General features: G+C 28.4%; 425 protein-coding genes, 21 tRNA genes, 15 rRNA genes, 2 other RNA genes, 2 pseudogenes, 1 CRISPR repeat array and 1 riboswitch (1 of these 467 only partly in view). Of the genes and pseudogenes, 400 read left to right on the forward strand and 65 right to left on the reverse strand.

Annotation, left to right across the window (positions count from 1 at the left end; genetic code table 11):
* The 15 genes from dnaA to addA all read left to right on the forward strand — a co-directional run bounded on the left by dnaA (nt 1) and on the right by addA (nt 19,778).
* Nucleotides 1-1,359: a chromosomal replication initiator protein DnaA gene (gene dnaA / locus SFBMNL_RS00005; protein ID WP_007439964.1), complete on the forward strand. Its 1,359-nt coding sequence runs from the start codon at nt 1-3 to the stop codon at nt 1,357-1,359.
* Between the two features lie 229 nt (nt 1,360-1,588).
* Nucleotides 1,589-2,695 (forward strand): DNA polymerase III subunit beta, encoded by a 1,107-nt coding sequence (gene dnaN, locus SFBMNL_RS00010; RefSeq protein WP_042293882.1) that lies wholly within the window; start codon nt 1,589-1,591, stop codon nt 2,693-2,695.
* Nucleotides 2,696-2,760: 65 nt separating this feature from the next.
* Nucleotides 2,761-3,861 (forward strand): DNA replication/repair protein RecF, encoded by a 1,101-nt coding sequence (gene recF / locus SFBMNL_RS00015; RefSeq protein ID WP_042293885.1) that lies wholly within the window; start codon nt 2,761-2,763, stop codon nt 3,859-3,861.
* 1 nt (nt 3,862) lies between these two features.
* A complete protein-coding gene (gene remB, locus SFBMNL_RS00020; RefSeq protein ID WP_005805007.1) occupies nt 3,863-4,120 on the forward strand; it encodes an extracellular matrix regulator RemB in 258 nt (85 codons plus the stop codon).
* 31 nt (nt 4,121-4,151) lie between these two features.
* A complete protein-coding gene (gene gyrB / locus SFBMNL_RS00025) occupies nt 4,152-6,071 on the forward strand; it encodes a DNA topoisomerase (ATP-hydrolyzing) subunit B (protein WP_014017784.1) in 1,920 nt (639 codons plus the stop codon).
* A gap of 18 nt (nt 6,072-6,089) precedes the next feature.
* The gene (gene gyrA, locus SFBMNL_RS00030) at nt 6,090-8,519 is read left to right on the forward strand and encodes a DNA gyrase subunit A (protein WP_042293890.1); all 2,430 of its coding nucleotides are present in this window, start codon (nt 6,090-6,092) and stop codon (nt 8,517-8,519) included.
* Nucleotides 8,520-8,600: 81 nt separating this feature from the next.
* A tRNA-Ile gene (locus SFBMNL_RS00035) sits at nt 8,601-8,677 on the forward strand.
* A gap of 1 nt (nt 8,678) precedes the next feature.
* Nucleotides 8,679-8,754, forward strand: a tRNA-Ala gene (locus SFBMNL_RS00040).
* Nucleotides 8,755-8,837: 83 nt separating this feature from the next.
* Nucleotides 8,838-9,344, forward strand: coding sequence for an HD domain-containing protein (locus SFBMNL_RS00045; protein ID WP_005805004.1), 507 nt, complete (start codon nt 8,838-8,840; stop codon nt 9,342-9,344).
* 67 nt (nt 9,345-9,411) lie between these two features.
* Nucleotides 9,412-10,698, forward strand: a complete 1,287-nt coding sequence (serS, locus tag SFBMNL_RS00050; protein WP_042293893.1) for a serine--tRNA ligase — start codon at nt 9,412-9,414, stop codon at nt 10,696-10,698.
* A 28-nt stretch (nt 10,699-10,726) separates the two neighbouring features.
* Nucleotides 10,727-12,328: a hypothetical protein gene (locus SFBMNL_RS00055; protein WP_009068178.1), complete on the forward strand. Its 1,602-nt coding sequence runs from the start codon at nt 10,727-10,729 to the stop codon at nt 12,326-12,328.
* A 71-nt stretch (nt 12,329-12,399) separates the two neighbouring features.
* Nucleotides 12,400-12,490, forward strand: a tRNA-Ser gene (locus SFBMNL_RS00060).
* A gap of 8 nt (nt 12,491-12,498) precedes the next feature.
* Nucleotides 12,499-12,589 (forward strand) — tRNA-Ser (locus SFBMNL_RS00065).
* A 212-nt stretch (nt 12,590-12,801) separates the two neighbouring features.
* A complete protein-coding gene (locus SFBMNL_RS00070) occupies nt 12,802-16,197 on the forward strand; it encodes a PD-(D/E)XK nuclease family protein (protein WP_042293899.1) in 3,396 nt (1,131 codons plus the stop codon).
* Nucleotides 16,197-19,778: a helicase-exonuclease AddAB subunit AddA gene (gene addA / locus SFBMNL_RS00075; RefSeq protein WP_042293901.1), complete on the forward strand. Its 3,582-nt coding sequence runs from the start codon at nt 16,197-16,199 to the stop codon at nt 19,776-19,778. Before SFBMNL_RS00070 ends, addA begins: the two co-directional genes overlap by 1 nt.
* On the opposite strand, the gene SFBMNL_RS00080 is transcribed toward addA, so the two are convergent.
* Nucleotides 19,768-20,940, reverse strand: coding sequence for a CCA tRNA nucleotidyltransferase (locus SFBMNL_RS00080; protein ID WP_042293903.1), 1,173 nt, complete (start codon nt 20,938-20,940; stop codon nt 19,768-19,770). The genes addA and SFBMNL_RS00080 overlap by 11 nt on opposite strands.
* 82 nt (nt 20,941-21,022) lie before the next feature.
* Between SFBMNL_RS00080 and SFBMNL_RS00085 the strand changes: the two genes are divergently transcribed.
* From SFBMNL_RS00085 to SFBMNL_RS00130, 10 genes and pseudogenes are all read left to right on the forward strand, one after another.
* Nucleotides 21,023-21,991 carry a 3'-5' exoribonuclease YhaM family protein gene (locus tag SFBMNL_RS00085; protein WP_005804996.1) on the forward strand — a complete coding sequence of 323 codons (969 nt, stop codon included), beginning with the start codon at nt 21,023-21,025 and terminating at the stop codon, nt 21,989-21,991.
* A 3-nt stretch (nt 21,992-21,994) separates the two neighbouring features.
* Complete coding sequence (locus tag SFBMNL_RS00090; protein ID WP_005804995.1) at nt 21,995-22,834, forward strand: DUF1189 family protein; 840 nt, start codon at nt 21,995-21,997, stop codon at nt 22,832-22,834.
* A 55-nt stretch (nt 22,835-22,889) separates the two neighbouring features.
* Nucleotides 22,890-22,966, forward strand: a tRNA-Arg gene (locus tag SFBMNL_RS00095).
* Between the two features lie 149 nt (nt 22,967-23,115).
* A complete protein-coding gene (locus SFBMNL_RS00100) occupies nt 23,116-23,448 on the forward strand; it encodes a PadR family transcriptional regulator (RefSeq protein WP_042295210.1) in 333 nt (110 codons plus the stop codon).
* 66 nt (nt 23,449-23,514) lie between these two features.
* Nucleotides 23,515-23,817 (forward strand): DUF1048 domain-containing protein, encoded by a 303-nt coding sequence (locus tag SFBMNL_RS00105; RefSeq protein WP_042295212.1) that lies wholly within the window; start codon nt 23,515-23,517, stop codon nt 23,815-23,817.
* A gap of 216 nt (nt 23,818-24,033) precedes the next feature.
* Nucleotides 24,034-24,459, forward strand: a complete 426-nt coding sequence (locus SFBMNL_RS00110) for a VOC family protein (protein ID WP_005804991.1) — start codon at nt 24,034-24,036, stop codon at nt 24,457-24,459.
* Nucleotides 24,460-24,477: 18 nt separating this feature from the next.
* Nucleotides 24,478-25,983, forward strand: a complete 1,506-nt coding sequence (locus SFBMNL_RS00115; RefSeq protein WP_042293907.1) for a type I restriction-modification system subunit M — start codon at nt 24,478-24,480, stop codon at nt 25,981-25,983.
* Nucleotides 25,973-26,278, forward strand: a complete 306-nt coding sequence (locus SFBMNL_RS00120) for a hypothetical protein (RefSeq protein ID WP_242838761.1) — start codon at nt 25,973-25,975, stop codon at nt 26,276-26,278. Before SFBMNL_RS00115 ends, SFBMNL_RS00120 begins: the two co-directional genes overlap by 11 nt.
* A gap of 18 nt (nt 26,279-26,296) precedes the next feature.
* On the forward strand, nt 26,297-27,565 hold the full coding sequence (locus SFBMNL_RS08120) for a restriction endonuclease subunit S (RefSeq protein ID WP_042293908.1): 1,269 nt from the start codon (nt 26,297-26,299) through the stop codon (nt 27,563-27,565).
* A gap of 46 nt (nt 27,566-27,611) precedes the next feature.
* Nucleotides 27,612-30,647, forward strand: a pseudogene (locus SFBMNL_RS00130) (type I restriction endonuclease subunit R).
* Between the two features lie 33 nt (nt 30,648-30,680).
* On the opposite strand, the gene SFBMNL_RS08125 reads toward SFBMNL_RS00130, so the two are convergent.
* From SFBMNL_RS08125 to proS, 7 genes are all read right to left on the reverse strand, one after another.
* Entirely contained in the window at nt 30,681-31,217 is a 537-nt protein-coding gene (locus SFBMNL_RS08125; protein WP_005804986.1) for a chromate transporter, read from the reverse strand.
* On the reverse strand, nt 31,218-31,685 hold the full coding sequence (locus SFBMNL_RS00145) for a chromate transporter (RefSeq protein ID WP_242838762.1): 468 nt from the start codon (nt 31,683-31,685) through the stop codon (nt 31,218-31,220). It lies immediately after the preceding gene.
* Between the two features lie 90 nt (nt 31,686-31,775).
* A complete protein-coding gene (locus tag SFBMNL_RS00150; RefSeq protein ID WP_005804984.1) occupies nt 31,776-32,756 on the reverse strand; it encodes a DHHW family protein in 981 nt (326 codons plus the stop codon).
* A 153-nt stretch (nt 32,757-32,909) separates the two neighbouring features.
* Complete coding sequence (locus SFBMNL_RS00155; RefSeq protein ID WP_007440367.1) at nt 32,910-34,280, reverse strand: MBOAT family O-acyltransferase; 1,371 nt, start codon at nt 34,278-34,280, stop codon at nt 32,910-32,912.
* Nucleotides 34,281-34,299: 19 nt separating this feature from the next.
* Nucleotides 34,300-35,367, reverse strand: coding sequence for a hypothetical protein (locus tag SFBMNL_RS00160; RefSeq protein WP_042293913.1), 1,068 nt, complete (start codon nt 35,365-35,367; stop codon nt 34,300-34,302).
* 52 nt (nt 35,368-35,419) lie between these two features.
* Nucleotides 35,420-35,905: a DUF4358 domain-containing protein gene (locus tag SFBMNL_RS00165; RefSeq protein WP_042293915.1), complete on the reverse strand. Its 486-nt coding sequence runs from the start codon at nt 35,903-35,905 to the stop codon at nt 35,420-35,422.
* Between the two features lie 12 nt (nt 35,906-35,917).
* Complete coding sequence (gene proS, locus SFBMNL_RS00170) at nt 35,918-37,357, reverse strand: proline--tRNA ligase (RefSeq protein ID WP_005804978.1); 1,440 nt, start codon at nt 37,355-37,357, stop codon at nt 35,918-35,920.
* Between the two features lie 110 nt (nt 37,358-37,467).
* On the opposite strand from proS, the gene SFBMNL_RS00175 reads away from it, so the two are divergent.
* The 3 genes from SFBMNL_RS00175 (at nt 37,468) to SFBMNL_RS00185 (ending at nt 39,588) form a co-directional block, all read left to right on the forward strand.
* Complete coding sequence (locus SFBMNL_RS00175) at nt 37,468-38,067, forward strand: hypothetical protein (RefSeq protein ID WP_042293918.1); 600 nt, start codon at nt 37,468-37,470, stop codon at nt 38,065-38,067.
* Between the two features lie 68 nt (nt 38,068-38,135).
* Nucleotides 38,136-38,210, forward strand: a tRNA-Arg gene (locus SFBMNL_RS00180).
* A 121-nt stretch (nt 38,211-38,331) separates the two neighbouring features.
* Nucleotides 38,332-39,588: an HlyC/CorC family transporter gene (locus tag SFBMNL_RS00185; protein WP_005804976.1), complete on the forward strand. Its 1,257-nt coding sequence runs from the start codon at nt 38,332-38,334 to the stop codon at nt 39,586-39,588.
* A 14-nt stretch (nt 39,589-39,602) separates the two neighbouring features.
* Here SFBMNL_RS00185 and SFBMNL_RS00190 read toward each other — a convergent pair whose 3' ends face one another.
* On the reverse strand, nt 39,603-40,040 hold the full coding sequence (locus SFBMNL_RS00190) for a nucleoside deaminase (protein ID WP_005804975.1): 438 nt from the start codon (nt 40,038-40,040) through the stop codon (nt 39,603-39,605).
* Between the two features lie 79 nt (nt 40,041-40,119).
* Between SFBMNL_RS00190 and SFBMNL_RS00195 the strand changes: the two genes are divergently transcribed.
* From SFBMNL_RS00195 to SFBMNL_RS00230, 9 genes are all read left to right on the forward strand, one after another.
* Nucleotides 40,120-40,209: transfer RNA gene (locus SFBMNL_RS00195), tRNA-Ser, on the forward strand.
* Between the two features lie 4 nt (nt 40,210-40,213).
* Nucleotides 40,214-40,478: signal recognition particle sRNA large type (gene ffs, locus SFBMNL_RS08130), an RNA gene on the forward strand.
* Between the two features lie 82 nt (nt 40,479-40,560).
* Entirely contained in the window at nt 40,561-42,042 is a 1,482-nt protein-coding gene (gene dnaX / locus SFBMNL_RS00200; protein WP_042293921.1) for a DNA polymerase III subunit gamma/tau, read from the forward strand.
* A 37-nt stretch (nt 42,043-42,079) separates the two neighbouring features.
* Entirely contained in the window at nt 42,080-42,415 is a 336-nt protein-coding gene (locus SFBMNL_RS00205; RefSeq protein ID WP_042293922.1) for a YbaB/EbfC family nucleoid-associated protein, read from the forward strand.
* Nucleotides 42,416-42,477: 62 nt separating this feature from the next.
* Nucleotides 42,478-43,074 carry a recombination mediator RecR gene (gene recR / locus SFBMNL_RS00210; RefSeq protein ID WP_007440366.1) on the forward strand — a complete coding sequence of 199 codons (597 nt, stop codon included), beginning with the start codon at nt 42,478-42,480 and terminating at the stop codon, nt 43,072-43,074.
* Between the two features lie 168 nt (nt 43,075-43,242).
* A 16S ribosomal RNA gene (locus SFBMNL_RS00215) occupies nt 43,243-44,762 on the forward strand.
* A 182-nt stretch (nt 44,763-44,944) separates the two neighbouring features.
* Nucleotides 44,945-47,838 (forward strand): 23S ribosomal RNA (locus tag SFBMNL_RS00220).
* 55 nt (nt 47,839-47,893) lie between these two features.
* Nucleotides 47,894-48,010 (forward strand): 5S ribosomal RNA (rrf, locus tag SFBMNL_RS00225).
* Together the 16S, 23S and 5S rRNA genes with 1 tRNA gene alongside form the textbook arrangement of a ribosomal RNA operon.
* Nucleotides 48,011-48,086: transfer RNA gene (locus SFBMNL_RS00230), tRNA-Lys, on the forward strand.
* A 29-nt stretch (nt 48,087-48,115) separates the two neighbouring features.
* On the opposite strand, the gene SFBMNL_RS00235 is transcribed toward SFBMNL_RS00230, so the two are convergent.
* The 3 genes from SFBMNL_RS00235 to SFBMNL_RS00245 are packed head-to-tail and all read right to left on the reverse strand — an operon-like array spanning nt 48,116 to nt 50,415.
* Nucleotides 48,116-48,457 (reverse strand): hypothetical protein, encoded by a 342-nt coding sequence (locus SFBMNL_RS00235; RefSeq protein WP_042293923.1) that lies wholly within the window; start codon nt 48,455-48,457, stop codon nt 48,116-48,118.
* On the reverse strand, nt 48,458-49,708 hold the full coding sequence (locus SFBMNL_RS00240) for a DUF1576 domain-containing protein (RefSeq protein WP_042293924.1): 1,251 nt from the start codon (nt 49,706-49,708) through the stop codon (nt 48,458-48,460). It abuts the gene before it with no gap.
* The gene (locus SFBMNL_RS00245; protein WP_042293925.1) at nt 49,705-50,415 is read right to left on the reverse strand and encodes a 5'-methylthioadenosine/adenosylhomocysteine nucleosidase; all 711 of its coding nucleotides are present in this window, start codon (nt 50,413-50,415) and stop codon (nt 49,705-49,707) included. Before SFBMNL_RS00245 ends, SFBMNL_RS00240 begins: the two co-directional genes overlap by 4 nt.
* Before the next feature lie 122 nt (nt 50,416-50,537).
* Here SFBMNL_RS00245 and SFBMNL_RS00250 point away from each other — a divergent pair, with 122 nt between their 5' ends.
* From SFBMNL_RS00250 to rrf (SFBMNL_RS00265), 4 genes are all read left to right on the forward strand, one after another.
* The gene (locus tag SFBMNL_RS00250; RefSeq protein ID WP_042293927.1) at nt 50,538-51,305 is read left to right on the forward strand and encodes a tRNA threonylcarbamoyladenosine dehydratase; all 768 of its coding nucleotides are present in this window, start codon (nt 50,538-50,540) and stop codon (nt 51,303-51,305) included.
* A gap of 164 nt (nt 51,306-51,469) precedes the next feature.
* Nucleotides 51,470-52,989 (forward strand): 16S ribosomal RNA (locus tag SFBMNL_RS00255).
* Nucleotides 52,990-53,171: 182 nt separating this feature from the next.
* A 23S ribosomal RNA gene (locus tag SFBMNL_RS00260) occupies nt 53,172-56,065 on the forward strand.
* A 55-nt stretch (nt 56,066-56,120) separates the two neighbouring features.
* Nucleotides 56,121-56,237 (forward strand): 5S ribosomal RNA (rrf, locus tag SFBMNL_RS00265).
* 25 nt (nt 56,238-56,262) lie between these two features.
* Here the strand turns inward: rrf (SFBMNL_RS00265) and SFBMNL_RS00270 are convergent.
* Nucleotides 56,263-57,621 (reverse strand): lipid II:glycine glycyltransferase FemX, encoded by a 1,359-nt coding sequence (locus tag SFBMNL_RS00270; protein WP_042293930.1) that lies wholly within the window; start codon nt 57,619-57,621, stop codon nt 56,263-56,265.
* A gap of 115 nt (nt 57,622-57,736) precedes the next feature.
* On the opposite strand from SFBMNL_RS00270, the gene rsmI reads away from it, so the two are divergent.
* Nucleotides 57,737-58,567: a 16S rRNA (cytidine(1402)-2'-O)-methyltransferase gene (rsmI, locus tag SFBMNL_RS00275; protein WP_005807653.1), complete on the forward strand. Its 831-nt coding sequence runs from the start codon at nt 57,737-57,739 to the stop codon at nt 58,565-58,567.
* Between the two features lie 21 nt (nt 58,568-58,588).
* On the opposite strand, the gene SFBMNL_RS00280 is transcribed toward rsmI, so the two are convergent.
* From SFBMNL_RS00280 to SFBMNL_RS00295, 4 genes are all read right to left on the reverse strand, one after another.
* Nucleotides 58,589-58,831: an AbrB/MazE/SpoVT family DNA-binding domain-containing protein gene (locus SFBMNL_RS00280; protein WP_005807651.1), complete on the reverse strand. Its 243-nt coding sequence runs from the start codon at nt 58,829-58,831 to the stop codon at nt 58,589-58,591.
* Nucleotides 58,832-59,260: 429 nt separating this feature from the next.
* Complete coding sequence (locus SFBMNL_RS00285; RefSeq protein WP_242838763.1) at nt 59,261-60,019, reverse strand: M15 family metallopeptidase; 759 nt, start codon at nt 60,017-60,019, stop codon at nt 59,261-59,263.
* A 50-nt stretch (nt 60,020-60,069) separates the two neighbouring features.
* Nucleotides 60,070-61,071, reverse strand: a complete 1,002-nt coding sequence (locus tag SFBMNL_RS00290; protein WP_042293935.1) for an LCP family protein — start codon at nt 61,069-61,071, stop codon at nt 60,070-60,072.
* 76 nt (nt 61,072-61,147) lie between these two features.
* Nucleotides 61,148-62,200, reverse strand: coding sequence for an acyltransferase family protein (locus tag SFBMNL_RS00295; protein ID WP_042293937.1), 1,053 nt, complete (start codon nt 62,198-62,200; stop codon nt 61,148-61,150).
* A gap of 168 nt (nt 62,201-62,368) precedes the next feature.
* On the opposite strand from SFBMNL_RS00295, the gene SFBMNL_RS00300 reads away from it, so the two are divergent.
* Genes SFBMNL_RS00300 through SFBMNL_RS00310 form a run of 3 tightly spaced genes read left to right on the forward strand, consistent with a single transcriptional unit; the run spans nt 62,369 to nt 66,021 of the window.
* Nucleotides 62,369-63,484 (forward strand): glycosyltransferase, encoded by a 1,116-nt coding sequence (locus tag SFBMNL_RS00300; protein ID WP_042293938.1) that lies wholly within the window; start codon nt 62,369-62,371, stop codon nt 63,482-63,484.
* Nucleotides 63,485-63,512: 28 nt separating this feature from the next.
* A complete protein-coding gene (locus SFBMNL_RS00305) occupies nt 63,513-64,622 on the forward strand; it encodes a glycosyltransferase family 4 protein (protein WP_042293939.1) in 1,110 nt (369 codons plus the stop codon).
* 1 nt (nt 64,623) lies between these two features.
* Complete coding sequence (locus SFBMNL_RS00310) at nt 64,624-66,021, forward strand: hypothetical protein (protein WP_042293942.1); 1,398 nt, start codon at nt 64,624-64,626, stop codon at nt 66,019-66,021.
* 37 nt (nt 66,022-66,058) lie between these two features.
* Here SFBMNL_RS00310 and SFBMNL_RS00315 read toward each other — a convergent pair whose 3' ends face one another.
* Both SFBMNL_RS00315 and SFBMNL_RS00320 read right to left on the reverse strand, forming a co-directional pair.
* Nucleotides 66,059-66,988, reverse strand: a complete 930-nt coding sequence (locus SFBMNL_RS00315) for a DUF4214 domain-containing protein (protein ID WP_042293944.1) — start codon at nt 66,986-66,988, stop codon at nt 66,059-66,061.
* A gap of 20 nt (nt 66,989-67,008) precedes the next feature.
* The gene (locus SFBMNL_RS00320; protein WP_005807640.1) at nt 67,009-67,998 is read right to left on the reverse strand and encodes an LCP family protein; all 990 of its coding nucleotides are present in this window, start codon (nt 67,996-67,998) and stop codon (nt 67,009-67,011) included.
* A 197-nt stretch (nt 67,999-68,195) separates the two neighbouring features.
* Between SFBMNL_RS00320 and SFBMNL_RS00325 the strand changes: the two genes are divergently transcribed.
* The 9 genes from SFBMNL_RS00325 (at nt 68,196) to SFBMNL_RS00365 (ending at nt 76,114) form a co-directional block, all read left to right on the forward strand.
* Nucleotides 68,196-69,032, forward strand: coding sequence for a YihY/virulence factor BrkB family protein (locus SFBMNL_RS00325; protein ID WP_242821379.1), 837 nt, complete (start codon nt 68,196-68,198; stop codon nt 69,030-69,032).
* A gap of 46 nt (nt 69,033-69,078) precedes the next feature.
* Nucleotides 69,079-70,155, forward strand: coding sequence for a glycosyltransferase (locus SFBMNL_RS00330; protein WP_242838764.1), 1,077 nt, complete (start codon nt 69,079-69,081; stop codon nt 70,153-70,155).
* 16 nt (nt 70,156-70,171) lie between these two features.
* Nucleotides 70,172-71,464, forward strand: a complete 1,293-nt coding sequence (locus SFBMNL_RS00335) for an oligosaccharide flippase family protein (RefSeq protein WP_042293948.1) — start codon at nt 70,172-70,174, stop codon at nt 71,462-71,464.
* 78 nt (nt 71,465-71,542) lie between these two features.
* Nucleotides 71,543-72,220: a sugar transferase gene (locus SFBMNL_RS00340; RefSeq protein ID WP_005807634.1), complete on the forward strand. Its 678-nt coding sequence runs from the start codon at nt 71,543-71,545 to the stop codon at nt 72,218-72,220.
* Nucleotides 72,221-72,240: 20 nt separating this feature from the next.
* Nucleotides 72,241-73,272 carry a mannose-1-phosphate guanylyltransferase gene (locus tag SFBMNL_RS00345; RefSeq protein ID WP_042293949.1) on the forward strand — a complete coding sequence of 344 codons (1,032 nt, stop codon included), beginning with the start codon at nt 72,241-72,243 and terminating at the stop codon, nt 73,270-73,272.
* A 60-nt stretch (nt 73,273-73,332) separates the two neighbouring features.
* Entirely contained in the window at nt 73,333-74,184 is an 852-nt protein-coding gene (locus SFBMNL_RS00350; protein WP_005807631.1) for a glycosyltransferase family A protein, read from the forward strand.
* Nucleotides 74,185-74,201: 17 nt separating this feature from the next.
* The gene (galU, locus tag SFBMNL_RS00355; protein ID WP_042293951.1) at nt 74,202-75,065 is read left to right on the forward strand and encodes a UTP--glucose-1-phosphate uridylyltransferase GalU; all 864 of its coding nucleotides are present in this window, start codon (nt 74,202-74,204) and stop codon (nt 75,063-75,065) included.
* Between the two features lie 4 nt (nt 75,066-75,069).
* Nucleotides 75,070-75,663: a cysteine hydrolase family protein gene (locus tag SFBMNL_RS00360; RefSeq protein ID WP_005807629.1), complete on the forward strand. Its 594-nt coding sequence runs from the start codon at nt 75,070-75,072 to the stop codon at nt 75,661-75,663.
* Between the two features lie 106 nt (nt 75,664-75,769).
* Nucleotides 75,770-76,114: a single-stranded DNA-binding protein gene (locus SFBMNL_RS00365; RefSeq protein ID WP_005807628.1), complete on the forward strand. Its 345-nt coding sequence runs from the start codon at nt 75,770-75,772 to the stop codon at nt 76,112-76,114.
* 123 nt (nt 76,115-76,237) lie between these two features.
* On the opposite strand, the gene SFBMNL_RS00370 is transcribed toward SFBMNL_RS00365, so the two are convergent.
* Entirely contained in the window at nt 76,238-77,455 is a 1,218-nt protein-coding gene (locus SFBMNL_RS00370; RefSeq protein ID WP_005807627.1) for an FprA family A-type flavoprotein, read from the reverse strand.
* A gap of 258 nt (nt 77,456-77,713) precedes the next feature.
* Between SFBMNL_RS00370 and SFBMNL_RS00375 the strand changes: the two genes are divergently transcribed.
* The 13 genes from SFBMNL_RS00375 to uvrA all read left to right on the forward strand — a co-directional run bounded on the left by SFBMNL_RS00375 (nt 77,714) and on the right by uvrA (nt 92,355).
* A complete protein-coding gene (locus SFBMNL_RS00375; RefSeq protein ID WP_005807626.1) occupies nt 77,714-78,064 on the forward strand; it encodes a DUF6514 family protein in 351 nt (116 codons plus the stop codon).
* Between the two features lie 21 nt (nt 78,065-78,085).
* Nucleotides 78,086-78,451, forward strand: coding sequence for a holo-ACP synthase (acpS, locus tag SFBMNL_RS00380; protein WP_005807624.1), 366 nt, complete (start codon nt 78,086-78,088; stop codon nt 78,449-78,451).
* An 82-nt stretch (nt 78,452-78,533) separates the two neighbouring features.
* Nucleotides 78,534-79,142 carry a germination lipoprotein GerS-related protein gene (locus SFBMNL_RS00385; RefSeq protein ID WP_005807623.1) on the forward strand — a complete coding sequence of 203 codons (609 nt, stop codon included), beginning with the start codon at nt 78,534-78,536 and terminating at the stop codon, nt 79,140-79,142.
* A gap of 22 nt (nt 79,143-79,164) precedes the next feature.
* On the forward strand, nt 79,165-80,313 hold the full coding sequence (alr, locus tag SFBMNL_RS00390; protein ID WP_042293955.1) for an alanine racemase: 1,149 nt from the start codon (nt 79,165-79,167) through the stop codon (nt 80,311-80,313).
* Nucleotides 80,314-80,437: 124 nt separating this feature from the next.
* Entirely contained in the window at nt 80,438-80,725 is a 288-nt protein-coding gene (locus tag SFBMNL_RS00395) for a hypothetical protein (protein ID WP_005807621.1), read from the forward strand.
* Nucleotides 80,682-81,035 carry a type II toxin-antitoxin system PemK/MazF family toxin gene (locus SFBMNL_RS00400; protein ID WP_005807620.1) on the forward strand — a complete coding sequence of 118 codons (354 nt, stop codon included), beginning with the start codon at nt 80,682-80,684 and terminating at the stop codon, nt 81,033-81,035. Before SFBMNL_RS00395 ends, SFBMNL_RS00400 begins: the two co-directional genes overlap by 44 nt.
* A gap of 84 nt (nt 81,036-81,119) precedes the next feature.
* Complete coding sequence (locus SFBMNL_RS00405) at nt 81,120-83,816, forward strand: alpha-N-acetylglucosaminidase TIM-barrel domain-containing protein (protein WP_042293957.1); 2,697 nt, start codon at nt 81,120-81,122, stop codon at nt 83,814-83,816.
* 122 nt (nt 83,817-83,938) lie between these two features.
* Nucleotides 83,939-84,616: a cell division ATP-binding protein FtsE gene (gene ftsE, locus SFBMNL_RS00410; protein ID WP_042293960.1), complete on the forward strand. Its 678-nt coding sequence runs from the start codon at nt 83,939-83,941 to the stop codon at nt 84,614-84,616.
* Nucleotides 84,616-85,506: a permease-like cell division protein FtsX gene (gene ftsX, locus SFBMNL_RS00415; RefSeq protein WP_005807614.1), complete on the forward strand. Its 891-nt coding sequence runs from the start codon at nt 84,616-84,618 to the stop codon at nt 85,504-85,506. Before ftsE ends, ftsX begins: the two co-directional genes overlap by 1 nt.
* A gap of 81 nt (nt 85,507-85,587) precedes the next feature.
* Nucleotides 85,588-86,895, forward strand: a complete 1,308-nt coding sequence (locus SFBMNL_RS00420) for a S41 family peptidase (protein WP_042293961.1) — start codon at nt 85,588-85,590, stop codon at nt 86,893-86,895.
* A gap of 137 nt (nt 86,896-87,032) precedes the next feature.
* Nucleotides 87,033-87,536, forward strand: coding sequence for a serine protease (locus tag SFBMNL_RS00425; protein ID WP_242838766.1), 504 nt, complete (start codon nt 87,033-87,035; stop codon nt 87,534-87,536).
* An 11-nt stretch (nt 87,537-87,547) separates the two neighbouring features.
* A complete protein-coding gene (uvrB, locus tag SFBMNL_RS00430) occupies nt 87,548-89,530 on the forward strand; it encodes an excinuclease ABC subunit UvrB (RefSeq protein WP_005807611.1) in 1,983 nt (660 codons plus the stop codon).
* Nucleotides 89,531-89,538: 8 nt separating this feature from the next.
* The gene (gene uvrA / locus SFBMNL_RS00435; protein ID WP_081832566.1) at nt 89,539-92,355 is read left to right on the forward strand and encodes an excinuclease ABC subunit UvrA; all 2,817 of its coding nucleotides are present in this window, start codon (nt 89,539-89,541) and stop codon (nt 92,353-92,355) included.
* Nucleotides 92,356-92,635: 280 nt separating this feature from the next.
* On the opposite strand, the gene SFBMNL_RS08510 is transcribed toward uvrA, so the two are convergent.
* Complete coding sequence (locus SFBMNL_RS08510; protein WP_255346736.1) at nt 92,636-92,764, reverse strand: hypothetical protein; 129 nt, start codon at nt 92,762-92,764, stop codon at nt 92,636-92,638.
* An 82-nt stretch (nt 92,765-92,846) separates the two neighbouring features.
* On the opposite strand from SFBMNL_RS08510, the gene SFBMNL_RS00440 reads away from it, so the two are divergent.
* The 13 genes from SFBMNL_RS00440 to rlmD all read left to right on the forward strand — a co-directional run bounded on the left by SFBMNL_RS00440 (nt 92,847) and on the right by rlmD (nt 111,295).
* Nucleotides 92,847-93,740: an FtsW/RodA/SpoVE family cell cycle protein gene (locus tag SFBMNL_RS00440; RefSeq protein WP_242838767.1), complete on the forward strand. Its 894-nt coding sequence runs from the start codon at nt 92,847-92,849 to the stop codon at nt 93,738-93,740.
* On the forward strand, nt 93,737-95,143 hold the full coding sequence (locus tag SFBMNL_RS00445) for a peptidoglycan D,D-transpeptidase FtsI family protein (protein ID WP_042293968.1): 1,407 nt from the start codon (nt 93,737-93,739) through the stop codon (nt 95,141-95,143). The genes SFBMNL_RS00440 and SFBMNL_RS00445 overlap by 4 nt, the downstream gene beginning before the upstream one ends.
* A 25-nt stretch (nt 95,144-95,168) precedes the next feature.
* Nucleotides 95,169-97,034: an excinuclease ABC subunit UvrC gene (gene uvrC / locus SFBMNL_RS00450; RefSeq protein ID WP_005807603.1), complete on the forward strand. Its 1,866-nt coding sequence runs from the start codon at nt 95,169-95,171 to the stop codon at nt 97,032-97,034.
* Nucleotides 97,035-97,059: 25 nt separating this feature from the next.
* Nucleotides 97,060-97,980, forward strand: a complete 921-nt coding sequence (gene murB, locus SFBMNL_RS00455) for a UDP-N-acetylmuramate dehydrogenase (protein ID WP_042293971.1) — start codon at nt 97,060-97,062, stop codon at nt 97,978-97,980.
* Nucleotide 97,981: 1 nt separating this feature from the next.
* Nucleotides 97,982-98,848: an RNase adapter RapZ gene (gene rapZ / locus SFBMNL_RS00460; protein ID WP_005807598.1), complete on the forward strand. Its 867-nt coding sequence runs from the start codon at nt 97,982-97,984 to the stop codon at nt 98,846-98,848.
* Nucleotides 98,849-98,873: 25 nt separating this feature from the next.
* Nucleotides 98,874-99,863 carry a gluconeogenesis factor YvcK family protein gene (locus tag SFBMNL_RS00465; RefSeq protein ID WP_042293973.1) on the forward strand — a complete coding sequence of 330 codons (990 nt, stop codon included), beginning with the start codon at nt 98,874-98,876 and terminating at the stop codon, nt 99,861-99,863.
* 15 nt (nt 99,864-99,878) lie between these two features.
* On the forward strand, nt 99,879-100,781 hold the full coding sequence (gene whiA, locus SFBMNL_RS00470; RefSeq protein ID WP_005807595.1) for a DNA-binding protein WhiA: 903 nt from the start codon (nt 99,879-99,881) through the stop codon (nt 100,779-100,781).
* A 34-nt stretch (nt 100,782-100,815) separates the two neighbouring features.
* Complete coding sequence (locus SFBMNL_RS00475) at nt 100,816-101,697, forward strand: hypothetical protein (RefSeq protein WP_042293975.1); 882 nt, start codon at nt 100,816-100,818, stop codon at nt 101,695-101,697.
* A 112-nt stretch (nt 101,698-101,809) separates the two neighbouring features.
* The gene (asnB, locus tag SFBMNL_RS00480) at nt 101,810-103,651 is read left to right on the forward strand and encodes an asparagine synthase (glutamine-hydrolyzing) (protein WP_005807590.1); all 1,842 of its coding nucleotides are present in this window, start codon (nt 101,810-101,812) and stop codon (nt 103,649-103,651) included.
* A gap of 100 nt (nt 103,652-103,751) precedes the next feature.
* On the forward strand, nt 103,752-107,291 hold the full coding sequence (locus tag SFBMNL_RS00485) for a DNA polymerase III subunit alpha (protein WP_042293977.1): 3,540 nt from the start codon (nt 103,752-103,754) through the stop codon (nt 107,289-107,291).
* Nucleotides 107,292-107,319: 28 nt separating this feature from the next.
* Nucleotides 107,320-108,279 carry a 6-phosphofructokinase gene (gene pfkA / locus SFBMNL_RS00490; protein ID WP_005807586.1) on the forward strand — a complete coding sequence of 320 codons (960 nt, stop codon included), beginning with the start codon at nt 107,320-107,322 and terminating at the stop codon, nt 108,277-108,279.
* Between the two features lie 27 nt (nt 108,280-108,306).
* A complete protein-coding gene (pyk, locus tag SFBMNL_RS00495) occupies nt 108,307-109,728 on the forward strand; it encodes a pyruvate kinase (RefSeq protein WP_005807584.1) in 1,422 nt (473 codons plus the stop codon).
* 181 nt (nt 109,729-109,909) lie between these two features.
* Entirely contained in the window at nt 109,910-111,295 is a 1,386-nt protein-coding gene (gene rlmD / locus SFBMNL_RS00500) for a 23S rRNA (uracil(1939)-C(5))-methyltransferase RlmD (protein ID WP_042293979.1), read from the forward strand.
* A gap of 52 nt (nt 111,296-111,347) precedes the next feature.
* On the opposite strand, the gene SFBMNL_RS00505 is transcribed toward rlmD, so the two are convergent.
* The gene (locus SFBMNL_RS00505; protein WP_042293981.1) at nt 111,348-112,538 is read right to left on the reverse strand and encodes a site-specific integrase; all 1,191 of its coding nucleotides are present in this window, start codon (nt 112,536-112,538) and stop codon (nt 111,348-111,350) included.
* Between the two features lie 162 nt (nt 112,539-112,700).
* Between SFBMNL_RS00505 and SFBMNL_RS00510 the strand changes: the two genes are divergently transcribed.
* Genes SFBMNL_RS00510 through SFBMNL_RS00520 form a run of 3 tightly spaced genes read left to right on the forward strand, consistent with a single transcriptional unit; the run spans nt 112,701 to nt 114,674 of the window.
* On the forward strand, nt 112,701-113,192 hold the full coding sequence (locus SFBMNL_RS00510; protein WP_042293983.1) for a hypothetical protein: 492 nt from the start codon (nt 112,701-112,703) through the stop codon (nt 113,190-113,192).
* A 50-nt stretch (nt 113,193-113,242) separates the two neighbouring features.
* On the forward strand, nt 113,243-113,779 hold the full coding sequence (locus tag SFBMNL_RS00515; protein ID WP_144238980.1) for a hypothetical protein: 537 nt from the start codon (nt 113,243-113,245) through the stop codon (nt 113,777-113,779).
* Nucleotides 113,739-114,674 carry a hypothetical protein gene (locus SFBMNL_RS00520; protein ID WP_042293986.1) on the forward strand — a complete coding sequence of 312 codons (936 nt, stop codon included), beginning with the start codon at nt 113,739-113,741 and terminating at the stop codon, nt 114,672-114,674. Before SFBMNL_RS00515 ends, SFBMNL_RS00520 begins: the two co-directional genes overlap by 41 nt.
* Nucleotides 114,675-114,848: 174 nt before the next feature.
* Here SFBMNL_RS00520 and SFBMNL_RS08540 read toward each other — a convergent pair whose 3' ends face one another.
* Nucleotides 114,849-115,502, reverse strand: a complete 654-nt coding sequence (locus SFBMNL_RS08540) for a LexA family protein (protein ID WP_369751272.1) — start codon at nt 115,500-115,502, stop codon at nt 114,849-114,851.
* Here SFBMNL_RS08540 and SFBMNL_RS00530 point away from each other — a divergent pair.
* Nucleotides 115,441-116,175: a DUF3644 domain-containing protein gene (locus SFBMNL_RS00530; RefSeq protein WP_005807572.1), complete on the forward strand. Its 735-nt coding sequence runs from the start codon at nt 115,441-115,443 to the stop codon at nt 116,173-116,175. The two genes, SFBMNL_RS08540 and SFBMNL_RS00530, sit on opposite strands and share 62 nt — an antisense overlap.
* A 395-nt stretch (nt 116,176-116,570) precedes the next feature.
* A CRISPR array of direct repeats spans nt 116,571-116,865; the repeat unit is 32 nt; unit sequence GTCGCACCTCACGCAGGTGCGTGGATTGAAAT.
* A 47-nt stretch (nt 116,866-116,912) separates the two neighbouring features.
* On the opposite strand, the gene SFBMNL_RS08135 is transcribed toward SFBMNL_RS00530, so the two are convergent.
* On the reverse strand, nt 116,913-117,626 hold the full coding sequence (locus SFBMNL_RS08135; protein WP_081832567.1) for a helix-turn-helix domain-containing protein: 714 nt from the start codon (nt 117,624-117,626) through the stop codon (nt 116,913-116,915).
* Between the two features lie 139 nt (nt 117,627-117,765).
* Here SFBMNL_RS08135 and SFBMNL_RS00545 point away from each other — a divergent pair, with 139 nt between their 5' ends.
* Nucleotides 117,766-117,969, forward strand: a complete 204-nt coding sequence (locus tag SFBMNL_RS00545) for a DUF739 family protein (protein WP_042293990.1) — start codon at nt 117,766-117,768, stop codon at nt 117,967-117,969.
* A 118-nt stretch (nt 117,970-118,087) separates the two neighbouring features.
* On the opposite strand, the gene SFBMNL_RS00550 is transcribed toward SFBMNL_RS00545, so the two are convergent.
* A complete protein-coding gene (locus SFBMNL_RS00550; RefSeq protein WP_005807562.1) occupies nt 118,088-118,303 on the reverse strand; it encodes a helix-turn-helix domain-containing protein in 216 nt (71 codons plus the stop codon).
* Between the two features lie 118 nt (nt 118,304-118,421).
* On the opposite strand from SFBMNL_RS00550, the gene SFBMNL_RS00555 reads away from it, so the two are divergent.
* The 50 genes from SFBMNL_RS00555 (at nt 118,422) to SFBMNL_RS00800 (ending at nt 160,824) form a co-directional block, all read left to right on the forward strand.
* On the forward strand, nt 118,422-118,622 hold the full coding sequence (locus tag SFBMNL_RS00555; protein WP_042293992.1) for a helix-turn-helix transcriptional regulator: 201 nt from the start codon (nt 118,422-118,424) through the stop codon (nt 118,620-118,622).
* A 44-nt stretch (nt 118,623-118,666) separates the two neighbouring features.
* Nucleotides 118,667-118,885 carry a helix-turn-helix domain-containing protein gene (locus SFBMNL_RS00560; protein WP_005807558.1) on the forward strand — a complete coding sequence of 73 codons (219 nt, stop codon included), beginning with the start codon at nt 118,667-118,669 and terminating at the stop codon, nt 118,883-118,885.
* A 4-nt stretch (nt 118,886-118,889) separates the two neighbouring features.
* A complete protein-coding gene (locus SFBMNL_RS00565; protein WP_005807556.1) occupies nt 118,890-119,069 on the forward strand; it encodes a hypothetical protein in 180 nt (59 codons plus the stop codon).
* 86 nt (nt 119,070-119,155) lie between these two features.
* Entirely contained in the window at nt 119,156-119,422 is a 267-nt protein-coding gene (locus tag SFBMNL_RS00570; protein ID WP_042293996.1) for a hypothetical protein, read from the forward strand.
* Between the two features lie 16 nt (nt 119,423-119,438).
* A complete protein-coding gene (locus SFBMNL_RS00575) occupies nt 119,439-119,738 on the forward strand; it encodes a hypothetical protein (RefSeq protein ID WP_042293999.1) in 300 nt (99 codons plus the stop codon).
* On the forward strand, nt 119,738-120,874 hold the full coding sequence (locus SFBMNL_RS00580; protein WP_042294001.1) for a DUF2800 domain-containing protein: 1,137 nt from the start codon (nt 119,738-119,740) through the stop codon (nt 120,872-120,874). The genes SFBMNL_RS00575 and SFBMNL_RS00580 overlap by 1 nt, the downstream gene beginning before the upstream one ends.
* A 15-nt stretch (nt 120,875-120,889) precedes the next feature.
* On the forward strand, nt 120,890-121,450 hold the full coding sequence (locus tag SFBMNL_RS00585; protein WP_042294002.1) for a DUF2815 family protein: 561 nt from the start codon (nt 120,890-120,892) through the stop codon (nt 121,448-121,450).
* Nucleotides 121,450-123,369: a DNA polymerase gene (locus SFBMNL_RS00590; RefSeq protein WP_042294004.1), complete on the forward strand. Its 1,920-nt coding sequence runs from the start codon at nt 121,450-121,452 to the stop codon at nt 123,367-123,369. Before SFBMNL_RS00585 ends, SFBMNL_RS00590 begins: the two co-directional genes overlap by 1 nt.
* 15 nt (nt 123,370-123,384) lie before the next feature.
* Nucleotides 123,385-125,889, forward strand: a complete 2,505-nt coding sequence (locus SFBMNL_RS00595) for a virulence-associated E family protein (RefSeq protein WP_042294005.1) — start codon at nt 123,385-123,387, stop codon at nt 125,887-125,889.
* Between the two features lie 269 nt (nt 125,890-126,158).
* A complete protein-coding gene (locus tag SFBMNL_RS00600; protein ID WP_369751270.1) occupies nt 126,159-126,491 on the forward strand; it encodes a VRR-NUC domain-containing protein in 333 nt (110 codons plus the stop codon).
* Nucleotides 126,443-127,783: an SNF2-related protein gene (locus SFBMNL_RS00605; protein WP_042294010.1), complete on the forward strand. Its 1,341-nt coding sequence runs from the start codon at nt 126,443-126,445 to the stop codon at nt 127,781-127,783. The genes SFBMNL_RS00600 and SFBMNL_RS00605 overlap by 49 nt, the downstream gene beginning before the upstream one ends.
* A 3-nt stretch (nt 127,784-127,786) precedes the next feature.
* Nucleotides 127,787-128,221, forward strand: coding sequence for a hypothetical protein (locus SFBMNL_RS00610; RefSeq protein ID WP_242838768.1), 435 nt, complete (start codon nt 127,787-127,789; stop codon nt 128,219-128,221).
* Entirely contained in the window at nt 128,208-128,423 is a 216-nt protein-coding gene (locus SFBMNL_RS00615) for a helix-turn-helix domain-containing protein (protein WP_042294014.1), read from the forward strand. The genes SFBMNL_RS00610 and SFBMNL_RS00615 overlap by 14 nt, the downstream gene beginning before the upstream one ends.
* Before the next feature lie 266 nt (nt 128,424-128,689).
* The gene (locus tag SFBMNL_RS00620; RefSeq protein WP_042294019.1) at nt 128,690-128,887 is read left to right on the forward strand and encodes a type II toxin-antitoxin system HicA family toxin; all 198 of its coding nucleotides are present in this window, start codon (nt 128,690-128,692) and stop codon (nt 128,885-128,887) included.
* Nucleotides 128,888-129,020: 133 nt separating this feature from the next.
* Nucleotides 129,021-129,467 (forward strand): type II toxin-antitoxin system HicB family antitoxin, encoded by a 447-nt coding sequence (locus SFBMNL_RS00625; RefSeq protein ID WP_042294021.1) that lies wholly within the window; start codon nt 129,021-129,023, stop codon nt 129,465-129,467.
* 68 nt (nt 129,468-129,535) lie between these two features.
* Nucleotides 129,536-129,787 (forward strand): DUF3310 domain-containing protein, encoded by a 252-nt coding sequence (locus tag SFBMNL_RS00630; RefSeq protein ID WP_052341878.1) that lies wholly within the window; start codon nt 129,536-129,538, stop codon nt 129,785-129,787.
* A gap of 191 nt (nt 129,788-129,978) precedes the next feature.
* Complete coding sequence (locus SFBMNL_RS00635) at nt 129,979-130,458, forward strand: hypothetical protein (protein ID WP_042294023.1); 480 nt, start codon at nt 129,979-129,981, stop codon at nt 130,456-130,458.
* Complete coding sequence (locus tag SFBMNL_RS00640; RefSeq protein WP_052341879.1) at nt 130,451-132,229, forward strand: phage terminase large subunit family protein; 1,779 nt, start codon at nt 130,451-130,453, stop codon at nt 132,227-132,229. Before SFBMNL_RS00635 ends, SFBMNL_RS00640 begins: the two co-directional genes overlap by 8 nt.
* Nucleotides 132,226-132,474: a DUF6148 family protein gene (locus SFBMNL_RS00645; protein ID WP_242838792.1), complete on the forward strand. Its 249-nt coding sequence runs from the start codon at nt 132,226-132,228 to the stop codon at nt 132,472-132,474. Before SFBMNL_RS00640 ends, SFBMNL_RS00645 begins: the two co-directional genes overlap by 4 nt.
* Nucleotides 132,475-132,482: 8 nt before the next feature.
* On the forward strand, nt 132,483-134,036 hold the full coding sequence (locus SFBMNL_RS00650) for a phage portal protein (RefSeq protein WP_042294026.1): 1,554 nt from the start codon (nt 132,483-132,485) through the stop codon (nt 134,034-134,036).
* Nucleotides 134,037-135,035, forward strand: coding sequence for a head maturation protease, ClpP-related (locus SFBMNL_RS08065; RefSeq protein ID WP_052341881.1), 999 nt, complete (start codon nt 134,037-134,039; stop codon nt 135,033-135,035).
* A complete protein-coding gene (locus SFBMNL_RS00660; RefSeq protein ID WP_052341882.1) occupies nt 135,035-135,397 on the forward strand; it encodes a head decoration protein in 363 nt (120 codons plus the stop codon). The genes SFBMNL_RS08065 and SFBMNL_RS00660 overlap by 1 nt, the downstream gene beginning before the upstream one ends.
* Nucleotides 135,398-135,399: 2 nt before the next feature.
* The gene (locus tag SFBMNL_RS00665; protein WP_042294027.1) at nt 135,400-136,530 is read left to right on the forward strand and encodes a major capsid protein; all 1,131 of its coding nucleotides are present in this window, start codon (nt 135,400-135,402) and stop codon (nt 136,528-136,530) included.
* Nucleotides 136,531-136,776, forward strand: a complete 246-nt coding sequence (locus tag SFBMNL_RS00670; RefSeq protein ID WP_042294030.1) for a hypothetical protein — start codon at nt 136,531-136,533, stop codon at nt 136,774-136,776. It abuts the gene before it with no gap.
* Nucleotides 136,776-137,348 carry a phage tail protein gene (locus SFBMNL_RS00675; protein WP_042294032.1) on the forward strand — a complete coding sequence of 191 codons (573 nt, stop codon included), beginning with the start codon at nt 136,776-136,778 and terminating at the stop codon, nt 137,346-137,348. The genes SFBMNL_RS00670 and SFBMNL_RS00675 overlap by 1 nt, the downstream gene beginning before the upstream one ends.
* Nucleotides 137,341-137,667, forward strand: a complete 327-nt coding sequence (locus SFBMNL_RS00680) for a hypothetical protein (RefSeq protein WP_042294034.1) — start codon at nt 137,341-137,343, stop codon at nt 137,665-137,667. The genes SFBMNL_RS00675 and SFBMNL_RS00680 overlap by 8 nt, the downstream gene beginning before the upstream one ends.
* A gap of 146 nt (nt 137,668-137,813) precedes the next feature.
* Complete coding sequence (locus SFBMNL_RS08070; RefSeq protein WP_052341883.1) at nt 137,814-138,737, forward strand: ABC-three component system protein; 924 nt, start codon at nt 137,814-137,816, stop codon at nt 138,735-138,737.
* Entirely contained in the window at nt 138,721-138,966 is a 246-nt protein-coding gene (locus SFBMNL_RS00690) for an ABC-three component system middle component 6 (protein ID WP_042294036.1), read from the forward strand. The genes SFBMNL_RS08070 and SFBMNL_RS00690 overlap by 17 nt, the downstream gene beginning before the upstream one ends.
* Nucleotides 138,954-140,693 carry a DUF2326 domain-containing protein gene (locus SFBMNL_RS00695; RefSeq protein ID WP_042294038.1) on the forward strand — a complete coding sequence of 580 codons (1,740 nt, stop codon included), beginning with the start codon at nt 138,954-138,956 and terminating at the stop codon, nt 140,691-140,693. Before SFBMNL_RS00690 ends, SFBMNL_RS00695 begins: the two co-directional genes overlap by 13 nt.
* Nucleotides 140,694-140,702: 9 nt before the next feature.
* Nucleotides 140,703-141,236, forward strand: a complete 534-nt coding sequence (locus SFBMNL_RS00700) for a hypothetical protein (RefSeq protein WP_042294040.1) — start codon at nt 140,703-140,705, stop codon at nt 141,234-141,236.
* 10 nt (nt 141,237-141,246) lie between these two features.
* Complete coding sequence (locus SFBMNL_RS00705) at nt 141,247-142,695, forward strand: hypothetical protein (protein ID WP_042294042.1); 1,449 nt, start codon at nt 141,247-141,249, stop codon at nt 142,693-142,695.
* Nucleotides 142,696-142,697: 2 nt separating this feature from the next.
* Nucleotides 142,698-143,216: a phage major tail tube protein gene (locus tag SFBMNL_RS00710; RefSeq protein WP_042294044.1), complete on the forward strand. Its 519-nt coding sequence runs from the start codon at nt 142,698-142,700 to the stop codon at nt 143,214-143,216.
* Nucleotides 143,217-143,224: 8 nt separating this feature from the next.
* Nucleotides 143,225-143,605 carry a hypothetical protein gene (locus SFBMNL_RS00715; protein ID WP_042294046.1) on the forward strand — a complete coding sequence of 127 codons (381 nt, stop codon included), beginning with the start codon at nt 143,225-143,227 and terminating at the stop codon, nt 143,603-143,605.
* The gene (locus tag SFBMNL_RS00720; protein WP_042294048.1) at nt 143,602-143,934 is read left to right on the forward strand and encodes a hypothetical protein; all 333 of its coding nucleotides are present in this window, start codon (nt 143,602-143,604) and stop codon (nt 143,932-143,934) included. The genes SFBMNL_RS00715 and SFBMNL_RS00720 overlap by 4 nt, the downstream gene beginning before the upstream one ends.
* 309 nt (nt 143,935-144,243) lie before the next feature.
* Nucleotides 144,244-147,228 carry a phage tail tape measure protein gene (locus SFBMNL_RS00725; protein ID WP_255346740.1) on the forward strand — a complete coding sequence of 995 codons (2,985 nt, stop codon included), beginning with the start codon at nt 144,244-144,246 and terminating at the stop codon, nt 147,226-147,228.
* Nucleotides 147,218-147,475, forward strand: coding sequence for a hypothetical protein (locus tag SFBMNL_RS00730; protein WP_052341884.1), 258 nt, complete (start codon nt 147,218-147,220; stop codon nt 147,473-147,475). The genes SFBMNL_RS00725 and SFBMNL_RS00730 overlap by 11 nt, the downstream gene beginning before the upstream one ends.
* A 2-nt stretch (nt 147,476-147,477) precedes the next feature.
* Nucleotides 147,478-148,401, forward strand: coding sequence for a phage late control D family protein (locus SFBMNL_RS00735; protein WP_042294052.1), 924 nt, complete (start codon nt 147,478-147,480; stop codon nt 148,399-148,401).
* Entirely contained in the window at nt 148,401-148,607 is a 207-nt protein-coding gene (locus SFBMNL_RS00740; protein WP_042294055.1) for a hypothetical protein, read from the forward strand. Before SFBMNL_RS00735 ends, SFBMNL_RS00740 begins: the two co-directional genes overlap by 1 nt.
* Nucleotides 148,597-149,049, forward strand: a complete 453-nt coding sequence (locus tag SFBMNL_RS00745) for a phage tail protein (protein WP_042294057.1) — start codon at nt 148,597-148,599, stop codon at nt 149,047-149,049. The genes SFBMNL_RS00740 and SFBMNL_RS00745 overlap by 11 nt, the downstream gene beginning before the upstream one ends.
* A gap of 4 nt (nt 149,050-149,053) precedes the next feature.
* A complete protein-coding gene (locus SFBMNL_RS00750) occupies nt 149,054-149,332 on the forward strand; it encodes a hypothetical protein (RefSeq protein WP_042294060.1) in 279 nt (92 codons plus the stop codon).
* A 1-nt stretch (nt 149,333) separates the two neighbouring features.
* Nucleotides 149,334-150,425 (forward strand): baseplate J/gp47 family protein, encoded by a 1,092-nt coding sequence (locus tag SFBMNL_RS00755; RefSeq protein WP_052341885.1) that lies wholly within the window; start codon nt 149,334-149,336, stop codon nt 150,423-150,425.
* Nucleotides 150,422-151,138, forward strand: coding sequence for a phage tail protein (locus SFBMNL_RS00760; RefSeq protein WP_042294063.1), 717 nt, complete (start codon nt 150,422-150,424; stop codon nt 151,136-151,138). The genes SFBMNL_RS00755 and SFBMNL_RS00760 overlap by 4 nt, the downstream gene beginning before the upstream one ends.
* Nucleotides 151,125-151,889: a hypothetical protein gene (locus SFBMNL_RS00765; protein WP_042294066.1), complete on the forward strand. Its 765-nt coding sequence runs from the start codon at nt 151,125-151,127 to the stop codon at nt 151,887-151,889. Before SFBMNL_RS00760 ends, SFBMNL_RS00765 begins: the two co-directional genes overlap by 14 nt.
* Before the next feature lie 4 nt (nt 151,890-151,893).
* The gene (locus SFBMNL_RS00770; RefSeq protein WP_042294068.1) at nt 151,894-152,739 is read left to right on the forward strand and encodes a hypothetical protein; all 846 of its coding nucleotides are present in this window, start codon (nt 151,894-151,896) and stop codon (nt 152,737-152,739) included.
* Nucleotides 152,739-154,451 carry a phage tail-collar fiber domain-containing protein gene (locus tag SFBMNL_RS00775; protein ID WP_042294070.1) on the forward strand — a complete coding sequence of 571 codons (1,713 nt, stop codon included), beginning with the start codon at nt 152,739-152,741 and terminating at the stop codon, nt 154,449-154,451. Before SFBMNL_RS00770 ends, SFBMNL_RS00775 begins: the two co-directional genes overlap by 1 nt.
* A gap of 185 nt (nt 154,452-154,636) precedes the next feature.
* Complete coding sequence (locus SFBMNL_RS00780; protein ID WP_042294072.1) at nt 154,637-155,068, forward strand: phage holin family protein; 432 nt, start codon at nt 154,637-154,639, stop codon at nt 155,066-155,068.
* 186 nt (nt 155,069-155,254) lie between these two features.
* Nucleotides 155,255-155,917: an N-acetylmuramoyl-L-alanine amidase gene (locus SFBMNL_RS00785; protein WP_042294074.1), complete on the forward strand. Its 663-nt coding sequence runs from the start codon at nt 155,255-155,257 to the stop codon at nt 155,915-155,917.
* A 443-nt stretch (nt 155,918-156,360) separates the two neighbouring features.
* Nucleotides 156,361-157,893 carry a hypothetical protein gene (locus SFBMNL_RS00790; protein ID WP_042294077.1) on the forward strand — a complete coding sequence of 511 codons (1,533 nt, stop codon included), beginning with the start codon at nt 156,361-156,363 and terminating at the stop codon, nt 157,891-157,893.
* A gap of 69 nt (nt 157,894-157,962) precedes the next feature.
* Entirely contained in the window at nt 157,963-158,655 is a 693-nt protein-coding gene (gene lepB, locus SFBMNL_RS00795) for a signal peptidase I (RefSeq protein ID WP_005807456.1), read from the forward strand.
* A gap of 81 nt (nt 158,656-158,736) precedes the next feature.
* Complete coding sequence (locus SFBMNL_RS00800; protein ID WP_005807454.1) at nt 158,737-160,824, forward strand: HelD family protein; 2,088 nt, start codon at nt 158,737-158,739, stop codon at nt 160,822-160,824.
* Here the strand turns inward: SFBMNL_RS00800 and SFBMNL_RS00805 are convergent.
* Both SFBMNL_RS00805 and SFBMNL_RS00810 read right to left on the reverse strand, forming a co-directional pair.
* Nucleotides 160,821-161,807 (reverse strand): hypothetical protein, encoded by a 987-nt coding sequence (locus SFBMNL_RS00805; RefSeq protein WP_005807452.1) that lies wholly within the window; start codon nt 161,805-161,807, stop codon nt 160,821-160,823. The two genes, SFBMNL_RS00800 and SFBMNL_RS00805, sit on opposite strands and share 4 nt — an antisense overlap.
* 72 nt (nt 161,808-161,879) lie before the next feature.
* Entirely contained in the window at nt 161,880-163,052 is a 1,173-nt protein-coding gene (locus SFBMNL_RS00810; protein ID WP_042294078.1) for a cation diffusion facilitator family transporter, read from the reverse strand.
* Between the two features lie 147 nt (nt 163,053-163,199).
* Between SFBMNL_RS00810 and SFBMNL_RS00815 the strand changes: the two genes are divergently transcribed.
* From SFBMNL_RS00815 to SFBMNL_RS00830, 4 genes are all read left to right on the forward strand, one after another.
* Entirely contained in the window at nt 163,200-164,399 is a 1,200-nt protein-coding gene (locus SFBMNL_RS00815) for an aspartate kinase (RefSeq protein ID WP_005807447.1), read from the forward strand.
* A 14-nt stretch (nt 164,400-164,413) separates the two neighbouring features.
* Nucleotides 164,414-165,694 (forward strand): diaminopimelate decarboxylase, encoded by a 1,281-nt coding sequence (gene lysA / locus SFBMNL_RS00820; protein WP_005807445.1) that lies wholly within the window; start codon nt 164,414-164,416, stop codon nt 165,692-165,694.
* A gap of 67 nt (nt 165,695-165,761) precedes the next feature.
* Nucleotides 165,762-166,901, forward strand: coding sequence for a hypothetical protein (locus SFBMNL_RS00825; RefSeq protein WP_005807444.1), 1,140 nt, complete (start codon nt 165,762-165,764; stop codon nt 166,899-166,901).
* A gap of 21 nt (nt 166,902-166,922) precedes the next feature.
* Nucleotides 166,923-168,203 (forward strand): M18 family aminopeptidase, encoded by a 1,281-nt coding sequence (locus SFBMNL_RS00830; RefSeq protein WP_005807442.1) that lies wholly within the window; start codon nt 166,923-166,925, stop codon nt 168,201-168,203.
* A 12-nt stretch (nt 168,204-168,215) separates the two neighbouring features.
* Here the strand turns inward: SFBMNL_RS00830 and ispF are convergent, their stop codons facing one another.
* The 3 genes from ispF to SFBMNL_RS00845 are packed head-to-tail and all read right to left on the reverse strand — an operon-like array spanning nt 168,216 to nt 170,430.
* A complete protein-coding gene (ispF, locus tag SFBMNL_RS00835) occupies nt 168,216-168,701 on the reverse strand; it encodes a 2-C-methyl-D-erythritol 2,4-cyclodiphosphate synthase (protein ID WP_005807440.1) in 486 nt (161 codons plus the stop codon).
* Nucleotides 168,702-168,714: 13 nt separating this feature from the next.
* Complete coding sequence (locus SFBMNL_RS00840; RefSeq protein WP_005807438.1) at nt 168,715-169,446, reverse strand: pseudouridine synthase; 732 nt, start codon at nt 169,444-169,446, stop codon at nt 168,715-168,717.
* 48 nt (nt 169,447-169,494) lie between these two features.
* Nucleotides 169,495-170,430 (reverse strand): hypothetical protein, encoded by a 936-nt coding sequence (locus SFBMNL_RS00845; protein WP_005807437.1) that lies wholly within the window; start codon nt 170,428-170,430, stop codon nt 169,495-169,497.
* A gap of 253 nt (nt 170,431-170,683) precedes the next feature.
* Here SFBMNL_RS00845 and SFBMNL_RS00850 point away from each other — a divergent pair, with 253 nt between their 5' ends.
* Both SFBMNL_RS00850 and SFBMNL_RS00855 read left to right on the forward strand, forming a co-directional pair.
* Entirely contained in the window at nt 170,684-171,436 is a 753-nt protein-coding gene (locus tag SFBMNL_RS00850) for a DUF3298 and DUF4163 domain-containing protein (RefSeq protein ID WP_005807435.1), read from the forward strand.
* 95 nt (nt 171,437-171,531) lie between these two features.
* Nucleotides 171,532-171,849, forward strand: a pseudogene (locus SFBMNL_RS00855) (ArsC/Spx/MgsR family protein); the annotation flags it as partial.
* 19 nt (nt 171,850-171,868) lie between these two features.
* On the opposite strand, the gene SFBMNL_RS00860 reads toward SFBMNL_RS00855, so the two are convergent.
* Entirely contained in the window at nt 171,869-172,498 is a 630-nt protein-coding gene (locus SFBMNL_RS00860) for a hypothetical protein (RefSeq protein ID WP_042294084.1), read from the reverse strand.
* A gap of 99 nt (nt 172,499-172,597) precedes the next feature.
* Complete coding sequence (locus SFBMNL_RS00865; protein ID WP_005807428.1) at nt 172,598-172,957, reverse strand: DUF1540 domain-containing protein; 360 nt, start codon at nt 172,955-172,957, stop codon at nt 172,598-172,600.
* 148 nt (nt 172,958-173,105) lie between these two features.
* On the opposite strand from SFBMNL_RS00865, the gene SFBMNL_RS00870 reads away from it, so the two are divergent.
* From SFBMNL_RS00870 to SFBMNL_RS00915, 11 genes are all read left to right on the forward strand, one after another.
* On the forward strand, nt 173,106-173,954 hold the full coding sequence (locus SFBMNL_RS00870) for a YitT family protein (protein WP_042294086.1): 849 nt from the start codon (nt 173,106-173,108) through the stop codon (nt 173,952-173,954).
* Between the two features lie 308 nt (nt 173,955-174,262).
* Nucleotides 174,263-175,138: a DUF11 domain-containing protein gene (locus SFBMNL_RS00875; RefSeq protein WP_042294088.1), complete on the forward strand. Its 876-nt coding sequence runs from the start codon at nt 174,263-174,265 to the stop codon at nt 175,136-175,138.
* A gap of 181 nt (nt 175,139-175,319) precedes the next feature.
* Nucleotides 175,320-175,484: a hypothetical protein gene (locus SFBMNL_RS08345; RefSeq protein ID WP_005807422.1), complete on the forward strand. Its 165-nt coding sequence runs from the start codon at nt 175,320-175,322 to the stop codon at nt 175,482-175,484.
* 43 nt (nt 175,485-175,527) lie between these two features.
* Nucleotides 175,528-176,424, forward strand: coding sequence for a hypothetical protein (locus tag SFBMNL_RS00880; RefSeq protein WP_005807420.1), 897 nt, complete (start codon nt 175,528-175,530; stop codon nt 176,422-176,424).
* Between the two features lie 21 nt (nt 176,425-176,445).
* Nucleotides 176,446-177,360: a hypothetical protein gene (locus tag SFBMNL_RS00885; RefSeq protein WP_042294089.1), complete on the forward strand. Its 915-nt coding sequence runs from the start codon at nt 176,446-176,448 to the stop codon at nt 177,358-177,360.
* Nucleotides 177,361-177,434: 74 nt separating this feature from the next.
* Entirely contained in the window at nt 177,435-178,442 is a 1,008-nt protein-coding gene (locus tag SFBMNL_RS00890; protein WP_042294090.1) for a hypothetical protein, read from the forward strand.
* A 182-nt stretch (nt 178,443-178,624) separates the two neighbouring features.
* Nucleotides 178,625-179,944: an efflux RND transporter periplasmic adaptor subunit gene (locus SFBMNL_RS00895; protein WP_005807414.1), complete on the forward strand. Its 1,320-nt coding sequence runs from the start codon at nt 178,625-178,627 to the stop codon at nt 179,942-179,944.
* Nucleotides 179,941-180,600 (forward strand): ABC transporter ATP-binding protein, encoded by a 660-nt coding sequence (locus SFBMNL_RS00900; RefSeq protein WP_014017815.1) that lies wholly within the window; start codon nt 179,941-179,943, stop codon nt 180,598-180,600. The genes SFBMNL_RS00895 and SFBMNL_RS00900 overlap by 4 nt, the downstream gene beginning before the upstream one ends.
* Nucleotides 180,601-180,623: 23 nt before the next feature.
* Nucleotides 180,624-181,832 (forward strand): ABC transporter permease, encoded by a 1,209-nt coding sequence (locus tag SFBMNL_RS00905; protein WP_007441790.1) that lies wholly within the window; start codon nt 180,624-180,626, stop codon nt 181,830-181,832.
* Nucleotides 181,825-182,337 carry a hypothetical protein gene (locus SFBMNL_RS00910; protein WP_005807409.1) on the forward strand — a complete coding sequence of 171 codons (513 nt, stop codon included), beginning with the start codon at nt 181,825-181,827 and terminating at the stop codon, nt 182,335-182,337. Before SFBMNL_RS00905 ends, SFBMNL_RS00910 begins: the two co-directional genes overlap by 8 nt.
* A 77-nt stretch (nt 182,338-182,414) precedes the next feature.
* Complete coding sequence (locus SFBMNL_RS00915) at nt 182,415-183,497, forward strand: hypothetical protein (protein ID WP_005807407.1); 1,083 nt, start codon at nt 182,415-182,417, stop codon at nt 183,495-183,497.
* Nucleotides 183,498-183,505: 8 nt separating this feature from the next.
* On the opposite strand, the gene SFBMNL_RS00920 is transcribed toward SFBMNL_RS00915, so the two are convergent.
* On the reverse strand, nt 183,506-183,919 hold the full coding sequence (locus tag SFBMNL_RS00920) for a hypothetical protein (protein ID WP_005807405.1): 414 nt from the start codon (nt 183,917-183,919) through the stop codon (nt 183,506-183,508).
* Between the two features lie 244 nt (nt 183,920-184,163).
* On the opposite strand from SFBMNL_RS00920, the gene SFBMNL_RS00925 reads away from it, so the two are divergent.
* The 6 genes from SFBMNL_RS00925 to SFBMNL_RS00950 all read left to right on the forward strand — a co-directional run bounded on the left by SFBMNL_RS00925 (nt 184,164) and on the right by SFBMNL_RS00950 (nt 192,342).
* Nucleotides 184,164-185,683 (forward strand): 16S ribosomal RNA (locus SFBMNL_RS00925).
* 182 nt (nt 185,684-185,865) lie between these two features.
* Nucleotides 185,866-188,759 (forward strand): 23S ribosomal RNA (locus SFBMNL_RS00930).
* Between the two features lie 55 nt (nt 188,760-188,814).
* Nucleotides 188,815-188,931, forward strand: a 5S ribosomal RNA gene (rrf, locus tag SFBMNL_RS00935).
* A gap of 67 nt (nt 188,932-188,998) precedes the next feature.
* Nucleotides 188,999-189,910 (forward strand): CPBP family intramembrane glutamic endopeptidase, encoded by a 912-nt coding sequence (locus SFBMNL_RS00940; RefSeq protein WP_007441789.1) that lies wholly within the window; start codon nt 188,999-189,001, stop codon nt 189,908-189,910.
* A 247-nt stretch (nt 189,911-190,157) separates the two neighbouring features.
* A complete protein-coding gene (locus SFBMNL_RS00945) occupies nt 190,158-191,447 on the forward strand; it encodes an alkaline phosphatase family protein (protein WP_005807390.1) in 1,290 nt (429 codons plus the stop codon).
* A 1-nt stretch (nt 191,448) separates the two neighbouring features.
* Nucleotides 191,449-192,342, forward strand: coding sequence for a phosphatase PAP2 family protein (locus tag SFBMNL_RS00950; RefSeq protein ID WP_007439715.1), 894 nt, complete (start codon nt 191,449-191,451; stop codon nt 192,340-192,342).
* A 32-nt stretch (nt 192,343-192,374) separates the two neighbouring features.
* On the opposite strand, the gene SFBMNL_RS00955 is transcribed toward SFBMNL_RS00950, so the two are convergent.
* The 3 genes from SFBMNL_RS00955 to SFBMNL_RS00965 are packed head-to-tail and all read right to left on the reverse strand — an operon-like array spanning nt 192,375 to nt 194,556.
* Nucleotides 192,375-193,091, reverse strand: a complete 717-nt coding sequence (locus tag SFBMNL_RS00955; protein WP_005807387.1) for an amino acid ABC transporter ATP-binding protein — start codon at nt 193,089-193,091, stop codon at nt 192,375-192,377.
* Nucleotides 193,084-193,728 (reverse strand): amino acid ABC transporter permease, encoded by a 645-nt coding sequence (locus tag SFBMNL_RS00960; protein ID WP_005807386.1) that lies wholly within the window; start codon nt 193,726-193,728, stop codon nt 193,084-193,086. The genes SFBMNL_RS00955 and SFBMNL_RS00960 overlap by 8 nt, the downstream gene beginning before the upstream one ends.
* Before the next feature lie 24 nt (nt 193,729-193,752).
* Nucleotides 193,753-194,556: a transporter substrate-binding domain-containing protein gene (locus tag SFBMNL_RS00965; RefSeq protein ID WP_042294094.1), complete on the reverse strand. Its 804-nt coding sequence runs from the start codon at nt 194,554-194,556 to the stop codon at nt 193,753-193,755.
* A 258-nt stretch (nt 194,557-194,814) separates the two neighbouring features.
* Between SFBMNL_RS00965 and SFBMNL_RS00970 the strand changes: the two genes are divergently transcribed.
* Nucleotides 194,815-195,408 (forward strand): hypothetical protein, encoded by a 594-nt coding sequence (locus tag SFBMNL_RS00970; RefSeq protein ID WP_242838769.1) that lies wholly within the window; start codon nt 194,815-194,817, stop codon nt 195,406-195,408.
* 30 nt (nt 195,409-195,438) lie between these two features.
* Here SFBMNL_RS00970 and cls read toward each other — a convergent pair whose 3' ends face one another.
* Nucleotides 195,439-196,905 (reverse strand): cardiolipin synthase, encoded by a 1,467-nt coding sequence (gene cls, locus SFBMNL_RS00975; RefSeq protein WP_042294097.1) that lies wholly within the window; start codon nt 196,903-196,905, stop codon nt 195,439-195,441.
* Between the two features lie 178 nt (nt 196,906-197,083).
* Between cls and SFBMNL_RS00980 the strand changes: the two genes are divergently transcribed.
* Together SFBMNL_RS00980 and SFBMNL_RS00985 are read left to right on the forward strand one after the other, a co-directional pair.
* Nucleotides 197,084-197,338, forward strand: coding sequence for a hypothetical protein (locus SFBMNL_RS00980; RefSeq protein WP_005807381.1), 255 nt, complete (start codon nt 197,084-197,086; stop codon nt 197,336-197,338).
* Between the two features lie 106 nt (nt 197,339-197,444).
* Complete coding sequence (locus tag SFBMNL_RS00985) at nt 197,445-201,335, forward strand: glycoside hydrolase family 2 TIM barrel-domain containing protein (RefSeq protein ID WP_005807379.1); 3,891 nt, start codon at nt 197,445-197,447, stop codon at nt 201,333-201,335.
* A 49-nt stretch (nt 201,336-201,384) separates the two neighbouring features.
* On the opposite strand, the gene SFBMNL_RS00990 is transcribed toward SFBMNL_RS00985, so the two are convergent.
* Complete coding sequence (locus SFBMNL_RS00990) at nt 201,385-201,933, reverse strand: GNAT family N-acetyltransferase (protein WP_005807378.1); 549 nt, start codon at nt 201,931-201,933, stop codon at nt 201,385-201,387.
* Between the two features lie 895 nt (nt 201,934-202,828).
* On the opposite strand from SFBMNL_RS00990, the gene SFBMNL_RS00995 reads away from it, so the two are divergent.
* From SFBMNL_RS00995 to SFBMNL_RS01120, 28 genes are all read left to right on the forward strand, one after another.
* Nucleotides 202,829-203,065: a BMP family ABC transporter substrate-binding protein gene (locus SFBMNL_RS00995; protein ID WP_042294100.1), complete on the forward strand. Its 237-nt coding sequence runs from the start codon at nt 202,829-202,831 to the stop codon at nt 203,063-203,065.
* Nucleotides 203,066-204,486: 1,421 nt separating this feature from the next.
* A complete protein-coding gene (locus SFBMNL_RS01000; protein ID WP_007440716.1) occupies nt 204,487-204,858 on the forward strand; it encodes an ABC transporter permease in 372 nt (123 codons plus the stop codon).
* 18 nt (nt 204,859-204,876) lie between these two features.
* Nucleotides 204,877-205,083, forward strand: a complete 207-nt coding sequence (locus tag SFBMNL_RS01005; protein ID WP_242838770.1) for an ABC transporter permease subunit — start codon at nt 204,877-204,879, stop codon at nt 205,081-205,083.
* Nucleotides 205,084-205,808: 725 nt separating this feature from the next.
* A complete protein-coding gene (locus SFBMNL_RS08545) occupies nt 205,809-205,934 on the forward strand; it encodes a hypothetical protein (RefSeq protein ID WP_369727692.1) in 126 nt (41 codons plus the stop codon).
* Nucleotides 205,935-206,219: 285 nt separating this feature from the next.
* Nucleotides 206,220-207,062 (forward strand): hypothetical protein, encoded by an 843-nt coding sequence (locus SFBMNL_RS01010; RefSeq protein WP_005807372.1) that lies wholly within the window; start codon nt 206,220-206,222, stop codon nt 207,060-207,062.
* Nucleotides 207,063-207,307: 245 nt separating this feature from the next.
* Nucleotides 207,308-208,315: a type I glyceraldehyde-3-phosphate dehydrogenase gene (gene gap / locus SFBMNL_RS01015; RefSeq protein WP_042294102.1), complete on the forward strand. Its 1,008-nt coding sequence runs from the start codon at nt 207,308-207,310 to the stop codon at nt 208,313-208,315.
* A 72-nt stretch (nt 208,316-208,387) separates the two neighbouring features.
* Nucleotides 208,388-209,581 carry a phosphoglycerate kinase gene (locus SFBMNL_RS01020; protein ID WP_005807369.1) on the forward strand — a complete coding sequence of 398 codons (1,194 nt, stop codon included), beginning with the start codon at nt 208,388-208,390 and terminating at the stop codon, nt 209,579-209,581.
* 18 nt (nt 209,582-209,599) lie between these two features.
* Complete coding sequence (gene tpiA / locus SFBMNL_RS01025; RefSeq protein WP_014017818.1) at nt 209,600-210,346, forward strand: triose-phosphate isomerase; 747 nt, start codon at nt 209,600-209,602, stop codon at nt 210,344-210,346.
* Between the two features lie 12 nt (nt 210,347-210,358).
* Nucleotides 210,359-211,891 carry a 2,3-bisphosphoglycerate-independent phosphoglycerate mutase gene (gpmI, locus tag SFBMNL_RS01030; protein ID WP_005807365.1) on the forward strand — a complete coding sequence of 511 codons (1,533 nt, stop codon included), beginning with the start codon at nt 210,359-210,361 and terminating at the stop codon, nt 211,889-211,891.
* Between the two features lie 22 nt (nt 211,892-211,913).
* Entirely contained in the window at nt 211,914-213,209 is a 1,296-nt protein-coding gene (gene eno / locus SFBMNL_RS01035; protein WP_042294106.1) for a phosphopyruvate hydratase, read from the forward strand.
* 226 nt (nt 213,210-213,435) lie between these two features.
* Nucleotides 213,436-214,272 (forward strand): shikimate dehydrogenase family protein, encoded by an 837-nt coding sequence (locus SFBMNL_RS01040; RefSeq protein WP_005807361.1) that lies wholly within the window; start codon nt 213,436-213,438, stop codon nt 214,270-214,272.
* The gene (gene aroQ, locus SFBMNL_RS01045; protein ID WP_005807360.1) at nt 214,273-214,704 is read left to right on the forward strand and encodes a type II 3-dehydroquinate dehydratase; all 432 of its coding nucleotides are present in this window, start codon (nt 214,273-214,275) and stop codon (nt 214,702-214,704) included.
* Between the two features lie 9 nt (nt 214,705-214,713).
* Nucleotides 214,714-215,493 (forward strand): shikimate kinase, encoded by a 780-nt coding sequence (locus SFBMNL_RS01050; protein ID WP_005807357.1) that lies wholly within the window; start codon nt 214,714-214,716, stop codon nt 215,491-215,493.
* 14 nt (nt 215,494-215,507) lie between these two features.
* Complete coding sequence (gene secG / locus SFBMNL_RS01055) at nt 215,508-215,738, forward strand: preprotein translocase subunit SecG (protein ID WP_005807356.1); 231 nt, start codon at nt 215,508-215,510, stop codon at nt 215,736-215,738.
* Between the two features lie 64 nt (nt 215,739-215,802).
* Nucleotides 215,803-217,881, forward strand: a complete 2,079-nt coding sequence (gene rnr / locus SFBMNL_RS01060; RefSeq protein ID WP_042294110.1) for a ribonuclease R — start codon at nt 215,803-215,805, stop codon at nt 217,879-217,881.
* Between the two features lie 5 nt (nt 217,882-217,886).
* Nucleotides 217,887-218,348 carry an SsrA-binding protein SmpB gene (smpB, locus tag SFBMNL_RS01065; protein ID WP_042294112.1) on the forward strand — a complete coding sequence of 154 codons (462 nt, stop codon included), beginning with the start codon at nt 217,887-217,889 and terminating at the stop codon, nt 218,346-218,348.
* A 55-nt stretch (nt 218,349-218,403) separates the two neighbouring features.
* Nucleotides 218,404-218,763, forward strand: a transfer-messenger RNA (tmRNA) gene (gene ssrA, locus SFBMNL_RS08145).
* A gap of 275 nt (nt 218,764-219,038) precedes the next feature.
* A complete protein-coding gene (locus tag SFBMNL_RS01070) occupies nt 219,039-224,777 on the forward strand; it encodes a DUF4214 domain-containing protein (RefSeq protein ID WP_242838771.1) in 5,739 nt (1,912 codons plus the stop codon).
* A gap of 116 nt (nt 224,778-224,893) precedes the next feature.
* On the forward strand, nt 224,894-226,357 hold the full coding sequence (locus SFBMNL_RS01075; protein ID WP_007440680.1) for an amino acid permease: 1,464 nt from the start codon (nt 224,894-224,896) through the stop codon (nt 226,355-226,357).
* Between the two features lie 114 nt (nt 226,358-226,471).
* Complete coding sequence (locus SFBMNL_RS01080; protein WP_005807347.1) at nt 226,472-226,999, forward strand: dihydrofolate reductase family protein; 528 nt, start codon at nt 226,472-226,474, stop codon at nt 226,997-226,999.
* Nucleotides 227,000-227,027: 28 nt separating this feature from the next.
* Nucleotides 227,028-227,516, forward strand: a complete 489-nt coding sequence (locus SFBMNL_RS01085; RefSeq protein ID WP_005807346.1) for a hypothetical protein — start codon at nt 227,028-227,030, stop codon at nt 227,514-227,516.
* A 69-nt stretch (nt 227,517-227,585) separates the two neighbouring features.
* A complete protein-coding gene (locus SFBMNL_RS01090) occupies nt 227,586-228,314 on the forward strand; it encodes a DUF4097 family beta strand repeat-containing protein (RefSeq protein WP_005807344.1) in 729 nt (242 codons plus the stop codon).
* A gap of 148 nt (nt 228,315-228,462) precedes the next feature.
* Nucleotides 228,463-230,307, forward strand: coding sequence for a PTS mannitol transporter subunit IICBA (locus SFBMNL_RS01095; RefSeq protein ID WP_042294115.1), 1,845 nt, complete (start codon nt 228,463-228,465; stop codon nt 230,305-230,307).
* 9 nt (nt 230,308-230,316) lie between these two features.
* Nucleotides 230,317-232,416 carry a BglG family transcription antiterminator gene (locus tag SFBMNL_RS01100; protein ID WP_042294117.1) on the forward strand — a complete coding sequence of 700 codons (2,100 nt, stop codon included), beginning with the start codon at nt 230,317-230,319 and terminating at the stop codon, nt 232,414-232,416.
* 3 nt (nt 232,417-232,419) lie between these two features.
* Nucleotides 232,420-233,553 carry a mannitol-1-phosphate 5-dehydrogenase gene (locus SFBMNL_RS01105; RefSeq protein ID WP_005807338.1) on the forward strand — a complete coding sequence of 378 codons (1,134 nt, stop codon included), beginning with the start codon at nt 232,420-232,422 and terminating at the stop codon, nt 233,551-233,553.
* Nucleotides 233,554-233,657: 104 nt separating this feature from the next.
* On the forward strand, nt 233,658-234,329 hold the full coding sequence (locus SFBMNL_RS01110; protein WP_042294120.1) for an N-acetylmuramoyl-L-alanine amidase family protein: 672 nt from the start codon (nt 233,658-233,660) through the stop codon (nt 234,327-234,329).
* Nucleotides 234,330-234,341: 12 nt separating this feature from the next.
* A complete protein-coding gene (locus SFBMNL_RS01115; protein ID WP_042294121.1) occupies nt 234,342-235,679 on the forward strand; it encodes an MATE family efflux transporter in 1,338 nt (445 codons plus the stop codon).
* A 204-nt stretch (nt 235,680-235,883) separates the two neighbouring features.
* Nucleotides 235,884-236,168, forward strand: coding sequence for an ArsR/SmtB family transcription factor (locus tag SFBMNL_RS01120; protein ID WP_005807332.1), 285 nt, complete (start codon nt 235,884-235,886; stop codon nt 236,166-236,168).
* Nucleotides 236,169-236,407: 239 nt separating this feature from the next.
* Here SFBMNL_RS01120 and SFBMNL_RS01125 read toward each other — a convergent pair whose 3' ends face one another.
* Nucleotides 236,408-237,127 carry a hypothetical protein gene (locus SFBMNL_RS01125; protein WP_042294124.1) on the reverse strand — a complete coding sequence of 240 codons (720 nt, stop codon included), beginning with the start codon at nt 237,125-237,127 and terminating at the stop codon, nt 236,408-236,410.
* 209 nt (nt 237,128-237,336) lie between these two features.
* Nucleotides 237,337-239,241, reverse strand: a complete 1,905-nt coding sequence (locus SFBMNL_RS01130) for an NAD(+) synthase (RefSeq protein ID WP_005807328.1) — start codon at nt 239,239-239,241, stop codon at nt 237,337-237,339.
* Between the two features lie 84 nt (nt 239,242-239,325).
* Here SFBMNL_RS01130 and SFBMNL_RS01135 point away from each other — a divergent pair, with 84 nt between their 5' ends.
* The 8 genes from SFBMNL_RS01135 (at nt 239,326) to SFBMNL_RS01170 (ending at nt 247,779) form a co-directional block, all read left to right on the forward strand.
* Nucleotides 239,326-240,021, forward strand: a complete 696-nt coding sequence (locus tag SFBMNL_RS01135) for a uracil-DNA glycosylase (RefSeq protein WP_042294126.1) — start codon at nt 239,326-239,328, stop codon at nt 240,019-240,021.
* A 68-nt stretch (nt 240,022-240,089) separates the two neighbouring features.
* A complete protein-coding gene (locus tag SFBMNL_RS01140) occupies nt 240,090-241,151 on the forward strand; it encodes an alanine racemase (RefSeq protein ID WP_005807323.1) in 1,062 nt (353 codons plus the stop codon).
* A 5-nt stretch (nt 241,152-241,156) separates the two neighbouring features.
* Nucleotides 241,157-241,771, forward strand: a complete 615-nt coding sequence (locus SFBMNL_RS01145; protein ID WP_007440310.1) for a hypothetical protein — start codon at nt 241,157-241,159, stop codon at nt 241,769-241,771.
* A 65-nt stretch (nt 241,772-241,836) separates the two neighbouring features.
* On the forward strand, nt 241,837-242,670 hold the full coding sequence (gene dapF, locus SFBMNL_RS01150; RefSeq protein ID WP_005807319.1) for a diaminopimelate epimerase: 834 nt from the start codon (nt 241,837-241,839) through the stop codon (nt 242,668-242,670).
* Nucleotides 242,667-243,392 carry an SDR family NAD(P)-dependent oxidoreductase gene (locus SFBMNL_RS01155; protein ID WP_042294130.1) on the forward strand — a complete coding sequence of 242 codons (726 nt, stop codon included), beginning with the start codon at nt 242,667-242,669 and terminating at the stop codon, nt 243,390-243,392. The genes dapF and SFBMNL_RS01155 overlap by 4 nt, the downstream gene beginning before the upstream one ends.
* A gap of 77 nt (nt 243,393-243,469) precedes the next feature.
* On the forward strand, nt 243,470-244,174 hold the full coding sequence (locus tag SFBMNL_RS01160) for a TraX family protein (RefSeq protein WP_005807316.1): 705 nt from the start codon (nt 243,470-243,472) through the stop codon (nt 244,172-244,174).
* Nucleotides 244,175-244,252: 78 nt separating this feature from the next.
* The gene (locus tag SFBMNL_RS01165; RefSeq protein ID WP_042294132.1) at nt 244,253-245,515 is read left to right on the forward strand and encodes an AAA family ATPase; all 1,263 of its coding nucleotides are present in this window, start codon (nt 244,253-244,255) and stop codon (nt 245,513-245,515) included.
* Nucleotides 245,516-245,640: 125 nt separating this feature from the next.
* Nucleotides 245,641-247,779, forward strand: a complete 2,139-nt coding sequence (locus SFBMNL_RS01170) for a hypothetical protein (RefSeq protein WP_042294134.1) — start codon at nt 245,641-245,643, stop codon at nt 247,777-247,779.
* Nucleotides 247,780-247,813: 34 nt separating this feature from the next.
* Here the strand turns inward: SFBMNL_RS01170 and SFBMNL_RS01175 are convergent, their stop codons facing one another.
* Nucleotides 247,814-249,184, reverse strand: coding sequence for an aldehyde dehydrogenase family protein (locus tag SFBMNL_RS01175; protein ID WP_042294136.1), 1,371 nt, complete (start codon nt 249,182-249,184; stop codon nt 247,814-247,816).
* A 135-nt stretch (nt 249,185-249,319) separates the two neighbouring features.
* Here SFBMNL_RS01175 and SFBMNL_RS01180 point away from each other — a divergent pair, with 135 nt between their 5' ends.
* The 5 genes from SFBMNL_RS01180 to SFBMNL_RS01200 all read left to right on the forward strand — a co-directional run bounded on the left by SFBMNL_RS01180 (nt 249,320) and on the right by SFBMNL_RS01200 (nt 255,281).
* Nucleotides 249,320-251,134 carry a glycoside hydrolase family 10 protein gene (locus tag SFBMNL_RS01180; protein ID WP_042294138.1) on the forward strand — a complete coding sequence of 605 codons (1,815 nt, stop codon included), beginning with the start codon at nt 249,320-249,322 and terminating at the stop codon, nt 251,132-251,134.
* A gap of 67 nt (nt 251,135-251,201) precedes the next feature.
* Nucleotides 251,202-251,927: a glucosamine-6-phosphate deaminase gene (gene nagB, locus SFBMNL_RS01185; protein ID WP_014017822.1), complete on the forward strand. Its 726-nt coding sequence runs from the start codon at nt 251,202-251,204 to the stop codon at nt 251,925-251,927.
* A gap of 80 nt (nt 251,928-252,007) precedes the next feature.
* Nucleotides 252,008-252,400 (forward strand): hypothetical protein, encoded by a 393-nt coding sequence (locus SFBMNL_RS01190; protein WP_005807305.1) that lies wholly within the window; start codon nt 252,008-252,010, stop codon nt 252,398-252,400.
* 156 nt (nt 252,401-252,556) lie between these two features.
* Nucleotides 252,557-253,747 (forward strand): hypothetical protein, encoded by a 1,191-nt coding sequence (locus SFBMNL_RS01195; RefSeq protein WP_014017823.1) that lies wholly within the window; start codon nt 252,557-252,559, stop codon nt 253,745-253,747.
* 25 nt (nt 253,748-253,772) lie between these two features.
* Nucleotides 253,773-255,281, forward strand: coding sequence for a beta-propeller domain-containing protein (locus SFBMNL_RS01200; RefSeq protein WP_042294141.1), 1,509 nt, complete (start codon nt 253,773-253,775; stop codon nt 255,279-255,281).
* A 9-nt stretch (nt 255,282-255,290) separates the two neighbouring features.
* Here the strand turns inward: SFBMNL_RS01200 and speE are convergent, their stop codons facing one another.
* Together speE and speD are read right to left on the reverse strand one after the other, a co-directional pair.
* On the reverse strand, nt 255,291-256,148 hold the full coding sequence (gene speE, locus SFBMNL_RS01205) for a polyamine aminopropyltransferase (protein ID WP_005807297.1): 858 nt from the start codon (nt 256,146-256,148) through the stop codon (nt 255,291-255,293).
* A gap of 12 nt (nt 256,149-256,160) precedes the next feature.
* Nucleotides 256,161-256,565, reverse strand: a complete 405-nt coding sequence (gene speD / locus SFBMNL_RS01210; RefSeq protein WP_278214749.1) for an adenosylmethionine decarboxylase — start codon at nt 256,563-256,565, stop codon at nt 256,161-256,163.
* A gap of 334 nt (nt 256,566-256,899) precedes the next feature.
* Here speD and SFBMNL_RS01215 point away from each other — a divergent pair, with 334 nt between their 5' ends.
* Both SFBMNL_RS01215 and SFBMNL_RS01220 read left to right on the forward strand, forming a co-directional pair.
* Nucleotides 256,900-257,775 (forward strand): tRNA 2-thiocytidine(32) synthetase TtcA, encoded by an 876-nt coding sequence (locus SFBMNL_RS01215; protein ID WP_005807293.1) that lies wholly within the window; start codon nt 256,900-256,902, stop codon nt 257,773-257,775.
* Nucleotides 257,776-258,137: 362 nt separating this feature from the next.
* Entirely contained in the window at nt 258,138-258,659 is a 522-nt protein-coding gene (locus tag SFBMNL_RS01220; protein ID WP_005807291.1) for a TetR/AcrR family transcriptional regulator, read from the forward strand.
* A 12-nt stretch (nt 258,660-258,671) separates the two neighbouring features.
* Here the strand turns inward: SFBMNL_RS01220 and SFBMNL_RS01225 are convergent, their stop codons facing one another.
* Nucleotides 258,672-259,235 carry a hypothetical protein gene (locus SFBMNL_RS01225; RefSeq protein WP_242821372.1) on the reverse strand — a complete coding sequence of 188 codons (564 nt, stop codon included), beginning with the start codon at nt 259,233-259,235 and terminating at the stop codon, nt 258,672-258,674.
* A gap of 141 nt (nt 259,236-259,376) precedes the next feature.
* Here SFBMNL_RS01225 and SFBMNL_RS01230 point away from each other — a divergent pair, with 141 nt between their 5' ends.
* The 20 genes from SFBMNL_RS01230 (at nt 259,377) to lgt (ending at nt 279,740) form a co-directional block, all read left to right on the forward strand.
* The gene (locus SFBMNL_RS01230; RefSeq protein ID WP_005807287.1) at nt 259,377-261,032 is read left to right on the forward strand and encodes a glutamine--tRNA ligase/YqeY domain fusion protein; all 1,656 of its coding nucleotides are present in this window, start codon (nt 259,377-259,379) and stop codon (nt 261,030-261,032) included.
* Between the two features lie 90 nt (nt 261,033-261,122).
* Nucleotides 261,123-263,357 carry an N-acetylmuramoyl-L-alanine amidase gene (locus SFBMNL_RS01235; protein ID WP_007445792.1) on the forward strand — a complete coding sequence of 745 codons (2,235 nt, stop codon included), beginning with the start codon at nt 261,123-261,125 and terminating at the stop codon, nt 263,355-263,357.
* Nucleotides 263,358-263,515: 158 nt separating this feature from the next.
* A complete protein-coding gene (locus tag SFBMNL_RS01240) occupies nt 263,516-264,592 on the forward strand; it encodes a LexA family protein (protein WP_042294146.1) in 1,077 nt (358 codons plus the stop codon).
* 75 nt (nt 264,593-264,667) lie between these two features.
* Entirely contained in the window at nt 264,668-264,829 is a 162-nt protein-coding gene (locus SFBMNL_RS08350; protein ID WP_005807280.1) for a hypothetical protein, read from the forward strand.
* A gap of 74 nt (nt 264,830-264,903) precedes the next feature.
* The gene (locus SFBMNL_RS01245; protein WP_005807278.1) at nt 264,904-265,089 is read left to right on the forward strand and encodes a DUF4250 domain-containing protein; all 186 of its coding nucleotides are present in this window, start codon (nt 264,904-264,906) and stop codon (nt 265,087-265,089) included.
* Nucleotides 265,090-265,099: 10 nt separating this feature from the next.
* Entirely contained in the window at nt 265,100-267,328 is a 2,229-nt protein-coding gene (locus SFBMNL_RS01250; protein ID WP_042294149.1) for a heavy metal translocating P-type ATPase, read from the forward strand.
* A 17-nt stretch (nt 267,329-267,345) separates the two neighbouring features.
* Nucleotides 267,346-267,870: a thermonuclease family protein gene (locus tag SFBMNL_RS01255; protein ID WP_042294152.1), complete on the forward strand. Its 525-nt coding sequence runs from the start codon at nt 267,346-267,348 to the stop codon at nt 267,868-267,870.
* Nucleotides 267,871-267,885: 15 nt separating this feature from the next.
* Entirely contained in the window at nt 267,886-268,083 is a 198-nt protein-coding gene (locus tag SFBMNL_RS01260; protein WP_007439723.1) for a heavy-metal-associated domain-containing protein, read from the forward strand.
* 115 nt (nt 268,084-268,198) lie between these two features.
* On the forward strand, nt 268,199-270,358 hold the full coding sequence (locus SFBMNL_RS01265; protein ID WP_042294154.1) for a hypothetical protein: 2,160 nt from the start codon (nt 268,199-268,201) through the stop codon (nt 270,356-270,358).
* Nucleotides 270,359-270,491: 133 nt separating this feature from the next.
* Complete coding sequence (locus tag SFBMNL_RS01270) at nt 270,492-270,707, forward strand: hypothetical protein (RefSeq protein WP_042294156.1); 216 nt, start codon at nt 270,492-270,494, stop codon at nt 270,705-270,707.
* A gap of 22 nt (nt 270,708-270,729) precedes the next feature.
* The gene (locus SFBMNL_RS01275; RefSeq protein ID WP_042294158.1) at nt 270,730-270,951 is read left to right on the forward strand and encodes a hypothetical protein; all 222 of its coding nucleotides are present in this window, start codon (nt 270,730-270,732) and stop codon (nt 270,949-270,951) included.
* 140 nt (nt 270,952-271,091) lie between these two features.
* Nucleotides 271,092-274,208: an isoleucine--tRNA ligase gene (gene ileS, locus SFBMNL_RS01280; protein WP_042294159.1), complete on the forward strand. Its 3,117-nt coding sequence runs from the start codon at nt 271,092-271,094 to the stop codon at nt 274,206-274,208.
* Nucleotides 274,209-274,251: 43 nt separating this feature from the next.
* Nucleotides 274,252-275,250, forward strand: coding sequence for a LacI family DNA-binding transcriptional regulator (locus SFBMNL_RS01285; protein ID WP_042294161.1), 999 nt, complete (start codon nt 274,252-274,254; stop codon nt 275,248-275,250).
* A 76-nt stretch (nt 275,251-275,326) separates the two neighbouring features.
* A complete protein-coding gene (locus SFBMNL_RS01290; protein WP_042294164.1) occupies nt 275,327-275,899 on the forward strand; it encodes a nucleoside recognition domain-containing protein in 573 nt (190 codons plus the stop codon).
* A 10-nt stretch (nt 275,900-275,909) separates the two neighbouring features.
* Nucleotides 275,910-276,434 (forward strand): spore maturation protein, encoded by a 525-nt coding sequence (locus SFBMNL_RS01295; RefSeq protein ID WP_005807258.1) that lies wholly within the window; start codon nt 275,910-275,912, stop codon nt 276,432-276,434.
* Nucleotides 276,435-276,521: 87 nt separating this feature from the next.
* Nucleotides 276,522-276,725: a hypothetical protein gene (locus SFBMNL_RS01300; RefSeq protein WP_007441046.1), complete on the forward strand. Its 204-nt coding sequence runs from the start codon at nt 276,522-276,524 to the stop codon at nt 276,723-276,725.
* Entirely contained in the window at nt 276,722-277,369 is a 648-nt protein-coding gene (locus tag SFBMNL_RS01305; protein WP_014017827.1) for a hypothetical protein, read from the forward strand. The genes SFBMNL_RS01300 and SFBMNL_RS01305 overlap by 4 nt, the downstream gene beginning before the upstream one ends.
* Nucleotides 277,370-277,387: 18 nt before the next feature.
* The gene (locus SFBMNL_RS08515) at nt 277,388-277,513 is read left to right on the forward strand and encodes a hypothetical protein (protein ID WP_005807252.1); all 126 of its coding nucleotides are present in this window, start codon (nt 277,388-277,390) and stop codon (nt 277,511-277,513) included.
* Between the two features lie 170 nt (nt 277,514-277,683).
* Nucleotides 277,684-278,931, forward strand: coding sequence for an aminopeptidase P family protein (locus tag SFBMNL_RS01310; protein ID WP_042294166.1), 1,248 nt, complete (start codon nt 277,684-277,686; stop codon nt 278,929-278,931).
* A 14-nt stretch (nt 278,932-278,945) separates the two neighbouring features.
* On the forward strand, nt 278,946-279,740 hold the full coding sequence (gene lgt / locus SFBMNL_RS01315) for a prolipoprotein diacylglyceryl transferase (protein ID WP_005807249.1): 795 nt from the start codon (nt 278,946-278,948) through the stop codon (nt 279,738-279,740).
* 43 nt (nt 279,741-279,783) lie between these two features.
* On the opposite strand, the gene SFBMNL_RS01320 is transcribed toward lgt, so the two are convergent.
* On the reverse strand, nt 279,784-280,455 hold the full coding sequence (locus SFBMNL_RS01320; protein ID WP_042294168.1) for a hypothetical protein: 672 nt from the start codon (nt 280,453-280,455) through the stop codon (nt 279,784-279,786).
* A 188-nt stretch (nt 280,456-280,643) separates the two neighbouring features.
* Here SFBMNL_RS01320 and SFBMNL_RS01325 point away from each other — a divergent pair, with 188 nt between their 5' ends.
* The 8 genes from SFBMNL_RS01325 to SFBMNL_RS08355 all read left to right on the forward strand — a co-directional run bounded on the left by SFBMNL_RS01325 (nt 280,644) and on the right by SFBMNL_RS08355 (nt 288,973).
* Entirely contained in the window at nt 280,644-281,765 is a 1,122-nt protein-coding gene (locus SFBMNL_RS01325; RefSeq protein ID WP_042294169.1) for a 30S ribosomal protein S1, read from the forward strand.
* Nucleotides 281,766-281,787: 22 nt separating this feature from the next.
* Nucleotides 281,788-283,242, forward strand: a complete 1,455-nt coding sequence (locus tag SFBMNL_RS01330; protein WP_005807244.1) for an aminoacyl-histidine dipeptidase — start codon at nt 281,788-281,790, stop codon at nt 283,240-283,242.
* Between the two features lie 39 nt (nt 283,243-283,281).
* Nucleotides 283,282-284,082 carry a rhomboid family intramembrane serine protease gene (locus SFBMNL_RS01335; RefSeq protein ID WP_042294180.1) on the forward strand — a complete coding sequence of 267 codons (801 nt, stop codon included), beginning with the start codon at nt 283,282-283,284 and terminating at the stop codon, nt 284,080-284,082.
* An 85-nt stretch (nt 284,083-284,167) separates the two neighbouring features.
* Nucleotides 284,168-284,635 (forward strand): TspO/MBR family protein, encoded by a 468-nt coding sequence (locus SFBMNL_RS01340; RefSeq protein WP_042294181.1) that lies wholly within the window; start codon nt 284,168-284,170, stop codon nt 284,633-284,635.
* 32 nt (nt 284,636-284,667) lie between these two features.
* Nucleotides 284,668-285,825, forward strand: coding sequence for an amidohydrolase (locus SFBMNL_RS01345; protein ID WP_014017830.1), 1,158 nt, complete (start codon nt 284,668-284,670; stop codon nt 285,823-285,825).
* Nucleotides 285,826-285,899: 74 nt separating this feature from the next.
* Complete coding sequence (locus SFBMNL_RS01350) at nt 285,900-286,943, forward strand: acyltransferase family protein (RefSeq protein ID WP_042294182.1); 1,044 nt, start codon at nt 285,900-285,902, stop codon at nt 286,941-286,943.
* A gap of 87 nt (nt 286,944-287,030) precedes the next feature.
* Nucleotides 287,031-288,710, forward strand: a complete 1,680-nt coding sequence (locus SFBMNL_RS01355) for a hypothetical protein (RefSeq protein WP_042294183.1) — start codon at nt 287,031-287,033, stop codon at nt 288,708-288,710.
* A gap of 98 nt (nt 288,711-288,808) precedes the next feature.
* A complete protein-coding gene (locus tag SFBMNL_RS08355) occupies nt 288,809-288,973 on the forward strand; it encodes a hypothetical protein (RefSeq protein ID WP_005807233.1) in 165 nt (54 codons plus the stop codon).
* 38 nt (nt 288,974-289,011) lie between these two features.
* On the opposite strand, the gene SFBMNL_RS01360 is transcribed toward SFBMNL_RS08355, so the two are convergent.
* The gene (locus SFBMNL_RS01360) at nt 289,012-290,313 is read right to left on the reverse strand and encodes a DNA recombination protein RmuC (protein WP_005807232.1); all 1,302 of its coding nucleotides are present in this window, start codon (nt 290,311-290,313) and stop codon (nt 289,012-289,014) included.
* Nucleotides 290,314-290,362: 49 nt separating this feature from the next.
* On the opposite strand from SFBMNL_RS01360, the gene polA reads away from it, so the two are divergent.
* The 5 genes from polA (at nt 290,363) to SFBMNL_RS01385 (ending at nt 295,161) form a co-directional block, all read left to right on the forward strand.
* Nucleotides 290,363-292,936: a DNA polymerase I gene (polA, locus tag SFBMNL_RS01365; RefSeq protein ID WP_042294184.1), complete on the forward strand. Its 2,574-nt coding sequence runs from the start codon at nt 290,363-290,365 to the stop codon at nt 292,934-292,936.
* Nucleotides 292,937-292,952: 16 nt separating this feature from the next.
* Entirely contained in the window at nt 292,953-293,546 is a 594-nt protein-coding gene (coaE, locus tag SFBMNL_RS01370) for a dephospho-CoA kinase (RefSeq protein WP_042294186.1), read from the forward strand.
* 21 nt (nt 293,547-293,567) lie between these two features.
* A complete protein-coding gene (locus SFBMNL_RS01375; RefSeq protein WP_005807226.1) occupies nt 293,568-294,119 on the forward strand; it encodes a lytic transglycosylase domain-containing protein in 552 nt (183 codons plus the stop codon).
* Nucleotides 294,120-294,177: 58 nt separating this feature from the next.
* Nucleotides 294,178-294,264: transfer RNA gene (locus tag SFBMNL_RS01380), tRNA-Leu, on the forward strand.
* A gap of 66 nt (nt 294,265-294,330) precedes the next feature.
* Nucleotides 294,331-295,161, forward strand: a complete 831-nt coding sequence (locus SFBMNL_RS01385; protein WP_042294188.1) for a class I mannose-6-phosphate isomerase — start codon at nt 294,331-294,333, stop codon at nt 295,159-295,161.
* Nucleotides 295,162-295,177: 16 nt separating this feature from the next.
* On the opposite strand, the gene SFBMNL_RS01390 is transcribed toward SFBMNL_RS01385, so the two are convergent.
* Nucleotides 295,178-295,498: a hypothetical protein gene (locus tag SFBMNL_RS01390; protein WP_005807222.1), complete on the reverse strand. Its 321-nt coding sequence runs from the start codon at nt 295,496-295,498 to the stop codon at nt 295,178-295,180.
* A 237-nt stretch (nt 295,499-295,735) separates the two neighbouring features.
* Here SFBMNL_RS01390 and SFBMNL_RS01395 point away from each other — a divergent pair, with 237 nt between their 5' ends.
* From SFBMNL_RS01395 to yedF, 16 genes are all read left to right on the forward strand, one after another.
* Nucleotides 295,736-297,067 (forward strand): hypothetical protein, encoded by a 1,332-nt coding sequence (locus tag SFBMNL_RS01395; protein WP_042294190.1) that lies wholly within the window; start codon nt 295,736-295,738, stop codon nt 297,065-297,067.
* A 4-nt stretch (nt 297,068-297,071) separates the two neighbouring features.
* Nucleotides 297,072-299,807 (forward strand): hypothetical protein, encoded by a 2,736-nt coding sequence (locus tag SFBMNL_RS01400; RefSeq protein WP_042294192.1) that lies wholly within the window; start codon nt 297,072-297,074, stop codon nt 299,805-299,807.
* Nucleotides 299,808-299,972: 165 nt separating this feature from the next.
* Nucleotides 299,973-301,492 (forward strand): 16S ribosomal RNA (locus SFBMNL_RS01405).
* A 74-nt stretch (nt 301,493-301,566) separates the two neighbouring features.
* Nucleotides 301,567-301,643: transfer RNA gene (locus tag SFBMNL_RS01410), tRNA-Ile, on the forward strand.
* 117 nt (nt 301,644-301,760) lie between these two features.
* Nucleotides 301,761-304,654 (forward strand): 23S ribosomal RNA (locus tag SFBMNL_RS01415).
* Nucleotides 304,655-304,709: 55 nt separating this feature from the next.
* Nucleotides 304,710-304,826, forward strand: a 5S ribosomal RNA gene (gene rrf / locus SFBMNL_RS01420).
* A gap of 3 nt (nt 304,827-304,829) precedes the next feature.
* Nucleotides 304,830-304,904, forward strand: a tRNA-Asn gene (locus tag SFBMNL_RS01425).
* A gap of 77 nt (nt 304,905-304,981) precedes the next feature.
* Nucleotides 304,982-306,501, forward strand: a 16S ribosomal RNA gene (locus tag SFBMNL_RS01430).
* A gap of 182 nt (nt 306,502-306,683) precedes the next feature.
* Nucleotides 306,684-309,577: ribosomal RNA gene (locus SFBMNL_RS01435) — 23S ribosomal RNA — on the forward strand.
* Between the two features lie 55 nt (nt 309,578-309,632).
* Nucleotides 309,633-309,749 (forward strand): 5S ribosomal RNA (rrf, locus tag SFBMNL_RS01440).
* Nucleotides 309,750-309,816: 67 nt separating this feature from the next.
* Nucleotides 309,817-310,473, forward strand: a complete 657-nt coding sequence (locus tag SFBMNL_RS01445) for an N-acetylmannosamine-6-phosphate 2-epimerase (protein WP_042294193.1) — start codon at nt 309,817-309,819, stop codon at nt 310,471-310,473.
* Nucleotides 310,474-310,485: 12 nt separating this feature from the next.
* Nucleotides 310,486-311,319, forward strand: coding sequence for a polysaccharide deacetylase family protein (locus tag SFBMNL_RS01450; RefSeq protein ID WP_007444940.1), 834 nt, complete (start codon nt 310,486-310,488; stop codon nt 311,317-311,319).
* A gap of 85 nt (nt 311,320-311,404) precedes the next feature.
* Entirely contained in the window at nt 311,405-312,094 is a 690-nt protein-coding gene (locus SFBMNL_RS01455; RefSeq protein WP_014017833.1) for a response regulator transcription factor, read from the forward strand.
* Nucleotides 312,084-313,508 carry a sensor histidine kinase gene (locus tag SFBMNL_RS01460; protein WP_005807169.1) on the forward strand — a complete coding sequence of 475 codons (1,425 nt, stop codon included), beginning with the start codon at nt 312,084-312,086 and terminating at the stop codon, nt 313,506-313,508. Before SFBMNL_RS01455 ends, SFBMNL_RS01460 begins: the two co-directional genes overlap by 11 nt.
* Before the next feature lie 9 nt (nt 313,509-313,517).
* A complete protein-coding gene (locus SFBMNL_RS01465) occupies nt 313,518-315,020 on the forward strand; it encodes a hypothetical protein (protein WP_042294195.1) in 1,503 nt (500 codons plus the stop codon).
* Between the two features lie 18 nt (nt 315,021-315,038).
* On the forward strand, nt 315,039-315,617 hold the full coding sequence (gene yedF / locus SFBMNL_RS01470; RefSeq protein ID WP_005807166.1) for a sulfurtransferase-like selenium metabolism protein YedF: 579 nt from the start codon (nt 315,039-315,041) through the stop codon (nt 315,615-315,617).
* 34 nt (nt 315,618-315,651) lie between these two features.
* On the opposite strand, the gene SFBMNL_RS01475 is transcribed toward yedF, so the two are convergent.
* Nucleotides 315,652-316,266 carry a RusA family crossover junction endodeoxyribonuclease gene (locus tag SFBMNL_RS01475; RefSeq protein WP_005807164.1) on the reverse strand — a complete coding sequence of 205 codons (615 nt, stop codon included), beginning with the start codon at nt 316,264-316,266 and terminating at the stop codon, nt 315,652-315,654.
* 131 nt (nt 316,267-316,397) lie between these two features.
* Between SFBMNL_RS01475 and tsaD the strand changes: the two genes are divergently transcribed.
* From tsaD to SFBMNL_RS01490, 3 genes are read left to right on the forward strand one after another with little or no spacing between them, the layout of a single operon-like run.
* Nucleotides 316,398-317,402 carry a tRNA (adenosine(37)-N6)-threonylcarbamoyltransferase complex transferase subunit TsaD gene (tsaD, locus tag SFBMNL_RS01480; protein ID WP_014017835.1) on the forward strand — a complete coding sequence of 335 codons (1,005 nt, stop codon included), beginning with the start codon at nt 316,398-316,400 and terminating at the stop codon, nt 317,400-317,402.
* Between the two features lie 17 nt (nt 317,403-317,419).
* The gene (locus SFBMNL_RS01485) at nt 317,420-318,442 is read left to right on the forward strand and encodes an alpha/beta hydrolase (RefSeq protein WP_042294206.1); all 1,023 of its coding nucleotides are present in this window, start codon (nt 317,420-317,422) and stop codon (nt 318,440-318,442) included.
* 24 nt (nt 318,443-318,466) lie between these two features.
* Nucleotides 318,467-319,687 (forward strand): S1C family serine protease, encoded by a 1,221-nt coding sequence (locus tag SFBMNL_RS01490; protein WP_042294208.1) that lies wholly within the window; start codon nt 318,467-318,469, stop codon nt 319,685-319,687.
* 43 nt (nt 319,688-319,730) lie between these two features.
* Here the strand turns inward: SFBMNL_RS01490 and abc-f are convergent, their stop codons facing one another.
* A complete protein-coding gene (gene abc-f / locus SFBMNL_RS01495; RefSeq protein ID WP_042294210.1) occupies nt 319,731-321,635 on the reverse strand; it encodes a ribosomal protection-like ABC-F family protein in 1,905 nt (634 codons plus the stop codon).
* A gap of 176 nt (nt 321,636-321,811) precedes the next feature.
* Here abc-f and SFBMNL_RS01500 point away from each other — a divergent pair, with 176 nt between their 5' ends.
* From SFBMNL_RS01500 to SFBMNL_RS01525, 6 genes are all read left to right on the forward strand, one after another.
* Entirely contained in the window at nt 321,812-322,483 is a 672-nt protein-coding gene (locus SFBMNL_RS01500) for an N-acetylmannosamine-6-phosphate 2-epimerase (protein ID WP_007440376.1), read from the forward strand.
* Nucleotides 322,484-322,562: 79 nt separating this feature from the next.
* The gene (locus tag SFBMNL_RS01505) at nt 322,563-323,429 is read left to right on the forward strand and encodes an N-acetylneuraminate lyase (protein ID WP_005807152.1); all 867 of its coding nucleotides are present in this window, start codon (nt 322,563-322,565) and stop codon (nt 323,427-323,429) included.
* Nucleotides 323,430-323,448: 19 nt separating this feature from the next.
* Entirely contained in the window at nt 323,449-324,906 is a 1,458-nt protein-coding gene (locus SFBMNL_RS01510) for a sodium:solute symporter (protein ID WP_042294212.1), read from the forward strand.
* A 117-nt stretch (nt 324,907-325,023) separates the two neighbouring features.
* The gene (locus SFBMNL_RS01515; RefSeq protein ID WP_005807151.1) at nt 325,024-325,962 is read left to right on the forward strand and encodes an ROK family protein; all 939 of its coding nucleotides are present in this window, start codon (nt 325,024-325,026) and stop codon (nt 325,960-325,962) included.
* Nucleotides 325,963-325,986: 24 nt separating this feature from the next.
* Nucleotides 325,987-326,538, forward strand: coding sequence for a manganese efflux pump MntP (locus SFBMNL_RS01520; protein WP_005807149.1), 552 nt, complete (start codon nt 325,987-325,989; stop codon nt 326,536-326,538).
* Nucleotides 326,539-326,680: 142 nt separating this feature from the next.
* Complete coding sequence (locus tag SFBMNL_RS01525; protein WP_005807147.1) at nt 326,681-327,097, forward strand: Fur family transcriptional regulator; 417 nt, start codon at nt 326,681-326,683, stop codon at nt 327,095-327,097.
* 2 nt (nt 327,098-327,099) lie between these two features.
* Here the strand turns inward: SFBMNL_RS01525 and SFBMNL_RS08150 are convergent, their stop codons facing one another.
* A complete protein-coding gene (locus tag SFBMNL_RS08150) occupies nt 327,100-327,891 on the reverse strand; it encodes a metal ABC transporter permease (RefSeq protein ID WP_005807146.1) in 792 nt (263 codons plus the stop codon).
* The gene (locus SFBMNL_RS01535) at nt 327,884-328,552 is read right to left on the reverse strand and encodes a metal ABC transporter ATP-binding protein (RefSeq protein ID WP_005807143.1); all 669 of its coding nucleotides are present in this window, start codon (nt 328,550-328,552) and stop codon (nt 327,884-327,886) included. Before SFBMNL_RS01535 ends, SFBMNL_RS08150 begins: the two co-directional genes overlap by 8 nt.
* 109 nt (nt 328,553-328,661) lie before the next feature.
* Here SFBMNL_RS01535 and SFBMNL_RS01540 point away from each other — a divergent pair, with 109 nt between their 5' ends.
* The 6 genes from SFBMNL_RS01540 (at nt 328,662) to SFBMNL_RS01565 (ending at nt 333,230) form a co-directional block, all read left to right on the forward strand.
* The gene (locus SFBMNL_RS01540) at nt 328,662-329,543 is read left to right on the forward strand and encodes a metal ABC transporter substrate-binding protein (protein ID WP_042294214.1); all 882 of its coding nucleotides are present in this window, start codon (nt 328,662-328,664) and stop codon (nt 329,541-329,543) included.
* 8 nt (nt 329,544-329,551) lie between these two features.
* On the forward strand, nt 329,552-329,920 hold the full coding sequence (locus tag SFBMNL_RS01545; protein WP_005807139.1) for a DUF6762 family protein: 369 nt from the start codon (nt 329,552-329,554) through the stop codon (nt 329,918-329,920).
* An 86-nt stretch (nt 329,921-330,006) separates the two neighbouring features.
* Complete coding sequence (locus tag SFBMNL_RS01550) at nt 330,007-331,002, forward strand: rhomboid family intramembrane serine protease (protein WP_042294219.1); 996 nt, start codon at nt 330,007-330,009, stop codon at nt 331,000-331,002.
* Nucleotides 331,003-331,039: 37 nt separating this feature from the next.
* On the forward strand, nt 331,040-331,723 hold the full coding sequence (locus tag SFBMNL_RS01555; protein ID WP_005807133.1) for a rhomboid family intramembrane serine protease: 684 nt from the start codon (nt 331,040-331,042) through the stop codon (nt 331,721-331,723).
* Between the two features lie 150 nt (nt 331,724-331,873).
* The gene (locus SFBMNL_RS01560; protein WP_042294220.1) at nt 331,874-332,962 is read left to right on the forward strand and encodes a YkvA family protein; all 1,089 of its coding nucleotides are present in this window, start codon (nt 331,874-331,876) and stop codon (nt 332,960-332,962) included.
* A gap of 76 nt (nt 332,963-333,038) precedes the next feature.
* Nucleotides 333,039-333,230, forward strand: coding sequence for a YtxH domain-containing protein (locus tag SFBMNL_RS01565; RefSeq protein WP_242821360.1), 192 nt, complete (start codon nt 333,039-333,041; stop codon nt 333,228-333,230).
* An 85-nt stretch (nt 333,231-333,315) separates the two neighbouring features.
* On the opposite strand, the gene SFBMNL_RS01570 is transcribed toward SFBMNL_RS01565, so the two are convergent.
* Nucleotides 333,316-333,495, reverse strand: coding sequence for an alpha/beta-type small acid-soluble spore protein (locus SFBMNL_RS01570; protein WP_005807127.1), 180 nt, complete (start codon nt 333,493-333,495; stop codon nt 333,316-333,318).
* A gap of 344 nt (nt 333,496-333,839) precedes the next feature.
* Between SFBMNL_RS01570 and SFBMNL_RS01575 the strand changes: the two genes are divergently transcribed.
* The 9 genes from SFBMNL_RS01575 to SFBMNL_RS08360 all read left to right on the forward strand — a co-directional run bounded on the left by SFBMNL_RS01575 (nt 333,840) and on the right by SFBMNL_RS08360 (nt 341,677).
* The gene (locus SFBMNL_RS01575) at nt 333,840-335,150 is read left to right on the forward strand and encodes a murein hydrolase activator EnvC family protein (RefSeq protein ID WP_042294221.1); all 1,311 of its coding nucleotides are present in this window, start codon (nt 333,840-333,842) and stop codon (nt 335,148-335,150) included.
* A 152-nt stretch (nt 335,151-335,302) separates the two neighbouring features.
* Nucleotides 335,303-336,124, forward strand: coding sequence for a hypothetical protein (locus SFBMNL_RS01580; RefSeq protein WP_014017839.1), 822 nt, complete (start codon nt 335,303-335,305; stop codon nt 336,122-336,124).
* 77 nt (nt 336,125-336,201) lie between these two features.
* On the forward strand, nt 336,202-337,503 hold the full coding sequence (gene tig, locus SFBMNL_RS01585) for a trigger factor (protein ID WP_042294222.1): 1,302 nt from the start codon (nt 336,202-336,204) through the stop codon (nt 337,501-337,503).
* Between the two features lie 24 nt (nt 337,504-337,527).
* Nucleotides 337,528-338,112, forward strand: a complete 585-nt coding sequence (gene clpP, locus SFBMNL_RS01590; protein ID WP_005807117.1) for an ATP-dependent Clp endopeptidase proteolytic subunit ClpP — start codon at nt 337,528-337,530, stop codon at nt 338,110-338,112.
* A gap of 31 nt (nt 338,113-338,143) precedes the next feature.
* Nucleotides 338,144-339,403: an ATP-dependent Clp protease ATP-binding subunit ClpX gene (clpX, locus tag SFBMNL_RS01595; RefSeq protein WP_005807114.1), complete on the forward strand. Its 1,260-nt coding sequence runs from the start codon at nt 338,144-338,146 to the stop codon at nt 339,401-339,403.
* 29 nt (nt 339,404-339,432) lie between these two features.
* Nucleotides 339,433-339,999, forward strand: coding sequence for a ribosome biogenesis GTP-binding protein YihA/YsxC (gene yihA, locus SFBMNL_RS01600; RefSeq protein ID WP_007440720.1), 567 nt, complete (start codon nt 339,433-339,435; stop codon nt 339,997-339,999).
* 107 nt (nt 340,000-340,106) lie between these two features.
* Complete coding sequence (locus tag SFBMNL_RS01605) at nt 340,107-340,634, forward strand: hypothetical protein (RefSeq protein WP_042294223.1); 528 nt, start codon at nt 340,107-340,109, stop codon at nt 340,632-340,634.
* Between the two features lie 101 nt (nt 340,635-340,735).
* Nucleotides 340,736-341,161 (forward strand): hypothetical protein, encoded by a 426-nt coding sequence (locus SFBMNL_RS01610; RefSeq protein WP_007440721.1) that lies wholly within the window; start codon nt 340,736-340,738, stop codon nt 341,159-341,161.
* A 294-nt stretch (nt 341,162-341,455) separates the two neighbouring features.
* The gene (locus SFBMNL_RS08360) at nt 341,456-341,677 is read left to right on the forward strand and encodes a hypothetical protein (protein ID WP_173362941.1); all 222 of its coding nucleotides are present in this window, start codon (nt 341,456-341,458) and stop codon (nt 341,675-341,677) included.
* A 265-nt stretch (nt 341,678-341,942) separates the two neighbouring features.
* Here the strand turns inward: SFBMNL_RS08360 and SFBMNL_RS01620 are convergent, their stop codons facing one another.
* On the reverse strand, nt 341,943-342,521 hold the full coding sequence (locus SFBMNL_RS01620; protein ID WP_005807101.1) for a tetratricopeptide repeat protein: 579 nt from the start codon (nt 342,519-342,521) through the stop codon (nt 341,943-341,945).
* Nucleotides 342,514-343,425 carry a DUF5685 family protein gene (locus tag SFBMNL_RS01625; RefSeq protein ID WP_042294224.1) on the reverse strand — a complete coding sequence of 304 codons (912 nt, stop codon included), beginning with the start codon at nt 343,423-343,425 and terminating at the stop codon, nt 342,514-342,516. The genes SFBMNL_RS01620 and SFBMNL_RS01625 overlap by 8 nt, the downstream gene beginning before the upstream one ends.
* Before the next feature lie 133 nt (nt 343,426-343,558).
* Here SFBMNL_RS01625 and SFBMNL_RS08365 point away from each other — a divergent pair, with 133 nt between their 5' ends.
* The 4 genes from SFBMNL_RS08365 (at nt 343,559) to SFBMNL_RS01640 (ending at nt 347,683) form a co-directional block, all read left to right on the forward strand.
* Nucleotides 343,559-343,723 (forward strand): hypothetical protein, encoded by a 165-nt coding sequence (locus SFBMNL_RS08365; RefSeq protein ID WP_005807098.1) that lies wholly within the window; start codon nt 343,559-343,561, stop codon nt 343,721-343,723.
* A 124-nt stretch (nt 343,724-343,847) separates the two neighbouring features.
* Nucleotides 343,848-345,038: a M20 metallopeptidase family protein gene (locus SFBMNL_RS01630; RefSeq protein WP_005807096.1), complete on the forward strand. Its 1,191-nt coding sequence runs from the start codon at nt 343,848-343,850 to the stop codon at nt 345,036-345,038.
* 8 nt (nt 345,039-345,046) lie between these two features.
* The gene (locus SFBMNL_RS01635; protein ID WP_042294226.1) at nt 345,047-346,036 is read left to right on the forward strand and encodes a pseudouridine synthase; all 990 of its coding nucleotides are present in this window, start codon (nt 345,047-345,049) and stop codon (nt 346,034-346,036) included.
* A 12-nt stretch (nt 346,037-346,048) separates the two neighbouring features.
* On the forward strand, nt 346,049-347,683 hold the full coding sequence (locus SFBMNL_RS01640; RefSeq protein ID WP_042294228.1) for a putative polysaccharide biosynthesis protein: 1,635 nt from the start codon (nt 346,049-346,051) through the stop codon (nt 347,681-347,683).
* 17 nt (nt 347,684-347,700) lie between these two features.
* Here the strand turns inward: SFBMNL_RS01640 and spoVB are convergent, their stop codons facing one another.
* Nucleotides 347,701-349,215: a stage V sporulation protein B gene (gene spoVB, locus SFBMNL_RS01645; protein WP_005807090.1), complete on the reverse strand. Its 1,515-nt coding sequence runs from the start codon at nt 349,213-349,215 to the stop codon at nt 347,701-347,703.
* Nucleotides 349,216-349,538: 323 nt separating this feature from the next.
* Between spoVB and SFBMNL_RS01650 the strand changes: the two genes are divergently transcribed.
* From SFBMNL_RS01650 to SFBMNL_RS01755, 22 genes are all read left to right on the forward strand, one after another.
* Entirely contained in the window at nt 349,539-350,243 is a 705-nt protein-coding gene (locus SFBMNL_RS01650) for a zinc dependent phospholipase C family protein (RefSeq protein WP_007440689.1), read from the forward strand.
* Between the two features lie 252 nt (nt 350,244-350,495).
* On the forward strand, nt 350,496-350,810 hold the full coding sequence (locus SFBMNL_RS01655; RefSeq protein ID WP_005807084.1) for a hypothetical protein: 315 nt from the start codon (nt 350,496-350,498) through the stop codon (nt 350,808-350,810).
* A complete protein-coding gene (locus tag SFBMNL_RS01660) occupies nt 350,801-352,783 on the forward strand; it encodes a V-type ATP synthase subunit I (RefSeq protein ID WP_005807082.1) in 1,983 nt (660 codons plus the stop codon). Before SFBMNL_RS01655 ends, SFBMNL_RS01660 begins: the two co-directional genes overlap by 10 nt.
* Before the next feature lie 30 nt (nt 352,784-352,813).
* Nucleotides 352,814-353,302, forward strand: a complete 489-nt coding sequence (locus tag SFBMNL_RS01665; protein ID WP_005807081.1) for a V-type ATP synthase subunit K — start codon at nt 352,814-352,816, stop codon at nt 353,300-353,302.
* A gap of 19 nt (nt 353,303-353,321) precedes the next feature.
* Nucleotides 353,322-353,900 (forward strand): V-type ATP synthase subunit E, encoded by a 579-nt coding sequence (locus SFBMNL_RS01670; RefSeq protein WP_005807079.1) that lies wholly within the window; start codon nt 353,322-353,324, stop codon nt 353,898-353,900.
* 11 nt (nt 353,901-353,911) lie between these two features.
* On the forward strand, nt 353,912-354,913 hold the full coding sequence (locus tag SFBMNL_RS01675) for a V-type ATP synthase subunit C (RefSeq protein WP_042294232.1): 1,002 nt from the start codon (nt 353,912-353,914) through the stop codon (nt 354,911-354,913).
* Nucleotides 354,906-355,220, forward strand: coding sequence for a V-type ATP synthase subunit F (locus SFBMNL_RS01680; RefSeq protein ID WP_005807075.1), 315 nt, complete (start codon nt 354,906-354,908; stop codon nt 355,218-355,220). The genes SFBMNL_RS01675 and SFBMNL_RS01680 overlap by 8 nt, the downstream gene beginning before the upstream one ends.
* Nucleotides 355,221-355,236: 16 nt before the next feature.
* A complete protein-coding gene (locus SFBMNL_RS01685) occupies nt 355,237-357,015 on the forward strand; it encodes a V-type ATP synthase subunit A (RefSeq protein ID WP_005807073.1) in 1,779 nt (592 codons plus the stop codon).
* Nucleotides 357,008-358,387: a V-type ATP synthase subunit B gene (locus SFBMNL_RS01690; RefSeq protein WP_005807071.1), complete on the forward strand. Its 1,380-nt coding sequence runs from the start codon at nt 357,008-357,010 to the stop codon at nt 358,385-358,387. Before SFBMNL_RS01685 ends, SFBMNL_RS01690 begins: the two co-directional genes overlap by 8 nt.
* A 12-nt stretch (nt 358,388-358,399) precedes the next feature.
* Nucleotides 358,400-359,032 carry a V-type ATP synthase subunit D gene (locus SFBMNL_RS01695; RefSeq protein WP_042294235.1) on the forward strand — a complete coding sequence of 211 codons (633 nt, stop codon included), beginning with the start codon at nt 358,400-358,402 and terminating at the stop codon, nt 359,030-359,032.
* 93 nt (nt 359,033-359,125) lie between these two features.
* On the forward strand, nt 359,126-359,662 hold the full coding sequence (gene lepB, locus SFBMNL_RS01700; protein WP_042294236.1) for a signal peptidase I: 537 nt from the start codon (nt 359,126-359,128) through the stop codon (nt 359,660-359,662).
* 113 nt (nt 359,663-359,775) lie between these two features.
* The gene (locus tag SFBMNL_RS01705) at nt 359,776-360,852 is read left to right on the forward strand and encodes a mannose-1-phosphate guanylyltransferase (RefSeq protein WP_042294238.1); all 1,077 of its coding nucleotides are present in this window, start codon (nt 359,776-359,778) and stop codon (nt 360,850-360,852) included.
* A gap of 27 nt (nt 360,853-360,879) precedes the next feature.
* Nucleotides 360,880-361,533: a hypothetical protein gene (locus SFBMNL_RS01710; RefSeq protein WP_007442545.1), complete on the forward strand. Its 654-nt coding sequence runs from the start codon at nt 360,880-360,882 to the stop codon at nt 361,531-361,533.
* 33 nt (nt 361,534-361,566) lie between these two features.
* Nucleotides 361,567-362,235 (forward strand): ribulose-phosphate 3-epimerase, encoded by a 669-nt coding sequence (gene rpe, locus SFBMNL_RS01715; protein ID WP_042294240.1) that lies wholly within the window; start codon nt 361,567-361,569, stop codon nt 362,233-362,235.
* Between the two features lie 76 nt (nt 362,236-362,311).
* The gene (locus SFBMNL_RS01720) at nt 362,312-362,863 is read left to right on the forward strand and encodes a hypothetical protein (protein WP_005807060.1); all 552 of its coding nucleotides are present in this window, start codon (nt 362,312-362,314) and stop codon (nt 362,861-362,863) included.
* Nucleotides 362,856-363,350 carry a hypothetical protein gene (locus SFBMNL_RS01725; protein WP_042294241.1) on the forward strand — a complete coding sequence of 165 codons (495 nt, stop codon included), beginning with the start codon at nt 362,856-362,858 and terminating at the stop codon, nt 363,348-363,350. The genes SFBMNL_RS01720 and SFBMNL_RS01725 overlap by 8 nt, the downstream gene beginning before the upstream one ends.
* Before the next feature lie 103 nt (nt 363,351-363,453).
* Nucleotides 363,454-364,077, forward strand: a complete 624-nt coding sequence (locus SFBMNL_RS01730; RefSeq protein ID WP_005807058.1) for a redox-sensing transcriptional repressor Rex — start codon at nt 363,454-363,456, stop codon at nt 364,075-364,077.
* Between the two features lie 9 nt (nt 364,078-364,086).
* Nucleotides 364,087-364,962: a DNA-3-methyladenine glycosylase family protein gene (locus tag SFBMNL_RS01735; RefSeq protein ID WP_042294242.1), complete on the forward strand. Its 876-nt coding sequence runs from the start codon at nt 364,087-364,089 to the stop codon at nt 364,960-364,962.
* Nucleotides 364,963-365,045: 83 nt separating this feature from the next.
* Nucleotides 365,046-366,434 carry a hypothetical protein gene (locus tag SFBMNL_RS01740; protein ID WP_042294243.1) on the forward strand — a complete coding sequence of 463 codons (1,389 nt, stop codon included), beginning with the start codon at nt 365,046-365,048 and terminating at the stop codon, nt 366,432-366,434.
* A 97-nt stretch (nt 366,435-366,531) separates the two neighbouring features.
* Entirely contained in the window at nt 366,532-366,927 is a 396-nt protein-coding gene (locus SFBMNL_RS01745; RefSeq protein WP_042294244.1) for a hypothetical protein, read from the forward strand.
* A gap of 60 nt (nt 366,928-366,987) precedes the next feature.
* Nucleotides 366,988-367,368: a PH domain-containing protein gene (locus tag SFBMNL_RS01750; RefSeq protein WP_005807052.1), complete on the forward strand. Its 381-nt coding sequence runs from the start codon at nt 366,988-366,990 to the stop codon at nt 367,366-367,368.
* Between the two features lie 17 nt (nt 367,369-367,385).
* On the forward strand, nt 367,386-367,646 hold the full coding sequence (locus tag SFBMNL_RS01755; protein ID WP_042294245.1) for a DUF1292 domain-containing protein: 261 nt from the start codon (nt 367,386-367,388) through the stop codon (nt 367,644-367,646).
* A 206-nt stretch (nt 367,647-367,852) separates the two neighbouring features.
* On the opposite strand, the gene SFBMNL_RS01760 is transcribed toward SFBMNL_RS01755, so the two are convergent.
* Nucleotides 367,853-368,503, reverse strand: coding sequence for an SdpI family protein (locus SFBMNL_RS01760; RefSeq protein ID WP_005807048.1), 651 nt, complete (start codon nt 368,501-368,503; stop codon nt 367,853-367,855).
* Nucleotides 368,496-368,768 (reverse strand): autorepressor SdpR family transcription factor, encoded by a 273-nt coding sequence (locus tag SFBMNL_RS01765; RefSeq protein ID WP_007440242.1) that lies wholly within the window; start codon nt 368,766-368,768, stop codon nt 368,496-368,498. Before SFBMNL_RS01765 ends, SFBMNL_RS01760 begins: the two co-directional genes overlap by 8 nt.
* Before the next feature lie 237 nt (nt 368,769-369,005).
* On the opposite strand from SFBMNL_RS01765, the gene SFBMNL_RS08160 reads away from it, so the two are divergent.
* The 10 genes from SFBMNL_RS08160 (at nt 369,006) to SFBMNL_RS01810 (ending at nt 379,372) form a co-directional block, all read left to right on the forward strand.
* Nucleotides 369,006-369,176 (forward strand): DUF896 domain-containing protein, encoded by a 171-nt coding sequence (locus SFBMNL_RS08160; protein WP_005807045.1) that lies wholly within the window; start codon nt 369,006-369,008, stop codon nt 369,174-369,176.
* Nucleotides 369,177-370,082, forward strand: a complete 906-nt coding sequence (gene hprK, locus SFBMNL_RS01770) for an HPr(Ser) kinase/phosphatase (protein ID WP_005807044.1) — start codon at nt 369,177-369,179, stop codon at nt 370,080-370,082. It abuts the gene before it with no gap.
* A 76-nt stretch (nt 370,083-370,158) separates the two neighbouring features.
* Nucleotides 370,159-371,088 (forward strand): magnesium transporter CorA family protein, encoded by a 930-nt coding sequence (locus SFBMNL_RS01775; RefSeq protein WP_005807042.1) that lies wholly within the window; start codon nt 370,159-370,161, stop codon nt 371,086-371,088.
* A gap of 31 nt (nt 371,089-371,119) precedes the next feature.
* Complete coding sequence (locus tag SFBMNL_RS01780) at nt 371,120-372,517, forward strand: aminopeptidase (RefSeq protein WP_042294246.1); 1,398 nt, start codon at nt 371,120-371,122, stop codon at nt 372,515-372,517.
* 170 nt (nt 372,518-372,687) lie between these two features.
* Nucleotides 372,688-374,988 carry a hypothetical protein gene (locus tag SFBMNL_RS01785; protein WP_042294247.1) on the forward strand — a complete coding sequence of 767 codons (2,301 nt, stop codon included), beginning with the start codon at nt 372,688-372,690 and terminating at the stop codon, nt 374,986-374,988.
* A gap of 103 nt (nt 374,989-375,091) precedes the next feature.
* Nucleotides 375,092-375,847, forward strand: coding sequence for an HAD-IIB family hydrolase (locus SFBMNL_RS01790; RefSeq protein ID WP_005807037.1), 756 nt, complete (start codon nt 375,092-375,094; stop codon nt 375,845-375,847).
* A 379-nt stretch (nt 375,848-376,226) separates the two neighbouring features.
* Nucleotides 376,227-377,198 (forward strand): PTS sugar transporter subunit IIB, encoded by a 972-nt coding sequence (locus SFBMNL_RS01795; RefSeq protein ID WP_042294248.1) that lies wholly within the window; start codon nt 376,227-376,229, stop codon nt 377,196-377,198.
* A 15-nt stretch (nt 377,199-377,213) separates the two neighbouring features.
* The gene (locus SFBMNL_RS01800; RefSeq protein WP_042294249.1) at nt 377,214-378,026 is read left to right on the forward strand and encodes a PTS mannose/fructose/sorbose transporter subunit IIC; all 813 of its coding nucleotides are present in this window, start codon (nt 377,214-377,216) and stop codon (nt 378,024-378,026) included.
* 23 nt (nt 378,027-378,049) lie between these two features.
* Entirely contained in the window at nt 378,050-378,967 is a 918-nt protein-coding gene (locus SFBMNL_RS01805) for a PTS system mannose/fructose/sorbose family transporter subunit IID (RefSeq protein WP_014017845.1), read from the forward strand.
* Nucleotides 378,968-378,997: 30 nt separating this feature from the next.
* Nucleotides 378,998-379,372, forward strand: coding sequence for a DUF956 family protein (locus SFBMNL_RS01810; RefSeq protein ID WP_005807032.1), 375 nt, complete (start codon nt 378,998-379,000; stop codon nt 379,370-379,372).
* A gap of 26 nt (nt 379,373-379,398) precedes the next feature.
* Here SFBMNL_RS01810 and SFBMNL_RS01815 read toward each other — a convergent pair whose 3' ends face one another.
* A complete protein-coding gene (locus tag SFBMNL_RS01815; protein ID WP_042294250.1) occupies nt 379,399-379,905 on the reverse strand; it encodes a DUF4883 family protein in 507 nt (168 codons plus the stop codon).
* A gap of 144 nt (nt 379,906-380,049) precedes the next feature.
* On the opposite strand from SFBMNL_RS01815, the gene SFBMNL_RS01820 reads away from it, so the two are divergent.
* Nucleotides 380,050-380,132: transfer RNA gene (locus tag SFBMNL_RS01820), tRNA-Leu, on the forward strand.
* 16 nt (nt 380,133-380,148) lie between these two features.
* On the opposite strand, the gene SFBMNL_RS01825 is transcribed toward SFBMNL_RS01820, so the two are convergent.
* On the reverse strand, nt 380,149-380,739 hold the full coding sequence (locus SFBMNL_RS01825) for a TetR/AcrR family transcriptional regulator (protein WP_042294251.1): 591 nt from the start codon (nt 380,737-380,739) through the stop codon (nt 380,149-380,151).
* Between the two features lie 117 nt (nt 380,740-380,856).
* On the opposite strand from SFBMNL_RS01825, the gene SFBMNL_RS01830 reads away from it, so the two are divergent.
* The 6 genes from SFBMNL_RS01830 to SFBMNL_RS01855 all read left to right on the forward strand — a co-directional run bounded on the left by SFBMNL_RS01830 (nt 380,857) and on the right by SFBMNL_RS01855 (nt 387,027).
* A complete protein-coding gene (locus tag SFBMNL_RS01830; RefSeq protein WP_042294252.1) occupies nt 380,857-382,632 on the forward strand; it encodes an oleate hydratase in 1,776 nt (591 codons plus the stop codon).
* Nucleotides 382,633-382,768: 136 nt separating this feature from the next.
* Nucleotides 382,769-383,770, forward strand: coding sequence for a UDP-glucose 4-epimerase GalE (gene galE / locus SFBMNL_RS01835; protein ID WP_042294253.1), 1,002 nt, complete (start codon nt 382,769-382,771; stop codon nt 383,768-383,770).
* Nucleotides 383,771-383,830: 60 nt separating this feature from the next.
* A complete protein-coding gene (gene ytvI, locus SFBMNL_RS01840) occupies nt 383,831-384,889 on the forward strand; it encodes a sporulation integral membrane protein YtvI (protein WP_042294254.1) in 1,059 nt (352 codons plus the stop codon).
* 27 nt (nt 384,890-384,916) lie between these two features.
* Entirely contained in the window at nt 384,917-385,180 is a 264-nt protein-coding gene (locus SFBMNL_RS01845; protein ID WP_005807022.1) for an NfeD family protein, read from the forward strand.
* 11 nt (nt 385,181-385,191) lie between these two features.
* Entirely contained in the window at nt 385,192-386,100 is a 909-nt protein-coding gene (locus SFBMNL_RS01850) for an SPFH domain-containing protein (protein ID WP_005807020.1), read from the forward strand.
* A gap of 96 nt (nt 386,101-386,196) precedes the next feature.
* Nucleotides 386,197-387,027, forward strand: a complete 831-nt coding sequence (locus SFBMNL_RS01855; RefSeq protein ID WP_005807017.1) for a DUF368 domain-containing protein — start codon at nt 386,197-386,199, stop codon at nt 387,025-387,027.
* 56 nt (nt 387,028-387,083) lie between these two features.
* On the opposite strand, the gene SFBMNL_RS01860 is transcribed toward SFBMNL_RS01855, so the two are convergent.
* Nucleotides 387,084-388,259 (reverse strand): MFS transporter, encoded by a 1,176-nt coding sequence (locus SFBMNL_RS01860; RefSeq protein ID WP_005807015.1) that lies wholly within the window; start codon nt 388,257-388,259, stop codon nt 387,084-387,086.
* An 84-nt stretch (nt 388,260-388,343) separates the two neighbouring features.
* Here SFBMNL_RS01860 and SFBMNL_RS01865 point away from each other — a divergent pair, with 84 nt between their 5' ends.
* The 14 genes from SFBMNL_RS01865 to SFBMNL_RS01935 all read left to right on the forward strand — a co-directional run bounded on the left by SFBMNL_RS01865 (nt 388,344) and on the right by SFBMNL_RS01935 (nt 403,101).
* Nucleotides 388,344-388,901: a class IV adenylate cyclase gene (locus SFBMNL_RS01865; protein WP_007441524.1), complete on the forward strand. Its 558-nt coding sequence runs from the start codon at nt 388,344-388,346 to the stop codon at nt 388,899-388,901.
* 21 nt (nt 388,902-388,922) lie between these two features.
* Nucleotides 388,923-389,110, forward strand: a riboswitch (cobalamin riboswitch).
* A 142-nt stretch (nt 389,111-389,252) separates the two neighbouring features.
* Nucleotides 389,253-390,125: an ABC transporter substrate-binding protein gene (locus tag SFBMNL_RS01870; RefSeq protein WP_042294255.1), complete on the forward strand. Its 873-nt coding sequence runs from the start codon at nt 389,253-389,255 to the stop codon at nt 390,123-390,125.
* Nucleotides 390,115-391,134, forward strand: a complete 1,020-nt coding sequence (locus SFBMNL_RS01875) for a FecCD family ABC transporter permease (RefSeq protein WP_042294256.1) — start codon at nt 390,115-390,117, stop codon at nt 391,132-391,134. The genes SFBMNL_RS01870 and SFBMNL_RS01875 overlap by 11 nt, the downstream gene beginning before the upstream one ends.
* A 95-nt stretch (nt 391,135-391,229) precedes the next feature.
* The gene (locus tag SFBMNL_RS01880) at nt 391,230-391,889 is read left to right on the forward strand and encodes an ABC transporter ATP-binding protein (RefSeq protein WP_042294257.1); all 660 of its coding nucleotides are present in this window, start codon (nt 391,230-391,232) and stop codon (nt 391,887-391,889) included.
* Between the two features lie 30 nt (nt 391,890-391,919).
* Nucleotides 391,920-392,564 (forward strand): deoxynucleoside kinase, encoded by a 645-nt coding sequence (locus SFBMNL_RS01885; protein WP_042294259.1) that lies wholly within the window; start codon nt 391,920-391,922, stop codon nt 392,562-392,564.
* Nucleotides 392,565-392,637: 73 nt separating this feature from the next.
* On the forward strand, nt 392,638-393,339 hold the full coding sequence (gene deoD / locus SFBMNL_RS01890; RefSeq protein ID WP_005807004.1) for a purine-nucleoside phosphorylase: 702 nt from the start codon (nt 392,638-392,640) through the stop codon (nt 393,337-393,339).
* 401 nt (nt 393,340-393,740) lie between these two features.
* Nucleotides 393,741-393,953 (forward strand): hypothetical protein, encoded by a 213-nt coding sequence (locus SFBMNL_RS01895; RefSeq protein WP_042294262.1) that lies wholly within the window; start codon nt 393,741-393,743, stop codon nt 393,951-393,953.
* 767 nt (nt 393,954-394,720) lie between these two features.
* On the forward strand, nt 394,721-396,568 hold the full coding sequence (locus tag SFBMNL_RS01905) for a P-loop NTPase fold protein (RefSeq protein WP_242838772.1): 1,848 nt from the start codon (nt 394,721-394,723) through the stop codon (nt 396,566-396,568).
* Between the two features lie 181 nt (nt 396,569-396,749).
* Nucleotides 396,750-397,610: a hypothetical protein gene (locus SFBMNL_RS08405; protein ID WP_014518675.1), complete on the forward strand. Its 861-nt coding sequence runs from the start codon at nt 396,750-396,752 to the stop codon at nt 397,608-397,610.
* Nucleotides 397,611-397,702: 92 nt separating this feature from the next.
* Nucleotides 397,703-398,383, forward strand: coding sequence for a response regulator transcription factor (locus SFBMNL_RS01915; RefSeq protein WP_042294269.1), 681 nt, complete (start codon nt 397,703-397,705; stop codon nt 398,381-398,383).
* Nucleotides 398,383-399,633: a sensor histidine kinase gene (locus SFBMNL_RS01920; protein ID WP_042294272.1), complete on the forward strand. Its 1,251-nt coding sequence runs from the start codon at nt 398,383-398,385 to the stop codon at nt 399,631-399,633. Before SFBMNL_RS01915 ends, SFBMNL_RS01920 begins: the two co-directional genes overlap by 1 nt.
* A 245-nt stretch (nt 399,634-399,878) precedes the next feature.
* The gene (locus SFBMNL_RS01925; protein WP_042294274.1) at nt 399,879-400,610 is read left to right on the forward strand and encodes a polyphosphate polymerase domain-containing protein; all 732 of its coding nucleotides are present in this window, start codon (nt 399,879-399,881) and stop codon (nt 400,608-400,610) included.
* A 30-nt stretch (nt 400,611-400,640) separates the two neighbouring features.
* Nucleotides 400,641-401,330, forward strand: coding sequence for a DUF4956 domain-containing protein (locus SFBMNL_RS01930; RefSeq protein ID WP_005806990.1), 690 nt, complete (start codon nt 400,641-400,643; stop codon nt 401,328-401,330).
* Between the two features lie 4 nt (nt 401,331-401,334).
* Entirely contained in the window at nt 401,335-403,101 is a 1,767-nt protein-coding gene (locus SFBMNL_RS01935; RefSeq protein WP_042294277.1) for a carbohydrate-binding domain-containing protein, read from the forward strand.
* Nucleotides 403,102-403,130: 29 nt separating this feature from the next.
* On the opposite strand, the gene SFBMNL_RS01940 is transcribed toward SFBMNL_RS01935, so the two are convergent.
* Entirely contained in the window at nt 403,131-405,716 is a 2,586-nt protein-coding gene (locus SFBMNL_RS01940) for a cation-translocating P-type ATPase (protein ID WP_042294279.1), read from the reverse strand.
* Nucleotides 405,717-405,858: 142 nt separating this feature from the next.
* On the opposite strand from SFBMNL_RS01940, the gene SFBMNL_RS01945 reads away from it, so the two are divergent.
* From SFBMNL_RS01945 to rbr, 20 genes are all read left to right on the forward strand, one after another.
* The gene (locus SFBMNL_RS01945; protein ID WP_042294281.1) at nt 405,859-406,293 is read left to right on the forward strand and encodes a YaaR family protein; all 435 of its coding nucleotides are present in this window, start codon (nt 405,859-405,861) and stop codon (nt 406,291-406,293) included.
* A gap of 13 nt (nt 406,294-406,306) precedes the next feature.
* The gene (locus SFBMNL_RS01950; RefSeq protein WP_242838773.1) at nt 406,307-406,630 is read left to right on the forward strand and encodes a hypothetical protein; all 324 of its coding nucleotides are present in this window, start codon (nt 406,307-406,309) and stop codon (nt 406,628-406,630) included.
* 34 nt (nt 406,631-406,664) lie between these two features.
* Nucleotides 406,665-406,997: a DUF4160 domain-containing protein gene (locus SFBMNL_RS01955; protein WP_081832569.1), complete on the forward strand. Its 333-nt coding sequence runs from the start codon at nt 406,665-406,667 to the stop codon at nt 406,995-406,997.
* A 28-nt stretch (nt 406,998-407,025) separates the two neighbouring features.
* Nucleotides 407,026-407,394: a DUF2442 domain-containing protein gene (locus tag SFBMNL_RS01960; protein WP_042294285.1), complete on the forward strand. Its 369-nt coding sequence runs from the start codon at nt 407,026-407,028 to the stop codon at nt 407,392-407,394.
* Between the two features lie 513 nt (nt 407,395-407,907).
* Nucleotides 407,908-408,330 carry a terminase small subunit gene (locus tag SFBMNL_RS01970; RefSeq protein WP_042294288.1) on the forward strand — a complete coding sequence of 141 codons (423 nt, stop codon included), beginning with the start codon at nt 407,908-407,910 and terminating at the stop codon, nt 408,328-408,330.
* Complete coding sequence (locus tag SFBMNL_RS01975; protein ID WP_042294290.1) at nt 408,327-408,758, forward strand: dATP/dGTP diphosphohydrolase domain-containing protein; 432 nt, start codon at nt 408,327-408,329, stop codon at nt 408,756-408,758. Before SFBMNL_RS01970 ends, SFBMNL_RS01975 begins: the two co-directional genes overlap by 4 nt.
* Nucleotides 408,759-408,773: 15 nt before the next feature.
* A complete protein-coding gene (locus tag SFBMNL_RS01980) occupies nt 408,774-409,034 on the forward strand; it encodes a DUF4160 domain-containing protein (RefSeq protein ID WP_005806966.1) in 261 nt (86 codons plus the stop codon).
* Nucleotides 409,035-409,047: 13 nt separating this feature from the next.
* Complete coding sequence (locus tag SFBMNL_RS01985) at nt 409,048-409,350, forward strand: DUF2442 domain-containing protein (protein ID WP_005806964.1); 303 nt, start codon at nt 409,048-409,050, stop codon at nt 409,348-409,350.
* The gene (locus SFBMNL_RS01990; RefSeq protein WP_042294293.1) at nt 409,347-410,588 is read left to right on the forward strand and encodes a PBSX family phage terminase large subunit; all 1,242 of its coding nucleotides are present in this window, start codon (nt 409,347-409,349) and stop codon (nt 410,586-410,588) included. The genes SFBMNL_RS01985 and SFBMNL_RS01990 overlap by 4 nt, the downstream gene beginning before the upstream one ends.
* A 58-nt stretch (nt 410,589-410,646) precedes the next feature.
* Nucleotides 410,647-412,035 (forward strand): phage portal protein, encoded by a 1,389-nt coding sequence (locus SFBMNL_RS01995; protein WP_042294295.1) that lies wholly within the window; start codon nt 410,647-410,649, stop codon nt 412,033-412,035.
* The gene (locus SFBMNL_RS02000; RefSeq protein ID WP_255346737.1) at nt 412,028-413,314 is read left to right on the forward strand and encodes a minor capsid protein; all 1,287 of its coding nucleotides are present in this window, start codon (nt 412,028-412,030) and stop codon (nt 413,312-413,314) included. Before SFBMNL_RS01995 ends, SFBMNL_RS02000 begins: the two co-directional genes overlap by 8 nt.
* 20 nt (nt 413,315-413,334) lie before the next feature.
* Nucleotides 413,335-413,607 carry an ADP-ribosyltransferase gene (locus SFBMNL_RS08520; protein WP_255346738.1) on the forward strand — a complete coding sequence of 91 codons (273 nt, stop codon included), beginning with the start codon at nt 413,335-413,337 and terminating at the stop codon, nt 413,605-413,607.
* A gap of 3 nt (nt 413,608-413,610) precedes the next feature.
* Entirely contained in the window at nt 413,611-413,817 is a 207-nt protein-coding gene (locus SFBMNL_RS02005) for a hypothetical protein (RefSeq protein WP_005806956.1), read from the forward strand.
* A gap of 23 nt (nt 413,818-413,840) precedes the next feature.
* Nucleotides 413,841-414,191: a YjcQ family protein gene (locus SFBMNL_RS02010; RefSeq protein WP_005806954.1), complete on the forward strand. Its 351-nt coding sequence runs from the start codon at nt 413,841-413,843 to the stop codon at nt 414,189-414,191.
* Between the two features lie 149 nt (nt 414,192-414,340).
* Nucleotides 414,341-414,940, forward strand: coding sequence for a phage scaffolding protein (locus SFBMNL_RS02015; protein ID WP_042294298.1), 600 nt, complete (start codon nt 414,341-414,343; stop codon nt 414,938-414,940).
* 8 nt (nt 414,941-414,948) lie between these two features.
* Nucleotides 414,949-415,935: an AAA family ATPase gene (locus tag SFBMNL_RS02020; protein ID WP_042294300.1), complete on the forward strand. Its 987-nt coding sequence runs from the start codon at nt 414,949-414,951 to the stop codon at nt 415,933-415,935.
* A gap of 5 nt (nt 415,936-415,940) precedes the next feature.
* Nucleotides 415,941-416,591 (forward strand): RloB family protein, encoded by a 651-nt coding sequence (locus SFBMNL_RS02025; protein WP_005806947.1) that lies wholly within the window; start codon nt 415,941-415,943, stop codon nt 416,589-416,591.
* A gap of 502 nt (nt 416,592-417,093) precedes the next feature.
* A complete protein-coding gene (locus SFBMNL_RS08295; protein ID WP_158336020.1) occupies nt 417,094-417,234 on the forward strand; it encodes a hypothetical protein in 141 nt (46 codons plus the stop codon).
* A gap of 518 nt (nt 417,235-417,752) precedes the next feature.
* Nucleotides 417,753-418,361 carry a YczE/YyaS/YitT family protein gene (locus tag SFBMNL_RS02030; protein ID WP_005806943.1) on the forward strand — a complete coding sequence of 203 codons (609 nt, stop codon included), beginning with the start codon at nt 417,753-417,755 and terminating at the stop codon, nt 418,359-418,361.
* A gap of 71 nt (nt 418,362-418,432) precedes the next feature.
* Nucleotides 418,433-418,987, forward strand: coding sequence for a rubrerythrin (gene rbr, locus SFBMNL_RS02035; RefSeq protein ID WP_005806942.1), 555 nt, complete (start codon nt 418,433-418,435; stop codon nt 418,985-418,987).
* A 37-nt stretch (nt 418,988-419,024) separates the two neighbouring features.
* On the opposite strand, the gene SFBMNL_RS02040 is transcribed toward rbr, so the two are convergent.
* Nucleotides 419,025-420,404: a hypothetical protein gene (locus tag SFBMNL_RS02040; RefSeq protein WP_042294303.1), complete on the reverse strand. Its 1,380-nt coding sequence runs from the start codon at nt 420,402-420,404 to the stop codon at nt 419,025-419,027.
* Nucleotides 420,405-420,505: 101 nt separating this feature from the next.
* Between SFBMNL_RS02040 and SFBMNL_RS02045 the strand changes: the two genes are divergently transcribed.
* From SFBMNL_RS02045 to nox, 20 genes are all read left to right on the forward strand, one after another.
* Entirely contained in the window at nt 420,506-421,483 is a 978-nt protein-coding gene (locus SFBMNL_RS02045; protein ID WP_042294306.1) for an AIR synthase-related protein, read from the forward strand.
* Nucleotides 421,484-421,496: 13 nt separating this feature from the next.
* Complete coding sequence (gene rdgB / locus SFBMNL_RS02050; RefSeq protein WP_242838774.1) at nt 421,497-422,117, forward strand: RdgB/HAM1 family non-canonical purine NTP pyrophosphatase; 621 nt, start codon at nt 421,497-421,499, stop codon at nt 422,115-422,117.
* A 97-nt stretch (nt 422,118-422,214) separates the two neighbouring features.
* Nucleotides 422,215-422,290 (forward strand) — tRNA-Pro (locus SFBMNL_RS02055).
* Nucleotides 422,291-422,293: 3 nt separating this feature from the next.
* A tRNA-Gly gene (locus SFBMNL_RS02060) sits at nt 422,294-422,367 on the forward strand.
* A gap of 8 nt (nt 422,368-422,375) precedes the next feature.
* Nucleotides 422,376-422,451, forward strand: a tRNA-His gene (locus SFBMNL_RS02065).
* Between the two features lie 6 nt (nt 422,452-422,457).
* Nucleotides 422,458-422,533, forward strand: a tRNA-Gln gene (locus SFBMNL_RS02070).
* A gap of 4 nt (nt 422,534-422,537) precedes the next feature.
* Nucleotides 422,538-422,613: transfer RNA gene (locus SFBMNL_RS02075), tRNA-Lys, on the forward strand.
* Nucleotides 422,614-422,619: 6 nt separating this feature from the next.
* Nucleotides 422,620-422,704 (forward strand) — tRNA-Leu (locus SFBMNL_RS02080).
* Nucleotides 422,705-422,722: 18 nt separating this feature from the next.
* A tRNA-Gly gene (locus SFBMNL_RS02085) sits at nt 422,723-422,798 on the forward strand.
* Nucleotides 422,799-422,803: 5 nt separating this feature from the next.
* Nucleotides 422,804-422,877, forward strand: a tRNA-Gly gene (locus SFBMNL_RS02090).
* 6 nt (nt 422,878-422,883) lie between these two features.
* Nucleotides 422,884-422,960 (forward strand) — tRNA-Arg (locus SFBMNL_RS02095).
* 98 nt (nt 422,961-423,058) lie between these two features.
* Entirely contained in the window at nt 423,059-423,958 is a 900-nt protein-coding gene (gnd, locus tag SFBMNL_RS02100) for a phosphogluconate dehydrogenase (NAD(+)-dependent, decarboxylating) (RefSeq protein ID WP_005806933.1), read from the forward strand.
* Between the two features lie 24 nt (nt 423,959-423,982).
* Nucleotides 423,983-425,464: a glucose-6-phosphate dehydrogenase gene (zwf, locus tag SFBMNL_RS02105; RefSeq protein ID WP_007440556.1), complete on the forward strand. Its 1,482-nt coding sequence runs from the start codon at nt 423,983-423,985 to the stop codon at nt 425,462-425,464.
* Entirely contained in the window at nt 425,465-426,085 is a 621-nt protein-coding gene (locus tag SFBMNL_RS02110) for a cyclase family protein (RefSeq protein ID WP_042294309.1), read from the forward strand.
* Between the two features lie 121 nt (nt 426,086-426,206).
* Nucleotides 426,207-427,421: a hypothetical protein gene (locus SFBMNL_RS02115; RefSeq protein WP_042294311.1), complete on the forward strand. Its 1,215-nt coding sequence runs from the start codon at nt 426,207-426,209 to the stop codon at nt 427,419-427,421.
* A complete protein-coding gene (locus tag SFBMNL_RS02120) occupies nt 427,414-428,118 on the forward strand; it encodes an ABC transporter ATP-binding protein (RefSeq protein WP_042294313.1) in 705 nt (234 codons plus the stop codon). The genes SFBMNL_RS02115 and SFBMNL_RS02120 overlap by 8 nt, the downstream gene beginning before the upstream one ends.
* Complete coding sequence (locus tag SFBMNL_RS02125) at nt 428,119-430,440, forward strand: ABC transporter permease (RefSeq protein ID WP_005806923.1); 2,322 nt, start codon at nt 428,119-428,121, stop codon at nt 430,438-430,440.
* Between the two features lie 104 nt (nt 430,441-430,544).
* On the forward strand, nt 430,545-432,812 hold the full coding sequence (locus SFBMNL_RS02130; protein WP_042294315.1) for a peptidoglycan-binding domain-containing protein: 2,268 nt from the start codon (nt 430,545-430,547) through the stop codon (nt 432,810-432,812).
* A 111-nt stretch (nt 432,813-432,923) separates the two neighbouring features.
* Entirely contained in the window at nt 432,924-433,538 is a 615-nt protein-coding gene (locus SFBMNL_RS02135) for a hypothetical protein (RefSeq protein WP_042294317.1), read from the forward strand.
* A gap of 154 nt (nt 433,539-433,692) precedes the next feature.
* Nucleotides 433,693-435,027 (forward strand): H2O-forming NADH oxidase, encoded by a 1,335-nt coding sequence (nox, locus tag SFBMNL_RS02140; protein ID WP_007440610.1) that lies wholly within the window; start codon nt 433,693-433,695, stop codon nt 435,025-435,027.
* 38 nt (nt 435,028-435,065) lie between these two features.
* Here nox and SFBMNL_RS02145 read toward each other — a convergent pair whose 3' ends face one another.
* A complete protein-coding gene (locus SFBMNL_RS02145; protein WP_042294319.1) occupies nt 435,066-436,004 on the reverse strand; it encodes a N(4)-(beta-N-acetylglucosaminyl)-L-asparaginase in 939 nt (312 codons plus the stop codon).
* Nucleotides 436,005-436,292: 288 nt separating this feature from the next.
* Between SFBMNL_RS02145 and SFBMNL_RS02150 the strand changes: the two genes are divergently transcribed.
* The 5 genes from SFBMNL_RS02150 (at nt 436,293) to SFBMNL_RS02170 (ending at nt 440,254) form a co-directional block, all read left to right on the forward strand.
* Nucleotides 436,293-437,291, forward strand: a complete 999-nt coding sequence (locus tag SFBMNL_RS02150) for a hypothetical protein (protein WP_042294322.1) — start codon at nt 436,293-436,295, stop codon at nt 437,289-437,291.
* An 89-nt stretch (nt 437,292-437,380) separates the two neighbouring features.
* Nucleotides 437,381-438,010, forward strand: a complete 630-nt coding sequence (locus tag SFBMNL_RS02155; protein WP_042294324.1) for an ECF transporter S component — start codon at nt 437,381-437,383, stop codon at nt 438,008-438,010.
* Nucleotides 438,011-438,012: 2 nt separating this feature from the next.
* A complete protein-coding gene (locus SFBMNL_RS02160) occupies nt 438,013-438,840 on the forward strand; it encodes a pantothenate kinase (protein WP_042294327.1) in 828 nt (275 codons plus the stop codon).
* Nucleotides 438,841-438,922: 82 nt separating this feature from the next.
* Nucleotides 438,923-439,444 carry a hypothetical protein gene (locus SFBMNL_RS02165; RefSeq protein WP_005806909.1) on the forward strand — a complete coding sequence of 174 codons (522 nt, stop codon included), beginning with the start codon at nt 438,923-438,925 and terminating at the stop codon, nt 439,442-439,444.
* 69 nt (nt 439,445-439,513) lie between these two features.
* Nucleotides 439,514-440,254: a YaaA family protein gene (locus SFBMNL_RS02170; RefSeq protein ID WP_014017861.1), complete on the forward strand. Its 741-nt coding sequence runs from the start codon at nt 439,514-439,516 to the stop codon at nt 440,252-440,254.
* Between the two features lie 22 nt (nt 440,255-440,276).
* Here the strand turns inward: SFBMNL_RS02170 and SFBMNL_RS08410 are convergent, their stop codons facing one another.
* A complete protein-coding gene (locus SFBMNL_RS08410; protein WP_242821357.1) occupies nt 440,277-441,062 on the reverse strand; it encodes a ZIP family metal transporter in 786 nt (261 codons plus the stop codon).
* 410 nt (nt 441,063-441,472) lie between these two features.
* Between SFBMNL_RS08410 and SFBMNL_RS02180 the strand changes: the two genes are divergently transcribed.
* From SFBMNL_RS02180 to SFBMNL_RS02265, 18 genes are all read left to right on the forward strand, one after another.
* A complete protein-coding gene (locus SFBMNL_RS02180; protein ID WP_042294331.1) occupies nt 441,473-442,111 on the forward strand; it encodes a C40 family peptidase in 639 nt (212 codons plus the stop codon).
* 102 nt (nt 442,112-442,213) lie between these two features.
* Entirely contained in the window at nt 442,214-442,954 is a 741-nt protein-coding gene (locus SFBMNL_RS02185) for a hypothetical protein (RefSeq protein ID WP_042294333.1), read from the forward strand.
* A gap of 320 nt (nt 442,955-443,274) precedes the next feature.
* A complete protein-coding gene (locus SFBMNL_RS02190) occupies nt 443,275-444,294 on the forward strand; it encodes a rod shape-determining protein (RefSeq protein WP_005806895.1) in 1,020 nt (339 codons plus the stop codon).
* 7 nt (nt 444,295-444,301) lie between these two features.
* Nucleotides 444,302-445,144: a rod shape-determining protein MreC gene (mreC, locus tag SFBMNL_RS02195; protein WP_042294336.1), complete on the forward strand. Its 843-nt coding sequence runs from the start codon at nt 444,302-444,304 to the stop codon at nt 445,142-445,144.
* Between the two features lie 4 nt (nt 445,145-445,148).
* Entirely contained in the window at nt 445,149-445,640 is a 492-nt protein-coding gene (gene mreD / locus SFBMNL_RS02200; protein WP_042294339.1) for a rod shape-determining protein MreD, read from the forward strand.
* Between the two features lie 74 nt (nt 445,641-445,714).
* A complete protein-coding gene (locus SFBMNL_RS02205) occupies nt 445,715-448,459 on the forward strand; it encodes a penicillin-binding transpeptidase domain-containing protein (RefSeq protein ID WP_042294341.1) in 2,745 nt (914 codons plus the stop codon).
* Between the two features lie 20 nt (nt 448,460-448,479).
* Nucleotides 448,480-449,118, forward strand: coding sequence for a septum site-determining protein MinC (gene minC, locus SFBMNL_RS02210; protein WP_005806886.1), 639 nt, complete (start codon nt 448,480-448,482; stop codon nt 449,116-449,118).
* A gap of 78 nt (nt 449,119-449,196) precedes the next feature.
* Nucleotides 449,197-449,988 carry a septum site-determining protein MinD gene (gene minD, locus SFBMNL_RS02215; RefSeq protein ID WP_005806884.1) on the forward strand — a complete coding sequence of 264 codons (792 nt, stop codon included), beginning with the start codon at nt 449,197-449,199 and terminating at the stop codon, nt 449,986-449,988.
* Nucleotides 449,989-450,005: 17 nt separating this feature from the next.
* Entirely contained in the window at nt 450,006-450,278 is a 273-nt protein-coding gene (gene minE / locus SFBMNL_RS02220) for a cell division topological specificity factor MinE (protein ID WP_005806882.1), read from the forward strand.
* Between the two features lie 24 nt (nt 450,279-450,302).
* Nucleotides 450,303-451,391: a rod shape-determining protein RodA gene (rodA, locus tag SFBMNL_RS02225; RefSeq protein ID WP_242838775.1), complete on the forward strand. Its 1,089-nt coding sequence runs from the start codon at nt 450,303-450,305 to the stop codon at nt 451,389-451,391.
* A gap of 138 nt (nt 451,392-451,529) precedes the next feature.
* Nucleotides 451,530-452,282: a peptidase gene (locus SFBMNL_RS02230; protein WP_014017862.1), complete on the forward strand. Its 753-nt coding sequence runs from the start codon at nt 451,530-451,532 to the stop codon at nt 452,280-452,282.
* A gap of 627 nt (nt 452,283-452,909) precedes the next feature.
* Entirely contained in the window at nt 452,910-453,221 is a 312-nt protein-coding gene (rplU, locus tag SFBMNL_RS02235; protein ID WP_005806876.1) for a 50S ribosomal protein L21, read from the forward strand.
* Nucleotides 453,222-453,224: 3 nt separating this feature from the next.
* Nucleotides 453,225-453,572, forward strand: a complete 348-nt coding sequence (locus SFBMNL_RS02240) for a ribosomal-processing cysteine protease Prp (protein ID WP_005806875.1) — start codon at nt 453,225-453,227, stop codon at nt 453,570-453,572.
* Complete coding sequence (gene rpmA / locus SFBMNL_RS02245) at nt 453,562-453,849, forward strand: 50S ribosomal protein L27 (protein WP_042294344.1); 288 nt, start codon at nt 453,562-453,564, stop codon at nt 453,847-453,849. Before SFBMNL_RS02240 ends, rpmA begins: the two co-directional genes overlap by 11 nt.
* A gap of 87 nt (nt 453,850-453,936) precedes the next feature.
* Nucleotides 453,937-455,229: a GTPase ObgE gene (obgE, locus tag SFBMNL_RS02250; RefSeq protein WP_042294346.1), complete on the forward strand. Its 1,293-nt coding sequence runs from the start codon at nt 453,937-453,939 to the stop codon at nt 455,227-455,229.
* A gap of 19 nt (nt 455,230-455,248) precedes the next feature.
* Nucleotides 455,249-455,857 (forward strand): nicotinate-nucleotide adenylyltransferase, encoded by a 609-nt coding sequence (nadD, locus tag SFBMNL_RS02255; protein WP_005806870.1) that lies wholly within the window; start codon nt 455,249-455,251, stop codon nt 455,855-455,857.
* Between the two features lie 3 nt (nt 455,858-455,860).
* Nucleotides 455,861-456,433, forward strand: a complete 573-nt coding sequence (gene yqeK, locus SFBMNL_RS02260) for a bis(5'-nucleosyl)-tetraphosphatase (symmetrical) YqeK (protein WP_005806868.1) — start codon at nt 455,861-455,863, stop codon at nt 456,431-456,433.
* Between the two features lie 14 nt (nt 456,434-456,447).
* Nucleotides 456,448-457,338, forward strand: a complete 891-nt coding sequence (locus SFBMNL_RS02265; protein WP_042294348.1) for an RluA family pseudouridine synthase — start codon at nt 456,448-456,450, stop codon at nt 457,336-457,338.
* Nucleotides 457,339-457,365: 27 nt separating this feature from the next.
* On the opposite strand, the gene SFBMNL_RS02270 is transcribed toward SFBMNL_RS02265, so the two are convergent.
* Nucleotides 457,366-458,235 carry a D-alanyl-D-alanine carboxypeptidase family protein gene (locus SFBMNL_RS02270; protein ID WP_042294351.1) on the reverse strand — a complete coding sequence of 290 codons (870 nt, stop codon included), beginning with the start codon at nt 458,233-458,235 and terminating at the stop codon, nt 457,366-457,368.
* A gap of 164 nt (nt 458,236-458,399) precedes the next feature.
* Between SFBMNL_RS02270 and SFBMNL_RS02275 the strand changes: the two genes are divergently transcribed.
* The 3 genes in view from SFBMNL_RS02275 to selA are tightly spaced (at most 59 nt apart) and all read left to right on the forward strand, a layout consistent with a single transcriptional unit that may run on beyond the window.
* Nucleotides 458,400-459,068 carry a helix-hairpin-helix domain-containing protein gene (locus SFBMNL_RS02275; RefSeq protein ID WP_042294353.1) on the forward strand — a complete coding sequence of 223 codons (669 nt, stop codon included), beginning with the start codon at nt 458,400-458,402 and terminating at the stop codon, nt 459,066-459,068.
* Between the two features lie 59 nt (nt 459,069-459,127).
* Complete coding sequence (gene selD / locus SFBMNL_RS02280; protein ID WP_005806860.1) at nt 459,128-460,159, forward strand: selenide, water dikinase SelD; 1,032 nt, start codon at nt 459,128-459,130, stop codon at nt 460,157-460,159.
* A gap of 11 nt (nt 460,160-460,170) precedes the next feature.
* Nucleotides 460,171-461,373 carry the 5' portion of an L-seryl-tRNA(Sec) selenium transferase gene (gene selA / locus SFBMNL_RS02285; protein ID WP_042294354.1) on the forward strand. It continues 186 nt past the right edge of the window, so 1,203 of the gene's 1,389 nt are visible here — the first part of the coding sequence; it begins with the start codon at nt 460,171-460,173; the stop codon falls past the right edge of the window.

Below are 461,373 nucleotides of genomic sequence, written 5' to 3' on the forward strand. Positions count from 1 at the left end.
GTGGAATTTAATTATAACGATTTATGGAATGATATATTATTAGAATTAAAAAAAAGTCTTTCAGATATTAGTTTTAATACCTGGTTTTCAGATGTAAAAATTTTAAATATTTATAATTCTAATATTATCATTGGTTGTAATAACTCTCTAATATCAGAAACTATAAATCTTAGATATTTAGATTCATTAACTTCAATAATATTTAATTTAACAAAACAACACTATACTGTTAAATGTATCTTAAAAGATTCCTTTAAGAGTGAATACTCTAAAGATTTAAATAAAACTATTACATTAAGTGCTCACGATAACGTTTTAAATACTGCATTAAGCTCTAATTTAAATTCTAAATATACATTTGAAACTTTTGTTGTTGGGAATAGCAATAGATTTGCTCACGCTGCATCATTAGCTGTAGCAGAATCTCCATCTAAAGCATACAATCCACTATTTATATATGGGGGAGTTGGTTTAGGAAAAACACACTTAATGCATGCCATAGGTCATTTAATTAATGAAAATAACTCTAACTTAAAAGTTGTATATGTTACCTCAGAAAAATTTATCAATGAGCTAATTAGTGCAATAAAAGATGATAAAAATATAGAATTTAGAGATAAATATAGAACTGTAGATGTTTTACTTATTGATGATGTTCAATTTATTGCTGGTAAAGAACGTACTCAGGAAGAGTTTTTCCATACATTTAATTCTTTGCATGAATCTAATAAACAAATTATATTATCAAGTGATAGACCACCCAAAGAAATAAAAACACTTGAAGAAAGGTTACGATCAAGATTTGAATGGGGACTTATTGCTGACATACAACCACCAGATTACGAAACAAGAATAGCTATATTAAGAAAAAAAGCAGATGTGGATAAATTAAACGTTCCTAATGAAGTACTCATATATATAGCAACAAAAATTAAATCAAATATTCGTGAATTAGAAGGAGCTCTCTTAAGAGTTGTTGCTTATACAAATTTAACAAACAGCAACATTTCCCTTGAGTTAGCTAAAGAAGCACTAAAAGATTTAATTAATATTAAAAATTCAAAAATTATTACAATTGAATACATACAAGAAACAATATCTAATTACTTTGATTTAACTATAGATATAATAAAATCCCAAAGAAGAACCCAAAATATAGCTTTTCCTAGACAAATTGCAATGTATTTATGCAGAAAACTTACAGATTCGTCTCTACCTAAAATAGGTGAGAAGTTTGGAGGAAGGGATCATACCACAGTAATACATGCTTATGAAAAAATATTAAATAAAATAGAATCTGATCCTGAATTTAATAATTTAATCATTGAATTATCTAATAAAATAACTAATAATAAATAATTTTCTAAATAATGTTTATAACTTATTTTTTTATTATTTAAAATTATAAATTTCCACTTAATAATTTACTATATTTTTTACATTATTCCAAATTAATATCAACAAAATTATTTCTATTAAACAACTTATTTTGTACAAAAAATGTTGTTTCCACAAAACTAACATAACCTACTACTATTACTACTAATATTTTATAATTTTTTATTTAATTTTTAAGGATGGTTTAAATATGAAATTTTTTTGCAATAAATTAGAATTAGTTGAAAAAATAAATATTGTTCAAAAGGCTATAATTAGTAGGGGAAATTCTCCTGTTTTAGGTTGCATATTTATGCAAGTTGATGATAATAAATTAACAATGACTGCTGTAGATACAGATTTATCAATTGAAACAAATGTTAATGCAGAAGTTATTGAAAAAGGAAACTTGCTTTTAGATTCTAAATTATTTGGGGAAATAGTAAAAAGATTACCAATGGAAAAAATAGAAATTAAGAATAATAAATTAAATAAAAAAAATATAATTATTTCATCAGGTAATACTGAATTTAATTTATTAAATTTAGATTCTGAAGAATATCCTAAAATACCTCAAGTGGATTTTAAAAATAAAATCTTTTTAAAACAATCTGTATTAAAAAATATGATAAAAAGCACAACATTTTCAGCATCATTTGATGAATCAAAAGGCATAATTACGGGAGTTCTTATAAATATAAAAAATAATATTTTAACTTTTGTAGCTCTTGATGGATTTAGACTTGCATTAAAAAGTGAAATTGTAGATAATAGTTATAATATAAATATAATAGTTCCTGCTAGAACTTTGAATGAATTAAATAAAATACTTAAAGAAACAGATGATTTAATTGAAATATATCTTACAAGTAATTTCATAATGGTAAATATAAGTAATGATAAAATAATATTAAGATTGCTTCAGGGTGATTTTATAAAATATGATTCAATACTTCCAAAAGAATATAAATTATCTATTATTGTATCTAAATATGAGTTAATTAATGGATTAGAGAGATCAACATTATTAACTAAGGATAAAAATAATAATTTAGTTAAAATGGAAATAAAAAAAGATAAATTATTATTGAAATCTCACTCATCTTTTGGACAATTAAAAGAGGAAATATTAATAAAAAAAGATGGAATAGATTTAGATATAGCGTTTAATTCTAGATATCTTGTAGATGCAATTAAATCGATTCCAGAAGATGAAGTTGAATTAAAATTTAATAATAATATAACCCCATGTATAATTAAAAGCATTAAAAATGATAATTCAAAATATATGGTTTTACCTGTTAGATTTATTGTTTAATATATTTAGATTTTAAGATCATTTATTTTAAAATAAATGATCTTAAAATTTTATTTGGAGATAAAATGTATTTTAACGATATAAGATTAAAAAATTTTAGAAATTATAAAAATATAAGTATTAATTTACATAAAGATTTAAATATTTTAATAGGTAATAATGGTGAAGGGAAAACAAATATACTAGAGTCAATTTATTTTCTTTCACTATTAAAGTCTCATAGAACAATAAAGTTAAATGATTTAATTAATTTTAAAGAAGAATATACAGAAATATTTACTGATATCACAAATGATAATGATAAAAAAATAGTAACATATTTAAAATTTGATAAATTAAAGGGTAAGAATGTTAGCATAAATAATTTGGATATTAACAGATTAGCAGATTTTATAGGTTATATAAAAGTTGTTATGATTGCTCCAGAAGATATGAGAATAATTAAAGATTCACCAAGTATTAGAAGGAAATTTTTAGATATTAACATATCTCAAATTGATAAAATATACTTAAAATCTATTCTTAAATATAATAAAGTTCTGAATTTAAAGAACAATTTGTTAAAAGAAAAAAATATTAATGATAAATTATTAGATGTGTATGATGAACAAATATCTTTATGTAGTGGAATTATAATTAACAAGAGATTACAATATATAGATATGTTAAATAAATTTTCTAAAAGTATACATAACGATATATCTTGTAATAAAGAAAATATAAATATAGTTTATAAATCTTTTATTGATTTAGATGTATATAAAAATAATGAGAATATGAAAAATAAAATTTTAGATATATTAAAAAATAATAGAAATATTGATAAAATTAAGAAAAGCTCTAGTAGTGGGATACATAGAGATGATTTTATGATTTTCATAAATAATAGGGAAGCTTTGAATTATTCATCACAAGGTCAGCAAAAAAGTGCAATTATATCTATAAAATTAAGTATAGTAAAAATAATAAAAGAAATTACAAAAGAATATCCTGTTTTGCTTTTAGATGATATATTATCAGAACTTGATAGTAAAAGAAGAAAATTTTTGTTAAATTTCCTTCCATATGTTCAAACGTTTATAACTTGTACTGAAATACATGAAAAAATTTTAAGACCATGTAAGATTTTTAATATATCTAAAGGTGAAATCTTAGAGGAGTGTTAAATTGTATATTCAAATAGGAAATGAAGTTAGTGTTAGGGAGCGAGATATAGTAGGAATATTTAATGTTGATACAACATTTAGGTCTAAAGATAGTAATGATTTTTTAAAGATATCTGATGAGGAGGGATTTGTATATAAATCATATGATTATTATATTAAATCTGTTGTAATAACAGAGATTGATAATAAAAGTAAGATTTTTTTATCACCAATCTCATCTCATACATTAATTAAGAGAATTGGTGATGGTAAAAATTAAATTTTAATATAAACCGTTTGGAGGAATTTGATTGCAACATAATAATTACAATCAATATGATGAAAATCAAATAGAGGTTTTAGAAGGACTTGAAGCTGTCCGTAAAAGGCCAGGAATGTATATAGGTAGTACTTCAAAAAAAGGGCTTCACCATTTAGTGTATGAAATAGTAGATAACAGTATTGATGAAGCATTGGCTGGGTTTTGTGACGAGATAACTATAACAATAAATGATGATAATTCAATACTTATAGTTGATAATGGAAGAGGAATACCTGTTGGTGAACATCCAAAATTAAAAAAGTCTACATTAGAAGTTATTATGACTGTATTACATGCTGGTGGTAAGTTTAATGGTAATGGTTATAAAATTTCTGGTGGATTACACGGTGTAGGAGCGTCAGTTGTTAATGCTTTATCAGAAAGATGTTATGTGAAAGTTAGTAGGGGTGGTCATGTATATTTTCAAGAATATAAAAGAGGAAAGCCGGTAGACTCTGTTAAAAAAATTGGGAATAGTATGTATACCGGTACTGAAACATATTTTATTCCGGACAAAGAAATTTTTACAGAGACAACAGAGTATGACTTTGACGTTTTAAGTCAAAGATTGAGAGAATTAGCATTTTTAAATGCAGGAATAAAAATAAATTTAAATGATCTTAGATTTAATAATTCTGAAGAGTTCTTCTATAGTGGAGGAATAAGAGAATTTATAAAGCACATAAATAAGGGGAAAAAGGCTCTTTTTGAAGATGTTATATTTTTTGAACACTCGAAAAATGATTTAAACTTACAGATAGCTATACAATATACCGACAATTACAATGAGAACATATTAACGTATGCAAATAATATATTCACCCAAGAAGGTGGTACACATCTTGTAGGGTTTAAAACTTCTCTTACTAGGTGTGTTAATGATTATGCTAAAAAATTTAATTACATAAAGGAAAGTAATAAAGACGAAATAAAAAGTTTGATTGGTGAAGATATTAGAGAAGGCTTAGTGTGTGTATTATCAGTTAAAATGGCTAATCCTCAGTTTGAAGGACAAACAAAAACTAAATTAGGAAACAGTGAAGTTAGGAGTATTGTAGATAATATATTTTTCAATTGTTTTTCTGAATTTTTAAATGAAAATCCTAATATTGGAAAAATAATATGTGAAAAAGCTATTATTGCAGCTAAGGCTAGAGAGGCTGCGAAAAAAGCGAGAGAAACAACAAGAAAATCTGTTTTAGATAGAACAGCATTACCGGGTAAACTTGCTGATTGTTCGTCAAAGAATCCAGAAGAATGTGAAATTTATATTGTTGAAGGTGATTCTGCTGGGGGATCAGCGAAGCAAGGAAGAGATAGAAAATTTCAAGCAATATTACCGTTATCAGGTAAAATTATGAATGTTGAGAAGCAGAGAATTTTTAAAATATTATCATCTGAAACTATAAGATGTATGATAACGGCATTTGGTTGCGGAATAGGTCAAGATTTTGATGTAGATAAGATAAGATATAACCGGATAATTCTTATGACTGATGCCGATGTTGATGGATCTCATATTAGAACCCTTTTATTAACATTTTTATATAGGTATATGCCTGAAGTCATAGAAAAAGGATTTGTTTATATAGCAAGACCGCCTTTATATAAAGTTTCAGAAGGCAAGAAAGAATTTTATTGTTATACGGAAGAAGAGTTGAATTTAAAATTAAAAGAGATAAATAAGAACAATCTAGTTATTCAGAGGTATAAGGGCTTAGGAGAAATGAATCCTGTTCAATTATGGGAAACTACTATGAATCCGGAATCAAGAACTCTTTTAAGAGTGACAATTGAGCATGCTAGTTATGCGGATGAAATATTTTCTATATTAATGGGAGATAAAGTAGAACCTAGAAGAGAATTTATACAAAATAATGCCAAGAACGTTAAAAATTTAGATATCTAATCATGGGAGGATCTATATATGTCAAATAATGAAGGAAGAATATTAAATATAGATATAAGTTCAGAAATGAAGAAATGTTATATGGAATATTCTATGAGTGTAATAATAGGCAGAGCACTCCCTGATATTAGAGATGGATTAAAACCGGTACATAGAAGAATTTTATATTCAATGTATAGTTTATCTCTTTACCCAGATAAACCATATAGGAAGAGTGCAAAGATAGTCGGAGATGTTTTAGCAAATTTTCATCCTCATGGAGATTCATCTGTTTATGATGCCCTAGTTAGAATGGCACAGGATTTTTCAATGAGAAATCCTTTAATTAATGGTCATGGGAATTTTGGATCAATTGATGGAGATTCTGCTGCAGCTATGCGTTATACAGAAGCTAAAATGAGTAAAATTACTTTAGAAATGATAAGGGATATAAATAAGGAAACAGTAGACTTTTTGGATAATTATGATGGATCTGAAAAGGAACCAGTGACTCTCCCAAGTAGAATACCTAATCTACTTATTAATGGATCATCAGGTATTGCTGTTGGTATGGCAACTAATATACCTCCACATAATTTAGGGGAGGTTATAGATGCTATAATTTATTTAATTGATAATGAAGAAGAAAATATAAGTATAGATGATTTGATGAAGTATATAGAAGGTCCTGATTTTCCTTTAGGAGGTATAATATTAGGTACGAGAGGAATCAAAGATGCCTATGAAAAAGGAAAGGGTAAGATAATAGTAAGATCTAAGGTTTTGATTGAGGAAGTAAACAACAGGAATTGTATAATAGTTACAGAAATTCCATATCAAGTTAATAAGGCAAGATTGATTGAACATATAGCTGAGCTTATAAGAGACAAAAAAATTATTGGGATACATGATTTAAGAGATGAATCAGATAGAGAAGGTATAAGGGTCGTAATTGAATTAAAAAAAGATGTTAATGCTAATATAATATTAAATCAATTGTATAAATTAACTAAACTGCAAGATACATTCGGAGTTATAATGCTTTCTTTAGTTGATAATGAGCCTAAAATTTTAAATCTTAAAGATATTTTGATTCATTATTTAAATTACCAAAAAGAAGTTGTAACGAGAAGAAGTAAATTTGATTTAAAAAAGGCTGAGAATAATAAGCACATATTAGAAGGATATAAAATTGCTTTAGATAATATTGATGAAATTATTAAAATAATAAGAGAATCTAATAATAATGAAATAGCTAAGCAAAGTTTAATAGACAGATTTGAGCTTACAGAGATTCAAGCTTTATCTATACTGGAAATGAGACTCAGAAGATTAACTGCCTTAGAGAGAGATAAGATAGAATCAGAATTACTTGAAAAAATGAATCTTATAAAAGAGTTAAAAGAAATATTAGATAATGAAAGATCTTTATTGAATCTTATAAAGGATGAATTGCTGGAAATAAAGTCAATACACAATACTGACAGAAGAACTTATATAGATAAGACGTATTATGAAGATGATATAAATAAGGATAATTTGATACACAGAGAAGATATAGTTGTTACCTTGACTCATGATGGTTATATTAAGAGAATGGCGTCTAATACATATTCTAGCCAAAAAAGAGGAGGAAGGGGTATGCAAGCTATGACTGTAAAAGAAAATGACTTTATAGAAAATATTTTTCATACAACAACTCATCATAACTTGCTATTTTTTACAAATTTAGGAAGAGTATATAATATAAAGGCATATGAAATACCTGATTCATCAAGGACGGCTAAGGGAATAAATATAATTAATTTAATAAATTTAAATAGTAATGAAAAAGTTCAAGTAGTTTTATGTTTAGATGGATTAGATAATTGTGGTTACATATTGATGGCTACTAAACTTGGATTAATCAAGAAAACTAAAATTTCTGAGTTTTCTAAGATAAGAAAAAATGGATTAATTGCTATAGGAATAAAGGATAATGATGAATTGTTAAATGTAAAACAAACAAAGGGTGATGCTAATATTGTAATGGTAACTAGTGGTGGATATGCTATAATATTTAATGAAAAAAATATACGATCTATGGGGAGATCTGCAGCAGGAGTTAAAGCTATTACTTTAAGAAAAGGAGATAGTCTTGTTGCAATAGATCTTGCTACAGATGGAGAAGATTTATTAATTACAAGTGAAAATGGATATGGTAAGAGAACTCCTTTAAAAAGTTATCCTATACAAAATAGAGGTGGGAAAGGTATAAAAACCTATAAAATAACAGAAAAAACGGGTAAAGTATCTTGTGCATGCGTAGTTAATGAAAATAATGATGTTATGTTGATTAATTCGAATGGTGTTGGAATACGAATAAAAACTAGTGATATTTCTAAAATAGGAAGAAGCTCATTAGGAGTTAAACTTATGAAAACAAACAATAATGAAAAGATAACAACTATAGGTAAAATAAAAGAATAATAACATTAAAAAATAACTAAGAAAAGCATTGACAACTTATATTATTTAATATATAATTAGCGTATAAGTTGTTCTTAGTAAGGATCTTTAGCTCAGTTGGTTAGAGCAACCGGCTCATAACCGGTTGGTCCGGGGTTCGAGTCCCTGAAGATCCACCATGGGGGTATAGCTCAGTTGGGAGAGCACCTGCCTTGCACGCAGGGGGTCAAGGGTTCGAGTCCCTTTATCTCCACCATTATAAGTATAGAAAAGAGCGCGTATTGTATACGTGCTCTTTTCTATTTGCTACGAAAAATATTAAGTGTTAGGAAATAAATAATGAATAGAATAAAACAATTTATATTTTACATGTTTAGTGTATTCTATAAAGTAGACAAAGACTTTTTAAATCTATATTTAAATAAAAAAGAATTATATTATTTTAATAAACTTTTAAAAAGTGAAAAACAGCATTGTATAAAAGTTGCTAAAAAATGTTTAAAGGTATATGATAAGTTTGGGATATATAATTATGAAATTAATTTAGTTATAAAGATGTGCTTACTTCATGATGTTGGAAAGATATATTCGAAATTAAATTTGTTTTTAAAACCGTTTGTTGTTATTGTTATAAACAATAGGAAAACAAGAAAGTTAGTGTTATTTATGAATAAAAAACGGATTTTTAGATATATAAAGCATTCAAAATACAGTTATGATATTCTAAAAAATTTTGAATATTCCGATGAGTTTTTAGATTCTATTAGATATCACCATTCTGAAAAAAGAATAATAAATAATAAATACATAAATTTGTTAAAATATTGTGATTCTAATTATTGTTAATCTTAAAAGTGACAGTTTAATATTTTACAATTAGAGAAATTAAAAATATTTAGTATAGGAGATTTTTATGTTAGATTTAAAATTTATTGTTTCAAATAAGGATTTTGTTAAACAGAAGCTTACTAATAGAGGAGAAGATTTTCCTATTGATTTAATAGATGATCTCATTGAATTTTATAAAGAAAAAAATTCATATATACTTAAAGTGGAAGAATTGAAGAATAAGAGAAATATCTCATCTAAGAGTGTAGTTTCATTAAAAAAAACTGGTAAAAATGTTGATAGTATTTTTAAAGAGATGAAAGATTTAAGTGATTATATTAAAGAATTAGATAAAAAAATATTTATTTTAAATGATAAAATAAATTATATTATGCTTAGAATACCTAATATACCAAATAACAATGTTCCAGAAGGAAATGATGATGACGATAATGTTGAGATTAGGAGATGGGGAGAGCCAACTAAATGTGATTTTGAGATAAGATCGCACTGGGATATAGCTAAAAATTTAGATATATTAGATTTTGAGAGAAGTGCTAAGGTTACAGGATCTAGGTTCGTATTTTATAAAGGATTAGGTGCGAGATTGGAAAGATCTTTAATAAATTACTTCTTAGATGTACATACAATAGAACATGGGTATGTTGAGCTTATTCCTCCATATATGGCAAATACAGATAGTTTTATAGGAACAGGTCAATTACCAAAATTTAAAGATGATGCATTCTCAGTTGAAAATAGAGATTATTTTTTAATACCAACTGCGGAAATACCAGTGACTAATTTTTATAGAGATGAAATAATATCTTTGAATGATCAAAATCCTGTACAAAAGTTTGCAGCTTATAGTGCTTGTTTTAGATCTGAAGCTGGTTCTGCCGGTAGGGATACACGAGGATTGATAAGATTACATCAATTTAATAAAGTTGAGTTAGTTAAGTTTTGTCGAGAGGAAGATTCATATAATGAATTAGATAGTCTTGTTAATGATGTTGAGGTTTTATTAAAAGAATTGAAATTACCATATAGGGTTGTTAAGGTATGCAAAGGTGATTTGGGATTTTCACAGGCTTTTAAATATGATATAGAAGTTTGGATGCCAAGTTATAATAGGTATGTTGAAATATCTAGTTGTAGTAATTTTGAAAGTTTTCAGAGTCGTAGGAGTAATATAAGGTACAAAGAAAATAGCTCGTCTAAAGCTAAATTTGTTCATACTTTAAATGGATCGGGCTTAGCAGTTGGCAGAACATTTGCTGCTATACTTGAAAATTTCCAAACATCAGAAGGTAATGTTGTTATACCAGAAATACTCAAGAAATACTTTAATGGATTGGAAATTATATCTTAATTGGTATTTAATTTCTAGGAGGTTATTGATGACTAAAAATATTAAAAAAGGAATTGTTTTAATATTAGTAGTATTTATTTTGGGGATTATTTCCATTTTGATCAATTTAAATAGTTTAACTAAGAAAGTATATATGTATAATAATGGTATTATAGAGTTTGATAATGAAGAGTTCATAAAATTATACAATGATGATTTTAATTATATAGGTTTAAGTAATAATAATTATCCAAATATAGGGTATTTGGATAAGAACAATTACTTTAAAGAAAATATAAATATTTTGGAAGTAGATTCCAGAAAAATTATATATATAGATCCATTCCAAGATTATATAAACGTTGAGGATCCGTATTTATACGGAGGTGTATATGTTTATAGTAATTATTATAATGAATTTATATTGGATTTTGATTTTACAAAGTACTATAAAGAATTGTCAAGTATAGATGGAGGTAAAAGTTTTGATTTATCAAACGAAGAGTCTGAAATTATTAAGAGTATAGTTTTAGATAATGTTTATAATGAGATGAGTTATAATGGGATAAAGCAATATTTATCAGAATATTCCTATGATTTAAATATAAAACATAAAAAATATCCTGATATTTATTTAAAGTTAAGAATTTATAGAGATAAGAACGATAATTTAGTTCTTAGATTTAATGATAAAAATTACTATGTTAATGAATTCAAAGATAATAGAGAAATAGATTTGAATACTCCTTATTATACATATAGAGGTGATGATTATGGATATTTATATAACAATATAATTAGTAATGAGGATCTAGAAAATTTTGCATTTCATGATTATATAATTGAAAATATGGATTCAAAGGTTTATGTAAATTATGTTAATGATGTATTTAGAATCATAAATAATGAGAAATTATCTATTAAGGATAAGATATCATTAATAAAACAAATTTTATATATAAAGTATAAGCCTACTAATAGAGAGGATTTTTCATTAAGGATTGAAAGAATAAAGAATTTAAATATTGTAGGTGATAATAGAAAGACGTATAGGATAAATCATAAGTTTTTATTTGATATATTTAATTATCCAGCTAATGTGTATTCTTTAGCGTTTTATGAAGATGATCTTTTGTATAATATTCCCGAAAGATATAAGGAGCTTTATGAGAATTTTGTAAATATTATTATTAATGATTCTAATATTGAATATTTAAAAAAGAATGATATGATAGTTGAACTTCAAAATCATTTGGTAGTAGTAGATGAGGAACAATTAAAATCATTAAGAGATAAGTATGGAGAAATTGAAGTCTTAGAAGAAAACAATGAGCGTATAAAATATGCACCAGGATATTATGGTTTTTTATATAGTGATATTAAAAATATTGATGATTTAAAAGAATTAGCTTTACATGAGGAAGTTTTGAATAATATTTTTAATGATTATTTCAAAAGTATTTATGTAAATAAGATTAATGATATAATAAATGGTGATACCAATTTAGATGAAAAATTAAAAAGTATTGTAGAATGCCAATTAAAGTTTACATTGATACCTATAAGCAAACAGAAATATTATCGAGAAATGTATAAAAATAATTATTTTAAGGAAAGCTATATAAATAAATCCAAGGAAATTTTATCGTAAAAAATAACTATTATATTACTAAAAAACATTGACAAATATATTTGTTTGTAATACAATAGCTATGAACTAATGGAGAGATGGTCGAGTGGTTTAAGGCACCGGTCTTGAAAACCGGCGTGCGTTGATAGCGTACCGTGGGTTCGAATCCCACTCTCTCCGCCATTGTTTTTGGAGAAATACTCAAGAGGCTAAAGAGGCACCCCTGCTAAGGGTGTAGATCAGGAAACTGGTGCGAGGGTTCGAATCCCTCTTTCTCCGCCAAAAGGTGCTATTTATATTATAGCACCTTTTTGTATTTTATTTTAAAAAGTGTATTTAGCATATACTCTCAAATAAAATTAATGTATTAATGTCTTTATGTAATATTTTCATATAGACATTTTTGTTTTTATAGGTAAAGTATATTTTTTAATATGAATTTTAATAATTGAGTATTTTGAGTTTTTATCAAATTATATTTGGGGAGAGTAAAATTGAAATTTAAATTTATATTTGGGAAAAAAGGTTATGGAAAAACACAGTATATATTGAATGAAATAAAGAATGAAATGAAAAATGTTAATGATCATAGAATTTTAATTATAGTTCCTAGTCATAACACTTTTATGATGGAAAATAGGATACTTGAGTATTTAGGAGAAAATGCATTGTCAAAGCTTGAGATAATGGATTTTAAGAAATTCACGTTTAAGTTATTAAATATATTTAAGGGAAAAACAAAAAATAGGATATCGAATATAGGTAAGTCATTGTTAGTTAATTATTTGATTAGGAATAATTATGGTAAGTTTTTATATTTTAAAGATAATAATAACATTGATTTGTCTGATGAAATATTATCAATGTTAATAGATTTTAAGAATTATAATATAGATAATAATTGTATTAATTGTATATTAAATGCTATTAATCCTAATACGGAGTTATATAGTAAGATTAGTGATTTGATGTATATAAATAATTTATATAATGATTATATAGATAATAATTATTTAGATTCTTTAGATGATATGAGAATAGCAAATGATATTATACAAAAAAATAAGGATCTATTTAATTCTTATAATATTTATATAGATGGGTTCGATATATTTACATATTATCAATATGAGTTTTTAAATATAATTATTGATAGGTCAAATAAATTAGTTGTATCTCTTACAATAGATGAGTTATCAAATAGTATTATTTATAACGATATTATTAAAATAAAGAATAGAGTTCTAACATTACTTTTCAACAAAGATTGTTACGATATTGAAGAAGTATATTTAAATGATGTACATAAAAGCGATGAACTTAAATATTTAGATAGAAATTATTTGAAATATAATGTTAGACCTTATCCTTATGAGGTTAAGAATATATTTTTAAATAAATGTTTAAATAACTTTTATGAGGTTGAAGAATTATGTAAAAAAATTAGATATTTAGTTATAAATATAGGATATAGGTATAAAGATATAGGGGTTATATGTAGGGATATTGATTCATACGAGAATTTTATAAGAGTTTCTTTTGATGAATTTAATATTCCTTATTTTATAGATAAAAAAAATGAGATAACATCAAATATGTTTAGTATTTTTATATTTTCTATATTTGAAATTTTTGATAATAATTTTTCTAATAATGCTTTATTTAAGTATATAAAGAGTGGACTTTTAGATTTAGATGATGAGGAAATATTTTTAATTGAAAATTTTTCGTTGGAAAATGGTATATCAAAATATAAATGGAAAACTGATTTTATAGATGAGTATTATATAAGATACAAAATAGAAAGAGGAAATGAAGATAACATTGATATAAACAAAATAAATGCTATACGAAGAATTATTATAGATCCATTAATGGCCTTATTTAATAAGGTAAAAGGGAAAAATAGTGTAAATTATTTTATTAAAGAGTTATATGATTTTTTAAAAGATTTTGGTTTCTTAGATAAAATACAATATATATGTGAATCACTTAAATTAAGAAATGATTTTATTAATGCTAATGAAATAGTTCAAATTGTAGATAATATTTTTAATGTTTTAGATGAGATAAATGATATATTTAGGAATGAGATGTTAAGTTTTTCTGAGTTCGGAAAAATTCTGATAAATAGTATATCAAAAATTGAAATATCCCATGTACCTATGAGGATGGATGAAATATTAATAGGGGATATTGAAAGATTAAAGATAGGTAACTATAAGGTATTATTTGTTATAGGGTGTAACTCTATAAATTTTCCTAAAATTTATAAAAAAGAGGATTTAATAAATGACTTAGAAAAGAATTATATAAGGAATTTAGGATTTGAATTTTCAGGTACAAATATTGATAAGAATTTATCTGAAAATTATCTTATGTATTCTCTATTAAATATACCTAAGGAGAGTTTATATATTAGTTATTCTATATCAAATATGGATAGTAGATCTATGAATCCATCGATTTTAATATCTAGAATTAAGAAAATATTTCCTAAAGTAATTGAAGATAACAAAACTATTATAAAAACTGAATTTTCAATAGATAATATATATTCTATGAATAGTACGTTAAGTAGTTTTATATTGGATTTTAAAAATTGTATTTTAAATAATAAATTATCTAAGATTCATACGGAGTTATATAATTTTTATAAAAATAATGATAAATTTAAGGATTTTATATCTATATTTTTAATGAGAATAAGAGGTAAGAATTATAAAGATTTACTTGATTTGGATATGTTAAATTATATATATAAAGATACAAAATTTTCTATATCGTCTGTAGAAACTTATTCTAAGTGTCCATTCAAGTATTTTTTAGATTATATAATAAAAGTAAGGATTAGAAGGATATTTTCTTTTGAATCTTATGATTATGGTAACATAGTTCATTTTTTAATGGAGAATATATGTAAGAATATAATAAAATCTTATAATTTTGGGAATTTATCTAAAGATGAAATTGATAAATTTACCTTAGATTATTTTAATAATATAATTTTTTCTTATGATAATGGGAGTTATATTTTAAATAATAATTTTAAATTTAGAACTTTTGGGAAAAAAGTGAGGAAGATTATAAGTGATGCAATATTTTTTACTTGTAAGCACTTAGGAAATACAGAATTTTTTCATAAATATTATGAATTTGAATTTGGAAAAAATAGTTCTAAAATAGAATTAATTTTAAATGATGGTAGAAGGGCTTCTTTTGTTGGGAAAGTTGATCGCATTGATTTTTGTAAGAGTAATGATGAGATGTTTATAAATGTTATTGATTATAAATCAAGTATTCATGATATAGATTATGGTAAAATTTATAATGTTTTAAATATACAAACAATTGCGTATATGGATTATATTATAAGATTATATAGAGATAATTATAATATTGATCTAAATCCTTGTGGTATTTTTTATTTTACTATAAGTAAACCTATAATTAAGAATAAGAAGAATATAGATTTGATAAAAGAAACTGAGAAGTATTACAGATATAGTGGATTTATTATTAATGATATTAAAAAGATTAATCTTATCGATAAAAATATTTTAAATAATGGAAATGGAAGCAGTATATCTTTAAAAATAAATAAAGATGGAGAAATATCTAAGGTTAATTCTCTAGAGAGTATTTTATCTGAAAATGAATTTAGTGATATATTAGAATTTGTACACGAATCTGTTAAGGATAAAATTATGGAAATTTATGATGGAAATATAGAAGTATGTCCTGTATTAGATGATATTAATCAATCGAGATGTAGTTATTGCAATTATGTAGGAATATGTAAATTTACAAAGAAAACAAATAAATTTAGGATTATTAATGAATTAGATAAAGATTTATTTTTTAATTTAATACGAAAGGGAAATAATTAGTGGATTTTAGTAAGAATCAGAAAAATGTTATTGAATTAATTAACGGAGATTTGCTCGTATCGGCTTCAGCTGGATCAGGAAAAACAGCAGTTTTAGTTCAGCGTATAATAAATTTAATATTGAATTATTGTGTATCTATAAATGAAATATTAGTAATTACATTTACAAATGCTGCAGCAGTTGAAATGAAAGAGAGAATTGTAAAAGCATTAGAAGATAACATTAATGATATAAACAAACATATTTTAGAAGAGCAATTAATGTTAGTAAGTAATTCTAATATTCAAACCTTTCATTCTTTTTGTTTGGATATTTTAAAAAATAATTATTATAAATTAAATTTGGGATCTAATTTTAAAATAATTAAGGATAGTCATAGAAAGATGCTAATTGGTGATGCACTTGATGATACATTTAATTTTTATTATGAAAATGAGGATGAGGATTTTTTGACTATAGTAAATATTTATGGAGGAAAATATTCAGATGTAAAATTAAGGGAGATAATTGTATATATTTATGAATTTATACAAAATATAGTTGATATTGATGGATTTATAGAAAAAAGTACAGATATTTACATAATAAAAGATAATGATGATATATTTTCAACCAAATTAGGTAAGGTATTACGGTTACGATTAATAAATAAATTTACATTGTATAAAAATAAGTTAACTGATTTTTTATTGGGAATTAGTAATAATAAAAAGGTTTATAGTATTATAGAGAATGATATATTTATAATTAATTCATTTATAAAACGATTAAATAATTCTTATGAAGATGTATATGAGTATATTTATAGTTTTAATTTTTTGAGATTACCAAAATTATGTGATGATTATAAAGAAATAAGGAGTGGATTAAAAGATTTTATAGACTCTTTAAAGAAAAACATATTTATTGTAAGTGAAAATATATTAAAGTTGCAAATTGGTGATTTGAAAAATATTGTTATTAAATTATTTGAGATTGTATGTAAATTTAAGGAGAAATTTGAATTAGGAAAATTATCAGAAAACTATGTAGATTTTAATGATATGGAACACTTAGTAATTAAACTCTTGAATGATACCAGGATATGTGATAATTATAGAAATAAATTCAAATATATTTTTATAGATGAATATCAAGATACTAATTACATACAAGAATATATAATAAATAAAATAAAGAATAATTATAATGTATTTATGGTCGGCGACATTAAGCAGAGTATTTATGGTTTTAGAGGTGCAAAAGTAGATTTATTTAGTAAAAAATACAAGAATTTTAAAAAAGTAGATGATATAACTTTTGTAGAAGGAAATGAGAATAAGATATTATTATATGATAATTATAGGAGTAGGAATGAAGTAATTAGTTTTGTTAATTTTATATTTGAGAATATTATGATAGATGGAATATCTAATATAGAATATACACCTGAGGAATATTTAAATTGTGCAAGTGACTATAAAGTGATTAAAAATAATAATGAAAATTGTGAAGGAGAGGTTACTCTTTCAATTATAATAAATGATGAAAAAAATTCAGATATTATTAATGAAATGGAGGATGTGGAGTGTAGCTTAATTATTGAATATATAAATAAGCTTATTAATTCTGAAGATACAATATATAAAATTTATGATAAAAGTATTAATGGATATAGGAAAATTGAATATAAGGATATTGTTATTTTAGTAAGGAATGTAAATGGTGCATGTATATCAAAATTATTACATGAAGAGCTTGAGAAAAACAATATACCATCATATTTTGATGGAGGGGATCAATTTTTTGATTGTATTGAGGTAATCACAATATTAAGTTTACTTAAAGTTATTAATAATCCTACTGATGATGTTGATATACTTACAGTTCTTAAAAGTGAAATATTTAATTTTTCAAATAATGATTTAGCATATATAAGAATTGTAAATAATGATGAGTACATATATAAAAATATTAAGTATATTTTGAATTTAAATTGTTGTGTAGAAAATAGAGTGTTTTTAAATGATGAATTTTCAATAACCTATGACAGGTTTAAAATTCTTTATGATAAGTGTATGTTTTTTGTAGAGAAGATAAATGAATATAGGGAAAAGTCATTGTTTATGAAAATTGATGAGTTTATTTGGTTTATATATAAGGATAGTAAATATTATTTTTTACTGTCAACTATGGAAGATGGATTAACTAAGCAGAGTAATTTAAGAATTATATTTAATAAGGCAAAGGAGTTTAGGGTTGCTAGTTTTTCAGGATTATTTAATTTTATAGAGTATTTGAAGTATTCAAAGAAATTTGGAGATGATATATTAGTCCCTAAAAATATATCTGAGAATGAAAATGTAGTACGTATAATGAGTATACACAAAAGTAAAGGACTTGAATTTCCAGTAGTAATACTTTGTAATACATCAGGTAGATTTAATTTTAAGGATTTGAATAATTCTATAATATTGCATGATGAGTTTGGTATTGGATTAAATCACATAGATTACAATTTGAATTTAGAAACAGATATGTTTATTAAAAATATTATTAAAGAAGATCATAAAGACAATATTATTTCAGAAGAACTTAGAATACTATATGTGGCTTTAACAAGAGCTAAGGAGAAATTATTTATAACAGGTACATACAATTCGGATAAAGATTTTCAAAGAGTAGCTGATATTTATAAATGTAAGAGTTATTTGGATTTTTTGTGTAATTCACTTATGAAACATAGAGATGGATATATTCTTAGAGAATATAAAGGTGAAAATGGATTACACAATGATTTAAATAAGTGTGAGTTTAAAATTAATGTATATAATAAATCAGATTTTTTAAAGGGTGAGAAACATGATAGTGAAAATGATGATATAAATTTAGAAAGTATTATGGAGAGAGAATCCTCAAGTTATAATCATATAAATGATATTTTTAATTTTAAGTATGATTATGATGATGTGATTAATATGCCGATTAATTTATCTGTATCTGAGATATTATCTTATGATGAGGAAGAGAAATTAAATATAAATTTTAAGGTTCCTAAATTTATTGATGATAGCAAAAATGAAAAGTTGTACACAGCTTTAGATATAGGTAATTTATATCATTTTTTTATGCAAAATATAGTTTTAGGACCAAGTATGGTTTATGATTATTTAGAAAGTGAGCTAAATCGTATGGTTAAATGCGAGATGCTTTCTAATGATGATATTAAGTATTTGAATTTAAATAAGATATTAAAATTTTTTGAAAGTAATTTAGGTAAGAGAGTTATAGAGTGTTTTAATAAGGATAGAAGAAAAGTTTATAGGGAATTTGAGTTTTTGATGAATCATAGGGTAGATAAGATAAATAAAAATAATGATTTGAGAATTCAAGGAATAATTGATTTGTTTTTCTTTGATGGAGATAACATAGTTTTAATAGATTATAAAACAGACAAGCATATATTTAATAATAAAGTTATTCCTAATAAGTATAAAGAACAACTTTATTATTATAAGATTGCTCTGAATAAAATATTTAATTTAGACATTTCTGAGAGTTATATTTATTCTTTTGAGAATAATAAAGCTTTTATGGTTTGAAAAATTTTATCAAATGTATTAATGTATTATATTCATTTAAAGATGGTTTAAGATGGAGAAGTGTTATTAGATATTTATTATATTTAATAACATCTTTTTTGTTTTTTACGAAGTTTTGTGTGTTTAGATTTATATGTTTGAATTTTAATGGAGAATATCCCCACTTTATTTTATAAAAAATTTTTAATATCATTTTGTCTATATAATGAGATATTATTAAAATTATTTTAAGGGAGAATTTATAATTTTCCTTTAAAATAATTTTTTTTATAAATAGTTTATTATTTTGGAAGTTTTTTATGGCGTCGTATACCTTTTTTATTTCTATCATCTTTTTTTTGTTTATGTTATAATCACTTTCTAATATTTGAAAAATGAGATTATCACTTATTTTTGAGTGAAAATAAAACAAACAAAATATCCTTAGGTGGAAATCAGTTACTGAATTTATTAAGGAATTTATATTAAATAATTTTACCTCTTTATTTGAAACAAGTGAAAAGAAGTTTAATAAGTTTAATAATTGTATAGATTTTATAAAATTTACTCCTTTAAAAATTTTTTTTAATTCCTCATTTATTCTGTATTTAGATAAGTTTATTATTAAATTGAAGTTATTTTTAAGTGCAAGTAAAGTTAAGTATTCTATGTTAAAATCAAGTTCTGATTTGAATCTAATGCATCTTAAAATTCTTAGGGGATCTTCTTTGAATTTTATGTTTCCATCTCCAATTACTCTTAGAAGTTTATTTTTTATATCATTAGTTCCAAGCATCGGATCTATTAGTTTATTACCATCATAATAAATTGAATTGATTGTGAAATCGCGTCTTAATGAATCTTCATATGGTGAGTTTATAAATTTTATATAGTTTGCATGTCTAAAATCTATATACTCTTTTTCAATTCTGAGTGTTGTTATTTCAAACCAATCTCCTTTAAAATGGATTTTTATACACCCAAACTTTTCACCTATGTTTATATGTTTTTCAAATAAAGATTTAATGTATTTTGGATGAGCATTTGTACATAAATCAAATTCATAAATAGGAATATTTAATAAATAATTTCTTATGGCTCCTCCAACAACGTAACATTCAAAATTATTTTGATTAAATATATTGATTAATTCTTTTAAATTATCTTTTAAAAAATTTTTCATAATGAACTATTAATTCTTAAAACCTTCCATTTTTATATAAAATACTTTAATATAATAATATTATAAAAAATCGAGGTGTTAAATGAAAGGGCATATAAATATAAAGGATTTTAAAGTAGGAGAAAGAATTCAAGGAGTATATCTTATTAGAACTATACATGTAAAACTTACAAACTCTAGTAATAAAAAATATTTAGATATTAATTTTTCTGATAAAACTGGTAATATAAATGCTAAGCTTTGGGATTTAAAAGATGATTATAATGATGAATTTAAAGAAAATACTTTAGTTAAAGTAAAAGGATGCATTTTGAGTTGGCAAGGTAGTATGCAACTTAAGATTGAAAATTTATCAAATGATTTTGATAAAGAATATATAAATATTGATGATTATGTTCAATGTGCTCCTATGGATTCTAATTATATGTTTGATGAGCTTTATAATTTAATATCTGGATTTAAACAAAAGGAGATAAGAAGTGTTTTATTAGCTATACTCGATATAAAAAAGGATAAACTTTTATATTATCCAGCAGCTAAAAGTAACCATCATTCAATAAAAGGAGGATTATTATATCATATTTTAAGTATGATAAAGCTTGGTGAGAGCATATGTGGACTTTATCCTTTTGTTAATAGAGAATTACTATTTGCGGGAATAGTGCTTCATGATATTGAGAAAACTGAAGAAATGGATTCAAATGAATTAGGTATAGTAAGTACATATACAGTGGAAGGTCAAATGCTTTCACATTTAATACAAGGTATAACTCTTGTTGATAGGGTTTGCAATAGTTTAAACATATCTAGTGAAGTTAGGATGTTACTTCAGCATATGATATTGTCTCATCATTATGAGGCTGAATATGGAAGTCCAATAAAGCCAATGATAATTGAAGGGGAACTTCTTCATCATATAGATGTTATAGATGCAAGAATGTATGATATGAAAAAGATTATAGATAATATAAATGAGGGAGATTTGTCAGATAGAGTATTCTCTTTAAATAGCAGGAGAATATATAAACCTAAGAAATTATTAGAGGAGTAGGTTATGAAAAAAGAAGATAGTTTTTTAAGTACTCTACGTATTGCCATGTTTGATTTTAAGAAATATACAGTTTTTTTGGGTATGAAACCTTCTAAGGTAATTTTAAATAGATTTATATTTGTTTTACTTATAAGTGTGTTTTATTTCATGTCTTTTCATAAGAATATAAAGCAGGTTGAGGAATTTAATAATAATAAGCAGGAGATATTTGAAGATATTAGCTATTCAAACGGAGTTTTAAATATAAAGAATTCACCTGTAATTTTTAAATCAAATGTATTTAGGGAAAATAATTTTCTTTTAATTGGAGATACAAGAGATGAATTTAATATAAATGACTTTAGTGATTATAGTTATCATAGAGATGCTATAGTACTTACGAAGGATTATGTTATAATCAAAAATGGGCTTAGAGAAATTACGTTAAAATATTCAGACCTCGTATCTTTTGGAGTGATACCAAAAGATATCGTTGTAAATAAGGAAATGTTTTTTAGTTCATTTGATATTGTTGTTAGGGTTTTAAAATACGTATCGTATATAATTTTTCCTTTAAGCAGGGTTTTTGATTATTTCTTATACGGGTTTATTATTTCATTATTTGCTTTTATATGTGGGTATATAATAAGATTCAGAGCAAGTTTTGGTAGTATTTATAAAATGATTTTATTTGCACAAACAATACCTTATTTAATTATTTCTGTTTTTGATATAATTACTGAGCTTAATGGAATTAAAGTTATGTTTCCACTACATATTTTGGAGCTATTAACCTTGTTTATATTTTTAAGGAGTGTATATTTAATAAAGAAAGATGCATTGATGAAGTATCTTAAAAAATGAGGTTAAATAATTTAATTGAAAAATATAATATGTTTTGATATAATTAGGTTATTATGCACAGGTAGCTCAGTTGGATAGAGTAGCTGGCTACGAACCAGTTGGTCGGGGGTTCGAATCCTCTCCTGTGTGCCAGATGATACCATCTACTAATGAAGGATTTTCATAGGTAGATGGTTTTTTAATTGATATTGGGTGAAAGGTTAGAATCCTTTCACTCTTTTTTATTTTATAGTAAAGATGAGATTTTAAATAGTATTTATATAGGAACAGGCGGTGTTTTTATGGAAGATATAACCGAAATGCTAAAAGGTATTTTAGAAGGTTGTATTCTTGAGATTATTAATCGGAAGAACACTTATGGATACGAAATTACTCGTAAGCTTAATGAATTTGGATTCAAAGACGTTGTTGAAGGGACTGTTTACACTATTTTGATTAGATTTGAGAAAAATAAATTAGTGGATATTCAAAAAAAACGGTCTGAACTCGGACCACCACGAAAAATTTATTCGATTAATGATAAAGGGCGTAAGGAGTTACGAGTGTTTTGGAAAAAATGGGAGTTTTTGTCATCAAAAATAAATGAATTGGGGGAAAATAAAAATTATGAATAAATTTTTTAACGATTATTTTAATATAAGCAAAATAAGAGAGAGAGTCGTCGCGTGTATAAACAACAAATGCAACGTGTTAAGGATTTACCTGAGAATTATCAGTATGTATTTAAGAAAATTCAAAACCATATGTGGCAGTTTGTAGCAGCTCCTGATTATGATATGATGGAGGTTCATTATGGATTGATCGATTTGTTTGAGGAAGGAGCGTCTAATGGTAAATCTATTTTGGAAGTAACTGGTGAAGATGTTGCCGCATTTGTAGATGAACTTTTGAAAAATACTAGAACATATACAGATGATTGGAGGACTAAATTAAATAATGAAATAAAAAATAAAATTGGAATCGATAAAAACACAAAAAAGTAGAAGTATAATTAAAGTCGATAATTTAGAGCTTAAAAATTTTCTTTTTTTTATACATTGATAAAAGAATCCCTTAAAATTGTTTGAGTTTTAGGGGATTCTTATTTTATTTCTAAATGAGGAGAATAAAGATGGCAAATCTTTAAAAGACATTGAAGATGTAGTATTATAAGTATGTTTCAATAATTATTATAGAAAAAGTTTTTAGGAGGTAAAATTATGGTTAAACCTTTTATTACATTTAAGGGAGATGCAAATGAGGCTATTAACTTTTATGAAAAAGTATTTAATGGAACAGATAAGAAGGTAATGCATTACGGAGATATGCCAAGTAATTCTGAATTTCCAGTAGATGAAAGTAAGAAAAATTGGGTACTTCATGGAACACTTAATATTTGTGGATCAGAGGTTATGTTTTCTGATACAGATGAGAGTTTACATGATAAAAATACTTTTGTACCATCTTGCATGATCTCTATTGCTGTTGATTTTAATAGTGAAGAAGAAATACGTATAGCTTATGAAAAGCTTAAAGAAGAGGGACATGTTATGATGGAACTTTCCCCTCAGTTTTTTGCAGGGCTTTATGCTTGGGTTTCTGATAAATTTGGGGTGACTTGGCAAATGACATATCATACTCATTAATGATATTTGGAGGAAGATATGAGTGTAAAGAAAAATAATACGGCATCGATTAGTTTTGAGCAGCAGATTTGGTCTGCTGCTGATATTTTAAGAGGTAATATGGATGCAGCAGAATACAAGCACGTTGTTCTCGGGCTTATATTCCTTAAGTACATATCTGATAGTTTTGAGAGAAGATATCAGGAATTATTAAGAGATGATGATGATGTTGAAGATAAGGATGCTTATACTGAAGTTAATGTATTCTTTGTTCCTCCTGAGGCAAGGTGGAGCGTAATACAAGCCTCTGCTCACAAAGAGGAAATAGGTATTGTAATAGATAATGCCATGAGAGCAATTGAGAAAGAGAATAGGAGATTAAAGGATATTCTTCCCAAAAATTATTCAAGAGAGGAACTTGATAAACGCCGTCTTGGGAATGTTGTTGACTTATTTACAAATATTCATATGATAGATCATGGACGGGACAAGGATATATTAGGGAGAACATATGAGTATTGCCTTTCTAAATTTGCAGAGCAAGAAGGAAAGAGAGCTGGAGAATTTTATACCCCTTCTTGTATTGTTAGAACGCTCGTTGAAATATTAGAGCCATTTAATGGTAGAGTATATGATCCATGTTGTGGTTCTGGGGGAATGTTTGTGCAGTCTGCAAAGTTTGTTGAGCATCATTCAGGGAATATAAATAATTTATCAATATTTGGTCAGGATTCAAATCCAACGACTCGTAAAATGGCAATTATGAATCTTGCAATTAGGGGTATAGAAGGGGACATTGGACCTCATAGTGCGGATACATTTTATAATGATTTACATAAAACGCTTAAGGCAGATTTTATATTATCAAATCCACCATTTAATCTTTCAAATTGGAATGATGGAAGTTTGAATGATGATGTTAGATGGTCTTATGGTTTGCCACCGTCTGGGAATGCAAACTTTGCTTGGCTTCAGCATATGATTCACCATCTTTCACCAAGAGGTAAGATCGGAATGGTTTTAGCAAACGGTTCTCTCTCATCTAAAAGTGGAGGCGAGGGGGATATTCGAAAAGGCATAATTGAAGATGATCTTGTTGAAGGGATTGTTGCTATGCCGAGTCAATTATTTTATACAACTCAGATTCCTGTGTCATTATGGATTATAAATAGGGATAAAACTCAAAAGGGTAAAACTTTATTTATAGATGCAAGAGATATGGGAAAGATGGTAAATAGGAAATTAAGAGAGATGACAGAAGAAGATATTAAAAAGATTTCTGATACATTTCGTGCGTTTGAGGAAGGGACGCTTGAAGATGTGAAAGGTTTATGTGCAGTTGTAACAACTGAGAAGATATCAAAAGAGGATTATATTTTAACGCCTGGAAGATATGTTGGAATAAAAGATAGAGAAGATGATTCTGAAGGGTTTGATGATAAGATGAAGAGACTCACTGGGGAACTTCGAGAGATGTTTAATAAATCTCATGAACTTGAAGAAGAGATTCAAAAAAGACTTGGGAGTATAGGATATGAAATATAATATTCCTGAAAGAGTTATAAAGGATATTTTTTTCTTGAGATTGATGAGGGAGTACATAATGAAAAAGATAGATAATTTTTCTGCAAGCCTTAATGCACTTAAAATTGCTAATTTTGAAGAGACGAGGGATGATATTATTTATAGAACTGGGATTGTAGGACAATTTAATTTAACAGATGGTATTGATACACTTGTCATTCTTATACGCGATAGTTTTATTTATGCTTTTGATGAGCTTCTAGAAATTTTAATTTTAAAAGAGAGGGAGGCAGAAAGTGATAATTGGGATGATTAAAAAAGGGGTTAATTCATTATGATAGATGGGTGGAAAACGTGTGTTTTGGGGGATATTATTGAAATTATAGGAGGTGGTACACCAAAAACTAATATTTCAGAATATTGGAATGGTAATATTCCTTGGTTATCAGTAAAAGATTTTAATAATGATGATCGGTATGTTTATTCAACTGAAAAATACATAACACAAGCTGGATTAAATAATAGTTCTACAAAGTTATTGCATCCTGATGACATCATAATATCTGCTCGTGGAACAGTTGGTGAATTGGCAATGATACCATTTCATATGGCGTTTAATCAATCTTGTTATGGCATACGTGGTGATAAAGAAATTGTTACACAAACATATCTGTATTATATTTTGAAATATAATACAGATGTTTTAAAAAAGAATACTCATGGGTCGGTATTTGATACTATTACACGTGAAACATTTTATAATATAGAGTTGGAATTACCAGCATTGGAAGAACAGAAAAAAATTGCTTCAATTCTCTCGGCTCTCGATGACAAAATCGAACTCAACAAGAAAATAAATAAAACTTTGGAGGAAATGGCGAAGGCGATTTTTAAATCTTGGTTTGTGGATTTTGAACCTTGGGGCGGTAAGATGCCAGGGGATTGGAAAATTGTAAGATTTAATGATGTTGCTGAATTTGTAAGTGGATATTCTTATAAAAGTAAAGAATTACAATCATCTGATATTGCTATGGCGACGATTAAGAATTTTGAACGTGAAGGAGGATTTAAGGTAGATGGATTTAAAGAGATTGTAATCACTGGTAAGATTAAGGAGTCTCAGTATACTAAACAGTATGATATTCTTGTTGCACATACAGATTTAACACAAAATGCTGAAGTTATTGGTAATGCCGAAATGATTTTAAGCTCATTAGGATATGAGCAAATTATATTTTCATGTGATATTGTTAAAGTTTTACCGCGTTTAAAGAATATGACTACATTTATTCTTATTGCTTATCTTAAAAGTTTAAATTTTAAGAAGCATGCTTTTATTCTTATTGCTTATCTTAAAAGTTTAAATTTTAAGAAGCATGCTTTTGGATATATAAATGGAACAACTGTATTGCATTTAGGTAAGAAAGCTTTACCAGATTATGAAATTTTATTACCGACTGATGAAATATTAGAATGTTTTAATTGTATATTAGAGCCATTGTATCGTCAAATGTCAAATAATATTAATGAAAACATTCATCTCTCTTCACTCCGTGATACATTACTTCCAAAATTAATGTCTGGAGAGATCAGAGTTAAATAGAGAAATATTTAAGTACATAAAATTTTTGATACAAGGAGGTTAATATATGTCATACACAGAAGCGAATTATGAAAATGCTTTGATTGAAGTTTTCAGAGATACTCTTTCTTATAATTATTTATACGGTCCAGACATAAGCCGTGATTATTCAGATGCTATTTATATGGATGAGCTTACACCATCTCTTAAGAGAATAAACAAAGACATCCCACAATCTGCAATTAATGAATGCATAAATAAACTAAGAAACATTGAAGGTGGAACCTTACTTGATAAAAATAGAATATTTATGAATTATCTACAAAATGGAGTGAGCGTCAACTGTTTTAATAACGGAAATTAGGAAAGCTATTTAGTTAAGCTTGCCGATTATAACTGCCTAGAGAAAAATACCTTCACAATAGTTAATCAGTGGACAATTGTTGAAAATAGTGAGAAGAGACCAGACCTTATTTTATTTTTAAATGGTATTCCTATTGTGGTATTTGAGCTTAAGTCTCCAAGTCGTGAAGAGACAAGCGTGTCAGAAGCATATAATCAGCTCAGAAATTATATGTACGAGATACCTTCTCTTTTTAATTACAATGCTTTTTTAGTTATGAGTGATCTTGCAGTATCAAAGGCTGGAACTATAACGAGTAGTGAAGATAGATTCATGGAGTGGAAAACTAAGGATGGAAGCTATGAAAATACCTCTTATGCTCAGTTTGATACTTTTATTGAAGGAATGTTTGATAAAGCTCGCCTACTTGATATCATCAAAAATTTTATATGCTTTTCTGAAAATTCAAAAATACTTTCAGCCTATCATCAATATTTCGCTGTTAGAAAAGCTATTAAATCGACGCTTAATGCTTTAGAGAGCGATGGAAAAGCTGGAGTATTTTGGCATACACAGGGGAGTGGTAAATCCCTATCTATGCTATTTTATGCTCATCTTCTTTGTGAAACCATAAATTCTCCAACTATACTTGTACTTACAGATAGAAATGATTTAGATGATCAACTCTTCTCTCAGTTTTCTAAATGTAAAGATTTTCTTTATCAAGTTCCAAATAAGGCAGAAAGCCGTGAGCATTTGAAAAAACTTCTTGCTGGAAGAGAGGCAAATGGAATCATTTTTTCAACAATTCAAAAGTTTGAGGAAAGTACAGAGCCTCTATCAGAGAGAAAAAATATTATAATCATGGCAGATGAGGCCCATAGGGGACAGTATGGATTAGATGAGAAAGTTGATAAAAATACAGGGCGTATAAGTTTTGGTATAGCTAGAATAATACGAGATAATTTCCCTAACGCAACATATATAGGTTTCACAGGAACTCCGATTTCATTAAAGGATAGATCTACAATTGAGGTGTTTGGAAATTATATTGATATATATGATATGACTCAAGCTGTAGAAGATGGAGCAACTCTCCCAGTTTATTATGAAAGCCGTGTAATTAAATTGAATTTGGATAACTCTATATTGGAGATGATAGATAAAGAGTATGAAATTTTATCTAATAACGCTGAGATTCATGCAATTGAGAAGAGTAAAAAAGAACTTGGAAGATTAGAGAGTATACTTGGAGCAGATCAAACTATAGACTCTTTAACTAGAGATATCGTAATGCACTATGAAGAAAACAGACAGTATGAATTAACAGGTAAAGCAATGATAGTTGCATATTCTCGCCCTATTGCTATGAAAATTTATCATAAAATTTTAGAATTAAAGCCTGAATGGGAAGAAAAAGTATATGTTGTTATGACTTCAGGAAATAACGATCCAGAAGATTGGAGAAAAATAATAGGAAATAAACGTTATAAGGATGAACTAGCCCAAAAATTTAAGGATAATGGATCTTCATTTAAAATAGCAATTGTTGTTGATATGTGGCTTACTGGATTTGATGTTCCATCTCTTGCAACTATGTATATATATAAACCTATGAGTGGTCATAATTTAATGCAGGCTATAGCTAGAGTTAATAGAGTTTATAAAAATAAAGAGGGCGGACTTATAGTTGATTATATTGGAATTGCAGGAGCTTTGAAAAAGGCGATGAGCGATTACACAAAGAGAGATAAGGCAAATTATGGGGAGAGTGATATCTCAAAAATTGCTTATCCAAAGTTTATAGAAAAACTTGAGGTATGTCGTGCTCTTTTGCATGGGTTTGATTATTCCTCATTTATGCTTAAATCATTAACAGATCTTACGCGTGCAAAACTTATAAGTGGAGGCGTTAACTTTCTATCAGATCCATCAAGAAAGGAGGATAAAAAATTCTATATAAAAGAGTCGCTTCTCTTGCGTCAATCTGTTTCACTTTGTCGCTCTATTTTAACTAAGGATCAAAGACTTGAATCTGCATATTTTGAAGCACTTCGTACACTACTTACACGCATAACAGGAGAAAATAAACCTCTTTCTTTAAAAGATATAAATAAGCATATTAATGACTTATTAAAAGAGAGTATAAAAAGTGATGGTATTATAAATTTATTTTCTGATATTGATATTGGGGTTTCTATATTTGATGAAAAATTTTTAGAAGAAGTTTCAAATATGAAAGAGAAGAATTTGGCAGTTGAAATGTTAAAGAAACTTTTAAATGAACAGATTTCAGTATATAAAAGGAATAATATTGTTAAATCACAAAAATTTTCGGAAATGTTAAATAAGGCTATGAGGTTATATATAAATGGAATGATCACAAATGAAGAGATAATAGAAGAGCTATTAAAGATGGCACGAGATATATCACGCTCCTCAGAAGAGGCAGAATCACTTGGACTTAGTGATGAGGAGATGGCATTTTATGATGCACTAACTCGACCAGAGGCTATAAAAGATTTTTACACAAATCAAGAACTTGTAGCACTCACTCGTATGCTTACAGACAGCTTAAGAAGAAGTAGAACTATAGATTGGCAGAAAAAGGATACTGCGAGAGCAAAAATGCGTAGAATGGTTAGAAAACTTTTAAAAGACTATGATTATCCACCAAAAGGTTTAGAGGATGCCGTGGCAACAGTATTATCTCAATGCGAAATTTGGGCAGATTTTGGAGAAGAAAGTTATAGAGTTTAAAAAATGCATCTCAAAATTTATTGAGATGCATTTTTATTTTAAAAAAATTACTCCAAGTATTCCTGATAGCAAAATTATTTTTAGAGGTGATAGTTTAAATTTTAAATTAAATAGGAGCAAGATCAAAAATAATATTAGATTTATTTTATCTATTCCTGATGATGAAAAAAGTGATTTACTTGCAATATTTATAACGGAATAAATTAAGAGTGAAAGTATTACAGGTCTTATATTTTTTAGAGTGCTTTCAAGATAAATGTTATTTTTAAATTTGTTTATGAATTTTGATACAAGGATAATTATTATAAAAGATGGAAGAACTACTCCAAGCGTTGAGAATATAGCACCTATTATTCTAGAATTTCTGAAACCAATGAATGTACTTATATTAATTGCGAAAGGTCCCGGGGTTGATTCTGATATTGCGATGAATTCTAGGAGTTCATTGTTAGTTGCCCAAGAATATTTAAGTATGTATTCTTTAATTAGAGGTATCATTGCATACCCACCACCGAATGTAAAGAGACCAATTTTAAAGAATACAGAAAGAAGCATAAAATTTATTCCCATTTAAATCTTCCCTCTAAATCTAATTATTAAAATGTTTATAATGATAGATATAATTAAAATTGTAATTGAACTTATAGGAGTAAAGAAACATAACAAAAGTACAAGTACCATTATTGGATAATAGTATTTAGTTTTTTTAGATTTTTTGTTCATCTTTAATACTGTAAATGCGAGCATAACTATAACTCCTATTTTTATACCGCTAAGAAAACCAGATATTATTTTAATTTCTTTAAAGTAATCTAAGAAAAATGATATCAAGAGTATTATTATAAAGGATGGAAGAACTATGCCAAGAGTTGATACAGTTGCACCAATAAAACCACAAAGTTTGTAACCAATAAATGTCGCACAATTTATAGATACAGGTCCTGGTGTGCATTCAGAAATTGAAAATATATCAAGCAGCTCATCTTGAGTTATAAATTTGTTTTTCTCAGTTATTTCTTTTTCGATAAATGGTAACATTGAATATCCACCGCCAAAGGTTAGTAGCCCAATCTTAAAAAAAGTAGTAAAAAGAGTATATAAAGTTTTGCGCTTCAAGTTATCCCTCCATTAATTTTGTTTTATAAATATAAAATTCTTATCTTCACAAAAGTTTTTTATATTGTAGTAGATTAGAATCTCTTCTAAATTATTTTCCTTAAGATAGTTAATTATATTTTTTGTGTAAAACCTTAAATCTAATACGTGTATTTCCTCAAAGTGATTTACTAAAAAAGGTATAAAAGAGTTAGCATAAGAGTCTTTTATTATACACAATTTTTTATTGTTATGAATAGATGTAGTTATTTTAATTAAGGGATGATTGTTATCAAGAAATATATTATAGTGATCTCTAGCGTTATTTAAATATGAAAAGTTATAAAGAGAAGTTGACTTTTTAGTAACATAGTCAACTGTTAAATCATTTTTTTGTTTACTTCGGAAAATGTATACTTCGTCTGGAGTAATGCCAATTAGGTTAACTTTAGAGAATAATGATCCAAGAAATGTATTAGACACCCTTTTAATTAAAAAATTATCTTTGTTAAGTGGGGTAATGATATTTTCTTCGCAAAATTTTAAATAGGAGTAATAAGCTCCGAGAGTTGTGTAATGATGATCTGTTTTATAGTAGATATATTCATTTTTATGTAAGTTAAATATCTCAATTGGATTTATAAATTTAATATTATTATTTAATGCATTTTCTATGTATTTTAACAGTTTAACCTGATCTACATTTACTGAATATGGAGGAAGATAATCTTTTAATATTTCTGTAGAAGTTGGTATTATCATTAAACTAATTTTATAGTTTGTAGATAAATCATTTATTAAGTTTAAGTTATTATTAATTATATTTAAATTGATATCTTTGAAAGTTTCTATTAAGTAATTATTTTTTGCGATGTAAATGTTATTTATATCTCTTCGACCTATTAAAAATTCAAATGATGACTTTAAAGTTATGAAGTTATTTCTAAAAGGAAAATGGTCTTCAAGGTAAGAAGAAAATTCATCATTAAATTTTCCAGATGTAAGTGATTCCATAGAGAATTCTGGAAATTTTGATAAATATCTATTTTCTATAAATGAAAAATCCTTATCTTTAAATAAAATGTGTAAAACAGGAAAAATAAAAATTATTATTAAAAATATAATGCTAAGTAAATAGTTCCTTTTAATTTATACCACTTCCTTTTATTAAAATCTGAAGTATAGAAATGGGTTGAATGATGAATTAACTATAAATGATATACTTATTAAAAACATTATAATTAAAAATATTTTTGCTAGGATAGGGGATATTTTTGATTTAATATTTTTTATTATAGGAGTCGAAAATATGATTGATATAATAAAATAAATGATGAAATTTGTAAAATAATATAAAAATGTCATATCTATAAAATTGTCTATAGAAATCATTTTAAATATAAATCCTTTTAGATAATTAAAATCTTCAAATACAAAAATACACCATCCAAATAACACTATAATTATTAAATAAATTCTAGATAATATTTTGCTATTTTCGAGAAATTTAAGTAAAAATATCTTTTCAATAAGTATAAATATAAAAAAGTAAATTCCCCAGAGTATAAAGTTAAAATTAGCACCATGCCATAGACCTGTGAACATCCAAACAATAAATAAATTAAAATATTTATGTCGTCTATTCCCTCCTAGAGGTATATACAAATAGTCTTTAAACCATGATCCTAAAGAGATATGCCATCTTCTCCAAAATTCAGTTACACTTCTTGACATATAGGGGTAGTTAAAATTTTCGTTAAATTTAAACCCAAACATGTATCCAAGTCCTATTGCCATATCTGAATATCCACTGAAATCAAAATAAATTTGAAAGAAGTATGAAAATATACACATCCATGCTGTGAGAGTTGACATATTAGATAGAGGTAATTCTGTTAGTGTACTAAATAGGTATCCCATATTATTTGCAATGATTACTTTTTTGCAAATTCCTTCCATAAATCTAGTTACCCCATTATCAAACAATTTAATATTCTCTCGAGATTTATTATTTATATCTTTTTCAATACTTTTGTAAGTAACAATTGGTCCTGCGATGAGTTGAGGAAATAATGATATATATGCTCCAAATGATATGAAATTTTTTTGCACGTCTATTTTATTTAAGAAGATATCTACTGTATATGAAAGAGTTTGAAAGGTGTAGAATGATATACCTATTGGTAGAGGAAGAGGAGAATAATTTATATTTAAATTAAATACTACATTTAAAGATTTAATAATAAGTGACGAATATTTAAAGAAACATAGCATAGATAAATTAACTACAATAGATAGTGTAAGGAATGCGATTTTTAAATATTTAAAGTTTTTGTATTTATCTATCAATAATCCTATTGTGTAATCTAAGATGGTTGAGAAGATCATGAGGAAAATATACAAAGGTTCTCCAAAGGCATAGAACAAAAGACTTGCTAAGAAAAGTACAGCAAGCCTAATTGATTTTGGAGATATATAATAAATAAATAATGTAATTGGTAGGAAAAAAAATATAAATATTAAACTAGAGAATACCATTAAACATCCAATCCCTTTATTATTGTTCAAATAATTTCAATATATCATCACTATTTTTTGAGAAACAAAATAGTATATGATCTTCTATACTTAAAAGAAGAACATTATTTTCAATTTTAAATTCATTATTAGTATGTTCATTAATCGAACTTAAAATACTAGATATTCTCAAATTAAGTTTATTCATTAAAGATTGATCTGATAAGTTTTTAGGTTTAAATATAAAAATTTCAAAATAGTTTGAACTTAATTCTTTAGAATGTATGAGTTTATAATCTTCTATTTCAGTTATGTCAATACCATAATTTAATGAAATGAAAGAATTATTAGCGTATGTGTATGGTTGTAAGGTAATGTTTTCTAATATTTCATCTAGTATAAGTTTCGAAGTACTCTGAGGTTGTCCTTGTATAGGTTCATAGTCATTGGTATTTTTAGCCGAATTATATAAAGCCTTTTCATAAATTGCGTTTATTTCTTCTTCTCTAGTTAGAAATTTATTATTGTTTGTATTATTATTTTCATTTTCTTGGGGTGTATCTTCAAAAGATGGTGGAGGAATATTAGGAATGACTTCATCTTCTTTGTCTGTTTCATCTTGATAATTATTATCTAGATAGTTTAAAAAATCATTTAATAAGTTTGTATATTCAGTCTCTAAGTTTGAGTAGTTATTCTCAAGTGAATTTATATATTTTTCATATTCATTAGTTAAATATGTCTCGTTTTCTGATAAATAATTCATATATTCATTTGATATATCTTCAGCAATTTTTTCAACTTCACTAAGTGTAAAAAGTTCTTCTAAAATTTCTTTATTTTCAGGTGATTTATCTAAAGGTATATTTTCTATAATAGGATATGATGATAGTCCTATTGTGTAATCATATAATCCAAGGGAAGGAGTTTCCTCATTATTTAAGTTTATTACATTTTCATTTGTATCTATGGTTCTTGTTGATATTTGCAAATTATCTTCTGTATTTTCTGTGACTTTATTTTCAGATATAGTGTTTCCATTACAAGATGTTAAACCAAATAGTGTTAATGATGATACAATTATAGCTGATTTTTTATTTATAATCATAGTTAAATCTCCTTATAATTTTAAGGAGAATAATAATTCTCCTTAAATTATTTTAAAAAATATTATTTAGATTGTTTTCAAATGTTTTTATATCCTTGTGTAGTGCAAATATAATGTAGTTACCAATAGTATTTATGTATGGATTCGTTATTAAATCATATTCTGATTGTTTAACAGTTCTAAAATCATTTTCTAATATTTCAATTCTTCTTTGTATGCCTAATATAACCTCATTTGCGTTTGTTTTATCTTTTAAATGGAATATAGATATCTCAACACCAGATGTATTTTCCTGAGAAACGTTTGATATATAGTCTATCAAAATGCTTGGATCCAAAGCGTACAAATCTAAAATTTCATCTTCATTTAAACTTTTAAATTTTGGTAGATCTAATCCTTTAGTGGCCATATCGAAGATTTCATTAGAGGAAATATTAAGGTCATTTGTATACTCATCACTAACATTTAAATAATCAGTATTACAAGATGTTAAACACAAAAATATAAATAGGAGTGAAATAAATTTAAGTAATTTCATAATTGTATGCTCCTAATAAGATTTACCAAACAAAACCATAGTATCAGTAGGTTTATTACAGCAAATACATTTATCATATAATTTTGTTTGATCAAACGGTATACATCTTGATGTTATAGATACTTCATTTTTTATTTTTGTTTCACATTCCTCATTGTCACATAGCATAACTTTAGTAAATCCAGATTTAGATTTATAAATGTTTTTTAAATCTTCTATTGTCTTAGCTACGTATGTTTTTTGTTCTCTAATTTTAAGAGCTTTTTCAAATAATTTTTCATGAACTTTATCTAGATATTCTTTTATAATTTCATTTAAATTTGAGTTTAAAGGTATCATAACTTTTTCACCAGTATCACGTCTATATAAAGTTATTGAGTTTTTTTCAAAATCTCTCGAACCAAGCTCTAGCCTTAGGGGAATTCCCTTCATATCATATTGATTGAATTTCCATCCTGCAGATTTATTTGATTTATCTATTAAACATCTGAAATGTTTTTTGAGATGATCATATATTTCATAAGCTTTATTTATGATTTTGTCATCTTTAATGTTAATAGGAACAATTATAACTTGTATGGGAGCAATTCTTGGAGGAAGACAAAGTCCCTTATTATCACCATGAACCATAATTATAGATCCTATTAATCTTGAGGATACTCCCCATGAAGTTTGATGTACATATTTTTGTTCTCCATTTTTATCTGTAAAGGTAATGTTAAATGCTTTAGCAAATATATCAGAAAAATAGTGAGTTGTGCCACTTTGAAGCGCTTTTCCATCATGCATCATACTTTCGATTGTGTAAGTTTGTTTTGCACCAGCGAATTTTTCAATATTTGTTTTTTTACCCTTAATAACTGGAATTGCCAATATGTTTTTACATAATTCCTCATATATATCGAGCATTTTTAATACTTCTCTCATAGCATCATCTTCATTTTCGTGTGCTGTGTGTCCTTCTTGCCATAAAAATTCCGTTGTCCGTAAAAATGGTCTTGTTGATTTTTCCCATCGAACAACAGAGCACCATTGATTATAAAGTTTTGGTAAATCTTTATAAGATTCAATAATGTTTGAGTAGTGTTCACAAAATAAAGTTTCTGATGTTGGTCTAACACACATTCTTTCATTTAACTTTTCATTTCCGCCATGGGTTACCCAAGCAGCTTCAGGAGCGAATCCTTCGACATGATCACTCTCTTTTTTTAGTAAAGATTCAGGTATGAACATGGGCATATAAATATTCTCATGTCCTGTTTTTTTAAATTTTTTATCTAGATAGCTTTGTATATTTTCCCAAATTTTAAATCCATAAGGTCTGATTATCATACAGCCTTTTATGCTTGAATACTCAGCTAGCTCTGCTTTTTTAATTATGTCTGTATACCACTTAGAAAAATCTACATCCATAGATGTAATTTCCCTAACCATTTTTTTCTCATTACTCATTATGTAGACACCCTATCCTTATTGAAAAAATTTCATTTATATAAATTATAACATTAATACATATTTTATGGAATATTTATAATTGTGTAATAATAAGTGTGTGGAGAATTATGAGCGAAGTTGAAATAATAATAGGATTTAATGGGAGTGGAAAAACATTATTTTTGAATTCATATATAAGAATGAAAAATATAAAAAATAATGAAAAGATACTTGTTTTATGCTTTGATAGGGGTAATACGAGTATTAATTATGTTATAAATGATAATATTAAGATTAAATTTGTGGATTATAATTTTCAAATTGATGATAATAAATTGTTGTATTTGATAGAGATACATAAACCTCATTTTATATTCATTGAAGGAGATTATATATTGATAAAGTATATAGATAATGTTCTTAGTAGCAAGTTATTAAAAGATAAGATATTTATTACCTCAAGAATAAATATTATAAATTCAAAGCATATCAATCTTGTATTAAAAAATAGAGTATGTAAGATCTATAGTAATATAGTTATAATCAATAATTTTGATGATATTGAATTATATAACAATGATTTATTTATGATTAAAGCTATAAATAGAAATGCATTTGTATTTTGTGTTAATCATTATGGAGAGTTGTATGAAAAATTTAAGAATTATAAACTTATTAGGAATGATTTTTATGAAAATATATTTAAATGTATTAAGTATTTAATATAAAACATATTTTATATTTGACAATGGTTATAAAATTTAATACAATAACATACGAAATATTATATATGTTTGCTCTCATAGTTTAATGGATAGAATAGCTCCCTCCTAAGGAGTAGATACAGGTTCGATTCCTGTTGAGAGTGCCAAAGAGTGCCATTTGATATGGCACTCTTTTATTTAATTATTATATTTATTAACAAATAGAGATTATAATTTTATGTAATATAGAATTAATTCAAAATTAAAATTATTTAGGAGTGGTTATTTTTGGAATCTAGTGGTTGGCTTGTAGTATTTTTAGTATTTCTAATTTTACTTTCAGGTTTTTTTTCAGCAGCTGAAACAGCACTTATGTCTATTAATAAAATTAGGATTAAACAATTTATAGATGATGGAATAAGAGGGGCTAAAGAAATTCAAGAATTAGTAGAGGATCCTAGTAAAATTTTAAGCACAATACTGATTTGTAATAATATAGTTAATATATTGGCATCTTCAATTTCAACTATCATATTTATGAATTTATTTGGTAAGTTTGGTATAGGATTTGCAACGTTTATGTCTACATTAGTTTTAACAATTGTAATATTGATTTTTGGAGAGATTACACCTAAAACTATCGCTGTGTTAAAAGCTGAAAAATTAGCATTAGTATTATATAGACCATTAAAAATAGTGCTTTTATTACTAAAACCAATTGTTTTTATATTTTCGAAGATATCTAAAATAATAATGCTTATTTTTGGAATTAAAGAGGGAGAAGGTCAAGTTAATATAACAGAAGAAGATATTAAAAGTATGGTTAACTTCAGTCAGGAGGAGGGTGTTTTAGAAGTAGAGGATAAGAGACTCATATATAATGTGTTTGAGTTCGGAGATTTAAAAGCGAAAGATATCATGATACCAAGAGTTGACATGGTCACGCTTTCTATAGACTCAAGTTACGAGGAAATTGTATCTATATTTAAGACTGAACGATTTTCAAGAGTTCCTGTGTTTAAGGATAACATAGATAATATTATCGGTTTAATTAATATAAAAGATTTGTTTTTTATAGAAAAGGATAAGGATTTTAAAATAGATAAGTATATAAGAAGCATATATTCAAGTTATGAATATAAGAAAATACGTGATTTATTTAATGAAATGAAGAAGAACAGGAATCATATGAGTGTTATAATAGATGAATATGGTGGCACTATTGGACTTGTAACTATTGAAGATTTGATAGAGGAAATAGTTGGAGATATAGAAGATGAGTATGATGAAATAATAGATAAGGAAATTCAAGTTTTAAATGACAGGGAGTATTTAATAGTTGGCACGCTTAAACTTGATACACTTGAGGATATGTTAGGCATAACAATAGAATCAGAATTTGAAACAATCGGAGGGTATATAATTGAAAAATTAGGAAAATTTCCAGAAGCTGGAGAGGTTGTTGATATTAATAATATATCATTTATTATTGAGAATATAGGAAAAAATCGTATAAAGAGATTGAGGGTTAGGATTAATAGTTAAAGCTATAATTTGCATTATAGCTTTGTTCGTTTTTTAATAAAGAATTTATTTATAAGAAATTCAGATGTAGTATCATTTAACCATGTAATATTCAAATTTGGAAGATGATTATAATAATTTTTAGAAAAAAATCCATTAAAGGGATTAGAAGACCCTATAAATATGTTTTTAATTCTACTTTCAATTATAGCACCTGTACACATAGTACAAGGTTCTAAAGATATAAACATAGAACAATTATCAAGATATAGTGAATTTAAAATTTTACATGAATTTATTATTGATAGAATTTCTGCATGGTTTATTGGAATATTCGTTGAGTATTTAGTATTATAAGATCTGCTAATTATTGTATTATTTTTTACAATTAAACATCCTACTGGTATTTCATCAAGTTTATAAGCTTTGTAGGCTTCTCTTATCATTTCTTTAGTGAAGTATTTTATATCCATAATATACACCTTATTTAATAATTTTTAATATAATTTTATTGCAATATAAAATTTTATACTATATAATTTTATATTGTATGGAGAGATGCTCGAGTGGTTTAAGAGGCATGCCTGGAACGCATGTATAGGAGAAATTCTATCGAGGGTTCGAATCCCTCTCTTTCCGCCAATTGTTGTGCTAGATGGGGAACTAGCGGTGCCCTGTATCTGCAATCCGCTACAGCAGAGTTGAAGGCTCTCTTCGGTTATGTACGTAAGGGTTTGAGTTAAGTCGGATTCGTTGAGAATTAAACTCTATGCATTAAGAGATCTATAAACTCCGCCAGGATCGGAAGATAGCAACGGTAAGTAGATGTTTTTAAGTGATGTAGAATAATTTAATTTGAGTTGATGACTTATCTATCACTTTGGGTATATTTATCAACGGGAGAAGCACAACATGTTAATAAATAGAGCATATTACTTATTTTAAAGCATCCTATTAATTTAGTAGGATGCTTTAAAATAAAAGGATGATTTTATGGATAATAATTCTTTATACACTAAGTATAGACCTGTTAAGTTTAAAGATATATGTGGTCAGGAAAATGTGTCTAGTATATTGAAGAATCAAGTCAAATCGCATAAATTTTCTCATGCATATTTGTTTTCTGGAATAAGAGGTACTGGTAAGACTACTTGTGCAAGAATTTTTGCGAAAGCTATAAATTGTATAAATAACGTTAATGGTGAGCCGTGTTATGAATGTAGATCTTGTAATTCTACATATGAAATTCTTAATATAGTTGAGCTAGATGCTGCATCTAATAATAGTGTAGATCAGATTAGAACACTAGTTGAAGAATTAAGATATTCAAATTTTGTAGATGGATATAAAGTTTATATTTTAGATGAGGTTCATATGCTCTCAATAAGCGCCTTTAATGCGTTACTTAAGAGTTTAGAAGAGCCCCCATCAAATGTTGTTTTTATTTTATCGACAACTGAAATAAAAAAGATACCTAAAACGATTATATCTAGATGTCAGAAATTTGAGTTTAAGAATATAGATAATAAAAACATAATAGATAGACTAAAATACATAGTTGAAAGTGAAAATATAAGTATTGATTTCGAGTCAATTTCATTAATATCTAAATTAGCTGATGGGTCTATGAGGGATGCTATAAGTATTTTGGAGAGAGTGATGTTGTCAGCTGATAATATTACATTTGAGCATTCTCGGAGGATTTTAGGTATTACATCTAGTGAGATGATATTCGATATTATAGATAATTTAAGATTAAATAAGTTAAATAAGATTCTTTTAATAATATCAAAAATATTTGAAGATAGTCTTAATATTAAAAGTTTTATTAATGATTTCAGAAATGTATTGAGAGATATTATGTTTTTAAAAATAAACAAGGAAAATTTAAACATATTAATTGAAAAAAATAGTTTAAATATAAAGAATATTATGGCTATATCAGAAATTTTGGATTTTGATTACATATATATGGTTTTAAGTGAATTAAATAAAATAAATGACATGAGAAATTTAAGTGATATTGAGTATAGAGTTTATTTAGAGATGCTTATAGTAAGAATCGTATATGATGGTGGAGAATCTTTGTTAAACAAATCAGGTTTTGATTTGCAGAGCGAAGTAAAAAAATCTGATTTTAATGATACTGCAAATAAAAATATTAAATTTGATAAATGGAATGATTTTTTAAAGTATCTCAAGATGAATAAACATATGGTTCTATATTCTCTTTTGACTAATGGAGATTTGAAGGATATGAGTAGTGATAGTATTGTTTTTAAGTGCAATACAGAGGGAATATTAAATAGATTGAAAAAGAGAGATACACTTAGGGAAATTAAAACAAATTTGTTTGATTTTTTTGGAGGTAGTATAGAATTTGAGTTATTTTTCTCAAATGAAGTTGAGGAAGACAATATTCAACATAAGTTAAAAGGTTATTTTGGTGATGAGATAGAAATACAAAACAAGTAGTAATAGTATTAATGATTTAAGAAAGGAATGATTTGTAATGAAAGGATTTTCAGGTGGATTTGGTGGAGGAAATATGAATAATTTATTTAAACAAGCCCAAAAGTTGCAAAAAAATATGGAAGAAACAAAGAAACAATTAGAGGAGATGGAGTTTGAATCTACATCTGGAGGTGGGGTTGTTTTTGTTAGAATGAATGGAAAGAAAGAAATAATCGATTTAAAATTAAAGCCAGAAGTGGTTGATCCAGATGATATTGAAATGCTACAGGATTTAATAATAAGTTGTATAAATGATGTATATAAAAAAGTAGACGATGAAACTAATAGAGAAATGTCCAAATTAACTGGTGGTTTTAGTATACCAGGATTTTAATAAAATTAGGTTTAGGTGGGTGTATACTCGCCTTATTTTATTTTTAAATTATGGGGGTAAATATGATAGAGTATCCAGAGTATATACAAAAAGTTGTTAGTGAGTTTTCTAAATTACCTGGAATAGGATATAAGACAGCTATAAGATTAACCATGCATATTTTGAATAGAGAAATAAATGAGATCAATGAATTTTGTGATTCTGTAAAAAAATGTAAAGAAAAATTAAGATATTGTGAAAAATGTAATAATTTTTCTGATGATGATATTTGTTTGATTTGTAAGGATACGAGTAGAGATAAATCTACAATTTGTGTTGTACAAGATGTAAAAGATGTTTATGCATTTGAGAAGATAGGAAGTTATAAAGGGTTATACTATGTGTTGCACGGATTAATATCTCCTATTAAAGGTATCGGTCCGGATGATCTTAAGATAGAATTGTTTGTTAAGAGAGTAAAAGAAGAAAAGATAAATGAAGTTATATTAGCGACAAACCCAACTCTCGAGGGAGAGGCAACTAGTATATATATATCAAAATTGTTTTCAAATGAACAGAAATTAACTAGATTAGCATATGGAGTGCCTTTAGGAAGCGATTTAGAATATGTTGATGAAATTACTTTAAGTAGAGCTTTAGATTTTAGACAAAGAATTTAGGTAAAATGTGTAGAAAGGTATTGACATGGTGGTATGAAGTTTGGTAATATGAGTGAGTTGGCTGTGGGACAGCCAGGAGGAAGGTTAGATGGATTATAGATCATTGACAATTGGATAGGGAAAAGGAATGAAGAGAAGAAGTCAACGTTAATTTTGAGAGACTGGGAGAAGGATAAGAGTTTGATCCTGGCTCAGGACGAACGCTGGCGGCGTGCCTAACACATGCAAGTTGAGCGGAGATATATGGAGCTTGCTTTATATAGCTTAGCAGCGAACGGGTGAGTAACACGTAGATAATCTATCCTATACTGGGGGATAGCCCGATGAAAGTTGGATTAATACCGCATATAGCTATATAGTTGCATGATTATGTAGTGAAAGATTTATTGGTATAGGAGGAGTCTGCGGCACATTAGCTAGTAGGTGAGGTAAAGGCTTACCTAGGCGACGATGTGTAGCCGGTCTGAGAGGATGAACGGCCACAATGGAACTGAGACACGGTCCATACTCCTACGGGAGGCAGCAGTGGGGAATATTGCACAATGGGGGAAACCCTGATGCAGCAACGCCGCGTGAGTGAAGAAGGTTTTCGGATTGTAAAGCTCTGTTAGCAGGGAAGAGGAAGGACGGTACCTGCAGAGGAAGCCACGGCTAACTACGTGCCAGCAGCCGCGGTAATACGTAGGTGGCAAGCGTTGTTCGGAATAACTGGGCGTAAAGGATGCGTAGGCGGTTAAACAAGTTATATGTTAAATATATAGGCTTAACCTGTAGAAAGCATATAAAACTGTTTAACTAGAGTGCAGGAGAGGTAAGTGGAATTCCTAGTGTAGCGGTGAAATGCGTAGAGATTAGGAAGAACACCAGTGGCGAAGGCGACTTACTGGACTGTAACTGACGCTGAGGCATGAGAGCATGGGGAGCAAACAGGATTAGATACCCTGGTAGTCCATGCTGTAAACGATGGGTACTAGGTGTGGGTTGTGAATAACAATTCGTGCCGTCGCAAACGCAATAAGTACCCCGCCTGAGGAGTACGATCGCAAGATTAAAACTCAAAGGAATTGACGGGGACCCGCACAAGCAGCGGAGCATGTGGTTTAATTCGAAGCAACGCGAAGAACCTTACCTAAACTTGACATACCTTGAATTACCTTGTAATGAGGGAAGCTCGCAAGAGCAAGGATACAGGTGGTGCATGGTTGTCGTCAGCTCGTGTCGTGAGATGTTGGGTTAAGTCCCGCAACGAGCGCAACCCTTGTTGTTAATTGCTAACAGGTTAAGCTGAGCACTTTAGCGAGACAGCCTAGGTTAACTAGGAGGAAGGTGGGGATGACGTCAAATCATCATGCCCCTTACGTTTAGGGCTACACACGTGCTACAATGGTGAGAACAGAGAGAAGCAAGCTAGTGATAGTGAGCAAAACTTATAAAACTCATCTCAGTTCGGATTGCAGGCTGAAACTCGCCTGTATGAAGATGGAGTTGCTAGTAATCGCGAATCAGAATGTCGCGGTGAATACGTTCCCGGGTCTTGTACACACCGCCCGTCACACCATGAGAGTTGGCAACACCCGAAACCTGTGGGCTAACCATATAGGAGGCAGCAGTCTAAGGTGGGGTCAGTGATTGGGGTGAAGTCGTAACAAGGTAGCCGTAGGAGAACCTGCGGCTGGATCACCTCCTTTCTAAGGAAAGAAAGAAGTGGATAACTTTTTTCCTATTCAATTGTGAGTGACCTATAATTGGAAGGTTACTTAAGGATATAGATCTTTGAAAATTGTATATAAATAGTAAAGATGCGAAAGGTAGCAAGTTAAATTATTAGCAATAGTAATTTAAGAGCTGGAAGAATATAGAAAGAAAAATAGGTCAAGCTACTAAGAGCGCACAGAGGATGACTTGGCATCAGGAGCTGATGAAGGACGTGATAAGCTGCGATAAGCTACGGGTAGACGCAAATAGTCATGGATCCGTAGATTTCCGAATGGGGGAACCCACATAGTGAGAGACTATGTATCTAGTAATGAATTAATAGTTATTAGAAGGTAGACGCAGGGAACTGAAACATCTAAGTACCTGTAGGAAGAGAAAGAAATATCGATTCCCTAAGTAGTGGCGAGCGAAAGGGGAAGAGCCCAAACCCAAGGAAACTTGGGGGTTGAGGGGGTCTATAATTGAGAGAGTAGGTTAGATGAATATAGATGGAAATCTAAGCCGAAGAGTGTAATAGCCACGTAATTTAAAACTGAAATTGAGAGAGACTTACCCAGAGTACCACGAGACACGAGGAACCTTGTGGGAAGCAGGGTGGACCACCACCCAAGGCTAAATACTACCTGATGACCGATAGAGGAGTAGTACCGTGAGGGAAAGGTGAAAAGAACCCCGGGAGGGGAGTGAAATAGAACCTGAAACTGTGTGCTTACAACCGCTCAGAGCACGTAATATGTGTGATGAGGTGCTTTTTGTAGAACGAGCCAACGAGTTACGATGTGTAGCGAGATTAAGGTCTTAAGGACTGTAGTCGAAGAGAAATCGAGTGTTAATAGCGCGAATAGTTGCATGTTGTAGACCCGAAACCGGGTGACCTATCCATGATCAGGTTGAAGCGAAGGTAAAACTTCGTGGAGGACCGAACCACGTTGGTGTTGAAAAACCATGGGATGAATTGTGGATAGCGGAGAAATTCCAATCGAACTCGGAGATAGCTGGTTCTCCCCGAAATAGCTTTAGGGCTAGCGTTAATACATAGAATATAGGAGGTAGAGCACTAAATGGGCTAGGGGCCGTAAGGTTACCGAACCTTATTAAACTCCGAATGCCTATATTTGTTTATTAGCAGTCAGTCTAAGAGTGATAAGATTCTTGGACAAAAGGGAAAAAGCCCAGATCACCAGCTAAGGTCCCAAAGTATGAGTTAAGTGGTAAAGGATGTGGAGATTCTAAGACAACTAGGATGTTGGCTTAGAAGCAGCCATTCATTTAAAGAGTGCGTAATAGCTCACTAGTCGAGAGTTTCTGCGCCGAAGATAAACGGGGCTAAAACTCATCACCGAAGCTGTGGAATGGAAACATTGGTAGGGGAGCGTTGTATAAGAGTTGAAGCTAAAGCGGGAGCAATAGTGGATTTTATACAAGAGAGAATGTTGGCATAAGTAGCGAGAATTAGGTGAGAATCCTAATGGTCGAAAGCCTAAGGTTTCCTGGGGAAGGTTCGTCCGCCCAGGGTAAGTCGGGACCTAAGCTGAGGTCGAAAGGCGTAAGTGATGGATAATCGGTAGATATTCCGATACCACTAATTATTGATTGATCGATGGAGGGAAGCAGAAGGATAGGATAGCCAACAGATGGAGGTTGGTCTAAGAGAAGAGATAGCATGTAGAGGCAAATCCATATATGCGATTAAGTTGATTCTTTATGGGGAGACGAATGAGTTGAAGTATCTGATTTCACACTGACGAGAAAAACTTCTAGGTAGATAATTAGTGCCCGTACCACAAACCGACACAGGTAGGCGAGGTGAGAATCCAAAGACCAGCGGAAGAATTGCAGTTAAGGAACTCGGCAAATTGACCCCGTAAGTTAGCGAGAAGGGGTGCCATAGAGATATGGTCGCAGAGAATAGGCCCAAGCAACTGTTTATCAAAAACACAGGTCTCTGCAAAAGCGAAAGCTTAAGTATAGGGGCTGACGCCTGCCCGGTGCTGGAAGGTTAAGGGGAGCTGTTATCGTAAGAGAAGCAGTGAACTTAAGCCCCAGTAAACGGCGGCCGTAACTATAACGGTCCTAAGGTAGCGAAATTCCTTGTCAGGTAAGTTCTGACCCGCACGAATGGCGTAATGACTTGGGCGCTGTCTCAACTGCAAATCCGGCGAAATTGTAGTGCAAGTGAAGATGCTTGCTACCCGCGATTGGACGGAAAGACCCCGTAGAGCTTTACTGTAATTTAGCATTGAGTTTTGGTAATATTTGTACAGGATAGGTGGGAGACTGGGAATCTAGATCGTCAGATTTAGAGGAGTCGATGTTGGGATACCACCCTGATATTGCTGAAATTCTAACTGGGATCCATGAACTGGGTACAGGACACTGTTAGATGGGCAGTTTGACTGGGGCGGTCGCCTCCAAAAGAGTAACGGAGGCGTTCAAAGGTTTCTTCAGAAGGGATGGAAATCCTTCGTAGAGCGTAAAGGCATAAAGAAGCTTGACTGCGACACCTACAAGTGGAGCAGGTACGAAAGTAGGACTTAGTGATCCGGTGGTACCTCGTGGGAGGGCCATCGCTCAACGGATAAAAGCTACCTCGGGGATAACAGGCTGATCTCCCCCAAGAGTTCACATCGACGGGGAGGTTTGGCACCTCGATGTCGGCTCGTCGCATCCTGGGGCTGAAGTAGGTCCCAAGGGTTGGGCTGTTCGCCCATTAAAGCGGCACGCGAGCTGGGTTCAGAACGTCGTGAGACAGTTCGGTCCCTATCCGTCGCGGGCGCAGGAGATTTGAGAGGAGCTGTCCTTAGTACGAGAGGACCGGGATGGACTAACCAATGGTGAACCAGTTGTTCCGCCAGGAGCACGGCTGGGTAGCTAAGTTAGGAAGGGATAAACGCTGAAGGCATCTAAGCGTGAAGCCCACCTTAAGATAAGATCTCCCATAGCGTAAGCTAGTAAGACCCCTTGAAGAACACAAGGTTGATAGGTAAAAGGTGTAAGTATGGTAACATATTTAGCTGATTTATACTAATAGGTCGAGGGCTTGACCAAAATTAGCAATATATTATTTATATACAATTTTGAGAGATTAAAATATTTCTCAATATCTGGTGATTATAACGTGTAGGCAACACCCCTATCCATACCGAACAGGAAGGTTAAGCTACACTGTGCTGATGGTACTATAGGGTTACCCCTATGGAAGAGTAAGTCATTGCCAGTTGGTTCGTTAGCTCAGGTGGTAGAGCACATGACTTTTAATCATGGTGTCCGGGGTTCGAGTCCCCGACGAATCACCAATTTTAAAGAGGTAAGTTTTTACCTCTTTTTATTTGTTTCTGTATAATTCTATTTTTAATATATTATTTTTTAAATTTACTTTGACATAATCTGTCATAACTCCTATTAATGATAATTCGCAATCCACATCAGATTCTCCTGTTAAATTCCAATAATATTCTTCCATTTCTGAGCACCTTGGCACATTTAAAAGTTTATTGATTAATTCAAGTTTGGATTTTTCTATATTTATTTCGCTAGCCTCCATAATTATTATTGTTGTAGATTCTCTGTTTTTTATGTTTAGATTTATATCTTTTGCTCCATATCTATATGCTAATAATATAAGCTCTTCAGCTATTCTAGTATTTCTTTGTCTTGCGTGTTTCATTTAAATATCTCCCTTTTTAAAACCATCTATTATTGGAATTAGTATTATTGCAAGGATACCCGCAATAAATCCATTATTATATAAGTTGATTCCACCACTTAAATGTCCAATATATTTCATTAATATTAGATGTAAACATCCAGTTATAAAACCTATTATTATCCCGAATTGACCTGATATTGGAGCGAGAGCTGTTGAACCTAAGCTTGTTAATATTGTTGTTGGTGTATTTAATTGTATATTGCTTATGTACGCTGTGAATGATACTCCAAGAACTAAAGGGATTGTGTTTAGTGGATGTTTTCCAATTGCTCCAAAACCAATTATGCAAAATAATAGTGCTATTGTAGGTCCATTTAAATCACCATTTACTATGACTATATATGATAAAAATATGATACCAAGTATACCCATATTTAGATAGGAAGAATTGCCATACATTAAGTAAAAGTCTGTTATAGTTCTACCTGAGTGTCGTAATATATTACTTAGTTTTGATAAATGAAATTTTTTAATTCCAAGAGATGTTAAAAATATTATTAAGCTGATTACTAAAAATAGTGAAATGGTTTTATATTCAGTACTCCATAATAAATTTTGTTTAATTTCTATTCCAAAATAATTGAGTATTGATATAATTAATACAGTGATTAATCCATTTGCAAATCCAACATTGTATAAATTATATCCTTGATGCATTTTAAGTGTAAATTTAGCCAACGGAGGTAGTATCATACCTATTAATATAGAAATTGATATGGAAAGTAATAGAGTTATATAAGAATTAAGATTTAATATTTCAAACAGTTCACTAGAGATTGGAGAGAGAGATGTAGATAGAGTTGCAATGAGTACATAGTTAGAAAAACTGTCTTTTTGAATTTTAGAATATAAGTACACTCCTATTATTGTGGGCCAAATATTTATAAAATTTTTGCCAACCATCGAGAATCCAAGTGTTAACCACAATGACATTATCATTGATCCATTTGGTTTTGTTTTATTAATTTTATATATCATTAAAATTAATAATGAGGTTATAGATGCATTTAATAGAGTTGCTCCAATACCACTTACATACATATAGTCTGTAAGAAGTATGCTACGAGTGGTAATAATTTTTTTTATACCTATAAAAAGATCTTTATATGGTGTGCTGAATATTCCAACGAGTCCTATAAATAAGAAAATAATTAGATGTATAATGTATACATCTAGACATTTTTTATTGAATTTTAATTTGTAGTTCATTTTTCCATGCGACTAATTATTTGTTTTAATATTAGATAAGAATTTTTTGATGCATCTTTCAAAAATTTATAGAATTCATCTCCAGCAATATTACCACCATTGTCTGATATTGATCTTATAATTATATATGGAATATTATTAAGATAACATGTTTGAGCTATTGCAGCGCTTTCCATTTCACAGGCAAGTGCGTTAAATTCATTTTGTAGTTTATTTGATATTTCATCGTTAGATATAAATTGATCTCCAGTTATTATTCTTCCTATGTGGAATTTAAAATCAGCTTTATTTTTAGAAATATCTTCACATATAGATTTAGCTAATTCCACTAAGTAACCATCACATTTAAATGAATAGGTACCAATGTTAGGTATTTCTCCTAATTTATATCCAAAATTACAAATATTGACATCATGTTGTATTAGATCATTTGCAATGACAACATCTTTAAATTTAATATTCTTATTAATTCCGCCTGCAACACCGCTATTTATAATATGTGTACATTTGAATTCAGAAATTAAAATTTGTGTACATATAGCTGAATTAACTTTACCAATTCCACAAATAACTCCAATGATTTTCTTTCCATTTAGATTTCCTGAGATAAACTCTAAATTTAATTTTTTGATTATTGATTTGTCTTTTATATCATTTGATATGAGTTCAAATTCTTCTTGCATAGCACATACTATTCCTATTTTCATTATTATCCTCCTTTAATTATTTTTAAATAAATTATAATAAAATATAGATTGTATATACAAGAAAAATATATTTTATGTTAGAATATGCAAGTAAGAATTTAGTTTGTAGAGGTGATTATTGTATGATTCAACATGGGCTATCGAGAATGGAATTAATTATAGGAACTGGAGCGTTGAAAAATTTAAGGAGTAAGAAAGTTGTTGTATTAGGTCTTGGTGGAGTTGGATCTTATAGTGTTGAGGCTTTAGCAAGGGCTGGTATAGGAAATATTGTTATAGTTGATGATGATACAGTTTGTTTGACTAATTTAAATAGACAACTTCATGCTATTTATAAAACAATTGGTAAATTTAAGACTAGTGCTATGAAGGAAAGAATTGAAAGTATAAGTAAAAAAATTCATGTTACTGAAATTATAAAGACAGTTAGTAAAGATAATATAGCAGATTTTATAGAAAGTGAAGTTGATTATGTTATAGATGCCTTAGACACAGTGACAGCAAAGATTGCATTAGCAGAATATTGTGAAAAAAACAATATTAATTTGATTAGTTGTATGGGAACTGGCAATAAACTGGATCCAACTAAATTTAAGATTGCAGATATATATGAAACCAAAAATTGTCCCTTGTGTAAAGTTATGAGATATGAACTTAGAAAAAGGGGGGTAAAAAAGTTAAGAGTAGTTTTTTCTGAAGAGATACCGAAGAAACCTAAAATGAATGAAGTGGTTAATTGTATGACGGGATGTGTATGCAATTATGATAATGGAAGAAGTTGCACTAATAAAAGACAAATACCTGGAAGTATTTCATTTGTTCCACCAGTAGCAGGATTTATATTAGCAGGAGAAGTTATTAATACATTTTTAGACAAAGAATTTAGGTAAAATGTGTAGAAAGGTATTGACATGGTGGTATGAAGTTTGGTAATATGAGTGAGTTGGCTGTGGGACAGCCAGGAGGAAGGTTAGATGGATTATAGATCATTGACAATTGGATAGGGAAAAGGAATGAAGAGAAGAAGTCAACGTTAATTTTGAGAGACTGGGAGAAGGATAAGAGTTTGATCCTGGCTCAGGACGAACGCTGGCGGCGTGCCTAACACATGCAAGTTGAGCGGAGATATATGGAGCTTGCTTTATATAGCTTAGCAGCGAACGGGTGAGTAACACGTAGATAATCTATCCTATACTGGGGGATAGCCCGATGAAAGTTGGATTAATACCGCATATAGCTATATAGTTGCATGATTATGTAGTGAAAGATTTATTGGTATAGGAGGAGTCTGCGGCACATTAGCTAGTAGGTGAGGTAAAGGCTTACCTAGGCGACGATGTGTAGCCGGTCTGAGAGGATGAACGGCCACAATGGAACTGAGACACGGTCCATACTCCTACGGGAGGCAGCAGTGGGGAATATTGCACAATGGGGGAAACCCTGATGCAGCAACGCCGCGTGAGTGAAGAAGGTTTTCGGATTGTAAAGCTCTGTTAGCAGGGAAGAGGAAGGACGGTACCTGCAGAGGAAGCCACGGCTAACTACGTGCCAGCAGCCGCGGTAATACGTAGGTGGCAAGCGTTGTTCGGAATAACTGGGCGTAAAGGATGCGTAGGCGGTTAAACAAGTTATATGTTAAATATATAGGCTTAACCTGTAGAAAGCATATAAAACTGTTTAACTAGAGTGCAGGAGAGGTAAGTGGAATTCCTAGTGTAGCGGTGAAATGCGTAGAGATTAGGAAGAACACCAGTGGCGAAGGCGACTTACTGGACTGTAACTGACGCTGAGGCATGAGAGCATGGGGAGCAAACAGGATTAGATACCCTGGTAGTCCATGCTGTAAACGATGGGTACTAGGTGTGGGTTGTGAATAACAATTCGTGCCGTCGCAAACGCAATAAGTACCCCGCCTGAGGAGTACGATCGCAAGATTAAAACTCAAAGGAATTGACGGGGACCCGCACAAGCAGCGGAGCATGTGGTTTAATTCGAAGCAACGCGAAGAACCTTACCTAAACTTGACATACCTTGAATTACCTTGTAATGAGGGAAGCTCGCAAGAGCAAGGATACAGGTGGTGCATGGTTGTCGTCAGCTCGTGTCGTGAGATGTTGGGTTAAGTCCCGCAACGAGCGCAACCCTTGTTGTTAATTGCTAACAGGTTAAGCTGAGCACTTTAGCGAGACAGCCTAGGTTAACTAGGAGGAAGGTGGGGATGACGTCAAATCATCATGCCCCTTACGTTTAGGGCTACACACGTGCTACAATGGTGAGAACAGAGAGAAGCAAGCTAGTGATAGTGAGCAAAACTTATAAAACTCATCTCAGTTCGGATTGCAGGCTGAAACTCGCCTGTATGAAGATGGAGTTGCTAGTAATCGCGAATCAGAATGTCGCGGTGAATACGTTCCCGGGTCTTGTACACACCGCCCGTCACACCATGAGAGTTGGCAACACCCGAAACCTGTGGGCTAACCATATAGGAGGCAGCAGTCTAAGGTGGGGTCAGTGATTGGGGTGAAGTCGTAACAAGGTAGCCGTAGGAGAACCTGCGGCTGGATCACCTCCTTTCTAAGGAAAGAAAGAAGTGGATAACTTTTTTCCTATTCAATTGTGAGTGACCTATAATTGGAAGGTTACTTAAGGATATAGATCTTTGAAAATTGTATATAAATAGTAAAGATGCGAAAGGTAGCAAGTTAAATTATTAGCAATAGTAATTTAAGAGCTGGAAGAATATAGAAAGAAAAATAGGTCAAGCTACTAAGAGCGCACAGAGGATGACTTGGCATCAGGAGCTGATGAAGGACGTGATAAGCTGCGATAAGCTACGGGTAGACGCAAATAGTCATGGATCCGTAGATTTCCGAATGGGGGAACCCACATAGTGAGAGACTATGTATCTAGTAATGAATTAATAGTTATTAGAAGGTAGACGCAGGGAACTGAAACATCTAAGTACCTGTAGGAAGAGAAAGAAATATCGATTCCCTAAGTAGTGGCGAGCGAAAGGGGAAGAGCCCAAACCCAAGGAAACTTGGGGGTTGAGGGGGTCTATAATTGAGAGAGTAGGTTAGATGAATATAGATGGAAATCTAAGCCGAAGAGTGTAATAGCCACGTAATTTAAAACTGAAATTGAGAGAGACTTACCCAGAGTACCACGAGACACGAGGAACCTTGTGGGAAGCAGGGTGGACCACCACCCAAGGCTAAATACTACCTGATGACCGATAGAGGAGTAGTACCGTGAGGGAAAGGTGAAAAGAACCCCGGGAGGGGAGTGAAATAGAACCTGAAACTGTGTGCTTACAACCGCTCAGAGCACGTAATATGTGTGATGAGGTGCTTTTTGTAGAACGAGCCAACGAGTTACGATGTGTAGCGAGATTAAGGTCTTAAGGACTGTAGTCGAAGAGAAATCGAGTGTTAATAGCGCGAATAGTTGCATGTTGTAGACCCGAAACCGGGTGACCTATCCATGATCAGGTTGAAGCGAAGGTAAAACTTCGTGGAGGACCGAACCACGTTGGTGTTGAAAAACCATGGGATGAATTGTGGATAGCGGAGAAATTCCAATCGAACTCGGAGATAGCTGGTTCTCCCCGAAATAGCTTTAGGGCTAGCGTTAATACATAGAATATAGGAGGTAGAGCACTAAATGGGCTAGGGGCCGTAAGGTTACCGAACCTTATTAAACTCCGAATGCCTATATTTGTTTATTAGCAGTCAGTCTAAGAGTGATAAGATTCTTGGACAAAAGGGAAAAAGCCCAGATCACCAGCTAAGGTCCCAAAGTATGAGTTAAGTGGTAAAGGATGTGGAGATTCTAAGACAACTAGGATGTTGGCTTAGAAGCAGCCATTCATTTAAAGAGTGCGTAATAGCTCACTAGTCGAGAGTTTCTGCGCCGAAGATAAACGGGGCTAAAACTCATCACCGAAGCTGTGGAATGGAAACATTGGTAGGGGAGCGTTGTATAAGAGTTGAAGCTAAAGCGGGAGCAATAGTGGATTTTATACAAGAGAGAATGTTGGCATAAGTAGCGAGAATTAGGTGAGAATCCTAATGGTCGAAAGCCTAAGGTTTCCTGGGGAAGGTTCGTCCGCCCAGGGTAAGTCGGGACCTAAGCTGAGGTCGAAAGGCGTAAGTGATGGATAATCGGTAGATATTCCGATACCACTAATTATTGATTGATCGATGGAGGGAAGCAGAAGGATAGGATAGCCAACAGATGGAGGTTGGTCTAAGAGAAGAGATAGCATGTAGAGGCAAATCCATATATGCGATTAAGTTGATTCTTTATGGGGAGACGAATGAGTTGAAGTATCTGATTTCACACTGACGAGAAAAACTTCTAGGTAGATAATTAGTGCCCGTACCACAAACCGACACAGGTAGGCGAGGTGAGAATCCAAAGACCAGCGGAAGAATTGCAGTTAAGGAACTCGGCAAATTGACCCCGTAAGTTAGCGAGAAGGGGTGCCATAGAGATATGGTCGCAGAGAATAGGCCCAAGCAACTGTTTATCAAAAACACAGGTCTCTGCAAAAGCGAAAGCTTAAGTATAGGGGCTGACGCCTGCCCGGTGCTGGAAGGTTAAGGGGAGCTGTTATCGTAAGAGAAGCAGTGAACTTAAGCCCCAGTAAACGGCGGCCGTAACTATAACGGTCCTAAGGTAGCGAAATTCCTTGTCAGGTAAGTTCTGACCCGCACGAATGGCGTAATGACTTGGGCGCTGTCTCAACTGCAAATCCGGCGAAATTGTAGTGCAAGTGAAGATGCTTGCTACCCGCGATTGGACGGAAAGACCCCGTAGAGCTTTACTGTAATTTAGCATTGAGTTTTGGTAATATTTGTACAGGATAGGTGGGAGACTGGGAATCTAGATCGTCAGATTTAGAGGAGTCGATGTTGGGATACCACCCTGATATTGCTGAAATTCTAACTGGGATCCATGAACTGGGTACAGGACACTGTTAGATGGGCAGTTTGACTGGGGCGGTCGCCTCCAAAAGAGTAACGGAGGCGTTCAAAGGTTTCTTCAGAAGGGATGGAAATCCTTCGTAGAGCGTAAAGGCATAAAGAAGCTTGACTGCGACACCTACAAGTGGAGCAGGTACGAAAGTAGGACTTAGTGATCCGGTGGTACCTCGTGGGAGGGCCATCGCTCAACGGATAAAAGCTACCTCGGGGATAACAGGCTGATCTCCCCCAAGAGTTCACATCGACGGGGAGGTTTGGCACCTCGATGTCGGCTCGTCGCATCCTGGGGCTGAAGTAGGTCCCAAGGGTTGGGCTGTTCGCCCATTAAAGCGGCACGCGAGCTGGGTTCAGAACGTCGTGAGACAGTTCGGTCCCTATCCGTCGCGGGCGCAGGAGATTTGAGAGGAGCTGTCCTTAGTACGAGAGGACCGGGATGGACTAACCAATGGTGAACCAGTTGTTCCGCCAGGAGCACGGCTGGGTAGCTAAGTTAGGAAGGGATAAACGCTGAAGGCATCTAAGCGTGAAGCCCACCTTAAGATAAGATCTCCCATAGCGTAAGCTAGTAAGACCCCTTGAAGAACACAAGGTTGATAGGTAAAAGGTGTAAGTATGGTAACATATTTAGCTGATTTATACTAATAGGTCGAGGGCTTGACCAAAATTAGCAATATATTATTTATATACAATTTTGAGAGATTAAAATATTTCTCAATATCTGGTGATTATAACGTGTAGGCAACACCCCTATCCATACCGAACAGGAAGGTTAAGCTACACTGTGCTGATGGTACTATAGGGTTACCCCTATGGAAGAGTAAGTCATTGCCAGTTTGTTTTAGAAGTAAGAGCATCGCTCTTACTTCTTTTTGTTGTTTTTTTGAAATATAGAATTTCTGATATCCTTGAATTTAGGAAATATTTTTTTGAAAAGTAGATATATATTTTTATTTGAAATTAATGTATATTCTCCTATAAATTCAACAAAATCGCCATTAAACATCTTTTTGAATCTATATAGTCCATATAATGGATTATCCTCATTTAAATCTCCAGAAACACCTCTAAAATCATATATATAGCAGTTATTATCTATGCTATCTTTAATCATTTCATATTGCATTAAAAAATTTGGCATTGTATCCCTTAAAATATTGTGGGATGCTCCATATAGATACCAAGCCTTATTACCCCAGGTTAAATATATTGCACCTGATAAGTAGATTTCTTTATTTTTATATACAGAAATTGTATTTAATTTATTTTCAAGTGACGTTAATTGAAGTTCATTGTTTTTTATTTCTTTATTTTTATTATCTATTTTAGATTTAATTTTAATGATCTTTTTTTCATCTGTTGTAGAGTTTAAGGATTCTTTTAAATTTATTAATTTTAATTTTATATTATCTAAAGTAATTTTACAGTTATTTAGTTTCTTGTAAATATTATTTTTATCAGTTTCATATGAATATTTTACTAGATAGAGTTTACAATAAGGATTTAGAGTTTTTAGCATATCTAAGAAGTATTCTTTTTTTCTGACTATAAAATTATCACGCTTACCTGTTATATTCATAAGTTCTTGAAATATATCAAGTTTATTTTCTTTTAGTGTATTGAAAGTGTAGCTTTCAACACTGAGTCCACGTTCAATTCCAATTTTTATATTGTATCTTGCTTTACTTGAAAAACTATTTAATATATCTAGTTTGATTTCATCGTTTGTTTTATTTTCGCATTTTGTATTTAAATTTAATCTAAATACAAAATTAGGTTGAATATTCTCGAAATTTTTTGAACTATTTTCAATATACCCAAGTTTTTTAAGATTTGATATAATATCTTTATTTTCAATTATGTCATTAGTATTTTCCCTAATATGTATATCGGGATCTATTGTAATAAAGGCTATTTTATTATTTTTAGAGTATGTTCTAAGGTATGAAGTAAATTCTTCTAGAAGAGAAAAGTTTTTATAGTCACATACAAAACCACGAGGTATATATCCTATATTTTTATTTAATATTGGCAAATTTCTTGTTAGTATGATACAAGATAATACAATATTGTTTTTGTTATCTAATCCTAATATTGATTTGCTTGTCCATTCTTTTTTAAAGCTTCCCCAATATGTAGTTTGGAAGATATGACCTTTAGTAGAATTAAATGAAAAGTTATTTAACTCTTCAGGACTACCTTCTCTAAATGTATAAGCCATTTAAGAACTCCTTCCAATTATAGTCAGTTAATAGTATATAGTAAAAAAAAAACATTTTCAATAAAAGAGAATTATAATATAATCTTTATAAATTAATTTATATGGGAGGATTTATATGGTTTTATATATAGTAGGAACTCCAATAGGAAATATGAAGGATATTACTTATAGAGCTATAGAGATATTTAATAAATGTGATATTATACTATGTGAAGATACTAGGTGTTCTCTTAAACTTTTAAACTATTATGGTATAAAGAAGAAACTGATATCTTACCATAAATTTAATGAATTTAAATTATTAGATAGGATTGTATTGGAGATTAAGTGTGGTGTTAAGTATGCTATGATAAGTGATGCTGGTATGCCTTGTATAAGTGATCCAGGTCAAATTCTTGTCAATAGATGTATAGAGGAAGGTATAAGTGTAGATGTTATTCCAGGGGCTTGCGCTGTTATAAATGGTAAAATACTGAGTGGATTTAATAATGAGATGTTTACGTTTATAGGTTTTTTACCAAGAGAATCTAAGAAGTTAAAAGATAGGGTAGATTTAATGAAAAGTATTAAAACTATTCTTGTAATTTATGAATCACCACATAGATTAATAAAAACTCTGAATATGTTTAGGGAGGAGTTTGGAGGAGAAACTCGTATATACATAGGAAGAGAATTGACAAAGATGTTTGAAGAAAACTTTAGAGGTACTATTGATGATTCTATAGATTATTTTTCAAGTAATGAGATTAAAGGAGAATGTATAATTTGTATAGAAAATAATGTGAAGATCGAGGCCATAGAAGATAATTGTATAATAGAAGAGTTTATAAAGAATAGGAAGCTAGGTATAACAAATAAAGATAATATAAGGAAGATATGTAATGAATACAATCTTAAGAAAAATTATGTATATAATTTAATTACAAATGAAATCAACCTCACATAAATGTTAAAGTGAGGTTTTGTACTACACATTGTTTATTTCTGATAAGCATGTCTTACATATATTTTTATCTTTAAATGTACTTATATCTTTAGAATTACCACAGAATATGCATGCAGGTTCATATTTTTTAAGTATTATGTGATTTTTATCTACATATATCTCGAGTAAATCTTTTTCTCCTATATTAAGAGTTCTTCTTAGTTCTATTGGAATAACAATACGTCCAAGTTCATCTACTTTTCTAACAACTCCAGTTGCTTTCATTTAAATCCTCCTAAATTAAATAATTATTAATTATGAATTATAAACATAAATATACATTTTTTTAAAATAATTGTCAACATTTTACAGTACAAAAAACGACAAAAAAGGCTATATCTTTAAGATATAGCTTTTATTTTAACATGATGAATGTTTAGACTTAACTTTAAAAGTTGTTCCCATGAAGTTTTTAGAATGAGATATAGTAGAATCATCTAAAAATTCTTCAAATTCACTATCAACAATTATAGTTAAATCGTTTATATTAACAACAATATCATTATTATTTATTTGTTCTTCCAGAACAATTCCAAAAGCAGGACCACCTCATCCAAATCCAGCCACATTAATCCTTATATATTTTTTAGATTTTTTTGATAATTGAGCTTTTAATAGTTCACAAGTATCATTAGAAACGTTTATTTTCATTTTTTATTCACCTCCTCTCAATTTATTATTCATAATTTGAAGATATTCATTTATGCTAATATTAATTATAGGGTAATTAGAATAATTAGTATCATCAAAATGCCACCATTCAGTGTATATTGGTTTAAAACCGTGTTTTATCATTATATTTTTTAATAATTCTGCATTTCTAATTTGTGTTTCAGATGCACCTATATAACTTCTGTGTGCTTTATCTGAAAAATTATCAAAATCAGTAGGCATGTCTATTTCTATATCATTTAAATCAGTTAATGTAACATCTACAGCACATGCCCTATTATGATTGGAACCACCAGTATATGGATTAGCTATATAATTACTATTTGGAACTATATCCCATAATATTTTTTGAATGTAAAATGGTCTATAAGCATCCCAGATTTTTATTTTATATCCAAGAGATTTAAATTCATTTTGTGCGTCTAACAATTTTTTTAGAGTGCTTTCTTGTAGTATACATGCGTCTGCATCATAGAGTACTTTATGTGTAAAATTATTTTTAGATGCATATCTAATATCCAAAATCATTTCATGATGAAAGGAATTTAATAACCTAAGACCATTTATAGATACATCATAGTTGTATGAATATTCTTTAGTATTTTCAAAATTTTTGATCATAATTTTTTTATCAATTTGTGTTAATGATTCATGTGTATAATATAGTCCACCGCTTATCAAGATGATACCAAATGATAGTATAATTATAGATATTTTATTAATAAAATTCAATATTATCACCTATGCATATTTTGCATAAAAAAAATAAAACTATGTAATTTTACATAGTTTTATTCTGAATATAATATATCATTGTAAATATAATTTTGTAATTTTTCCATTGTCTTGTTTCTATCGAAAGTCAGATACCAAATATCATTTATAATTTTACCACCATCATCATAATCTCCTTCAAAAGGAATACGAACTTGTTCAATTGTATATTTGTTTAAAAGTAAGTTTGCACCAATTGAAAGTATTTTATTTAATGATAAGCTAGTTTCTATGGCATCTATGTTTTTTTCCAATAATTTTGATAGTTTTAATGGTGAAATTGATTGGGCTTTCTCTATCATTGCCATTATTACTTTTCTTTGTCTTTCTGTTCTCTCAAAGTCTCCGTCTCCAGCAGTTCTTATGCGGGCATATGAAAGCGCCTGTATTCCAGAAAGTATTTGAAGACCTTCTTCCTTTATTACATGTTCTCCAGAGATATTTAATAAATATTGATTTTCCTTTATGTATTGATTTAAGTTATCTATTTCATATTTTTTTATATCTAATTCAATTCCACCTAGGTCATCTATAATATTAGGTAAACTGAAAAAATCCACTGAGATGTAATCTTCAACATTTATATTAAATGTATCATTAAGTGTTTTGAGAGACAATGAGGGTCCTCCATAAAAATAGGCATGATTCAATTTGTCTTTTCCAACATCATCTATATTTACATAAAGATCTCTCATTACAGATATAAGTTTAATTTTTTTTCTTGAGGTGTCAATTGTAACAAGCATTATTGCATCAGATCTTGGTATTTCATCTTTTGATCTTCTATCTAATCCGAATAAAGCAAGAGTTATAATTTTATTGTTTAGAAATTCTGAATCCATTATTGTATCATCTAGTCCTATAGAACTCTTATCTAGTTGAGTTTCAGGAGCAATTTTTGATAAAAGTTTTAAGCTTTTGCCTGTAAAGAATCCACCTATGAATAAAATAATAATAATAAGTAAATATGTCGATACCCTAATTATTTTTTTGGTATCTTTTGGAATATTATTGAACATTTGACTTACCTCTAATAATCAATTAATTGTTAAAGTATATCATAAGTATAGCATAAATAAAACTTATTTATATAATTCATATACCTAATATAAATTTTTTCAATATATTGGATTTTCTAAGGATAAATTTACTTACAATAATAGGAGAAAATCCTATTAAGAATGATATTATAACTACAAGGTTATAATTTAAATTTAATAATTGGAGTAATAGTATTCTTGTGAATATTTGTGGAAACCAAGATAATAAATATATATCAAAACTATACTTATTTAGAGTATCAAATGTATTTGATACTAGCTTAATATGTCTAAATTTATAGAGTAATATACATATTATAAAAGATACGTATATTCCCAATAGGCTCTTTAAAATAAATAAAATATTTGTTAAATATTTATAAAATACATTTAATGAATTGTAATCAATGTTAAAATTCAATAAGAATAAGATAAGTGGTATTAGTATAAATAGTATATTTCTATATTGTTTTAGATTAATATTTAAAATTTTATTTCTATAATTCATGTATACTGGATATATGTAGAGTCCTATAAAGAAGAATATATAATATTTTAATATGGTAGATATAGCCAAAAACTCTATGTTATCTATAGTTAAGATTGACATAGCAAGTAGTATTGTTAGCACTAAATATTTATTTATTTTTATTAGTACTGGGGCAAATAGAAACATAAAGAATAGTACATATATGAACCAAAAAAATATTATAGGGTTATTCCAAGGGAAAAATAGTATATCTTTTATAGTTTCAGAGAATACTAAAGGTCTTTCTGAAAATTTATTTAAAATGAGTTTTATAGGTATAGTTAATGTACTTATTATAAAATAAGGTATTAGTAGTTTTTTAAATTTAGATAAAATAAATGATTTAAAATCTTTTAAGGATTTTATTTTAAAAAGTTTATTTGCAAAAAAACCAGAGATCATAAAAAATAATGGCATATGAAATGAATAAATAAGAGAATGAATATAGTTATATATTGGTGTATTTATGTCTTTTATGTATGGAAATGAGTGGCCAAGTACAACTAAGAATATACCAAATCCTCTTAAATAACTGAATTCAATAAGAGTTATATTTGATTGTTGTTTTTTCGATATCATTCAAATGTCTCCTTAAGTATAGTTGAGTTAAACATGATATTTATTTTAAACTAATTACTATACTTTTACATAAAATAATAAAAAATATCAACATTTTTATGAAATATATTTTATTTTTTATTATAATAGAGAATACTAGGATTAAATGGAAAAAATAGGAGTGAATTTATGAATATTGCTTTAGTGCATGATTGGTTACCGTTTATGGGAGGGGCTGAAAGAGTTATCACAAATTTCTTAGAAGTATTCGAAGACGCTCCGATATATACTAGTGTTTATAATAGAGATAAGTTAGAAGGTATACTTAAGGATGCGAATATATATGGATCTTTTCTTCAAAATTTAAAATCTGCACGAAGAGATCATAGAAAATTTTTGCCATTAATGCCAACAGCATTTGAAACATTTGATTTAAACAAGTATGATGTTATATTAAGTAGTAGTTCTTCGTGTGCTAAAGGGGTTGTAACTAATCCAAATACTTGTCATATATGTTATTGTCATTCGCCTATGAGGTATGGATGGGAATTTTATTATGAGTATATAGAAAATTTAGGTAAATTTAAAAAAAGTATTATAAAATACATAATGAATTACATGAGGATTTGGGATAATGCTTCATCTAATAGAGTGGATTATTTTATTGCCAATTCTAAAAATGTGGCGAATAGAATTTGGAAACACTATAGAAGAGAGAGTGTTGTCATACATCCACCTGTAAGGAGTAAATTTTTCAAAGCGTGTGAAAAAAAACAAGATTATTTTTTAATAGTATCTAGACTACAGGAATATAAGAGGGTAGATCTAGCCATTGAAGTTTTTAATGATCTCAATATACCTTTGGTAATTATAGGTGATGGACCATTGAAAGAGAAACTAGTTAATAAAGTTAAACGAGATAATATAAAATTTCTTGGAAGGCAGCCAGATGATGTCGTGAAAAAATATTATGGAGAGGCTAGAGGTTTTTTATTTCCAGGTGAGGAAGATTTTGGTATAACATCATTAGAGGCACAATGCAGTGGTACTCCAGTTATAGCATATGGTAAAGGAGGAGCCTTAGAGACTATTATTGATGAAAAAACAGGCTTGTTTTTTGAAGACCACACGGTAAATTCTTTAAAATCAGCTATAGATAAGTTTTGTAAAATAGAATTTAATCCTAATGAAATAAGAGCTCATGCTGAAAGTTTTGATGAAGATATTTTTAAACATAAGATAAGTAATTTTGTATATGATAAGGTAGACGAATTTAAGAATAATAAAAAATGGGTAGTTCTATAAAAATATACATTAATTTGGGAGACGACGTATGATTTTATTTAATGCACTTCAAAAGTCTATTAGCGCAGGTATTGGTAGATATAGTTTTGAATTATCTAAAGAGTTATATTTTCAATTGAAAGATGATATTAAAATTATAGTAAGAGAAGAGGATATTAAAGATTATGAGTTTGTTAATTCTAAATCTTTGATAATATTTAAGAATATAAAAAATTCTAAGGATAGAAATTTGTTTGAGCAAGTATATATACCTAAGCTTATTTCTGAGAAATATAGGGGTAGCATAGTACATTATCCGGATAGTATGTCGCCTTTATTTTTGAATAGTAAAAAAATAGTTATAACAGTACATGACTTAGCTTTTAAATCATTAACTGGAGTTTTTACAAAGAAAACTTTAATTTGGAAGAATATGATGACTAATTTATCAGTTAAAAAGGCTAATAAAATTATATCAATAACTAATTTTACAAAGAATGAATTGCTTAGATATTATAAAGGTATAGAGAAAAAGGTAAATGTTGTGTACAATGGATTTAATAATTTGAGTAATAGTAGCATATGTGATAAAAATATTTCTGATAAAATATCAAAATTACTTGTATGTAAATATATCTTAACGGTTAGCACAATTTCTCCGCGAAAGAACATAGATACACTTATTAAGGCTTTTAATGAAATAGATAACAAAGAAAATATTAAGTTAGTTATTGCCGGGAGTAATGGATGGATGTATGAATCTATTCATTACTTGGTTTGTGATTTGAATCTTTCTGATAGAATCGTTTTTACTGGAAAAGTAAATGATGATGAGTTGAAGTTTTTGTATAAAAATGCTAGTGTGTTTGTTTATCCTTCTCTTTATGAAGGATTTGGATTACCACCACTTGAAGCTATGAGTTATGGTGTAAGAACTATTGTTTCTGATGTAACATGTCTTAAAGAAGTTCTAGGTGACTCTTCTGAGTATTTTCCACCGAAAGATTATAAATATCTCTCAAGTATATTAAATGGAATTTTTAAATCAAATAATCAAAATGAATCTTATGATTATAATTATACGTTAAATAAATATTCATGGAGAAAATGTGCAAATGAGACAATTAAGATATATAATGAGATTATGAAGGGAGTTTAAAATGTATTTTACGTTTATAGGAATAGTTGTTTTAATTATTACGGTATGTTTGTTTTTATTCACAAGAACTAGAACACTCTTCTATTTTACTTTTTTTATATCAGCTTTTACAGCAACTAGTATGATAAATTTTCCTAAATCAAGAAATTCTGTGCTTTGTTATTATATAGTTGGAAGTTTTTTAATTTTAAAGGTTATATATGAATTGGTAATACGCAGATACACCTTAAAAAAGATAAAGATATTAAATGGATTATTCTATTTTATGGTATATGTTACTATATCACTTATTTTACCAATTGTTTATTCAAATAATACATTAGTATTTACACCGGATTCTCCATTTACATATATTTCATTTTCTTCTCAAAATATAACCCAATATATATATTTATTATTTGCATTTATAATATATTTAGCAAGTTATATAGTATTTACAAATGAAATTAAGGTTGATATAAAAAAAATGATTAACGTAACATCTTTTGCAGTAATTATTTTAGGATTTTTACAATTTTTTATGAATCATATATATTTTGATTTAATATTTAGAACAAATTACTCTCATTTAGTGCAGTATTTGGAAACTGGACTTACAAGGATTTCTTCTGTTACAAATGAGCCGTCCATGTTAGCACTTTTTGTAACTCCAATAAGTGTGTATTATTTTATAAATATAATAAATGGTTTTAAAAAGAAAAATTTACATAAGTTTGATATAGTTATATTTGTTATGATTATAATTACATCTTTGTTAAATAGATCTTCAAGTTTTTATTTAGCAATAGCTATAATATTTATAGTGTTAATCATTGATTTTTTAAGAGAAATTTTTAATAAGAAAAATAAGGAATTTATACAAGCTTTTATAATGGATAAAGTGTATAAATTTATTAAGGAAAATAGGATTAAGAGTACAATAATAACTATAATTTTATTAGCTATTTTTTTGATTTTATTTAAGATAGTTGGACATAGATTTTTGATTTTGGGACTTAAACTATTGGGTCTTGATGATTCAGGTAGTACGAGAATGGAATTATTTTCATATCATATGGGTATTTTTCTTAAAAATTTATTTACAGGTGTTGGTTTTGGAACATTGCGTTCGAATGATTTATTGTCTATGTGGTGTGCTCAAGTTGGATTAATAGGAATAGTTCCTATTATATATTATTTTACTTCAAGATTTGTATATTTGTTTAAGACTAGGAATGATGGAGATAATAGATCAGTTTTCTATCTAATATTAACTAGTGTAATAATTCTTGTAACATCTGTACCTGAACCATATTTTATTTATGTGTGGATATATATAGCACTAGGAGAGGCTTTGTATAATAAGAGAGAAATTTCTAATAAAACTATAGATAAGTTAAATCAAGAATTTAATAGTTAAAAATAGAAGTGAGTAGATCTCATTTCTATTTTTTTATTTAAAAATCTAAATTTAACTTATTAGCTCTTTCTGATAATTCTGCTTCATTGCATATTCTAAGTATAATTTGAGATTTGGCAGTTTTAGGATCCATTTTATTTTGATAACTCATAAGCATATTTAACCAATAATTATAACCAGTTTGATCGGGCTTTCTATTGGCTATTATAGAGTACATAGATGTTATGAATTCCTGATTAGATAAATTTTTATCTATAAATTCTTTTTCGTTTAAAATATTTAAAAGAAAATTGCGTACTGAATATTCATATGAAATGAGTTTATTATACCAGTAATTGAATCCATATTCTTCAGGCATTCTTGAAAATGTGTTTTTGTATACATCTGATATAAAAATTTTAATATTGTCATCACTATTAAATTCTTTAGTTTGTATATAAGATATAGTGTTTTCAAAATCAATTTTATTTAATAGATTATCAACCATAATGGTTCTTATATTTGGTGATCCAATAAATAGTTCATCATTTGTATTTATTATTTGTAGAGGAATTTTACATTCTCTAAGTAATTTCGCTTTTATTTTAATTAATTCACATTTTCCTTCGATATTTTTACTGCTATTTATGCCGACAAATGTCTCGAAAAATTTTATTATTTTAGTATTATTATCGATATTTTTATAGTTACCTCCAAATTCTATTTCATCATTTTTTAGGCACTCTCCAGGTTCTATATATAATATTTCCATTATATTTGGATTGAATTTTAATTCAAATGTAATGGTGTACAATGATGATATATTCTCTGAGTTTAAGTAAATGTAGAATTCTTTATTTGTATCTATGGTACTAATATTGGTTGTTAATGTTAAAATATTTTTAGATGTCATTGCACTAGTTTTTACGCAGCTTAGGAGTAACAGTGAGATTGTTACGAAAAAATTTCTACATATTTTCAAAATCATCCCAACCTTTTAAAAAATATTTACTTACAATTAGATTTTTGTGAATCACCATATGGGTGTATATCTTCAAATATATATTTTTGCATTATATCTTGGGTTTTTTCTTTATTGTATTTTAGGTACCAAATATTATTAATTAGTTCACCATTACAATCCCCATCTAAAGGAAAACGCATTTGTTCAATATTATTAATTTTATTGAATATTATATTTTTAGCTAATGAAATTGCTTTTGTTGTTGTTATATTGGTTTCTATTAGTTCTGATGCTATATTGATGAATTTAAAGTAATCATTGTAAGGTATGCTCTTAGCTTTTTCGTATAATGCCATGAGTATTTTTTGTTGTCGTTCATTTCTTTCGTAATCATCTCTTCCTATTTTTCTAATTCTTGCGTAAGAAAGAGTTTGTATACCATTTAATGTTTGAAGACCTTCATTTGTTATGTAAGTGGGTTCCTTAGATTGAATATGACTTATTTCTTGTATACATTTATTTAAATAAGGTATTTCCTTAGATTTGATATCTATAGGTACTCCTCCAATTAAATCTATTATTTTCTGTACATTATAAAAATTAATTGTTATGTAATCCTTTATGTTTAATCCATAATTTTTGTTTAATGTTTTAATGGCAAGTTCATGTCCACCGAAAGCATATGCATGGTTTAATTTATCATTTCCAAATCCATCAATTGATACTAATGAATCCCTCATTATAGAATTTAATTTTATTTTTTTGTTTTGTTCATCTATTGTTATTATCGTTATGGAGTCGGATCTTTTAGGTTCATGTTCATATCTAAAATCTAGTCCAAATAGGGCTATATTAGTAATTTTTTTATCACTAAATTTATTTATAATACTTTCTTCTATTCCTAGAATATCATTTTGTAATGAAATAACATTTTCTTTTTTTAGGAAGGTATCTTCATAAAAATAGTTAAAGTAGCCTATAAAACCTAGTAAAACTATGAAAATTAATAATATTTTATATTTTAAGCTGTACATATTAACACCCCATAATTATTTATATGAGAAATATTATGTTCAATAAATTTTATAATATAAATAAATATTATTATTAATAGTTATATAAAAATTAAAATTTTATCTATTGTGATATAATAAATATTTGTTATACATTTATAGAAGTGGGTGAAATCTTGAAAAAATTATTTAAAAAGATCATATTTTTTATATGTATTTTGATAAAAAAGATGGATGATGATGAATTGATAGCTCTTTCTGCACAATTGTCATATAGTTTTGTATTAGCTTTTTTTCCATTTTTAATTTTTTTAATGACAGTAATAGGTTTTTTAAGATTAGATAGTCAACAAGTTTTGATATTTTTGCAAACACTTCTACCTGATGAAATTTATCTTTTAGTTCATAATATTGTAAAGTTTGTAATTGACTCTAGAGAGGGGTCATTATTGTCTTTGAGCTTATTTTTGAGTATATGGTCTAGTTCAGCAGGTTTTAGAGCAGTTATGAGAGGGCTTAATAAAGCCTATGATGTGGTTGATACAAGAAACTATATCGTAAAGATAATACTTTCTATTTTGTATACTATAGGACTTGTTTTGTTAATCGTATTAATGTTAATACTTGTTGTGTTTGGTGGTATAATTGGGGATTTGTTTGTCAAATTTTTTGTAGACTATGTGGATGTGAATATAGTATTGAAATCATGGTATTTAATTAGGTATACATTTATAATAACATTGATGGTTACAGTTTTTGCTGTGATATATTATTATGTTCCGGTTGTTAGAGATAAGAAACTTAGATGGGTATTACCCGGAGCTGTATTTACAACAATAGGGTGGATACTTATATCTATGGGATTTACGTATTATGTAAACAATTTATCTAATTTTTCGACGCTTTATGGTAGTATTGGAACAGTTATTGTGTTAATGATATGGCTTTTTTTAACATCGATGATAATACTATTGGGTGGAGAGATAAATGCTATATTGACTAATAAAAATTTGGAAATATTAAAGTTTAACAATACAAAAAAGATTTTAAATTAGTATAGGGGTGTCAAATCTGAAGAAGATTTTAATTTGTATTTATAATTTGCAAGGTGGTGGTGCTGAAAGGGTTCTTATAAATTTATTGAATTTATTTGCTGATGAAGGTTATAATGTAACTCTTTTAGTTTTAAGAAAAGAAGGAATTTATTTAGATAAAATTCCAAGTAAAATCAAAGTCATATATGGATTTAGAACTTTATTTGGCAAAAAAATTTCCAATAAAGTTTTAAGTTTTTTTGGTTCTAAGGTTTTGTATAAAATGTTTGTTAGAGGAAATTTTGACATTGAAATTTCATTCTTAGAAGGATTTCCAACCAAGCTTATAAGTGGATCATCATCTGATAGTAAAAAAATAGCGTGGGTCCATGCTGATTTTGGTAGTTATCATTGGACAAATAAGATGTTTTCTTATGGTGAAGAGAAGAAATTTTATAGTAAATTTCACGATATAGTTTGTGTTTCTAAACTTTGTGCCAGATCTTTTTCAGATAAATTTGGATTTACGGATAACGTAAAAACAGTTTACAATTTATTAGATAAAAATTTAGAAAATTATACAAAAATTAAATTTAATGATGTATTTAATAAATATAAAACAACAAAAATAACATATGTGGGAAGAGTTGAAATAGAAAAGTCAGTTGATAGACTTATTAAATCTTTTGAGGAAATATTAAGTATGGGATACAAAGATATAACTCTTTTTATTCTTGGAGATGGTTCATTAAAAGAAGATTTGGAAAGATATGTTTCTCAAAATAATTTAAGTAGTAATGTAAAGTTTATATCATTTAAATATAATGTTTATGACTATATATTATCTAGTGATTATATAATAATGCCATCTTATTCTGAATCATTCTCTTTGGTTTTAGCTGAATCGATTTATTTAGGAAAAATGTGTATAGCAACAGATACTGCTGGGGCTCGGGAGGTTTTAAAAAATGGAGAATATGGATTAATAGTTGATAATTCAAAGGACGGAATAAAACAAGGTATATTAAAAGTGATTAATAATCCAGAATTGAAAGATGAATACATTTTTAGGATAAATAGGAAGGATTATGAATTTAGTAGGGTAAATGTAGTTAAGAAAATATTTGATATTATAAATTTTTAAGCAAGGAATATTTTAAATGAGTGTTGATTTTAAAAAGTTGTTTAATAATAAAATTATCAAAAATTTTGTTATTGTTTTTTTAGGAGATGGATTTTCATCTATATTGACATTACTTAATTTAAGCATAATGATTAGAGTTTTAGGATTAAATGGTAGTTCTAATGTAAATTTAGCTATATCATATGTATTAGTATTTGATGCCATATTTAATTTTCAATCATTTAATTCAATAATTAAGTTTTTGCCACAATATATAATATCAAATAATATACATAAAATTAGACAATATATTCAACAAGGGTTTGTATTGGACATTATAACATCTATAATTTCATTTATATTTTGTAACTTGTTTATAGTAATAATGTTTTATATATTTAATTTAGATAAGGGTTTAATAAAATTAATCAATATATATTCATTTTCTATACTCTTTAATTTAACAGGAACTAGTATAGGTATAATTAGGGTTTTTGATAAATTTAAGTATTCTTCATATATAAATGTAGTTGTTAATTTATTTAAGTTTATTTTTTATGTATTATCATTCTTTATAAAATCAAGTATGTTATATTTTATATGGGTTGAATTGATATTTAGTATAGTTAGTATGGTTTTTATATTTGTTGTTACAAAATATATACTTAATATTAAAAATATTAAAAATATATTTAAAATTGGAATTAAATGGGATAATGAATTCTTGAAATTTAATTTTTATTGTAATTTTATGACGACGTTAGATGTACCAATGAGTCATTTAACCCCGTTTTTAATTAATAGATTTATAGGTATAGAATTTATAAGTGTTTATAAGGTTATTGAGAAAATAGGAGGGATTATTGCGAAAATTGCGTCTCCATTGGTAAATATAATATATCCTGAAATAAGCACTAAAATATCTGAAGGTGATATATATGGTTCCTTAAATTTAGTTAAAAAGTTATTTTTTTATATAGTATTATTTGGAGTATTATGTTTTATTTTTTTGGGAGTATCCTATAAAATTTGGATAAATATTTTGATATTAGATGGTGAGAAATTTATAGGAAATATAATGTTTTATTTGGCGTTTATTATATTTAAATTTTCATTTGTTGGAGTTTATCCTTTGGTTTTATCTTTGGGATGTATAAAATACAATATGTATATTGTGTTAATCGCTAATCTTGTATATTTATTATGTATACCGGTATTAGCTAATATATTTAATATAAATGGTATTATAATTTCACAGTTTATACAGGTTTCATTTGTTATATTTATGCAAATTTTTATTATAAATAGGAAATTAAGACTTAAAGTTTAATTTGCTTTGATAGACTATAAAAATATTATATGTTAAAATTATTTCGTTAATATATAAGGTATTAAATGGGGGATTGTATTGGAAAATATATATTTATTAGATGTTAATATGGATACTCATTTTATACAAATTTATAAAAAATATAAAAAGTCAATTATTTATGAAATATTAAAAAGGACTTTAGACATAATTGTATCACTGATATCTTTAATAATTTTATCTCCAATTTTATTAATTGTAGCATTATTAGTTAAAGCGGATTCTAAAGGTCCAGTTATATTTTCTCAACCTAGAGTTGGGAAAAATGGTAAAATTTTTAAAATGTATAAATTTAGATCTATGGTTGAGAATGCAGAGGATATATTAAGAGAGCTAAAAAGTAAAAATGAAATGTCTGGACCAATGTTTAAAATAAAACATGATCCGCGGGTTACTAGGATAGGGAGATTTATAAGGAAAACTAGTTTAGATGAATTACCACAACTTATAAATGTGTTAAAGGGAGATATGTCATTAGTTGGGCCAAGACCTAATCTACCGAGAGAGGTTAAGCAATTTGATAAATGGATGCTTGACAAATTGGTTGTTAGACCAGGATTAACGTGTTTTTGGCAAGTTATGGGAAGAAATTCTATTGGTTTTATTGAATGGATGAAATTGGATATTAAGTACGTTGAAGAACGGAATTTGATATTGGATATAGTTCTTATAATTAAGACTTTTAGGGTGCTGTTTGGTGATAAAACAGCAAGTTAATAGGGGAGATGTTAAAATATATGTTATGTGCTATTATAATGGCTGGTGGTAAGGGAACCCGATTTTGGCCACTATCTACGGAGGAAAAACCCAAGCAATTTCTAAACCTTTTAGGCGATAAGACTATGATAAAAATGACATATGATAGAATAAGTAGAGTTGTGCCTAAAGAAAGAATATTTATTTCTACTAGTTTAAAATATAAAGATTTAGTTTTAGAACAATTAGATGGTATTTTACCTCAAAATATAATAGTTGAACCTGAATCTCGCAATACATCAGCGTGTGTTTGTTTATCTAATTTATATGTAAAAAAGAAGTTTAATAATTGTAATGTTATAGTATTACCTTCAGATCATTTAATAAATGATGAGGAGGTTTTTATAGATGCTATATTAGATGCTAATGAGTTTTTATATAATAATGATAGAAGCATTATTACTTTTGGTATTAGGCCTGATAGACCAGAAACTGGATATGGTTACATAAATTCTGATTTTAATAGTTTTTCTAAGATAAATAAAGTTAATTCGTTTGTGGAAAAACCGGATTATGATACTGCTTTAAAATATTTGGATGCAGGAAATTATTATTGGAATAGTGGTATTTTTATTTGGAATGTAAATTTAATTTTGGATCTAATAGATAAATTTTTAAATAATACATATAAGGTTTTAAGTCCAATTCTTTATCTTAACCAAGATGAATGTAATGCATTTGTAAATGATAATTATAGTTTAACAGATAACGTTTCAATTGATTATAGTGTCATGGAAAAATATAATAATATTTTTGTTATTGAGGGTAATTTTGGTTGGGATGATGTTGGAAGTTGGTCTAGTATTGATCGGTATAGTAAGAAAGATGTAGATGGAAATGTTTTAAACTCTGCAGGAGTTTTAATGAAATCTAATAATAATACTATATTGACAAAAAAGAAGATTTTGTTAAATAATGTTAATGATTTAATAATTGTAGAAACAGATGATTATATAGTGGTTTCATCTAAAAAACATGCTCAAGATATAAGATTTGCGCAAGACTATATGTAATTTTAATGGGTTAGTTATTAAATAATAATTAGCCCTTTTTATTTTAAGGAGTGGTATATTATGAGATTTTCTTTAATAATGGCTACATTGGGTAGATTTGATGAAATAAGAATATTTTTAGATTCAATAGATTTACAAAATTATACTGATTTTGAACTTATTATAGTTGATCAAAATGAGGAGAATATTTTAGGGGATATAATATTACCCTATAAGAAAAAATTTTACATAAATCATATAAGAATAAAAGAGAAAGGATTATCTTTAGCAAGGAATGTAGGTATTAAATATGCTAAAGGGGATATTATTGCATTTCCAGATGATGATTGTATATATAGTTTGGGTATACTTGATTTTGTAAATAAGTTTTTTATAGAGAATAAAAATGTAGATTTCTTAACTTTTAGATTAAGGGATAAAGAAACTGGTGATGATGCTAATTTAAGATGGTATAATAGAGATGTTGAAATAACTAGCAAGAATATTTTTAGAACAGTTATAAGTCCGTCTATATTTATAAGAGTTAAAAATATAAATGATGTATTTTTTGACGAGAATCTTGGGGTTGGAAGAAGATATGGATCAGGAGAAGAAAGTGATATGGTTTTAGAGTTGTTATACAGAGGATATAAAGGTATGTTTTTAAATAATTTTATAATATACCATCCAAATAAAAAGGATTCTATTAATAAAATTTACTCATATGGACTTGGATATGGTGCAACATTGAAGAAACATGTTAAACTTCGAAGAGGTAATAATTTGATTTTTGATTATCTAATTATTGATTCTGTCATAAAACCCATTTTTGGGATGGTTATCAATATAGCAAAATTTAATAACGAAGGATTTATTCTATATAAGGAACGAATGAGATCGAGAATTAAGGGTTATTTAGAATATGAGATTTAATAAAGGGGGATGTTGATGTGTCACTAATAAAAAAAGCGGTAATTCCAATAGCAGGTTTTGGTACTAGATTTTTACCTATAACTAAATCTGTACCTAAGGAAATGATACCTATTTTAGATAAACCGACTATACATTATATTGTAGAAGAGGCGGTTAATTCAGGTATTACAGATATATTATTCGTTACGAGTAAACATAAAAAATGTATTGAAGATTATTTTGATAATTTTAAAGAATTGGAGAATGTTTTAGAGTTATCTGGAAATTATGAAATGTTAAATATAATTAAAGATATATCTAATATGGCTAATATAAGTTTTGTTAGACAAAAGGAGCAGAAGGGATTAGGTCATGCAATATATCATGCTAAAGCTTTTGTGGGTTCAGATCCATTTTGTGTATTACTTGGAGATGATTTAATTTACAATGATAATAAACCTTGTTTGAAACAATTGATAGATATACATGATGATTATGGGGGAAGTGTGATAGGAGTTCAAAAGGTTGATTTTAAAGATGTAGATAAGTATGGTATTATTGATGGTGTAGAAGTTTATAAGGATTTATATGAGGTTAAAAATTTAATTGAAAAACCTCATGTAGATCATGCTCCAAGTAACATAGCTATTCTTGGTAGATATATAATAAGTCCCAGTATATTTGAGTTTTTAGAGGAAGGTTTGGTAGGTAAAGGTGGAGAAATACAATTGACTGATTCCATATTAAAATTGCTTACAAATGAAAAGGTATATGCTTATAATTTTGAAGGAATTAGGTATGATATAGGAAATAAGTTAGGATATTTGGAAGCAACAATTGATTATGCATTAAGAGATAATAGTATAAATAGAGATTTAACAAGGTATTTAAAAGAGAGGTAAGTTTATGATTGATATAGAGCTAGATAATGATTTAATAGTTGATTATAATAAAAGTCTTTTAATAATAATTGATATGCTTAAAGGATTTACAGATATTGGTAATTTAAAGAGTAGATATATATCGAATATAGCATTAGATATAAGAGGTTATAGTAATAGATTTTCTAATATTATTGCCATAAATGATAATCATGGAAATAGTGATTGTGAGTTTAATCTTTATCCAGCTCATTGTATAGATGGTACAAAAGAAAGCGAACTTTGTGATGAATTAATAGACCTAGATTTTGATTATATACTTTATAAAAATTCAACTAATGGATTTTTTTCATATAATTTTTCAAATGTATTTAATGATTATATAGAGAATAATTTTAATTTTATAGTTACAGGGTGTTGCACGGATATATGTATATTACAATTTTGTTTAACGTTTAAGGCGTATTTAAATCACATAAATAAAAATCTTGATATAATAGTTCCTGTTAATTTGGTAGAAACATATGATGATATTAATCATCCGAGAGATGAATTAGCGAAGTTTTCACTATATTTCATGAAAAATATGGGTATAAGGTTAATAAATACTCATATATAAATTATTAATTATATACTTAAAAATATATTGAAAATTGTATAAACTTACTGAAATTAGAAATAATTTATATAAAAGGATTTATTTGTAATTAGGAGGAACATTTAAATTGAATAAGATATTGTTAGTTGGGCGACTCGTTAAAGATCCTGAGCAACGAATTATTGAAGATTCTCAAAAAGCTTTAATAAAGATAATTATAGCTGTGAATAGAGATTATAAGGAACCAGATGGTGAGAGAAAAGCTGATTTTATACCAGTTTCTTTTTGGGGTAAAAAAGGAGAGATTATTCTTAAACACCTGCATAAGGGAGATCTTATAAGTGTAGGTGGAAGACTTAGAATGGGATCTTATGTAGATAAAGACGGTAATAAAAAATATATAAGTGATGTTGTTGCTGAGGATTTTAAATTTGTGAGAAATCAATTTAAGGTTGAAACAAAAGTTCAATAAAATATTTAAATATAGAGGCATTAAATCACTTTTATCTTTGAATATATAAAAAGGAACCACTTTTATGTTAAGGTGGTCCTTTTTGTTTGGATAAATAATTTTTATAATTATTTATTTTAATATTTATTTTTTATTAATAGATATAAATAATTTTTCTTTAAACGCACGTCCAAAATTATAAGCATCCTTTAAATCTTCTTCACACGGTTTGAAATTTATTTTAAGGGATGGGGTTAGAAGTTTCATTTTTAATTCTTTAAGCCTAGATTCAGTATTAGGAACACCCTCTCCACTCCATCCATAAGAACCAAAGGCTGCAGCGACTTTTCCACCGTGGATTATTGGATTTAAATGTGTTAATAAATCACGAATAGGTTCTAGCATATCTGAATTTATTGTTGGTGTACCAAACAATAAACCATCCGCTGAATTTATTTCATCTAATAATTTGTTTTTATCATGACTTATAACATCATACAATTTTACATCTACGTCATCATTTTCACATATAGATTTTGAAATTGTTTCGGCAAGAGTTGCTGTATAACCATACGCAGATACGTAACATATAACAACTTTTGGCTTTTCATTTTTAGGTTGAGGAGTACTCCACGCTTTGTATAAGGATATTATTTTTTGTATATCTCTCCTTAAAATAGGACCATGACCCGGACAAATATAATCTATTTCTAATTTTTTAATCTTATCTAGAGCTTTAAGCATAAATGATTTGAATGGTCCGAATATGCAGTCATAATAGTATTTTAGTGCATCCATATAATCTTCATAATTTTCAACGGAGTCATCAAAAATATTTTCTGTACAATAATGAGCTCCAAATGAATCACAAGTTATTAGAGTATTTAATTCTTCAATATATGTGTATATAGTATCTGGCCAATGTAAAAATGGAGCAGATATAAATTTAAGAGTTTTATCACCTAGAGATATTACTGAATCTTGGGTTGCTTCTAGATATTTAAAATCTTTATTAGCAACTTTTTTTAGATATTTTATGGCAGTTGGTGATGCTACGATAGTTATATTTGGACAAAGATCTATCATTTTTTCAACAGATCCTGCATGATCTGGTTCAGTATGGCTAACTATTAAATAGTCAATTTTTTCAAGATGTATATTAGTTTCTTTTAGTCTTTCAATATATTGATCGAAAAATTGAGCTTTGACAGTCTCAAAAATAGCAGTTTTTTCAGTACCTGTAACCACATATGAATTATACGTTGTACCGTAAGGCGTGTTCATTATTATATCAAACACTCTGAGTTCTGGGTCGAGGGCACCTACCCATAGTAAATCATCTTGGATTTTATAGCTTCTCATATTTAAATCCCTTCTTTTTATTTTAAAATAAATTTATATAATTAAGTTTATGTATAATATTATAAATTTTAAATAATATTTTAGTCAAAATATTATTTTCTAATTAGGGGATAAAAACAAAAAAAAATATATAATTGCGATAATTGTCGTTTAAAAATATTATTTTTATATAAAAAATTTTGGAATAATGACAAATTCCCAAAAAATATTGTGATAGAATTTTGTTATGTTATATTATTTGTTAGGAAGGTATTATTTATGAAAGTAATTGAAGTTTTGAAGGGAAGAGAATATAGTTTAAGTGAGATAATTGAGTATTATTATAAAGTGATTGAAACGGAAGTTACAATAGATATTGAAGGTAATATGGATTCTAGATTGGTATATGGTATACAAATAGATAAGATTTTGATAAAAAAGGATGGACAACAGATAACTGATAGTGAAAAAGTTGAAATTATAAGTTGTAATTTAGAATTTGTTAGAGAAATTTGTAGAACTTTTCACAAACAGCTAGTATCCCCATTCCATTTAATTGATATTCTAGAAGATAATATAAGTGCGTCTTTTAGGATTAATTCTAAAATAAGGTTTAAAGAGAAAGTGTAGATATTTGTTTGAGGTAGAGTTTTGATAGTAGGTAGTGGGTGTGATATCTTAAGTATACGTAGAGTGGAGTCGCTTTTAAGATATAATAAATTTTTAGATAAGTATTTTACTGGTAATGAAATATGTATGTTTAATAATCAGAAAAATAAAAAAAATTATGTAAAGAAAATAGCTTCTAACCTTTGTGTTAAAGAAGCCTTTTTTAAATCTATATCACATAAATTTAAAAAGTTTAGTTTTAAAGATATAGAGGTGTTAAGGGATAAAGATGGAAGGCCTTATTTAAGATTGCTAAATAGCTTGAAGGAGTTTATAAATATAAATATTAATGTGACTATATCTAATGAGAGAGATTATGTTATATCATTTATTATTTTAGAAATTTAGTATAAAGAATATTAATAAGTAATAAAAAAAAATGGATTGAATAAGTATTATCTATAAATTTTTTAGAAGGGATGTACTTATTTTGAAAAGGAATATTATATTTTCTATATTATTTCTATTTATTTTAGTTTCTTGTAAACCTATAAAAATAGAAAATTCTGAGCAAGCTTTTGATTATGTTAAGGGAATTAAAAATTATACATCTGATGTAAGGATTACATTTAAAAATGAGAGAAATGAAGAGAGTATATTTTTGAGGCAGTATAGTTGTTATAATGGAAGTTATAGACTAGATTTGGAAGAGGAACGCATATACATATATGCAGATGATAAAATATTTGTAGAGGATTTAAAAAATAAGAAGAAGTATTTTTTAGAAGAAAATTTTGATGAAGTATATAAATATAGTTTTTTAAATGAATATATAAAACTAATTTATTCAATGGATCAAGTTGAGTATTTTAAAGAATTTTATGATGATGGAAACAAAAAAATTGATATTTATGGAGCTAAGGTAAATCTTCCTATTAACAATCTTAATATAAATTCTGCAACTTTATATTTGGATGGAGAGAAGCTTTCTCCTATTAGGCTTGAAATATTTGATATTAAAGGGAATATTAGAATTTTAATAGAATATCTAACGTTTGAGGTTTTAGAGGAAATTGACTTACAGTTATTTGAATATTAGCTATTGAGATTTAGGAGGAATTATGAGAATTAATTATAATGTTTATGCGGAAGTAAATTTAGATAATTTAGTTAAAAATTTAAAATTCATCCAAAATATTAATGGTAATAATAAGATTATACCTGTTATTAAGGATGATGCTTATGCTCATGGAATTATTGAAGTTGCAAATAAATTTATAGATAATGGAATTCAAATATTATCTGTTGGAGACATAAATGAAGGTATTTTATTAAGGAAATTTGGGGTTAGGGTTCCTATCTTAGTATTTGGAATTACGCCTGCTGAAAATATAGATGATTTAATAAAAAATGATCTTACACAAACAGTATCAAGTTTTGAATATGCTAATATAATTTTAGAAAAATTGTCTAGAATAAATAAGAGATTGAAGGTACATATAAAGGTTGATACTGGAATGGGAAGAGTGGGATTAATTGCAAGCGATGAAAATTTTAAAATTGTAAATAATATATGTAGTAATCCCTTAATTGATATTCAAGGTGTATACTCTCATTTTTCGGATGCGGGGGGAGAGGATAAGAATTACACAGTTAATCAATATAAATTATTTAAATTGTTTTGTAATAATTTATCAAAATTAAAACTAGATATTAAATATAAACATATATGCAATAGTGAGGGAAGTCTAAATTATAGATTTGATGATATTGAATATATAAGACCAGGACTTTCGCTATATGGATATAGTATGGGTAAAAATTATGAAGAACTTAAACCTGTTATGAGTCTAAAGGCTAAAGTTGTACATATAAAGAAGGCTAATAAAGGTGAATATATAGGATATGGTAAGACATATAGAGTTGATAAAGAAAGTTATATTGCTACTTTAAACATTGGGTATGGTCATGGATATCCTAGATATTTGTCTAATAAGGGAAGAGTAATAGTTAATAATGAGTTTGCTAATATTGTTGGTAGTATATGTATGGATCATTGTATGATTGATATTACAAATATTATTAATATTAAATTGTTTGATGACGTTATATTGATAGGTAGTAGTGGAGAAAAGAATATAGATGCACATGAAATAGCTAGGTATGGTAATACTATTTGCTATGAGGTATTATGTGGTATACGTAGGAAGGTTCCTAGAGTTTATTTGGAGGATAATAAGATAAAATATATTAGAGAAGGGTATTATTAGAACTTTTATTAACTAAAGTTCTATAAAGTTGTAAAAAATTAGAAGATAGTATATAATTAAAGAAGTACGTAATTAGATAGAAATGAGCTATAATTGTAATTTATAATTATGGGGGTACTTCTAGGTGAGTATATATAAAAGACCATTCTCTAAGCCACGTGTAAGAAATGTTAAATTAGAACAAAAATGTAGCATAAATTTGAAGAATAGCATATTAATATTTATTAGAAATAGGAATTGGAGAACTATAAGAAAAGGATATGAATGTATGGGAGATATAAATATAGAATTATCTGAATATGGATTTTTATCAGCTTTTGAAGAATTAGTTAAATATGAGATAAGGCTTTCGGAGAGTGATAGTTTAGATGACTACAATGGTAGTAAAAAGAGGAGACATATTTTATGCTGACTTGAGTCCTGTTATAGGATCTGAGCAGGGAGGGATACGACCTGTTATAATAATTCAAAATGATATAGGAAATAAGTATAGTCCTACTGTTATAGTTGGAGCAATAACTTCCCAGATCAATAAAGCTAAGTTACCTACTCATGTTGAAATTTCGTCTGAAGAATATGGATTAAATAAAGATTCTGTAGTTTTGCTAGAACAGGTAAGGACTTTAGATAAAAAAAGACTTAAGGAAAAAATAGGTCATATGACTAAAAGTGATATGAAGAAGGTGGATAAAGCATTATTTATAAGTTTAGGATTAGAATGAAAAATATAAAAATATTATTATATATAGAAAAGTATATTAATGGCATTTTAAAAATGCCATTAATGTTTTTTGGAGATATATTTTATGAAAATTGTTAAGAGGATCTCGTGTATATTTTTGATGATGTTGTTTATCTTTTGTTTTGAATATACTGTATCTCAAGCAATAAATTTTGTTAATACTGATTATATACATGAATTTAAGCAAGACATAAATAATTTGTTGGATGATAATATCGATACATATTTTACATTACCTGATTTTACTAATTATTTAGAATTTAAATTAGAAAATCATAGTGGAGTAAGTGGTATAGAATTGGTTTTTGATGATACTGAGTTTGATTATAAATATAAAATATATTCCAGTAACGATGGATATACGTATAACGAAGTTGCACTTGATAGGGAAATTATAGACTCAAATACTGAGGTAGCTTATGTTGATATAAAGGATATTTATGTAAGATTGAGAGTTTTAAGTAGTAATAGTGAAGATTATGTACATATAAAGGATATTAATTTTTTTAACAAAGATGGAAATAGGATTAGTAATGTAGAGATAGAGAAAGATGAGCCGGTTATAAATGAATATAAGTTTCAAATGGAAGATGTATATTATAAAGATGCGATTAATGGTTTAATATCTAGGACATTAGGAAAAGAGTATGTAAATTTTTTTGATTTATCTCTCTTGCCTGATGATAAAGGTAAGGATTATTTTGTTATATATACAGAAAATGATAAAGTGATACTTAAAGGTAATAATATTAATTCTATAAGTGTTGCTCTTAATTACTATTTTGAGCATTACTTGGAACAAACATTTGAAAGGTTTGGTAATTCTAAGATAAAGGTTACATTACCTTTACCTCAAATAGAGGGTGTAATAGAAAAAAGTATAGATATGAAGTACAGATATAATTATAATTACGTAGCTTATGGATATACTATGGCTTATTGGACGTTTGATGAGTGGGAAAGAGAAATTGACTGGATGGCTTTAAATGGTTTCAATATGGCATTAAATTTAGTTGGTCATGAAGAGGTTGTTAGAAGATTTTTAAAAGAATTTGGGTTTAGTTTCTTTGAAATAGTGAATTATTTAACTTCTCCAATATATTTGCCGTGGCAATTTATGGGAAATATAAGTGCTGTTGGAGGTGAATTAACACCTAAGTGGTTTGAGGATAGAGCTAAACTTTCTATAGATATTCAAAAAAGGATGCTTGAAGTTGGAATAGAACCTATACATCAGATGTTTATAGGATATTTCCCTTACAAAGAAAATAGTGGGGTTAATGTTATAAATGGAGGATATTGGAGTAAAATAAAGGGACCAGATAGGTTGGATTTTAATAATAATAACGTAGAATTTATTAGTAGTGTATATTACGAGAAACAGAGAGAATTACTTGGTAAATCTAAATATTTCGCAGGCGATTTGTTTCATGAAGGGGCTAATTTATATGGATATGATGCAGGAGAGTTATCAAATAGAGTTTTAAGCTTGCTTAAAAATAATACTGGAGAAGATTCTGTATGGATCATACAGTCTTGGGCTCATAATCCTTCATCAGAGAGTATAGAGAATCTTAATAAAGATAATATATTGATATTGGATTTACACTCTCAGTTAAATACTAGATGGAAGGGAATATCTAAGTTTAATTATATGTCATGGGATAATAAGGAGTTTGATAATTCAAATTGGATATTTGGTATATTAAATAATTTTGGAGGAAGAAATGGCTTGTATGGTCATTCAAATCATTTATTAAGGCAGTTTTATGATGCAAAGTATAATTCAGATTATTTAAGTGGAATAGCAAATACCTCTGAAGGTGTTGGATTTAATAATTTTATCGATGAACTTTCAACTGAATTAATATTTTCAGATGAAGTTAATATGGATGAATTTGTAAAAAGATATTTAAAGAATAGATATGGGAAAAGTGATAGAGATTTATTGGTAGCGTTTAATATTTTGTTAGATACAGTTTATAATCCGGTAACTGATATTTATCATGAAGGAGCTTCAGAGTCAGTCATAAATGCTAGGCCTTCTCTAGAAATTAATAGTGCGTCTAAGTGGGGAACTATTCATAAAAATTATGATTCCAGGAAGTTAGAGAGAGTTATTGAAATTTATATTTCTAAGTATGATGAATTCAAAGATAATGAAGGATATATAATTGATTTGATTGATATAGCAAGTGAAGTTATAATTAATTTGGCAAGCGAGTATTATCAGATTATACAAGAATATTATAATAATGGTAATATTAAGTATTTGCAATTGATATCCAAGAAATTTTTAAATCTTATTTTATTACAAGCAAATATATTATCGTATAATGATAAAAAAAGTCTCCAAAAAATAATTAATAAGTTGGATGCTTTAGATTATGATGATTATTTTAAAGATACCTTAAAATATAATAAGAAAATGATATTAACTACATGGTATGATAAATTAGTTTCTGAAGATGGTGGGCTTAGAGACTATGCAAATACTGATTTTTATGATATCGTAGGAACTCTTTATTATAATAGATGGAAAAGATTTTTTGATGAGATATCAAGTAATGAGTTAAAAGGATTTTATGATGATTATAGATTTGATGTTAAATGGATAAATGATGATTATTCATTAAACTTTAATAAGTCTGATAAATCTTTAAATAGTTTAATGGATTTATTATTAGTTGAGATAGGTATTTATAGAAATAATTTTTCATTCTTAGGAGATTTGATATATTCTATAAATGATTTATTTTAATAGAGGACAGTAAAAATGCTGTCCTCTTAAATTTTTTAACATCTTAATATATAAACTAGGAAATATAGTGTTAAAATTTATGTTATAATTAAGTATATAGCATAAACATAGGAGAATTTGTTATGATTGATTTTATAAAGGTATCTAAGATATATGAAAAAAACGTAAAAGCTTTGATAGATGTTAGTGTATCTATAGAACAAGGTGAATTTGTTTTTTTAGTTGGGTCAAGTGGGGCTGGTAAGTCTACTTTTATAAAAATGATCCTAAGGGAAATAAAACCTACAAGTGGGAAGGTTATAATAAATAATAAAGATGTAAGTTTGATAAAAAGAAGGGATATTCCTCATTATAGGAGAAGTATAGGAATGGTTTTTCAGGATTTTAAATTAATATCTAATTTAAATGTTTATGAAAATGTTGCTTTTGCTATGAGAGTGGTTGAATCTGATGAAAAAGAGATTAGAAAAAGGGTTCCTGTTGTTTTGAGTTTAGTTGGTCTTTCAGATAAATATAAGGTTTTTCCTCACGAATTATCTGGTGGGGAACAACAAAGGGTGTCTCTTGCAAGAGCAATGGTTAACAATCCATCGATATTAATAGCGGACGAGCCTACAGGAAATTTGGATCCGGATACTTCGCTTGAGATAATGGCGCTTCTTCAGGATATAAATAGAGGTGGAACTACTGTTCTTATGGCAACGCATGCTAAGGATATTGTGGACAGAATGAAGAGAAGGGTTGTGGCAATTGAAAGAGGAGTAGTTTTAAGAGATGAGAAGAGAGGAAAATACGAGTAATGAAAGTTTCAAGTTTTAAAGGATTTACTATTGATGCTATTAAGAGCCTATTTAGAAATAAGACTATAAGTATAGCAACTATAGTTAATATAGTTGTTACTCTAACAATTTATGGTATATTTTTAATACTAATGAATGTTATTGTTGCGAATGTAAATGATGTTGAATCTCGTCTTCAGCTTAAGGTTTATTTAAAGGATAATATAACTGTAGAGCAACAGCAGCAGATAAGGGATGCTATAGGTAGTGTTGAAGGTATAGATGATGTATACTATGAAAGTAAAACAGAGGCGTTAATTAATTTTAAAAATCAACTTAAGGACTATGCGTGGATGATTGAGGGATATGATGAGAATAATAATCCTCTCCCAAGTTCATATGTTATTAAAATAAAAACACCAGAAGTATCAGAACGTATAGAGAATGCAGTTGAAGGATTTGATGGTATTGATGATATCGGGAGTGATAAGGTTCTTGTTAAGGAAGTATCTAAGATATCCACGTTTATTAGAATTGCATGGGCTATTTTATCATTTATTTTGATAGTGGTTTCTTTATTTTTAATAATGAATACAATTAAACTTACTATATATTCTCGTAGAAAAGAAATATATATAATGAAATTTGTTGGTGCTACAGATTGGTTTATAAGATGGCCATTTGTGATAGAGGGAATTATTTTAGGAGTTATAGGAGCGATTATTTCTCTTGGGATTATATATTATGGTTATTTTTCTGTATATAGTTTCTTAAATGATAGGAATTTATTTTCGTATTTAATTTCACCTAATGTTATTTTGATACAATTAGTTATGCATTTTTTCTTAATTGGTATATTGGTTGGTATTGCAGGAAGCATATTTTCACTAAGAAAGTTTTTGAAGGTTTAGTTTATTATATATATAATTTGAATATTTAGGAATAAATAGGGGAATAACTAAAATTAGTTGTTAGTTGGTTTGGAGGAATTTATGGATATTAATGATAATGACAAAGATATATCAAATGGTAAACAAGATACATCGATAAATTCAAAAAAGAATGTAGGAGTATTTAACAATAAGTGTTTAATTGTGATTTTTACCGCACTGTTGTTTCTTATTAGTAATGTTTTGTTTTATATATTTGGTCTAAATTTTTCCTCTGGATCCTATTTGTCTTCAGGAGGATTAAAAGCACTTTCAGGTGATATATCCGATTATAGGAAGCTTATGCTTGTTAAAAATATTATAAGTAGGACTTATAATCCATATAGTGGTGCTGTTGCTTCTGACATGATGGATAGTGCTATAAAAGGTATGGTTGATTCATTAGGTGATCCATATACTGTTTATATGGATCAGAATGAATTTTATGATTTTAACTTAAGGAGTAAAGGTAATTACGTTGGAATTGGTATACAGGTTGCTCCTAAAGAGGGCAAGATATTTATAATATCAGTGTTTAAGAATTCTCCAGCAGAGAAATCTGGTATTAGAGCTGGAGATTATATTATAAATGTTTCAAATGAAAATGTTTATGAAGATAGTATTGATAGAGCGATATCTCTTATAAAAGGAGAAGAAGGCAGTAGTGTGAATTTAACTGTAGAGAGAGAAGGAAAGCATATACAATTTAATGTTAATAGAGAAAAAATAGATGTTATGCCTGTGGAGTATGAAAAAATTACTGAAGATATTTTATACATAAAAATAAATTCATTTGATGAAAATTCATCAAAAGGTGTTAATGAAGCTTTAATTAGTTCTAATTATAGAGGTATTATTTTAGATTTGAGGGGTAATCCAGGTGGACTCTTAAATGAATGTGTTGATATAGCATCACAGTTTATACCTGAAGGGAAAGTTATAGTTTCAATGGATGATAAATATGGTAATAGAGAGCTTATTAATGCTAAAAAAGGAATAGCAGAGGATAAAGAAATTGTTGTACTTGGCGATTCTGGAAGCGCTTCGGCATCAGAGGTATTGATAGGTGCTCTTAAAGATCATAATAGAGCTATTTTTGTTGGTGAAACTACATTTGGTAAGGGATTAGTACAGAGAGTTTTTGAACTTGGAGATGGTAGTGGTGTTAAGGTTACAGTTTCTAAATATTATACACCGTCTGAGGAATATATAAATAAAGTTGGAATACATCCTAATGTTGAGGTTATATATTCTCAAGATGAAATTCTAAGACATAAACAAATGTCTAATGGTGATTATGTGAAGATGAGGGAACTAGATCCACAATATATAAAGGCTCTAGAGATATTAAAGGAGAATATCAGTAGTTAATGGTTTTATATGTTTATTTAATATCTTTTGTTTTAAATTTGATTAATATATATTGGAGAAATAAGGTGGGAATTTATTGCCACCTTATTTTAATATGTAAAAACATTTTGTTAATACTTTTTTTTAATCTCGTATTTATGGATGTGACTAATAGGACTGGTTTCCATTTTTTAGATAAAAGAGTTTTAATAGGAATTTGTTTATTTAGTTTATTAAATTATTTTTTAATAAATAAGTATATATGCATATCATTTAGTGGGATTATATCTTATTTGTTTTTAAAGTTATTGGGTATTCAAGTGTGCGCTGGTTCAATAGTTTTATTGGTTGGAATATTACATATATTTGAGGGAGTATTTATTTGCTTGAATTTTGATAGTGATAATAACAAGCTTTATTTACCATTGTATTTTGGGAATATTCCTATAGTATTTTTTATTTTTTTTAGAAGAGGTTACTTAAATGATTTTAAATATAGTAAATTTATATCAGGATTGTTTGTTTTTGTATATGGTTTGATTGTTATGATATTATATGAGTTCATAAGAAATTTATTTTCATTGATAATTATTTGTGTTCTTCACGAATTTATGATTGTATTAGAAAAGAGAGTTATTAAAGAGATTTGTAAGATTATTTAGGAGATATATAAATGAAAGATTTTAAGATAAATTCAAAGTTAAAACCCATGGGAGATCAGCCTAAAGCTATAGATGAACTTGTAAATTCTATTAATAGTGGTAATAAATACCAAACTCTTTTGGGTGTTACTGGATCTGGAAAAACTTTTACTATGGCAAATGTTATAGAGAGGTTACAGAGACCAGCTTTAGTATTGGCTCATAATAAAATATTAGCAGCACAATTATGTTCGGAGTTTAGAGAGTTTTTTCCAGATAATTCTGTTGAGTATTTTGTGTCTTATTATGATTATTATCAGCCAGAGGCCTATGTTCCTCAAACGGATACATTAATAGAAAAGGATGCATCTATTAATCAGGAGATAGATAAATTAAGGCACTCTGCAACATCTTCTTTAGTTGAAAGAAGAGATACCATAGTTGTGGCTTCTGTATCTTGCATATATGGTTTAGGAAATCCTATAGAGTATAAGAAGCTTGTAGTAAATCTAAGAGTTGGTATGATTCGTGATAGGGATGACATTGTAAGGCAACTTGTTGAGATACAGTATGAGAGAAATGAGATAGATTTTGCTAGAGGGACATTTAGGGTTAAGGGTGATGTTCTTGATATTGTCCCAGCATCTTCTTTCAGTGTTGGAATTAGGGTTGAATTTTTTGGAGATGAGATAGAGAAAATAAGTGAATTTGATGTTTTGACAGGAAAAGTATTTTCTAAATTAGCTCATATTTCTATATATCCAGCTACTCATTTTGCTACATCTAAAGGAGTGATTGAAGAAGCTATAAGTGAGATAAATTTGGAACTTGAAGAGAGAATTAGGTATTTTAAAGAAAATGATAAACTCTTGGAAGCCCAGAGGATTAAAGAGAGAGTTAATTATGATATTGAGATGATGAGAGAAATCGGGTATTGCAGTGGTATTGAGAATTATTCTAGAATTTTAGATGGAAGAGAGAAGGGGAGCAAACCTTATACTTTGTTTGATTATTTTCCGTCTGATTATTTGTTGTTTATAGATGAGTCTCATGTTACTATACCACAAGTTAGAGCAATGTATGCGGGAGATAGATCGAGAAAGGAGTCCCTTGTTAATTATGGATTTAGACTTCCTTGTGCTTATGATAATCGTCCTCTTAAATTTGAAGAATTTGAGGAAAAGATAAATCAAGTAGTTTTTGTGTCTGCAACACCATCAGATTATGAAAAAGAGCATCAAGAATTTATAGTAAATCAAATTATAAGACCAACGGGACTTTTAGATCCTTTGGTTGAGGTTAGACCCATTGAAAATCAGATAGATGATTTATATGAGGAAGTTATAAAAACGATAGAAAAGGGATTTAGAGTTTTAGTTACAACTCTCACAAAAAAGATGGCGGAGCATTTAACTGATTATTTAAATGATTTAAACATTAAAACTACATATATGCATTCTGATGTAAAGACTATAGATAGAATGGAGATAATAAAATCTTTAAGAAGTGGGGAATTTGATGTTTTAGTTGGTATAAATTTATTGAGAGAGGGACTTGATATACCTGAAGTATCTCTTGTGTGTATTCTTGATGCTGATAAAGAGGGATTTTTAAGATCTGAAACAAGTCTTATCCAAACGATAGGAAGAGCTGCAAGAAATGCAGAGAGTAAGGTTATATTGTATGGTGATGTTATAACTAAGTCCATGAAAATGGCAATTGATGAAACAAAGAGAAGAAGAGCAATACAAATGGAACACAATAAGAAGTATGGAATAACTCCTAAAACTGTTATAAAAGGTATCAGAGAAGTAATACAAGCAACGAAGATATCAAATGATGAAGTTAGTAAGAAGAAGGTTAATATTAATATTCCAAAAGATTTTGATGAGTGTATGAAGCGTATTGGTATGCTTGAGAAAGAAATGAAGAAATGTGCGAAAGAACTTGATTTTGAGCGTGCTATGGAATTGAGAGATGAGATAAAAGAAATTAAGAAGATTATATTTATTTAGGAGGAATAATGGAATATATTGAGATAAAGGGTGCTAGAGTTAATAATTTGAAAAATTGTGATGTTAAGTTTCCAAGGAATAAACTTGTTCTATTTACTGGAGTTTCAGGATCTGGTAAAACTTCTTTAGCATTTGATACTTTGTATGCGGAAGGGCAGAGGAGATATGTTGAATCGTTGTCTACATATGCAAGGCAATTTTTAGGTCAAATGGATAAACCAGAAGTTGATGCAATAACTGGGTTATCTCCAGCTATATCAATCGATCAAAAAACAACTTCAAGGAATCCAAGATCTACAGTTGGTACTGTAACTGAGATATATGATTATTTAAGGCTTTTATATTCAAGAGCTGGAACTCCTCATTGTTATAAATGTGGCAAAGAGATAAAAAGACAAACTATAGATCAAATAGTAGATAGTATAATGGATATTGGTGAAGGATCTAAGATTCAGATATTTTCTCCTATTGTTAAAAATCAAAAAGGTAGACATGAAAAGCTTATAGAGAATATTAAAATGCAAGGATTTGTAAGGGCTCGCATAGATGGAGAAGTTTATGATTTATCAGAAGAAACTATAGATTTAAATAAAAACAAGAAACATACCATAGAGATTTTGGTTGATAGAATTGTAATTAAGAATTCATCAAGAGGAAGAGTTTTTGAGTCTGTTGAGAGTAGTTTGAAATTTTCTGATGGACTTGTAATTGTTGATGTTGTGGGTAGAGGAGAGATACTTTTTTCAGAGAAATTTTCTTGTATTGATTGTCAAATAAGTATATCAGAGCTTGAGCCAAGAAGTTTTTCTTTCAATGCTCCTTTTGGTAAATGTGATGAATGTGATGGTATTGGTAGGAAGTTTGAGATAGATAAGAAGTTACTTGTAAATGAAGAACTTTCTATTTTAGAAGGATGTATAAATAGTATTGGAGAAAATGCCTTAAAAGAGAGTAGTTGGAGTTTTAAGATATTTAAGGCTTTGAGTGAAAAGTATAATTTTTCTTTAGATGAACCGTTTAAAAATTTGAATGACGAGGTAAAAGATATAATATTAAATGGAGTGAAGGAGAAGGTATGCGTTAAGTATGGTGATGAAGGAAATACATATAATTATAAATTTGAAGGAATTATAAATATTTTAAAGAGAAGATATAGGGATAGTTCATCAAATAATGTTAGACAAGATATTGAAAGATATATGTCAAATAAAGTTTGTGAGAAATGTAATGGTGCCAGGCTTAAACCTGAAGTTTTAGCTGTTAGGTTTAATGGAATTAACATATATGAATTAACTTGTATGAGTATAGAAGATTCTATAAAGTTCTTAGATGGAATTGAGCTTCATGGGAAAAATAAAATTATATCAGAACCTATAATTAATGAAATTAGGAGTAGACTATCTTTTTTAAACAATGTTGGATTATCTTATTTAAATTTGGCTAGAACAGCCTCCACTCTTTCAGGTGGTGAATCGCAGAGAATAAGACTTGCAACACAAATAGGATCAAGTTTAGTTGGAGTTTTATATGTTTTAGATGAGCCAAGTATTGGTCTTCATCAAAGAGATAATGATAAGCTCATAGAGACTCTTAAAAATTTAAGAGACATTGGGAATAGTGTTGTAGTTGTCGAGCATGATGAAGATACTATAAGAGAGGCGGACTTTATAGTAGATATAGGTAAGTTTGCAGGAGATCAGGGAGGGGATGTTGTTTATCAAGGAGATTATTGTGGAATTCTAGATTGTAAGGATTCTATAACAGGAGCTTATTTAAGAGGGGAAAAAGTTATTTTAGTTCCAGAGTGTAGGAGGAGCGGTAATGGTAAATTTATAGAAGTTTTGGGTTGTAGCGAAAATAATTTAAAAAATATTTCAGTAGATATACCACTTGGGACATTAACTTTAGTCACAGGGGTTTCTGGATCTGGAAAAAGTACTTTTGTAAACCAGATTTTGTATAAAGGGATAAATAAAGAATTAAATAATTCTAAAGATAAGCCTGGAATATTTAAAGAGATAAAAGGTATAGAAAATATAGATAAAATAATTGATATAGATCAGTCTCCTATTGGGAGAACTCCTAGATCAAATCCAGCTACATATATAGGAGTATTTGATTATATAAGAGAATTGTTTGCGACAACAAATGATTCAAAGGTTCGAGGATATAAGCAGGGCAGGTTTAGTTTTAATGTTAAAGGGGGAAGATGTGAGGCTTGCCAAGGTGATGGAGTTATAAAAATAGAGATGCAGTTTTTATCTGATGTATATGTGAATTGCGAGGTGTGTAAGGGTACAAGATACAATAAGGAAACACTAGAAGTTAAATACAAGGATAAGAATATATCTGATATTCTTAACATGACTGTACATGAGGCTATGGAATTTTTTGAATCTATACCTAAAATATATAATAAGATAAAGACATTGAATGATGTGGGATTATCTTATATAAAACTTGGTCAAAGTTCTACTACATTATCAGGTGGAGAAGCACAGAGAGTTAAGCTTGCGAATGAGTTATCTAAAAAGAGTACTGGTAGAACTCTTTATATATTAGATGAACCAACAACAGGTCTTCATGTATATGATGTAAGTAAGCTTGTAGAAATTTTACATATGCTGGTTAATAATGGGAATACTGTAATTGTTATAGAACATAATTTAGATGTTATAAAGAATGCTGATCATATTATTGATTTAGGTCCTGAAGGTGGATCTTTAGGTGGAGATATTATAGCTAAGGGTACACCAGAAGAAATTTGTTTAGTAAAGAAGTCTTATACAGGTAAATATTTAAGGAAATATTTGAACATTGAATAGGATTTTATATATGAATTTTTGGGAATTAATTTCAAAAGGTATATCTATATGTGGAGTGTTTTTGATTTTTTATATAGTTTTGACGCTCATAAAAAATTATATATTTAATGATTTTTGATTTGGAGAATTTTTGATATTAGGATTTTTTATAAAAATTTGGATTATGGGGAGTGAAGATGGTAGAAAACGTAAACGAAAAGAAACTATACTTTGTACTTAACCTGATCTTATCTATTATAGTATTTTTAAATTTACTTGTAGGTAAAAGGAGCATAGATTTTTATCTATGCTTTATATCAATATCGTACATATTAATCATATCTATTGTATCCTTATTGCAATTTTTAGTATTTAAAGTGGATAGTTCTTTAAACTTAATTGTGAATTTATTTGTTCTGCTTGGGCTCACTATTATATATAGAATAAATCCAGCTATGTCCTTTAAACAGTGTATATTATTTTTGTTTGGATATATATTCTACTTGCTTATTATGTTTTTCGGGAGAAATATACATGAGTTTGTCAGATTTAAATGGATATACTTTTTTTTATCTCTTGTACTCATGAGTTTATCCTTTTTATTTGGGGAATACATAAATGGATCTAAAAATTGGATTTCTTTTTTTGGTATAACATTTCAGCCTTCTGAATTTGGTAAAATTTTTGTAATTTTATATCTTTCATCTATACTTAGAAATAACAGGGATAAGATAGATAAATATATGGCTATATTTTTGATATTATTTAGTTTGATATTTTTAATACTTCAAAAGGATTTGGGTACAGCTATTATTATAATTTTTTTAAGCATGCTTATGTATTATATAAGAACCTCTAAATATAAGTTTTTATTAATTATAATTATAGCTACTTTAATACTTGGAGTACTTGCGTATATTAATTTTCCTCATGTAAGGGTTCGCATTCATGCTTGGCTAAATCCTGAAAGTGATCCTAATTTTACGACATATCAGGTTTTACAAGGATTTTTTGCTATGGGATCTGGAGGTTTTTTAGGAAGGGGATTATATCGAGGTAATTTAGAGCTTATACCTGTCAATTATACTGATTATATATTTGTTTCTATTGTAGAGGAGCTTGGTATATTTACAGGTATACTTATAACTTTGTTGTATTTTTTATTTTTTATTAAGGTTATGAAAAATAGTATGAAAATGAAAGCTAAGGATGAGAGTAAGCTTCTTATGGTTGGGTTTAATATAATAATTGCACTTCAGACTACAATTATTTTGGGAGGAGTGTTGAATCTAATACCTTTAACTGGAATAACACTACCTTTTATAAGTTATGGAGGGAGCTCAATTATAAGCATGTTTATTATGTTTGGTATTATGCAAAAATTATTAGAAGGTGATTTTTTATGAATAAGAACTTGAAAATAATATCATTTATGTTTTCGTTTTTATTCCTAGTTATTATATCTTCTTTAATATATTTTTTGGTATTTAGATCTACATATTATTCGAATCATAGTTTAAATAAAAGAATATCACAAGAAAGATCTAAGTTTATCAGAGGGAAAATTTTAGATAGAGATGGAAATGTGGTAGCGTATACAACTGAAGATGGACAAAAAAGGATTTATCCTTATGGTGAGGCTTTAGTACATCCAATAGGTTATGCAGATATTAAATATGGGATGTCTGGAATTGAAAATGATATGGATGAGTATTTGAGGGAACCAAGAGGATTTATAAGCAGTATCAAATCTTTTTTTGGTTATGAGGATGTACATGGTAGTGATGTTAAATTAACTATAGATAGTGAACTTCAGAGTTACGCATATGAATCTTTAGGAAATAATAAGGGAGCTATTGTTGTTATGAATCCTAAAACTGGGGAGATTTATGCTCTTGTGAGTAAACCATCGTTTGATCCAAATAATTTAAATGAGATTTGGGATAGTTTGATAATGGAAGGGACTGCTCCTTTGTATAATAGAGCGATAAACGGTAAGTATCCACCAGGATCTACCTTTAAGGTTATAACATCAGCTTCATCTATAGAAAATATTGATGGTGCACTTAATAGAAAATTTAAGGATGATGGTTTTATTGATTTTAATGGAGTAGATAAATTATATAATCAAAACAGGATAGCCTTTGGAGAGATGAGTTTGAAGGATGCCTTTATAAGATCTAGTAATGTTGTATTTGGAAATTTAGCGTTAGAACTTGGAAATAGTGAACTTAAAAAGTATGCTGAAAGATTCTATTTTAATAGGGATTTGGATTTGAAAGGGTTAAATGTTTCTAATAGTTATTTTCCGGAATTAAATGATCATGAGACTGGACTTATTGCACAAACTGGAATTGGCCAGGGGTCTATATTAGTTACTCCGATTAATCTTGCTTTAATATCGAGTGCGATTGCAAATAATGGTATTATGATGAGGCCTTACATAGTAGATGAAGTATTAAATTCATATGGAGATATTATAAACAAGTGTTCAAAGTTTATATTATCTAAGCCTATAAAATGTAAGACTGCATCTATTATATCTTCATATATGAGGGGCGTTGTTGAGAATAATTTATCTCATATAAGTGAATTTTCATCTATTAAGGCAGCTGGAAAAACGGGAACTGCAGATTATAAAAATGGAGATGAAGATGGTGTTCCTCATTCTTTATTTATAGGTTTTGCCCCATATGATAATCCTAAAGTTTCTATATCAGTAGTAGTTGAAGGTGGAGGAGAAGGTAGAGGAATTGCATCTGAGATTTCTTCTAATGTTATGAAAAAAGCGATTGAATTGATTGAGTAATATGTGAGTTTTAGGTGGTGTTTATGTGTTTGATATAAAGTATAATATTAGTATTTTGCCAGAATCTCCTGGGGTTTATATAATGAAAGATAGCAATACGAATGTTATATACATTGGTAAGGCTAAGAATTTAAAAAAAAGAGTTTCGCAATATTTTAGAAAAACTCAGAATCATTCAGAAAAAACTAGATCTCTTGTAAAAAATATATTAGAGTTTGAATACATAGTAACCGAAAATGAGATAGAAGCATTGATATTAGAGGATAGTTTGATAAAGAAGTATCAGCCTAAGTATAATATTTTGCTTAAAGATGATAAGACATATCCATTTATAAAGATAACAACAAATGAGGATTTTCCAAGGATATTTTCTACGAAGAATTATATAAAAGATGGAAATTTATATTTTGGTCCTTTTACTTCTATGAATTCTGTTAATGAGATAATATCACTTGTTAAGAGTTATTTTTTAATAAGAAATTGTAAAATACATATAAAAGATGGAGTCATATCATGTAGACCATGTATTTATTATCAAACTAAGAGATGCAAAGCACCTTGTTATGGACTTATATCAAAAATTGAATATAATGAAATGATAAAAGAAATTATTGATATATTAAGTGGTAAAAGTAAAGACTCTATTTTAAATTTATTGAAGAATCAAATGCTTAGACACTCTGAAAATTTGGAGTATGAGCAGGCTATGAGTATAAGAGATAAAATAGAGGGTATAAAACTAATTTTTGAGAAGCAAAGCATTTTTTCTGGGAGAGAGAACTCTGAAGATTATATAAATATTTTTAGATATGATAATGAAGCGTGTGTACAGATATTTTTTCTAAGGAATGGAAGAGTAGTTGGAAGAGAGCATTTTATATTTGAAAATATTATGGGTGATAATGATGAACATATAATTGAACAGTTTATTAAGAGTTATTATGGAGGCACCACTCAAATTCCCAATTATATATATTCACCAGAGTTTTTAGATAAAGATAATATAGAGAAATGGATTAATATAAAATCTAAAAGGAAAGTTTATTTTAAATCTCCAAAGAGTGGTGAAAAAAAAGAGTTATTTGATTTAGTAAGGAAAAATGCAAGAATTATGCTCGATAAATTTAAGAATAATAAGTATTTATGTTCAGTTGAGAGAAAGAGTGAGTATTTGGATGAACTTAAAGATGTTTTAGGTTTAGAATTTAAGATAGATAGAATTGAAGCTTATGATATTTCCAATATAAGCGGATTTGATTCAGTTGGTAGCATGGTTGTATTTAATAATGGAATACCTAATAAAACTCAGTATAGAAGGTTTAAAATAAAAAATGTACAAGGTTCTGATGATTATAAAAGTATGAAAGAAATATTGAATAGGAGATTTGAGCATGCCTTGAAAGAAATTAAATGTATACAGGAAGGTGAATTAGAGCATACTTATGGGAAATTTTGTATATTTCCAGATTTGATATTAGTAGATGGTGGACGTGGACATATTAGTTCGGTAGAAGAGGTTCTTGAAAAGTTTAATATAAATTTACCTGTTTGTGGAATGGTTAAGGATGATAGGCATAGAACTAGGGGACTTGTATATAAAAATCAAGAGTTGAATATTTCAAGTACATTGATTAAATTTATTACAAGAGTGCAAGATGAAGTTCATAGATATGCTATAACTTATCATAGGAGTTTAAGAGATAGGAGAAGTTTGGGTTCTATACTAGATGAAATACCTAATATTGGGAGTAAAAGGAGGAGAGAACTTTTGATGTATTTTAATAGTGTTGATGCTATTAAAAAGGCATCAATAGATGAGCTTTTAAAGGTACCAAGCATGAATAAATCAGCAAGTGAATCGATATTAGAGTTTTTTAATAAGAGTAGATAGACTTAATTATAAGGGGAAAATTTGTATGTATAGTGATTATAAGATTTTATTAGAACGGTTAAAATTTATTTTATCCTCTGAAAAAATAAGGATGGATGAGTTGATGAAAAAACATACAACTTTTAAATTAGGTGGAATTTGCGATATTATGATTTTTCCATCAACTGAAGAAGAACTTATAGAATCTATAAAATGTATTATAAAGAATAAAGTTCCTTACTTTATTTTAGGGTGTGGATCTAATATTTTAGTTAAGGATAAGGGTATTAGGGGAGTTGTGGTAAATCTAACTAAATTTAATAAAATAGTTGTCGAGAATAATATAATAAGAGCTCAATCTGGGTCAAGTTTATCAGATATAGCTACGATTGCAAAAGACAACTCACTATCTGGATTTGCTTTTGCCTGTGGAATACCTGGAACTATTGGAGGCGCTGTAAATATGAATGCGGGAGCATATGGTGGAGAAATGAGTAATATTGTACTTGGAGTTAGGGTTATTGATTTAAATGGAGAAGTATTTTATATATCTAGGAGAAATATGGAGTTCGGATATAGAACAACTACAATAATGAAAAATAAGTATTTAGTTATAAGTTGTGATATATCTTTAAAAAGGGGTAGAAAAGAAGAAATTTACGATGAAATGAAGGAATTAATGTACAAAAGAAAATTGAAACAACCTATTGAGTATCCTTCAGCAGGAAGCATTTTTAAACGTCCTGAAGGTTATTTTGCAGGAAAGCTTATAGATGATTGTGGTCTTAGAGGTTATATACACAAAAATGTAATGGTATCTGAGAAACATTGTGGATTTATTGTCACAAGAAATGAAAATGCCACAACTAGTGAAGTTTTAGAATTAATAAATATAGTAAAAGACAAGGTATACAATAAATTTAATGTTATATTAGAGATGGAAGTAAAGGTTGTTGGAGAGGATTAGGATGGAAATTATTATAGTTACAGGGCTTTCAGGAGCGGGGAAGACTCAAGTAATTAGAGAACTTGAAGATTTAAATTATTTTTGTGTTGATAATATGCCACCACAATTTGCACAAAAATTTGGTGAATTATGTAAACAGACGAATGGTAATGTTTCTAAACTTGTTTTTGTTATAGATATACGGGGCAGGGAATTTTTTGATTATATAGATAGTGTTTTAGAATGGTTTGAAAATAATTCTATAATTTATAAGATATTGTTTTTAGATTGTTCTGATGAAATTTTAATTAGAAGGTTTAAGGAAACTAGAAGGTTACATCCATTATCTTATGATGGTAAGATTTTAAGTGGAATATTGAAAGAGAGGAAAAAATTAGAATTTCTTAGGAAAAAGTCTAATTTAATTATAGATACTTCGGACTTAAAAGTACAGGAATTGAAAAAGAGAGTAAGAGATTTTATATGTGGAGAGTATATAGAGAATGATTTTATAGTACAAATAGTTTCTTTTGGATATAAATATGGAATACCTTTAGAATGTGATTTAACATTTGATGTTAGGTTTATAGAAAATCCATTTTATGTAGCAAATCTAAAAAAGTTAACAGGAATTGATAAGGAAGTTAGGGATTTTGTATTAAAAAATTACGTGTGTAAGGAATTTTTGATAAAGTTAGAAGATATTATAAAATTTTTATTACCAAATTATAGAAAAGAAGGCAAAAAACACTTAACAATTGGGATTGGATGTACAGGAGGACAACATAGATCTGTTGCTATATCAGAAGAATTATATAATATTTTGTATAATTATAAAAATTATAAGGTTATTGTAGAGCATAGAGATGTTAGTAAAAATATTAATTAAAACATAAAATTGGGAGATTTATAAGGTGGAGTTATTTAATAAATTTTGCAATAATCCTAAAGTTGTGGTTATAGGAGGTGGGACAGGCATTCCGACAATTCTTAGGGGAATTAAAAAGTTTACCAATTGCATTACATCAGTAGTTACTGTCGCTGATGATGGTGGAGGATCTGGGATTTTAAGAGATGAGTTAGGGATATTACCACCTGGGGATATAAGAAATTGTTTGATAGCACTTGCAAATACAGAACCTATAATGGAAGAACTTTTGAAATATAGGTTTAGTGATGGTAATCTAAAAAATCAAAGTTTTGGGAATCTATTTATAGCAGCTATGATAGGAATTACTAATAATTTTGAGAGTGCAATAAAGGCTATGAGTGATGTTTTAGCTATAACAGGTAAGGTATTACCTGTTACTAATGAGAATATAGTTCTTGAAGCTAAACTACATAATGGAATTATTGTTAGAGGTGAATCTAAAATTCCTGAAGAGGTAATAAAATATAATAGCAATATTAAGGAAATATCAATAATACCTAGTGATGCAAAACCTATAAATGATTGCATTAATGAAATATTAAATGCTGATGCTATTGTTTTTGGACCAGGAAGTTTATATACAAGTATATTGCCTAATTTAAAGATAAAAGGAATTTGTGATTCTATAAACAAAAATAATGGAAAGCATATTTATGTGGCTAATATTATGACTCAATATGGTGAAACTCAGGGTTATACTCTATATGATCATGTTAAAAGCATATTTTATAATACGGATATTTTAAAACTAGATTATATTATTGTAAATGATGGCAAATTATCTAGAGAATATGAGAAAAGATATAAGATTAAAAATTCTGAGCTTGTATATTGTGATTATGAGAAATTTGAGAATATGAACGTAAAAATAGTTAAGGATAATTTGATAAAAATAGAAAATGGTTTTATAAGACATGATGAAGATAAAGTATCTAAAATTATAATGAATATTATTAATCATGATTTCAAATAAGTAACAGGTGGTATAATGACTTTTTCATATTTTGTTAAAACTGAGATACTTGAGAACTGTTTTAGATCATACAAACAAGCAGTTAGTGAATTAATGGGTGTGGTTTATGGTACAAGGTATACTATAAATAATAATGAGATTACTGTAAGAATAGATAATCATCTTTTAGTTAATTACTTGGATAATATGCTTAATATTATTAATGGATTTGGTTATAGTGTAAATGAAGATAATGTAAAGTCAAATACATATATATTTAAGAGTTATTATATGTATAAGTTGTTATTGTATGTTGATAATGGAGAATTTAAACATAATATTAATTTAATCATTGAAAATAAAATAATTGATAGAGCTTACCTTATTAGAGGATTATTTTTGATATGTGGGAGCATTATTAATCCAAATAATAGTTATCATTTAGAATTTTGTTTGTATAATTATGATTTATCATATTTCTTAGATTTAGTGCTAAATTTTTTTTGTATTAAGAGTAAGATGATAAAAAGAAAAGATAGGTTTATTATATATGTAAAGGAAGCAGAAAGTATATCGCAGTTTTTAAAGGTAATAGGGGTGCATAGATCTGTACTAGAATTTGAAAATATTAGAGTATTGAAAGAGTATACTAATAATAAGAATAGACTTAAGAATTGTATTCAAGCTAATGAGGATAAATCTATAATAGCATCTGTAAAACAAGTTAGAGCTATTATGTATATTGATAAATATATTGGTTTAGATAAGTTATCTAGTAAGCTTAAAGAAATTGCTATGGTAAGATTAAAATATAAGGAGGCACCACTTGGTGAACTTGGCAAATATTTAAATCCACCTATTGGCAAATCTGGGGTACTTCATAGATTAAAAAAGATAGAGAAAATTGCTAGTGAGTTAGAAGATAAATATGGCGTTTAAATTTTAACTATTAGTTTGATTTTGGGGTGTGGTTATGGAAAAAGTTAATATTGTAGAGATTAATTATAAAAATTATAATAATTGTTTAAGGATTACAAATAATTTAGTAGAAGTGATTGTTTTTATGGAAAATACTATAAGAATTGTAAAATATGGGTATGTGAATGGTAATAATCAATTTGAGGATATTTTGATAGATAATGATAGCAGAGACATAATAGGAGGAGGGCATAGTTTTAGTTATATACCACAAATAGATCAAAATGTTGATTTTATTGATAATCAAGGTATAACGTATGAAAGAATATCGAGTGGTATTAGATTGATTCAAAATATAGAAAAGTGGACCCAAATAAGAAGAGTAATTGAGATAATATTTTATGAGAATTCTACTAAGATTAAAGTAATACATAAAATACTATCTTTGAATGCGTTTGATATAAATATAGCAATATGTTCAAACACTGTAGTTAGAAATGGAGGAATAGAGATTATTCCATTTAGTATTGGGAATAATAGAGATGTACCAAATAAGTCATTAGTTTTTTGGCCATATTCAAATCTTAAAGATTCTAGAGTTTATTTAGGAGATAAGTATATTGCTATGAAGGTTAATGAAAATATATGTGATAGGTTTAGAATGGGTGTAAATACTGATTTAAGGTATGTGTTATACTACAATAATAATGAGATGTTTGTTAAAGAATTTGATGAGATTAAGGGTTGTTATGAGTATCCTAACATGGGGTGTAAGTATGAATCTTTAATTACTACTAATTATTTAGAAATGAAGAGTAATTCTCCTATATATAAGTTAAGCACTAATAATTATATTACACATATTGAAGTTTGGAATATTTACAAAGATATAAATCTGGATTTTATAGATAAATTTATAGATCAATATAATAAATAAGTTATTCGCCCTATTTAGAAAAACTAAATAGGGCGTTTTTGTATCAAAATTTAATTATGTTCATAACATAAAAATATCAATAAATTAAATTCTAATATATTAGGAGAAATATATGTGTGGGATAACTGGATTTTCCAATTTTAATAAGGATATAAGAAGTGAGTTTAATAATATATTAATGATGAATGATTCGCTTTATCATAGAGGACCAGATGAATTTGATTATTATAAACATAAAAATGTGGTTTTGGGACATAGAAGGTTATCTATAGTTGACCCTAATGGTGGGAAACAACCAATGCAAAGGATTGTAAATTTTCATAAATATACGATTGTTTATAATGGTGAAATATATAATACTGATGAGATTAGAGATGATTTGGTAAGTAAAGGTTATAGTTTTTATACTTATTCTGATACAGAAGTTGTCTTAATAAATTATATACACTATAAAGAAGAGTGTGTGAGTAAATTAAATGGTATATTTGCGTTTTGTATATTTGATGAAGATAGGAATTGTTTATTTATGGCTCGAGATCAGTTGGGAGTTAAGCCCATTTTTTATAGTTTTAAAGATGGATATTTAATTTTTGGATCTGAGATAAAGTCTTTGTTAAAACATCCTAAAGTTAGTCCTATAGTTTGTGGTGATGGGATATTAGATCTTTTAGGTTTAGGACCAAGTCGTAGTCTTGGAGAAGGTATATTTAAAGACGTAAAGGAAATACCACCTGCACATTATTTATTTATATATAAAGATAGGATAACACTTAAAGAATATTGGAGACTTGAGTCGAAGGAACATAATTTGACTCTCGAAGATACAAAAGAAAAATTATCTTTAATGCTTGAAAATGCTATAAAGAAGCAAATGGTATCAGATAGGGGGATTTTTTCTTTTCTATCAGGAGGTATAGATTCATCTCTTATATCAGCTGTAGTATCAGATGAATTTAACAAAGAAGGTAAGATTTTAGATACATTTACTGTAGATTATGTAGATTATGATAAGGATTTTGAGGGTAATGAGTTTGAAGTTACAAGTGATAAATATTTTGTTAAAGTTGTTAATGAATCTATAAAATCGAATAATAGAATTATTACAATTAAAAATGAAGATTTATTCTATGCTTTAGAAGATGGGCTTTATTCAAGTGATATTCCTTCTATGGCTGACATTGATACTTCCTTGTACTTATTTTGTAAAGGAATTAAAAATTATGGTACCGTTGGATTATCTGGAGAATGTGCAGATGAAATATTTGGAGGTTATCCTTGGTATTTAAATGAAGAAGATTTGAAGTTAAATAAGTTCCCTTGGAATAGATTTTCGGGTATAAGGAAAGAACTTTTTAATGATAAGATTAAAAATTTAGACTTCGATTCTTATATTAAAAATAAGTTTGATGAAACTTTAAAGGATGTTTGTATTTTAGATAGTGATAGTGAACTTGATGCAAAAATAAGAAAGATGACTACTCTTAATGTTAAGTGGTTTATGGTAACTCTTTTAAATAGGAAAGATAGAATGAGTATGGCAAATAGTTTGGAGATAAGAGTTCCTTTTGCAGATAGAGAGCTTGTTGAATTTTCTTATAATATTCCTGCTAAATTTAAATTCCTAAATGGAAGAGAGAAGGGTATACTTAGAGAAGTAAGTAGAAAATTTTTACCAGATTCTATAATAGATAGAAAAAAGAGTCCTTACCCTAAAACTCAAAGTGCTATATACACTAATCTTGTAGTAAATGAATTATCAAATATTTTGGATAATAAATCTAATCCTATTTTTGAGATTATAGATGAAAAAAGTGTTAGGAAATTAATTGAGAGTAGAGGAAATTCTTATACGAAACCTTGGTTTGGTCAACTTATGAGAGGGCCTCAGCTTATGGCATATTTAATACAAATTAATATGTGGCTTAAGAAATATAATATAAATTTATCTTTGTAAATTATAAACCCAAGTGGACTATTCTTTCCATTTGGGTTTTTTAATTTTTATTATATGTGGTAAAATTCAATTATATATTATTTGATTAAGGAAATTTGGTATGAATGATTTTGTTCATTTACATGTACACTCAGAGTTTAGTTTGTTAGATTCTTCATGTAAGATTAGAAATTTAGTTGAACGGGCGAAAGAACTTGGTATGACATCTCTTGCTATAACAGATCATGGTGTTATGTACGGATGTTTGGAATTTTATAAAGCATGTAAAATGTATGGCATTAAACCTATAATTGGTTGTGAGATCTATGTTGCGAATAAATCTATGGATATAAAGAATGCAGACAAGGATAATTTCACTAGTCATTTAGTTCTTCTTGTGAAAGATGAGATTGGATATAGAAATTTATTAAAAATAGTTAGTGACTCTTTTATCCGAGGATTTTATTATAAACCGAGGGTTGATATAGAATATTTGAAAGAACATTCAGAGGGTCTTATTGCACTTAGTGCTTGTTTGAGTGGTGGAATTTCTAAATATATTTTAAGAAATGATATAGATGGTGCGAAAAATTTATCAATTATATATAAAGAAATATTTAAGGAAGATTTTTATTTAGAAATTCAAGATCATGGGATAGAGGACCAAAAAAAGGTTAATAATTTGCTTTTGGAATTTTCATCAGAGCTTGATATAAAACTCGTTGTTACAAATGATGTTCATTACATAAAAAAAGATGATGCAAATGCCCATGATGTGCTTATTTGCATACAAACAGGTAGCAATGTAGATGAAGAAAGAAGAATGAAATACCATGGTGATCAGTTTTATTTGAAATCAAAAGATGAGATGTATGAAGCGTTTCCTAATTATATGGATGGACTTTTAAATACCATTGAAATACGAGATAAATGCAATTTTGAGTATAAATTTCATGAGAATATGCCTCCAAAATATATTATGGATAATTCACTTGAGCCTTTTGAGTATTTAAAGAGGCTATGTTATCTTGGGCTCATAAATAAATATGATGAATTTTCACATGAGATTGAAATATTTAAAATTGAAGATATTTTAGATGACTCTAAGTTTGAAATATTAAAAGAAGAGATAGGTAAAAATATTACAGATACTAAGAAAAAATTAGTAGATAGGGTTAAATATGAACTTAATTTGATAAATTCTATGGGATTTGTTGATTATTTTTTAATTGTGTGGGATTTTATAAAATTTTGCATGGAAAAGTCGATACCAACAGGACCTGGAAGAGGAAGTGTTGCTGGATCTATCGTTGCATATGTGCTTAATATAACAAAAGTTGATCCTATAAAGTATAGTTTAATATTTGAGAGGTTTTTAAATCCTGAAAGAATTTCTATGCCAGATATAGATTCCGATTTTTGTAATGAGAGAAGAGAGGAAGTCATTAGCTACGTAAGAGATAAGTATGGTGATCAGAATGTGTCTAATATTATAACTTTTGGTACAATGGCTGCAAAAGCTTGTATTAGAGATGTTGGAAGAGCTATGAATTACCCATATGGTGAGGTTGATAAAATAGCTAAGATGGTTCCCAATATGTTAAATATAACTATAGATTTAGCGCTTCTTTATAATAAAGAATTAAATGATTTATATAATAATGATCTTAGAGTTAAGAAGTTGATTGATATATCAAAGAGGCTTGAAGGTCTTCCTAGACATACATCTATTCATGCTGCAGGTGTTATTATCAGTCCTTATAATTTAACGGATTTAATACCCGTAAAAAAAGATGGCGATATGCTTGTAACTCAATTTCCTATGGCAAATCTTGAAGAGCTTGGACTGCTTAAGATGGATTTCTTAGGTCTTAGAACTTTAACTGTGATAAACGATTGCATTAAGATTATTGAGAAAAATAAAGGGATTAAAATAGATTTAGACAATATTGATTTTGATGACCAAAATGTATTTAATATGATTGGAGATGGCAAAACTTGTGGAGTATTTCAGCTCGAATCATTTGGAATGACTAGTTTTATGAAGGAATTAAAACCTAATTCTATTGAAGATATAATAGCAGGCATTAGTTTATATAGACCAGGGCCTATGGATGAGATACCAAATTACATAAAAAATAAAAATAATATTGGAGATATAAAATATTTAACAAAAGAACTTGAAGATATATTAAATGTTACATATGGAGTTATTGTTTATCAGGAACAAGTAATGGAGATCGTTCAGAAGTTATCTGGATATTCTTTGGGAAGGAGCGATCTTGTACGACGTGCTATGGCCAAAAAAAAGCATGAGGAGATGGAAAAGGAGAGGAAGAAATTTGTTTATGGATATAAAGATGGAGAAGAAATAATAAAAGGATGCGTAAATAATGGGATTGATGAAAAAATTTCTCATAAAATCTTTGATCAGATGGTAGATTTTGCCTCTTATGCCTTTAATAAGAGTCATGCTGCTGCATATGCGATTATTGCTTATGAAACTGCATATTTAATGAGGTATTATAAATCTGAATATATATGTGCACTTTTAAATAGCGTTATAAATAATATGGATAAGGTTTGCTATTATATAAGATTTGGAGAAAGTATGAATATAAAGATTTTTCCTCCATGTGTAAATAATAGTCACAATAAGTTTATAGTTGAGGGTGAATATATATATTTTGGATTGTCAGCTATTAAAAATTTAGGAGAAGGTGCATGTGAAAAAATCGTTTATTATAGAGAAAAATATGGAAAGTTCAAGAATGAGTATGATTTTTTTAAGGCTTGTGTAAAATGTTCAATCAATAAGAAAGGCATAGAGAGTATTATAAAATCAGGAGCATTAGATGTTTTTAATATTTCTAGGTCATACCTTCTCATGAATTTTGAGAAGATTGTTGATGGAATATCTAAAGAATTTCGAGAAAATTTAGAAGGTCAAATGAATTTATTTGGATTAATTGGCAGGGAAGATGATAAAACATTTAAATTAAATAATCGTGATGATTTATATGATGATAGTGATAAGAATCTTTTATTTGAAAAAGAGGTTTTAGGCATATATATTTCTGGACATCCTATACACAAGTACAAAGAAATATTAGATAAAGTTTGTACAAATTCTATTTCTGATTTTTATGATGATGATATGAAAATTAATGATGGATATGAGGTTGTAATAGGTGGATCAGTGAGAGAATTTAAGAAAATTATAACTAAAAATAATTCTATGATGTGCTTTTTATATGTTGAAGATAAGTATTCTTCAATAGAGTGCGTTGTTTTCCCTAAGGTATATGAAAAATTTAATTATTTAATAAATGATAATAGTATTGTTATAATAAAAGGTGTGTTTAAAAAAAATGATGATGTATTTAAAATTATAGTAAATGAGATAATAGGAATTGAAGAATATGATAGGTTTAAGTTGTATATTTTATGTAAAAGCTTGAAAGAGATAACAAATTCTTTTAATAAGGCTAAGGATATTTTAATTAGTAATAGGGGACATGTTAATGTTAATTTGTATTCCTTGGAGGGAAAGAAGGTTTTTAGAGTGAATGATTATGGTGTTAATTTAAGTAATAGTCTTATTTGTGAGCTGAACAAAGTATTTTCACAGGAATTTGTAAAGGTAATTATTACTAAATAAATGTCTATATATTGGAGGTTTAATTATTATGAAAAAGATAGCGATTTTAACAAGTGGTGGAGATGCTCCAGGAATGAATGCAGCTGTTAGGTCGGTTGTGAGATATGCTTTAAGTAAAGATATAGAGGTTCTTGGAATACATAGAGGATACCATGGACTTTTACACGGTGAAATAGAATCTTTAAGTAGAAGATCCGTTTCTGATATTATAGATAGAGGGGGAACATTCTTAAAAACTGCAAGATGTCTCGAGTTTAAACAAGAAGAAGTGAGAGCTCAGGCCTATGAGATATTAAAAAGTCATAATGTTGATGGACTTGTGGTTGTAGGTGGTGATGGATCATTTACTGGGGCTCATTTGTTATCAAAGTTTGGTTTATCTACAGTTGGTATACCTGGAACTATAGATAATGATCTTCCTTACACAGACTATACGATTGGATTTGATACAGCTCTTAATACAATATTGGATGCTGTGAGAAAATTGAGAGATACATCAAGTTCTCATGAGAGAGTTAGTATTGTTGAAGTTATGGGAAGAAATTGCGGAGATTTAGCATTATATTCAGCTCTTGCTGGTGGCGCTGAAGCGGTGATTGTTCCTGAGTATCCTTTTAATCGTGAGGGATTATGTAAAACTATATTAGAGTCTAAGAAAAATAAAAAGCTTCATAGCCTAATAATTTTAGCAGAAGGAGCAGGGAATGCAGAGGATCTTAGAAAGTATATACAACAGAAAATAGGACTTGATACTAGGGCGACAGTTCTTGGACATATACAACGTGGAGGGATACCGACTGGACGCGATAGAGTTTTAGCATCTGTAATGGGAAGAAAAGCTGTAGATACTCTTTTGAGCAATGAAGTTTGTGCAAAAGTTATAGGTGTTAAAGAAAATACAGTGTTTGATATGGATATAGAGGAAGCTCTAAAGATTGAGAAGAAATTTAATAAAGATTTATATGATCTTGTTAATAAATTGGTATAAGCTAAGATTTGAAAGGAGTTTTTTAAAGTGAGGAAGACAAAAATAGTATGTACAATAGGTCCTGCTAGTGATAAATATGATATTTTAAGAGAATTGATTGAAAAGGGAATGAATGTCATGAGACTCAATTTTTCCCATGGTGATTTTGAGGAGCATGGTAATAGAATAAAATTAGTTAGGCAAATTAGTGAGGAATTAAACAAAAATGTAGGTATAATGCTTGACACAAAAGGACCTGAAATTAGAACTAAGAAATTTGAGGGTAAGGTTTTATTAAATCAGGGAGATAAATTTGTTATATATACAAAGGAGGATATAGTTGGTGATTCAACCAGATGTTCTGTTACTTATGAAGATCTTTATAAAGATGTAGAAGTTGGAGGTAAAATACTTATAGATGATGGTTTAGTAGCCCTTGAAATTGAAGATGTGGAAGATGGTAAAATAAGTTGTATTGTTTTAAATTCTGGTGAGATTTCAAGTAACAAGGGTGTTAATTTACCAAAGTCTAAGATAAAATTGCCTGCACTTACAGAAAAGGATAAGAATGATTTGTTATTTGGTATAAAGAATGATGTTGAATATGTTGCTGCTTCTTTTATAAGGAAATCTGATGATGTTATACAAATCAGGAAATTTCTTGATTTAAATGGAGGAGATTTTATAAAAATCATATCTAAGATAGAGAACCAGGAGGGACTTGATAATATAGATGAAATCATAGATAGTTCTGATGGAATAATGGTTGCTAGAGGTGATTTGGGAGTTGAGATTCCTATTGAAAATTTGCCTCATTGGCAAAAGTTAATTATAAAGAAATGTAATGATAGAGGAAAATTTGTAATAACTGCAACCCAAATGCTTGACTCTATGATTAGGAATCCAAGACCCACGAGAGCTGAAGCTTCGGATGTAGCTAATGCTATACATGATGGTAGCGATGCAGTTATGTTGAGTGGAGAAACTGCAAATGGTAAATATCCATTAGAGGCGTATGAAATAATGGATAAGATTATAGTTACAACTGAACAGAGTTTAGATTATGAAGGGAAACTTCAGAAGAAATTATCTAAAATAGAATATAAAGATGTACCTAATACGATTGCATTATTTTCTTGTACTACAGCAAATGAAGTTGGTGCTAAGGCTATACTTGCTTGCACAAAGTCTGGTGCTACAGCGAAGTTTGTATCTAGATTTAGGCCGGAGTGTCCTATTATTTCTATAACTCAAATGAAAAAGGTTGCTAGAATGTTGTCTATTTATTGGGGCGTATATACTCAAACAATAAGTGAGACAATTGATAATACAGATATGTTAATTGATTTATCGGTAGATAAGGCTAAAAAAGAGTATAACTTTAAAGATGGCGATTTAGTAGTTGTTTCGGCAAGTGTTCCCGCAAATTTTAAAGGTCATACAAATATGCTTAAGGTTCATGAAATTTAAAAATTCACTAAAAATTAACATATGTATAATAAATAATTAACAAATTAATTACTGGGTAAGTATATATTATAAGTAGGTTTTACAAATTAAATATATTTTTATTGGGTAAACTGATTCAAAAAAACATTAGTATCTTTTGATACTAATGTTTTTTTTGATTAAGGAGGAAAATTTTTTAAGTATGGTGGATGTTGCTAATAAGTACATAGTAAAGATTGAGGATTATGATAGTCAGGGAAATGGAGTTTCACGTATAGACGATTTAGTTGTTTTTGTACCTAATACCATAGTTGGCGAAATTGTTGAGATATGTATAGAAAAGGTAAATAAGAATTTTTTAAGAGGTAGAGTTAATGAAGTGCTTTCAGTATCTGAATCAAGAGTATTGCCTATATGTGAGATATATGAAAAATGTGGTGGATGTAATATTCAGCACATGAATTATAAGGAGCAAATTAGATTTAAAGAAAGTAAAATAATAAATACATTAAATAAAATAGGTGATATACGGAATATTAAGATGGAAAAATTCTATGCGATGTCTATTCCATATGAGTATAGGAATAAAGTTCAGGTACCATTTGGATTAAGTGATTCTGGTGTTAAAGCTGGATTTTATGAAAAAAATACTCATAATATTATCAATATGGACTTCTGTCATATACAGTTTCACGAAGGTAATGATATTGTTAAGGAAACTAGAGAATATATAAAAAAAAATAATATAAAGCCTTATGATGAGAGTGCTAATTATAAAAAAGGTTGTGATTATGGTCTTGTAAGACATTTGCTCATTAGAAAGGGATATAATACAAATGAAATCATGCTTGTAATTGTGTTAACTAGAGATGACGAGGAATTTTTAAATGGGTATATGGATTTTATATTAGAAAAATTTAAGAATATAAAGACAATAATAGTTAACGTAAATAATGAAATAACAAATGTTATTCTTGGAAAATACGAGAGGGTATTGTATGGTGATGGTTATATAAAAGACAAGATAAATGATTTTATATTTAGAATACATAGTAAATCATTTTTTCAGGTTAATACAAAACAATCTGAGAAGTTATATTCGGCTGCAATTGAAATGTGTGATTTAAAATTTGGAGATACTCTTCTAGATGCTTATTGTGGGATTGGTACCATAGGTATATGTGCAAGTAGAAAAATAAAGCAGGTCTATGGTATAGAGGAAGTTAAAGAGAGCATAGTTGATGCTAATGAAAATAAGATTATAAATAATATTAAAAATATAGAATTTATACATGGTAAGGTTGAAGATGAAATATTTAATTTAGTAAATAGCGGGGTTAATATAAATGCTGTTATTTTAGATCCTCCAAGAAAGGGTGTAAAGGAGAGGGTCTTACATAAAATAAGAGATATTAACTGTAGAAAAATAGTTTATATTTCATGTGATGTATCGACTCTCTCTAGAGATGCTAAGATATTAAATTCCCTTGGCTATAAGATTGATAAAATTAGAGGAGTTGATATGTTTTGTCAAACATATCATGTAGAAACTATTGTTAGATTTACTTTGCGACCATCTGGATTTTAAATATTTGTGAATCAAATTTTATTAGTTTTGACTACCTTTTGCCTACATAAAATTAATATGTAGGCAATATTATATTTTCAAATATATCTACTGATTGTTTAGCTAACTTATCTGTATTATGGGTATAAGTATTAAGTGTAGTTTGAATATTATTATGTCCTAGTCTATGTTGTACATCTTTAATGTTAGCGCCATTTTCAACTAGTAATGTAGCGTGGGTGTGTCTTAATGAGTGGAAATTAAAAGGTATACCTAATTCATAATTAATAACACGCGACGCATATTTAAATGAATCTGGTGTTAATAACATTCCGTTACTTTTTACGCACACCATATTTAATAAAGGTGCTTTTAAATTTAGAGAACTTGTTGTGATTTTATCATTTATGTTGTATTGTTTTATATAATGTTCTCCGTATTCTAAGCGTTTAATATCAATATATCTTTTATGATACTTTAGTGCGTTTTTCAAGGTATTACCTATATTAATTATTCTGCTAGAGGAGGTGGTCTTAGGTTCACCAAAATACCAAGACGTATCCTTTTTATATATTAGTTTGTTAATATTGATTGTGTTATTATCTAAATCAATGTCATCCCACGTTAAACCCATTGCTTCACCTATGCGACAACCAGTATGATAACCAATCATTAAAGGGATATAGAAAGATGATCTTTCGGGAAAGCGTTTTATTATAGCGTTAAAATCATCATTAGTTATAATTTTATGTTTATCTGTAGTTTTGGTATTATTATACTTAGGAATTTTAACATATTGCATAGGGTTATTCTTTAGAAAATTCATAGGATGTACTGAGTAGTTAAGGGAACCACTCAATAAGGATATTATATTATTTAGATGATTTTTTGATATACCAGTTAAATATTTGTTATTTATAAAATCTTGTAATTTACCAGGAGTTAAAGAAGTTAATTTTAAAATGCCTAAAGAGGGTTTAATATGTTTATCTATTATTAATCTATAAGAGCGTTGAGTATTGTATCTGCAATTTAACAGTACATAAGCATCAAACCATAAATCCATATAATCTGATACGGATATATTTGTTTTTTGAAATTGTTCACCATTTTCGTAATCTTCCAAAGCCTTTCTTAAAGCTGCTTCAGCTTCTTTTTTGGTTCTACCTCCAACTCTTTCAATTCTTTTTCTTTTTCCGTCGACCCTAGCTGCCTCAAACGAGTAATACCACTTGTCTCCTCGTTTTCTGAGACTTCCAGTCATATTTTAAGATCTCCTTTCATTTTATAAAAATATAGATTAATTCGAGTTTAAAATATAGTCGTAATTGAAATACTTATATTATTAAGTTTTGTTCATTTTTGTAACACAAAAATAAATAAAAGCTGATATATTATATATAAAGCTTTGGAAGGAGGGATTTGGATGAAGAGCAAATATGGTAAATTGTTTAAGAATTTATCTGATAATACTATTAATTGCTTTGAATATGGTTCAGTTCAGGAATATTACCCCTTTATCCAAAGGATAAAACAACAAGGTTTTAATCAATGTATTATAACTTCAGATGTAATGATATCTATAATAGAACATTTTATTCTAAGATACAATGCTGAAATTATAAGTATAAACTTTATGGTTGAAGACAGTGAATTGCAGATTGAAATTAATAATATTTTAGGTTTGATGCGTAAGAGTGAAGCTTATTGGAGTGTACTTAAACAGAGGTTATTATTTTTAAGCGAGAATGATTGCGTAGAAATGAAAGAAGTTGAATTTAAAATATGTAGCGGTGAACTTAATACGCTTCTTTCGGTAAAAGTTAATGGTGTAATTGTAGTTGGTGAATTTGAATTTTATGAAGTTTCTAATATAATTTCCACGATTATTGAGGATTATTTAGATTGCAAGTATTGAGTATTTTTGCTAAATTCTTTTTTAGGCCGATAATATTCCCGTTAGTAGCTATGTTATTAACAGATTTTTTTAATATTGCCGAATATATCAGATTTATTCCTTCTGTACGTGCGTATGAATTCGGCTTAACCATATATATAGCAATATTTGAGATGATATACCAAGGCATTTTAATTATTTGGGACAAATATAAGTTGCATATAAGCTTTATTTTTTACATAAGTGAGATGGACAAGTCTGATGTTGTGCCGTGTGCTAGAGGTTGTGAAGGTGTTTTTATGATAAATTATTTTATTAAGCTGCATGGTAATTTAAATAGATTAAACAAATGTAAGATGTATTTAGATACGAATCCTATTCTTGGATCGCAAACAAGATCAGATTATTATTGTGAAGGAAATACTGTGGTTTGGGACTTAGATAAAATTAGAAATAGTTGTAGCGCAAAAATGTTAAAATCAGGTAAATTAAGTTTGATAAAGGAGAGAGATGAATATATCTCGTTAGAATTGAGACCTAAAATAAACAAGAAGTGGGGGATTATTTTTGAAACAAACGGTTTCAGAATTGATGAAGGAAGGGATTAGAATTACTAGATGGGAAGATACGACGGGCAATACTTTAGATGAGATAATAGAAAAATTATCTAGCATACCAGAAAATAATAATGATAATGCTTGTACTAGATATTTAGATTGGGAGGTAGATAAAATATTTGAAAGTAATATAAATATAGAATTGAGCGGCCAAAAAATAGAATATAATGCTTTTAAATTTTCATTTACATATGTTCCTGTTGGGTATCAGAAAGATGATGACGTATCATCTATTAAAACTGGATTCATAATTGTGTATAAGAGTAAGGGTAAGATAAGATATATAATAGATAAAAATTCTGATGCTCTTTCTATGTTAAGAAAAAAATTATCTTATACAGGAAGAAGTGAAGTTAGACGAGATACTTATCCATTTAAGAAATATCACTTTATATGGCTAATAGGTAAAATATATATAGGAAACAATATTTTAGAGGGATCTGAGGGACTAAACGATTTAAGTATCTGTACTATTCGAGGGTTTAAGGGTGATACGGAAAATTCATTGGCAACGATTAAAGCAGAAGGAGAAGATGTAATTAAGAGCCTTAGCACTTCTTGTTTTTTGATAGAAAGCGATAAGTTAGATCAGATTAGCATGGAGATGGAATATAAACATTATAAGAATATAAGTGTCAAATTAATGAACAAAACCATAAATTTATTAACTAATAGGTGTCTTGGTGTATCTAGCGACAAAGATATTTTTGAGCTTATATTAACTTTATATATTGAAATAGTGCCTATAATAATACAAAATTATGATAATGAAGTTTCATCAGGTCAATGGAATGAGGAAAAATATACAGAATTTTTAAAACGCGTTGCCGAAGATGTAAACACAGGAATTAAAAGCAAGTTAAAAATATCGACTGGAGAAGAGTAAAAATACAAATTTATATTACAAGTTTTTAAAAACCCACCTACTGATAATTTCAGATTGAAATCTTATATTTTTCAAATATTTTTAAAGAATCATTAGTCGCACCTCACGCAGGTGCGTGGATTGAAGTTGTTAGATAAATAATGAAAACCGCTCGATTAATTAAGCGAGCGGTTTTTAAAATCTTCTACGTAGTTCTATAACTTTACCAATTATATGTATGGGTTTATCTGCAATGTCATTTTTATCATAGTACATAGGCTCATATTTTAAATTTAGAGACACAAGGCTTATACCGTCCTTGTGTTTTATTATTTTTTTACATGTTGCCTCGTCACCATTAACGCAGACTATAGCTATGTCTCCAGAGTTAACGTCTTGTTGTTTACGGACTATTACGACATCTCCAGCATCCATTGTGGGAGACATAGAATCTCCTTTGATTTTCAAAGCAAAATAGTCACCTTGAGATGCAAGTTTAGGTGATATCTCTTCCCAACCGATAATTTCTTCAATCGCCGATATTGGGATACCCGCTATAACAGTACCTAGTATGGGTATTTTAATAGCTTTATTGGATTGATCAGATCTGGAATCATTTTTATATCTCCTTTTTGATTTAATTTTACAAAGAATTAGACATAAAAGTAAAGATAATAGTTTTATCTGACAAATTAATGGGCAATATAAGTTTAGAAATTGTAGTATATTTGGGTATAACTTGTTATAATTATTGGTGAAGAAGGAGATAATATGGGGGTGTTTAAAGATGGAAGAAAAAGAAAAGTTGCTTAAAAAATCTAAAGAAATTTTTAGCTTAGTTAGTTGTATGTATTGTTATTATAGTGGTCCTTATAAAATTGAAACTGTTTGCATTCTATTATGTAATGCTTGGGAATTAATGCTGAAAGCTTATATAATCGGTAAGAAGGGGAAAGAAGGAATAGTATATAAAAATAAACAGAATAAGGGTAGGACTATTGGATTAAATGAATGTATAAGTAAAGTATTTACGAATAAGCATGATATATTACGTAAACATTTGGAGTCTGTAATTAGATATAGAAATTCGGTTGTACATTATACAGTTGATAGTTTTGACTTATCTTTATACTCTAAAATAGAGTATTGTATAGTGAATTTTAAAGCGAAAATGTGTGAACTTCACAATGTTAATATGTCCGATATGATAGTTAACCAGGCTAATGAAGAAATCTTAAAAAATGATGTCGATTTGTATAAGTATAGTAAAAAGAGTTTGTGTAGGGAAATAAATAATGTATTGAAATCTTTGGGAATTGAGTTTAAAATCGATAGTCAAACCTTTGAATTGTTTGATAGGGTGTACGGAATTAAAGAAAATAAAGAGTATTGTCTTATAAGTAATGTTAATAACAGGCCATCTTATAGATATTCATCAAGAGTTTTAAATTTTATCGTAGGATTGATACAAAAAAATCCTAACAATATTAAAGAAGTCTTAAAGAATAAAATAAAAAAATAAGCTAACCCCAGGGGCAAAGGAATTCTTGGTTTAATTTATTAAATTAAACCTACTCCTATTTAGGAACCCAGCCTTATCCATCCCAAGTTAGCTTACATTTATATAATATGTACATATCGTGTATATTATTCATATACACTTACATTGTACAATAAGTAATTTATAAAATCAATATTTTGTAGGTAAAAATCTGTTTAACTAGGCTTATTTAAGTTGGTTATTTTACTCGGAAATATAAGTTTACATAGAATTTTTAGACGTTTCGCGAAGTTATATTAAAACTTGATTGTAGTAGAATAATTGGTATTGCTATTTATAGATGAATTATGTAGAATATTAGTGTTCGCAAAAATAGTATGTCTATTTATGATTAGCAGCTGTTTTTAAATTTAACGGTCGCACCTCACGCAGGTGCGTGGATTGAAATTTATTTGTGAATTATTTGATATAAGTCGCACCTCGTCGCACCTCACGCAGGTGCGTGGATTGAAATGATTCTATTTCCAATGTTAGGCATAAAAAAATTGTCGCACCTCACGCAGGTGCGTGGATTGAAATAATAATTAAATCTGATGTTGGTTTTCTGGTCCCGGTCGCACCTCACGCAGGTGCGTGGATTGAAATAAAGATAGACTAAAAGAATTACGTCTTTCAAACAGTCGCACCTCACGCAGGTGCGTGGATTGAAGGTGTCAGACATATAATAAAACCCCACTTGAAATTAATCAGGTGGGGTTTTAAAATCTCCGTCTAAGTTCTACGACCTTTCCGATTATGTGTATGGGTTTATCTGCAATGTCATTTTTATCGTAGTACATTGGTTCGTACTTTGAGTTTAATGATACGAGGCTTATACCGTCCTTGTGTTTTATTATTTTTTTACATGTTGCTTCATCGCCATTAACGCAAACTATAGCTATGTCTCCAGAGTTAACGTCTTGTTGTTTACGGACTATTACGACATCTCCAGCATCCATTGTGGGAGACATCGAATCACCCTTGATTACGAGAGCAAAATACTCTCCTTGAGATGCAAGCTTAGGTGATATTTCCTCCCATCCTATGATTTCCTCAATCGCCGATATGGGTATACCAGCTATAACCGTACCAAGTATGGGTATTTTTACGCAGGCTTGTACGTTTAGACCAAGACCATTTTTATATGATATTAATTTAGCTGAACTAATAACTTGTATAGGTTGCTGTGCATTGATAAATTCAATATGATCTTGATCATTTAATAGTACGGATTCGTTGATATCTAACGCTTGAGCAATTAATCTTATTTTAGATCGTGGTACATCATTGATACCTGTTTCGATCTTATTTATCGTAGATCTAGCTTTATAACCGCACCTTTTTGCCAATTCATCTTGCGACAATCCACGCATTAGTCTAATACGTTTGATTTTATCTCCTAGTTTCTTTTTTTCAATAATATTAGTATCCATATCTAAATTATAGTAAGCAAGATATTAAGCAGTCAACAAAAATTGATTTTTTTGTAAAAAAATGTTGACTTTACATAAACAAGGTGGTAAAGTGTGATTGTAGATTAATAATAAACATAATGGACATGGAGGTGAGCAAATGGATAATATAAGGCTAGTGGATTGTATACACAAATCAGGATTAAAACACAAATACATTGCAGGTCAACTGTCATTAAGTAAGCAGGGGTGGAGTAATAAAATCAACAATAGGACAGAGTTTAAGCTGTCAGAAATTAAAAGATTATGCGCATTGCTTAACCTTGATAGTAAGCAGAGAGATCATATTTTTTTTGAGGATTAAGTAGATTTAAAATATACAAAGTTATGATAAATTACAATAAATTATGTTAAGTAATGATAAGTAACAAAATAATAATGGCGTAAGGTTGGAAAAAGAAAAGGCAAGCCAATAACTAAGCTTACCTTCTGGTTGGATCATCTGACAAACCAAGTAAATAGTCTGTGGATACGTTAAAATATTTTGCTAATTTAAAAAGATTTGAGGCTTTAGGCTCAATATCACCGTTTTCATAGCGTTGATAAGTTCTTTCATTTATATCTACATCTTTAGCTACTTTAGATTGTGTCAAGTGTAGAGTATTTCTCATTTCTCTTAATCGTTTTTGTAAAATCATACAAAAATTCTCCTAAAAAATTTTATATAAATACTTGACACGGCAAAAAAGACCTGTTAATATGGCTTCATAAACATAAGGCAAATTTGCCGTATACAAAATAAGAAAGGAGGGCAGAATGATCAATAAGTTAAAAAAATTGAGATTGAATGCTGGATTAACTCAAAATTATATTTCTCATAAAGTGGGTTTACACCCACGTAACTATCAGAAAATAGAACAAGGTAAACATCTACCAAGAGTGGATAGAGCATTAGCTATAGCAAAAGCATTAAACACCACGGTGGAAGAACTATTTAGTAATGATAAATTACGTTAAGTAATGATAAGTAACATAATAACATAAAAAGGAGATTGAGACAAATGGCAAATGATATTTTATACACTGTACCCGAGGTATCAAAATTGATTAAAACCAATCCATCTTATGTTTACACATTAATAAGATTAGGATTACTACCAGCGCTAAAACTTGGGAGTTTAAAAGTAAGGAGGACAAGCCTATTAGATTTTTTAGAAAGGTTTGAAGGCAAGGATTTAACAGATTTGGAACATATAAGAGATTTAGAAACAGGAGTGTAAAAGTATGATAAGAAAACAAATAGAATCTTTAATTGGACAAGTTGATGATAGGACTTATGCCGAGGCTCTGAAAATGACCGAGGCAGATATTAAAGCTAATAGGTTAAGCTTTAATCTGAAAACACAAATAGAAGACTTTATTTTAATCCTTATTAACTCTATTAAGATAATAAGGAGAAAATAAAATCTCCAAATAAATAAAAAGCAATTGCATTATATCAAATATTTAATAATAAGAAAAGTTTTTTAACAAATAAAAATGTATGAGGTATGGATCCGTTAACTGATGAGTTGGTAATAGCTTATAGTGTACAACCAAACGATACAGAGGTAAAAATAGTCAAACTAAAACTAGAAGAATGGGACAAGGATGAATTAAAAGATATACTTGCGGGGGATTTTGTAACCTTTGAGACGTTAGAGGTAGTCACACCAGAGGAACTATCAGATGTAGCATCTGATTGGATAAGCTTTAATGATGATCTGACAGATGATGAGTTTATAGATTCTTGTGTAAAAAATATAACTAAACAGTAATGGAGGACTGAAATTTATGATATTAACTTTTAAGCTAGATTCTAATGATACTAACGGGATTAAAAAATTAATCGCTCTTTGTGAAAATTTACTAAGTTTTGAAGAAACAGCTACCCCGGAACTTGAATTTGTTAGGGAAGAACCTAAAACAGATATTAAAATTGATGACTTGAGGAATGCATTAATAAAGTTAGCAAAGGATAAAGGGAAAGAAACTGCCAAAGATTTACTAAATGAATTTAATGTTGAAAAACTTACAGATGTAAATACATCTGACTATGATAGATTATTACAGCGTATACGTGAGGTGCAATAATGTTACATGCTAAATTATCAGCAAGTGGTGCTAAAAAGTGGATCAATTGTCCTTTATCAGTAGTGCTGGAAAGTAAGATGCTGAATGAAGAAACACCATATGCAAAAGAAGGAACTTTAGCCCACGAATTAAGTGAATTAAAGCTTAGAAGGGAATTAAATCTAATAGGTAAAGAGTCTTATGATACCGAAGTTAGTAAACTTGATTATGATGATGAGATGGACAAGTATACAGATTATTACTGTGATGTAGTGATGGAGATTGTAAATAAATATGATCGCAATTATAGCACGGTCAGACTAGAGGAAAAGGTCGATTTTAGTCCATGGGTGCCAGAGGGATTTGGGACATCTGATGTAATCATTATATCGGATAACACCGCGGAAGTAGTTGATCTCAAATATGGTAAAGGTGTTAAAGTATCTGCAGATAACAACCCTCAATTAATGCTCTATGCACTAGGTGTATTAAACGATTACAATTATATTTGTGATATTAAAGAGGTTAATTTAACAATTGTACAACCTAGGCTGGATAGTATATCTAGTTTTAAGATAAATGTTTATGATCTGCTTGAGTGGGGTGAGGACATAAGAGTTAAAGCATTAAAAGCTTTTAACGGTGATGGTGATTGTGTAGTAGGGAAGCATTGTGATGAAGGATTTTGTAGAGCTCGCCCTATATGCAAGGCTTATGCTGATGAGAGGTTAAAGATAGCTAAATATGATTTTAGAGATCCGGCGGAATTAAGTTCTGATGATATAGCAGATATCCTCGGGACTGTAGATGAGCTAGTTAGATGGAGTAAAACAATTAAAGAATATGCTTTAACTAAGGCTTTAAGCGGTGAGGAGTATAAGGGATTCAAACTGGTTGAGGGGAGGAGTAATAGAGCCTTTAATATAGATGACTCAGAAGTGATTGAGATTTTAAAAGGTGGAGGTTTTAAAGAATCTGAGGTTTGTGAGACAACTCTTAAGAGTCTAAGTAGTCTCGAAAAAATGATAGGTAAAAAGAATTTCAAAACTATGCTGGGCAGTCATGTTATTAAACCTATGGGCAAACCTACCCTAGTACCAATAGATGATGTAAGACCTGTATACAATAGTGCAGTTAACGATTTTAATAACATTTAATAAGGAGAGTAAGACATGGAAAATTTGAATACAAAAGTAATCACAGGGAAAGTAAGATTTAGTTATGCAAATGTATGGGAGCCAAAAAGTATAAACGGAAGTAATCCTAAATATTCAATATCTTTACTAATTCCAAAATCGGATACCCAAACATTAAATAATATAAAACAGGCAATTGAAAATGCTAAAAAAATAGGTTTGAGTGTTTTTAATGGTAAAGTGCCAGCAAATCTTAAAACACCACTAAGAGATGGAGATATTGAAAAACCAGATGATGAGATTTATGCAGGTTGTTATTTTGTAAATGCAAATAGCGTTAATAAACCAGGTATGCTGGATAAATATAAAAATCCAATTACTAACCCAGAGGATTTCTATAGTGGCTGTTATGGATATGCATCAATCAATTTTTACGCTTTTAATACTAATGGTAATAAAGGAATAGCTTGCGGACTTAACAATCTCATGAAGATAGAGGATGGGGAACCATTAGGAGGACGAGTAAGTGCTGAGATAGATTTTGAGGGAATTGATGTAGCAACTTTAAACGCAGAAATGGATGAGATATTCGGATAATGAGAACACTCGCGATAGACATTGAAACTTATAGCGATATAGATATTAAAAAAGCAGGGGTCTATGCTTACGCAGGATCTACTGCTTTTACTATACTCTTATTTGCCTATAAATATGATGGCGACGAAGTAAAACTAATTGATTTAACAGAGACAAAAACATTACCTCAAAGTGTTATAGCTGATCTTATTAATCCTAATATTATTAAGACATCATATAATGCAAATTTTGAGAGGGTATGTTTATCTAAATTTTTAAATATTAAATTACCAATTGATGAGTGGAGATGTACAGCAGTGCAAGCATCAATGTTAGGATTACCTAACAATTTAAAAGATGTAGCTAAGGTATTAAATCTAGATGATCAAAAGGATGCTAAAGGTACAAGACTTATAAATTATTTTTCCACGCCTTATAAAGGGCAAAGACGTATGCCTAGTGAGGATATTATAAAGTGGGAGGAATTTAAAAGTTATTGTATCCAGGACGTAAAAGTGGAGTCTGCAATAAGAGATAGATTAAGTAAGTATCCAATATCAGACTCGGAGCAAGAGTTATACATAATAGATCAGATTATTAATGACAGAGGTATCAAGGTGGATGAGGTTTTTGTGGATAATGCCATAAGATTTGATGCAATCCACACAGACATATGTAAGCAAGCTTTTAATGAGTTAACTGGAGGAGTTAATCCTAAGTCAAGCACTCAAATCAAAGAGTATTTAATTAATAGAGGTCTTAAAGTATCAAACGTTGATAAATCGACTATAGCCGATATCATAAAAGATACAGATGATGCAGAGTTAAAACAAATACTTGATTTAAAACTAAAGCTTGGTAAGACATCAGTTAAAAAGTACGAGGCTATGAAAAGATGTACTTGTAGCGATGGGCGTATAAGAGGCTTATTACAGTTCTACGGAGCAAATCGTACAGGTAGATGGGCAGGGAGATTAGTACAAGTACACAACTTACCACAAAATCATTTAGATAATTTAAAAGAGGTTAGAAGTTTAATAGTTAATGGGGATTATGATCTGTTAGAGATGCTCTACGATAACATACCTGCTGTATTATCTCAACTTATAAGGACAGCTTTTATTCCAAGTGAGGGGAAAAAGTTTATAGTGTGCGATTTTTCTGCGATTGAAGCTAGAGTAATAGCTTATTTAGCCGATGAAAAATGGAGGATAGAAGTATTTGAAACTCACGGGAAAATATATGAAGCCTCAGCATCTCAAATGTTTAAAGTACCACTAGAATCTATAAATAAATCCAGTCCACTCAGGCAAAAAGGAAAAATTGCTGAGCTTGCACTCGGTTACGGTGGTAGCGTTGGAGCATTAAAGCAAATGGGAGCTATTAACATGGGATTAGATGAAGATGAACTTCAAGGACTTGTTGATAGTTGGAGATCAGCTAACCCTAATATAACCAGATTTTGGAAAACTGTTGAAAAATCTGCAATAAACGCTGTTAAAGGCATAGCGTCTATCATAGATAAAGGTATAAAATTTAAGAGAGAGGATGGGATATTATTTATAACCCTTCCATCTGGTAGGAGATTAGCATATGTAAAACCCCGAATTGTATTAAATAGGTTTGGCAGTGAATCTATAGCTTATAATGGGGTAAATGGAACAACCAAAGTTTGGGAAGAGATCGAAACCTACGGGGGAAAGCTTGTTGAAAATATTGTACAAGCTGTGGCAAGAGATTGCTTAGCAGAGAGTATTAAAAGATTACATAAGAGAGGGTATAGGATAATATTCCACGTGCATGATGAGGTTATCCTCGAATCTGATAAAGATATTAAAGTTGAAGATATAGAGAGTATTATGGCTGAGCCTATTAAGTGGGCAGAAGGTTTAAATTTAAGTGCTGCTGGATTCGAAGCAGATTTTTATAAAAAAGATTAATGAGGTGTTGTTTATATGATTATGTATGTTGCTAATAGCAGAAAAAATAAATTTTGGACTAAAGTGGAGTTAACTTGGGATGATTTTGTAGAGAATCTTAGGAAACCAATCAGAACAGATGAAACACAAGAAGAATATTTCAGTATGCCTAAGGATAAACAAGATGATATTAAAGATGTTGGTGGGTTTGTTGGAGGTGAATTAAAAAAGGGGTTACGTAGATCAGGTAATGTAATAAACAGATGTTTATTAACATTAGACGCTGACTATGCAACCCAAGACTCAATAAAATATTTGGACGAATGTGCAGATTTTAGTTACTGCCTATACTCGACGCATAAGCACACGAGGGATAATCCTCGCTACAGATTAATTATACCACTTTCTCGGCCGTGTGTCACGGATGAATATGAAGCTATAGGAAGAAAAGTCGCTAGCCAATTAGGGATTGATATGTTTGACGATACAACATATCAACCACATAGACTTATGTATTATCCGAGTGTTAGTAAAGATGGGGAGTATGTATTTAAACATAAAAACGGAACCTTTTTAGATGTAGATAAGACATTAAAATTATACGGTATTAGTTGGAAGAATAGAGCTAATTGGCCAGTATCTGACAGGGAACAAACAAAAATAAGAGTGTCTAAAAATAAGCAGCAAGACCCGCGAGAAAAAGAAGGATTAATAGGAGCTTTCTGCAGAGCTTACAACGTGCATGAGGTAATCGAAGAATATTTATCAGACGTCTATAAAGAGTGTGGGAATGATAGATATACATATCGCAAGGGTAGTACATATGGAGGGGTGCTGGTATATGATGATGGATTATTCACATACTCAAATCATGCGACTGATCCAACATGTGGCAGATTGTGCAACGCTTTTGATTTAGTTCGTATCCATATTTTTGGACATTTGGACGAGGGATTTAAACAAACGATAAATGTAAAGTATCTGCCTTCTTTTAAAGCTATGAACTATTTGGCGTACAAAAATAAAAAAATAGACCCAAGAGAAGTAGAAAGTTTTAAAAAATACAAGGGTAAACTTAAAAAGCGCGAGGAACATATAGCTATAAAGTATGGAGATCATGTCATGATATTCGAGGGAGCTGGTAACGGAGCATGTAACACGAAAGAATGCGGGTTTGAAGTACTTAGAAATACCGTTACTAGCTATGCAGAAAAGCATAAAAAACAAGAAAAAATAAGACCTGATGAATTATGGAAAAATGAATTAAAATACAACAAGAAAAGAATAATTATGCATTCTATTGATAATATTGAACTTATCTTGTCTAACGATGAAAATTTGAAAAATAAATTTGCGTTAGATACTTTTGATAGTAAGATTTGGATCTATGGGGAGTTACCTTGGGATAGAAAACATAAGACTAAGAGACAATGGGAAGATTTTGACGATGCGGGATTGAGAGCGTATCTCGAAAAGAATTATGGTATAAATCACCGCAATAATACTTATGATGCGTGGGAAGTAGTTGTAAGAAAAAATAAATATAACTCAGTCGCAAAGTATTTAATATCTCTAAGGCATGATGGGATCAAGCGTTTAGATACACTGTTTATTGATTACTTGGGTGTTGAAGATAATATATATTCAAGATCCGTAACACGTAAATCACTCGTTGGAGCTGTTGCTAGAGTATTTGAGCCAGGTATAAAGTTGGATACGAGTATAGTACTTGTAGGAGACCAAGGTGTTGGTAAAAGTCAGATAATTAATAGGTTAGGCAAAGAATGGTATAGTGACAGCATAACGACACTTAAAGGGCGAGAGGCATGTGAGCAGATACAAGGATTTTGGATAATAGAAATCGCCGAACTTGCAGCTATGGCAAGGACGGAAATAGAAACCATAAAACAATTTATGACAAAACAAGAGGATACGTATAGAAGTGCTTACGCGAGAAATGTAAAGAGCCATAAAAGGCAGTGTATTTTTATCTGTACTACCAACAACCACGATTGTCTAAGAGATACGACAGGTAATAGAAGATTCTTGCCACTAGATGTTGATGCTAACAAAGCTACAAAGAATATATGGAAAGAATTAAACTCTTACGAAGTAGATCAAATATGGGCGGAGGCAGTTAAATATTATAAGGCTGGCGAATCATTAATATTGGATAAAGAGGCTAGTGACCTAGCAAAACAGCAGCAAGAAAATCACACAAAACACAATCCACTTGAAGGTATTATAAATGAGTATTTAGACATGCCTGTACCAGAAGATTGGTACGATAAGGACGTATTTGAGAGGATCAATTACATTCGAAATGAGAATAAATCAGGAAAACCACGAGATAAAATAAGTGTTATCGAAGTGTGGTGCGAATTACTCGAGGGGGACAAAAAGGATTTAGATCAACGCAAAAGTCGTGAAATAACAACCCTGATACTTAAGAGTGGTGAGTGGGAGCGGATAAAAACACCTCGTAATTTTGGATATTTATACGGAAATCAAAGAGGGTTTAAAAGAAAAAATTTAGCTTGAAAAACTACAAACACTACAATGTTAGCTACGGTTTGATTTAAAACTGTAGCAACCCTTAACCTTTAAAATATAAGACTTATAACTATATTAACTACAATAACTACAATACTATATATAAAAGAGTAAAATAATAAAAAATATAAGGGTATATAGATATACAGATATATATTTTTATATAACTATATAGGAAATTGGGTAGAAGTTGTAGTTTGTAGTTATTAAAACCTTAAAAGTAGATAATATCTAGGTTTGGTAAAACTACACTTTTGATGGATAAATTTAATGGAGTTTTTATGTTGGAAAAAACAATAGAGAATTACTTTAAAACTAAAACTGAATCTAATGGAGGTTTGTGTATAAAACTAACAGGGTTTGTCGGGATTCCGGATAGATTAATTCTTTTACCGGGAGGCAGAATGTTTTTTGTAGAGTTTAAACAAAAAGGTAAAAAACCTCGTAAGATTCAAAGTTTTATACATGATAAATTAAGGAGTTTAGGTTTTAGAGTTTATGTTATAGATAATAAGGACAAAATAGAGGAGGTTTGCGGGGAGTGGAATTTAGACCTCACAAATACCAAGAAGAAGCAATTAACAAGATAATCGAGATTGATAGATGCGGTTTATTTTTAGATATGGGATTGGGTAAAACGGTTATAACTCTAACAGCTATTAATGATTTAATGTTTAATCGCTTTGAAGTCAATAAGGTTGTAATAATAGCGCCTTTAAAAGTAGCAGAAGATACATGGGTTAAAGAGTTATCTAAGTGGGATCATTTAACTAATTTAAGCATGTCTCTTGTATTAGGAGATAAGAATAAGAGGATTAAGGCATTAGAGACACAAGCAGATATATATGTGATCAATAGGGAGAATGTGTCTTGGCTTGTTACATATTTAGGTAGAGATTGGGATTTTGACATGGTGGTTATTGATGAGTTATCCAGTTTTAAAAATCCATCTGCTAGTAGATTTAAGTCTCTTAAGAAAGTTATAGGTAAAAGTTCCAGGGTTGTGGGGTTGACGGGTACACCTAACCCTAATGGGTACATAGACCTTTGGAGTCAGATATACCTACTTGATAGTGGTGAGAGACTTGGTAAGACCTTGACTAGATTTAGGGATACTTATTTTGTACCTGATAAGAGAGATAGTTATAGGATATTTACCTATAAATTAAAATCTGGAGCGGATAAATTGATTAATAAAGAAATATCTGACATTTGTATAAGCATGAAGGCTGATGATTATTTGGATCTACCAGATAAGATATTTGTTAATCACGAAATAAGTTTAGAAAATAGGCGGTCTTATGATGAATTAGAGAAAGAATTTTATTTTGAGTTTGATAAAGGATCTGAAGTTACAGCTGCATCTAAGTCAGTTTTAATTAATAAGTTATTGCAGTTATGTAATGGTGCAGTTTATACGGATGGAGATAAATATCAGGTAGTGCGTGATGATAAATTGGACAAGTTGGAGGAGATAGTTGAGAGTACTCTAGATAGTCCTATTTTATGTTTTTATCAGTATAAGCATGATCTGGATAGGATAATAAATAGATTTGATTTTGCAAAAGAGTTATCACAAGATAATATCGATGCTTGGAATAAGGGTAAAATTAAATTACTACTTACCCATCCAGCGTCTAGTGCATATGGACTTAATCTACAAGATGGCGGCAATGTTATTGTGTGGTTTGGACTACCTTGGAATCTAGAGCTATACCAACAAGCTAATGCCAGATTACACAGACAAGGACAAAAGCATAATGTGTTTATACATCATTTGATATGTGAAAATACTGTTGAGGAAAGGGTGCTAGAAACGTTACAGCGTAAAGGTAAGGTGCAAGATGAGTTATTGGATTACTTAGCTTTTAAATATAGATAAGGAGTGTTTGATTTGGGATCAATTAAAGATTTGTTAGAGCATATAAGATTTGCGGATCTAGAGATAAAGAGTTTGATGACTTTGAAGGATAGATTAGGAGCGAGGGCTCTAGCTATAACATCAAACATTTCTGAGAGAGTTAGCGGTAGTAAGGATATAGATGGTGTCTATAGTATTGTGGATGGGTATGTAGATTTAGAAAAAGTTATAATTGATAAATCTAAAGGATTGTTAGAGGCTAAGAAAAAAGCTTTTGCCCTTATTAATGATTTGGATGATAATATGCATAGAATAGTCTTAATTGAGCGTTATTTCAATTCTGAGCCTTGGAAATCTATAGCTATACATATTAGTCGAAGTGAGAAAAGAACTCGTCAGATCCATGATAAAGCGATTAAATTATGTGAGATAAGGAGAGAGACTGATGTACGATTATGATAAATTGATAGATTTGGTAGTTGAAAAGCGAAAAGAGAAGGGTTGGTATCAGTATGATTTAGCTAATGCAGTTTATATGAATGCTAGGATTATATCTAGGATTGAGAGTAAGCGGAATGTGGTTAAGTTAGATACGTTTTTATTAATGCTTGAAGCTTTAGATTGTGAAATTGAGATACGACCTAAGAAGTTGAAAAATTAATATTTTGGTAGTAAAAACGAGAGCCTTTTAGGTTCTCTTTTTTTATATTTTTTAAAAACACTTCCGTAAATTTCCTAAAAGTTCCGTAGATTTCCCATCATTTCCATCTTGCGTTGTGAGATAATTAGAATGTAAAAATTTAATAATTTAACTAACCTAGATGTAAATTAATTGTCATTTTAAAATATAAATAAAAATTTTTAAAATGAGTATTGACATAATCGGCATTATATGATATACTTATTATATAAGGAGGGAGGAAATTAATGAATTTTAGACAAGTTGAAAAAATATTAAAAGAAAATGGATGGATAGAAAAGAATTCTAAAGGTTCACATTTTCATTATATACATCCCATGAAAAAAGGAAAAATTACAATACCTAAACATACTAATAAAGATATAGATATTAAAACATTAAAATCTATTTTTAAATATGCAGGAATTGAAGTGAGATTAAAATAGATTTAAAGATACTTAGGAGTTAATCTCCTAAGTATCCCAAAACAAATAAATATTTTTTCAATGATTTAAATTTATATTAGATCTTATAAAGTTTATTAATTTTCTCTTAGGTTCAAAGAAGGGAAGTTTTAAAATGTTAGTTTCATATCCAGCCGTATTTTATAAACTTGAAGATGGAGCTTATAGTGTAACATTTCCTGATTTTAGAGTAACAACACATGGAAAGGATTTGGAAGATGCAACAAGGATGGCTATTGATTGTTTAGCGGGAGAAATTAGGTGGTGTAAGGAACAAAATCAAGAAATACCGAAACCAACACTTGATTTAAATTTGGTTGAGGTTGATGAAAAAACAGAAGGAGATTATGTAGAAGCTATTAAACAAATAGTAACAGTTGATGCAGATGATTATGCTAAAAAGCATTTTGATAAATCTGTTAAAAAGAATTTAACAATACCTAAATGGATGAATGACGAGGCTTTAGAATTAGGAATAAATTTTTCTAAAGTGTTACAAAATGCATTATTAGATGAAATAAATCGTGCTAAAGACAAGATGTATGGAATTAATAAAGAGTAAATATTTAAATAGTTGTTGTAAGTTTTGCAACAACTATTTTTATTTCAACATTTGGAAGGAAATATAAAATGATTAATATAGATAGAAATAACAATATGTATGATTATATTTTGACATCGAATCATTATTCGGGAGATGTTGAAACGATATATTTTATAAAAGATAAATTAACAAGAAATCAATTTGAGGGATATTTAATTGGTAATGCAATTAAATATCTCAGTAGATACAATAGTAAGGGTGGAGAAATTAAAGATATTAAAAAGGCAGTAACATATTTAACTTGGATGGTTGATCATAAAAATGAAAAAGTTATGTAAATAGATTTATGTTATTGGTGGTAATTAACAACAAGGTATACTTAATTTTTTATTTGAGGAGTATTATTTTTATAGGTACTTCTAGAGTATTAAAACCATTGCGGTGCCGTGACCCCGAAATATCTCTAGTTTTCATCAAAAAAAATCGTGTCCTTGTCCTTTTTTAATTTGGTTTTTTGGAGGTGATTTTTATGATTTTGATGAAGAAAAAAGAACTTGCTGAATTTTTGGAAGTTGATGCTAGAACCATTACAAGATGGGTAAATAAGGGGTGTCCGAGAAAAGGGCATAGTTATAATTTGAAGGAAGTTTTAAAATGGAGAGGTGTAATCGGAGGAGGGGAAATAGGGGCGGAGAATTTAGAAAATTTATCATTACAAGAGCAAAAATTGAAATATGAGATAGATCTTAAAAAAGCTCAGTCAGAATTACATGATCTTAAACTTAAGATTGAAAAAGAAGATTACCTACCCAAAGAAGAAGTGATTAAAAATCTTAATGATGGATTTATAGCTTTTAAAAGATCTTGTCTTAATCTTGAGAATAAAATTGTTATGGAGCTTGGGTATTTAATGACAGATGATGATATGAGAAGGGATGTTAAATCTAAGATACATAACCTTGTTATAACTGCACTTAACAATATATCTAAGGGTAATTTTGATGGATAAATTAAAGGATTGGTATACTGAGTGCCTTAATATATTATCTATATCAGATTTTGACCTAGTTGAGTGGGCTGATAAGTATAGGGAACTCTCCCCTGAGTCATCCTCTGAGATTGGTAAATGGGATACAAAGAGGACTCCATATATGATGGAACCCATGAGAGCAATAAGCGATAAGAGTATCGAGGAGGTTGTAATAATGGCTTCAGCCCAAGTTGGTAAAACAGAGCTTATCCTTAACCTTATTGGGTATTGTATACATCAAGATCCATCTCCGATTATGGTAGTACTCCCAACAGAAGAGATTGCTAATGCGTTCTCGGAGGACAGGTTATCAACTATGATAAGAGATACAGAAGTTCTTAAGGGTAAGGTGTATGAAGCTAAGAGTAGAAATTCTAGTAACACTAAGCTTCATAAAGGATTTGAGGGTGGGCATATCACAATTGTTGGGGCAAATGCACCATCATCCCTTGCATCTAGACCAATTAAAGTACTTTTATGCGATGAGATTGACCGTTACCCAGTGTCTGCAGGTAAAGAGGGAGATCCGGTTACGATAGTTGAGAAACGTACCACAACATTTTTTGATCGCAAGATAATAAAGGTATCAACTCCCACACTCAAAGATGCTAGCAAAATCGAGGAATGCTATAACAAAGGTAGTAGAGGAGTGTGGGAATTACCCTGTCCTAATTGTCACGAGTATCAAGAGCTTAATTTTGAGTATTTAGATATTGATACATATGAGATGTACTGTACTCGTTGTGGTAGTTATGCAAGTGAGCATGAGTGGAAAAGTAATAGTATTAAGGGTAGATGGTATCATAATACACCTGATGCTAAGATTAAGAGTTATAATCTTAATGCATTTGCATCTCCTTGGGTTAGTTGGGAGAGTATCGCAAAAGATTATAAGAGATCAAAAAGAGCTGGAGATTCACAACTGCAAGTATTTTATAATACAGTTTTAGGTTTGCCTTTTGAGGTTAAAGGAGATGTTGGTAATGCTCAAAAGTTATATGGACTCCGTGAGGATTACATTAAGATACCTGATCAAGTTAAGGTATTAACATGCGGAATAGATACTCAGGATAATAGATTAGAGTATGAGATTGTAGGATGGGCCGACGATGACGAAAGCTGGGGTATACAAAAAGGTGTTATTGTAGGCAACCCATCTATCGGACGAGTATGGGAAGAGTTATACAGTATATTAAACACAGAATATGAAAAAGAAGATGGAACTACTCTCACAATAAGTATGAGTTTTATCGACTCTGGAGGGCACTATACTGATAAGGTATACGAATTTGCAAGCAAAATGAAACGCATATTTGCAATAAAGGGAAGAAATGCAATAAATGAAGGATTAATACACCCAAATCCTACATTTATTAAAAGTTATGGTATTTATCTTATATTATTAGGAGTTAATAACGGTAAAGAGCACGTACTACAGATGTGTGATCCTGATAGTACTGTCTTTAGAGCACATTTTCCACGATCTGAAGAGTATAATCTAGAGTATTTTAACCAGCTATTCTCGGAGAAAAGGGTATTAAAGAGTGTTGGAGGGTCAACCCAATATGTGTGGCAGAGTATCAGAAAAAGGAATGAAGCCTTAGATTGCAGAGTATATGCTTATTGTGCTCTTAAATTTATTCTCCCTAGATGGGATAACTACAAGAGTATATTTGTAAGACAAAATAGTAAAAAAGAAACCGCAAGACCTATAAAAAGAAAAAGGAGGAGGAGTATTTGGGATATGTGAGAAGGGAAATATTAAGAGAATTAGATGTTGTAAATGAACGGTTAGCTATATATTTAGAAGCAGAATCTAAAATATTAGAGGGTGCACAAAGCTACACTATAGGGAGTAAGACCTTGGAGAGGGCAAACCTAAAAGAGGTTAGAGAAATGATTGATAATCTGATCCTTAAGAAGAAAGAATTAGAGTTACAATTAAAAGGTCAAGGTCTAAGAAAGAGTTATAGAGTAGTTATTAGAGATCTATAGGAGATGTTATGAATTGGATTGATAAAGCAATTAATTACATAAGCCCTGCATGGGGATTAAAAAGGATTAGAGATAGATCTACAACCCATACAATTGTTAACTCTGGGTATAGCCAGAGTGGAGCGTCGAAAAGAAAAAACTCCCTTAGAGGTTGGACAGCATCATCTAAATCTCCATTAGAGGATATTAATGATAATTTACATATATTAAGGCAGAGATCGAGAAGTCTGTACATGGGTGGAGGGCTTGGAACTGCAGCTATTAAAGTTATGAGATCTAATATTGTTGGTAGTGGATTAAAGCTTAAACCCAATATAGATTACGAATCCTTAGGATTAACGAGAGAAGAAGGTAGACGATGGTGTAAAAATGTTGAGAGGGAGTTTAGTATATGGGCGACATCTAAAGAGTGTGACTATCTAGGACTTAATAATTTTTACGAGCTCCAGTCTATGGCACTTCTTGGAGTGCTCCTCAATGGGGATGCTATAGCACTGGTTAATTATAGTGACATGACTGATGATTATGATTTAAAACTACATCTAGTTGAGTCAGATAGATTAAGTAATCCAGATGGATCGGTAGCAGTTAATTTAACTAGGGATGGCAACAAGATTATAAGTGGCATAGAGGTTAATAATAGAGGTAAACCATTAGCATACTGGATAAGTAATAATCATCCACAAGTTGGATTTAATTATAATAATCCGATTAAATGGACTAGAATAAAAGCGTATAATGAATACACGGGATTTCCTAACGTTTTGTTTAGTTTTAACGCTGAAAGGGCAGGACAATATAGAGGAGTCCCTTTTTTATCGCCTATAATTGAGCTTATAAAAAGTATGGAAAGATACACAGAGGCAGAGGTTACAGCAGCGATTATTAACTCATTTTATTCTGTATTTATAGAAAATGTTGCAGATCCAACTTCTATGCCGTTTCAAAGATCTATCCTAGATGATGAATCAGTTTTAACAGCTGAAGAAAGAGCCGAAAATTATGAATTAGGAGCTGGTACCATAAATGTGCTAGGTAGTGGTGAGAAGGTTGTTTTCTCTGATCCTAAGAGACCGTCTAGTTCTTTCGAGTCGTTCTCAAGCCAAATAACAAAACTTATAGGGGCAACCCTAGAAATACCTTATGAAGTATTAGTTAAGAGTTTTAACAGCTCTTATAGTGCATCAAGAGCAGCACTCCTTGAAGCTTGGAGGTTATTTAGACTTAATAGGGAGTGGTTCATAAGTGATTTTTGTCAACCAGTTTACGAGATGTGGCTTTTTGAGGCTATAAGTAAGGGTAAAATTAAGGCGAGAGGGTATTTTTCTAGTAAATCTATGATGAAATTATGGAGTAGTGCTACATGGATTGGGATCGCACAAGGTCAAATAGACCCAGTGAAAGAGGTTCAAGCAGCAAAATTAAGGATAGATAATGGTTTTTCAACGCGTGAAAAAGAGGCTCAAGAGCTTACAGGAATGGACTTTGAGAGCAATCTAAGGGTATTAGAGAGAGAAAACCAGGGATTATATACAGTTAATAATGTTAAGGAGGGTAATTGAGTGAATTTTTGGAATTTTAAAGATGAAACACCTAATTCTATTGATCTCTATATTAAAGGGATGATAGAGAGCGATGATAACTGGATAAAAGAATATTATGGAGAGCAATATACATCAGAAAATAAGTTTATACGTGAGCTTGATAAGTATAAAAATAAAGATGCTATAAACGTCTATATAAATAGTACTGGGGGATCTGTATTTGCAGCATGCGGAATATATAATAAGCTTAAAAGGTGCAAATCTAAAATAAATTGTTATGTTGATGGTATAGCAGCCAGTGCTGCAACTATTATATTAATGGCTGCTGATATTGTATATATGCCTGTTAACTCTCTATTGATGATACACGACCCTACTACAATATTAAACGGCAATTATAATAAAGAAGAATTGAAATCTAATACTCAAGCACTCGATAAAATAAAAGAGTCGATAATAGAGTCATATCTATCAAAAGTAAAAATATCAAAAGAGGAGCTGTATGAAATGATGTCCAAAGAAACATGGATTACAGCTAAAGACGCGGCAGAGATGGGATTTGCTGATATTGTTTTATATAACAATAATGTTAAATACGAAAACAAAAATAATAAGGTATTTGTTAATAGCCTAGATTGTGGTTATTTGCAAGTACCTTTTAATTTTGAAGGCAAAGGGGAAGTATCTATGAACGAAGTAACAGCAGAAAGAGAAAGATTAAAAGCTATAGATGGTATAGCTAACATGATAGATAAAGATTTAGTCGATAAAGCTAAATATGAACTTAATTGGAATGCTGAGAAACTAGCTTACGAAGCAATTAAACAAAATAAGGTTAATGGCATGGGAGCTTTTTTGAATCATGTTAATGTTAATAGAGAATCGGGAGTTAATGATGTAGCATCATATAGTATAGATAACAATAAGGGTAAAACATTAGAGACTGAAAATAATGCAGATATGACTAATATATTTAACATTATCGCTAGAGCGTTTGAGAGAGGGGGATGTAAGTAATGGATTATATTAAGGATATTGGATCGTGCGATAGAAATAGTATGCTAGGGGGTGTTAAATATCCTCTAATAACAGCTACGGTAGAGCTAGAAAACGATCAGACAGAACTAAATAAGGGTGCAATACTTGGCAAAGTAACGAGTAGCGGTAAGTATAAATTAGTTAATACTAGTGCAGTAGATGGATCTCAAACACCAAATTGTGTGTTAGCTCATAATGTTAATTTAGGAGATATTACTGCTACATGTTATACATCAGGTCAATTTAATTTAAGTCAAGTGTACATAGATGACAATGACAATATTTTAAATTGTGTGGATGATCTTAGGATTGTAAATATCTATATTGCTACGGAGGTGTAAGCGTGATAATCAATGAGAGTACAATACTTAATCTAACTAACAATATGTTTTCCAACAATGCTGGAGATGATGCGTATAAACCTAAAAAGATGTTAGATGCCTATATTAAAAATATGCAGGTATCTACTTTCTTTATAAAAAATTTCTTCAGCCAATCAATTTTGTTTGATACAGAGGAAGTGGATATGGATTTTTATAAAGATAAAAGATCTGTTGCACCTTTTGTGTTTGAAGGAGTAGAAAGCGTAAATACATCAAGAGAGGGATTTATAACTAAGAGGTATAAAACTCCATACATAGGTATCAATACTATATATGATAGAGATGTGCTTAATAAAAGATTACCTGGAGAGCTTGAGTATGCAGGACTTACCCCAGATGAGAGAGCAGTAACCTTGCAGATGCTCGATTATGTGAGACTTGATAATATGATAACACGCAGGGAAGAACTTATGTGTGCTGAACTTTTGCAAACTGGCATTGTAACAATTGAGGAGTATAGTTTAGATAAAACTAAACCAGTTAATACAGTTAAAGTGGAATATGATAAAAATAAATGCGAACAATTAACGGGAGATAAAGAATGGAGTAATGCTAATGCTGATATATATGGAATGCTTGAGAAAAAGGCATTAGATATAAGACAAGCTGGATATAATCCTGAGGTTATTATAATTGGTCACGAAGCGTGGTCTTACATGCTTAAAAATAAATCAATATTAGATGCATTAGATAATAGACGGATTAATCTTGGATCTATAGATCCTACAGTAATGTCAAGTGAGTCAGGTGAGGGATATTCATATTTAGGTCAAATTAGTGGTCCTATTATAGGTAATTTACAGATGTACTCGCATAATGCTTGGTATAATAATAGTGATGGTGAGTTAACACCTTATTTAGATCCTAATACTGTTATAATAACTCCTAAAAATATTGGAGAGATGCTTTATGGAGCTATAACAATAATACCCCATCCAGATTCGAGCGAGTTTGTAACGTATGTACAAAAGAGAGTACCTAAGATATCAATTAATCATTATGATAATATTAAACAATTAAGTTTGTATTCTAGACCTTTGCCTAAAATATCTGATGTGGATATGTGGACATCGATTAAGGTGGTGGTTTAGTTGTATATTAAAGTTATAAAAGGTAAGGTTAATTATAAAGATAGAGTATATAATACAGGAGATATGCTTGAGTGTAAAAAAGATATCGGAGAAAAGCTCATAAAGTCAAAATTATGCGTAGAGGTCAATGAAGAGTTATTTAGAGTACTAACTAAACAAAATAATGTTGTAGTTAATGATAATATAGGTGATAAGACTGATAGTAGAGAGAATAAAACAATAGATGATTTAAGAGATGCATTATAATGGGGAGTAATATTAAAGATATTAAGAAGGATATAAATAAATTAGCATCTAAAGTTGTTAAGTCAGATTGTAGAGCTAAAAATAAAGCTGTTGCTAAGATTAAAACGGAGTCAAGGAGGATAATCCAGAGTAAATACAATATAAAGGCTAAAGATGTATCTAAGACCATAAAAATCAAGAGAGCAAGTTACAGCAACCCAGAGTCTAGCATGACTTTTAAAAGTCATGCTACACCAATAATTGCTCCTATGCTTAAGACCACTAAAATAATGTCAGGATCGAGAAAAAAACGAGGGGCATACAGAGAACAAAAAATTAAAGTACATATTAAAAAGGGTAGCCTTAAGAATTTATCTGGCGGAAGATATAAACCATTTTTAATGCGAGTAGGTGGGTCGAAGCTTATAGTAGCTCGTAGAGTATCGGAAAAAAGATATAGTACATCGCAAGTTAGGACAGTACCAGTTGCTAAAATGGCTGATAATAAAGATGTATCAAAACATATATTAAAAATAGGGTCAGAAACCTATGATAAAGAGTTCAAGCGGTTAATGGAGTTAAGTAATGTTTAAGGATATTTTAGATGCAGACCTTGATGTATTTGTCAACACAGAGGAATTTGGCGAGGAATCGTCTATAAATGGTAGGTTTATTATTGTAGTAGAAGACAGTGATGGGGTCAAAGAGTATAAAAATAATAATGCTGATTTACTGTATGAAGACCTATTGATGATATATTGCAGGGTGCAAGACCTTGATAGTATTAATATTGATAATTATGTAGATTATAATGGAATGTTTTATACTGTACTATCAAAGGATAAACAAGGCGGAATGTATCAACTAGTATTAAAAAGATCAACTCAAGGGTCTATAAAGGAGTGGATTTAAATATTTAAGTAATTTAATTAGTATATTAGTAATATTGTGTAAATTCCTTGATAAAACAATTGCCTAGTTAGTATAATTAAAACAGGTTAATTAAATTGTTATGATCGTCTAAATATTTATTATATGATTATTACGAGGGGTTTTATATGAATAATCAAGAAAAATTACTTGCCAGATTGATGTTTAGGAATAAGATTTTTACAAGTAATGGTCAAGCTTTTGAAGATTTATTTATATCAATAATGAATTATGCTGAGAAGGGATTTAAACCCATTAAACCTTGGGGTAATATAGGTGATAGAAAGAATGATGGTTATATAAAAAGTACAGGAACATTTTATCAAGTATATGCCCCAGAAGAAATTGAAAAGTCCTATCGTAATACTGTAAATAAAATATGTACAGATTTTAAGAGATTAATAGAACAGTGGACTCCAGTTAAAAAATTTTACTTTGTTATAAATGATAAGTATAAAGGTGTTAATGCAGATGCTGAGCAGATAATGCAACAAATAAAAAAAAATTATAAATTAGAGGATGCAGAAATACTTATAGCAAAAGATCTTGAAAATATTTTATTTGAAGAATTAGAAGATGATGAAATTATTAGTATAATTGGGATATTACCAAATTTAGATTATATTAAAAGAATTGATTATTCTATATTAAATGAAGTTATTGATCATATAATGTCATTACCATTAGATATTAGTATGGATGATAAAATTACAGTTCCAGATTGGGAAGAAAAAATAAAATATAACAATTTATCTGAAGGAGTTAAAAAATATTTAGATAGTGCTTCTATTCAATTAGTTAGTCTAGATGAATATTTATCAAATAATAGTATTTTTTTATCAAATTCTTTAAAAGAGAAATTAAGCGATACATATGAAACATTTAAAGGTAAGGAAGCAGGAGATTCTCTATTTCTTTCTATACTAAATACTCTTACTCCTATACAGCAATATGCATATCAGTGTGTGGTAATAGTGATAATGGCTAAATATTTTGAAACTTGTGATATATTTGAAGAACCAAAGGAGGATAAAAATGATTATACCAAATAAACATATTAAGTTTTCAGAATCTTTACTTGGTTTTGGAGCATATATTTTAAAAAAAATATCCTCAGAAAGTACGGTAGATTTTTTGTGGAATGAATATCAGAAAGATTTGTCAGAAGATAAATATAAATCAAAGCACAATTTTGATAATTTTTTAATTACTCTAGTTTTTCTGAACTCAATTGGAGCAATAGAAGAGAGAAATGGAGGTATTGTCAGATGTATCTCATAAAAATATCAGCCAATAAGAGTAATTTTAAAACAATTAAATTTAATAAGTTTGGATTAAATTTTATAGTAGCCAAACAAAAAAATGAGGATAATTACGATGTAAGCAAAACATATAATGGAGTTGGAAAATCATTAGTAATAAAAATAATTCATTTTTGTTTAGGAGCAGATAGTAAACATTATAATTCTTTTTGTTCTGAATTAGTGGACTGGGAGTTTTATTTAGACTTTGAAATTAATAGAACAATTTACAGGGCTGAAAGGAAAACATCAGATCCTAATCGTGTTATTTTAAATGGTAAGGAATTGTCTATAAATAATTTTAATAAAATAATGCAAGATTTATGTTTTAACATACCTAATGACATAAGTTACTTATCTTTTAGATCATTGATTCCTTTTTTTATAAGACCTAATAGGAAAAGTTATGTTAATTTTGATGAGGCACAAGCTGTTCCCAATCCTTATCAGAAAATGTTATATAATTCATTTTTGTTAGGACTAAATGTAACCTTAGCTCAAGATAAGCATAATTTAAAAGTCGAACAAGATAGAATTCAGAAATTTGAAAAGAATTTCGAAAAAGATGATTTATTACGTAAGTTTTTATTAGGTAAGAGGGATGTATCGTTAACTATTGATGACTTGGATGATCAGATAAGTAAATTAGAGAATGACTTAAAAGATTTTAAAGTGGCTGAAAATTATTATGATATACAGATACAGGCTAATAAAATTGAAAAAGAATTATTTGAATTAAGAAATAAGATTATTTTACTAAGTAATAATTTGGATTTAGTAAATGAGAGTTTACAAATTAAGCCTAGCGATGAAAATGCTAGAAATATTTTAAAAATATATGAAGAATCTAATATTTATTTCAGTGAACTAATAACAAAAAGATTAGAGGATTTAGAAGAATTTTACAAAAAATTAATTGATAGCCGTAAAAGGAGATTATATGAGCAGAAGATAAAACTAGAAAAACAATTGAGCGAAGAAAATGAAAATGCAAGAAACTTACAAATTGAATTTGATAAATTGATGATATATTTAGGTGAGCATGGTGCTTTAGATGTTTTTGTTAAGTTAAGTGAAAAATTATCCAATTTAAAATCAAATCGTGATAGTTTGAAAAAGTATCACGATTTACAAATAGAATATAGGGATAGATTACGTAACATAGAAAAAGAGCAAATTGAACAGTCAGGTATAACTGATAAATATTTAATTGATACTTATTCTGAAGTGAATGAATTGAGGAATTATTTTAGAGATATCGCGAAACGATTTTATCCAAATAATGTTGTAGGTTTGACGATTGAAAATAATGATGGTAGCAATAAACAAAGGTTCAATATTGAGGCAAAAATAGAATCTGATAATTCGGATGGAATTAATAATGTTAAAATATTTTGTTATGATTTAACTTTGTTATTTAAGGGTAAAAATCATAAAATTAATTTTATTTTTCATGATAGCAGATTATTTGATGGGATTGATGATAGACAAAAGGCTGAACTTATATCAGTTTTAAATGAAAAATTTAGTGATACAAATAATCAATATATTGCTTCTATTAATCAGAATCAAATTAAAGGGATAAAATATATTTTAGGTGAAGAACGTTATAAAGAAATAATTGAAGATAATACAATATTAGTTTTAACAGATGAGGATGTTTCTGAAAAATTATTAGGTGTGCAAGTAGATATTGAGGATAAATAAATTAAGGGAGTGGTTATAATAGAAATTAATTCTCAACTTAATAAATTACGTGATATACTTAAGATCAATGTATGTAATAAGATAAAACTTAAAGCAGAGACTAAAACAAGAGAATATGAGCTTGTTAACCCTAAATGTTTTGTGTTTGCTCCTCGTGAGATGCGATTAGAAAATATAAACTATCCATTTATATCGATTGAATTCGACGAGATAATAGATAATAGACAGACTGAGTTATATAGTATACAGTTATATGTATTTGTGTTTGATAATGGTATTAATGTACTACACAATAACGGACTGAGGAGTTACTATCCAAACAAAGGAGATGGATATGTAACTCTTTTTAATTTTGTTACTAAAATAAGACGAGAATTAATAATAAACAGGGATGTAGGTAAGCTTATAAAGCCTGATATGACCATAAAATTAATCGAGGGGGTTGAACCACCTTATTATGGGGCTGTAATACTATTTAAAATGTCAGGGTTAGCATACCCTCAACCAACTGATAAAGAGATACAAGATTTTTTAGATTTATAAGGAGGTAAATATGAGTTACAAAAGAGGGATAAATGTAAATATAGTATCAAGTGAGACTATAAGTAAGGATTATAACAACGTAACTATACCAGTGTATATTGGGTTATTGCCAGTACATCAATTACAAGATTATACAGATAGAATTAATAATCCCATAGTAGTTAATAGTTTTGATGATGTTTATAAAACTGGGTATAGCGATGATTGGAAATATACGCTGTGTGAACCGATATACGCACATTTTAAAAATGATTTTGATGTTGTCGGTCCGATTGTACTTATAAATGTGCTAGATCCTAGCACTAATCAGACAATCGAGAAGGCAATTAATGTTAATTTTGTTAATGGCGTAGGTAAACTTAGTGGAGGAGACATTATAAGGGATACTATAACCATAAGTGATCTAGTTATAGATGAAGATTTTAAAGTTGAGTATAGTCAAGATGGACAAACTGTAGTAATAACTGATTTATCCTCAACCTTAGATGGTGATGAAGAGGTTAGATACAAAGAGATTGATCTATCAGGTGTTAACGAGGATACAATAATAGGTAAGATAGCATTAGATGGCAAAAGAAGTGGTATCAAAGCATTACCTTATGTGTACTCTAAACTTAATATGATACCAGGTTTATTACTTTGTCCAGGCTACTCTCACTTACAAAGAGTGCATGATGAGATGATTTATGCAGCTAATAACATAAACAATCATTGGAATGCTTTTGCGTATACTGATTTACCTTGTGATGATAGTATTAATACAGTTGATAAGGCTATTAAATGTAAAACTGATAGAGGGTACACATCTCCAGTCGAAGTAACCAATTATCCTAAAGCATATAATAAGGGAAAAATTTATCATTTAAGCGTTTTAAGGTCAGTTGTTGCTCAAAAGGTAGATAAGGCAAATAAATTTCCGAATGATCCTCCATCAAACCGGGTAATAAATATACAAAAGCTTGTGTTAGATAATAGTAAGGATATAGATATCGATGAGATTGATGCTAAAAAGTTAAATTCTGTAGGTATATCTACTGCAATTAAATTTGAGGGATCGTGGAGAACTTGGGGAGTACATACATCAGCTTATACTTATGATACTAGTGATAGCATGGATCCACGAGATATGTATGAGTCAAGTGTAAGGGTTGTAAGGCACTTGGGTAATGTTTTTCAGCGTAAATTTTGGGATAAGATTGATAAAGGTCTTAATAAAGGGATTATTGAGTCTATTATTAACGATTTTCAGCGTGATGTTTTAGATTTATACGTTAGTCAAGGTAAACTATTATACGGAACTATTGAGTTTTTATATGATGAAAATCCTGCATCTGATATGCTGCAAGGAGATTTTAAATTTAATATTGATGTGACTGGTGGACTTGTGGTTAAGAGTATAACTGCTCTACTTAGATGGACTCCTAAAGGCATCAATTTATTATTTGAGGGTGGAGAGTAAGTATGAAAATAAGTGGAGATGTTATTGCTAATAAGATAAGGATTAATGATGTAGATATAGAAGATGTCACGTCTATTGAATTGCCAGAGATTACAAACGGAACTTATGAAGTTAAAGGATCAGGCATCATGGGTACAATAGATATGCCATCTTTTACTAAAATTGAGGGGTTAACGCTAACGATAGAATACAGGAGCTCAACAGAAAATAATATACATTTGTTAGCTCCAAATGTGCACGATATTAAGATGGCATTTGTCAAAGATGTTGTTGGCGACGATGGTGTAGTTGCTGCGGATGGTAATAAATTATTTATGCAAGTTAGATCTAAAAGTCATAAAATAGGAACTATTACAAATGGTGAGAATATGTCAGCTAGTGCTACTTTTGAAGTTTTGTCTTATAAGCAGGTAGATGGACATGGTAAGGAGCTTATTAATATAGATAAAATAAAATATATTTATAGGATTAACGGGACTGATTACGCAGAACAAACACGTAATTACATTAATCAGATGTAGGTGGGGTTATGATATTTAATTATAAATTTAGTACTCCTTTGATAATACATACTACAACTGGCGTGGAAGAAATTGGGGAGATCAATATAGATCTAGATGAATTAACTATAAGTGATTTAATAGAGGTCGAGAAGAGATATACTAAGATTATCGATGGTAATGTTGTACCAGTTGTACAGCGTGAGTATACTAATTGTTATCACGCATCAGTACTGGAAGTAATACTTAAAAAACAATATCCTAAGCTTTTAATAACATCTAAAGACATCGAAAATATAAAAGGTGAGGATGCCCGAAATCTTTTATTTACTATAAAATCTCTTTATTTAAATATATTTTTAGAACAGAGCATTAAAACGATCGATAGTATAAGTGGTGATAATATATGATATTAAATCTTAATAAACCGATTAAAGATAACAGAGATAAGTATATTAAATGCCTTGAATATGATTTATATGATCTTACTATTAAAGATTTTAATAGCATTGAAAAGATATATTTTAATTTAATGCAAGATAATAACGTTGAATATTTGATACCAGAGTCACAGCTTATATATAAGTTATGTGCTTTTTTTATATCCTCTTGTAAATTCAACAAAAACCTTAGTTTTGTTGAGTTTTTACGTATTAAAGGCAAAGATAAAAGACGTATAGTTAAGATAATTGATAACTTTTTTATACCTAAAGAGATTATTAGTAAAAAAAAAGACTAAAATTAATAATTAATGTAGCTAACATACTACATACCGATCCTCTAAAGCTTATGGATTTACCTTTAGAGGATTTTTTAATATTTACCGATATAGCATCAGCAAGACTGGAGGTGATTAAAAATAGCAAGCAGAAAGGTATATGAGACTTTATTTAATTTTGCTGGTAAATTAGATTCTACTTTTAATGCAGCAATCAAAAAATTAAATAGTGGATTTGATAAGATTGAGCAAAAATTTGGATCTTTAAAAAAATGTGGAGATAAATTTAATTCGATCGGAAATAAATTAACTCTCGGTGTTACAGCTCCGATATCTGCTGCAGCAACTATGGCTGGGAAGTTTGCGATTGATTTTGATGCAGGCATGAGGAAAGTAAATACCATGCTTTATAAAACAGGGGAGGAATTTAAAGGATTAAAGCAAAAGGCTTTAGAGTTTTCTTCTGAGTTTGGAATAGCCAATAAAGATGTAACAGAGAGTATATATCAAGCACTATCCGCAGGTGTTAAAGAGGATGATATATTTAAGGTTTTGGAAGTTGGGGCTAAGGCATCAAAGGGTGGTTTTACCGATATGACAACTGCTATTGATGGGATCACTAACATACTTAATTCCTACGGACTTGCAGCAGATAGCTCCAACGAAATAGCTAATCAAATGCTTGTTGCCCAGAATATGGGTAAAACAACATTTGGAGAGCTTGCAACAACTGTATCCAAAGTATCACCTATTTTTAATCAATTAAATTTAGGTACTAATGAGTTATTTTCGAGTCTCGCTGTTTTAACTGCTAATGGTATAGCAACATCTGAGGGTGTATCAGCTCTTAAAGCAGCTTTATCTAATATTATTAAGCCTACTAAAGAGGCAGAAAATGCAGCTAAAGCTTTAGGGATTAGTTTTGATGCTAAAACTTTAGGCGATAAAGGATTAATGGGGTTTGCATCATATATACAAGATGCTATTAAAAGTGCAGTTCCTGAGTATGCAAAACTTGTAAAAGCACATGAATCAACCCTTAATGAAATGTCATACCTTGAAAATAGTGAGAGCAAAGAAGGGAAAGCAAGATATAAAGAGCTTAAGGGTTTAGTAGCTAAACAAAAAGCGGATTTAGAAATGCTAGCTACTGCGGCTGATAGTCCTATAGCAGGATTTGCAAATTTATTTGGATCCGTAGAAGGATTAAACGCTATGCTTATTTTGGGATCTGAACAGGGAGCAGATTTATTTAATCGCACAATGCAGGAGATGGAGAGTAACACGGAAGCTTTAAATAATGCATTTAATGAGATGGATAGCTCTAAAGCAAATGAAATCCAAAAGACTTGGGTTAAGTTACAAAACACACTTACTAAATTGGGCGAAAATCTTTTACCCATATTGAGTCAAGGTCTTGAGATGGTTAATAGTATGCTTGATAGATTTAATAATTTAAGTCCACAAACTCAGCAGTTATTGATGGGTATAGTTGGAGCAGCAGCACTAGCAGGACCATCTTTTAAGGTTTTTGGGTCGAGTTTAAAATATTTATCTAAGATTAGGAGTATGGTTAGTAGTATTAAAATAGCTAAAGATGCTGGTAGTAGTATATCTATGATTAGTAAATCATCTAACATATTGACTAAAAGTTTGAGATCGTTAGCTCCATTACTAACAAAGACAGGATTATTAGCATCTGGAGGACTTGCCGTAGGAGCGGTAGCTGCTGGATTAGCAGTAGCTTTAGTTAACAAAGAAACAAATAAAATGGTTAAATCTTTTGATTATCTTGGAGAGTCTTTAGGGGAGGGCGGAAAAGAATTTGCAGAGATTGAAGGTAAAATCGATAGCGTTAAAAATAAATTAGGAGCATTAACAGCCACAGAAGTTAAGATAACTCCAGAAGCTCAAGCAACTTTTTTAGGGGAAGTACAATTAATAGTAGATGAAGTTAAGAATAATTTGGATAAAAAATTAGAAGAGGATATAGAACTAGCGAAAAAACGTGGATATACAGATGAAGAAATTGATAAGGTTAAAAATAAGAACCAAAACAGAAAAGATGAAGTTGAGAAAAATAATCAGATGATTATTGAAATATCTAATGCGGCACAAAAAGATAATAGAAGTTTTACAAAAGATGAGCAGAATGAGATTAATAATCTTATGCGTAATATAAGTAAAATTAATATGCAGAGTAGTGGGATTACACTTGATGAGATAGATGCATACATTGCCTTAAAAAGTGATGTTAAAAATACAAAAGCTGAAGATTTAGTACCTGTTATAAAAGAACTTAATGCAGCCGTAGAAAGTCAAAAAGAATTGCTGAAGACTAACAATGTTGAAGAAAAAAAGATGTTAACTTTTGATTTAGATAATGAAAAGATAACTAAACAAGAGTATGAAAACAGATTAAGTATCTTGGAATCTCAATATACACAAGATTTAGCTGAAATTGAGAGGTTGCGGGGAGAAGAGCTTGTTAAAATGTACGAAACCTATGGTAAGGTTATGGATTACATTAATATTAATACGGGAGAGCTTGAAAATAGTATTACTAGATTTTTTACAACACTTGGATTTGACGCTGAAAGAGATAAAAGGTCAATTGTTAATCAGTATGGTACAGGTGAGCAACAAGAACAAATATTAGGTGATGATTACACTAAATACAATACTAAATTACAAGAACATAAAATGAGCATTGATAATAGTATTCAGAGCGTTGATGCACATAAACAAAGCAATGAAATGGATGCTATGGCGGTTGAAGATAATATGCTAAAGACTCAGCAGAGTACATTAGCTACTCAGGGACTAACAGGAGCTACATATAATTTTGATTATTTTGCAAGTCAAGCAGCATCTAATATTAATAATGCTATCAATGGGGTTAATGCTAAAATTAATGATCTTAACAATAGATCTGTTAATGTATCAGTTGGTAACAATAATAATGGAGTAAAAATGTACGCTAAAGGTGGGATAGCTAATAAGCCATCTATATTTGGTGAGGATGGACCAGAGATAGCAATACCACTTAGACCAGGCAATAAAAGGTCGGAAGATTTAGTAAGACAAGCTGCCAGTATATTAGGTATGGATACGACTGGTGGAGGAGTACCAGGTGGATATAATAATAGCACTAGTAGCAATAATATAAATCTATCTTTTAATGTTACTGTTAATGGTGGAGATGATAATATACAAAAGGTCCTGGAATCAACTGCAAATAATTTGAAAGATAAACTTAGAGAGCTCTTAACAGAGATTGAGATTGAGAAAGCGAGGGCAAGTCTTGGATATTAATAATGTAACTTTAGATATTAAGCTTATAGATACTACATTTAAAATTACAGATACATATACAACAAGTAAGTATGATACATGGGATTTAATATCCTTAAGATTTTATGAGGATGAAAAGTATATGGATAGTCTTATTTATGCTAACAGAGAACTGAATATAGATGGTTTTATCGATTGTGATATACAAATCAAGATACCAGAGCTTAAAAAAGATTATACAAGCACATTACCGCCATGGAGGAGATAGACTTGATTAAAGTACTTATTGATAATGTAGATGTAACAGATAGTTTATTAATAAGAGATGTAGACTATGTAGATTATGCAAGAGGTAAGGTTGATCTCTTGGAAATTAATCTAAGTAATATTGACAAGGACTGGGAAAAATGGGGTCTTAAAATAGACCAGGAGATTGAAGTTATATATATAAGTGATAAGGGTGAGTACAGTACCAAGATTATGTTTGTTGATGATTTTAAGGTTACTCCAGGAGGATTTAAAATCTTAGCTAAGTCTATAAATCTCAAGTCTAAAACTAATACCACAAGGGTGTGGGAAAATGTGACCTTAGATACTATTTTTAATGATATAGCTTCACGGTATGGTTTTACTTATTATTCTTATGACACCATAAATTATGTATATAGTAGAGTTGAGCAACACGCAGGTGATTTCTCACTTTTAGGCAAACTAGCTGAGAGAGAAGGATATTCGATTAAGATATTTGACAAAAGGATTATACTCTTTAACGATAAGATATTTGAGTCTAAATCTCCGATCAAGACAATTAAACGAGATGAAATATTAGGTAATTATAATGTTAATACTAAGCAAAATAATAAATACTCAAAATTAGTTATTAATAGCTCTTATGGCAAAGTGGAGGAAGTATCAGAGGATATTGTAGGAGGGACTAAGGAGCTGTATGAAGGTGATATATACATAAGCTCCCTTGGTGAGGGACAGAGGTTTGCTAAGAATTTACTATATAAAATCAATCAAGATTATCAAAATATTATACTTAAGATTGATGGAGATGCATCAATAGCGGCAGGGAATACGGTTAATATTAGTGGATTTGATGAGTATGATGGTAAATATTTTATTGAAGAAAATAGAGTACATTTAGATAACAATTTTTTTATGGATTTAGCATTAAGGAGGGTTATGTAATGGTTATAAAGGGTAAGATAAGCTCATTTGAGGGATCAAAAATAAGGGTAGTATTTCCTGAGCGTAACAATATAGTATCTCCACCCCTCCCCTCTGTTGTTGTTCAGCCTTTAATAGAACTTATGGTGGGTGATACTGTTGTAGTAGGTTTTACAGGAGCCGAAATCCGAGATGGTGTGGTGCTTGGTAAGATAAATGATAGGTAAGTTTAAAGATAAGATATTTACTGTATCTAATGAGCAAATATATACTTTTAATTCATTCACAAACAGCGTAAAACTCAGCTATGAGGAAAAAGAGGTGGAAGGTAGTAAGTCTAAGATGTATATAAAGGGTGCATCATTACAGGATTTATCTTTAACAATTGATTTAATAGCAGAGCTTGGAGTAGACGTAGAAGCTGAGATAAATGACTGGAAAAGTTATGCAGAGATTGGAGTTAGGGATAGTTTGTATATAGCTAATAAAAAATATGGTGGTAATTGGATAGTAATTGGAGTCAGTGTGAGTGATATGATCAGTGATGCTAAAACGATTATATCAGCTACCATTAATGTAGATTTTAAAGAGTTTGCAGGTCAAGATAATAGCAAAAGTAAAAAAGTATCTAATGATAAATCTGATGCATCAACAAAGTTAAAGGAGTGATTATATGGGCATTAATTGGGAGATAGCAGATAAGGATCAGATTATACAAAATGCACGTAATTTAATAAGCGTGGGAATGTTTGATATACCTCTTAATAGACAGATAGGAGTATCGAGAGAATACTTAGATAAACGTAAAGAAGAAGCTGAATTATTACTCTTAAGTGAGATAGATCGTAATATTGATATATATGAACCCAGAGCGAAACTTAAAGGTTTGTCGCTTGAAGAAGATGGACTAGGAGATTACAAGATAAACGTAGAGATTATAGGGAGAGATTGATATGCTACAGTTGCTTGATACTAATCCTGATAAGATACTAAAAGAGATGCTATCTATAATGGAGGATAAATACAAGGTTAAGATATATGAGGGGGATCAAAGATATATTTTTATTTCTACCCTCGCTTATATCATATCTCTAGAGAGAGTGAGAGCGAATCTTGCGTTTAATCAAAATTTTTTAAGTGAAGCTTATGGGATTGCACTTAACCAAAAAGGTATTGATTTAAATACTCCAAGACTTGATGCTAATTATTCAGAAGTTGACTGTAAATTTATATTATCAAAATCTCAAAACATAGATTATAAGATACCTAAAGGTACTAGGGTTAGTACGATGGATAACCAGATGTTTGAGACTATAGATGATTTAATAATACAAAGTAATGAAACAGAAGGAGTAGTTAAGTGTAGAGCATCTTTACCTGGGACATTATACAATAATATAGATATTGGTTTAATTAATAGATTTGTCGATGTTTTACCTTATTTGGATTCAGTATCTAATATTAATAAGAGCTCTGGGGGGAGCGATGTTGAAGATGACGAATCATATAGAGCTCGCTTAAAGATAGCAGAGGCTCAATATTCAACCGCAGGACCGGTACTGGCTTATAAGTATTGGGCACTTAAATCTGATGCAGATATATCAGATGTATTAATAACTACACCCGAACCTGGGGTTGTCGAGATAAAACCAGTACTTAAAACGGGAGAGTTGCCGACAGAAGTCAATATTAATAGGATTAAGGATATGTTTGATAAAACTAAAAATTATCCTAATACAACTACATTGAGGGTTGTTATACCTGACACTTATAGCTTTAACATCAATCTTGATTATTATATAAAAGATACAGACAAAATGTATGAAAAAGAGATACAAGATAAAGTAAATACAGCAATTGATGAATTTATAATGTACCAAAAAATGAATATAAACCTTTATTTGAATCCTGATGACTTAAAAAAAAGAATATTAAATGCAGGAGCCTATATAGTTAATATAAAAGAGCCTGAATTTACAAAGGAAAATGTGGGTAAGGTGTTAGTTATGGGAGATAAAACCATAAAATATGGAGGGTTAGTGTGATAGGATTATATAAATTATTACCTAAGCTCTTGCGAGAAGATGATTTTAGTAGATGTTTATCTGAGGTTATAGATCAGTATATAAAAGAGATAGATGACGTATATAATGGATTATTTTTAATGCATAATTTAGATCAGTTTGATGATAGGGTACTTGATGAGATAGCTAAAGATAGGTCAATTGTATGGTATGATTCCGCTCTGCCGATAAAGCATAAAGCTAATATAATAAAAAATTACAGATCTACATACAAAAACCTAGGGACTGAAAGTGCAATATTACAGCTCATACATGATTATTGGGGATCCGCTGGATCTATAGACAATTGGTATGATTATGGTGGATCTCATCATAGGTTTAAAATAACTATTAATGATGTAGTTTTTGATAAAGCTTTTTTAGAGGCTTATGGTAGATTTTTATCATCATTATCATGGGTTAAGAGTGCTGATACTTGGTTAGATGGTGTGTGTATCAAACACAATATTAATACCAATACATACTTCGGTATCGGTATTAACAGGATTAAAAATTTTAGCGTTAACGTAAAGCCTTATATGGAAGATTCGTGTGAGTCTTCTTTTTTTATTGGTATTGGCATTAAGAGATGTAAAAAAATTAAAGTGCAAATTAATCCAATAAATTATAAAGCTATTTTAGGACGTTTTGTGTGTGGGGCAATGAAGGTAGGTGAGATAAATGATAATACATAGTTTTAGATTATTAAGTGATAATCTACGCATGAGACCTAAATTATTTTTCCGGGGCAAAAACATAGAGAATTTAGACCAATTTCCACGCGGCGGCATATCTGTGTCTTGGACTGGAGATCCAGAGGTAGTAGATAATGGTATAAAAACTGTACCTGGTACATATGGTATGTTTAACTATGACATGAGTGGCTGGCAAGAATTTACAATGTGTTATACTTTTAAGATACATGCTAAAGCTGATTGGAGAGGGTTTTTGAATTTAGCTTGGGGACGCTCTACAGTAGGTATGCGGATTGAGAACGGATCTGGAGATAGAGCACGTGAAACCTATTTGTGGGGTATCAACAATGATAACAAAGCTATAGTATCAATAGTAGGTGGTCCACCTGGTTTTGTAACTGATGTTGATAAAATTTATAACTTAATTGTAGTCGTGTCAAAAACAGAGCCTGTGAAGATATATGTAAATGGTAATCAAACACATGAACTTATACAACCTGATGATAAAAAAGGGTTTAACGGTAATGGACATGCTAATATAGACACTCATGCTTTTAATAGGCGATTATCCGCTAATAGATCTGAGGATAATGTAACACATTATGATCTACGAGTATGGAACAAGGCTTTAACCTACGAACAGATAATGCAAGAGGTGTTAGCAGATGCCAAAGATTATGGTATTGATATTACAATACATAGATCTGTCGTAAATAAATTCCGTGTGAATGAATATAAAGTTGGGGAGTGAGAAAATGAGTTATACAAAAACTGAGCGGATTGATAATGTTACTATAGTTGACGCTGCAAAACTTAATAAGATTGAGGATCAATTGGAGACTTTAGATACTCAAAAAGTGAGTAGGGATGGGAATAAAGGACTGTCCAGTAATGATTTTACAGACGCTTATAAAACTAAGCTTGATAATTTAGAGGATACGATATCAACATCGACGGAAGATAAAGTCGACAAAGAGGATGGTAAAGGTCTCTCATCTAATGATTTTACCGACGAATATAAGGTCAAAGTTGACTCGATTGCAAATGTGACAACAGACATAACAACAATCCAATCGACACTGGACACTAAAGTTGATAAGGACGGCAATAAGGTTTTATCTGATAATAATTTTACTAATGAGTTAAAGCAAAAAGTAGAGAGTATAGATGCTTTAAATACTACTTTAGATACTAAGGTAGATAAAGTTAACGGTAAAAGTTTATCATCTAATGATTTTACAACTGAGTATAAAAGTAAGGTTGACTTAATAGATGGAATACAAACAAAAGTTGATAGACTAGAGAGAGCATCCGATGTAATAGAGATAACAGCGGTTGATGGTAATATTACGCTGGAGACTAATAAAATATATAGGACTAATATTAGTAGCGATACTACTTTTATTTTACCTACTATAGATGATAGTACATTCCATCAGATTTTAGTACAAGCTGATGTATCAGATGGAGTTAATATTGATTTTGGTACTGAGTACTATTTTGGTAGTGGGTATCAAGGAGATGCGGGTAAGTATAATTTTATTTTTGAGCATAACGGCAGTGATTGGGTATATGGTGCTCTATACACAGGAGGTCAATAGTGCAAAATAAGAACTTATTTTTTGAGTATGTGGTATTGACTACTAAGAGTTACGAGTTTGTAAGTCACGTGGTAGCAGGTAAACAAATGAGATTTACTAAAGCTCAAATAGGTGATGGTGAGGTAATAGATCCAGATAATCTTGCTAATTTGGATGAGCTTATTAACTACAAAAGCGATGCTGATATAGTAGGTGTACGAGGTGATGGTAAGCAAGCAATTATAGATATTAATATAAATACCGATCATGTAACGGATGCTTTTAAGTTCCGTGAAGTCGGTATTTTTGCTGAAATCGATGGAGAGGAAATACTTTATGCTTATCTTAATGCTGGTGATAAATTTGATTACTTAACACCGAATGAAGGAGGTCAAACATTTAGCCAAACCATACAATTTGTAGTTGCGGTAGGAAATGCTGCAAATGTTGAGATTGTATTTAGCAAGGTAGATATACCTGATGCATCTATAAGATTATCAATGCTATCAGACGAGATTATGGATTATATTAATGGAATACAATCTGATATAAGCGAGCACATAACAAATGATATTTTAGGTGCAAATGGAGAACATGGATTAAAGTTTGATGAGACCCAAGCTAAGTTAAAATACAATAAAAATGGAGCGTGGATAGATATACCAACAGGGCAGGCCGCAGAATCCGAAATTAACAATCATAAACTTTTGTCAATCCTCAATGATAGTGGAGTACATGATTTTAGATATGTGGTAGACCGAAAAAAACTCCAGTATAAGACTGGTACAGGCTGGGCTGATATGGAGATCGAGGGGACTGGGGATATATCGGTCACCGGATTGACAGCTGACACCTTAAGAGCAGGGGTAACAGTTGTCATAACACGAGATGATCAAGAGATTGATAGGATTGTTGGATCTTATACAGATGATGCGACAGCAACGAGCGATGATATTATGCCAGGTAAAACAGCTTACGCTAATGGACAAAAAATTACTGGATCGATGATTGCAAATACAGGAGATATACAGTTAAGCAACCCATCAATAATCAACAGTAGGCTACAGAGTCCTACCATCCCAGATGGTTTGTATAAAAACGCTACAGTATCTTTTGGACACAATCTTTATCCTGAGTCTATAAAGGCTGGGATTGATATTTACGGTGTTAGAGGTACATATACAAATGATGCTAATGCAGTAGCCTCAGATATATTATCGGGTAAAACTGCTTATGCAAGAGGCAGCAAAATAACAGGTAATATTAGTACTTACTCAGGTGATAGGAGTATATCCGCTCCGACAATAAGTGGGAATAATTTGATTACTCCGACAATTAGTAACGGGTATTATAATAATGCTAGATTATCTTTTCCAAAAGGTAATCTATCGCCCGAGAATATCAAAAAAGGAGTTAATATATTTGGTGTCACTGGCTCAATGGATTCAGGGCGTGTTCTCGGTGCCTTGTGGGCAAACTTTTGGAATTCTGGAGGGGGTAAAAACACGGTTGTATGGGATAGTACTTATCTAACAAAGAGGAGTGATTTAACTTTAAGTTTAGCACAATCAGCTAATATTGTATTTAAAAAATCTATTTATACAACCGAAAACTCAATGTTCAGTTTCAATTATAATGATGGATATTATAATGCAAGTCAGCAATTTACTATGACGATAAATACTAGCTCTACAGGACAAATAAAAGTTTGTATTGTTATATTATTAGCTTAAATTGTAGCTAATTGTTATTATATATGGCAAATCCTCTTATTATGCGTTTATAGGTATTTTAAGAGGATTTTTATTTTAGCAATGTTATTACATTAAAATATTAAAACAATAGGCTTACAGGTTAAATGGTGAGGTTGTTTTTTCGGAGATTAGACAAAAAAAAGAAAATTGTGTAAGGGGAACAAATGAAGAATAGTAGATTTGTAAAAATTGGATTACTAATTTTAATATTAGTTTTTGCGATAGGGTTAAGTCTTTGGATTGGAATAGATTTTGCGATAAGGACATTAATACTTGTTATGTGCGTCGATTATGTTTTGGGGTTATCTCTTGCGATAAGCGATAAATCTAAGCATGGTGACGGAGGGTTATCAAGTCATATAGGGTATAAGGGACTAGTTAAAAAGATTAATATGTTATTACTAGTCGGTGTTGCAGTTATAGTCGAAAACTTTTTGATAGGTATGGGACTGCATGTTAAGTACATAAAAGACATTATTGTTATAGCTTTTGTACTTAACGAGATTATATCGATCCTAGAAAATAGTAAGCTAATGGGATTGGACATAACCCTTATGGTATCTCAGGCTTTAAAGATATTTAAAAATAAAAAATAACCTCTTTTCTCAAGTTTGAAGAAAGGAGGTTATTTTTTACGCAAATTAAAAAGCTCCTTAAATTTCTAAAGGAGATAACTAGAATTTTAAAACACCTAGTAGTTGTTCTAAGGCTAATTAAACAACTACTAAATATAATCAAAGATCTACTATCCTAATTATAGCACTTTCGGAGGTATTTTACAAATGAAAATCAATGAGAAACTAGTGAAGTATAATTTTTCGAGTCGTAAAGGAGAAAAAATAAAATACATAACAGTTCATGATACAGGTAATCCAGATAGAGGAGCTGATGCTGAGGCACATTTTAAATTACATGATAGAGCAGATAGAGGAGCATCAGCACATTATTTTGTTGATGATAAACAGATATTAAGGATTATAAGAGATGAGGATAAAAGTTGGCATTGTGGAGATGGAAAAGGAAAGTATGGCATAACAAATGAAAATAGTATTGGAATTGAAATGTGTATCAATAGCGATGGAGATTTTAATAAAACCTATCAAAACACACTAGATTTAGTTAAACATCTAATGGGTAAATATAATATATTAATTGATCGAGTAGTTAGGCATTATGACGCAAGCAGAAAGAGTTGTCCAGATACATGGAAACAAGATAACTGGGAGATGTGGAACAAATTTAAAAGTGATTTATTGAGATTAGATGCGAAAAATCACAAAGATTACACACCTTCCATAACATTATTGTATAAAAATGTTTTACAAAGAGAGCCAGATGAAGGGGGGCTTAAACATTGGAATAATCAATTGAATTTAGGATTGAGTTTTGGTGATATGTTGAAAGAATGGGCTGCGAGTGAAGAGTTTAGAGAAAAATATATATAATTATTAGAAGGTATACCTTTTAGAGGTATACCTTTTTTATTTTTGTAAGCAATTCTTACGAATTGCTTACATTATATAAAATATTATAGATTTTTACAGGTTATTGTGGGTATTTATAAGTGCTTTAGTTTCGTTTATATTTTGAATTTTACTATACTGTAAGCATCCATGAACTATGATAGATATTTATAAATTTTTACGTTTTGTCAAACATATCATGTAGAAACTATTGTTAGATTTACTTTATGACCTATACGGGGAATATATTAATATATTTTTATAGAATTTTTGATGAGGGATCTTCCCTCTTATTTTTATATTTAAAGATGAAATGTATTTTAATACAATATTTTCTATTTGTAAAAAAATTTATTTAAGGTAATAATAAGATAAGGTTAATAATTTGTTTAGGTTAATAATTTTGAAAGGTAGAAGTATGGAATATGGATAGAAAAAATTGTGATGATATGAATATAAACGTAGAAGATTACAGTACTGATAAATTATTAGATTTTTTAAATGAGAGCGATACATATTTTATAAAAGATGATAAAAGTGGAATTATTGGAAATAAAAAGACAGGTGTTATGATAGATAAGAGGACTGGTCAGAAAATTTTTGATAGTAAAAATAGGGATAGTTTAGAAATTAAAAATTATTTAGGTAATATAAAATATGATTTTTTAGATTGTAAGAGTTCTATTAAAAGCCTTAATACTTCTGATTTAAAAATTTTTGAAGATAATTCTAATAATAGTTCAAATAATAGTGAAAAAGAGAATGATATAAGCAATTTAAATCTATCTGAAAATAATTTAAAGAATTCTAATTTGAGCAGAGATAATTTGAGAAGATTGTTGTTAAATAGGGCAAGAAAGGTGAGTAAAAAACCTAGTAATATTGAAATTGAAAGTAGTTTAAATAAGAACAAGAATTTAAATTTAAGTGAAAGCAAGGATATTTCTAATGAAAATTTATCTGATAATAGTAAGAAATTAACTGAAGATAAGGAAGAAATAATTGATAAAAATATAAGTTTAGAAATAAACAAGAAAGAAGATGAATTAATAAGTGATAATATTGGAAGTGATGAAGAACTATTAAAAAAGATTAATTCTAAATTTAACAATGTAGAAAATGAGATTTCGGATATTAAAATTGAAGATTCGCATTTAAATGATTATAATTTTTATTCTTTTGAAGAATTTGAAAATTTAAATTCAGATATGGAGAGCTCTAAAAATGCTGCTATAGAAGTTAAGAGTGAAAAGAAAAAGATTAATGAATTAGATAAATTTAAGACAATTATGGATTTTGAAGATTATTTACTGATTATGAAAAGCGATGAAGAAATTCTCAAATCTCCATTTTCAGATGAAAAAATTGAAGTTCCTAAGGTGGTTGTTAAGGAAGATGAAGAGGGTGATTCCTTTAATCCATTTGATACTTTATTTGAGGTTGAAGAGATTGAGAATCATGATGTTAACAATGAAAATGCAATTGAAGAAGGAATGCTTCCAGAATTTAATTTAAATCAAACTATGAGTAAGAAGGTAAGTATAAGGGAAGTAATCAAAAATAAGCAGAAAAAGAAACAGGATAAGAAAGAGATGCAAGAGAAATTATTCTTTGAGACATTAGACGAGAGGATAGAACAGTTTAAGAATTTTAAAGAGAATAGTATAGATTCACAAGGTGTATTAAATGCTATTAATATGGATTTAAATAAGATAAATTCTTCGATCAAGGTTGAGTTTAATAATTTAAATAAACGAAGGAATGTAAGATCAAAGGATGGATCATATAAGAAAACATTGAATTCTAAAGATGATAAATTTTCCCTTCAAAATTTACTCGAAGAGATTTATGAGGAAAAAGGGGAAGAAGCAAAGGGACTTGATACAAATGAATTAGATATAGATGCTATAAAGAAAGATTTATCTAATAATGAAAATACAAAACAAATAGTAAATTAAAAATTGGGTTTAAATTTGTATAAATATTTACTATAATAGTTTTAATGCTAAAAATGAGAGGACCAGTTTATGGGAAAGTATAAAGATGATCAAGAAAACATTTTTGATAAAAATGAATTCTATAAAGAAGATGATGAGGAAGATTTGTCTGATGAGTATGCGTATCTTTTAGAAGATGAGGATAGCCTTGAGAGTGATGATAAACCTCTACCCAAGAGATCGGAAAATAGAAAGCATAGGGGTAGGTTTTTATCTACGATTTTAGAATGGGGTATAACGATAGTTGCAGCTTTGTTAATATCTTTTCTAATAAATAAATTTTTAATATTCAAGGTATATATACCTTCAGAGTCTATGTTTCCAACTCTTAAGGTTGGAGATCAGCTTTTTGTAACTAAAATGTATAGTGCAGATTCTATACAAAGAGGAGATGTACTTGTATTTTATTCGGAAGAATTCAATGAATTACTTATAAAGAGAGTTATAGGGCTTCCAGGGGATGATATAGTTGTTAAGGCATCGGGAGAGGTGCTTGTGAATGGTGAGGTACTTAAAGAGGATTATGTTTTTCAAAAAGATGAAACTGCCATATTTGATTTGAATTTTAAAGTTCCTGAGAATGAATATTTCTTCCTTGGAGATAATAGAGCGAATTCTCTAGATAGTAGATATTGGAGTGATCCTTATATAAGCTTTGATGATATAAGGGGAGAGGCAAGAATTATTGTTTATCCATTTAATAGGATTAAGTTATTAAAATAATGTTTAGTCGTTCTTTTAAAATATACTGTTAGAAGGTATAATTGAAAGAGCGACTTTATTTTTTAAGAAGGATAATGGGGTATGGATGTAAAATTAAATTATAAAATTGAAAAGGAATATTTAGATAATGTGCTTGTTTATTTAAATGATAAATTGGCTGAGTATATAGAAAATAGACGAGATATTTCTGATTCTATCGTTGAGTATCGGAAGAAATTTATAGAAGAATATAGAGATGATGATGATAAAATAATAGATTATTTTGATCATGAAAATTATAAGAATGAACAAATTTTTATGGTAGTTGAAAGAAAAATTAAAGAGATTCTTTATTTAAAAAAAACCCCTTATTTTGGAAAGATTGTTATAAGCGAGGATGGTAAGGAAGAGAAATTCTATATAGGATCATATGGGTTTGATGTTGGACTTGAAGTTCCTCTCATAATCGATTGGAGAGCACCTATAGCTTCCTTATTTTATCAGGGTAAAATTGGAAGTCTTAGTTATACAATACCATCTGGTGAAGATATTTGTGTTTCTTTAAATGAGAGAATACAATTTTTGATTAGAGATGGGAAAATAATTTCCATGTTTGATTCAGAGATAGATGTTAAAGATGAGTTTTTAAAGGAGATGTTATCTTTAAAATCTTCAAATAAATTAAAAACTATCGTTCAAACTATTCAGATCAATCAGGATAAGATAATAAGGGAAGATAGGAGAAAATCAATTATAATAAATGGAGTGGCAGGAAGTGGAAAGACATCTATAGCACTCCATAGAATAGCGTATTTACTTTATAATTTTAGAAATTATTTTAAAGATAGGGTTCTTATATTATGTCCAAATAAGATTTTTATGGAATATATATCATCTGTTCTTCCATCTCTTGGAGAATACGGAGGAGTACATAGTTATACCAGTGAGGATTTTATTTATTTGAGTACGGGGGGAGATTTAAATTTTAATTCTTATGAATTACATATGGAGAAGATACTTAATGATAAAGAATATTTAGATGAATTTAAATTTAAGGGTAGTTCCAAGGTAAAATGTGAACTGGATAAGTTTATTTTAGATGTTGAGGAAAATATAAATCTTGGAGGAGATATTTATTTTAGAGAGGAACTTATTATAGATTATGAGGAATTAAATAGATTATTTTACAAATCATTTAAGAGTCGTGCTATAAGTGTTAGAATAGATTTAATAAGAAAGAGAATATTTGATAGAATAAATAAAGTTAGAAATAGTTTTGTTTTTAAAATCAAAAATAAGTATGAGAGCATGAAGGTACATCCTGATATGGAGAATTACTATGATATGTTGATGAAAAATGAAATATATGACGTAGTAAGAGAGAGCAGTGATTTAAAATCATCGCTACATTATTTAAAATTAGAGTCATCTTATGAATTATATAGGGAATTTTATGAAGATTATTTTTCAAAAGATCTAGGCGATTTAGATTTTGGAGATTTAGTATTAATAAAGTATATTGATATTAAGTTTTATAAGCCTAAAAAAGATCGGGAATATAAGCTTGTTGTTATAGATGAGGGGCAAGATTTTTCTTATATGTTTTATGAAGTTATAAAACTGTGTACAGAGGCGTCTTCTTATTTAGTAGTTGGTGATTTAAATCAAAGTATTATAAAATTTGAAGAAAATTTTATTTATAGCACACGTGTACTTGAAAATAAAGAAGATTTTACAATACTTGATTCGTATAGATCAACTAAAAATATAATTGATTATTCTTTGAAATATATAGATAATGATATTTGTGTTAACTCTATAAGAAATGGTGAAGATGTTTTATATTATGAATGTGATTATGATAATTTGAGAAGATTATTAATTGAATCCATAAATAATTTAAGATTACAAGATAAGACAAATATAGGAATAATTGTTTTAAACCAAAGTATGATAGATAAGGTATACAATATGATAAGATCCAATTTTTATATTAAAGTAATTAATAATGAGGATCACGTTTATAGTGATAATGGAATATTTTTAATGACAGTATACTTATCAAAGGGACTTGAATTTGATTCTGTTTTGGTTATTGATTCTGGATTTGAAGATAATATTTTATATATAATGTTAACTAGAGCTATGCATAAAGCAATTCATATAAAAATAAAAAATGTAATACCTTAAAGTATTACATTTTTTATTGTATTATCTATTAAATTAATGAACTTATCTTTAATAATACAGTCTTCAAAATATTTATTTAATATTAAATGCTTATTTTTCAATTCTGTACATATTAAATTAAATTCTTTAAGATAGTTGTTAAGCTCTTTTTTCATAATTGATAGTTCTTTATTTTCAAAATCTATGAGAAATTCTTTATCATATATTTGTATTCCTGGAATTTTATCATTAAACAATATATTATTTGAGATTATGCAAAGGTTTAAACTTGGAATTCTTATATGATCTATTGATTTATTTATAGAATTTTTATAGATTTCATAATACAAATTTAAATTAATTGATTCATTTAATATTTCGTTTATTAAAATATCTTTAAATATAGAAAAATAATCATTTAGTATAAATAGTTTGTTTTCATAGGAATGTAATTGACTTGAAAACGATTTAAAACCATTTATTCCAACAGATGAGATTAAAAACTCTGAGTTATTAAGATTATCTTTATGGGGAATATCGTTAAATATATTATTTAACAAATTATCTTTAAAATTGTATAGTTTATTTGTGTTTAGGTATTTTGAGAGTTCTTTAGATATTAATTTAAATAGGGTATATATTTTATTTATCCATTCTTTTAGATTATGTGATAGAACATATTCTATATCTTCTTTTATTTTTATTATGCAATCATTTTTTTTATAGTTAACAAATGAATCTAGTTCTATTAAATGAGTGTCTTTACTAAGATCATTTGAAGTATTTATCGAGATATTTAAATCAGGAAGAATAATTTTGCAGATATGATCATTTATGAATTTGTCATATAGATATAATTGAGTTGTTTTAATATTGTATAATCTATTAGAAATTATATTTAGAGACTTATTACTGATGTAGTTGTTTTGTGATTTTAAATATATATTTTTTTCATAATTGCTGTTTAATTCATTTAAAAATAATCTTTTTAGATAGAATGTCAAGATAAATGCTCCTTTTAAAATTACTTATAATATTATAATAGTAAATAAAAAAAATAAGGTGTTTTAAACACCTTAATTAAATGTATTATTTTTAAATATTTTGCAATCGAAGTTGTTATATTTACTTAGGACAATTTTTGTACATTCATCTATGATATCAAAGTTTATTTTATCGTAAAATTCTTTTTTTAGTTTAATCTCAAAGAAAATAGTATTCTTTCCGTTTTTATTTACTACTCTAAAATCTATAATATCGCTTATTTCATTTATATTTTCCTTAATAAGTGACCTAATTGTATTATATATTTCGAGTGATTCTTTATTATGAATGTCTATCGGATCTATATGTATAACCAGATGTATCATCATAGTATTTTCAATATCTTTTTCTATTCTATCTATTAGTGAGTGTACATCTATTAAATTTAAGTTGGAGGGTACTTCTACATGTATAGATGCAAGAGTTTTGTTTGGGCCATAATTATGAACGACAAGATCATGTAGCCCCAAAATGTTTTTATAGCTCAATATTTTCTCTTTCAATTCTTTAACTATCTCATCACTAGGAGCTTCTCCAAGAAGAGAACTCATAGTCTCTTTTATAAGTCCAATTCCAGAATAAATTATAAATAAGGATATAATAACTCCCGCATATCCATCTAATGATATTTTTATAAAATTTGATAATAAAAGTGACGCACTTAAAATCGTAGTTGTTAAGGCATCGTAAAATGCATCAACTGAAGTTGCCTTAAGAGATTTTGAGTTTATTTTTTTAGATACTTTAAGGTTTATTATACCAATCCATATTTTTATAAAAATGGATATTATTAGGATTATAAATAGAATTATGCTAAAATTTGTATTTTCTTTGCTCATTATCTTTTCTATGGATGATTTGATGAAACTAATTCCAATGAATATTATGAGGAATGAAACTATAAGAGATGCTATGTATTCATATCTACCGTGGCCTTGAGGATGTTCTTTATCAGCTGGTTTCATAGAAAATTTAAATGCTATTAGGTTTATTATGGATGATGCAGAATCAGATAGGTTGTTAAATGCATCAGCTGTTATTGAAATACTTTTTAATACTACTCCTATGAACACTTTTATTAAAAATAAAATTAAATTTAAAACTATGCTTATATAACTGCACAAAAGACCATAAGAGGAGCGGACTTTTGGATCCTTAACATTTTGATGATTTCTTATAAATTTTTTGGATAAGAAGTTTAACATATTAGACCTTCCTAAAATTTTATTTGTATTAAAGTATAACATTATATAGTTGATGTTTAAACAAAAAATTATTGACTAATATTGTTAGAAACATATAACATTAAATTAAAAATATTTCAGAAGATGTTATTTTAAGGAGTGTATTGTGTGTCTATAGTTGTACAAAAGTATGGAGGAAGTTCCGTAAGTACGATTGATAAAATTAAAAATATAGCAGAGAGTATAATAAGACGTGTAGAACAGGGAAATAAGGTTGTTGCTGTTGTTTCTGCTATGGGAGATACTACAGATAATTTACTTTCTATGGCAAAAGAGGTTTGTGATAATCCGAATAAAAGAGAGCTGGATTCATTACTTTCAACTGGTGAGGTAGTTTCTAGTTCTCTTTTAAGTATGGCTATAAATTCTTTTGGATATGATGCTATAAGTTTGAATTCATTTCAAATACAATTGAAGACCTTAGGGGTTCATGGTAAGTCATTAATTGAAGATATTAATCATGAAAAGATACTTGAATATTTAAATCAAGGTAAGATAGTTATTATAGCAGGGTTTCAAGGTATAAATGACAAAGGAGATGTAACAACTCTTGGACGTGGTGGATCAGATACTACTGCTGTGGCACTTGCTGTGAAATTAAAATGTGATTGTGAAATTTATACAGATGTTGATGGAATATATAGTGTTGATCCGAGGAATTATAAAGATGCAAAGAAAATTCCAGAGATAGATTATGAAGAGATTTTAGAATTGTCTAGCCTTGGAGCTCAGGTAATGCATTCAAGAAGTATTGAACTTGCACAAAAGTATAAAATTAAGATTTATGTAGGAAAAAGTTTGGGAGATATGAATGGAACTTATATAATGGAGGTTAAAAATATAGATATGGAAAGTAAGCCTATAATAGGAATTGCAACAAGTGATGAAGATATTGCATTGAGTATAAAGAATATGAAAAATGATATTAATTTGATTTCATCTATTTTTAATGATGTTGGCAAGAAAAATATAAATGTTGATATGATAAGCCAAACAACTCCAATCAATTCTAGTATAAATTTATCATTTACAATTCCTCTTGAGGATTTATTTGAATGTAAGGAAGTTTTAAGTAAGTATGTATTAGAAGATGATATAACTATAGATGAGAGTATTTGTAAATTTTCTGTTGTTGGTATTGGCATGAGATCAACATCTGGTGTTGCGGCAAAGTTGTTTAAAATATTTAGTGAAAACGACATAGAAATAAAAATGATAACGACGTCGGAAATCAGAATAACATGTGCAATAAACAAGAAGGATAAACTTAAAGCAATCGATTTTGTGGCGAAAGAGTTTAATTTATGAGGTTGGTGTAATAAGTGAAGTTACATGGTTCTTTAAATATAGTAGAAAATGATTTATGTATTGGAGACATAAGAATTTCTGATATAGCAAATGAGTTTGGAACTCCTTGTTATATAATGGATGAAAATTTGATTCGAGAGAATATAAGTAGATTTAAAAAATCTATGGGAGAAAATAATGTAGTTGTTTATGCAGGAAAAACTTTTTTAAACACTCATATGGTTAACATATTGAAAGATGAGAAAATAGGTTTAGATGTTGTATCTGAGGGTGAACTTTACATAGCATTTAAGTGTGGTTTTGATATGAAAAGTGTTATTTTTCATGGTAATAATAAGAGTGATAATGAAATTAGGATGGGAATTGATTTTGGAGTTGGAAGATTTGTTTGTGATTCGGTACAGGAGCTTATAAGAATTTGTACTATCTCGAGGGAGCTAAATAAAAAAAGTAAGGTATTTTTGAGGATAAATCCGGGGATAGATGCACACACACATGAGTATATAAAGACAGCTTGTATAGATTCAAAATTTGGTATATATAAGGATAAATATATGATATCAGACTTATTAAACGAGTATAAAGATAATGAAAATTTAGAGATAGTTGGGTTTCATTGTCATATAGGATCTCAGATATTTTCAAAGGATGCATATATAAATGAAGTGGATGAAATATTTGGTTTAATGAACGAAGTTAAGGAATATGGATTTGAATTAAAAGAGGTAAATTTAGGTGGAGGATTTGGTATTTATTATACAAAAGATGATTCACCTATGGATATCGAAGATAATATAAAAATTATTTTAGATAGGGTTCATTATAATTCTAATAAGTTTAGCTTAAGTTTACCAAAGGTTTATATAGAACCAGGTAGAAGCATAGTTGGAAACGCTGGAACGACAATATATAAAGTTGGAGTTATAAAGGAGATTGAAAAAATAAGAAATTATGTATCGGTAGATGGAGGAATGGCAGATAATATAAGGACAGCTCTATATAATGCGGATTATGAGTGCATTATTGCAAATAAGGCTTCAGAGAGTAGAAATTATAGAGCGAGAATAAGTGGTAAATGCTGTGAATCCGGAGATATTTTAATAAAGGATACTCTTATACAAACTCCTGATAGCGGAGATATTTTAGCTATTTTTTCAACTGGTGCGTATTGTCATTCCATGAGTAGTAATTATAATAAGATAACCAGAGCACCTATTATATTTTTTCATAATAATAAAGTTGTGCTCAAAACTAGAAGAGAAAGTTTAGATGATTTAACTAGATTGGATGTTTAAATGAATAATTTTGCTATATATCCAAATAATAAAATAAGGTTGTAAAATTATCTTTTAAGGAGAAAAAATGATTAAACTTATTATATTTGATGAGGCAAATGAGATATTAAACATAGAGAAATTTTTAAAAGATGATGTAGATATTGTTGGATATTTAAAAGGTGATAAGAATTACTTTGATGATTATATAAATGGTATAAAGGTTTACGATTTAAACGATTTACATGATATTTTATCTAAAATTGGTTTTGACTATATTTTGGTAAATAGTAGGAGATATAATATTATTTATGATAAAATAAGGGAATTTAATATTAATCCAGAGTGTATACTTGATGTATCGTTCTTTTTTTATGATTCTATAATTAGTGAGATTAGAGATAAACTTTCTTATTGTAAAGAGGAAAAAAGTTTAAATTTTGATATCATGTTTATGGGAAGAAATTATATAAAAGATGAATTTATTTGTGAATATTTTAATGATTACATAAATATATCCAGCATTTTTTCGGATGCACATTATGATTATCATTTATTATATTATTTGATAAAGAGTAACAAGATAAGTAAGTATACTAGGATAGGAATTTTTACAAATTACTCTATGATTTATGAAAATATAGATCTAAAGGATGATAAGTATGGTTTTATGAAGATGTTTGAAGATATATTTTCTGTACATAAAGATGTAAGTGTGAGAAATACTTTTTCATCTTTTTGTTGTAAGAATTTTAAAAGTAATGTAAGCAAGATATTTAAGAGATTTAATTTAGATGATGTTGTATTTGGTGATAATTTTAATATATCTTGCCATGAAGATGGAAAGATTCAATATGAAACTCAAATAGAAACCATTAATTATAAAGAAGCCAATATTATAGCATTTAAGATGAATAAAAATATAATAAATCAAACTCTTAAGATGTTAAAAGATAATGGGATAGATGTATTTTTTATAGTGCCACCTGTACATAAATTATATAGAACATATGTAAACAAAACTCTTCAGAAAGAATTTTATATGATTTTAAATAAAAACTTGAATGATAAATTATATGTATTTGATTATTTTGATTTAGAATTTGATGATAATTATTTTTCTTCACCATCTAATTTAAATTATAATGGATGTAGAGAATTTTTAAGAATACTCAGTAAGGATATAAACAATAAGTTTTTGGATGTTATAGCTTGTAATGATTTATAGTTGTTTTGAGAGGAAAAGATTATGAAAAATAAAATTATAGAGAGGTCAATTGATTTATGTAAATTTTTAGATAAGGGTGTTAGTGTTTATCATGCTACTGAAAATATATGTGATAAATTATTAGATAGGGGATTTAAGGAACTTTTATATAAGGATAGTTGGTGTTTTGAGGGTAAGGGATTTGTGAAGTTTAACAATTCATCTGTATTTGCTTTTTCATTAAATAAAGAAAGAATAAAAGATGGAATTAAGTTTATATTATCTCATTTAGATTCGCCTTCCCTTAAGATAAAGACCGGGAGCGATATTTTAAATAGAGATGGTATTTTATATCTAAATGTCGAAGTTTACGGAGGTGCTATATTAAATACTTGGCTTGATAGGGGTTTATCTATTGCAGGTAGGGTTTTTATAAAGAGTGAGAATTATAAATTTAGTGAGGTTTTAATAGATTTTGAGGATGATATAGCATTTATACCTAATTGTCCGATTCATTTAAATAGGGAGATTAATTCGGGATTTTCTTTGAATAGGCAAACTCATATACTTCCTATAGTTCTTACTAATTCTTTGTGTAGCGATGCATCTTTAAAAGGAATGATATCATCATATTTAGGTGTATCTAAAGATGATGTGCTAGATTTTGATTTATATTTATACGATACTCAAAAGGCTAGTATAATTGGTTTTAATAAGGAATTTATACAAAGTAAAAGAATAGATGATTTAGCGATGAGTGAATCAAGTTTATATGCGTTTATGAATTCGTGTGATCATGCAAATAAATTTATTTGTATGTTTGATGGTGAAGAGATAGGAAGTTCTATGAGTGAAGGTGCTTATTCTAATACATTATTAAATATATTAGATAGATTATATGAATTAATGAATATTACAACTGAGGATAAGCTTATATCGCTTAATAATAGTTTTATAATTTCTGCAGACATGGCCCATGCGTATAATTCAAGTTATTCTGAGAAGTTTGATGAAAATAATAGGTGTGTTATAAATAAAGGAATAGCTATAAAGAGTAATTCAAATAGGAGTTATGTGACAACAGGAGAGAGTTCATCTTATATAAAATCCTTATGTAATAAGATAAGAATACCGTATCAGGTATATTATAATAGATCAGATATACAAGGGGGATCAACTCTAGGTCCAATAATTACTAAGTATTTATCTATAAAAGGTGTTGATTTAGGTAATCCGATGTTTGCTATGCACTCTTGTAGAGAAACTTCAGGGGTTATTGATCACCATTATATTAGTGAATTATTTATGGAATATTTTAAATGAAAAGGGTCAAAATTATTGACCCTTTTTTATTTTGTGTAAAAGGCATACAGCTTGGCAAGCGATCCCTTTCTCTTTTCCTGTAAAACCTAATTTTTCTTCTGTAGTTGCTTTGATTGTTATTTGTGAAATATCTATCCTAAGAACATTACAGAGTGTTTCTCTCATCATATTTATATAAGGATTAATTTTAGGCTTTTGGCAAATTATTATACTATCTATATTTGAAATTTCATATTTTTCATTTTCCATAAGTTCGCGAGTTTTTTCGAGCAATTTTAAAGAACTTATATCTTTAAAGTTATCGCTTGTATCTGGGAAGTATGTTCCTATGTCGTAAAGTCCACATGCTCCTAGTATTGAGTCTATTATAGCGTGTATTAAACAATCTCCATCAGAATGGGCTACAAGACCTTTTTCATGGGGTATTTTAACCCCTCCTAAAATAAGATCACGATTATAATCTAATTTATGTACATCATATCCAATTCCTATTCTCAAAATTTAATTCTCCTTAAATTCCTATTAATTGAAATAGTTCATTGAGTTCATCATAAGTTAAGTGCCTATACTTTCCAACTTTTAAATTACCTAACTTTATATTTAAAATACGAGTTCTTTTTAAATATGAAACTTTATAATCAAGTGTTTCACACATACGTCTAATTTGTCTATTAAGACCTTGAGTTAGTATTATCTTAAAGGAAAAATTATCTATTTTCCATATTTTGCATGGTTTGGTAATTTGATTTAATATTTTTACCCCGGATTTCATCTTTGAGATGAAGTCAGGAGTTATTTCCTTATTTACACGAACTAAATATTCTTTTTCATGGTTATTTTCTGATCTTAATATTTTATTTACAATATCTCCATTATTTGTAAGTAGTATTAACCCATGAGAATTTTTATCTAGTCTACCTATTGGGAAAATTCTTTTAGGGTAATTTATAAAATCTATTATGTTTGATTTGTCTTTTTTACAAGTTGTTGAGGTTATACCGAGTGGTTTGTTTAAAGCTAAGTATATGAAATCAACTTGATTTTTAATTTCTTTGAGTGATGAGTTCTCTTTTATGTATATTTTGTCAGAGTAGTTAACGAGTGATCCAAGCGTTGCTATAGAATCATTTATAAAAACTTTATTTTTTCTAATAAGATCATCAGCTACTCTTCTCGAACAATATCCGTACTTAGATAAAAATTTATTAATTCTTAGCTTTTCTTGATTCGAAATTTTATTCACATTTAAACTCCTTAAAAAATATTAAGTTCATTTTATCATAGAAGATTATTAAGTACTATTTATTTTTACCAAATTTCCGGAGTTATTTATAATGATATTTAAAGGTATATCTTTTAGAGCTTCCCTTAGTTTATTAAAAGATTTTTTATTTAGGGGTGGACCTATTATGTAAATTTTTACATCTTGACCTGGTTTCAATATGTTATTTTCCATGCCATAATTTATAAATGATGGTATGGAGTGATCTATTTTTTTCATTATTTGTTTATTTTGTTTGATCATTGTGCGAGCTGATTTTGTTTTAGGTCTATAAGATAAAATATAGCCATTGTGATTCATCTTCATATGCATTGTTAAATTCATTTCCATAATGATATAGTTGTTTGGTATATTAAATATCATAAAATATGTAACTATAATTGAAAATACTGTTAAATAAATTTTAGATTTTAAGTTAAGTGAAAAGCGTTTTTTGTTTTTGCAGAGGAATAATTCCCCTTTTTTGTATTTGATGTTTTTCTTTATAAAAATATTTAAATGTTCATTTAAAATAATAGAGTATCTTGAATTTTTTTCAACAATAACACTTAAACATTCTATGTTTTCATTTATCATTGAAAGTTTAGAATTATTAAATAAATAAAACGATAAGTGAGAACAACTCTTTTCAGTAAAAAGAATTGTATAGATCTTTATAAGTTCTATATTTCTTTTATATATTTTAATATTATTTTTGTTAGTTATATTTTCACTTATTATTTTAAATAATATGGAATTATTTATTTTAGATATTTTATTATTTTTTAAGTATATAGATATATTTTTAGAAATTATTAAGCATTTACATTTTTCAAATGATGATATATTATTTAAATTATTAAAATTTATATTTTTGATGTATATACTTTGACTCAAGAATGTATAAAGATCTTTTAAAATTTTATATTTTAGATTATATTTATTTAAATTAATAAGATCATTCATAAAAGTATCCTCTATTGTAAGTTTAATTAGCAGATATTTGAAAATTTTAGTATAATTTCATTATTAAGATTTATTTTTCTATGTAAAAGTGTTTTTTATACTATTTAATAATGATGAAAAAGATAAATAAATATTAAAGATTTTGTTTATTATAATTAATAGTAGTCAAAAATAGATATACATTTTTAAATATAGGAGTTATATAAATTGTTATTTTAAGTTTTAGAAGGTTTTTTAAAAGGAGGAGAGATAATTGATAAACAAGAGCTTTAAAATAAATATGGTCATTATTATAGGAAGTATATTGTTATTTTTGGTATTAAGTTATTCAGAGTATATGGTTAGGGCTATAAAGCCTAATAATGGTAATATTAGTGTAAAGTCTTTAGAAATTAAAGAAAGCTCCGACGGAATGAGTTTTGATTTAAAGTACCCAGAAGTTGAGTATGGAGATAATATTGTAAAAGATAAAATAAACGGATCCCTAAGGGCTCAGGTCTTGGAGTTTAAACAGTATATAGAGGACATATATAAAGAGTTTATTTCATCGACTCCTAAAGAGTTGGTGGATAATTCTATTTCCTCTGAATTTAGAGGAATGTCTGATTTTGAATATGAAATTATAGATAATATTTTATCTATTAGACTTAATTTAATACAATTTACTGGTGGAGCTCACCCTATGACATATAGAAGGGACTTTAATTTTGATTTAAAAACTGGGAATGTTTTAAAATTTGGAGATCTTTTTAATGAAGAAGGAAAGAAAGTATACAAAGATAAAGTTGATTCTATAATTAGGAATGTTATTGAGGAGAATCCTGATAATTATTTTGTAAATGAGTTTAAAGGTATTGGAGATAATGTTCAATATTATTTAACTAAAGATAATATTGTGATATTTTATCAATTATATGAATTAGCACCGTACTCTGCAGGTATACCTGAGTTTAAAATACCTTATAGTGTATTTGGTGGGAATATAAATGTAGACCCTTTAAAGTAGAAGATTTTCTCTTATTTTTTAGTTTATAATTGAGTGTTAGAGGTGGAAAAATGAAAGGATTATTTTTAGATTATTCCAAGTGAACAAGTGTAAGAAAGGCCAAGGATTGGCTTGTTAAAAATAATATAGATGTTGAATTTAGATCTCTTATTTCAAATACACCAACTAAAGATGAAATTTTATCCTGGGTGTTAAAATATAAGGCAGATATAAATAAGTTCTTTAATGTTAATGGTAAGATATTTAAGGAAAATAATTTGAAAGAGAAGATAAATGAATTATCTTTAGAAGAATGTGCTGATATGTTATCAAAAGAGGGTATGCTCATTAAAAGGCCTATATATATGGGTGAAGATTTTATATTATTTGGTTTTAAAGAGAAGGAATGGGAGTCGTATATATTAAAAAAATAAAGCTATGTTCTACATAGCTTTATTTTTGTTTTTTAGGAGTAATGTCTGAGAATTCAGATATTTTAAAACATTCTCCTGTATTTTCTATTGATAGATTTTGTTTTAATAGTTGACTATATCCGTCTGTATGTAGTGATTTATATGTGATTTCATAAGTATAAAGAGTTTTGGAGATCTTTTTAGGTTTAGATATTGTAAAGGATTGTATTATATTTTGATTTTGTTCAATAAACCATGCTGGATTGTCTTTGAATAAATTTTTAAGCTGGTTTTTTACATTGTCATTTGAAATTACAAATAATAGAGTACCATTTTTTTCTTTTATTCCATTAGCCCAAAGAGTTGCAGCTTCATCTCTATTTAATATTTTTACAAAATTTGAAGATTGTTCCCATAGTGTGTTCCTAAAGCTTAAATTTTCAATTATTTTTAAGTATATTTTTTTTATGTTCTCAAGTGTGACAAGAGGATCATCTGATAACTCACCATTCTCAATATTATGCTTTTGATCGGTGATTAATTGAGATTCATCAACAACTGAAACTTCACAAGAATTTTTGATTTTCTTTTTGTTAGCTAAAGCGTATACTGGGTTTATACTACATAGAGTGTATGCTCCAATTATAAACGATAGAATAAGTCTCTTCATTTAATATGTACTCCTTTATAATTATCTTTTAGTTTAGTTTTTCTATAAAATTGAGAATTATTCTAAAAAATAAAAACAACACACTGGATGTATGTTGTTTTATTTGCAAAAAGTATTACAGTAGGTAAAATTTGAATTCATAGCATCACTACCTATGATATTTACATTTTGTGAGGAACACATACCTGATTCATTGAATTTGCATGCTTTTGCATCGCATTCAATTTCTGGATACATAACTATACCTGAATTTGTGAAGAACTGTTTGATTTCTCCATTTATATTTAAGTTTGATAAAGAGTTTAATGTGTTTTCTAAATTTCTTTCTTGAAATGTTGAACAGTGAGTATCGGGGGTAATTGATGCATTCAAGCCACTTACGTGAATTTTATTTGCAGTACACATATTATTTGTATAGTGAACACAATTATTTGCAGAGCAACTTAGGGAACCATTCATTATCTATCACCTCTAACAAAAATATATTTTTTAGTATTATTAACTTATTTTCAAATAATATTCTAAGTTTTATTAACAAAATTAATAATAATCAAACAATTAAATGTGTTAAAATAAACAATGATAAATTAGAAGGTAGGAGAATCTGATGAGGATCAAGATTATTTTTTTTGAATTATGTACCATATGTTTTGCTTGTCTTTTGATAGCTGTAGGATTAAATTTATTTTTAGCTGATGCTAAACTTGTAAGTGGAGGATTGACTGGTATAGCACTGCTTATAGAATATACAACTGGTATCAACTCGGGTATATTATATTTGATTTTAAATCTTCCTCTATTTGTTTTAAGTTATTTTAAAGTTTCATTGAAGTTTACGATATATTCTATAATTGGAACTGTTTTATTATCTGTATTTTTATATTTGACGAGCCCTCTTAAATCTGTACTTAATATACATGATGTATTTTTAAGCGGGGTAATCGGAGGAGTTATATCGGCTATTGGATATTCTCTTATGTTCAAAGTAAGAGCGACGACTGGAGGGATAGATATATTGGCCGTTATAATAAGGAAGAAAAATCCAGCTAAAAATATTGGAGACGTAACATTTACAGTTAATTTAATTATTGTAATAGTTTCCATGTTATTATTAAAGGATATAACAAGAGCATTATATTCTTTAATATCAATGTTTGTTACATCTACGGTTGTAAATAAAATGATATTTGGATTTAATAAGAAATATCTAGTTCTTATAATAACTAAGTCACCTGATCAAATATCTGAATATATTTTGAATGTTATAAAAAGGGGTGTAACATCTATAGAGGCTGAAGGATGTTATACAAAAGATAAACAAAATATACTTTATACGGTTCTTGATATTAACCAGTATGTAAGTTTAAGAAGAAGAATACAAAATTTTGATCCTAATGCATTTTTATCTGCGATTGAAACAAAGAGTGTCACGGGTAATGGATTTAATGAGATATAAAACTAAGTTTGTAACGATTTAAAAATATTTTCATATATTGGAATTAAAAAATATTTTATAAGTTATGATTATTTTTTAAGAAAAGTATGAGGATGCAGGTATTAACAATAAAACTAGTAAAGATATGATCAATATAGAGAAGATGCTTCTAAATACGGAAGTATCTTCTTTTTTTGATCATGAGTACGGGTAGTACAGATAATGGTGATATGTTTTATATAATAGATGGAGTTAGTAAAATGATAGAAGTTAGTTGAAAGATTAGAAATTTAAAACAAATTAATTAGTAATTTAAAGGAGATTTTAAATTGGAAAATAATGATATTAATTATAAACTAGATGAAGTGGATGATATTAGTAAAACGCATCTTTATGATGAGATAAATCTTTATAGAGCTACGGTATATACAAACTTTATATTAAATTTTATATTATACAAGCCACCATATAATTTACCAAATGAGCTTGTATTAGATAATACTGGATTTTATTACGTTTATGATGCGGATAAAACTTTAGTTAATGGTGAATCTATTAATTTATCAATTGGTGTTAAAGGTACATTTATGGTACTTAGAGCCTTAAATGGGAATAAAACGCTCCAAATAAATTTATCAGATACTTTAACTGAAATTAATAATTATAGTTTAGATTATAAATGTTTAGATACACCATATGGATTTAAGTTATCAGATGTTATAAATAACTTGGGAACAGATTTAAATGATATAAAAATAAATTTTAAGGATGGAGATGGTCAGGGAGATGCAAATCTTTCATTGATTCAAACGGGATTTTCTGTAAAGGATGATGGTAAGAAAACAGTAACATTTAATTTCACTATAGAAAATAATGGAAGTGAAGTTGCGAGAAAAGTATTATTTAAGGATATTTTACCTAATAGTGTTAGTTTAAATCTTGCAGGAATTTATATAAATTCAGTTTATCCAAATAGTAGGGATGTAAAATTAAATTCTAAGAGTTTATTTGTTAGGGTTCCTGATATATCTGTTGGTGAGTCTGTTACTTTAACAATTGTTTGTAGATTAAACGATGAATCTTGTAATGAATTTAATGTTGGGGTTATAAGTTATGTTTCAAAGGTGGTTCCTGATGGAACGGGAGCACAATTATCCAACATAACAATTAAGCAGATTGTTAGTAATTCTAAGGAGATACAATAGCTAAGAAACTATTTATAATTAGTAACACTTAATAGTTTATGCTCATATACTTAAAATAAAAAACTTAATAGTTTTATTTTTAATATATGGGGACGAATTTATAATTGATTTTAATAAAATGAGAAATGTAAGGTGCCTCTTATTTTGGGCACCTTTTTAAATTAGATTGGAGAGTGAAATTATGAATAACAATATTCCAAAAAAAGGAAATAGAGAGATTTTTAATAGTGAGGTTCCGTTTTCGATATATGAAATTGAGAAAATTATTTCAGGAGATAATTTGAATTCTAATTTTAGAGAGGAAAATGGAGGTCATTATAAAGTAGAAGAAATTTTAGACAAATAAGATAACGAATTATTTTAGAAATTTATTTTAAGAGGTTATTAAAATGGAACAAGATAAATTAAAAGATATAAATGATCTTAAGGCTATTATGGATTTTAGAGTGGATGAAAACATTACTCAAATTAAGTTTAATATTAAGTTGGTTCATCCTCCATATAATTTTTCTGGCATAAGTAATCAATTAATCTTAGATAATTTAGGAAAATTATATAGTTTAAATTCTAAGGGAACAAATACTTTGGATGGTGAATCGTATTCTTTCCCACTTAATATAGAGGGTTTATTTGTAGATATTAATACGGTTAATGATGATAGAATTTTAGAACTAGATTTAGAATTATCTAAAAATGAGGTTTCTAATTCAAATAAATGTATGGATACTCCTTATGGATTTAAATTATCTCAGATTGCTAATAATGTAGGAGATAATAGTACACTTAATATTACAAACGGTGTAAATGGGGATGCAGCATTAGATAATAATATGATGAAGTCTGGGGCTAATTTGATTATCAATCAAAGGGCATTTTCTATAAGAAGAGGTGGTAGTAAGTACTTCTTATTTAATTTTAATATTAAAAATGTAGGAGAATTTAGTGCTCAGAGGGTATTATTTAAGGATATTATACCTAATGGATTAGTTTTGTGTAATAGGGGAATGTTTATTAAAAATAGTGGATCTCCAATGATGAGAATATCGAGTGATAATTATACGATAAATGGAAGAGAGTTATTTTTAACGCTTCAAAATATTGATAAAAACAATAGCATTTCTTTAATTTTAGTGTGTTTAGAAAGTTCATCTTGTCATATGAGTGATTTTAATGTTGGGTGTTTAAGTTATGTTTCTTATTATGGTGTTAATGATGCTACAACACCGACTAGCTCTAGAACCTTAGTTATAAATGATCTTAGTAATATAAAAAAACTTTTTAATTAGTCAAAGGGGCAGCAGATTAATATGAATGATTTTATAGAAACTGGATCAGAGATAACCCCAAGGGTTTTATCAAGTAATGAAAACGTAGATTCTAATACTAAAAATAATAGAAAATATACAATTTATTTGATTAACAAAGCTCTTAATGAAAATCCAAAAGGCATAATTAATCGACTTATTTTAGATAATTGGGGAGATTATTATTATGATTATAGGGTGACGGATTTAAATTCATTAATTGCACCACTTGAGTTTAATTCTTATGGATTTTCCTTTATCTTATCTTCTTTGAATGAAGATAGATATGTGAAAATTAATTTATATAAAAACCCTCAAGAGGGGATGCGTAACTTGCTTTCTCCAAGAGATACAAATAAAAGATCTTTATGTACCGACACTCCTTATGGATTTAAATTATCTCAAATTATGGATAATCTTTTAGATATTGATCAGATATCCTTAGATGGTAAACCGGATGGGGAAAATTTTGATGGTATTATGTATCCAGAGCTTACAATAACCCAAAATATTAATATAGATCGCGATAATTCATGTAATTACGCCATTTTCAAATTTAATATATTAAATCCAAATGTTTCAGGAAAAACGGTTTTAGTTGCGAGGAGGATTTTATTTAAGGATATACTTCCATTAGGAACTTTATTTAAAGAAGTGCTTTTAAATGGAAGGAAGTGTGATAAAGAATTTGTTAATTTAGATGGAAGAAGATTGTTTGTAAAATTACCTATCATAAAAGAAGGGGAATCTGTTGAGCTTAGTGTTGTGTGTTTAATAGATGAATTTAGTGGAGAGGGTTTAAACACAGGAGCTTTAGTTTATGTTTTTAATAATTTATTTAATGCGGAAGAAAATTCGCTTACAACTAAGGTTTACACACTTTTAAGCAATTCATTAAGTTTGGGAGATATGATTTAAAGGAGTAACTTTTTGATTCTTATTTTCATATAGTTAAAATAAAATATTTTATTATTTTTATGAGGATGAGATTTATGGATCATAATAAAATTGATGATGTGAAAGAGACTTCACAAACGTGTGATACATCTTTTGAAGTGGGAGGAGATCCTTTTACTTTTTGTAAGATTCAGGGCATTATTGAAGAAAGTGAAAACTTTGATCATGGTAATTCAGATGAATACGCTATATGTTTTGATGTAAATTGTAATTGCAATGAGAATTTAATGGACTCAAATTACAGTAATTCCAATGAAAAATGTTCTAATATATCAAAATATTTTTTAGAAGTTATTTTGAAAAGCTCAGGAGATAATTCTTATAGTATTGCTAACAATTTAATATTAGATAGTTGTGGAAAGTATACTTGTGATATTAATCAATTTGTATTAGATGGGAATCAATTTTTCCCAAATATATATAAGGTAGGAATACTTGAAAATATATATGCAAGAAATAGTAATAGATGTTTGGAATTTAGTTTGTGTGATGTGAGAGATGGTTGTGAAGAGTGTAGTGAAGATGAGAAAGCAGACACATCTTATGGATTTAAATTATCTCAAATCATATCAAATTTGGGAGATTTATCACAAATAACTAAAGATTTAACCGTTAATGAGTTTGGGAATATTGAATTTACGCAAAAAGCTGTTATATTTAGTAAATATAATAGGAAGCATATAATTTTTAGTTTTAAGCTTAAAAATGTGGGAAGTAATACTGCTAGTAAGATATTATTTAAGGATGTATTACCAGGTGGCGTATGTATTTACGATAATGCAATTTTTATAAATGGCAAATATGTAAATAAAGATAACCTAAGTATGGATGGGAGAAGAATCATTATAAAATTTGATGATATTGGTGCAGATGAGGAGATTGATTTAATAATGGTTGGATCAATGCAAGATGGGTATGAGTCCATTAATTGTGGAGTCTTAACGTATGTTAGTGGATTTAAAGAAACTTATGGTGTTAAAGTAATGAGTGTTGTTCAGGTTTTAAGTAATATTAAAGCTTTAAAATTAAAAGGATGTAATTAATTACATCCTTTTTGTATTTACATAAAAATATTTTGAATAGGAGAAAATAACAGTATTAAATAAATATAACAATTTATTAATATACTATGAATAAGGTTATTAACAGTATAATGAACCAATTATTTGAAAATAATAAGTTAGTGTTTATAGTAGATAACTACACTTATTAGGGGGATATATACATGATTTTAAGAAGAAATAGTTCTAGTCTATTTGTAGTTTTTTTATTAATTGTCTTAAGCCTTATAGTATTGTTTTTATCATCGAGAGTTGTTAAAGGAATAAAAGTTAAAAATGAAATTAATGTTAAAGTTTGTAAGGTTCAATCTGGCAATGTTCAAGATCAAATTGATGTAAGGGTAATTGTAAAGTCCCAAAATTATAAGGAATATTATGGGAATCAATTGAGGATCAGAAAACTATATGTGAAACATGGAGATTATGTTGAAAAGGGTAAAAAGCTTTTATCTTTTGATAATAATGATATTATGAGTCAGTATACCCAAGCGAAGATACAACTTGAAAATGCTGTATTACAAAAGAATCAAATGCTAATAACAAGAGATAATTTTAAAAAACAGAGGATTGCCTTACAAGAAGAGATAGACAGATTAAGGGAAGATCAAGAGGATAATGAGAGCTTTATTGCAGAACTTGAAGAATCTTTTGAAGATAAAAAAACATTATCTTCAAAGAATGGTTTAACTATATCTGATTATAGTGAAGAAATTGATAAGCTTATAAAAGAGAGTGAGGGATTAAGAAAAATTTCATTAGAATTGGAAAGGCAAATGGATACTATACCTGAGATTACAGATGATCAAATAAAGCTTTTAGATAATGCTATAGTTTTAGCAGAGAATAGTCTGAAGAATATCTCAGATAAAATTGAGATGTGTAAAGATATAACAGCTGATTTTAATGGAGTTATTACGGATATAAAAGTAAACGAAGGGAGTTATACTCAACCAGGATCGGTGATACTTGTTCTTCAGGATCTTCAAAATGTAAAGGGTATCTCTTTAATTCCCCAACAAAATATTTCAAGTGTAAAAGTTGGGCAAGAAATTGTAATAAACGATCCTATTGGTGTGTATAACGGGAAAATAACAGCTATAAGTGATTTAGCAGTGAATTCTAACAATTATTTGAATATTATAAATGAAGATATGAGGGATAATTATTTAGTTGCTGATATTGAGATATTAAATCCTAATGATAAATTAAAGGTTGATTTTGATTTAAATGGGAAAATTAATTTAGATAATACAATGGATATTTTAAGGATACCAATAGAGTGTATTTTATATGATGAATCTAATACTCCTTATGTGTTTATAGTTAAAAATAATATCGCTTGTAAAAATATTATATATCCAGGGAAAGTTTCCAATAATTACATAGAAATTGTTGGGGGTATAACTTTAAATGATAGCGTGATTTTAAATCCTCCCAAAACTTTATCTGACAAGACAAAGGTAAAGGTTGTGTCAAATAAATGATGATGAGTCTTAAGAATATAACAAAGTTTTATAAAGATGGAAATTTAGAGTATAGAGCTTTATATAATATTTCTTTTGACATAGATTATGGAGAATATGTTTTTATATATGGGGGAAGCGGATCTGGTAAAACTACGTTATTAAACATTTTAGGATGTATGGATACTTTTGATTATGGTAAGTATACTTTTTGTGATATGGATATAGGAAATAAAAAAGATATTGAATTATCTAGACTTAGAAATGAAAAATTTGGTTTTATATCTAACAGTATTAAGTTGATACCTGAGCTTAATTTATTTGAAAATGTTGGAATACCACTTTTGTATTCAAAATTCTCAAAAGAAGAAAAAAGAGAAAGAATACTCAAATATTTGTCTATGTTTTCTATAGAGAAATATAAATATTTATCTATTGACTCTTTGTGTAAAAAAGATAAGCAAATGGCTTGTATAGCTAGAGCGTTAGTTGGAGGAGCTAAGATAATTATAGGAGATGAGCCTTGTAAGTACTTAGAAAGAAGTGATTGTAAAGAAATATTTGAAATTCTTTTTAGTCTAAATAAACAAGGTATTACTTTAATAATAAGTGGGGCTGAATTAAATCCATACTTAGATGTTGGTAAAGTTATAAATTTAAGAGATGGAATGATGTAGTATAAATTTATTAGGAGGTAGTTTTGATTATTGATGATATAAATTTATCCATCAAGATAATTTTGAGAAATAAATTTAGAACATTTATAGCGATAATTGGAATAGTCACAGGGGTTAGCTTACTTATAGTTACATTTTCATTATTAAAAATTGGAGAGATGAAGATTTTATCTAATATAGATAAAATAGGAAAAAATATTATAAAGATAAATATGATAAATTCTGAAAATTCTGATAAATATTTAAAATATTATTTTAATTTTGAAGATATAAAATCTCTAAAGAATTCAAGTTTATCAATAAATTCAATTTCCCCAGAAGCTTATTTTAAGGGTACTATAAGTAATGAATTTGATAACTTAACATCTTATGTTATAGGTGGTACTGAGGATTATAAGGATTTTATGATGATGGAGATGCTCAATGGTAGATTTTTTTCGAGGTATGAGTGCGCAAATAAAGAAAATGTAGTAATAATTGATAATGTTATGAGCAATAATTTATTTGGAACAGAGGATTCTATAAATAGAGAAGTTTACATAGGGAATTCTAAAAAATTATGTAAATATAAAGTGATAGGAGTTATAAAGCATCCATCCAATATATGGGAAATGAATGATAGTGTAGTATCGTTTTCCATAATACCTATTTCTACATATGTAAAGGATTTTAATAAGGATCCATTCTTTGATTATTTGTATATCTCTTTAAATAATAAGAAGGATATGAATATAATTGGTGACTCAATAATTAATTTTTTAAAGATTAAGAATAATATTACAAAGGATATATATAAGGTGGAAAATTTTTTAAGATCTGAAGATAAAATAAATGAAATAAATAATTTGATTATTAAAATAATAAGGATAATTGGATATATATTCATAGTTATAAGTGGAATTAATATAACAAATGTTATGCTTTTTAGTGTTAATAATAGAGTTAATGAAATAGGATTGAGAAAAATAAGTGGAGCAAATAAGTATGATATATTTATTCAATTTATAACTGAATCTTCTATATTATCTTTAGTAGGGGGTATAATTGGGGTATTTTTAGGTAGTATGGTTACATTTTTTTTAGGTAGGATAATAAATGAAAATTTAAATATTAATTTTATAAATTTATTTAGATTTTTAATAATTTCCTTAATTACTGGAGTTATATTTGGGCTATTTCCAGCGATTAAAGCCTGTAATATTAATTTAGCAGATATTTTTAATAATGAATAAAAAAAATATTATTGGGAATAATGAGATATATTTATTGTGGGGTGATGTCACTTTGTTGTACAATGATGATTTTAATAATCATGTTTCAGGTGAAACGGAGAATTTTAATAATGGATATTCATTTGATGGTGAGTATTCTGGAAATAATTTAGGTGATTTTAACTATGATTCACAGGATAGTATTTCAAATATTGTTCAATATTATAATAATAGGGAATCGTATTTAAAGAGTTTGGTAAGCAATTTTTCAAGTAATAATCTAAATATAGAAAACCAAATAATTGAGTTATTCAATAATGTAAGAAATATTTTAGAAAATAGAGATTTAAATCTTATAAAAAATTCTATAAACTCTATTTCTCAAGGAAGAGAAAATGCACTTAGATTTATAAATGATCAAAATAATTATTTGGACGAAAACACAAAGCAAATTATGAATGTGATAATAGACGAGTATTCTAATCACTTAAATTATTTAAATAAGGCTGTTAATATTTTAAGGTAATATCTAAGTTAATCTTAAAAATTTTATAGGCTTATAAATATTTTCATTATTGTTTGAATTTTAAGAGGGAGATTGTAGTGAATCATATAACTGGTAAACGACATTATGCTACTATTATATATATTTTACTTATATCATATTTTATATTTTTAGTAACGACAGGTCTTGGAATATTGCAATATGGGAGTACTAAAAATTTAGATTTTTTAAAGAATAAATATGAGGAAATTGAAGGAAAATACAATTATTTAATAAGTAATATGTCTGTAGGAAATATAGAGGAGAATAATAGGGAAATATTATATTTAGATGAAATGAGAAGTGAGATACTGGATAGTGTTGATAAGGAAGGAGAATTTTGGAAAGTTGAGTTAAAAAATATTATATTACAAAAAGAGGAATTACTTTTAAAAAGTTCTTTTGACAGAGATACGAATTATTTGCGTTTGAAAAATGAAACTGATGAGTACAATCTGTATTATAGTTTAGGTAAGAAACCTTTAGATTATTTAGATGGATTTTTTATAAGGTATTTTCTATTTCTTTTTAATAGTTTAGGACATCAAATATTTTTAACTTGTACAGTTTTGGGGATATGTTATTTATATATAAGTGATACGAAGTATATAGGATTTTTTAAAACAATAGGTATTATCTGTGTACCTTTATTATGTATACAAATATTTAGTTTAATTTTTTGTATAGCATTAGATAGTAAGATAGATATATTTTACCCTGTACGTGTTGTTGGTGATTTTAATATTTATAATTTTAATAATAATTTATCGACAATAAATAATGTTCTCCCCTTGTATATCGTTATTTTAAAAGTTTTATTATTAGAAGGATTATACATAGTTTTTATAGTTAGTTTTATAAAAATTATTGATTTAGTATTCGTTCGATATTGTATGAAAATTATGGGAATATTGGTTTTTTTATTTAGTATGTTTGGGATGTTATACACGAGATATTCAAGTATATCATTTTTATCTTATGGTAAATTTTTAGATATAGTTAGAGGATATGAGGCTATTTATAGGGGAGATACATATTTGAATATTAAATTTTTATCAATATTTATATTTTTTGTTTTGGTAATTTTAGGTTTTATATATTTTTTAAAAAAATATTTTTTGAATGATGAGTATGTAAGTTGATAAAGAAATTATTTTGTATATACGAAATTTGTATTGCAATCTTTTACCCAACCATTTATTTTATTTCCATTTTGATTATTTATTGATACTTCGTACCATAAAATATTCATTATATATATTTTAGAAATTATATCTACAGAGGAGTTCTCGGAAAGTTCTAATAATTTAGGAGAAAAATCGAATGGGGCTAATTTTATAGTTGTAGTGTTTTTTATACATACGTTTTTTATATTCAGTAGTGTAGGTTTAAACTCAAGATTTTTAGTATTATTATAAATATTTTTTGTGTTATCGATTTTTTTTAGCAATAGATGATTTTGTTTTGATATATATAATATTTTTATTTTTTGTTTTTCAATCTTATTTAAAAGATATAAAATGATTACAAACATAATTGTAATTAAAATAATAAATAATTTCATAATTTAAACCTCAGAATTAATTTTATATAAAAAAATTATATTTATTAAAAAGTAGAAATATGATAAAAGAATTTAGGTAAAATGTGTAGAAAGGTATTGACATGGTGGTATGAAGTTTGGTAATATGAGTGAGTTGGCTGTGGGACAGCCAGGAGGAAGGGTAGATGGATTATAGATCATTGACAATTGGATAGGGAAAAGGAATGAAGAGAAGAAGTCAACGTTAATTTTGAGAGACTGGGAGAAGGATAAGAGTTTGATCCTGGCTCAGGACGAACGCTGGCGGCGTGCCTAACACATGCAAGTTGAGCGGAGATATATGGAGCTTGCTTTATATAGCTTAGCAGCGAACGGGTGAGTAACACGTAGATAATCTATCCTATACTGGGGGATAGCCCGATGAAAGTTGGATTAATACCGCATATAGCTATATAGTTGCATGATTATGTAGTGAAAGATTTATTGGTATAGGAGGAGTCTGCGGCACATTAGCTAGTAGGTGAGGTAAAGGCTTACCTAGGCGACGATGTGTAGCCGGTCTGAGAGGATGAACGGCCACAATGGAACTGAGACACGGTCCATACTCCTACGGGAGGCAGCAGTGGGGAATATTGCACAATGGGGGAAACCCTGATGCAGCAACGCCGCGTGAGTGAAGAAGGTTTTCGGATTGTAAAGCTCTGTTAGCAGGGAAGAGGAAGGACGGTACCTGCAGAGGAAGCCACGGCTAACTACGTGCCAGCAGCCGCGGTAATACGTAGGTGGCAAGCGTTGTTCGGAATAACTGGGCGTAAAGGATGCGTAGGCGGTTAAACAAGTTATATGTTAAATATATAGGCTTAACCTGTAGAAAGCATATAAAACTGTTTAACTAGAGTGCAGGAGAGGTAAGTGGAATTCCTAGTGTAGCGGTGAAATGCGTAGAGATTAGGAAGAACACCAGTGGCGAAGGCGACTTACTGGACTGTAACTGACGCTGAGGCATGAGAGCATGGGGAGCAAACAGGATTAGATACCCTGGTAGTCCATGCTGTAAACGATGGGTACTAGGTGTGGGTTGTGAATAACAATTCGTGCCGTCGCAAACGCAATAAGTACCCCGCCTGAGGAGTACGATCGCAAGATTAAAACTCAAAGGAATTGACGGGGACCCGCACAAGCAGCGGAGCATGTGGTTTAATTCGAAGCAACGCGAAGAACCTTACCTAAACTTGACATACCTTGAATTACCTTGTAATGAGGGAAGCTCGCAAGAGCAAGGATACAGGTGGTGCATGGTTGTCGTCAGCTCGTGTCGTGAGATGTTGGGTTAAGTCCCGCAACGAGCGCAACCCTTGTTGTTAATTGCTAACAGGTTAAGCTGAGCACTTTAGCGAGACAGCCTAGGTTAACTAGGAGGAAGGTGGGGATGACGTCAAATCATCATGCCCCTTACGTTTAGGGCTACACACGTGCTACAATGGTGAGAACAGAGAGAAGCAAGCTAGTGATAGTGAGCAAAACTTATAAAACTCATCTCAGTTCGGATTGCAGGCTGAAACTCGCCTGTATGAAGATGGAGTTGCTAGTAATCGCGAATCAGAATGTCGCGGTGAATACGTTCCCGGGTCTTGTACACACCGCCCGTCACACCATGAGAGTTGGCAACACCCGAAACCTGTGGGCTAACCATATAGGAGGCAGCAGTCTAAGGTGGGGTCAGTGATTGGGGTGAAGTCGTAACAAGGTAGCCGTAGGAGAACCTGCGGCTGGATCACCTCCTTTCTAAGGAAAGAAAGAAGTGGATAACTTTTTTCCTATTCAATTGTGAGTGACCTATAATTGGAAGGTTACTTAAGGATATAGATCTTTGAAAATTGTATATAAATAGTAAAGATGCGAAAGGTAGCAAGTTAAATTATTAGCAATAGTAATTTAAGAGCTGGAAGAATATAGAAAGAAAAATAGGTCAAGCTACTAAGAGCGCACAGAGGATGACTTGGCATCAGGAGCTGATGAAGGACGTGATAAGCTGCGATAAGCTACGGGTAGACGCAAATAGTCATGGATCCGTAGATTTCCGAATGGGGGAACCCACATAGTGAGAGACTATGTATCTAGTAATGAATTAATAGTTATTAGAAGGTAGACGCAGGGAACTGAAACATCTAAGTACCTGTAGGAAGAGAAAGAAATATCGATTCCCTAAGTAGTGGCGAGCGAAAGGGGAAGAGCCCAAACCCAAGGAAACTTGGGGGTTGAGGGGGTCTATAATTGAGAAAGTAGGTTAGATGAATATAGATGGAAATCTAAGCCGAAGAGTGTAATAGCCACGTAATTTAAAACTGAAATTGAGAGAGACTTACCCAGAGTACCACGAGACACGAGGAACCTTGTGGGAAGCAGGGTGGACCACCACCCAAGGCTAAATACTACCTGATGACCGATAGAGGAGTAGTACCGTGAGGGAAAGGTGAAAAGAACCCCGGGAGGGGAGTGAAATAGAACCTGAAACTGTGTGCTTACAACCGCTCAGAGCACGTAATATGTGTGATGAGGTGCTTTTTGTAGAACGAGCCAACGAGTTACGATGTGTAGCGAGATTAAGGTCTTAAGGACTGTAGTCGAAGAGAAATCGAGTGTTAATAGCGCGAATAGTTGCATGTTGTAGACCCGAAACCGGGTGACCTATCCATGATCAGGTTGAAGCGAAGGTAAAACTTCGTGGAGGACCGAACCACGTTGGTGTTGAAAAACCATGGGATGAATTGTGGATAGCGGAGAAATTCCAATCGAACTCGGAGATAGCTGGTTCTCCCCGAAATAGCTTTAGGGCTAGCGTTAATACATAGAATATAGGAGGTAGAGCACTAAATGGGCTAGGGGCCGTAAGGTTACCGAACCTTATTAAACTCCGAATGCCTATATTTGTTTATTAGCAGTCAGTCTAAGAGTGATAAGATTCTTGGACAAAAGGGAAAAAGCCCAGATCACCAGCTAAGGTCCCAAAGTATGAGTTAAGTGGTAAAGGATGTGGAGATTCTAAGACAACTAGGATGTTGGCTTAGAAGCAGCCATTCATTTAAAGAGTGCGTAATAGCTCACTAGTCGAGAGTTTCTGCGCCGAAGATAAACGGGGCTAAAACTCATCACCGAAGCTGTGGAATGGAAACATTGGTAGGGGAGCGTTGTATAAGAGTTGAAGCTAAAGCGGGAGCAATAGTGGATTTTATACAAGAGAGAATGTTGGCATAAGTAGCGAGAATTAGGTGAGAATCCTAATGGTCGAAAGCCTAAGGTTTCCTGGGGAAGGTTCGTCCGCCCAGGGTAAGTCGGGACCTAAGCTGAGGTCGAAAGGCGTAAGTGATGGATAATCGGTAGATATTCCGATACCACTAATTATTGATTGATCGATGGAGGGAAGCAGAAGGATAGGATAGCCAACAGATGGAGGTTGGTCTAAGAGAAGAGATAGCATGTAGAGGCAAATCCATATATGCGATTAAGTTGATTCTTTATGGGGAGACGAATGAGTTGAAGTATCTGATTTCACACTGACGAGAAAAACTTCTAGGTAGATAATTAGTGCCCGTACCACAAACCGACACAGGTAGGCGAGGTGAGAATCCAAAGACCAGCGGAAGAATTGCAGTTAAGGAACTCGGCAAATTGACCCCGTAAGTTAGCGAGAAGGGGTGCCATAGAGATATGGTCGCAGAGAATAGGCCCAAGCAACTGTTTATCAAAAACACAGGTCTCTGCAAAAGCGAAAGCTTAAGTATAGGGGCTGACGCCTGCCCGGTGCTGGAAGGTTAAGGGGAGCTGTTATCGTAAGAGAAGCAGTGAACTTAAGCCCCAGTAAACGGCGGCCGTAACTATAACGGTCCTAAGGTAGCGAAATTCCTTGTCAGGTAAGTTCTGACCCGCACGAATGGCGTAATGACTTGGGCGCTGTCTCAACTGCAAATCCGGCGAAATTGTAGTGCAAGTGAAGATGCTTGCTACCCGCGATTGGACGGAAAGACCCCGTAGAGCTTTACTGTAATTTAGCATTGAGTTTTGGTAATATTTGTACAGGATAGGTGGGAGACTGGGAATCTAGATCGTCAGATTTAGAGGAGTCGATGTTGGGATACCACCCTGATATTGCTGAAATTCTAACTGGGATCCATGAACTGGGTACAGGACACTGTTAGATGGGCAGTTTGACTGGGGCGGTCGCCTCCAAAAGAGTAACGGAGGCGTTCAAAGGTTTCTTCAGAAGGGATGGAAATCCTTCGTAGAGCGTAAAGGCATAAAGAAGCTTGACTGCGACACCTACAAGTGGAGCAGGTACGAAAGTAGGACTTAGTGATCCGGTGGTACCTCGTGGGAGGGCCATCGCTCAACGGATAAAAGCTACCTCGGGGATAACAGGCTGATCTCCCCCAAGAGTTCACATCGACGGGGAGGTTTGGCACCTCGATGTCGGCTCGTCGCATCCTGGGGCTGAAGTAGGTCCCAAGGGTTGGGCTGTTCGCCCATTAAAGCGGCACGCGAGCTGGGTTCAGAACGTCGTGAGACAGTTCGGTCCCTATCCGTCGCGGGCGCAGGAGATTTGAGAGGAGCTGTCCTTAGTACGAGAGGACCGGGATGGACTAACCAATGGTGAACCAGTTGTTCCGCCAGGAGCACGGCTGGGTAGCTAAGTTAGGAAGGGATAAACGCTGAAGGCATCTAAGCGTGAAGCCCACCTTAAGATAAGATCTCCCATAGCGTAAGCTAGTAAGACCCCTTGAAGAACACAAGGTTGATAGGTAAAAGGTGTAAGTATGGTAACATATTTAGCTGATTTATACTAATAGGTCGAGGGCTTGACCAAAATTAGCAATATATTATTTATATACAATTTTGAGAGATTAAAATATTTCTCAATATCTGGTGATTATAACGTGTAGGCAACACCCCTATCCATACCGAACAGGAAGGTTAAGCTACACTGTGCTGATGGTACTATAGGGTTACCCCTATGGAAGAGTAAGTCATTGCCAGTTTGTTTTAGAAGTAAGAGCATCGCTCTTACTTCTTTTTGTTTACTATAATATATTATTTGGAGGAATTATGATAAATTATAATTTGGATCGTAATAGCATGGATTTTAATTCAACTAATATTCCAATTAATGAAAGTAATTTTAAACCTAAGTTTTATGTTATTTTTATTATAGTACTATCTATATATTATTTCTTTTCTCCAATACTTTCACAAATTATTATTAATATTTTTAGAAATAACTTTAATTTTGATGAATTGAATTTGTTATCTGAATTATTTTATAGATTATTTCTACCTAATTTTTCCATATTATTGATATTATTTCTTTACATATTGTTAATTGAAGAAAGGAAATTGGGTTTTTTATTTATAGGGATAAAAAAGAACTTTGCACTATCTAACATTAAAGGCCTGATATTATCAATAATTTTTTTGTTTTTATTGGTATTTGTATTTATTATTAAAGATCAAGTTATATTTTTTAAATTTAATAGTGAATTTAGTTTTACAACTGTTTTTCAGCTTTTATTGGTTTTTATATTTATTTATATAGAAATATTTTTTTTAGAAATATTGTATAGAGGCTGGCTAATTAATATACTTAATTCAAGATATAATATTTATTTATCTTTGGTACTTGCTTCTCTACTTTTTACTCTTATATATTTTATAGAGTATCAAAGATTGGGAATATATTTATTATATGTGTTTATTTTTAATATATTTTTATCATTTATGTTTTTGATTTATAAAAATATATTTGTAGTTACCTCATTTCATGCATTTTATAAATTTTTAAAGCAGTATGTTTTATCTATAGAGGATATGGAAATAAAATTAAATTCTATTTTTTATACGGGTATAGATATTAATAATGCTATTTATAATATTGAAAATAGTAAATATTCTTTAATTATAATTATTAGTTTAACTATTGTTGCATTTATGATTTATAACTCTAAAAATAAAAATAATTAATATTTGTAGAAATTTTAAATTTTTTAGTTCTTAATTATATTTTGAATAGTTGAATTTTGTAGTAATATATGGTATAAATAAAGTATGCTTTATAGAAAGTATAAAGCATGAGATGTGTTGAATTTATAATCCCAAAGGATAGATACATCTGAAAATTCCCCTCTCTACCACATTTTTGTGGTAGAGCCCCCAATTCGTATTGATTGTATGGTTTTTGGCTTTTATATTTTTAAAAAGGTGAGTAATTATGAAACAATATATTTTGGTTATTTTTATTAATTCTTTAATGAGTAGAGATTATGATATTATAAAAGAATTCGATAACTTTAATTATATTATTTCAAAAGGTTCAGTTGTTAGAAAGGTTAAAAATCATTATCCTAATTTTAAAAATCCAGTTAATACAACCATTCTTACTGGAGAGCCTCCCGAAAAACATGGAATTTATTTTAATAATTATAATGTTAAAGTTAGGAAATATAGAGATAAAGAATATGAGGATATTCAATCTCCTAATATATTAGATTTATTTAAGAGTAATGGAAACAATGTTAGTGTTATTTCTTGGCCTAATGTAGGTTATAGTAGTTTTAAGTACAATTTTTCAGATATTAATAGTGTAAATATAAAGGATTTATTTAGGGGAATTGTAAAAGGTTCTTCTTTTTATATGCTTAGAAATATATTTAAATATTTAAATGTATTGAGAATTGGAATACAACCAGAAGCAGATAATTTTTCATCTATTTTAGCTATGGAAATTTTAGAAAGTAAAAAATCTAATATTTTGTTTATGAATTTTAATCATTTAGATTATGTAAGACAGAGATATGGAATTAATTATGGACAAACTTCATTTGATGCATTAAGAGATATTGATAGAAAAATAGGGGATTTGCTTGCATGGTGTGATAATAAAAATATATTGGGTAATTTGACATTATCACTAGTATCAGGAGGAAGTCCATGTGAATGTAAATATATAATAAATATTAATTATATGTTTATCAAGAGTGGATTATTGAGTGTTACTAAAAGTGGAAGAATTGACAATTACATAGCTTATGCTCATTGTGAAGGTGGTAGTGCATTTGTATATTTAAAAAATCCAAATAACATTAATGATTATGGAAAGGTTAAGGTGTTTTTGGATGATATAACTAAGAAGTATAGTAATTATATTAAATGTGTTCATGAAGTATCAGAGTATGAAAGATTTAATTTAGATGAATTTTCTTTTAGAATAGAAGGACGTGTTTTTTGTATTTTTAGTGGAGAATTAGATAAAAAGGAATTTATAGATAATATGACAGTGTTTTCTTATATTAATGAAAAGATTAATAAATCATTTTATGGATATTCTAATGATTATGAGAATTCACAAGGGATGTTTATTAATTATGGTTATAAAATTAGACAAGGTATTGAGTTAAGTGAGTGTAATCTCGTAGATATTGCACCAACTATAGCATCTTTTATGGGACTTGATTTTAGGAGTAGTGGTAGAATTATTAGAGATATTTTGGAGGAACGTTGATTTGGAATTAATACAGTTTTTACAGAGTTTTTCCTCTGATATATTAAATATTATTATGTTAATTATAACATCATTTGGAAGCGCTTATTTTCCAATATGCATAATATGTATTATTTACTGGTGTTATAATAAAGATGTAGGCTTTAAACTTGCTATTATTATGGCTTGTTCAGGGGTTTTAAATAGTATTGTTAAAAATTTAGTTCAGTCGCCTCGTCCTATTGGAGTAGATGGTATAAAGTCTATTGGAGAATTTTCTGCTAAAGGATATTCATTTCCGAGCGGACATACTCAGAATATAACGGTTTTTAGTACAAGTTTAGCTATATTCATGAGAAGTAAAATGGTACTTTTTATAAGTATTATTTTTATATTTTTGGTTGGGTTATCAAGGCTATATTTAGGATTACATTGGCCTATCGATATTTTAGGCGGGATTATATTAGCTATTATAGTTTCTATAGTTTTAAACGAGGTATTAATAAAGCTTGATAGTTTTAAAACTAATATATTTATAGGAAGTTTAATCTTAATATTTTTTCTGGGAATACTTCTCGTAGGAAATAATTTTATGGGAGAAGATTATTATAAGACTATGGGCATATTTGTTGGAGTTTTTTTGGGACATTTATTTGAATATAGATATGTTAATTTTTCTCCTGAGGCAAGTAATGTAGATAATATAATGAAAATTATATTAGGTATATCTACAACAGCATTATTATATATAGTTCTTAGTTACATATTTAAAATATTTTCTATGCCTTTATTTTATATGGTTAAGTATCTTATATTAGGTTTTTGGATGTTTGGTGTTGTTCCTCTTATTTTTAAATTAAGTAATCTTTATTATAAGGAAGCGTATGAAATAACTAATATTAAATATAGGAAGTAAAAACAGCTTAGAAATTTATTCTAAGCTGTTTTTTATAATACTTTACTTAAGAACTCTTTAGCACGAGCACTTTTGGTATTGTTAAAGAATTCGTACGGAGAATTTTCTTCAATTATTTCCCCATTATCCATAAAAATTATTTTATTTGATACTTTTTTTGCAAAGTTCATTTCATGAGTAACTATAATCATAGTCATTCCTTCATTGGCAAGTTCGTGTATAACGTGAAGAACCTCTTTAACCATTTCTGGATCTAATGCAGAGGTTGGTTCGTCAAATAGTAGTACATGTGGTTTGTTTGCAAGAGATCTTGCTATTGCAATTCTTTGTTTTTGTCCACCAGATAATTTTGATGGATAGCTATCTTTTTTATTGACTAATCCTACTTTTTTAAGTAAATATAATGCTAACTCCTTAGCTTCTTCTTTAGGTACATTTTTGACTTTTATAGGTCCTAAAGTTATATTTTCAAGTACAGTCATATGAGGAAATAGATTAAAATGTTGAAATACCATTCCCATATTTTCTCTTATTTTATTTATATTGGTTTTTTGTATATTTGTATCTTCGAAAATAATTTCACCATTAGTAGGTATTTCTAATAAATTCATGCATCTAAGTAGAGTACTTTTTCCAGATCCACTTGGACCAATAATAGATATTACATCGCCTTTTTTTATGTTACATGAAATGTTTTTAAGTACATGATGTTTACCGAAATATTTATTTAAATTTTTAATTTTAATCATTATCTTTATTTAATTTCCTTTCAAAATAATGTATAAATTTTGATAAAGTAAATGTTATTATTAAATATATTAGAGCAGCAACTAGTAGAGGTTCTAAGGTTAAATACGTTAAGCTCCTTATTTGGTTTGCTTTATACATTAAATCTGCTAGTCCTATATAAGAAACAATAGCTGATTCCTTTATAAGTACTACAAATTCGTTTGCAAGTGCTGGGAGTATATTTTTAATAGCTTGAGGAATTATAATTAGTTTCATTGCGTTGAAATGATTCATTCCAAGACTTTTTGCAGCCTCCATTTGGCCTTTATTTATAGATATTATACCAGCTCTCATTATTTCAGCTATATATGCTGCACTATTTAAAGATAATGCAATAGATGCTGATGTAAGTTCTGTCATATTTATTTTAAGACCATAATGTATAATAATTAATTGTACGATTAATGGAGTACCGCGTATAATCTCAATATATATAGATGCTATTGCTCTTAATATTTTGTATTTTGAAATCTTTAGTATGCATATTACAAGTCCAAGTATGCTTCCAAATATTATTGTAATTAAAGCTAAAAGTAGAGTTAATTTTATACCATCTAGAAAGAATGGATAATATTTTATTAAAAAACTGAAATTCAAAAATCAATACCTCCATTTTATATTTTATTTATTAAGTTTTTCTGAGATTTTAATTGATTCATTGAAGAATTCATTGATTTTGCCTTCTTTAATTAATCTTGAAATTGTTTTGTTAATTTCAGAGAGTAAATCTTCTTGTCCTTTTTTAATACCAACAGCAGATCCTGCAACTTCATTATTTAAAATTTTGTCATTTATTACTATTAATTCAGGATTTTTCTTTTGATATTGAAGTGCAACGGGCATTTCCATTAGTATTGCATCAACTTTTTTAGATAATAACTCAAGAACTAATTCAGGTATTCTTAGGAGTGTTTTTATTTCAGAATTTTTTAAATATTCATGAGCAAGTCTATCTTGAATACTTCCGAGTTGTACACCCACAGTTAAATTATTTAAATCATTTATAGATTTAATATTATTATTTAAAGTAAGTATAACGTGTTGAGCTGTATAGTATATTTCTGAGAAATCTATACTTTGCCTTCTTTCTTCTGTTGGAGATATTCCAGATAATATAAAGTCTACATTGTTTGAGTTTAATGCATCCAGTAGTCCAGAAAAGTCTAAATTTTTAATTACAAGTTCTACTCCTAAATCTTTTGCAATTTCTTTTGCAATTTCTATATCAAATCCAACTATTTGTTCATTTCCATTTTTATCTATAAAAGGGAATTCATATGGTGGATAATCCGCAGAAGTTCCCAGAGTTATTTCCCCTTTTTCTTTTATTGATTCTAATTTATTTTCATTTGAATTGCATGATATCAAAAATATGGGTAGTATAAGGATTAAAAGCAACCTATTTAATATTTTGTTTAAATTCATTTTTAATAAAACTCCTTACATAATTCTAATAATAATGTATAATTATACATTATTTTATATTTTGTATTCAATCAAAATATTTTTATGTAATAAATGCTGTATAAGCTTGAAATATATATGCTATAATATTTAGCATATTATAGTAAGAAATTTTAATAGGGGAAACTTATGAGTTATTTATTGCGGTTTAAGAGGAATAAAAAGGAAATAATTTGGACTTTTATTATTACATGTGCACTGGTATGTCTCTCGGCTTTTATGTTTTTATATAATAGATATATTATATATGTTAAGAATATGGAGGCTTCACAAGTAAATTTAACGAATCACTTGAATTATACTTATAGGGATAAATTTTATGGTAATATTGATGTTGATTATGATATTAATTCTAATACATATATTGGGACTGTCGATTTTTATATACCAAATGAGACATATACTTTTACTTTATCTTCTAGAGGACATATAATAGGGGATGGATATCTTCATAATAATAAAGATAATTTAATAAGCCAAAGATTTGCAAGGCAATTAAGAGAGAGTTTAGAAGAAGATTTAAAAGATGAATTTCCAGAAATATTTAAAATATATACTGAAATGCAAGTGCTAAAAGGTAAGTATGATCACAAGGATTTTTATAATAAAAATATTGATGAACCACATGTGGTTCATATATATCTAAATACAAAATATATAATTTCTAAGAAGAGATTTAATGATATAGTAAAGGATATAAAAAATGTATTAATGGAACGAGGATATACAAATTTAAATAATGTTCATGTCAATTACATGGTGAGAAAAGAAGCACCAGCACTTTATTATTCTCCAATAGATTTTAGTAATTAAAAAATAGGGCGATAGTATCTGCCCTATTTTTTAAAGCAATGATGAAAATAATCTTGCTATATTTTCGTATAATCGTTGGTATATTGATATATTTTTAAATGATTCTATGTTTGCAAGAGTACTATTTTCAATATCTTTTTTAAATATATCTATAAATTTATTACAAATATTATGATCGTATATTATTAAATTTAATTCATAATTGAGTTCGAAGCTTCTTATATCAATGTTGGTACTTCCAACAGTTACAATATAATCATCAATTATTATAAATTTAGAGTGTATAAATGAATTTACATCATAAAAATATATTTTACATCCAATATTTGAAAGTTCTCTTAAGTATGTTCTTGATGCATAATAGACTAGCTTATGATCAGGTTTTCCGGGGAATATTATGCTTATTTCTACACCTGATAATATGGAAATTTTTAATATATCAAGAAATCCAGTTGATGGGATAAAATATGGGGTGCAAATTCGTATAGTTTTTTTAGCTATACTTATGAGTTTTATTATAGGAAGTATCATACTATCTTTTGATAAATTAGGACCACTTTTTATTATTTGAGTTAATAATATATTGTCTTTTTTAGGTTTTGGGAAATAATTTGATATATCATTTATTATATCTTCTTTCGAATAATTTTTATTTTTTAGTTTTTTTAAATTTGTATAATCATCTATGAAAACATCCTGTATAGCAAGGGAACATTCTCCTTTTATCATTAAATGTGTATCTCTCCAATTTCCAATAGATGATCTGCCGAGATATTCATCACCAATATTAATTCCACCAGTAAAACTAGTATTTCCATCTATTATAACTATTTTTCTATGATTTCTATAATTTATATGGGTGTTTATAAGTTTTAAAAATGGTGTTGACATGTATGAGTAAAATAATACATCAATTCCATTACATTTGAGTTCATTTATATATTTTTTAGGTAGCTTATGACACCCTATTTTATCCAATATAAATCTTATTTTTACGCCCTCTTTAGATTTTTTAATGAGTATATCTTTTATTTCATTTCCGATATGATCATCTCTTACTATGAAGTATTCCATATGTATGTGATGTTTTGCATTAATTAATTCTTTTTTTAATGATTCAAATTTTTGTATGCCATGTGAAAATATTTCTATTTTTGAATGTTTAATTAAGGGAGATATATTAATTTTAGAAACTAAATCTATTGTTTGTATAATTTCATCATAATCACTATTTTTTGGTATGAAATCAGTTGAATTATTATTTAGTGTGTAGTTAAATAAATTAAGATTAGACAATAAATTATTTTTTAAATAAGGTCTTCGTATGTCTTTTCCAAGAAATGAATAGAATATGAAACCTATGGGTCCAAAAAAGACCAATATTAAAATCCATAGTAGTGTTTTTTCGGGAGAGCGTCTTTCGTTTATTAGTACAAAAAATACTATTGATAAATTTATTATAAAGAAAGAAATCATAATTAAATTTAAGTATTGCATATTAATCTCCTTAAAGTTAAATAAAAAAAGTAATGACATTAATTAATAAATATTTTATACTTAAATTCAAGTTTTAAATATATTATTATTAAGTATATTTATAAAATATTTGTAACATAATTTATAATATATAAGAACTTAAGGTAAAAATTTGCTTTAATACAAGGGGGGTAATCTTATGAAAAAAATAAATAAGGGAACTGCTATTGCAGCAATATCAGCAATAGGCATAGCATCAGTTGTAACTATAGCAGGAGTTGTATCTAAAACTTTAAAGAGAAATTTAATTAAGGATTTAAATGATTCTGACTTTAAAGATTTTAATTCATATGGTAAATGTTGTTCTTCAAATCATAATATAAAGGATGATTCCTATGATGAGGTTTTAAGACATAGAAAAGGTAGATATTATCAAAAAATGGGAATGTATTAATAAGGTACTTGCATATGCAAGTACTTTTTATTTTTTACGTAATAAAAAATAGTATAGTGAGGTAAGATAATCGTATGTTTACTTTTGTTATTTAGGATGGTGAATCTTGTTAAGTGTAAGGAGAATATTAGGAAAGGTACTTAAGTTATCTATTTTATCAATTATGTTGATAATAATTGGAATCTTAATATTTATAAATAAAAATATTAAAGGAGCGGTAATTTCAAATGGTTTTTTTAATGAGTTTCCTAAAATTCATGTTGATTTTAATGAATGGGATGATAGAGTTGATGTATTTCAGATAAATAGGGAGTTTGCTAGGAGCTTTTTTCTACCGTATCCTAATCGTGAAACTTTATTGATGGATGTTAAGAATGAACCATTAAATAGTGTAAGGATAAAAGATTCTGATAATATTAGAGTTTTAAATGGTAAATGGAGATTTTCACTTGATTATGCGCCAGAAGATAGAAATTTAGATTTTTATAGGAGAGATTATGATGTATCTAGTTGGGAATATATAAATGTGCCGAGTAATTGGCAAATGGAGGGATATGATTTCCCCATATATGTTAATTTTAGATATCCTTGGACTGGATTTGAAAATTTAGAATTTTATAAGGCTCCTAAGATTTTTAATCCTGTTGGTAATTATAGGAGAGATTTTTATGTAGATGAATCTTGGCTTGATGATAAAGTTTACATATCATTTCAGGGTGTTGAATCTTGTTTTTATTTATGGATAAATGGAGGATTTGTTGGATATAGTGAGGATAGTTTTTCACCTAGCGAGTTTGATGTTACCGATTTTTTAGTATGTGGTAATAATTCTATATCTGTTCAGGTTTTTAGATGGTGTGATGGAAGTTTTATTGAAGATCAGGATTTTATTCGGTTAAGTGGAATTTTTAGGGATGTATTTTTATATAGAACCCCTAAGATACATATTGCAGATTTTGAGGTTATAACTAAAGCGGATGATAACTATATGAATTTTGATTTGTTAGTTAATATTAATATGCTCAATCACATTAATGAGAATAGGAATTATACCATATCGGCTGTTATATTTGACGAGAAATGGAATTTAATAAATAGTGTTGAGAATATGGGTAATTTTGACAGGAATTATCCATATAGAGATGCTATCAAGAGTGATTTTAGTTTATGTTTGAATATAAAAGAGCCTAATAGATGGTCGGCAGAGGAACCTAATTTATATAATTTAATAATTTCTCTTAAAAATGATTTGCTTAATGAAACACAATCAATACATACAAGGGTTGGATTTAGAGCATTTGAGATAAAAGGAAATAAAATGTACATAAATGGGAAACCGATTTTGTTTAAGGGTGTAAATAGACATGAAACTCATCCATTAAAAGGAAGGGCATTATCTACACTGGATATGGAATTCGATATAAGAGAGATTAAGAAAAATAATATAAACTCTGTAAGAACTTCACATTATCCTAATCATCCTTATTTTATTTCATTATGTAATGAATATGGAATTTATGTAGTTGATGAGGGTAATATAGAGGCACATGGCGTTGAGGGTGAGATACCTGGGAATAAAGAGATTTGGAAGAATGCATGTTTTGATAGAATTAATTCACTTGTAGAGAGAGATAAGAATAATCCTAGTGTTTTAATATGGTCTCTTGGAAATGAGAGCGGAGGAGGAAGTGTATTTAGAGATTTATATAATTATGTTAGTTTAAGAGATGGAACCAGAGTAATACACTATGAAGGCGAGAGAGATGAATACTATGCAAGTGATGTTGTAAGTAAAATGTATGTTAAAATAGACGACATTGAGAAACAGAGTAAATATATGTATCACAAGCCTTATATTTTGTGTGAATATGCTCATTCTATGGGAAATAGTGGTGGAAGTTTAGATAAATATATTGAAAAATTTGAGAGTATTGATAATGTTCAGGGAGGATTTATATGGGATTTTATAGATCAAGGAATTTATAGAGATGTTCCTGATATGGGTATTTTTATTAATTCCCATAGTATATTTCATGGAGATTTTGAAGGATATATAGAAAATGGATACAAAGATAAAGGGTATAGAGGATGTATATTCTATGATAATGTTAGTAATTTAAAGTTTGATGAATTTACCATAGATTTAAAGGTAAAACCAAGTGTATATGAGGGAGAAGGATGTGTTTATCTAAAGAAAGGTAATGAATTTGGATTAAGGGAAATTATGAATTATGATAAGTCTAATAATAGGGCTGTTGAATTTTATGTAAGAGATAATTCTGGGATATTTGAGACAATTGTATTTATAACACCTAAGGATTGGGTGAATAATTTTCATAGTGTAAGTGCGATATATAAAAATAAGATTATGAGATTATTTATAGATGATAATTTGGTTGGAGAGAAGACATTTAATTATAATATAGCATATTTCAAAGATGGTATTCAAATTGGAGGAAATGATGGTTATACTCACTGTGAAAGTATGAATGGGATAATAGATGAGGTTAAGTTATTTTCTAAAGGAATGGATATAGAGGAATTACGTAAAAAGAGTTTTTATAATATAGATGCTACAAGGATAATATGGAATGATTTTGATAATGAGAGAAATATGATTATGAAAAAATTATCCAGAGATAAATATTTGGCTACGGGAGGTGACTTCAATGATTCTCCAAATGATTCTGCATTTTGTGCTAATGGTATATTGTTAGCATCTAGAAAGATTAAACCACAAGTAAGTGAGGTTAAGTATGCATATCAAAATATAGATATTAGGGATTATGATATTTTAAATGGTAAAGTAATTATTAAAAATAAAAACTTATTTAAAAATTTAAGAGATTATATATTGAAATGGGACTATTTAGTTGATGGCAAAATAGTAAGAGGAGATACAGCTATAGTTAATGTTGATCCCATGAGTGAAATTATATTTAATGTACATGATATGGATAAAATTAAGGATTTAAATGGAAAAGAATTTTTTTTAAATATTGGATTTGTATTAAATGAAAGTACAAATTGGGGTAACAGGGGGTTTGAAATATCAAGGAATCAATTAAAAATAAACTTAGATAATTTGTTTTATGAAGTAGGTAATGTTAGCAAGGTAGTTCAAAATTTTATGATTGATGATTTGTCGGATAAATTGGAAATTAAATCTAAAGAATATTATATTGGATTTAATAAAATATCAGGTACTCTCCAAAATTATAGGTATAAGAATGAGGATTTAATAAATTCTGAATTATATGTTGATTTTTGGAATCCATTAAATGATAACGAAAGATTATGTAATATATATAATAAGATAGTATTCTGGAAAAATATATTTAATAGAAGTAGGAATAATAGTTACAATATTTTGCATGAAGATGGTTGTATATTGGTAAAATTTTACAAACCAATCTATGATTTAAATAATTCAGTTCTTATTACAACATATAAGATAGATGAGTACGGGGAAATTAGTATTGAGCTATATATGGAGTTATTAAAGAATGGTATACCGCATGCTAGGTCAGTAGGATTTAAGATATTTATACCTACTAATTTTAAAAATATTGAGTATTACGGAAGAGGACCATTAGAAAATTATAATGATCGAAATAAAGGTAGTAATTTAGGAGAATATAAAAGCGATGTAGATAGTCAATTTACAGATTATATGACTCCTCAAAGAACAGGGAATATAACAGATATTAGATGGATAAATTTTTATAGGAACAATGGTATAGGTATTAGAATCAAATATATTAATGAATTTCTTCAAATAAATGTTAGTTCATATAATGATGATGAATTTGAGAAAAAACATTCTTATCAAATGAATAAATATTCGTCAATTATAGTAAATGTTAGATCAAAGGATTATGGAAGCACATTCGAAAGTTTTGAAGATGAATGTATTAACTATATTGATAAAAATCATATATATAATTTTTCATTCAAATTATCACCTTTATTAACGGATAATGTATTAATTAATTGAACACTGAATCTTGAATTAGAATATAAGTCCATTGTTTTAATTAATATATTTATTTAATTCGATATATATGATATATGGATTTTTTATAAGTAATAAAGTTTAATTTATTTATATAGTATACACGTTTTAAGGTATTACGATCTATTAGTGAGCCAATAAAATCAAACATCATATTATTTTCTAGTATATGCCTTGATATCGTATTCGAATCTTCGACTAGAGAATATATTTTATTTATATTTGTATTATTAAATATATAATTTAAAGTATTAAATATTGCTTCACACATAAAACCATTATTTCTGTAATGCTTTATCATAAAATATCCAAGTTCATTAACTAAATTCTCATTTATATATCTAGGAATAATAGATAAAAAACCTATTGGTATTAAACCATTATTAAGTTTAATTATAAAATATCCTAATGAATTGAAACAACGTATTTTATCATTATGTGAAATAAATTTTTTAATTTGATATTTGGATGCATGCTTAGGTATAGGCATATTTAGTTCGTGATCAATATTTTTTAATATATAAGATAAACTTTTTTCACAAATAGGTTCTATAAGTAAATTTGAAGTTTGAATAATCATAATTAGTCCTCAAAGGTATTATGAATATATATTCATAATACCTAATTCTAATCAATATTTTATTATGTACTAATATAATAACTATATATTAAAAAAATACAAAAATCAATTTTAAAATTTATATAATATGATTATTTTTTCAATATATAGAGGAAATATTTTATAAATTATTAAAATAAAACGTTTACATAATATTAGATTTTAATTATATAGATTATCTAAATAGGTTTAATTGTCATTTTAATAAAATAAAAAATAATTTTTATACAAATTACTAAAAAAAATGAGTTAATTAATATGATTTATTGCTATATAACTAATATAGAATGATTAAAAGATTTTAATTAGTTGGGAGGTTATAAAAAATATGAACAATAGAAAGTTTTTTGTTGTGTTCATTTCTATATGTGTTTTGATTTTTTCTTAGTAGGTTGTAATTCTATTGTACCCACTTAAGAAAGTACACTTAATAACAATCTAAATTCTGTACGAGTAGTTGAGGGAATAGAATTAGAAGCTGGTATGATTACTGATGAAAGATCTATTAGTGATAAATATTTTAATGGTATAACTTATAAGGGACTGGCAAATGCTTAAGGAATATTTTAGAATTGACCTTTAGGCGTTTAAACCTAAACAAGATACAGATTTCATATCTTATATTTGGATATTATCAAAAAATAATGATTTGATTATAGATGTTGGATATAAGTTAAAGGAAGCTATTATCGATGTATCTAAAAGGAATATTTAAGTTAATTATGTCATGATAGATGATGTATTGGAATATAACAAAGTTTACAATATTAATTTTAAAGGATAATAAGGATCGTTTTTAGCTTATATGGCTACAAAGACTAATAAATTTGGTTTCATTTGAGGAATTGATTCTCCGTTGATTAAAAAATTTGAAGTTGGATTTGTTGATAGAGTTAAAAATGTTAATACGGAAGTAAGAGAATTTAGGTATGCAGCTACATTTTTAAATATATCTAGAGGTTATGAAATAAGTAAGTTTATTTTTGGTGATGGTGTTGATATGCTATATTATATTGTTGGAGATATGGGTATAGGTATATTTAGAGATTTAAAAGAAACTGGAAATTATTGTATTGGTTTAGATCAAAATTAGACACTTACATTTTCCGAATATGAAGATGTAATACTTACTTTAATGATTAAAATTTAGATATTACTGTATATGATGTTGTAAAACAAACTTTAGAAAATGGATTTGTTGGTACTAATGTTGGATTAGGATTAAAGGATGGGGCCATATCTTTAGTTGAGAATAAAAATAGAAAAGTTAATCAAGAAATATTAGATAAAGTTGAAGAGTGTAGTAATAAGATAAAAAATGGAGGGATAGTTGTACTTAAAATTATTGAAGAACTTAAAAATTTTAATATGTAATCCTGAGTGATTTAAAGCTACTTTTAATAAGAAGAGAATAGTTTTTTTATAAAAGTAGCTTTTATTATTAAAAGAGGTTATGAGTATGAGTGATAGAGTAACAATTATAAGGAAGGGAGAGCTTATCGATACCTTAAATACCAAAGATATATCTCATAGAAGAACTTGCAAATCTTGTGGTAGAAATACCAGTTGATCTCAATGTATATATTTAAAAACCAAGGTAACTTGAAGATGTATTAAGTATTCGAAGTTTAATGGTAAAAGATAATAGGAGTATAGATGTGATTAAAGATTTAAATTTAGATGTTAAGTTTGGAGAAATATTTGGGATTATTGGAGTTGATACTAATTGACAAAGTGAATTTGTAGAACTTTTAACTAGTATAAGAAAATGTTGTGGGGATGAGATATATTATTTGATGAAGAAAGTATTAAAAATTTATTACCAAAGAAGATCATAATAATAATTTAGTAAGTATACCAGATAATAGGCATAATGTGAGATTAGTATTTCAACATTCTTTATATAAAAATTCAATTCTAGAAATGTAACACTTAAGTAAATTTTTAAAAGAGATTTTTATTGATTATGGGAAAATAAGAGATCATGCAAAAAGAATTATAGATTAATTTGACGTGAGAACGATAAGTGATAGGGTGAAGGTCATAATTTTATTCGGAGGTAATCAACAAAAATTCATAATATGTAGAGAAATTTATAAAAATTCTAAATTTATGATGTAGTGTAACTAACTAGAGAACTTAATGTAGGCTCTATTGAATATAGTTACAAAATACTTATAGAGAAAAGAAATAATGGTAAGGTTATTTATTATAGCTTTATTAAATATTAAATTTATCTAATAGGATAGGAGTTATATATAGTGGAAGTATTCTTAGAATTTTTGATATAAAAAAAGTGGATAAGAATGGGATATTAATGACAGGAAGTGTGGTTAATGAATGAAAATTATAAGGTTAATAATATACTCAAGTCTATTATTTTTTTTTATTATTTATAGTTATTTTTTGTAATGTGCTTCACAACAAAGCGGATTTATTGAATCACTTACATTACTTTTAAAATCTTTTTAGGATGGTAGTTTTAGTAGCTTATTTAGTTTATCTGAAACTCTGGTGTATACAACAACCTACATATTTACTGGATTTGATCATTTGGATGCATTTAAAACAAATTTATTTAATATAGTCGTTGAAGGACAATTTATTATGGACATTTTGGGTGATGTAATAATTAAAGTAGTACTAGTTATACCTATGTTTATATATTTGAGTTTAATTATTTTAGGGAATAATGATAGCTGGATCTTTATACTGGCGTATTTAAAAGTAAAGTTAAATTTAAATGAGGTTGTTAATATTATAATGATGAATTTTATAGCTATGAATGTTTTGAATTTATATATAAGTACTTTCTTAAAAGAACCGGGATGTTACTTAGATTTATTAGTGATGAATCATTTAGAGCTAATTATAGATTTGTTATAGGCATTGTACTTGTTGTAATTGTATATTTTTTTTATAAATAATACACGTGTTGGATATGAACTCAGAAGTGTTGGATATAATAAATATATATTCGGATATGGTGGAATTAATATTAAAAAATTTATAATAATTTCTATGGTAATATCTGGACTTGTAGCTGGATTGGTAAGGATATATTTGTTCTTGGGATTCAGTATAGAGTATCTAAACTTTTTAATTTTTTAAATTATGGTTTTGGTGGTATAGCTGTAACTTTAGTTGCTAGGAAAATCCTATAGCGATAGTTTTAATATCTTTATTGTTAGGTGCATTGAATGCATCTGCCTTAGAATTGCAGTTTAATATAATACCTAAAGATATTGTTTTTTTGCGCAAGCAGTTATAATCTTGTTTATATAAGGTAAGTATTTATTTAAATATATTATAATAGGTTTAAGAAAAGAGGTGTAAAATAGTAGGAAATACATATTTTTAGACTTTATATTTATCATGGTTACAATGCTTAGATTTGCAACTCCACTAATATTTGCATCTATAGGAGCAGTTTTTTCTGAAAATATGAAGTTGTAAATATATGAATAGAAGGAATGATGGTGATGTGAGCTTTTTGGAGTTTGGGGAACCTATATATTAGGAAGTTCTATTGTAATAATTTTAATGCATTATTTGTTTGTGGGTATTACAGCAGTTATACATGGAATATTGAGCATATTTTTAAGAGTGAATCAAAATTTATCAGGGATTGGTATAAATTTATTTGCAACATCTATAACAAGTTATTTGGATCTCGGGGTCAAACAGATACAGTTAAAGTGGTACTGTATTCTAAAGAAATGTTTGAGAATATACATATTGTATTAAAATTATTGTCTAAATTAAATTAGTTTGTAATAGGTGCACTTGTAGTTATTGTATTATTACGGTTCATTTTATATAAGATTAGTATAGGGATAAGGGCGCTTGGTGAACATACAAAAGTTATAGATACCTTAGGAATAAATGTTTATGAAGTTAGATTTGTATGTGTGGTATTATCGGGAGTTTTGGCATGGCAACATTCTATATTGCTAATATAAATTTGATTAGAGTTGGTATAGTTAATTGAAGAGGATATATAGCCTTGGTTGCTATGATATTTGGTAATTGGAAATCATATATAACTTTTATGCATGTGTGATTTTTTCTTTATTATAAAAAAATTGGGTTAATGTATCTACAGAGATATATTATATGTTACCATATATATTGACCATGGTTGCGCTTATATTTTTCGCAAAGGAATAGTAATTTTCCATTATCTTTAGGAGAATTTTATGAAAAGGGTAAAAGATGATTTTATAATTGATAGAAGGGACTAATTTATGAGAAAATTATATGTATTTATTTTTATAGCAATATTTTTAATTATGAGCTCTTGTAGTGCTAATGGATATGATGTTATTTATATTCATAGTGATGAATTTGAGACTCTTGCTGAAGAAAATTTTAAGTATAATATGGAAAAACTGTTGGATAATTTTAAAGTTTTGAATATACCTAATGATGAAGAATTTATAGAATATTTCAATAAATTATCAAATGAACAAAAGAATAATAAAAATATATTTATTGTATCTGAAAAATTTTCAAATGTAGACATTTCAGATAAAATAGATAAAGTTATTTATATAAATAATAAGTTTAATATGGATATAAATAACTTATTGATAGATCAAAAACCTGTAAGTTATTTGCTAGGTATAATAAGTGGATTGGTGACAAGAAGAAACAGTATATTTATACTTTATTCAGAAGATTATGTTGATCATAGAGAGATTATTGATGCATTCATTACTGGTGTTAGGGAAGTTAATCTAAGAGCATATGATTCATTATCGAGTTTAGAAAATGTTAAATGTATAACACTAGATAATAAGGAGGAAATACAGGAGATTATTAACAGTGAAAGTGATATTGTATTTAATTTATCTAAAGAAGATATTATTGTTGATGATAAGTTTTTATTTGATTTAAATATGGATAATATTTCTGAAAATTTAGTAAGTATTTTATATGATTATGGGAGTTTTATAAATATACTTGAAAGTGGAAAAATTGCAACTTACTCAATTGGAATACACGATGAAAGTATAAAATTTAATCTGACTAATTTGCCTGAAGAAGTAGTTAATATATTTAATAAATATTTAAATAATATTAATTAGATTATAATAGGGTTTTAGAATCTATGTTCTAAGACCCTATTTTTTGTTTGTATATAAAAAATTATTAGTTATTAAAAATAATTATTTAAAAAATTAATTTTATGTTTTATAATTTATGTTATAAATTTATTTAAAAATATCATTGATTTCGATATTTTTAATATGTTAATTAAATAACAAAGAATATTTTTAACCATTCAGTTAAAGATATTAGTATATTTATTAGAAATTTAGGAGGAATTCTAATGGTTAAAATAGGGATTAATGGTTTTGGAAGAATAGGAAGAAATGTATTTAAGGCTTTACTCGAAAACTATGGAAGCGAACTACAGGTTGTTGCTATAAATGATTTGACTAATGCTAAAACTTTAGCACATTTGTTAAAATATGATTCACTTTTTGGAAAATTTGAAGGTACAGTTGAAGCTAAAGAAGATTCAATTATTGTAAATGGCAATGAAATAAAAATATTTGCAGAAAGAGAGCCATCAAATATTCCTTGGTCTAGTGTTGGATGTGAAATAGTAATTGAGTCCACAGGATTCTTTACTGATGGAGAAAAAGCTAAGGCACATATAAATGGAAGTGTTAAAAAAGTTTTAATTTCTGCTCCAGCTAAGAATGAGGATATAACTATAGTTATGGGAGTTAATAATGATAAATATGATCCTTCAAAGCATAATGTGATATCAAATGCTTCTTGTACAACAAATTGTTTAGCTCCATTTGCTAAAGTTCTTCATGAAAATTTTGGTATAGTTAAGGGTCTTATGACAACAGTGCACTCTTACACAAATGATCAAAAAATATTAGATGCACCTCATAATGATTTAAGAAGAGCTAGAGCTGCTGCTGAGTCTATGATACCTACAACTACAGGAGCTGCAAAAGCTGTTGCTTTAGTATTACCAGAACTTAAAGGTAAGTTGAATGGATTTGCATTGAGAGTTCCAACTCCAACAGTTTCTTGTACTGATTTAGTTGCAGAACTTTCAAAAGAAGTGACTGTTGAAGAGGTTAATGCGTCATTTAAAAAAGCATCAGAGACTACTTTAAAAGGAATTTTAGGATATGAGGAAGCTCCTCTTGTATCTATGGATTATAGACAAGATAAGAGAAGTTCTATAATTGATGCTTTGTGTACGATGGTAATAGAAGGCAATATGGTTAAAGTTGTTTCTTGGTATGATAATGAATGGGGATACTCAAATAGATTGGCAGATTTAGCACAGATGGTTGCTAAAAGTTTATAAGGAATGTATTTAAAGGTTGGTTTTATTTAAGATCAACCTTTATTGATAATTAGAATTTAAGGGGTAAGATATATGACATTTAATAAAAAGAGTATAGAGGATATTCAGTTAACTGGTAAAAAAGTTTTGATTAGATGTGATTTTAATGTTCCTATAGTAAACGGTAAAATAACTGATGAAAATAGATTATTAGGAGCGCTTGATACTATTATATATGCTCATAAGAATGGTGGGAAGGTTATACTTTGTTCACATTTAGGGAAAGCAAAAGGCCCTGATCCATCTATGAGTTTAAAGATTGTTGCTTTGAGACTTTCAGAACTTTTAGGTGTTGATGTAAAGTTTCTCCAGAGTGATTTGGTAATTGATGATAACATAAGAAGTGAAATAGATAAGATGAATAATGGTGACATATCACTTCTTGAGAACACAAGATTTAGATGTGAAGAAGGTAAATGTGAAGATAGTTTTTCGAAGGATTTAGCATCTATTTGTGATGTTTATGTTAATGATGCTTTTGGTACTGCTCATAGAGCTCATTGTTCAACAGTTGGGGTTACTAAGTTTGTAGATACAGCTGTTTGTGGATATTTAATACAAAGGGAATTGGAATTTTTGGGAGGAATGATTGAAAATCCTGAAAGACCTTTTGTTGCTGTTCTTGGTGGAGCTAAAGTTTCAGATAAGATAAATGTTATAAATAATTTATTAGATAAAGTTGATACTTTAATAATAGGCGGTGGTATGGCTTATACCTTTTTGAAAGCTCAGGGTTATTCAATTGGGATAAGTTTAGTTGAAGAAGATAAGTTAGAGTATGCGAAAGATATGATAGAGAAAGCTAAAATAAAAGGCGTTACATTGTTACTTCCAGTGGATCATGTTACAGGAGATAAGTTTTCAAATGATGCGATCAGAAAAATTACTAGCGATGAGAATATAGATGATGGATTTATGGGATTAGATATTGGAAATAAGACAAGTAAATTATTTGGAGATGCTTTAAGAAGTGCAAAAACAATAATTTGGAATGGACCTATGGGAGTTTTTGAATTTTCTAATTTTAATCAAGGAACAATAGAGGTTGCTAAAGCTATGGCAGAATCTGGTGCTGTAACAATAATAGGTGGGGGAGATTCAGCAGCAGCTGTTAATATTTTAGGTTTTGGAGATAAAATGACCCATATATCTACGGGTGGAGGAGCTTCTCTCGAATTGTTAGAAGGTAAAGTTTTACCTGGAATTGATGTTTTGAATAATAAATAATAAAGTAGGTGTATTTTGGTGAGAAAGAATATAATAATGGGAAACTGGAAAATGCATTTTACAATTGAGGAAACTGAAGAATTTTTAAATAGTTTGTTACCTAAAGTTAAGAATGCTAAAACTGAAGTTGTTGTATGTCCTCCATTTACTTCTCTTGCTTTATCTTCAAATATACTTAAGGGTTCAAATGTAAAATTAGGTGCTCAAAATGTACATTTTGAGGAAAAAGGAGCATTTACTGGTGAAATTTCCCCAAATATGCTTAAGAATTTAGGAGTTTCTTATATTATAATAGGTCATAGTGAGAGAAGGATGTACTTTGGAGAAACAGATGAGACAGTTAATAAAAAGATCCATATGTGCTTAAAACATAAATTTAACCCAGTTTTATGTGTTGGAGAGAGTTTGGAAGAAAAAGAAAGTAATAACATGGAGAAAGTATTGACTCGTCAAATAGAAAAAGCCTTTTTTAATATATCTGAGGAAGATGCAAAAAAAGTTGTAATTGCATATGAACCAATATGGGCTATTGGAACTGGCAAGACAGCAACAAGTTCTGATGCTGATAATATAATTTCTTTTATAAGAAAAGTTATTAGTGGTATTTATAATAAAGAAGTGTCTGAGAATATAGTTATGTTATATGGTGGATCAGTTAAACCCAATACTATAAAAGAGCAAATGTCTATGGAAAATATAGATGGTGCTTTGGTTGGTGGAGCTTCTATAGTTGTTGAAGATTTTGAAAGGATTGTTAATTTTTAGGGGGAGCTCATTGTGGATAGAAATGCGTGTATTTTATTAATTTTAGATGGATTTGGGATATCACCAGATTCAAATGGTAACTCCATAGCTAGAGCTAAAACAAATAATATAGATAGAATTACTAGTGTTTATCCAAATGCTAATTTATATGCAAGTGGTATGAATGTAGGTTTACCTGATGGTCAAATGGGTAATTCTGAAGTTGGTCATTTAAATATAGGTACAGGAAGAATAGTATATCAGGAACTGACAAGAATAACAAAATCAATAAATGATAGTGAATTTTTCGAAAATGAAGATTTAATAAAAACTATGGATAATTGTATAAAAAATTGTAGTAATCTTCATATTATGGGACTTGCTTCAGATGGAGGGGTGCATTCTCATATTGAACATTTAAAAGCAGTTCTTAAACTTGCTAAGGAAAAGAATGTTAAGCAAACATATATACATTTGTTTACTGATGGAAGAGATGTTTCTCCAACCTCTGGATATACTTATGTTCAGGATATTATGAATTATATTGATGAAATATCATATGGAATAATCTCAACTATTTCTGGAAGGTATTATGCAATGGATAGAGATAAGAGATGGGATAGAGTCCAAAAGGCGTATGATGCTATAGTTCGTGGAATTGGAGAAGATAAAATCTCTAAAAATCCTGTTGATATTTTAAAAGATTATTATAAGGATGGTATAACGGATGAATTTGTTCCTCCAACTTTAGTAGAAAGAAATGGTAATATTAGAAATAAAGATTCTTGTGTGTTTTTTAATTTTAGACCAGATAGAGCTAGAGAACTGACTTATGCTATAACTGATAAAGGATTTAAGGATTTTGATGTCGAATATTTAGATATTACATTTTTATGTATGACAATGTATGATAAGAAATTAAAGGATGTATTGGTAGCATTTAAACCTGAAACTTATTCTAATACATTAGGAGAGTATTTAAGCAGTCAAAATAAGAAACAGTTAAGGATTGCAGAGACTGAAAAATATGCTCATGTTACATTTTTCTTTAATGGAGGTCTTGAACAATCGTATAATGGGGAAGATAGAATTTTAATACCTTCCCCAAATGTTAAAACTTATGATTTACAGCCGGAGATGAGTTTGCCTGAATTGACAGATACATTGATTGAAAAAATAGAATCTATGAAGTATGATTTTATAGTTTGTAACATAGCAAATCCGGATATGGTTGGTCATACAGGTAATTTTGATGCTGCTGTTAAGGCTATTGAGGCTGTTGATCTAGCTGTTGGAAGAATATCTGATAAGGCTTTAAGTTTAGGATATACATTGTTTATTACAGCTGATCATGGAAATGCTGAATGTATGATTGATGAGAAAGGTGGACCTATGACTGCTCATACTTGTAATAAAGTTCCTTTTATATGTGTTACAAGAGACTATGAAAGTATAAGAATGAAAGAAAGTGGTAAACTTGCAGATATAGCACCAACTATTTTGAGTGTGATGGAATTAGATATTCCATCAGAAATTACTGGGGAAAATTTAATCATAAAAAAATAGGAAATTATGGAGGTAAGTGTTAATGAAAAATTATGTGGAGATTGTTAATGTTCATGCTAGACAAATACTTGATTCAAGAGCTTTTCCTACTGTGGAAGTTGAGGTTACTCTTGAAGATGGGACAGTAGGAAGAGCTGCGGTACCATCAGGAGCATCTACTGGTGAGTACGAGGCTGTTGAGTTAAGAGATGGAGATAAGAGTAATTATGTAGGTAAGAGTGTTTTAAATGCTGTAAATAACGTGAATACAGTTATAGCTCAAGCTTTGGAAGGATTAAATATATTTGATCAAGTTAAGATAGATACAACTATGATAGAACTTGATGGAAGTGATAATAAAGGAAATTTAGGAGCCAATGCAACGCTTGGTGTATCTCTTGCTTGTGCTCAAGCTGCAGCTAACTTTTTGGGATTGTCTTTATATCAATATATCGGTGGATGTAATTCTAAAGTTTTACCAGTACCTATGATGAACATAATAAATGGAGGAAAACATGCTGATAATAATGTAGATTTACAAGAGTTTATGATAATGCCAGTTGGGGCAGGATCATTCTCTGAGGCATTGCAAATGTGTTCTGAAATATATCATTCTCTAAAGAAATTATTACATGATAAAGGTTTATCGACAGCTGTTGGAGATGAAGGTGGATTTGCACCAGATCTAAAATCAAATGAAGAGGCGATACAAATAATATTAGAAGCTACACAAAATGCTGGATATAAGCCAGGTGAGCAGATATTTATTGCTTTAGATCCAGCTTCATCAGAATTTTTCGAAGATGGAAATTATAATTTGGCAGGAGAGGGAAGAATATTAAGTCCTTCTGAAATGGCAGATTTTTATGTTGATCTAGCTACTAAATATCCAATTATTTCTATTGAAGATGGTATGGCTGAAAATGATTGGGAAGGATGGAGTATATTAACTAAGAAATTAGGAGATAGAGTTCAGCTTGTTGGAGATGACTTATTTGTTACTAATGTTAAAAGATTAAGTATGGGAATAAATAAAGGTGTGGCTAATTCAATACTTATAAAAGTTAATCAAATAGGTACTTTGACTGAAACGTTAAATTCTATTGAAATGGCTCAAAGGGCTGGATATACTGCAGTTGTTTCTCATAGATCTGGAGAAACTGAAGATACGACTATAGCTGATTTAGTTGTTGCAGTAAATGCAGGACAAATAAAAACTGGAGCTCCAGCAAGAAGTGAGAGAGTTGCTAAATATAATCAATTATTGAGAATTGAAGAAGAACTTGGATCTATGGGAGAGTATAGAGGAGTAAATGCTTTCTATAATTTAAAGAAATAATATAAGTGGGGTTTTGAGACCCCACATTTTTATTTTTGGAGGATTTTTACAGGATTTATATATTGAATAAAAACATATATAAATAGTTATAATTTTTATATATACTAATGGAAAAGTTAATTAAAATTTAAATGTTATTTATTTTAATCATTATTTGTGATATTATTTTTTTGGATATAAAAATACTTGTAAAGAAGTATGGTAGTACTTTTATAGGGAGAATATAATGAGTTTTATGATTAATTATGAACAATATTCTGTTATAGGAGATCCGGTATATCAGAGCATTTCTCCGTTTATACATAGAACTATTTTTAATTATTTTGATGAAACATATAAAATGTATTCTAAGCTTAAAATTACTTCTGATGGACTAGTGTATAATTTTAGTTTGTTGAAGAGTAATTTTCAAGGATTTAATGTAACTTCTCCTCACAAGATTAACATAATAAAGTATTTAGATGAGTTAGATGATTTTTCTAAGAAAATAGGGTGTGTTAATACTGTTAAGGTTTTAAATGGTAAAACTATAGGATACAACACCGATGCTTATGGTTTTTTAAAAGGATTCGAAGATTACAAAGACAAAGTTAGTGGTAAGGATGTATTGGTTTTGGGAAGCGGAGCTACTTCTAGAATAGTTATAAGCTCTTTAATTGATTTGGGAGCGAATGTATATGTGCGTGCTAGAAATACTGAAAAATTAAATGTTCTCAAAAAGTTAATACATGATATGCACGGTGGATATGAAATTGATATTGATGTATTGGATAAAGTACAAGGTACATATTTTGGGTTGGTAAATACGACAAGTATAATGAGTAATTTAAATTTGGGTAATTTAGATGTTTTAAGTTTTGTTTATGATGTGAATTATAGTGTTAGAAAGCTTACAGATTTTTTGAGCAAATTTTTGAATAATAATCTAATGCTTATTGATGGTCGCGATATGGTTTTTTATCAAGCGATAAAGTCCCAAGAAATTTGGAGAGATTGTACTATAGATCAAGAGGATGTTTCTAATATATATAATGAATTTACAAAGATTTTTTCGGAGGATTAATTGAAAAAAGTACTTGTTATAAATGGGCCTAATTTAAATTTTTTGGGTAGGCGTCAAAATTATATTTATGGGAATGAAACCTTAGATGAGATAAATGATTATATAAAGTTAGAGGGAGAGAAGATTTCTATTTCTGTTGATTTTTACCAGAGTAATCACGAGGGAGAAATTATAAATAAAATTTATAATGAATTTGAAAATTATGATGGTTTTGTGATAAATGCAGGTGCATTTACTCATTATAGTTATGCTATATATGATGCTATATTATCTGTAGATAAGATATTTATAGAGGTTCATTTATCTAATATATTTTCAAGGGAGGATTTTAGAAAAAGGAGTGTTATATCCGAGGCATGTTTAGGTCAAATCTGTGGTTTTGGTAAGCATTCATATGTTTTGGCACTTTATGCTTTAAGAGAAATATTTTAGAGGTTTGGAATGGATTTAGAAGTTTACAGGAGCAAAATTGTTAATTGTGATTATAAGATTTTGAAGATACTTGAGCAGAGATATAATTGGGTTCTTAAGGTTTCTAATTACAAAGAAAAGAATGGAAAACCAATTCTTGATAGGAAGAGAGAAGAGGATATCAAGAATGATTTTTTGAAAAATATGAACCATACATATTTTAAAAAATATCACGAAGAAGAATTTGAAAAGATTATAAATATAATAATGGAAGTTAGTCGTGATATACAGTATAGGAAAATTTATAAGAAGAATATTGTGCTTATTGGATTTATGGGTTGTGGTAAGACTACACTTGGAAGGATACTTTCAAGGAAGTTAGGCGTTAAATTTTTGGATACGGATTATCAGGTTGAAAAAAGATTGATGATGAAAGTAGGAGAGATATTTTCATCTCTTGGCGAGGAATATTTTAGAAAAATTGAGAGTGATGTAATTAGAAATGTTGCTAATGGATTTCGTGGGGTGATTTCAACAGGTGGAGGAAGCGTGCTTAATAAATCAAATGTTAAATATTTGAAGTCATCTGGAAAATTAATTTACCTAAGGTCCTCTGCAGAAAATATATTGTATAACTTAAATAGGAGTACTAAGGATAGGCCTCTTCTTAAGCAAAATTTAAATATAAATTATATACAAAAGTTTATAAAATCTAGGCATGAAATTTATAATAAAGTTAAGGATTATGAGATAAATATAGACGATATGTCTACAGATAAAATAATCCATTATATATCTAGAATAATGTAGGGAGGAATTTTGAGATGCAAACTTTTCTTTATACAATTCAGTTTATACTTGTAATTGGTATTTTGATTATTGTGTTGATGCAACCTAGTAAAGCTGATGGACTTAAGGGATTTATGACAGGATCTCAAGAAACATTCTTTAATAAAAATAAATCTAAAACAAGGGAAGCGAAACTTGTTAAAATAACGTATTTACTAGCGATATTATTTGCTTTAAATACGATTTTGATTAATATTCTATTATAGAATTTTTAGGACTTTATTTAGATTTTCGAATTTAAATAAAGTTTTTTTGTTTATGGAGGAAATTATGATTGAAAAAATATTAAAGTGTATTTATATAGATGATTTGAAATTAAATTATAAAGAAATGTTAAAGAAACTTAAGAGTTCTAATATAAAACTATTTAATAAGAGTTTAGATAAGCTTAAAAATGATGGAGTTATATTTAAAGATAAAGATGGGAGATTTGTAAAAAGTAAGAAGGAAGATATTTATTTTGGAGTTTATGAGGGTACTAGAAAAGGATTTGGATTCTTATTACTTGAAGAGGAAAACGATATTTTTATACCTAGAACTTCATTAAATGGATGTATGGATAGAGACACTGTAATTGTTAGGCTTATAGAGGATAAGTGCACTAGTATAAGGAAAGTTGGAGAGGTTATTTATGTAATTGAGCATTATAATAAAGAGATAATCGGAGAGTATCAGGACTCAAAATTTTTTGGATTTGTTATTCCAAGAAATTATAATATAAACTATGATATTTATATACCAAAGAAATATAAAATGGGTGCTAAAAGTGGGGATATTGTTTCTGTTAAGATAACAAAGTATCCAAGCGAGGGTAAAAAGCCTGAGGGAATAGTTAGTGATATACTTGGGAATAAGGACAGAAAAGATATTAATATGCGTGTTCTTATGAAGAAGTACAATTTAAAAGAAGATTTTCCTAAGGGAGTTTTAAATGAACTCAAACGTTTTCATATGGAGGTTATTGAGGATGAATTAAGTTCTAGGAGAGATTTAAGAGATTTACCTATTGTTACTATTGATGGAAGTGATGCTAAAGATTTAGATGATGCGGTTTATGTTAAAAGACAAGGGGAGGAGTATATACTTTCTGTACATATAGCAGATGTTAGTCATTATGTAAGATATAGAAGTGAGCTTGATAAGGAGGCTTTAAAGAGAGGAACTTCTGTTTATTTAATAGATAAGGTTGTGCCAATGCTTCCCAAAGAGTTATCAAATGATTTATGTTCTTTAAATTCTGGAACGGATAAACTTACTTTAAGTTGTGAGATGGTTATAAATAAGTCTGGTGAAGTAACTCGTTATGATATATTTGAGAGTGTAATAAGAACTAAATATAGATTAACTTATGACAATGTTCAGGATATAATAGATGGCAATACAAATGAATTTTCTGATATATACGAGATGATTTTTAATATGAAGGATTTAGCAGAGATATTAAATAGTAGGAGAGAGCGTAGGGGAGCTATTAATTTTGATTTTCCAGAATGCAAGATATCTTTAAATGAAGATGGAGATGTTTTAGATATAAGTGCTTTTATGCGTAAATTTTCTCACAATATAATAGAAGAATTTATGCTTTTATGTAATGAAACTATTGCAGAGCATATGTTTTTTTTAAATTATCCATTTCCGTATAGGATACATGAGGAACCTGATATGGAGAAAATTATGAATTTAAGGGATATACTTCATAATTTAGATTATAATTTTAGGATTAATGATAAGGTGTATTCAAATCAAATACAAAAGGTGCTTATGCATTTTAAGGGTAAAGATGAGGAGATGTTTTTAAGTAAATTTATTTTAAGGAGTATGTCAAAGGCAAGATATTTAAAAGACTGTATTGGTCATTTTGGACTTTCGACTAAATATTATTGTCATTTTACATCACCTATTCGAAGGTATCCTGATTTAGTTGCTCATAGGATTATAAAATTATCTTTAAAAGGTGGTATAGGGGAGAGATTATTTAAAAATTTATCTGAAGAGGTCTCTATTTGTTGTGAGAATTCATCATTAAGAGAGATGGAAGCAGAGGAATGTGAAAGAGAACTATATGATATTAAAAAAGCTGAATTTATGAAAGATAAGATTGGTGAAGAGTATGCTGGAATAATATCATCATTGACGAGTTTTGGATTTTTTGTTGATCTTCCAAACACTGTAAGGGGGCTTGTTCATATTAATGATATGGAGGATGATGATTATTATTTTGATGAGGAGAGTATTTCTTTAATTGGAAGAGAGAATAAAAATGTGTTTAAGATTGGTATGAAGGTTCAAGTAAAGGTTTTAAATGTTATTTTGGAGAACAATGAAATTTATTTTGGGTTAAGTAGGTGAAAATCGTGAGTAAAAAATCAAATGTAATATCTAAAAATAGGAAGGCTTTTCATGATTATTTCGTTGAGGAGAATTACGAGGCTGGAATTGTTTTGGTTGGTACTGAGGTTAAATCTATAAGATCTGGTGGGGTTAATTTAAAAGATAGCTATGGAATTTTTAAAAATGGAGAGTTATATATAATAAATATGCATATAAGTCCCTATGAGAAGGGTAATATATTTAATAGAGATCCGCTTCGTGATAGAAAGTTATTACTTCATAAAAAGGAGCTTTCGGAGCTTTTTATAAAAAATAATCAGGAAGGATATTCTCTTATACCTATTTCTCTTTATGTTAAAAATGGAGTTATAAAAGTAAATTTGGGACTTTGTAAGGGTAAGAAAAATTATGATAAGAGGGATTCTATGCTTGAGCGAGAACATAGAAGAGATATTGATAGAGCTATGAAGGAGAAATATAGGTAGTATAATTGAAAAAATATTTTTAAGGTGGTATACTTGTTAAGGATAATTTTTTTAAGGGGGCGTATTTTGGTTTCGACGGGGGTACTGGAGTATTTAAATAGCGAGTAGAGTTTTAGTGGATTCTCTTAAAAAATTTACTAAAAAAAGTAAACGACAAAAATTATTCTTTACAAGCTGCTTAATTAATAGCTAGCTTCATCTAGTTTGCGAGTCCTACGGCGTAGATGTAGGTGTAAAATTTAAGTAGGGAAACGAGCCTTAAAAAGCTTTGATTAAGGAACGGGATTTATGAAGCTACTTTATATAAATTTTGTTTATGGAAGTTATATAGGGGAATTTAAAACATAAACTGCACTCGGAGAAGTTTAAATATGACTACTTTCGGACAGGGGTTCAATTCCCCTCGCCTCCACCAAGTATGAGCGTTAATTTTAAATAATTAACGCTCTTTTTTATTTTTTAAATTAGATTAATGAAGTTTTATAAATATTAACTAATAGTGAATAAAATAAATAAAAAAATCAATAATAATAATTGTTTATTAAGAATTTAAATTAATTTTCTTATACATAACTAAAATGTTATGTTTCATGGACTAAAATGGAACTAATTCTGATTTTAAGTTTAGGGGGGAATTTTTTATATAGAGTATTTTATTGGTTAATTATCTAAAAAAGGAGGAACGAAAAATTGGGGAAAACGTTTAGAAAATTTAGAAGTCTTGCATGTTTTTTATGTTTTATGTTTATATTTGAATTCTTAGTTTTTAACTTTGGAATTAAACCAAAAGAAGTTAAGGCATCTGAAATAAATGCAATTTCTGTTATAGATTATGATATTAAAATAATTGATAATAGAATTGCTTTTGATTTTACGAAAAGTCTTAATGAAGGTTATTCAATTAAAAGTGTAGTTTTAAAACAAGTAGGAGGAAGCAATTTACATCTTGAAGCTCATGATAATAATAAAAAAATTTGGAAAACGGATGATTTATTGATTAATGAAAAATCTTATGAGCTTGATATTAAAGTTGATGTTGATGGAGAAACAAAGGATTTAATAGCTACCTTTTATTTTGAAGATTATGAACAGATTTTTAATTTATCAGTAGGTATAAATAATAGTAATGAATTATTTATTACAAAAAAATCACTTGCTTCTTGGGCAAATAAATTTTTGGATGATGATACAGTTAAATTTGATGTTTTATCTTTAAATGGAACATTGATTAAAACAGTTACAAAAACGATTAGAGAATGTAAGGCTAGCGATGTTAAGATAGCTGATGTAAAACAAAATGTAGATATTCATAAGTCATATATTGTTAGAGCTACTATAAATGGACGTGAATTTAATCATAGGTTTGTGACTAATAAAGATAAGCTTGCTAAAAATCTTCATACATTACTAAAAACAATTTCAAGGAAAGAAAATGGAAATTTTGATATCACTATTATTTCAGACAATGATATTACTGGAAATGATAAGCCATCTATTTATTATAGTGGAGGATATGCGATAGGAGAACGTAAAAGTTCTAAAACTTTTGAATTTTCCAATGTTTCAATCAATCTTAATACTAAACCTTATTTTAAAATTGAATCAACTAATACAGAGAACATAAGAGAGGATTATGTAAGTTTTTATGAAGTAAAAAAAATGCTTAAGTTTGATACTGGGAATATAGCTGTTTTAGGAGATGATGCAGCGGGAATATCAGTTTCTTTTGCTCCTGAAATGAGAAATTTTTTCTCTACTAATGGTCAAAATAATAAGCTTTATGTTTATGAGATTACAGGTAATTTTGGAAAGACAAAAATTGGTGAAAAAACTTCAGCAGTAATGTCAAATTCCAGAAATAATGTTAATTTTTCAAATAATAAGGTTCTTGAGAAAGGAAAATCTTATTTAGTCGAATTTACAAATGGAACTTCAACAGTAAATATTCCTTTTGTATATTTTCCAATAAATTCATCAGTTTCAGAAGTGAAGGAGACATCTGCGAAGTTTACTTGGAGTTATCCAAGCGGATATCAACCAGCATCTGGAGATAGAGTTGAGATATTTTTAAGGGATAAGGCAAGTAGTGATACCTTTTCATCAATACCAAAGTTAACTTTAGCTCATGGAAATAATGGTGTTAATTTTTCAAATACTAGTTCAACTGTTGTAACTGGAATGGCTCCAGGAACTGATTATCAGGCAAAAATTGTTTTATATAATCAGAGAGGAACAACAAATACTTTTGTAGATTTTACAACGCTTCCTTTTGCACTTACTGGTTTTATTGAAGTTGAAAATTGTCAATATAAGGATACTTATCATAAAGAGGCGTGGCCTAGAAATAGAAAGGTTAATATAACTTGGGATTTTGAGCCAACTAATATGCAATTCAATGAAGGTGATAAAGTTGAAATCTTTATAAAACCAAATGGTAGTGGTGCTTTTTCAGGTTATCCAACGAATAATCAGTATTATTCTAACCCTGCATTTATTGCTACACAGAATTTAAACAATGTTAAAAGAGCTGAGATTACAGTACCTAGTTGGGGAAAAAATTATCATGTCGATTTAATTTATACAATAGGTGGTAAACAAATAATAACTAGTAAAGATCAAGGAGAAGAAGGAGAGAGTGCATATAATAGAAGAACAGTTTGTGCACAGGCTGGGCCTGTAAGTCTTAAGGTTGAAGATATAACGCAAACAACAGCTAATGTTAAATGGAAGGTTGGTACTCCTGTTAATGAAGATGGAGATAGTTCTACGCCTTATACTCCAGAGACTGGTCATGATGTAAAGATACGTCTTAAGAAAATAAATAGTTCGAATGATATTAGTAATTCATTTTCAGATGATAGTATCGTATTTTATCAAGTATACCCAGAAACTTGGACATATACTGCAGATGAGACAACAACACAATTAACAAATCTTGAACCTGATCAGTTGTATAGGATTCAATTTGAGCACTTAGTTCAGCATCCTGGTGATTTTGGAGAATCTGGATTTAAAGGTTATTCAAATTATTTTAATTTTAAAACACAAGCTTTTAGCATTACATCATTAAATTCAGAAAATCAGACAGAAGATATATCAAAGGTAAAACTTAAGTGGGAAACTCAAGGTAAAGTTGAGTTTGGAGAAGATGACAAACTAGAAGTATTCTTAAAAGAGAGTACTAGCTCAGAGTATCCAGAAACACCTATACAGAATTTGAATTTAACTCCATCAACTTCGAAAGAGGCAATAATAGAAGTTCCAAGATTTAATACTCTTTATAACGCTAAAGTTGAATACACAATCAAAGGTAAAAAGATTAATAAGTATGTTTTAGTTCAAGTAGATGCAGAACTTAATATTGATGTTACTGATATTAAAACTGCAAATAATAATTGGACTGCAAAAGTTAAATGGACTTATCCAGATGGATATAAGGAAAATAATAGAACAAATGATAAAGTTAAATTAACTGTAACAAAGAAAGAAGAATCAACAAGAAATTCGTCTCTTCCAAATAATGAAGAAATAGCAGTTACGACAAAAGAAAACACTTTAACGGATCTTGAAGCAAATGCAACCTACGATGTTACACTTAAATTCTTAAATGATGGGCAAGAAGTTTATAGTACTTCAACTAGCTTTAAAGCAACAACTGATTTACAAATTGTAGGATTAAATACGTCGAATGTTAAGACCAAAACAGGTACAATAAATTGGAGTTTTTCACCTAGTGATAAGAGTTTTAGTAGTAGTGATAAGGTTGAGATATTTATAAAAGAAAATACTAAGACATCAAGAAGTGATGATTTATCGAATTTTACAAAAATTTATACCATGACTCAAGGTGCTAGTACTAGAAGTGGAGATGAAAATATTGTAGTATTTTCAAGTGAACCACAGCATACACAACATGTAGATAAGACAGGAGACCTTAAAACTTTTAAATCTCTAGATTTAAAGAATTTAGGAGTTAATAAAGATTATACTCTAAAAGTTAGATATACTATGACTGAAAGTGGATCAAGAGAGGGTGAAAGAGCAGGAGAGACTAAGACTTCAGAGGCAGAAGTAAAACTTAAAACACAGGTTGATGAACTTAAAGCTACAGTTTATGTATCAAATCAAACTTCTGCAACATTTGGTTGGGAATATCCACCAGAGTATGAACTTCAAGTGGGAGATAAGATAGAGATTTTTGTTAAAGAAGTTAGTGAAGAAGGAGTAAATTCAGAAACAAGAGATAGTGGAATTGGCACAGATTATAGTGATCCACTATTAACATTAACTCATGAATCAATTCAGAATCCAGAAGTAGGCAAATATGATATGAATGAGGTTACAGCAGTTGATGTATCGGGATTAACACCAGAGAGGAGATATAAATCTAAAATTAAATTTACTATGGGAACAGGCGATGATAGCTATTTTATAGAAAAAGAAGTTGATATATCAACAAAATCATTTGAGATAAAGTCATTTGAGATGGATAGTTATCAGGAATACGATATACTAGTTAACTGGACAGTAGAACCTGAAAATATGGTATTTAATCCAGCAGATACATTAAAGATATTTGTAAAACTTGCAAGTGAAGAGGCGTATCCAGATGAACCAGAATATAGTCTTAGGTATAAAGAAAATGATGCAGGCAAGAGTATAAATAATACTTTTGGTGATTATGTATTAGCTCGCTCTCTTGGAGTTGATCAGAAAATGAAACTAGAATATAAGGTCGGAGAGAGAACTTATGAAAAAGAACTAGAGTTTAATAATAAGATAAACCCAATTAAAGCAGAAGCAACTGAAGTTAATGAAACAAGAGCATTAATAAGTATTACTCCACCAGATAACTATGAATTTGTTAGTGGTGATAAACTTTTAATATACGCTATGGATGAATTTTCTGATGGCAATTTAATAGATGAAAATAATTTGGTATTTGAGGGAGTTCAAACAGATACTGCTAATATAGCTGATATGACTTTAATTGAATTAAGTTATCTACTACCAGAAGCAAAATATGATATAGCAATTGAATTAGACTTAGAAGATGGTTATGTCGAGCCAGTACAATTTGAGCTAACTACAACAGGACTTTCACTTACTGATATAAAACTTGAACAATTAAAATACAATGAGGCACTCATATCATGGAATTATGGTAAAAATGCAATAGATTTCTTTGAAGATTCTGATTATAGTATGACAGATAAATTAATAATAGCTCATAAAGAATCTGATGGAACACCTATGCCAGAAGATATAAATTTATTAAAGCAGTTATCTAATACAGAGTATTTAGGAGAGAAAATTAACTCTGTAGGTGATGCGAGCATAAAAATTGAAGATCCATCAAAAGATTATGATGTTGCCGTTTGTTATGATCTCGGAGGACTTTTGTATATGAAAACATTTAAAGCGTCGTATTTATCAGCATCAGTTGATGAAGCATCAATAACATCAGAAGGAGCAAAAATTAATTGGAAATATCCAACTAATATAACATTTGGAGATGCTGATAAAACAGAGGTTTTTGTAAGAAAATCAGATGAAACAAATTATCCAGATTCAGCATCCTTAACATCAACTGGATCAGGAACAACTTCAGGGGATTTAACAGGATTAGAAGGTGGGGCATCATATATAGCAAAAGTTCAAATAACCAAAGAAGGACTTCAAATAGATCCATTTGAGGTAACTTTTGAAACACAAGCAGGATTTGGGGAAGAAACAATAATTGAAGAAATACCTATGGATATTCAAGGAACTGCAGCTGAATTTGTAATACCAGTAGAACTTCCAGTAGATACATCAGGAACTATTTCATTAAGTATGGGTGATGAGGCTTATCAAGGTTTCACAGCTACATTTAATGAAGATGGAACAGGATTTACAATAGCTCCAACAATACCTAAGAAGGTTTATAAAAACATTGAATTGGAAATTCCATTAGAAAATGGCTCAACTCACAAAATTATAATTCCTGAGTTTACAACACAACCAGAAGATTTAGCTCAAGATTGGTTAAGTAATGCATACTGGTTTGCATTTGAGAGATTTCCAGATGAGGAAGGATATAATTATTGGTATGCACATAGAATGAAACCAAAAACATTAAATGGCGAGTACTTCTTAAAAAATTTGATGTTCGCTGAAGATGAGTTTACAAATAGAAACTTAGCAGATAATGATCTTATAGCAGCATTATATCAAATAGTTGTTAATAGGGAATATGATCAGGGAGGACTTGAATTCTGGATAGGAATATACAATGAAAATCTTCAAAATGCTCAAGGCAACAAAAAGCTTGCCCAAGAAGTTTTGGTTGATAGAATGGTTCACGAACCAGAGTTTGGAAAGCTTTGTGATAAGGTTGGAATATTCTGGAGACAACAAGATCAAGATGCAGCTGGAGTGGTTGCGTAAAAATAAAAGTGGTGAGGATTTCCTTACCACTTTTTTACATATATAAATTACCCTTTTTAAACGATGGATTTTATATTATAATGTGATTGGTTGAACATAAAAGGAGAGTTTAATTTATGGTGAACAATAGAAAACAAATATCTAAAATTGCATTACTTCTTATGACATTCTCTGCAATCTTTAATTTTCCAAATATAATAAATAATAGTATACAGATAGGACTAGCCAACATATCCGGATATTTATTCTCAACTGTAGTTTATTTTATTCCGATTACATTTATAGTAGCTGAATTTATATCCATAAATAAAGATAGTGAATCGGGCATATATAGCTGGATAAAAACTTCTTTAGGAGATAAGTGGGCGTTTTTAGGTGCTTGGTCTTATTTCTTTGCAAATTTATTTTATTTTACATCTCTTATTCCAAACACTTTAATATATGCATCCTATACTCTTTTTGGGAGAAATCTGTTTGATGGGAAAAGCAGTACTTTTATTTTAGCTTTGGCAAGTGTTATACTTTTTTGGATTGGAACTTATGTTTCAATAAAGGGGGTAAAAGTTTTATCTAAGGTTACAAATATTGCAGGTATAGCTAAAATATTAATGGGAATTTTATTTATAATATTAGCTTTTGTATTTGTGTTTTTTATGAAAAATCCTCCAGCACAAGAGTTTACGGTTGAAACTTTAACTCCAAAATTTGATTGGACGTTTTTTATGGTTATGGCATGGATACTTCAATCACTCGGAGGATCTGAAAGCACAGGAGTTTATGTTAAAGATACAAAAGGAGGAATAAAGTCTTTTATAAAAACTATAATAACAGCTGTTATTTTAGTTGGTATTATGTATACTTTAGCGTGTGTTGCTATAGGACTCGTGGTACCTAGGGAAGTTTTAGAAAATAATTATTCAAACGGAATATTTAATGTTTTTTCTATATTAGGTGGTTATTTTGGAATACCTAATATGTTGATGAATAGATTTATAGGTTTAATACTTCTACTCTCAAATCTTGGATCGCTTGTTATATGGACATCTGTACCTGTTAAAGCTCTATTTTCTGAAATACCTAAAGGAGTATTTGGGACTTGGGTTGCTAAGACTGATGAGTTTGGAACTCCATATAATGCACTAAAGGCTCAAGCCATTATAGTAACAGTTTTATTGTTGATACCAGGGATTGGCATTGGATCTTTGGAAAGTTTTCTTGAAACTGTTATAAATATGACAGCTGCGACTTATCTCATTCCAATACTTTTTTTGCTTATAGCTTATATTGTTCTTAGGCTTAAAAAGAATAATATTGAAAGAGATTTTAAAATGGGGAATAGAGGATTCGGAATTTTTATGGGAATACTTTTATTTCTTATATTGATATTTGTGATATTTATGTCTATATTCCCTGAGCCAGCGTTAATTTTTGATGCTATAAATGGAATTATACCAGAAGGAGAAGGAAATCCTATAATTATATGTGCTTATAAAGTTTTAGGGCTTATTGTGTTTATATGGTTTGCTCTTATATGTTGGGGAAGACATTCTAAGAATAAGTTAAATATAGATAAGAATTAAAAGCTATGGAAATTTTCTATAGCTTTATTTATGTTTTTATAAAAATAATTTAAAATTGTTGTATTAAATGAGGTCAATCAGGAAATTAATAAATTTATATATTAGGAGATAAGTATGGGCAGAAAAATTGTACTTAATTTAGCTATGAGCCTTGATGGATATATTGCTAAAGAAAATGGAGAGTATGATTGGATAAAGGGTCAAGGTGATAATTCTTTAGATACTGATGATAAATGGAGATATGAAGAATTTTTAAATGATGTAGATGTTGTTTTGATGGGAAGAGATTGTTATGATCTAGGATTTCATAAAGATTTTGAGGGTAAAAAGATATTTGTAGCTACTTCGAAAAAACTTGAGAATTATGATAATATTCATTTTATAAATGGAGATATAGTATCAATAATACTTGAAGAGTTAAAGAAGGATGGTAAAAATATATTTTTGTTTGGTGGGGGAGTAACGCTTACTCAATTTATATCTAGAAATATAATTGATGAGTATATTATAGGAATTATACCTGTTATACTTGGTAAAGGTAGGAGACTCTTTGTTCAGGAAAGTGATATCTTGATCAAACTAAAATTGATTAAATATTTAGTTGATGATGGGATTTTGATATTAAGGTATAGTAAATGTTAAAATATTTTTAGAAAGGAAGCTTGTCTAAGTGTTAAGGAGAGCAACCATTCAAGATTTACATAAAATAGTTTATGTTTTTAATGAATCAATGGAAGATATGGAAGAACATGGATATGATAAATTGGACTATCTAGGAGAGGATACTTTTAGAGATGGAATAGAAAATGGATATATTTATGTAAGGGGTATTGGAACAGATATTGGAGGTTTTATATTTATAAGTAGCAATGAGATATTAAATTCATCTCATATAAAATGGAGTAAAAATATAACAGGTACTTCTTTTCATAGCATAACCATTAATAAAAATTATAAGGATAGAGGTATTGAAGAAGAACTTATATTTCTTGCAGAAGATATATCAAGAAAATATAGGTTAAATTATGTAAGAGGATGTATATATGAATTAAATACGGATACAATAAGAGCGGTTGAAAAATTTAACTATAGATTTGTTGGCGATATACATAAAGAGAATATGAAATATTTTTTTCGTTGTTATGAAAAACTTTTATAAAACCTATTGAAATATTTCAATAGGTTTTTTTATATGTTAAAATAGTATTAAGTAAGGAGGGGTTGATTTGTGTCTACTATTTATATAATAATACTTCTCGTTTTAATCTTATGTTTTATATTTAGGGATATAATATTTAAGGTATTAAAAGGAGAGAAAAGCAATTTTTATAAATCAAAGAAGGTAACTACACAAGAATATAACATATGTGAGCCAGAGGGAAGAAATATATTGATAGATATACTAGATACTGATGTAAAGATATTGGGAGATGAGAATATAAAGGATATTTTTATACAGACTAGTTATTTAGTTGACGAGTTTTTTTATGATATATCTCATGATCAAAAAACTATAAAGATTATAAGAAATAATAAAGAAAATTTTAAGGAAATAGGAAATTGTGGACGTGTTTTAATAAAAGTACCTATAAATAAAATGCTAAATGATATTGAAATATCAGTTAATAATGGGGATATTGAGATATACGATATAACTTCACATGAATTGAAGATTGAGTGTGGAAATGGTGCTTTAAGACTTGATTCAAGTAGGGTAAAGAGCATAAACCTTTCTAAATCTAATGGCGATGTGTATTTATCGCATGTATGTGGAGATTCAATTGATCTTGATATTAAAAATGGTAATGGTGATTTTGTTGATGTACACACTGAAAGAGTTCATGTAAATGTTTCTAATGGAGATTTTATATACGCAAATGCAGATGAGAATTATAAGATAGGTGATTTAAAAGTTAATGTAGATAATGGTAAGAAGAAGTTAAAAGTGAATTATTGATTTTAAATAGTGCATTTTGCACTATTTTTTATTATATAAATGTCATCATTATTGATGACATTTATGAAACTTGTTTTAATTGAAACCGTTTAACATAATTCATTATAATAATTATAATGAATTATGAGATATTAAAAGGAGAAATAAAATGGGTAATTTTAAAAGCAAAGTGCAAAGATTTGGGAAGTTTTTAAGCGGTATGGTGATGCCAAATATTGGAGCATTTATTGCTTGGGGTCTTATAACTGCATTTTTTATTCCATCAGGATGGATTCCGAATGAAACTTTTGGAAGTTTAGTTGACCCAATGCTTAAGTATTTGTTACCTCTTTTGATTGGTTATACTGGTGGTCGAGCTGTCGGAGGTACACGAGGTGGAGTTATTGGAGCGATTGCAACAAGTGGAGTTATAGTTGGATCAGATATACCAATGTTTATCGGTGCTATGGTTGTAGGGCCTATAAGTGGATTTGTAATTAAAAAATTTGACAATTATGTGGAAGATAAAATTCCTTCAGGATTTGAAATGCTTGTAAATAATTTTTCTATAGGAATTTTGGGATTAATATTAGCTATAGTATCACTTATCTTTATAGGACCTATTATAACAATATTGACAGGATTTTTATCTGTTGGAGTTTTTACAATAATTGAAAAGGGATTACTTCCTCTTGTGTCTATATTTATTGAACCTGCAAAGGTTTTATTTTTAAATAATGCAATCAATCATGGAGTATTAGGGCCTATAGGTATTAATCAGGTTCAGGAAGTTGGAAAATCTATATTATTTTTATTAGAATCAAATCCAGGACCAGGACTTGGTGTTATACTTGCATATTTTGTATTTAGTAAGGGCATGGTGAAACAGTCAGCAACTGGTGCTGCTATTATACATTTTTTCGGAGGAATTCATGAAATATATTTTCCTTATATTTTAATGAATCCTATGCTAATACTTAGTGTTATACTTGGAGGAGTTAGTGGGGTTTTAATATTTTCTATATTTTCAGTTGGACTTGTGGCTACGCCTTCTCCTGGAAGTATATTTTCAATACTCTTTTTAGCAGCTAAGGGCGATGCTTTTAAAATATTACTAGGGATAATAGTATCAACTGTAGTTTCATTTTTAGTTAGCGGATTTTTTATAAAGAGAACGTCAGAAGATGATTTAAATAAAGCAAAATCTGGCGTGAAAGATTTAAAAAATAATTCTCCAAGTGTAGTAATTGATTTTTCAAATATAAATAAAATAGTGTTTTCTTGTGATGCTGGAATGGGTTCTAGTGCTATGGGAGCATCAAAGTTTAGAAATAGACTTAAAAAAGAAGGTATTAATATAGAAGTTTCTTATTCTTCTGTAGATAGTATACCAAGTGATGCTCAAGTTGTTGTAACGCATGATAATCTCAAAGATAGAGTTTTAAATGCAAATAAAAATTTACAGGTTATAGGAATACAAAACTTTTTAAATGATCCAAATATTGAGAATTTATTTAAAAATATTTTGGAGAATGGGAGAAAAAATGATAGTGATAGTCCATCAAATAAGGGAAATCATAAAAATACTCAGGATATTTTCAATGAGAATAATATTATTTTAAATGCTTCAGTTAAGACTAAGGAAGAAGCTATTGAAATGGCAGGAAAACTTTTATTTAAAAATGGCTATGTTAAAGAAGATTATATAGATGGAATGCTTAGACGTGAATCTTTAGTATCAACTTATATTGGTATGGGGGTTGCGATTCCGCATGGAGAGAATGATGTTAAAAGTAGTATTATAAAGAGCGGTATAACATTTATTCAACTTAGAGATGGGGTTTGTTTTGGAGAAGATATGGCTTATTTAATTGTTGGTATTGCTGGAGTTGGAGATGATCATATAAGAATACTTTCAAATCTCGCTGAGATTATTGGAGATGAGGAAAATTTAAAAAGACTTAAAGAGAGTAATAGCAAAAAAGAAATATTAGATATAATTTTAAGAGAGTAATAACTGTATATGAGTAAATTAAAGTTAACTTTTAGACAAAAACAAATAATTTTAATACTTATTGATAATTTTAAAAATCCCAAAAGAATAAAAGATATATCGAATGAGTTAAATGTGAGTTCTCGAACTATTATGAGGGAACTCCATCTTATTGAAGAATTTTTTGATGAGAGGGAGATATTATTTGTTAAAAAAAGTGGGGTTGGGATATTTTTAGATGGTGAGTATGAAAAGATAAATAAATTGAGAGAAGAGATGAGCTTAGAATATCCTTTAACTAAATATTCAAAAAATGATAGAGTTATATGTATACTTGAGAATATTTTACATTCAGAAACTAAGAGTACTTTATTTTTAAATAAGTTTAAGATATCTTATTCTACTTTTTCAAAGGATTTGGATTACATAAAAAGTAAAATTTTAACTAAGTTTGATTTAAAACTTTTAACTAAAAAAGGTTTAGGGATATATATAGAGGGAAGTGAAGATAAATTAAGAGAGCTTTCTTCTTATTTGTTTTATGAAAAGTTTTCAGGAAGGAATTTGTATTTAATTTTCCAAAATTATTCTTTGAATTTATATGATGATTTTGGTGGATTGCTTGAGGAACATCTTAAAATTATAAATCAAGTGGTAGAAGAGACTTTTTTATTATTTAATATAAAGTTATCGCATAAAGCGTATTCATCTCTTATGGTTCATCTTATTGTAACGCTTCATAGGATGAAAGATTCTTATAATTGTGAATTTCCATTATCTAAGATAAATGAGTTTAAAAAGGATATAGAGTTTAATATTTCAAAGATGATATTGAATAAATTGGATGAAAAATTTGAAATTGAAGTTAAAGATGGGGATATATGTTACATATCAATGCATCTTAAGGCAAATAATATATGCGGTGATAATTATGAGTATAGTGATGATTTTAATTTTGATCGTTTAGATAGGATTAAGATTTCAGGAGATATTATATGTGAGGTTCAAAAGATACTTGGAATATCTCTTATAGATTCAAGAGATCTTATAAAAAATTTAAGCCTTCATCTTGGACCTGCTATAAATAGATTATTTATGAATATGAACATTAGAAATTCATTTTTAGGGATGATGAAAACAGAGTATAAGGAAATATTTGATGCGACAAAGAAAGCATGTTTGGTTTTAGAAAATGTAATATCGAGAGAGGTTCCAGATAGTGAAGTTGGATATATAACGATGCACATAGTTGCAGCTTACGAAAGAAAGCTCCAATCAAAATTTAAATATAGAGTTTTAATATATTCAGAGGGAGAGAGAGGGGTTACCTCCTTTTTATATAATAAAATAACAAAGGAATTTCCAAATGTGGTTATTATAAATGCGATTGATTCTTTTGATGAACTTAGGAATTCATATGATGAAAATATAGATTTTATTATTTCAACAAGTGATATAAAAGATAATATGAACTATATAAAAGTTGGTGTTGATTTAAGTATAAGTGATATATTAATTATAAATGATAAGATAAAAGAAATATTTAAATTAAAGTCCAAAGCTATTAAGAATGTAGAAAATAAGAATAAGTCATTAGATATAGATGTGATAAATTATTTAGGAAATATGATTAAGTTTATAGAAGAAAACTTTAAGGTAAATAAAATTGATACATATGGATCAATACAAAATGTAATCAGAGATTTTGTGTATAAAACTCTTTCTTATAATAGGGATGAAATATTTCATGAAATATTAAGAAAAGAGATGATATCGAGTTCTTATGTAAAGGAATTAGGGATAATAATTCTTCATACAATAAGCAAATTTTCAAAGGATATATATATAGGGAGTTATATATTAAGTAAAGATATACCAATTTATAATGGAAATTTAAATATTATTTTTTATTTTATTATACCAGAAAAGTTAAATACGAAAGTTTTAAGGAAAGTTATAGGGGAGTTAACTTCAAATTTAGTAAAAGATGACACTTTTATAGATATTTTAAAAAAACAGGATATATTGATTATTAGAGAGTATATAAGAAATATATTATCAATTTATTATGTGGAAGAATTAAAGGGAATTATAGAGAAATTTGAAAATGGTATCATAAAGGAGAGGTAAAATATGAAAAGGGCAATACAATTTGGTGCAGGAAATATAGGAAGGGGATTTATTGGATATCTTTTAAGTAAGTCTTTATATGATGTTTTATTTGTTGATGTAAATAAAGATATAATAGATAAAATAAATGAAAATAAACGGTATAGAGTTGTAATTACAGATAATGTAAAGAGTGAGGAGATAGTAGAAAATATACGGGGTATGTATTCTTATGACGAGAATCTCATAAATGAAATATCTAATTCAAATATAATAACAACCGCAGTTGGTGTATCGATTCTTCCAAGAATATCTGAGATTATATCAAAAGGTATAATAAAAAGAATTGAGGATGGAAATAGATCATATTTAAATATAATTGCTTGTGAGAATTCTGTAAACGCAACAGATGTCTTAAAAAATGAGATTTTAAAATATTTAAGTGAAGATCAAAAGATCCAAATAGAAAATTTAGTAGGCTTTCCAAACTGTTCCGTTGATAGGATTGTTCCTCCATGCGATATAGATTCTATAGATGTAAATGTTGAAGAATTCTTTGAATGGAATGTTGAGAAAGATAAAATATTAGGTGATTTAGATATAAATGGCATGAATAAAGTATGTAATTTACATTCGTATATAGAGAGAAAATTATTTACGTTAAATACAGCTCATTCAATGACTGCTTATCTTGGATTTAATAAGGGATATGAAACGATTTTTGAGAGTATAAATGATCCATATATTTATAAAAATGTTTGTGATGCTATGGTTGAGAGTGGAGAAGGTCTTATATCAAAATACTCTTTTGATAGAGAAGAGCATATGAAATATATAAATAAAATAATTAATAGGTTTAAGAATCCATATTTAGTTGATTCTGTCTTGAGGGTTGGTAGAGAGCCTATGAGAAAATTATCAAGAAATGATAGATTTATAAAACCTATATTAACATCAAGTAGTTATGGAAAAGATATAAATGCACTATGTTTGGGAGTTGCATATGCTCTTAAATTTATAACAGATAAAGATGAGAATAGTCTAAAGATGAAATCTATAATAGATGAAAAAGGTATAAGGGATGCTATAGTTTATATTTGTAAAATTGATGATGAGGCTATAGTAGATAAAATTGTAAAACATTATGACAATATATAATTATTAGTAAATAGGAGTTATTTAATAACTCCTATTTTATTTTGCCTTTAATTAGATATTTATAGTATTATTATTCTGTTATTGTAATTTTTGGTGAGGGGCATATGAAAAAGGGGATCTTAATAGCATCATTTATTATTATAATTTTGGGTTTCATATTCATCTTTAAATATTTTAATAGAGGGGAATTAGGGCAGGTTATATCAAAGAGAATAATAGTTATCGATGCAGGACATGGTGGTGTTGATACTGGATCTATAGGATATAGTAATACACTTGAGAAGGATGTAACGCTTAATATTTCATTAAAGCTTGGTCAAAAGCTTGAGGAAAATGGATTTGATATTTATTACACTAGAGAGGAGGATGTTTCTTTGGGAGATAGCGAGTTTTATGATTTAAATAGTAGGATTAAAATTATAAATAATTTGAAGCCAGATGTATTTTTATCCATACATTTAAATGGGAGTGAGTACGAAAGTGCTAGGGGAGTTGAAACCTATACCAGATCATTAGATAATAAAAGTTATCTTCTTGGTGAGTGTATACAGGATGAACTATCTTCTATAGAGTATACAACAGATAGAGGAGTTAAAACAACTAAGGATAGAAGGCTTGCTATTTTAAATAGAACAAAATATGTGGGAGTATTACTTGAACTTGGATTTATAACTAATGAAAGTGATGAGGAATATTTAATTTCAGTAAGTGGACAAGAAATTATAGTTGGTTGTATAGTATCCGGAGTTTTGGATTATTTCAATAAAATTCAATAGTGAGGTCATATTATGAAAAGGATGGATCTTTTAAATGACGATTTAAAAAAAATATTTATTAGATATTTGATACCAGGAATTCTCTCCTCTTTGGCAATCTCTCTTTATATATTTGTTGATACTATGTTTGTAGGAATAGGGGTTGGTAGAGATGGTCTTACTGCTCTTAATGTTACAGTACCTCTTTTTACTTTATTTACATCGATCAATTTATGTGTAGGAATAGGTGGATCAAATATACTTTCTTTGAATAAGGCAAGTGGTGGAAAAGACAGTAACAAAATATTTACTATTGCATTCCTATTTACAATTATGATAGGAATTATCATATCTGTTTTAGGTGTTGTATTTACTGATCAAATAGGTAAAGTTTTGGGAGCTACATCTGATATTAGTTATTTATTTAGGGATTATTTTAGAATACTTGTAGGATTTACTTGGGCATTTTTAATATCGGGAGTACTTGGATGTTTTATAAGAAATGATGGTGCACCAAAGCTTGTTATGACTGCAACAGTAGTTGCAAATATTACGAATGTAGTTTTAGATTATATATTTATTTTTGAGTGGAATTTGGGTATTAAAGGAGCTGTTATAGCGACTGTAATTTCCCCCATTGTGAATATATTGATATTGAGTACTTATTTTTTTAAAAAGAATAGTAATATAAAATTGTGTAAGGTTAGATTTGATTTTAGGTTATTATCTAGAATTTTAAATAATGGATTTGGAACATTTCTTTTAGAGATGAGCAGAGGAATTAGTATATTTATATTTAATAATATACTTGTAAGATTGGGGGGTAATATATATGTTGCATCTTATGGGATAATATTAAATGTATCATATGTTATAATTTGTATATTTTCAGGTATAGCGCAAAGTATACAACCTATAGTGAGTATGAATTATGGACATAATTCAATTAAGAGAACTAAAACAGTATTTAGATATGGCTTTATAACATCTATTTTTATAGGAGTATCGTCTTTTTTAATTGCACTTATGTTTTCGGAAAATATCTCATCTTTATTTATAAATAATGATTTTGAACTTCTATCTATAACAATTTATGGGATGAAGATTTATTTTATAGGATGCATCTTTATGGCATTTAATATTGTAACTATTTATTTTTTCCAGTCTATAAATCAATCGCAAAAATCTATATTAATTTCATTATGCTCAGGAATACTTTTCATAATACTAGGGTTTTTAATTTTGATTCCTATATTAAAAATAAATGGAGTTTGGTTTGTATATCCATTTTCAGAATTTTTAGGATGTATTGTATGTTTGTTAATTATAAAAAGAACAAATATTGAAAACAAAAAGGAGCTTATATTATAAATATGAGCTCCTTTTACATGAACTAAATGTTTAAACAATTTAAATATTGTTAACTAATTATGTAAAATTATTGTATAAAGTATTAAATTAAAGGAATAAATTAGTATTATGAATATATATTCATTTACAAACATACATCTTATATTATATTATTAATATGATAAGTTACAAAATTTAGGAAAATGAAAGAGGAATAATAGCTTTATGATTATCGCAAATATTAAAGAAGTAGCAGAAATTTTAAGGGTCTTATCTAATGAAAATAGACTCAATATAGTTTGTTATCTTCTAGAAAGACCAATGACAGTAAGTGAACTTCATAGTAAACTAAATCATGTAACCCAATCGGCATTATCTCAGCATTTATCAACTTTAAAGGCGCATAAAATATTAGTTTCTAATAAATCAGGACTTGCGATTACATACTCGATAAATGACCAAAATTTAGGAAAATTAATACAGGTATTAAAGGAAAATTATGGATATTAAAATTCGCTATTGTTAAGTTATAGCTTACAAATAGAGGTAAGATATTTATGATATATAGGAGTTTTAGAAGTTTATTTATAGTTGATGATTAATTAAGCATGTAGGATTATTTTTAAGAATACGCATGCTTTATTTTTTTATAATAATTTAGGTATACTTGATATGAATGAATAGATATATGGTGTATTCATATGAAGTTTGCGTAATAAATAAAGGAGACCTTTATGGTCTCCTGTTTTTTAGTCATTCCAAAAATTTGATCCACAACATTGGTTGTTTGAACAAGTTCCACTTTGAGGTTGAGTGTTACAAACATTTTGTATATATCCAAAGTTTTGAGTTGGATAACCATCTTGAAGTTCTTGAACGTTAGAGTATCCAGTGTTGCAGCATCCATCAGTGTTTGTAGTATTACAAGTACTGCAGTTATTATATACTCTGTTTTGGTTAAATGATGAAGTTTCACTACCTAAATACTCAACAGTGTATTCGCAACAGTTGTTTTGATTAGTATAGGCACAAGAATCCTCAGGATTGTTACAGCAGCATGAATTTCTCGTTTGAGAACATCCCCCTGAAACATAAGGTGTAGAGGATATTGGCATTACTGGTTGAGTAGTTTGACATGGCATGCTTGCGACTATTTTATATTTTTTACAACCAGAATTTCTATTTAGGAATAGATTGAATTCATACATTCCTCTGCAGTTTGAAGTTGTATAAGCTATGAGTTTATATTGACATCTGCAATTGCTTTTTTCAAATAATTGAAGATTTGCATAAGGTATAGATAATCCAGTACAGCTGTTTACAACCTCTCCTGTTATATATAATTTTTTAAATGGATTGATTGGAATGTTAACTCTAACAGTACAACTATTTTGGCTACTTCCTGGTTCTACATTTATATTAACAGAGTTTGAAATTGTATTTTGAGCAGTATTGCAACAATAAGACATTTTTAGTCCTCCTAAAGTGTATATATAATATTTTTATCAAACTTCCTTATGGAAGTTTTAAATGTTCTTATAGGGTATATTATTCATTTTAAGTAATTTGTGTTAACGGAAAATAAGAAAATATTAAAATTATTTTTTTAAACATTATTATATTGTTATATATAGAGGTCTTTGTTAATAAAAGAGGATGTGCATTTTGCACTTCCTCTTTAGTTTATAAAAGAATTATATGAAGAGTCTGAACTCATCTTAAAATCTCCTCTTGGAGAGAGTGATATTTCAGTTATTTTTGGACCATCAGGCATGGCTGATCTCTTAAATTGATTTTGAAAAAATCTTTTTATAAAAATATTTAATGAATTTTTTATGATATCGTTAGGATAGATGTCTTTAAATGCATTTAGAGCTAAAAATTCTATTTTATTAAATGAGGCATTGTGTTTCATAAAGTGGTATATGAAAAAGTCATGTAATTCATATGGACCTACGATGTTCTCAGTTTCTTGTAAAATTTTATCATTGCTATCTGTAGGAAGAAGTTCTGGTGATATCGGAGTGTTTATGATATCTATGAGTATTTTTTTTATATTGTCAGATATTGGATAATTTTCATAATAATGTTTTAATAAATGTTTTATTAATGTTTTTGGAATAGATGAATTTATGTTGTACATACTCATGTGATCTCCATTATAGGTCGAAAATCCCAAAGCTATTTCAGATAGATCTCCTGTACCTAAAAGTATTGCACCTTCTTTATTTGATAAATCCATGAGAATTTGTGTTCTTTCTCTTGCCTGTGAATTTTCGTAAGTTATATCAAAAATATTTTCATTATGATTAATATCTTTAAAGTGTTGTTTAACTGATTTTGTTATATCTATAGATTTTAATGTAACATTTAATTCTTTGCATAGATTTATTGCGTTATTTTTAGTTTTATTTGATGTTCCAAATCCTGGCATTGTCACAGCTATTATATTTTTGATATCTATGTTCATGAGATTAAATGCGTTATATGATGATATAAGTGCAAGGGTTGAGTCTAACCCCCCACTTATTCCAAGTATAATTTTATAACTATTTATGTGAGACAATCTCTTTTCAAGTGAGCATTTTTGCATAATAAATATCTCTTCAAATAATTCTTTATTCTTTTCATGATTCTCATATATAAACGGGTTTAATTTTATTTTTTTATCAAATTCTCCATATGAAATATCGTCAAATGGGATATTAATTATTTTAATATCTCGCTTGTAATATTTAAATGAATCTCTAAATGTTATGTTATTAATTCTACTAGTGTTTAGGTATTCTATATCTATTAATCCTGAGCATACAGTGTTCTCAAATAAAAATCTATTACTTTCTTTAATTAGCTCACCATTTTCATATATGGCGTTATAAGATGAAAATACAATATCTGTTGTTGATTCAGATGGGCTTGAATTTGCATATATGTATGCTGCATTTATTTTGTAACTATGATATTTAATCAGGTTTTTTCTATATTCATGTTTGAAGCTTGTTTCATTTGATGCAGATAGATTACATATTATGTTTGCTCCATTTATTGCAAGATATGAGCTATTTGGTATTGGAGCCCATAGATCCTCGCAAATTTCAATTCCTATTTTAATATCTTTATAACAAAATAAAATATCGGTTCCGAAGTATGTTTTATCGCCCATGAATGAAACTTCTATGCATTTTATAAAGCCTTCTGAAAAATATCTTTTTTCATAAAATTCTTGATAGTTTGGGAGATATGTTTTTGGGATAATACCGAGAATTCTTCCTTTGTGTACCACAAATGCTGAGTTGAAGAGCAAGTTATTGTATTCAAAAATGCTTCCAATAATAATTAAAATATCCTTATTATTTGAAAAATCTAAGATTTCTTTGATACCTTCATAGCTTTTTTCGAGAGTAGTTCTTTTTAGGAACATATCAAAACAAGAGTAGGATGTTATTGAGAGCTCTGGGAATACAATGAGTTTTGATTTATCATTTAATGCTTTATTTATGCATTTTTTAATATTTGACACATTGTGAGAAATATCGCATACCTTTGTATTTATACTCGATGCACTAACTCTTAAAAAATTCATTTAATTCACTCCTTGAAATTAAAATATATAGTTTTTATACTAAATTGTATAGGGATAAATTTTGTATAGGTCAGGGGTATTTTTGTGGATTTGTTGAAGGAATTTGATATTTTAAAGGTTAAAGAGAAGTTCAGGGAAATTATATTAAGAGAAAGTCAGCATGAATATTTTAAAAGATTGATGAGTGATTTAAAAGATGAATATGAAAATAATACTATTTTCCCTAAAAAGAGTGACGTGTTTAATGCATTTAAATATAGGGATTTTCATGAGATAAAGTGCGTAATAATTGGGCAAGATCCTTATTATAAGAAAAATGAAGCACATGGATTATCTTTCTCTATTTGTGATAAAGATATAAAAATACCGAGTTCGCTTAGAAATATTTTTAAGGAGCTTGAATATGATTTGGGAATAAGTATACCACGTCATGGGGATTTAAGTTCGTGGTGTGAAAATGGTGTACTACTTTTAAATTCTGTATTAACTGTACGAGAAGGATTCCCAAATTCTCATAAAGATATAGGGTGGAGTATATTTACAGATAGTATTATAAAAAATTTATGTAAAAATAGGAGTAATTTAGTTTTTATTTTATGGGGTAATTTTGCTAGGAAAAAAGAAAAATTAATAGATAAAAATAGACATTTAATAATAAAATCATCCCATCCTAGTGGACTTTCAGCTCATAAGGGTTTTTTTACATCAAAACCATTTTCAAAGACTAACGATTATTTAAAAGATCACTTAGTAGGTGAAATTGATTGGAAGATAAATTGAAATTTAAATTATAGAAAATACTTTTGATGAAATAATATAAAAAATATTATTGGGAGATATGATTTTAAGTGGAAAATTTATATTTAGAAGTTAATTTATATAATATAGATAAAAATATTGGTATAATTAGGAATATTTTGGGGAATAAAAAATTTATAGCAGTTGTTAAGGGGGATGCATATGGGCTTGGGATCCATAAAATATGCGATTTTATTAAGGAAAAGGTAGATTTATTTGGTGTTTCAGATATTGATGAAGCTATAACGCTTTATAATATAGGGATTGAAAATGAAATTTTAATACTAACTCCAATTATTATGAAGGAATATTTTAAAAATCCGCTAATAGAAAAGTTTACTGTAACTATAGATAATAGGGAAATTTTAGATTTTATACCTAAGGAATTAAATATAAATGCACATATATATGTATGCACTGGGATGAATAGAAAAGGAATAAAGATTGAAGAATTAAATGAATTTATAAGATATGTAGAAAATAATTATAATAATATAAATATAACTGGTATATATACCCATTTACATAATGCAAAAGATGAAAAATATACATTAAATCAGATAGATATGTTTAAAAATGCTGTTTTAAAATATAAGGGGAAGTATTTAATACATGTTTTAAATTCAAAGGGATTTATAAATAAAAATATCAGGGAGAGGGCAGATTTTTGCGATGGAATAAGAATTGGAAATTTAATATATGGATATGATGGATCGAGTTTAGGAATATCTAAGAGTTTTAACTATTATTCAAAAGTTATATCTTCTTATATGGTTAAAAAGGGCGAATATGTAGGATATGGGAATAAGGTTAAGTTAAAAGATGATACAAATGTGTGCATACTTGGTATTGGAAATATACACCATATAGGATTTTATAGAGAATTTAAGAGGAATTTTATATATGATTTATTAAAATTTGTATATAGATATTTTGTTAAACCATGTGAGATATATAAAGGGAATACAAGAGTTAAAATACTTGGAAGTAGTAATATGAATTTAACGCTTGTTGATGGAGAAGGGCTTGAGATAGGTGATTATTTAAAAGTTTGCATATCTCCTATACTCGGAGATAGCTCTATACATAAAAAATATATAATTAAGGAGTGATTTTTTTGTCTACATATTTGTTTAATAATAAGAGGGACCGAGAAACTAATAAATTGATGGGAGTAGTTATATTTTTAATTTTATCCTTAGTATTTACTATAGTTATTTCTTTATCTATTTTTTTAGTTTATTTTGATGATTATATGAGTATACAAAAACAATATTCTATACTTGAAGAAAGACTACAAAGAATAAATGTTGAGAATTATGAGAGAAATAGTTATTATAATCGTTTAAATGATGAGCTTAATCAAGCTAAGAATGAAGTGAATAAACTAACATTAGAGAAGGATATATCTGATAAAAATATTAAGTTGGTTGAATATTTTATAAATGCTGTTAATTCTGGAAATTCTAAAGATATTAATAGATTTTTAGACGTTAGTAAGAGTAATCTTTTTACTATACCGAAGAATTATACATTTCCAACTGGAATGGAACCTGGGAGATTTGTATTGAATGATGATTTAGAAAGTGGAAGTGTTACATATTTTTATACACAGACGGGTCAACGAACTGATAAATACGTGTTTAATATGATTTTAAAAAATGATATTTGGTATGTAGAAAATTTTGAGTTAATTGAGTATACATTTGAAAAGGAGTTTTTAGAGTATTAAAAAAGCGCCATTAAGATTTTTATAATGGCGCTTTTTTGTTATAATTTTTTGAAGGAGGTAGAGTTATGAGAAAAATTTTTAAATATGAAGCATTAGGAAATGATTATATAGTTATTGATCCAAGAAATTTTGATATCCTTATGAGTGAAAAAAATATAATTAAAATTTGTAATAGAAATTTTGGATGTGGATCTGATGGTATATTGTATGGACCAATTTTTAAGGGTAATGATATATTTTTAAAAATATTTAATCCTGATGGAAGTGAAGCTGAGAAAAGTGGAAATGGAATAAGAATATTTTCAAAATATTTGAAGGATGAGGGATATGTGAAAGATAGTAGTTTTAGGCTTCAAACAAAGGGAGGAGAAGTTTTAGTTAGATATTTAAATGATGATGGAACTTTAATAAAGGTATCTATGGGTAAGGTATCATTTAATTCCAAAGATATTGGAATTACAGGGAATGAGAGGGAAGTTATAAATGAGAATATAGAGGTGTTAGATAAGAAGTTTAAGGTAACTTCTTTAACTATTGGAAATCCACATACAGTTTGCATATTTGACAAATTAGATGATGAGAGTATACATAAATACGGTCCATATATTGAGAATCATGAAATGTTTATAAATAGAACTAATGTTCAATTTGTTGAGGTATTGGATAGAAATACTATCAAAATAAAGATATATGAAAGAGGTGCTGGGTATACATTAGCTTCTGGATCAAGTAGTTGTGGGGCCGTTAGTGCTTGTTATAAATTATCTTTAGTGGATTCTGATGTTTTAGTTAAATGTGATGGTGGAGATATTAGAGTTGAAATTGATGACAATGGGGAAGTGTCTATGACAGGGAAGGTTTCTAAAGTTTATGATGGTATTCTTAGGATGGATTTATGATGGAGTTTGACTTTTTTGGGAAAACTGTTTTAGTTACAGGATATTTTAGTGACATAGGTTATGGTATATGTGATATGTATTTTAAAAATAATGCAAGAGTAATATCAACATACAATAGAACTTATATGATAGATAGGATAAATAGTAGTGTAGAATTATTCCATCTAGATTTAGAAGATTTAAATAGTGTATATGAATTTATAAATAATCTTAAAGATAAGGGTATAAATAAAATAGATATTCTCGTTAATAATATAGGGGTATGTGATATAAATCCGCTTATATTTCAAGATGATTATAAGATTATATCTTTAATAAATATAAATTTAACTAATACGATAATTTTGACAAAGTATATTTTAAAGGATTTTATGGGTGAAAATGGTAAGATAATAAATATATCTTCAATTTGGGGAAGAGTTGGTGCTTCTTGTGAAATTCCATATTCAGTATCAAAGGGAGGTATTAATTTATTTACAAAGTCATTATCACAGGAAATGAACTCAAGAAATATAAAGGTTATAGGGATATCTCCTGGTTTTATAAAAACAAAAATGAATAAACATATAAAAGATGATGATATTAAGGAGATTATAGGGGAAATTCCACTTGGATTATTTGGCGAAGTTTATCATGTAGTTGATAGTATTAAATTTTTCTCAAGTGACTATTCGAATTTAAGTGGGGAAATTATTAATATAGACGGTGGATGGATGTTATAAGGATTATAAAATTATTTTATTTTATATATCTAAATGTTAAAATTATTTTAATAATTTTATAGGAGGATTTATAATTAATGAGTGCGTTCACGTTAAAATCGATAGCATTTGTTTTAATGATTTTAGATCATATTTTTTACTACATAGTTGATGTGCCAATATTTTTTACATATTTAGGACGTATTGTTGCACCTACATATTTTTATCTTTTGGTTGAGAGTTTTTTTCATACGAGGAATAGAAAGAAATTTACTATAAGATTGTTTGTTGCTGCATTTATAGTAATGATAATTTTAAATATTATTTTTAAGCAACCTATGAATATATTTTTGTCTATGGCTTTAGGGATTTTGATGTTAGATATAATCGAGTTCATTAAAAATAATAGAGGAAGCATGTGGAAAACATTATTCTCATGTATTGCTATAATTTTTATAATTATACTATCCTTGTTTACAGAGGGATCATACTTGGGAATTGGAATGGTTTTGATTTTTTATTTTTTAAGAGATAAGAAGTTTTGGATGATATTGTCTTACATTATATTATCATTAATTGAAATGCCATTTTTGTTAGCTGTACCTAATTTTATTAAGTATATTTTCATGGTAAATTATCAATGGATGATGGTATTTGCAGTTATACCTATTATGTTATATAACGGTAAGGTTGGATTAAGAAATAAGTTTTTTAATTATTTTTTTTATATAGCATATCCTATTCATATAATAATCATCTTAATAATTGGGAATACAATTAATCCTAATTGGTATTATTTTTAATTTAAATGTGAGATCTTATGTGATACAATTTATGTAACAATTAAGAGACAAATATATTAAGGAAAGGTTTGTTCAATTATGAAGCAAAGATATATCATTAATATGCAAGATATAGATAATCTAGATAATTTACAAATAGAGGTAGCTCCATTTACTATTTTTACAGGTGATAATAATAGCGGGAAGAGTACTGTTATGAATGTAGTGTATGGTATTTTTACATTATCTAAAGAAATAATAAAAAATGGAGATAAGGATTCTAAAGAATATTCTATATGTATGGAGTATATAAAGAATTTAAAAGAAACTAGAGAAGGATATATAGATAGTGAAGTTGGAAATATTTTTTGTAACTTTTTTAATATGTCTTTGCTTAAAAATAAGGAGGATTTTTTTAATAAGATATTCAATGTAAGTATTGAGAACAATTATAAGAGGTTTGAGAATTCCAATATTTTTATATCTAATTATAGAATTTTTCCAAAGGTATATATATCTATAGATGATTTTTGCGATGAGATTTTAATCGAAGGGGATTATGTAAAAATACCATCCAATTTATTTGAGGATGAGGATTATGTTTTGGAACTCATATGCAATAAAATAATTGAGGATGGGTTCATGGACACAAATATTTCTAATTCTATTTTTATACCTTCAGGAAGAAGTACTTTTTTATGTTATCATGATATTTTTAGAACTATAAAGTATCAAAATTTAAGTACATCTGATTTTATAGATCGGGTTGAGAACCTTGAATGTATAGAGGATGGGGTATATTCTAGTATATATAATTTTATAGAGAGAGATATAGTTAAAGGTGTTTTTACGAATGATTCTTATAAGTGCAGTTTAAATGGGATAGAGATACCAATTAGCATGGCTTCAGATTCTATTAGAGAAATTGCATCTCTTGTGTTATTTTTGAAGTCTAAGGAAAGAATTACTTCATTTTTTATAGAAGAAGTTGAGAGTCATCTTGATTTGAAATTGCAAAGAAGTATTGTAAGTGCACTTGTTAGAATTATAAATTCAGGTACAGGTATTTTCATGTCTACAAATAGTAGTATTATATTAGATCAAATATGTAACTTTATATTGCTCAATAATTTAAATAGGCATAAAATTGAGGGATTTGGATACATAATAAATGATGTTTTGAACTCAAATGATGTAAGGATATATGAATTTAATCATAGTGATAATGATAGAGTATTTGTTAATAAACTTAATGTAGATTATAATGGGTTTAAAATTAATATGAGAGAAGAAATACTTGAGGATATATCAAAAGAGAATCTACAACTCAAATTTGAAATGTTTGATAATAATGGAAGATAGGGCTATCTATTAATAGATAGCCCTATCTTTTAATTTTTTTAATTAAATATTAAATAATAGAAAAAATAATTAATATATGGTAAAATTTATTAACAATGATAATAGAATTGTGGAGATAAATTACTATGGGAAAGTATAATTTGAAATTATTTAATAGTGATATAAAGAGTTGTAGAGTTTCAAATAGTGACATTAAGAGTGAAGATATTACGGTATTACATCCTTTTATTCAGATCAAACAAAATAATATTTGTATTTCATATAAAGAATATGATTTGAAAATGTGTGGCTTTTTATATATAGATAAGATTGAAATATATAAAGGTTCTTATTTTATTTGTGGTAGGGACAATATTTCAAATTATTATACTGAATTTCCATATTTTTCGTCAGACGGTATATATGAAATAAGAACTATGTTTTCGAATCATGATAATACAGTTAGTAGATGTGTTATTAGTTCTTTTGAGTTTTTTGGATTTAAGAGAGAGATTGAATGTGATAATCTTAATTTAAATTTAATTCATCAAGGTAAAAATTTAAATATAAGTTTACCTAAAAGAATTGGTCACATTGATTTATCAAATATAGTTTTGCCAGATGTACATATTTTTGATTCGAATGATCTAGAGATTAAAAATTTTGTTTCTAAATTACAGGTAAAAAATAATGAGATTGAGATTTTAATTTTGGATGTATTTAATGTCAATAATGTAAACAGGCTTGTACCAAATGAGGTTTATACTTTTAAAATAAGTACTATTGGGGGAGAAATATATTCCTCCTTTTCTTTTGAATATGAAAATTTAAATGTAGAATTATTTAATTTTGTAGAAGATATTTATTTTGAGGTGTTATCAAAGGAAAAATTTGGATTATTAGCTCTTAAGGTATTTATTAAACTAAGTAATTTAATCGATATAGATAATTATGAATATATGATATGTAATGTGTGGGGTAAGTTTCTGTATTTTAAGTCGTCAGATGGGGAAAGAAATGATACTTTAGTATTTGAATGCTTGATTAAAGAGGAGAAGGGATACTTTGAATTAAATATATTTAATGGAAGTAAGTTAAATAAAATAATTTTTAATTATGATTTTTCTAGTGAGGAAAATTATTTCATAAGTGAGAGAAGATGTGGACATGTCGAGTATATAGAGAAGGATAAGAATAAGTATGATTTTTTATTTAAAAGTGAATGTGATTATTTAGATGGAGCACCTAAGTTTTTTAAGTTTCAAAATATTGGGGAAGAGCCAACAAATAATTATATAGAAGGAGTTAAATTAAATGATTGCGAATTTTTATTTAAAGAGATTAATTTTTTAAATAAGTTTAGCGAGGTTTACGTTTTAGATTTTGGAGGATCTATAGCTCAGTTATTTGTTATATCTAATTCTATAGGTATTAAATTTATGAGATTCGATTGTGTGTGTAGGTTTGATAATACAAAGATATTTTTAGATATACTTAATGATAATTTTATTCATGGTAAAGGGCTATTTAAAAACGGGCGAGAAGAGGTATTTGATATACAACATGGGAGTGTTGAACTTAGAGTACATAATAAACTGGATAACCAATTTATATATCTTAAGTGTTACGATAAAGATAATAAAGTTTATTGTTCAACGTTAAGTTTTTACAATAATGAGAGAAAGGCCTTTATAAACAATTCAATTATTGAGAATGCTTATTTAAGTTCATCAAATGAATTGTTCATTATGAGTAAGAGTTTATTTAACGATTTTAAAAGTGATTTTGATGCTATGATCATCTCAAAAAATGGTGAGATAATAAGCTCTGTAAATATAAGTGGTGATGAGAATTTCAAGATATGTTTTAAGGATATAAATATAAGGAAAAGTGATTTATATTATTTGAGAGTAAAAGGTGGCGATAGGTTTAAGGTTTATTCTATGTTTATAAAACCTTTAATTCCTAAAGGGAGTATTTATGTAGGCGATTTAAATAATAAAGGTATGGATCTTTTTGTGACTAGCTTTTCGGAAGAGTTTACACTAAGTATGAGTTTATTTATTATTTTTTATGGAAAGAGATATATGATTATAGAAGGAAATTGTACTTTTTATTCCTGTAGTTTTAAAGAGAAGTTTCTTCACAAATTTTTAGTTAAGGGTAATGAGTATTTGTTTTGTTTCAAATTGGGTAAAGATAGATATTATGATGTACATTTTACATATTTAGGAGATGATGGGGAGGAGTATATTTACGATCTTAATCATGAAATTGATATATAATTTTAAAAAGCAAATAAGGGGACTGTTTAGCCCCTTATTTATTTTTTGAGAAGAGGGGTTTTATAAATTTTAAATTATAATTTTTGCTATTTGGATATCTTGATTTAATATCTACTTTAACTGATTTAATTAATATGCTTTTTTTGTGAGTAAAAGTGTCAAATGAATATCTGCCATGATAAGCACCTATTCCACTATTTTTCAATCCACCAAATGGTAGATTATTTTCACAAACATGAACGATAGTGTCGTTTATACATCCACCTCCAAATGGAACGTTTAAGAATCTATTTATTATGGTTTTATTAGTTGTAAATAAATAGAGTGCAAGGGGAGGAGGGGTGCATTTTAATGAATATATAACATCATCTAAAATATCATAAGTTTTAATTTGAAGTATTGGACCGAAAATTTCGCATGGGATGATTTCATTTTTATCTATAATAGTTGGAGCGATTTTTAATTTTTCTTTAGAACTTTCACCGCCAAATATTATGTTGTCTCTATGATTTTCAAGTATTTTAATCAATCTCATAAAATGAGGTTCATTTATGATTTTTGAATAATGTTTAAAATTTAGAGGATCTTCAGAGTAAAAATGTTCTATATAAAATATAATTTTGCGTATAAATTCATCTTTAATTTTGTGATTTATATATATTATATCTGGAGCTAGACATGTTTGACCAGAATTTAGGAATTTTCCATGTACAATTCTTTTGCATGAAACATCTATTTTGCAATCATCATGTACGATACAAGGATTTTTACCTCCAAGTTCAAGTGTTATGGGTATTAAATTTTTCGATGATTTTTCATAGATTAATTTTCCGAAATTTGGATTTCCTGTTCCGAATATGTAATCAAAGTTTAAATCTAAAAGTTCATTTAGTTCATTTTCATCACCATATGTAGAGAAAATATAGCATTTTTCAAATATTTCTCTAAGTATTTTTTCTATTAATTTGTTTGTGTTATGGCTAAGAGGATGAAGTTTTAATATACAAGTGTTACCTGATGCTATTGCACCTATAAGTGGCATGAGCGAGAGATATAGAGGGTAGTTCCAGCATGATATTATTAGACATACTCCATAAGGTTTTTTATATATGTAAGCCTTGCTTTTAAAATTAATAAAAGAAGTTTTAACTTTTTTTGGCTTTGATAGAGAACGAAGATTTTTAATGAAGTAGTTTATTTCATTTAAACAATGGGAGAATTCTGATATAAATGCATCTTCTTTTGATTTGCCGAGATCTTCATACAGTGCTGTGTAAATTTCATTTTCATTTTTTAATAATTCTTTTTTTAGTTTTATAAGGTTTACCATTCTAAAATTTATTGGGAGTGTTGCTTCTTCATTAAAGAACTCTTTTTGGCTGTAGAAAATACTTTTTATACTCATAATATCCTCCATTTTTGCAATATACCTTAATTTTAAATTAAATGAATAAAAATTAAAAGATTTTGTTTTTGGAATAATTGGAACTAATTTAGAGGAAACTACAATAAAAATTTTAGTTAATGATTAGGAGATGTTATGGATAAGATTATAATTAAGTTTTTATTATTTTTTACGATCTTATTTGGAATTATGAGTCATAAGGTCTATGCAAATGATGGTATGGTGATAGATGATTCTTTAGAGGAAATTCTTTATAGGTTTGATCAGATAAATGAAAATGGTGATGTGATTTATGATAAAAAATCTCCTATAATGGTTGATGGTAAGAAGATAAAACTAAAGAAGATATATGATTCAAATAAGGAGATGTTTAGGGGAACTTGGATAGCTACTATATCTAACATAAATTTTCCAAGCAGAAGAGATATGACTTTTGATGAACTTAAGGATGAATTTGATTTTATGCTTAATAGAGTTAAGGAGCTTAATTTGAATGCAATTTTTTTCCAGGTAAGCCCAGAACTTGATGCTTTTTATGAATCATCTTTTAGGCCGTGGTCTAAGTATCTCTCAGGAGAGCAGGGTAAGTCACCTTCTTATATAAGTGAGGGAAAGGATTTTTTAAAGTATGCAATTAATGAAACTAGAAAAAGAGGAATTGAGTTTCATGCATGGTTTAATCCTTATAGGGTTACGAAAGATCCTCTTATTAATAATACAAAAGAGGAGATATTAGAGACTTTACATAAAAATAATTTTGCAAGGCTTAATAAGGATTTGGTTTATTTATTTCAGGGTAAATTGTTTTTAGATCCAGGAAGATATGAGGTTATTGAGTTTGTTAAAAACACGATTCATGAATTTATAACTAAGTATGATGTTGATGGGATACATTTTGATGATTATTTCTATCCTTATGGATCTCAAAATATAAAGGGCGTTAATTATAAATTCGGAGATATGAATGAAGATTTAAAAACATTCAATGAAAATAATAGAGGAATAATTGATATAAAGGACTGGAGAAGAGATAATATAAGTATTTTAATAAAAGAGATTTCATCTATAATAAATCACCATAATTACATGAATGGTAAATCTGTTCAGTGGGGAGTATCTCCTTTTGGCATATATGCACATAAAGGTGAAGAAATTAAAGATGGAGTGAAGACTGGAAATTTATTAAATGGATCTAATACTCCACATGGATCATTATCTAGTTATAGAGATATTTATGTAGATACATTGAGATGGATAAATAATAATTTTATAGATTATGTAATCCCCCAGATATATTGGACCTTTGGTAAAGATGAGGCACCATATGAAGAACTTATAAATTTTTGGAGTGAGGCTGTTAAAAATAAAAGGTGTCAATTGTATATAGGTCATGGGAATTATTGTGTAAGAGAAGTAAAGGGTGATAAAAATTGGAATAATCCTTATGAGATAATTAATCAAATTAAATTTAATTCCAATTATGATGAAATATTAGGTAGTGTTTTTTTTAGTATTAAGGATTTATATAAGAGATTAGATTTCCCAGATAAAAGGGAAGGAGTATATAGAAAATATATAAATTTATTGGAGAGAGATATACTTAAGTTTAAGGCTATTGTACCCAGCAAGCCTTGGCTTGATTTTAAAACTACATTCGAAGTTTCAGATCTTCGTGTATTAAGAAGTGATGAGAATAAACATTATTTATTTTTCAAAGATAAGATATCAAATGATAGCAAATTTTATATAGTATATGGTTTTGAGAGTGAAGATAAGATTGATTTAAAAGATAGCAAGAATATATTAGGAATTTATGGCAGAGATTATACTAAGGAATCCCAGCATATTGTAATTGATAATTTGAAAGATAGTATTAAGATTTTTGTTGTAACTGTTCAAGATGAATCTGGTATTGAGAGTAGTGGAGTTAAATATACATTTGGAATTTAATAGAGAATAATTTATAAATACATGCTAAAATATAAATTGAATCATTAAAGATATATGGAGGGATAAAATGAAAACTATAGTAGTTAAAAATTCGGATGAAGCATGCAAGAAAGCAAGTGATATAATATGTTCTGTAGTAAGAGATAATAAAAATGCATTGCTTGGATTGGCAACAGGTGGAACAGCAGAGGGTGTATATAAATATATTGTTGAAGAGTTTAAAAATGGAAAGATAGATTTATCAAATGTTAAAACTATTAATTTAGATGAGTATGTTGGAATAGGGGGGGATCATCCTCAAAGTTATAGAAGGTATATGGATGATCACTTTTTTAATCATGTTAATATAAATAAGGAAAATACATATGTTCCGATTACAACTGGGGACATAGATAGGGAACTTTTAAATATTAAAGAGATAATAGATGGAAATGGTGGAACGGATATACAGTTACTAGGGGTTGGTAGAAATGGTCATATTGCATTTAATGAACCAGGGGAGTGTTTAAATGCAAGTGCCAGTATTGTTGATTTAAATGAGGATACCATAAGAGCAAATTCTAGATATTTTTCTAATATAGATGAGGTTCCTAAGAAAGCTTTAAGCCTTGGAATAGGGGATATACTAAAATCTAAAAAGATAATTTTATTGGCTTTTGGAAGTGAAAAAGCTAATGCAATTAGAGAACTTTTAAGTAATGATTTTATTACAACTAAGGTTCCATGTACCTTATTAAAGGCTCATAATGATGTAACTATAATTATTGATGAAGCTCTATCAGAAAAGCTTTAGATTTATTTTAATTAAAATAGGTTTAAACTTTTTAAAAATGTAAATAATTAACATATACAATATTTGTTGGGGGTTTAAAAATGTTTTTATCATTATTTACAGATAGAGAAAGAGATTTATTTTATGCTTTATCTCTTCATTTAATTGAGAGTGATGGTATTATAACAGGGGAAGAGAAGACTATGCTCGAAGGTTTTAAGCTTGAGAGCGGTAGAGAGCTTGAGAGAATACAGGGAACTCCTAATGAGATTATAAGTGAGTTGAGTTTAAGTAGTGATAAGATTAAAAATTGCATATTGCTCGAGCTTATATATGTAGCTCTTGCAGATAACAATTATACAGAGAATGAGAAATCGATAATTTCTAAAGTAGTTAGTGAATTCGATATATGTGAGGATAAGTTTAGAGAGATTTTTGATTGGGTTATAAACTTAAAAGGAATGTATTCAAAGATACTTGAGCTAGTTATGTAAGGTAGTTTTTTAACTACCTATTTTTATTTTTTAGTTTATTTTAACAAAAAAAATAAATGCTTACTCATAAATTACTAAAATTTGAGCAAAATAGAATTAAGATGAAATGAATGAAAAAATATATATTATAAAAAATTCAGATTTGGAGGAATAACTATGAGTAATTTGAGTTTAAATAAGATTACTGTATCGTTATTGTTAATTTTGACATTTAGTCTAAAGACGGTTATAGGAGCAAAAGCTGTAGAGGTTTTTAATAATGAATCATTAGAAGAGTCAGGAAATTTTATATTTAAAGAGTTAGATGAGGTTAAGGATATATACAGTGATATATTAGTTGATAGAATAACTAATGATAAGAATGTAATAAGTGGTAAAACATTTAAAAATTCTATAGTAAAGTTTAACATAAATAATGTTGAGTATGTTTCAAATACTGATGATGAAGGAAACTTTGTTGTTTTGGTTGAAGAAGGGTTACTTGTTGATGTTGATCAAATACGTGTTAAGGTGTGTGATTATCTAGATAATGAGTTATCTAATTTATCTTTAGTCGTTCACGATATACTACCTCCTATTGATCCAAAGATTAATGGATTAGTTAATAATTCAGATATTATGGTTAGTGGTAGTGGTGAGCCAAATTCTATTGTAAAATTACTTATTGGTGATAGGGAATTTTTAGGATACATATCAAATGATGGGAATTTTGAAATAGAGGTTGGAGATTCTTTAAGAAATGTTGATAAGTTAAGATTGATTTCATATGATTATTTTAATAATTATTCCAATATGATTGAAAAAAGTGTGGAAGATGTTATATCACCAGATAGACCTAGTATAACAAATGTTGATTGTATTAATAGTTTTGTTTATGGAAATGGTGAAGCTAATTGTGAGGTTGTAGTTAGTTTTGATGGAAAGACTTATAAATCATATATAGATGAAAATGGGTATTTTTATGTTCAAGATGATGAAGGACTACTTGAAAATACTGAGCATATAAAAGTTCGAGTTGTTGATTTAAGTGGTAATAGTTCTGAGGAAGTATTTTTTGGAATAGAGAAGCAAAATGTTGGAGCGATAACGTTAAGGAGTTTAGATCCAGATAATAATGTTATAAAAGATGCTATGATAAGATTAAATGGAGCTGATGATTATTTGTATAATAATGAAGATAGAGTATTTAATTTAAATAGTGAAGGCAATCTTATGATAGAAGATATACCTTTTGGTGACTATGAACTTTTAATAAGGTATAGAACGATCAATAATAAATTAGAAGAAAATCTTCTTAGTATAAGTTTAAATGAAGAAAATTCTGATATAGAAATTTTAATTGATTAAGTTTTTAGTTTAGGGAAGTGGATAAATGAAGATATTTAAGATATGGCTTATCTTTAGTATTATTTTTATAATATCTGTAATTCCTTTAAATGCCACTTATGCTTGTGAAGAAAATAATGTTAGAGAACATAATATCTATACTATGGATGATGAATATGTTTATAGGTTATCTGAAGATGGTATAGAGATTATAAAGATAAATAATTATGAAGATATGTATTTTGATTATAGATTAGATGAATATAAAATGAAAAATAGTAAGATTTATGTTTATAATAATAGATTATTTATTAGTGGAATTGAAAATGATGAAGACAAATCTTATATAAAGATATGTGTGTATGATATTTATGATAAAAAAAATCCTATTAAAATGAATGATTTTAAACTTGAAGGATATGAGTATTTATTTAAACATGATGATAATGGGAGTATTTATTTAGTAATTCAACAAACAGAGAGTAATATTCAGATTGTTTCTATAGATTTAAATAAAACAGAGGTAGATTTAAATATAGATTGTTTTGAAGGTGGAGAAATTAATTTTATATACTTATCAGAAAACGATCTATATGTTATTTGTAATGATGATATGATTGATAGATATTTTACAACGATACATAAATTTAATATAAATAGAAGTGAGTTTAAATATATAAACAAAATTTCATTTGATGGGATTATATACAATGATAAATTTATACATAAGTATGATGGTAATTTAAGAGTACTTGCAACATGTGAAAATTCAAAAAATAAAGTATATATTTTAGATAGAGATTTTACTTATGTAAATTTTATAGATGTTATACTTGACAATAAAAATATAAATAGTGTGTATTTTGATGGAGAATTATGTTATATATCTGGATTTTTAAAGGATGGATATTTTTCAATTTATAATTTAAATTACAGCAATCCAAACTATATGGGTAGTATAAAATTGACATCTTCTTTTAATTATATATATAAATTGAGTGATGATAAGTTCGTAGTTGTTGGTAATGAGCATAGAGCAGATACATATAAAAATATGCAAAGTGATAAAGTATTTGAGGTAATTAAAAACACAGGTATAAAAATTAATTTAATAGATGTTTCAGATAAGAATAGCCCTAAAATATTTGATGAGTATTTTATAAAGGGGAAGGAAGCTTATTTATCAGAATTTTTAGATGAAGGGAAGATGTTATTTTCTAAGGATAAAAACCTATTAGCATTTACATTAGATATGGGTGATAATAGTATAGATATGGATATAAATACTGCTATGGAAGTTAATTCAGATATTTTAATTCCTAACTGTGATAAATTATTTACAGGTGTATATGTTTTTGATTTGGATGACAAAGAGGGTATTGGTTTAAAATTTATAATAGAATCCAATGATAACTTATTTAAAGATAAGAGTATAGAGGTTATAAGTATACATAAAGATAGTATATTTATATTTTCAGATGACTACTTTGAAGTTTTTGATTTAGATGGGAAATTATTAGGAGAATATACATTCAAAAAAGAGGAAACAAGATAATTGTTTCCTCTAATTATTTTTACCTTCATTTATTATGTTTTGAACATAGTTTGGTAAAACAAAACTTGCTTTATGGAGTTTAGTATTATAATAATTTGTTTTGATATTATTTGAATTCCATTTAGAAATATCATCATTTATTGGATTTATAGATTTCGATGCAAATCCAAATAACCAATGACCAGATGGGTAAGTTGGAATGAATGATTGATAATATTTAAGTATTGGGAAAATTTTATTAATTTTTGATGCGGATCTTTTAAGTTCTTTTATATTAAATGGATAATAAGGACTCTCACTTTGATTTACAAGAATACCATCATCTTTTAGAATTCTATAGCAATTATTGTAGAAATTTAAACTAAATAATCCTTCACCAGGTCCTATTGGGTCTGTTGAATCGACTATTATTAAGTCGTATGATTTATCGTTAGAATTTTCAACGAATGTTATTCCATCTTGAAATAACAAATTAACCCTAGAATCTCTTTTAAGTGATTGAGAAACATTTGGGAAGAATTCAAGAGAAACATTTACAACTTCTTCATCTATTTCAACCATGGTAATAGAACTAATATTTTTATATCTACATAGTTCTCTAACTGTGCCACCATCACCAGCCCCAATAACAAGAACATCTTTAATATTAGGATTACTAGCCATTGGAGTATGAACTATCATTTCGTGGTATATAAACTCGTCTTTTTCAGTTATCATCATTATATCATCGATAACTAAATAATTCCCAAATAATTTATTATTATAAACGTCTATAGTTTGAAATTTACTTTTTTTGTGACAAAGATGTTTATCGATTTTATATGATATTTTAACATCATCATCGTATTTTTCTGTGAACCAAGTCATTATAAAAACCTCCTAAGCATTAGGTTTATGGAATATAGTATCAGCATTAAAATTTCCATGTTTGGCTATCTTTTGAGTAAGGCCTCTAGGAATTTCTGTAGATTCGCTTATATCAGCTAAGAGCTTTTTTTCTAAATAATCAAAACCAACCCATGGATCTATAGTTCCACAAGTAAACAAATCAACAGCTGCATAACCATATTCAGGCCATGTATGGATTGTTAAGTGAGACTCAGAGATTATAACTGCGCCACTTACGCCATAAGGGTTAAAATGATGAAAGCAACTTTCAACTATTGTAGCCCCCATTTTAATAGCAGATTCTTTCATGTAAGTCTCAATAAGTTTTGGATCTTTTAAAATTTCATTATTACAATTATAATATTCAACTAAAATATGACGACCTAATGCATTAATAGTATGCACTTTACACCCTCCCTCAGAGATACAAAAGTTTACTTAATAAATATATAAAGTTTAGTATAATTAAACTTTATATCATAAAAATTTAAGCCACTATAATATCTAATTAAGCTCAATTAAATACAATAATGACTTATATAAATTATTTAGAAATGACAATATATTAAACTTTAACTTGCAATATATCTAACTTAAAATATATAATAAATTTATTTCATAGTCAATAAAAAAATAAACTATTTGTTACAAAGTTAGTGAATTTATTTTCATTATATATAATTTATTATTTTTACATTTAAAACATTATAGCATAGGGAGAAAGTTTAATATGAATGATGATAGAGGTAGTATAGTTTCTCACTGTGAGAGTCATATGCCGATTGGAGCGAAGAAAAGTGTTAAGGAAATTGAGCAGAGTATCATAAAGAGGTATAGAAAAAGAATATGGACTAAATTTACGAAAGCGATAAATGATTATAATTTGGTAGAAGATGGAGATAGAATTGCGATTGCTATATCTGGAGGAAAAGATTCGCTTCTACTTGCAAAATTATTCCAAGAGCTTAAGAGACATGGTAGAAATAATTTTGAGTTAGAGTTTATAACAATGGACCCTGGATATCACAAACATATACGTATTTTATTGGAAGAAAATTGTAGACATTTAGAGATACCACTTAAGATATTTGATTCAGATGTGTTTACTGTTGTGGATAAGATAGCAAGAGATTATCCATGTTATATGTGTGCACGTATGAGAAGAGGGTTCTTATATGCAAAGGCTAAGGAACTTAATTGTAATAAACTTGCACTTGGACATCATTTTAATGATGTAATAGAAACAACACTTTTAAATGTGTTTTACTCGGGTAATTTTAAGACGATGTTACCAAAGTTAGAAGCGGATAATTTTAAAGATATAGAATTAATTAGACCAATGTACTATATAGAGGAGCAATCTATAATTACATTTATAAAAAATTCTGGTTTGATGGCACTTAACTGTGCTTGTATGGTATCAGCTAAGCGTATAGGTAGTAAAAGATATGAAATAAAAGATTTGATATCTAATATGAAGAAAAGTTATAAGCATGTAGATAAATCTATATTTGCAGCAGCTCAAAATGTAAATATGGACTCTATACTTGGGTGGATTAAAGATGGTAAAAATATTTCTTATTTAGATAGGTATGGTAAAAAATAAAGTAGAAACTAAAAATTTGTATTATTTTTAATAATAATTTCATTTAAATTTATTCTAATGTTATTATATAATAAGGTGTATGTTTATTATTAAGTATTGCAATACATTAGAGATTGAAATAATTTGTAAATTCAAAAAATAAATTAAATAAATTTTTAAAAATTCATAAATCTATTTATAAAATTAGAAATTAATTATATAATGATATATAGATTGATTTTATGGGGATTTAATATCTATAGTTTTATATTATTATAGGTTAGTTAAACATGTTTAATTAATGTTAAGGTAAGTTTTAATTATGACTTTTTATTTTTACAAGGAAGGAGATAACTATTTTTATAAATAGTTTTAAAATTTAGATGCCAAAATCGGTTCTATGTGATAAAAAGGAAATTTGTGAAAGAGTTAAGAATTTATTTCTTGTAAATGGATACTCAGGAGTAGATATAAAAACTATTGCTCAAAAGTGTAAAATGGCAGTAGGAACATTTTATAATTACTATGAAAATAAGGAAGAGATATTTTGTGAGGTTATAAGTAATAGTTGGAATTTATTTTTGGAGACTTTAAAAAGGAAAGAAGATTTAGCTAGTTTTATTAGGGAAATATATTATTATATTAAGAATAATAAAGGGTTTGGATTAACATTTAAGAGTATACCTATTGAGAAAGCTGCTAATGTTAATAAGTTGTATGATGCAATTATAACTGATGTTGAAGGTATTATTGTTAAAATTATAAATGAAAAATACAGGGATATAGCAAGAAGGATAGTATTATCTTTGTTTATGTCTGTAATATTATTTATAGATTCTTATGAGTTTAGCGATGAGGATAATATTAAGTTTATTTGTAATTTATTTTTGTATTATGAAAAATAAAAAGAACAGGCATTATCTTGCCTGTTCTTTGTGTTTAAATAGATATATTATGCAAAAAGCAATACTTCCTATTGTATTTGCTATTATATCTGTCATTGTATCAAGTAAGCTATTATTTTGAGTGTTTAGTAGAAGTAGTTTATCTACTGAAAATTCATATATTTCCCATAACATTCCACATGATGCTGCGAATCCAAATATTATAAGGATTATAAAACCCATTTTTAAATTACTTATTTTTAGGTTTGATTTATTGCAAAAATACCTTATGATTGGTATTGAAAGTATAGAACATACAAATCCAAAGAATAAGTGTAGATAAAAATCAAATTCTGGTAATATTGAGTAGAAGTTTAAAGTAGTTCCCAAGAATATGGAAATAAAAATATGAAATTGGAGTATATTGATTTCAAATTTATTGAAATCAATTGGTAATATTTTAATAAATAGTATCGAGATAATCGATGCAATTAATAATGATCCTCCGCCATAAATTAGATCATATTTGGTTGATATTAACGATAATACTAATGTTAGTATTGATAATACTAAATTTATTAATTCAAATGATGTCAATTTGAAAATTTTTTTGGTAATCACACTATAAATCTCCTTTATATACTTGTGCATATTTTTAATACTAGAATTGTACACTAAAGATTTTAAATATGCTATAGTTAAATAAATAAGAAAAATAGGGGTTAGAAAGGATTTTGTATGATTAATGAGAACAGAGTATCAAATTTTATTAGGAATATCATAATTGATGATATTAAAAATGGGAAAAATGATTCAATAATAACTAGGTTTCCACCAGAACCAAATGGTTATTTACATATAGGTCATGCTAAGTCTTTAGAGATAAACTTTTCTTTAGCGTCTGAATTTAATGGAAATACCAATTTAAGGTTTGATGATACAAATCCTATTAAAGAGGATATGGAATATGTTGAATCAATAAAAAGGGATGTTGAATGGCTTGGTTATAAGTGGGATAAGATAATTTTTGCATCTGATTACTTTGAAATTATGTACGATAAGGCGATACTACTTATAAAAAAAGGATTAGCATATGTTTGTGATTTAAATGGAGAAGAGATCAAAAAATATAGAGGAACTCTCCAAGAACCTGGAGTTGAATCTCCATATAGGAATAGATCGGTTGAGGAAAATTTAGATTTATTTTATAGGATGAGGAATGGAGAATTTAAAGATGGAGAGAAGGTATTAAGGGCAAAAATAGATATGTCTTCTAGCAATATTAATATGAGAGACCCTATAATATATAGAATTTCTCATGCGATTCACCATAATACGGGTGATAAGTGGTGTGTTTATCCTATGTATGATTTTGCCCATCCTATTGAGGATGCTATTGAAGGTATTACTTATTCGATATGTACCCTTGAATTTGAGGATCATAGACCACTTTATGATTGGTTTGTTCGTGAGTGTGAGATGGAAAATATACCAAGACAAATAGAGTTTGCAAGACTTAATCTTACAAATACTGTTATGAGTAAAAGGAAACTAAAAGCTTTAGTTGATAATAATGTTGTGGATGGTTGGGATGATCCGCGTATGCCTACGATATCGGGATTTAGAAGAAGAGGGTTTACTCCTGAATCAATAAGAAATTTTTGTCGTGCCATAGGTGTATCAAAGGCTAATAGTTTGGTTGATTATCAAATGCTTGAGTATTTTTTAAGGGAAGACTTAAATCCTAAGTGTGCAAGAATAATGGCAGTTATCGATCCAATTAAAGTTGTTATTACAAATTATGAAGAGGGAAAAGTTGAGGAATTGGTTATAGAAAATAATAAAGATGATGAGTCTATGGGTACTAGAAGAATAACATTTTCAAAGTATATATATATAGATAGAGATGATTTTATGGAAAATCCTCCTTCTAAATATTTTAGATTGTTTAAAGGAAATGAAGTTAGGCTTAAGGGTGCTTATTTTATAAAGTGTAATGATGTTATAAAAGATGAAAATGGTAAGATTTTAGAACTTCATTGTACTTATGATCCTGAGACTAAAAGCGGAAGTGGATTTACGGGAAGAAAAGTTAAGGGTACGATTCATTTTGTTGATTCAACAACAGCTATGAGAGCTCAATTTAGATTATTTAAACCTCTTATTTTAGATCAAGAAATTGTTAGTGATAATTTTTTAGATAACATAAATGAGGATTCTTTAGAGATATTTGAGGGATTTATTGAAAATAATGCGAAAGGTAGTATCCCTTATGATAAATATCAAATATTTAGGCATGGATATTTTTCTGTAGATCCTAAATATACAACGGATGATAAGCTTGTATTTAACAGAATTACTGCTCTTAAAAGTTCATTTAAACTAAATAAATAAATTTATTTTAAAGTAGCTTAATTGAAGAATAGTTTTTCAAAAAGTGTTAACTATATAAAGATGATTAGTTTCTTTTGTAGGTGATTTGTTTTGAAAAAATATTTTAAGCTACTTTTATTTTTTTTATGTTTATTGTTTCAGATTTTATTCGTACATAAGATTGTAATGGCTAAAGAAATTAAATATGAGATGAGAGGTGCATATCTTTGTTTAGATGCTATTAATTTAAATGGAGAATTTAATTTAATTGATTTTAGAAATTACATAACACAGTCGTACGACGATTTTAAGGATAGTGGATTTAATACCATATTTGTTGATATATCGTGGTTTATTGATTTAAATATCACAGGTAAATTTAATGATTTACATAAAAATGCATTGGAAGTTATTGTGAAAGAGGGAGTTAAACGTTCATTAGACATTCATGGGACTTTTTCAGATTTTCATTTAAAAGGTGTTGAGATAGGTAATTTGGAAGAGTATTTAATTTCTTTAAGTGATAAATCGTTTATAAAAGATAAACTGGATTGTATTATAAAATTTAATGATATGTACTACTTAGATCCAGGTGTTCATGAGGTTAGGGATTATTTAATAAATGTTATTGTAGACATTGGAACAAAATATAAGTTTGATGGGATTTATTTAGATGGTATTATTTATCCTAAAAATATAGATAAGTATACTTTTAATGATTCCTATAGCTTTAATACATATAATGAAGATAAACTTTCAAAGGAAAATTTTAGAAGGCAGAATGTAAATGATTTTGTAAAAGTTTTGGGAGATAAGTTTAAAAGTTATAAGAGTGAATTGAAATTTGGAATCGGGGTTAATTACATTTGGAGAACATTTAACGATGATTTTAATGGAATAAATTATGAAGGGTATTCTGATTATGATAAGGGTGCTTTTGATTCTTTGAATATATGTAAAATGGGATATGTAAATTATATAGTTATAAAGATTGATAATAGTATAAGTGAGATTTCTGATATAGAGAGTATAATGTGTTGGTGGGAGAAAAAATTTAGAACTCATTTAGTTGATGTATTTGTTCAAGGTGAAGATAATATTTTAGATGTTATAACTACCACTAGAAATAATAGTTTTATAAATGGATTTTTGTGCAAAAATTTTGATGAAATTGATAGACTCAGGGGACTTATGACTACAAAAGCAGTTGTTCCTAGATTTAAATCTTTTGATAGTTATTATACTTTATGTGATTTTAACATAACCTCTAAATTGAATGGAAATAAGATAGAGTTTAATATTTTAGACGAAGGATATGAGAATACTAAAAATATTTTAGTTTATAAATTTCCTTATGATGATTTGGATACGGAAAATGGAAATTATATAAAAGATATATTGCCGAGTGATGGATTGAGTACTAATATAACTTTAAATAAGGAAGATGGAGTTTATGCGATAACTAAACTGAATTATAATTCTATTGAAAATAGAATTGTTTGTGCTTTTATTGTGAATGATGAATTTGGACTTATTGAAGAGAGATTTGTAGATGATGGACCTAAAATTATAAATAGTAATATAGAATTTATGATAAAGTCTTACAATAAAAATAATGAATTTAAATTTGTATTAGAAAAAGATGGAAACGATGTATTAGAAAGAGATTTTGATAAAGATGGCTTGTATACATTTACTACAGATGATAGTGGGATATATAAATTAAATGTGATAGTTAGTAATTCTAAAAATAGGGAAAATATTTTAAAATTTTATTTTAGCTTTGAGGTTAAAGATAAGTATATAGTGGTGCTTGATGCTGGTCATGGTGGAGATGAACCTGGAGCTAAAACTCAAGAAGATATATTAGAGAAGGATATAAATTTATCTATTTGTAATTATACAAGTAATTTATTAATGGATAGTAATAAGGTTAGTATAAAAAATACGCGTATAAATGATATTAAAATAGATTTGAGTGATAGAGTTAAGTTATGTTCTTTTTTAGGTGGGGATATATTTATCTCTATTCATCAAAATGCTTTTGACAATGAAAATGCAAATGGTATTGAGACTTATTATTATTTTAAGGAAAATGATAGCAAAGATTTATGTAATTTGATTCAGAAAAATTTAATTGATAATACAGATGCCTTTGATCGTGGAGTTAAAACTTCGAATTTTGTCGTATTAAGAGAGAATATTATACCTTCGGTATTAGTAGAGTGCGGGTTTATTACAAATAAAAATGAATCAAATAATTTAATAGATGATAATTATCAGAGGAATATATCAGAAGCTATATACAGGAGTATACTATCCTATTTAGGGATTGAAGAAATATAATAAGTGGTTACTTTAAAAGAGTATCCACTTTATTTTATTATCGAAAAATATATATAATTTTGTCAAAAAATGAAATATACTTTTACTAAAAAATATATTATAATGAGTTTTAAGATTGACTGAAATTATAGTTTTAGAGTTTAGGAGAGCAATTAGATATGGTAGTGGTTTCTTTAGATATGTTTTTGAATAGTACCCAGGATAATTTTGTTAAATATATAAATGATAAATTTTGCTTAGTTAAGGGTAAGCGAAATTCTGGTAAGACTATAGCTACAATTTTTAAAGCGCTGTATTTGAAGAGAAACTATTGTTTTGATTTGAATGATAAAATATTATTTTTATCATGTGAAAATGAAATTGAACAAGTTATAGATATATTTAATTACATAAATAGGAGCAACTTATATAAATCTATACTTCCTTCTGATGATATCGAAGTACATATTTTAACTATTGATCAATTGAGTAATTTAAATATTGGACGAGTGTATACCCATATAATAATTGATAATATCGAAAACTTTATTAAAAGTGACGTGTACAAAGTGTTTTCTATGTTTAAAAATTTATCTTATTCTAAGGTTTATTTTATACAAGATTCAAATGATAATATTGAGAGTGTGAATGATTTAGTTGAGTATTCTCGCAAAATTATTAATTTAAAAGAGGTCTTATATAAATTTAGATATGTAATTGAAGATGATGATCAAGATGAATTTACTCAAATAGATATGGATCCTGAGATTAAATATTTAAATTATGAATATAAGGATTATGTAGATTTTAATACTAAAGAAGTATTTAGATATTATACAAGTTGTAAATCTATATACAAAGATATGGGAACTTTTTTATATGATTTGACTTCTGAAAGTATAGATATATTTTTAATTGATAGATATTTAAATATAAAAGACACAATTAAAATATTGAAAGACTGGATATCATATGAAGAAGGTTTGTATTTTGTTGAAATAGATGATGAAGGCATGAGTAAGTATGATTTATTTATAGGAGATATGGTTTTAATTGATTCTAGTTGTGAGATAAATAATGGTGATGTCGTTGTAATAGTAAAAGAAAATCATTTGTATGCTAGGAAGTATGTGAAGGAAGATGGAGATGTAAAATTTATATCTGATTATAGTATTTTTAGTGATATATATTCAAATGACGATGTGAAGGTAGTTGGAAAGGTATTAGCTTATATAAGAAAGTATAATAATTTTTAACTAAGGATAGATATACAGTTATTTTATGTTATAATATGGTATAAATTTTTTTAGATTAATATTTGAGGTGATATTGTGAAGTATTTTAAATTGGGATTACTTGCTGTTACTTTGTCATTAACGGCTCTTATTATTGCACTTGATAAAAAAGAAAGTAAAAAATCTATAAATGAGCAATGTAATGAAGAAGATGTGGATACATGTGAATCGCCTAATGCAATAGTTATAGAAGAGTAGATATTATGAGTAGAAACTTCCTTAATTTATTTATAGGAAGTTTTAAGTTTTTTAGATAAAATAGGGGGATTGAAATGGATTTTTTAAAGATGGATAAAAATATGTTTTTTAGCATTGTTAATATGAAACTTAGAGATGAGTTTGACAGTATGGAGGAATTTTGTAATTATTATGATATTAGCGTTGAAGATGTTATGGAAAAATTAAATTCCTTAAATATGAAATATCATAAGGATATAAATCAAATTAAAATGTTATAGGGGATGGATTATGAAAAAAGTACTAAAAATAACAGGAATGACTTGTGCTGCTTGTTCATCATCAATTGAAAAGTCGCTTTCTAGAAAAAAAGGGGTAAATAATGTTGTGGTTAACTTGTCAACTGAGAAGTTAACCATAAATTTTGACGAGAAAGAGATAAATCTTGATCAGATTGAATCTTATGTAATTAAACTCGGATATGGAATTGATAAATCGTCAGAGGATAACTATTATGACCGTGAAAATGAGTATATAAGAAATATTTTGAAAAGATTTATTATATCCCTTGTATTTACTATACCACTTTTATATATATCCATGGGTCATATGTTTTCTTATAAGGTTATTGATTTCTTCGATCATATGAGCAATCCTTTTAATTTTACAATTGCTCAATTAATTTTGGTTATGCCCGTTATGATTGTTGGATTTCCATTTTTTAAAAAAGGTATTAAGAGTCTTATAAATCTTAAACCTAATATGGATAGTTTAATAACAATAGGAACATTTGCAGCATTTTTATATTCTCTCTATGAAACCATAAAAGTTATATTAGGTGATCATAGTAGAGCTATGAATTTATATTATGAATCTTCTGCGACTATATTAACTTTAATTACACTTGGGAAGTATTTAGAGGGTGTAACTAAGGGTAAAACTTCAAAGGCTATAAAGAAATTGATGGGATTATCGCCTAAGACTGCCTTGATTGAGAAAGATGGAGATGAGGTTGAAGTAAGCATTGATGAGGTTAAGGTTTCAGATATAGTTATTGTAAAATCTGGAGATAAGTTTCCTGTTGATGGGGAGATAATATATGGTAGCTGTTTAGTTGATGAATCTATGCTTACAGGTGAAAGTGTACCTGTTTATAAAAAAGTTTCAGATGATGTAATAGGTGCAAGTATAAATAAAAATGGATTTGTAAAATATAGGGTTACAAAAGTAGGTGACAATACCATGTTATCTCAAATAATTAAGCTTGTTGAGGAAGCACAGAACTCTAAGCCTAAAATTTCAAAACTTGCGGATACGGTTTCTTACTATTTTGTGCCAACGATTATAGCAATTGCACTTTTATCATTTATATTTTGGCTAATTTATGAAAGGAATTTTGGTTTTGCATTTTCAATATTTGTATCGGTTTTGGTCATAGCGTGTCCATGTGCCTTAGGACTTGCAACTCCTACATCTATAATGGTTTCAACTGGAATTGGTGCGGAAAATGGGATACTTATAAAATCTGGCGAAGCACTTGAGGATGCTCATAAAATAAATGTTGTAGTACTTGATAAAACAGGTACTATAACCGAGGGTAAACCTAAAGTTACAGATTTAATAATCGATAAGGATGTATTTAAAGATAATGAAGAGATGATCAAGTATGTGACTAGCATAGAAAAGGGATCTGAGCATCCACTTGGTGAAGCTATATTGGAGTATGGGAAAGAGAAAAATATAGATACTTTAGATGTAGATAATTTTAAGATTATAGAAGGTATGGGAGTTTATGGTGAAGTTGATGGAAGGAAAATATTTATAGGTAATAAAAAACTATTGGATGTGAATCATATAAGTATAGATAAATTTAAGGATGTAAGTGATGACTTATCGATGCATGGTAAGACTACGATGTTTGTCGTTATAGACAGAGTTCTTGGGGGAATTTTTAGTGTTGCAGATACGGTTAAAAAGAGTTCTAAGGATGCAATTTCAAAGTTAAAATCTATGGGTATAAAAGTAATAATGCTTACTGGGGATAATTTTAAAACTTCATTTGCTATAGGAAATCAGGTAGGTATTGATGAGGTGATTTCGGAAGTTTTACCTAAAGATAAATCCTCTGAAGTTCAGAAACTTAGAGATAAGGGATACAAAGTTTGTATGGTTGGTGATGGAATAAATGATGCTCCAGCACTTATGAATTCAAATGTTGGTATAGCAATTGGATCTGGAACTGATATAGCTATCGAATCATCTTCCGTAATTTTAATGAAAAGTGATTTAATGGATATTCCAAAGTTTTTGAAACTTTCCAAGAGTACGATAGGGAATATAAAACAAAATTTATTTTGGGCATTTTTATATAATGTAATTGGAGTTCCTGTAGCTATGGGGGTATTTTATTTATTTGGAGGAATTCTTTTAAACCCAATGATTTCAGCTATTGCTATGAGTTTCAGCTCTGTATCTGTTGTAATAAATGCATTAAGACTTAAATTTATAAAACTGATCTAAATTTAGGAGGTTTTGAATTGAAATTTAAGTTTGTATATCTATTTATGGTTTTAATCATTTTATTAGGTTTTACAATGTCTTGTTCTTTTGAAGATAAGAATTTGCACAAGGTTCAATTTAATAAGGTTATAGATGGAAATACAATAAAGGTTATAATAGATGAAGAATTAAAGGATGTTAGATTAATTCTTGTTGATTCTCCAGAACTTAGAGGGAACTATCCTTTTGGAGTTGAAGCTAAGAAATATTTATATAATAAGTTATCAAATGTTGATTATGTTTATTTGGAATTAGATGGTGAAGAGATGGATAAACATGGCAAGATATGGGCTTATGTATGGTATTATAATGATAATAAAGAGCTTGAGATGATAAATGAGGATATTATAGAGAATGGGTATGGAAGGCTTGCTTATATATTCGATTCTGCTAAGTATTTAAAAAGGCTTAAAGCATCTCAAGATAGAGCTAAGGAAAGACAAGAAAATATTTGGAGTATAGATGGGTATGTTACAGAAGATGGATATAAGAAATCGAAATAAAGGAGTGTTTATCAATTGAAAAAGATATATATAAATGGTATGAAGTGTTCTCATTGTGAGAAAAAGGTTAGGAGTGCATTAGAGGAGATAGGTGGAACAGATATAAAAGTTGATTTAGATACCAAGACAGTTATGTGTAATATAGATAGATCAAACGACGAAATAGTTGATATAATTGCGGATTATGGATTTGATGTAGATAATATAGAATAAATTTTATATAAACTGACAATTTTATAAGAGTTTTTCTTATAAATTGTCAGTTTTTTTGTATTTTATATGGAAATTTATTGGTGTAAAATTATTAGAAAAGGGGGAGTTGAAATAAGTGGATCGAAGAAGGTTGTATTATATATCATTTGGCATTGTTTCTTCAGTGTTTTTTATTACAATCTTTTTATTGCAGGTTTATTTTAAATATGGTGATACAAGACTGGTTAATGGTAGGATTAGTGAATTTAAGGAGAATGCAAATTTAGTTGATAAGGTTTATCTTGATTGGTGGAATACTTCTATAAATAAGGTATCATCTCAGGGGGCTAAGGATATTTATGAACTTAAAAATACATATGAGAATTTAAATATTTTAATAAGTAATAGCTCTGTATTAAATGATGTTATTTTAAATGAGATAATTATAGACAAGAAGCCACTTGGTGAGTATGCGTATGAGGTTATAGACTCAAAGGATGGGAAGAGGATATTTAAGATAAAATTAAAAGATCTAGACGATGGCAGTACAAATAAGATCACAAAACTTGTTAATATATATAATAGATACAATAACACATCTTATAATATAGAGATTGATTCTTTTGAGTTTAGGTTCAGTTACTCTAAAGATTCAGATTTTATATATTTAAATTTTGAAAATTACATATCGAACTTTTATGATAAGGAATTTAAAATAGAGAGCAATTATTATAGCGATTTAGATGGGAATTTTATTTATAATTTTGGTCATATAAACAAGAACATAAAGATTCCTGTTATAAATTCATTAAGTGCTCAGGTAGATGAGAATACTAAGAATTTATTTCTTAGAGATAATGTTAATTTTACTATTTATAATAGATTTCATACTCCTGTTATAACTTTTAGTGCTGGAAGTTCAGGAGATTTAAAAATAAGTAATACATATAGTTTGTCTAATATTTATGAGAGTGAGCTTAGGAATCAGGTTTTTATATTTGATTCTAGAGATGATAATATTTTTAAGATTGATAAAAGAGAAGATGGATCGGTTGATATTATAAATTTGATTGATAATTACAAGTTGTATTTTGATGATAATTTAATTAAAACATATAAGGCGTATGAAGAAAACGGTGAAACTATAGGAGATAATCTTATAAATTTTAAGATGTATAGAGATCTAAGAGGAGGAAACTATGTGTTTACTCCAAACAAGACGTTTGATATATATAAATTTTATGATATTAATGAAAATAAATTTTTGTCTTATGATTCGGGAACAAATATGTTTATTTTAAGTGATTTTCCATCTGATTTTATATTAACGTCAGAGAATAGAATATTTGATATATCAAATAGGGTATTTGTGAAAAAAAACAAATCAAAAGATAAGACTTATTATTATACGGGAGATGCTGAAATTGAAAATGGAGATATATTTAGGTTTAATGATATGTCATCTTCAATTTTAAAAAAGGTTACTTATGGTGAGGTGAAGGAGGAAATATTATCTTCAAATTATGTTCAAGTGATGTTTAAAAATAAAGAAACAGGTGAATTTTTAAGTGTAAATCCAAAAGATGGGGATGCGATGAATGAAACATTATATAATGATTCGTATTTAAATGGATATTTTAATTATGAAAAAGGGATAAATGATTTAGGTAAGTTTATCTTTGAGATAAGAACAAACAATGATGATTTTACGACTTTTAATTTATATAATAAGCTTGTTGGAACTTCTGTTAGTACGGATTATGGATTTTTAAATAACAAATTAATTTTTGATAAGAATAAGAATAATAAGGTTAGATTTATTATTGAGAAAAATGATGGTCGTGATGATGAATTTAAAATAAAAGATGATTATGGAAGTTACTTATCTTTTAAGGATTCAGATGATTTTGCTAGAGTTGTGTCTTCTGGTTTTATGAAAAAATTCTTCAATATTGAAGATGAATTTGATGTATTTGAAATCTATATGCTTGATTTTAAAGAGATTGATAAGATTAATTCGGGGAATTACATATCGTTATCTTCTAAAGGTGTTAATGATAAATATTTTTTAGATAAGACGAGTACTGAAGATAAACAAATAGAATCTAAGGGGATTGATGAGTACATTGTATTTAGGAATAAGGATCTTATATTTTTAGAGGGGGACTCACTTTTAAATGATATGGTGGGTATTAATAATTTTAAGGATATAAAAGGAATAAATACATCTATGTTTCCAACTACAAATACTGAAAATAAAGGATATAGGTTTAATATATTAAATGGAATCTATTAGTTATGTTTGCTTATAAATTACAAAAAGGTTAAAAACTATTGAAGGCAAATATGAAATATTATATAATATTGTTAATATATCGTAAATTATAGTTTCTTAAATTTGAATAAATTATATGGTAGGAGGGATTGTTTTGGCTGTTGGAAGAGGAGTTAGCATGGGTACAGCTATAGGGGTTGGACTTTTAAGTATTGCGACTGTAGTTGGACTTTCGGTAGGACTCGGAATTGAAGGGAATAAAAGTACGTTAAGAGATACCGAACTTAATAGATTAAGAAGAGAAATAAAGACTGTTGAGGATATAACTAAAGATATAAATGTAACGCCACCAAATGGATTTATTAATTAATATAAGTAGGGGGTGATAATAAATGCAAGTGCGTTGGTTAATTGGAGGGATTGGAATAATTACTACGTTAGGTTTAGCTGCTGCCTTAGCTGGAGTTGGAATTACGAATCAATCTAAATTAGATGAGATAGAAAAAAAGAAGTTGGAGCTTAATGCAAAAGAGGGAGTATATCCACCACCGGAATCTAGGGTTTTAAGAAGTCCATCTTCTCCTGCATATCCATCACCTGGATATGAAAATTAGTAATTTAAACATATTATAAAATTTCTACATAATTGACAATTTTTGAGTATGAACTTATAATTTTAGAAAAATGATTTAAATACTTCACCTTATTTGTTAAGGTGAAGTATTTTTAATTTAAATATTAGCTTGGAGGGTTTATGTATAAAAAGGTCGAATCTAATGCTCCTATGAGTCAAATAGATAAAAATATACTAGATTTTTGGGTAAAGAGCAATATTGTAAAGAAGAACTTTGATAGAAATGAAGATGGTGAATATTTCAGCTTTTATGATGGTCCACCAACAGCTAATGGTAAACCACACATAGGTCATGTCATAACAAGGGTTATTAAAGATATAATACCTAGGTATAAGGTTATGAAGGGCTATAAGGTTTTGAGAAAAGCTGGATGGGATACCCATGGCCTTCCTGTTGAACTTGAGATTGAGAAGAAACTTTCTATTTCAGGTAAGAAAGAAATAGAGGATTTTGGTGTAAATAAGTTTGTTTTAGAATGTAAAAATAACGTGTTTAAATATGTTGAAATGTGGGAAGAAATGTCCAAGAAGATTGGATATTGGGTAGATATGGAAAATCCATATGTAACATATCAGAATAATTACATAGAGTCTGTTTGGTGGGCACTCAAAACAATGTGGGGTAAGGATTTGCTTTATAAAGGACATAAGATTCTTCCGTATTGTTCAAGGTGTGGAACTGGTCTTTCTTCTCATGAGGTTGCTCAAGGATATAAAGATGTTAAGGATAATACAGTAGTTGTTAAATTTAAGGTTAAGGGGTTTAACAATAAGTACATATTGGCTTGGACAACAACTCCTTGGACCCTTCCATCTAATACAGCTCTTGCGATAAATAGAGCTTATACATATGTTGAAGTTTCTGTAAACGATGAGATTTATATATTAGCAAAAGACCTTTTAAAAGTTTTGGGCGATACAGAGTATGAAATCATAAGTGAGTTTAAGGGAGATAAACTCGAAGGAATTGATTATGAGCAATTATTTACTTATATAAGACCAGAGGGTCGTGGTTTTTATGTAGTTCATGCAGATTATGTAACATTATCTGATGGAACGGGTATTGTACACATAGCTCCTGCATTTGGGGAAGATGATAACAAAGTTGGTCAGAAAAATAATTTGCCTTTTATAAATCCTGTCGATCTTCAAGGTAAATTTACAGATGAAATAAGTGACTTTAGTGGAACGTTTGTAAAAGATTGTGACCTTAAGATAATTAAGCTGCTAGAAGAGAGAGGTATGCTTTTTAAAAATGAAAAATATATGCACGCATATCCTCACTGCTGGAGATGTGATACACCTCTTTTGTATTATCCAAAAGATAGTTGGTACATTAAGATGACTTCAATTAAAGATGATTTGCTCAAAAATAATGATAAGGTTTCATGGTATCCAGATAATATAAGGACAGGAAGATTTGGAAACTTTTTAGAGAACGTTATAGATTGGAGTATATCAAGAGATAGATATTGGGGAACTCCACTTCCTATTTGGGAATGCGAATGTTTGCATAGAGATTGCATTGGTTCTATAGAGGAGCTTAAAGAGAAAGGAATAAATGTTCCAGATGATATAGAATTGCATAAACCATTTATAGATGATATTAAGCTTAAATGTGAAAAGTGCGGGGGAGAGATGACTCGTACAAAAGAAGTTATAGATTGCTGGTTTGATTCAGGTAGTATGCCTTTTGCTCAATATCATTATCCATTTGAAAATAAGGAATTATTTGAGAAAAATTTTCCAGCTCAATTTATATCAGAAGCTGTTGATCAGACTAGAGGCTGGTTTTATACTTTAATGGCTATATCTACAGCTATTTTTGATAAAAATCCATTTGAGAATTGTGTAGTTTTAGGACACGTTTTAGATAAGCATGGGAAGAAAATGTCTAAGCATTTAGGAAATGTTGTTGACCCAAATGAAGTTATTGATTCTCAAGGAGCTGATGCTGTTAGATGGCATTTTTATACATCGAGTTATCCATGGCTTCCATCAAGATTTTCAGAAGATGATGTAAAAGAAGTTCATAAGAGATTTTTATCAACATATTGGAATGTATATTCTTTTTATGTTCTTTATGCGAATTTAGATAAATTTAATCCAAATGATTATAAAGACTACGATGTATCAAACATTATGGATAGATGGATATTATCAAAATTAAATACTTTGATTAAAGAAGTAGATGAAATGCTTGATTCTTATAAGATAACTAATGCAGCTTATAAAATAGAAACTTTTGTTGATGAGCTTTCAAATTGGTATGTAAGGCGTAATAGATCAAGATATTGGACAAATGGTTTTGATGAAGATAAGATAAGTGCCTTTATGACACTTTATTTAGTTTTAATTGATTTATCTAAAATATTAGCTCCATTTATCCCATTTATAACAGAGGAAATTTATCAAAATCTTGTAAGGAATTTTGATAAAGATTCAAAAGAGAGTATACATTTGTGCGATTTTCCTAAATGTAATTACGATTTAATCGATAAAGAACTTGAGAGTAGAATGGACCTCGCATACAAAATAGTTAAGCTTGGAAGAAGTGCAAGAAATAATGCTAATATTAAAAATAGGCAACCACTTCAAAAGATACTTGTGAGTGGGGAAGATTTAGAAGTTTATTACCATTCTATTATAAAAGATGAGCTCAATATAAAAGAAATTGAATTTAATGCTAATGTAAGTAAGTATGTAAGTTTCAATCTTAAACCAAACTTACCTGTATTAGGGAAAGATTATGGTAGATATATTCCTATAATTAGGGAATTTTTATCAAAGAGTAATCAAATGGAATTATCATTAAAACTTAAAGATGGTGAGAGCATAGAGATTGACTTGGGGGATAATAAGGTTTCTTTAAATAAAGATAATGTATTAATTACAATGGATGGATTAGAAGGATATGCATTCTCTGGAGAAGGAACTATTGGGGTTGTACTAGATACTACTATTACAGATATATTAAGAGAAGAAGGATTTGTACGTGAAATAATAAGTAAGATACAAAACTTAAGAAAAGAAAAGGGCTTTGAAGTAAGTGATAAGATTAATATTTATGTAAAAGATAGTTTTAATTTAATCAATATAATTGATAAATATAAGGAGATTATACAAAGAGAAACGTTAACTCTTAACATTTATTTTAATGAAGATAAATTAGGTTTGAATTATGTAGATTTAAATATTAATAAGGAAGCTTTAGTTTTAGATGTTTTAAGGGTGTAAAATTTTTAGAAAGGATTAAGTTACCAAGTGTAGCGATTGTATTATGGCTATTTCAATTAAGGATGTTGCGAAAGAAGCAGGAGTATCCATTGCAACTGTTTCAAGAGTTTTAAATGGAATTGAAGTTGTAAATGAAGATACTCAAAAAAGAGTAAGAGAAGCAGTAGTTAAATTAGGATACAGGCCAAATATTATAGCAAGAAGTCTGAAAACACAAAGAACGAGGACAGTAGGTATTTTAATCCCTGATATATCTAATTCATTATATCCAGAGATAGTTAGAGGAATCGAGGATGTTGCAAATATTTATAATTATAATATAATTCTATGTAACTCAGATTTAAATCTGGATAAAGAAAAGGAATATATTTATATTCTTAAGGAGAAAATGGTTGACGGCATTTTGTTTATGAGTAATTCTCTTGAGGATATGTGTTTGGATATTATACAGAAATTAGATATAAAGACAGTTTTAATAGAAACGACAGTTTATAATAAAAATATTCCAAATATAACAATAGATAATATTAAAGCAGCAAATGAAGCTGTAAATAAACTTATATCAAATGGAAGACGAAGGATATTATACATAGGGGATCATAAAGATACTTTAAATGCATCAGCATATAGATATAAGGGTTATATTAAAGCTTTAGAAGAAAATGGTATTGAAATAAACAAGGAACTTATATGTTATTGTAAGCCATTTTTGAATAATGGATATGAGTATATACAAAAGAAAATTAAAGGTGGCATTTCTTTTGATGGGGTATTTTGTACATGTGATGAACTTGCAATAGGGGCGATGGATGCACTTCGTGAAAATGGAGTTAATATCCCTCAGGAGTGTGAGGTTATAGGATTTAATAATATTTTAATGTCATCGGCATTTTCTCCAAAGTTAACAACAATTGATACAGCAAGCTATGATTTAGGATCCATTGGTATGAGAACACTCATAAAAATAATTAATAATGAACAAATAGATGGTTTTAATTATGTAGTTCCATATAATTTAATAGAAAGAGAGAGTACAAGATAATTGTACTCTCTTCTTTTTTAACATAAAAACTTAATAAGAAAAATAAAATTATCTTAAAAAGGAGCGAGGTGATTATTTGATAAATTATATTTGGTTCTTTATGATAGGATCGGGACTTATTTATTCATTGATAGGAAATAATGGTGATAAAATAAGTAAATCAATCGTGGATTCTACATCATCAACAGTAACGTTAATTATTTCTCTTATAGGTGTTATGTGTTTGTGGTGTGGAATTATGAGGATAGCAGAGGAAAGTGGCCTTACAAAGAAACTTGCAAGCATATTAAGACCAATGCTTAGGCTTTTATTTAAAGAAAAGAATAATGAAAAGGTTATGGGACCTGTTGTTATGAATTTAACTGCTAATATATTAGGACTTGGAAATGCAGCAACACCATTTGGAATTAAAGCTATGGAGGAACTTGATGTGGTCAATGAAAATAAACATGTTGCATCGAATGATATGGCTTTATTTTTAGTACTTAATGCTAATTGTATACAGCTTTTTCCTACTACTATTTTATCTATAAGAAGTATGGCTGGGTCTGTAGATCATAGTGGAGTTATGCTTGGAATTATTGTAACAACATTTTTAACTAGTATTATATCGATAATCATATGCAAGTTACTTCAGAGAGTATTTTAGGAGGGATTTAATGAGTTTTTTATCGTCGTCATTTATTCCGCTTATAATATTGTTTATTGTTGGATATGGGGTAATTAAAAAAGTTAAGGTTTATGAGGTGTTTGTTGAAGGGGCTAAAGATGGTCTTAAAATTTGTAAAAACATATTTCCATATCTTTTGTGCATGCTACTTGCTATAAAAGTTTTTAGAGATTCAGGCATGCTTGATTACATAGTAAATCTTATTAAACCTTTTTTAGATATGATAGGTATACCAGCTGAGGTTATTACACAGATTTTTGTAAAACCATTATCAGGAAGTGGTGCGTTAGGTATATATACAGATAATATTAAGACATTTGGTCCAGATTCTTATTTAGGAGTGCTGACATCTGTGCTCATGGGATCGACAGAAACAATATTTTATACAATAGCACTTTATTTTGGATGCGTTAAAATTAAAAAAATAAGACATACTTTATGGACGGCTATATTTTCCGAGATAATAGGTATTATTATTGCGATAAATATTACTAAAATAATATTTTTTAATTAAACATAAAAAATAAATAAAACACATAAATTTAAGTAGGGTTTTTTAATATTGTACCAATGAGAATTAAGTTTAAGGAGATGTATTCCTTTGAAAGTAATAAAAAGTTTTCTTATGATAGTTGGATTACTTACTTGTTTTGTTGGTGTTGAACCTATACAGGATTTTTTAATAGGGAGTAGAAAACTTATTCTAACCTTTATTATAAAGGTATTTCAAACTACTATTTCTTGTTTTTTATTTTTAACTATGACTTCATTTGCTATTAATGGATTTATGGGAGTTTATATATGAAGAGTAGTGGATTAAAGGTAATTAGAAATGATGATTATGATAAATTTTTAGATTTAAAGAGTGGAAATGGGAAAAAACAAAAGGATTTAATTAAATTTGGATTATTTATTGCTTTATTTTTATTTATGTTTGGTATAATATTTTTCGCGAAAAATAGAATAGACACTTACAAAAATTTAGGAGAAGATTTGAATTTTCAGAAACAAAAAATTATGGAAGAACGTATGATTATGGAGAGGACATTAAAAGAAGAAAGAGAAAGGTTGTCAGCTCTTCAACTTGAGTATGAAAATAAAAATAAAGAGTTAGATAACAAATTGGAATCTATTAAAGAAAAACAGATAGAGTTTGATAATGAACTTAAGAAGGTTTATGAGCTTCGGGATATACTTAAGAATCAATTGGTTGAAATATATAATTTTAATATAGATAACATACATGGATTAACAAATGATAATGAGGATTTGAGTAGTTCAAATAAATTAATAGATGATAGTGATAATACAGAAAATCCTATACATACAAGTACTTTTATGGGAAAAGATGACAATGATGTACTTAATGATGTGGGAGAAAAAATACTTGGAGTTGCATATCCAGATTGGTTTATAAAATTCAATTCTTTAGGGGAATTTAGATATTAATTATTAAGGTGGTTTATAATGACAATAAGAGATATAAAAAATGATATTGAACAAGGTTTGCGTGAGATGAGTGCAAAAGAGAGACTTCAGTTTTATGTTACGGTTGGTATAGGAATATTTTTTATATTAGCAGTTATATTTTAAGGGCAATATTTTTGCCCTTAAAAATTTTTTTTGTAAGGATTTACTTTATACATATTCTTTATAATTATAGAAAATATTTTATTCATGATATAATATCTATGTTTCGGTAGATAAAATGAGATATTATATTTTTATGGTATTATTTTTAATTTTATATAGGAGGGGTAATTATGGAAAATATTTATTTATCAAGAAGAAAGAAGCTCTCATCTAATATGAGAAATGGCGATATGTGTATAATTTTTTCAGGTAAGCAAGTTAGGATAAGTAGAGATGAATATTATGAGTTTAACACTAATAAGAACTTCTATTATCTTACTGGACTTAAAGATGAGAATCTTATATTATTTATAAGGAAGATAAATGGGGATGTTAAGTCTACACTTTTTATAGAAAATAGACCAGAAGATATGATTAAGTGGATAGGAAAGACAATTTTAAAAGATGAAGCTATTTCTATAAGTAGTGTTGATGAGGTAATTTATATAGATGAGTTTTATTCGTTTTTAAATAATATAATCCTTGAGGAAGAATCTCCGACTGTGTATTTTGATTTTGATAGGGATGATTATAAACATACCCATATTTATTCTGAGGAGTGTGCAAATAAGCTTAAGTTAAAGTATCCCCATGTGGATATTAAAAATATATATGTACATATTAAGAATCTTAGGATTATAAAAGATGATTATGAAATTTCAAAAATTAAGGAAGCTATTGATATAACAAGACTTGGGATACTTAATATAATGAGGAATTTAAAACCTAATATGTATGAGTATCAAATAGAATCCTATTTTGATTATATGATAAAATATAGTGGAGCAAATGGATATGCATTTAAGTCTATTGTGGCTTCTGGGGAAAATGCAGTTATTTTACATTACATAGAGAATGATAATAAAATTAAAGATGGAGATTTAGTTTTATTTGATTTAGGAGCTGAGAAAGATTTTTATAGAGCTGATATATCTAGAACTTTTCCTGCTAATGGAAAGTTTACGGATAGACAAAAGGAAATATATAATATAGTTTTAAATGCTCAGCTTAAAGTTATTGATGCGATTTGTCCTGGAGTTTCTCAGAGTGATTTAAATGAGATTGCTAAGGAGAATTTATATTTGGGGCTTAAAAAAATAGGTAAGATAGCTAATAGGGAAGAGTTATCTAACTATTATTATCACGGAATAGGGCATTTACTTGGACTTGATACTCATGATGTTGGTGGAAGAGATTTTGTATATAAAGAGGGAATGGTTGTAACTGTTGAGCCAGGTCTTTATATAAAAGATGAGGGTATAGGAATTAGGATAGAGGATGATATCTTAGTTACAAAAGATGGTCATGAGGTTTTGTCTAGTGGTATAATTAAAACCGTTGATGAGATTGAAGGATTTATGCGAGAGAATTGTAATTAATTATTGGAGGTAAAATGGATAAAATATTGTTTCCTAATCTTGGGTTGGAATTTACAGTAAATAAGATTGCGTTTTCTATCTTTGGTATAGATATCGCTTGGTATGCTATTTTAATTACTTTGGGTATTATAATAGCTATGATAATTTCATATAGAAATGCGAAGAAGATTGGGCTAGATACGGAGAAGTTTATGGATATGTTTTTCTATATGATAGTATTTGGAGTAATAGGTGCTAGGATTTATTACGTGTTATTTAATTTTAGTTTATATAAAGATGATCTTTTAAGTGTGTTTAATATAAGAGAGGGAGGAATTGCAATCTATGGTGCGATATTGTTTGGAGTTTTAACAGTTTTTATTTACACGAAGATTAGGAAACAGAAATTTTTAGATTGTACAGATTGTATAGTACCTGGACTTGCACTTGCTCAAGGAATAGGTAGATGGGGTAATTTTGTAAATCAAGAGGCATATGGATATGAAACGAATTCTTTATTTGGCATGAGTATTGTTGAAAATGGAAGAACCATAACTGTTCATCCAACTTTTTTGTATGAGAGTATGCTTAATATATTTGTATTTATTGTTTTGATGATATTTTTTAATAAGTATAGGAAAAATAGTGGAGAGGTAACCTGTATATATGGAATATTATATGGAACTGGAAGATTTTTTATAGAAGGTATGAGGACAGATAGTTTATATTTAGGTATGTTTAGAGTGTCTCAAATTGTTTCTTTAGCGTTTGTGATTATTGGAGTTGCTTTATTTATATATTTAAGAGTTAAATCTACTAAAAAGGCTTAATAGCTCACATAAATGTGAGCTATCTTTATTTTTTGAATTTGACTTATTTTGTTTTAAAGCTGAAATGTTTTTGAAGCTTTTGGCTAGCTTTCGTAAGATCCGACTTACTTGTATCAACTGCAGGTTCTATAGTAGTTTTACCAGTATTACTATCTTTTGATACATTTAATCTTAAAGTTGATGTTTGTGTAGTTTGTGTGCCTTTGCTTTGAGTAGTGCTTGTTTGTGTAGATTGATTTTTAGTTAATGGATTTTTTGATGATGTTGCAACTTGTTTTTCCACTGCCATCATTTGTTTCGTTACAGGAGAGTGTTTTTTAACAGTTGTATCAAATGCAGAGTTATTTACAAGAGAATCAGATTTAGGTATTCCTTGATAAGCTGATCCATTTGATGTTGTAGATCCTGTATTTATAGATCCTTTTGATCCATTCAAGCCTCTAGATGTAGTTACAGTAGCACTACTATTACCAGCCTTAAATTTTGAGAACCAGTTATTATTTACAGTTGATACAGATTTTTGAATACCCTGATAAGCTGATCCATTTGATGTATTTGATCCAGTAAATATAGCTTTAAGTCCACCTAAGATTCTCATAGCTTTAGCATCTTTCATATTTGATGCTGCGATTGATCCTGCACCGATAGCTGCTATTCCTGCAAGAGTAAGTGCTATTGCTTTTGTTGCTTTAGAGTTTTTTGTTTTTTTGTTCATAAAAATTCTCCTTTTTATTATGGTTACTCTAAAATTATCGTTAAATGTTGTTGTAGATTTATGGTAAGTTCTAAAATAAAAATTTTAAATTGTTTTATTTTATTTTTTATAGTGATAAAATAGATTATAAGTTTCTTTAGGAGGTGCAGGGGTATTTATAAAAATCTGTTTATAGGTACTATTTAATTATGGATAGAGATAATAAGATCATGGAAGAATCACTTAATTTTAAAAAAATTAGAAAAGGAACAATATTAAAAGGAGAGGTTGTATCATCATATAAGGATGAGGTTGTTGTTAATATAAATTATTTTTGTGATGGAATAATAAAGAAAGATGAACTTTTGAGTGAAAACTATGAAAAAGGGAGTATTATCGATGTTTATGTCGTATCTCTTGATGATGGATTTGGAAATGTAGTGCTTTCTGAGAAAAAAGCTAATTACATAGTTGTTTCAAATGAGCTTAAGGATATATTAAAAAGTGGGAGTAGGGTTTCTGTTTACGTTAAAGATAGAGTCGATTCTGGGCTTATCTGTGATTACAAAGGAATTCGTGGATTTATACCAGGATCTAGAGTATCAACGCATAGGATTGATTTAAATGATTATATAGGGAAAACTTTGGAAGCTATACTTATAGAACTCGATTTAAATAAAAATAGAGTTATATTTTCATCTAAGGAAATTGAAGTAGAGAGAAAAGAGGAAGAGAAAAGGAAATTTTTTAAATCTTTAAGTGTAGGAGATAAATTTTTAGGTACGGTTAAGAGCGTGAAAGATTTTGGAGCATTTATAGATATTTCAGGATTTCCAGCATTCATACATAAGTCAGAAGTTTCGAATAAACACAAATTTGATATTAACGATATATTAAAAGTATCGAAGAAGGTAAGTGTATCTATACTAAGAATTGATAAGGAAAATAATAAGTTATATTTAACTATGAAAGAATCTAATTATAACCCATATCTTGAATACAAAAATGATTTTGTTGAAGGGAATGTATATGATGTAGACGTAATTAAAATATTACCTTATGGTCTTGTAGTATCTTTGAATGATTATCTTACAGGATTTATTCATATAAGTGAGATTTCAAATGAGATTTTAGATTTAAATAAATTATTTAAAATAGGAGATAGCATAAAAGCAAAAATAACTTCAATTGACCATGATGAAAAGAAAATATTTCTAAGTTATAAGGATATAGATGAATGCACAAATTATGAAAAAGGATATACTGATAAGGATACCTCAAATAATACTCTAGGAGATGTTTTTAAAGATATATTTTCTAAATTAATGTAATAAGAGAGAGGAAGTTGTTACTATGAGTAGAGTTTTAGATAATATTGAACCAAGGGAAGTTTTTAAATATTTTGAAGATATAAGTATGATACCAAGACCATCTAATGATGAAAAAAGAATAAGTGATTATTTAATGAATTTTGCAAAAGAATTGGGTATAGAAGTTGTTCAAGATAAAAGTTTAAATATATACATGAGAAAGCCTGCCACTAAGGGATATGAAAATGGTAAAACTGTTATATTACAAGGTCATATGGATATGGTTTGTGAGAAAAATGAGGGGATAGATCATGATTTTTATAAAGATCCATTAAAGCTTAGAATTATTGAAGATAAAATTTATGCAACTGATACTACTCTTGGAGCTGATAATGGTATAGCTGTTGCATATATTATGGCTATAATGGCATCTAAAGATATTGAGCATCCAGAGATAGAAGCTCTTATAACTGTAGGCGAGGAAACTAGTATGGTTGGGGCTAAGAGTTTTGAGCCTAAATTTTTTAGAGGTAAATATTTAATTAATATAGATTCTGTGGATGATTCTAATCTTTTAGTTAGTTGTGCAGGTGGTTTGCGTGCAATTGTTATGAAAAAAGTTACAACTGAAGAGTTAAATGGGTGTGTTATAAGTATAAAAGTTAAGGGACTTAGAGGAGGACACTCAGGTATTGATATAAATAAGGAAAGAGGGAATGCAAACAAAATTTTGTCAAGAATTTTGATAAATGTTGAGAAAAATTATTCTAATATAAACATAGTGTCTATATCGGGTGGAGCAAAAGATAATGCAATTCCAAGAGAAGCTAAGTGTGAAATTAGGGTAGATAAGGAGGATATAGATAATGTAATACTTTCTATTAAGTCTGCAGAAGATGTTATTAGAGGTGAGTTAGAAGGAGAAGAAAATTTTTTCGTAGAAGTTTTTAAAGAAGATATTCCTCTTAGACCTGATATGATAAACTCCAAAGATTCTAAGGATTTAATAGAACTTATGTATCTTATGCCTAATGGTATTATATCAAATTCTGTAGATATAGAAGGCTTGGTTGTGACATCAAATAACTTTGGAGTTATAGAGTATGATGGAGAAACTGTGATACTTAAAAACGCAGTTAGAAGTTCAATAGGGTCTGCAATGTATAATGTTGCTCGTGAGATAGATGTATTAAGTAGAGCTTTTAGAGCAGTTACAAAAGAATCTTCTCCATATCCTGGATGGAAATATGAAAAAGATTCAAAACTACGCGATATATCACAAGAAGCATATAGGGAGATATTTGATGGTGAAATGGGAATTTATGCTATTCATGCTGGAGTTGAATGTGGTATTATAAAGGAAAAATTGCCAGATTTAGATATGGTATCTTTTGGCCCACTAGTTAAAGATAACCATACACCAGGGGAATGGGTTTCTATTTCTTCAACAGGTAAAGTATGGACTTTATTGAAAGGAATATTAAAGAAAATAAAATAGTATTGTATTAGTTAAGATAGGGAAAATGGAGGATTTTTAATGAAGACTTCAAAAATTAAGGGTAGGCGTGAAAACTTTGGTATCAAGGATTTAATGTTTATAATTTCTATGGCAAATTTACTAGTTTATGTATTATCAGTTTTCGGGAATACTAATTTGTCATTAGCTCTTGCACTTATTCCCGAAAAAGTTTTACAGGGTGAAGTTTGGAGGATTATAAGCTATATTTTTATACCACCAACGTTTAATCCGTTTTTCTTTGTGCTTGTAATATATTTTTATGTATTTATAGGACGAGAACTTGAAAGATATTGGGGTACATTTAAATTTAATATATATTATTTTACTGGTGTAGCAATAATATCTTTAGTATCTATGGTATTTAATGTACCTGTTACAAGTGTTTCAAATTTAAATATGTCATTATTTTTAGCTTATGCAATATTAAATTCCGAACACATAGTTTATTTGTTTATGATTATTCCAGTTAAGATGAAATATCTTGCTATAGTTATGTCGACTATTATTGTATATGATTTTATAAATGCGGGATTTTGGCAACTTAGAATTGTAGTATTAGCACCTATTATCAATCTTCTTATATTTTTTGTACCACTTTTTATTAAGAATACATCAAGTGGTGTTAAAGCAAGAAAACGAACACAGGAATTTGAAAGCAAAGTACTTAAGTTTGAAAAGGAGGATTCTTTTATACACAAGTGCTATATTTGCGGTAAAACCGATAGAAGCGATGAGAATATGGAGTTTAGATATTGTTCTAAATGTAATGGACATTATGAGTATTGTAATGATCATATTTTTGATCATGAACATAAATAAAAAAATAATCGGATTAATATCCGATTATTTTTATGTAAACTTATAAATAATATAGTAATATATTATTTTATAAGGGGGAATTTTAATGAAATTTAAATTACATAACATAAGAGTTTTTGTAGTTGCTCTTATATTTAATCTTTTAGGGGGTTATATTTCAAATAGGTTATTTGGAGATGTTAAGCTATTATATGATTCTTTAGAAAAACCTATATTTGCCATTCCAAGTAATTTATTTCCTATATTATGGGGAATAATTTATGTGCTTATTGCTGTAGCGGTTTATTTAAATTATAAAAATGGTGGTAGAAATTTTATTGCATATGTTTTATCTATGCTTGTTAATTTTTCTTGGAGCATTATATTCTTTGGACAAAGACTATATGGGATAGGATTTTTTATAATATTATTGCTTATTGTGTTTTCTGTATATTTAGGTATAAAATATTTTAAGAATTCAAAAGTTGCATCGTTTATCATGTGTGTGTATATAGTTTGGTTAAGTTATGCAGGTGTGCTTAATTATTTTATATGGATGTATAATGAGATGTAATTGATAATTATATCTTAGGAGGAGTTTAATTTATGTTAATAAGAAATGGTAAAATCTATACTATGAGTGATAAGGGAATAATAGATGGTGGAGATATTAGAGTTGAGGATGGTAAAATAGTTGATATAGGTAAAGATTTAGAGATGCGTGATGGAGAAAAGGTTATAGAGCTTAATTCTGAATTTGTATATCCTGGATTTATTGATTCACATTGTCATATGGGATTGTATGAATGGGGTATGGGATTTGAAGGAGCAGATGGAAATGAAATGACAGATCCTATAACACCACAAATGAGATCAATCGATGCTATAAATCCATTTGATAAGTGCTTTGAATATGCAAGAGCAGGTGGAGTTACGACTGTTGTATCTGGACCTGGAAGTGCTAACGTTTGTGGTGGAGTATTTGGTGCTTTTAAAACTTATGGTGAGTGTATTGATAAAATGGTAGTAAAAAATCCTATAGGTATGAAGATTGCTTTTGGAGAAAATCCTAAGAGAGTTTATAATTCAAAATCTAAAATGCCGATGACTAGAATGGGTACAGCAGCTCTTTTAAGATCTTTTATAGTAGAATCCATAAATTACTTAAATAAAAAGAGGAGAGCAGAGAGTGAAAATAAAGTTTTTGATATTAATTTAAAATATGAAGCTATGATACCTGTATTAAATAGAGAAATACCTCTTAAAGCTCATTGCCATAGAGCTGATGACATTTTAACAGCTATAAGGATTGCAAAGGAATTTGATTTAGATTTAACACTTGATCATTGCACTGAAGGTCATTTAATTTCTAAATACATAAAAGAGTCTGGATATCCAGCAATTGTAGGACCAACAATGACCATGGCATCTAAGATAGAACTTAATAATAAAACATTTAATACTCCTAGTGTATTAATTAATGAAGGAATAAAAGTTGCAATAACAACTGATCATCCAGTAATAGAGGAGCAGTATCTTGCATTATGTGCAGGCCTTGCTATGAAAGATACAGGACTCAGTGAGATTGATGCATTGCGTGCGATAACTATTAATCCGGCAGAAATAGTTAATATACATGATAGGGTTGGTAGCATTGAGATCGGGAAAGATGCAGATATAGTTATATTTAATAAGAGTGCATTAGTATCAGATTCAAAATGTTTATATACAATAATTGATGGAAACATAGTTTATAGTGTGTAATAATAGGAAATAAAAAATGTAATACTAAATCTGTATTACATTTTTTATTATGGTAAGATTAGGAATGATTTTAATTGAAACGTATTGACTTTATAGATGTTTTTAAAGGTATTGGGATATTTTTTGTTATACTTGGACACATGCCAATTAAATCTGAATTATTTTCATATGTTTTCTCTTTTCAGTTATCTATATTCTTTTTTGTAGGTGGATTTTTATATAGAGATGCACATTATATAAATTCATTTTGGGACTATGTAAGTAAGAAGTTTAGGAGTATAATCATTCCATATATTATATTTAGCATAGTATCTATGATTATTTATATTTTGTATAGTGATTATCTAGGGAAAGAGTATGATATTTTAGATATAGTATGGAGTATTTTAATATCAAAGAGAAATGAAATTTATATAAATGTTCCATTATGGTTTTTAACATCATTTTTTACTGTTGAGATACTCTATTATATATTGAAATGCTTTTTTAACAATTATGTTATTTCGTTTATAATTCTTGTATTTGGTTTTATTGGAGTAGTTATTTTTAGGACAACAGGTTCTTTAAACACTTTACCATTTAGTTTTGACGCATCATTATATTTTATAATTTATTATTTTATTGGAGATTTATTTGGAGGGATAAACAAGTATTCGAATAGAGATTATAAGTATTTTTTTAGAAATTTATCTCCTATATTTATTGTTTCAATTATTGTAAATGTAATGAATTTGTTAGGAAAGATAAAACATGCAGATATTATTTATTATGATTTTGGGTTTATAATTGCCTTAATATCATATTTATTTCATGTATTTATAAGTTTAACAGGTGTTTGTACATATTTATATTTATCATATATTTTTAGATGGGTCGGGATAATAAAATTTGTTGGAAGAAATTCAATTTATTATTTTGCTTTTCATATGCCGCTATATCAAATTTTATACAATGAGGGAATATTTGATACTTTGATTGGCAATTATTTGACGTATGATATTAATTTAAATCTAATTGGGATTATTTATTCTATTATAATCATATTGATTTTGACAATGCCTGTTTTATTTATAAATTTATACAAGAGTTTAATATATAAAATTAAAACATCTATATAGCTATAGGTGTTTATTTTTTTTAAAAAATATGTTAGATTAATTGTTAATGGGTTTATTTAGAATACAGAAAAGGTATTTTTACATATTATGTTTAGATTTAATATAAGTGAAGAAATTATTTTCGAATTGAAGAACAAGGATTTTAAGGTAAATACATTTATAACAGATAGTTTTTTCAAAGAAGTGTTAAAGAATCTTAATGATAAAAAAATTTTTATATGTTATGGTCTTTCAAATGATTTAAGAGAAAAGTTTTGTTTTAGACTTATATACAAGTATTTTAATGATAGATATGTACGGGATTTAGATGTAGGTGTTTTTAAGATATCCAGCGTTAGTGAATTAGATGAAATCTATTTAGAAGATGAGCTACAAATTTTTTATTTTTATGATTTCTTTGGAAGTGTAAAATTTACAGATAAAAAATTTGAAAATTATATAAATAGGATAAAAAATTCTGATAATAAAATATTATTAATTAATACTAGGAGTTTTTTAAAGGAAGAAATTATTTTATCTAAATTTTTTGAATATAAACAAGACTTAGAGTGCCATAAGGACGCAATTATTGAGTTTTTGGGTGTAGATTTAAATACTGATATTGATGATTGCTGTGATTTGGATTTTGAATATCAAAACTTTAATTATATTGATAAACTTGTTTTATTTTATGTTTTTATGAATTTTTCTTATGATATTAATAAGTGGATTGATACAATGGAGAAGTACTTACTTTATAGGGATATTTTTAATGATCATAATGAATTTAAAGAAATTGTTATTAATTCATTTAGGAAGTTAGAAGATTGTTTTATATGTGTTTATGACAATAGGAGATTTAATATAAAGAATCTTATAGTATATAATTTCATATTAGATAGGTTGAAAGATGATGTGAATATTATTAAAGATTTATTTAATAATATTCATAGTTATGATGATTTATATTCTGTATGCAGTATATTAAGTCAGAATAATATAAAATTATGTTATACTTTATATGAATACGAAAATAATTTTAAAGATAATTTACATAATATAGTTTTGTATAATGATTGTGTGGATGCGGTTTTACTTCTTAAAACAGTGTTTATATCTTTTTATGTACTTGATTTGTATGATATAGATATAATAGAAAATTTGAATGTAAGAATAACTTATTCTAAGCTTAATATAGATAGTGCGATAGAGTATTTTTTTTCTATAAGTAATTATAATGAGTTTATGATTAGTGGTGAAATATTTAGGAATAAACTCTTAAATTTAGTTTATGAACATGAGATTGAAAGTAGTTCTGAGTTTTATAATTATAGTTTTAAATATTATTTATTTGTAAGTGAGTTTTATAAGTTATATGGTAATATAGATAATGATGGATTACTAAATTTGAGAAACCAATTTGATATATTAATAAGTATAATTTTAAATAATATAAATTCATATTTTACGGTTGAATACTTTAATATTAGTAGTGAAATTAGAGATTCTTTAATAGATTTAAAGGAGCTTATTGATAAGTATAATGTAAGATTTATATTTGATAGGAATGTTTATGAGTTTTTTAATTTTATAGAGGACAAGTTATTAGATTTAATAAATAATGTTGATAGTTTTATGCCGAGAAATGTAGAGGAGTATCATAATTTAAAATATTTTGGTAGTGAACTTGAGAGGAATGAGGATTTTATAGAGAATGTTTTTACCACTATAAATTTAAAAAGTATTATTGAAAGAATAAATGAAAAAATTTGTTTATTTGAAGCATAAAAGAACAAATTTTTTAGTGATGATATAGTATAATAATTTTAAAGCAAGTGAGATTTTAGTTGTATTTTTAAGTTATTATAATTTTAAGGGGTGTCTAAGTGAACAATAACGACATAATAAACAATAATATTGATGTTATTATAAGGGGCATTTGTTGTTATGATTGTAAAAATAGAGGAGAGTATAACGAGTGCGAAATATATGGGAAGATTCCAAATAGTATTTTAAAAGAGCAGGAAGATTGTTCTTTTTTTCATAGTTAATTTTAAATAATAACATGAGCATAAAAGTGCTCATGTTATTATTCAGTATAAGAAATGGATTCAATATCTTTAAGCTTATTTTGTATTTTTTTAGTTTTATTATCAGATAAGGAAATTAAATCATTACTAACTTGTTCTAATTTATTTTTTGCTTTTTCCAATATAGTCGAAAAACTCTCAAATTCTTTTTTGACCTCTCCTAGTACTTTCCAAACTTTACTTGAATGTTTTTCAATTGAGATTGTTTTAAATGCCAAATTTAAGCTGTTTAATAGTGCGTATAGTGTAGTTGGACCTGTTATTATTATTTTATATTCTCTTTGTATAAATTCTATTAAATTAACTCTTTTTGATATTTCAGAATAAAGGCTTTCTATAGGTAAAAACAGTATTGCAAAGTCAGTTGTATTATTTAAATCTATGTATTTTTCATTTATATCTTTTGAAAATTTTTTAATCGATGTTTCCAAAAGTTTTGAGTATTTTTCTATGTTATCTTTGTCTGAAGACTCATATGATTCCACAAGTTTTGAATAGTTATCGAGAGGAAATTTTGAGTCAATTGGAAGAAGTAGTTCTTTATTTGAATTTTTTGAAGGTATCTTTAGTGCAAATTCAACACGATCTTTTGAATTATTTTTTGTTATAACGTTTTTAATATATTGATTTTCATTTAATGTTTGTGAAAGAAGATTTTCTAATTGGTATTCTCCTATTATTCCTCTAGTTTTTACATTAGATAAAATTTTTCTGAGATCATTTATTGATATAAATAATGTATTTATTTCTCCTATGCCTTTATATAAAACTTCCAAACGGTTACTAACTATTTCAAATGATTTAGATAATCTATTATCAAAAGTTTGTTGTAATTTTTCATCAACTGTATTACGTATAATATCTAGTTTTTTTTCTGTAGATGAAATTAAGTTGTTTTGTGTATTAGTAATATTTTTAAGTTGTTTTTCGAGAGATATAGATATTTTTTCAAAAGATTTTGATAATTCATCTCTGTTCATTTTAGACTCTAAGAGAGTTTGTTTTTTAAGAGAATCTAAAGATGTATTTAAGTTTATATTAGTATCATTTAGACGATTTGTAATTAAATCTATGATAGATATTATTTGTGTTCTTATCTCATCTCTTAAGTTTTTTTCATACGATGTTAGGGCATTATTTAATTTAGTATTTATGTTATTTAGCGAATGTTCTGTATTTATAATGTGATTTAAATAATTGTTTGTTTGAAATTTACCTATGTATTCTCTAAGACAGAGTATTAGAAATATATTTAGTAAGACTATTATTAATAGGAAAATAATTATAATGGTATTTATCATGTGTTAATCTCCTTTTAAAATAAATTTTAATTTCTAGAGAGGTATCGATATGGAAAGGGTTTTAATATTAGATAGTAATAGTATTTTAAATAGGGCTTTTTATGCTCTTCCACTTCTTAGCTGTTCTGAAGGAATACATACTAATGGAATACTTGGATATTTGACGATGTTTTTTAAAATGCAGGAAGAATTTAATGCTACATATGTGATTGCAACTTTTGATAGAAAGGCTAAGACATTTAGACATTTGGAGTATAGTAACTATAAATCTGGTAGAAAATCTATGCCTAATGAATTATTTGAGCAACTTGAACCACTAAAAGAAATATTAAAAGTAATGAATATAAATATTTTTGAGCTCGATGGTTTTGAGGCTGATGATTTAATAGGAACATTGTCAAGAATATATGAGGAAGAAGGATTTGAACCTATAATAGTTACAGGGGATAAAGATGCACTTCAGCTTAGTTCAAGTATAACAAAAGTAATTATAACAAAAAAAGGTATAACAGATAAAGAAGTTTATAATGAAGAAAAGATGATTGAGGTATATGGAGTAACTCCAACTGAGTTTATAGATGTTAAGGCTATTATGGGTGATAAATCTGATAATATTCCAGGTGTTTCTGGTATTGGAGAAAAGGGAGCAATTTCTTTAATAAAAGAGTTTAAGAGTATTGAAAATCTTTATGAGAATTTAGAATGTTTAAAGGAAGGTAAAATTAAAAAGAATTTAATAGAAGGAATGGAGTCGGCTTTTTTATCGAAGAAATTGAGTAAGATAAATAGATTTGTACCCATTGATTTTTCTTTGAATGATATGAAAGTTTATAGTGAGTTAGACCACTTAAGAGTGTATGAATTATATAATAAATATGAATTGAAGTCTTTATTGAATAAAATAAATTCAAATAATGAGTCTTATGAAATATTAGTTAATGAAATTTCTAGTACAGAAGATTTAACAGATTTATTAAATAAGATATATAATTCTAATTGTAATTTGTATATTTATTGTGATGTTTTAGGCAATAAAGTTTCTGAGATGCATTTTGGGAATATGTATATTAATTTTAATAATGAAAATTACATATTGAAAGAGAATTTTATATGCGAAAATTTTGATGATGTGAGTAGGATTTTTTCTTCTAAGAATGATAAAATATGTTTTGATTCAAAAATGATACATAAAGTTATGCTTATAAATGGTAAAGAAGTAAATAATATAATTTTTGATTTGGTTATAGGGGATTATTTATTAAAACCAGGTAGGGAACGCACTCTTATAAGTTTGTGCAGGGATTATGTATCTGTATCTTTAGATGAGGATGATACTTGTTTAGCAGTTTCATTTTTTGAAGATATCTATAAAACTATTTTAAATAAAATAGATAAATGCAATATGAGAGAACTTTATTTTGAAATCGAACATTTATTATCTCCAATTTTAGCTAGTATTGAATTAGAAGGATTTAGGGTTTCTGTTGAGATGTTAGGAGAATTGAAGGAGAAGTTTGATATAAAAATAAAGGAACACTCTGAAAAAATATATAGTTTATCAGGCGAAGTATTTAATATTAATTCTCCTAAGCAATTAGGTAAGATACTATTTGAAAAGCTGGATTTACCAGTTATAAAGAAGACTAAGACTGGGTATTCAACTAATGCTGAAGTTTTAGAAGCTTTAATGGACAAACATGAGATTATAGAGGAAATTGTAAATTATAGACAGATAACAAAGCTACAATCAACTTACATACTTGGACTTATGGATGTTATAGATGATGATTTTAAAGTTCATACATCTTTTAATCAAACATTAACAGCTACAGGAAGATTATCTAGTGTAGATCCTAATCTTCAGAATATACCTATTAAATATCCTCTAGGTCGAGAAATAAGAAAAGCATTTATTGCGGAGAAAAATAGCTATATATTATCTGCTGATTATTCTCAAATTGAACTTAGAATGCTTGCGCATATATCAGAAGATGATAATATCATAAAAGCATTTAGAGAAAATTTAGATATTCATAAAATGACTGCATCAGAGATTTTTTCTGTTGATGAAGATGATGTAACAAGTGAGATGAGAAATAAGTGTAAGGCTGTTAATTTTGGAATTATATATGGAATAAGTGATTTTGCTTTATCTAATGATTTGAAGATATCTAAAAAAGAAGCTAGAGAGTATATGGATAGGTATTTTAATAGATATGTTGGGGTTAAGAGATATCTAGATGAAATCGTAGTTAAGGCCAAGAAAGATGGTTTCGTGACAACTATTTTTAATAGGAGAAGGGATATTCCTGAGATAAAGTCATCTAATAAAATTATAAGATCTCTTGGAGAAAGACTTGCTATGAATACACCTATACAAGGCAGTGCTGCTGATATAATAAAACTTGCCATGATAAAAGTTTACAATAGGTTAAATGAAGAAAATTTAAAATCTAAAATAATACTTCAGGTTCATGATGAACTTGTGCTAAATGTGTATGAAGATGAGATTGATAGGGTATCTTTAATAGTTAAGGAAGAAATGGAATTATGCTATGATGGGATATTAGTTCCATTGAGTATTAATTTATCTTATGGAAAAAATTGGTTTGAAGCGAAGTAGTGTTGGGGGGAATTATTTGAAAAAGATAGGGTTAACTGGGGGTATAGCTACAGGTAAGAGCACATCAGTTAGAATGTTATTGAAAAAAGGGTTTAAAATTATAGATTCAGATAAGATTGTAGGAAGTATATTAGATGAAGATGAGGAAGTTTTATTGTATATAAAAGATGAATTTGGATGCAAATTTGTTTGTAATAATAAAATCTTAAAGCGTGATTTTGGGGAATATATTTTTTCTCATGACAGCGAGAGGATAAGATACGAAGATTTTATAATGCCTAAAATTTTAAAATGCATAGATAAGGAATTTAAATTTTATGAAGAGAGTAGTGAAGATATTTGTATACTAGATGCTCCTATTTTAATTGAAAAAGGTATACATCTCTCAATGGATTATGTTATATTGGTATGGGCTAAAAGAGATCAACAAATAAGTAGAATTATGCAGAGAGATAATTTGAATAGAGAAAGTGCTATCAAAAGAATAAATGCACAGATGGATATTGATATAAAGAAGAGATTTGCTGATTTCATAATTGATAATTCGAAGGGAGAAGAATGCTTAAAGGATCAAATAAATAAATTGAGTTTATTTTTAAATAATCTCTAATTTGAATGGTGGTACAATTAAATGGTAAAAGTAAGAAATATTATTGCAATTTTAATAGGTCTTGCATTAGCCTTTTTTGTTTCTGTAAGTATTTTGAAATCTCTATATACAGTAAAATATTATAATTATATTGAGAAGTATTCTGCTATGTATGATTTAGATAAATATTTGGTTATGTCTGTTATAAAAGCTGAGAGTAATTTTGATAAAGATGCAGTATCTGTAAAGGATGCAAGAGGTTTAATGCAAATAACACCTCTAACTGCTAATTGGATAGCAGAACAAATAAATTTAATAGAATTTTCTTTAGATAAGTTAAATGATCCAGAGATTAATATATTTATGGGTTGTTGGTATTTAAATAATTTAAGGAAGGAGTTTAATGGAGATTATGTTTTGATTTTATCTGCATATAATGCTGGAAGAGGGAATGTTAATAAATGGTTAAAGAACGAGGAATTTTCTAAGGATGGTAAAAAATTAGATTATATACCATTTAAGGAAACAGAATTATATATAAAGAAAATAGGATTAAATTATAATATTTATAAATATTTGTATAGAGATAAATGATAATATAATTGACAAATAATAATAATATAATTATAATTCTAAGTATATTTATATATTTGCAGGTATGCTGAAATTGGCAGACAGGCTAGATTGAGGGTCTAGTGTGCGTATGCACGTATGGGTTCAAGTCCCTTTACCTGCACCATTTTTGATAGCGATTGTATATAGTACATCGCTATTTTGTTTTTATATTTTATAGGTGGTGTATTTTATGAGTAAAGTGTTAAAGTTAAACCCTCTTTATATGGAGAAAATATGGGGGTATGAGAAATGGATTTTATCAACTCACAAAAATGGAATTTCTTTTGTTGATTCTGATCAGAGAAATTTGCTTGAGTGTATAGGTAGAGAATTGCCTATTCTGATAAAGGAAATAAAGGCGAATAATAATCTGTCAGTACAGGTTCACCCATCAGACGATTATGCTAATAAATATGAGAATGATTTTGGTAAAACAGAGTGCTGGTATGTATTAGATGCTGATAAGGATGCAACTCTTATTTGTGGTTTAAAGGATGGAGTTACTAAAGAAGATTTTAAAAATGCATTGGAATGTTCGAATGTGGAAGTATTGTTGAAAAGAATTAATGTTAAAGTGGGAGATATGATATATATACCAGCAGGAACTGTTCATGCTATAGAAGGTGGAATAAAAATACTTGAGATACAACAATGTAGTGATGTTACTTATAGGATATATGATTGGGGAAGGGATAGAGAAGTCCATATAGATAAGGCACTGGATGTTATAAATTTTAATAGTGATGTAAATTATGGTAGGATAGAAAATTTTACAAGGTTGGAATCACCTTATTTTATAGTTGAAAAATTAATCATTGACGGGGAATACATAGATCATTGTGGTGATAATTATTGTGTTTATATTTGCTTAAATGGGAGTGGAACTATAACAATGAAAAAAAATGGAAATGCAATAAGTATATCAGAGTTAGATACAATATATATTTCTCAAAACATTGGCTGTAAAATTAACGGGAGCATAGAGGTATTAAAAGTGGTAGATAAAATCACCTTAAATTAGGTGGTTTTATTTATAGTTACAATTCAAGCGATTGTATAAACAGTTTATCAACTACGAAATCATTTTTAAAAAAAAGTAATATATTTGCCTTAGTTTTGATTTTATTATTAATTTGTATGTCATAATGTGTTATATTTTGAGTGATGTATGATGATATATCTAATATATTTTTAGCTTGTAAAATAGAATATAATTTATTAAAACCCTCTAAATTATCGGAATAATTGTTAAATAACAAGTATATTAAACAATCAATTAGATTTTTTAAAACTAAGGTTACTCTTGGCTTAGACAAACTTAGTAATTCTAATGAGGATACAAGTTCATTTTTTATCATGATAATTCCTCCCTTTGTAAATTTTTAAAAATGAATCTAAGTTCATCTTATAATAAATTTGAACTGTTTACTATTATACATTTGTCATATAAAATTGTACAGCAATTTAATATAATTTAAATTTTAACTATAGATGATACTGTGCTTAAAAAGTTAGTATATATAAAAAAGATAGTTATAATATTTTCCGAATTTGGTATAATTATTTAATATGTTAGGCTTTTAGGGTGATATTTAATGAATGAAATTAGAGATAAATATAATAAGTATATAGGAAATGAATTAAGAAACAAAATTTCAAATTTAAATATAATGATTGGTAATTTCAATAATATTAAGTATACACATAATTTGGGAATATGTACTGCGCTTGAGAAACTTTATAGAGTTTTACCTTACAAAGAAGAGGAAATTAGTTTTTTAAATAAAATTATAAACTCTATTAAGAAATTAGATTTAAATTCTATAATTACATTATGTGATGATTATGAGTTTAGATTTTTTAAGATTTATGATTATTTAATTGATAATTTAAGTCAAAAATTTTTTGATTATCATTTAGCTAGTTTATTTATAGACGTTTTATTGAATACTCACACTGTTAATGGAGTGAATTTAGCTTTATTTATATTAAGTTTTTTTAATCCTACAGGATTATGTGAATTATATATTGATAATTTGCAGGAGGATATGGATTATTTAGAGATCGGCTCTTTTGTTATATTAGATAGAAATATTATTAGTAATGAATATTTTTTAGTACTTAATTTGTTTTATAGTGGTAAAAAAATTAATTATCTTTTAAATGAATTTGGAAGAAATTGTAGTATATCTTTAGGATTATTATCATTTGTATTTTATTTATATGAAATTGATTTTTATAATTTAAATGATAACAACGGTATAGAAGATTTAAAAGTTTTAAGATATTTAAATAACTTAAGAAAGAAATTAAATCTAGTTTTTAAAAAGAACATATTTTCAAATAAGTTTATATATTTAGAACTGTTTAAGAAAGTTGAGGCTGTTATAAGTAATTTTAAGCATTTAGTGATGGGTAAAGAGGTTTATATTGATATTGAATATATACGAATTTATTTAGAATTAGTTGGTACAGGAAACAAGTTTTTTAATAATGAGGTTCAAGATTTTATAAAAAAAGAACTTATAAATAGCATAGGATATTTTAATATTAAAAAATGTAAAGACATATTTACTATATATGATATGTTAAATATAAATATTTCAGATATTATTAATGAATTAATTATAGAAAATTATGATAATGTTACATTTGCAGATTTATTATTTAGATCTATTAGGGAATATAGATATGGAATAGATATAGTTAGATATTTCGAGAATACATTTTATTTTAATAAATTGATATATAATAGAAAGATAATTACAACTGTATTAAGAGTGTTAGTTTTGATATACGAAAAAAATCAATCAGTTAGTGATGTTGGACTTAGGATTGTACGAAGTGTAATTAATGATAAGCATTTATATCTTACATATAGTGATTATGTAAAATATTTTGCTATTAAGATTATAGAAAGGGGGTAGATATATGTCATATATAGGATATTCTGATAAATTTCATGTATTTACTAAAATAATATCAGATATTGTCTTAGATAAAGAAACTGATATTTTAAATGATAATAACTATTTAAAATATTATAATAAGATATGTGATTATTTAAATCTTTACATAGATGAAAACGATTTGATTGCGTTTATCAATTGTAATAAATTTCCTATTATTAAAGCAGAGTTAATGATTTATAATTTGAATAATTTAATAGAAAAGAATGTGGAATATAAACAAAGATTACATAAATTTATTTCAAATAACATTAGACTTTTTTCGAAAAATATAGTTGTATCTATATTAGCTTTACTATTTGATGATTTTTTAAATCAGTATAAATCATGTATTTTAAGTGGTAATAATTTCTATATCTCATTGTTTGGTATGTATATTTCTCTAGAAGACAATGAGTTTTTACAATTAATAAGTTCTATTTTAGAAGATGTTATATTGGATGAAAATGAGTTTTATTTTTTGTTATTGTTTTTATCAGATGCTGTTGATTTTACTAGTTATAATAAATATATAAAGAATTTTATTGATTATTATTCATTTCATAAAGAATTAGGATTACAAAAAACTAATTATTTGTCTATAGTGATATATGAGATTTTTAGAATAGATAGTTTTTTTTCGTATATGTGGGAGGATAGAAAGGAAAATTTAATAAAAAATAAGGAGTTTTTATTAAATTTATTAAATTTATTAATTTCGTACCATTTAGAGTGTAAATGTGATTTTTTAATCAAACAGGATAATGAAAATATTGAGACTTATTTTGATTTGATATACAAATTATTAATTAGTTTGTTTGAATTTGAAGTTGATGATTTTGAATATAAGATTTTATTGGATATTTGTGAATATATTATTCTTGATGATTTAGATTTTGAAAGCAATTCAATTAAGAAGATAAGGGATGTAGTGTCTTGTATATTAAAGCCATATTATGATAAATTGGAGATTTGCTCTAAAGAAGAATTGAATATTAGTGATTATAATAAAAAGGTTATTTTGTTATGGTTATTTCAGGAAGATTATATTTATGTACTCGATGAGGTAATTAAATTTAATTTAGTTAAGTATGAGTTTGTGATTATTATTTTAAAACTTATATTTGGGGATATGTTAGATAATCGCGTGCGTTATTTATTGAAATTTAATGAAACTTTATTGTTAAATATAGATTTGTTTAGTGATGAGGAAATAAAGGAAATTGTTAATTATATGTTATGGATTTTAAAAGATATTTTGAAATATGATAATAACGGAAATTTATTATCAATTTTATTAACAGTTTTTAAATACTCTACTTTTAGTGATGATAGCATTTATGAATTAATAAATATAATATTTGATATTAAGTCCATGATTAGTAATAGTTTGATATTTGATGGTAAATCATTTTATAATAATTTATTGGAGAATAGTAGTGTGATTTATTGTAGATTGGACAGAGAATATGCATACGCCAAGAATATATTTACTAGATATAATAGTAAAATTTTAGATGAGAGGGATAGGCTTATATTTTATTTAAAAAGCTATCTTTCATGTAGTAATAGAGAGAATAGAGAAAAGAGAATTACATATTATTCGTATTTGTTAACCTTAAAATATTTTGATTTATATAAATTTGAAATTAAGTCTTATTTCGAACCTATAAAGTATAGATATAATAAACTAAAAAGTGAAATTAGTTTTTTAATTTATGATGCTATCCATGAAGAAGGATTTAAATTAGGGATTATATTATCTTTGCTATTTAAATCCGATGAGTATATTGATGTATATAAAAGTGTAGTTAATAAAGTGAGTTGGGGAGATATCTTTTATGGAATATACCAAATTTATGGTGATGAAATAGTAGAACTTAGTGATTTAATGAATCATAGTTGTTATATTTTTAGAATTAAGTTTAAACTTATCTCTATTTATGGTAGTACAAGATTTAAAAGTTTAAATAAGAGAAATGCTGTTATAAGAGAAAAAATATTTGAAGATTTAAATGCTTTTACAGGAAAACTTAATTCGTATGTATTTATATATAGTATAATTTTTTCTGATTATTATTCTGATAAAACAAGTAGTATAAATATATTAACATTAAATTTAAAGACTATACTTAAATTGATAAATGAAGATTTAAATGATGATATAATATTTGATAGTTATATATATTATAAATTTAGATTTTATATTTCGTTGTATTGTAATAAAATTATATCTTATACTCAAATACAAACATTAGATCATATAATTAAAACTCTTAGAAACAAATTTTTTGATATTAATAAAGGGATGGTTGTTAAAGAAATCGAAAATGATATAAGTTATAAAAATTTAATATCAGGCAAAAATATAAAAAGTGAATATAATGATATACTATATTTTTTAGATAAGGTTATAAATGGTGTTAAAACAAGTGATTACTATGATGAGATTTTTTATTCTGAAAATATAGAATTAATCACGAGTATATTGAATTCTGAAAAAAAATTTTATAATAAAGAAATGGAATTATTTTATAGTTATATAGAAACTATAAATTTTTTTATATTGGATAAAATATATTTATGTAGTTTGAATAAGCCTATTATAGCTAAAGTATTCATAAAGGTATTAAATAATTATCCTATAGTTCTTTATAAAACGTTAAATGATAATAATAAATTTTATATTTACAAAAAAATAGTGGAAATTAATAAATAATTTCCACTAAAACGATTTTAAAATATATTAAAAAAGTTATTGACTTATTTAATATGATTTGATATCATACTAAAGTAAGTTAAGTAATGTTATTAGATCATTGACAATTGGATAGGGAAAAGGAATGAAGAGAAGAAGTCAACGTTAATTTTGAGAGACTGGGAGAAGGATAAGAGTTTGATCCTGGCTCAGGACGAACGCTGGCGGCGTGCCTAACACATGCAAGTTGAGCGGAGATATATGGAGCTTGCTTTATATAGCTTAGCAGCGAACGGGTGAGTAACACGTAGATAATCTATCCTATACTGGGGGATAGCCCGATGAAAGTTGGATTAATACCGCATATAGCTATATAGTTGCATGATTATGTAGTGAAAGATTTATTGGTATAGGAGGAGTCTGCGGCACATTAGCTAGTAGGTGAGGTAAAGGCTTACCTAGGCGACGATGTGTAGCCGGTCTGAGAGGATGAACGGCCACAATGGAACTGAGACACGGTCCATACTCCTACGGGAGGCAGCAGTGGGGAATATTGCACAATGGGGGAAACCCTGATGCAGCAACGCCGCGTGAGTGAAGAAGGTTTTCGGATTGTAAAGCTCTGTTAGCAGGGAAGAGGAAGGACGGTACCTGCAGAGGAAGCCACGGCTAACTACGTGCCAGCAGCCGCGGTAATACGTAGGTGGCAAGCGTTGTTCGGAATAACTGGGCGTAAAGGATGCGTAGGCGGTTAAACAAGTTATATGTTAAATATATAGGCTTAACCTGTAGAAAGCATATAAAACTGTTTAACTAGAGTGCAGGAGAGGTAAGTGGAATTCCTAGTGTAGCGGTGAAATGCGTAGAGATTAGGAAGAACACCAGTGGCGAAGGCGACTTACTGGACTGTAACTGACGCTGAGGCATGAGAGCATGGGGAGCAAACAGGATTAGATACCCTGGTAGTCCATGCTGTAAACGATGGGTACTAGGTGTGGGTTGTGAATAACAATTCGTGCCGTCGCAAACGCAATAAGTACCCCGCCTGAGGAGTACGATCGCAAGATTAAAACTCAAAGGAATTGACGGGGACCCGCACAAGCAGCGGAGCATGTGGTTTAATTCGAAGCAACGCGAAGAACCTTACCTAAACTTGACATACCTTGAATTACCTTGTAATGAGGGAAGCTCGCAAGAGCAAGGATACAGGTGGTGCATGGTTGTCGTCAGCTCGTGTCGTGAGATGTTGGGTTAAGTCCCGCAACGAGCGCAACCCTTGTTGTTAATTGCTAACAGGTTAAGCTGAGCACTTTAGCGAGACAGCCTAGGTTAACTAGGAGGAAGGTGGGGATGACGTCAAATCATCATGCCCCTTACGTTTAGGGCTACACACGTGCTACAATGGTGAGAACAGAGAGAAGCAAGCTAGTGATAGTGAGCAAAACTTATAAAACTCATCTCAGTTCGGATTGCAGGCTGAAACTCGCCTGTATGAAGATGGAGTTGCTAGTAATCGCGAATCAGAATGTCGCGGTGAATACGTTCCCGGGTCTTGTACACACCGCCCGTCACACCATGAGAGTTGGCAACACCCGAAACCTGTGGGCTAACCATATAGGAGGCAGCAGTCTAAGGTGGGGTCAGTGATTGGGGTGAAGTCGTAACAAGGTAGCCGTAGGAGAACCTGCGGCTGGATCACCTCCTTTCTAAGGAAAGAAAGAAGTGGATAACTTTTTTCCTATTCAATTGTGAGTGACCTATAATTGGAAGGTTACTAAGAGGGACTATAGCTCAGTTGGTTAGAGTGCACGCCTGATAAGCGTGAGGTCGATGGTTCGAGTCCATTTAGTCCCACCATTACCATTTAACATAGATCTTTGAAAATTGTATATAAATAGTAAAGATGCGAAAGGTAGCAAGTTAAATTATTAGCAATAGTAATTTAAGAGCTGGAAGAATATAGAAAGAAAAATAGGTCAAGCTACTAAGAGCGCACAGAGGATGACTTGGCATCAGGAGCTGATGAAGGACGTGATAAGCTGCGATAAGCTACGGGTAGACGCAAATAGTCATGGATCCGTAGATTTCCGAATGGGGGAACCCACATAGTGAGAGACTATGTATCTAGTAATGAATTAATAGTTATTAGAAGGTAGACGCAGGGAACTGAAACATCTAAGTACCTGTAGGAAGAGAAAGAAATATCGATTCCCTAAGTAGTGGCGAGCGAAAGGGGAAGAGCCCAAACCCAAGGAAACTTGGGGGTTGAGGGGGTCTATAATTGAGAGAGTAGGTTAGATGAATATAGATGGAAATCTAAGCCGAAGAGTGTAATAGCCACGTAATTTAAAACTGAAATTGAGAGAGACTTACCCAGAGTACCACGAGACACGAGGAACCTTGTGGGAAGCAGGGTGGACCACCACCCAAGGCTAAATACTACCTGATGACCGATAGAGGAGTAGTACCGTGAGGGAAAGGTGAAAAGAACCCCGGGAGGGGAGTGAAATAGAACCTGAAACTGTGTGCTTACAACCGCTCAGAGCACGTAATATGTGTGATGAGGTGCTTTTTGTAGAACGAGCCAACGAGTTACGATGTGTAGCGAGATTAAGGTCTTAAGGACTGTAGTCGAAGAGAAATCGAGTGTTAATAGCGCGAATAGTTGCATGTTGTAGACCCGAAACCGGGTGACCTATCCATGATCAGGTTGAAGCGAAGGTAAAACTTCGTGGAGGACCGAACCACGTTGGTGTTGAAAAACCATGGGATGAATTGTGGATAGCGGAGAAATTCCAATCGAACTCGGAGATAGCTGGTTCTCCCCGAAATAGCTTTAGGGCTAGCGTTAATACATAGAATATAGGAGGTAGAGCACTAAATGGGCTAGGGGCCGTAAGGTTACCGAACCTTATTAAACTCCGAATGCCTATATTTGTTTATTAGCAGTCAGTCTAAGAGTGATAAGATTCTTGGACAAAAGGGAAAAAGCCCAGATCACCAGCTAAGGTCCCAAAGTATGAGTTAAGTGGTAAAGGATGTGGAGATTCTAAGACAACTAGGATGTTGGCTTAGAAGCAGCCATTCATTTAAAGAGTGCGTAATAGCTCACTAGTCGAGAGTTTCTGCGCCGAAGATAAACGGGGCTAAAACTCATCACCGAAGCTGTGGAATGGAAACATTGGTAGGGGAGCGTTGTATAAGAGTTGAAGCTAAAGCGGGAGCAATAGTGGATTTTATACAAGAGAGAATGTTGGCATAAGTAGCGAGAATTAGGTGAGAATCCTAATGGTCGAAAGCCTAAGGTTTCCTGGGGAAGGTTCGTCCGCCCAGGGTAAGTCGGGACCTAAGCTGAGGTCGAAAGGCGTAAGTGATGGATAATCGGTAGATATTCCGATACCACTAATTATTGATTGATCGATGGAGGGAAGCAGAAGGATAGGATAGCCAACAGATGGAGGTTGGTCTAAGAGAAGAGATAGCATGTAGAGGCAAATCCATATATGCGATTAAGTTGATTCTTTATGGGGAGACGAATGAGTTGAAGTATCTGATTTCACACTGACGAGAAAAACTTCTAGGTAGATAATTAGTGCCCGTACCACAAACCGACACAGGTAGGCGAGGTGAGAATCCAAAGACCAGCGGAAGAATTGCAGTTAAGGAACTCGGCAAATTGACCCCGTAAGTTAGCGAGAAGGGGTGCCATAGAGATATGGTCGCAGAGAATAGGCCCAAGCAACTGTTTATCAAAAACACAGGTCTCTGCAAAAGCGAAAGCTTAAGTATAGGGGCTGACGCCTGCCCGGTGCTGGAAGGTTAAGGGGAGCTGTTATCGTAAGAGAAGCAGTGAACTTAAGCCCCAGTAAACGGCGGCCGTAACTATAACGGTCCTAAGGTAGCGAAATTCCTTGTCAGGTAAGTTCTGACCCGCACGAATGGCGTAATGACTTGGGCGCTGTCTCAACTGCAAATCCGGCGAAATTGTAGTGCAAGTGAAGATGCTTGCTACCCGCGATTGGACGGAAAGACCCCGTAGAGCTTTACTGTAATTTAGCATTGAGTTTTGGTAATATTTGTACAGGATAGGTGGGAGACTGGGAATCTAGATCGTCAGATTTAGAGGAGTCGATGTTGGGATACCACCCTGATATTGCTGAAATTCTAACTGGGATCCATGAACTGGGTACAGGACACTGTTAGATGGGCAGTTTGACTGGGGCGGTCGCCTCCAAAAGAGTAACGGAGGCGTTCAAAGGTTTCTTCAGAAGGGATGGAAATCCTTCGTAGAGCGTAAAGGCATAAAGAAGCTTGACTGCGACACCTACAAGTGGAGCAGGTACGAAAGTAGGACTTAGTGATCCGGTGGTACCTCGTGGGAGGGCCATCGCTCAACGGATAAAAGCTACCTCGGGGATAACAGGCTGATCTCCCCCAAGAGTTCACATCGACGGGGAGGTTTGGCACCTCGATGTCGGCTCGTCGCATCCTGGGGCTGAAGTAGGTCCCAAGGGTTGGGCTGTTCGCCCATTAAAGCGGCACGCGAGCTGGGTTCAGAACGTCGTGAGACAGTTCGGTCCCTATCCGTCGCGGGCGCAGGAGATTTGAGAGGAGCTGTCCTTAGTACGAGAGGACCGGGATGGACTAACCAATGGTGAACCAGTTGTTCCGCCAGGAGCACGGCTGGGTAGCTAAGTTAGGAAGGGATAAACGCTGAAGGCATCTAAGCGTGAAGCCCACCTTAAGATAAGATCTCCCATAGCGTAAGCTAGTAAGACCCCTTGAAGAACACAAGGTTGATAGGTAAAAGGTGTAAGTATGGTAACATATTTAGCTGATTTATACTAATAGGTCGAGGGCTTGACCAAAATTAGCAATATATTATTTATATACAATTTTGAGAGATTAAAATATTTCTCAATATCTGGTGATTATAACGTGTAGGCAACACCCCTATCCATACCGAACAGGAAGGTTAAGCTACACTGTGCTGATGGTACTATAGGGTTACCCCTATGGAAGAGTAAGTCATTGCCAGTTTGTTCCGCGGTAGCTCAATGGTGGAGCACTCGGCTGTTAACCGATAGGTTGGAGGTTCGAGTCCTCTCCGCGGAGCCAATTATTAGATCATTGACAATTGGATAGGGAAAAGGAATGAAGAGAAGAAGTCAACGTTAATTTTGAGAGACTGGGAGAAGGATAAGAGTTTGATCCTGGCTCAGGACGAACGCTGGCGGCGTGCCTAACACATGCAAGTTGAGCGGAGATATATGGAGCTTGCTTTATATAGCTTAGCAGCGAACGGGTGAGTAACACGTAGATAATCTATCCTATACTGGGGGATAGCCCGATGAAAGTTGGATTAATACCGCATATAGCTATATAGTTGCATGATTATGTAGTGAAAGATTTATTGGTATAGGAGGAGTCTGCGGCACATTAGCTAGTAGGTGAGGTAAAGGCTTACCTAGGCGACGATGTGTAGCCGGTCTGAGAGGATGAACGGCCACAATGGAACTGAGACACGGTCCATACTCCTACGGGAGGCAGCAGTGGGGAATATTGCACAATGGGGGAAACCCTGATGCAGCAACGCCGCGTGAGTGAAGAAGGTTTTCGGATTGTAAAGCTCTGTTAGCAGGGAAGAGGAAGGACGGTACCTGCAGAGGAAGCCACGGCTAACTACGTGCCAGCAGCCGCGGTAATACGTAGGTGGCAAGCGTTGTTCGGAATAACTGGGCGTAAAGGATGCGTAGGCGGTTAAACAAGTTATATGTTAAATATATAGGCTTAACCTGTAGAAAGCATATAAAACTGTTTAACTAGAGTGCAGGAGAGGTAAGTGGAATTCCTAGTGTAGCGGTGAAATGCGTAGAGATTAGGAAGAACACCAGTGGCGAAGGCGACTTACTGGACTGTAACTGACGCTGAGGCATGAGAGCATGGGGAGCAAACAGGATTAGATACCCTGGTAGTCCATGCTGTAAACGATGGGTACTAGGTGTGGGTTGTGAATAACAATTCGTGCCGTCGCAAACGCAATAAGTACCCCGCCTGAGGAGTACGATCGCAAGATTAAAACTCAAAGGAATTGACGGGGACCCGCACAAGCAGCGGAGCATGTGGTTTAATTCGAAGCAACGCGAAGAACCTTACCTAAACTTGACATACCTTGAATTACCTTGTAATGAGGGAAGCTCGCAAGAGCAAGGATACAGGTGGTGCATGGTTGTCGTCAGCTCGTGTCGTGAGATGTTGGGTTAAGTCCCGCAACGAGCGCAACCCTTGTTGTTAATTGCTAACAGGTTAAGCTGAGCACTTTAGCGAGACAGCCTAGGTTAACTAGGAGGAAGGTGGGGATGACGTCAAATCATCATGCCCCTTACGTTTAGGGCTACACACGTGCTACAATGGTGAGAACAGAGAGAAGCAAGCTAGTGATAGTGAGCAAAACTTATAAAACTCATCTCAGTTCGGATTGCAGGCTGAAACTCGCCTGTATGAAGATGGAGTTGCTAGTAATCGCGAATCAGAATGTCGCGGTGAATACGTTCCCGGGTCTTGTACACACCGCCCGTCACACCATGAGAGTTGGCAACACCCGAAACCTGTGGGCTAACCATATAGGAGGCAGCAGTCTAAGGTGGGGTCAGTGATTGGGGTGAAGTCGTAACAAGGTAGCCGTAGGAGAACCTGCGGCTGGATCACCTCCTTTCTAAGGAAAGAAAGAAGTGGATAACTTTTTTCCTATTCAATTGTGAGTGACCTATAATTGGAAGGTTACTTAAGGATATAGATCTTTGAAAATTGTATATAAATAGTAAAGATGCGAAAGGTAGCAAGTTAAATTATTAGCAATAGTAATTTAAGAGCTGGAAGAATATAGAAAGAAAAATAGGTCAAGCTACTAAGAGCGCACAGAGGATGACTTGGCATCAGGAGCTGATGAAGGACGTGATAAGCTGCGATAAGCTACGGGTAGACGCAAATAGTCATGGATCCGTAGATTTCCGAATGGGGGAACCCACATAGTGAGAGACTATGTATCTAGTAATGAATTAATAGTTATTAGAAGGTAGACGCAGGGAACTGAAACATCTAAGTACCTGTAGGAAGAGAAAGAAATATCGATTCCCTAAGTAGTGGCGAGCGAAAGGGGAAGAGCCCAAACCCAAGGAAACTTGGGGGTTGAGGGGGTCTATAATTGAGAAAGTAGGTTAGATGAATATAGATGGAAATCTAAGCCGAAGAGTGTAATAGCCACGTAATTTAAAACTGAAATTGAGAGAGACTTACCCAGAGTACCACGAGACACGAGGAACCTTGTGGGAAGCAGGGTGGACCACCACCCAAGGCTAAATACTACCTGATGACCGATAGAGGAGTAGTACCGTGAGGGAAAGGTGAAAAGAACCCCGGGAGGGGAGTGAAATAGAACCTGAAACTGTGTGCTTACAACCGCTCAGAGCACGTAATATGTGTGATGAGGTGCTTTTTGTAGAACGAGCCAACGAGTTACGATGTGTAGCGAGATTAAGGTCTTAAGGACTGTAGTCGAAGAGAAATCGAGTGTTAATAGCGCGAATAGTTGCATGTTGTAGACCCGAAACCGGGTGACCTATCCATGATCAGGTTGAAGCGAAGGTAAAACTTCGTGGAGGACCGAACCACGTTGGTGTTGAAAAACCATGGGATGAATTGTGGATAGCGGAGAAATTCCAATCGAACTCGGAGATAGCTGGTTCTCCCCGAAATAGCTTTAGGGCTAGCGTTAATACATAGAATATAGGAGGTAGAGCACTAAATGGGCTAGGGGCCGTAAGGTTACCGAACCTTATTAAACTCCGAATGCCTATATTTGTTTATTAGCAGTCAGTCTAAGAGTGATAAGATTCTTGGACAAAAGGGAAAAAGCCCAGATCACCAGCTAAGGTCCCAAAGTATGAGTTAAGTGGTAAAGGATGTGGAGATTCTAAGACAACTAGGATGTTGGCTTAGAAGCAGCCATTCATTTAAAGAGTGCGTAATAGCTCACTAGTCGAGAGTTTCTGCGCCGAAGATAAACGGGGCTAAAACTCATCACCGAAGCTGTGGAATGGAAACATTGGTAGGGGAGCGTTGTATAAGAGTTGAAGCTAAAGCGGGAGCAATAGTGGATTTTATACAAGAGAGAATGTTGGCATAAGTAGCGAGAATTAGGTGAGAATCCTAATGGTCGAAAGCCTAAGGTTTCCTGGGGAAGGTTCGTCCGCCCAGGGTAAGTCGGGACCTAAGCTGAGGTCGAAAGGCGTAAGTGATGGATAATCGGTAGATATTCCGATACCACTAATTATTGATTGATCGATGGAGGGAAGCAGAAGGATAGGATAGCCAACAGATGGAGGTTGGTCTAAGAGAAGAGATAGCATGTAGAGGCAAATCCATATATGCGATTAAGTTGATTCTTTATGGGGAGACGAATGAGTTGAAGTATCTGATTTCACACTGACGAGAAAAACTTCTAGGTAGATAATTAGTGCCCGTACCACAAACCGACACAGGTAGGCGAGGTGAGAATCCAAAGACCAGCGGAAGAATTGCAGTTAAGGAACTCGGCAAATTGACCCCGTAAGTTAGCGAGAAGGGGTGCCATAGAGATATGGTCGCAGAGAATAGGCCCAAGCAACTGTTTATCAAAAACACAGGTCTCTGCAAAAGCGAAAGCTTAAGTATAGGGGCTGACGCCTGCCCGGTGCTGGAAGGTTAAGGGGAGCTGTTATCGTAAGAGAAGCAGTGAACTTAAGCCCCAGTAAACGGCGGCCGTAACTATAACGGTCCTAAGGTAGCGAAATTCCTTGTCAGGTAAGTTCTGACCCGCACGAATGGCGTAATGACTTGGGCGCTGTCTCAACTGCAAATCCGGCGAAATTGTAGTGCAAGTGAAGATGCTTGCTACCCGCGATTGGACGGAAAGACCCCGTAGAGCTTTACTGTAATTTAGCATTGAGTTTTGGTAATATTTGTACAGGATAGGTGGGAGACTGGGAATCTAGATCGTCAGATTTAGAGGAGTCGATGTTGGGATACCACCCTGATATTGCTGAAATTCTAACTGGGATCCATGAACTGGGTACAGGACACTGTTAGATGGGCAGTTTGACTGGGGCGGTCGCCTCCAAAAGAGTAACGGAGGCGTTCAAAGGTTTCTTCAGAAGGGATGGAAATCCTTCGTAGAGCGTAAAGGCATAAAGAAGCTTGACTGCGACACCTACAAGTGGAGCAGGTACGAAAGTAGGACTTAGTGATCCGGTGGTACCTCGTGGGAGGGCCATCGCTCAACGGATAAAAGCTACCTCGGGGATAACAGGCTGATCTCCCCCAAGAGTTCACATCGACGGGGAGGTTTGGCACCTCGATGTCGGCTCGTCGCATCCTGGGGCTGAAGTAGGTCCCAAGGGTTGGGCTGTTCGCCCATTAAAGCGGCACGCGAGCTGGGTTCAGAACGTCGTGAGACAGTTCGGTCCCTATCCGTCGCGGGCGCAGGAGATTTGAGAGGAGCTGTCCTTAGTACGAGAGGACCGGGATGGACTAACCAATGGTGAACCAGTTGTTCCGCCAGGAGCACGGCTGGGTAGCTAAGTTAGGAAGGGATAAACGCTGAAGGCATCTAAGCGTGAAGCCCACCTTAAGATAAGATCTCCCATAGCGTAAGCTAGTAAGACCCCTTGAAGAACACAAGGTTGATAGGTAAAAGGTGTAAGTATGGTAACATATTTAGCTGATTTATACTAATAGGTCGAGGGCTTGACCAAAATTAGCAATATATTATTTATATACAATTTTGAGAGATTAAAATATTTCTCAATATCTGGTGATTATAACGTGTAGGCAACACCCCTATCCATACCGAACAGGAAGGTTAAGCTACACTGTGCTGATGGTACTATAGGGTTACCCCTATGGAAGAGTAAGTCATTGCCAGTTTGTTTTAGAAGTAAGAGCATCGCTCTTACTTCTTTTTGTTTACTATAATATATTATTTGGAGGAATTATGAATAAATGTTTGGAGCGAGGTTTGATATTGTCTTTGGATTATTTTTATGATAATATTAATTCCTATATATTAAATAAATTATTGTTGAATATTAATAGTTCTTTTAATAATAATGTATCAGCTATTAAAACTAGTTATTCAAATCTAATTTTGGAACTTAAATATTCTGTCGACTTACCTGTTATAGGATGTGTTAATAAAGTTTACCCTGATACAATTGTTAATCTTACACCAACTGTTAATGAGATCTATGAACTTGCAAAAGCTGGTGCTAGTATTATTTATTTAGATGCTTCTACTAAAATTAGACCTAATTTTATTACTATACATGAGTTTTATTATAAAATAAAGTCATTATTTCCTGAATTGTATTTTATAGGTGAGGTTTATACTTTAGAAGATATAAAAAATATATCTTGTTTAAAATTTGATGCAATATGTATAAGAAATGATTCATATACAATTAGTAATTTTGTTGATTATATTGATATAGATGTACCACTTATTTTTGATTCTATTGTAGATAATAATTTGTTAAATGATGATAAATATAATGAATTATTTAATGCTGGATTTAATAATATAATTGTTAATTCTAAAATTATTACACCTAAATATCAATTAAAAGAATTTATAGAAAATGTATTTAATTAGGAGTGATTTAATATGAAATTAAAGATCTTGTTTAATTGTACTATTATTGCACTATTCTTTGTTTGTTTTACAGTTTTTTATAGTAAAGCAAATGTAGTAGATAAGTTTATTTATAGTCCAAAAGATATTATGGAAGGTCAAAATACGACAATTGAAGGTGGAAGATTTTCTTATGATTCTATGAAAGTGCAGAAGAATTTATTTAATGCTGAAAAGATAAATAATGGTGAAAAAACAGTGTTTTTGACTTTTGATGATGGTCCATCACTCGATAATACACCAAAAGTATTAGAAGTACTTAAAAACTATGATGTCAAGGCAACTTTTTTTGTGCTTGGTGTGAATTTAGATAGGGGAGAGGAGTATAGACAACTTTTAAGGAATATTGTTAATGATGGACATGCGGTGGGAAATCATGGATATAGTCATAATTATTCTTATTTATATCCTGGGAGAGTTATAAGTTATGAGAATCTTATGAGTGATATGAATAGATCACTTGATATTATGAAAGATATATTAGGTCAAGACTTTGATACTAGAGTTTTAAGATTGCCAGGAGGACTCAGATCTTGGAAGAAGCAAGATGAAACTCTTGAAAGACTTAATAATGAAAATTATTCAGTTATTGAATGGAATGCTATGAGTGGAGATGCTGAGGGTAAAAATATTAAAGATCCTGATGTTTTATTTCAAAAAGCTATTGATACTGCAGGAAATTCAAAGTCTGTTGTTATGCTTATGCATGATTTCTCAGGAAGTGCTGGAGAAGTATCTAGCAGAGCTTTGCCTAAGATTATTAATTATTTTAAAGAAAATGGATATGAATTTAGAACTTTATATTAAGTTAAAAGGTGATAAGATGTTTTGTTCTTATCACTTTTTTTATGCTATAATTAATTTAATTATATATTATCGTAGGGGTATAGGAATGGAAAAAAAGATTTTGTTAGTGGAGAATGAAGTAAGTATTAGACAGTTTTTAAAGATAAATTTTGATAGGGAGGGTTTTAACGTTATTGAAGCAGATAGGGGAGATACTGCTATTGAAATTGCTTTAATTGAGAAACCGCAAGTTGTATTATTGGATGTAGGTCTTGAGGGAGATATGGATGGATTTCAGGTATGTTCAAATTTAAGAAAGCATTTTCCAAAGATGGGTATTATTATGCTTACTGCTAGATCTCAAGAAATGGAAAGAGTTATGGGACTTGAATTTGGAGCAGATGATTATGTTGTGAAACCATTTAATCCTTTAGAAGTTATGCTTAGGGTTAAGGCACTTATTCGTAGAATAGATGAAAAATTTAATAGTGATATGATAATTAATGGACCTTTTAAGTTAGATTTATATTCTCAAAAAATATATAAGAATGATAAGGAAATTGATGTTACACCTAAGGAATATATGTTATTTAAGATATTTGTAGAAAATCCAGGTAAGGCTTTGAGTCGTGATGAGCTTATGAATATGATATGGGGATATAATTATTTTGGAGATCTAAAGATAGTTGATGTTAATATACGTAGACTTAGATCAAAAATTGAAGATGAGTCTTCTAAACCTAAGTATATAGAAACAGTTTGGGGAACAGGTTATCGTTGGAATAATGAAAAATAATTTTATTAAAAATATATTTGTAAATTCAAGTATAAGATATAGTATTATAAAGAGTTCTATAAGTGTTTTTTTATTTATAATACTAGCTTTATCATTAAGTATATCCTATTATGTGCGTAAAGCGTACTATGATACTATAAGGGATAATTTATCTAATCAAATAATTAAAGCTGTTGAAAATTATCAGAATAATTATAAAAATTCGTCCCTTGAGACAAATATACTCTTAGATTTAGATGATTTTATAAATTCCACGAGTGCTCAGGTTCAGGTTATAGATTTGGATGGTCGAGTTTTGATGGATACTATAGGTGTTACATATGAAGAACCAATAGATACTCAAGATTTTAAGATTGCTATACTTGGAGGTTTAGGTCAGTGGATTGGAAAGGTATCCTATAGTAAATCTAAGGTGATGAGTGTATCTTATCCAATTGAAAATTATAATCAAGTTATTGGAGTATTAAGATTTACTGTTTCACTTGATTATGCAAATAAGAATATTACTAAGATAATTTTTACGTTTACTTTAGCAGTTGTTATTGCACTTATATTTTACATAATAATAATTGGATTAGTTACTGAAAAGATTATACAGCCGATAAAAACACTTACTAATATTGCGAAAAAGATGGCATTAGGAGATTTAGGTGTTAGGTGTAAGAATTTACCTAATAATGAAGTTGGAGCATTAGGAGATACCCTTAATTATATGGCAGATGAAATATCTAAAAAAGATCAATTAAAGAATAATTTTATATCCACAGTATCACATGAACTTAGAACGCCTCTTACATCAATTAAGGGATGGGCAATAACTCTTCAGTATGATGAGTTTGATAATCCAGCTATATTAAATGGGCTTAAAATTATAGAGGGTGAGACAGAAAGACTTGCTGTTATGGTAGAAGAACTTTTAGATTTTTCAAAGTTTATTTCTCAAAAAGTTACTTTAAACTTTGAGAAGATAGATATAAAAGATATAAATGAGTATATAGTTAATTATATAAAACCTCGAGAAGATAGAGAAAATTTTGAATTTATAATTGATGATATTAGTGAGGATATAGTATTAAATATAGATTTTAATAGAATAAAGCAAGTTTTAGTTAATGTTTTAGACAATGCTATAAAATTTCTAAAGGAAAATGGTAAGATAACAGTTAAATATTTAATTGATAGAAATAAGAATATTATTTGTTTAGAGATAACTGATAATGGTATGGGTATACCTAGTGAAGAATTATCACGAGTTAAGGAAAAATTTTTTAAGGGGAAAAGTAGTAAGTCTAAGAATGGATTAGGTTTATCGATAAGTGATGAAATTATGAAACTTCACGGTGGGGAACTTTTAATAGATAGTATATATGGAGAATGGACTAAGGTAACTTTAGTTTTACCTATGGATAAATAAGGAGATAATATGAAATTTAGGAAAATTATTAAGTTTAATTTTATATTACTTTTCATGTATTTAATTATTAATGTTATGTCTTGTTCTACATTTAATGCAAGTTTAGATAGTTTGTTTGTAGCACCTAAGGTTGAGAATATTTTAGTTAAAGGTACATGGAATCTCGATAGTTTTTATTATATGTATAATAAAAATACTGGGATTACGCCTAAAATTCCTTCAGATAGTTATTTATTTATATCTGATTATTACTTAAGGATTAATGATTTATTATTTGAGTATGATACGTTTAAAGTAAAGACATTTATGCTAAGCGACTATATGAGAGTCAAGTTTAAGATAGATGATTTTTCTTTTTTAAACCTTGAGGATAAGAGTGTAAATATTTTTACTATACAAGATGAAGATAAGAATATGTATGAATTTATAAAGTACGATGATGACACTATATTGTTTTATTATGATGATGATATTATGTACTCTTTTAAGAAAGTTAGCAATAAAATAGATACTGAGATTGAGGGATTTGTTAAAGATAATTTAAAGAATAATGTAATTACATATGATGGAGAGTACATGAATAATGTTGGATTTTTAATATCATTTAGATCTGAAAGAAAAGTTACGGATCATTCTATTCCAAAAAGTGTTTATAGAAGTATATGGGTATATCAGAATAATGATGGAACTTATGCGCATAAGGTATTTGATGATATAATTGTGCCAAAAGATGGTAAGATACTAAATATAAGTGTTGAGTCTAGCGATAAGAATGATTTATATGAAAAAATAGCTATTGATGATTTATTATCTGATGATGTATTTATTTTGGATGGTGATAATAATACAAATGAGGAATTTATAAATCAATTTATAGATATTACATATGTTAATGAAAATTATATTGGTATAAATTATGATCAAAATATAGAATATTTAGGTAATATTAATATAGATAAATGTGCTATGTTATCTATTGATGATCCTGTTATTGAGAGAAGACTTAAATTTTCAGATATATTCCAAAAGAGTGTTAAGATATTTTATAATAGTTATTATAAATTTATAAATTTACTTAAAAAGGTAAATTTAGATGCTTATGATACGGAACCTAGAGAAGATAGCTTTAAGCTTGAGAGATATGGTGGAGATTGGTTTTTGAAGGGGAGAGTTAACACAAAATTACCAAGCAGTACTCTTAAGCCACTTGATTTTGATATAGAGCTATTACCTAATAAAAAACTTATTAGTGAGAATAACGTATCTGCAAATCTTGGACAAATAAAACTTAGGAACCCAGAAGCAAGAGATGCATTTATGTCTCCAGATAGAGATCTTGTAGTAATTTTGACATCTACAACTATGGGAGTTTATAAAATTATTGGAGATAAGATAAGTAATAATGCAATTTTAGAACTATCTATAGATTCTGGAGACAATGTTATATTGGGTGAGTGGTATACTGGAGATAAGGCGGTAGAAGTTGAGTTATTGCTTGAAAAGTTAGAATAAATATAGGGGTGATTTTTAATGATAGAGTTAGATTTGAGGAAAAAGAGTTGTCCTATCCCATTAGTTGAGACAAGGAAATTTATTAATAATAATAAGAATGTTGATTTTAAGATAATACTTGACAATGAAGTATCATTTATTAATATTAAAAAGTTTTTAGAGAACAACAAAATAAATTATTCATCCAATAAGAGTGGTAATGATTTTTTGTTTGAAGTTATTTTTGATGGGAATGAACAATTATCTAAAAATGATTTCCAAATAAATAATTTTACAATATTAGTTATGAGTGAGCTTTTTGGAAATGGATCAGATGAATTGTCAAATGTATTGATGAAGTCTTATTTCTATGCATTAGATGAGAGTATAACTCTACCGAGTAATATTATATTTATAAATTCAGGAGTTAAACTTCTTACGAATGAGAATATAATAAAAAATATAGATTCTTTGAGAGAAAAGGGAGTAAGTATATATTATTGTGGTATTTGTGTAGATTATTATAGTATTAAGGATAAAGTAAGACTTGATGAAATAACAAATATGTACTCTATAATAGATATATTAAATAATAGTGATAATGTTATTAGAATATAAATAATCTTAAGCAAGGATATTAATTTATCTTTGCTTAAATTGTTTTTTTAAGACATTTTTTACATAAAATTAAGTTTGAGTTTGATATTTTTACAAAATCATTATTTTTTATGATATTTTCACAGACATAGCAAATTATTTTGTCTTTATCTAATAATATATTATCTTTTTCTAAAGGAACTCTTTTTGATTTAGATCTAGTATATAATACCTTATTTAATGGGATTTCTCTTTTTTTGATAGTTATGTCTATATCATATAAATGATTTTCAAAAAGAGTTAATTCAAATCTTGGGTTTTCTCTATCATAAAACTCTTCTATAAATAGTTTTGTTATTTGAGAATCATTTAGTATTATTCCACTTTTTTCGATTCCATCACAAATACTTTTTGTTATGTTATTTGTATCTGGATGTTTTTTTTCATATTTGTAAAAAACCTTAAGTATTGCTGTTAGAGATGTATTAAATTTTATATTTGGATATTGTTTTTTGATTTCGTATGCTATATGTTCTTCATAAATTCCATACCTATCGTAATAATTTCCGGTATTATTTGGCAATATATATCTTCCATATTTTGAGTTGAGTTTGAAATTTGATTTGGATATAGGAGTTCCTAAAACAGTTATTTTAACTATATTTTCCATAAATTCTCCTTAAAGAAAAGATTTAGAATATTTAGTTTGATAATAAAAAAATTTTTAATTATAATATTAATATAGGATATAATAAAAATTGGAAATTTTCAAATTTTATATTTTAGAAAGAGGTTTAACTAATGAATGATATATTAGTTTTATCAATAGAAACAAGTTGTGATGAAACATCTATTGCAGTAGTTAAAAATGGAAGAGATATATTATCAAATAAAATTTTATCTCAAATAAATATACATAATGAATTTGGCGGCGTCGTTCCAGAAATTGCATCAAGAAAGCACCTAGAAGCTATAAATATAGTTTTATATGAGGCATTAAAAGAGGCAAATGTGGAGTTAAATGATATAGATTTAATAGCTTCTACATATGGACCTGGACTTGTCGGTGCATTATTAGTTGGACTTCAATATGCTAAAGGATTGAGTTATGCTTTAAATAAAGATTTCATCGGGGTAAATCATATAGAAGGACATATAAGTTCTTGTTATTTAGAGCATAAGGATTTAGAACCACCTTTTATGAGTTTGGTTATATCTGGGGGACACACTATATTATTAAATGTAAATGATTATGGAATATATGATAAGATTGCTGAAACTCGAGATGATGCAATTGGAGAAGTTTTTGATAAGGTTGCTAGGAAATTAGGATTATCTTATCCTGGTGGACCGAATATAGAACGACTTGCAAAATTTGGAGATGAAGATGCAATTAAATTTCCTAAAAGTAGATTTGAGGATGATACCTTAGATTTTTCTTATAGTGGTATTAAATCCTCGGTTCTTAATTATATAAATCATTGTAATTTAAAAGATGTAGAGTTAAATAAAGAAGATATATGTGCTTCTTTCCAAAAAACTTCAGTTGATATGTTAATTGAAAATGTTGAAAAAGCCTTTAAAAGATATGGAGGTAAAAAGCTTTGTATTGTTGGAGGAGTTTCTTCTAATAATTATTTGAGAAATAGATTTTTAAGTTATTTTAAGGATATTGAGATATACTATCCAAGTAAGGAGTTATGTACAGATAATGGGGCTATGATTGCATCTGCTGCTTACTATTCGTTTTTAAAAAATGGAAAAAGTGATTATACACTTAATGTATCATCTAGTGTAAAATTTTAGAAATAGGGTAGTATTGTATGAAGTTTATAGAGCATTCTAATTCTGTATATAAAAGTAATAAAAAATTTATAAGCCCTAAACAAAAAAAAATTAGGAGAATTATTCTAGAGCTTAGTATTTTTGTTGTAATATTATCTATTTTGTTAGGAATTTTAAGTGAGGTTATACAGAGTAATAATACACTTTCATCATTAAAAAAATCTCATAGGCTTAGTGGATATGGTGAATATAAGATAGCTTATGCTGTATCTGGCATTGGAGATAATTTAGTATTGTTTGAGTCAGATATTGGGGAAACGCTTCTTGAATGGAATCCCATAGTAAGAGATGCTATAAGCGGTGTTAAAATGCTTTACTATGATAGATTTGGATATGGTGGAAGTGAAAAATACAAAGATAAAACATCTGTAGATACACAGGTTGATGTATTAAATAATCTTATAATTAATACGGGATATGATGGAAAACAGATACTTGTTAGCGAAGGATATGGTTCTCTTATACACATGGAGTATTTGGATAAATATAAGGATAAGGTAGGAGGAGTTATATTTATCAATCCCACTATATTTAATCATAGTGGGATTAACAATTCTGAAAAAATTAAGAATGAAGTACTTGGTATGTACTTTAAGTTAATCGCAACGCTTAATATTCCAAAGTTATTAGATAAGTTTTCTTGTTTGGATAATAGATTTATAGATTTATATAGAGAATCAGCTGTATCGAGAAATCTAGATAATTATTTAAGCAGAATGATGAGTAGGGATTACTATAATACGGTTTATAATGAGGTTAAGATTAGGGATAAGTATTTATCAAATATAGATTTATCTAAATTTGGAACATATGATTTGCCTGTGATAGTTATAGAATCGGAGAGTAACAGGAACAGCGAATATGAACGAATGCTTAAGAGTCATTTTAGTAATTTAGAGATAATATATTTTGAGACAATTGATGATTTTACATACAATCATTCAGATTATTTAAAAAACTTAATTAAAAATATGAACTCAAGATTAGTAGAGTATAATTAAGAATTAATGAAAGAGGAGTTAAATATGGATAATAATTTTGATGAGAGGGAGTATAGTACTGTTTCGCAGAATAATAGAGATACTATTCCTGAGGTAAGTAACAAGATAGTATTAGCTAATAATAGGAAGAGGGGAAGTGGTTTTAGTGGTAAGTTTGTTATTTTAATAGTTATCATATGTGTTTTATGTAGTTCTATATTAGGTAGTTTGTTCACTTTATATATAGCTCCTAATTTTTCTTTTTTCCAGGGAACACCACTTTATAGTCAAATAGGAGGATATAAAACTCAATATGTCGGTCCTACATATTTTGAAGATGAGAAGGATGCGTTAACTGTAACAGAAATTGTAAATAGAGTTGGTCCAGCAGTAGTAGGTGTTAGTACAAAATCGATTGTTGATAGAGGATTTTTTGGACTTCAGCAACAAGAAGGGATAGGATCTGGATTCATTATAAATGAAGAAGGACATATTTTGACCAACTATCATGTTGTAGAGGGAGCTCAGACCGTAAAAATAATATTCTATGATGGTACTGAAACTGATGGTAAAGTCATAAATTACAATGAATTAAATGATATTGCATTAATTAAACTTACAGATTCTACGGTTACAGTACCAGCTACCGTTTCTCTTGGAGATTCAGATGAATTATTAGTTGGTGAGTCTGTTGTTGCTATAGGATCGCCACTTGGAAAAGAATTTATAGGAACGACAACTAAAGGTATAGTGAGTGCTCTTGATAGAGATGTTCCAATTAATGGCAAAACTTTAAAATTACTTCAAACTGATACAGCGATAAACCCTGGAAATAGTGGAGGACCTCTTATAAATTCAAGAGGTGAGGTTATAGGAATAAATACAGCAAAATATGATAATACTGGAACAACAAGTGTTGAAGGAATAGGTTTTGCTATACCTATAAATCAAGCTAAACAAAAATTAGATGAATTATCTAAGCCTATTTTAAGAATTGGAATTAGGGGTAGAGTTATTGATCAGAGTATGTCTAGCAACTTGAATTTACCTGAGGGTATATATGTAGTAGAAGTTGAGAGTTTTTCAAATGCTGAGAAAGCTGGTATAAAATCAGGAGATGTTATTTTAAAATTTGGTGGGAATGATGTTAAGACATTTGATGATATTAATAGTGTAAAAGCTAATCATAATGTTGGTGATACTATTAAAGTTGTTGTTTATAGAAATGGATCTAATCAAGAAATTGATTTAGTTTTGAATGAATAGAGAAAAAGCATAGTGCAAATATTGTACTATGCTTTTAAATTTTTTAAATTAAGTTTTCCCATTCCTCGTATAGAGAAGATAAGTTGTTTTTGAGAGATGTTATTTCTTTATTTACTTCACTTAATTTTTCATAATTAGAGTAGATTTCTTCAAGTGACAAACTTTCTTGAAGTATAGAGATATTTTCTTCAATTTTATTAATTTCACTTTCAATTTTGGATAATTTTTTTATCACCTCTTTCCCTTTTTTGTTCTTTTGATGAATTTTATTTTTGTTTTTTGATTTTGTTTTACCATATCTTGAATTAACAGTATCTTCTACTAATTTAATAGAATCTTCTTTAGTTAATAAATTTTGTCGTGATATATAATAATCATAATTTCCTAAGTATTCTATAAGGGAATTATTTTTAAATTCATATATTATATTTGAAATCTTGTTTAAGAAATATCTATCATGGGATATTATAAGGCAAGTTCCCTCAAAGTTAATTATAGCATCTTCTAGTATTTCTCTTGTGTATATATCTAAATGATTTGTTGGTTCATCCATAAAGAGTACATTTGAATTAGATAATATTATTTTTAAAAGGTTTAATCTACATTTTTCTCCACCACTTAAAAGAGAAATTTCTTTATGTATATCATCATTTTTAAATAGAAAATTTGATAAATGGCGTCTTATAACTTGTGTTGTTATATGAGGGAATGAATCTCTTATTTCTTCAAATATGGTTTTATTTTTATTTAAATCTGATTGTTCTTGATCATAATATGTAATATTTAGCCCACTTCCATAAATTATTTCCCCTGAGCTTGGAGGTATTTTCTTACAAAGTATTTTAAAAAAAGTAGTTTTGCCTATTCCGTTTTCTCCTATGATAGCTATTTTTTGATTTTTTGTGACACATAGGTTTATATTTTCAAATATTTTCTTATCTCCATAATATTTTGTTAGATTTTTTACTAGTAAAATATCATTTCCTGTTTTTTCAAAAAATTCGAATTTTATATCACGTATCTTGTTTATTGATTCAGGTTTATCTATCAGATCAATTTTGTTTAATCGTTTTTCTCTACTATCAGCTGCTTTGATTCTCTTTTTACTATAACACGCTCTATAGTTTTTAATGATTTCAAGTTCTCTATTAACAAATTTTTGCTGGACATTATATTTGTGTAGTAGAGTGTCAACATAGTTTTTTTTAAGATTTATAAATTTTGTGTAGTTTGAGTTAAATGTAAGTATATTTTTATTTTCGAGTTCAAAAATATGGGTTACTATTTTATCTAAGAAATATCTATCATGAGATACAACTACAATTGTGCCCTTGTAATTTTTTAGGTAATTTTCAAACCATTCAATAGAATCGAGATCTAAGTGATTAGTTGGTTCGTCGAGAAGGAGTATATCGGGTTTTTTTAATAATAGTTTAGCTAAATCAAGTCTCTTTTTTTCCCCACCGCTTAAATGTTTTGAGGATCTATGCATTTTTTCATTATCAAATTTTAAGTAATTTAAGATTTTTATTGTTTCAGTTTTATATGTATAACCGCCATTATCATTAAATTTTGCCATAAGATCAGTGTATTCTAGTATCAAATTTTCATCTTGACTTTTTTGAAGAAGTAATTCTAGCTCATGTAATCTGTTTTCCATTTTTATAAGATTATTAAATACATCTAAGGCATTTTCATATATGGATAAATTGGGATTTAATTTAGAATTTTGATTTAAATATCCAATGGTTTTATGTTTATTTATAAATATTTCCCCAGAATCATTGGATATTTCTTTTGTTAATATTTTTAGGAGAGTTGACTTACCTCCACCATTTTGGCCAATTAATCCAACTTTGTCTCCTTCATTAATATTGAAAGATACATTTGAAAGTACTTCTTTAACACCATAACTTTTATAAAGATTTTTAGTACTTATTACAAGCATGGTTTCACCTACAATTACATAAATTTTAATAAATTAGATTATAATAAACTTACATATAATTTTAAATATACATTGCGTAAAAATTATATTTTCTGTTATTATATTTCTATATCGATGTTTAATTATACCAGGAAAAATGTTTATACGCAATTTTGAAGAAGGGGGATGGAAAATTTATGTTAAATAAGATAAAAGATGGACTTGTGATATCTTGTCAGGCATTATATGATGAGCCATTACATAGTCCGTTTATCATGGGAAGGATGGCACTCGCAGCAAAAGAGGCAGGGGCAGTAGCCATAAGAGCACAAGGAGTGTCTGATATAATAGAGATTAAAAGAGCAACTAATTTACCAGTAATTGGTATTATAAAGAGAGATTACGAGGATTCAGATGTGTATATAACACCAACAATAAAAGAGGTAAATGAACTTTTAAGTTCTGGATGTGAAATGATTGCGTTAGATGCTACGCGTAGATCAAGACCGAATGATGAAAAACTTAAAGATTTAATTTTACACATAAAAGAAGAGAATATTTTGGTTATGGCAGATATTTCGAATTACGAAGAGGGGGTTATAGCTGAGGAACTTGGATGTGATTGTGTATCCACGACATTATCTGGATATACTTCTTATACACAAAGAATTGATGAACCAGATTTTGAGCTAATGAAAAGACTAGTTAAAGATTTGAGGATACCTGTTATTGCTGAAGGAAGAATAAACACTCCAGAAGATTTGAAGAGTGTGTATGATATTGGTGTATATTCTGCAGTAGTTGGATCAGCAATAACAAGACCACAATTGATAGCTAAGAAATTTATTGATATTATAAAAGGTAGATAGAAGGAATTTTTAATTTGTTTAATAATTTATAGGGTTTTTATATATTATATGAAAACGTTTTATTAAGGAGGTTTTATTTATGAAAGGTATTTATTCAGCACTCTTAACTTCTTTTGATAAAGAGGGAAATATAAATGAAAGAGGTATAAGAGAACTTATTAGGCACAATATAGACTATGTTAAAGTTGATGGAATTTATGTTAATGGTAGTACTGGTGAGAACTTTATGTTGTCAACAGATGAGAAAAAGAAGATTTTTGAGATTGTAAAAGATGAAGCTAAAGACGATGTTAAATTGATTGCTCAGGTGGGTTCAATAAATTTAAAAGAAAGTGTTGAGCTTGGAAATTATGCAACTGAACTAGGATATGATTCTTTGAGTGCTGTGACACCATTTTATTATAAGTTTACATTTGAAGAGATAAAGGATTATTATGATACTATAATAAAGGAAACTCAAAATAGTATGATAATATATTCCATACCATACCTTACAGGGGTTAATATGGGACTTGATAACTTTAGAGAATTATTTAAAAATCCTAAAATAATAGGAGTTAAATTTACAAATCCAGATTTTTATTTACTTGAGAGGATAATATGTGCTTTTCCAGATAAGCTAGTTTATTCAGGATTTGATGAGATGCTTTTGCCTGCTGCATCAGTTGGTGTAGATGGAGCTATAGGCTCTACATTTAATGTAAATGGTAGAAGAGCAAAAGAGATATTTGAACTAGTTAGTGAAGGGAAAATAAAAGAAGCAAGGGGATTACAAACTCTTACAAATAATTTAATTACAGAAATATTGGATAATGGATTATATCAAACAATTAAATTGATATTAGAAGAATTTGGAGTAAATGCTGGTTATTGCAAGAGACCTTTTAGAGAAGCAAGCGAGGAAATGAAAAAAATAGCAAAAGAAATATTTAATAAGTACTTTTAGTTATGGATGGTAATTTATTATGGGATTTACTTTAATAGATCTTGGAGTTCTAATTGTTTACCTCGTAGCAGTTTTATTTATTGGGCTTTATTTTTCAAAAAAGGATATGGATGGAAAAGAATTTTTTAAGGGTGATGGAACAATACCTTGGTGGGTTGCGTCGGTATCTATATTTGCTACACTTTTAAGTCCTATATCATTTTTATCATTAGTTGGTAATTCTTATAGTGGAACTTGGTCTTTGTGGTTTGCACAGCTTGGAGTTCTTATAGCAATACCGCTTACAATAAAGTTTTTTTTGCCAGTATTTAGTAAGCTTAAGATAGATACAGCATATCACTATTTAGAGATAAGATATAAAAGCAAAGGACTTCGTGTCATAGGAGCTATTATATTTATCATTTATCAAATTGGTAGAATGTCTATAATAATGTATTTACCATCCATGGTTTTATCTAGGTTATCTAATATAAATGTAAATATATTTATAATTCTCATGGGTGCTATTGCGATTATATATTCTTATGCTGGAGGTATAAAGTCTGTTTTATGGACTGATTTTATACAAGGTGTAGTTTTAATTCTTGGTGTTATTGGAACACTAATTTTTATATTATTTAAACTTAATGATGGTTTTGGAGATGTAGTAAATGCATTGTTTAATGAACAGAAGTTTTTATCGAGCAATGATGTATTATTTGATCCAAATTTGCTTAAAACTAGTATATTTATGCTCGTTGTTGGAGGAGGATTAAATACATTTTCTTCTTATATATCTAGCCAAGATGTTGTTCAAAGATTTACAACTACAACAGATATAAAGAAATTGAATAAAATGACATATGCAAATGGAATATTGTCTATTGGTGTTGCAACGTTATTTTATTTAATAGGTACAGCATTATTTGTATTTTATAGACAGAATCCAAACCTCTTAGTAGATGTTGCTCAAGATCAAATTTATGCGTCTTTTATAGCATATCAGCTACCGGTAGGTATAACAGGATTACTGTTAGCCGCGATATATGCAGCATCTCAGTCTACTTTATCCACAGGATTAAACTCAGTTGCAACGAGCTGGACATTAGATATACAAAATTATATAACTAAGGGTCTTAGTTTTAAAGCTCAAACTAAAATTGCTCAATTAGTTTCGCTATTGGTTGGAGTTGTTTCTGTAATCGTTGCGATGATTCTTGCAACAAGTGAAATTAATTCGGCATATGAATGGTTTAATGGATTTGTTGGAGCTGTTCTTGGGGTTTTAGCGGGAATATTTGTACTTGGAGTTATATGTAAAAATGCAACGAAAATATCTGCTTATTTGGGATTTATTACTGCAACAATAATTGTACTTTCACTCAAATATATGAATTTAAATATTGAAGTATCTATATGGGCATATTCGCTTATAACTATAGTTGTGACTGTAGGAGTTGGGTTTGTAGTTAGTTTATTTAATCGAAAAAATAATTAAATATAAAAATAAAAATTTATGGATATTCTAGAAATAAGTGAATATCCATTTTATTATTTACTAAAAAATTCTTAGAGATTATACTATAAAAATAATTAAATTGGAGGTAGTAAAGTTATGGATTTGAAATATTGTTTATCATTTGATATAGGTGGAACATTTATAAAATATGCTATTATTGATAATGAAGGAGTAATCCATGAAAAAGATAAGATTAATACGCCTGGATATCCAGCACGAGAGACTATACCTGCTGCATTAATTGATATATTTGAAAAATTAAAATTAAAATTTAACATCATTTGTGTAGGAGTATCCACAGCAGGTCAAGTAGATGTTGATAAATGTGAAGTAATATATGCAACAGATAATATACCAGGATATATTGGGACTAATTTTAGAGATATTTTAGCAAAGAAATTTAATTTAGATGTGTTTGCAGATAACGATGTTAATTCAGCAGCTATTGGGGAAATGTGGCTCGGAAGTGCTAAAGATGCTAAAAACTTTTTATGTATGACATTGGGAACTGGAGTTGGTGGTGCTATTATAATAGATAATAAATTGCATAGAGGTAATAATTATTCAGCAGGTGAGATAGGACATTTTATTATTTTTCCAAATGGAGATAAATGTACTTGTGGTTTGAATGGATGTTATGAAAGATATGCCTCTACATCTGCTTTAATTAAGATGTATAAGGAAGAATTGATTAAAAATAATATGATATGTAAAGATAATTATACGGGTGAGTACATAGTTGATTTGTGTTATAGGGGGGATAGTATAGCCAGTTCAGTTTATAATAGATTTTTAGATTACATAGCATATGGTATAGCAAATTTAGTTCATATTTTAGATATTGGACTTGTAATAGTTGGTGGCGGTATATCAGAACAAGGAGATTTATTTTTTAATGAAATAAATAATAGGTTTAAGAAATATGTACTTAATGTTTATAAGAATGGTACTATAATAAAACAGGCTGGACTCAAAAATGATGCTGGAGTTATTGGTGCAGCTTTTAATACATTTTCCTATATAAATATTATGTAATTTATAGAATTTTGGAGGTATAAAGTGGAAATTTTATTGATTCCAATAGCACTAGCTTTAGATGCTTTTGGCGTAGCATTAAGTTTAGGGTTTTCTAATAAATATAAATTCAAACAACTTATGTTATTTTGCTTGAGTTTTGGATTTTTTCAATTTTTATTTTCCTTTATGGGAGGAGTTTGTGGAGAATTAGTAAATTCATATATTTTAGCGATTCCTAAGTTATTTGGTGGAATTGTAATTTTAATTGTAGGAATACTAATGTTCAAAGAGGCTATGTCGCATTGTGATGAGGATGATTATGAAGATAAAAAATTATTTAATAATTTATATATAACTCTTGGTATATCTGTTAGTATAGACGCATTAGTTGTTGGATTTACAGCGTATAATTTACATAATTTAAGTTTAATATTTTTAAATACACTTTTGGTTGGAATTGTAACATTAATTTTATCAATGTTTGCAGTGGTTTTATCTATGCATTTAAAGAAGATAAAAATTATAACAAAGTATGCTGATTTTTTGGGAGGAGTTTTGCTTATATTATTTGGTCTTAAAATGATCTTTTTTTAGATTTAAGGTATATTTATTCAACAGGAAATTAAAATGGTATTTATTAAGAATGTAGAGTAAAATACAATAAATATGTTATAATTTATAAAATGATTAGTAAGAATTTAAAATTGTAAGTCTAATGATCTAGAGGTAGTTGTTTATGGAATATATAGATATTTTAAATAAGGTAGGATTAAAGGTGACAAAATCTAGAAGTGTTGTTTTAAGCATATTTGAGAATGCCGATAGGATTTTAAATGTATCTGAAATTTATGATGTATGCAGGGATAGAGGTTTTGCCATAAATTTATCTACTATATATAGAACATGTGAAACATTTTCTGAAAAAAGGATATTGGATAAGGTTATTGGTAATGATAGAGTGAGTGGATATAGGCTTTCTATAAGATCTCATGTACACGAGATAAAGTGTAGTTTTTGTAATAAAATCGTACAGATAACGTGTCCATTTAATATTTTAAGGCAATACATAGAGAATAATACCGGGTTTACTTTGACAAAGCATAGTATAGATATAGCTGGTATATGTGACGAATGTAAAAAAAACAAGAGCTAATATTAGTTCTTGTTTTTTGTTATTATAAGACAAATTATTAAAATTGTTATGGAAGTGAGAGCTATTGTACCACCGGGCGCTGTATTTAGATGATAGGATAAAAAAAGCCCTAAAATAACGCACATAATTCCTAAAATAATTGAAATTAATATTGTCTTGGAGAATCCTTTTTTAAATCTAAATGCTGCTGCCACAGGTATAATCATAATTGATGATACTACAAGTAACCCAACGACTTTTATGGATGCAGATATTGTTAAGCTTAGCAATATGGAAAATAAAATATTATAAAATGACGTGTTAAATTTAGATATTCGAGAGAAATCTTCATCTAGTATTATTAAGGTAAATTTCTTGTAGTGAATTATTAATGTTATTAATACAATTAAGCTTGTACATATTATAAACATTAAGTCTTTTTTATTTAGCGTTAGTATACTTCCGAATATAATGCTTTCTATATTTATGTTGACAAGACTACTACTCGATATGATTATAGCTATGCCTAAACTTAAAGTTAGAATTATAGAGAGGGATATTTCTGAAAAATTCTTATAATAGTTTCTTAGGTATTCAATGAGAATAGCACAAATTATAGTGTATCCTATTGATACAAGTAATGAATTAATGCCTAGTATGTACGATAATGCAACGCCAGCGAAAGAAGCATGGGATAGTGTATCACTTATATATGAGTATCTCTTAAGAACGATAAAATTTCCTATAAATGGACATATTATGGATATAAAGAATCCTGCAATAAATGCATTTCGTATAAATTCATATTTAAACACGATATATTGAACCCTCTTTAACCAAAAATACTTTGTTAGCGTAACTATTTGAAAAATCCTTATTATGTTCAACTACAACAATCGTTATATTGCTAGATACATTTAATTCTTTTAAATTATCATATATCATAGATTTACTGTTTTCATCTAAGTTGTTTGTAGGCTCATCTACTATTAATAAATCTGTTTTTTTAAGAAGTGATCTTATTAGCATTAGTTTTTGCAATTGACCGCCAGATAGTTTTCCAATTAATGAGTTTAGATTATCTATTAAATCGTATTTTTTACATAAGTTAGTGACATGAGAAAATGGTACATTCAATTCTTTAGCATTATATTTTAAAAATTCTTTGACAGTTATAGGAAAATCTTTGTTAAAGTTAAATATTTGAGGAATATAGGATACATTTTTGGTTTCTATGTTTATATTAAAATTTTTATTTTTTATTAGATTTAGCATGAGTCTAAGCAGGGTACTTTTACCGCATCCATTTTTTCCTATTATGCATGCAAAATCTCCTCTATTTATAGATAGATTTGCACCTTTGAAAATATATTTTGAGTTATCATAACTGAAGGTTAAGTTTTCAATATTTATAATTTGATCTGAAGAAATATTTTTATTAATCATAAAATCATTTACACCTGCAATATTTAACATAAAAAACCTCATCTATATTATTGACACTTAATATTTTTATATGTATTATAAACTTAATGCGATTCGTTTGCAATAAAAATATATTAAGTTATAGGGGTTTAATTGTTATATGGGTAAAATGAAGAACATTATTTTGGGACTAGGTATTTTATTATTTGTATCTTGTACAAGCCAAATTGAAAAAGAAGGTATAAGTGTTGTTACAAGTTTAAATCCTAATTATAATCTTATTAAATACATAGCTCAAGATAAGGTTAGTGTATATAATATTTCATTTAGTGGAGATTCTCATAATTTTGAATTTACTCCTCAAGATATTAAAAATGTTCAGGATTCAGATATGGTTTTTTATAATGGATTAGGTATTGATGATAAGATTTTAGAATTGAGTGATGATAAAAATAAATTTGTACAAACGACTAAAGATGCAAATTTAATAAGTTTGGAAGATGAACATCATAATGATCATGATTCACATAATTATGATCATGGGGAATATGATCCGCATGTATGGTTGAGTATAAATGAATACAAGACTATGGGTAAAGTTGTATTAGATAGTCTTATTTTACTTGATCCTAATAATAAAGATTTTTATACCAATAATTTTACGAGTTTTAGCAAAAGAATTGATGATATATATAATTCATATATAAATGATTTTAAACTTGTAACTAATAAAGAATTTGTAAGTAATCATGCATCTTATGGGTATTTAGCAAGAGATTTTGGATTAGTAAATAGTAGTTTATATGATGTGAATAATCATGGTGAAGTAAATCCTAAAAATTTACAAGATATAATAGATATAGTTAAACAAAAGAATGTGAAACTTATTATAGGGGATAAATATGAGTCTAATAAAGAACTTGAGACTGTATCTAATGAAACAAATATTACATATAAAGTTGTTAATAATCTAGAGAGTCAAGGAGATTATTTTACTGAATATGAAGAATTATTAAGTTCAATTTATGATGGATTAAGGTAGAGGTATTTATGGTATTTGAGAGTTTATTACTTATAGATAAGGGGAGAGATAATTTATTTAATGATGAATTTAGGATTTATATAGAAAATTGTTTTGATAATATAATAGAATTTTATCGTGAGGATAATAAAATATTTTTAGTTTTGGAACTAAAACAAGAGTATAGTGATTATGAGTTTGAAGATATAATATCTAAATTTCCGTATGATGAATTTGAGAATATAGGTGTAATTTCTTATCCAAAAGACGATGAATATTATCCTACTTTTATAATGGAAATGGATAATGATATTAGAGAAAATATACAATTTAAGATTGATAATTTAATGGATTTGTTTATGAAAAAGATAGTTAAAATTTATTGTAATAAAGTATAAATTAGTATAGAATATGCTATTATAGCTACCTATAACTTAAGTAGTTAACTTTAAGTTATAGGTAGCTTATTTTTAGGTGATTATTTATGAAAAGAGTTCGAAACATAAAGAATATTTTAATCTCTTCTTTTGAAAATGAGATTAATTTAAATAAATTATCTATATATTCTGAAGCACATAATAGAGAGATCTATCTATATGTAAAAGAGGTGAAGGATTATGTATTATGTATAGCCTTTGCATCTTTAAATTCGTATATAAGTATGAATAGGTGTATAGATAGTTATTTTAGTTCTAAGGGTATTAAGTATAATATAATAAATATATTTATAGTTGGTGATTTATCTAATGTTAGAGACGCATATTTCCAGAGTGAGCTCTATGAGGAAGCAATTTTTATTGATCAAAAATCTGGGGAAATAGAGTGTTTTAATGTACATAGTGTAGGTTTTTTAAATATTTTAAGAAACGTAATTGAAAAACCATATTCTAGGTTTATGTCTAAGGGAAAGAGTAACCACTTGACAATGTTTATTATTTTGATTAGCATTATAGTTTACTTTATTATGGGTAATATAAATGGTGATATAGTGTCAATTCGTGATGAAGTGTTACTTTGGGCAGGAGGTAAAATGGATCCATATATACAAAGTGGCGAGTATATGAGGATATTTATATCACCATTTTTACATAAAAATTTTTTGCAATTATTAGTTGGGATTATAACATTATTTTTTACAGGTAGTATAGTTGAAAAAAATACTAGTAAAATTAAATATTTGATTCTTATAATACTTGGTATATTTTTCGGTAATTTTTCAAGTTATTTATTAAATTTTTCAAAAGTATTTGGAGTTGGACTATATGTAATAAATTATACTTTGATAGGGGCATTATTTGTTTTAGCGTTCAAATATAAATCAAAAGTAAATAAGTTATTTTTTGTATTTATATTTTTATTTATAGTATTAAATTTATTAAATAGTATATTTTTGAGTAACAATATAGATAACATTGGAAGTTTAGCTTCATTTATATTTGGTTTGATATTTATGAGAGGGATTGATTTGATTAAGAAGTAATTTACTATAAAATTAAGTAGCATGAGGAATAATTTGTATGGAAAATGAAAATTATAATTTAGATATTGATACTATAAAGATAGATAAAGATGATATTGTTAAGAATTTAATTAAGAAAAGACCAGTTTTTACTAATAACGAAGCATTTCCATGGCTTATGATAGGAAGTATAATTTTTTATGTATTATTTTATGTTTTATTAGTATATGGTAAAAATAATTTTGTTGATGTAGATTTGAGTTCGCTTAATTTATTTAGTGTATATACAGGATATGATATTATAAATGGAAATTATTTTGGAGTTATAACTAACATTTTTATACATAGAAGTTTGTGGGACTTAGTAAATACAATATTTGTATTATTATTTTGTGGATTTTTTATGGAAAGATATATAAAAAGGAATGTGATAGTTTTTATTTATGTACTATCAATTATATCTTTTAATTTAATCTCAATTTTTGTGTATCCAGACCAGTATTACTTGGGATCATTTACCATAGTTTCATCTTTGATTGGAATGTGTATATATTTTTGTTATAGATTTAGGAGATTTATATTTAAGATAGATAGATATATATATATATCTTTGATGTTTATAGGTTTTTTTATAAGTTATATGGTAGATTTTTATAGTATTTTGCAGTTTTTAGTTTCATATTTAATTGGTATATTTGTAATGTTTGTTTTAGATACTAAATGTTTAAGAAATAATAAATAGTAATCGGTATTATATAGTATATTGATTTATTAACCTTAATAAGTTGAGCAGTCTTGTATTATTTTGATAGACTTTAAGGTTTGCTTAAAATTATTTTTAATAGAATTTTATATTATTAATGTTAACTAGTTGATTTTGAGGAGTGATATTTTGAATTTATTACAAGTTGGAGTTAAGTTAAAAGCTGATAATATCCAATCATTTATAGATGATTTTCTTAAAATAGATGGTATTAATATTTCAGACATTCGATTACATGATGATATGATTTTGATAAATAAAATTAAATATAAATCATTTGGTACTATTTCTATAGGGCTTAAATTTCATAGAATAGAGGATGGGATTTTATCAATTGCCATAAAAAAACTCAAGGCGATAAGTATACCTATTAATGTTTTTACTGTAAATTTCATATTAAAAATGGTTATTAATAAGTTAAATATTAAGGGTATTAGCTGTGATGGTAAACAAATAAAGATAGATTTAAGGAAGGTATTTAAAGAATTTAATCTGAATTTTTTAGAAGTAGATATAAAGGATATACAAATAACTGAGGAAAGTATTAATGTTACTTTTGGGAATGTCGATATTGATATGATCGAACTTATAAATAGTAATAAAAAATCTCCATCTCAAGGATGTGAGATGGAGATTCAAAATGTTGAAAATAATATAGAACATAATGTTTCAGATATTAATGAGAATATAATAGATAATGTTAAAAATATGGAAAATGATGAAGAATATAGGAAGTTTTGCAGTAATAATTTTACAGGATTTTGTAAGAATGATAAGGGTTATTTTTTAGAATATTCTAGATTTAGAAATAGGTTATACAATGGAAAATTCAAACAAACAAATAAAATAATTTTGGGTAAGATTGTATTTATAATGTCAGATATAGGTGTACTTTGTTACAGATTATTAAGGGATAATAGGGTTAGAAATAGTACTAAGATATTGATAGGATTTACAATATTTTATTTATTGAGTCCCATAGATTTTATAAATAATAAGTTTAGTATTTTAGATAAGATAGATAATGGTTTATTATTAGTATTTACTTTAAATAAAATATTTGTATCTGTTGATAGGGAAATATTAAATTATCATTTTGATGGTGATGAGGATACGCTTAATTTTTTAATGGATTCATTTGATTTATTAAATTCGATGTTAGGTATGAATAATATAGATAAGTTATATAGTGTGTTTGAAAAATTTGTTAGATTTTAAATTAGGAATAAAAATTATGATTGAACAAATAATAAGTCTATAAGGAAATTATATGGCTTATTATGGAGGTTTAATTATGAAAGGTATCGTTTTAGGTACTACAGCTGGTGCTTTAATTGGTGTTATGATTTCGGTGATAGTTCCACAATCTAGTAAAAAACTTAAAAATAAAATAGGTAAAAATACGAGTAAGTTTATTAAGAAAGGAAGGAAAACTAAATCTCAAATAATGAAGAAAATAGCTAAAATTATGTATGAAGTTGCTTAAAGACTCCATAAAAGGAGTCTTTTTATTTTAGATATTTATTTATATGTAGAAATAAGAGATATGGTAATCCATATCTCTCGTATAATTATTTTAATCCATTTTCATATTGTTCAACCATTCTTTTTACCATTTCTCCACCGACAGATCCACATTGTTTAGAAGTTAAATTACCATTATAATCAGTGAAAGGTACACCCATTTCATTGGCAACTTGGCTTTTAAATTGTTCTAATCCATTTTTAGCATCTGGAACTAATTTACCCATGTTTAAATCCTCCTAAAAATTAAAACTTTTTAATATCCTGTAAATAATTAATTAACAGGACAATATTAGTATTAACTTATATTTTAAATATAATCCTGAAATATAGTGGTATTTAGACATAGATTATCCATATAATTTTAAAGATTATGTAATCATTAAAATTGATTAATATTTTAAAATATGTTTCTTAAGATATATTTGGAGATATTAGGGAATATATCAACAGGAATAATAGGTATAGATATGATAAGATAAATATGTTATAATCTGAGTGTATATTTTAATTAAGCAATAAAACCTATTATTTTTTATAGTTGTGGTTTGAATTTTAGGAGGATAGTTTGGTGAATAAAAATAAGACACTTAGGTTATCAGTGTTTTTAATAATTGTATTTATTTTTGTAGTAAATAGTGATGCTATGGCAAGTGTTAAAGATTCATTAGAACAACAAATACAGCAGAATAATGAAAAAATTGATAATGTGCAAAACGAAATATATAGTATAAATGAAGAAATAGATGCTATTGACGATGAATTATCTAAAATTAAGAGTGAGATAGACCAAAGAAATGGCGTTATTAATGAATATTTGGAAAATATAGAATTACATCAAAAGAATATAGATGATAAAGCTTTATTAATAGACGGTATTGAAAAGCAGATGATTACTATGGAAGAAAATATAGAAAAACTTAATAAGGAAATTGAAAATAATCAGGCTGAATTAGTAAAATTAGAGGCTATACTTGCTGATAGAATAAAAGAATTTTATAAATATTCTCAAAATAATTCATTAGGATTAGATTTGTTTTTTTCAATGGTATTTGATATGAATAAGGATTTACAGGATGTATTGGATACCGTTCATAGTATGTCTAAAATAACTGAGAGCGATAGGAAGTTAATTGAAAATATAAAGCAAATTAAGGATAACATAAATAGAGACAAGGAAAATTTAGAAAAAGAGGTTCAGAGTTTAGCTCTATATAGAAAGGATTTAGAGAATCAGATACAAGAGATAGAGAACTCTAAAAATGAGTTAATTGTAAAGAAAAATGAGTTAGATGCAGAATTGCAAGTTGTTAGGGATTTAGAAAGAGAGTATCAAGAAAGATATGATGCTTTAGATGAGGATTCTAAAAGAAAAAGGGAGGAACTTATAAATATTCAGCAAGATAATGAACAATTACAACAGCAGTTAACAGATTATTTAAATTCGATAAATAATTCAGGTTTAGTTGGTGGTAGTAATGAAGTAAGTCCAAGTGGATACTTAAGACCTTCTACAGGACCAGTTACATCTGAATATGGTTGGAGGGTTCATCCAATAAGAGGTACAAAATCGCTTCATACAGGTACTGATTTTGGAGGTAAAATTGGAGATACGATAATTGCAAGCAGAGCTGGGGAGGTTGTATTTGCTGGTTGGTATAATAATGTTTATGGTAATGTTGTTATTTTAAATCATGGTGGAGGATATCAAACGTTTTATGCTCATATGTCTAGAGTTGCAGTATCTGAGGGACAAGTAGTTGATCAAGGAGTTAGAATTGGTTATATGGGTTCTACTGGTATGAGTACGGGGGCTCATTTACATTTTGAGATTAGAAAAGATGGAGTTAGTTTAGACCCATTTAATTTCTTATCTAGATAGAAATTTAAAAAGGATGCTATTAATTTAGCATCCTTTTTATTATAATTAAATTAAAAAATATGTATAAGTATGGGAAAATGGTTATAATTTAAATATAATTTAAATTTTGTATTATTTATTAGATATTTCATTGTAGAATATTGGAGGGAAGAATGAGGAGAACTAATATTTTTAGTAGGGAGTATGAAAGGAGAATAAGGAAAAAGCGCTTTTTTATATTAATAATAATTTTAACTATTTTGGTTATGGTTGTATTATATATGGTTAATTTTTCTGAGGTAAATAATTATGTAAGAGATAGATATTACTCAATTATATCTAAGGAAATTGTTAATATTAGTGAAGCAGAATCTGATAATTATAATATAAATGATGTAAGCAACATTAATGAAGAAACTCATACTCCCTTGGAAGAAAATATTTATAATAGTGAAAGTGATAAATTAATACATAATGTTGTTTTAGGAAATGATGAAATAAATATTTTATATACAAAGGATGACAATAATGTTCAGTATTTTGGATTAGAAGATAGTTTAGATTTTAAGTATAGTTTTGATATATCCCCAGATAATCTAAAGATTTTAATAGAAAATAATATTACTCAAGATACATATATGATTGATGAATCATTTAATACATTTAAGTTAGATCCAGAATTTTTTTATTCTAATTCGGCTAGAAGTAGATTTTATAAGGAAGATATAAAGAATACATATGAGGGATATTCTTGGTACAAGGGAGCCAGATTTTTAGATAATAATACTGTAGTATACATTAGTAATCTACCATGGTTTGGTAAAAATGAAGAGTATATATGGAGAACAGATGTGAGTGACACTCAGGATATAAAGCATTTTATGACGAGTATAGCGGGTGAAAATATTGAGTTTGGAGAGTTGACAGAGCAGGGGATTAAAGTTAATATAAATAATGAAATGAAGTTATTAACATTTTCTTTTGTTCTTAATTAAGAATTTTATATTGGTTTTAATAATTTATTGGTTTATATATTTTTCAGAAGTATTGGTTAATCGGGAGGAGTTTTGTAATGAACGTTCAGTTAAATAATCTTGAAAATAGTAGGGTAGAATTTATTATTAAGATAGATAAGAAAGAATTTTCTGATGCTATACAGATGTCTTTTAAGAAAAATGTTTCTAAATATAATATACCAGGATTTAGAAAAGGTAAAATTCCGTTTGAAATATTCAGGAAAATGATTGGAGTCGAGGCGCTTTATAATGATGCTGCAAATATTTTGATAGAGAGAACTTATAAAAATGCTGTTGAAGATCATAAGGTTGAAGTTGTAGATTATCCTAGTATAGATATTATAAATTGTAAAGGGGGAGAAGACTTTGAATATAAAGCAACTGTATATGTTAAACCGAATGTAGTACTTGGAGAGTATAAGTATTTAGATGTAGAGGAAGTTAGGTATGAAGTAAATGATAATGATATTGAACAAGAATTGCAAAATTTAAGAGAAAAAAATGCACGCTTAATTTTAAAAGATGGGACTATAGAGAATGGTGATATAGTTGTAATAGATTTTAAGGGATTTATAGATAATGAACCGTTTGATGGTGGAGCAGCTAAGGATTATAATTTGGTGATAGGGTCAAATAGTTTTATAGATAATTTTGAAGATCAGCTTATTGGTAAATCTAAGGGTGATAAGGTAGATGTAAATGTTGTGTTTCCAATTGACTATGGTGTTGATAAATTAAAAGGTAAAGAGGCTAAATTTGAAGTTAATATAAATGAAATAAAAGTTAAAGAATTAGAAGAATTGGATGATAATTTTGCAAAAACTTATTCTGAATTTAGTACTTTAGATGAATTGAAAAATAGCATAAGAGAGAAGAAAATTAAAGATAATGATACGAAGCAAAAATATGAGTTTGAGAATTCTGTTATAGAGAAAGTGTGTAGTAATTCCCAAGTTGATATTCCTGAACCAATGATACAAAGTGAAATTGATAGACTTATACATGATTTTGAGAATAAAGTAAAGTACCAAGGCACAACTTTAGAACAATATTGTCAATATTATGGTATAGGTTTGGATGATATAAGAAATAATTTTAGAGATAGGGCAGTTAAACAAGTTTTATCTAATTTGGTTATAGAAGAGATATCTAAAAAAGAAAATATATCAGTAAATGGGGATGAGCTTGATGTCAAGGCATTAGAATTAGCTAAGATGTACTCTCATGATGAGGAAAAAATTAGTTCTATTAAAGAGAGTCTTTTATCATCATATAAGGATTCTTTAAAGAGAGATATAGTTATGTCAAAGACTGTAGAATTTTTAGTAAATCAAAATAAAAAAAGAGGTATTAAATAGAGTGTATTTTAAAGGAGGAGACTTATGGCTTTAGTACCTATAGTTGTTGAGCAGACAAGTAAGGGTGAACGCTCTTACGATATATATTCAAGGTTATTAAAAGAACGTATAATCTTTTTAGGAGATGAGGTAAATGATGTTACCGCGAGTTTAGTAGTTGCTCAATTATTATTTTTAGAAAGTGAAGATACAGATAAGGATATACATTTATATATAAATAGCCCTGGAGGGTCTATAACAGCAGGTATGGCTATATATGATACTATGCAATATATAAAGCCAGATGTATCCACAATTTGTATAGGTATGGCTGCATCTATGGGAGCATTTTTATTATCTTCTGGAGCTAAGGGTAAGAGATTTGCATTACCAAATAGTGAGATAATGATACATCAACCATTAGGTGGGTTTAGAGGTCAAGCAACAGACATAGATATACATGCAAGAAGAATATTAAGAATGAAGAATGATTTAAATAAAATATTGAGTGAAAATACAGGTAAATCACTATCCCAAATAGAGTTAGATGTTGAGAGGGATCATTTTTTGAGTTCTTATGAAGCTAAGGAATATGGATTAATAGATAATGTTATAAGTAAGAAGAAATAATATTTATTGAGTCTATTTGCGGGGTGTAGTTATGGCGAAATTAGATGAAAGCAAGCAATTAAAATGTTCTTTCTGTGGTAAAAATCAGGAGCAAGTGAGGAGGTTAATTGCTGGTCCTGGGGTATATATATGTGATGAATGTATAAATTTATGTTCAGAAATAATAACAGATGATTGTGTAGATGAACAAAAGGTTGAGGTATCTAAGGTACCTAAACCTATGGAGATAAAGGATTATTTAGATCAATATATTATAGGTCAGGATAAAGCAAAGAGATCAGTGTCAGTAGCTATATATAATCATTATAAGAGAATTAATTCACTTATAAAAGATAATAGCGTTGAGATACAAAAAAGTAATATATTATTACTAGGACCAACTGGTTCTGGAAAGACTTTAATAGCCCAAACTTTGGCAAAATTTTTGAATGTACCATTTGCTATAGCTGATGCTACGACGTTAACTGAAGCTGGATATGTTGGAGAAGATGTAGAAAATATATTGTTGAAATTGATACAGAATGCGGATTATGATATAGAGCGTGCTGAAAAAGGCATAATATATATAGATGAAATAGATAAAATTGCTAGAAAGTCTGAAAATCCTTCTATAACTAGGGATGTATCTGGCGAAGGTGTTCAACAGGCACTACTTAAGATATTGGAAGGTACGGTAGCATCTGTACCACCACAGGGTGGGAGAAAGCATCCGCATCAGGAATTTATACAAATAAATACTTCTAATATATTATTTATTTGTGGTGGTGCTTTTGATGGTATGGAAAGGATTATAGAGCAAAGAATTAATGTTAGAGCTATGGGATTTGGAGCGGATATAAGTTCTAAGGAGAATAAGGAATTAGATAAAATATTTGCTAATATATTACCAGAAGATTTATTGAAGTTTGGATTAATACCTGAGTTTATAGGGCGTTTACCTATACTTGTTTCATTAAATGCATTAACTGTGGATGCATTAGTTAGAATATTAAAAGAACCTAAAAATGCTATAGTAAAGCAATATAAGAAATTATTTGAATATGATGAGGTTGAATTAGAGTTTGAAGAGAAAGCGCTCGAATGTATATCGAGGAAAGCTATTAGTAGGAATACTGGAGCTAGAGGTCTTAGAACTATAGTTGAAGATTTGCTAATTGATGTTATGTATAATATACCTTCAGATAAAAATATAGATAAAGTTGTAGTAACTGAAAGGAGTGTAGATGATAAAAAAATAGATATTTTTTATAAAAAAGATGGAAAAGGTAATAATGACATAGAAAGTGCTTAGTTAAATAAAAATGTTAAGTAGGATTTAGAATGTTTATATATGATAGTAAATTTATAAAATCAGCAGTAAGTTGTAAAGATTTTCCTAATGATGGATTAAAGGAAATAGCTATTGTAGGAAGGTCTAATGTAGGTAAGTCTAGTTTAATAAATTCGTTATTACAACGTAAAAGGATAGCAAAGGTTAGTTCTACTCCAGGTAAAACAAGGACTTTAAATTTTTTTTTGATAAATAATTCATTCTATTTAGTAGATTTACCTGGATACGGTTACGCTAAGGTTTCTAAAAGTGAAAGGGATTCGTGGAAGTATATAGCAGAATCATATTTTAATAATAGAGTGTATATAGATAGGGTTATACTTTTAATAGATTCGAGGCATGATCCGTTTGAAAGTGATGTAACGATGTATAATTGGATTAATAGTTTGAATTATAAGATAGATATTATAGCCACTAAATCTGATAAATTAAGCTATTCTCAGATTAAAAAAAATGAGCATATTTTTAAGAGACAGTTTAGTAAGTCTAATATATTATTTTACTCCTCTTTGAAAAATTATAATAGAGATGAATTGGTAAATTTTATATTTTCATAGATTAAAAAGTATATTATTTTTAGATAATATACTTTTTTTATTGTAGCATATTTTATTTTTATACATAAAATTATTATATAAATTATAAAATTAAGAGGAGATTAATAATGGATTTTATGAATTTTATGAATCAAGTTGGCAATAATTGTGAAGTAGGCCATAGAAATCATATTCACGATAATTGTGGATGCTGTTCATCAAACATTGGAAATCATCATAATGGATTTTCTGGTTTATTACCATTACTTTTTTTATCTGGTTTGGGTCAGACATCAAGCTGTAATTTAGGCAATATGGTTTGTTATCCAAATCAATGTCAAACACAACAATATGTAACCCCTACTTCTGTACCTTGTTTTAATAATGGATTAAAATATAAAACTAAAAAAGTTAGACAAGCATATATGGAAGTTCCTGTTTCAACTTATCAGGTAGCTCAACCTTACTACCCTTATCCGCAACAATTACCAATAACTGCAAATATGGGTTCTATAAATGGTAATAGGTGTTCATTTGATTTATCTACTATTCTATTATTTTTGCTTTTATGTAGTAGAAATAATAATAGATGTATGAATGTATGTAATCCACCACATCATAATAGACCATGTGGAAGTTGTTCAACTGAAATATAATTATTAAGAAATAATTATAAAAATATATGTTCAATTTTTATAGATTGAAATATTAGGAGGGCCTTTTGCCCTCCTAAATATATATATAGGGGTGTATTTATATGTCAAAACGCAAAAAGTCCTATGATAGAGCAGAATATGAAAATAATTATTATAATAATAGACTTATAGATAGTAATTATGTAGGTAATAATTTTAATCCATATTTAAATACTAAATTTCAATTTAATAATTTTAATGATATTTATAATAATTTGAATAATATTATGGATGTACTTAATAATGTAGATATTAATAATTTGAATAACATTTTTTCTTTATTATCTAATGGTTTTGATATTAATAATAATTTTAATGTTGAGAATAAAACGAATAATATATTTGATGAAATTCATAATAAAAATGAAATAATTATTAACTTTTTAAATTCTTTAAAACCTTTATTGGGAATTGAATTTGGTAATATAATAGATAGATTTATAGATTTTTATATGGAAGAAATAAATTCTGAGAAAGGTTGTATGTAAATTATTTTAAGATATGTATAATTTTATTGAAAATTGAAATAATATAAATGTAAATGGAGATGATATTTTTCTCCACTAATCCCCCTTTAATAAGACCATCTTTTGTTGATGGTCTTATATTTTTTGTAGAGATTTTTATATTTATTATCATGGTGGAATAAAGTAAAGGATTTAGAGATATATAAATTTTAAAAAATTAGAAATTTATATTATATATTATACTTTATTGAATATGATGATTTTGTTTGGGATGTATATGTTTAAATATTTATCACATTCTACAGTTTTCTTATAGTGTTATTTGAATATATTAATGTTATTATTCTTGTTAAAAATAAATCGTATATTATAAATATAGTAGAAAATATGAGTATTCCTGTTAGCATAATAAAAGGTGTTATTTTTATAGGAAAAAATAATTTAGAATACATAAAAAATATGGGTAAAAATATTACGTTAAAATATAGTATTTTAAGTGTAAGTTCAAGCTTTATATTATTTAATCTTTCTATGTAAAACTTTATTAAGGGATATGAACCGAAAAAGATAAAATATATAATACTATATTCAATTATACCTAATATTAAAGAGGATATTATAGATGATACCATTATTAACAATGAATGCTTACTTCCAAATTTTATTATCGATATGCAAATTAATAATGAGGATAAAGTTAATAAGCTTAAATCTGCAGTTGATATTAACCTACATAATATAAAAAGCATTACTGTAAGAGATGTCATTATTGAGGATTTTGTTAATTTATGTGTATTTTTCATTAACAGCAAGTTATAAAATCACAGCCACAACATTCGCAACATGAATCTATACACCATAATGTACAACAAGTATCGCAGCATCCATATCCATGATTTGTAGTAACTCTTTTTGAATAGGTTTTTCTAAATTGATTGTTTATGTTTTCAAATGAGTTGTAAGCATTGCTATATTCGAAGTTATTGGGCTCTAAATTATATGCGATTTCAAAGTGATTTCTACTCTTATCATACCAGCCTTCTTTGTAGTATATCTGACCCATTAAATAATTCCATTCTGCATTTCTATCTTCAATTTTCCAAAGTTTATTTTTTGCTTCATCTAGTTTGTTTAAATTTATCAATTCTCTAATTTGTGATAGTGATATTCTTTGATTATTAGGATTAATAAATAAATTATTCATTAAATAATCGTAGGCACTGTTTAACTCTGAGATTTTTTTATTTATTTCTTCATAGTTTGAGCTGTTGTTAATAAGTTGTTCATTATATATATTAATTAAGTTTTTATAGGAGGATTTTACTTGATCTAATGATGCATTTTCATGCAATTTTAATATTTCAAAATATTTTTTATACATTCATAGACACTTCCTTTTTATTATTGCAATTAAAGTTATTTATGATTTTATCTGTTTTAAAAGGCATTCCTAATTGTAGTATATTTTCAATTAAATCATAGTTTTTATTTAATTTCAAATACTTAAAATTTTCAAGACAATTGTAGTTAACATGAGTTAAGAGTGAATAATATTTATCTTGTATTGACTTTTTAAATTTTTCTATGTTTATTTTTTCTTTTGTAATATTATGTATATGAATTATGGGATTAAAGGAGCTAGTTTTGAGATCTTTTTCTATATCATTTAGTGAATCTATTATATATATCCATTTACCTAGACTGTAAGATAGTCTATTTATATGTACTAGGGTTTTATTGTCGAAATCATTAAATTTACAATAAAAATTGAATATTTCTTTCATTAGATTGCTAAATGGATGTGCATATTCGTCTATTGATAAAATTTTATTTTTATTTTCAAGTTCTTTTAAATTTTTCAGATGATTATTTATTTTATGTTTAATATTATTAAGATAGTTTGGTAAATTTTGCATATATTTATTGGAAATTGGGAGAAGTATTTTTGAAAGTAAATTATTTTCATCATTAATATCGTCAACAATTTTATTATGTGTTAAAATTATATTTATGTGACTTGAGTATTCTATGCTAGATATATTTTTCATTATATATTTTTTTTCAATTGGATGAATCAAGCATACCTTTTTTTCTATAACTGGTTTTTTAATTGAGAAACTATCAAGGAATATAGCCATAAAAGTTATATCGAAATTAAGGCTTATCCTTGGGATATTTCCATAATTTTTTTTAATTGTGTGACATAGGCTACAATAATAGCTTTTAAATGTGTTATAGTGTTTTAATTTTAAATCCATTTTAAATGGATATATATATCCAAACATTTTACATTAACCTTTCCTAACATTTTTTATCTTAAGAGTATAACATAAAAAAGTAATTATTAAATAAAAATTGTGTAATAAAAATAAATATTAAATTTATTAGATTAGATAATTTATTCGGAGGTGATGGTATATGGAATGTTATTTTTTGTCAACTTCGGTTGAAATTGTAGAATGCTTTAAAGAATGTGTTTATTATAATGTGAATAAAGAAAATCCAGCTGAAGATTGTCCTTTTGCACAGGTATTTAATGGGAAAAGTTATAGAGATTCAGATCAACAAGCTATAAATAATTAGTAAAAATCAAATTATTTACATAGAATCTAAGTATTTTTGATTTTAAAATACTTAGATTTTTTATAGATAAAATCATTTTAGTATTGTAATATTTATTTATAGATTTATTTTGGAGTTGGTTATTTTGTTGAATAATATAGATTTTTTGAAAGAGGCTATAAACTTAAGAAATGAGATTATAAATCATAGAAGGCATTTTCATAAGCATCCTGAGATGGGATTCGAAGAGTTTGAAACGTGTAGAACAATATTAAATTATTTGAATCATTTGGGAATTGAAAATAAAGTTTTATCAGGAACAGGGATTGTGGCTATTATAAACGGGAAAGAGAAAGGAAAAACAATTGCACTTAGATCTGATTTGGATGCACTTCCAATTGACGATTTAAAAAATGTAGAATATTCATCAAAGATATCGGGTAAGATGCATGCCTGTGGACATGACGGTCATATTTCAATTTTAATGGGTGTAGCTAGAATACTTAATAATCATAAAGATAAGTTTAAAGGTAGTGTAAAACTTATTTTTGAGCCTGCTGAAGAAACTGTAGGTGGAGCTAAATTTATGATTAGAGATGGTGTTTTAGATAACCCTAAAGTTGATGCTATAGTGGGATTACATGTTTCTGAGCTTATAGACTCAGGATGCATTGGAATGAAATATGGAGTTGTTAATGCTGCTTCTAATCCATTTGAGATAATTATTAAAGGGAAAGGTGGACATGGAGCACATCCAGAAGATTGTATTGATCCTATAGTTGCTGCATGTAACATTGTTACATCTCTTCAAACTATTATAAGTAGAGAAATTAGTCCACACAATCCATCTGTTTTAACTATAGGGAAATTTATTGGTGGGACGGCACCTAATATTATTCCTGAGGAAGTTAAACTTGAAGGAGTTATTAGAACTTTAACCAAAGAAGATAGAGCAATGGTGATAAAGAGATTGAGGGAGATATGTAATGGTATTGCTGTGTCTATGAGGGTTAATGTTGAGGTTGAAATAGTAGATGGATACCCATGTTTGTATAATGATGATAAAATGGTATTTTTGGGAGAAAGAGTATTTAAAAAGGTAATAGGTGATGAAAATGTAATTATGGATATAAATCCATCTATGGGAGTTGAAAGTTTTGCATATTTCTCTCAAGAAGTGCCCTCACTTTTTTATTTTTTAGGTACAAGAAATATATCAAAAGGTATTATTCATCCAGCTCATGGAGGATTGTTTGATTTAGATGAAGAAGGTCTTGTGCTCGGAGTTGCACTCCAAAGTGCGATAGCGTTTAGTTATTTAAATAATTTAGATTAGGAGAAATAATGAAACAGGAGATTAGAATTGGTGGTAATGAGAAGAACCAAAGATTAGATAAGTTTTTAAGGAAATTATTTAAAAATGTTGAATTAAATTTAATATTCAGGGATATAAGAAAGGGGAATATACGAGTTAACGGTAAGAAACAAAAGATAAATTATAAGATACAAGAAAATGATATTTTGAGAATATTTGGATATTATTATAAGTTAGGTAATGATAGTCAAGGTATAGATACTGAAGAATATGTAGAATATAATAAACCAAAGATATGTTATGAAGATTCAAATATATTGGTTGTAGTGAAGGATATTGATACTCTAGTTCATTCAGATGGTAACCGTGATACAAAAGATTTAAGTAAAGATGTTAGGATGTATTTGTCTAAGAAAAAAGATATTAATTTAAATAATAATTTGATTTTTAATCCATCACCTGTAAACAGATTGGATAGAAATACTTATGGATTAGTTATATTTGGAAAAAATAATTTAGCTACAAGAGAGTTATGTGAACTTATTAAGGCTAGAATAATCTCTAAGTATTATAGAGTTCTTGTTGAAGGTAAAATAAAAGATGGGATTTATACTGCATACATAAAAAAGGATAGTAAATTGAATAAATCAATAGTATATAAGTATAAAATACCGGAATCCAAGGAAATACAAATGGAAGTTAGGGTTATTGATACAAATGGTGTAGTTAGTTTGTTAGAGATAAATTTAATAACTGGAAGAAGTCACCAGATAAGAAGCCACCTTCAATTTTTAAATAATCCAATAGTTGGAGATATAAAATATGGCAATAAAGGATTAAAGAACTATTTTTTCAACAAATATGGAGTACAAAATCAGTTGTTATTTGCATATAAATTGTCCTTTAATGGAATAGATGAAAATATGAGCATAAATTATTTAAATAGTAAGGTGATAGTGGCACCGCTGCCGTCACAATTTAAAAGGATTATAAAACAGGAATTTAAAATTACAATTTAGAGGGATAGCACAATGAAAGAACAATCTACTGGTAGGAGTTTTATATCTTTATCTTTTGCAAGTATTCTTGTAAAAATTATGTCCCTTTTATATGTTCCAATAATTATAAGAATATTGGGAGATGAAGGATATGGGATTTATTTAGCTTCTTATGATATATTCAGTCTAATATATGTTATAACAAATTCTGGTATGCAAATCGCTATAGCTAAGCAAGTTGCTGAATTTGTTGCTATTAATGAATCGCAAAACATTTTAAAAGCATTTCAGATTGGGAATAGGATCCTATTTATTATAGGTTTTGTAGGTTCCATTGTTTTATTTTTAATTGCCAAACCAATTTCTTCATTGATTGGTAGTGAAAGAGCATATTTAGGAATTTTATTTCTATCTCCAACTATATTTTTCACATCTATATTAGCAGGGTATAGGGGATTATTTCAAGGTATATCAAATATGACACCCATAGCATTATCTCAAGTGCTTGAACAAATATGTAATATTTTTATAAGTATATTTTGTGCGTCGATGCTGGTAAATAATAGTTTAGAATTAGGAGCTGCAGGAGGTACAGTTGGTACTACAGTTGGTGCGATTATAGCTATTATATTTTTATGTATGACTATGAGGAAACAAAGAATATTGTATAATTTGAACATATCGGTGCCATATTTAAATTGTGAACTTGAGAGGAGAGAAAGCGATTCTACAAAAGATATAATATTTACATTTTTTAAATATGGTATACCTGTAATATTGACATCTGGAATACAGTATGTGGGGGCTGTTATAGATTTAGCTCTTGTTAAAAATAGACTTATGTTTGCTGGTTTTGATTACTCAACAGGGGATATTTTATATGGGTTACTTGGGAAATATAAAACTCTTATATATGTACCACTTGCTATTATTGCGGCTTTATCTGCAGCAGTTATACCTAGTTTGGTTAAATCTGTCGTACTTAAGGATAGAAATAATTTATTTAAAAAAATAAGATTTGCATTAAAGACAAGTTTATCAATATCAATACCTTCGTGTGTTGGATTAGCTTTGTTAAGTAGACCGATATATCTTATTTTATTTTCTGCAGAGTATAGTAGTGGATATACCTTAATGCTTTATGGATCTAGTCTTGTAGTATTTATGTCTATTGTGCAAATTCAAACTACTATACTTCAAGGATTGAACAAATTTTATTCGGTATTTACAAGTTTATTTATTGGTGTCTTATTAAAATTATTGAGCAATTATTTTTTAGTTGGCATACCGAGTATAAATATAAATGGGGCTATTATAGGGAGTATAGTTGGATTTTTAGTACCTATGATTATAAATGGTATATTGATTAAAAAATATATAGGATTTAAGGGTATGGGTTTAATAAATAGTATAAAGCCATTCATTTCTTCTATTGTGATGGGTATTTTTATAATAATATTTTATAAATTTAATTCATTTTTATTTATGAATAATAATTCTATTATAATTAAATATTTAACTTTTGGTTTAGTAGTGATATTTGGATGTATAGTATATTTTGTATTTATAGTTGTTTTGAGATATTTTAATAAGGAAGATTTGGAATTTATACCTTCGTCTATTATTAGAATTATACCTAAAAAAATAATGAGTAAATTCTTTAATTAGGAATTTACTCATTATTTTTATTTAATATTAAATGGGCGTTGTCTTATATCACGGACGAGAGTTATTCCAAAAGCACCGAAGCCACAGAAAATTATTAATAAGTTTTGTATAATATCAAACTTAGGTGGTATATAAGATTTTATTAAATATAGTACTAATATCATCAATATACCTAAAAGTATATAAATGATATATTTTGTTATTTCTAGTTTAATTTTAATGTTCTTTTTAATTTCTTTAACATTTAAAATTATGGATAAACATGAATCTACTATTATTGCTATAGCGTAGCTAAATATATTTATTTTTGTAAAACCAGCTAATATATATATGATTAAAATTTCTATTATTGAACATATTAGAGAATTTAATAATATTTTATTTTGTTTGCCTAGTCCGTTTAAAATACTGTATGTAGTTATTGAAATGAAAAATACTGGAGTTACGATACTTGCAAACCAAATATATGATCCTAAATCAGTTCTCTTATAGAACATATATGATAATTCATCTGGTATTACAAAACATATAACCATAGTTGCAAGCCCGAGTATAAATGATATTTTTATTACTTCTCGTATTCTCTTTTCAGCAGACTTAATTTCATTTTTGCTTATGGACTTTGATAAATCTGGAATTAATAAAGTAGAGATCGAACTTATTATTATAAGTGGAAATAGTACAATATTTAGAGCCATACCATTGAATTTACCTATTACGGATAAGGCTTGTGTATAATTAAGACCAGATTTAATAAGTCTTCTGGGGATTATAAGTGTTGTTAATGTACTTAATAGTGTTGTAATTAAACCATTTATACATAATGGAAATGCTATTTTTAACATATCTTTTAATAATCTTCTTTTTGTAGTGGATATAGGTAGATTATTATTATATTTATTTTTAATTTTCCTATAATAAGAGTATAAAAAAACATAGCTTAGAAATTCGCCTATACAGATCGATACATATGCTGCAGTTACTGTAGCTTCTACAGTTTTTAAATTAAATGATTTAATGACTATTATCAATACTATTATACGTATAGATTTTTCTAATATATCGATTATAGATGGTATATTTATTTGGGATGTACCGTAGAAGTATCCCTTAAGTATATTTGATATAGAAATAAATATCATAGCAGGGCAAATTATTTTAATAGAAGTAATTATTCTTATATCTTTTATTATAAATTTGGCAATAATAGGGGCAAGAGTATATACGATTATTGCAATTATTAGTGACCATATCAAAGTAAATATCATTGATGTTTTTATTGTTATATTAACTTTATTAAAGTACTTATTATCAAAATATATAGAAGTTAGCCTTGATATAGCAGCTAATATACCACCACACATTAGACATATGAAAAGATTGTATATGGGCATAAGAAGACCATATAATCCTAAGGCTTCAGCACCAAGTTCTTTTGAAAGAATAATTGAGAATATAAAACCTAATATACCTGTTAATATATTTGAAGAGCTCAAAATAAAAGATTTTTTATAGAAATTTCTATTTTCCAAAAATTATACCTCCTTTTTACAGAATATTATATTAAAAAGGTATTATAGAAAAAAAAATTTATTCTTAATTAAATTTAGGGATAATGTTTTTGTTAAATAATCCGTAATACATATTAGGAAGAAAGTGTTAAATAATATATTTGTGATATTACATTATGTAAATATATATTTTTAAATAAGTTATGGAGATATGTTAAGTTATTTGATATAATTTTGATAATTATTATTAGATTGTTATTTTGTATATTAAGTTAATTTAGTAAATAAAGTCGAGTTTATATATATTAGGATTAAATTCCAATAGAGTGAGAGGGGAAAGTCGTATGGGTAGAGTTGAGTTAACGTATGGAAGAGCAGTTAAAAAAATAATGGGTATTACAAATCCTATAAAAAAGGTGTTAATGAAGACTCATTGCATTACACATAAATTTATAAATAATAATTCTATACAAATATTGAATAATGAAAGTTTATATAATATTAGTATTTTTATGAAAAAATATATGAATTTTATAAATGATGGTGTTGTTTGGGCGGATCAGGATTACAAAAGTAGTAACCATTTTTATAATATAGATACGTTAAGAGGATTATATGGATTTTCTGATCTTTTAAATGAATTTAAAAAGTATTATAGAACAGCAATGTATTATTTGGATAAAAATAAAATTGAAAAATGCATGTTTTATGTAGGGGTATGTTTACACCTTATACAGGACTCAACGGTTCCTCAACATGGAAGTGGAGATTTATTTAAGGAACATAGGACATTTGAACTTTGGATAATATCTAAGATATATGATGAAGATAAATTTAATATAGAATCAGGTGTTGTCAGATTTAATAGAATTGATGATTATATTGTTAAAAACATAGTATTTTCTCAAAATGTTAGTATGATTAATAAAAATATAAGTGATAGAGAGATACGGTATATGAATATAGCTTGTGAAATTTTGAGGAGAGCACATGAAACTACGGCCGGATTTTTAATTGATATATATGAGAAAATAAATAATGTGATTTAAAAAAGAGATATCCTAACATTTATTGGGATATCTTTTGTTTTGTGGTACATAATAATTGTTGTATTGGATTTGTATTTTTATTTTGAGTGTTGTATTATAGTATTTAGTTACTTAAATTTACTAGATTATTTATTTAATTTTTGGGTAAAAATATATGAAAATGAATATAAAAAATTAGGAATATTAGCTTAAATTATTGTATATTTTTATTTCTATCACGATATTAATTTATAAAATTGGGGTGATAATTTTATGGATATTAATGTTATACAGGAAATACAGCGTGCTGAGGAACAGGCAACTTTGATTTTAGATAAATCTAGAGATGATAGTAAGAAAATACTTAACGATGCTTTGATTAGAGCTAACAATGAGTATAATACTATAATTGATTTAGCTAATATAGAGTATAAAAAAATATTACAAGATTATGAAAATCAAGGGAAAAATGCAGTTACAAATTTAGATAGTAAGCATCATACATTTGAAGTATCCAGTATTTCTAATGATAAAAGAGAATTAGCTATAAATAAGATAATGCAGGAGATTATTAATTTATGGCAATAGTTAAAATGAAGAAATTTTCTTTATATTTCTTAGAGAGTGATAAAGAAAGAATTTTAAATGAATTACAAGCATTTGGAGGATTGGAATTTAATAATTTTGATAAATGTATTGATGGTAAAGAAGATAAGAAATTATCAGATATATTAGGTAAATTAAGACATTTAGAGTTGGATAATCAGAATATAGCTTTTGAGCAAAACTTGAATAAATTGAAGTATTGCTTAGATGTTTTAAAACCTTATGCGAATAAAAAATCTATGTTAAAGGTATTAACAGATGATAAATTAGAGATAGAATATCCCAAACTTGTAGAACATATGGAAAATAATAATTGGGAAAGAGTGTACAATAATTTACAGGAAATAAATAGTAGAATAGTCGAACTAGATTCTGAGTATTTAAAGTGCATGTCCGAAATAGATACAATTAAATATTGGAGAAATATAAGGGGCAATATTAAAGATTATAATAATTTAAAATATTCTACATGTTTTTTAGGTAATATTTCTAAACAATTCGAAAATGAAATAATAAATAAATTTGAACAAGATTTTAAATATTCATTTATTGACTTAGTTCATTCTACCCAAAAGGATTCATATTTTTTGATTGTAATTCACAATGATTTTAAGGATGAAGTATTGGAATTTTTAAAGAATAGAGGATTTAACTTTCAGACATTTCATTATAATACTAGTATTAATGAATGTTTACGTAACCTTGAAGAGAGTAAGAAAAATATATCAATAGAGAAAGATAGATTGAAAAAAAGTATAGAGAAGTATTCAAGTAATTATCTAGATTTGCAATATGCTTATGAATATTTTAATTCAAATAAGGAAAAAGCACATTTGTTACAAAAATTTGTGAGAAGTGATTCTGTTATAATTTCACAAGGGTATGTAGAAAGTGATAATGTGGTAAATTTAGAGAAATGTTTATTAGATATTAAGGAACTTGATTTTTATTTGCATATTGAGGATATAAATGATGAAGATATATTGGATGTACCAGTAAAGTTAAGTAATGGTTATGTAGCAGCACCTTTTGAAGGAGTTGTAGAGATGTATAGCTATCCCATATATAGTGAAATCGATCCTTCTCCTGTAATATCTGTGTTTTTTATAGTGTTTTTTGGCATGATGCTTGCAGATGCAGGATATGGAATTTTAATGGTGTTGATATCAATATTTTTATATATAAAGTCTAAAACTAGAGAGAAGAAAAATAGTTATAGATTATTTATATTTTCTGGTATATCTACTACTATATGGGGTGTATTGTATGGAGCATATTTTGGTGATCTATTAGAAAGATATTTTGGAATAAATGTACCAGTAGTGCTTGATGTAAATAACGATATAATGACAATATTTTTGATTGCTATTGCATTTGGGTTTGTACATTTAGTTTTAGGTTTAATTATGAAGGCTATAGTTTATTTTAAAAATGGGAAAATTATAGATATTTTATATGATGTTTTACCATGGTTAATGATTTTAGTAGGTGTTTTGATAATTGCATTACAAAATGTTATAACGTTTATTGCACCTCAAATACCAGGTATTATTATTGGTTTAGGGATATTAATTTTGTTATTTACCCAAGGAAGAGATGCGGAAAGTTTGGTAGGGAAGATAGGTGGAGGAGTTTATGGAGTTTATGGAATAAGCTCATATCTAGGAGATATAATTTCATATTCCAGGTTATTAGCATTAGGATTAGCTTCTGGATTTATTGCAAATGCTTTTAATATAATGGGTGGCTTGATTCCGTTTCCATTTAATATAATAATAACTCCACTTATGTTAATACCGTTACATTTATTTAATTTGGGTATAAATGCGTTAGGTACTTATGTACATTCGTCTAGATTGCAATACCTAGAATTTTTTGGGAAATTTTATTCAGGTGGCGGAAGAAAGTTTATGCCATTTAAGTATACAGATGAGTATATAAGAATTAAAAAATAATAATTGTTTTAAAATAGGAGGAAAAATAATATGACATTTTCAGATTTTTTAGTACAATATGGTGGTTTAATATTAGCTTTGTTAGGAGCAGCTTTATGTGTTGGGTTATCAGGGACTGGGTCAGCTAAGGGAGTATCTATTGCAGGTCAAGCTTCAGCCGGATTATTATCTGAAGAACCAGAGAAGTTTGGCCAAACGATATTATTAACGGCATTACCAGGAACACAAGGCTTATTTGGATTTGTTATCGCATTATTAATTTTTCTTAATTCAGGTGTTTTTAATGCTCAATTTCCACAGGTTGCGCAAGGATTTCAGTTTTTTATGGCTGGATTACCTATGGGATTAACAGGGTTATTTTCTGGAATAGCACAAGGGAAGGTTTGTGCAGCTGCAGTACAGATATTAGCTAAAAATCCAAAGCATACAACTAAGGGTGTAATATATGCTACATTAGTTGAAACTTATGCTGTTTTAGGTTTTGTTGCTTCATTATTTATGGTTTTATTTTTTAAATAGATTTGGAGTGATTTAAAGCATGTCAAATTATAAAAATTTAATTAACAGAATTATAGATGATGCTGAAATTAAAAAAAATGAAATAGTAAATAGGGCTAATGATGAAGCAAATAAAATAATAGATAATAAGATCATTGAGGCAAATAAGATTAGGGAACAGATAATTTTTAAGGCTCATAGTGATGGGGAACAATTAAAAAATAAAATAATTTTTAAATCTGAATCTAATATTAGAAAAAGTAGATTAAATTTTAAGAAGCAAATTTTAGATGATTTATTTATGGAATCTTTAGAAAGATTGATAAAGTTAGATAAAATCGAATTAAAAAATTATATAAGTTATACATTAAATAATTTAGATTTAGAGGGTGAATATGTACTAATAATTCCTAAAAATTATAGTAGTTATGACTTTGAAGATTTAATAAACTTTAGTAGTTATAAGTTTACAATAACAAAAATAAAACCATCTGATATTTTGAAAGGTGGTTTTATTCTAGAAAAAGATGGTGCTCTTATAAATTATTCTTTTGAAATTATAATGGAATTTATTAGAGAAGAAATTGAATTTGAAGTATCTAAAATTTTATTTGATTGAGGAGGTATATTATGGATAAATACTCGTATTTAGATGTTATACCTAAGATCAGAGTTTATGAAAAAAATTTAATAGATAATTCAATAATGGATAGGATGTTATCATCTAATAATATAGATGAATTATTAAGATTTTTATCAGAAACTACTTATAGTAGAAATGTAGATGGAGATATTACTCCTTTTAATTATGAAAAGGTACTTACTACTGAATTAGATAGTTTATTTACTGATATGAATAGTGTACTTAAAAATAATAATTTAATAAATATTTTCACATTAAAATATTTATATAACAATTTAAAAATAATGTTAAAAAGTAAGTTATTAGATATTGATTCATCTAATTTAACGTTCGAGTTTAATGTTATTAATAATTTAGGTATATATGAAGCTGTATATAATGAAAATTATAAATATTTAGAGGAAAGAATTAGTAGTATTATCAAATTATTAATGAATAATTTTAATGATAATAAAGATCTTAGTGAGATAGATATTATGTTGGATAAATTTATGTTTGAAGATTTGAAAAAAAAATCGCGTGAAATTGGAGATAGTTTTATAATTAGTTATATAGATAAGTTAATTGATATATTTAATGTTAAAGCGTTATTTAGGATTAAAAAACTTGGATTAGATAAAAAAATATTAGATAGAGTAATTTGTGTTTCAGGAAATATAGATTTGGAAAGAATAAAATCTTTATTTATAGAAATTAATGATAATTTATTGATAAAATTTTCGAGTATTTATATATACAAATATATCAAAAGTGGAATTGAGAAATTTATTGATAACGATGAGGTTAGTTTGTTAGATATAGAACTAGATAATTATTTAATGAATTTCCTAAAAAAAGGTAAGATATTTACATCTGGACTATCTCCTATTGTAGGATATATCAATGCTAAGGAGATGGAAGTAAGGAATCTTAGACTTATTATAATGAGTAAAATTAATAACATTCCTTCAGAAGTTATAAGGGGGAGGTTAGTAGTAAATTATGTATAGTATTGGGATTATAGGTGATAAAGATTCTGTATTTTCTTTTAAGGCTTTGGGTGTTGAGACTTTTTTTTGTAATGAAAGAGATACAGATGGATGTATTCAGATCATAAAAAAATTAATATCTATGAATTATGGAGTTATATTTATTACTGAAAATATAGCTAGAGGTGTATTGGATGTAATAGATAGATACCAGAAACATTATCTTCCGGTTATAGTTCTAATACCAGGTAGTCAAGGAAGTTTAGGAATTGGTATTTCTAGATTAAATGATAACGTTGAGAAAGCTATTGGTATAAATATTTTATAGAAAGGAGATATAAGGTTTGGATAATGGTAAAATTATTAAGGTTGCTGGACCATTAGTTATTGCTGAAGGTTTAGGTAATATCAAAATTTATGATGTTGTAAAAGTTGGTAAGAGAAAATTAATAGGTGAAGTAATAGAGATTAGATATAATCAAGCATCTATACAGGTATATGAAGAAACATCTGGTATAGGTCCTGGAGATGAAGTAATATCTACAGGAGAGCCACTTAGTGTTGAATTAGGACCTGGATTAATAGAGTCAATGTTTGATGGTATACAAAGACCATTAGAGGAGTATATGAAAGTATCTAATTCAAGTTTTTTAGAGAGAGGTGTAGAATTATTTTCTCTAAATAGAGAAAAAGTATGGGATTTTAAGCAGAGTGTTAATGTAGGAGATAAGGTTTCTACTGGAGATGTAATAGGTACTGTACAAGAAACACCATTGATTTTACATAAAATAATGGTACCTTATAATACGACAGGTATAGTTAAGGAAATAAAGACAGGGGAATTTAATATTACAGAAATTATATGTGTAATAAGTACAGATAATGGCGATAAAGAAATAAGCATGTTACAAAAATGGCCTGTGAGAAGAGGTAGGCCTTATGTTAAAAAATTGAAGCCAGAAGAACCCCTGATAACTGGTCAAAGAGTAATAGATACTTTTTTTCCTGTTAGCAAGGGTGGTAGTGCATCAGTTCCTGGACCTTTTGGTGCTGGGAAAACTGTCGTTCAACATCAAATTGCTAAGTGGGGAGATTCGGATATAGTTGTATATGTAGGATGTGGTGAGAGAGGAAATGAAATGACAGATGTTCTAATGGAATTTCCTGAACTTATAGATCCTAAGACTAATCAAAGTATAATGAAACGTACTGTTTTAATTGCCAATACATCTAATATGCCAGTTGCTGCTAGGGAAGCATGTATATATACTGGTATAACAATAGCAGAATATTTTAGAGATATGGGATATTCTGTTTCGATTATGGCAGATTCAACATCTAGGTGGGCCGAAGCCTTAAGAGAAATGTCAGGAAGATTAGAAGAAATGCCGGGAGATGAAGGATATCCTGCTTATCTGGGATCTAGATTAGCTGAATTTTATGAAAGAGCTGGAAAAGTAGTATGTTTTGGAAATGATGAGAGAATTGGTGCTATTACTGCTATTGGAGCTGTATCTCCGCCAGGTGGAGATTTGTCTGAGCCAGTAACGCAAGCGACTTTAAGGATAGTTAAGGTTTTTTGGGGACTAGATGCTCAATTAGCATATAAGAGGCATTTTCCAGCTATTAATTGGTTAAATTCGTATTCTTTATATGCGGATAGTGTAGGGAAATCAATTGAGAAAAATAATATTTATAGTAACTGGAATTTAATGAGATCTGAGGCCATGGAATTATTACAAGAAGAGTCTCAATTAGAAGAAATAGTTAGATTAGTTGGGGTTGATGCATTGTCAGATAAAGATAGATTAAAATTAGAATCTGCTAAGTCGATTAGGGAAGATTATTTGCAACAAAATGGATTTCATGAAGTGGATACTTTTTCATCAATTGAAAAGCAATATAAGATGTTATCAGCAATATTAAAATTTAAATCTCAAGCAGAATGTGCTTTAGAATCAGGAGTATATTTAGAAAAAATACTAGAATTACCTATAAGAGATAAAATAGCAAGATTAAAGTATGTGCCTGAAAAAGATATAAATAAAATCGATGATGTAGTAGAAGATTTAGAAATGGACATAAAAAATTTGATTGAGAAGGAGGGAGTAATCGGTGATTAAGGAATATAGCACTATTAGAGAGGTTGTTGGACCGCTTATGATGGTTGATGAAGTGTTTGGAGTAAAATATGATGAACTAGTGGATATAGAACTTGGTAATGGTGAGAAGAGAAGAGGTAAAGTATTAGAAGTTAATGGTTCAAAAGCTATGGTTCAGATTTTTGAAGGTTCTAGTGGAATATCTCCGTTTATGACTAAATGTAAATTTCTAGCAAGACCTCTACAATTAGGTGTATCTGAGGATATGTTAGGTAGAGTTTTTGATGGTATGGGTAAACCTAAGGATAATGGACCAGATATAATTCCTGAGTTTAAAAGAGATATAAATGGGATAGCGATTAATCCTGTTGCAAGAGATTACCCATCAGAATTTATACAGACCGGTATATCAGCAATAGATCATTTAAATACTTTAGTTAGAGGACAGAAATTACCAGTATTCTCTGCTTCAGGATTACCACATTCTCAGTTAGCTGCACAAATTGCTAGGCAAGCAAGAGTTTTAAATTCAGATTCTAAGTTTGCCATTGTTTTTGCAGCTATGGGTATAACATTTGAGGAAGCACAATTCTTTATAGATGATTTTACAGAAACCGGAGCTATAGATAAGTCTGTATTATTTATGAATCTTGCTAATGACCCTGCTATAGAGAGAATAGCTACACCTAAAATGGCATTAACATGTGCTGAATATCTAGCCTATGATAAAGGGATGCATGTACTTGTTATAATGACAGATATGACTAATTATGCAGAGGCTCTTAGGGAAGTATCAGCAGCTAGAAAGGAAGTTCCTGGAAGAAGAGGATATCCTGGATATTTGTATACTGATTTATCCAATTTATATGAGAGAGCTGGAAGATTGAAAGGAAAATCAGGATCAATAACTCAGATACCTATTTTAACTATGCCTGAGGAGGATAAGACGCATCCAATTCCAGATTTAACTGGTTATATAACTGAAGGTCAAATAATTTTATCTAAAGAGTTATATAAAAAAGGTATATTTCCTCCTATAGATGTATTACCGTCTTTGTCCAGACTTAAGGATAAAGGAATTGGTAAAGGTAAGACAAGAGAGGATCATGCAGATACTATGAATCAATTGTTTTCTGCGTATTCTCAAGGTAAGCAGGCTAAAGAATTATCTTCTATTCTTGGGGAGTCAGCGTTATCGGAAATTGATTTGAAGTATGCCAAGTTTGCGGAAGCATTTGAAGGTAGATATTTGAATCAAGGATTTGATACAAATAGATCTATAGATGAAACTTTGAAATTGGGATGGGAATTATTAGGAATTATTCCAAGGTCAGAGCTTAAGAGAATTAGAGATGAGTATTTAGATAAATACTTTAAAATAGATCAAACTTAAGGATGATTTGTTATGAATAAATTGAATGTTAATCCAACAAGAATGGAGTTAACAAAATTAAAGAAGAGACTGTCTGTAGCTACTAGAGGATATAAACTTTTAAAAGATAAGCAAGATGAATTAATAAGAAGATTTATAATACTCATAAAGTATAATAATGACCTTAGAAAGAAAGTTGAGAATAAATTATCTGATTCTTTTAAAGATTTTGTAATATCACGAGGAATTTTAGGGAACGAATTTTTAGATGAAGCTATGATATATTCATCTAATAAAGTTAGATTAGATATTGGCGCTAAAAATATAATGAGCGTTAATGTTCCAGTTTTAAAATTTGATGATGTTTCAAATTATTCAGATCGCATTCAATATGGATTTTTTAATACCAATTCCGAACTTGATAGTGCAATTATAAATTTAAGATCTATATTTTCAGAGTTACTTGAATTAGCAGAAGTTGAAAAATCATCTCAACTTATGGCAGATGAAATAGAGAAAACTAGACGTAGGGTAAATGCTTTGGAATATAGAACTATACCAGATTTGAAAGAAACAATAAAGTATATTAGAATGAAATTAGATGAGAATGAAAGGGGAGCATTAACAAGATTAATGAAGGTTAAGGATATAATTAATGATAGATAAGGTTAAGAGACTACTTTATATTTAGTGGTCTCTTAATGTCATTGGAATTTAATGATGTACAAACTATAATAATGATATGTATAAAAGGTAAGAATGATTAATAGATTAAAGTTTAATAATAGATTGATTTATATTTTACTATGGATTATTTTTATAATTATAATACCTGTTTATCTTGCCAATAATTTAGTAAAAAGTGTATTTTTTGTAACTGTGACTTCCAATTCTATGTATCCAACAGTGAAGAGTGGTGATAGGTTAATAATTTATAGAAATTATAGAAATATTAAGAGGAATGATATAATTGTATTTTATTCAGAAGAATTGGATAAGAATCTTATTAAAAGAGTTATAGCTGTTCCTGGAGATATTATAGATTTAGATGAAAATTTAAACCTTATGGTTAATGGAGAGAAGGTTGCTGAATCTAATTATTTTATTAATAGAAATTATCTTATACATAATCAATTTGTTGTACCAGATGAATCATATTTTGTAATAGGAGATAATTTTGATAATTCATTTGATTCTAGATTTTGGAATAATAAATTTGTATGTAGTAATTCGATATTGGGACGTGCAGTTATATTATTTTATCCTATTGAAAGATTTAAGTATTTGTTTATATAGATTAATTGTGTATTAATAATTTAAAATATAATATAGTTTATTTTTTACTTAACTATATATGTAAATTGTTCATAATATATATATAAGATAATAAAAATTTTAGGGTTGATATTATGACTTATGCTTTGATATTGGCAGGTGGGAGAGGTCTAAGGTTATACCCACTTTCCAGAAGGAAAAAACCAAAACAGTTTTTAGATATGATAGAGGGTAAAAGTCTATTATATAATACTATTTCTCGGGTTTCTAAAATAATTAGCAGTGATAGGATATATATTGTTACAAATAAGGAATTTGTAGATAATGTTGTTTTAGAATCTATGAATTTTATAGATAAATCTAATATAATTATTGAACCTTATGATAAAGAAACTGCTGTATGTATTGCTCTAGCATCAGTTAAATTACTAAAAAAAGATAAAGATGCTAATATCTTAATATTTCCATCGGATCATTATATAAAAGAATGTGATAATTTTTATGAGGTTATAGATTGTGCTATTAATATATCAAATAGAAAGAGATATATAGTTACTATAGGAATTAAGCCTACTATGCCTAATATGGGATATGGGTATATAAAAATTGGAGAAAAATTGAATTATAAGTGTAATTTAGATATATATAGAGTAGCTAATTTTATAGAAAAACCCAATTTTGAAATGGCAAAGGATTTTATATCAGCTGGCAATTATTTGTGGAATAGTGGTATTTTTTGTTTTAGGGCAGATATATATTTAGGAGAGGTGAAAAAATATTTACCTAATATATATAATTCTATGATTAAAATATATAAGACTATTGATGATAAAAATCAAGATTTTTTTGTAAATAGTATTTATTCTGAGTTAGATGCTATTTCTATAGATTTTGGCGTCATGCAAAAAACTAGGAGGGCATATGTCATTGAAGGATTATTTGAGTGGGATGACATAGGTAGTTTTACATCCCTTAAGAAATTTTTGTATTTGTATGATACTAATTTTGTTATGGGAAATGTTTTATGCGAAAAAAGTAAAAATTGTATAATTTTCGGTAATGATAATTTAACAATTACTTTTGGTGTTAAGGATCTTATTGTTGTTAATTCTGATAATGTTACTCTAATTTTAGATAAGAATAGAGAACAAGAGATGAAATATATTTCGAATATTTTAAGTGATAATGATAATTTTGATAAATTTATATAATGAATGTTTATTAAGAGGTATATAATCTTGAAAAAAGAAAAGTCAGTATTTAAAACAGCATTTAGTGATACTAAAGAAAAGACGATAATAGATATTGGCAAATTAGAGAGTTTAAGCATAAATGAAGTGAAAATTAATTCTAGATATTTTGCATGTGTTAATGTTTATACTGATAATCTATACAGAGGTCTAATTTTAGATAATCCAATAATTGATGTTATTATAAATGATCAATATGTTCAAATAAGTGGTCTTGTAGTAGGTAAGATATATGATAATATGATTCTTAGTTTGGAGTATATAGATGGTAGTAAGTTATATTTATTAGAAACTTTTACTTTGAGTAATTCTGATAAATTATCAGAATATATATGTAAAAATTATAAATTAGCTTTTAAAGAAGATATTAGTGAAGAGGAGTTTAATGATTGGTATTTTAAAATACAGAATGATAATAGTAAAATAAATGATTTTATATATGATGTATTGAGTAATATTGATACATTAGAGTTAGATAGATTTATTAATTTAGTATATAGATTAATTTTTGATAAAGATATAGATAATGAATCGTTTAATTATTGGAAAAACTTTTATGAATATGAGCTTAAGAGTGGTAAATTTGAACGAAATATTAAAATAGATATTATAGATAAGATTTTTAATTCTAAGCAGATTTAAAAATTTATTTTAGAAATCATTAGGAGGATAGTAATGGAAAACATAATAAATCCATCAATTTTATCAGCGAATTTTATCAATTTAGAAAGGGATTTATATCAATTAAAAGAAAGTGGTATAAATAAGATACATGTTGATGTTATGGATGGACATTTTGTACCTAATATAACTTTCGGGGTTGATCAGATAAAACAATTAAAGGAATCTACTGATTTTTATTTAGATTGTCATCTTATGGTTCAGAACCCTGAAACTATAATAGATAAATTAATAGATATATCCGTAGGATGTATAACATTGCATGTAGAATCAAGCAATCATATTTATAAACTTGTACAAGAAGTAAAGAAGTGTAATGTTGACTGCGGCATAGCATTAAATCCAGGAACTTCTATATATAATATCATAGATTTATTAGATATAATTGATAAGATATTAATAATGACGGTTAATCCCGGATTTGGTGGACAAAAATTTATAGAGCATATGTTAAAAAAGATAAGATTGTTAAGTGGTATAATGAATAGATATAATATTAATAGTAAAATTATACAAGTAGATGGAGGAATAAATTTGTATAATATAGATACAATATACGATTTGGGAGTTAGGGATATAGTTGTAGGTTCTTATATTTTTAGTGGGGATTCTATTTACAATAATATAAATGGATTAAAAAATAAGATAAGTCGATTTATGTAGATTGACTTATCTTATTTTTGTATATAAAGTAAAAAAAATGAAATAATTCATACTAGAATTGAAGGAGGATACATAGATGATTAAATATTTTTTTGTTATAATGATATTTTTATGTATTAATAAATTTTTGATTTTTATAAGAATACGTATTGAAACTAAGTTTAAAAATAATTTTAAAACAAGATCAATAATTAATAGAATTGATTTAATAGATTATGGAGTAGATTATTATTTATTATTGTGTAAGTATATAATATCTAAAATGAAAGATATAAGTGATATTGTTATTGAAGATATTAGTGGAAGGGAAGTTGTAGACATAAAATTTAATCAAAATGGCAAAATGGTATATTGCTCCTGCATATTAAAGGATAGATTAGAAAATAAAAAATTTGATTTAGTTACGTATTATGAAGTATTGGATTTATTAAATTATATGATTAAAGATAATGTAAATAGAGGTATAATATTTGTTAATTCAGATTTAATTGAAGATGCAAGTAAATTTATAAACGATATAAATTTAAATTCTAATAAGTATAAAATAGATATAGTAAGTGGGTATGATATAATTAAATTTGCTCGTAAACGTAATGAAGAGTATAACAAGGAGCTATTATATGCTTAATTTTTATGGATTTATGATATTTATATGTGTATTGATTATTTTACCAATTTTAATTAATATATTTGATAATTTATTTAATATATTTAAAATATTAAATAATAGAATATCTGTATTAGATAAGGTTTTAGAGTTTGATAATATGGAATTATCTGACTTTGCTTTAGAATTTTTAATGCGAGCATACAACTATAGATTTAAGATTAAGAATGATAGTATATATTTATATGATGATTTTTGTGAATGGTTTTTATATTATGATAATAGTACTTGTAATGTACTGAGTTTATACGATGTTAGAAATATAATTGGAATTTGTGAAAGTAAGGGATGCAAAAATATATTTATTTTTACAACAGGAATTATAAATGATGATATAAGAAGTTTTTTAGATAGAATATATAGTTATAAATTTAAATTCATTCATGGAGAGGATTTGAAACTAGATTATAGTCAGTTAGTTAATAAGTTTTATATTTATAAGATGTAGTATTTATTTTATTTTGCTTTAAAATAGTGTAGAATTAGTTAATCATATTGTCAATAGTAGAATTTAGAAATGTATATTTATTAATTAAAGGGGATATGTAACAATGTCTAGTAAGATATCTAAAGTAGTAATAAAAAGGTTGCCTAAATATTTAAGAGTTTTAGAAGGTTTTTTGATACGAGAGATTGAGAGAGTATCATCTAGGGAACTTGCAATAAAATTAGGTTCGACAGCATCTCAGGTTAGGCAAGACTTTAATTGTTTTGGAGATTTTGGACAACATGGATATGGATATAAAGTTAAGGAACTATACTTAAAAATTAAGGAAATATTAGGTTTAAGCAAAAAATATAACTGTATTGTTATAGGTGCTGGAAATATAGGACAAGCTATTATGAATTATTCAAAGTTTTTTACTATGGGTTTTAATATAGAAGCTATATTTGATATAAATCCTAAGATTATTGGGTTATCTTTTAGAGGTATAGAGGTATTGGATATTGAATTATTAAATGATTACATAAAAAATAATAAAATTGATTTAGCGATATTGTGTGTTCCTGAATTTCAAGCTGAATCTATATATACGGTATTAAAAGATAGGGTAATTGGAATTTGGAATTTTGCAACAGTAGATTTAGTATCTACTGAAAAAACATTTGTTGAAAATGTCAACTTAAATGATAGTTTATTTACATTAACATATTTTATAAATAATGGAGTTTAAAGATAAGTAATGGATTTTAAAAATTATAGATATTTGGATAATAAGATAATTGTAAAAAAAACAAACAATTTTGTATTAAAACATATATTTGAAAATGGACAGTGTTTTCGATGGGAACGGACTAATATAGGTACATATATTATTGTTGCCAAGGGAAGAGTTATAGAATTAGAAATGGATAGTGGGGATTTGATTATACATAATTCAAATGTAGATGATTTTGAAAATATTTGGATAAATTATTTTGATTTTGAGAGAGATTATTGTAAGTTAAAGGGAGAGCTAAAACATGATAAATATCTAGATATTGCTATTAATTTTGGACATGGTCTCAGGATATTAAATCAAGATCCATTTGAAATGATTTTATCTTTTATAATTTCATCCAATAATAGGATACCTATGATAAAAAAAGCTATACTAAGTATAAGTGAGAAATATGGTGATCCTATTTCCTATAAAGGAAGAATATATTATAAATTTCCAAGTTTAGAAAATTTGGCTAATCTTAGCCAAGAAAAATTTAGAGAATGTTCTGTTGGATTTAGAGATAAATATTTATATAATACTGTAAAATTACTTAATGAAGATAATGATATTGAGTATATTATGAATTTAAATGATGATATGTGCCATAAAGAATTACAAAAATTTAGTGGTGTTGGATCAAAAGTATCTGATTGTATAATGTTATTTTCTATGAAAAAATATTCGGCATTTCCAGTTGATGTTTGGGTGAAAAGAGCTATGATGAAATTTTATGTTGCTCCAGATACTTCATTAAAAGGCATACGCGATTTTGGAAGAGAATTATTTAAAGACTCTAGTGGACTTGCTCAGCAGTATTTATTTTATTATGTAAGGGAGAATAATATAAAAGTTTGAATAATATTTTTAAAATTCAAAACTTTTTAAATGATAAAAATTGTCTTTATTATTGAGATTATTAAACTAAGAGGTATATAAAAATGAATAAAAATAAAATATTTTCTTTAGGATTAGCTAGTTCTTTATTTATGTTAGGTCTGAATGTTAATGTTAATGCTGTTGAAAGTAAAGGAGTTGTATCAAGTGAATTAACAAATAATATATATGAAGAATTTAAAGGATATAGTAGAATAGATATATTAGGAAATAATTATGATTTATCTAACGTAGATAGTGCAGTTTTACAGATTATTGCTAAGAAGTTTGATGCAATAAATGGAGGCAGTTTATCTGATGATAAAATAAAAGAATATCAAAAAGAAATTATGGATTTGTTAGATGATTATAATAAAGATCCTAAAAAATATGAGAATCTTCCAGTTACATTAGATCTTAATCCTGTTACTTTTCTGAGAGAGGAGATAGTTATTGTACAAAATAAAATTAATAGTTTAAAAGCAGAGCAGGATAATTTAAAAATAAGTGATATTGGGCAAGATTATATAGACAAAAAAGTAGAAGAAATACAATTATATATAGATAATTTAATTAGTTGGATAAATTATTCTGTAGTTAATTTCAAATCATCAGAATATAAACAAACCTTTACTGAAAATTTATTTAAAGAAAATAAATTTAGAAATGAACAACTAATTAATATGGTTTATGTTGATAGTGAGTATAAAAATGTTTTTATTGTGAATGTAAATTTAGATGGTAGTTTTAGTTCAGATAGTAATAATATTACAGATTTGGATTTAAATCAAGTTATTAAAAAAGGATTAGAATATGAAAATTTAAAGATAAGGAATATTAATGAAGAAATAGACAAGATTAGGAAATCCAAGATAGATGTTATTGATCAAGAAAATATGATAAATGAGTTGAATAGACAAATTGAGAGTGCTAAAGCTTATTCTTTAGCTCAAGAGATTGTCTTATTGAATTTAGAGATAGATGCAATTAAGAGTTCGAGAGCAAGTGTGGACTTTATTAATAATAAAGTAGAGGAATTGACTGATGAGATTAATTCAAGAATAGATAGTATAATAAAGCATAATAGTGATCCCAAATATGTAATAAATGATTTTGAAGTTGGTAAAAAGCCAACATATTTTGGATATGTTTTAGGCAATGAGGATGGTTTTTTATTTAAACTAAATTTAGATTCTGATTTTAAAATGTTGGTTGATAATGTAATTGGTGAAGAGTATAAATTTACTACTGAACAAAAAGATGTACTAAAAAATTTACTAAATAATAGTATTAATGATAGTATTGAGAAAATTAGTAAACTTAAAGATAAGAAATTAGAAATTTCAAAAAGTATGAATAATAATAAATATTATTTAACTGATTCTATAGATAAAGATATATCTATTTTAGAAAATAATATTTTAAATTATAAATCAATGATTTCCCAAATTTAGTTAAGGCTCCTTAAGGGCCTTAATTTTTTTACATAAAATTAAATTTATGAACACAAAATATATATATGTAATTTAATGTTTTGTAAGAGGTATTTTTATGAAATTGGGTATGGATGTTTTAGAAAATAAGCTTGATTTTCTTTATATCCTTGTAGAGGGTATAAGTAAGCATATTAATATTAATTTTGATTTTTTTATGTTTGTCATAAATAATAATTTGACTTGTACTGATGTTGTATTAATTACTAAAGCTTTAACAATTATGAATTATAGACGGTTTGGAGTGTTAGATGATAATACTATAGAATTTAACGATGATGGTAGGTTAAAAGGAATTTTGGTAGATAAGACTCCTAATTTTAAAGAGTTTAAGGATTTTCTATTAAGTATAAATTTGAATATAAATGCTGAAGAACTTTTAAATAGTTTAATTAATCAGAAAATTGGGATTAATATATGTAAATTTTTACTAGAAGATGGGTTGAATAATTGATATAATTTACTTGTCTAAGTGTTTTTAGACAAGTTTTTTGTGCTGTAGGGGGATAAAAAAATGGGAGTTTTTAGTACGTTAATGGGAAATGCTTCTAATTCTGATCCCAATAAATTGCAAGAAAAGGTATCAGATATATTATTTGAGGGTGAAGAAGTAGTATTTGCATTTTCATATGTGAGAGATTTTATTTTATTTACTAATTATAGAATAATGTTTACAGATAAACAGGGAGTTAGTGGAAAAAAGGAGAGCATAGAATCTATACCTTATAGAAGTGTAGTAAGATTTTCTATTGAAACTAAAGGAGTGTTTGATTTAGATTCTGAATTTAAGATTTGGATTAGTGGAGTAGATTCACCTATAGAGAGTAAGTTTTCTGGAGATAAAAATATATTGGAACTTCAACAGTTTTTAGGAGAGAAAGTTTGTAAAAAATAGTTTTAAAGGATAAGAATATGAGTTATTATAATAAAGATGATAGATTTTATATGGATTTTATGGATGAAGATGGTAATAAAATAACCTTTGAAATTATCACAGAAATATTTCTGGATGGGAATAAGTATTTAATACTTGGAGATGATTCTCAAAATAATGAGGATTCTTATGTTGTACGTGAAGATTTTTCAGATCAAGGTGTGGAGTATAATTTTCTTGATAATGAGGAAGAATTTAGTCGTGTAAAAAAGGAATATAAGAAGATCATATATGGATAATATTAAATTTCTGCAGTTAACGTCAGGTTTTTATACTTAACCTACATTTCTTAATTGGGATTTCTAATACTAATATTGATGTCAAGCTTCCAGTTTTTTAAAGCGAAGTAGGCAGATAGATATTATGAGGATTGCCCACCTGTTGGAGAACAGGTCTTAAGTTTATTAGCCAGCGTCTCTGTGGATATATAAAAACACTTAGTTTACTAGGTGTTTTTATATTTTTTATACATTAAGAATGAATATATAGCCGGTATTATAGCTGATACTATTAATGAAATTGTTAGGGTGTAAAACGACAGATTAGGGAATATAATTGTTATAAGTATATTTAATATTCCAGATATAACAAATAGTAAACCAGCTAATCTATGTGTTTTTTTCCAATTTTCTTTATTATTTAATGTCCAAGGTAATCGTATTCCTATTGTATAATTTTGTCTACATTTTGGTAGATAATTACCTATAAATATGAATATAATTGACATAAAAACTGGTGCAATTACTGACATATTTATATTAATTCCAAGGCTGATTAATATAGTTGTAGGGATAAATATTACTGACATTAGTGGAGCTAAAAAATAAATTAGTATTTTTAAGGATTTATTATGATTTTTTTTGTTTGGATCATTGTTAATAATGAGGTGCGTTATTATATTAAAAATACAGAGAATTAATGGAAGAATTATACATACAAAAAGTTTGCTTCCATAGGAATCTATATTTCCATTTATATCAAAATGAGTTGGAATTTTGTCTGGAAGTTTATTGTATATAAATGAACACAATATTGTAGGTAATAAACATAATGCTAAAGATAGTATTAGGGGATTGTTTATTATTTTTTTATTCATTTTTTTTACCTCCAAATTCTGAGAACCATAATATTACTTCTTCAAATATTGAAGTATTAATCTCATAATATATAAAATTTTTATATTTGGATTCAAATATAAGTCCTGATTTTTTTAGTATTGATAGATGATAAGATATAGTTGCTCCAGTCAAATTAAAATTCTCAATTATTTCTCCCACAGATAATTTATCTTTTTTAAGTAAAGTTAGTATTTCCCGTCTAATAGGGTCGGATAGAGCCTTAAATGTTTCTTTTAAACCCATAAGTTCCTCCAACTATTTAGAAATTTATATAAATAGATTATATATTTATATTCGATATTTAGTCAATATCTATTTAGATAGTTATAAAAATAGATCTCAGACTTTATTATTTTAGATATGATTATGATATTTAAATTAATTTAAATAATTTAGAGTGTAATTGAAGAAAAAAGCTAAATTATATATACTTAAATAAAGTTTATGAATTGAATTTTTTGGAAGGGAATTATTTGGATTATGAAACAAATGATAGATAGAATAAATTATCTGTATAATAAATCTAAAAAATTTGGATTAAGTGATGATGAAAAGCTTGAACAAGAGAAATTAAGAAGGGAATATGTAAAAATAATTAGGGGAAATTTTGAGAATCAGCTCAAAAATTATAAGAAAAAGGATGATAAATAAATGTGTGTAAGCATTAGTGATTTAATAAAAACCTTTAAATTTGAAGTTATTGTTGGAGGGGATTTTTCTATAAAAGTTAAAACAACACAATTAAATAGACCTGGACTTCAACTTACGGGGTATTATTCATATTTTTCGAATGATCGAATTCAACTAATTGGAATGACTGAGTGGTCTTATATGAATTCTTTAGATGAAGAAAGTAGGGATGAAAAATTTAAAGAATATTTAGAAAAATCTACTCCATGTATAATAGTGACACGTGGACTCGAAATTTTTGAATCATTAGAAAAGTATGCGCGCATATATGGGAGGACTATTTTAAGAACTAATGAGGATACCACTGGAATCATAAGCAGACTTAAAAGATATTTAGATGAGAAACTTGCAGCAGAGACTCGTGTCCATGGTGTTTTAGTTGATATATATGGATTTGGTATTTTAATTACAGGAGATAGTGGGATTGGTAAGAGTGAGACTGCTCTTGAACTTATAAAAAGAGGACATAGGATGATTTCTGACGATGCTGTCGATTTTCGGGAGATTGATAGGGAGATAATAGGATATTGTCCGAGTATAACTTTTGGTATGCTTGAGGTTCGTGGAGTTGGTATAATAGATATTACAGCTTTATATGGCTTATCTTCTGTTCTTGAAAGTAAGAAGTTAGATTTAATAATACAACTTGAGCATTGGAAAGATGATGATTCTTATGATAGGCTTGGGATTGATGATTTGTATAAAGATATTTTAGGAGTTAAGGTAAAACTTGTACGTATACCAATACGTCCTGGAAGAAATGTGTCCGTTCTCGTTGAAGCTGCAGCTGCAAGTTATAGATATAAGTTAACTGGTAGATTACCTGCAATAGATGTGATAGGTGAGAGGATGAAAGAAATCTATTAAGGTAATTAATAACGCATTTAATTTATTATAATAAGAGATACTAATTTATATAAATTAGTTAAGTTGGTGATTTGCTTTGACCATATATAACATTTCTAAGCTTTTTGAAGAGGAAGAAAATTATGATCTTAATAAATATTTATATTGGTTTATTTTGAGTGAAGATGAAATTTCTTCAATACCTTTTGAAATTGATAGAGAATGTATATTTGATTTAAATTCACTTAGAAGTTTTTCCCAAATTAATTTTTACAATGAATATACATTTATGGCTTTAGATGTGTTAGAATTTAACAATGATATGTTAAGTTTTAAAAATCTTAATATATTTTTTGGAAAAAATTATTTGATAACCGTATATAAGAATAACTTAGATGTTATAGATAAATTAATCCTAGATTTAAAGGAAAATAAAAATTGCTTTGTTGTTAAGAATAATCCTAAAATATCAACACTTTTATATATGATTATAGATAGGGTAATACTTAAAAATTATTCTACAATAAGCTCTATAAGTTCAGAGTGTGATAAAATTGAAATAAGTATATTAAAAGAAGATTCTCAGAAAAATTTTGAAGAATTAATTCGTCTCAGAGGTCAGGTATATAGAGTCAAGAAATATTTGTATCCTCTTAGATATATTGGTGACTCTTTAATATTAAATGAGAATGGCATTATAGATAATTGTGATATTGTTTTGTTTGAGAGGATAAATGAAAAATTCCAAAAGTTAATGGGAGCAATTGAAAGTTTAAATCAGCAATTATCTCTTGTTAGAGAAGCATATGAATCTGAACTTTCAAATAAGACCAATCAGCTTATGAAGGTTTTTACACTCGTTGCATCTATTTTTCTTCCTCTTGATTTATTGACGAGTTTTTTTGGTATGAGTTTTGAGATTATGCCACTTAGGCATTCGTGCTATTCTATACATATAGTTGTTGTTGTTATGATTGTAATTGTATGTTTGCTTATAATTTTATTTAAGAGGAAAGATTGGTTATAAAAAATTTTAAAAAAATGGAGGAGTGTTATTTATGGGCGATAAAACATTATCAAAGATCGCATGGGAAAATTATAGTGAAGAAAATTTATTGGAACTTGAGGATCTATGTAGTAAATATAAGGATTTTTTAAGTAAGAATAAAACTGAAAGAGAATGTGTTAATTATTTTATTAATGAAGCTGTTAAGCATAATTTTAAAGATTTAAGAGAAGTAATAAAAAATAGGGAAAAACTTAATAAGGGAGATAGAGTTTATTATTCTAAAATGGATAAAACTCTAATTTTAGCGGTAATTGGTGATGAAAGTTTAGAAAATGGATTTAATATAATAGGTTCACATATTGATGCTCCTAGAATTGATATAAAGCAATCTCCTGTATATGAATCTGATGGATTATGCTATTTTGATACTCACTATTATGGTGGTATAAAGAAATATCATTGGGTTGCACGTCCTATGTGTTTAAAGGGGGTAGTAATAAAAAGTAATGGAGATAAGGTTGTTATAAATATAGGTGATGATGATAATGATCCATATTTAGGATTTTCAGATTTACTTCCTCACTTGTGGAAAGATCAAGCTATGAAAAAAGGTGTTGATGTTATTGAGGGAGAACAGTTGAATTTGCTTGTAGGATCTAGGTCATTAGATGGTAAAAAAGATAAAGTTAAGAAATTAATATTATCAATATTAAGTGAAAAATATGGAATATGTGAGGAGGATTTAATTTCTGCAGAACTTGAGGTTGTGCCAGCTGGCCCAGCTAAGGATTATGGATTAGATAGAAGTATGATAATTGGATATGGTCAAGATGATAGAGTTTGTGCATTTACTTCATTTATGTCCATGCTTAAAATAGATGGTATACCTAAGAGAACAAGTATTTGTATGTTGGTTGATAAAGAGGAGATTGGGAGCACTGGGGCAACTGGGATGGAATCAAAATTATTTGAAAATTTTTCGGCTGAACTTTTAAATTCTTGTAGAGATAATTATTCAGAGATAGTTTTGAAAAGATCCTTAGATAGATCATATATGTTATCAGCTGATGTAACCTGTGCATATGATCCGAATTTTCCAAATGAGACTCCTAAGCAAAGCACGGCATTTTTTGGTAAAGGTGTTACGATATCCAAGTATACAGGTTCAAGAGGGAAAAGCGGATGCAATGATGCAAATCCTGAGTTTTTGGCAAAATTGAGAGATATATTTAATAGAGAAGGTATTTGTTACCAAGTTGGAGAACTTGGTAAGGTTGATCAAGGAGGAGGAGGAACAATAGCATATTTTTTGTCTAGGTATGGTATGGAAGTTGTTGATATTGGAGTTCCATTGCAAAATATGCATGCTCCTTTTGAGGTTTCATCAAAGGCAGATATTTATGAAACATACAAGGCATATGGTACATTTTATAAATATTTAGTTTAATTTTTTAAGAGGGTACGCTTTAGGGGTACCCTCTATTTTGTATTTATATTACTAAATTGTAATAATTATTAAATTCTTGAAAACTATTAAGAAATATGGTAAAATGTTAACAATAATAAAACATATTTAAATTCATATTAATAAATTGAATAAATTTAGGAGGGGTGTAGTTGGCTAGCAATAAAAAATCTAAAAATCTAAGAAAAGGAATTGCAACTACTACAGCTGTAGCAAGTGTTGTTTTACAGGCAGGAGTAGTTGCAGGTGCTACTGTTTCGTCTGAAAATCAAACAGCTCAGGATCAATTGACTCAAGATCAGACTAATCAAAATAAAACAAATGAAGATCAGAATCAAACAACTCAGAATCAATTGACTCAAAATAAAGATGCCCAAACAAGTTCTAATCATCCTGAGGTTCCTTATTTTTATTACTGGACTACTGGGGATAAAGTTTATATAAATTGGGATTATGGACATGTAGCTAATAGGCCTAGTAAGATTGAGGCTGTGATAGATAAGGATATTAGTTTTTTAAATCCAAGTTACATAGAGGTTAAACCTAAAGGGGCAGAATTTACACCTAACATTAAAGGAGAGTTTTATTTAAGAGTAAGATTCTTCGATTCTAAAGGAAGTGTTACTCATGAGAGTGTTAGGAAAGTTTCTATAAATTCAACTGAAACTAGAGATATAAAAGGTTTAAAATATGAGTTTGTAGGTGCAGGGGTAAAATTAAGCTGGGCGAATTTTGTTGAAGGTATTAAGACTGTAAAGATATCTGTTGATGGAAAACTTTATAAAGAATTAACAGCATCTGATGTAAAAGATAATTCTTATATTGTTGAAAATGTTAAGGATGGATCAGAAATAAAGATTACTATTATAAACGGGACTGGATTGGAGTATAATGGATCTGTTATTGTAAAAGAGGGTGCTATTCAACAATCATCGCTTATTAAGTTAGGTTTAAGTAAGGACTTAATAGGTATAGAAGTAAATTTATCTAATTCTAATTTTAAAGCTGGAAATGAATTTTTGGTTAATGTAGCTGAAAAGAGTAGCGGCACATCTATAGTTTCTAATTTTAAAGCCACTCTAAATGAAGATAGGGGTTCATTTACTGTTTATCCAGATGAAGGAAAATCTTTGTTTAATGGTGAGTATTCTGTTAAGATAACAGACGTTAAAACAGGAACTGTTTATACATATGATTATACTCATGTAGTACATAACCTCTCTAATTTTGTATATGCATCTGATAATGGTCAAGTAGTGGCTTCATGGGATAGGTTGGAGTCGATGGTATATAGCGATCTTATGTGGAGTACATCAGAAGATTTTTCAACTTATAATACTGTAGAACTTGGTGATGGAAAGAGCGGAGTTAAATTTAATACTGACATTAAAAGTGGAAATATTTATTTATTACTTACAACTTATGATGCTAATAGAAGAGTTCTTTCCCAAAATTACGGTGTTTTAGATATGACTCAAATTAGTTCTGCAATTAATAACTTTAAGGGATATTATAAAGCTAATAATACGGCTGAGTTTAGTTGGGATAAGGTAAATGCGAATATACAAAAAGCAATGGTAATGGTTAATGATAATGTATTTGTTTTATCTAGTGCAGAGTTAGGTATTTTAAACAGTACAAGTACATTGACATTAGGTGGATTTGAAAAAGGAAATAAGTATGACGTGAGTTTGTATTTAATAGATGAAAATAATAAGTTATATTCAGCATCTACTTCATCTATAAGTGAAAGTTCAGATTCTCAATCATCTGATGTAACTTTAGTTGCTCCAAGTGGAATTAGTGCTAAATATATATTGAATCCAGGAGTATTAAGTCTCTTATTTGATACTAGCATTTATGATATTTCACAAAATTCTTCTATATCTATAACTGTTGATGGTAAAGAAATACCGAGCGTATTACCAGTGTTTGTTAAAGAAACAAATGCTATTAATATAAAAGGGTTAATTCCAGGAAAGACTTATAGCAATATCGTTATTGGTTATATGGATAGTAAGGGAGGGGCTAAATCAGTAAAAATAGATTCTCTTTTAATTAGTAAGGGAAGTTCATTAGATTCATTCCTTATAAATGCGTATAATAAAGCTTTGAGTAGGGACACTCAAAATATTGATGAAGAAGGATATAATTACTGGAAGAATGGACTTTTGAGTAAAAATATAAATTTAAGTTATTTCATAAAGAATTTAGGATATGTTCCTGAGTTTATGAATTTAATAAAATCACCTGATGATTTAATAACAAGACTTTACCACGTTTTAGTTTTAAGAGATCCAGAACCTCAAGGTCTTCAATTCTGGACAAATGTATATACTGAATTGATTGCAAATGGAGTTTCTCATACAGAATCAGTTATGAAGATTCTTAGTGATATGACAACAAGTAGTGAGTTTGCTGATCTTTCTGCAAGAATTGGAGTAAATCCATAAGGAAAATTAATTTATTGAATGAAATAGAATATTAATTTATTATAAAGGTAGAGATAATTTCTCTATCTTTATTTTTTAAAGGATTTTTAAGGAGTGTGAGTGTGTGAGAAAAATATTAGCATCGGATTTAGATGGTACACTTATTTTTAATAGTAAACTTGATAATATAAATAGAGAAAGTATATTAAAAATGAAAAAATGTGGACATTTGTTTGGTGTTTCAACGGGAAGGCCATATAATGGGGTTAAATTTCTTTGTGATGAGTATAATATAGATCCAGATTTTTATGTTTTATTAAATGGGGCATTAGTTATAAACAAAGAAAATCGTGTGTTGAAGCATGAAGTAATACCTTATGAGATAGTAAAAAAAATTTATGATAAATATAAATACTCAAGCTTTATAGGGATTGATAATGGATATGAAAGCATAACCTTAAGAGGTATAAATGAGTATTCTTGGGATTTTATAAAACAGGGGACAATTAATGATTTAGTGAATAACAAAAATTCTTTAATGTCATTAGATTTTTCGAATGTAGATATTGAGGAAGTTGATCAAATGTGTAATGATATAAATGATGAATTTGGAGATGTGATTGTTGCATATAGGAATTCATATTTTATAGATATTGTACCTAAGGGATGTTCTAAAGGAAATGGAGTTGATTTGATATTAAAAGAATTTGGAGTAAATAGAGAAAATTTATATGTTATTGGTGATTCATATAATGATATTAGTATGTTTAATGAAACAAAAAACTCATTTACTTTTCATACAGTTGAGGAAAAATTAAAAGATCATGTGAATTTTATTGTTAATTCAGTTAGTGAGTGCATAGAGAAATATATTTTATGATTTATTGTATAAAAGTAAAATTATTATTATTGAAATATTTATGTAATTTAAATATAATAATTATTATTTAATTATTTCGAATTTATGGATTTAGTATATCGATATAATTTATTATTTTAGTTTTTAATATATAGAGTTTTATTTAATAAAATAGTTTGGATATTTTTTATCTATTTTGGGAATAAAAACTCTATAAATATTTTAAAGTATTTTATTAAAATAAGAATATTTAATTTAAATTTGTGTCCAGTTGATTTACAATATTAAATATGAATTAATTGTCTATTTTAACTTAAAAGTTTTTAACCAATCTTGCTTTNAGAAAACGTTTTCTAGTATAATATTTATAACGTTATGTAAAAATTAAGGGGGAATTAAATTGGTAGGAATTATTCTTGCTAGTCATGGTAAATTTGCTGATGGTATCTTACAATCTGGATCAATGATTTTTGGTGATCAAGATAATGTAGAATCGGTTATATTATTACCAAATGAAGGTCCTGATGATATAAGACTTAAAATGGAAAATGCCATAGGTCGAATGGATAATAAAGATGAAATATTATTCTTAGTTGACATGTGGGGAGGAACACCATTTAATCAGGCAAATAAATTAGTTACTGAAAATGGTGGTAAGTGGGCTATAGTTACAGGATTGAACTTACCTATGTTGATCGAAGCATATGCTTCTCGTTTATCGATGTATACTGCCCATGATATTGCAAAACATATACTTTCTGAATCAAGGAGTGGTATAAAAATTCTTCCAGAGGAGTTGGAGCAGAAAATTGAAAAGAAACAATCTTTAACAACAAAAGTAGATAATAGTTTGGATACTGGTAAAAGAATAAGCTATGTTTTAGCTAGGATAGATACAAGGTTATTGCATGGACAAGTTGCTACATCTTGGACTAAATCGGTTAATCCAACTAGGATTATAGTTGTATCAGATAATGTATCTAAAGATGATTTAAGGAAAAAAATGATTGAACAAGCTGCTCCTCCTGGGGTTAAGGTTCATGTTGTTCCAATAAGTAAAATGGCTCAAGTAGATAAGGATACTCGATTTGGGAATACTCGTGCTATGCTTTTATTTGAAAGTCCTGAAGATGCACTTAGAGCAGTTGAAAGTGGAATTGACATAAAAGAAATTAACTTAGGTTCGATTGCACATTCAATAGGTAAAGTTGTTGTAAATAGAGCAATAGCAATGGGTAAAGATGATGTTAAGGCAATTGAAAAATTGATATCTCTTGGCATAAAGTTCAATGTAAAAAAGTTACCTAGTGATTCAGGAGAGAATATAGATAATCTTTTAAAGAAAGCAAAATCAGAATTATCAAATAATTAGAGGAGGAAGGATATAATGTCTGCCATTACTATAATTTTAATTATTATAATAGCACTACTTGCTGGTATGGAGGGTATTCTTGATGAATTTCAGTTTCATCAACCACTTGTAGTTTGTACATTAATAGGTTTAGTAAGTGGTCATTTAACTGAGGGAATTATATTAGGGGGATCACTTCAAATGATAGCACTTGGATGGGCAAATATTGGGGCTGCTGTAGCACCAGATGCTGCACTTGCATCAGTTGCATCATCTATACTTATGGTTTTAGGACTTCAAAATGGATCAGTAGATACTCAAACAGTAATTTCAACATCTATAGCTGTTGCTATACCGTTATCAGTTGCAGGGTTATTCCTCACAATGCTATGTAGAACTATAACGATTCCAATAGTTCACTTTATGGATAAGGCAGCTGAAAAAGGTAAAATAAAGGTTATAGAAGTTTGGCAAATTTTATGTATATTTTTACAAGGTATACGTATAGCAATACCAGCAGTAGCACTTTGTATTATTCCAGCATCAGCTGTAACAGATGCTTTAAGCATGATGCCAAATTGGTTATCAACAGGTATGGCAATTGGTGGAGGTATGGTAGCAGCAGTTGGTTATGCAATGGTAATCAATATGATGTCAACTAAGGAAACTTGGGCATTCTTTATATTAGGATTTGTACTTGCAGCACTAGGACAATTAACATTAATTGCTTTAGGTGCTATTGGACTTGCGTTAGCAATTATATATTTAACACTAAAAGAGAATTCAGGAAATGGTAGAGGTGGAACTGGTTCAGGTGATCCACTTGGAGATATTTTAAATGATTATTAGGATTTTAATGGAGGAGATAAGTAATGCAAGAGAAAATTAAATTATCGAAAAAAGATCGTATAAGTGTTGCTTGGCGTCACCAGTTTCTTCAGGGTTCTTGGAACTATGAGCGTATGCAAAATGGAGGATGGTGTTATTCGATCATTCCTGCTATAAAGAAACTTTATAAAACTGATGAAGAAAGAGTAGCTGCATTAAAAAGACACTTAGAATTTTATAATACGCATCCATATGTATCTGCACCAGTTATGGGTGTAACTCTTGCCTTAGAAGAAGAAAGGGCTAATGGGGCAGATGTTAATGATCAGTCTATACAGGGTGTTAAAATAGGTATGATGGGACCACTTGCAGGTGTTGGTGACCCAATATTCTGGTTTACATTGCGTCCAATACTTGGAGCTTTGGGAGCGTCATTAGCATTAAGTGGAAATATTATAGGTCCACTAATATTCTTCTTTGTTTGGAATATTATTCGTATGGGATTTTTATGGTATACACAAGAGTTTGGATATAAGGTTGGGAATTCAATAGCGAAAGACTTGTCAGGAGGACTTCTTAGAAAGATTACTCAAGGAGCATCTATACTTGGTATGTTTATCATTGGTTCTCTTGTGCAAAGATGGGTTAGCATTTCTTTTACACCTGTAGTATCTAGAGTTACTCAGCAAGAAGGAGCATATATTGATTGGAGTAAAATACAGTCAGGTGCAGAGGGAATAAAGAGTGCGCTAGAACAATACAGTGCTTTAGGAGCAAATGGGTTGAATATTGAGAAAGTTACTACACTTCAACAAAACTTAGATCAATTGATACCAGGACTTGCAGCATTGCTATTAACTCTTTTATGTTGTTTCTTACTTAAAAAGAAAGTTTCTCCTATATTAATAATAATAGCTTTATTCGTAGTAGGTATAGTTGCACATCTCCTTGGAATTATGTAGGATAAATGTAATTTATTTAGGAGAAGATGTATGATTACCTCTTTAAATACAAAAGTAGATTTAGCAATAAAAGGTATATCTTATTTAAATGTTCCAAGTTATGGAAATATTATGATAGGAAATAAATCATTTGAGTTTTATAATGAGAGGAATGTTAAAGATAATATACAAATTCCTTGGGAGGAGATAAGTCATATAGTCGTATCTGTTAAATTTAACGGTAAATGGATACCGAGATTTATGATTGTAACTCATAAAAATGGAACATTTACTTTTTCGTCAAGGAATAATAAATTGCTTTTAAGAGAAGTTTGTAAGTATGTAGATAAGGACCGTATGTTTAGATCTCTTGGATTTTTTAAATCTATAGTTGGTGGAATACGGAAGATATTTAATAAAAATTAGGGACTGTATATACAGTCCCTTTTTAATTAATTATGATATTTAATTAGATAATCTGCGATATTGAATAAATTAGTTCTAGTATGTAAATTGGATATATCTATTAAATCTGGTTCATATGATCCATCCCATGGATAAATAGTAATATATTTATCGTTTAGTATATCTATAACAAAAATGCTTTTTTCATTTAGATATACTGTCAATCTATATTCTGGATTTTTTGTATCAAGGTTAGATGTTGAATAATCTAAAAAGTATTCAGGTTTTAATGAATTAAAAAATGAACTAATATTTTCCATATATTCTTTAGGAATCGTTTTGTTTTTACCAAGTTTAGAGTAAAAGATTGAAATTGTTAAATCACTATTAGTGGAGTTATTAATAGTTTTGATTAGATTGTTAGTATATAGACTTAATGATGGTTTTTTTATTTTTAATGGAGATTTTAGGGTATTTATAAAGTTAGAATTACAACTTAATATGAAGAATGGAAATATTAAACATATTAATAGAATTTTAAGATATTTAATCATAATGTTACCTCTAATGTTTTTAATTATGTTAACTCTTTCTTTTATTCTAAAGGTATGTTTTTTTTTTAGGATTATGATAAAAATATATAAAAATTATTGAAAAAGGATAATTATTGTGATAAAATCACTTATGTTATTTGATATGCCGCTGTGGCGGAATTGGCAGACGCATACGACTCAAAATCGTACGGGAAACCATATGGGTTCGAGTCCCATCAGCGGTACCATGGTTAAAAGAGAAGATTACTTTGATAGAGTCTTCTCTTTTTTTGTGTAATTATCTATTTTTGTAAATATATTATTTGTTAACATGTCCTCTAGTAAATTAGCCATCTCTAATGAACTCATTTCTGATTGATTTCTGATCCATCGACTTATGACTGAAATTATTGCAGATAAATAAAAATCCAGTATATATTCAGCTCTAATATTATTTTTAGGAAGATTAAATGCATCCATGCATGAATTAAATAGTTCCTTTTTTAGTCGATCTGTAAAATGAGCACTATTTTGGTTACTGAGAAGAACTTTTATATATGATTCCCAATTTTCGTAAATATTTAAAAATGTATTTATAAATTGTTTGCTCGGATTTTCTTTTTTCATATCTATTATAATATTTTTCTTAACATAGCGTATGCTTGAGTTTTCTATGTAATCTAAAACATCGTAGATGTCGCTGAAGTAATTATAAAATGTAGTTCTGTTATATCCAGCGGTATCTGTTAATTCGCGTATTGAGATTTTTTCTATTGGTTTCTTCATATAGAGTTTACAAAAAGAAACTATAAATGAATTTTTCGTTTCGTTAGTTGTATCCTGTTGTTTTTTCATATTATATCCTCCCTAAGTTTTTAAACAAAATGTGTATGATTGTCCATTGATAATGTTAAATTGATAATGTAATAATTATATATAATTAATTATGTAATTAACAGGAGGTTAAAAATAATGTATTATTCAAGTGGAAATTATGAGGCATTTGCAAGACCTATTAAACCTGAGGGTGTTGATAATAAATCTGCGTATCTTATTGGATCAGGACTTGCATCTTTAGTAGCTGCATTTTATCTTGTTCGTGATGCTCAAATGAAAGGAGAAAATATCCATATACTTGAAAAAGATTCAATCCCTGGAGGAGCGTGTGATGGGTTCGATTATAAAGGTATTGGATATGTAATGAGAGGAGGACGTGAAATAGATAATCATTATGAAATACTTTGGGATGTATTTAGATCCGTACCTTCTATTGAGATTGAAGGAGCATCAGTTTTAGATGAGTTCTATTGGCTTGATAAGAAAGATCCAAATTATTCTTTAAGACGTGCTACCGTAAATAGGGGCGAAGACGCAAAAATGGAGAATAAATTTGGATTATCAGATAAGGCATCATTACAAATAATGAGATTATTTTTTACTTCAGACGAAGACTTATACGATAAACCTATAACTGATTATTTTGATGATGAAGTTTTAAAATCTAATTTCTGGTTATATTGGAGAACTATGTTTGCATTCCAAAATTGGCACAGTGCATTAGAAATGAAATTATATATAAAGAGATTCATACATCATATAGGAGGAATGCCAGATTTTAAAGCTGTAAGATTTACTAGGCGCAATCAATATGAATCAATGATTCTCCCTCTTATTAAATATTTGGAGTCTCATAATGTTGATTTTCAATATAATACTAAGGTAGTTGATGTTGAATTTGATATTCAGCCGCACAAAAAGCAAGCAACTTCGATAAAAATATTAAGAGATGGTAAGGAAGAAGAAATAAAATTAACTGAAAATGATTTATTATTTATAACAAATGGTGGATGTGTTGAAAATTCATCAATTGGTTCTCAAAATACTCCAGCAGTACTTAATTCTGAGATTAAAGAAGGTGGTGGCTGGGATATGTGGAGAAGAATCTCAGTTAAGGATCCATCATTTGGTAATCCTGATAAGTTTTGTTATGATGCTGAAAAAAGTAACTGGATGAGTGCAACAGTTACAGTACTTGATGATAAAATTGTTCCGTATATAAAAAATATTTGTCAACGTGATCCATTTTCAGGAAAAGTTGTAACGGGAGGAATTGTTACTGTCAAAGACTCTAAATGGTTGCTTAGTTGGACATTTAATCGTCAACCTCAGTTTAGAGAACAACCTAAGGGTCAATTAGTCGGGTGGATTTATGGACTATTTAGTGATGTAGCTGGGGATTATATAAAGAAACCTATGAGAGATTGCACTGGTAAAGAAATTTGTATGGAGTGGTTATATCATTTAGGTGTTCCTGAAGATCAAATAGTGGATTTAGCTGAGAATCATGCTAATACTGTTCCTTGTATGATGCCGTATATTACTGCATTTTTCATGCCAAGGTCTAAAGGAGATAGACCAAATGTTGTACCGACTGGATCTGTAAACTTTGCATTTATTGGACAATTTGCTGAAACTGAAAGAGACACAATTTTTACGATAGAGTATTCAGCAAGAACTGGTATGGAATCTGTATATACTTTATTAAATGTTGATCGTGGAGTTCCGGAAGTTTGGGGAAGTACATTTGATATAAGAGATTTAGTAAATGCAACTTATTGTATGAGGGATGGTAAGAAGATTACGGATATGAAATTAGGATTTAAGGAGAATATCGCATTAAAGGAATTACTTAAGAAGATATCTGGGACTGATGTTGAGAAACTGTTAAAAGAATATAAATTAATATAAAATATATATTTTAGGTAGTACTTATGTGCTACCTTTTTTAATTAAAAAGCTAGAATATGTATAAAAAACTATTGATTTATGTATTAAAATAATTGAATATATAGTTAAGAATAATTATAAAGATGGAGTATTTAATATGAAAAACATATTAGTTACAGGTGCCACTGGATTTATTGGTAGTCATACAAGTGTTGAACTTTTAGAAAATGGATATAATGTAATAGGTATAGATAATTTATATAATTCAGATAAAGATGTTTTGAGCAGTATAGAATATATAACAGGGAAGAGTGTTAAATTTTATGAAGGAGATATACTAGATTATAGTATTTTAAAGAAGATATTTTTAGAGAATAATATAGATTGTGTTATACATTTTGCAGCATTTAAAGCAGTAGGGGAATCTGTTGAAAAACCCCTTGATTATTATTATAATAATGTTTCAGGTACTTTAAATATTTTAAATTGTATGAGGGAATTTAATTGTAAGAAGTTTATTTATTCATCTTCTGCAACCGTATACGATAAAGATAATCCAATTCCATATTTAGAGCATTATAAAAAATCTGCAACAAGTCCTTATGGATATACAAAAGTTATGGTTGAGCAAATATTATCTGATATTTATGTTTCTGATAAGGATTTTAGCTGTGTCATGCTTAGATATTTTAATCCGATTGGTGCTCATAAAAGTGGTTTAATAGGAGAGAATCCTAAAGGTGTTCCGAATAATTTAATGCCATACATATGTGATGTTGCAATATCTAAGAGAGAGTTTTTAAATGTGTTTGGAAATGATTACAATACTGTAGATGGAACAGGTGTTCGTGATTATGTTCATGTAGTTGATATAGCTAGAGGTCATTTGGAAGCTATGAAATATGTTTTAATATCAAAAGGTAATATAGGTATCAATCTAGGTACAGGAAAGGGAACTAGTGTTCTTGAACTCGTTGAGTGTTTTGAGAGGGTTAGTGGTAAGAAAATAAATATTAGGATTTGTGGTAGAAGGGATGGAGATATCGATGAATTCTACGCAGATACGACTAAAGCTAGAGAAATTTTAGGATGGGAGTCTAGGTTTGATATAGAGGATATGTGTTTAGATTCATGGAATTATATCAAAGCTCACATTTAACTTAGATACAATTTTATTATTATACAAGTATTTGAAATTATATCAATAAAGGAGGATAAATTGGATAGTATAAATAAAAAGAGGGAATTTATCATTAAGTTCCTATATTTTTTAATAATACTAGGAATTATAGTCTTTATATTTAAGTATGCGTTACCTATATTATCTCCATTTATTTTTGCATTTTTAATTTCTGTGATTTTAAAGAGGCCAGTTGATTACATATCAACTAAATTTAAGATAAATAGAAAATTTGTTGGAGTTATTAGTTTATTATTTATATATATAAGTATTTTTATAATACTTATATTTTTTGGCACTAAATTTTTTAGATATATTGGTAGTATTTTTCAAAAACTACCTGAGATATATACATTTAATGTAGAACCTGTACTTAATGTTATTATATATAAAATACAAGATATAATACCGGAATTAAGTACTGTAATAGATTTAGAAAATATAAGTAAGTATATAATGAATATTATTAATTCTATATCTTTATCAGCTGTTGATTTAATTGCATCTATTGCAACTAAGATTCCATCTTTTTTAGTAAAATTTATTTTTGCTATAATTTCATCATTTTTGTTTACCTTGGATTATTACAGATTTACAGGGTTTGTAATGAGGCAATTTCCAGAACGTGTACAGCATATAATTTTAAATATAAAAAGAAATATTTTTGGAACTATATTTAAATTAATGAAAGCGTATTTTATATTGATGACGTTAACATTTATCGAATTGAGTATAGGATTTACTATTTTTAGTATACCTAATTCTATATTGCTTGCGGTTATTATAGCTATTTTGGATATATTGCCAGCAATTGGAGTGGGTGGTATACTTATACCGTGGTCAATAATCGAATTAGTAAAAGGAAATTATAATTTATCCATAGGGTTAATTGTTATTTATGCTATTATCACAATAATCAGATATATATTAGAGCCTAAGATTGTCGGAAGTCAAATAGGACTTAATCCTATTGTAATCATCATAAGTATATTTCTTGGTGCTCAAATATTTGGATTTTTAGGAATATTTATCCTTCCTATAATTGCAACAATTATAAAATATTTAAATGATAGTGGAACAATTAAACTATTTAAGTAATTAATAGAATTTTGATTTTTGGTAGGAGTGGTTATCTTGAATAATGAGGAATCAGTATTTTTTAAGATTTTTAATTTTAAAAAAACACGCACTAATATTGATGGATTAATTGGGAAAATAGGATTAGTTACTAAAGATATTGACAATATTCAATCACTTGGAGAGGTACAAATTAATCATGATTACTGGGGTGCTATAAATTATGATGAATGTGAGGTTATAAAAAAGGGTACAAAAGTTGAAATTTTGGATATAAGAGGAGTTAAACTCATAGTTAGAGAAGTTAAATAAGGAGAATAATTATGCCGATAATAAGTTTATTAGCTGTGATTTTAATAGTTTTTATTGTTTTAGGAATAATTTTTAGTTGTGTGATAGTGGTACCTCAAGCCTATATTTATGTAATTGAAAGGTTTGGGGCATACTATAAGACATTTGAGGTTGGCATACATTTTAGGATTCCATTTATAGATAGGGTAGCTAGGAAGATATCAATTAAAGAGCAGGTTATAGATTTTGATCCTCAACCAGTAATAACTAAGGATAATGTAACTATGATGATTGATACTGTAGTATTTTATCAAGTTACAGATCCTAAACTATATGTTTATGGAGTTGAACATCCTATTTTAGCAATAGAAAATTTATCAGTAACTACGCTTAGAAATATAATAGGAGATCTTGAATTAGATGAAACGTTAACATCTAGAGATATTGTTAATGGTAAAATGAGATCTATTTTAGATCAGGCAACTGATTCTTGGGGTATAAAAATAAATAGAGTTGAACTTAAAAATATAATACCACCTCAAGAAATTCAAGATTCTATGGAAAAACAGATGAAGGCAGAACGTGAAAGAAGAGAACTTATACTTAGAGCAGAGGGAGAGAAGAAGTCTTCTATACTTAGAGCAGAAGGTGAGAAGGAGTCCGCTATTCTTAAGGCAGAAGGACAGAAACAGGCTGCAATAAAAGAAGCGGAAGGTAGAGCCGAATCAATATTGAAGATTCAAAAGTCTCTTGCAGATAGTATAAAATATATGAATGAGGCAAATCCAACAGAGAAGGTATTATCTCTTAAAGCATTGGAGGCTTTAGAAAAGGTTGCAGATGGTAAAGCTACGAAAATAATAATACCTTCAGAGATTCAGAATTTGGCTTCATTAACGACTTCTTTAGGGGAAATATATAATTCAACTAAAGAACAATAGAGTTTATTTAATATCAGCCTATAATTTTGTAGGTTGATATTTTTTTAAAAAAGTATATAGTTAAAAATAATACTTAGTTAGAAATGAGGAATTGTATTGGGAGATTTAAGAAATATTTTAAATGGGGTAGTCTTAGGTGTATCAAATATTATTCCTGGAGTATCTGCTGGTACCATGTTAGTAGTTTTGGGAATATACGATAAACTAATAAAATCTATATCCACCATATTTTGCAAATTTAAGGAAAACTTTAGATTTTTGTTTTTTTTAGGACTTGGAATACTGTTAGGAATTTTACTTTTTAGTAATATTTTATCTTATTTCTTAGATAGGTATCCTTGGCAAATGAATTATTTATTTATGGGCCTTATTTTGGGAACATTTGGTATCTTATTTAAAACTGTTAAAGATTTTAATCCGAATAAATTGAGTTATACATTTTTTTTGATAACCTTTCTGATTTTGATAGGTATTAGATTTATGGATATATCGATTTATAGTCGTGATATTATAGATGAATTGAGTTTAAGGAATGCAATTATGCTTTTTGCTAGCGGGTTTGTAGCTGCAAGTGCAATGGTGATTCCTGGTTTGAGTGGATCTTTTATTTTAATAGTTTTTGGTGTTTATAATTCTATAATAGTAGCAGTATCTGAATTGAATATTTTGATATTAATTCCATTTGGTGTTGGAGTAATATTAGGATTTTTGTGTATGATTAGAGTGATTGAATATCTTTTAAAAGCATTTAAAATTCAAACATATATGGGAATACTTGGTCTTGTTACAGGATCACTTGTACTGATTTTTCCAGGTTTTGAATTTTCAATGGTTGGATTAACGTGTATATTATCTTTAATTCTTGGATTTGCGATTTCGTATTTTATGTGTAAGATTGATGGACATATTAAAGATAACAGAAAATAATTTTATTTAAAAGTTATTTACATAATATAGGTATTTTATTTAAAAAGCCTACATCATTAATGATGCGGGCTTTTTTCTTTGAATGATTTTAGTATTATAAATGATAGTATTAAACTTAGTCCAATTACGATAAATGGTAGTTTAAACCATACATTGAATAATAGTCCAGATAAAATTGATCCTAAGAATGATCCTATTGCTTTGAATCCATTTTGAATTCCTAATATTTCTCCCTGATTTTGAGTTGAGTTTTCAAGTAATAATGTTTGTATAGTTGGAGTAATTAGAGTGTGTGTTATAATGAATATTAGAAGAGCTATAACTGTTATATATTGATTTGTTACAGACATTGCTATTAGTATGCTTGATCCAGATAGTAATATTGAGAACATATACAGAGATTTAGAGTTAAATTTTTTTCCTACTATAGGTATTATTATTAAATTAGTTATTAATGTAAACATTCCACTTGATCCAAGTATAACGCCATTTATACTTGTTGGTAAATTTAAGATATCTTCAACATAATAGCTAATTGTAGAGGCATATCCTTGAATCGCTAAGAATGTTAAAATCATTATTAGTAATATTAAGTATACAAATTTATTTGATTTTTTTATTTTAGATAAATCTTTAAAGTTTAATATTTTTAAGGTGAATTTAGAATCCTTATTTTTAGGTGTATTATCTTTAAATAATATAGTTATAAGAATTATTGATAATAAAGATATCGATATTTGAGTAAAGAATGTGAGTTTATAATCATTTATGCCTAAAATCCCACCGATTAAGGATCCTAATATTACACCTATGCTATTAGAAGCATTAAAGTATGAAATCTTTTTTAGTTTAAGTTTGACAGGAGTTATGGATGATACGTAAGCCATACTAGAAACAAAGTAACCAGCTATAAATATTCCAGATATGATTCTTGCTATGATTACACTTACATTGTTTGGGAAAAATCCAAATATAATTTGTCCTATAGTATAACCTATGAGTGAAATCAGCATTGTTATTTTTTTTCCGTAAATATTGCATATAATGCCGAATGTTGGAGCGCTTATAAATGTTGATATATTGAGGCATCCTTGAAGTAGTCCAAAATAAAATGTAGGTAAATTATTTTCATTGATAAATTTTGGAGTAATAGGATGCACCATCGTTAATGATATGTATACAATCATGTTAAGTAAAAAAATTTTTGTAAATTGTCTATTGGATTTATTCAATCTATAACTCCCCTTAAAATAATTATGGAAGTTATTATATAATAATTAATGTTATAATGGAATAAAAAATTTGGAGTGGTTATTGTGGAAATAGAAGTTAGGATTTTAGATGTGGATATTCATGAAATTAGAAGAAAAATTTTTGAATATAATGGAGTTCTTGTTAAAAAAGAAAATCAAATTAATAAGTTATTTGATTTTGATGATGATAGACTTTTACGAAATAATGGTTATGCTAGAATTAGAATTATTAAGGATTTAATTTCTGATAAGAATTTTTATTATATGACTAGCAAGAGGAAGTTATCGAAAAGTAGTGATAAATATAAAGTTATGGATGAACAGGAAGTCTTGATTGATAGTTGGGAGATTGGAGAAAATATATTTAAGTCATTAGGTCTTTCTATGAAAAATGAGATAAAGAAGTATAGAGAGAGTTATAAAATAAATGATGTTTTAATTGAGATTGATATTAATGATAAGAGTTTTTATCCGAACCCTTATGTGGAAATAGAAGGGGAAAGTATTAATGAAATAGAAGAAGTTGTAAATATTTTAGGATACAGCATGGAAGATACAACTTCAAAGAGCATTTTTGAATTAATTGAAGATCTTAATAAAAATAAAATTGATTATGAATAAATATTTTTATATAATTATTGAATGTAGAATGATTATATAGGTTAATCAAATTTTAATTTTGGTTATTAAAAGGGAAATAGGTTAAAATCCTATACGGTCCCGCCGCCGTGATGAGGAGTGTTTATTTATATGCCACTGGATAATATCTGGGAAGGTTAATAAATGCAGAGATACTAAGTCGGAATACCTGCCTATGTAATGGGCTTGTAGCTTTACGGAGTATGAGGTTATTTGCGTAGGTTCATTATAGAGTGTTTTTTATAATGTGTTTTTACGTTTAAATAATAGTGCCTTGTGGAGTATAGCCATGAGGCAATTTTATTTTTTTAAATATTTAGGAGGTATAGATACATGAGGCTTGTAAAAAATTTTTTAGCATTCGTAATTTTTATATTTTCATTTTCTATATTTGTTTCTTGTGGAAGAAATATAGATACAGGTATTAGTGAAAATAAGGAGATTAGAATTGTTTCCCTTGCACCTTCAAATACTGAAATATTGGTTGGTTTAGATTTGGGTAATAATATTATTGGAATTGATCAATATTCAGAAGGTATTAAGGGAGTAAGTGAAAATATTCAAGTATTTGAGATTGGTGTTCCTAATATAGAAGCGGTATTGAAATTGAATCCAACTCATTTGTTATTATCTGGATATACATCTGATTTATCTAAGTACGTAGAGCTTGAAAATAGTGGAGTTAAGGTTATAAATATAGATACACCAACGAGTATTCAGGGAATATATGATTCTATTGAGTTAATTGGTAAAAGTTTTAATAGTGTTAGTAAGAGTAAAGAAATGATCGAATCAATTAAGAGCAGTATTGAAGATATAATTGGTAATAATAATAGCGAGAAGGTGAGCGTTTATTTTGAAATTTCTCAGGCGCCTTATTTGTATAGTTTTGGAAGAAGTACATATTTAAATGAAATTATTGAACTATCTGGTGGGGAAAATATATTTGGAAATTTAGAAGGATGGATTTCTCCAAGTGAGGAATCAATTATAAAAGCAAATCCACAAATAATTTTTACAAATGTTAATGTAGAAGGAAATATTGATGAGATAAAAAATAGGCATGGGTGGGAAAATATAGATGCTGTAAAAAATAATAGGATTTATTATATTGATAAAGATATGTCTTCAAGAGCATCCCAATTTTTTCTAGGTGCGTTAAAGGATATTACTAGATATATAAGAGAGTATAACGATGAGGTCTAGTACCTTATTTAAATTTTTATTGATAGTTATATTTTCATTTATTGTAATTATTTTAGGATTAATAATTGGCGGTGGGATAAAGAATACAGTACATATTTTTGAAATAATTTTGCATGGATTATTTGGATTAGATTTGAGAGATAGCCTATCAAGTGTGGAAGTAAGCATTATTTGGAATATAAGATTCCCAAGAGTTTTATTAGCTTTTATAGTTGGAGGAATGTTGTCTATTAGTGGAGTTATTATTCAATCTGTATTAAGAAATCCTCTAGCTTCTTCATATACCATAGGTGTATCTTCAGGAGCATCTCTTGGCATTGGCATTTTTATAATATGTAATATTACATTTTTAGGATATTTTACTTATCCAGTGATTGGATTTATTTTTTCAGTTTTAACTATAATATTTGTTATTAGTTTATGTAAGAAACTCGATAGTAGTATGTCCAATAATACAATTATATTGATTGGAATGGTAATGTCTTTATTTTTAAATGCGGTTTTTATTCTTATAACATCTGTTAGGCATGAGAGTTTATCTTCTATAATTATTTGGCAACTTGGATCATTTTCATCTAGAGGATGGATATATGTCATTTCAATTATACCGTTTTTAATTATAGGAGTGTTTGGAACAATGTTTTATAGCAGAGAACTTGATATTTTAACTTTTGGAGATGATATGAGTAAAGCCGTAGGAGTTAATGTATCCAAAATAAAAATAATCATGCTTTTATATGTGTCTATATTGACTGGAGCCAGTATTGCAGCTAGTGGAGTTATAGGTTTTGTTGATTTAGTTGTGCCTCATATATCGAGGAAAATGTTTGGATCGGGGCATAGCGTTGTTATCTTATCTAGCTTATTTATTGGAGGAATTTTAATGGTAATTTTTGATATTATATCAAGGGTTATAATTTATCCAGCAGAAATTCCTATAGCTACGGTTAATGCTTTAATAGGAACACCTATATTTTGTTATATTTTTTTCAGAGAATATAGGAGGTAGTAAAAATTTTAGAAGTTTCAGATTTAAGTTATTCTTATAAAAAAAATAATAAGATATTAGATAATATAAGTTTTTCGCTTAAAAGTGGTGAACATTTGAGCATAATAGGATTAAATGGATGTGGTAAGTCAACTTTACTCAAATGTATATGTAATTTTTTGAATTATGAGGGTAGCATAAAAATTAGAGGGAAAGAAGTAAGACAAGTTAGAAATAGAGAGCTTGCTAAAAATGTTAGTATATTATTTCAACAAAATAATATGTACTTTGATTATAAGGTTTCAGATGTTATAAGGTTTGGTAGATATATTTACGAAAGATGGAATTTTAGATATGGTGATTGTGAAAATTTAGATATTATATTAAAAAATATAGGGATATATCATTTGAAAGATAGATTTATGAGTGAGCTATCTGGAGGAGAAAAGCAAAGAGTATTTATAGCTAGAATTTTGTATCAAGATCCATATATAATTTTGCTCGATGAATTTAATAATAATATAGATTTAAGTACTCAAATTTACATAATAGAGAATTTTAGAGATATTTTTAAAGATAAGATTATTGTGTCAGTTTTTCATGATTTGAATTTAGTTAGAAATCTAGATAGTTTGGTAATGGTACTTAAAGATAGTAAGATTTATAAATATGGTGATGTTGACTCCATATTTAATAAAAATATTTTACAGAGTGTATATGGGGTGGATGTTCAGAAATTTATGATAAATTCTTTTAATAAATGGAATAAAAAATAATATGGTTTTAATTAATCAAGGAGGTAATTAATGGTGATAGTTGTTGGTGGTATGATAGGTCTTGGCAAGACAAGCGTTTCAGAAATTATAGCAAAGGAATTCAATTCTAAAGTATTTTATGAGAGTGTGGAAGATAATCCGATTTTACCATTGTTTTATAATTCAACAGATGAGGAGATAAAATTAAATAGATATCCTTTTTTACTTCAATTGTTCTTTTTAGATAAGAGATTTAAATCCATAAAACAGGCATTAACTAGTAAGAATAATGTATTAGATAGAAGTATATATGAAGATTGGTATTTTTGTAAGAGGAATATGGATCTTGGAAGAATTTCAGAACTTGAGATGAGTGTTTATGAATCATTGTTAAATAATATGATGGAAGAGCTTGATGAGCTTCCAAAGAAGAGTCCAGATATATTTATATATTTGAGAGGAAGTTTTGATACGGTTATAAATAGGATAAAAATGAGAGGAAGATCTTATGAAATTGATAATAAACTTGTAGATTATTATAGATATATTTGGGAAGGTTATGACGATTGGATGTATAACGTATATAGTAAATCGTCGGTTTTAACGATTGATATGGATAATATGGATGTTGTAAATAATTTTGAAGATAGGAATAATTTAATAAAGATTGTTAAAGAAAAGTTATGCCTAGCTTAAAAACTGATTTATTTATTTTTATGATTATTGTATTATACTATATGTAATATCTTAATTTTAGGAGGGAAATATAATGGATACTCCTCATATTAATACTGGTGGTAATAAAATTGCAGAAAGTATACTATTACCTGGAGACCCACTTAGATGTAAATTTATTGCAGAAAACTATTTAACTGATGTAGTACAATTTAATTCTGTAAGGAATATGTTTGGTTTCACAGGTAAATATAAAGGTAAAGAAGTTTCTGTAATGGGTACAGGAATGGGAATGCCGAGCATAGGGATTTATTCTTATGAGCTTATAACAAAATTTGGAGTAAAGAATTTAATTAGAATTGGTAGTTGCGGGGCAATACAGGAAAATCTTAATTTATATGATATAGTAATAGGTCAAGGTGCTTCTACTAATTCAAATTTTGCATCTCAATATGGACTTCCGGGAACATTTGCTCCTATAGCATCTTATGATTTGTTATCTAAAGCTGTTGAATCTGCAAATAAATTGGGTATACATGTAAATGTAGGTAATATACTATCATCGGATATTTTTTATGACGATAATAATGATTCATACTTATTATGGAAAAAGATGGGAATATTAGCGATTGAGATGGAAGCAGCGGCACTATACATGAATGCTGCAAGACTTGGAGTTAAAGCACTTTGTATATTAACAGTAAGTGACAATATAATAACTCGTGAGGAAACTACAGCTGAAGAAAGACAAACTGCATTTAATAAAATGATGGAACTTTCTTTAGATGTCGTATAATATGTGCACATAAAATTTAAGTGTTAAATTACATAAATATTTTTATAGATCCTTATTTTTAAAGTAAGGATCTATTATTTTTTAATATTCATTTAAGTAAAACTTACTATTTTAAAAATTAAGAGTGGTTATAATCAAATTAGTAAATAGGATAAATGAATTAGGAAATTGAATATGATTTGATTTATTTGGAGTATGATGGATATGTTAAAAAATAAAATTAAAAATATTATGTAGGAAGTAGGTTTAGGAGTATTGATTGTATTTAGTGCAAGTAGTATAAAATCTATGGGAATGTTAATACGATGTAAGCTGTATAGGATATTACTGTAAATGAGAATTCAAATGAGTATTCGCATAAATTTGATCGAGAATATTATTATTCTGATTTTTAAAAGGAAATGTTAGATTTTAGATGTATAGATCAAGCTAAGGCAGATAGTTTTACAAAAGATATAGATTCTGAAAATATAAAAGCAGAGATTAATAATATTTATGATTTATTTATTATTGATTCATTTGTAAAAGGGGGGTATTATACGGCAAAAATTGGAGAATTAGAGAAATGGTTAACAAAGATAAGCTATTCAGGAGATGGTAAATTATATGAATAAATTATGAAAAATATTGTGATCTAATTGGTAAAGAATGATTATTGATTATAGATAATTTAAATATAGCAAGTTATTTAGAAGAAGGTGTAGAAATATATGGTTATTTTAAAGTGATTTTAGAGAGTTTTATTTTTTATGTGAATATAGGTTATAAAATATATCATATTTTTAGGCGCATCTTAATAATAATTGATGTGTGTATTTTTATTATAAAGAGAATATATAAGCAATAAGTAGGAGCAGAATAATTAGTGTTGTATTTATGTAGTTTAGTAATTGCGATTATATATTTATATATATTCTTATATATTTTTAGATATAAATTATTAGATTTTATAAAAAAATTTATATTTAGGATAGTGCCAGAATCACTTATATTAATTTATATAAGTTTTTTTATGATAAGCATAATAAATTCTAAGATAATTAATTCTCTAAGTAAAACTCAAATATATAATTTTGCTAATCAGATAAATAATATATTTTTTCATAAATTTTATAATTTAACATTGTTCGATTTTATTATAATACTTTTATGTTTTTATTTTATTATTATTATTGTGATGACTTGTCAAAAAAGGGGTTATATAAGTAAGCTTAGTTATTTAAAATGCACTGTAGTTTATAAGTATTTTACTGAGATAAAGATTATAGTTATAATATTTTATATTGTTTATCTTATATTGCTATATGTTTCAAGGGAATATTTTATATATGATTTTAAACATTATGTGGGAATATTTACAATATTTAATATATACTCTATATTGAATTTGTTTCTTATAATGACGGAACTCGAGTTTCTATTATTGCCAGATTTATTTGAAAATAAAGTGAATAAATTTAGCAAGAAAAATTTTATTAAAGATGATAATTATATTATATATGATTTTAATATGATGTTTAATGAAAAAAAACATTTATTTATAGAATTGTGTAATTATTTAAAATATTATCATAAGGAACCATTAACTATATGTATTGATGGGGAATCAGGAGTTGGTAAGAGTACGTTTTCATACGTGTTACAAAAAGAATTGAATGATGATTATTATGTATTTAATATTAATAGTCTTATATTTACAGAGAACAATAAATTAAATGATTATTTTAATTATATAATAGAAAATTTATTTAAGGCACATGGAATATATAATTCTAAATCTTTAAAAAACTATATGAATATAATAAATTATGTCATGAATGATAAAGTTTCCAATTTAGTTAATTATTTTATGAATGATAAAATCCAAAAAAATTATTTTGAGATAAAAGATGAAATAAACAATTGTATAGTTAAGATATTTGGAAGTGATTCTGAGGTAAAATTTAAAAAGGGAATTATATTTATAATAGATGATTTAGAAAGAATTTATAATGATTCTCAAATAGTTAATATATTGATTTTTTCTCAATATATATTGGGATTTGATTATATAAAATTTATTTTAGTAACAAATTTAGGAATATTAAGAAATAAGATAGATAATCAGTATTTAGATATGTTTATACACAAAATATTTAAGATAGATAGTACAAGTATTAATAGCATATTAGTTAAATATTTTGGTGAATTAATTAAGATTGAGAGATGTGAAGATAGTAGTTTAAATATAGGTAGTTGGATAACACATTTACTTGATATAGAATTTGATAAATATATAAAAGAGTTTGGAGTATATCTTTATAATAATATAAATCTGGAATATTATATATTAAAAAAGAAATGGATAGATTATAAACGAATATTATTGGAAGATTTAAGAAATGGTGGATTGATAGATAACAAGAATAATATTGTGTTTAATTTTAATAATTCTGGATATGAAATGATAAATGAGTATTATAATTATATTTATTTTAAGAAGTCTTTTTTAGGGGATAATAGGGAAGTAATATTAGATAATATATATAATTTAATAAAAGAAGAATACATTAATATGGATCTATATGATGATGAACAAGTTATAGCCATATGGATATATATGGAGAAAAATAATAAATTGTTAAATTGTATTAAATTTAATATAAATCATTATAGAGTTTATAAAAATTTAACGTTATATAAAAATAATATGAATAAGGTAAATTATTTAATAGATTTAAAATTAGATAATAGTCCGAGAAATTTGAAGAGACAGGTGTCTTTTTTCTTATACAGCTTTGAAAAATTAGATGAATATTTGTGTAACTTAAGAAATGATAAAAATTTCTGTTACATTATAGATATAGTAAATCAGAGAGATTTTATATTATTTTTTATGGTGATATGTTTTTTTAGGATATCAAATTTTATAGTTTCTGATTTTGATGATAATAGTTTTAAATCCGATAATAATATAAATATTTTAAGTATATATAAATTTTTAGTATCTAATTATGAAACTCTTAAGGGATATTCTGTAAAAGGTATTATATCATTTGTGTACGATAATATAGATAAAATAGACATAGATAAGTATATAAATTTAAAAGGTTTTGATAAAGGTATAAATTATATATATCTATGTTTTTATATACAAACGTATATATATAAAAAGTTAATATTGGAAGATGTTAACGAAGAGTCTTTTGAAATATTAATTGATTTCATATATAATTTGATAAGTGTTTAAAAACAGAGTAACTATTTTTATGTAGTTACTCTGTTTTTATATTATTTAATTTTTTGTACTCAATGATTAAATTATTTTCCTAAAAATTAATAAGTAATGAGTTTAAATTAGTATATAAATTTATTGATTTTCACAAAATATATTATAGCCTTTTAATTTCATGGGAGAAGTATTGATTGTTATGGGACTTAATATTTTGGATAAATTAATAGAATATGCTATAATAGATATCTTTGAAGATACTAAGCTTAAAATTTTGGGTTTTCCATATAAATGTAAGTTTGTAAAGAGGAGAGAACAAGATAGTTTTTACATAAAAGATGCAGTGCTTAATTTTACTATGATGACTCAAAAAAATAAAATTGTACATTTTGAGTTCAAAAAAGAGTATTTTTACAATGATATATATAAATTTTTGGTGTATTCATCGTTTCTTATATATGAAAATAAGTATGATTATGAATTAGTTTTAGTTTATCCACATAGGTCTCGTAAAATAGTAAAAAATATGGCATTTACTTCTTTAAGGTTTTTTTATACAGATGTGTATTTAGATTGTTTTAATGGAGATAAGATTTTAATGAGATTGTCCGCTAAGGCATCTAAAAAGAAGAAATTTACTGATGAAGAGTATTTGATACTTTCCCTTACTCCATATATGTATTCAAAGAGGGAAAAAATAACATTGATACTTGAAGGATTACGAGTAGCTAATGATTTAAATACAAAAAAAAAACACAGTATAATTATAATAATTTTAGTTTTAGCAGAGTGTTTTTTGGATGAATCAGATATGTATAAAATAAAGAAGGAGGTAAAGATGTATAAGATTGGAAAAATGATATTTGAAGAGGGAATAAAAAGTGCATCTAGTGATGTTGAAAGAGAAATTTCTGGTAAAATGATACAGAAAGGCAAAAATCAGGCAAAGGTAGAGTTTGCAGTTGAGATGATGAAAAATAAGGAAGAGTTAAATAAGATTATTAAGTATACTGGTTTTACTAAGAAAGAACTTGAAAAAATTTATTATACATTTAAATAATGGTTCGGAATTTTTATTCCGAGCCATTTTTATGTAAATTTAAGTTTAAAGTGATATAATCGTATATATGAGTTTATAAAGGATGTTTGTTTATGAGAATATTATTGGCTGAGGATGAAAAAGAACTTTCAAATGCTATTGTAGCTGTTTTAAAACATAATTATTATTCAGTTGATGCTGTGTATAATGGTGAAGATGCTTTAGATTGGGCATTAAACGACGAGTATGATTTGATAATTTTGGATGTTATGATGCCTAAGATTAATGGATTAGATGTTTTGAAGGGTCTGAGAGATAAAAATATAGATGTACCAGTACTAATATTAACAGCTAAGGGAGAAATAGATGATAGAGTTATAGGACTAGATTTGGGTGCAGATGATTATATGTGTAAGCCTTTTAATATTAAAGAATTTTTGGCTAGAGTTAGAGCTATTATTAGACGTAAGCAGGGAATTGTATCAAATAATTTGGAATTTAATAACATGATTTTAAATAAGGAAAATTTTGAATTATCATATGAAGATAAAAGTATTAGACTTGGTAATAAAGAATATCAAATACTTGAGATGCTTATGATCAATCCTAATGTTATAATATCTACTGAAAAGTTTATGAGTAAAGTATGGGGATATGATTCTGAAGCTGAAATTAATGGTGTTTGGGTTTATATTTCTTATTTAAGGAAGAAGCTTATTTCAATTAATTCTCCTGTGGAGATTAAGGCTTTTAGAGGCATAGGATATAAATTAGAAAATAAGAGTGAGAACTAATGGTTGATAGATTGCAACGCAAATTTATGTTGATTACGACAACAACATTATTTTTAGTGTTATTTATTTTTGTAATTACTTTAAATTTAATTAATATTATAAATATTAATCGTCAGTCAGATTCTTTATTGAGTTTGATTCAAGAATATGATGGGAATTTACCCAGAGAATTTAAGGATGTTAAGCCTAAAAATATATATGATTTTTATGGGTTTATTAATAAAAATGATTACAATAAAAGAGTGCCAATTCATAACATATATTTTTCTGTAAAAATTTTTTATGATGGAAGTATTCTTGTAAATATTAGAAATAATGATTCAATAGATATTCTAGATGCTAAAAGTTTGGCTGAGAATGTTATAAATTCAAATAGATATAAAGGATATAAAGGATTTTATAAGTTTTTAGTTTCAGATATGTATGAATATAAACTTGTTTCTTTTGTAGATTCTAGCAATGATATATCTAAATCAGTTGATTTTGCCATCATATCTATGTTTGTGGTTATTTTATTTGTATGTATATTTGGTATTATCTTGAATTTTGTATCTAAATATGCAATTAAACCATTTATAGATAACATAGAAAAGCAAAAAGTGTTTATAACTAATGCAGGTCATGAAATTAAAACTCCTCTTGCAATAATTTTAGCTAATACTGAAGTTATAGAGATATTCAATGGGGAAAATGAGTGGACAAAAAGTACTATAAATCAAGTTAAACGTTTAGATGGGTTGGTTAAGAGGCTATTATCTTTATCTAAAATGGATGAAAATAATTTTAGAATTGATAGAAAAGAAGTTTATTTTGGGAAAATTGTTTCAGAAATAGTCAATGACTTTGAAGTCTATGCTAATACTAAAAACTTAAAAATTATAAGAAATATTGATGAGGATTTAATGTTTAATTGCAGTGAAGAATATATACGTGATTTAGTTTCCATTTTGATTGATAATGCGATTAAATACTGTGATGATTGTGGAAAGATTGAGGTGTTTTTAAATTATAAAGGGGGAAAAATAGAGTTTTGTGTTTCTAATACCTTTAATAATGGAATAAATGGAAATATGGATTATTTATTCGATAGGTTTTACAGAATGGATAATTCAAGATCGCGTGATACTGGAGGATATGGACTTGGATTGTCTATTGCTGATTCTATAGTTAGGCATCATAAAGGAAAGATAGATGCCTTTTATAAGGATGGTAAGATAAGTTTTAATATAGTATTCAATAAGATAAATTAATATCAATCTCTATTACAAATATAGTGATGGTACACATCCAGTTGATTGAGTGCATTATTTTAAGTTTTTTTTGGATATTTTATTATAAATCCTAGACTTATAGAGTTTGGGATTTATTTTTTTGCAAAATGGTTCTCATATTAATTTTTAGTGTTATATTCCTTTTGTTGTTTTTGATTATTTATATCTTTAAAGTTAATTTAAGGTTAATTATACATACTTCATTACATAGAGGAGTGAGCTTAATGAAAACTTTTATGAGATATGAAAAAAAGTATATGTTAAATGAGGAAAAGTATTCATGTTTAATGGATGTTTTTGAAAGTCAGATGGAAGACGATATTTTTTCAAGATCTAGTATATGTAATATATACTTTGATACACCGAATTTTGAGTTAATAAGAAATTCTTTAGATAAGCCAGTTTATAAGGAAAAGCTCAGAATGAGGAGTTACGGAGTTCCAGATGAAGATGGATCTGTGTTTATTGAACTTAAGAAAAAGTATAATGGTATTGTCTATAAAAGACGTGAAAAAATGAATATATATGATGCGGAAAATTATCTTTATTTTAATAATTATCCTGAAAGTGATACTCAAGTAATTAGAGAGATAGATTGGGTATTAAATCATTATAAAAGTATAATGCCTAAGATGTATATTTCTTATGATAGAATTGCTATGCGAGGTATTTATGATGATGATTTAAGGATTACTTTTGATAAAAATATTTTATATAGAGATGATTGCCTTGATCTTAAAAGCGGAATATGGGGAGATAGGGTAATTAGAGAAGATGAATATTTGATGGAAATAAAGATTACTGGTGGAATGCCTCTTTGGCTCTGTAGAATTTTAAATGATTTAGGTGTTTATCCTATTTCTTTTTCTAAGTATGGTGTTGCTTATCAAATTAAAGAAGGGTATAGAAACAGTATTGGGAGTGTTTCTCCATATATTGGTGGATTTGCTTGTTAAAAAATTTAATTTAAGGAGAGTGTTGATGGAATGTTTGATTGGTTTTTTAATTCTATTTTGATTGGGAACGCATCGAGTAGTGTTTCAGGTAAAAATATTTTAATTTGTATGGCTGTGTCACTTGTTCTTGGATTTTGTATTGCTTATATATATATGTTTAAAAACGTTTATTCTAAAGGGTTTATAGTAACGTTAACACTCATGCCTGCTATTGTACAATTGGTTATTATGCTTGTTAATGGTAATTTAGGGGCTGGAGTTGCTGTTACTGGAGCATTTTCACTCGTTAGATTTAGATCAGCACCTGGGAGTGCTAAAGAAATAATTAGTATATTTCTAGCTATGGCAGTTGGTCTTGCAACTGGTATGGGATATATTGGAGTTGCTGTTTTATTTGTCATTGTAATGGGGATTTTAAATATTATATTGAATGCGACAAAATTCGGTGAAGGTCCACCACGCCAAAAGACACTTAAGATAACTATTCCTGAATCGCTTGATTATACAAATATTTTTGATGATATATTTACTAAATATTTAAAGAACTGGGAGATTTATCAAGTTAGAAGTATTAATATGGGGAGTTTATTTAAGATAGAGTATAAAGTAGTTATAAAAAATTCTATAAATGAGAAACAGATGATTGATGATATCAGATGTAGGAATGGAAATTTAGAGATTATGATTGGTAAGAATTTACCTTCTAGGGAGGAGTTATAATATTATGAGAAAATCTAATAAATTAATGCAAGCAGTTATGGCCGGTATTTTATTATTTACATTTAGTGGATGTGCGACTAATAGTGTTAGTTCAGCCACTAATTCATCTCAAAATGTATCAAGTGAAAATACTAATGGTTCTTCAACAAATTCGACGCCAACAAATCCAAGTACAGCTTCAGGTGTAACAACACTTACTCAATCTGTGATAAGTAAGGAACTTAAGTCTAAAGATTATGAAATTGATTATGATGAGAATTCTTCTACTAAAATTAATTTATTAAATGATCAGATAAATTTTAGTGGTGATGGAGTTTTGGTTAAAGATAAAACTGTTACTATTAATAAAGCTGGTACTTATATTATAGATGGAAATTTGGAGAATGGTCAGATAATTGTTGATGTTGATAAAACAGAGGATGTTAGAATTGTTTTAAATGGTGTTAATATCCATAATGAATCTAGTGCAGCTATTTATGTTAAGAGTGCAGATAAGCTTGTTATGACTTTGAAAGAGGGAACTATAAATACATTGAGTGGTGGAGATAATTACATAAATATAGATGATAATAATATTGATGGGGTTATATTCAGTAAAGATGATTTAACTATAAATGGTAATGGTCAACTTAATGTGACTTCTAATTATAAGCATGCTATAGTATCTAAAAATGATTTAAATATTGTTTCTGGTATATTTAACATAGTATCTGCAGATCAAGGTCTTTCTGGTAAAGATTCTGTGAGAATCTACGGAGGAGTGTTTAATATAAAATCAAATGGTCAAGGAATTAGGAGTAAAAATGAGGAAGAGCTAGAGAAGGGGAATATTTATATTGCTGGAGGTAATTTTGAAATTGAAAGTGTGCAGGATGCTATGAATGCAACAGGAAGTGTTGTTATAGATGATGGTGTTTTCAATATTAAAACAGATGATGATGGAATACATGCAGACGTTGAAGCTGTAATTAATTCAGGAGACATAAATATTTTGGAATCTTATGAAGGTATTGAAGGATATAGGGTAATTATAAATGGAGGGAATATTAATATTTCATCAAGTGATGATGGTATTAATGCATCTAATCCTAATGTAACGAGTAATGAACCAGCAGGTGGGCGTAATTTGCCACAAGGAAATAATAGTACTGATGTAACCAATACTTTAAATAATAATCCTGCACCCCCAAATGATGGAATGATGAGAAATGGAGGAGGAAGAGGACCAATGATGGCTGATGAGAATGTTTATATAACAATTAATGATGGTAATATAGTTATAGATGCTCAAGGAGATGGTATTGATTCAAATGGTAGTATAATAATTAATAATGGTAATATTTTGGTATCATCTAAATCAGATAATGGAGAGAATGCACTTGATTATGATGGCAATATTACGATAAATGGTGGAATTTTGATTGGTGTTGGGGGGTCTCCTATGCATCAAAATTTAAATGAGAATTCCAGTCAACCAAGTATATCTTATAATGTATCGAATGGTAATGGGAATGATGTGGAACTTAAGGATTCGAATTCCAATGTTATAGTTTCTTGGAAGGCTCCAAAAACATATAATTCTATATTTATAACTCATCCAAGTTTAAAATTAAATGAAAAATATACTTTGGTATCAGGTACAGAGAGTATAGACATTACGATTGATAATCTTCTTACAACAAATATAACACGAGGAAGTGGCGGACGAGGACAAAGACCACCGCGTTCAGAAGAATTTCAACCATCAATGGAACCGACTAATGTACAATAAAAGAGAGTAAGAATTTTTCTTACTCTCTTTTATTTTTTATGGGTAAAAGCTTTTAATAATTCGCTTATTATAAATGGTATTAAAGATAAGATTATTGATATAATCCAATCATTTGTGCTTAGATTTTGAGTGTTGAAGAATGAATTAAATGATGGGATTTTTATTAAAATTATCTGTATAATTACCCCAAGTAATATTGAGTAAATGAGTTTCATATTTGAAAATAATCCTATCTTAAATAAATATTCTTTTTCAGAGCGTATGCTTAAAGATAGGAATAATTGAGAAAATGATAAAACTATGAATGCCATACTTTGGGCATATATGAGATTTACTTTTTTATATCTAGTTAAGAAGGATGTTATACTTACAATTCCAATTATGAATCCATTTAAGATTAGTTTAATTATATTTGATTTTGAAATCAAATTTTTGTTACCTTTTCTGGGTTTATTATTCATTATATTTTTGTCGTAAGTATCAACGCCAAGGCTAAGAGCAGGTAGAGAATCTGTTATTAGATTTATCCATAATAAATGTATAGGACTTAATGGTACTGGAAATTTAAATAAAATTGATATAAAAATTGTTAATATTTCTCCAAGATTACATGTTAATAGAAATATTATAGATTTTTTTATGTTGTTAAATATGTTTCTTCCTTCTTCAACTGCTGTAATTATAGTTTTAAAATTATCATCTGTAAGTATAATATCCGATGCGTTTTTACAAACATCCGTTCCAGTTATACCCATAGCGATACCAACATCGGCCATTTTAAGTGAAGGTGCATCATTTACTCCATCTCCAGTCATAGATACTATATTTCCAACTGATTTTAGAGCCCTAACGATCTTAACTTTATGTTCTGGAGAAACCCGCGCAAATATAGTTACGTTTTTAATTTTATTATTTAATTCATCATCTGTTAGTTTATCTATTTCAGATCCAAGCATAGTCTCACTAATATCATTGGCTATATTAAGTTCTTTGCCAATGGCAAAAGCTGTATTTTTATGATCACCGGTAATCATAATTGTTTTTATTCCTGATCTTTTTGCAATTTCTATGGATTGTTTGACCTCTTTTCTAGGAGGATCGATCATTCCAACCATTCCAAGGAATATTAGGTTATTTTCATAATTATCTTTAGTTAAATTTATAATTTCTTTGTATGCAAATGCAAGGGTTCTTAATGCACTATTTGCCATTTCTTCGGCTGTATTTAGTATGTTGTTTCTTATATCATCAGTTAATTCTACGATTTCACCTTTTATGGAAATTTTATCACATAGATTAAGAAGATTATCGAGTGCCCCTTTTGTAAATGAGTAGAAAATATCATGAATATTGTTTACTGTAGTCATTAATTTTCTATCGGAGTCAAATGGTATCTCTCGTATTCTTTTGAAGGTATCATTTTCTATATTTTTGCCAGCGAATTTAAGAAGTGCAATTTCTGTAGGATCACCTACCTCTTCATCGTTAGAGTAACTTGCATCATTACATAGAGTCATACTTCTTATAAATAATTTTTTGGTGTTATCATCATTTTTAAACTCTCGAGCGTCAAACTTTGAATTATTTATGAAATATTCTATAACTGTCATTTTATTTACGGTAAGTGTTCCAGTTTTATCTGAACAAATAATATTGACAGATCCTAAGGTTTCAACAGATGAGAGCTTTCTTACGATTGCATTTTTTTTGATCATCTTTTGTACTCCAAGAGCTAAAACTATAGCAACAATAGTAGAAAGACCTTCGGGTATGGCAGCTACAGCTAAAGATATTGCGATGAAGAATATATCAAATAATTTATTACCTTGTATAAGCCCAACAATCATAATGATAATACATATTATAATTGTAAGAATTCCAATATTTTTCCCAAGGATATTTAATTTTTTTTGGAGGGGTGTAAGTTCATTTTTTGAGTTATTTAGAAAAGAGGCTATTTTACCTATCTCTGTGTTCATTCCTGTTGAAACTACAATTCCTTCTCCCCGTCCATATGTAACTATAGTTGACATATATCCTATATTTTTTCTATCTGCTATTGGGATAGATTCATTATTTGAGATTATATTAGTGTTTTTTTCTGTTGGAAGAGATTCGCCAGTTAGGGCAGATTCATCAACTTTAAGATTCACACATTCAAAGAATCTAATATCAGCAGGTATTATTCTGCCAGCATCAAGTATAATAATGTCTCCAACCACTAAATCTTTTGAACTTATTTCAATAATTTTATTATCACGTTTAACAATAGCTTTTGGAGATGATAGATTTTTTAATGCTTCAAGGGACTTTTCAGCTTTATTTTCTTGGATGATTCCTATAGTTGCGTTTAAGATAATAACAATGAATATTATTATACTTTCTTCAGGCTCTCCGAGGAAAAATGATATTATACCAGTTAGTATTAAAATGTAGACTAAAATGTTATTTATTTGATCAAATATAAGTTTGATTAGGCTCCTCTTTGACCCTTCAGTTAATTCGTTTTTACCATTTTCATTTAAAAGTTTAGAGGCACAGGAGTTAGATAGGCCTGTTTTTATATTTGTATTTAGGGTTTTTGATATATCTTCAATTGATTTTGAGTGCCACATTATTTTAACCTCCGTTTGGTATTTAGAATATTATTATTTTATTTTGTACAAAAATTATTAGTTTATAAAAAATAATTTAAATATAAATTAAAAAAAGGATAATCATAATAAACGAGTTTAATTATTGTGAGGTAATAGTTTTATGAGGATATCTGGATTAGAATCTAAAGATAATAAAAATAATATAGTGAGCAATATTAAGGTAAATAGAAATAAGGTTGATAATTTAAACAGTGAAATAGATAATAAGTTTTCAGATAAGTCTAAAAAAGAGTTAAAGGAACTTTTAGACTCTATAAAAAAGAAGGGGAATAAGGTGGTTGCAACTAAGGAATACAATGATGTTATTGAATATAAAAGATTGGTTAAGCAGTATTTAAATAAAGTACTTGATGATATATATTCTTTAAATAAGTTTTCAGATGCATTTAATTCGAGATATTATTTAACAGTTGATATCATAGATCAAAAACTTAAGGATCTAACTAATCAAGTTATAGGTGAAGAGAAGGATAATTTATATATAGTTACAACTATTGATGAAATTCAAGGACTTATATTGGATGTTTATAAATAATCTCTAAATTAATTTGTATAAGGAAAAGTTTTTTGGTAAAATTTCGACATCAAACATTTCGGAGAGAGTTAGCGGTAGTAAGGATATAGATGGTATTTATAGCATTGTAGATGATTATGTTGACCTGGGGAAAACTATAATTGATAAATCTAAAGGATTACTAGAAGATAAGAAAAAAGCTTTTGATATTATTAATGGTTTGGATGATAATATGCATAGAATAGTCTTAATTGAGCTTTATTTCAATTCTGAGCCTTGGAAATCTATAGATATACTATTCGAAGTGAAAAAAGAACCCATTAGATCCACGATAAAGCGATTAAATTGTGTGAGATAGGACTTAAGAAAAAAGTTTAATGCATTGAATGTAAATGAAATATTTATTATGCCATATATGCTATTATATAAAGTGTAAAGAAATTAAAATTAAAGAAGTTAAAGATATGCCCGAGATATGTAGGTTTAGAGGAATTATAATATCTATAAATTGGAATGATCATAATCCACCACATTTTCGTGCTACGTACAGTGATTATGAAGTTAGTGTTGATATTCTAAACTTAGAAGTTAGAGATGGAAAATTTCCAAATTTACAACTAAAAATGCTTTTGGGTTGGGCGGCATTTCATCAGATAGAATTACTCGAAAACTGGGAATTAGCTAGAGAAAATAAAACATTATTTAAAATAGAGCCTTTGAGATAGAGGATATATATATAGAGGAGGTTTTATTTTGAGTAAAGATGTGCACTATTATATGTCTAAAGGTATGGAAAGAAAAGTGGCTGAATATTTTGCTTCAGGAATTAAAAAGATAATTTCTGTGAATCCGAATAAGGATTATACTTTGACTCTTAGTTATGATGATGGATCGATTAGATTATATGATTGCAAGCCTTTTTTATTGAAGGACACTGTTTTTGAACCTTTTATGGAGTGGGACAATTTCAGAAGGGTTTATTTTTCATCGAATGGGAGTAAAGTTTGTTGGGATGTAGACCCTGAAGTTGATAGTAATGAAGTATGGGATAATGTGGTTGATCTTTGTGCTGATGCGGTATATATAGATAGTATACCTTATGAAGGTGGAAGTAATGGATGAACTTATTGATTGCTTGATTGTACATAGAAAGGCAAGGAGGTGGAGTCAGAGAGACCTTGCGGATGTTTTGTCGATGCCGCTGTCAGTTATAGCTCGGTTTGAAACTAAGAAGGTTGTTCCTGACTCAATATGATTTTAAAAGTTGCTGAAGCTTTGGACTGTGAGCTTGAGATAAAACCTAAGGAATAAGTTTGATATAAAGGTGGGAGTCTTGTCATATTGAGGGCAGGTTTAATTCAAAGGCATAAGGAATTTAATACAATTTTACAATATGTTTAATCCGTTGACTTTATTAATATTATAAATATATAGATTAAAAAGGTATGAAAAATAAAAAAAGTTTATGAAGTGGTATTGCTATTAAGCAAGTACCACTTTTTGTATTTAAGTGAATAAAGAAGGAATGTGATTTTAGTAAAGATATTAAAAAAGTTCCGTAAATTTCCCATCATTTCCATCTTGCGTTGTGAGATAATTAGAATGTGAAAATTTGTGATAACGAGGAGGTGAGGTATGACTAAGAAGCAAGAAAGATTTATAATTGAATATCTAATTGATTTGAATGCAACTCAAGCGGCAATTAGATCAGGTTATAGTAAAAAGACAGTATATTCGATTGGGAGTGAACTGCTGAGCAAACCTGAGATAAAATCACGCATTGGGGGGTTTATGCAAAAAATGAAGAGTGCTAGAGTAGCAGAACTTGAAGAAGTACTTGAGTATCTCACGTCTGTTATGCGAGGCGAATCTAGAGCTTGTGTAGTTGCTGTTGAGGGTACTGGAGATGGATGCTCATCTGCCAATATAATTAGTAAACCTCCAGATGAGAGAGAAAGATTGAAAGCTGCTGAGTTACTTGGTAGGAGATATGGGATGTTTAATGATAAACTTAAGGTTGATAGTGTTATACCTGTTGTTATAAAGGAGGAGTTATGAGGACTTTTGCAAGTGGAGCTATAAGAGATGACAATGATTGTAAGGGTAGATGCGATTTGATACCCCTTGATATTGTGATTAATGTAAAAGAGGATAAGCCTTTAAATTTAATACATAATTTTAAAGTATCGGGAGAAGTAGAGCATCTTATTGATTTATTAAAATTAGAGATGAATGAAGATATATATAATGTTTTGTTGGATGTTAGTCATAGGTTTGGCTTAGGTGCAATTAAATATGGAGACCATAATTGGCAAAAAGGTATACCAGCTAATGTGTATATTGATAGTGGTACTAGGCATTATCTTAAGTACATGAGGGGTGATAATGATGAGGATCATCATGCTGCGTATATCTGGAATATTATGTGTTGTATTTGGACATGCGAGCATTTACCTGAATTGAATATATATGGTATACTCGTGTGAGAAGGAGTTGATTTAATGCCGGAGATATCTTTGTTTTATGGTATAAGAATAACAATGAACTGGAATGAACATAATCCACCACATTTCCATGTTGAGTATGCTGGCTATAAAGCGTCCGTATTAATACAAAATGGGGTTATAGATAAAGGATATATACCTAATAGGCAACTAAAACTTGTGCTTGCTTGGTGTGAGATACATAGAGATGAGCTAATGCAAAATTGGGAGTTGGCTAGACAGGATAAACCTCTTAATCGTATAAATCCACTTATTTAGGAGGTGCGTAGCTGTGCAAGATTTAGATTTTACATATTTTTATCCAAAAGTGTGCCAGGTATTTCCCAATGAGTCTTACGGGTTGTATGTTTACTTCAACGATGGATCTGTTAGATTTTATGATGTTAGGCATTTGTTAAACAAAGATACAGTTTTTGAGCCTTTGCAGGATATCAATGTATTTAAATCTACGTTGACTATACTTAATGATACAGTTGCATGGGATTTAAAGGGCAATAGGGATGAGAGAGATTGTATAGACATTGACCCGTTAGTGCTTTTTGAGGCTCCTATAGTGGAGGATCCTTTAATTTGATATCTTTAAAAGATGTTGTAGGTAAGGGGTATAAGGATTTTTGGAAGTTTACAGGACGGTATAGAGTTGTTAAAGGTAGTAGAGCTAGCAAGAAATCTAAGACTACAGCGTTGTATTATATAGTTAATCTTGTGAAGCATCCTAAAGCTAATCTATTGGTTGTACGTAAAACTTATAGGACACTTAAGGATTCGTGTTTTACGGAGCTTAAATGGGCTATAAATAGATTAGGTGTACAGGATTATTTTGATATTAAAGAGAGTCCTTTGGAGATTATATACATACCTACAGGGCAAAGGATTTATTTTAGAGGTTTAGATGATCCATTTAAAGTAACATCGATCACAGTTGAGGTTGGTTATTTATGTTGGATGTGGCTTGAGGAAGCCTATGAGATCAGCAATGAAGATGATTTTAATGTTTTGGATGAATCTATAAGGAGTAGCTTAGATGCTGCTCCTTTTTTATTTAAACAAATTACTCTCACACTAAATCCTTGGAATGAAAAGCATTGGATTAAGAAAAGGTTTTTTGATACTAAGGATGATGAAATTTTAGCTATGACGACAAATTATATGTGTAATGAGTGGCTAGATAAATCTGATTTAAGAGTGTTTGAGACTATGAGGATCAATAATCCTAAAAGATATAAAGTCGCTGGATTAGGTGAGTGGGGTATAGTTGATGGACTTGTATATGATAATTGGGTAGAGCAGAGTTTTGATTTGAATGAAGTGCTAAAAATATCAGGTATACAATCAGCGTTTGGATTAGATTTTGGTTACACCAACGATCCATCAGCTTTGTTTTGTGGACTTATTGATAATGCTAATAAGATTATTTATGTGTTTGATGAGATGTACCAAAAGAGTATGTCTAATGAGGATATATATAATGAGATATTGAAACAGGGGTATGCAAAAGAAAGAATAATAGCTGATAGTGCTGAACCTAAATCTATTGATAGGCTTAGAGTATTAGGTCTCTATAGGATTAGAGGAGCTAGAAAAGGTCGAGATAGTGTTAATAATGGTATTGATTATATACAGGGTTTTAAAATTGTAATACACCCCAAATGTGTGAATTTTTTGATTGAGATCAGCAACTATACTTGGGATGTCGATAAGAGGACAGGTCAAAAGATTAATAAGCCTATTGATGATTTTAATCATTTGATGGATGCTATGAGATACGCACTAGAAGGGTTTATAAGAGGTGATATATTTAGTTTTGATTAATAATAAAAAGGGTTGCTACAAAATATGCAATAATCAGTTTCTACGGGGAGGTGGCTGGTTGGACAAAAGAATTGTAGAGCTTGATATAGCAAGGTGGAGGACAAGTCTTAAACGTAAGATAATGATTGATGGAGAGAGATATTATAGAGGAGATCATGATATTTTAAGGCGTAAGAGGACTGTCATAGGGGATAACGGAGATCTTAAAGAAGTTGATAATCTACCTAATAATCGTATTGTAGATAATCAGTATAAAAAGATGGTTAACCAGAAGGTTGATTATTTAGTTGCCAAGCCTTTAACTCTTGAATGTGACAATAAAAAATATTTGAGTTTGCTTAAAACTATTTTTAATAAACGATTTCAAAGGATTTTGAAAAATGTTGCCGAAGATGCCCTTAATTGCGGTCTAGGTTTTTTATTTGTCTATTATGATGATCTTGGAGAGCTTAATTTTAAGAGATTTAAGCCCTATGAGGTTATACCGCATTGGTTAGATGACGAGCATACTAAATTAGACTATTTAATTAGGTGTTTTAGCATCGAGGTTTTTGAAAATAACATGTATCGTTCAGTTGATAAAGTGGAAGTGTATTCTTCTAACGGGATTGATTATTATGAATATACAAATGGTAATTTAAAACCCGTTGAACCTTATCATAATAATTATTTTACACGAGTTGTAGATGGCGTGGAAAATCATTATACGTGGGATAAGATACCTGTCATATCTTTTAAATATAATCATAAAGAAATACCTCTTATTAAAATGGTCAAAACCCTTCAAGATGGGCTTAATCTCATCGAATCTAATTTTCAAAATCAGATGGAAGAGGACGCAAGAAATACAATCCTAATACTTAAAAATTACGATGGTGAAAATCTAGGAGAGTTTAGACGCAACTTAGCTACTTACGGAGCTATTAAGGTTAGGACTGAGTCTGGAGCTGATGGTGGTGGAGTTGATGCCTTGCAGGTTGAAATCAATGCAGATAATTATAGGACACTCTTAGATGTGTTTAAGAAAGCCATTATTGAGAATGCTATGGGTTATGATGCTAAAGATGAAAGACTCTCAGGTACTCCTAATCAGATGAATATTTTATCTATGTATTCGGATATTGAATTAGATGCGAACTCTATGGAAACTGAGTTCCAAGCCTCTCTTGAAGAATTATTGTGGTTTGTTAATGTACATTTTGGACTTAAGGGATTAGGTAATTACGATAGCAGTATAGTTGATATTATTTTTAATCGAGATATTTTAATATCTGAGAGCGATGTAATTGATAATTGTGTTAAATCGATAGGTATTTTATCCAATGAAACTATATTATCTCAACATCCTTGGATATCTGATGTTGATTTAGAGCTTAGGAGACTTGATGAGCAAAAACAGATGGAGTTAGATTCTTTTGGATTTGGAGAAACTCTTGAGGATGAATAATTATTGGAAAGATAGATTTCTTTCCTTAGAAAAAGCATCCCATAAAATAGGTGTTGAAACTTATAAAGAGATAGAAATTGCATTTGATAGAGCTCAAAGAGAGATAGAAAAAGAGATTGAGTCTTGGTATGGTAGATTTGCTAAAAATAATAATATCGATATGGTTGAGGCCAAGAGAATCCTAAATACAAAAGAGCTTAAAGAACTTAAGTGGGATGTTAATGAGTACATAGCAAAGGGACGAGAAAATGCAATCAATCAGAAATGGATGAAGGAACTAGAAAACGCATCTGCTAGATTTCATATAAATCGACTTGAAGCTTTAAAACTTAGGATGCAACAATCTGCTGAATTAGCTTTTGGCAATCAACTTGATTTAGTTGATAGTTTGGTGAGGAAGGTATTTACAGAGAATTATTACCGGAGTATATTTGAAATCCAAAAAGGATTCAATGTAGGTTTTAAGGTTTCTGAGATTGATGACAATCTACTCAATAAAATAATATCTAAACCTTGGGCTAAAGACGGTAAAATATTTTCTGAGAGAATATGGGGATCTAAGGATAAATTAATTAATGAGCTGCATGCTGATTTAACTCAGAATGTGTTATTAGGCAAACCTCCTAAGGATCTTATAAATAATCTTGTTAAAAAATTTAATACAACTAAAGCTAACGCTAGCAGGTTGGTGATGACCGAGCTAGCGTTTTTTCATACAGTTTCGCAGAGGGATGCCTTTAAGGAGCTTGGTTCTGAGCAATATACGATACTAGCAGTACTTGATAATAAAACATCCTTAGTTTGTCAAGATTTTGATGGTAAGGTATTTGATACAAAGGATATGTCTATTGGTATAAATGCACCTCCTTTCCATCCTAATTGCAGGAGTGTAATCTTACCTTATTATGATGACGATTACGAGATTGGTGAACGAATAGTAAGTGGTGATGATGGTAAGTCAGTATATTATGTTCCTGCGAATATGACTTACAGGGAATGGTATGTTAAATATGTTGATGGAGTTAGCATACAAGACATAGGAGTAGCCGAGAAGAAGTATAGGAGATTTACCGATGATGATTTAACCAGATTTCAGGATTTAAGTAATATGTGTTATAAGGTGCTTAAGATAAGCGAAGAGGGGGCTTTGGGATTTTATACAGATGATGGTTATAGTGTTATAAATGCCTCGCTCCAAAGTGGCGATATATCTGACGATATTTGGGATAAAGTTAAAAATATTGATAGTGCTATAGAACGATTTAAATTAGACGAATAATAGTTTACAGGGGTACTAAGATGGATTATTATAAAGGTGTAAGGGTTGGGGATATTATTGAACCTAAGATGTTTTTTAGTACCTCGTTTTTAGAATATATAGCGCAAGATTTTGCGGATCAACTTAACAACACTGTTATGTTGGAAATAAGAGTGCCTAAAGAAACTAAGTCTATTTATGTAGGTTTGAATAGCTCTGTGGGTAATGAGGCAGAATTGCTCCTTAGTAGGCATTTAAAATATAAAGTTTTAAAGATAGAGCCTGGAAGATTATTTTTAGAAGTGGAGAAATAGAAAATGAGTACAGCTTGGTTTGATGTTATTAGGAAGTTTAGACAATGTGGGAAAAACTGGAGCAACTTGAATGATCAAGAAAAAGAGGTTTGGAGGGCTGCTTATAGAGAGCAGTTTGGGAAAGAATACAAACCTAGAACTCTTGCAGAGCGTTGGGCTAGAGAGGATCTGACACCTGCCATAATCCATAGAGAAAAGAGAGATTCGTAATATAAATATGATTGTGTATTGGGGTGGTAGTTTTGGCAAAAGATGATTATTACGTAATCGTATATAAGCTTTTATCTTATTTGTATAGTTGTTTGAAAAAAGGCACATATGTAGACATTGAGAATCTAAGAGATGTTATAAAGGTAGATATAGTAGATTCGTATTGGAATTACATAATTCTAGAGTTATATAAAGAGGGATATATTGATGGAATTACTAAAATTAAATATATAGGTGATATCAATGAGAATGTTAAAATTAACAAAAATATCAGAATTAAGCCTAAAGGAATTGAATTTTTAGAGAGCAATTCATTTGTTGCTAAAGCTAAAGAGTTTATAAAAGAAGCGGGGGAAATATTATTTTGGTTGTAAACACTACTAATTGATTTAGGTATTGATTTTTAAACACTGTTTATTCAGCAGTGTTTTTTTATGCCTTTTTGGTATTGTAGGCGAATAAAGAACAAGACAAAAAGAACTGGACTGAACCAGGTGAAAAATGATTTTGAAAGGATTTTACTATGAAGAAAGATGATTTTTTAAAATTAGGGTTAGATGACGAAATAGCGAAAAAGTGTGAAGCTGCATCGCTTGAAGAACTTAAAGAGTATATACCAAAAAGTAGGTTTGATGAAGTTAATAGTGCTAAGAAGAAATTTGAATCTGATGTAAAAGATAGAGATAAACAATTGGAGGATCTTAAGAAATCTACAGGTAATATTGAAGATCTTAAAAAGCAGATTGAATCTTTACAAAAAGAAAATAAAGAGAAGGCTGAGCATTATGAATTAGAGATGCAAAAACTTAAAGTAGATACAAAAATAGATTCGACCTTATCTAGTTTTGGTGCGAGGAATATTAGATCTGTTAAAGCTTTACTTGATGGGGTTGATAAATTTAAATTTGACAAAGATGGAAATATTGAAGGGTTAGAGGATCAGATTAAGCAAATTAAGAAATCTGATCCTTATTTATTTGCTAATAATGATACATCGTCTGTTAAAGGTGTAAAGCTTGTCGAATCTACAGCTGAGGCTAAATCAGTTGATGTAAATAATATGACGTACTCTGAGTTAGTGTCTTATATGTCTAATAACCCAGATTTTAAACTTAATAATTAGGAGGTATTATGAGATTTGATTCAAAACTTTTTAATCCACAAGCATTTGGTAGTTATGTAGACCGTATACCAAATGTGACTAAAAATGAATTAGCAAGGAGTGCTGCAGTTGGAACAAATGAGCAAGCAGCGAGATCATTATCCACTCAAACAGGATCTTTATATACGAGAGTACCTTATTTCGGAAGGATAAGTGCTCAAACATCTCAAAACAATGATGGTGCTACTGATATAACATCTACAAATACATCAACTTATTCTCAAGGATTTGTTGTTGCTAGTAGGATGGATGGTTGGACAGAGCGTAGCTTTAGCAAAAATATTACTGCAGGCGTTGATTTTATGGATAACGTTGCTAAGCAAATAGCAGATTATAAAATGGAAGTTAAGCAAAATATATTGTTAGCTATGCTTAAAGGTATTTTTTCTATGTCTGTTGGTACAAGTACAATAGAGGAGCAAGCAGCCAAAGAATTTATTGAAAAGCACACTTATGATTTAAGTACTAAAACAGGTGATTACAGCAAGGATTTATATTCCATTATAACCTTACCAAATGGAGAAAAAAAGGCTATAAAATCTGTGATTTTTGAGTCGTATGGTACAAATAGGTTTATGAATTTATTTCCTATATTAAATTTAATTATCAAAAAAGGTGGAACTTTAATTATTGATGAATTTGATGCATCTATTCATCCTATGGCTATTATAAACATAATTAATATTTTCCATAACTATGAAATTAACATTAAAAATGCACAATTGATTTTTAACACCCATAATCCAATATTTTTAAGGGATACTGTATTTAGAAGAGATGAAATAAAATTTGCAGAACGTAATGATGGGGATTATAGTATTTTATATTCTTTGTCAGATTTTAAAGGAATTGATAAATCACGTAAGGCTAGAGATTACTCAGAAAATTATTTTATAGGTATGTATGGAGCGGTTAAAGATATTAATTTTACATCTATTTTCACTCAAGAGAATTAATATTTATGGATAGGAAACAAACAAAAAAATATTTGATTTTAGTTGAAGGTCAAGATGAAGAGTTATATTTTAAGAGGCTCGAACAATTTATTAATTTATGTGAAGATGTAAAATATAAAGTTAGTATAAACATTAAAGTAATAAGAAATAATTTTTCTAGTTTTATTAAGAAAAATAGTAGTATTTCTTTGAATACCGTGATTTATTTTGTATATGATTATGAAGGTAATGAGGAGTATTTTAAGAAAAATGTATTATCTAATATTAAAAGCTGCAGGAATATAAAAAAGGGTATGCAATTTGTATTAGGATATAATAATTTAAGTATAGAACTATGGATGTTATTACATAAGACTATGTTTAAAAGAAGTGTTATTCATATTGGAGACTATTTGGAATTTATAAATAGGCAGTTTAATGAAAAAATTGAATCGATAAATACATTCAAACAAGAAACAAATTTTAAAAAATGTCTTAGTAAAATAACTTTAGATAATGTTAAAAAGGCTGTTAAAAGAGCTGATAAAATAATGGAAGATCTAAAAAAAGACGAACAACAAATGGAGTATAAGGGATTTAGATATTATAGAAAAAATCCGTCACTTACAACACATGAAATAGTTAGGATTATATTATCGGATTGTGAAATTTATTAATTTAAATATAAATTAATAATAATCTTAATATCATCTATATTAAATTCGGCGGGCTAAATTAAGTTAAATAGAAAGCAATACATCAATTTATAAAATATTTCTGTTTGACTTAATTGTTTTTTATAAGATGTATGTTTAGGTTGGATATATGCTTGGTTGAGATAGATCGAATTTGCTAAGGGTACATAACTTGACGGCTGAACAATGATTTCGGTATGCTTACCAATTTCAAAAACCAATAAATTATGTTGAATCATATAAGCTATAAAAAGAGGTTCTAAATTAGACTAAGCGCTGTAAAGTTTTTAATTAATGATTTGGAGCTGCTAGGAGATTATATAGGAAATGGGATAATGTAAAACATATTAGGCAAAATATCAAAACTATAAAAGGCAGAAATAAAAAGGCAAAAAATAAGATAGGTAATGGATTATGGGGAATAAGTGTAAAAATAAAGGAACGATTAAATGGTAAGGATTTAAAATTTGGTGTTATTGTTACATTGAGGAAGGTTAGCGGTATTAATAGAATTCAAGAATGTATACAGCAATGTCATTTTAGAGGGTGGATAGTTAGTAGAATAGACGTAGAGAATAGAATCGATGTATATAATAAAGTGGAAGAAGAAATTGTATTTGATTAATTAAATAAGCCCTAAATTTTTATAAGAGTGAGGGTTAATAATATAATTATTATTGAAGTTGATAAGAATATCAAAGAGAGAGCTTAAGCTCTCTTTTATTTTTGTTGGCATCAACTATTATTTGCAAACATTGAGTAAACAACTATAAGTTATTATAAAACCTTTTAGATGAGGTTTTATAAATATCAATGTTTGACTTACTATAATTTGTGTAATATTATTTATTTGGGGAAGTGTTATGTTTTTATTGTATTACTTAATAATTTTATTTACTCATAGAATATATTGAACTATTGTAGGTAATATTTAAGAGTGAAATAAATGTTGGCATTTTCTGCAATTTGCCAACATTGAGCAAATAAATATAAGTTATGATGAAACATGGTACGTTATTTAAAATATTTTAGATTCGTTAAAAATACAGTTTTGTTCGTAGTGTAAGTTATTAAGAATTATATGTGATAAGCGTAGAGTAAAATAGCACTACATCTGAATATTTTATGGAGGTTAGATACTAAATGCTTAAGAAATTAAACTTAAGAGATTTAATATTCTTTTTTGGTGGGATGATTTTATTAGCTTTAGGTATAAGGATTATTAGTTTATCAAATCTTGGGTTATCCTTTTCAGATGCACTTTTCCTAAGGATTTCTGAAATTTTTAATATTCCAGCATTGTTATCTAGTTTTATAGTTGGAGTATTTACCATTATTGTAGCTAGTATTATTTTAAAAAAACGCCCAAGAATTGAATGTTTATTGATATCTTTTATGGTTGGGTTTTTTGTTGATTTTTGGAACTTACTTATAAGTGATGTTCCAGTTAATAGTGTTTTAATGAATATTTTAGTTTTTTTTGTTGGGGTATTTATATTATCAATCGGTATTTCTATATATCTTCAACCAGGATATCCACCTCACCCTAATGATTTCTTATTTATGTCCATAAAAAATAGGTTTAATATTTCAATTTTTAAAGCTAAAATTTTAATGGATTTAATATTTGCAGTTTTTTCGTTATTGTTTATGGCAAAAATAGGTATAGGAAGTATTTTTAATACTTTATGTTTAGGTTTTTTTATAAATAAAGGGTTTGATATATTTCGAAAGATATATAATAGTAAATAATTTTTGTGTCAAAATTTATGGTTATCCATATAATATAGTTGAAGTTTCATATATTTTTGGGAGATATATTTATGGATAACATGGATATAAAAAATAAACTTAAGGGAACGAAGACTGAAAGAAATTTATGGGAAGCATTTATGGGAGAGTGCGAAGCTAGGGTACGCTATGAATTATTTGGGAATATAGCAAGGAAAGAAGGCTATGAGCAAATTGGTTCTATATTCGATAAAACGTCTTTAAATGAAAGGGAACATGCAGAAATTTGGTGTGAATATCTTGGACAATTGTCTGATACTGTTAAAAATTTAAAGACTTGCATAAAGAATGAACATTATGAAGCAAAAGAGATGTATATAAATTTTTCAAATACTGCTAGAGATGAAGGATTTTTGGAATTAGCAGAAAAGTTTAAGATGGTTGCCCAAATTGAAGATGTTCATGAAAAGAGATTTTCAAGACTTGAGAATAACATATTAAATGGAGAAGTTTTTTATAAGGCTCAAGATGTTATATGGCAGTGTAGGGTTTGTGGATATTTAGAACATGGGGAATATGCTCCAGAAGTTTGTCCTGTTTGTACTCATCCACAATCATTTTATCAGTTGCAACAAGATAATTTTTAATTTAAAGAGCAATTAAGTAAGCAGAATTTTATTCTGCTTACTTAGTTGCTTTTATTATTATATTTTTTAATGTTGATATCATTAGATAAATTAATCGCATGTTTATTCTTGAATCGAATTTAACTTTTGGTTTTGAAAATTTATGTTTATCTTGTAAAAAGTGTATGTTTTTACATACTATGGGGGTCAGGTTACATTCGCTCATAGTCTTGTATAATGACGGTTTAAAGTATTTATCTGGTATAATATTTTCGGCTTTATAATTAAATTGAAAGTATTTTTCGCTCTCATAATTTTTTGGAATGTTTGGAAACGATGAGAAGATTTTTGAAGGTATGAGTACATCATTATAAAATTTTAAAGATTCATGTTTATTAAATTTTAGAAGATATAGCTCGTAAGCTATGATATCATAGGTGTCTATTATCTCGTTTTTACATAAATTTTTATCCAAAAATATTTCGTCTAAGTCCCAAATGTATTCTGAAATTAATTTTTTTTGTTCAGAGAATGCGTCATTGTTTTGTTTTAATACACTTGATTTTAACTCTATAAGGACGTTGTATAGTAAAAATTTATTATATGTGGATATTGATGATAGCGAGTACTTGGAGAAGAAATTTTCTACTATATCTAAGGATAAACTGATAATTGCAGTATTTGTGCAATTATCCACATTTATATACAGAATTAAAGCTTGAAGTAATTCTATAGATTTTTTGTTGGGATAATTTAATATATCATTTTTAAATTCAATAAACATATTTTCAATTTCTTTTGAAAAGTTTAAAAATGGAAGTTTATATGGGCTTGTATCTTTTAAGAAGACTGAACATTTATAGAAACAAACCATTAAGTATGCCTGAGCTGAAAATTCAAAAGACGAATCAGATGAACTAAATGTAATATTATGATCTTTATTTTTATTATCATCTAATGTAATTTTATTTACGAATAAGCCAAGTTCATTTCTAAAATTGTTAAGATAGTAATTTAATTGATATTTAGCACACGATACATAAAATTTAACTATATCGTTTCGTTTTTTTTCATTATATATTATTTTATCGTAGTATTCGGCTAGGTTTAAAATAGATAATGTCATGTATGCATTGCTTAGTATATCAATATTTTTTTTAATTTTTTCTTGTTTCCAATGGTAAATATTATTTTCAGATTTTATCTTTGGCTTAGCTTTTTTGTATAAACATGCAAGTGGATATATGTGTTTGGTATTTAAAAGATCTGTAATTGGTGGCCTATTTTTAAATTCTTTTCCATTTATAATTTCCCCACACTTTGAGCTTAGGAGTATTTGTTTTAAGCTTTCTTTGGAAAAATTGAATAGTTGGTATTCAATCAAGGGATATTCAAGGGAATTTAATTTTAAAAATTTTCCTAAATGATTTTGATCCATAAAATCACCTCATAATTATTATATTGTATTATGTATTTACAAAATACTAATATTAAAATTTTAATTAATATGTATGTTATAATATTTCAGAGGTGTTTTAAATGAGAATGGGAAAATTGAATTTAAATGATCTTGATGACATAATCAAGAATTATACTGGAATAAGGAAAAAGAGTACGTTGTTAGCATCAGGTATTGGAGAGGATACTTGTATTATTGATATTAAATCAATTAAAGATAATTTGATGCTTATATCATCAGATCCAATTACATTTACTTCAAAGGATATTGGGAGATTTTCGGTGATAATAAATTCAAATGATATATATGCAACAGGAGGAAATGGTTATGGAATTATTTTGACTGTATTAATTCCGCCTAATAAGACGATTGAAGATTTTAAAATTTTAATGGAAGAAATAAATAGTGAGTGTATAGAACATGATTTGGAAATTTTAGGAGGACATACAGAAGTTACAAATGTTGTTAATGATATAGTAATATCTGCAACTATCATAGGTACAGGAAATGAAAAGGATATTGTAAGAACATCAACATCTAAAAAGGGGGATTTGATTTTTATTACAAAGCCATTAGGCATAGAGGGAACTATTCTTTTATTTGATACAGTTAAAGATAAATTGAGTCTAGATTATTATGATGATATTAAAAAATTTAGAGAATGGTTGAGCGTACGAAAAGAGAGTATGATACTTAGAAATTTCGATATAAGTTCAATGCATGATATAACAGAAGGTGGTCTTATTGGAGCATTATTTGAAATGAGCTATGCATCTAGAAATGGTTTTAGGATTTTTTGTGAAAATATAGAAGTTCACCCATTAACAAGAGAGATATGTTCGATGTTAAATAAAGATGTATTGCGACTTATATCTTCTGGAAATTTGATTTTTACATCGCATGAAACATATAAGGATGAAATATTAGAGGCGTTTGATAAGGAAAATATAAAATGTAGTGTAATAGGTGAAATTATAGATGAGGGTAATTATTTCATAAAATATAATGGAATTAATAACAAGATTGTAAACACTATAGAGGATTCTTATTTGTTTTAAGGAGGTTTTAATTATGAAGATGATTATTGCAAGTAATAATGTGAATAAGGTAAGAGAGATAAGGGAGATATTTAATGATTTAGATTTTGATATTGTATCTTTAAAAGATGAAGATATTTTTATCAATGTGGTTGAAAATGGTAAAACAATACATGAAAATTCTTATAAGAAGGCTAGAGAAATATATGAATATTTATTAAGAGTTGGTTATAAAAATTTTTGTGTATTAAGTGATGATAGTGGACTCATTATAGATTCATTGTCTGGATTACCTGGCGTTATGAGTGCAAGGTTTTCTGGGGATAACGCTACGGATGATGAAAATAATAATAAAGTTTTGAAATTAATGGAGAATATAGATGATCCTCATAGGACTTCAAGTTTTTTGACTGTTTTAACATTAATATTAGAATCGGGAGAAGAAAAACAGTTTGAAGGAGAATTAAAAGGTAGTATTTTAAAGGAAAAAAGAGGAAAAAATGGATTTGGATATGATCCGATTTTTTATGTAGATGTGTTTAGAAAGACACTTGGGGAAGTTTCTTGCGAGGATAAGAATTCTATATCTCATAGGTATATTGCATTAAATAAGGTTAGAAAATATTTAATTAAGTATAGTTTTAAAAAACATTAAAATGTATATTGACAATATAACTATATTGATATACAATGGATTATGTTGAAAGTAAGGACACGTTGAGTATGTTAATTTGCTTAGGTTCTTAATTTATCGGGGTGTGGCGCAGATGGGAGCGCGCGTGCTTTGGGAGCATGAGGTCGCAGGTTCGAGCCCTGTCACCCCGACCATTTGCGGGTATCGTATATCGGTAATACTCCAGCCTTCCAAGCTGGCAAGGTGGGTTCGATTCCCACTACCCGCTCCAAAGGTGTGGTGAATGTAGTTCAGTTGGTAGAGCGCCAGATTGTGGTTCTGGTTGTCGTGGGTTCGAGTCCCATCATTCACCCCATAAAATAGGGATATAGCCAAGTTGGTAAGGCAACGGACTTTGACTCCGTCATGCGTAGGTTCGAGTCCTGCTATCCCTGCCAATATGGTTCGTTAGCTCAGGTGGTAGAGCACATGACTTTTAATCATGGTGTCCGGGGTTCGAGTCCCCGACGAATCACCAGAAAATGCAGGTGTGGCGGAACTGGCAGACGCACTAGACTTAGGATCTAGCGCCTTACGGCGTGGGGGTTCGACTCCCTTCACCTGCACCATATAAATTTTGTTTTGTTGCGGGAGTAGCTCAGTTGGTAGAGTGCCACCTTGCCAAGGTGGATGTCGCGAGTTCGAGCCTCGTCTTCCGCTCCAAATGTGCGGGTATCGTATATCGGTAATACTCCAGCCTTCCAAGCTGGCAAGGTGGGTTCGATTCCCACTACCCGCTCCATATTGTGTGTCTTTAGCTCAGCTGGATAGAGCAACGGCCTTCTAAGCCGTAGGTCAGGAGTTCGAATCTCTTAAGACACGCCAAATTATTAATTTAGAGGAAAGAAACGATATAGAAGTATCGTTTCTTTTTGTTTAATTAAGATTAATAATAAAAATTAATTGTATAGGAGAATTGATTTATGCAAATAGGATTGATTGGTTTAGGAAGAATGGGATTTAATTTAGCTTTAAATATGAGAGATAAGGGTCATAAAGTTGTTTGTTTTAATAGGTCTAAGGAAAAAGTTGAAGAAGCTATGAAAGAAGGATTAGATGGTGTTTTTTCAATTGAAGAATTAGTTAATAAGTTAGAAGGTAGAAGAGTTATTTGGATTATGCTTCCAGCAGGTGAAATTGTAGATAAAGTTATTGATATATTAGTACCTCTTTTAAATAAGAACGATATAATTATTGATGGTGGAAACTCAAACTATAAAGATACATTGGAAAGATACGAATCTTTGAAATTAAAGGGTATAGATTTTGTTGATGTTGGTACAAGTGGAGGAATTGATGGAGCTAGGAATGGTGCTTGTACTATGATTGGTGCTGAGGGTGAAGTATTTTCATATATAGAAGAGCTTATTCGTGATATCAGTGTTGAGAATGGTTATCTGCATTGTGGTAATAATGGATCTGGACATTTTGTGAAGATGGTTCATAATGGTGTTGAGTATGGTATGATGGCTGCTATTGGAGAAGGATTTGAGATCTTAGATAAAAGTAGATTTGATTTAGATCTTGAAAAAGTTGCTAAAGTTTGGAATCATGGTTCTGTTGTAAGAGGATGGTTGATGGAGCTTGCTGAAAATGCATTTAGAAAGGATCCTAAATTAGATAAAATACAAGGTGTTATGTATTCATCCGGTGAGGGACTTTGGACTGTACAAGAGGCACTAGAGCTGAAAATTCCAGCAACTATAATAACTCAATCACTGTTAATGAGATATAGAAGTGAACAGGATGATTCTTTAACAGGTAAATTAGTTGCTGCTCTTAGAAATGAATTTGGTGGTCATGTTGTTAAGGACAACAAATAATGTTTTTTAATTTGGGGGGGTAATATGGATCAAATAAGTATTAATGAACCAAATATTTTTGTTATATTTGGAGCAACGGGAGATTTAACATATAGAAAATTAGTTCCAGCAATTTATAATTTGTATATACAAAACTTGTTACCTGAGAAATTTAATTTTGTTTGTATCGGACGTAGAGATTTTTCTCAAGAAGATTATAGAAATAATGTAAAGAAATCTTTAGGAGAGTTTTCAAAAAGGACATTTACAGAAGAAAATTTTAAAAAATTTTCTGGTATTTTTGAGTATTTGAAATTAGATTTTGTTGAAGATAAGGAATACAGATCTCTTAAAGATTTGATAAAGAGCATGTGTGTGAAACATGGGTATAATGAAAATATACTTTATTATATGGCCGTATCCCCTGAATATTTTTCTATTATAGTAGATAGATTGAGATTAAATGATTTAGCTGATAGTACTAGGGGGATAAAGAGAGTTATAATTGAAAAACCTTTTGGAGAGAATTTAACATCTGCTAGAGAATTGAATGAAAAGATGACAAAGACTTTTACGGAGAAGGAAATTTACAGAATTGATCATTATTTAGGAAAAGAAATGAGTCAAAATATAATGGCAATAAGATTTGCAAATCCAATACTTGAATTCATATGGAATAATAGATACATTGACAACATTCAAATAACTAGCAATGAATCTTTAGGGGTTTTAACGAGAGGGAAGTATTATGAAAAGTCTGGTGCCCTTAAAGATATGTTTCAGAATCATATGCTTCAATTGTTGACACTTATTGCTATGGAACCACCTGTGTCTTTGAATACAGAGGATATAAGGGATGAGAAGGTTAAGGTTCTTAAAGCTATGCCAAAGATTGATGAAAAATTTGTTAGAGAAAATATTGTTAGAGGTCAATATATTGAAGATAGTAAAGGTACTTTAAAGGGATATAGGTCAGAGCAAGATGTATCCAAAGATTCTATGATTGAAACATTTGTTGCTATAAAATGTTTTATTAATAATTATAGGTGGACAGGTGTCCCTTTTTATATAAGAACAGGGAAAAGACTTAGCAAGAAAATAACAGAGGTTGTTATTGAGTTTAAGAATGCGCCATTTGTTTTATATAATGAAGATAATAAGTTACAACCAAATCTTCTTGTTATAAGGATACAACCGGATGAAAGAATATTTCTTAATTTGAGTGTAAAAAAACCTGGAAATGAAAATGAGATTATACCGATTCAAATGGATTTTTGTCAGAATTGTCACTCTCTTATTTCTACAGAGGCATATGAAAAGCTAATGTATGATGCTATAAGAGGAGAATCTACTTTGTTTACAAGATGGGATGAAACAGAATTTTCTTGGAAGTACGTTGAGAAAATATTTGAGATATGGGACAACAATAAGGATATTCCTTTATATAATTATCACTCTTTGAGTGATGGACCTTGTGAAATAAATAAATTATTGCATAAAGAAAATATGAAATGGTGGGATATTTAAATGAGAATACATGATATATCAACTTTAATTCATCCTGATATGATTGTTTATAAAAATAAGGAAGACAAGAAACCTATAATTACAGTTGTTAGTGATTATAATATGGGAACTAGTTATGAAAGTAGAGCTCTTTTAGATATGCATGTTGGCACTCACATGGATGCTCCTCTTCACATGATTGAGGGCGGAGATAGTATTGAAAATCAAGATTTATATAAATGTGTTACTGATTGCAAAGTTTTTGATTTATCTCATGTTGAAGAGAAAATTGAGATGAAAGATATAGAGAAATACAATATTTCTGAAAATGATTTTATAATTTTTAAAACTAGAAATTCTTTGGCTACGGAATTTGATTTTAAGTTTGTATTTATATCAACAGAGGTAAGCGAATTTCTCGCAGAGAAAAAGATTAAGGGCGTTGGAATTGATGCATTGAGTGTTGAAAGGGATCAACCTAATCATGAAACCCATGAGGCTTTTCTTAAAGAGGGTATTGCTGTTCTTGAAGGATTAAATCTTAAAGATATTATTGAGGGAGAGTATTTCTTGGTTGCTCTTCCACTTAAAATAAAGGGTGCTGAGGGAGCCCCTTCTAGAGCTATTCTTATAGAGAGATAACGTAAGTTATCTCTCTATTTTATTACCATAAATTACACCATTATAAGTTAAATTTAAACATAGTTGATTGAACATACTAATTATAATAAATTTTGCGGTTTAGATTTGAGGTTATAAGATTATGTTTGATAAATTAAAATGTTTATTTAGTTTTAAGTGGTTTTATATTGTACTTTTTATAATCTTAAGTATTTATACATTTTGGGATGAAATTGCAATTGGAAGTGAGACAATTAAGTTTATAAGGGATAGTAAGAAAATTGAAGGGGAGCATGAGGTATATTCTTTTAAAGAAAACAAAGTAAATATTATTAATCTTGATGAAAATTATTTTGGAGATGATGAGTCCATTTATGATGGAGATGTTAAATATATGTATTTTAGACCTATTCCTAATGAAAAGTTATATAGTCTAGATAGTAATAATAAAAAATTTTATGATTCATTTATAAGCATGGATGAATTTAAAGGTGTCTTAGATGTTTTACACAAAAATAATTATATGATAATTAATATCGCAGATCTTTATGATCAGGTTTATAGGGAAGGGAGCTTTAGAGTTAAGCGTAAGATACTGAATATACCAAAGGGTAAGATACCATTTGTTTTATTTGTTGATGATTTTGGGTATAGTTCTTCGAGGCTTATTATTGATGATGAAGATATGCAGGTTAAGATGATTAAAGTTAAAAATGGGAATGAGGAAATAACTGAGGATAATAATGTCATAACAATTATAAATAAATTTGTTCGAGAGAATGAGGGATTTTCTTTTAATAATGCTAAAGGTGTATTATCTATTGTTGATTCTGAGTCTATATTTGGATATAACACTGGTAGGAATATAAGTAAGAGATCACGTATTAGTACTGATAAGATTAAGAAACTATCAAATGATATTTATGAGGCTAAGAGGATAGCAGATAATCTTAAGAATGACGGTTGGATATTTGCGTGTAATACATATGGAAATATAGATTTTAAAGATGTAACACTTAATTTAGTTAAAAATGATATGGATAATTGGTATAGGTATGTATCAAATATAATTGGATATACAAACTTATTTGTTTATCCTTCAGGTAATGTAATAGATAAAAATGATGAGAGGTTTAAGTATTTAAATGATAGTGGATTTAATATTTTTTGTTCATCAATGAAGAAAATGAATAACAAAGATTGCTTCAAAATACAACCGTATGTAAATATAAGCAGGGATTTAATATGTTATGATATAACTAGCTTGCATCACAATGAGTATTATGATATATTGAAGGACATTATAATAAATCCTAGGAAGGCTAAAAAACTATATAAGGAGGGTATTCGTGAATAGGATTGTTGAGTTTAAAAATGTTTCCAAACAGTATAAAGTTGGAGAAGTTATTATTAATGCTCTACACGATGTTAATTTTTCTATAGATAGAGGTGAGTTTGTAGTAATTTTAGGGGCAAGTGGTGCTGGGAAAACTACTATTTTGAATATTCTGGGTGGAATGGATTCTGCATCTGTTGGAGATATTGTTGTTGATGGTGAATCTATTACTAACTTTAGTAAGAATCAGTTAACAAAATATAGAAGAGAGAAAATTGGATTTGTATTCCAATTTTATAATTTGATACCCAATTTAACTGCTATTGAAAATGTTGAATTTGCAACAAGTGTTTGTAAAAATTTTTTGGATGCTAAAGACATGTTAACTAAGGTTGGATTATCTGAGAGAATAAATAATTTTCCGACTCAGTTATCAGGAGGAGAGCAACAAAGGGTGGCAATTGCAAGAGCTATTGCTAAGAATCCGTTACTTCTTTTATGTGATGAACCAACCGGTGCACTTGATTATGGTACGGGAAAGAAAGTGCTTAAGCTTTTGTATGAAATAAATCAGACACTTAATAAGACGATTGCTTTAATTACACATAACTCTTTAATAGCACCTATGGCTGATAAAGTTATACATGTTAAAAATGGAACCATAGATCGTATAGATTTTAATGAAAATAAAGTTCCTGTTGAGGAGATTGAGTGGTAGATGAGAGTTTTATTGTTAAAATTATTTAGGGATATTAAAACATCACTTGGTGGATTTATTTCAATAATATTTGTCATTGGGGTAGGTTCTGTATTTTTTTCTGGTCTTTCAAATTCTGTAAGTTCTGTTAGAAATTTAATAGAAAATTATTATGAAAATCAAAAATTTATGGATTATACTGCCTATTTTAGTCAATTATATTCAGATGATATAGAAGCCTATAGATCTAATGAGAAAATCAAGGAAATAAAGCTAAGATATACTATGAATGTTATTAGTAATGTTAATAATAAGGATACTAATTTGAGGATACATACCTTAACTGAAAATATAAATGTTCCTTATATTTATGAGGGAAAGCTTCCCTCAAAAGATGAGATAATACTTGATAAGATTTATATGAAGCTAAATAAATTAGAGATTGGAGATTATATTAGTTTTGACTATAATGGTATAGAATTTAATCTTAAGATATCTGGTATTATGGACTCCCCAGAATATGTTTCTAAAATTAAAGATGATTTTTCTGCAAATGTGGATCTTGATGGATTTGGAGCAGGATATGTAATGGAAGATACTATTAAATTAAAATTTGATGAAAATAATATATCTTATTTCTATACTGAAGCACTTATTAAGTCAAATGAAGATTTAAATGGTGATGAATTTGAGGGAATACAAACTTTTGTAAAGATGATTAAAAGAGAGGATCATGTAAGTTATTCTTCGTTTGATGGAGCCTTAAACCAAATAGACAAGGTTGTTGTAATTTTTCCTATAATATTTTTTATTGTTGCAGGAATTATAACGTTTATATCGATGTCTAAGACGGTTGAAAATCAAAGATCACAAATAGGAATAATGGGAGCACTTGGATTTTCAAGCTATAGGATTTATTTTTCGTATATAATGTACTCAGTTATTGCGTCGGTTTTTGGATCACTTATTGGAGGATTAATAGGTATTTATAGCCTGCCAGGAATAATTTTAAAAACTTTTTCATCTCAGTATACATTTCCAGTATCTAGGCTTAATATTTATTCGGAATATATACTGTATGGGATATTGATTTCTATATTTTTTTCAATTACTGCTACTATAATTTCGTGTCACAAGACACTTAAAGAAGCACCATCTGATGCATTAAGACCAAGACCTCCGAAAAATTCAAAGCACATCTTTTTAGAGAAGCTTAAGTTTTGGAAGAAGATTTCTTTTATTTATAAAATTATTATAAGAAATATATTTCACAATAAGATGAGAATAATATTGAGTTCTGTTGGAATGATAGGAAGTATTTCGTTTTTGATCACTGGATTTTCTTTAAAGTCATCAGTTAATGAACTTTTGGATTATGAATCTAGAATTAGAGATTATGATTTCGAAATAAAGATGGTTAATAGTGTTAATGAGGATGAAATTAAGGGTTACAGTAATTACATTGATGTTGTTGATTTAAATTTTACAACAATTGGGAATGTTCATCTTGAAGACGAAGATATAGAGATACCTGTAGTTATTGTAAAAGGAAGTAATTCCGCTTTAAAACTTGAAGATAAAAAGAGTAATATTATAGGATTTAATGATAGTAGTGTGGTAATCCCATCTAAGCTTTTGGATGACTACAATATTAATATTTCTGATAGTATTAATATTGATATAAATTTTGGTATGAGTTCTTCTAATTTAAATTTATCTGTGAGTGATATTGCACAAATGTATTCAAGTCAAATGATATATGTATCAAGTGAAGTATTAAAGAGGGATAATATAGATATTTCGTTTAATGGTGCATTTATTAAATTAAGAGGTGAGGATAATATTACAAATATAGTTAATGAGTTAAAGAAAAATGATAACATAAGTTCTATAACTTTATCTGGAGATCTAAGAGATTTTGCAGAGGATATTTTAAGTATGATAAATAGCGTTATAATGATAATTATAGTTGGATCAGCTGTTCTTGCAATATCTGTAATATATAATATTACTTCTATTAATATTTTTGAGCGCATTAGAGAAATTGCTACTCTTTTGGTACTTGGGTACTATGATAGAGAGATAAATAGACTTATATTTATTGAAAATATAGTTCTTAGTGTGTTTGGTAGTATAATTGGAATACCATTTGGTATTTGGTTGTTTAAATATATGCAGATACTTATATCTGATAGAGGCGCAACCTTACCCCAAAATATTTCGGGGTATAGTATACTTTTGTCTTTTATCATGGTTATGCTTTTTTCAATATTTACAAACTTATTATTAAAGAGAAAAGTTTTAAAGGTTAATATGATTGAGGCACTTAAGGGTGTTGAATAAAGGTTTAAGGATTATACTTAAACCTTTTTGTTTGTAAAAAAGTTTAACATATTTTAAAAGTCTTAAATAAACTAGTTATTATTAATAAATCAGGGTGAATTTATTTGGAAAAAGGTTATTTAGTTTTTGAGATTAGTAAGGATAATGGAGCAACTCCAGTTTCTAATGCTCAGATAAAGATAGTTAGTATTGATGGTCGGGAAGTTAATAAGATACTTGGAGTTAATGAGGATGGTAAAAGCGATAAAATTGAAATTTATACAAAAGATAGTAGTTTAACTTTTGATAAGTCAAATGAATGCATTCCATATACGGAAGTGGATGCTGAAGTGAGATTTGAAAATGATAAGATAGTAGAGATTAAAGGAATACAAGTTTATTCGGACATTACATCTGTTCAAGAACTTAAATTTGATAGTAGAGATTCGTTTAGAAAACATCATAAGGATAAGAAAAGTAAGTCTAAGAAAGAACATATTTGCTTTAAGAATGAAGCACCTTGTGTATTAAAATCAAATGAGAATGATGTTAAAATAAAGAGTGGATTGTTAAAAGATGATAAGAGTATAAAACCTGTTGTTAAGGTTGAAGATCTTTCTATACCCGAGTTTATAACAATACATCTTGGAGAGCCTAATGAAAATGGGGAAATTATAACGGTTCCATTTGTTGATTATATAAAAAATGTTGTTTGTTCAACTATTTATCCTACATGGAATGATGAAGCTATAAAAGCAAATGTATATGCTATTGTATCTTTATCATTAAATAGGATTTATACAAATTGGTATAGAAGTAAGGGCTATGGATTTGAAATTACAAGTAGTCCAAGTTATGACCAAATGTATGTCAAAGGTAGGAATTTATTTAGAAATGTTTGTAATATTGTAGATGATATATTTGATAAGTGCATTAAGGTTAATGGATTTCATCAACCTTTTCTTGCTAAGTGTGATAATGTAACTAGTGATTATAGAGTATTATCAAGATGGGGAAGTTTTAGGCTTGCTGAAGATGGGATGGATGCCTTAAATATATTAAAAAAATATTTTGGAGATAATATTGAACTTATAGAGGTTCCAAATATTGAGTGCATTATTAAGAAATATCCGGATAGAGAATTACATCAGGGAAGTTATGGAAAAGATGTTAAGTTTCTTCAGAAAGCTCTGAATTTGATTGGATCAAAATATCAGGGGATATCCAAAATATCGGATATTACTGGGAATTTTGGAGAGCAGACAGAGAAAGCTGTGAGAGATTTCCAAAAAATATTCAATTTAAAAGTTGATGGAATAGTTGGGAAGAAAACTTGGAAGAAGATATGTTTAGTTTATTCACTGATTAAAAGATTGTTTGGAGATTATAATGATGTTGAAGAGGGAGCAATTAATAATGTGTCACTAAGGTTTGGGAATGAGGGAGCTTTAGTTAAAGAACTTCAGCATGATTTAAACGATATTTTGAAGTATACTTCTTGGCATGAAAAGTTAGAAGAAGATGGAATTTTTGGGGAAAATACTAAAAAATCAGTTGAAGATTTCCAAAAAATATTTGGGTTAATTGTTGATGGAATTGTAGGTAAGGATACATCTTCTAGGATTAAATACGTTAAGAAAAATATAAAGAGCCTACAAGATTTTATAAAAAATAGTTTAGATAAAAATAAGAGAGATGATAAGGGTTCTTGTTCGCATGAAAATAGAAATGAAGATAAAAAATTTGAAGCTATACTACCAATTAAGTATGGAGATAAGGGGAAACACATAGAAAAACTTCAGGAGCTATTTAATACTGTGTCTAAATATTATAATTTTTTAGATACTTTAGTTAAAGATGGAATTTTTGGTCCTAATATGGAAAGATTTATAAAAAATTTCCAAAGGAGATTTGGACTAATTGTTGATGGAATTGTTGGGAATGAAACTTTAACTAAGTTGAAAGCTCTTGAAAATGCAATAACTGAATTTAATATGGATTATGAATTAAAAGAAAATGATAAGCAAAAAAATGATGTTAAAGAAGATAATAAGACCGATCTAGATAGATTATATAGGCAAGAGGAGAGTGAAATTTTTAGTGGATCTTTTAGATCTGAAATTTCTATGGAGTATCCAGGATTTGAATTAGAATTTGGAGATGTGTGCGGATATGTGACTTTGGCTCAACAATATATAAATTTTATAAGAAGTAATTCTATAGGGTACTTTAAAACTAATGTTGAACTTAAGGATGATGGAGTATTTGGGGAGAATACATTAGCCTATATAAATGAAATTCAAGACAAATTTATGTTTAATAGATCACGAAAAATTAATAAGGATGTTTGGAATAGATTAGTTTTGGAATATGAAAAAATTTATAAAGAATAGTTGAATTTATAAGATTTTCTAGCATTATTTTAATGTTTAGGAAATCTTTTAATTTTTAATATGTTAAAATGTTATATAATAGAGTTGAATATGTAGATATAGAGGTGTAGAATGATAAAGTCAAATTTCATTAAGAAGAGTGCGTCATTTGTAGCTGTCATAATGTTATTTTTATTTACCTTGATTTCATGTGGGTCAAATCATCAGAAAAATGTAGTTGATGATTTTTTAAATCATTTAAAAGATGGAAAATTTGAAGAGAGTTTAGTATATCTATCTGATAATGAATCTAAGGAAATGTATGTTAAATATATAGAAAGTTTAACAAGTATGGATGATTTGGATGATGATACAAAAAAGATTTATGATGTTGTAAAAAGTAAGGTTATGGATTTTACATATAGTATAGGGGAGTCCCAAGATATTACTGATGATAGAATAAAGATTAAGGTAACTATAAATAACTTTAATTTATATGATGCGTATAAAAAAACGCTTCAACATATTTTATCAGAAGTTCTAGTTGATCAGGATGCAAGTAATGTATCAAATACAGAGAATATTTCTAATTTATTTATTTCATACGTAGAAGATCTTAAAAGAGAGAGTAATAATGGGGAATTTACATTAATTAAGCAAGGTGATAATTGGGTTATAGAATTAGATGATGAAGCGTTATCTATTTTATTTTCGAGTTATTTAGATATGATTAATTATTTGAATTAGGATTTAGATTTATTGTATTATTAGTATAATTGATCAAAAATTAACGAATAATAGAGATTATAAAAAATTTTTTAAGATTTATGTTTTTTAATTAATAAAGTGTGTTATAGTATATAGGGAAAATATGTTAAAGGATTTTAGGAGGATGAAGCATTTGAGTAAGATTGTTTTTATTGGAGCTAATCATGCTGGTACGGCAGCTATTAATACTGTTTTAGATAATTATAAAGATAAAGAAGTTGTAGTTTTCGATAGAAATTCAAATATAAGTTTCTTGGGATGTGGAATGGCACTTTGGATTGGTAATGTAATTGATAGTCCAGAAGGATTATTTTATTCTTCTAAAGAGAAGATGGAGGCTAAAGGTGCAAAAGTGCACATGGAGACTGAGATAGAGGACATAGATTTTGATAATAAAGTTATAACTGGAAGAAATAAAAATGGAGAAGAAATTAAGGAAAGTTATGATAAATTAATATTAGCTACTGGATCTCTTCCGATTTCTCCAAATATACCAGGAAAAGATCTTGATAATGTTCAATTTGTTAAATTATATCAAGATGCAGCTCAAACAATAGAGAGGCTTAAGGATCCTAGTATAAAGAAAATAACTGTTATTGGTGCAGGATATATTGGAGTTGAGCTTGCTGAGGCATTTGAAAGACATGGTAAGAATGTAACTTTATTAGATTTAGCATCAACTTGTTTGGAAAGATATTATGATGAGCCATTTACAAAAATGATGGAAAAGAATCTTTCAGATAATAATATAAATTTGAGATTTGGTGAGAAGGTTGTTGAACTCAAAGGTAATGGAAAAGTTGAAAAGGTTGTAACGGATAAAGGTGAAATAGATGCTGATATGGTTGTGTTGGCGATTGGATTTTTACCAAATACATCTATTGGGAAAGGTAAGATAGAGACAATAGGAAATGGTGCATTTAAGGTTAACCTAAAGGGTCAGACTAATATTAAAGATGTTTATGCTATAGGTGATTGTGCAACTATTTATGATAATTCGAAGGATCAAACTAGTTATATAGCACTTGCATCAAATGCTGTTAGAACTGGAATAGTTGCAGCTCATAATGCTTGTGGTACAGAAATTGATTCAATTGGGGTACAAGGATCTAATGGTATATCAATATATGGATTGAATATGGTTTCTACAGGTTTGACTGTAAATACTGCTAAAATGTTTGGATTTGAACCAGAGTATACCGAATATGAGGATTCTCAAAAGCCAGCATTTATGAAACACAATAATAATAATGTTAAGGTTAGAATTGTTTATGATAAGAAGACTAGGAGAATATTAGGGGCACAAATGGCATCTAAGCAAGATATATCTATGGGTATACATATGTTCTCTTTAGCTATACAAGAGAAAGTTACCATAGATAAATTAAGATTGTTAGATTTATTCTTCTTGCCACACTTTAATCAACCATACAATTATATAACAATGGCTGCTCTTACAGCTAAGTAATAAATAAAGAAACCTATCTTAAGATAGGTTTCTTTATTTTAATCATATTTATAGTTTGATATCCATTTTTCATCAGCTTCAAAAATTTCCATTTTTGAATTGTTATTCTTGCATATTAATATTTTTGTTTGTGAAAATTCATTTGTTACTACGAATGGAAATTCATCTCTATTGGTTGCCACTCCGAAATTTCCATTTTTATCTAAGGCTATTACAGACATACTGCCAGCTTTATATTTTGATAAATTAAACCTTTCAGTATGTTCTTTTATAGCATCTTCACATGATGATTGAATATCTTGTTTAAGTTTCATGCGATTAACTATTGAAATCGAAAGGCATCCTTTCATGATATCTTCTCCAACACCAGTTGCAGCAGCCCCGCCAACTAGTGAATCACAATAAAAACCGGATCCTATGACAGATGAATCTCCTACACGTCCTGCCTTTTTTAAAAATAAACCAGAAGTAGATACCCCAACAGCCATATTTTTATTTGAATCTAAACCTATCATGCATACTGTATCATGTCCATCGTATGCTTCTAAGTTGTCCAAATCGAAATTATTTTTTATCTCATGTTTCCATCTATTGATACAATCATCATTTAACATATTTTTAAATTCAAATTTGTTTATGTGTGCAAATTTTTCTGCTCCAATAGAGCTTAAATAACAATTTCTTTTAAATTTACTTAAAGCTATTGCAACTTTTATAGGATTTTTAATATTTTTAACTGAACATATGGCACCAAATGATAAGTCATTACCATCCATAAAAGCAGCATCAAATTCTAGTTCCCCTTCAATATTTGGTAGACTTCCAAAACCAACAGAATTGAATGATGGATTATCTTCAGTTAGTGATATAGCTTTATCAATTGCATCTTTTATGTTTCCATTATTTTTTAAAATATTTTCACCGAGTTTGATACCATCAAAAGCCATTTTCCAAGTTCCAATCATTGAATACTTCATAAGTTTACCTCTATTTTATATATTTTCTAGTTAAATATATAAAGATATATTCTTAAAGTCAACCTAAAAAATTTTAAAAAAATAATTGTATAAAAAATTTTAAAAATGGAATTAATTAAATATCCTTAATTTTTACTATAACTTACTATACAAATTTTTTAAGTTCCTAGCTTGTATTATGAGCTAGGAATTTTTATTTTTTACGATTTACTTAAAATAAACTGATAATAGTACGAAAGATATATAAACATAAATTGTTAATTTTTAAGATTGAGCGGAGTGAGTGAAATGCGAACTTGTGAATTTTGTAAATCTATTATATCTGATGATTTAAAAGTATGTGATAATTGTATTAGCAAGGTTAATGGACTCAGAGAAATACTTGGTAAGAATAAGGAAGAATCGCTTTTAGAAGATCAAGAAATTAAGGAAAAAATTAGGATAGATAAAGAAGAGAGCAAAAAATTTAAACGTGAATTGAGTATGTTGGCTTTTATAATTTTCGTACTTGTTATTTGTATATTCTTGGTATCTTCTCAAAGGAAGTATTACATGGAAGAGAATATGATGTATGAAAATATACAAGATAATTTGAATAATAGAGAATATGATGAAGCCCTGTATAAAATTGATAATTTACTTAAAAATACATTAAATACAAATTATAAAAAAGAACTTACACAGATTAAAAATGAGATTAAGTATGACAAAGAATTTGCTAGTAAAGGGTTTGGAAATTTAAATTCACATAATGATTATAAAGAATTTAATTCTATTTATTATAATGGAAATGATGACTTAAATTTGAATAGTCAACAAAATGATTTAGTTGGAAATGGACTCTATTATAATTTCAATTCATTGTATGGACAAGTATCTAACATTGAAAATGATGATCAAATATTATCAAATTACTCAAATAATATATTAAACAAAGATTTGAACTCTCAAACAGATTTTAAAGGGGAAGTAAGAGACAGAGAAGATTATATAGATGTTACAGATGAAGAAAAGGAAAAGTTTATAAAAATAAGCAAATATATAGTTAATTTATCTCATGAATTCTCGATTGTGACGAGATTTCCAAGTATTAAAACGAATATGAAAGATTGGATTATTCAAAGGAATGGAGATATGATTAGGATCAGATCTTATTTGACATATATAAGTGAGTATTCATCAATTATTAAAGATACGTTTGAGATAATTTTGAGAGAAGATACTGGAGGTTATAAACTTATTGATTTATTTATAAATGAAAATAGAATTAAAAATTTAGTTTATTGAAAAAATTATGCTCTTTAAATTTTATAATAATTGGTTTAAAATGTTTGTTACCAAATAATTAATATATTTAAGAAAAAGGAGTTAATTTTATGTATGACAAAAAGAGAGCATTGTTTTTAACTAAATTGGCTATTTTAATTGCAATAGAAATTATAATAGCAGTTACGCCTCTTGGATCATTACCTGCTATAGGTCCAATTGTTATGACACTTGCACATATTCCAGTTATAATTGGTGCTATTGTACTTGGAATAAAAGGTGGATTAATAATGGGGTTTGTGTATGGTCTTCTCAGTTTTATTGTGTGGACATTTATGCCGCCTTCACCGATAGCATTTCTATTTACTCCATTTTATTCGCTTGGAGAAATCAGTGGTAACTTTTTTAGCTTGGTTATTTGCTTTGTACCGAGAATATTGATCGGATTATTAACTTATTTTTTCATAGCAATTATATTTAAAAATGTTAAAAGTTTATTTTTTAAGACTTTTATTGGTGCTACGATAGCAAATTTTATTTGTTCAGTTATTCTTCTTACACTTGTTTATGTGTTTTTTGGACAAGAATATGCTATGGCTTTAAATGCTCCATACGAAGCTTTAATAGGAATAATAACAACTACGATAGTGACTAGTGGAATTCCTGAAAGTATACTTGGAGGATTGGTAGCATATGGAGTAGCGAAAGTATACAAGGGAGACACTAACTTGGTGGATTAATTATGAAAATAGTTTTAGGAATAGATGCAGGGGCATCTACAACGAAAATAGTTGGATTTAGGGAAAATATTAAAGTAGGATCTATTCAAGTTAATGCAGAAGATCAACTTACATCTATTTATGGAGCAATAGGTAAATTTTTAAATTTATATAGTATTTCTCTCAAAGATGTTTATTCTATTGTGTTAACTGGAGTTGGAAGTTCATTTATTTTAGATGATATATATGGGATAAAAACTTATAGAGTAAATGAGTTTGATGCTATTGGATATGGAGGGCTTTATTTATCACAAAAGAAATTAGCACTAGTAGTAAGTATGGGGACAGGTACGGCATATGTAAAGGCTTGTGATGACTCTATGATACATATTGGTGGTAGCGGAGTTGGGGGAGGAACATTGCTTGGATTGTCTTCTATACTATTGGGTACTAAAGATATTGATATAATTAATGGATATTTTAAATCTGGACAATTAAAAAATGTAGACTTAAGTATAGGAGATATATGTAATGAACCTATTCCTTCTCTTCCTTTAGATTTAACAGCTTCAAATTTTGGGAATATTTTGGTAAATGCTAGTAAAAGTGATTTGTCGATTGGAATACTAAATATGATTTGCCAGACTATAGGACTTCTTGCTATATTTTATGTTAAAAATGACGATATCAAAGATATTGTTCTTACAGGAACTTTAAGTAAGTTTTCTGTTATAAGACAGATATTCGATAGACTTGAATTGCTTCATAACGTAAAATTTATTATACCAAATGACTCTACATTTGCAACATCCATAGGTGCAATTATTTATTATAATAAGTTTTTTAGATAAATTTAATCTTGAAAATTGTATATTTATGTAGATAAAGGAAATAATCTTTTTAAGAGATATTATTTTCCGGAGGGAATAGTATATGGTAAAGAATATAGTAATGTTGTGTGTGAGTCTTTTATTGTTGATGTTTTTAGTTAGTAATAAAGTTTCAGCACTTAAAGATAATACGCAGGAGTATTGTGTTGATAGTGAGATGTATTTTTTAAATAGTATTGGGATTGATAAGCTTAGGAATAATTTTGTGGATAAGTTTATTATTTTAGACGCTGATACTGAGAAAAATAATATTTTGATACGTGAAAATAGAGAATTAAATAATAAAATTAAAAAAAGATTAGATGAAATAAAAGTTGAGATTGGGAATAATATATGGAAAGAAATTAGAAATTATAAAAATGAAATAAATGATAATAAGATATCTACAAGAAATAGAATTAAGCAATTGATAAATGATCAAAAGCAGATTTTAGAGCTTGAAAATTATAGTGACGAATCTCTTTCGGAATTTATAAATGTGCTTATAAATGCTCAAAAGCTTAAACGAGAGAGTATCGAGTTTGAGAAAATACATTTAAATAAAATAAATGATTTGATATTATGAGAGTAAAGGCATATCTTGCCTTTACTTTTTTTAGTGTTAGAAATAATTTGGATTAAGGGGTGTACAAGAATGGTATCTATAATATCTCCTTCTATTATGATGAAAGAGGTAGACGATAATCATAAAAATCTAACTATACCGGTCTATATTGAAAAAACTAAGGAAATAGTAGATAAAATTAACTCGATGAGTGATGAAGAGATGAGTAAGTTAATGGTAATAGATGGAGATTTATTAAGAATTAATAGATTTAGGTATAATAAGTTTAGATTTGATTCGAATGGAAGTCCGGCAATTTTATCTTATACAGGAAGTGTATATAAAAATATTAATGCTAATGTATTTGATATAAATGATATAGAATTTTGTAAAGAACATATAAGAATTTTAAGTGGACTCTATGGGATTTTAAGACCTTATGATAGCATATACGAATATAGACTTGAGCTTAAGAGTAAATTAAGAATCGGAAAATTTAAAGATCTTTATGGATATTTTGGAGAATGTATTTATCAAAATCTTGTAAAACATGATAGGGAAATATTAAATTTATGTTCAAATGAGTATAGTAAGGCTATAATTCCATATTTGTGTAGTAAGGATATGTTTATAACGTGTAGTTTTAAGATTAAGAGAAATAATATCATTAAATCTTATGCAATGGATTCCAAGATAACACGAGGGAAAATGGTTAATTTCATTATAAAAAATAAAATTGATAAATATGAAATGTTAAAAGAATTTGATGACAATGGATATTTATTTGATAAGGCATTATCAAATAAATATGAATATGTATTTACAAAGTAGAGGTACTCATAATTGAGTATCTCTACTTTAAAATTATATCTAACATTAATAACAATAAGAAACCAAAAACGAAACCAATTGTACCGAAATTTTTGTATGAGCTCGAGTTATATTCAGGAATAATTTCATCTACAACAGTTATTATGATTGTACCTGCGGCAAAAGCTAAGATTATAGGCATATAACTTACGAGTATAGTTGATAGAAGTACACCTATTATTCCACCAATTGGTTCTAGAAGACCTGGAATGGATCCGATAAAGAACGATTTTAAATTTGAGTATTTTTCATTTTTAAAAGGTATTGATAGAGCAAATCCTTCTGGGAAATTTTGGAGTACCATAGATAGAGATAATGCGATTGCTCCAGCAAAGCTTCCTAAATTTTCGGATTTAGTCAATGAAAATGCAATCCCTATAGAAATTCCCTCTATTAAATTTCTTAGAGCAGATGATAAGATGAGTAGAAATTTTTTTCTTGCAGATAATGTTACAGGTAGATTTATCCTTAGTATTATATTGGATATTAATTTATCTAGTAATTTAAGTAAAATAGCTCCTAATATAAAACCTAATGATATGCCTAATAAATTATTTAGTTTGTTTTCAGATAATTCAGTTGCAGGAATAATTAATGACCATATAGATGATGAGATCATAATACCAGCAGTAAAACCTAAAAATATTTTATAGCACTTTATATTTAAACTATTTTTAACAAAGAAGATGCATGATGAACCTAATATAGTTGAAAACATTGCAAATATTGTATTCATTAATGTAAGAGTCAAAGGTGAAAATATATCCATTTCAATATTAAATACTCCCATGATTACTTAGAAAAATGAAAAAGTAAATTTTGTATTATACTATTAATATGATATATATTTGTTACTTGAAATTAAATTTTTAAAATTTTAGCTACTTTGATTAGGTTTTAAATTTAAAATGTGCATAAAAAAGATGTGATTAAGTTAATAAAATATTAAATATATCATAAATAAATATTATAATATTAAAATATTTCAATAAATATTATTAAATAGATAATTTGTTGGTTTGATTTTTTGATTTATAATGTTATAGTATAAATGGACCTTGCTAATGGTAAATATGTTGAATAGAGAATTAGATTAAAATTAGAATCATTGTCATCATGTTTAAGTGGTTTGATTGTTTGATTTGCATTTAATTTGGTTTTAAATTTTAGGAGGTTTTCATGAACAGTAGATTAAAAAGGTTTTTGGTAGTTTTAGTACTTAATTTTGTTTTGACTGCGAGTTTTCCAAAAGCTGAACCGCTACCTGTTAGTGAACAAGATGGACAGTATAGTAATAATGAAGAGATTGCAGGAACTATTTATGATAAAATAGTTACTGGTCAGACATCTATTAATATTTCGAACGATAGTGATTTAGAGATAAGAGCTGATATTGATGTTAATGAAGTTGAGAAAAGCAATGTAGTATCTAAAGAGGTAAGTTATAATCAGGAATTAGGAGTTAGAATTGCCGATTTTGCGAAGAGTTTAATTGGCAAACCGTATATGTACGGTAAAACAGGCCCAAATTCATTTGATTGTTCTGGATTTGTTAAATATGTATATGGAAATTTTGGGATTAATCTTCCAAGAACTAGTCAAGCACAAGCATATGTAGGAACTAGAGTAAGTAGAAGTGAATTAAAGCCAGGGGATTTGGTTTTTTCTAACACTTATTCATCTCTATCACATGTAGGAGTTTATGTAGGAGATGGAAAATTTGTTCATGCTGCGAATTCTAGTACCGGTGTTACTGTTTCTAGTGTGAATGATGGATATTATGGTGCTAGGTATGCATGGTCTATGAGACCTTATTAAGTGGCGATACTTTTAAAGTATCGCTTTTTGTTTTTAAATTATATTATAATTATAAAAAAACCACATATATATTTTTATATAAATTATATATGGAGGGATAAAATGAAATATAGAAGAGCAACAGTTAATAAAAGAAATATAAAATATGGGGATTTAATTAAATTTATTACATCTTTTGTGTTGGTTTTAATATTATCAATATTTATTTCTAGTAATATAGCTAGTTTTATATATGAAAGCAGTACATATAAAAAATCGGAAATTGATCTTGTAAGTGAAGAAAATGAAAATAATGAGAAATTAGAAGAAGAAAAATTAGAGAATTATTCTAAAAGTTTATTAAGTAATAATATAGTTTTGTTTCAGGGAGGAGTATTTAATGACTTAGATAATGCTGAAGAATTCAGAAGAAAGATAGATAATAAAGTATTATCTAGTATTGTAAATGATGGCAAATATGAAAGAGTAATCTTAGGAGTATCCACTAAAAATAATTTTTTAGATATGGCGGATTTTTTGAAAAAGAATAATATTCAATTTGTGAAACAAGTTTACAAAATTCCATTAAATGTTGAATATAATGAGGAAATATTGAAGATATTAGAGATATTTTCTAATTTTATTTTGGATGATATAAAAAATGTATTGAGTGATGAGGTCGATGTAACAGACCTTAAAAGCGATATTGATTTTTTAGATATAAATTATGGGAATAAAGGATCTTATAAGTTATTTAATGATTTAAGGGATTTAATACTTGACTTAGATGATAAAGTTGAAAAAGAAGATTTAGAAAGTGTATTTAATTTTGTATATTCAAGTTTTGCTGATTATAAATTATAGTGTAAAACAGTGTATAATTTTGCAAAAATATATCTATTAGTGTTTATTTATGCTTGTTAAAATTATTACTAAATGATAAAATAATAATTAAATTTTGTGTTTATAATGCATTAATATGAAGTAGTATGTGTGTTCATTTTAGTTGATTAATCCAAAAAATACAAAAATTGTATATTTATTGAATAATAACAAATAAAAATGTAACAATATTTAAAGAAATAATGTGGTAGTGTTATGTTGAGAAATTAAAAAATCATAGTAGTATTTTATCGAACCAAGTTTTGTTAAAAATGATTGTTTTATTTGAAAGGAGATAATTTATGGGATTATTTGGCATAAGTAAAGATATGGGCATAGATTTGGGAACTGCTAATACGCTTGTATATGTTAAAGGCAAAGGTATAGTCTTGAGAGAGCCATCTGTAGTTGCTATAAATGATGTTACGAAGAGGGCTTTAGCTGTAGGAAGAGAAGCTAAGCAAATGATTGGAAGAACACCAGGTAATATTATAGCCATAAGACCTTTAAAAGATGGAGTTATAGCTGATTTTGAAGTTACTCAAACTATGTTAAAGAAGTTTATAGAAAAAGTTACTTCAAGAAGTATTTTAGCTAGTCCAAGAATAATAGTTTGTTTTCCATCTGGGGTAACGGGTGTTGAAAAGAGAGCCATTGAAGAGGCAACAAAGCAGGCAGGAGCTAGGGAAGTTGTTTTAATGGAGGAGCCTATGGCAGCGGCAATAGGTGCTGGATTACCAGTTGATGATGCTACCGGAAGTATGATAGTAGATATAGGTGGAGGTACAACTGAAGTAGCCGTTATATCATTAGGGGGAATTGTTACGAGTAAATCATTAAGGATTGCTGGAAATGAATTAGATCAATCTATAACTAGTTACATAAAAAGAGAGTTTAACTTGATGATTGGTGAAAGAACAGCTGAACAGGTTAAGATGGAAATAGGATCTGCATTTCAGTTAGATGAAGTAGAAAGAGTCATAGATATAAAGGGTAGAGACCTTATTACAGGATTACCTAAGACTATAAAGGTTACAGAGGATCAGATAAGAGATGCTTTGAAAGAACCTGTTTCTGCAATAATTGATTCCATAAAAACTACTCTTGAGAAAACGCCACCTGAGTTAGCAGCAGATATTATGGAAAAAGGCATAATGTTAGCTGGTGGAGGAGCATTGTTAAGAAATTTAGATGCTTTAATAAATCATGAGACTCATATGCCGGTACATATTGCAGAACAACCGTTAGATTGTGTAGCATTAGGAGCTGGGAAAGCATTAGAAAATTTTGATAGAATAGCTAAAAATCAAAGAGGACATTAAAATTTAGATGAAATTCATGAAAAATAAGATAAATCTTATAATATCTTTGTTAATTATAATCATGATTGTTCTCATATTATTTTCTTCTCAGAGGACTAGTAAATCTTACATTGAGGGCATAACAGGAAATGTAATGAATCCTATACAGAAGGTTATGTATAATATTTCTAAATCTATATCTGATATATATTATGGAGTAATGCATTATTCAGAATTGATGGGTAAATTGGAAGATTTAAATGAGGAAAATGGAAGGTTGAAATCTGAAATTATAGAGTATTCTAAATTAAAGGAAGAAAATGATAAATTGCGAGATGTATTAAATTTAAAAGATAGATTGGATGATTATACATTTGTAGGAGCAAATATTATAGGGAAAAATGGATCGTACACGAATGATTACATAGTAGATGTAGGTATAAAAGATGGACTCGAAAATGGCATGATAGTTGTGGCAAATGGAGGACTGTTTGGAATGGTTATATCTGTATCCGATTATTGGAGTATTATATCTCCAATAATTAATGGAAGTATATCGGTAGGAGGTATAGTTCAAAGGACTAACGGAAGTCAAGGGATAGTTAAAAAATATAAGAATTCGTCTGGAAATTACATACTTAAGATGGAGTATGTACCTATAGATGAAGATGTAGTTGTGGGGGATATTATTGTTACTTCTGGATTAGGAGGAGTGTATCCGTCTGGAATAATTATCGGAGAGGTTATATCCATAGAAAATGATAAAAGAAATTTAAGTAAAAGTATTTTAATTAAATCCCATATAGATTTTGATTTTGTGAGCAATTTATTTATAGTAATCCCTAAAAATAAATATAAGGTAGAATACTAAAATTATGAAGTTTTTATTATTATTTATTATAGGTATATTTTTTTTCTTGTTAGATATATCGGTAATTCCTCTTTTTACTATAAATGGTTCGTATACAAGTTTAACTAGTGTATATTTTTTTATATGTTGTATGAATATTGAAAAATATGAAATTGTATATTTTTCTGTTGTTATAGGATTTCTCCAGGATGTGTTTTTTATTAATGGGTTTGGAGTTAATATATTTTTAAATATTATTTTAGGTGTGTTATTTTATTATGTATCTATTAAATATAATAAGAACAAATATTTTTTATCTGTGTTAATTGTGTCTATATTTTGTATATTTAAGAGTTTTATTACGAATATATTTTTAATGATATTTTTGGGTGTAGGTATAAGTGGTTTATATATGATTTATGAATTGATTTATATATTTGTTTTTTCAGCTTTTTTGTATTTGTTTTTAGGTAGAATATTTAAAGGGAGATTGTTTAAGAAGTCACTAGAATTTTAACTAACGGGGGGATTAAGATAAATATTAAGCATAGAAATAGTACAGATTATAGATATTTGGTAATTGTCATATCTATGTTTGTACTTTTTTTTATTATAATAATTAGATTATTTAATCTTCAAATTATAGGATTTGAGGACAACTTAAAATTATCAACATATTATTCTCAAAGGCAAGTATCTATAAGGGCATCTAGAGGTGAAATATTAGATAAGAATGGAGAGGTTCTCGCTACTAATGTAGAAAGTTACATACTAGAATATTCAGGAATTAATAATAGTGATAGCTTTTTTGAAGTAATTACAGAGGTTCTTGATATATTGGATAAAAATGGTGAAGATTTATATAATAATTTTGAAATAAAGGTTGATCCATTTAGATTTGAATTTGCAGTGACCTCTGAGTCTGAGATAAGAGCCAAAGAGCTTAGATTTAAAAATGATAGAGGTTATTATGATAAATTGAAGAAGAAATATTTTTCTTCTATTAAAGATTTAACAGACAATCAAAAAAGAGAATTGGAAGATAGTATTATAAATATAAAAGCCGAAGATATGTTTTATGATTTAATAGAGGAGTACGATTTATATAAGCTATTGGATAGTTCATCTGAAATGAAAAATAGTACTGGAAAGGAAATATATGATGAATTAATTAAAAAATTTACACCTAAGCGTATAAGAGATTATGTTTTTATAAGAGATAGTATTAAAATGAATAGTTTTTCTGGCTTTAATCCTATAATATTGGCAATTGATTTGGACAAGGAAACTGCTTTTGAAATAATGCAAAAGGAGATTATGTTAAAAGGTATAACAGTTTCACCTAGATCTATAAGATATTATCCTGAAGGAGAGTTTGCATCTAATATTATAGGTTATATAGGTGCAATAGATGATAATCAAAAAGAAAAATATCAGAAAGATGGTTATAATACCTCATATGATACAATTGGAAAGTCTGGTATAGAGGCTATATTTGAATCTAATTTAAGAGGAAAACATGGAAGTAATATTATAAAGGTTGATAATAATGGTACTAAGAAGGAAGATATTATGCAAATTGACCCAATACCTGGAGATAATATTTATTTAACTATAGACAAGAAGTTACAGAAAGTAACTGAACGGGCATTGAATGATGTAATGACTGGATTACAGAATACAGGTAATGGACATGGAACAGGGCTTGATACAAGTAATGCAACTCGTGGTGCCGCTGTTGTTATTGATGTTAATAATGGAGATATATTATCATTAGTATCATTACCTAATTATGATCCTAATGTGTTTGTTAGTGATGAAAATATGACTCCAGATATAAGAAAACAATATTTTGCTACTGATCTTAAAGAATTTGGAGAAGAATATATAGAAAGTAGAAATTTAAATATAGATGTAGATGAATTATTTCCATTATCAGATATTAATGATCCTAATAGTTTAAGAGAAGATCCAAATGATGTATATCCAAAGGTGTTTTTTAACTATGCGACCCAAGGTTTAATACCTCCAGGATCGACATTTAAGCCTTTGACAGCAATAGCTGCACTTGAGGAAGGGGTTATTGGACCTAATGAAACTATAAAAGATAATTTAGTATTTGAAGCTTATAATAATAAATGGACAAATCTTGTTAATTATACACTTGGAGACATTGATGTTAGAGATGCGTTAAGATCATCAAATAATCACTACTTTTATCAAGTTGCATATAGACTGTATAATAGGGAAGGATTTTCTAATAAAGAAGGATTAGATATATTGGCTAAATGGGCATGGCAATTTGGATTAGGTAGACCACCCAATACAACAAATTATATTTCTACAACAGGTATAGAATTGATAGAAACCACAGGGCAAGTATTTAATTTACAAAGTATGAAATCAAATGTAATAGCTTTATCTACATATAATATAATAGATATTTTAAATAAGGGGGAGTTTGGCAGATATATATTTAATCCAATAGATATATCTAAAAAGACCACAGATAGTGAAAAATTATCGAAATTAAAGAAGGAAATTAAAGACTTCGTAAAGAAAATATTAGATGAAGATTTGCCATTAGACGTGGATAAAGGAATATTGAAAGAAAAAACTGATTATTTAAATTCAAATTTAAACATGTTATTTTCTGATATAGTTAATTATTACAATGAAGAGTTTGATACTGAGTATACAAATAATGATATTGAAAATATGACAAATGCGATAACAGAATATACAATATATTCATTAAGAACTGAAATTTATACTCCAGGGAATGTTATAAATGCATCTATAGGTCAAGGTATAAGTTTATTTACGCCTATACAGCTTGCAAATTATATTGCAACTCTTGTCAATGGGGGTATAAGATATAAATTAAATTTAGTAGATAAGATAGTAGATATAGATAATAATATAGTTAAAGAATATAAACCTGAAATATTAGATAAAGTTATTTTAAAATCTGAAAATGTGGATGCTGTAATAGAAGGCATGAGAAGAGTTACTAGGAATGGTAGCACTGCAAGTGTATTTACTAATGCTCATTATTTTCCTATTGAAACAGGTGGCAAAACAGGTACAGCAACATTTAAAGAAAATGGAATGCAAGAAAGAGTTGGTAGAGCGGCATATGGTGTATTTGTTGGATTTGCACCTATAGATGATCCAAAGATAGCTGTATGTGTAGTTATATATGATGGTGGTCATGGATATTTTAGTTCTTATGTAGCTAGAGCAATATTTGAGGCATATTTTAAGGATGAATTACAAAAAAATTATCCTGAATATATTCCAATGTTTCCTTATGCATATACTTTAATGGATTAATTTTTGGAGGGGAAGTTATTATGGATAGCAACGGAGTTAAAATTAAGGGTGTTAGAGAAGGCTTAGAAATAATATTTGATGATGAAAAATATACATATGATAAGTTAGCTGTTGAATTGATAGATAAGATGAAAGGAAATTTAAGGTTTTTTCGTGAATCTTCTATAAAATTGATTATAGATTTTAATAAAATTGATAATGATATTCTTAAAGATATTAGAGGATTTTTTGAGAGAGATCTAAAGGTAAAAGAATTTATTTTAGAGGATAAGAATAGCTATTACATAGAAAATAGTACTTATTTTAATGGTATAGACGAAGGTAAAACAAAGTTTATATATAAGACAGTTAGGAGTGGACAAAAAATATTTTTTAATGGGAATATAGTTGTTATAGGTGATGTAAATAGTGGAGCTGAGGTTATATCTACAGGGAACATAGTAATTTTAGGAGAATTAAAGGGTAGAGTTCATGCTGGATTTAAAGGTAATGATAAAACTATAATTGCAGCATTTAAATTATCTCCAGAAATTTTACAGATAAGTGATATTGTTTCTACATCTCCAGATGGAGATAATCCAAGATATCCTGAGGTAGCTAAATTAAAAAATGGTTGTATTGAGGTAGAACCATATAGTATAAATAAATATGTATACTAGCAAAAATTTCCATATACAATTTATAGTATATTGATTAAATATTAATATTATAATGATATAGTTAGTGGGAGGTATGTTATGAGCGAATCAATAGTTATAACATCAGGAAAAGGTGGTGTAGGCAAAACAACAACAACTGCAAATATTGGAACAGCACTTGCTTCTTTTGATAAAAGTGTAGTAGTTGTTGATGGGGATACAGGATTGCGAAATTTAGATGTATTGATGGGATTAGAAAATAGAATTGTATACACGTTACTAGATGTAGTTGAAGGTAAATGTAAACTTAAACAGGCTATTATAAAAGATAAAAGATTTAATAGTTTATATTTACTTCCTACAGCACAAACTAGGGATAAGAATGATATAACAACCAAACAAATGCAGAAATTAGTTAATGAGTTAAAACAAGATTTTGATTATGTTTTAATAGATTGTCCAGCAGGGATTGAACAAGGATTTGAGAATGCTGTTATAGGTGCTGATAGAGCTATAGTTGTAGTTAATCCTGAAATAACATCTGTGAGAGATGCGGATAGAGTCATAGGGAAATTAGATGCAAAAGGATTAGATAGACATCAATTAATAATTAATAAGTTAAATTATTCTATGACTAAAAAAGGTGATATGCTGGATGTAGAGGATATAATGGATACGCTATCTATAAAATTGTTAGGAGTTGTTCCAGATGATAAAAATATAACTATATCTACTAATAAAGGTGAACCAGTGGTATTATCAAATAAATCTAAAGCTGGAAATGCTTATATAAATATTGCACGGAGATTGATGGGAGAAGAGATTCCATTTATGAATTTGGTAGAAGGGAACAATATATTAAGATCGTTAGTTAATATATTCAAGAAATAATAATTGGGGGCGACATAATGATTAGATTACTTCATAATAGACCTTTATCAAAAGATATCGCTCGGGATAGGTTAAAAGTTATAATAATAAATGATAGAGAAGGGATAACGCCTTATGTTTTGAATATAATTAGGAGTGAGATATTAACAATAATTTCAAAATATATTAATATTGATACTAATAAAGTTACATTTGATTTAACAAATAGTTCACATGATAATGCAGGATATAGTTATTCTGAATTGGTAGCTAAAATTCCTTTATATAGAGATAATATAAATAGTAAGTAAAGGTGAATTTTATTGAAACATGTTTTGTTTAAGTTTCGTCAACTTAGAAAAATTGATTTTATTCTTTTAATTAGTGTTGTAATTTTGTGTTTATATGGAGTAATAAATATATTTTATGCTACTAATTTTAATTCAGCTAGAAAGCAGTTGCTATTTGTATTGATATCTTGTATTACATTATACATAATATTATTTATAGATTATTCATATTTTAAAAAGTTTATTCCTATTATTTATTTTTTAAATATAGCATTATTGATATTTACTAAATTATTCAGTAAAGAAATTAATGGAGCGAATGCATGGATACAAATAGGTAATTTTACATTACAACCAGCAGAATTTATGAAAATTTCGCTAATATTAATGATTTCAAAGGTTATAGATGAGGGGAGTAATAAAATAAATGATAAAAAATCTATATATAAATTAGCGTTTTATATTTTATTACCATTAATTGCTATTGTTATACAACCTGATATGGGTATGACTATAGTTTGCTTTGTAATGAGCATAGGTATATTATTTATAGCTGGTATAAATATAAAGATATTTTTTGCTGGTTCACTTTTAAGTATATTTTCTATTTTATTAGTATGGGATACCAATTTATTACCTGAGTATTGGAAAAATAGGATTGTATCTTTTTTAAATCCTGCATTGGATTCTATGGGAAATGGATTACAGGTTTCTCAATCAAAGATAGGTATAGGTATAGGCGGTTTTATGGGTAGAAATGGTAATAGCAGTTATGTTTCACAGTTTGTACCTGAACCACAAAATGATTTTATATTTTCTATTATAGGAGAATATTGGGGGTTTTTAGGATCAGTTTTGTTATTAGTTGTATATATAATTATAATAATGAGAGTATTGAAAATAGCACGAACGGCTAAAGATAAGTTTGGTGAGTTGTTCTGTATAGGTATGGTTTTTTATATTTTATATTCTGTATTTCAAAATATAGGTATGACTATAGGGTTGATACCGGTGACGGGTATTAATTTACCTTTTGTGAGTTATGGAGGAAGTTCTATATTGAGTAATATGATAGGAATAGCTATAGTTTTGAATATTAATATGAGAAAACAAAGTATAGTTTTTATAGATTAGTAATATATAATATACTTAAAATATATTTATATAAAATAATAATATATTTTAGGTATTTTTATGAGTTATTTTAAAATATTAAAGATAATTTTAGTTATTTTATATAGTTTTTTTATCATAGGAGGTTATAAATATTTATTGCTATCATTGATAGCAATATTTGTACATGAGATAACCCATTTGTTATTTTTAAAACTAAGTAGTATTTATACTTTTAAATTAAAATATATTATATTGGGATTCAGTATAAATTTAGATGATTGTAATATATCAAATAATAAGTTGCTTGTACTTTATTTTATAGGTAGTTTATCTAATATAATTTTAGGCTTAGTATTAAATTTAATACAAATATTATTTGGAATAGATATATTTAGAGATTTTATAATGGCGAATTTTGTTATTGGATTTATTAATTTATTACCAGCATTTCCATTAGATGGATCGAGTATATTAAGAAATATATTGATTAGATTTATTGACTGTAAAATAGTGAATTATATTAGTATTTGTTTTAGTTTTTTAATAGGTAGTGTTATATTAATTTATGGTTTAATTTTTAATGGCTTAATGGAAATAAGTATAAATTATTTAATTTTATCCATTTTTATATTTATTAATACATTCAATGAGTTTATACGTTTTAATAAATTCAACAATATTATTTATAATTTGGGAAATAGTTGTAAGTGTAAGTCAACCATAATATCAGTGCAACTAGGGAGTATAAGGACATTGTTTGATACTATTAAATTATATATGGATTATGATATAAGTGTATTTTATATTGTTAGTACGGAATTTGAAATTATTGATGTTTTATTTATAAAAGATATATTTAGATATTATAGGATATATGGGAATATAAATTTTTTAGATTTATATAAATGATTTATATAATATTAGGTATATATTGGAATATTTAAGCTATTTATGATTAATAATTTAGTAGTGGTATTAAGTAAGTGCGATACCACTTTTTTATTTTTTAGATAAATAAGATTTATTTTGTATAATTTACTATTTTTAAAATTCTGGCGATATATTGATTTGAGTTTGAATAATAAGTTATTTATTGTTAATTTTATGTAATTTATAATTGATATATACTTATATAAAAATCGGTGTGTATAGTGTGTGTTGTTTTTATTTGAAAATAATATATTTATTATAAATAAAGTTATTTTAGGTTTTAAATTTATTTTAATTATTTAAATTTGTAGTTTTTTTCTAATATATAGGACTTTATAGTGATAATTTATAAAATATCGTGTTACATAAGCTAGGAGTGTATTATCAATAAATTTTTCAAACTACTTGTTATTTTTATATTACTTTACTGTAAATTTTATTTAATTTTTGTTATTAATGTTCAATTATTCAGCTAAAAACAGATAAGGTAGATTGCAGAATATAAAAAATATGATATAATAGGAAAGGTATCCGCACTTGATTGGGTTTTTAAAAGTTGTGTTACCTAATGAGGCGAGTCTTAGTTTATTGAGGAGGATTATAGTGATGCATGCCATTGTAGAAACAGGTGGAAAGCAGTATAGAGTTAAAGAAGGAGATACTGTGTATGTTGAAAAGCTAGATTTGGATATTGATTCATCTAGTGAATTTGATAAAGTTTTAGCTATATTTGATAAAAATAACATTAAATTAGGTAGCCCGTTTTTAAAAGGTGCTAAGGTTAAATTTGATGTTGTTGCGCATGTTAAAGGTAAGAAAATAATTGTTTTTAAGTATAAGCCTAAAAAAGATTACAGAAGAAAGAATGGACATAGGCAGCCGTATACTAAGATTACTATTAGTAAGATTGAGTGTTAATTAGTGATTAAAGTAGAATTGATACATAAAAAAGATAAACTCTTTGGGTTTAAGGTCTATGGTCATTCTGGTTATGATATATCAGGAAGAGATATTGTTTGTGCTGCAGTTTCATCAATTACACAAAGTGTTATAATTGGGTTGAATAAGGTTATATGTGATAATTTTTGTTATTGTGTTGATAAAAAAAAACCATTAGTTTATGTTAATATATCTGATTATAAAGAAAGTGATATTGAAAAAGCGCAAATATTGTTGAATACTTTTAAGTACACATTAAGAGAACTAGTTAATGAGTATAGGAATTATATTAAAATAGAGATGAAGGAGGACAATGGAGATGAGGTTTGATATCCAGTTATTTGCATCTAAAAAAGGTGTAGGTAGTTCTAAAAACGGTAGAGAAAGTCATTCAAAGAGATTGGGAGTTAAAAGGTCCGATGGTCAATTCGTTTTAGCTGGTAATATATTAATGAGGCAAAGGGGAACTAAAATACATCCAGGTTTGAATGTAGGGTTAGGTAAAGATCATACTTTATTTGCAAAAGTTGATGGTGTTGTAAAATTTGAAACATTTGGTAGGGGTAGAAAAAGAGCTAGTGTTTATCCGGTTGAAGTTACTGTCTAAATTTGGATTATTTGTTTAAAGGGTGATTAATTAATGTTAATCATCCTAATTTTTTAATTAAAATTATTTTGAAGGAAGTTAAAGATTATGTTTATAGATGTAGCTAAGATTTATGTTAAATCAGGAAAAGGTGGAGATGGTTGTGTTTCTTTTAGGAGGGAGAAGTATGTACCTTTAGGTGGACCTGATGGTGGTGATGGTGGAAAAGGAGGGGATATCATATTTGAAGTTGATCACAATATTAATACTCTAATTGATTTTAGGTATAATAGTAAATTTTTAGCAGAAGATGGGGGGGATGGAGGAACTTCAAAGTGTTATGGTAAAGATGGAAAAGATGTTATTATAAAAGTACCTGAAGGGACAATTTTAATACATTCTGAAAGTGGTAAAGTTATAAAAGATTTATCTGGTGAAAATAGTAGGTTTGTTTTACTAAAAGGTGGCAAAGGTGGTAAGGGAAATTGTAAATTTTGTACACCTACTAGGCAAGCACCAGATTTTGCTGAGCCTGGTATGCCTCATGATGAAATGAACTTAACTTTGGAGCTTAGACTTATCGCAGATGTAGGATTAATTGGGATGCCAAATGTTGGAAAATCTACTTTGATATCAAAAGTTAGTAATGCAAAACCTAAAATTGCTAATTATCATTTTACAACATTACATCCGAATTTGGGGGTTGTTGATTATAAAGGTATAAGTGGATTTGTTATTGCAGATATTCCAGGAATAATTGAGGGAGCATCGAAGGGTATTGGTCTTGGACTTGAGTTTTTAAGGCATATTGAAAGAACTAGAGTACTTGTACATATATTAGATATTTCGGGGATCGAAGGAAGAGATCCCATAGATGATTTTAAATTAATTAATAATGAACTTGCTGAGTATAATTATGATTTGATGAATAGACCTCAAATTGTTGTTTTGAATAAAGGTGATATGTTATATGATGGAAGAGAAAAGATTCAGAATGTTAAGAATGTTATTAAATCTCTCGGGTATAGTGATGTATTTGAAATATCGGCGGTTACTGGAAATGGATTATTGGAGTTACTTAGGAATGTAAAAAAATTGGTTGATAAGACACCAAAGCCTATTTTGAACTTTGAAGAAGATGAAGTGTATGTTTTTGAACCTAAAAGATTTAGTTATACTATTTCAAAAGAAGTCAATGAATTTGGGGATGAATATTATTTAATTACTGGAAGTTTTGTTGATAGATTACTTAATTCTGTGAATATTTATAATTTTAGTTCGCTTAGATATTTTCATAAAGTTTTGACTAATAAGGGCGTTATTGATGAACTCAAATTGATGGGAGTACAGGAAGGTGACCTTGTTAGATTGAATGATTTCGAATTTGAATTTATAGGATAGAAATTTTTATTCGAGGTGTTTGAAATTGAAGATAGGAGTTTTGGGTGGGACATTTAATCCTATTCATAATGGACATATTAATATAGCTAATAAAATATATAATGAATTTAAATTAGAGAAGGTTTTATTTTTATTGAATAAAATACCTCCTCATAAGAATTACATAGAACTTTTAAGTGATCATGTTAGGTTAGAAATGTTGAGAAAAGCTATCAAAGATTATGTGTATTTTGATATTGAGTATTATGAACTAAAAAAAGACTCAATATCTTATACTTATGAAAGTTTGGAATATTTGAAAAATCATTTTGGATATAATGAATTATTTTTTATAATTGGTTCAGATAATCTAATTAATTTTGAAAGTTGGAAGGGAATCGATAGAATATTTAAAAGTGCAGTTATTGTGGTTTATTTAAGATTAGATAGTCATCTAAATGATGTATTAAATCTTAAGAAATATTATGAGGATGTTTACAATGCACATATAAAGATATTTTTAGGAGAAATAATTAATTTATCTTCAACTGAGATTAGAGAAAAGATTATTAAAAATGAGAATATTTTTGGACTTGTTCCAAATGATGTTTATGATTATATTATCTCAGAGAGATTGTATTTGGAGTGAATTATGGATTTTTTAGCTGTTGATAGGTATATAAAAGAAAATCTTAATAATTTTAGATATGAGCATACTCTAAGAGTTGTGGATATGGGTATGATTTTATGTAATAAGTTATCTTATTGTGATGAGGAAAAAGTTAAAATTGCTTGTTATTTTCATGATGTAGGAAAGAATTTACCTGAAGATACGATTTTAAATATGACACTTAATGAAGGATATGAATTAAATGAATATGAATTGAAGAATATACATATCTTTCATGGCGTTGCATCTATGGTAATTGCAAGAGATAAATTTAATGTAGATGATATACAAATATTAAATGCTATTAAAAATCATGTTACAGGTGCAGAAGATATGTCTATTATTGATAAAATTGTATTTCTTGCAGATTTTTTTGAGATGGGGAGAAATTTTGAAAGAGTTTATAAATCTAGGGATGCTGCTTTGATTGATTTGGATTTAGATAAATCTATGTTATTTGCTTATAATTCTATAATTGTAGAGCTTTTAGAAAAAGGAAGATTTATTCATGAGAATACTATAAAAGCGAGGAATTTTATTTTGAAAAATTTGTGAAAGGATAGTATGAATTGGATTTTTTAGAATATGAGATTTTAGATGAAGTAGATGGTTTAAAGATTAGAGATTATTTGAAATATGATAAGAAATTGAGCTCCAGGTTTATTAAGCAGTCTGCTATTGAGAAAAGAATTTTTGTAAATAATTTAAGTGTTAAGCTTAATTATTATTTAAAAAAAGGTGATAAGATAAAAATAAAGATACATAGAAAGAATGAAACTCAAAGTATTGTTCCAATTCAGGTGGATTTTGAAATTGTGTATGAGGATAGTTTTATTTTGATTGTAAATAAACCTAAAGATTTGGTTGTATATCCTAGTAAAAGTCATGATGTATCTTTATCTAATGGTATAATGTATTATTTTAAAACTAATAATATTGATTCAATTGTAAGACCTGTAAATAGATTAGATATGAATACAACAGGTCTTTTAGTTATAGCGAAGAATCAATATTCCCATATGTTTTTATCTAATTGTATGATTGATAATATTTTTTATAAAGAGTATATAGCTATTGTTCAAGATAATATGAAAGATACTAGGGGAATCATTGAGAAAAATATTTTTAGACCTTCTGAAGATTCTGTAAAAAGGACTGTGCATGATAGTTATGGTAAATTTGCTAGAACTATATATGAAGTTGTGAAAAGATTTGATAGTTGTGATTTAGTAAGAGTTAAGATAGAGACAGGTAGGACCCATCAAATACGTGTACATATGAGTTATCTTGGCAATCCAATTGTAGGAGATAAAATGTATGGGAGTTGTGTTTCAAGTGTATCTAGATATTTGTTGCATGCATATAAAATTAAATTTCCTCATCCATATACTAATGATATCATGGAGTTTAAAGTTGATATTCCAAGTGATATGATGGATTATATAAAAAAACCAAAATAATCTTAATGATTAGATTATTTTGGTTTTTTATTTTGATGAGATACTTATCTTTTTGATTTTACTAAAACCATAGTTAAATAGATTGATTATATCTTGAAGATATTCATCCTTGCTTGAAGCTTTTAGTGCTACAGCTATTAAATCCACATTATTATTCCTTGCAGATGCAGCAAATGTATATTGAGCAGGTGTCGTGAACCCTGTTTTTCCTAATAATGCGTGTTCATAATAATATTTTCCGTTTTTTAAGATCAATTGATTTTGATTATATATGTTAAAGGAATCTCCATTTGTTCCAAGTATATCATGTGATTTTGATGTTGATATTTCTATAAATTTTTTGTTTTTGATAGCGTAAGATAAAATTTTACTTAAATCATATGCACATGTATAATGTTTATCGTTATGTAAACCACTTGCATTTACGAAGTTTGAATAGTATGCACCTATAGTTTTGGCTTTTTTATTCATTAGTTTTGAGAAATTTTCTTCAGATCCACATGTATGTTCGGCTAGTGCTATTGCACAATCATTTCCTGAATTTAATAGTAATCCATATAGTAAATCCTCAACTGTATATAATCCACCTTGGCAAAGTCCAACTTTAGTGCCGTTGATACTCGAAGCTTTTTTAGAAACCTCGACTCTTTCATTTAAATCAAGTGTTTCTAAAACTACTATTGCTGTTAAAATTTTTGTTGTTGATGCTGGGTAGAACTTATCATACGCGTTCTTTTCGTATATTATGCTAGATGTTTGATGTGTCATCAGTATTGCAGATTTACTATTTATTATCAAATTTGGATCTGTTAAACATTTTGCTCTTATTGGTAGTGATATAAAATTTATCAATATGTATATAAAAATTAACTTATGTAACTTATGTAAGGTTCTCATTTAATCCTCCAGAACAAAAACTAAAAGCATTCTTTATTATTTACAACTTGTATTTAAATTATTAATTAATATAAGGATATATTTTGTAAAAAGTTGAGTGTTTTTTGTTTAAATAATATTTAAAAATGGAATTAATATTAAAAAATATTTTGTTGGGGGACATCATGTTTAAAAAAGATAATTTGGTTAAAGTTGTATCTATGGGTATAGTTGGAATTGTATTTTTATCGGTATTTTTTATTTACAATAAATCAGCTAAAAATAGTTACAATGAAGTTGTTTCTTTAAATGAATTTATTCATGATGATAAAAATCAAGATGAAATCATTGAAAATAATTTTTATTTATCAGAGGAGGATAACATTAAGAAGACTATTTTTGTTGAGGTTAAAGGTGAAGTTCTGAATCCGAATGTGTACAAGATGGAAGAGGGGAGTATTGTTTATGATTTGATTTTGATGGCAGGAGGTATTACAGATAAAGGTAGTCTTGATGATATTAATCAGGCACGTGAAATTAAAAATGGAGAATGTATTATTGTACGTTCTATAGATGATGTGGGGGTTTTAGATAAGCAAGATTTTGTAGATAGTCGATTTAACGAGACATCTTATAGGCATAGTGGGAGTGATAATAATTCATTTCTTATCAATATTAATACTGCATCAAAGGAAGAGCTTAAGACTTTAAATGGAATTGGCGATGTTTTAGCAGATTCTATTATAGAGTATAGGGAAGAGAATGGAGTATTTGAATCTATTGATGATATAAAGAATGTATCTCGTATTGGGAGTAAGACTTTTGAAAAATTTAGAGATAAAATAACAGTTTAAAATAATATTTAAAGATGTTATAATTTAGTTTATTAGATTTTGGAGGAGGGATGTTTAGGATGTATAGCAAATATAAACTTACACACCTTAGTCAAACTTCTGGGTGAGGAGCTAAGATAGAGCCGGAGGTTCTTTCGAATATTTTAGATAAATTACCAGTTTTTAATGATAAAAATTTAATTGTTGGATTCGAAAATAATGATGATGCGGCTGTATATAAGTTCGGGGATGATTTAGGAATTATATCTACCTTAGATTTTTTTACTCCAATAGTTGATGATCCATATGTTTTTGGACAAATTGCTGCTGCAAATTCTTTAAGTGATGTTTATGCTATGGGAGGAATACCTGTACTTTGCCTAAATATTGTTGGTTTTCCTAAATGTCTTCCTATTGAGGTTTTATGTGATATTTTAAAAGGTAGTGCAGATAAGGTAAAAGAGGCTGGGGCTATCGTTACTGGAGGTCATTCAATTCAAGATAATGAACCTAAATTTGGACTTTCTGTTATTGGTAAAGTTTGTCCTGATAGTGTTTATAAAAATTATGGAGCGAAGATTGGAGATAAGCTTGTTCTAACTAAAAGGCTTGGTGTTGGGACGATTATTACGGCGATAAAAGGAGAGATTTGTTCTGACGATGCTTATAATGATGCTGTTGCTTCAATGACTACTTTAAATAAATATGCGTATGAGGCTTCCATTGGTATAAAAATAAATGCTTGTACAGATATAACAGGATTTTCACTTTTAGGTCATGGATATGAGATGGCATATGGTTCTAAAGTTTCATTACATTTGGATAAAAAAAGTATTCCAGTGATTGAAAGTTCTATTGAATACTTAAGAAATGGATTTATTCCAGAAGGTACGTATTCTAATAAAAAATACCTATCCAATAATGTTTATTGCAAATGTGAAGAGTGGGTCGAGGATATATTATTTGAACCACAAACGTCTGGAGGATTATTGTTTTCTGTTGAAGAAGATGATTTGGAAAGGTTTAAGAAAAATTTGGAGAGTAGACACGTTTTTTACAAAGTGATTGGCGAGGTTAGAAAACTTGAAGATAAATTTTTATATGTAGAATAAAAAGGAATGATATGTTATTGAAAAATTTATATAAGAAGATTCCTAAGGTTGATGAATTATTGAGTTTGGATAATGTTAAAGAGGCACTTGAGTTATATCCGAGGGAAGTTGTATTGAATATATTAAGAAATATTTTAAATACATACCGAGAGATGATTAGGGATGGAAAAGTTTTTGATATAAGTTTTCAAATAATATCACATATATTTAATGATGAATTACGTAAGGAATTGAGATATAGCATTAGGAAAGTTATTAATGCAACCGGTGTAATAGTACATACAAATCTTGGAAGAAGTAAAATATGTGAAGATGGCATTAGGCATATGATTGAGGTTGCAGAAAATTATTCAAATTTGGAGTATGATTTAGAACAAGGATCAAGGGGTAATAGATATTCTCATGTTGAGGGAATTATATGCAGAGTTATTGGTTGTGAGTCAGCTCTTGTTGTAAATAATAATGCAGCAGCTATAATGATTGTATTAGATACTTTGTGTAGGAATACAGAGGTAATTGTTTCAAGGGGAGAACTTGTTGAGATTGGAGGATCTTTTAGAATTCCTGATGTTATGAAGTTTAGTGGAGCTATATTGAAAGAAGTAGGGTGTACTAATAGAACTCATTTATTTGATTATGAGAATGAGATAAACGATAATACTAGTGCTTTTCTTAAAGTGCATACTTCTAATTATTATATTGGAGGTTTCACGAAAAAAGTTAGTATTAAAGATTTAAGTGAACTTAAGGAGAAGTATAGAAAAATAATAATTGAAGATATTGGTAGCGGTTCTATAATAGATTTGTCTAAATATGGCATTAGATTTGAAGGTAATTTAGTTCAGACATCTCTGATGGATGGCGCTGATATTGTAACTTTTAGTGGTGATAAAATGCTGGGTGGACCACAAGCAGGAATTATTGTTGGTAAGAAACATTTGATTGATAAAATAAAGAAGAATCATTTGTTGAGAGCTTTGAGAGTTGATAAGTTTATTCTTGCTTCTTTGGAATCAACTTTTAGATGTTATTTAGATGAAAAGTTCGCGATTAAGAATATACCCACTCTTAAGATGATTACATATGAATTAGGATTTTTAAAAAAAAATGCTCTTGAGTTACTTGAGAGACTTAATAAAATAAAAGGTTTTAATATAAAAGTTGATAAGGGATTTTCTATTATAGGTGGAGGATCTATGCCAAGAGAGAAAATA

This window comes from Candidatus Arthromitus sp. SFB-mouse-NL (assembly GCF_000709435.1).
Lineage (GTDB): Bacteria > Bacillota > Clostridia > Clostridiales > Clostridiaceae > Dwaynesavagella.

What these genes read in the sequence shown, in the direction of transcription:
- dnaN (WP_042293882.1), top strand. Translation starts at nt 1,589, where the DNA reads ATGAAATTTTTTTGCAATAAATTAGAATTAGTTGAAAAAATAAATATT.
- recF (WP_042293885.1), top strand. Translation starts at nt 2,761, where the DNA reads ATGTATTTTAACGATATAAGATTAAAAAATTTTAGAAATTATAAAAAT.
- gyrA (WP_042293890.1), top strand. Translation starts at nt 6,090, where the DNA reads ATGTCAAATAATGAAGGAAGAATATTAAATATAGATATAAGTTCAGAA.
- SFBMNL_RS00045 (WP_005805004.1), top strand. Translation starts at nt 8,838, where the DNA reads ATGAATAGAATAAAACAATTTATATTTTACATGTTTAGTGTATTCTAT.
- serS (WP_042293893.1), top strand. Translation starts at nt 9,412, where the DNA reads ATGTTAGATTTAAAATTTATTGTTTCAAATAAGGATTTTGTTAAACAG.
- SFBMNL_RS00055 (WP_009068178.1), top strand. Translation starts at nt 10,727, where the DNA reads ATGACTAAAAATATTAAAAAAGGAATTGTTTTAATATTAGTAGTATTT.
- SFBMNL_RS00080 (WP_042293903.1), bottom strand. Translation starts at nt 20,940, where the DNA reads ATGAAAAATTTTTTAAAAGATAATTTAAAAGAATTAATCAATATATTT.
- SFBMNL_RS00085 (WP_005804996.1), top strand. Translation starts at nt 21,023, where the DNA reads ATGAAAGGGCATATAAATATAAAGGATTTTAAAGTAGGAGAAAGAATT.
- SFBMNL_RS00090 (WP_005804995.1), top strand. Translation starts at nt 21,995, where the DNA reads ATGAAAAAAGAAGATAGTTTTTTAAGTACTCTACGTATTGCCATGTTT.
- SFBMNL_RS00100 (WP_042295210.1), top strand. Translation starts at nt 23,116, where the DNA reads ATGGAAGATATAACCGAAATGCTAAAAGGTATTTTAGAAGGTTGTATT.
- SFBMNL_RS00105 (WP_042295212.1), top strand. Translation starts at nt 23,515, where the DNA reads ATGCAACGTGTTAAGGATTTACCTGAGAATTATCAGTATGTATTTAAG.
- SFBMNL_RS00110 (WP_005804991.1), top strand. Translation starts at nt 24,034, where the DNA reads ATGGTTAAACCTTTTATTACATTTAAGGGAGATGCAAATGAGGCTATT.
- SFBMNL_RS00115 (WP_042293907.1), top strand. Translation starts at nt 24,478, where the DNA reads ATGAGTGTAAAGAAAAATAATACGGCATCGATTAGTTTTGAGCAGCAG.
- SFBMNL_RS00120 (WP_242838761.1), top strand. Translation starts at nt 25,973, where the DNA reads ATGAAATATAATATTCCTGAAAGAGTTATAAAGGATATTTTTTTCTTG.
- SFBMNL_RS08120 (WP_042293908.1), top strand. Translation starts at nt 26,297, where the DNA reads ATGATAGATGGGTGGAAAACGTGTGTTTTGGGGGATATTATTGAAATT.
- SFBMNL_RS08125 (WP_005804986.1), bottom strand. Translation starts at nt 31,217, where the DNA reads ATGGGAATAAATTTTATGCTTCTTTCTGTATTCTTTAAAATTGGTCTC.
- SFBMNL_RS00145 (WP_242838762.1), bottom strand. Translation starts at nt 31,685, where the DNA reads ATGTTACCATTTATCGAAAAAGAAATAACTGAGAAAAACAAATTTATA.
- SFBMNL_RS00150 (WP_005804984.1), bottom strand. Translation starts at nt 32,756, where the DNA reads ATGGAATCACTTACATCTGGAAAATTTAATGATGAATTTTCTTCTTAC.
- SFBMNL_RS00155 (WP_007440367.1), bottom strand. Translation starts at nt 34,280, where the DNA reads ATGGTATTCTCTAGTTTAATATTTATATTTTTTTTCCTACCAATTACA.
- SFBMNL_RS00160 (WP_042293913.1), bottom strand. Translation starts at nt 35,367, where the DNA reads ATGATTATAAATAAAAAATCAGCTATAATTGTATCATCATTAACACTA.
- SFBMNL_RS00165 (WP_042293915.1), bottom strand. Translation starts at nt 35,905, where the DNA reads ATGAAATTACTTAAATTTATTTCACTCCTATTTATATTTTTGTGTTTA.
- proS (WP_005804978.1), bottom strand. Translation starts at nt 37,357, where the DNA reads ATGAGTAATGAGAAAAAAATGGTTAGGGAAATTACATCTATGGATGTA.
- SFBMNL_RS00175 (WP_042293918.1), top strand. Translation starts at nt 37,468, where the DNA reads ATGAGCGAAGTTGAAATAATAATAGGATTTAATGGGAGTGGAAAAACA.
- SFBMNL_RS00190 (WP_005804975.1), bottom strand. Translation starts at nt 40,040, where the DNA reads ATGGATATAAAATACTTCACTAAAGAAATGATAAGAGAAGCCTACAAA.
- dnaX (WP_042293921.1), top strand. Translation starts at nt 40,561, where the DNA reads ATGGATAATAATTCTTTATACACTAAGTATAGACCTGTTAAGTTTAAA.
- SFBMNL_RS00205 (WP_042293922.1), top strand. Translation starts at nt 42,080, where the DNA reads ATGAAAGGATTTTCAGGTGGATTTGGTGGAGGAAATATGAATAATTTA.
- recR (WP_007440366.1), top strand. Translation starts at nt 42,478, where the DNA reads ATGATAGAGTATCCAGAGTATATACAAAAAGTTGTTAGTGAGTTTTCT.
- SFBMNL_RS00235 (WP_042293923.1), bottom strand. Translation starts at nt 48,457, where the DNA reads ATGAAACACGCAAGACAAAGAAATACTAGAATAGCTGAAGAGCTTATA.
- SFBMNL_RS00240 (WP_042293924.1), bottom strand. Translation starts at nt 49,708, where the DNA reads ATGAACTACAAATTAAAATTCAATAAAAAATGTCTAGATGTATACATT.
- SFBMNL_RS00245 (WP_042293925.1), bottom strand. Translation starts at nt 50,415, where the DNA reads ATGAAAATAGGAATAGTATGTGCTATGCAAGAAGAATTTGAACTCATA.
- SFBMNL_RS00250 (WP_042293927.1), top strand. Translation starts at nt 50,538, where the DNA reads ATGATTCAACATGGGCTATCGAGAATGGAATTAATTATAGGAACTGGA.
- SFBMNL_RS00270 (WP_042293930.1), bottom strand. Translation starts at nt 57,621, where the DNA reads ATGGCTTATACATTTAGAGAAGGTAGTCCTGAAGAGTTAAATAACTTT.
- rsmI (WP_005807653.1), top strand. Translation starts at nt 57,737, where the DNA reads ATGGTTTTATATATAGTAGGAACTCCAATAGGAAATATGAAGGATATT.
- SFBMNL_RS00280 (WP_005807651.1), bottom strand. Translation starts at nt 58,831, where the DNA reads ATGAAAGCAACTGGAGTTGTTAGAAAAGTAGATGAACTTGGACGTATT.
- SFBMNL_RS00290 (WP_042293935.1), bottom strand. Translation starts at nt 61,071, where the DNA reads ATGTTCAATAATATTCCAAAAGATACCAAAAAAATAATTAGGGTATCG.
- SFBMNL_RS00295 (WP_042293937.1), bottom strand. Translation starts at nt 62,200, where the DNA reads ATGATATCGAAAAAACAACAATCAAATATAACTCTTATTGAATTCAGT.
- SFBMNL_RS00300 (WP_042293938.1), top strand. Translation starts at nt 62,369, where the DNA reads ATGAATATTGCTTTAGTGCATGATTGGTTACCGTTTATGGGAGGGGCT.
- SFBMNL_RS00305 (WP_042293939.1), top strand. Translation starts at nt 63,513, where the DNA reads ATGATTTTATTTAATGCACTTCAAAAGTCTATTAGCGCAGGTATTGGT.
- SFBMNL_RS00310 (WP_042293942.1), top strand. Translation starts at nt 64,624, where the DNA reads ATGTATTTTACGTTTATAGGAATAGTTGTTTTAATTATTACGGTATGT.
- SFBMNL_RS00315 (WP_042293944.1), bottom strand. Translation starts at nt 66,988, where the DNA reads ATGATTTTGAAAATATGTAGAAATTTTTTCGTAACAATCTCACTGTTA.
- SFBMNL_RS00320 (WP_005807640.1), bottom strand. Translation starts at nt 67,998, where the DNA reads ATGTACAGCTTAAAATATAAAATATTATTAATTTTCATAGTTTTACTA.
- SFBMNL_RS00335 (WP_042293948.1), top strand. Translation starts at nt 70,172, where the DNA reads ATGAGTGTTGATTTTAAAAAGTTGTTTAATAATAAAATTATCAAAAAT.
- SFBMNL_RS00345 (WP_042293949.1), top strand. Translation starts at nt 72,241, where the DNA reads ATGTTATGTGCTATTATAATGGCTGGTGGTAAGGGAACCCGATTTTGG.
- SFBMNL_RS00350 (WP_005807631.1), top strand. Translation starts at nt 73,333, where the DNA reads ATGAGATTTTCTTTAATAATGGCTACATTGGGTAGATTTGATGAAATA.
- SFBMNL_RS00360 (WP_005807629.1), top strand. Translation starts at nt 75,070, where the DNA reads ATGATTGATATAGAGCTAGATAATGATTTAATAGTTGATTATAATAAA.
- SFBMNL_RS00370 (WP_005807627.1), bottom strand. Translation starts at nt 77,455, where the DNA reads ATGAGAAGCTATAAAATCCAAGATGATTTACTATGGGTAGGTGCCCTC.
- SFBMNL_RS00375 (WP_005807626.1), top strand. Translation starts at nt 77,714, where the DNA reads ATGAAAGTAATTGAAGTTTTGAAGGGAAGAGAATATAGTTTAAGTGAG.
- alr (WP_042293955.1), top strand. Translation starts at nt 79,165, where the DNA reads ATGAGAATTAATTATAATGTTTATGCGGAAGTAAATTTAGATAATTTA.
- SFBMNL_RS00400 (WP_005807620.1), top strand. Translation starts at nt 80,682, where the DNA reads ATGACTACAATGGTAGTAAAAAGAGGAGACATATTTTATGCTGACTTG.
- SFBMNL_RS00405 (WP_042293957.1), top strand. Translation starts at nt 81,120, where the DNA reads ATGAAAATTGTTAAGAGGATCTCGTGTATATTTTTGATGATGTTGTTT.
- ftsE (WP_042293960.1), top strand. Translation starts at nt 83,939, where the DNA reads ATGATTGATTTTATAAAGGTATCTAAGATATATGAAAAAAACGTAAAA.
- ftsX (WP_005807614.1), top strand. Translation starts at nt 84,616, where the DNA reads ATGAAAGTTTCAAGTTTTAAAGGATTTACTATTGATGCTATTAAGAGC.
- SFBMNL_RS00420 (WP_042293961.1), top strand. Translation starts at nt 85,588, where the DNA reads ATGGATATTAATGATAATGACAAAGATATATCAAATGGTAAACAAGAT.
- SFBMNL_RS00425 (WP_242838766.1), top strand. Translation starts at nt 87,033, where the DNA reads ATGGATGTGACTAATAGGACTGGTTTCCATTTTTTAGATAAAAGAGTT.
- uvrB (WP_005807611.1), top strand. Translation starts at nt 87,548, where the DNA reads ATGAAAGATTTTAAGATAAATTCAAAGTTAAAACCCATGGGAGATCAG.
- uvrA (WP_081832566.1), top strand. Translation starts at nt 89,539, where the DNA reads ATGGAATATATTGAGATAAAGGGTGCTAGAGTTAATAATTTGAAAAAT.
- SFBMNL_RS00440 (WP_242838767.1), top strand. Translation starts at nt 92,847, where the DNA reads ATGTTTTTCGGGAGAAATATACATGAGTTTGTCAGATTTAAATGGATA.
- SFBMNL_RS00445 (WP_042293968.1), top strand. Translation starts at nt 93,737, where the DNA reads ATGAATAAGAACTTGAAAATAATATCATTTATGTTTTCGTTTTTATTC.
- murB (WP_042293971.1), top strand. Translation starts at nt 97,060, where the DNA reads ATGTATAGTGATTATAAGATTTTATTAGAACGGTTAAAATTTATTTTA.
- rapZ (WP_005807598.1), top strand. Translation starts at nt 97,982, where the DNA reads ATGGAAATTATTATAGTTACAGGGCTTTCAGGAGCGGGGAAGACTCAA.
- whiA (WP_005807595.1), top strand. Translation starts at nt 99,879, where the DNA reads ATGACTTTTTCATATTTTGTTAAAACTGAGATACTTGAGAACTGTTTT.
- SFBMNL_RS00475 (WP_042293975.1), top strand. Translation starts at nt 100,816, where the DNA reads ATGGAAAAAGTTAATATTGTAGAGATTAATTATAAAAATTATAATAAT.
- asnB (WP_005807590.1), top strand. Translation starts at nt 101,810, where the DNA reads ATGTGTGGGATAACTGGATTTTCCAATTTTAATAAGGATATAAGAAGT.
- SFBMNL_RS00485 (WP_042293977.1), top strand. Translation starts at nt 103,752, where the DNA reads ATGAATGATTTTGTTCATTTACATGTACACTCAGAGTTTAGTTTGTTA.
- pfkA (WP_005807586.1), top strand. Translation starts at nt 107,320, where the DNA reads ATGAAAAAGATAGCGATTTTAACAAGTGGTGGAGATGCTCCAGGAATG.
- rlmD (WP_042293979.1), top strand. Translation starts at nt 109,910, where the DNA reads ATGGTGGATGTTGCTAATAAGTACATAGTAAAGATTGAGGATTATGAT.
- SFBMNL_RS00505 (WP_042293981.1), bottom strand. Translation starts at nt 112,538, where the DNA reads ATGACTGGAAGTCTCAGAAAACGAGGAGACAAGTGGTATTACTCGTTT.
- SFBMNL_RS00510 (WP_042293983.1), top strand. Translation starts at nt 112,701, where the DNA reads ATGAAGAGCAAATATGGTAAATTGTTTAAGAATTTATCTGATAATACT.
- SFBMNL_RS00515 (WP_144238980.1), top strand. Translation starts at nt 113,243, where the DNA reads ATGTTATTAACAGATTTTTTTAATATTGCCGAATATATCAGATTTATT.
- SFBMNL_RS00530 (WP_005807572.1), top strand. Translation starts at nt 115,441, where the DNA reads ATGGAAGAAAAAGAAAAGTTGCTTAAAAAATCTAAAGAAATTTTTAGC.
- SFBMNL_RS08135 (WP_081832567.1), bottom strand. Translation starts at nt 117,626, where the DNA reads ATGGATACTAATATTATTGAAAAAAAGAAACTAGGAGATAAAATCAAA.
- SFBMNL_RS00545 (WP_042293990.1), top strand. Translation starts at nt 117,766, where the DNA reads ATGGATAATATAAGGCTAGTGGATTGTATACACAAATCAGGATTAAAA.
- SFBMNL_RS00550 (WP_005807562.1), bottom strand. Translation starts at nt 118,303, where the DNA reads ATGATTTTACAAAAACGATTAAGAGAAATGAGAAATACTCTACACTTG.
- SFBMNL_RS00555 (WP_042293992.1), top strand. Translation starts at nt 118,422, where the DNA reads ATGATCAATAAGTTAAAAAAATTGAGATTGAATGCTGGATTAACTCAA.
- SFBMNL_RS00560 (WP_005807558.1), top strand. Translation starts at nt 118,667, where the DNA reads ATGGCAAATGATATTTTATACACTGTACCCGAGGTATCAAAATTGATT.
- SFBMNL_RS00565 (WP_005807556.1), top strand. Translation starts at nt 118,890, where the DNA reads ATGATAAGAAAACAAATAGAATCTTTAATTGGACAAGTTGATGATAGG.
- SFBMNL_RS00570 (WP_042293996.1), top strand. Translation starts at nt 119,156, where the DNA reads ATGGATCCGTTAACTGATGAGTTGGTAATAGCTTATAGTGTACAACCA.
- SFBMNL_RS00575 (WP_042293999.1), top strand. Translation starts at nt 119,439, where the DNA reads ATGATATTAACTTTTAAGCTAGATTCTAATGATACTAACGGGATTAAA.
- SFBMNL_RS00580 (WP_042294001.1), top strand. Translation starts at nt 119,738, where the DNA reads ATGTTACATGCTAAATTATCAGCAAGTGGTGCTAAAAAGTGGATCAAT.
- SFBMNL_RS00585 (WP_042294002.1), top strand. Translation starts at nt 120,890, where the DNA reads ATGGAAAATTTGAATACAAAAGTAATCACAGGGAAAGTAAGATTTAGT.
- SFBMNL_RS00590 (WP_042294004.1), top strand. Translation starts at nt 121,450, where the DNA reads ATGAGAACACTCGCGATAGACATTGAAACTTATAGCGATATAGATATT.
- SFBMNL_RS00595 (WP_042294005.1), top strand. Translation starts at nt 123,385, where the DNA reads ATGATTATGTATGTTGCTAATAGCAGAAAAAATAAATTTTGGACTAAA.
- SFBMNL_RS00600 (WP_369751270.1), top strand. Translation starts at nt 126,159, where the DNA reads ATGGATAAATTTAATGGAGTTTTTATGTTGGAAAAAACAATAGAGAAT.
- SFBMNL_RS00615 (WP_042294014.1), top strand. Translation starts at nt 128,208, where the DNA reads ATGTACGATTATGATAAATTGATAGATTTGGTAGTTGAAAAGCGAAAA.
- SFBMNL_RS00620 (WP_042294019.1), top strand. Translation starts at nt 128,690, where the DNA reads ATGAATTTTAGACAAGTTGAAAAAATATTAAAAGAAAATGGATGGATA.
- SFBMNL_RS00625 (WP_042294021.1), top strand. Translation starts at nt 129,021, where the DNA reads ATGTTAGTTTCATATCCAGCCGTATTTTATAAACTTGAAGATGGAGCT.
- SFBMNL_RS00630 (WP_052341878.1), top strand. Translation starts at nt 129,536, where the DNA reads ATGATTAATATAGATAGAAATAACAATATGTATGATTATATTTTGACA.
- SFBMNL_RS00635 (WP_042294023.1), top strand. Translation starts at nt 129,979, where the DNA reads ATGATTTTGATGAAGAAAAAAGAACTTGCTGAATTTTTGGAAGTTGAT.
- SFBMNL_RS00640 (WP_052341879.1), top strand. Translation starts at nt 130,451, where the DNA reads ATGGATAAATTAAAGGATTGGTATACTGAGTGCCTTAATATATTATCT.
- SFBMNL_RS00650 (WP_042294026.1), top strand. Translation starts at nt 132,483, where the DNA reads ATGAATTGGATTGATAAAGCAATTAATTACATAAGCCCTGCATGGGGA.
- SFBMNL_RS00660 (WP_052341882.1), top strand. Translation starts at nt 135,035, where the DNA reads ATGGATTATATTAAGGATATTGGATCGTGCGATAGAAATAGTATGCTA.
- SFBMNL_RS00675 (WP_042294032.1), top strand. Translation starts at nt 136,776, where the DNA reads ATGGGGAGTAATATTAAAGATATTAAGAAGGATATAAATAAATTAGCA.
- SFBMNL_RS00680 (WP_042294034.1), top strand. Translation starts at nt 137,341, where the DNA reads ATGTTTAAGGATATTTTAGATGCAGACCTTGATGTATTTGTCAACACA.
- SFBMNL_RS08070 (WP_052341883.1), top strand. Translation starts at nt 137,814, where the DNA reads ATGAATAATCAAGAAAAATTACTTGCCAGATTGATGTTTAGGAATAAG.
- SFBMNL_RS00690 (WP_042294036.1), top strand. Translation starts at nt 138,721, where the DNA reads ATGATTATACCAAATAAACATATTAAGTTTTCAGAATCTTTACTTGGT.
- SFBMNL_RS00695 (WP_042294038.1), top strand. Translation starts at nt 138,954, where the DNA reads ATGTATCTCATAAAAATATCAGCCAATAAGAGTAATTTTAAAACAATT.
- SFBMNL_RS00705 (WP_042294042.1), top strand. Translation starts at nt 141,247, where the DNA reads ATGAGTTACAAAAGAGGGATAAATGTAAATATAGTATCAAGTGAGACT.
- SFBMNL_RS00710 (WP_042294044.1), top strand. Translation starts at nt 142,698, where the DNA reads ATGAAAATAAGTGGAGATGTTATTGCTAATAAGATAAGGATTAATGAT.
- SFBMNL_RS00715 (WP_042294046.1), top strand. Translation starts at nt 143,225, where the DNA reads ATGATATTTAATTATAAATTTAGTACTCCTTTGATAATACATACTACA.
- SFBMNL_RS00720 (WP_042294048.1), top strand. Translation starts at nt 143,602, where the DNA reads ATGATATTAAATCTTAATAAACCGATTAAAGATAACAGAGATAAGTAT.
- SFBMNL_RS00740 (WP_042294055.1), top strand. Translation starts at nt 148,401, where the DNA reads ATGGTTATAAAGGGTAAGATAAGCTCATTTGAGGGATCAAAAATAAGG.
- SFBMNL_RS00745 (WP_042294057.1), top strand. Translation starts at nt 148,597, where the DNA reads ATGATAGGTAAGTTTAAAGATAAGATATTTACTGTATCTAATGAGCAA.
- SFBMNL_RS00750 (WP_042294060.1), top strand. Translation starts at nt 149,054, where the DNA reads ATGGGCATTAATTGGGAGATAGCAGATAAGGATCAGATTATACAAAAT.
- SFBMNL_RS00755 (WP_052341885.1), top strand. Translation starts at nt 149,334, where the DNA reads ATGCTACAGTTGCTTGATACTAATCCTGATAAGATACTAAAAGAGATG.
- SFBMNL_RS00765 (WP_042294066.1), top strand. Translation starts at nt 151,125, where the DNA reads ATGATAATACATAGTTTTAGATTATTAAGTGATAATCTACGCATGAGA.
- SFBMNL_RS00770 (WP_042294068.1), top strand. Translation starts at nt 151,894, where the DNA reads ATGAGTTATACAAAAACTGAGCGGATTGATAATGTTACTATAGTTGAC.
- SFBMNL_RS00780 (WP_042294072.1), top strand. Translation starts at nt 154,637, where the DNA reads ATGAAGAATAGTAGATTTGTAAAAATTGGATTACTAATTTTAATATTA.
- SFBMNL_RS00785 (WP_042294074.1), top strand. Translation starts at nt 155,255, where the DNA reads ATGAAAATCAATGAGAAACTAGTGAAGTATAATTTTTCGAGTCGTAAA.
- SFBMNL_RS00790 (WP_042294077.1), top strand. Translation starts at nt 156,361, where the DNA reads ATGGATAGAAAAAATTGTGATGATATGAATATAAACGTAGAAGATTAC.
- lepB (WP_005807456.1), top strand. Translation starts at nt 157,963, where the DNA reads ATGGGAAAGTATAAAGATGATCAAGAAAACATTTTTGATAAAAATGAA.
- SFBMNL_RS00800 (WP_005807454.1), top strand. Translation starts at nt 158,737, where the DNA reads ATGGATGTAAAATTAAATTATAAAATTGAAAAGGAATATTTAGATAAT.
- SFBMNL_RS00810 (WP_042294078.1), bottom strand. Translation starts at nt 163,052, where the DNA reads ATGTTAAACTTCTTATCCAAAAAATTTATAAGAAATCATCAAAATGTT.
- SFBMNL_RS00825 (WP_005807444.1), top strand. Translation starts at nt 165,762, where the DNA reads ATGATTAAACTTATTATATTTGATGAGGCAAATGAGATATTAAACATA.
- SFBMNL_RS00830 (WP_005807442.1), top strand. Translation starts at nt 166,923, where the DNA reads ATGAAAAATAAAATTATAGAGAGGTCAATTGATTTATGTAAATTTTTA.
- SFBMNL_RS00845 (WP_005807437.1), bottom strand. Translation starts at nt 170,430, where the DNA reads ATGAATGATCTTATTAATTTAAATAAATATAATCTAAAATATAAAATT.
- SFBMNL_RS00860 (WP_042294084.1), bottom strand. Translation starts at nt 172,498, where the DNA reads ATGAAGAGACTTATTCTATCGTTTATAATTGGAGCATACACTCTATGT.
- SFBMNL_RS00865 (WP_005807428.1), bottom strand. Translation starts at nt 172,957, where the DNA reads ATGAATGGTTCCCTAAGTTGCTCTGCAAATAATTGTGTTCACTATACA.
- SFBMNL_RS00870 (WP_042294086.1), top strand. Translation starts at nt 173,106, where the DNA reads ATGAGGATCAAGATTATTTTTTTTGAATTATGTACCATATGTTTTGCT.
- SFBMNL_RS08345 (WP_005807422.1), top strand. Translation starts at nt 175,320, where the DNA reads ATGAATAACAATATTCCAAAAAAAGGAAATAGAGAGATTTTTAATAGT.
- SFBMNL_RS00880 (WP_005807420.1), top strand. Translation starts at nt 175,528, where the DNA reads ATGGAACAAGATAAATTAAAAGATATAAATGATCTTAAGGCTATTATG.
- SFBMNL_RS00885 (WP_042294089.1), top strand. Translation starts at nt 176,446, where the DNA reads ATGAATGATTTTATAGAAACTGGATCAGAGATAACCCCAAGGGTTTTA.
- SFBMNL_RS00890 (WP_042294090.1), top strand. Translation starts at nt 177,435, where the DNA reads ATGGATCATAATAAAATTGATGATGTGAAAGAGACTTCACAAACGTGT.
- SFBMNL_RS00895 (WP_005807414.1), top strand. Translation starts at nt 178,625, where the DNA reads ATGATTTTAAGAAGAAATAGTTCTAGTCTATTTGTAGTTTTTTTATTA.
- SFBMNL_RS00900 (WP_014017815.1), top strand. Translation starts at nt 179,941, where the DNA reads ATGATGATGAGTCTTAAGAATATAACAAAGTTTTATAAAGATGGAAAT.
- SFBMNL_RS00910 (WP_005807409.1), top strand. Translation starts at nt 181,825, where the DNA reads ATGAATAAAAAAAATATTATTGGGAATAATGAGATATATTTATTGTGG.
- SFBMNL_RS00920 (WP_005807405.1), bottom strand. Translation starts at nt 183,919, where the DNA reads ATGAAATTATTTATTATTTTAATTACAATTATGTTTGTAATCATTTTA.
- SFBMNL_RS00940 (WP_007441789.1), top strand. Translation starts at nt 188,999, where the DNA reads ATGATAAATTATAATTTGGATCGTAATAGCATGGATTTTAATTCAACT.
- SFBMNL_RS00945 (WP_005807390.1), top strand. Translation starts at nt 190,158, where the DNA reads ATGAAACAATATATTTTGGTTATTTTTATTAATTCTTTAATGAGTAGA.
- SFBMNL_RS00955 (WP_005807387.1), bottom strand. Translation starts at nt 193,091, where the DNA reads ATGATTAAAATTAAAAATTTAAATAAATATTTCGGTAAACATCATGTA.
- SFBMNL_RS00965 (WP_042294094.1), bottom strand. Translation starts at nt 194,556, where the DNA reads ATGAATTTAAACAAAATATTAAATAGGTTGCTTTTAATCCTTATACTA.
- SFBMNL_RS00970 (WP_242838769.1), top strand. Translation starts at nt 194,815, where the DNA reads ATGTTTTTATATAATAGATATATTATATATGTTAAGAATATGGAGGCT.
- cls (WP_042294097.1), bottom strand. Translation starts at nt 196,905, where the DNA reads ATGCAATACTTAAATTTAATTATGATTTCTTTCTTTATAATAAATTTA.
- SFBMNL_RS00980 (WP_005807381.1), top strand. Translation starts at nt 197,084, where the DNA reads ATGAAAAAAATAAATAAGGGAACTGCTATTGCAGCAATATCAGCAATA.
- SFBMNL_RS00990 (WP_005807378.1), bottom strand. Translation starts at nt 201,933, where the DNA reads ATGATTATTCAAACTTCAAATTTACTTATAGAACCTATTTGTGAAAAA.
- SFBMNL_RS01010 (WP_005807372.1), top strand. Translation starts at nt 206,220, where the DNA reads ATGAGAAAATTATATGTATTTATTTTTATAGCAATATTTTTAATTATG.
- gap (WP_042294102.1), top strand. Translation starts at nt 207,308, where the DNA reads ATGGTTAAAATAGGGATTAATGGTTTTGGAAGAATAGGAAGAAATGTA.
- SFBMNL_RS01020 (WP_005807369.1), top strand. Translation starts at nt 208,388, where the DNA reads ATGACATTTAATAAAAAGAGTATAGAGGATATTCAGTTAACTGGTAAA.
- eno (WP_042294106.1), top strand. Translation starts at nt 211,914, where the DNA reads ATGAAAAATTATGTGGAGATTGTTAATGTTCATGCTAGACAAATACTT.
- SFBMNL_RS01040 (WP_005807361.1), top strand. Translation starts at nt 213,436, where the DNA reads ATGAGTTTTATGATTAATTATGAACAATATTCTGTTATAGGAGATCCG.
- SFBMNL_RS01050 (WP_005807357.1), top strand. Translation starts at nt 214,714, where the DNA reads ATGGATTTAGAAGTTTACAGGAGCAAAATTGTTAATTGTGATTATAAG.
- secG (WP_005807356.1), top strand. Translation starts at nt 215,508, where the DNA reads ATGCAAACTTTTCTTTATACAATTCAGTTTATACTTGTAATTGGTATT.
- rnr (WP_042294110.1), top strand. Translation starts at nt 215,803, where the DNA reads ATGATTGAAAAAATATTAAAGTGTATTTATATAGATGATTTGAAATTA.
- SFBMNL_RS01075 (WP_007440680.1), top strand. Translation starts at nt 224,894, where the DNA reads ATGGTGAACAATAGAAAACAAATATCTAAAATTGCATTACTTCTTATG.
- SFBMNL_RS01080 (WP_005807347.1), top strand. Translation starts at nt 226,472, where the DNA reads ATGGGCAGAAAAATTGTACTTAATTTAGCTATGAGCCTTGATGGATAT.
- SFBMNL_RS01095 (WP_042294115.1), top strand. Translation starts at nt 228,463, where the DNA reads ATGGGTAATTTTAAAAGCAAAGTGCAAAGATTTGGGAAGTTTTTAAGC.
- SFBMNL_RS01100 (WP_042294117.1), top strand. Translation starts at nt 230,317, where the DNA reads ATGAGTAAATTAAAGTTAACTTTTAGACAAAAACAAATAATTTTAATA.
- SFBMNL_RS01105 (WP_005807338.1), top strand. Translation starts at nt 232,420, where the DNA reads ATGAAAAGGGCAATACAATTTGGTGCAGGAAATATAGGAAGGGGATTT.
- SFBMNL_RS01110 (WP_042294120.1), top strand. Translation starts at nt 233,658, where the DNA reads ATGAAAAAGGGGATCTTAATAGCATCATTTATTATTATAATTTTGGGT.
- SFBMNL_RS01115 (WP_042294121.1), top strand. Translation starts at nt 234,342, where the DNA reads ATGAAAAGGATGGATCTTTTAAATGACGATTTAAAAAAAATATTTATT.
- SFBMNL_RS01120 (WP_005807332.1), top strand. Translation starts at nt 235,884, where the DNA reads ATGATTATCGCAAATATTAAAGAAGTAGCAGAAATTTTAAGGGTCTTA.
- SFBMNL_RS01125 (WP_042294124.1), bottom strand. Translation starts at nt 237,127, where the DNA reads ATGTCTTATTGTTGCAATACTGCTCAAAATACAATTTCAAACTCTGTT.
- SFBMNL_RS01130 (WP_005807328.1), bottom strand. Translation starts at nt 239,241, where the DNA reads ATGAATTTTTTAAGAGTTAGTGCATCGAGTATAAATACAAAGGTATGC.
- dapF (WP_005807319.1), top strand. Translation starts at nt 241,837, where the DNA reads ATGAGAAAAATTTTTAAATATGAAGCATTAGGAAATGATTATATAGTT.
- SFBMNL_RS01155 (WP_042294130.1), top strand. Translation starts at nt 242,667, where the DNA reads ATGATGGAGTTTGACTTTTTTGGGAAAACTGTTTTAGTTACAGGATAT.
- SFBMNL_RS01160 (WP_005807316.1), top strand. Translation starts at nt 243,470, where the DNA reads ATGAGTGCGTTCACGTTAAAATCGATAGCATTTGTTTTAATGATTTTA.
- SFBMNL_RS01165 (WP_042294132.1), top strand. Translation starts at nt 244,253, where the DNA reads ATGAAGCAAAGATATATCATTAATATGCAAGATATAGATAATCTAGAT.
- SFBMNL_RS01170 (WP_042294134.1), top strand. Translation starts at nt 245,641, where the DNA reads ATGGGAAAGTATAATTTGAAATTATTTAATAGTGATATAAAGAGTTGT.
- SFBMNL_RS01175 (WP_042294136.1), bottom strand. Translation starts at nt 249,184, where the DNA reads ATGAGTATAAAAAGTATTTTCTACAGCCAAAAAGAGTTCTTTAATGAA.
- SFBMNL_RS01180 (WP_042294138.1), top strand. Translation starts at nt 249,320, where the DNA reads ATGGATAAGATTATAATTAAGTTTTTATTATTTTTTACGATCTTATTT.
- nagB (WP_014017822.1), top strand. Translation starts at nt 251,202, where the DNA reads ATGAAAACTATAGTAGTTAAAAATTCGGATGAAGCATGCAAGAAAGCA.
- SFBMNL_RS01190 (WP_005807305.1), top strand. Translation starts at nt 252,008, where the DNA reads ATGTTTTTATCATTATTTACAGATAGAGAAAGAGATTTATTTTATGCT.
- SFBMNL_RS01195 (WP_014017823.1), top strand. Translation starts at nt 252,557, where the DNA reads ATGAGTAATTTGAGTTTAAATAAGATTACTGTATCGTTATTGTTAATT.
- SFBMNL_RS01200 (WP_042294141.1), top strand. Translation starts at nt 253,773, where the DNA reads ATGAAGATATTTAAGATATGGCTTATCTTTAGTATTATTTTTATAATA.
- speE (WP_005807297.1), bottom strand. Translation starts at nt 256,148, where the DNA reads ATGACTTGGTTCACAGAAAAATACGATGATGATGTTAAAATATCATAT.
- SFBMNL_RS01215 (WP_005807293.1), top strand. Translation starts at nt 256,900, where the DNA reads ATGAATGATGATAGAGGTAGTATAGTTTCTCACTGTGAGAGTCATATG.
- SFBMNL_RS01220 (WP_005807291.1), top strand. Translation starts at nt 258,138, where the DNA reads ATGCCAAAATCGGTTCTATGTGATAAAAAGGAAATTTGTGAAAGAGTT.
- SFBMNL_RS01230 (WP_005807287.1), top strand. Translation starts at nt 259,377, where the DNA reads ATGATTAATGAGAACAGAGTATCAAATTTTATTAGGAATATCATAATT.
- SFBMNL_RS01240 (WP_042294146.1), top strand. Translation starts at nt 263,516, where the DNA reads ATGGTAGTGGTTTCTTTAGATATGTTTTTGAATAGTACCCAGGATAAT.
- SFBMNL_RS01245 (WP_005807278.1), top strand. Translation starts at nt 264,904, where the DNA reads ATGGATTTTTTAAAGATGGATAAAAATATGTTTTTTAGCATTGTTAAT.
- SFBMNL_RS01250 (WP_042294149.1), top strand. Translation starts at nt 265,100, where the DNA reads ATGAAAAAAGTACTAAAAATAACAGGAATGACTTGTGCTGCTTGTTCA.
- SFBMNL_RS01275 (WP_042294158.1), top strand. Translation starts at nt 270,730, where the DNA reads ATGCAAGTGCGTTGGTTAATTGGAGGGATTGGAATAATTACTACGTTA.
- ileS (WP_042294159.1), top strand. Translation starts at nt 271,092, where the DNA reads ATGTATAAAAAGGTCGAATCTAATGCTCCTATGAGTCAAATAGATAAA.
- SFBMNL_RS01285 (WP_042294161.1), top strand. Translation starts at nt 274,252, where the DNA reads ATGGCTATTTCAATTAAGGATGTTGCGAAAGAAGCAGGAGTATCCATT.
- SFBMNL_RS01295 (WP_005807258.1), top strand. Translation starts at nt 275,910, where the DNA reads ATGAGTTTTTTATCGTCGTCATTTATTCCGCTTATAATATTGTTTATT.
- SFBMNL_RS01305 (WP_014017827.1), top strand. Translation starts at nt 276,722, where the DNA reads ATGAAGAGTAGTGGATTAAAGGTAATTAGAAATGATGATTATGATAAA.
- SFBMNL_RS08515 (WP_005807252.1), top strand. Translation starts at nt 277,388, where the DNA reads ATGACAATAAGAGATATAAAAAATGATATTGAACAAGGTTTGCGTGAG.
- SFBMNL_RS01310 (WP_042294166.1), top strand. Translation starts at nt 277,684, where the DNA reads ATGGAAAATATTTATTTATCAAGAAGAAAGAAGCTCTCATCTAATATG.
- lgt (WP_005807249.1), top strand. Translation starts at nt 278,946, where the DNA reads ATGGATAAAATATTGTTTCCTAATCTTGGGTTGGAATTTACAGTAAAT.
- SFBMNL_RS01320 (WP_042294168.1), bottom strand. Translation starts at nt 280,455, where the DNA reads ATGAACAAAAAAACAAAAAACTCTAAAGCAACAAAAGCAATAGCACTT.
- SFBMNL_RS01325 (WP_042294169.1), top strand. Translation starts at nt 280,644, where the DNA reads ATGGATAGAGATAATAAGATCATGGAAGAATCACTTAATTTTAAAAAA.
- SFBMNL_RS01330 (WP_005807244.1), top strand. Translation starts at nt 281,788, where the DNA reads ATGAGTAGAGTTTTAGATAATATTGAACCAAGGGAAGTTTTTAAATAT.
- SFBMNL_RS01335 (WP_042294180.1), top strand. Translation starts at nt 283,282, where the DNA reads ATGAAGACTTCAAAAATTAAGGGTAGGCGTGAAAACTTTGGTATCAAG.
- SFBMNL_RS01340 (WP_042294181.1), top strand. Translation starts at nt 284,168, where the DNA reads ATGAAATTTAAATTACATAACATAAGAGTTTTTGTAGTTGCTCTTATA.
- SFBMNL_RS01345 (WP_014017830.1), top strand. Translation starts at nt 284,668, where the DNA reads ATGTTAATAAGAAATGGTAAAATCTATACTATGAGTGATAAGGGAATA.
- SFBMNL_RS01355 (WP_042294183.1), top strand. Translation starts at nt 287,031, where the DNA reads ATGTTTAGATTTAATATAAGTGAAGAAATTATTTTCGAATTGAAGAAC.
- SFBMNL_RS01360 (WP_005807232.1), bottom strand. Translation starts at nt 290,313, where the DNA reads ATGATAAATACCATTATAATTATTTTCCTATTAATAATAGTCTTACTA.
- polA (WP_042294184.1), top strand. Translation starts at nt 290,363, where the DNA reads ATGGAAAGGGTTTTAATATTAGATAGTAATAGTATTTTAAATAGGGCT.
- SFBMNL_RS01375 (WP_005807226.1), top strand. Translation starts at nt 293,568, where the DNA reads ATGGTAAAAGTAAGAAATATTATTGCAATTTTAATAGGTCTTGCATTA.
- SFBMNL_RS01385 (WP_042294188.1), top strand. Translation starts at nt 294,331, where the DNA reads ATGAGTAAAGTGTTAAAGTTAAACCCTCTTTATATGGAGAAAATATGG.
- SFBMNL_RS01390 (WP_005807222.1), bottom strand. Translation starts at nt 295,498, where the DNA reads ATGATAAAAAATGAACTTGTATCCTCATTAGAATTACTAAGTTTGTCT.
- SFBMNL_RS01395 (WP_042294190.1), top strand. Translation starts at nt 295,736, where the DNA reads ATGAATGAAATTAGAGATAAATATAATAAGTATATAGGAAATGAATTA.
- SFBMNL_RS01400 (WP_042294192.1), top strand. Translation starts at nt 297,072, where the DNA reads ATGTCATATATAGGATATTCTGATAAATTTCATGTATTTACTAAAATA.
- SFBMNL_RS01445 (WP_042294193.1), top strand. Translation starts at nt 309,817, where the DNA reads ATGAATAAATGTTTGGAGCGAGGTTTGATATTGTCTTTGGATTATTTT.
- SFBMNL_RS01450 (WP_007444940.1), top strand. Translation starts at nt 310,486, where the DNA reads ATGAAATTAAAGATCTTGTTTAATTGTACTATTATTGCACTATTCTTT.
- SFBMNL_RS01455 (WP_014017833.1), top strand. Translation starts at nt 311,405, where the DNA reads ATGGAAAAAAAGATTTTGTTAGTGGAGAATGAAGTAAGTATTAGACAG.
- SFBMNL_RS01460 (WP_005807169.1), top strand. Translation starts at nt 312,084, where the DNA reads ATGAAAAATAATTTTATTAAAAATATATTTGTAAATTCAAGTATAAGA.
- SFBMNL_RS01465 (WP_042294195.1), top strand. Translation starts at nt 313,518, where the DNA reads ATGAAATTTAGGAAAATTATTAAGTTTAATTTTATATTACTTTTCATG.
- yedF (WP_005807166.1), top strand. Translation starts at nt 315,039, where the DNA reads ATGATAGAGTTAGATTTGAGGAAAAAGAGTTGTCCTATCCCATTAGTT.
- SFBMNL_RS01475 (WP_005807164.1), bottom strand. Translation starts at nt 316,266, where the DNA reads ATGGAAAATATAGTTAAAATAACTGTTTTAGGAACTCCTATATCCAAA.
- tsaD (WP_014017835.1), top strand. Translation starts at nt 316,398, where the DNA reads ATGAATGATATATTAGTTTTATCAATAGAAACAAGTTGTGATGAAACA.
- SFBMNL_RS01485 (WP_042294206.1), top strand. Translation starts at nt 317,420, where the DNA reads ATGAAGTTTATAGAGCATTCTAATTCTGTATATAAAAGTAATAAAAAA.
- SFBMNL_RS01490 (WP_042294208.1), top strand. Translation starts at nt 318,467, where the DNA reads ATGGATAATAATTTTGATGAGAGGGAGTATAGTACTGTTTCGCAGAAT.
- abc-f (WP_042294210.1), bottom strand. Translation starts at nt 321,635, where the DNA reads ATGCTTGTAATAAGTACTAAAAATCTTTATAAAAGTTATGGTGTTAAA.
- SFBMNL_RS01500 (WP_007440376.1), top strand. Translation starts at nt 321,812, where the DNA reads ATGTTAAATAAGATAAAAGATGGACTTGTGATATCTTGTCAGGCATTA.
- SFBMNL_RS01505 (WP_005807152.1), top strand. Translation starts at nt 322,563, where the DNA reads ATGAAAGGTATTTATTCAGCACTCTTAACTTCTTTTGATAAAGAGGGA.
- SFBMNL_RS01510 (WP_042294212.1), top strand. Translation starts at nt 323,449, where the DNA reads ATGGGATTTACTTTAATAGATCTTGGAGTTCTAATTGTTTACCTCGTA.
- SFBMNL_RS01515 (WP_005807151.1), top strand. Translation starts at nt 325,024, where the DNA reads ATGGATTTGAAATATTGTTTATCATTTGATATAGGTGGAACATTTATA.
- SFBMNL_RS01525 (WP_005807147.1), top strand. Translation starts at nt 326,681, where the DNA reads ATGGAATATATAGATATTTTAAATAAGGTAGGATTAAAGGTGACAAAA.
- SFBMNL_RS01535 (WP_005807143.1), bottom strand. Translation starts at nt 328,552, where the DNA reads ATGTTAAATATTGCAGGTGTAAATGATTTTATGATTAATAAAAATATT.
- SFBMNL_RS01540 (WP_042294214.1), top strand. Translation starts at nt 328,662, where the DNA reads ATGGGTAAAATGAAGAACATTATTTTGGGACTAGGTATTTTATTATTT.
- SFBMNL_RS01545 (WP_005807139.1), top strand. Translation starts at nt 329,552, where the DNA reads ATGGTATTTGAGAGTTTATTACTTATAGATAAGGGGAGAGATAATTTA.
- SFBMNL_RS01550 (WP_042294219.1), top strand. Translation starts at nt 330,007, where the DNA reads ATGAAAAGAGTTCGAAACATAAAGAATATTTTAATCTCTTCTTTTGAA.
- SFBMNL_RS01555 (WP_005807133.1), top strand. Translation starts at nt 331,040, where the DNA reads ATGGAAAATGAAAATTATAATTTAGATATTGATACTATAAAGATAGAT.
- SFBMNL_RS01565 (WP_242821360.1), top strand. Translation starts at nt 333,039, where the DNA reads ATGAAAGGTATCGTTTTAGGTACTACAGCTGGTGCTTTAATTGGTGTT.
- SFBMNL_RS01570 (WP_005807127.1), bottom strand. Translation starts at nt 333,495, where the DNA reads ATGGGTAAATTAGTTCCAGATGCTAAAAATGGATTAGAACAATTTAAA.
- SFBMNL_RS01580 (WP_014017839.1), top strand. Translation starts at nt 335,303, where the DNA reads ATGAGGAGAACTAATATTTTTAGTAGGGAGTATGAAAGGAGAATAAGG.
- tig (WP_042294222.1), top strand. Translation starts at nt 336,202, where the DNA reads ATGAACGTTCAGTTAAATAATCTTGAAAATAGTAGGGTAGAATTTATT.
- clpP (WP_005807117.1), top strand. Translation starts at nt 337,528, where the DNA reads ATGGCTTTAGTACCTATAGTTGTTGAGCAGACAAGTAAGGGTGAACGC.
- clpX (WP_005807114.1), top strand. Translation starts at nt 338,144, where the DNA reads ATGGCGAAATTAGATGAAAGCAAGCAATTAAAATGTTCTTTCTGTGGT.
- yihA (WP_007440720.1), top strand. Translation starts at nt 339,433, where the DNA reads ATGTTTATATATGATAGTAAATTTATAAAATCAGCAGTAAGTTGTAAA.
- SFBMNL_RS01605 (WP_042294223.1), top strand. Translation starts at nt 340,107, where the DNA reads ATGGATTTTATGAATTTTATGAATCAAGTTGGCAATAATTGTGAAGTA.
- SFBMNL_RS01610 (WP_007440721.1), top strand. Translation starts at nt 340,736, where the DNA reads ATGTCAAAACGCAAAAAGTCCTATGATAGAGCAGAATATGAAAATAAT.
- SFBMNL_RS01620 (WP_005807101.1), bottom strand. Translation starts at nt 342,521, where the DNA reads ATGTATAAAAAATATTTTGAAATATTAAAATTGCATGAAAATGCATCA.
- SFBMNL_RS01625 (WP_042294224.1), bottom strand. Translation starts at nt 343,425, where the DNA reads ATGTTTGGATATATATATCCATTTAAAATGGATTTAAAATTAAAACAC.
- SFBMNL_RS08365 (WP_005807098.1), top strand. Translation starts at nt 343,559, where the DNA reads ATGGAATGTTATTTTTTGTCAACTTCGGTTGAAATTGTAGAATGCTTT.
- SFBMNL_RS01635 (WP_042294226.1), top strand. Translation starts at nt 345,047, where the DNA reads ATGAAACAGGAGATTAGAATTGGTGGTAATGAGAAGAACCAAAGATTA.
- SFBMNL_RS01640 (WP_042294228.1), top strand. Translation starts at nt 346,049, where the DNA reads ATGAAAGAACAATCTACTGGTAGGAGTTTTATATCTTTATCTTTTGCA.
- SFBMNL_RS01650 (WP_007440689.1), top strand. Translation starts at nt 349,539, where the DNA reads ATGGGTAGAGTTGAGTTAACGTATGGAAGAGCAGTTAAAAAAATAATG.
- SFBMNL_RS01655 (WP_005807084.1), top strand. Translation starts at nt 350,496, where the DNA reads ATGGATATTAATGTTATACAGGAAATACAGCGTGCTGAGGAACAGGCA.
- SFBMNL_RS01660 (WP_005807082.1), top strand. Translation starts at nt 350,801, where the DNA reads ATGGCAATAGTTAAAATGAAGAAATTTTCTTTATATTTCTTAGAGAGT.
- SFBMNL_RS01665 (WP_005807081.1), top strand. Translation starts at nt 352,814, where the DNA reads ATGACATTTTCAGATTTTTTAGTACAATATGGTGGTTTAATATTAGCT.
- SFBMNL_RS01670 (WP_005807079.1), top strand. Translation starts at nt 353,322, where the DNA reads ATGTCAAATTATAAAAATTTAATTAACAGAATTATAGATGATGCTGAA.
- SFBMNL_RS01675 (WP_042294232.1), top strand. Translation starts at nt 353,912, where the DNA reads ATGGATAAATACTCGTATTTAGATGTTATACCTAAGATCAGAGTTTAT.
- SFBMNL_RS01680 (WP_005807075.1), top strand. Translation starts at nt 354,906, where the DNA reads ATGTATAGTATTGGGATTATAGGTGATAAAGATTCTGTATTTTCTTTT.
- SFBMNL_RS01695 (WP_042294235.1), top strand. Translation starts at nt 358,400, where the DNA reads ATGAATAAATTGAATGTTAATCCAACAAGAATGGAGTTAACAAAATTA.
- lepB (WP_042294236.1), top strand. Translation starts at nt 359,126, where the DNA reads ATGATTAATAGATTAAAGTTTAATAATAGATTGATTTATATTTTACTA.
- SFBMNL_RS01705 (WP_042294238.1), top strand. Translation starts at nt 359,776, where the DNA reads ATGACTTATGCTTTGATATTGGCAGGTGGGAGAGGTCTAAGGTTATAC.
- rpe (WP_042294240.1), top strand. Translation starts at nt 361,567, where the DNA reads ATGGAAAACATAATAAATCCATCAATTTTATCAGCGAATTTTATCAAT.
- SFBMNL_RS01720 (WP_005807060.1), top strand. Translation starts at nt 362,312, where the DNA reads ATGATTAAATATTTTTTTGTTATAATGATATTTTTATGTATTAATAAA.
- SFBMNL_RS01725 (WP_042294241.1), top strand. Translation starts at nt 362,856, where the DNA reads ATGCTTAATTTTTATGGATTTATGATATTTATATGTGTATTGATTATT.
- SFBMNL_RS01730 (WP_005807058.1), top strand. Translation starts at nt 363,454, where the DNA reads ATGTCTAGTAAGATATCTAAAGTAGTAATAAAAAGGTTGCCTAAATAT.
- SFBMNL_RS01735 (WP_042294242.1), top strand. Translation starts at nt 364,087, where the DNA reads ATGGATTTTAAAAATTATAGATATTTGGATAATAAGATAATTGTAAAA.
- SFBMNL_RS01740 (WP_042294243.1), top strand. Translation starts at nt 365,046, where the DNA reads ATGAATAAAAATAAAATATTTTCTTTAGGATTAGCTAGTTCTTTATTT.
- SFBMNL_RS01745 (WP_042294244.1), top strand. Translation starts at nt 366,532, where the DNA reads ATGAAATTGGGTATGGATGTTTTAGAAAATAAGCTTGATTTTCTTTAT.
- SFBMNL_RS01750 (WP_005807052.1), top strand. Translation starts at nt 366,988, where the DNA reads ATGGGAGTTTTTAGTACGTTAATGGGAAATGCTTCTAATTCTGATCCC.
- SFBMNL_RS01755 (WP_042294245.1), top strand. Translation starts at nt 367,386, where the DNA reads ATGAGTTATTATAATAAAGATGATAGATTTTATATGGATTTTATGGAT.
- SFBMNL_RS01760 (WP_005807048.1), bottom strand. Translation starts at nt 368,503, where the DNA reads ATGAATAAAAAAATAATAAACAATCCCCTAATACTATCTTTAGCATTA.
- SFBMNL_RS01765 (WP_007440242.1), bottom strand. Translation starts at nt 368,768, where the DNA reads ATGGGTTTAAAAGAAACATTTAAGGCTCTATCCGACCCTATTAGACGG.
- SFBMNL_RS08160 (WP_005807045.1), top strand. Translation starts at nt 369,006, where the DNA reads ATGAAACAAATGATAGATAGAATAAATTATCTGTATAATAAATCTAAA.
- hprK (WP_005807044.1), top strand. Translation starts at nt 369,177, where the DNA reads ATGTGTGTAAGCATTAGTGATTTAATAAAAACCTTTAAATTTGAAGTT.
- SFBMNL_RS01780 (WP_042294246.1), top strand. Translation starts at nt 371,120, where the DNA reads ATGGGCGATAAAACATTATCAAAGATCGCATGGGAAAATTATAGTGAA.
- SFBMNL_RS01800 (WP_042294249.1), top strand. Translation starts at nt 377,214, where the DNA reads ATGTCTGCCATTACTATAATTTTAATTATTATAATAGCACTACTTGCT.
- SFBMNL_RS01805 (WP_014017845.1), top strand. Translation starts at nt 378,050, where the DNA reads ATGCAAGAGAAAATTAAATTATCGAAAAAAGATCGTATAAGTGTTGCT.
- SFBMNL_RS01810 (WP_005807032.1), top strand. Translation starts at nt 378,998, where the DNA reads ATGATTACCTCTTTAAATACAAAAGTAGATTTAGCAATAAAAGGTATA.
- SFBMNL_RS01815 (WP_042294250.1), bottom strand. Translation starts at nt 379,905, where the DNA reads ATGATTAAATATCTTAAAATTCTATTAATATGTTTAATATTTCCATTC.
- SFBMNL_RS01825 (WP_042294251.1), bottom strand. Translation starts at nt 380,739, where the DNA reads ATGAAAAAACAACAGGATACAACTAACGAAACGAAAAATTCATTTATA.
- SFBMNL_RS01830 (WP_042294252.1), top strand. Translation starts at nt 380,857, where the DNA reads ATGTATTATTCAAGTGGAAATTATGAGGCATTTGCAAGACCTATTAAA.
- galE (WP_042294253.1), top strand. Translation starts at nt 382,769, where the DNA reads ATGAAAAACATATTAGTTACAGGTGCCACTGGATTTATTGGTAGTCAT.
- SFBMNL_RS01850 (WP_005807020.1), top strand. Translation starts at nt 385,192, where the DNA reads ATGCCGATAATAAGTTTATTAGCTGTGATTTTAATAGTTTTTATTGTT.
- SFBMNL_RS01870 (WP_042294255.1), top strand. Translation starts at nt 389,253, where the DNA reads ATGAGGCTTGTAAAAAATTTTTTAGCATTCGTAATTTTTATATTTTCA.
- SFBMNL_RS01875 (WP_042294256.1), top strand. Translation starts at nt 390,115, where the DNA reads ATGAGGTCTAGTACCTTATTTAAATTTTTATTGATAGTTATATTTTCA.
- SFBMNL_RS01885 (WP_042294259.1), top strand. Translation starts at nt 391,920, where the DNA reads ATGGTGATAGTTGTTGGTGGTATGATAGGTCTTGGCAAGACAAGCGTT.
- deoD (WP_005807004.1), top strand. Translation starts at nt 392,638, where the DNA reads ATGGATACTCCTCATATTAATACTGGTGGTAATAAAATTGCAGAAAGT.
- SFBMNL_RS01895 (WP_042294262.1), top strand. Translation starts at nt 393,741, where the DNA reads ATGTTAGATTTTAGATGTATAGATCAAGCTAAGGCAGATAGTTTTACA.
- SFBMNL_RS08405 (WP_014518675.1), top strand. Translation starts at nt 396,750, where the DNA reads ATGGGACTTAATATTTTGGATAAATTAATAGAATATGCTATAATAGAT.
- SFBMNL_RS01915 (WP_042294269.1), top strand. Translation starts at nt 397,703, where the DNA reads ATGAGAATATTATTGGCTGAGGATGAAAAAGAACTTTCAAATGCTATT.
- SFBMNL_RS01920 (WP_042294272.1), top strand. Translation starts at nt 398,383, where the DNA reads ATGGTTGATAGATTGCAACGCAAATTTATGTTGATTACGACAACAACA.
- SFBMNL_RS01925 (WP_042294274.1), top strand. Translation starts at nt 399,879, where the DNA reads ATGAAAACTTTTATGAGATATGAAAAAAAGTATATGTTAAATGAGGAA.
- SFBMNL_RS01930 (WP_005806990.1), top strand. Translation starts at nt 400,641, where the DNA reads ATGTTTGATTGGTTTTTTAATTCTATTTTGATTGGGAACGCATCGAGT.
- SFBMNL_RS01935 (WP_042294277.1), top strand. Translation starts at nt 401,335, where the DNA reads ATGAGAAAATCTAATAAATTAATGCAAGCAGTTATGGCCGGTATTTTA.
- SFBMNL_RS01940 (WP_042294279.1), bottom strand. Translation starts at nt 405,716, where the DNA reads ATGTGGCACTCAAAATCAATTGAAGATATATCAAAAACCCTAAATACA.
- SFBMNL_RS01945 (WP_042294281.1), top strand. Translation starts at nt 405,859, where the DNA reads ATGAGGATATCTGGATTAGAATCTAAAGATAATAAAAATAATATAGTG.
- SFBMNL_RS01955 (WP_081832569.1), top strand. Translation starts at nt 406,665, where the DNA reads ATGAAATATTTATTATGCCATATATGCTATTATATAAAGTGTAAAGAA.
- SFBMNL_RS01970 (WP_042294288.1), top strand. Translation starts at nt 407,908, where the DNA reads ATGACTAAGAAGCAAGAAAGATTTATAATTGAATATCTAATTGATTTG.
- SFBMNL_RS01975 (WP_042294290.1), top strand. Translation starts at nt 408,327, where the DNA reads ATGAGGACTTTTGCAAGTGGAGCTATAAGAGATGACAATGATTGTAAG.
- SFBMNL_RS01980 (WP_005806966.1), top strand. Translation starts at nt 408,774, where the DNA reads ATGCCGGAGATATCTTTGTTTTATGGTATAAGAATAACAATGAACTGG.
- SFBMNL_RS02000 (WP_255346737.1), top strand. Translation starts at nt 412,028, where the DNA reads ATGAATAATTATTGGAAAGATAGATTTCTTTCCTTAGAAAAAGCATCC.
- SFBMNL_RS08520 (WP_255346738.1), top strand. Translation starts at nt 413,335, where the DNA reads ATGGATTATTATAAAGGTGTAAGGGTTGGGGATATTATTGAACCTAAG.
- SFBMNL_RS02005 (WP_005806956.1), top strand. Translation starts at nt 413,611, where the DNA reads ATGAGTACAGCTTGGTTTGATGTTATTAGGAAGTTTAGACAATGTGGG.
- SFBMNL_RS02015 (WP_042294298.1), top strand. Translation starts at nt 414,341, where the DNA reads ATGAAGAAAGATGATTTTTTAAAATTAGGGTTAGATGACGAAATAGCG.
- SFBMNL_RS02020 (WP_042294300.1), top strand. Translation starts at nt 414,949, where the DNA reads ATGAGATTTGATTCAAAACTTTTTAATCCACAAGCATTTGGTAGTTAT.
- SFBMNL_RS02025 (WP_005806947.1), top strand. Translation starts at nt 415,941, where the DNA reads ATGGATAGGAAACAAACAAAAAAATATTTGATTTTAGTTGAAGGTCAA.
- SFBMNL_RS02030 (WP_005806943.1), top strand. Translation starts at nt 417,753, where the DNA reads ATGCTTAAGAAATTAAACTTAAGAGATTTAATATTCTTTTTTGGTGGG.
- rbr (WP_005806942.1), top strand. Translation starts at nt 418,433, where the DNA reads ATGGATAACATGGATATAAAAAATAAACTTAAGGGAACGAAGACTGAA.
- SFBMNL_RS02040 (WP_042294303.1), bottom strand. Translation starts at nt 420,404, where the DNA reads ATGGATCAAAATCATTTAGGAAAATTTTTAAAATTAAATTCCCTTGAA.
- SFBMNL_RS02045 (WP_042294306.1), top strand. Translation starts at nt 420,506, where the DNA reads ATGAGAATGGGAAAATTGAATTTAAATGATCTTGATGACATAATCAAG.
- rdgB (WP_242838774.1), top strand. Translation starts at nt 421,497, where the DNA reads ATGAAGATGATTATTGCAAGTAATAATGTGAATAAGGTAAGAGAGATA.
- gnd (WP_005806933.1), top strand. Translation starts at nt 423,059, where the DNA reads ATGCAAATAGGATTGATTGGTTTAGGAAGAATGGGATTTAATTTAGCT.
- zwf (WP_007440556.1), top strand. Translation starts at nt 423,983, where the DNA reads ATGGATCAAATAAGTATTAATGAACCAAATATTTTTGTTATATTTGGA.
- SFBMNL_RS02110 (WP_042294309.1), top strand. Translation starts at nt 425,465, where the DNA reads ATGAGAATACATGATATATCAACTTTAATTCATCCTGATATGATTGTT.
- SFBMNL_RS02115 (WP_042294311.1), top strand. Translation starts at nt 426,207, where the DNA reads ATGTTTGATAAATTAAAATGTTTATTTAGTTTTAAGTGGTTTTATATT.
- SFBMNL_RS02125 (WP_005806923.1), top strand. Translation starts at nt 428,119, where the DNA reads ATGAGAGTTTTATTGTTAAAATTATTTAGGGATATTAAAACATCACTT.
- SFBMNL_RS02135 (WP_042294317.1), top strand. Translation starts at nt 432,924, where the DNA reads ATGATAAAGTCAAATTTCATTAAGAAGAGTGCGTCATTTGTAGCTGTC.
- SFBMNL_RS02145 (WP_042294319.1), bottom strand. Translation starts at nt 436,004, where the DNA reads ATGAAGTATTCAATGATTGGAACTTGGAAAATGGCTTTTGATGGTATC.
- SFBMNL_RS02150 (WP_042294322.1), top strand. Translation starts at nt 436,293, where the DNA reads ATGCGAACTTGTGAATTTTGTAAATCTATTATATCTGATGATTTAAAA.
- SFBMNL_RS02155 (WP_042294324.1), top strand. Translation starts at nt 437,381, where the DNA reads ATGTATGACAAAAAGAGAGCATTGTTTTTAACTAAATTGGCTATTTTA.
- SFBMNL_RS02160 (WP_042294327.1), top strand. Translation starts at nt 438,013, where the DNA reads ATGAAAATAGTTTTAGGAATAGATGCAGGGGCATCTACAACGAAAATA.
- SFBMNL_RS02165 (WP_005806909.1), top strand. Translation starts at nt 438,923, where the DNA reads ATGGTAAAGAATATAGTAATGTTGTGTGTGAGTCTTTTATTGTTGATG.
- SFBMNL_RS02170 (WP_014017861.1), top strand. Translation starts at nt 439,514, where the DNA reads ATGGTATCTATAATATCTCCTTCTATTATGATGAAAGAGGTAGACGAT.
- SFBMNL_RS08410 (WP_242821357.1), bottom strand. Translation starts at nt 441,062, where the DNA reads ATGGATATATTTTCACCTTTGACTCTTACATTAATGAATACAATATTT.
- SFBMNL_RS02180 (WP_042294331.1), top strand. Translation starts at nt 441,473, where the DNA reads ATGAACAGTAGATTAAAAAGGTTTTTGGTAGTTTTAGTACTTAATTTT.
- SFBMNL_RS02185 (WP_042294333.1), top strand. Translation starts at nt 442,214, where the DNA reads ATGAAATATAGAAGAGCAACAGTTAATAAAAGAAATATAAAATATGGG.
- SFBMNL_RS02190 (WP_005806895.1), top strand. Translation starts at nt 443,275, where the DNA reads ATGGGATTATTTGGCATAAGTAAAGATATGGGCATAGATTTGGGAACT.
- mreC (WP_042294336.1), top strand. Translation starts at nt 444,302, where the DNA reads ATGAAATTCATGAAAAATAAGATAAATCTTATAATATCTTTGTTAATT.
- mreD (WP_042294339.1), top strand. Translation starts at nt 445,149, where the DNA reads ATGAAGTTTTTATTATTATTTATTATAGGTATATTTTTTTTCTTGTTA.
- SFBMNL_RS02205 (WP_042294341.1), top strand. Translation starts at nt 445,715, where the DNA reads ATGTTTGTACTTTTTTTTATTATAATAATTAGATTATTTAATCTTCAA.
- minC (WP_005806886.1), top strand. Translation starts at nt 448,480, where the DNA reads ATGGATAGCAACGGAGTTAAAATTAAGGGTGTTAGAGAAGGCTTAGAA.
- minD (WP_005806884.1), top strand. Translation starts at nt 449,197, where the DNA reads ATGAGCGAATCAATAGTTATAACATCAGGAAAAGGTGGTGTAGGCAAA.
- minE (WP_005806882.1), top strand. Translation starts at nt 450,006, where the DNA reads ATGATTAGATTACTTCATAATAGACCTTTATCAAAAGATATCGCTCGG.
- rplU (WP_005806876.1), top strand. Translation starts at nt 452,910, where the DNA reads ATGCATGCCATTGTAGAAACAGGTGGAAAGCAGTATAGAGTTAAAGAA.
- rpmA (WP_042294344.1), top strand. Translation starts at nt 453,562, where the DNA reads ATGAGGTTTGATATCCAGTTATTTGCATCTAAAAAAGGTGTAGGTAGT.
- obgE (WP_042294346.1), top strand. Translation starts at nt 453,937, where the DNA reads ATGTTTATAGATGTAGCTAAGATTTATGTTAAATCAGGAAAAGGTGGA.
- yqeK (WP_005806868.1), top strand. Translation starts at nt 455,861, where the DNA reads ATGGATTTTTTAGCTGTTGATAGGTATATAAAAGAAAATCTTAATAAT.
- SFBMNL_RS02270 (WP_042294351.1), bottom strand. Translation starts at nt 458,235, where the DNA reads ATGAGAACCTTACATAAGTTACATAAGTTAATTTTTATATACATATTG.
- SFBMNL_RS02275 (WP_042294353.1), top strand. Translation starts at nt 458,400, where the DNA reads ATGTTTAAAAAAGATAATTTGGTTAAAGTTGTATCTATGGGTATAGTT.